This window comes from Janthinobacterium sp. 67 (genome assembly GCF_002797895.1).
In the GTDB taxonomy this organism is placed as follows: Bacteria; Pseudomonadota; Gammaproteobacteria; order Burkholderiales; family Burkholderiaceae_D; genus Janthinobacterium.
Map to the genome: position 1 here is coordinate 1132582 of NZ_PGES01000001.1, position 458817 is coordinate 1591398.

Sequence of the window (458817 nt, forward strand, 5' to 3'; positions counted from 1 at the left end):
CGCACTATGCGGCGCTCAAGGAACAAGTCAGCACCACCCTGGCCTCCACCCTCCTGCGCCTGGCCGAGGAACTCGATCCCATCGAATTGCAGCTGGCCATCGGACGCGACCGGCTGGCGGAGGCGAACCGCTACATGCGCACCTCGTCCCGCATCGAGGATGCCAGCGGCGAAATCAACCTTGCCGTCGACGCCATCAGCATCGACGTGGGCGAAGTCATGCTTGCGACGGCCACCGGCGACGTCCAGCGCCTGGGCGACGATATCGCGCAACGCATCAGCGCCCTGCACCGCGACATGGGCGCCATGCAGACCTTGCTGCAAAGCATAGGCCAACTGGGCTTGCTGGCCGAAACGCGCGGCGTCAACACGTACCTGGATGCGGTGGAACGGTCAGGACAGCGGCTGGTGCAGGCCAAGGGCAAGGTGCTGGACAGCCAGGCGGCGCTTGACGAGGTGATCGGCCACGTGCGCACTTTCGAGCGCGAACAGGCCGCCTATTCCGCGCAGCAAGTGGCGCGCATCACGGCGCAGCAGCAGGATGCGGTGGCCACCGTGCGCAATGGCGTGCGGCATGCCTTCGTGCTGATCCTCGGCATCGCGCTGGTGTTGCTGCTGGCCTGCGTGGCCATCACGGGGCTGATCAGCGCGTCCATCGCCAGGCCGCTGGCGCGCCTGTCGCACGCGATTGCCCATATCCGCGACGGCAAGGCGCTGTCCGTGCGCGTGGCGCAGCATGGCAGCGATGAGCTGGGGCAATTGATCAAGGGCTTCAACGGCATGCTCGAACACGTCGAACAGCGCGACCTGGCGCTCAAGCAGGCCAAGGCCGAGGCGGACGCCGCCAACCGGGCGAAATCGGAATTCCTGGCCAAGATGAGCCACGAGATCCGTACCCCCATGAATGGCGTGCTGGGCATGACGGAGCTGCTGCAGCGCACGGAACTGAGCCCCAAGCAGCAGCGTTTCGTGCACACGGTGCACCGCTCGGGCGAAAGCCTGCTCAGCATCATCGACGACATCCTCGACTTTTCCAAGATCGAGGCGGGCAAGCTGGTGCTCGAACAGATTCCCTTCGACTTGCGCCAGGTGATCGACGACGTGGTGGCGCTGTTTGCCAACGGCATCCAGCGCAAAGCCATCGAATTTACCTGCCGCATCGATTCCGACGTGCCGCAGCACGTGCGCGGCGACCCCGTGCGCCTGCGCCAGATCCTCACCAACCTGCTCAACAACGCCACCAAATTCACCGAACGCGGTGAAATTTCCGTCGATGTCAGCTGCCCCGCTGCCGGACAGGTCCGCCTGGAAGTGAGCGACACGGGCATCGGCATGGCGCCGGAAGCGGCGGCGGCCGTCTTCCAGCCCTTCCGCCAGGCCGACAGCACCACCTCGCGCAAATACGGCGGCACGGGACTGGGCCTGGCCATCATCAAGCAACTGGCGGAAATGATGGGCGGCAATATTGTGCTGAAATCCGTGGCGGGCCAGGGTTCCAGCTTCGCCGTCACCGTCGCCGTGGGCAGCGTGGCGCCCGGGGATGCGCCGCCGGCACCGCCGCCGCGCGTGTCGCTGGGCGCCTTGAACGTGCTGATCGTCGACGACCACGCCACCAACCGCACCATCCTGCTGCAGCATGCGATCGAGTGGCAGATGGCCGCCGCCAGCGCGGCCGACGGCGCCCAGGCGCTGGGCCTGCTGCAAGGCGCGCTGCGCAGCGGGCACCCGTTCGACCTGGCCATCATCGACATGCGCATGCCCGTCATGGATGGCGCCGAGCTGGTGCGCGCGATCAAGGCCGACCCCGGGATGGCGGCCCTGAAAATCATCATGCTCAGCTCGCTGGACGCCTCGGCCGATCTGCGCCAGCTGACGGCGCTGGGCGTGGAATACTGCCTGACCAAGCCCGTGCGGGCGCTGGAACTGCGCCACTGCATCGAAGCCATCGGCGGCTTCGGCACCCTGGCGCCCACGAGTGCCGCCATGCCTGCCCTGCCCGCTCCAGCGGACACCGCGGCCGCAGGCCAGGCCCCGCTGCGCATGCTGCTGGTGGAAGACAACGCGATCAACCAGGAAATTGCCCTGGCCATGCTGGAAGACAGCGGCTACGAAGCGACGCCGGCCGATAATGGACGGCGCGCGCTGGCCCTGTGGCAACAACAGCCGTTCGACGTGATCCTGATGGATTGCCAGATGCCGGAAATGGACGGCTTCGAGGCGACCCGGCGCTTGCGCCGCATGGAAACGGAACAAGGCCGCGGCCGCACGCCCGTCATCGCCCTGACGGCCAATGCCATCCTCGGCGACCGCGAGCTGTGCCTGGACGCGGGCATGGACGACTATCTCGCCAAGCCGTACACGCGCGCCGCCCTGCTGGGCGTGCTGGCCCGCTGGCGCCCGTCGTCTTCAGCGCCGGCCAAAGTGGAAACGGCGGCGATGGCAGAAACGCCGGCGCCGGCGGAAACGGCCGCCATCCTTGACGCGGCCGCCCTGCAAAACCTGCGCGCCATGCGGCGTCCCGGCCGTCCCGACGTGCTGGGCCGCATCATCGACCTGTTCTACAGCGACGCCCCGCGTCTGCTGGGCCAGCTGGAAGTGGCGGCCGAGGCCAGCGATGCGGCGGCCCTGCAGCTGGCGGCGCACACGCTCAAGTCCAGCTGCGCCAACGTGGGCGCGCTGGGCTTGTCGGCCACCTGCCGTGAAATCGAACAATATGCGCGCGGCAATGACGTCGGCAGCGCACTCAACCATATCCGCGGCATCCAGCAAGAGCTCGACCGTGTCCTCGCCGCCCTGGCCATTGAGAAGGAAGCCATATGAATACCGCACTGCCCCCGCAAGCACTGGTCCTGGTGGTCGATGACGACACCATGACGCGCATCCTCGTGACGGAAGCGCTGGAACCGGAAGGCTTCCGCATCGAGGAAGCGGCCAGCGGCCTGGAAGCGCTGGCCGCCTTCCAGCGCGGCGTGCCCGACCTGATCCTGCTCGACGTCGCCATGCCCGGCATGAGCGGCTTCGAATGCTGCCAGCAGCTGCGCCGGCTGCCGGGCGGCGCGCACGTGCCCATCGTCGTGCTGACCGGCAACGACGACGACGATTCCATCAAGCAGGCGCTGGAAGCGGGCGCCAGCGACTTCATTTCCAAACCGATGCAGTGGCGGCTGCTGGCGCACCGGCTGCGCTACCTGCTGCGGGCCAGCAGCGCGCTGACGGAATTGAGCCGTATCCAGGAAAGCCTGAACCACGCGCAAACGCTGGCCCGCCTCGGCAACTGGGAATACCGGGCCGCCGGCGGCGACGGCTACTGGTCGCCGGAACTGTTGCGCATCCTGGGCCTGGACGCCGATGCCGGCCCCACCAGCTTCGACCGCCTGCTGCAGTGCCTGCCCGAAGACCAGCGGCCCCTGCTGCTCGACGCCTTCATGGAATTGCATGCGAACGGCACCAGCTACGGTCTCGAGCACAAGGTAGTGCGGCCGGACGGCGGCGAATACATCGTTTTTCACCAGGCCGAAGCCGTGCGCGAAGGCCGCGAAGTGCGCTTGATGCGCGGTACCGTGCAGGACATCACGGACCGCAAGCTGCAGGAATTGCGCATCGAATACCTGGCCAACCACGACGCGCTGACGGACTTGCCTAACCGCCAATTGCTGAACGACCGCATCGGCCAGGCCATCGCCCATGCCCGCCGCACCCGCTTGCACCTGGCCACCCTGATGATGGACCTCGACCGCTTCAAGTTCGTCAACGACAGCTATGGCCACCCCGTGGGCGATGCGCTGCTGCAGGAAGTGGCCCGCAGGCTGAAGCTGGCCGTGCGCGAGGGCGACACCGTGGCCCGCCAGGGCGGCGACGAGTTCGTCATCCTGCTGACGGACTTGCCCGACATTGTGACGGCCGAACAGATCGTGCAAAAAGTGCTGGCGGTGTTCGCCGAACCCTTCGTGCTGGGCGAACATACCTTGCACGTCAGCACCAGCATCGGCGCCAGCGTGTTTCCATCCGACGGCGACAGCGGCGACATGCTGCTCAAGACGGCCGACGCGGCCCTCTACAGCGCCAAGGACAAGGGCCGCAACGGCTACCAGTTTTACAACCACAAGATGGGCGTGCTGGTGGAAGAACGGGCCGAAATCGAACATGCGCTGCACCAGGCGCTGGCGCTGGGCGAGCTGGAATTGCACTACCAGCCCAAGGTCGACCTCACCAGCGGCAAGATCTATGGCATGGAAGCGCTGCTGCGCTGGCGCCGCGACGGCATCGGCCTGGTGCCGCCGGACCGCTTCATTCCCCTGGCCGAGGAAACGGGCATGATCGTGCCCATCGGCGAATGGGTGCTGCGCACGGCGTGCGCGCAACTGGGCGTCTGGCATGCCTACGGCTTTACGCACCTGACGATGGCCGTCAACGTGTCGGCGCGCCAGTTCCGCCAGGTCGACATGCCGGCACTGGTGCGCGAAGTGCTGGCCGAGAGCGGCGTGCCGGCCCACTGCCTGGAGCTGGAGCTGACGGAAAGCGTACTGATGCAAAACCGCGACCTCGTGGTGAAGGCGCTGGAAGAATTGAAGGAAATCGGCGTCACCCTGTCGCTGGACGACTTCGGCACCGGCTATTCCAGCCTGTCCTACCTCAAGCAGTTCCCCATCGACGTCGTCAAGATCGATCAATCGTTCATCCGCGACGTGACGGACAGCGTGGATGGCGCGTCGCTGACCCGCTCCATCATCGCCATGGCCAAGTCGCTGCACATGACGACGGTGGCCGAGGGCGTGGAAACGGAAGGACAATTGGGGTTTCTCAATACCAACCATTGCGACGCCATGCAGGGCTATTATTTCAGCCGCCCGCTGCCCGGCGCCGAGATGGATCTGATGTTGCATGCCGGCACCCATTTGCCGCCCGACAGCTGCCATGCCGAAACGCCGCAGCGCGTGCTGCTGCTGGTGGACGACGAGGAGCACATCCTGTCCTCCCTGCGCCGTTCGCTGCGCAAGGAGGGTTACCAGATACTGAGCACCAGCCAGCCGCAGGAAGCGCTGGAACTGGTGGCCGCCCATGCCGTGGGCGTGATTCTCACGGATGCGCGCATGCCGGGCATGTCCGGCAACGAACTCTTGCGCCGCATCAAGGGCATCTATCCCGAGATCGTGCGCGTGATGCTGTCCGGCTACCCCGAACTGCATTCGGTCACGGCGGCCATCAATGAAGGCTCGGTGTACAAGTTCATCACCAAGCCCTGGGATGAAACCTTGCTGAAGGAGCATTTGCGCGAAGCCTTCGTGCGCTTCGAATCGGGTGTGCAGCGGCCTCCACTCGGTCCGCATGGTATCGAGATCGGCAACCGCGCCGCCTAGGCGCGCCACCAGGAGCCATCATGCCGGACCAGCTGTTCTTCGAAGGCCTGCGGGCCCTGGCCGAAGCCGCCTTCCCCAAGCATTGCGCATGCTGCGGGCGCGAATTCGCCACGGCGGACGAGTTCATTTTGCAGACGCAATCGATGCGCCAGAACGTCTCGGGGCTGAAACAGAGCTTCGATGACAACAACGTGGCCATCGTCGAGGTCTACCGCAATTGCCTGTGCGGCTCGACCCTGATGGATTTCTTTTCGGACCGGCGCGACACCTCCGAGGCATCGCTGCAGCGGCGCCAGCTGTTTGAACGCCTGTTGCCGCTGCTGATGGAAAAAGGCATGGAAAGGGGCGCGGCGCGCGAATATCTGCTGCACGTCGTGCGCGGCCAGCTGCCGTGACGGGGCAGCTGGCCGCTGGCATTACCAGTAGCCGAGCACCTTCCACCATGTCGTGCCGACGACGGCAAAGATCAGCAGTTCCACCACGCACATGATAAAGCCGACGCGCCACCAGTTGCCCATCGTCACGAAGCCGCTGCCGAAGATGATGGGCGAAGTGCCCGTCGCGTAGTGCGTCAGCGTCATCATGATGGCCGAGCCGGCCGTCATCATCAGCATGAAGGGCACGTGGTATTCGGCCGGGATCAGGTGCAGGCCCACGGTCAGGAAGGCCAGCAGCATGGCGCTGATGTGGGCCGTCGTGCTGGCAAAGAAATAATGCGAGAAGACGAACACCAGCACGAGCACGCCTGCAATCGGCAGCCAGTCCATGCCGCTGGCGACGATGGCCGCCTTCATGCCGGCCGAGAACCAGGCGATCACGCCCGTCTTGTTCAGCTGCTCGGCCATCATGACGAGCGCGCCGAACCACACCAACGTATCCCAGGCGCTCTTTTCCGACAGCACGTCATCCCAGTCGATGGTGCCGGTAATGATCAGCACGAACAAGCCGACAAAGGCGACTACCGTCGCATCGAGCGAAAACGCGGGACCGAACAGCATGGCGGGCACGTTGGCCCACAACAACAGCAACAGGGCGAAGGTGCCCAGCATGACTTTTTCCGACGGCGACAGCGGGCCCATGCCTTTCAGCTCCGCCTTGGCGTAGGTGACGGCGTCGGGCGTGGCCTTGAGTTCCGGCGGCGACAGCCAATAAATAATCAGGGGCATCACCAGCAGGCAGACCAGGCCCGGCAGCAGCATGCACAGGGCCCAGGTGGTCCACGTCAGGTGGAAACTCTGGCCGCTGGCCTTGGCCACGAAGTCGACCACCAGCGGGTTGGGCGCCGTGGCCGTCAAGAACATGGCCGAGGTGATCGGGTTGGCGTGGTAGTTGACGAGCGCCAGATAGGTGCCGACCTTCTTTTCCGTGCCCTTGGCCGGGTCCGAATCGAAGGCGTTGGCGATCGATTTCATGACGGGGTGGACGATGCCGCCGCCGCGCGCCGTGTTACTGGGCGTAAATGGCGCCAGCACCAGTTCGCAAATCGCCAGGCCATAGCCGATGCCCATGGTGCGCTTGCCCAGCAAGGAAATGAACAGCAGGCCGATGCGGCTGCCCAGCCCCGTCTTTTTCAGGCCGCGCGAAATCAGGATCGCCACGACGATCAGCCAGATCAGGGGATTCGAAAAACTGCTGAGGGCATCCGTGATGGCGCCCTTGGACGAGGTCGACGTCACTTGCGACAAGGACACGATAACGATGGCCATCATGGCCATCACGCCGATCGGCATGACTTTCAGGATGATCGCCAGAATCGTGGTGAGGAAAATCGCCACCAGGCCCCAGGCCTTGGGCGTCAAGCCGTCCGGCGCCGGCAGCAAGAGCATGCTCACCAGCAAGGCGGTGCAGATCAGGGCGGGGACGAGGCGGAATGGGACGGCTTCCTTGAAATGCAGGAACAAGTCGCGCACTGTTTTATACATCTTTATGACCTTTCGCTGTGGGTCGGGCATCCTGGCGGCAGGAATCGTGCACGCAGATTCATGGGCCGGCGGGCACAAGAAGCGCGCCCGCAAGATGACAGATGCCCAACAATTCTGTTCGGCAATATCATACACGCAAGACTGCCTTTCCCCTGATCCATTCGGCGCGCCTTTCCAGGCAATTGCAAAATCGTTGACCTGCGCGCGGCATCTCTCACATAATCGCCCTTCCTGCCGCCCCCCACGAGGATGCCATTGCATAGCCGCAACAATCACATCGACGCCCTGCGCGGCGCCGCCATCCTGTGCGTGCTGGTGCTGCACTTCGCGCTGGCCTACGGCTTGAAGAACAGCCCGCTCGGCGTTCTGCCGACTTGGCTACTGAAAGCCGCCTACCAGGGTAATTACGGCGTGACCATGTTTTTCGTCATTTCCGGCTATTTGATCACCTCGACCTCGCTGCGGCGCTGGGGCGACCTGGCGCGCATCGACCTGGCGGCGTTCTATGTCTACCGCATCGCCCGTCTATTGCCCGCGCTGTTGCTGGCCTTGTCCATCATCGTGCTGCTGGGCGTGCTCGACGTACCCTTCTTTGCCAACTCGGACGGCGGCAAGGATTTGCCCGCCAGCTATTTCGTCATCGCCATCGCCTCCGTGCTGACCTTCTGGCATAACGTGCTGATGCAAAGCGCCGGCTATTTCAATTACTGCCTGAACGTGTACTGGTCGCTGTCCGTCGAGGAAATGTTCTATCTGCTGCTGCCCTTGTCCTGTCGCGTCCTGCGCCAGCGCCACCGGATCATGCTGCTGTGCGGCGCCGCCATCGTGGCCGGGCCCGTGTACCGCAGCCTGCATGCGGACAACGAGATTTACTTCATGTACGGCTACCTTGCCTGTTTCGACGCCATCGCCATCGGCTGCCTGACGGCCCTGCTGACCCAGCACTGGCAACCGGGCGCGCGGGCCGGGCGATTCTTGCGCTGGACAGCGGGCCTGGCCCTGGCGGCCCTGTACGTGCGCGGCATCGGCGGCCACGAGGTGTTCGGTTTTACGTGGATCGCCGTGGCCGGCGCCGCCTTCATCGCGGGCGCCACGGCGAGCCCGGCGGCAGACCGGGGCCGCTCCGGCCCGCTGCAGTGGCTGGGACGGCACAGCTATGAGCTGTATTTGTTCCATATCATCGTGCTGGCCGGCATGCGCAATGTGGTCGACAAGGCGGGCCTGGGCTACGCGGAACGGCTGCCGTGGCTGGCGCTGTTCCTTGCCGCGACGGCGCTGGCGGCCGCCCTCGTGGCCCGCTACGTCTCCGACCCGGCCAATGCGGCCCTGCGCCGGCGCTTCCGCGGCGCCGCCACGGCCGCGCCGGCATGCTCTGGCGGCAGCCCTGACGCGGTGTCCTGAAAAACTGAGCCAGGTCAAGAGTCCGCATGTCCAGCGCCCGTTTCCGGGCCAATTCCAGCCCTGCCTTGCCATTCGCACTATAATGTCGGCACCGCGTGCGGCAGCAATGGCGGCGATAGACGGTAACAATTTCGTGCGCAGGCCAGTACAATAGCGTCTGGGCCTACACAGGGTTTCACTTTTGCCAGCAGTTGCCAGCAACTAACCATTTTTTTGACCAGCCAACACATACTATGAGTTCGATGAATGAAGAGCGCGTTTTAAGCGTGCACCACTGGACGGATACCCTGTTCTCCTTTACCACCACGCGCGACCCGTCGCTGCGTTTCTCGAATGGCCATTTCACCATGATCGGCCTGCGCGTCGATGGCAAGCCATTGCTGCGCGCCTACAGTATCGCCAGCGCCAATTACGAAGACCACCTGGAATTTTTCAGCATCAAGGTGCCGGGCGGTCCATTGACGTCGCGTTTGCAGCACTTGCAAGTGGGCGACACCGTGATCGTCGGCCGCAAGCCGACGGGCACCCTGGTGTCCGACTACCTGCTGCCAGGCAAGCGCCTGTACATGCTGTCGACGGGCACGGGCCTGGCGCCTTTCCTCAGCATCGTGCGCGATCCGGACATCTACGAGCGTTTCGACCAGCTGATCCTCGTGCACGGCGTGCGCCAGGTCGATGAACTGGCTTACCACGACTTGCTGGAAGAGCATCTGCCCAAGCATGAATTCCTGGGCGAAATGGTCAGCGACAAGCTGCGCTACTACCCGACCGTGACGCGCGAAGACTTCCGCAACATGGGCCGCATCACGGAACTGATCGAGAACGGCAAGCTGGCCGAAGACCTGGGCGTGCCGGCGCTGAACCCGGCCGAAGACCGCGTGATGATCTGCGGCAGCTCGGACATGCTGCGCGACCTGAAGGAAATGCTGGAAGCGCGCGGCTTCAAGGAAGGCAATACCTCGACGCCTGGCGACTTCGTTGTCGAGCGCGCGTTCGCCGAGAAGTAATCCGCGGCAAATCCGTAGCAAATACAGGGGCCCGGCCCCGCCGCACACCGCGGCGGCGCCGGGCCTTCTTCATTGCCTCATTGGCGGCCGCGCTGGTACTGCAAGCCGTTCATGAAGCGTTGCACGGGCGTAAAGGCGCTGCTGAGGATATCGTCATGCGCGGCGTAATAGCGCGTTTCGATCTTCAGCAAGCCCAGCACGGTCGCATCGAGCTTGTCCGTCTGGTAGGGCCGGCTTTCCAGCGCGGCGCGCGCGCCCGCCGATTGCGGCGCTTGCCGGTTGTCCCAGATCAGCATGGGAATTTCATAGCCGCTCTTGTCCGACGCGGAATGGCCCGCGTGGTTGCGGCTGTAGCCCACTTCCTGGCCATGGTCGGACACGAACAGCAAGGAGGCGGCGCGGTCCGTCTTGGCCTTTTCCGCCATGCCGATCAGGGTGCCCAGCACGTAATCGCCATAGCGGATGGCGTTGTCGTACTCGTCGCGCCGGTGGCGTATCCAGCTCGACCTGCCCTGGCGCTCCATCTGCGCGCTGACGGCGTCGCGCGCCCGGTCGAAATGGGCGAAGCGGCGGGGATAGCGCATGTCATAGCTGGGATGCGCGCCCAGCAAGTGCACGACGATGAGCTTTTTTGGCGCTGCGTCGCGCAGCGCGTGGGCGAACGGCTGGAACAGGTTGCCGTCAAAATTGTTTTCGCCGCGGCCAGTGCCATAGTTGATGAAGTCGCTTTCATCGGCCTCGCCCGCCAGCAGCCCGATCCAGCCATCGTTGCGCGTCTGGTTCGACACCCAGAAGGTCTTGTAGCCGGCCGCCTCGGCCAGCATCAGCAGATTCGGCTTGGCCATCCACGCGTCCGGGTTGCCGATATCGGCGGGCGTGAGCATCGTCATCATCGATTCCACGGTGCTGGCGGCCGGCGAAATCACGTCATTGAAAACCAGCAGCTTCGAGCGCATGGCGTCGAGCCGGGGCGTGGTCGCGCGCGGGTAGCCATACAGCGACATCGAGGCGCGGTTCGTGCTCTCGCCGATCACGAGGATGACGGTGCGGGCATCCTCGCCCGCATAGCGCACGTTCCAGTCGCGCGGCGCGGCCATGGCCGCCGTCAGCGCGTGCTGCATCGATTTCATGGCGTCGAGCTGCGCGCTGTACTGCTGGTAGCGCAGCGGCCAGAACAGGACCGGATTTTCGCGCCGCATCGTGGTGTTGACGTGCAACAGCACGAGCAGGATCGCCATGCCGGCGGCAAAGCATTGTTGCGCCAGGCCAGGTGCGGCAACGTCGCGCGCCGCTTGCCAGCGCTGCAACTGGCGGTCGGCCAGCAGTACCGCCGCCGTCACGAGCAGGAAGCCGCCGGCCGATTGCGCCAGGGCGACGCTGTTGTGCAGGAAAAACTCGCCCGTTTCGGCTTGATCTGTCGCAAACATGGCTTGCAAAACAGCATTGGGATTGGGCCGCATGCCAAAATAGCCACGCAAAAAGCCCTTGATGGCCGCGTCGAGATAAAACACGGGCACGACGACGCGCAGCAGCACGGTAATCGCACGGGCGCTGGACCTGCCACGCCACGCCTGCAGCACGCCGCCCACGCCCAGCAGGAAGGCCGCCAGCAAGACGCCCAATTTCAGGCATTCGTTCGCGCTTAACTGATCGAAGAGGAAGAAAAGCAGCAGGCCAGCAATGCTGAGCAGGACACGGCAACACAGAATCAGCATGGAGGCGACAAGTAATAGGCATTGAACAGGAAGGTGCCCGCGTGGACGGGCCAGCGATTGTAGCGCAGTCCGTTGCAACTTGTACCATCGTTTCCACGCGCTACTGACAGAAACTGTCAGTGCTTTTTATTATGATTTCGGCACCCGCAGGCTAGCCAGCCTGTACTATCGATATCACCACCCGCGACAGGAATTTTCATGACACGTGCCATCACCATTCTGACCGAGAACTTTGCCGACTGGGAAACCGCCCTGCTCAATTCCACGGCGCGCCTGTACTACGGCTTTTACACGCAGTTCGCCACGCCGGGCGGCGCGCCCGTCACCTCGTCCGGCGGCATGCTGGTCACGCCGCAACTGGCGCTGGAAGAGGTCAATCTCGATGAACTCGACTTGCTGATGGTGTGCGGCGGCAGCTTCTGGCAAAGCGGCAAGGCGCCCGACCTGGGCCCGCTGCTGCGCGCGGCCCGCGACAAGGGCGTGGTGCTGGCCGGCATTTGCGACGGCACGCGCGTGCTGGCGCAGGCGGGCGTGCTTGACACCGTGCGCCACACCTCCAATTCCGCCGAGAACCTGACGGCAACCGGCTATGCGGGCGCGGCCCTGTACCAGGACGTGCCGTGGGCCGTGGCCGACCGGGGCGTCATCACGGCACCCGGCACGGCGCCCGTCACCTTCACCAGAGAAGTCTTGCGCGCCCTGGGCATTGCCGATGACAACCTGACCGCCTACCTGGCCATGCACGGCGCGGAACACGGCAAGGCTGCCGCCTAGTCGGCGCCCAGCGCGCGCAAGCGGGCCACGGCGTGCGTATTGCCCGGGTCCAGTTCCAGCGAACGGCGGTAATGCGTGGCGGCCAGGTCCTTGGCGCCGTCCGCCTCGTACGCTTCGGCCAGGCTGTCGTGGCCATTCGCCCCTTGCGGGTACAGCTGCACGCCCAGCTGGAAAACGGCCACGGCCTGTTTCGGCTGCTGCCGGCCCAGCAGGCGGTAGCCCCAGGCGTTCAAGTCGTCTTCCGCAGGGTCCGGCAAGCCGTGCTGGCGCCGGATGGCGGCCAGTTTCGTATCCAGCCCGTCGAAACCGGCGCTGGCCGCCTTGTTGCGCAGCAAGTGCGCGGCATACGCACCGCCCCGCTGCTCGCGCAATGCCGGAAGATAAAAACCGGCAACGGTATCGATCAGCTGTTCCGGCTGGCCGCCGGCCAGGTTGCTGAGAATAATGACGGCCAGGCCATCGTTGGGATACACATAAAAGGCCGAGCGGCCGCCGCCGATGCCGGCCACGGCGCGGTGGCCAGCGCGGCCGATGGTGGGCCAGCCCAGCGCCCACGGCGCCGGCTTGCCGTCATTCAAGCTGGTCGGCTGCCACAGCCGTTCCACGCTGGCGGGCGCCAGCAAGCGTCCCGACTGCAGCGCGACGAGCCAGTTGGCCAGCTCACCCGCGTTGCTGTTGATGCCGGCCCCGGCGCGCATGAACACGGGAAAATCCTCGATCACGTTGCGGTAGCCCTTGCCGTCCCGGTCCAGCACGTAGGAACTGGCCTTGTTGACGACCACGTCCTTCGCGTCGCCAAAGCCGCTGTGCGGCATGCCGGCCACGTCGAATTGCCGGTGCCGGATGAAAGAGACAAAGGGCTGGCCGCCCTGGCGCTCGATCAATTGCGCCAGCAACACGTAATTGGTCTGGTTGTAGCGGTAGCGCAGGCCTGGCGGGGCTTCCACGGGCAGCGCCTGCACGGCTTTCCACGCGGCGTCGGCGTCGTCCGGCTGAGGACCCACGAGCTTGCCGCTGCGCGGGTCCAGCACGTCGGGCAAGCCCGAGCTATGGTTGAGCAATTGCGTCACCGACACGGCTTGCCACGCGACAGGCAGCCCCGACAGGTACTGGCCGATGGGTGCGGCCAGGTCGATCTTGCCCTCCTGCACCAGTTGCATCACGGCCACGCCCGTAAACGCTTTCGTTGCCGAATTGATGGAAAACAGGCTGGCATCCGTCACGGGCACCTGGTATTGCAGGCTGGCCAGGCCGAAGTTGCGCTTCAGCACAACCTTGCCCTGCTGTATCACGGCCAGTTGCAGCCCAGGAATCTGGCGCTCCTGCATTTCGCTGCGCACGAAGGCGGCAATATCGCGTTCCGCGGGGGACGCCTGCGACTGGCTGGCGGGAACGGCGGCAAACGCCATGACGAGCAGGACGGAGGAGAGGCGTGGCTTCACGATGCGGCTTTCGACTAGAGAAAACGGAACCGCAGCATCCCATACCTATTTGTCAACGTCAACGACAATCTTGCCAATCAGAAACTTACTCTTCCACCCATACGTCCTCGTACCCTTCCCGGTCGAGAATGAACCTGGTGCCGCTGGGCAAGGCCAGGTAATCGAGCACCTGCGGCAGCATCTCGTGCAGGTGTTCCGCATGCAGGGGCTGGTAAAAGTCCAGCGCATCGTCGTGTTCGCCGCAGTGGATGAACCAGCTGATGGTGCCGTTTTCCGGCAGTTCGATGCGCGTGCCGTAGATGGGCGATTGGTCCAGGCTGCCGATGGCCAGGGCCACCATGGGCTCGGACGCCTGAGCCGGCAAGCGGAATTTGTCGCAGATGCGCTGCTGTGCTTCGCTGATCGGTGTGGTCATATGGTTCTCAGGATCCAATGTAGCGGTAATGGAGGCGCAGCGCGCCATCGTGGCCGGACATTTCCAGGTGCAAGACCGCTTCGCCCGGCTTGCCGTCGGCCAGCAACAGGCATTCCAGGCCCAGCGGCCCGGCATCGGTGGCATACACGTCAACGGTGGGACGGCCGGCCTTGCCGGGCACGCAGGCTTGCGCCAATGGCGCCAGGGACAGCACCTGGTCCGCCGCGAAATAGCTGTCGAGCATCTCGATGAGCTCATCGGCCACGGCCGGCGACAGGCCCCAGTCGCGTTGCAGCGCAACAGGATCGCGCCCGTCCAGCGTCTGCACGAAAGCGGCGGCCTGCGCGTATGCCAGCTGCCGCAGGCTGCCGCTCATTGCTGTCTCCATGAAGGTCTCCCTGGCTGAACAAGGCGACATTATAGTGGTGGCAGGCTGCCGTTGTCATTCCAGCAGTTGCATGACAGCACGGCCCCCCTGTAAAGTGGCTTGCATGAAAAAGACCTACCATGGCAGTTGCCACTGCGGCGCCGTGCGCTTCGCCGCCGAAATCGACCTGGCGGCCCCCAGCCTGCGCTGCAACTGTTCCTACTGCCTGAAAATCCGCTGCTGGGCCAGCCTGGTGCCGCCTGCGGATTTTCGCCTGCTGGCCGGTGAAGCGGACTTGAGCGAGTACCGTTTCGGCGCGCGCCGCGAACGCCACTACTTTTGCCGCCATTGCGGCGTGCGCCCGTTCGGCCACGGCGATTCTCCCCGCAGCGGTCCCTTCGTCGGCATCGGCATCAACTGCCTCGACGACGCATCGGCCGCCGAGCTGGCGCAAGTGCCCGTCACCTTTGTCGATGGCCGGCATGACGAGTGGGACACACCGCCGCAGGAAACGCGGCATTTGTAAATAGCAATGTAGAAATGGTTGTCATCCACCACGGAGTTTTCCTACGTGGCGACAAGTCGTGTCCCTATGGTTAAGCCCGACGCAGGCAGCGAGAATGGTCTCAACGGTGCAGCCAATGCTGAACCGGATGATTACGCAAACCAACCATAGGGGACACGATCATGACTTCGAACAGCAACGACAAATCGGGCAGCCAATCGGACAAACAGCAATCGGGCAGCCAGCAGTCGGATAAACAGTCCGGCAGCCGTCAATCGTCGGGCGGCACCCAGGGCGGCACGCACGAGCAGCATGTCGAGGCGGGCCGCCAAAGCCACAAGAATGACGGCGACAAGCAGTCGGGCTCGCAGCAATCGGGTTCCGGCACCGGCACGCGCGGCGGCACGCATGAGCAGCACGTGGAAGCGGGACGTCAAAGCCACAAGAATGACGACAAATCCTGATCCCGCAGGCATGGCTGGACGCGGCTTGTCGACATGAAAGCGCTGACAGCCATGCTGTGCGCAGGGCTGGGCTTGGGCCTTGCCGCCTGCGGCGCCAGGAATACGGCATCGAACGTGGAAGCTCCCGGCGCGCCGGCCGGGGTTTCCACGCGCATGCTGGACGCTGGCGCCGATGCCTTGCAAGCGCGGCCGCCGATAGCGGCGCTGAACGCCTATCTCGACGGCTTTCATTTCTACAACGGCAACCTGCGCGGCCAGATGGAAGCGCACCACTATTGCGCCATCGTCAATGAAGAACTGATCCAGTGCGTGATCTACGACGGCAATGTCAAGGATGCCAAGCTGATGGGCGTCGAGTACATCGTCAGCGCCAGGCTGTACCAGGGTTTGCCGGCAGAGGAAAAAACGTTGTGGCACAGCCATGTGCATGAAGTCAAATCAGGCCAGCTGATCGCGCCCGGCATTCCCGCCGTGGCGGAAAAAGCCTTGATGCAAAAACTCGTCGCCACGTATGGCAAGACCTGGCATACCTGGCACACGGACGTGCACGAGACTCTGCCGCTGGGCGTGCCGCAGCTGATGATGGGGTTTACCGCCGATGGCCAGACCGATGCCGCCATGGTGGCCGCGCGCGACCGCCGCTTCCGCATCGATTCCGCCGAAAAACGCCGCCAGCGAGCCGATATCGCCGCGCCCGCCATCATTGCCGGGGCCGATGCATGGCAGCACGGCACGGTCATCCAGCTGGCCGACCCGACGGGAATGCCGCACGGTGCAACACCACAGCCGCCGCCCACGCGATAGCCGGCACGCGAAAGGCCGTTGTCTGGAACCGCATTCTGGGCGATAATGACGCCCATGAACGATACCACCACCTTACCCCCATTGCCCGATCGCCTGTCGATCGACCCTAGCAGCCCTTATCACGTTGCAGCCGTGTTCGAGAACGACGTCGGCATCCGCTTCAACGACAAGGAACGTCTTGACGTGGAAGAATATTGCATCAGCGAACGCTGGATCAAGGTCGCTTCCACCAAGTCGCTCGACCGCCGCGGCCGTCCGCTGCAAATCAAGCTCAAGGGCAAAGTCGAAGCGTTTTACCGTTAAGCAATACTTGCAGTTGTTCCTGCAGTGTCATCGAGGCCGATTTTCATCGGCCTTTTTTGCGTCCGTCGCTTTCCGCTCATGCATCGCTGGTGACCAGCCCTGCCGCGGCCGCCATGGGCAGCCACAGCATGGCGTCGGCCAGTACCTCGTCCGGCTCCCTGCCACTGGACTGCGCCGCCTGCCGCGCGTACTGCGCCAGCGGCGCGCCACCGGCCAGCGCCTGCAGGCAGTAAAATTGCCACGGCTGCAAGTCCTGCATGGCAAGCCGGTAATGCATGCGTGAAATGGCGACAAAGGCGGGACTGACATCCGGCTGGGCCGGCACGGCGTCGTCCGGCGCAGCCTGCGCCTGTTGCCAGAAAGTACACAGTGGAAACGATAGTGCCAGCAGCCGCGTGCACGGCGCCAGGCGCCAGGCCGGCGCATTTCCCAATAGCAAATCAAGACCGGAAGGCAAGACGGGCGGCGGGCGTTTTTCCAGCCCCGGCGCCCTGCCCGCCTCGCTGCGCGCCCGCTCCAGCTGCGCCAGCTCGACGGCAAAGCGCAAGGCGTCCCCCTGTGCCCCCGCGCCACGCTGGCTGGCGGCAAGAAAATCGGCGAAGCCGCCGCCCAGGTCATACAGGGTGGGCGAAGCGGATGGGTGGCGCCAGACATAGGCGCGGGCAAAGAAGGCGAACAGCTCGTCGCCCATCACCTTGCGCAAGACGGGATAGTCGGCCTGCAGGCATTCGAGCAGGCGCTGCACGTAGCCGTCCGCGTGGATATGCAGCGGCGCCGGCCCGCCCCGCGCCTGTTTCAGCACGTGCTCCTGCGCCAGGCCGTGGCGCTCGCTGGCCAGCTGCGCGCCGCGCACGGCGCCGCCGGGTGTTGTCATGGCCGTCAGGAACCATGCCTGCAATTGTGCCAGCGGTGTGCTGGCGTCCCCGGCGGCGTTACGGCGCATGGGCCGCCTCCAGGTGCAAATCCGGCGGCGTCGAGACGGCGGCGGCAACCCTGGCTGGCGCGGCGTCCGCAAAGTCCCCCCGCACCGCCGCGCGCGTCTTGTCCAGTTCGGCCAGCAGTTGCGGATACGGGGGAATCTCCGCATCCCATTCCAGCAGGGCCGACACGCCGCCCGTCAGCTGCTGCGCCAGCGCGTACAGGCGCCAGACGGCGGCCGGCACGGGCGCATCGTGGGTATCGATCAGCATGGCGCCGCGGACGGTCGGCCCGGCCAGGTGGATCTGCACGATGTGGTCGTGCGGCAGTTGGCGGATATACGCGGCCGCATCATAGCCGTGGTTATGCGCGCTGACGTGAACATTATTGACGTCGAGCAATAGCCCGCAGCCCGTGTCCTCGGCCAGGCGTCCCAGAAATTCCCATTCCGGCATGCTGGACTGGGCAAACTCCACGTAGGTGCTGGGGTTTTCCAGGATCAGGGGGCGGCCGAGGAATTCCTGCACCTGCCGCACGCGCGCGCCCACGTGGCGCAGGCTGGCTTCGTCCAGCGGCAGCGGCAGCAGGTCGTGGCTGTTGAGCGAGGCGGCGCCCGTCCAGCACAGGTGATCGGAAATCCACGCGGGCCGGATTTCGGCGGCCAGCTGGCGCAGCTTGCGCAGGTAAGCCAGGCTCAGGGGATCGCTGCTGCCGATCGACAGCGATACGCCATGCATGACGATGGGCACCTGCGCCGCCACCTGCTCGAGCACGTGGCGCGCGTAGCCGTGGTTGTCGATGAAATTCTCGCTGATGATCTCGAACCAGTCCACCTGCGGCCCATGGCGCAGGACGTGCTCATAGTGCGGCGGGCGCAGCCCCACGCCCAGGCCCAGGTTCGGCAGGCCCAGGCGCGGCCGCGTCGCGTGCAGGATGCCCCGCATCAGGTCGACGGCGGCAAGGCCAGGCGCAGGTCGGTGGGCGCCGGCGGCGCTCCCACCGGCGTGCCGCGCGCCGCCATCACCTTGCCGTAGGCTTCCCAGGCCTTGTCGTAGACGTTGTCGCCCAGCGCAAAGCTCATGCTCTGGCCCAGCGGCTTGCTGCGGTGCCCGGGCGCGGGGCCGAAATCGTACAGGGTCATGGTGGCGGGCTCGGGCGGTTCCTTGCCCGTGGTGTTCGGATACAGCTGCGAGGCCGAAATCGGCACGGCGCAGCCGCCGAAGCTCGCGCATTTGTTGTCGCTGGGCGCGCTGTAGACTTTATCGTCCGCCGGTGGCGGTGGCGGCACATAGCACGGCGTGCCCGGCGACGCGGCGATCTTGACCGAGTGACCGCAGGACGAGCCGCCCGTGTCGGCCTGGGCAAAGCCGCAGCCGCCCTGGGCGTGGCAGCCATTGGAGCCGCGGCACGTATGGTAAACGGCCAGCGCGGCGCAGGTGGACGACGCTTCGCCCTCCAGGTGCATGCCCTGGCAGGCGTGGTACAGCACGCCCTTGTCGGCCAGCGGCACGCCCGTCGCCAGGTTCGGCGCCTGGCCCAGCACGGCCCAGCAGATGGCCATGCGGTCGCCCGCGCCCACCATCGACGGGTACGGGAAGTCCAGTTGCTGGTTCAGCCAGTACCGGTCCAGCACGGAAGTGATGCCGTAGATGGCGCCCGTGGCCACCGTGCTCAGCATTCCTAGGGTGCCGCTGGTATCCTTCAGGCGGTTCAGGGCGCCCGCCACGGTGGCCGGCGCGGGGATGTTCTTCGGCGCGGTGGCCGGATTGTAGCGCTCGTTGGTCAGCATGGCCTCGCTCCAGCGCTGGCCTTCCCTGTGCCAGCCTGCCCAGGTCTTCACGGGCAGCATGGACTTGACCTGGCCGAAGCGCTCGTAGTGGTCGAACGGGGCGCTGTCGTGGCGCGCCTGCGCATCGCGCGATTCGGCGTCCTTGCCATTGTTCGTGTACGAGGGATAATCGCACTGCAAGGCGGCCAGGTCTTCGCGGTAGTCGGGCTGCACGGCCATCAGCCGCAAGCCCGCGTCGCGGCGGTAGCGCTGGATGGCCGCTTCGCTGCCCTCGCCCTGGTCCGTGATGGCCGCCATCATGTCGATGGCCTTGTTGAACGAGCCCGTCTGGCCGCCATCCTGGTCCTGCGGTCCGAAGCAGGTGTCGAAACGGGGAAATTCCGCCCGCGCATGGCCCTGGACCTGGCTGTTGAACATGTCCTGCTGCACCGAACCGTTGACGAACAGTTTTTGCCACAGGGTCTGGCCATCCGCGTATTCGATGCTGATGTAGCGCGCGTAGCATTCGTACAGGTAGCCGATGGTGCCGAACAGGGGCAGATCGTGCACGTGCTTGCCCGGCGTCCAGCCCGGCAGCGGCACTTCCGGGAAATACTTGGTGTGGTTGTGCTTGTCGAACTCGGCCAGCTGGAAGCGCGCCTGCGCCTCGGGTTGCTCGATGGCGAGGAACAGGTCGCACTGGTTGTCGTTCAGTTCTTCCAGGTTGACGCGCACGTGGCGGTAGCCGGACGTGTCCTGCAAGTCGACGATGTGCGGGATCACCGTGCAGTGCTCGCCGTAACAGGTCCAGCCGTGGTCCTGCGATTGCAGCTCCGAGCCCGTGAAGCATGGCGCCGTGCCGATGGCCGTGGCCAGGTTGGCCGCCATCTGCAGGTGCAGCATTTCCTGGATGAAGACGCTGAAGATGATATTGAAGGCCTTCTGCTCGGCCAGCTCGGGGCGGGCCGTGGTGCCCATGCCCGGCCACTGGCGGCCTTCGTAATACGTGATGCCTTTCGAGTTGATCTGGTGCGTGCCCTGGATCGAATACATGGTGGCCATGTACAGGGGAATGGTGAACAGTTCCACGCTGACGGCCGCCTGGGCGATGGCGCGCACGGCGGCCGTATCGGTGGCCAGCATGTCGAGCGGACGATTCGTGATGGCGGGCTGCGTGCTTCCTAAAACGGGCATTTTCATTCTGTCTCTCCACAGGAACGATGCGTTTCGGATATCGGGCCGGGTCACGCCATCTGCGAGCGCTGTTCACGGCAAGGAAATCATACGCTTGGGAAAGATACTTTTGCGGCAAGATTTATGCGCTGGCCGAGGAGTGGTGCGGCCCGCCTTGCGCCATGAAAATAGGCGTTTTCAGCCGCCATTCGATGACAATTGAATAGAATCGGCAAAAGCTGTGCGTGTATAAGCGCCGCACCGGCAGGCGCCGGCGCGTGGCTTGCATGCTGATAGTCAGCCGGCCGGCGGCGGCTGGAAGGCGCAGAAACCGGGCCACTGCTCGCGGCTGTCGCATACCTTCAGGCAGCCTTTGTCATCCTTGAACGTGGCGACGACCTTGATGGGAAAGCCATAGTGCGGCGTGGTGGCCAGGAAGGCGGACGGGCAGCTTTGTTCGTTGCTGAAGCGGAAAGTGATTTCTTCGCGGCGGCCCTTGCGCTCAAAGCTCAGCATGAAGGTTTCATTGCTGTTCCACTGCGCCTTGCCCGGCACGCGGAAGCGGTAGCGGGGGTTGCCCGGCTGCTGGCCGCCAAGTTTCTGGCCAAAGACGCGGCTGCTGGCCGTGGCCGTCTCGACCTTGGCAACGGGATACACGACGCCAAAGATATAGGTGCCGGCAAACCCCTGGTCGAAGCCGAGTCCCTTCTGGTAAAACGGCACGACGATATGCGGCGCGCCCGCGTATTCCACGGTATTGCGGGCCGTCGTGCGCGACGTCAGCTTGTCATCGGGCTCTTTGCCGAAGACCACGTCCAGTTCCAGCAAGGCTTGCTGCTTGTCGATATCTTGCGCCAGATAATCCTTGGGGAACGTTTCGCCATGCACGCAGCCGGCCAGCAGGGAAGCGGCGAAGCAGCCGGCGATCAGTTTGGATATTTTCATGGCTGTTTTCCTTCCGGCGGCGAGGAAGCAAGGCCCAGCCCTGACACTTGCCAACCGTCCGTGCCTTCTTTCCATTGAAATTGCTGGCCGAACCAGGCCAGTTCCAGCTCGCGCCGGATGCGGATCGAATCCGTGCGGCCCTGGCGCGCCTTGATGGCGGCGCCCGCCTGGGCGGAAGCGGCATCAGACAAGGGTTTCAGCCACCGTTGGTAGGTATCGGGCGGCAAGGCCAAGACGCCAGCGACGCCGTCATCGCGCGTGGCCACGATGATGCCCACCTTCGTCAGCGCATTCGTGAGATAAGCGCCGCGCCGCCCGTCGGGCGAGACGGAAACCAGCATGGCCTGCGGATAGTCGCCGCTGACGTTGCCCGGCACGTCAAACCACAGCAGTTCGCCCGTGCCTGTATCGAGCGCGCGGCCGTCGCGGGGAAACAGCAGCATCTCGGGGCGGCCAGGTTGCGGCACGCCCCATTCGGGGTCGCGTTCCGTGCGCACCATGTTGTCGCGCTGCAAGGGACTGATGGGGCGCATCAGCGGTTCGCCATTCTGCACGCCGATCAGTATCGTGCCCTGGCCCGTATAGCCCTTGGTAAAGGCCAGCAGCATGGGCTGGCCGTCGCGCGTGGCCTTGATGGACCGCACTTCCACCACTTCGCGGGCGCCGCCGGGCCAGTAGCCGTGCCGGCGGAAAGACAAGGTGACGAGCGCATCGTGGCGGTTGTTCGTGACGGCAAAGTCGCCGTATTGCCTGACCACCGGCATGTTGGGCGTCTGCGCCTGTGCGGCGGGCGAGATGGCGGCAAGCAGCGAGGCGGTGGCCGCCAGGCGGCATAAAGAGAGGGACAGCATGGCATCCTGTAAAGGTCGCACCGGGCGAAGAACGAGGATGATAAACGATTCCTCGTCAACAATACTGTCCAATTGAAAAGGCTCTGTCATCAGCAAGTAGGGGAAATGCCGGAATCTTCCTGTGGCCGTGCTGTCTGACTCTGCATACTCACTTTGCGGGAGCCAATCATGCGGCCAGCCGAATGGATCACCTTGATTGCGCAGTTTGCCCGGTTGAGCCGACGCCAGCGGCAAGCAGGCATTGCCCTGCTGCGTAGTAACCAGCCACACGACACGACCGTCGCACTGCTGGAAAATGTGGCGCAGCCGCGATTGGCCTGTCCCGCCTGCCACTCAGCGCACTTGCACCGGCACGGCCATGCGCACGGCCTGCAGCGCTACCGCTGCGTTCCCTGCAGGCGCACCTTCAATGCCTTGACGGGCACGCCGCTGGCCCGCTTGCGCCACAAGGCGCTGTGGCTCGACTACGCCGATTGCCTGCTGGCATCGGATTCCGTGCGCAAGGCGGCGAGCCAACTGGGCGTACACCGCAATACCACCTTTCGCTGGCGCCACCGCTTTCTCAGCGTAGCGAAGACCGACCGGCCGCATGGCCTGCATGGCATCGCTGAGGTCGACGAGTTATATCTGCTGGAATCGGAAAAGGGGGCCAGAACAATGACGCGTCCGGCCCGCCGCCGGGGCGGCCATGCCCACAAGCGCGGCATTTCCAATGAACAGGTCTGCATTCTGGTGGCGCGTGACCGCACGGGCCAGACGCTCGATTTCGTCACGGGCAAAGGGGCACTGACGCAGGCGCAGTTGCACCACTGTTTGTTGCCCGTCATCGACAAGGATGTCTTGCTGGTCACCGATGGCCATGCCGCCTACCGGGCTTTTGCGAGGGAAGCGGGCATCAGTCATCAGGCCGTCAACTTGCGCGCCGGCATCCGCGTGCAGGGCGCCGCCCACGTGCAGAACGTCAATGCTTATCACAGCCGTTTGCGGCAATGGCTGGGGCCATTTCATGGCGTGGCGACACGCTACCTGCCGAACTACCTGGGGTGGCGCTGGATACTCGATGCCGGGCGCATCCGCTCACCGGAAACGCTGTTGAAAGCAACATTGGGCGCATTCCCACACCTGACGGTGACATAGCCATTGGAAACATCAACGGCGCTGGATCTCGATCAGCTCGATCTCGAACAGCTTGGGCCACAGCTTGCCCGTGACAAACAAGCGCTTGCCCCGCGCATCCCAGGCGATGCCGTTGAGCACGGCGTCGGGATTGGCCGTGCCGCGCTGTTCCGGTGGCAGCAAGCCCGTCAGGTCGATCCAGCCGACGACCTTGCCGCTGGCCGGGTCGATGCGGGCGATCACGTCCGCGCCCCACACATTGGCGTACAGCTCGCCGTCGACCATTTCCAGTTCGTTCAGGCGCTCGATGGGGCGGCCTTCCGCCTTCACCTCGAAGCGGCGCACCTCGGCCAGGGTTTTCGGGTTGAGCACGCGGATGGCGGAACTGCCGTCGCTCATGTAGACGAACTTGTCATCGCTGGCCAGGCCCCAGCCTTCGCCCTGGTAGCTGAATTTGCGTTTCAGTTTGAACGTCTTCAGATCGAAGACATAACCGGTCTTCGACACCCACGTGAGGCCCAGGATCTCATCGCCCACGTCCGTGATGCCTTCGCCGAACACATTCTTGTCGAGCATGCTTTTCTGCAAGACCTTGCCCGTCGCCAGCTCCACCTTGCGCAAGGAGGACTGGCCATTCTGGCCCGTGCTTTCATACAGATGACCATCCTTGAACAGCAAGCCCTGGGTGAACGCCTGCGGGTCGTGCGGATAGGTATGCTTGACGAAATAGCCATACACGGGGATGGCGGCCTGGGCGTAACCCATTTCGCTCATCAGGCCCACGGTGCACAACAATCCCAGCAGCAATGAGCCTGCCGTGCGTTTCAGACTGGTTTTACCGATATTCTTCATATTCTTGGCGGTGGTTGGCGAGCGCCTATTGTAATCGCCCGGGCTGCGCCATGTGCGCCCTGACGAGCTCCAGCCAGGCGCGCGCCGCAAACGACAGCCGCCCTCCCCGGCGCCAGGCCAGCATCAGATTCCATTCCACGGGCGGACCAGCAAGGGGAAGGACGTCGAATTGCGCGGCGTCGAGCGTGTCGCAATACATCTTCGGCAACAGGCAGATACCCACGCCCAGCCGCACCAGCGAGGCAATGAAATCCCACTGGCCGCTGCGGCCCGTGATGCGCGGGGCGAACCCGGCCCGCTGGCAGGCGTCCAGCACGATGTCGTTCAGGGCAAAGGCGGCGCCATAGAAAATGAAGGGACTGTCGGCCAGCTCGGCCAGGGCCACGGAAGCGCGCCCCTGCCACGGCGAACCGGGCGCGGCCAGCAGGCACAGCGGCGAGCGCACGAGGGGCAAGGCTTCGAAATCCTGCCAGGTGGCCGCATTGCCAGGGTAATCGAGCATGGTGCCCAGTTCCACCGCGCCCGTGCGCAAGTCGCGCTCGATCGCCTGCGTGCCGCTTTCGTACATCTTCAGCTCAATCCCGGGATAGCGCTGGTGGTACTCGGCCAGCCACGGCGCCAGGGTCGAGTGCGTCTGCGGCGATACGCCGACGCGCAATTCACCGCGTTCCAGATGTTGCAAGTCGCGCAATTCCACCTTCAGTTCCGCGTGCAGGGCCAGCAGTTCATGCGCGCGCGACAGCACCACCTTGCCCGCGTCCGTCAGGGTAAAGCGCTTGCCCGCGCGGTCGAGCAAGGCCAGGTCCAGCGACTGTTCCAGCTGGGCGACCATCTTGCTGACGGTGGGCTGCGTCACGTGCAGCCTGGCGGCCGCCCGCGTAAAACTGGCTTGCTCGACCACTTCGACGAAGTAGCGCAGGGAGCGGATATCCATGATGCATTCCAATTTCGAATGATAATCATGAGTTTAAGTCATTTTATCTTTTGATGCGGGCTCCCTACAATGCAAGCTTCCCCCTGCCGCTAGAAAGCCTGCCGTGAAAGCCGTCCCTTATGCCACTACCGTCCCACTTTCCGTCCCTGCTTGGCGCCAGCCCGCGCAGACCGTGTGGCAAGTAGGCATCTTGATCGCCGCCTGGTGGCTGGCGGACGAGGCCGCCTCCTCCCTGCACTTGCCGTTTTCCGGCGGTGTGGTGGGGCTGTTCGTGCTCGTGGCCCTGCTGCTGTCGGGCTGGGTGCGGCCTGCCGCCATCGAACTGGGCGCGAACTGGCTGCTGGCCAATATGCTGCTGTTCTTTATTCCGCTGGTCGTGTCCGTGGTGCAGTTTACGCACTTGCTGAAAACCCAGGGCCTCACCCTGTTCCTCGACATCGGCCTGGGCTTTGCCAGCGTGATGCTGGCCACGGCCTTCACCGTGGAATGGGTGTGCCGCCTTGAGCGCAAGCTGCGCCTGCAAAAACTGCTGCGCCAGCGCGCAGCCCGGGCGCAAGCATGAATACCGTGCTCCTGTCCCTGCTGTTTTTGCTGCTGACCCTGGTGCTGTTCTACGCCAACCAGGCGCTGCACCGCCGCCATCCGCACTTTTTGCTCACGCCCGCCATCTGCACCTCGGCGTTACTGATCGTCATCGTGCAAGCCACTTCGACGCCGTTCGCCACGTATTTCGGCGAGACGCGCTGGCTGCCGTGGCTGCTGGGTCCCGCCACCATCGCGTTTGCGCTGCCCATCTTCCAGGAGCGCAAGCTGATCGGCAAACACTGGCTGGCCCTGTCGCTGGGCAGCTGCGCCGGCATCGCCGCGTCGGTCGCCGCCACCCTGCTGCTGGACAAGGTGCTGGGTGTGCACGGCGACATGGCGCGCAGCCTGCTGGCCCGTTCCGTGTCGACGCCGTTCGCGCTGGAAGCGTCGCGCCACATGGGCGGCTCGGCCCAACTGACGGGCATCTTCGTCATCATGACGGGCCTGTTCGGCCTGCTGCTGGGCAAACCGTTGCTGAAACTGCTGCCGCTGCGCATGCGCATCGCCCGTGGCGCCCCGTATGGCGCGGCCGCGCACGGCTTCGGCCTGTCCGTGGCGCGCCGGGTCGGCACGGAAGAAGGCGCCGTGGCCAGCCTGACGATGATTTTTTCCGGCATCGTCACTGTGCTGCTGGCGCCGCTACTGGGCAGATTGTTGGGCTAAGACGCCACGGCACGGGCGTTTATCGGGGATAATACGTCTTTCCCCATTCCAAGCAGCCGCGCCACGATGAAATACCCCGCAGTCCAGCCTTTCAGCGACATCCTGCCACGCCTGCATGAATTCGATGCCATCATCGACGTGCGCAGCCCGTCCGAGTTCGCGGAAGACCATTTGCCGGGCGCCATCAATCTGCCCGTGCTGGACGACGAGCAGCGCATACGCGTCGGCACTTTATACAAACAGACGAGCGCCTTCGAAGCGAAGAAGCTGGGCGCGGCGCTGGTGGCAAAGAATATCGCGCGGCATATCGAAGACGGTTTCCTCGGCCACCCGCAACACTGGAAGCCGCTCGTCTACTGCTGGCGCGGCGGCAACCGCAGCGGCGCCATGGCGCACATCCTCGCGCGCATCGGCTGGCCCGTCACGCAGCTCGAAGGCGGCTACAAGGATTACCGGCGCCACGTGAACGCCGAGCTGGCCACCCTGCCCGAACGCTTCGACTTCATCAACGTGCTGTGCGGCCCCACGGGCAGCGGCAAGAGCCGCTTGCTGCAAGTACTCGACCGGCAAGGCGCCCAGGTGATCGACTTGGAAGATCTGGCGGCCCACCGCGGCTCCGTGCTGGGCGGCTTGCCCGAGGAAGACCAGCCGGCGCAAAAGGCGTTTGAAAGCGCGCTGTGGCAGCAACTGCGCACTTTCGACCCTGCGCTGCCCGTCTTCATCGAATCGGAAAGCAAGAAAGTGGGCCGTTTGCGCGTGCCCGATGCGCTGATGGACAAGATGCGCGCGGCCGCTTGCACGGACGTGCTCCTGGCCACGGACCAGCGCGTGCAATTGCTGATGCAGGACTACGAGCATTTCGTCGGCGACCCGGCCCGCCTGAACGTGCAGCTGGCCCTGTTGACGCAGCTGCACGGCAAGGAGAAAATTGCCCATTGGCAGCAGCTGGCCACTTCTGGGCGCATGGCCGAGCTGGTGGAAGAACTGCTGGTCCAGCATTACGACCCCGTCTATCGGCAATCGATCGCCCGCAACTTCAGCCGCTATGCCCAGGCGACGCCGCTGGTGCTGCCCGATATTTCAGAACATGCCTTTGAGCAAGCCGCGCGCGCATTATGTGCTATCGTCGGCGACAACCGTACCGCCAGCGCCGCGTGATGCCTGGCTTGCCATCTAATTACTTATTTCAGCAGGATGAAGACCATGTCCGATAGCGTTCCAACACCGATCCGATTGACCGAATTTGCCCATGGCGGCGGCTGCGGCTGCAAAATTGCGCCGGGCGTGCTGGCCGACATTCTAAAGGGCAGCGGCGGCTTTCCCCTGCCGAAGGAATTGTTGGTCGGCATAGAAACCTCGGACGACGCGGCCGTTTATCAGCTCAACGATGAGCAAGCGCTGATCGCCACGACGGATTTCTTCATGCCCATCGTCGACGACCCGTTCGACTTCGGCCGCATCGCCGCCACCAACGCCATTTCCGACGTGTACGCCATGGGCGGCACGCCCATCATGGCGCTGGCCCTGGTCGGCATGCCGATCAACAAGCTGCCCGTGGAAACCATCGGTCTCATCCTGAAAGGCGGCGAAACCATCTGCGCCCAGGCCGGCATCCCCATCGCGGGCGGCCACACCATCGATTCCGTCGAACCGATCTATGGCCTCGTCGTGCTGGGCCTCGTCCACCCGTCGCAAGTGAAACGCAATGCGGGTGCGCGCGTCGGCGACAAACTGGTACTGGGCAAGCCGATCGGCGTGGGCATCCTGTCGGCCGCGCTGAAGAAAAATGCGCTCGACGCGGACGGTTACGCTTCCCTGATCGAGAACACCACCAAATTGAATACCCCGGGCAAGAAACTGGCCCTGCTCGATGGCGTGCATGCGCTGACGGACGTGACGGGCTTCGGCTTGCTGGGCCACACCCTGGAACTGGCGCGCGGCGCCAAGCTGCAGGCGCGTATCGCCATGGCTGACGTGCCGCTGCTGCCGCAGGTGCAGCAACTGGCGACCAACGGCAACATCACGGGCGCCTCCGGCCGCAACTGGCAGGGCTACGGTGCGCAAGTGGCGCTGGCCGACAGCCTGAGCGCCATCGACAAAGCGATCCTGACGGACCCGCAAACGGCCGGCCCCCTGCTGGTGGCCTGCGCGCCGGAAGCCGTCGAGCAAGTGCTGGCGATTTTCCGCGCCGAAGGCTTTGGCGACGCCGTCGTCGTCGGCGAGATGCAGGAAGGCACGACCGGGGTTTCCGTATTTTAATGAATATTTTTTGCAAAGGCAGTCCCATGACCACGTTTTCCAACAAATTCCCCGCCATCCTGGCCACCGTCGCCGCCACCCTGGCCATCCACAGCGGCCTGGCGCAGGCGCAGCAAGTGTTGCGCGTGTCAGCCATCCCCGACGAAGCGCCGACGGAATTGCAGCGCAAGTTCAAGCCGCTGGGCAGCTACCTGGAGAAAAAGCTGGGCATGAAGGTGGAATTTACGCCTGTTACCGATTACGCGGCGTCCGTGGAAGGTTTGATCAATCACAAGCTGGATATGGTCTGGTTCGGCGGTTTTACCTTCGTGCAAGCGAACGTGCGCAGCGGCGGCAAGATCGTCCCGCTGGTGCAGCGCGAGGAAGACACGAAGTTCCGCTCCGTGTTCGTGACCACCAGCAAGGACATCAATCAGTTGTCTGACCTGAAGGGCAAGAATTTCACATTCGGTTCGGAATCGTCGACCTCGGGTCACTTGATGCCACGCTACTACCTGCTGGCCGCCAAGATCAACCCGGATACGGACATGAAGCGCATCGCGTTTTCCGGCGCGCATGACGCCACCGTGGCGGCAGTGGCCGGCGGCAAGGTCGATGCGGGCACCCTGAATATCTCCGTGTGGGAAAAACTGGTCGAAGGCAAGAAAGTCGATCCTAGCAAGGTGCGCGTGTTCTACACGACACCGGGCTACTACGACTACAACTGGAGCGTGCGCGCCGACATGAACCCCGCCGTGCGCCAGAAGCTGACGGACGCCTTCCTGGCGCTGGACCCGTCCACGGCCGAAGGCAAGGAAATCCTCGAACTGCAGCGCGCCACCAAGTTCATCCCGACCAAGGCCGAGAACTACAAGGATATCGAAGCGGCTGCGCGCGATGCGAAGCTGTTGAAGTAATTTACGCCGACGCGTTTGCCGTAGGTCGGATTAGCGGCAAAGCCGCGTAATCCGACACAGGCAATGATGCCAACAATGTTGTCGGATTACGGCCACCGGCCTAATCCGACCTACCGATTTCACAAGCATGACATTCCAACTTCACAAGGTCAGCGTCCATCACGCGGGCGCCGCCGGCAATGCGCTGGCCCTGCGCGAGCTCAGCTTGGACGTGGCCCAAGGTGAACAGATCGCCCTGATCGGCCCTTCCGGCGCCGGCAAGACCAGCTTGCTGCACACCCTGGCCTGCGCGCTGCGCCCGGAATCGGGCACATTGAACATCCTGGGCACGTCGCCCTGGCAGCTCGGCAGCGCCGCGCGCCACGCCTTGCGCGCGCGCCTGTTCCTGGCGCCGCAAACGCCGCCGCTGCCGCCGCGCCAGCGGGTCGTCAATACCGTGCTGGCGGGCCGCCTGCCGCAATGGAGCTTGTGGACGGCCATCCGCTCGCTGCTGGCGCCCGTCGACCCGCGCGCCGCGTGGGAAGCGCTCGGTAAATTCAATCTGCAAGACAAACTGTATGCGCGGGTCGACCGCCTGTCAGGCGGCGAACGCCAGCGCTGCGGCATGGCCCGCGCGCTCGTGTCGGATGCGGAAGTCTTTCTCGTCGACGAACCCTTGTCCGCGCTCGATCCCACTCTCGCCTTGCAGACGATTAACGTGCTGCAGACCGAAGCGACGGCGCGCAACGCCACGCTGATCTGCAGCCTGCACCAAGTGGAAATCGCCCGCGCCTGCTTTACGCGCATCGTCGCCCTGCGCGACGGCCAGGTCGTCTTCGATGCACGCAGCAGCGAGGTCAGCGATGCGATGATCGCCGAGCTATACCGCAACAAGGCCGATCCTGCGCCGCAGTTCGAGGCCGTCGAAGCCAACCTGGACGCGGCGAGGCCCCTTTGCTGAAGAGCACCGCCATGCCGCGCGACCCCGCCTGGCGCGGCCGCCTGACTGGCGCCGCAATCATCCTCATCGTGCTGTGGCCGATGCTGGTGCAAGCCGAATTCAAGCCGTGGATTTTATGGGATGCGCAAAGCCTGGCCGCCACCTGGCAATTCATGGCCAGCTTCGTGCCGCCCGCGCACTCACTGGAATTTTTGCAACTGGTGGCCGTATCAAGCTGGGAAACCATCGCCATGGCCACGGCCGGCATGGCGCTGGCCATGCTGGGCGCCATTCCCTTGACCCTGCTGGTGACGGAGCGCTTGTCGATCTCGCGCATCGGCAGCGGAAGAGTGTCGCCGCTGGCCGCCGCCCTGCGCCATTGCGTGCGGGCCTTGCTGGTGCTGCTGCGCAGCGTGCCGGAACTGGTCTGGGCCTTGCTGTTGGTGCGCATCGTGGGACTGGGACCGACGGCGGGCGTGATCGCCATTGCCCTCACCTATTGCGGCATGCTGGGCAAGGTGTATGCGGAAATCCTCGAATCGTCGGATGCGTCCGCCTGTAACGCCCTGCTCCACAACGGCAGCGGCAGATTAAAAGCCTTGCTGTACGGCGCCCTGCCCGAGTCGGCCGCCGAACTGGTGTCGTACACGATTTACCGCTGGGAATGCGCGATCCGCGGCTCCGTCGTCATGGGCTTTGTCGGCGCCGGCGGCCTGGGCCAGCGCATGGATGAATCGATGAAGATGATGGCGGGCAGTGAGTTGGCCACCATGCTGATGGTCTTCGTGCTGCTGGTGGCGGGTGCCGACGCCGTGTCCGCCATGCTGCGCCGGAGGCTGGCATGAAGCATCCGCATTTCACCGCCATGCCCGCGCCTGCGCCCGTGCGCTGGTCGACCTGGGCCTTGCTGGCCGGTTTGCTGCTGCTGGTCATCGCCAGCTTTGCCAGCCTGCCCCTGAAATGGGGCGAGTTCTTCAGCGCGGATGCTCTGCGTACGACGGCCGACTTCCTGCACGGCTTCGCCCCGCCCGAGCTGGCGCCCAACTTCCTCATGAAAGTGGGCGTTGCCACCTTCGAGACCCTGGCCATGTCGGCCATCGGCACGGTCATCGCGGCCCTCGCGGGCGCACTGCTGGCCCTGCCCGCCAGCGGCCGTTTTGGCAACGTGGCGCGCAATGCCACGCGCGCGATACTCAACGTGCTGCGCTCCATTCCCGAACTGGTGTGGGCGTCGATCCTGCTGATCGCCGCCGGCCTGGGCCCCTTCGCGGGCACCCTGGCGCTGGCCCTGCACACGGTGGGCGTGCTGGGACGGTTGTTTGCCGACGCCTTTGAAAACTGCCCGCCCCTGCCTGCCGCCACCTTGCGCATCAATGGCGCGCGCCCCGCCGTGGCCTTTTTGTACGCCACCTTGCCGCAATGCGGGCCGCAGATGATGTCCTACACCCTGTATCGTTGGGAAAACAATATCCGCGCCGCCGCCATCCTCGGCATCGTCGGTGCGGGCGGCCTGGGGCAAATGCTGAAATACCATCTGTCGCTGTTCCAGATGCAGAACGCGGCCACCGTCATCGTCGCCATGCTGCTGATGGTGGCCGCCGTCGATGGCCTCAGCTACCTGCTGCGCCGCGCCATGACCCGTTAACCTTACTTTTTACAAGGAAAATCCATGGCAGGCTGGTGGACCATTATCTCAACGGAAACTCCGGAACAAATGGCCAATATGACGAAGGTCAACAAGGAAGCGCTTCTCGCCAGCTGGGAAGCGGGCCTGTTCGGCGCGGACTGGATCGCGCAATTGTGCCAGCAAGGCAAGGCGACGCAGCTGACGTTCAATGGCTTTCCCAACCGCTACACGGCGCTGGCGGACGTCGTCGTGCCTCTGCTGCAGGCAGGCATCGCCGATGCGCAGGAGGGCGCATTCCCCCGCGACCAACCCACGGCTTGGCCGGGCACCATCACCATGCATGCGCAGCGCATCGCCGCCTGCGCGCCGGGACAGCTGCTGACGGTGGAAATATGGGATCAATCATGACAGCTCAACATGGCAAGGTTCCCCTGCAGACCGAGCACCTGGCCTGGTTCAGCCAGCACCTGGGCGGGCGCTTCCGCACGGCAGGATTGCGCATACAATTTCATGACAGCCAGCAAGCTGGCATCCATTGGCAGGTGGCATGTCCCGAAGAATACCAGGCGGCCATCCTGCAAGGCTTGCATGAGGGCATGAACGACGCTTTTCCCCACTATCTGGCAAGCCGCGGCATGTGGATCACGGCCGTGCTGGTGGACGACGTCAACTCCTCACCCGATGCCTTTTACCGCGCGGCCTTGCTGGCGGTCGCCCAGGCCAGGGCACTGTTGGAACTGTCAGGACGCGCATACAACTTGGCGTGAGTAAATATACGGGAACGGCAACAAACCAGGCTGCGATCCTGTTAATATTATTTAATACTTTTCACCTCCACGGCCGCGCCGACCAGTTAAGGAATGTCGCAGAATTGAATCACATCGTCATCCGCCCCAGCAGCGCCGCCGACTGGCTGGCGTTGAAGTCCACGCGTCTGGCCGCCCTGCTCGACGCGCCCACGGCCTTTGGCGCCAGCCACGCCAGCGCGGCCGGTTTTTCCGATGCCGACTGGCAGCAGCGCGCCACCAGCACGCCACAGCGCACGTTTTTCCTCGCCTTTGACGGAGAACAAGCCATCGGCCTGGCCGCACAAGTGGTGGCCGGCAATGGCGAGTGTCATCTGATCGCCATGTGGGTACAGTCCGAATATCGGGGCCTGGCCGTGGCGCAAGGCCTGGTCGATGCCGTGAAACAATGCGCCGTGGGCAATGGCCATCCTCGGCTGGTGCTCGACGTGGCGCCGGAGAATGCGCGCGCGGCGGCGTTTTACCAGAAACAGGGCTTTGTCTTTTTACCGGTATGGGAAGCGCTGGAAAGCCATCCGCATATCCGCGTGCAGAAGATGGAGTGGCGGGCGCCGGCTTGAACGCCATCCATCTGTACACATAACAACAATCCCACAATGCTCGATACCGCTGCTTTCCCACAGAATGCGCGGGAGCGACGACAGTGTGCTCGAATTAGCATTCGACAACGACCAAACTGCGCAGTGACTAACGGAATGTCTACTTGACCCGCTGCTTTTCCAGCTTGCGCGCCAGCGTGCGCCGGTGCATGCCCAGCCTTCTCGCCGTTTCCGAGATATTGAAATCCGTCTCGGCCAGCATTTCGTGGATGCGTTCCCATTCCAGGGTCTTGATGTTGGTGGCGCGGTTCGTCAGTTCGATGTCGGCGTTGCCGGCCACGTGGCCGAAGGCCGCTTCGATGTCGTCCGTGTTCGACGGCTTGGCCAGATACTGGCAGGCGCCCAGCTTGATCGCTTCGACGGCCGTGCCGATGCTGGCGTAGCCGGTCAGCACGACGATCAGCATGTCCGGGTCATGCTGGTGCAGCATCTGCACGCAGGCCAGGCCCGAGGTATTGCCATTGAGTTTCAGGTCGACGACGGCGTAGTCGGGGCAATGCTGCTCGAGCAGGGCGCTCGCTTCGTCGAAATTGGTGGCCAGGATGACCTGGTAGCCGCGCCGCTCGAACGAACGGCCCAGGGTGCGGGCAAACGCGGCGTCGTCTTCCACGATCAGTAACAGACGGTCATCCTGCATGGGGGTCGCTTTCTCTTTCCAGTTTGATGGCCGCCAGCGGCAAGGCCAGGTGCACCACCGCCCCGCCCTGCACCCGGTTGCGCGCCGTCACCGTGCCGCCCAGGGTGCGCGCGACATTGACCACTAGGAACAAACCAAGGCCGCCGCCGGGCTTGCCCTTGCTGCTTTGATACGGCTTGCCCAGGTGCGTGAGCATCGATGGCTCGAAGCCGGGGCCCGCATCGGTAATGACCAGGTGCAAGGCGTCCGCTTCGCGCGTCGCTTCAAAACGCAGCCACTCGGGCGACGCTTCCAGCGCATTGTCGAGCACGTTGCAAATGGTTTGTTTCAGCGTCGAATCGAAGACGACGGGCACGTCGTGCTCGATGCGGTTATCGTACTCGAAATCCTGGATCGGGCGGCTGGTGCGCCACTCGTCGACCAGGTCGTTGAGGAAGGTATTGATTGTCGTTTTCACGGAAGATTCCCCGCGCGCCTCGCCCGCCGACAATAAAATGCCGCTGACGATGCTCTTGCAGCGCTGCAGCTGCGCCTGCATTTCCGTGATTTCTTCCAGCAATTCGCTGTTCTTGCTCAATTCCGGCATGCGGCGCCAGTCGCCGAGGATGACGGAGAGTGTTGCCAGCGGCGTGCCCAGCTCGTGCGCGGCGCCCGATGCCAGCAAGCCCATGCGGATGATGTGCTCTTCTTCCGCCGCGCGCTGCCGCAAGTCCGCCACCTTGGCGTCGCCGGCGCGCTGGTTGCGGTTGATGCGCGTGATGAAGACCACCAGCAAGGCCGCGTTCAGGATGAAACAGATCAGCAAGCCTTGCACGTACAGGCTGGAAAAGCCCCGCTCGGGGTCGATCGGCAGGATCAGGGGGCCGGGCAGCAAGGCCAGGCCGGCCAGGCACAGGCTGGTGATGGCCACCATGATCCACGTCGACCACACTTCCAGCAGGACGGCGCTGAGGATGACTTGCAGTAAATACAGGAAGGCAAACGGATTGCTGATGCCGCCGCTCAGGTAAAGCTGGGCCGTCAGCACGGTGACGTCGACCAGCAAGGCGAGGAACAGGGCCGTGTTGGAGACGGGCTGGCGTTCGTGCCAGCGCAACAGGCTGGCCAGGTTGAAGGCGATGAGGCAGGACAGCACTTCGAGCATGTAGGGCACGGGCAAGGCGATGCCCAGTCCCACGCCCACGCCGAAGATCGTGCTGATCTGGCCGATCACGGCCAGCCAGCGCAGCTGGATCAGCAGCTTCATGTTCTGGTGGCCGGCCGGATGTTCCATCTCGGCCGCCACCGCGCCGCGCTCCAGCACTTCGCGGTTGGGCAGGATCTCAATCCTGCCCGGCATGGTCGCTCTCTTGCGTGCCGGCGCGGCGGCGCGCGCGGCGACGCTTGTCTTCGCGCACGATCCACCACGTGATGCCGGCCACCATCAGGGCCAGCGCAAACCACGTCAAGGCGTACACGAGGTGGTTGTTGTGGAAGGAAACCACGGTCAGTCCGCCGACGGGAGCGTCGCTGGCCGTTTCCGATTTGGCCTTCGCGTCGACAAAATATGGCGCCACCTTGGTCAGCATGTGCGAGGCGCCGATGGCGGCCACATCGCGCGAATACCAGTGCTGCGTGGCAGGACTGTTTTCGCGCAAGAAACCACCGCCCGTCTCGCTGACGCGCAGCAAGCCGTCGACGTGGACGATGCCGGCCGGCGTGCTGGCGGCGATGCCTTCGCGTTTCGGCACAAAGCCGCGGTTGACCAGCACGGTGCTGCCATCGGCCAGGCGCAATGGCGTCATCAGCCAGTAACCGCTGCCCAGTGCCGTCGTTGCTTGCACCAGGGTATTGAAAATGGGGAGATAGGTACCGGAGAGTCGCACATGGCGGTATTCGTCCGTTTGCTGCGTGATGCTGGCCCAGGCTGCGGGTCCAGGTGCGTCCGTTGCGGGCGCATGTACGCGTTGTTCGACGCGCTCGATCAGGTCAAGCTTCCAGAACAGGCGCTTGACTTGCCAGGTGCCCAGGGCACAGAAACCGGCAAACAGGATCCCCGCCAGCACGGCCAGCGCATATCGCACGACCATGCCGCGTGGGCCTGGCGCGGCATCTTGCGATGCGGCGCCAGGGGCGCGCCCGGTACTGCCAGGGCGCGTTTGACTCATCATGGAGCCGTTTTCGTATGCATGTACTCAGGCATCAGATCCGGCATCATGTTGTGGTTCATGTGGTACATGACCCACAGGGAACCGGCCATCGCAATGCCCACGATCATGACGGTGAAGATCAGCGCCATCATGTTCCAGCCGCCTTCGGACTTCGTGTTCATGTGCAGGAAGTACACCATGTGCACGACCACTTGAACAGCCGCGAACGCCAGCAGGACCAGGCCCATGGTGCCCGAGTTGGTGATGGCTTTCGTCATCACCAGCCAGAAAGGAATGGCCGTCAGGATCACCGACAGGATGAAGCCGATGGTATAGCTTTTCAGGCTGCCATGATCGTGGTTGTCATGGTGGTGGCTATCGCCGTGTGTGTGGTGGTCGCTCATGGCAGCACTCCCATCAGGTAGACAAAGGTGAAGACGCCGATCCAGATGACGTCCAGGAAGTGCCAGAACAGCGACAGGCACATCATGCGGCGGCCGTTTTCCGGGGTCAGGCCATGCTTGTTCAACTGGAACATCAGGGTCACGAGCCAGATCACGCCGAACGTCACGTGCAAGCCGTGGGTGCCGACCAGGGCGAAGAACGACGACAGGAACGCGCTGCGCTGCGGACCGGCGCCTTCGTGGATCAGATGAATGAATTCATACATTTCCAGCGACAGGAAGGCCAGGCCGAACAGGCCCGTGATGGCCAGCCAGACCAGGGTGCTGCGCAATTGCTTGCGCTGCATGGCCAGCATGGCGAAGCCGTAGGTGATCGACGACAGCAGCAGCATGGCCGTGTTGACGGCCACCAGCGGCAGGTCGAACAGCGCGGCGCCCGTCGGGCCGTCCGCGTAGCTGCGGCCCAGCACTGCATAGGTGGCGAACAGACAGGCGAAGATCAGGCAATCGCTCATCAGGTAAAGCCAGAAACCCAGCAGGCTGCCGTTTTCCGGGTGGTGCTCGCGCACAAAGTAGCTGCGCGTGCTTGGTGCGGCGCCAGCGGCGCCGGTGTTATGGGCGATGGTATCAGACATGGCTGCTCAGCAATTTAGTATAAGCGTCTTCGGTACGGATGACTTCTTCCGCAGGAATGTAGTAATCGCGCTTGTAGTTAAAGGTATGGACGATGATGGCGGCCATCATGATCACGAAGCCGACGCTGGCGACGAGCCACATTTGCCAGATCAGGCCAAAACCGACCAGTGCGGACAGTGCGGCGATCACGAAACCGGCCCAGGTGTTCTTCGGCATGTGGATCTTCGTGAAACCGGACGTCGGACGCTGGTAACCGTGTTTCTTCATGTCAGTCCATGCATCGAGTTCGTGCACTTGTGGCGTGAAGGCGAAATTATAGTCTGGCGGTGGCGACGATGTCGCCCATTCCAGCGTACGGCCGCCCCATGGGTCGCCGGTCACGTCGCGCAGGGCGTGACGGTTGCGGAAACTGACATAGAACTGCATCAGCAAGGAGCCGATACCCAGCGCGATCGAGACGGCGCCAAACCAGGCGATGATGGTCCAGATTTGCAAGGATGGATCTTCAAAGTGGTTGACACGGCGGGTCACGCCCATCAGGCCCAGCACGTACAGCGGCATGAAGGCCAGGTAGAAACCGACGAACCAGAACCAGAACGAGCACTTGCCCCAGAACGTGTCGAGCTTGTAGCCGAAGGCTTTCGGGAACCAGTAGTTAATCGCAGCGAACACACCGAAGACCACGCCGCCGATAATCACGTTATGGAAGTGGGCGATCAGGAACAGGCTGTTGTGCAGCACGAAGTCCGCCGGTGGTACGGCCAGCAGCACGCCGGTCATGCCGCCGATGGTGAAGGTGACCATGAAGCCGATCGTCCACAGCATCGGCAGTTCAAAGCGGATGCGGCCGCGGTACATGGTAAACAGCCAGTTGAAGATCTTCGCGCCCGTCGGGATCGAGATGATCATCGTCGTGATGCCGAAGAAGGAGTTGACGCTGGCGCCCGAACCCATGGTGAAGAAGTGATGCAGCCATACCAGGTACGACAAAATCATGATGACGCAGGTGGCGTACACCATCGACGCATAGCCGAACAGGCGCTTGCTGCAGAACGTGGCAACGACTTCCGAGAACACGCCGAACAGCGGCAGGATCAGGATGTACACCTCCGGGTGGCCCCAGATCCAGATCAGGTTGACGTACATCATGGCGTTGCCGCCCAGTTCCGTCGTGAAGAAGTTAAAGCCGGCAACGCGGTCCAGAGACAGCATGGCCAGTACGGCCGTCAGCACCGGGAAGGCGGCGACGATCAGGATGTTGGTGCACAGTGCGGTCCAGGTGAAAATCGGCATGCGCATCCAGGTCATGCCCGGCGCGCGCATCTTGACGATGGTGGCGATCAGGTTGACACCGGACAGCAGCGTCCCGACCCCGGCAATCTGCAATGACCAGATGTAATAGTCTACCCCCACGTCCGGACTGCCGACGATGCCCGACAGCGGCGGATAGGCCAGCCAGCCCGTGCGGGCGAATTCGCCGACGAACAGGGAAGCCATCACCAGGACGGCGCCCATGGTGGTCATCCAGAAGCTGAAGTTGTTCAGGAATGGGAAAGCCACGTCGCGCGCGCCGATTTGCAGCGGCACCACGTAGTTCATCAGACCCGTCACGAAAGGCATCGCGACGAAGAAGATCATGATCACGCCGTGGGCGGTGAAGATCTGGTCGTAGTGATGCGGTGGCAGGAAGCCGGCATTGTCGCCAAAGGCGATGGCCTGCTGGGTACGCATCATGAGCGCGTCGGCAAAGCCGCGCAGCAGCATGATCAGGCCCAGGATCATGTACATGATACCGATTTTTTTATGGTCGATACTGGTGATCCAGTCGCGCCACAGGGTACCCCAGACGCGGAAATACGTCAGTGCCGCAACGAGTGCGATACCGCCCAGGGCGACCATCGCAAAGGTCGCCAGCAGGATAGGTTCGTGAAATGGAATTGCATCCCAAGTCAGACGGCCGAATATAAGCTTCGTCAGATCAATATGGTCTAGCATTGTTACTCTCAGAGAAAAAAGGGAGGCGCCAGGCAAGCGGCGCCAGTATCTGCAGCGCAATGCGCTGCGGGATTCATGCAGTCGTTACTTGGCTTGAACGCCCTTTTCAACTACTGCATCGCTAGCGACTACTGCCGTTACGGCCGCTACCGGGCTATTTGCCATCGTCAATTTGTATGGCTCGACCGGCGTCACGCACAGGGCGTCGGAAACGATGGTGCGATTCAGGATTGCCTTGTACAGATCGTTAGGCACGGCGCTGTAGTGACGCACCGGATCGCGTTCGCTAGGCTGGGCCAGCGACAGGTAGTCGTCGCGGTTCAGCGCGCCGCCACCGGCGCGTGCCGATGCCACCCATTTGTCGAAGTCCGCATCATTGACACCGTGGAACTTGAAGCGCATGCCCGAGAAACCGGCACCGCTGTAGTTCGCGGAGAAACCCTTGTATTCGCCAGGCTTGTTGATGACGGCATTCAACTGCGTTTCCATGCCCGGCATGGCGTAGATCTGACCTGCCAGTGCGGGGATGAAGAACGAGTTCATGACGGACGACGCGGTGATCTTGAAGCGGATCGGACGATCGACGGGCGCATACAGTTCATTCACGGAAGCGATGCCTTGCTCCGGGTAGATGAACAGCCATTTCCAGTCCAGGGCCACGACTTCGACGATCATCGGCTTGTGGCTGGCAGGAATGGGACGATTGGCGTCGATACGGCTCAATGGGCGGTATGGATCGAGGGTGTGGGTGCTGATCCAGGTCAGCAGGCCCAGCACGATAATGATCAACAGGGGCGCGCCCCAGATAATCAGCTCGAGGCGAGTCGAGTGGTCCCAGTCCGGCTCGTATTTGGCCGCGGTGTTGTTTTTTCTATAGCGCCATGCGAAAAGCAGGGTCAGGGCGATTACCGGAACGATAATCAACAGCATCAGCAATGTCGAGATGACAATCAGATTGCCTTGCTGAACTGCGATGTCACCAGACGGATTCAGTACCACCGTATTGCAACCAGCCAACAATGCGAGAGGTAAAAGAAACAGTCCGCGACGAACTTTTAATGAAAACATACAGGAAAGTCCAGTACAGGGGATGAAGATATGGTACTGTATTCTCACTGGAGCGCGTTGGCAATTGGACGTTTTGTCCTACCCCTTGCTCGGACTTTTACTAGGCAATTGAGGAGTTTTCCTACAGCTACCTATTGAATAGTCCTACTCCGGGCGTGAGACACCCGGAGTATGTTACGCGTTGGCCGAACTCGAAACTATATTGGAGACGATCATCATGTCCAGCACGCGCACACACGGCGGGGACGTACCCGCCGACTTTGCCCCCCATTCCCTGCGCGACGCACGCGGGGCCGGCACGGTCGAATCGCATATCGACCCCGGTGAGATCGCCGTCGGCGTGATCATCGGCCGCGCTTCCGAATACTTTGACTTCTTTGTCTACGCCATCGCCTCGGTGCTGGTGTTTCCGCGCGTCTTCTTCCCGTTCGAGGAACGCCTGGAGGGTACCTTATATGCATTCCTGATCTTTTCGTTCGCATTCATCGCCCGCCCCTTCGGCACCGTGATCTTCATGGAAATCCAGCGCCGCATGGGGCGCAGCGCCAAGCTGACGTTCGCCCTCTTCCTGCTGGGCGTGTCGACCGCCGGCATCGCCTTCCTGCCGACCTATGCCCACCTGGGCTTTGCCGCCATCGTCTGGCTGTCCGTGCTGCGCATCGGCCAGGGCGTGGCCCTGGGCGGTTCCTGGGATGGCTTGCCATCGCTGCTGGCCCTGAACGCGCCGCAGAACAAGCGCGGCTGGTATGCCATGCTGGGCCAGCTGGGCGCGCCCGCCGGCTTCCTCATCGCCGCCGGCCTGTTCTGGTTCATGCTCACCACCCTGACGGACGAAGAATTCCTCGACTGGGGCTGGCGCTATCCTTTCTACGTGGCGTTCGCCATCAACGTGGTGGCCCTGTTTGCCCGCCTGCGCCTGGTGTCGACGAATGAATATGCGCGCCTGCTGGACGAACGCGAACTGCAGCCCGTGAGCGTGTTTGAAATGAGCCGCGGCCAGGGCCGCAACGTGCTGATCGGCGCCCTCGCCGCGCTGGCCAGCTACGCCCTGTTCCACCTCGTGACCGTGTTCCCGCTGTCGTGGATCTCCGTCTACCAGACCCGTTCCGCTTCGGACTTCCTGCAAATCCAGATGATGGGCGCCGTGCTGGCCGCCATCGGCGTGGTGATTTCCGGCTTGCTGGCCGATAAAGTGGGCCGCCGCACCACCTTGGGCGTGCTGGCCGTGCTGATCGCCATCTTCAGCGCCTTCGTGCCGACCCTGATGGGTGGCGGCAATACGGGCCAGGACGTGTTCATCCTCGTGGGCTTCAGCCTGCTGGGCTTGTCCTACGGCCAGGCAGCCGGCGCCGTGACGGCCAACTTCCCTGCCCGCTTCCGCTACACGGGTGCGGCGCTGACGTCCGACCTGGCCTGGCTCGTGGGTGCCGGCTTCGCCCCGCTCGTGGCGCTGGGCCTGTCGGCCAACTTCGGTCTCGCCTACGTCAGCTTCTACCTGCTGTCGGGCGCCGTCGCCTCGCTGGCCGCCCTGAGCCTGAACCGGGCGCTGGAAATCCGCGACTGACATATATAGAGGCAATCCGGGTGGCAGCGCCCACCCGTAACACCCCAGGAAACGCCGGCATCGTCCGGCGTTTTTTCGTAGGTCGGCTTAGCCCGCAGGGCGTATGCCGACAGGCGCCGCCACGAAGATTGTCAGATTACGCCGCGCTAATCTGACCTACGCAGCTAAAACTGACATATATATAGAGAGAGTCAATTGGGATGGCAGCGCCCCGCCACCCGGAACACCCCAGGAAACGCCGGCACCGTCCGGCGTTTTTTCGTAGGTCGGCTTGGCCCGCAGGGCGTAAGCCGACAGGCGCCGCCACGAAGGTGTCAGATTACGCCGCGCTAATCTGACCTACGCAGCTAAAACTGACATATTTAGAGAGTCAATTCGCGTGGCAGCGCGCCGCCACCCGGAACACCCCAGGAAACGCCGGCATCGTCCGGCGTTTTTTCGTAGGTCGGCTTAGCCCGCAGGGCGTAAGCCGACAGGCGCCGCCACGAAGGTGTCAGATTACGCCGCGCTAATCTGACCTGCGCAGCTAAAACTGACATCTATATAGAGAGAGTCAATTCGCGTGGCAGCGCCCCGCCACCCGGAACACTCCAGGAAACGCCGGCACCGTCCGGCGTTTTTTCGTAGGTCGGCTTAGCCCGCAGGGTGTAAGCCGACAGGCGCCGTCACGAAGGTGTCAGATTACGCTGCGCTAATCTGACCTGCGCAGCTAAAACCCGGCCCGGCCCGATTCACTGTATCGCCAGCTGCCGCCCGCCCGTGCCTTCCTTCTTCGGCAAGTCCAGCAGCAGCACGCCATTTTCATAGCGGGCCTGCGCGCCAGCCTCGTCCACCTCGTGCGGCAGCACGAAGCTGCGGTATTGCTGGCCGTACTCGCGTTCGCTGCGCACGGTCTTGCCGCCGCCGTCGCGCGTCACTCTTTCATCCTTGAGTTCGGCACTGATGGAAACGCGGTTGCCGTCGATGGAGACCTTGATATCGTCCTTGTTAACGCCGGGAATGTCCGCCTGCACCTGATACGCTTGTTCGGTTTCGGAGATGTCGACACGCATGCGTGACGATCCCCCGTCGCGCAAGCGCAAGGCGGGGGCGAAAAAGTCGTGCATGAATTCTTCCATGTCGCTGAACGGATCGAAACGTGCCAGCGGGTTTTGCGGATCGCGACGGATCAGTTGATTAGCCATGATGTCCTCCTGCATGGGCTGGTTTGGGTTCGCACACGGCGGTCATCCCCGGGGACGCCGCCACCTCCTGCATCTTAGGATGTCAACAACCAATCTCTTTGATCTGCATCAATCGTCTGCGGCTTGATTTTCCCTCTACTTTGATCTGTGCGTTGCCGCGCTTTGCACGGGCTTATGCGTCAGCAATTGAGCGCAAGGCTGTTATGCTAGCGCACGCCATGCTTCAATACCAGAAAGCTTGCATTTCAATTAAAATTGCTTTTTTTTGCGACAGCCTTACACGGACATAATGAATACCAAGACCCCGATCGATTCCTTCAGCTTTCGCCGCATCCTCGCCCGCAATGTGACCTTGCCGCTGGTCATCGGGGTCGTCACGGCCCTCGTGTTCGTCGCCCTGATCGCCTACCTGCTGTCGGCCCTGCGCTCGGTCGAGCATTCGGAGCGGGTGATCGGCAATGCAAATGAAGTCATGAAGCTGTCGGTCGACCTGGAAACGGGCATGCGCGGCTACCTGCTGACGGGCGACGAAACGTTTCTGGCGCCGTACAAATCGGGCAAGGCGAAGATCGCCGTCGAAATGAGCACCCTGCTTGAACTCGTGTCCGACAGCTCCATCCAGGTGGACCGCTTGCGCCGCATCCGCGCGCTGCAAGGCCAGTGGCTCGATTACGCCGAAGGCGTGATCGCCCAGCGCCGCAACAACCAGGAATTCCTCGCGCGCGTGCGCCAGGGCGAGGGCAAGCTGGAATTCGATGAAATCCGCCGCGAATTCCTCGCCTTCCTGTCCATGGAGCAGCGGTTGCGCCAGGAAAGGGCCGATACGGCCGAAAGCCGCACCATGCTGGCAGTCATCGTGTTCCTCGTCCTCAGCCTGGGATTGTCTGGCTTGCTCGCCTATCTGGGCCGGCGCGAACTGCTGCGCCTGTCCGACATCTATAACGACGCACTCGACCAGCGCGGCAAGGATAACGACGTGCTGCAGGAGCAGGCATGGCTGCGCACGGGGCAGACGGAACTGGCGGCCCACACGAGCGGCCAGCTGGGCTTGCCGCAACTGGGACGGCACGTGCTGGACTTCATGGCCCACCGCCTCGACGTGGCCGTCGCCACCCTGTACGTCGTCGACGAGGATGGCAGCCTGCGCCGCACGGCCGTGTACGGCTTCAACGAACAGGGCGTGAAGGAAAAGCAGGTGTTCAAGCTGGGCGAAGGCCTGGTGGGCGAGACGGCGCGCGAAAAGCGCCTCAGGCATGTGCAGCAAGTACCCGAGAATTACCTGACCGTGACGTCGAGCCTGGGCCGCGGCAAACCGCTGGAACTGGTCCTGGCGCCCGTCAACAACGAAGGCGTCGTCAATGGTGTCATCGAGCTGGGCTTTACGCACCCCGTCAGCGCCCGCGCCAAGGAATGGCTGAACCTGGTCGCCGCGAATGTCGGCACCTCGCTGGAAGCGGCCTTGTACCGCCAGCGCCTGCAAAACATGCTGGAAGAAACCCAGCAACTGAATGAAGAACTGGAAGTGCAGCAGGAAGAGCTGCGCACCGCCAATGAAGAGCTGGGCGAGCAGTCGCGCGTGCTGGAACAGTCGCAAGCCCACCTGGAAGAACAAAAGGCGGCGCTGGAACAGTCGAACGAGCAGCTGGCCGTGCAGGCGCTGTCGCTGGACCAGAAGAACATGGCCATCGGCGAAGCGCACGCCCAGCTGGAAGCCCGCGCGGAAGAGCTGCAGCGGGCCAGCCGCTATAAATCCGAATTCCTGGCGAATATGTCGCACGAGCTGCGCACGCCGCTGAACAGCTCGCTGATCCTGTCGAAGCTGCTGTCGGACAACACCAACGGCAACCTGACCCCGGAGCAAGTGACGTTTGCGCAAACCATTTATTCCGCCGGCAACGATCTGCTCACCCTCATCAACGATATCCTCGACATTTCCAAGGTCGAGGCGGGCAAGCTGGAATTGACGTCGGAAGCCGTGCCCTTTGACGAGCTGCTCAGCAGCATGAAGATGCTGTTCGGCGCCCAGGCACAGCAAAAGAAACTCGTTTTTGACGTCAAGGTGGCGCCGGACACCCCGCCCTCGTTCGTCAGCGACCGCCAGCGCCTGGAACAAATCCTGAAAAACCTGCTGTCGAACGCCATCAAGTTTACCGATACGGGCACCGTGAGCTTGCACGTCAGCAGCGGTGCGGCCGGCCAGGTGCGCTTCCAGGTGCAGGATTCGGGCATCGGCATCGCCGACGACCAGCAGCACAAGATTTTCGACGCCTTCCACCAGGCCGACGGCACCACCAGCCGCCGCTATGGCGGCACGGGCCTGGGCCTGTCGATTTCGCGCGACCTGGCCGCCTTGCTCGGCGGCAGCATCGAGCTGGCCAGCACGCCGGGCCAGGGCAGCACGTTTACATTGATACTGCCGCAGAGCATGCCGGAACGCGAGGCGCAAGCCGCGCCAGCGCCGGCCGCCACGCCGCAAGCGCCCGCAGCCGTCGCCGCGCCCAAGGCGGTACCCGCCGCCAAGCCCGTGCCGCTGCCCACCTTCGACGATGACCGCGATAGCGTGCCGGCCGTCAAGACGGGCCAGCGTTCCGTGCTGGTGATCGAGGATGAACCGTCGTTTGCCGGCATCCTGTTCGACCTCGCGCATGAAATGCAATACCGCTGCCTGGTGGCGCACGGCGCCGACGAAGGCTTGCGCCTGGCCGAGGAGTTCCTGCCCGACGCCATCCTGCTCGACATGGGCTTGCCGGACCGTCCTGGCTTGCTCGTCTTGCAGCAGCTCAAGGAAAACCCGCTGACGCGCCACATTCCCGTGCACATCGTCTCCGGCAATGACCAGGTACAGGAAGCCATGCAGCTGGGTGCCATCGGCTACGCCACCAAGCCGCGCACGCGCGAGCAGCTGAAGGAAGTGTTCCGCAAGCTCGAATCGAAGTTCACGCAGCAGATGAAGCGCATCCTGCTGGTCGAGGACGACGAACGCCAGCGCGAAAGCGTGGTGCACCTGATCAGCGACGACGACGTGGAAATCACGGCCGTGGCGCTGGGCGAGCAGGCGCTGGAATTGCTGAAGACGCAGATTTTCGACTGCATGATCATCGACTTGAAGTTGCCCGATATCCAGGGCAATGAATTGCTCGAACGCATGGAGCATGAAGAGCTGTGCTCGTTCCCGCCCGTCATCGTCTACACGGGCCGCAACCTGAGCCGCGAGGAAGAAGCGGACCTGATGAAGTATTCGCGCTCCATCATCATCAAGGGCGCCCGCTCGCCCGAACGCCTGCTCGACGAAGTCACCCTCTTCCTGCACAAGGTGGAGTCGGAACTGTCGAGCGAGCGCCAGGGCATGCTGCAGCAGGTGCGCAGCCGCGAGCGCGTGTTTGAAGGGCGCAAGATATTGCTGGTGGACGACGACGTGCGCAATATCTTTGCACTGACCAATGCGCTGGAACAGAAAGGCGTGGTGGTGGAAATCGGCCGCAACGGCTTCGAAGCCATCAGCAAGCTCAACAGTGTGGACGATATCGATCTCGTATTGATGGACGTCATGATGCCGGGCATGGATGGCCTGGAAGCGACGCGCCTCATCCGCGCCGATGGCCGCTACAACAAGCTGCCCATCATCGCAATTACCGCCAAGGCCATGAAGAATGACCAGGAAGAATGCCTGCAGGCGGGCGCGTCCGACTACCTGGCCAAGCCGATCGACCTCGACCGTTTGTATTCGCTGCTGCGCGTGTGGATGCCGAAGATGGAACGCATCTGATGTCCCAGCGCAGCACCGACGCGCAACTGCAGGCGCTGATGGAAGCGCTGTACCAGCGCTACAGCTATGATTTTCGCGACTATTCCCTGCCCTCGCAGCGGCGCCGCCTCAATCACGCGCTCGAGCGTCTGCACTGCACCGACGTGCCGACCCTGCAGCAACTGGTGCTGGACGACGCGGCCGCCTTTGGCGATCTGCTGCAGATTTTGACCGTGCCGGTCACGCAAATGTTCCGCGACCCCGCATTTTTCCTCGCCTTGCGCGAACACGTGGTGCCCGTGCTGAAAACCTACCCCTCGCCGACGATCTGGGTGGCCGGCTGCTGCACGGGCGAAGAGGCGCTGTCGCTGGCCATCGTGCTGCACGAGGAAGGCTTGCTCGAGCGCAGCACGATTTACGCCACCGACATCAATCCGCAAGCGCTGGCCACGGCCGCGCGCGGCGTGTATCCGCTGCACCGGCTCGATGAATATGGCGCCAATTACCTGGCCGCAGGCGGCCTGGGCGAACTGGCCGAGTATTACACGGTCGAACATGCCACCGCGCGTTTCCAGCAGCGCTTGCTCGACAGCATCAACTTTGCCGACCACAGCCTGTCCACGGACAGCGTGTTTATTGAAACGCAATTGATTTTGTGCCGTAACGTACTGATTTACTTTAATAAAACCTTGCAGGAGCGGGCCCTGGGCCTGTTCCACGATTCGCTGTGCCACCGGGGCTTCCTGGGACTGGGCAGCAAGGAAAGCACGCATTTCACGCGCTTTGCCGCCGACTTCGAACCATTGCCGGGTCCCGAAAAGCTCTACCGCAAGCGTGCGCCGTCGCACGCCGCTTCCCACTACGCTGGACGGCACATGCCAGGAATGAAACATGATGAATGAAACGAGCACCAAACTATTGATCGTCGACGACTTGCCGGAAAACTTGCGCGCGCTCAATGCGCTGATACGCGAGAGCGACCGCAGCGTCTACCAGGCCTCGTCCGGCGAAGAAGCGCTGGCCTTGCTGCTCGAGCACGATTTCGCGCTGGCCATCCTCGACGTGCAAATGCCGGAAATGGATGGTTTTGAATTGGCGCAATTGATGCGCGGCACGGAAAAGACGCGCCACATCCCCATCGTCTTCGTCACGGCGGCCGGCAAGGAAATGAATTTCGCCTTCCAGGGCTATGAAAGCGGCGCCGTCGATTTCCTGCACAAGCCGCTCGACATCAATGCCGTGCAAAGCAAGGTCAACGTCTTCGTTGCCCTGCACCAGCAGCGCAGCGAGACGCGGCGCCAGGTGCAGGCGCTCGAGCACAGCCGCCAGCAGCAGGAAGCGTTATTGAGGGAATTGCGCGCCACGCAAGCTGAACTGCAGCGCTCGCTACGCCTGCGCGACGAATTCATGTCCATGGTGGCGCACGAATTGCGCACGCCCCTGAACACCCTGTTCCTGGAAACGCAGATGCGCACCGTCAACCTGGAACGGGGCAATCTGGCCGCTTTCGAGCCGGACAAGCTGGGCAAGATGGTGGCGCGCGACGGACGCCAGATTCGCAGCATGGTGCGCCTGATCGACGACATGCTCGACGTGTCGCGCATCACCAGCGGCAAGCTGTCGATTCGCCGCGAAGCCGTCGACCTGACCAGCCTCGTGCGCCGCGTGGCGGACGACCTGGGCCCATATGCCGCCGCCGCGGGCAGCGTGCTGGAAGTGATGGCCTTCGAGCCCATCGAGGGTTACTGGGACGCCTTCCGCGTCGAACAGATCGTCGTCAACCTGATCAGCAATGCCGTACGCTATGGCCAGGGCCAGCCCGTGGAAATCAGCCTGGCCCACACGCAGAACAGCGCCGTCATCGAAGTGCGCGACCATGGCATCGGCATCAACGCGCGCGACCAGGAACGCATCTTCGACGCCTTCGAGCGCGTCATGCACCAGGACCGCACGGGTGGCCTGGGCCTGGGCCTGTTCATCACCAAGCAGCTGGTCGACGCGCATGGCGGCGCCATCACCCTGCAAAGCCAGCCCGGCAATGGCGCCCTGTTCAGCGTCACCCTGCCGCTGGCCGGCAGCTGAGGCCCCCATGAGCAGCACACCCGCCCACCGCAGCCAGGCCGGCGCCAGCGGCGTCGCCTTTCTGCTGCAACTGGAACGCCGGCTGCGCCTGCTGCAAGACACGGGAGACATCCTCTCGCTGTCGGCACAGCTGCTGGGACAGCGCCTGGGCGCCCAGCAAGTGGCCTGTTTCGATATCGACCAGACCCTGCAATCGCCCACCCTGCAGCATGCGTGGAGCGACGGCCTGGCGCCGGGCGCCGCCGGCGAATATTTCCTCGGCGATTATGCCGCCCGCCTGGCCGATGCCTTGGCCGCCGGCCAGGCGCTGGCCGTCAGCGACGTGGCCAGCGACCCGCGCACGGCCATGCCGGCCGCGCTGGCCACGTTCGCGCGCCTGGGCATCCGTGCCTTCCTGAACATTCCCATTGCCAAGGATGGCCGGCTGGCGGCCCTGTTCGTCGTGCACAGCAGCGCGGCGCGCCTGTGGCATGCGGACGAGATCGAACTGGCCGTGCAAGTATCGGAGCGCGTGTGGTCGACCATTTTGCGGGCCCAGGCGGAAGCGCGTCTGCATGCCCTGACTGCCAGCATGGAAACGCAGGTGGCCGAGCGCACGCGCGAATTCGGCCGCACCTGGAACGTCAGCCCCGATCTGCTGGGCGTGCTCAACCTCGACGGCTATTTCGAGCATTCGAACCCCGCCTGGCAAGCCACCTTGGGCTGGTCGACGGAAGAAATCCGCACGACGAAATTCTTTGAACTGATCCACCCGGACGACTTGCCGCGCACCTATGCGGCCTGGGATGCCGCCAACCAGGGACAGCCGGCGCTGCGCTTCGAGAACCGCTACCGTCACAAGCTGGGCGGCTGGCACTGGCTGTCGTGGGTAGCCGTGCCCGAAGGCGAAAAGGTATATTGCAGCGCGCGCGACATTACCGTGGAAAAGAAGCTGGAAGCGGAACTGGCCGCGCGCAACAGCGAGCGCGAGCGCCTGTGGCGCAGCGCGCAAGACCTGATGGTGGCCATCGATGCGGAAGGCTGCTTTACCGCCGTCAACCCGGCCGCCGGCGCCATCCTGGGCTGGCTACCCGAGGAAATGCTGGGTCGCAGCCTGTTCGATTTCGTCCTGCCCGAGGATGCCGCCGCCACGCGCCAGGCGCTGGCGCAGGTGGCGCAAGATGCCCTGCCCAGCTTTGAAAACCGCTACCGGCACCGCGATGGCGGCCACCGCTGGCTATCGTGGGTGGCGGCCATCGAAGGCGACCTGATATTTGCCACCGGGCGCCACGTCACGGTGGAAAAAGAAGCGCAAAACACCCTGCGCCGCATGCAGGAATCGTTGCGCCACAGCGAGATGGCCCTGCTGCAATCGCAAAAGCTCGAAGCGCTGGGCAAGCTGACGGGCGGCGTGGCCCATGATTTCAATAACGTGCTGCAAATTATCTCGGGCAATCTGCAACTGCTGCAGCTGAGCCTGGACAACGATCCGCAGGCCGCCAAGCGCATCGCCAGCGCCTCGGCCGCCGTGGACCGGGGCGCCAAGCTGTCGGCCCAACTGCTGGCCTTTGCGCGGCGCCAGCCCTTGAAACCGCTGGTGACGGACCTGGCGCAGCTGTTGCGCGCAACGGAAGAGCTGCTGCGGCGCGCCACGGGCGAAACCATCGAGACGCGCTGGCTGCTGGCCGACGACTGCTGGTGCGCCCTGGTCGACCCGCACCAGCTGGAAAACGTCATCCTCAACCTGGCCATCAATGCGCGCGACGCCATGGATGGCCAGGGTCAGCTGACCATTGAACTGAGCAACATCGTGCTGGGCAGCGACTACGCGGCCCTCCATGCGGACGTGGCGCCCGGCGATTACGTGCAACTGGCCGTCTCGGATACGGGCACGGGCATTCCCGCCGAGCTGCTGGACAAGATTTTCGAACCGTTCTTCACGACCAAGAAGGAAGGCGAAGGCACGGGCCTGGGCCTGTCCATGGCCTACGGCTTCCTGCGCCAGAGCGGCGGCCACCTGACGGTGGACAGCTTGCCGGGCCATGGCAGCACCTTCCGCATCTATCTGCCGCGCTCGCTCGAAGCGGAAACGGAGCTGCCGCTGCAGCTGGACGGCCCCGTGCTGGGCGGCAAGGAAACCATCCTCGTCGTGGAAGACGACGTGCATGTGCAGACGACGGTGGTCGACATGTTGCGCGGCCTCGGTTACGTCGTGCTGCGCGCCAGCGATGGCGAAAGCGCGCTGGCCGTCATCGGCAGCGGCGTGCCCATCGACCTGCTGTTTACGGACGTGGTGATGCCGGGCAAGGTGGCCAGCACGGCGCTGGCCCGCCAGGCCCGCGTGCTGCTGCCGCAGCTGGCCGTATTGTTTACCTCGGGCTATACGCAGGACGCCATGATGCAGGGCGGCCGGCTGGAACCGGGCGTGGAGTTGTTGAGCAAGCCGTACCGGCGCGAAGACCTGGCGCGGCGCATCCGCCACCTGCTGGCCAACGGCCGCCACGTGACGGCCCTGCATCAATACCGGGCACAGCTGGCGCCGCAACCTGCAGCACCCGTGCAGCCGGCGGGACGCCATATTTTATTGGTGGAAGATAATGCGGATGCGCGCGCCATGACGAGCGAATTGCTGGCCATGCTGGGCCATACGGTGCTGGCCGTGGGCACGGCCGAGGAAGCCTTGCCCCTGCTGGGCACGCCGGGACTGGACTTGCTGCTGACCGATATCAGTCTGCCGCGCATGTCGGGCGCCGAGCTGGCCGAGCTGGCGGCGCGCGACTATCCGCAGCTGGAAGTCGTGTTTTCCACCGGCCATGCGCCGGCCAATTCCGGCGTGCTGGACCCGCAGGCGCGCTTCCTGGTGAAACCATTTACCGTCAAGCAATTGCAGCAAGCCTTGCTCGCGCCAACCGAGCAAACACCAAGCTAATAGACGTCGAGCCGGCGCGCCTTCAGTGCGCTGGCCAGTTCTTCCAGGCCAAACGGCTTGCGCAGGAAGCGTGCGCTGGCATCGTGCATCAGGCTGGCGCCCCAGTCGTGCCCGGAAGCAAACACCACGTCCAGCTGCGGCCAGTGCGCGCGCGCATGGCGCGCCAGTTCCAGGCCCGACATGGTGGGCAGGCTGATATCCGTCACCAGCACGTCCAGGCCGGGCATGGCCAACAGCGGCATGGCCGCTTCCGCGCTGGCCACGCCATGTACGGTATGGCCCAGCATATTGAGCATTTCCGTCGTCATTTCGCGCGCATCGTCATTGTCTTCCACCAGCAGGATGCGCCGGCCGGACGGGTCCGGCGCACCCACGAGGCGCCGGTCGGCCAGCACATGGCGGATGCGCCGCGCCAGGTCTTCGCGCTGGTAGGGTTTGCTGAGCAGTTCCACGCCCGGGTCCAGGCGCCCGCCCTGCATGATGGCGTTGTGCGTGTAGCCCGAGGTAAACAATACGGCCAGCTCCGGCAGCAGCAGCCTGGCCTGCTGCGCCAGCTGCTTGCTGCTGACGGGTCCCGGCATGACCACGTCCGTAAACAGCAGGTCGATGGCCACGCCCGTGCCCAGCAGGGCCAGGGCCGAAGCGCCGTCGTCCGCATGCAGCACGTCGTAGCCGAGGCCGCGCAGCATGTCGACCACCGTGTGCTGCACGGGCGCATCGTCTTCCACGACGAGGATGGTCTCGCCGCCGCCCAGTACGGGGCCCGTCAGGCTGGGCGGCGGTTCGGCCAGCTTTTCCAGCGAACGGGGCAGGTATATCTTGAACGTCGTGCCGGCGCCGGGCGCGCTGCGCACCTTGATGTGGCCCGCGCTCTGGCGGATGAAGCCGTAGGCCATCGACAGGCCCAGGCCCGTGCCCTCGCCTTCGCGCTTGGTGGTGAAGAAGGGCTCGAAGATCTGGTCGATCACGTCGCGCTCCATGCCATGGCCCGTGTCGGTAATGGTCAACAGCACGTATTGCCCTTCCAGCACGTCCGCATGCTGGCTCGCATAGGCGGCGTCGAGCGTGACGTTGCTCAAGGTAAAAGTCAGGCGTCCGCCCTTGTCCATCGCGTCGCGCGCATTGATGGCCATGTTCAGCAGCACGTTTTCCATCTGGTTCGGGTCGACCAGGGTATGCCAGAGGCCTTCGCTGATGAAGGTTTCCTCGCTAATCGCCTCGCCCAGTGCGCGGCGGATCAGCTCATGCATGCGGCGCAACAAGCGGCCCAGGTCCGTCACCAGCGGTTTCAACGGCTGGCGCCGCGCAAAGGCCAGCAGTTGCGACGACAGCTTGGCGCCCCGCTCGACGGCCGAGGCAGCCGAATCGAGGCGGCGGGCCGCCTGGGGATTGTCGGCCACCGTCAGTTTCAGCAACTGCAAATTGCCGGAAATGATCTGCAGGACGTTATTGAAATCGTGGGCCACGCCGCCCGTCAGCTTGCCGATCGATTCCAGTTTTTGCGCCTGCAATAAAGCTTGCTCGCTGCGCACCAGCGCCAGCCGCGCCTCTTTTTCATCGGTGACGTCGCGGCCGATGGCGTGGATCAGCTTTTGCGCCGGCACGGCCGTCCAGGATATCCAGCGGTAGCCGCCATCGCGGCGCCGGTAACGGTTTTCCATGCGCAAGGTGGGTGCGCCGTGGGCCAGGCGCGACAAATCCTGCAGGGCCGCCATGCGGTCGTCGGGATGCACGAGGCTGATGAAGTCCATGCCCAGCGATTCGACTTCCGGGCGCTCGAGGATCTTGCTCCAGGCGGGGTTGACGGCGATGATCATGCCGGACAGGTCGGCCACCAGCATGATGTCGGTCGACAGCCGCCACATGCGGTCGCGGTCCGCCGTGCGGTTGGCCATTTCCACTTCCAGCGAGGAATTCAGGTAGGCCATCTTTTCCAGCACGTTCTTCTGTTCCTGCACGTCCGTATTCGTGCCCACCCAGCGCAGCACCTTTCCCGCCTCGTCGAACAGGGGCAAGGCGCGCGCGAGGAACCAGCGGTAGGCGCCGTCGCTGGCGCGGCGCATGCGAAATTCGCATTCATAGGCGCTGGCCGTGGCGACGGCCTGGTCCCAGCTTTTCTGCGTGGGCTGCACGTCGTCCGGATGCACGCAGTGGCGAAAACCGCTGGTGACGAGCGACTTCAGCGATTGTCCCGTGTATTCGCAGACCTGTTCGTTGACCCAGTAAGTGGTGCCGTTGCCATGCGCCAGCCAGGCCTGGTTGGGCATGGTGGAGGCGAGCGAACGGAACTGCGCTTCGCTGTCGAGCAAGGCATTGCGCGCCTGCCAGTGTTCGTCGATATCCTCGCACGAGCCATACCATTTCACGGCCTGGCCCCGCTCGTCGTGCCGGCAATACGCGCGCGAATGCACCCAGCGATACTGGCCGTCCTGCAGGCGCACGCGCATTTCCTGGTCCAGCGGCTGGCCGCTGCCCACCGCCTCGCTCCACGCCGCCAGGACACGGGGCACGTCCTCGGGGTGGATGGCGTCCAGCCAGTTGTCGCCCAGGCCGTTGCAGCCCGTCCATTCGCGCCAGCGCTGCGCCACATAATCGAGCTTGCCGTCGACGTCGGCCGTCCACAGCACTTGCGTATTGAGTTCGATGGCGTAATGAAAGTGTTCGCGGCTCTCGTGCAGCGCCTGTTCCAGCTGGCCCCGCTCGATCACATGCGCGGCCACGCGCGCGGCCAGCGCCAGCAATTCGATCTCCGGTTGCGTGGGATGGCATGGCGCCTGGAAAAACAGGCCCAGCACGCCGAGGATATGGCCTTTGGCGCCAAACACGGGGGCGACCCAGCATGCACGGTAGCCGTGCAACAAGGCTTCCTTGCGTCCCGCGCTCCAGTGCACGTCGCGCGTGATGTCGCCGCAATACACGGGCGCGCCGGAAAAGGCCGCCGTGCCTAACGGGGAAGGCTGTTCGCCGCCATGGCGCAAGGCCAGGCACAGGTCTTGCGGCAAGCTGGGCGCGGACAAGCCGCAGAAGCGGTCGGACTCGTCGATCAGCACGAGGCAGCCATGTGCGCCGCCGTCGGCCAGCGCTTGCAGCGCCAGCAACAAATGCTCCAATGCATGGGCCAGGCCGGCGCCTGCCGCGATGCTGCCCAGCGCACTATGCTCGGCGTCCAGCAATGAAAGGATGTTGTTTGCTTGCACCGTGTCCATATGGGGAAAACTGATGCCCGGAATATACCATGGGGCAACCCTCCCGCAGGAGGAAAACAGTGCATCGCTTGATCTCCGCCCCCATGCGGCCCTATGCTAAAGTGTTGCTCTCTTCTCAAGCGAATCCCAGCATGCCTACCTCCTTGCCGTCCTCCCTGATCGCCACCGCCTTGCTCGCCTCTGCCCACGGCGCCGTCGCCGCCCCCATGAGCCTGGACGACTACCTGGCCCTGAACGGCCCACCGCCCACGGCGCAGATCGCCTATGGCCCCGCGCCGTCGCAATACGCGCAGCTGTTCAAGCCCGAAGGCAAGGGACCGTTCCCCGTCGTCGTGCTCGTGCATGGCGGCTGCTGGACGGTGGCCTTCGGCGGCATCAAGCAGATGCGCAACGTGGCCGGCGCCCTCGTCGCACAAGGCATCGCCGTGTGGAATGTGGAGTACCGCCGGGTGGACGAGCCGGGCGGCGGCTACCCGGGCACCTACGAAGACATGCACGCGGCGCTCGACAGCCTGCGGCAGCACGCGCCCCGGTACCAGCTGGACGTGAACCGCATCGTCGCCATGGGCCACTCGGCCGGCGGCCAGCTGGTGCAATGGATCGCCGGAAGGGAAAAACTGCCGAAGACCAGCCCCCTGTACCGCGACAACTATCTGCCGGTCAAAAACATTGTCAGCCTGGGCGGCCTGGCCGACCTGCGCCATGAGAAAGACCTGATCAAGACCAGCTGCGAGCGCGACATCGCCCAGCTGGCAGGCCAGCCCAGCACTGAGCGCCCCGACATCTACAGCGACACCAACGCCGCCGACCTGATCCCCAACGGCAGCCGCACCGTCCTGGCCACGGGAGAACTCGACACCATCTCCCCTCCCCGCGTCGCGCACGACTACGCGGCCAGGGCCAAGCTAGCTGGCGACCATGCGGAGGTGCTGATCTTGCCCGGAGCCAGCCATTATGACGAGATTGCGGCGACGTCGAATGCCTGGAAGATGATTTTGCCCGTGATTCGGCAGATGCTGGGGATGGCGGGCGATCAGAACCAATAAGACAATTGATCAATGCATGCGAATACGCAATTTTCGAACCGGGCGATGAAGGTAAACCATGCGGGAGAGCAAGGTGCCATCAGCATTTATACCGGCCAGATCTTCGTCGCCCGTTTGACCGCAAGCCATCTCGTGCCGGAACTGCGGGCCTTCAGGGCGCATGAGCAGGAGCACAGGACGATATTTCATGACGTTCTCGAACGCCGTGGCTTGCCGCGCTGCCGCAGCTATTCCCTGTGTGCGGCGGGTGGCTATGCGCTGGGCATCGCCACGGGGCTGTGCGGTGCGCGCGCGATCTCGCTGACCACCGTGGCCGTCGAACGGGTGGTCCTGCAGCACCTGCGGCACCAACTCACTATGTTGAGCGACGACGATGATGCGGCTGGCGCCATTAAAGCAATCCTCAGGGACGAGCAGGAACATCACGACCAGGCATCCATCTACGCGCAAGGCAGCGGGATGTTCGGACGCATGCTGAGCGCTATGGTATCCGGCGCCACGGAATCGGTGATCTGGCTGGGAATGCGCCTTTAGTCATACTGCTATTATTGGCCCACGCGGAAAGCGGCCAGGAGCCGTCTCATAGGAATGATATGCCAAGCACAAAAATCAATGCAATGACCCAGCGCGAATGGCTTGAGCTTGGTTTTTTCCATGAGAGAGATGACGATCTCAAAGAATGGCGATTGCGAGGCCACAAAGCTGGACTTCGACAATTCGCCGAGGCGATACGCGCATATGCCGCCAACCCACGCAATAGGATTGTTTCGGAACACGAACACTTCGGACCGTACAAATCTCTTGAAATTGGAACTTGGCCGACCACAGAAATTACTGATCACTGGATAGCCGGACCTATCAGTGAAATCCATCAGTTAGTTAGCGCAACTGATGGAAGCTCGCCTGGATAAAGCACTCGTGGGCGATTGTGTTTTTTTTCTTCGTTCCGAATTCGCGCCCTCATCACCATATGAGTTTATCCTGGAAATTGAGGGGGATAACTTTGACCCGTCAAAGGCGGATCTTGACGGCTGGCCGTGACCATGAGATTTTCTGCTAAAGTCTGCGCCGGAGCGTAGCTTGCTAACGGCAGCCTTCGGCCAGCAGCGGACAGTCGGCAATTGACCAATTAAGCTTTACTCAGAAAGTCAGCATGTCTCACCGTGATCCTTTTGATGTTATTTCATCCACCGTTGATCTGGATGATCCGGTAGCGCACGGTGATGCTCAACGCTTTATGGTTAACGCCCTGGCTCGGGTGATCGAATGTCTACCCGTTACCGCGCAGTCTTCTGTTTTGGCTGCTAAACGATATCTTGAGGGCTCGGCAACGGATAGCGAGGCCTTAGCTGTCCGGGTGAGGCTTTGGGAGACCATCCGAGGACGCGATATGTCGGATGACCCTGAGGTGTTGCGTATCAGAACCACGATTTGTGCGCTGCACGGCATGGACGCTGAAGCACCTTACGACAAGTTGGAATACTTTCTGTTTTTTTGGGAGCGCAGCGGCTTAAGCATGGTCGAGCTAGCTGGAGCTATGTTCGACACATACGGCGTTGTTTATCACGACGCTTAATCGGCTGCGGTGGCATATGTCGAATGCGTCAGATCTATGTCTGCTTCGGGGCGGAACCTGCAGATGACTGCAACCGGCCAGAAGCGGACGATGAATAATCATGACGAGGCATAAAAGGAGTAGCAATGGAAGCAACACGGCTGCCGTCAAGGCAAATGGCGCAGCATGCCAAACGGCCTGTCATCTCGCTGAAGGTGTTCCTGATCGTGGTAGCAGTCGGGTTCGGGTACTTTATTTACGCGTCATCTGCTCGGATTTTGGGCGTTACCGGTACTTTGGTCTGTGTTTTTTATGTCTGGACCACCGTTTTGAATCGGCGTGAAAAGCATCGCCTTCAAACCCTGGCTTACGCCCGCGAAGGCGAATCGATATGCCACTTCGCCCGCAGTTTTGACAAAAGAAAAACCGACACCTGGATCATCCGCGCGGTGCATCAGGAATTGCAAGTTTTTCTTAGGCCGTTCATCGCGTTTCCAGTGCGAGCATCGGACTCGCTCACGGGCGATTTAGGCTTGGATGTCGATGACGTGGACGATCTCATAGTGGACGTTGCTTTGCGGGCCGGAAGATCGCTAGAACAGACCGAGCGCAACCCGTATTACGACAAAGTGCGTACCGTTTCTGACGTAGTGCTGTTCGTAAATGCGCAACCATCGGTGTAACGAATCCATCTGTCCGCTTCGGGCGGAACCTGCGAACGATACCAACCGGCCAGAAGCAGACCTTGGGGCAGCTATGCCTTTTTGGATCAAAAAACGAGGATGACATGGTGTACCTAGCACTAACCCCACGAGGTTTGCGAGAAATTTTGGATGCGTCAGAGGCGACCAAGACTCCCGTATGGTGCAGCGCGGATGCATTGTCAGAAGCAGAATTTGCGCAGCTTGAGCGCAGCAATGTCACTCGTTTCACGTACTCTTTCACGGATGCCGACCAAGCGACGATTCAGGGGGCGCTTGCGACTATCGAGGAGCATCACCCGGGCGAACGGGTTTGGATTGAAAGTACTGTGTTCGGGGCCTGAACAGCCCCTTCGACAGTCTGGTATGGGGCGGAAGCTGACGCCCCTCAACCGCGAACTGGCAACGAGAGCATGAACCCGCCCGCGCCTCAAACCCAGGCTCCCCGGGCCCAGCGGGCCTGAAAAATGGCCAGGGCAAGGCGCGCGGGCGAAGACAGTACGCATGTACGGCGAGCCCAAGCAACGCAGCCATGGACATTTTCTCAGGCCCGCGGCTCTGGCCCGCCGTTTTTAATAACCAGCGATCAACATAACTCTACTGAACACGGGCTAGGTACTGGGCCAGCTGGGCGAAGGTGGCCCTGAACCCCTGCGTCATCGACTCATGCCCCTCCACAAAAGTCTCATGCTGCTCATCCGTCGCCTTGTGCGGCGTCGACCGCAAGGTCATCGTCGTCTTGCCATTTTCTTCCGTGAGGGTCATGACATTGAACGACTCCAGCGGCCAGGTAGCGCTGACCGGATGCTGCACGGCATTGCCCTGCTTGTCGGCAAACGACAGGATGGAAACGATGCGTTCAGGCGCTTCGATCTCCTGGTAAGTAAACTTGCCCCACATCTCATAGCCATTGTCGGCGCGCATGCCATAGTGGAAAACGCCGCCCGGTTTGAGGTCCAGCGCCAGCACGCTCAGTTCGAAGCCGACCGGTCCCCACCACTGCGCCAGACGTTCCGGCTCCACCCACGAGCGGAACACGAGATCGCGTGGGGCGTCGAAAGTTTGCGTGATGACAAAGTCGCTGCTGTCGCGGTGCTGTCCGTCCTGCTGCTGTTTTTCCGTCGTCATGCTGTCTCCTGATGGTGATGGGCTGACTGTTAATGTACCAGGGGCGCCGATAAACGGGAAGGCCTGTACGCCTGTGAAACCGGCATGCTAGAATATTAGTTAGACACCTAACTATTAGATCACTCACCTTATGACTTCTATCGAAGAGCGCTTTTCCGCCGCGCTCCACAAGACGGCGCGCGGCTGGCGCCATGCGATCGACCGGCGCCTGAAAGACCTGGACCTGGGGCAAGCAAGCTGGATGTGCATCGCCATGATCGCCAAGTCGCCCCAGCCGCCGTCGCAAAGCGAGCTGGCCCATCAACTGGGCGTGGAAAACCCCACCATGGTGTCGATGCTGGACCGGCTCGTGAAATCGGGCTTCGTGCAGCGCCAGCCATCGGAAACGGACCGCAGAGTAAAACTCGTCGTGCTGACCGAGGCGGGCATGCAGGTGTATGACACCGTGCGCAAGGAAGCGGATGGCTTCCGCAAGGAACTGCTGCAGGGTATCGATCCCGACCAGCTGCGGGCCGCCACGGAACTGCTGGAAGCGCTGCAAGCGGCGACGGAGAAGTTTGCGTGAATTCCGTGACGGCAGCGCCCCTTCCCGCCTCGCAAGACCCCAGCCTGAACCGGCGCATGATCACGATTTCGATCATGCTCGCCACCATCATCCAGGCGCTCGACGGCACCATCGCCAACGTCGCCCTGCCCCACATGCAAGGCAGCCTGTCCGCCTCGCAAGACCAGATCACCTGGGTACTGACCTCGTTCATCGTCGCCGCCGCCATCGCCACGCCCCTGACGGGCTGGCTGTGCGACCGCTTCGGGCAGAAAAACACCTTTCTCGTGTCCGTGGCCGGCTTTACACTCGCCTCCGTGCTGTGCGGCCTGTCCGCTACCTTGTCCGAGATCGTCGCAGCGCGCCTGCTGCAGGGCGTGTTCGGCGCGGCGTTGGTGCCGCTGTCGCAGGCGGTGCTGCTCGACATCAATCCACGCGAGAAACACGGCTCGGCCATGGCCATCTGGGGCATGGGCGTGATGATAGGCCCCATCCTGGGACCGACACTGGGCGGCTGGCTGACGGACAGCTACAGCTGGCGCTGGGTCTTCTTCATCAACATCCCCATCGGCGCCATGGCCTTCTATGGCATCTGGCGCTACATCCGCAAGGACCCGCCGAACCGCCGCATGAGCTTTGACATGTTCGGCTTCGCCACCTTGAGCCTGTCGATCGGCGCGCTGCAGATGCTGCTGGACCGGGGCGAGCAGAACGACTGGTTTTCTTCGACGGAAACGTGGATCGAAGCCATCGTGCTGGCCATGAGCCTCTGTTATTTCATTGCGCACACGGCCTTGCGCCCGGCCGGCAAGTCCTTCCTCGACTACCGGCTGCTGAAAAACTCCAACTATGTGAGCGGCCTGCTGTTCATCTTCATCGTCGGCATGGTGCTGTTCGCCACGCGCGCGCTGACGCCGTCGATGCTGCAAGGCTTGATGAATTACCCGGCGGCCATCGCCGGCCTCGTCACGGCGCCCAGCGGCCTGGGCACGATGCTGGCCATGCTGATCGTCGGCAGGCTGACGGGCAGAATCGATACGCGCATCCTGCTGGGCGTGGGCTTTTCGATTACCGCGTTTTCGCTGTGGCAAATGGCCAATTTCAGTCTGGACCTCGTGCCGAAGACCGTCGTGTGGAACGGCATCATCCAGGGCATCGGCCTGGGCCTCGTCTTCGTGCCCCTGAGCGCGGCCACGTTTGCCACCCTGTCGCCGCAGATGCGGGCGGAAGGCACGGCGATCTACAGCCTGGTGCGCAATATCGGCAGCAGCATCGGCATTGCCCTCGTGCAGACCTTGTTGGTGCGCAATACGCAGATCGCCCATGCGTCCCTGACGGAACACATCAACATCGCCAACCCGGCCCTGCACGACCCCGGCATTGCCCAGGTGTTCGACCTGGGCACGAGCACGGGCATGGCGGCGCTGAATGGCGAAATCACGCGGCAGGCGTCGATGATCGCCTACCTCGACGACTTCTGGCTGATGATGTGGCTGACCATCCTCGTGCTGCCGCTCTTGCTCCTGATCAAACCACCAAAGAAGAATGCGCCTGTCGTGGTTGACCACGCGGCCATGGAATAACCCTCATGCACACACCTATGAAATTTTCCCTGCGCGTATTGACGTTGAGTCTGGCTTTGGCCGGCTGCGCCAGCATCCCGCCCGACACGCAACAGTTGCCGCAGCAAGACCTGGCCAAGGCGCAACTGGCGGCCGACATCCACCTGGCCAGCGAAGGCTGGCCCGCCGCCCAGTGGTGGCGCCAGTTCCAGGACGCTCAGCTGGACCAGCTGATTGACAACGCCCTGTCCGCCAGCCCCGGCCTGGACGTGGCGAATGCCCGCATCGGCTCGGCCCTGTCCGCGTTCGATGCCCGGCATGCGGAACGCGGCCCCAGGCTGGACCTGGACGCCAGCGCCAGCCGCCAGCGCTATTCGGCCAACGGCCTGATGCCCGCCCCCATCGGCGGCAATTACTACAATGAATTCACCGTGGGCGTGCAAGCCCATTACGATCTCGACTGGTGGGGCAAGCACAAGGCGCAGATCGCCGCCAGCCTGGGCGAGGTCAACGCGCGCCGCGCCGAGTACGCGATGGCGGAACAGATGCTGGCCGCCGAAATCGCCAGGCACTACTTCAGCATGCAAAATGGCTGGGCCCGCATGGACAACCTGCATGCGCTGGTCCAGTTGCAGCAGCAACTGGTGGACGACAAGGAAAAGCGCATCGCGCATGGCCTGGGCGTCAGCGACGACCATCTGTCCGCGCAAACGCGTTTGAGCCTGCTGCAGCAACAAATTGCCCTGCTGGAAACGCAGGTCGTCACGGAACGTGAAGCCTTGCGCGCCCTGCTCGGTGCGGACAGCACGGCACTGGCCGGCCTGCAGCCGAAAGCAGCCCAGGCGCTGCCGCACGCACTGCCCGGCAAGCTGGGCATGGAATTGCTGGCGCGCCGTCCCGACCTGCAGGCGGCGCGCTGGCGGGTCCAGGCGGCCATGAGCAATATCGAGGCGGCGCAGGCATCGTTCTACCCCGATATCGACCTGGGAGCGTCGTTCGGCCTCGATGCGATAAAACTGGGCAAGCTGCTGCAATCGGGCAGCCGCACCCTGTTCATCGGCCCGGCCCTGTCCCTGCCCCTGTTCGACAGCGGCCGCCTGCAGGCGCAGCTTGCCGGCGCGCGCAGCGAACGCAATGAACTGATCGCCGACTACAACCAAAGGGTCTTCAATGTCGTGCGCGACGTGGCCCAAGCGGGCGCCAAGGTGCAAGGCGTGGAAAACCAGCTGCGCCTGCAGCAGGAAAACCTGCGCGCCAGCGAGGCGCAGCTGCGCAACGCCAATGCCAGACTGAAACAGGGACTGGCCGACCGCGCCACGCAACTCAATGCGGAAATGACCGTGCGCGGCCAGGTCGACCTGGGCATGCAGCTGCAAAACCAGCGCCAGGACGCGGAAATCAGCCTGAGCGTGGCACTGGGCGGCGGCTACCGGGGCAGCAGCGATTTTTCCGCCAACGCCACCGCACAACAATAACCATCGATTACGGACGACATCATGAGCAGCGATACCACAGCAACGACCACCCCAACCGAACAGCCGGGCAAGCGCAAGGCCGTCCTCATCGCCATCACGGCCGCCTTCCTCGTGGCCGGCGCGGCCTGGGCAGTTTATTACCAACTGGTGCTGGCCAAGGAAGAAGTCACGGACAACGCCTATGTGGGCGGCAACCTCGTCACCCTGTCCGCGCAAGTGACGGGCAATGTCGACGCCATCCGCGCCGACGAGACGCAGATGGTCAAGGCGGGCGCGCCGCTGATCACCCTGAACGCCATCGATGCGGACCTGGCCCTGAGCCAGGCCGAGGCACGCCTGGGCAACGTCGTGCGCCAGGAGCGCGAACGCTATGCGAATGTGGCGCAGTACGACGCCGTCATCGAACAGCGCCGCCTGGCGCTGGCCACGGCGCAGGGCAACCTGGCGCGCCGTGCGCCGCTGGCCGCGGACCAGACGATCTCGGGCGAAGACCTGGCCCATGCGAAACAGGCCGTCGACGACGCGAAAGCGGCCTTGGCCGTGGCCCAGCGCCAGGCCGAGTCCGCCAAATCGGGCGTGGCCGGCGTGCGCCTGGCCAGCCATCCGGCGATTTTGTCCGCCAGGGGCGACGTGCTGCAGGCATGGCTGGCCGTGCGCCGCAATGCCGTGGTCGCGCCCGTCTCGGGTTACGTGGCCAAGCGCAGCGTGCAGCTGGGCACGCACGTGACGCCGGGCACGCCCTTGATGTCCATCGTGCCGCTCGACCAGTTATGGGTCGACGCCAACTTCAAGGAATCCGAACTGCGCAACATCCGCGTGGGCCAGGCGGCGACCATCGAAACGGATCTATATGGCAGCAAGGTGGTGTACCACGGCAAGGTGCTGGGCATGTCGGCCGGCACGGGCAGCGCGTTTTCCCTGTTGCCGGCGCAAAACGCCACGGGCAACTGGATCAAGGTGGTGCAGCGTGTGCCCGTGCGCATCACGCTCGACCCCAAGGAACTGGCCGCCCACCCGCTGCGCATCGGCCTGTCGACCACGGTGACGGTCGATACCAGCCATGGCGAAGGCGCGACCCTGGACCAGCCGATGGTGGCCTCCACCGTCTACACTACCAAGGCGCTGGAACAGCCGGTGGGCGAGGCGGAGAAGGTGGCCGATGCGATCATTGCGCAGAATCTTGCCCATTAAACCGTCCGTTGAACTCAAACGACATCCGGGGTCAGACCCGCCGGGTCTGACCTCAGCCTTACTTAACCCGACACCACCAACGGCCTTCGCCAACAATGTTGTCGGATTACGCGGGGCGTTGCCCCGCTAATCCGACCTACTTGGCCTTGCCGGCAGATGCCACCTGGTCCAGGATATGCTTGGGCACGGCCGCATAGTGCTTGAATTCCATCGTGTACGTGGCGCGGCCTTGGGTCAGCGAACGCAGGGTGGTGGAATAGCCGAACATTTCCGCCAGCGGCACGAGGGCCTTGACGATGCGGCCCGCGCCGCCGGGGATGTCGTCGACGCCCTGCACCATGCCGCGGCGGGCCGTCAAATCTCCCATGACGTTGCCCATGAATTCCTCGGGCGTTTCCGCCTCCACCTGCATCATCGGTTCGAGCAGCACGGGATGGGCCTTGCGCATGCCATCCTTGAAGGCGATGGAGCCGGCCATGCGGAACGCGTTTTCGTTGGAATCGACGTCGTGGTAGGAGCCGAAGGTCAACGTCGCCTTCACATCCACCACGGGATAGCCGGCCAGCACGCCCGACTTCAAGGTTTCAACGATGCCCTTGTCGACGGCGGGAATGAATTCGCGCGGCACGACGCCGCCCTTGATGGCGTCGACGAACTGGTAGCCCGTGCCCGGCTCCAGCGGTTCGAGTTTCAGCACCACGTGGCCGTACTGGCCCCGTCCGCCCGACTGCTTGACGAACTTGCCCTCCACGTCTTCCACCGCGCGCGTGATGGTTTCGCGGTAAGCCACCTGCGGCTTGCCCACATTCGCTTCCACGCCGAATTCACGGCGCATGCGGTCGACCAGGATTTCCAGGTGCAGTTCGCCCATGCCCGACATGATGGTCTGGCCCGATTCCTCGTCCGTATGGACCCTGAACGACGGGTCTTCCTGCGCCAGGCGGTTCAGGGCGATGCCCATCTTTTCCTGGTCAGGCTTGGTCTTCGGTTCGACCGCCTGCGAAATCACGGGTTCCGGGAAGATCATCTTTTCCAGCACGATGATGTGGTCGAGCGCGCACAGGGTGTCGCCCGTGGTGACGGCTTTCAGGCCCACGGCGGCGGCGATGTCGCCCGCATACACTTCCTTGATTTCCTTGCGCTCGTTCGCATGCATCTGCAGGATGCGCCCCAGCCGCTCGCGCGCGCTCTTGGTGGGGTTGTAGACCATGTCGCCCGAATTGACCACGCCCGAATACACGCGGAAGAACGTCAGTTGCCCCACGAACGGGTCCGTCATGATCTTGAAGGCCAGCGCGGAAAAGTGCTCGTCGTCGGCCGGATGGCGCTCCACCTCGTTGTCGTGCTCGTCGTGCCCCATGATGGGCGGCACTTCCGTCGGCGACGGCAGGTATTCGATGACGGCGTCCAGCATGGCCTGCACGCCCTTGTTTTTGAAAGCGCTGCCGCACAGCATGGGCACGATCTCGTTGCGGATGGTGCGCGCGCGCAAGGCCTGCTTGAGCTCGGCTTCAGTGAACGTGTCGCCGTTCAGGTAGCGTTCCGTCATCTCCGTGCTGGCTTCGGCAGCGTGCTCGACCATGTGCTCGTGCCATTCCTGCGCCTGCGCCTGCAACTCGGCGGGAATCTCGCCGTAGCTGAACTGCACGCCCTGGCTGGCGTCGTCCCAGGTGATGGCCCGCATTTTCAGCAGGTCGATGACGCCAGTGAAATGCTCTTCGGCGCCGATGGGCAGCTGGATGGGCACGGCCACGCCCTTCAGGCGGTCGGCGATCTGCTGGCGCACGCGCAGGAAATCGGCGCCCACCCGGTCCATCTTGTTGATGAAGGCGATGCGCGGCACGTGGTATTTATTGGCTTGCCGCCAGACGGTTTCCGATTGCGGCTGCACGCCGCCGACGGCATCGTAGACCATCACGGCGCCGTCGAGCACGCGCATCGAGCGTTCGACCTCGATCGTGAAGTCCACGTGGCCGGGCGTATCGATGATGTTGATCCGGTGTTCGGGGAAGTTGCCGGCCATGCCTTTCCAGAACGCCGTGGTAGCGGCCGAGGTGATGGTGATGCCCCGCTCCTGCTCCTGCTCCATCCAGTCCATGGTGGCGGCGCCATTGTGCACTTCGCCTATCTTGTGATTCACCCCGGTGTAGAAGAGGATGCGCTCGGTGGTGGTGGTCTTGCCGGCGTCGATATGGGCGCTGATGCCGATGTTGCGGTAGCGCTCGATAGGTGTTTTGCGGGTCATCACAATCTCCATGGCTAGCCCCGGCACGACTGGATTTGCGCCGGTTTTCCAGTGTAGCAGACATCGATTTTGGCGGCAGAGAGTGACCGGTTTTTACCAGGCATACAACACCGACATTCGCGCGCACGGTAGGCGCGCAGGATATATGGCGGATTCAGCTATACTTTCCTATCAATTAATTCAACAAACATTAACCAAAATCAAGACGCATCCCGAATAACCGGGGTACGCACCGAACGATATTCCCTCACATCCTATGACGACCCAACTAAAAAAAATAATCCTCACTTCCCTGTTGGCATCACCGGCGCTGGGCATGGCCGGCGAACTGGAGCAGCAAATGCAGCGTTGCGCCGTGCTCGGTGACGCCAGCGCCCGCCTGGGCTGCTTCGATACCCTGGCCAAGGCGGCGGAAAAAGCCACCATCGCCGCCGGCGGCGATCCCGTCACTGCGGCCGTCACCTTGGCGGCCGCCGCCGAGGTCGCGCCCTTCACGCCGGTCAGCCCGCCTGGCGTGGCCACGCCGGAAGCCGTCAACGCGGCTATTCCCGCCGTCGCTCAGGCTGGCGCGGCGCCGCCGGAAGCACCGATTTCGCGCACGCAGCAATCGTGGGAACTCAACGAAGCTTCGAAGCGTGGCCTGTTCAATTTCCGCCCGCACCGCGACACCTATCTGCTGCTGGCCAATTACAGCGACGCCTCGAACGATGAACCGTTCCAGGATTTCACGCCGGCCGGCATCAAGAGCCAGCACGTGGAATTGACGTTCCAGCTGAGCTTCAAGATGAAGATGCTGGAAGATATCGCCGGCACGCCCATCGACATGTGGTTCGGCTACACGCAGCAAAGTTTCTGGCAGGCGTATAACCGCAAGGCGTCGAGCCCCTTCCGCGAGACCAACTATCAGCCGGAACTGATGCTGGTCATGCCGATCAACAAGAACTTCGCGGGCGTGGAATTCAATTACCTGAACTTCGGCCTCGTGCACCAGTCCAACGGTCAGACGTCGACCCTGTCGCGCAGCTGGAACCGCGTGTATGCGGAGCTGGGCATGGAAAAAGACAACCTGGCCGTCACGGCCCGCGTCTGGCACCGTCTCGACAATAGCGCCGTCGACAATGACAATATCGACATCATCGATTACATGGGGCATGGCGACTTGCGCCTGAGCTACCGCAACAAGGGCCACGAATACGCCGTGACGGCGCGCCGCAATTTCAGCAAGAAGCATGGCTCCATGCAGGCCAGCTGGGCCTTCCCATTGAAGGCCAACCTGAAAGGCTATTTGCAACTGTTCTCGGGCTATGGCCAGAGCCTGATCGACTATAACTATTCGCAGAAATCGATAGGCGCCGGTTTCATGGTCGACCTGTAAGCAAGGCAGCAGCAAAAATGAAAATGGCGCCGAGGGGCGCCATTTTTCATGGGGACTATCCGCTTTAGTGCCGCCCGCCGCCCAGCACGCGGGCCGGCAGCATGACGATGGCGCGCAGCAATTCGAACACGCCTTCCACGCCGATGCCGATCAGGCGGAATGGCAGCAACAGCAGCCAGGCCAGCGGATACAGCACGAGGGCCAGCACACGAGCAAGAGCAGCAGCCACAGCACGAATCCCAGCATTGCGTCCCCCTAGAATGAAATGTGCGGAACAAGCCGTGCTTGCCCCGCTACCGTGACGCCACTCTATGCAAGCGCCGCCACGGCGGCAATGGCCATGCGATGAACTGCGTGCTGGGGAGATGAACGGTACAAAAACGGGAATGAACGGTGGCGGGCGGGCAGCTTATTGGCCGACGCAAATTACTTTCGTGACGTACTCGTGCGCATTCGGTTTCTTGCTGGTGGCCCATTTGATGGCCTGGTTGGCATCTTCGATGGTCATGACGGTGGCCTTGTCCTTGGACTTGATGAAAGACACGCCTTCAAACACGCCTTCCTTGCTGCGCATTACCTTGGCAAACACGGGCGGCCTGGTCTCGCCGTCGCTGATTTTGTTCTGTTGCACGAGGTAACGCTGATCGATCTGTTCCATGATAGTAAAGCTGTCCGGTGGGTAAAAGACGAAATATACCCTGAATGGACAAACGCCGCAGGATGAAATCGCTGCGGCGTTGCCTATACATTAACGGCGCTTACGCGTAGACGGCGTTCTGCGTAACAGCTTGCAAAGTCGCGTCATAGATGACCTGGGCGCGGATCGACGCTTCCAGCGAAGGAATCGAGCCGCCGGCGCGGTACTGGAAGCTCACTTGCAGCACGTCGCCCGCCTTCACGGCCACCGGCGTGGCCAGCGGCAAGCACATGTAGTGGTTCAGCCAGTCGATGGTGGTCGAGCGCTCGGGCACGACGGCCAGGATGTTCTTGGTGACGAAGCGCAAGGCATTCAAGGTGCCGCTGCGCTCGACGACGAACTTGCCGTCGAAGCCGAACACGCTGTCCGTCGGCTGGCTGAAATCGATGATGCTGTAGACGGACGGCGGCGCCAGCTCCTGCACGCCAGGGTGGATGGCCGTGGTTTCCTGGAATTGCACGATGGGCGCATAAAAGCCCTCGAAATCGTATTCCTGCTGCATCGGCTGCACGGCCATGATGACGGCTTCGGGCAGGAAGATCGGCAGCGGGCCGCCAAAGCGGGCCAGGTAGCGGCGCTTGAACGATTCGATCACTTCCACCTGTTTTTCGCGCAGCATGCCGACGTGGATCATTTCGCAGATGACCACGTCGACGGGCTCGGGCGGCAGGTATTCAAAGGCGTCCGCATGGACGACCTCGACTTTTTCACCGTTGGGATTGAGCGCCAGCATCTTGCGCGCTTCCTTGACCATGTCCGGATTGAATTCCACGCACCAGACCTTGTCGGCGCGCGCGGCCGCAAACCACGACAGCACCCCCGTGCCGCCGCCCAGCTCCAGCACTTTCATGCCAGGTTTTACCGCGTAATCGATCGCCGACTTGAACCCGTGCATGCGGTTCTGGTCCATCAACATATTGTGGTGGTAATGGACGGGGATAAATTGCCCCAGGTAACAACTCTCGATTTCTCGTTCATTCAGCATGTCTGTCCTCTTGGAGTCTGGCTCCGATGGCCGATCGGTTTTGTCATTCCAGAAAGCAGTGTTATCGCAGGGGCTGCGCGAGGGGCGGCGACAAACCAGCCGGCGCCTGACGTTGATGTGATTGCCCATGCGAAAAATCTCCTGATTAATGCGACACGATCATTATCGTGAATCGGCACGGAGAACAAAGGGCTGAGCTGAGAGGCAATTCCATGCCAGTTTCAGCGCTGGCATGGAAAATATTGCTAGAAAATTACTTTCTGGCCGCGCGCGCCTTCTGCGCCGCTTCGATGATGGCGACCACGCCAGGCTTGTCGCCGGCCTGGGCGAACTGCGCGGCCGTCCAGCCGTGGTCACTCTTCAGGCTGGCGTCCGCGCCCCAGGACAGCAGCAGCTTGACGGCGCCTTCCTGCCCTTCGCGGGCGGCAAACATCAGCGGCGTGATGCTGGCGGGCGCGCGCGCGTCGACCGTCGCCTCGCGGTCCAGCAAGATCTTCATGATGGGCAAGTCGCCCGCCGAGGCCGCATAGTGCAGCGCCGTCCAGCCGCTCTGGTTGACCTTGGCGCCCTTGGCCAGCAAGGCTTCCACGGCATCCTGCTTGTGTTTGTAGGCGGCCATCATCAGCGCCGTATTGCCGTTCGCCGAACGGGCTTCGATGTCGATGCCGGGCGCGTCGAGCAGCACCTTGAAAACCCGGTCCGCATCGTCGCGCAAGGCCAGCACGAGGGGAATGTCGCCGCGCTGCGCGTCAGGCTGGTTGGGGTTCATGCCGTCAAGCAGCATGCTGCGCACGCCGCTGGCGTTGTTGACGGACACGGCGCGGAAGAATGCATCCGGTTCCGGCGCCGCCTGGCTGGTGGTGGCCCAGCACAGCAGCATCGCCAGCGCGAGTTTTTTCATCATGTTTTACCTTAAGAAATTATGGCAACTGATTGAATAATTTAAAGAAATTATCCGTCGTCTGCTGCGCCACCTGGGCCAGCGGGATACCCTTCAAGGTCGACAGGTATTCCGCCACGTGGGCCACGTAGCCGGGCTCGTTCATGCGGCCGCGGAACGGCACGGGCGCCAGGTACGGCGAATCCGTCTCGATGAGGATGCGCTCGAGCGGCACTTCCAGCGCCACGGCCTGCAAATCCTTGGCGCTCTTGAACGTGACGATGCCGGAAAACGAAATATAAAAACCCATGGCTATGGCGGCGCGCGCCACTTCCAGCGATTCCGTAAAGCAATGCATGACGCCGGCCACGCCGCCGTCCGACACGCCAGCACCCTCTTCGCGCATGATGCGTATGGTGTCTTCACTGGCCGCTCTTGTGTGAATAATCAAGGGCTTGCGCGTGATTCTTGAAGCTTTGATGTGAGTGCGAAAACGCTCGCGCTGCCACTCGAGGTCGCCCGTCAGGCGAAAATAATCGAGGCCCGTCTCGCCGATGGCGATGATCTTCGGGTGGTCGGCCAGCCGGACCAGGTCTTCCACGGACGGCTCGGGCGTGTCTTCGTAGTCGGGGTGCACGCCGACGGACGCAAAGATATGCGGATACTGCTCGGCCAGAGCCAGCACCTGTGGAAAGTCCGGCAAGTCGACGGACACGCACAGGGCGTGCGTCACCTTGTTCTCGGCCATCTTGGCGAGGATCTCGGGCATGCGAGCGGCCAGCTCGGGGAAATTGATATGGCAATGGGAATCGATATACATAAGGCGGGATTGTACCGGAGCACGGGAAAACTGGCAGGGGGGAAGGGCACCGCAGTGCCCTGGTGTTCACAGCTGCGACGCGGGGTGTTCCGCGAGCGGCACGAAGTTGCCGGTCGATTCGTCGAGCGCATCGAGGGAGCCGTTCTCGATGTCGTACACCCAGCCGTGCAGGGTCAGCCGGTGTTGCGCCATGGCCAGGGCCACGGAAGGATGGGTGCGCAGGTTATTGAGTTGCGCCACCACATTGGCGCGCACCATGCCGTCAATGCGCGACTGTTCCGTCGGATGGTCGACCGATTCGTTGATCATGCGCGCCGCGTCGGCATGGTGCAGCCAGCTGCGCACGGCCGGCATGTGGTCGAGGCAGGCGCAGGTGGCGATCGCCTTCATCGCGCCGCAATCGGAATGGCCGCAAATGACGATGTCGCTCACGTTCAAGGCGGACACGGCAAATTCGACCGTGGCGCTGACACCGCCCGGCTCCGGTCCGTATGACGGCACGATGTTGCCCGCGTTGCGGATCACGAAGAGTTCGCCCGGTTCGCGCTGCGTCACCAGTTCCGGCACCATGCGGCTGTCCGAGCAGGAAATGAACAGGGCCTTCGGGGTTTGTCCCGTGGCCAGGGTCTTGAACAACTCGCGGCGCTCAGGAAAAACCTCTTTTTGGAAGCGTAGGAATCCAGCAATAATGTCGCGCATAGTAAATAGGGATCGTTATCTGAGCCGATATTATCGCTGAATGACGCCTGGCTTGCCTACTGACCCTGTGGCGGCTGCCACAGCTCCACCTTGTTGCCCTCGGGATCGATGACCCAGCCGAACTGGCCGTATTCCGAATCGGGCGCCTTATCGAGTACCTCGCAGCCTTCGTCGCGCAAGGCTTGCAGCAGCGCGTCGAGATCATCGACCCGGTAATTGATCATGAACGGCGCCTTGCCGGGCAGGAATTGCTCGCTATCCCTGGCTGCCACCGACCAGATGGTGCTGCCTGCCGAGGGCTGGCCGTCCGCATCCGTCCAACTGAAGGCGGCGCCGCCCCAGGGCTGCACGTCCAGGCCCAGGTGGCGCTGGTACCAGGCGCGTAGCGCGGCCGGGTCTTGCGCCTGGAAAAAGATGCCGCCGATACCAGTGACTCGTTTCATGCACGCCTCCTTGCTGTCGATTGACTGACTGTAACACCAGGGACCGGGCGTAGCAAACGGACCCGTTCGGTAGGCAAGAACGTTATCAAGATGTATAGTGGCTTGCCGGTACGCAACCATGGGGTTGCGTGCGGATACACGGAGAGCGTTCATGCTGAAAGTTGTTGGTCCTTTGACACTGCTGGTCTGCCTGGTCTTGACAGGCCCTGCCCATGCGCAGGATAAACGCGACGCGCCCAAGGTTATCCCCGAGGCCGGCTTGTGCGCGCCCGTGTGTGCGTCGGCACGCCAGGAATGCCGTGCGCAAGTGCAGCAAGCAACGGAAGACGATACCAGCCCCATGCTGACGATGAAGCCAAGCAGCAATCCCTACGCTGCCGCGAGCAGGGAAACGGGAGCCCAGTCGCAGCAGTTGCAACCGACGCAAGCCCAGGCCTTCCGTGCCCGGCGCGCCGAACGCCAGCAAGCCTGTGAAGTGCAATACCGCAGTTGCACGCGCGCCTGCGGTTAAGTCATTCCAATCGGCTCAAGAACCGCATAATCTGGATTAACTTGATAACGCAAGCGCTTGATTTTATTGGCAACTTGAAGCGTAATCGAGCAGCATATCTTCCAGGAACAGCTTGGGCGACAAGGGGTGCTCGGCAATTGCCCGGCGCTCGTTCGCTGCCTTGATGGCGGCCATCAGACGGCTCACGTTGATGCGTCCTGCCAAGGCTTCCAGTTCGCGCCGGTGGCGCGGGTAGTAGCGGATGGTGCCCGACAGCTTGACGGAAAACACGTCGTACAGCCAGCGCTGCAGCGATGCCACCAGCGGCGCCAGCGGCGCCTTCTGCAATTTGTCCGCCGCCTTCAGGGCCGCTTCCACGCCGGGATTGGCCAGCACCTGCAGCAATTGTTCCGTTTCCTCGCGGCCGCCCGATTCGGACTGGGCCAGCGCGGCCAGCGGCGCGCCGCCCTGCTCGCGCAGCCAGCTGTCCGCATCGTTCAAGCCTTGCTGCTTGAGCCAAGTCAAGGCTTGCTCGTGGCTAGGCATGGGCAAGGCAAATTTGCGGCAGCGCGACAAGATGGTTGGCAGCAAGCGGTCCAGGCTGTTCGAGGCCAGCAGGAACAAGGTGCCCGGCGGCGGCTCTTCCAGGGTTTTCAGCAAGGCGTTCGACGCGGGCGTATTGAGCGCCTCGGCCGGATACAGCACCACCACGCGCAAGCCCTGGCGGTGCGTGGAAATGTTCATGAAGTCGGCCAGGTTGCGGATCTGCTCGATCTTGATGTCTTTCGACGGCGTCTTGGTCTTGGCGCTTTTCTTGGCACCTTCGCCCTCTTCGCCCTCGTCGGCCACCTCGTCTTCCAGCGCTTCCGGACGGACCCGGCGGTAATCGGGATGGTTGCCCTGGCTAAACCAGCCGCACGAGGCGCAAGCGCCGCAGGCATGGCCGTCGGCGCGCACGTCTTCGCACAGCAGCGCTTGCGCAAAATGCTCGATGAAGTCGGCCTTGCCGATGCCCTGCGCGCCATGGAACAAAATGGCGTGCGGCATGCGCGGGCGCAAGGCTTGCAATTGCTGCCAGGCGTCCTGTTGCCATGGATAGAGAGAACTGGTCATTTTATTCTTTGTAAATCAGCATGTTGCGACGCTTTGTTCGAGCAAAATATCAAGCAGCTGCGCGAGCCGTACCTGGATATCGGCAATGCTTTGCGTGGAATCAATGATGCGGAAGCGTTCCGGGAACTGGGCCGCGCGGCGCAGATACTCGTTGCGCGTGGCGGCAAAGAAATCCGACCGCTCCTGCTCGAACTTGTCGAGCGCGCGCGTCGCGTCCAGGCGGGCGCGGGCAACTTCCAGCGGCACGTCGAACAGGAAGGTCAGGTCCGGCTGCAAGTGCGGGTGCACCCATGCCTCCAGCGCTTCCATCTTGCCCAGGTCCATGCCACGGCCGCCGCCCTGGTAGGCGAAGCTGGCATCGCTAAAGCGGTCGGAAATGACCCACTCGCCCCGCGCCAAAGCGGGCGCGATGACTTGGGCGATGTGTTCGCGGCGGCTGGCGAACATCAGCAAGGCTTCCGTTTCCAGATGCATTTTTTCATGCAGCAGCAATTCGCGCAGCTTTTCACCCAGGCTGGTACCGCCCGGTTCGCGCGACGAGACGAGGCTCACGCCCCGCTGCTGCAGGTAGTCGGTGACAAAGCCGATATGCGTGGACTTGCCCGCGCCATCGATGCCTTCGAAGGTGATGAAACGCGGTTGATAGTGTTGAGTCATGAAACTTCTTGTTCTCTGATGATGGGTTAACGCTGATACTGGTTCACGGCGCGGTTATGGTCGGGCAAGTTGGCCGAGAACTGGCTGGTGCCGTCGCCGCGCGCCACGAAATACAGTGCCTGCGTGCGGGCCGGCGCCAGCGCCGCCGTCAGCGATTGCGCGCCGGCCAGGGCGATCGGCGTGGGCGGCAGGCCACCGCGCGTGTAGGTATTGTACGGGGTGTCCGCTTCCAGGTCGCGTTTGCGGATCTTGCCCTGGTAATTGTCGCCCATGCCATAGATCACGGTGGGGTCCGTCTGCAGCAGCATGCCCGTCTTCAGGCGGTTGACGAAGACGCCGGCGATCATGGCGCGCTCGGACTTTTGTCCCGTTTCCTTTTCCACAATGGAAGCCATGATCAGCGCCTCGTACGGATTTTTATATGGCAAGGCCGGATCGCGCTTGTCCCACGCTTCGGACAGGCGGCCGATCATGGCCGCGTGCGCCTGCTTGAAAATCTGCATTTCGCTGGCGCCCTTGGCGAACAGATACGTGTCCGGGAAGAACAGGCCTTCCGGCAGCACGTATTCCGGACTGATCTTCGCCATCAGTTCCTTGTCGGACAGGCCCACGGTATCGTGCTTGAGGCCGGGGTGATTCGCCATCGCCAGGCGCATCTGCTTGAACGTCCAGCCTTCGATGATGGTCAGCGACTCTTGCGCGAACTCGCCGCGCGCCAGCTGGGTGATCAGGCGCTGCGGCGTCGTGCCCGGTTTCAGCTCGTAGGAGCCGGCCTTGATCTTCGAGGTCTTGCCTTCGATGCGCGCCAGCATGTTGAACAGGATGGGCACGATGGGCACGCCCGCGTCCGCGATCTGCTGGCCGGCCGCATGCGCGCCGCTGCCCGGGCTGATCGTAAACGGAATCGCTTCGCCTTCCGTCGTGATGGGCTGCTGCGCCCAGTACACAAAAGTGCCGCCCACGCCGATGGCGGCGATGACTGAACTGACTACAAGTTTTTTAAAGAAAGCCATTGTTCCGATTCTTGTGATGCGCTCGTTGGCGGGCAACGCACGCTTGTTATGATCGTTCATTTGTGAATCAAGTGCGCGCAAAGCGGCGCCAACACTGGCAATCTCGCCGCTGCCGACGCAATTTGCGCGACATCACTATAATGAACCCGTAATGATAATGCTTAATCGCTGATCTAATGGAAATTATGAATAACTGGAATCAATTTTTAACCGCACAAGGCGCCCGTCCCGCCGCCACCGATGGCGCGCCTGACGGCACCGCCCCCATCGCCGCCGCCCCTATCCATGATTTCGGCCAGTCCCTGACAGTGCCCCAGCTGCAGGACGGTTTTGTCGCGGCCATCACGGACCAGGGCTTGATCGGCTTGACCGGCGACGATGCAGCCAGTTTCCTGCACGGCCAGCTGACCAACGACGTGGAGCACCTGAACCAGGAGCAAGTGCGCCTGGCCGGCTACTGCACGCCGAAGGGGCGCCTGCTGGCCAGTTTCCTGATGTGGCGCAACGCCACCACCATTTATCTGCAATTGCCGCGCGCCATACAGCCGGCGATTCAGAAGCGGCTGCAAATGTTCGTGCTGCGCGCCAAGGCCAAGCTGCACGATGCCTCTGCCGATGAGCCCAATCAAGTTGTCCTGGGCCTCGGCGGCCAAAAGGCCAGCGCGGCCCTGTCCGCCTGGTTCCCGGCGCTGCCCGCCACGCCGTTCAGCAAGCTGGACCACGCGCTGGGTACCCTGCTGCGCGTGGCCGATGCGTTCGGCGGCGCCCGCTATCAATGGCTGACGTCGGCCGCCACGGCGCAGAACGTGTGGCCGCAGTTGGCCGAAACTCTCGCCCAGGGCGGCAATGACGCCTGGCAATTGTCGGAAATCCACGCGGGCATCCCGCAGATCACGGCCGCCACGCAAGAGCAGTTCGTGCCGCAGATGGTCAACTTCGAGCTGCTGGGCGGCGTCAATTTCAAGAAAGGCTGCTACCCGGGCCAGGAAATCGTCGCGCGCAGCCAGTACTTGGGCAAGCTCAAACGCCGCACCACCCTCGTCAGCATTGCCGATCCCTCGGTGGTGGCCGGCGGCGAACTGTTCGCCGTCAGCGATCCCGACCAGCCTTGCGGCATGGTCGTCAACGCCGCACCGAACGGTGTGGGCGGCATCGACGCCCTCGTTGAAATGAAACTGGGGGCGATCGAAGAAGGTTCAAGCGCCGCCGGCGCCGTGCGCTACGGCTCGGCCCAGGGCGCTGCCGTGCAGTTCCTGCCCATGCCTTACGTGCTCGACGCACTCGACTTGTGAGAATGCCATGAAAGATCTGTACGTTTACTATCAGGTAAAAGAAGAGCACGCCCAGGCGCTGGAAGCCCGGGTCCGCGCCATGCAGGCGAAACTGGCGGCCGCGTCCGGCGTGGCGCCGCAACTGAAGCGCCGTCCTGACAGCAAGGATGGCTTGCAGACGTGGATGGAAATCTACCCCGTCGTCGGCGAAGGTTTTACGGAGCTGCTGGCCGACGCATCCGATGAAGCGGGCTTGCTGTCCCTGACGGCGGGCGCGCGCCATACGGAAGTGTTCATGGATTTGCCCCCATGTGCCTGATCGTTTTTGCCTGGAAAGTCAATCCGCACATCCCGCTGATTGCCGCCGCCAACCGCGATGAATTCTATGAACGCGCCAGCGCCCCCGCCGGCGCCTGGCCCGAGCACCCGCAAGTGTATGCGGGCCGCGACCTGCAGGCGGGCGGCAGCTGGATGGGCATCACCCAGTCCGGCGGCGGCAGCTCGCGCTTTGCCGCCATCACGAATATCCGCAGCCCGCAAGACCGCAACCCGGACGCTCCCTCGCGCGGCGCCCTGGTGGCCGACTATTTGGCTGGCAACATGTCGCCGCAAGACTACATCGCGCAAATCCGCCCCGGCTGCAAAGCCTACAACGGTTTCAATCTGGTGCTCGGTGACGCGGACACCCTGATCTGGTTTTCCAACCGGGGCGATGGCGATGCGCGCAACGGCCAGCCATTGGAGCCCGGCATCTACGGCCTGTCGAACGCCCTGCTCGACGCACCGTGGCCGAAGGTCTTGAAGACCAAGGCCCAGTTCGCCAGCCTGCTGTGCCAGGGCGCGCCCGACGAAGCGTATTTCGACATGCTGGCCGACACCACGCGCGCACCCGACTTCCGCTTGCCGGACACCGGCGTGCCGCTCGACCTCGAGCGCGTGCTGTCCGCCGTCTGCATCGAAACGCCGGGCTACGGCACGCGCACGTCCACCGTCGTCAAACTGTTCCAGGATTCTCCCGGGGAATTGCATGAGCTGGTGATACAGTAGGTCGGGGTAGGTCGGGTTAGCGCGCAAGCGCGTAAGCCGACAACACCACCACACTCAACCGGCATCACCGCCGTCCCCGATGTCGGATTACGCGCCCCTGCGGCGCGCTAATCCGACCTACGCAAGCTTCGCCTCGCTTCATCCAACACCCACGCCACATCCGCTCGCACAAAAAAGAAAGCGCTTGCGCAAGCGCTTTCTTTTGTTTACGATAGATTCAAACGCGGCGACACAGCCGCATCCAATCGCAGCACACAATAATAAAAAAACCATCAGGAGACACCATGGCCACCATGGAAGATGTAGCGCGGGCGGCGGACGTATCGCTGTCGACCGTTTCGCATGTACTCAACGGCACCCGCAAGGTCAGCCCGAAAACCGTCGCCGCAGTCAATGCGGCCATGCAGCAGATCGGCTACGTGCCGAACATGCTGGCGCGCGCCCTGGCCGGCTCTTCGTCGGGCACCATCGGCGTGGCCATTTCCGCCTTCACCAATCATTACTTCAGCGAAACCGTGCGCGCCATCGAGGCCGCTTGCACGCGCCATGGCCTGATGATGCTGTTTTCCGATACGCACGACGATCCCGAACAGGAATTGAAAGTCGTGCAGAACTTGCACCAGCGCCGCGTCGACGGCATCGTGCTGGCACCGTCCGGCGATCCGCACCACCGCACGCTCGACTATTTGACCAGTAACAAGATCGCTTCCGTGCTGGTCGACCGCATGTCGCCGCAGGCCTTCGACCAGGTGGGCGTGGAAAACATCGAAGCGACGGCCGAGCTAGTCAGCCATTTGATCACCGTCCACGGCCACCGCCGCATCGGCTTCATCGCGGGCGCGCCCGGCCTGTCCACGACGGACGAGCGTATCGCAGGCTACCGCCTGGCCTTGCAGCGCGCCAATATCGTTTTCGATCCCGAGCTGCTGCGCTCGGGCGACTCCAACCTCGAGCGCAGCGGCACGGCCACGCGCGAATTGCTGGCCCTGCCCGCCGGACAGCGTCCCACGGCCATCGTGGCCGGCAATAACCTGATGACCATCGGCACCATGCACGCATTGCGCGATGCGCACATTGCGGTGCCGCAAGACGTGTCCCTGGCCGGCTTCGATGATTTCGACTGGGCCGATTACTTCAGCCCCCGTTTGACCGTGATGGCGCAGCCGCTCGAAGAGCTGGGCGCCATGGCCGTCGACCTCTTGATCGACCGCATCGCCAATCCGGGCCGCACCCGGCACGTGCAGCGCTTGTCGCCGACCCTGCGCGTGCGCAATTCCTGCGGCTGCCCCTGACCTTTTACAGTACATCAACATGCATCCAGCCATTTCCCTCGGTATCGACCTCGGTACCTCCGAACTGAAAACCGTGCTGATGGACAGCGCGGGCACCGTGCGCGGCCAGGCGTCCGTACGCGTCGACACCAGCCGCCCGCAGCCGGGCTGGTCCGAACAAGCGCCGCAGGACTGGTGGGCCGCCTGCGTCAACGCCCTGGCCCAGCTGCGCGCCGGCTGGCCACAGGAATATGCGCAGATCGCCTGCATCGGCCTGTCGGGCCAGATGCATGGCGCCGTACTGCTCGACAACAACGACAACGTGATCCGTCCCGCCATCCTGTGGAACGATGCGCGCGCCGAAGCCGAAGCGGCTGCCATGGCGCGCGACTATCCCGCGTATGCGGACGTGACGGGCAGCCTGCCCATGGCGGGATTGACGGCGCCGAAACTGCTGTGGCTGCAAACGCACGAGCCTGACGCTTTCAATGCCATCGCCTGCCTGCTGTCGCCCAAGGATTACCTGCGCCTGCAATTGACTGGCAACAAGGTCACCGACATGTCCGACGCGGCCGGCACCCTGTGGCTGGACGAGGCCAAGCGTGCCTGGTTCGCCCCCATGCTGGCCGCCTGCGGCCTGGCGCCGGAACAGATGCCGGCCTTGGCCGAAGGCGATGCCGCCACGGGCATGGTGCTGGCCGCCGTCGCGGACAAGCTGGGCTTGCCGGCGGACGTGGTGGTGGCGGCCGGCGGCGGCGACAACCCCGTCTCGGCCGTGGGCATCGGCGCTGTCAACGGCGGCGACAGTTTCATTTCGCTGGGCACCAGCGCCGCCATCGTTTCCGTCACGGAACAGCCTTTGGGCAACCCGGCCGGCGGCGTACACAGCTTTTGCCACGCCCTGCCCGGCCGCTGGTATGCGATGGGCGCGATCCTGTCGGGCGCCAGCTGTTTGCGCTGGGCCACGGGCGTGCTGGGCCAGCCAGACGAGGCAGCCCTGCTGGCGCTGGTGGAAAGCGCCCTGCCCCTCGACGCCCCCATCGCGCCGTCCGCCCCCCTGTTTCTGCCCTATCTGTCGGGCGAGCGCACGCCGCACAACGACCCGCAAGTGCGCGGCGCCTTCCTGCAACTAGGCCACGACAGCACGCCGGCGCAGCTCGGCTACGCCGTGCTCGAAGGCGTGGCCTTTGCCTTGCGCGACGCCATGGCGGCCGTCACGTCGACGGGCGCCGTCGTTCCCCACTGCATGCTGGTGGGCGGCGGCGCGCGCAGCCAGTACTGGGCGCAATTGCTGGCCAATGTGCTGGGCCGCGAAATGCGCACCTTGCACAACAGCGAGCTGTCGGCCAGCCTGGGCGCGGCCAAGCTGGGCTTTGCCGCCTTCGGCCAGCGCCAGCTGCTGGCCACCAGCTTGCCCATCAAAAACACTTTCCTGCCCGATGCCGCGCACAGCGCAGCATTGAGCGTCCGTTACGGTCGCTACCGTAGCCTGTTTCCCGCCGTGCAAGCCTTGCACCAACTCAGCAAAGGATAAGCAGCAATGAATCAATTGCAACAACTGAAGCAACACAGCACCGTCGTCGCCGACACGGGCGACTTCCTGCAACTGGCGCGCTTCGCGCCGCAGGACGCCACCACCAATCCGTCGCTGATTTTGAAAGCCGTGCTGCAGCCCGATTACGCGCCATTGCTGGAAAGCACGGTCGCCGCCCACAAGCATGCGTCGCTGGACGACATCGTCGACCAGGTGCTGGTGCGCTTCGGCCTGGAAATTTTGAAGGTCGTGCCGGGCCGTGTATCGACGGAAGTCGATGCCCGTTTGAGCTTTGACCGCGACGCCACCGTCGCCCGCGGACGCCGCCTGATCGCCCTGTACGAAGAAGCCGGCATCGAACGCGAGCGCGTGCTGATCAAGGTCGCCGCCACCTGGGAAGGCATCCAGGCGGCGCACGAGCTGGAAAAAGACGGCATCTTTTGCAACCTGACCCTGCTGTTCGCATTTTGCCAGGCCGTCGCCTGCGCCGACGCGAAAGTGCGCCTGATTTCGCCATTCGTGGGCCGTATCTACGACTGGCACAAGAAATCGATGGGCGCGGCATGGGATGAAGCGGCGCGCAGCCTGTCCAACGATCCGGGTGTACAGTCGGTCACGCGCATCTTCAATTACTACAAACAACATGGCATCGCCACGCAAGTGATGGGCGCCAGCTTCCGCAACGTGGGCCAGATCACGGCCCTGTCCGGCTGCGACTTGCTGACCATCAGCCCCGACTTGCTGGCCAAGCTGGAAGCGCTTGACGCCCCGTTCGAGCGCGCCCTGGGCGCCGACCTGGGCGCGGCGCAGCCGGCCGTCACGTATGACGAGGCCGCTTTCCGCTATGCCTTGAACGACGATGCGATGGCAACAGAGAAACTTGCCGAAGGCATCCGCGGCTTTGCCGTCGATGCGGGCAAGCTGGACGCCATGATCGAGAAATTACGCAATCAATAAGTTTCACCGTAGCACCGTTTGTTTTTCACAATAAAACCCTTGGAGATCCTCATGAAAAAAGTCATTACCGCCTCCCTGCTGCTGTCCGCCGCCTGCGGCGCTTTCGCCGCCGACAAACCGCTGAAATCGATCGGCGTCAGCGTGGGCGACCTGGCCAACCCGTTTTTTGTCGCCATCGGCCGCGGCGCGGAAGAAAGCGCGAAAAAACTGGGCGGTCCTGGCGTGAAAGTCACCACGGTGTCCAGCAAGTATGACCTGAACACCCAGGTGGACCAGATCGAGAACTTTATTGCCAATAAAACCGACATCATCATCCTGAACGCCGTCGATTCCAAGGGCATCGCACCGGCCATCAAGAAAGCGCGCAATGCTGGCGTGGTGGTGATCGCCGTCGACGTGGGCGCCGTGGGCGCGTCGGCCACCGTGATGTCCGACAACACCATGGCTGGCGACGTCTCGTGCGCCTACCTGGCCAAGCAGATCGGCGGCAAGGGCAATGTCGTGATCCTGAACGGCCCGCCGGTCACGTCCGTGATCGACCGCGTCAACGGCTGCAAGAAAACCCTGGCCGCGTTCAAGGATATCAAGATCCTGTCCGACAACCAGAACGCCGGCGGCAGCCGCGACGGCGGCATGACCGTGATGTCGAACCTGCTGACGGCCCATCCGAAGATCGACGGCGTGTTCGCCATCAATGACCCGACGGGCATCGGCGCCGAACTGGCGATCAAGCAATCGAAGCGCACGGACGTCAAACTGATCACGGCCGTCGATGGCGCGCCCGATGGCCAGAACGCCCTGAAAAACAAGGCCGGCCTGTTTGCCGCCACCTCGGCGCAAAACCCGTACCGCATGGCGACCGACGCCGTGCAGATGGGCTACGACATCATGAACGGCCGCACGCCGAAACAAACGATGGTGCTGTTGCCGACCCCGGCCATCACCAAGGAAAACGTGGCCACCTACACGGGCTGGGTAAAGAACTGATCTGCCTGACCTGAACCACGTGTTGCCCGCCCCGGCCCCGGCCCAAGGGCGGGCAACAGTTTCAAAAGCAAGGAAGGACAGTCATGAGCGACAATATTATTTTTGAAATGCGCGGCATCGAGAAGCGCTTTGGCGCCACGCGCGCGCTGCGCGGCGTGCACCTGACGGTGCGCAGCGGCGAAATCCATGCCGTGATGGGCGAGAACGGCGCCGGCAAGAGCACCCTGATGAAAATCCTCTCGGGCGTGTACACGCCGGACGCGGGCGAGATCATCCTCGACGGCAAGCCCATCCGCATCCGCAACCCGGGCGAGGCACGCGCGCTGGGCATCAACCTGATCTACCAGGAATTGAGCGTGGCCAAGAACATGACGGTGGCGCAGAACGTCTTCATGGGCAGCGAGCCGAAGGGACCGTTCTTTACCGTCAAGGCCGGCGAAATGCGCGCGCGCACGAACGCCATCCTGGCCGACCTCGGTTCCCGCTTCGACGCCGACACCATGGTGTCGACCCTGTCGATCGCCGAGCAGCAGCAGGTGGAAATCGCCCGCGCCCTCGTGCACGAAAGCCGCATCCTGATCATGGACGAGCCCACTGCCGCCCTGTCCGACCGGGAAACAGAACAATTGTTCCGCATCATCGAAGAACAGCGCGACAAGGGCCTGGCCGTGCTCTACATCAGCCACCGCATGGCCGAGGTGGAGCGCCTGGCGCGCCGCATCACGGTGCTGCGCGACGGCGCCTACGTGGGCGAGCTGGGCAAGGATGAGCTGGATCAAAAGAAAGTCGTGCAAATGATGGTGGGCCGCCCCGCCGACGACTTTTATTCGCACCAGCGGCGCACCACGCGCGGCGCCGAACGCTTGCGCGTGGACAAGGTGGGCGGGGGCAAGGTCAAGCCGGCCTCGTTCGCCCTGCATGCGGGCGAAGTGACGGGACTGGCCGGCCTCGTCGGCGCAGGCCGCACGGAACTGGCGCGCCTGATCTTTGGCGCCGACAAGAAACAAACGGGCCAAGTGTGGCTCGACGGCCAGGAAGTGCATATCCACCGGCCGCTGGCGGCCATCCGCCACGGCATCGGCTACCTGCCCGAGGATCGCAAGAGCCTGGGCCTGTTCATGCAATTGTCGGCCATGGAAAACATGTCGATGAATATCCTGTCCAAGCATGCGACGGCGGGCGTCGTCAACCGTGGCGCCCTGACCCAGCTCACGCGCGAGGCGATCAGCAACCTCAACGTGAAAGTGTCGGGACCGGACGGCATCGTTGGCGGATTGTCCGGCGGCAACCAGCAGAAAGTCTTGCTGGCGCGCTGGCTGGCCATCGCGCCGAAGGTGCTGATCCTCGACGAGCCGACACGGGGCGTGGACGTGGGCGCGAAGAGCGAAATCTACAAGATCATCCACCAGCTGGCGGATGCGGGCACGGCCGTGCTGTGTATTTCCAGCGAACTGGCCGAACTGGTCGGCATCTGCGACCGCGTGATGGTGATGTGCGAAGGACGCCTGACGGGCGAAGTGACGGGCGACGACATCACGCAGGAAAACATCCTTGCTTACGCCACCCAGTTGGAAGCGGCATAAAAATACGCATTAGCATAATTATTCAGGAGAATTAACATGACAACGAGTACCACCAGCGGCGCGGCGCGCGCCGGCGAACCCTTCAATGCCTCGAACCTGATGCGCCGCCTGGGCATGCTGCCCGTGCTGGTGGTGCTCTACCTGGCCATGTACGGCCTGACCGTGTACTTCTCGGCCGACGGCACGTCCACGTTCATGACCAGCACCAACACCATGAACATCTTCCGCCAGGTGTCGATCAATATCGTGCTGGCGTCCGGCATGACCTTCGTCATTCTGACCAGCGGCATTGACCTGTCCGTCGGCTCCGTGCTGGCCGTCTCGGCCGTGGCAGGCATGCTGATGTCCTTGTCGGCGCAGTTCGCCGGCTTCTCGATTCCCGCCTTCCTCATCGTCGGCCTGCTGCTGGGCGCGCTGAACGGCGTGCTCGTCGCCCTCGTCGGCCTGAACCCCTTCGTCGTGACCCTGGGCACCATGACTGCCCTGCGCGGCGCGGCCTACCTGCTGGCGGACGGCACCAGCGTGCTGAACACGGAAATCCCCAGCTTCGAATGGATGGGTAACGGCAGCTTCCTGGCCGTGCCCTGGCTGATCTGGCTGGCCGCCGCCGTCGTGCTGCTGACTTGGTTCATCCTGCGCAAGACCACCCTGGGCCTGCATATCTACGCCGTCGGCGGCAATATCCAGGCAGCCCGCCTGACGGGTATCAAGGTCGGCCTCGTGCTGATGTTTGTCTACACGATCAGCGGCCTGTTCGCCGGTTTGGGCGGCGCCATGTCGGCCAGCCGTCTGTATGCGGCCAACGGCAACTGGGGCACGGGCTATGAACTTGATGCGATCGCGGCCGTCGTGCTGGGCGGCACGAGCCTGATGGGCGGCGTCGGTTCCGTCTGGGGCACCGTCATCGGCGCCCTGATCATCGGCGTGATGAACAACGGCTTGACGATCCTGGGACTGTCGTCGTTCTGGCAGTACGTGGCGAAAGGCGTCGTGATCGTGCTGGCCGTGATCCTCGACAAATGGCGCCAGTCGCACGCGCAGAACTGATTGTGACGTGGTGTGTCGGGTTACGCGCTTTGCGCTAACCCGACCTACCATAGACGTAACAGGTCGGCGTAGGTCGGATTAGGCCGCAGGCCGTAATCCGACAACACCCTAGAACACCAGCCGCATCTCCACATGCGCAATCCCCACCTCTTCAAATTGTTCCCCCTGCTGCACGAAACCGTGGCGCGCATAGAATGGCGCGGCCACGGTTTGCGCGTTCAAGACCACCGCCTTGTCGCCCCGCTCGCGGGCTTTCTCCATCAACAATCGCAGGATGGCACCGCCCACGCCCGTGCCGCGGCCCGGCTGACGCACGGCCATGCGGCCGACGTGGCCGTCCGGCAATAGCCGGCCCGTGCCGATGGCGTTGCCGGCGGCGTCATAGGCAACGGCGTGCAGGCAGACGGCGTCCATGTCGTCGAGTTCGATCTCGGCCGGCACTTTCTGTTCATCGACGAAGACTTCAAAACGGATGGCGGTGGCGTCAGGGCCCAGGGTGGCCCAGTCGCCGAGGCGGATGGTGTGCTTGGTCATGGTGTAATGTAGAAAGAGACAGGCCGTTATTGTCGCACGACCTGCCTTTCCGCAGAGAGATCAGCTGAGCTTGACCAGCTGCTTGCCGAAGTTACGGCCTTTCAACAGGCCGATGAAGGCCTCGGGCGCGCTGGCCAGGCCTTCGGCCACGGATTCGCGGAATTTCAGCTTGCCCGTCGCCACCAGGGAGCCCAGTTCCGCCAGTCCCTGCGGCCAGAATTCCGGCTGCTCCGACACGATGAAACCGCGCACGGTCAGGCGGTTGGTGAGGATCAGGCGCGCATTGTCGAGCGGCGTCGGTTCGCCGTTGTAGCCGGCGATCCAGCCGCACACGGCCACGCGGCCAAACGCGTTGGTGCGCGCCAGGGCCGCGTCAAAAATGGCGCCGCCCACGTTTTCAAAGATGGCGTCGATGCCGTCCGGCGTGGCCGCCGCCAAATCGGCCTCAAGATTGCCCGCCTTGTAATCGACACAGGCGTCGAAACCCAGTTCCTCGACGACATAGCGGCATTTTTCCGCCCCGCCCGCGATACCGACGACACGGCAGCCTTTCAATTTCGCCAGCTGGCCCACGACGCTGCCCACGGCACCGCTGGCAGCCGACACCACCACCGTTTCACCCGTTTTCGGCGCCATGATCTGGTTCAAGCCATACCAGGCCGTCATGCCTGGCATGCCGACGGAACCCAGGTAGGCAGAAGCCGGGATGTGCGTCGTATCGACCTTGCGCAGCATCGTGCCGTCCGACACGGCCACTTCCGTCCAGCCCAGGGTCCCCACGACCATGTCGCCCACGGCGAACTTCGGATGCTTCGATTCGAGCACCACGCCCACCGTGCCGCCTATCATGGTTTCATCAAGCGCCTGCGGCGCCGCATAGCTTTTATTGGCACTCATGCGCCCGCGCATGTAAGGGTCGAGCGACAGGTAGTGGTTACGCACCAGCAACTGGCCATCCGTGATGGCGGGAATCTCTTGAGTTTCCAGACGAAAATGTGCCGGCTGCACTTCCTCATTAGAGGCGGGGCGCGAGGCGAGGACGATGCGTTGGTAGGTGGTCATGAATGCTCCTTATCTGACGAACAATCTAAACCCCAGAGCAAAGACCGGGGTCAGACCCTCAGGGTCTGACCCCAGCCCTTCGCTTGGGGTCACTCAATCATTAAATCTCATAATCCATGCACTGCCGCGCTTCCCGCACGGCCCCAAAAAACGGCTTGATTTTCACGTGCTCGGGATGGTTCTGGTAAGCGTCAAGCGCTTCGCGGCTGACGAATTCGCTGTACAGGACGATGTCGTAGGTCGCTTCCAGGCCCGGCTGGGCCACGGCCGCTTCGAATTTCAGGATGCCGGGCACGAGGCCGGAACAGGAATCGAGCAAGGCTTTCAGTTTCAACGCATTCGTGGCGCGGTCGGCGCCTTCGGCGTGGTCTTTGAGTTTCCAGAAAACGATGTGCTTGATCATGGTGGCGAGCTGCTTGTTTATTAATGAAGCATTACTGTAACCGCTATCGGCGCGTCTTGCAGGAACGGGGCGCGCCATGCAAGCGGGCGGCCCTGGAAGCCGCCCGCAGACTGGGTCACGCAAACATCACAGCACTTCGAACAGCCCCGCCGCGCCCTGCCCGCCGCCGATGCACATGGTCACGACCACGTATTTGACGCCGCGGCGCTTGCCTTCGATCAAGGCATGGCCCGTCAGGCGGGCGCCCGACACGCCGTACGGGTGGCCGACGGCGATCGCGCCGCCGTTGACGTTCAGGCGGTCCATGGGGATGCCCAGCGTGTCGGCGCAGTACAGCACTTGCACGGCAAATGCCTCGTTGAGTTCCCACAGGCCGATGTCGGCCACCGTCAAGCCCGCCTTTTTCAGCAGTTTCGGAATGGCAAACACGGGGCCGATGCCCATTTCATCGGGTTCGCAGCCGGCCACGGCAAAGCCGCGGAAGATGCCCAGCGGCTGCAAGCCTTTCGCTTCGGCCACTTTCGCGTTCATGACGATGGCCATGGACGCGCCGTCGGAAAACTGGCTGGCATTGCCCGCGCTGATGACGCCGCCAGGCACGGCCGGGCGGATCTTCGCCACGCCGTCGTAGGTCGTGTCGGCGCGGATGCCTTCGTCGGCGGCAATCGTCACCTCGCGCGATACCAGCATGCCGCTGGCCTTGTCGGCCACGCCCATGGTGGTGGTCATCGGCACGATTTCCGCGTCGAACAGGCCGGCAGCCTGGGCGCTTGCTGCACGCTGCTGGCTTTGCGCGCCATAGGCATCCTGGCGCTCGCGCGAGATCTGGTAGCGCTTGGCGACGGTTTCGGCCGTCTGCAGCATGGGCCAGTACAGTTCCGGCTTGTGCTGCTGCAGCCAGACTTCGCGGTACATATGCGTATTCATTTCGTTTTGCACACAGGAAATCGATTCCACGCCGCCGGCCGCATAGATATCGCCTTCGCCGGCGATGATGCGCTGCGCCGCCAGGGCGATGGCCTGCAAGCCCGACGAGCAGAAACGGTTGACGGTCATGCCGGCCGTCGTGACGGGACAGCCGCCGCGCAAGGCTACCTGGCGCGCGATATTGCCGCCCGTCGCGCCTTCGGGAAAGGCGCAGCCGACCAGCACGTCTTCCACTTCCTCCGCCTCGATGCGCGCGCGCTCGACGGCGGCCGCCAGCACGTGGCCGCCCATGGTAGCGCCATGCGTCATGTTGAACGCCCCCTTCCAGGACTTGGCCAGGCCCGTGCGGGCGGTCGATACGATGACGGCTTCATTCATGCTGTGTCTCCTTGTGGGAATATTTATTGGGGGGTATCTGCGGAATGAGAATAGCACATTTAAGTACGGTCGTTCGCAAAGTTGCAATGCTCGCCGATTTGTAAGCTTGGTGTAAGTTTGAAGCAAGCATGACGTAAGGTTCGGAGAACACACTCGGCTCCAGCTGTTGCAAGAATGGTCAAAAAGACCGCGGCAATGGTTCACTATAAAACATAGGGAGACAAACCATGGCATCATCATCCGGCTCGGCCGACGTACGGAAAATTTCCACCAAGGGAACGCCGATTACGCCCGAGGAACGCAAGGTCATCTTTGCGTCCTCGCTCGGCACCGTCTTTGAATGGTACGATTTTTATCTGTACGGTTCGCTCGCTTCCATCATCGCCAAGCAGTTCTTCATCGGCGACCCCACCACCACCTTCATCTTCGCGCTGCTGGCCTTTGCCGCCGGCTTCATCGTGCGTCCATTCGGCGCGCTGGTCTTTGGCCGCCTGGGCGACATGATCGGCCGCAAGTACACCTTCCTGATCACCATTCTGATCATGGGCGGTTCCACCTTCATCGTCGGCTTGCTGCCGGGACATGCCTCCATCGGCATCGCCGCACCGATCATCCTCGTCATCCTGCGCATCCTGCAAGGCCTGGCGCTGGGCGGCGAATACGGCGGCGCGGCCACCTACGTGGCCGAACATGCGCCTGAAGGCAAGCGCGGCGCGTTCACGGCGTGGATACAGACGACGGCCACCCTGGGCTTCTTCCTGTCGCTGATGGTCATCCTGGGCACCCGCCTGGCGACGGGCGAGAAAGAGTTCGAAGCCTGGGGCTGGCGCGTGCCCTTCCTCGTCTCCGTCATCCTGCTGGGTATTTCCGTGTGGATCCGCCTGGCCATGAATGAATCGCCGGCGTTTGCCAAGATGAAAGCCGAAGGCAAGACTTCGAAGGCGCCGTTGACGGAAGCGTTCGGCAAGTGGAAAAACCTGAAGATCGTCATCCTGGCCCTGATCGGCCTGACCGCCGGCCAGGCCGTCGTCTGGTACACGGGCCAGTTCTATGCCCTGTTCTTCATGATCCAGACCCTGAAAGTGGACCTGGCAACGGCCAACGTGCTCGTCGCCATCGCCCTGCTGCTGGCCACGCCGTTCTTCCTGTTCTTCGGCAGCCTGTCCGACCGCATCGGCCGCAAGTACATCATCCTCGGCGGCTGCCTGATCGCCGCGGCAACCTACTTCCCCATCTTCAACGGCCTGACCCACTTCGCCAACCCGCAGCTGGAAGCGGCGCTGAAGAACTCGCCAGTGGTGGTCGTGGCCGATCCCGCTTCCTGCCACTTCCAGTTCAACATGACGGGCACGAAGAAGTTCCCATCGTCGTGCGACATCGCCACCGGCTTCCTGTCGAACAGCTCGGTCAACTACACGAAGGAAGACGCGCCGGCCGGCAGCATCGCCAAGGTACGCATCGGTACGAAGGAATTTACGTCGTTTAACGCCGTCATGACACCGGACGGCCTGAACTTCGATGCGGACAGCAAGGCCCACGAAGCGGCGCTGAAGAAAGAACTGGGCGCCGGCATCAAGGAAGCGGGCTATCCTGCCAAGGCCGCCCCCGAGCAGATCAACAAGCCGATGGTCGTGCTGCTGCTGTTCATCCTGGTGCTGTACGTGACCATGGTGTATGGTCCGATCGCCGCCATGCTGGTGGAAATGTTCCCGACCCGCATCCGTTACACCTCGATGTCCCTGCCCTACCATATCGGTAACGGCTGGTTCGGCGGCTTGCTGCCAACCACGGCCTTCGCGCTGGTGGCCTTCAAGGGCGACATCTATTATGGCCTCTGGTATCCGATCGTCGTCGCCCTGGCGACGGTCGTGATCGGCACCCTGTTCGTCAAGGAAACCAAGGACAACAATATCTACGCCGACGACTGATCCGATGAAGCCCCGGCCTCAAGACCGGGGCCCGCAAAGCAAAACGCCGCTGACTGCTCAGCGGCGTTTTTTTTATACTGCGGCGAGCTTATTTGTCGCTCTTGCCCTTTTTCAGCTGGTCGCGCTGCTGCACGTATTCCTGGTAGCTGGTCTGGTTGCGCTTGCGGCAGGCATTGCGGTCGTCGAAATTATTGAGGCTGTTGCAATACTCGCCGATCTTGTCCCGGTTCGCGTCATACAGTACTTCGCAGCCGGTCATCGCCAGCAAGAAGGGAACGATCAGATATTTCATTGCTACTCTCATGGATAGGAACGGATTGCGCGAAAAAACACCAGATTGCCCGCAGGATAAGCAGGCAGCTTTATCTTAACGCGATCCCGGCGAAAAGTACAAGCGCTCGGTATTACTAAATAGAAAGGATTGCCGGCGCAACGAGCTCAACGCCGGCCTCCTCGCCGAGCAGCGGATTGTCCGCCGCGAACGCCGCCAGGTGCTCGAGCAGCACGCGCACGCGGGCCGGCAGGTAGCGCCGCTGCGTCCATACGGCGTACACGTGGCGCGGCTGCGGCATCCAGTCGGGCAAGACGCGCACGAGGCTGCCACTGGCCACTTCGTCGCGGCATTGCAGAAGCGGACACAACAGGATGCCGATGCCCGCGTCGGCCATCTCCACGGCCAGGCGCATTTCGTTGACGCGCAGGCGCGCCTGCGGTTCGATCACCATTTCGGCGCCGTCGCCGGGCCGGCGCAAGCGCCAGGTGCGCAGCGGCTCGGCCACGATCAGCTCGTGCTGTTCCAATTCCTGCAAGTCGCGCGGCACGCCGGCGCGCGCCAGGTAGCCGGGCGCGGCCACCATCACCAGCGAAGCGCTGCCCAACCGGCGCTGCATCAGCGAGGAATCGTCGAGCGCGCCCACGCGGATGGCCAGGTCGGCGCCGCTGCCCACGAGGTCTTGCAGCAGGTTCGACAGTTCCAGCTCGAGGCGGATGTCCGGGTACTTCTGCATGAAGCTGACCCAGGCCGGCGTCAGCAAGCCGCTGGCAAAGTTGACGGGCGCCAGCACGCGGATGCTGCCCGAGACGGCCGACAGGCTGGCGTCGAGCTGCTGCGTCGCCTGCCGCAGGGCGTGCACGAGGGGCCGGCACTGCTCGTAGTATTGCCAGCCTTCCGCCGTCGGCTGCAGGCGGCGCGCGCTGCGGTTGAGCAAGCGGTAGCCGAGCTGGCTTTCCAGCTTCTGCAGCCGGCGCGTGACGGTCGCGGCGGGCAAGTCTTCCTTGACGGCCGCCGCATGCAGGCTGCCCGCCTCGACAATGGCAACAAATAAGGCTAAATCGTCGAGCATGATTGCATTTTCGGAATTTGAAATTAAAAATATGGCTCTAGTATAGATTGCTGCAAGTCGTTACGCTGCCATATCCTCATCATTTGAAAGTACCCCATGTCCGAAGCCCTGCGTTTGCGCTGCGTATTTGCCTTCCTGATGTCGCTGCTCATGACCCTGCTGATGAGCGCCTGGGTCACCTGGTTCAATATCGGCCTGCAGGCGGACTTCCTGCCCCGCTGGCGCCATGCCTTCTTTGCCGCCTGGCCCGTGGCCTTCTGCGCCGTGATGCTGTTCGCCCCCCGCGTGCAGCTGATGAGCCGCAGCATCGTGGCCCGGCTCGCCAGCCGTGCTTGACCGGTAGTCGTCCACCGGCGATACCACTCGGTCACTCCCGCCCACGGCCGCCCTGATCCGGGCTATGCTATGGCCGTCCTTGTTTTTACTGCGGAGTGTCCATGCTCGATCACGTTTCGCTCACCGTCAGCGACCTGGAGCGCGCCGAGCGCTTCTACGATGCCATCTTTGCCGCGCTGGGCGTGCCCAAGGTCGGCAGCGACCATGCCAACGCCTGGATAGGCTACGGCGAGCGCAGCGATGCGGATCACCCTGAGCGCAGCTATTTTTCCGTGCGCCTGGGTCCCGCGCCCGACGACGCGCCGCGCCGCCACTGCTGCTTCAAGGCGTCCTCGCGCGCGGCCGTGAAAGCGTTCTGGCACGCGGGACTGGCGCACGGCGGCATCGACCTGGGCGCGCCCGGCCTGCGCCACTATCACGCCAGCTATTACGCGGCCTTCCTGTTCGATCCGGACGGCAACCGCATCGAAGCCGTCTGTCATCGCGCCGAAGCGGCCTGACAGGACGGGAAATACGGTTCTGTTCGGCATTTCCACTTCACGACGATTTGCCTATAATGGCTGGCAAGCCATACCGGTCCCCGGTCCCTGCACCAAGAAGGAGATTCATGCATCATCTATTCGTCGGCCGCCCCGCGCGCACCATGCTCCTCTCCAGCGCCGGCTTGCTGCTGGCCGGCTGTTTTTCCGGCTGCTCCCTGCTGCCATCCACCCCGGCCACGCCAGGCGTGCCCGCCACGGCCGCCCTGCCCGACGCCAGCATCGCCTACACCCTGAGCGGCCATGGCGGCTTGCCCGTGGTCTTCCAGTCGGCCATGGGCGATGGCAAGGACGTGTGGGCCAAGGTCGTGCCCGAAGTGGCGAAACAGCACCGCGTGCTCGTCTACGACCGTCCCGGCTACGGCGACAGCCAGAAAACCACCACGCCGCGCGACCCCTGCACCATCGCCGCCCAGCAGCGTGCCCTGCTGGCGCAGGCGGGCCTGAAGCCGCCGTACGTGCTCGTCGGCCATGGCTTGGGCGGGCTGTACCAGTATGTGTATGCCAGGCTGTACCCGCAGGACGTGGCCGGTCTCGTCCTGCTCGATCCCACGCACCCGCAGCAGTGGAACCGTCTGCAGACGGACGCGTCCACCTACGCCATGCTCGTCAAAACGCGGCGCAAACTGATGTTCAACAGTACGGAATCGGCCGAATTCGATGCCCAGACGCAGTGCCTGCAACACGTCGACATGAGCAGCCCGCTGCGCGTGCCCGCCATGCTGCTGGTGCGCGACAAGTTCGGCATCGAGGAAATGGGTTCGTTCGAGAACGTGGTGCGGGCCCAGGAAAAGGATTGGCAGCGCCTGTCCGGCGCGCCAGCCATCGAGCGCATCACGGGCGCCGGCTATTACATCCAGAAGGACAACCCCGTCATCGTCAACGAGGCTGTCAAGATGGTGGCGAAGAAGAAGTAGTACGTATCGCGGGCATTTAACCCCAGCAGCAAAATCCGGGGTCGGACCCTGAGGGTCCGACCCCGGTCTCTGCCGTTGGGTTTTCTAGCTATTAAAGCCCTTGCCCTCGCCCGCCAGCTTCACCAGCAGCGGCGCCGGCGTCCACGCCTCGCCGTGGCGGCCTTTGGCGTAGCCGGCAATCGTGCCCTCCACGTTCGGCAAGCCGACCGTGTCCGCGTAGAACATGGGGCCGCCGCGGAACAGCGGGAAGCCGTAGCCGGTCAAATACACCATGTCGATGTCCGAGGCGCGCAAGGCGATGCCCTCTTCCAGGATGCGCGCGCCTTCGTTGACGAGTGCATACACGAGCCGTTCGACGATTTCCTGGTCGCTGATCTTGCGCCGCGCCACGCCGATATCGGCGGAGTGCTCGATAATCATGGCATTGACCTGCTCCGACGGATAGGCCTTGCGGTCGCCCGGCTTGTAGTCGTACCAGCCGGCGCCCGTCTTCTGGCCATAACGCCCCAGTTCGCACAGCAGGTCGGCCGTCTTCGAATACGTGACGTCCGGCTTTTCCACGTAGCGGCGCTTGCGGATGGCCCAGCCGATGTCGTTGCCGGCCAGGTCGCCCATGCGGAACGGGCCCATGGCGAAGCCGAATTTCTCCACCGCCTTGTCGACCTGTTCCGGCAGACAGCCTTCTTCCAGCAGGAAACCGGCTTGGCGGCTGTATTGCTCGATCATGCGGTTGCCGATGAAGCCGTCGCACACGCCCGAGACGACGCCGGTCTTCTTGAGCTTTTTCGACAGGGCCAGCGCCGTGGCCAGCACGTCCTTGCCCGTTTCCTTGCCGCGGACGATTTCCAGCAGCTTCATGACGTTCGCGGGGCTGAAGAAATGCGTGCCGATCACATCTTGCGGCCGTTGGGTGAACGCGGCGATCTTGTCCAGGTCCAACGTGGACGTGTTCGACGCAAGGATGGCACCCGGCTTCATGACGGCATCGAGCTGCCTGAACACGGTTTCCTTGACGCCCAGCTCTTCGAAGACGGCTTCGATGACGATGTCGGCTTGCGCGATATCCGCATAGGCTAACGTGCCGCTGACCAGGGCGATGCGCTGCTCGGCCTTCTCTTGCGTCAGCTTGCCCTTCTTGACCGTGTTCTCGTAATTCTTGCGGATGGTGGCCAGGCCCTTGTCCAGCGCTTCCTGCTTCGTTTCCAGCAGCATCACGGGGATGCCCGCGTTGGCGAAGTTCATGGCGATGCCGCCACCCATGGTGCCGGCGCCGACGATGGCCGCGCTGGCGATCGTACGCACGGGCGTGTCGGATGGCACGTCGGGCACCTTGCTGGCGACACGTTCGGCAAAGAAGGCGTGGCGCAGGGCTTTCGATTCAGGCGACTGCACCAGCTGCATGAACAGTTCGCGCTCGTACTTCAAGCCCTCGTCGAATTTCATCGTCACGGCGGCCGCCACGGCATCGACGCATTTGAGCGGCGCGGGGAACGGGCCGGACATGGCTTTTACGGTATTGCGCGAAAATTGCAAAAACGCTTCATGGTTCGGGTAATCGACCTTGCGCTCGCGCACTTTCGGCAGCGGACGCACGTCGGCCACTTTCGTCGCGAAAGCGACGGCGGCAGCCAGCAAGTCGGCGCCCGGCGCGATGACTTCATCGAACAGGGCCGTGCCGGCCAGTTTTTCGGATACGACGGGCGTGCCCGAGACGATCATGTTCAAGGCCATTTCCAGGCCCAGTACCCGGGGCAGGCGCTGCGTGCCGCCCGCGCCCGGCAAGATGCCGAGTTTGACTTCCGGCAAGGCCATCTGCGCGCCCGGCGCGGCCACGCGGTAGTTGCAACCGAGCGCCAGCTCCAGGCCGCCGCCCATGCAGACGCTGTGGATGGCCGCCACCACGGGCTTGGTCGATTGTTCGACGGCATTGATCAGGGTGTGCAGGGTCGGTTCCGTGAGCGCCTTGGGCGAATTGAATTCCTTGATGTCGGCGCCGCCCGAGAAGGCCTTGCCGGCGCCCGTGATGACGATGGCTTTCACGGCATCGTCGGCCAGCGCCTGGCGGATACCGGCCACGGCGGCCGTGCGCGTCGCCAGGCCCAGGCCATTGACGGGAGGGTTGGCCAGGGTAATGACGGCAACGGTGCCGTTCACTTGATATTCAGCACTCATGTCTCTTCCTTATTGGTTTTTGCTCAGCGATGAGGTGGTTGCAAGGGATGAAGCTTTACTATACCGCATAAAAGAACGCTCGTATTATTTTTATCGTTCGCGTGCTCGGCTACGCGGCCGCCAGCATGGTACGCCATGGTACAACATCATTTGCGGAAAGATTCTGCTGCAAGCGCCAAGCTTTAGTAGAAGCTATCACTTGGATATTCATTTAAATAATAAAACAACAATAATAATAACAACGTTTTATTATTTAAAAGAATGGGTTTGTTATATGCCGACATGGGGCAATTACGACAGTTTTTACATTATTTATTCCCGCCCCTTGTTTTTCGTCAGACGCTGGGGAATAATAAAATTATTGATTCAAATCAATACTCTACAATTTATCCATCTACTATAAGGCAAATCGCAGGGCAAACTCTGGCGGTCATTGATCGCGCACATTCTCACCGATTATCACCAAATGCTGGCGATGCAATAACATCGCCGCCTTAATCCCTGCCTTAAACCGATAGCAGAAAAAATAATAACAGCAGCCTTATTGCCCCCCATTCCTCTTCTCACCCCGAAGGAAATACTATGGACGCAGCCAGCCATGTCAGCCACTCGCAGGATCTGGACTTACAAGCGATAAATACTGCATTGAACCGTGTCCAGGCCGTCATCGAATTCGAACTCGACGGCACCATCCTGCATGCGAACGACAATTTCCTGCGCGTCGTCGGCTATAGCCTGGCCGAAGTACAAGGCAAGCACCATGCCATCTTCTGCGACCCCGAGTATGTCAAAACGGCCGAATACGCCAACTTCTGGGCCAAGCTGGCGCGGGGCGAATTCGACCAGGGCGAATACAAGCGCCGCGCCAGGGATGGCCGCGAAGTGTGGATCAACGCTTCCTACAACCCCATCCTCGACGCGGACGGCAAGCCGTATAAAGTCATCAAGTTCGCCACCGACATCACGGCCGGCAAGCGCCGCAATGCCGATTACGAAGGCAAAATCGACGCCATCAGCAAGACCCAGGCCGTGATCGAGTTTCAGCTCGACGGCACCATCATCCGCGCCAACGACAACTTCCTCAAGTCCGTCGGCTACACGCTCGACGAGATCGAAGGCAAGCACCACCGCATGTTTTGCGAACCCGAGTACGCCAGGAGCGAGCAATACACGCAGTTCTGGCAAAAGCTGGGCCGTGGCGAGTTCGACGCGGGCGAATACAAGCGCATGACCAAGGATGGCCGCGAAATCTGGCTCAATGCCTCGTACAACCCGATTTTGGACGCGGAAGGCCGGCCCTTCAAAGTGGTCAAGTTCGCCAGCGACATCACGGCCCTGAAAAAGCGCAATGCCGAATACGAAGGCAAGGTCAGCGCCATCGGCAAGGCGCAGGCCGTGATCGAATTCGACATGCAGGGCAAGGTGCTGGACGCGAACGACAATTTCCTCGCCGTCATGGACTACGACTTGAGCGATATCCAGGACGAGCACCACCGCATGTTCTGCGAGCCCGAGTATGCTGGCAGCGCCGAGTACAAGAAATTCTGGCAAAAGCTCAACCGGGGCGAATTCGACGCGGGCCGCTACAAACGCCTGGGCAACCATGGCAAGGTGGTGTGGATACAGGCTACCTACAACCCCATCCTGGATCTGAACGGCAAGCCCTACAAAGTGGTCAAGTTCGCCATCGACATTACGGACCAGGTGAACCTGGAAAACAGCATCCAGGCCAAGGCATCCAGCGACAGCCGCAAGGTCGATGCCCTGCTCGACTCGGTGGCGCGCGCGGCGCAAGGGGACCTGACCTGCAATATCGTGCCCGAAGGCGGCGAGCCGATCGACTTGCTGGCCGGCGGCATCAGCAAGATGATCGTCGACTTGCGCGGCGTGATCGGCAATGTGGTATCGGCGGCCAACGGCTTTGCCGACGCGTCGAACGCCATCGCCGAACGGGCTTCGGGCGTGGCCGTGGGCACGCAGGCGCTGGGCGCCACGGTGGAAGAAATGAACGCGTCCATCGACGGCCTGACCTTTTCCATCAATTCCATCGCGGAAAACACCTCGAATGCCGATTCGCTGGCGAAAGCCACGCAGCAGGAGGCGGAAGCAGGCGCGCGCGCCGTCGCCAAGTCGATCGAGGCGATGGACTTGATCAACCGCTCGTCGGAAGACATCGGCGAAATCGTCAAGGTCATCAGCGAGATCGCCAACCAGACGAATATGCTGGCCTTCAACGCGGCCATCGAGGCGGCGCGCGCGGGCGAGCACGGCCTGGGCTTTTCCGTCGTCGCCGACGAGGTGCGCAAGCTGGCCGAGCGCTCCTCGCAGGCAACCAAGGAAATTTCCAAGCTGATCAACGAATCCGTCAAGCGCGTGTCGACGGGCAGCGAGATTTCGCGCCAGGCCAGCGACGCCTTCGACAAGATCGTCTCGGGCGTGGCGAAGACCACCGTGGCCATCTCCGATATCTCGAAGGCGGCCAACGAGCAGCTGCTGACGGCGCGCGAAGTGTCGACGGCGATCCAGTACATCGCCGAGGAAACGGAAAAATCGGCCGCCAATTGCGACAGCATCGCCCGCTCGACGGATGGCTTGAACGAGCGAGCTGGCAGCCTGAACCAGACTGTCTCCGGCTTCGTGGTGTAAGCGATGAGCCACGCGGCCACCTTGACGCCCGAGGTGCTGACGACCCTGATCGCGCTGGTGCGCCAGCATACGGGCATCGCCATGACGGCGCGCAAGAGCATCCTGCTGGAACGGCGTTTGCAGCCACGGCTGCAGGCGCTGTCCCTGCACAGCTACCAGGCTTACCTGGAGCGCGTGGCCAGCGACCGCGATGAGGTACCCCATTTCATCGACCTGGTGACCACCAACGACACCCTGTTCTTCCGCACGCCGCAGGTCTGGGATTACTTCCGCGACCGCTACCTGCCCGCCTGGGCCCGCGCCCATCCGGGCGATTGCCTGGCCATCTGGTCGGCGGCGGCCGCCAGCGGCGAGGAGCTGTATTCGATCGCCATGCTGTGCGAGCAATTCAAGCTGCAAACGCCGTCTTTCCGCTACCAGATCCTGGCCAGCGACATTTCGCAGCAGATCCTGGGCGCGGCGCGCGCGGGCCAGTACAGCGGGCGCTCCGTCGAGCGCATCCGCTTGTCGCACCCGGACTTGCTGCGCAAATATTTCACGCCCGCGCCGTCTGGCGTCCAGGTCAACGAGGAATTGCGGCAACACGTCAGCTTTGCCCAGCATAATTTGCTCGAAGCGCTGCGTCCGGCGCGGCAGTTCGACCTGGTCTTCCTGCGCAATGTGCTCATTTATTTCGACGCCGAGCACCAGGAAACCGTGCTGCGCCAGGCGCGCCTGAGCCTCAAGGATGAAGGCCGGCTGATCCTGGGCGAATCGGAAACCATCGCCCGCCTCGGTACCGGCTACCAATTCGAGTTTCCCATGATTTACAAGGCGGGTACCGCATGAGCATCATCATCGACCATGGCCTGCCGCCGCACCATGTCGGCATGGGCCAACTGAGCGTGGGCACGCATGGCGAGCAGCTGCAAGCCTTGCTCGGCTCCTGCATCGGCATCGGCTTCATCTGGAAGAATGGCCCATGCTGCGGCCTGGCCCACTGTTTGTTGCCGGAAGCGCCCGGTGCCGACAACGCCCTTGGCGCTCGCTATGTGAGCCAGGCCGTGCCTTCGCTGCTGCGCCTGATGGGCGTGCGCCAGGCCGATTACGCCGATATCGACGTGGTGCTGGCGGGCGGCGCCAGCATGTTTGGTCCGCGCAACGGCCGGCTGCAGATAGGTCGCCAAAACGCGGAAGCGGCGCAAAAATACCTGGACCAGTGCGGCTTGCATGTCAGCTTTTGCGCGCTGGGCGGCCGCCACGGGCGCCAGTTGCTGATCGATTGCGCCAGCCGCAGCTACGCCGTCACCGATGTGGTGACACAACCCGAATTGATTCCACGCAAGGAAGGCGCATATGGATATGCATGAAGCGACGGGCTTGCAAGCGCAGGCCAGCGGCGACACGGCCAACGAACTGTTCGGCTCCTTCCACCTGGGAGACGATGAATTCGCCCTGCCCGCCAGCTGCATCCGCGAAGTGGTGAACTACCCCGCGAAAGTCACGGCCCTGCCCCTGTCGCCCGCGTATCTGGAAGGCATGTTCACCTTGCGCGGCAGCGTCATTCCGGTGGTCAACCTGGGCCGCTTGTTCCGCGCCGATGCGCCGCGCGCCGTGGCCACGGACAAGATCGCCATCCTCGATTTCCAGCAAGTGCTGATCGGCATCGTCTTCCAGGATACGGGCGAAATCCTGCGCGTGCCCGCCAGTGCCCGCAGCGCCCTGCAATATGCGGCCGGCGACAGCCACGCCGTGATCGCCGGCACCATCCTGCTCGAAGGCGGCGCGCGCCTGCTGCAGGTACTCGACCCGCACGCCCTGCTGCGTATTGAAAACGTGCCCCATGTGCTGGCCCTGCAGGCGACGGGCGCCAAGCTGAGCACGGCCCGCTACCACGCGCAAAGCGAACGCCGCCAGTGCGTCAGCTTCCACGCGGCAGGCGCCACGTTTGCCTTTGAAATGCTGGCCATTCAGGAAATCATCCGGGTGCCGGAACTGCACAGCTCCCTGCTGAACAGCGAGCTGTGCCTGGGGCGCATGCATTTTCGCGGCAGCCAGGTGGCCGTCGTCGACTTCGGCGCCCTGCTGCAGGCGCCCGCGTCCGGCACGGCGGCGACAGGCGACCAGCGCATCATCGTCGTGCGCCTTGAGGACACGACCGTGGGCTTCCTCGTCGACTCCGTCGACAGCATCGTGCATTTCTTTGGCGACGAGGTGCTGCCGATTCCCCTGCTGAGCAAGGCACGCGCCGCCATGTTTGCCGGCTGCATCACGAAAGAGGGCCTGGGCGACATCATTTTCCTCGACCACAAGGGCATCCTGTCACAGGCCGAGATCGTCGAGATGCGCGACGGCCACGCGCGTCTGTATCCGGCCGATGCAGAAGCGAACACGGCCGCCACGCGCAAGGCGCAGCGCCGCGTCTACATCACGTTCACCGTAGAAACCCGCTTCGCCGTGGAAATCGGGCAAGTGCGTGAAATCATCGATTTCAGCGGCGCCATCACGACGCCGCCCGGCATGCCGGCCTGCATGCGCGGCTTGCTCAACCTGCGCCAGCAAATGATCAGCATCATCGATTTGCGCCAGTTGTACGCGATGCCCCCCATGGCAGATGCGAACACCGGCAAGATTCTGATCGTGGAACGGGGTACCGAGCGCTATGGCTTTCTCGTCGATCACGTCGACAACATCATGACCATCTCCGACAGCCAGCGCTTCGCGGCGCCGCAAATCATCCGCACGGGAGAGCATGAGGACTTGCGCAGCGAAATGGATGAGATGATCGACATCGGCACGGATGCGCAGCGCCAGACCCTGTCCGTCTTCCAGTGCGACCATCTGCTGGAAAAACTGGGGGCGGCGCTGCCGCAGGCGGCGTAGCGCTACATGCCGGGCAACTGATGCCCCTTGAACTGCTCGCGCAGCTTGTTCTTCTGGATCTTGCCCGTGGCGCCCATGGGCAAGGCATCGATGAAGAGCACGTCGTCGGGCGTCCACCACTTGGCGATCTTGCCTTCAAAAAATTGCAATAACGCTTCGCGCGTGACCGCCATGCCGGGACGCAGCACGACGACGAGCACGGGGCGCTCGTCCCATTTCGGGTGGAACACGCCGATGCAGGCCGCCTGCAGCACGGCCGGGTGGGCCATGGCCAGGTTTTCCAGGTCGATCGTGCCGATCCACTCGCCGCCCGACTTGATCACGTCCTTGCTGCGGTCCGTGATCTGCATGTAGCCGTCCGCGTCGATGGTGGCCACGTCGCCTGTGGGGAACCAGCCGTCCTGCAGCACGTCGCCGCCCTCGTTCTTATAGTACGAAGAAATGATCCACGGCCCTTTCACCAGCAGATGGCCGTAGGCCACGCCATCCCACGGCAATTCCTTGCCGTCGTCGTCGACGATCTTCATGTCCACGCCGTAGATCGCATGGCCCTGCTTTTGCAGGATCTTGCGCTGCGCCTCTTTCGGCAAGTCCAGGTGCCGGGTCTGCAAGCCGCCCGTCGTGCCCAGCGGCGACATTTCCGTCATGCCCCAGGCGTGGATGACTTCCACGTCGAACTGGTCGATCAGGGTATCCATCATGGCTGGCGGGCACGCCGCGCCGCCGATCACGGTGCGGCGGAAGGTGGAAAATTTCAGATTGTTTTGCACGGCATGATTGAGCAGGCCCAGCCAGACGGTGGGTACGCCGGCCGAGAACGTCACTTTTTCCGCCTCGAACAGTTCGTACAGCGACTTGCCGTCCAGCGCCGCGCCGGGAAACACCATGCGCGCGCCGGACAGGGGCACGGAATACGGCAAGCCCCAGGCATTCACGTGGAACATGGGCACGACGGGCAAGACCGTGTCGGAGGCGCGCACGTTCAGGGCGCTGGGCATGGCCGACGCATATGCGTGCAGCACGGTCGAGCGGTGCGAATACAGGGCGCCCTTGGGATTGCCCGTCGTGCCCGACGTGTAGCACAGGGTGGCGGCCGCGTTCTCGTCGAACAGGGGCCAGGCGTAATCGTCGGCATGCGTGGCGATCAAGTCTTCATAGCACAGCAGATCGGGAATGGTGCTGCTGGCGGGCATGCGTTCGCGGTCGCACATCAGCACGAAGTGGCGCACGAAGGTGCAGTCGGCGGCGATTTTCTCGACCACGGGCAAAAAGGTCAAATCGAACAATAAAACCTGGTCTTCCGCGTGATTCGAGATATAGGCGATCTGGTCGGGAAACAAACGCGGGTTGATCGTGTGCAGCACGGCGCCCGAGCCGGACACGGCGTAATACGCTTCCAGATGCCGATAACCGTTCCAGGCCAGGGTGGCGACGCGGTCGCCCATGCCGACACCGAGGCCGTGCAAGGCGTTCGCCAGGCGCCGCGCGCGCTGGTGGCAATCGCGGTAGGTGTAGCGGTGCATATCGCCTTCCACGCGCCGCGAAATGATTTCGCTGCCCCCATAATGACGCGCTGCAAACTCGATAATGGTGGAAATCAGCAGGGGCTGATTCATCATCTGGCCCATCACTGGACTCAAGGGAAATGCCGACATCGTCTCTCCTGGGGTGGATACTGGCTTATTGTTGGAATTCAAAGACTTTCTTTAGTTTCGTACGGTCGTGCGGAAATCGTCAACGCATTTCGATATTGCGATGCAGCATGGAATTTTCGATTCCGTTTCTTGCTGTGCGAACACCCGCCAGCGCGCCCGCCACACGCCTTGGCGCTGTGCGGTAAAATCGCATTCCAGGCTGGCGCACTTGCCGCCATATCTACTTTGAATGGAATTGCCATCACCGCTCATACCTTACCACTGGATAACGCCTTTGCGGCCTTGCCGCCCGCTTTCTATACGCGCTTGATGCCCACGCCCCTGCCCGCCCCGTATTTCGTGGCCGCCAGCGCGCCAGCCGCAGTCCTCATCGGCCTCGATGCGGCGCGCCTGGCCGAGCCCGACTATGTGGCGCTGCTGAGCGGCAATGCCGTGGCAGAGCGCTCGCAACCGTTGTCGGCCGTGTATTCGGGCCACCAGTTCGGCGTCTGGGCCGGCCAGCTGGGCGACGGCCGCGCCATCCTGCTGGGCAATATCGCCACAGCCGATGGTCCGATGGAGCTGCAGCTGAAAGGCGCGGGCGCCACGCCGTATTCGCGCATGGGCGACGGCCGCGCCGTGCTGCGCTCGTCCATCCGTGAATTCCTGTGCTCGGAAGCGATGGCGGCGCTGGGCATCCCCACGTCGCGCGCGCTGTCCATCATGGGTTCGCAGCAAGGCATCATGCGCGAAACCGTGGAGACGGCGGCCGTCGTGACGCGCATGGCGCCCACTTTCGTGCGTTTCGGCTCGTTCGAGCACTGGTTTTACCGCAAGCAGCCGGACGAGCTGAAAATCCTGGCCGACTACGTCATCGACGGCTTCTACCCCCACTTGCGCGCCGCAGCAAATCCATACCAGGCCCTGCTGGCCGAGGTGTGCGTGCGCACGGCGCACATGATTGCGCAGTGGCAAGCCGTCGGCTTCATGCATGGCGTCATGAATACGGACAATATGTCGATTCTGGGCCTGACGCTCGATTACGGCCCCTACGGCTTCATGGAAGCGTTCGACGCCGAGCACATCTGCAACCATACGGACCAGCAGGGCCGCTATTCCTATGCCAACCAGCCGCAGGTGGGCCACTGGAACTGCTATGCGCTGGGCCAGGCCCTGCTGCCCCTGATCGGGGAGGTCAGCGAAGCGCAGGCGGCGCTGGACAGTTACCAGCCGGCCTTTGCGGAGAAGATGAATGCCTTGCTGCGCGCCAAGCTGGGCTTGCGCGCAGTGCAAGACGAGGACACGGCGCTGTTCGACAGCATGTTTGCGCTGATGGAAGCCAATCACGTGGATTTCACGAGCTTTTTCCGCGCCCTGTCGACGCTGCAAGTGGCCGCGCCCGAGCACGACACCATGCTGCGCGACATGTTCATCGACCGCCCCGCCTTCGATACGTGGGCGGCACAATACCGCGCGCGCCTGCGGCAGGAGCACAGCGTCGATGCCGAACGGCAAGCGGCCATGAACCAGGTCAACCCGAAATACGTGCTGCGCAATTACCTGGCGCAAGTGGCCATCGAAAAAGCCCAGCAGCAGGACTACACGGAAGTGGCGACATTGCTGGCAGTTTTGCAAAAGCCATTTGACGAACAGCCCGAACACCAGCACTATGCGGCCCTGCCGCCCGACTGGGCCAGCCACCTTGAAGTCAGTTGCTCATCCTGAGGAGTCATTATGACCACGAATAAAGTCAAGAAAACCGACGCCGAATGGCGCGCCATGCTCGACTCGATGCAATACGAAGTCACGCGCCACGCGGCCACGGAACGGGCCTTCACGGGCAAGTTCTGGGATCACCATGAACATGGCGTCTACACCTGCGTCTGCTGCAACACGCCCCTGTTCGCTTCGGACACCAAGTTCGACTCGGGCTGCGGCTGGCCCAGCTATTTCCAGGCCCTCGACCCGGCCAACGTGACGGAGATTGTCGACCGCAGCCACGGCATGGTGCGCACGGAAATTATCTGCGCCGTCTGCGACGCCCACCTGGGCCACGTCTTCCCGGACGGCCCGCCGCCGACCGGCTTGCGCTATTGCATCAATTCGGCATCGCTGCGCTTCGATCCCCAGCCTTGATGCTGGCAATGGCTTGGGACATTGCTCCTAAGCCATTCCTAAGATGAATGTAACAAGACCCGTGTAAAGTCTCGCCATGAAATTTCTATTCGACATATTCCCCCTGCTCGCCTTCTTCGCCGCCTTCAAACTGGGCGGCATGTATGAAGCGGCCACGCACGATTTCGTGCAGCAATATCTGTCCGGCTTCGTGTCAGGCGGCCTGATCAAGGCCGACCAGGCGCCGTGGATACTTGCCACCCTCGTCGGCATCGTCGCCACGGCTTGCCAAGTCAGCTATCTGCTGCTGCGCGGACGCAAGGTCGACGGCATGCTGTGGCTGTCGCTGTTCATCTTTGTCGTGTTTGGCGGCGCCAGCATTTACCTGCATGACGATTTCTTCCTGAAATGGAAGCCGACCCTGATCTACTGGCTGTCCGGCCTGGCCCTCCTGATCGCCCACGTGGGTTTCAAGAAAAACCTGATCCGCAAGACCATGGAAGCGCAAGTGCAATTGCCCGATGCCGTGTGGAACCAGTTGCTGGCCGCGTGGATCATCTTCTTTGGCGCCATCGGCGCGCTGAACCTGTTCGTGGCCTTCGTGCTGTACAAGGGCGACATGGCTGCCTGGGTCAGTTTCAAAGCGTTTGGCGCGACGGGCATCTTCTTTGCCTTCATCGTGGCGCAAACCCTGTTCCTGGCCAAACATATCAAGGAAGACGCATGATGACGAACGACACGACAACGCGCATGGAACGCATTCGTACCCGCCTGGAAACGGCACTTTCCCCTCTGGAATGCGTGCTGGAAGACGACTCGGCGCGCCACCGGGGCCATGCGGGCGCCGCCTCGGGCGGAGGCCATTACAATCTGCGGATTATTTCTAGTCAATTTGAGGGGCTCAGGCTCGTCATGCGTCATCGACTGGTGTATGATTCCGTGCACGATATGATGCATAATGAGATACATGCATTGGCGATTGTGGCCCTGGCGCCATCCGAAGTAGTGTAAGGATGGCGTTTTGGCGTACCCGAGCCATGTTGTCAATTTCTTTCCATGCGTTTTTTACGAAACTTTCCCTAACAGGATTTAATAATGACTTTTAAGCCAGCCCGCTTGCTGATCGCACTACTCGCCGTTGTCGCGGTACCTGTTTTTGCGCAAAATGTTGCCGTCGTCAATGGCAAGCCTATCCCATCGTCGCGCGTTGATGCAGTCGTCAAGCAAGTCGTCGCCCAAGGCCAGCAACCGGATTCGCCGCAACTGCGCGAAATGATCAAGAAAGACTTGATCGGCCGTGAAGTGCTGATGCAAGAAGCGGAAAACAAAGGTTTCGGTAAAGATGCAGCAGTCAAGCAGCAAATCGAGAATGCACGCCAGGCCATCGTCATCAACGCCCTGGTCGGCGACTACCTGAAAAAGAACCCGGTCAACGACGCTGAAATCAAGGCCGAATACGACCGTTTCGTGGCCCAGACCGGCGACAAGGAATACCACGTGCGCCACATCCTGGTCGGCACCGAAGCGGAAGCGAAAGACATCATCGCCAAGCTGAAAGGCGGCGCCAAGTTCGAAGACCTGGCCAAGCAATCGAAAGATACCGGTTCGGCCGACAACGGCGGCGATCTGGACTGGGCAGCCCCATCGTCGTTCCCGAAAGTGTTCTCGGACGCCTTCGTGAAACTGCAAAAAGGCCAGGTCACCGACACCCCGGTGCAAACGCCTAACGGTTTCCACGTGATCAAGCTGGACGACACCCGCGCGGCAAAACTGCCGACCCTGGAAGAAGTCAAGCCACAGATCGCCGAAGCGCTGCAGCAAAAGAAACTGCAAGCGTATCAGGAAGAAATGATCAAAAAAGCGAAAGTTCAGTAAGAACTGACCTCCCCGGCGCCCTTTTCGGCGCCGGTCGTGTATTCTGCGCCTGAATGCGCACTGCGCGACAGTCGCGCATATCGATTTTTAGTATATTTATTAGGAATGAACATGATTTTGAAGCCAGCCCGCCTGATCTTAGCCCTGGTCGCCGTCGTAGCGATCCCTGCGTTCGCGCAAAACGTCGCCACCGTGAATGGCAAGGCCATCCCATCGTCGCGCGTCGACCAGGTCGTCAAGCAAGTCGTCGCCCAAGGCAAGCAAGCCGATTCGCCGCAATTGCGCGAAGCCATCAAGAAAGACCTGATCGGCCGCGAAGTGCTGATCCAGGAAGCCGACAAGCAAGGCTACGGCACGCGTCCGGAAGTCAAGTCGCAGATCGACAATGCCCGTCAAAGCATCATCATCAACGCCCTGCTGGCCGACTACGTCAAGAAGAACCCCGTCAAGGATGCTGAAATCAAGGCCGAGTACGACAAGTTCAAGGCACAAGCGGGCGACAAGGAATACCATGCACGCCACATCCTGGTCGCCACCGAAGCGGAAGCGAAAGACATCATCGCCAAGCTGAAAGGCGGCGCCAAGTTCGAAGAACTGGCCAAAGTATCGAAAGACGGTTCCGCAGCCAATGGCGGCGACCTGGATTGGGCTAGCCCTGCTTCGTACGTGAAACCGTTCTCCGACGCCATGGTTGCCCTGAAACCAGGCCAGGTCACGCAAACGCCGGTGCAATCGCAATTCGGCTTCCACGTGATCAAGCTGGAAGAAACCCGTCCGACGAAACTGCCGGCACTGGAAGAAGTCAAGGGCCAGGTAGCCGAGTCGCTGCAACAGAAGAAACTCGCCGCCTACCGCGATGAGTTGATGAAAAAAGCCAAAATCCAATAAGAATACCCGATCAAACCTACTGCGCGTCGTGACTTGCGGCCTGCGATGCTCACCGTACTAGAGTACGGTTGCGCTTCTCGGCCACAATTCACTTCCGCTCGCTACGGTTTTATCGGGCATTCTGCCCGGATATAAAGCGCTCATTGGAGCGCTTTTTTTACGCCTGAAGAATGCGAGATGGAATGGATCTACATGCAGAATTGAAAGCCGCACTGGAAGCGATTGCCGAACCGGGCCGTGTAGCGCCCATGCAGGCCTATATGCGCGACCGGTTCGTTTTCCTGGGCGTGGCAGCGCCGCAGCGGCGGCTGGCCGCCAGGGGCTTGCTGGCGGGCCTGAAGGGCATCGATGCCGCGACCTTGCTGGAACACGCGCAATTGCTGTGGCAGCAGCCGCAGCGCGAATACCAGCATGTGGCGCTCGACATGCTGGCGCTGCACCGGCGCCAGCTGAACATCGGGCACATTCCCGCCCTGCTGGCGTTGGCGCGCCAGCGCGCGTGGTGGGACAGCGTCGACGGCATGGCGGGCATCGTCGGCGAGGTGCTGCAGGCGGAGCACCAGCGCGGCGGCGACGGCCATGCGCACATGGATGACGCGCTGCGCCACCAAGACTTCTGGCTGCGCCGCATCGCCCTGCTGCACCAGCTGGGCTGGCGCGCCGACACGGATGGCGCCTGGTTATTTGACGCGGCGCTGGCGCTGGCCCACGAAAACGAGTTTTTCATCCGCAAGGCCATCGGCTGGGCCTTGCGCGATTACGCGCGCCACGCGCCTGCTGCCGTGCTGGCTTTTGCCACGCAGCACCGCCAGCGGCTCTCTCCCCTCAGCTACCGCGAAGCGCTGAAGCACCAGCCAAGCTGAACGACGATCCGCCCAGCAGGCGCAGCGCCGCATCGATGCGGGCACCGGCATCCCAGGCCGGTACGGGCGCCAGCAGCCCCAGCGCCATCTGGCGCAGCGGCTCGGCGATCACCATGGCCAGCAGCAAGCCGGCCAGTTCAGGCGCGTTGCCGACCTTGATGTGGCCGCGCGCGGCCTGGCGGCCCAGCCATTCCGCCACCAGGGCCGTGCCCCGCTCGATGCCATTGCGTTGATACACGGCCAGCAAGTCCGCGCGTGCGGGAAACTCCGTGCACAGCAGGCGGAACAGCCCTACGGCATCCATCGTCAGCACGCGTGCCACCATCGCCTGCAATATCTCTTTTAACATTGGCAAGACGTCGCCAGGTGCGGCCGCATCGTGCGCCATGGCCGGCAGGAACGCATCCGTCCAGCCGCGCACCACGAGGGCCACCAGTTCCTCGCGGTTGGCCGCATAGTGATACAGCGACTTCTTGGCCATGCCCGCGTGGCGCGCCACCGCTTCCATGGTCGTGGCCGCATAGCCTTCGTGCAGCAGCAGCCAGGTGGCCGCTTGCACAGCCGCCTCGCGCGCTTCCTCGGGCGGGCGCGCCGGACGGCCCCGTCCACGCACAGCCTTGCTTTCTTCTTCCTGCATGCCGGCTCCAAACTTGATCGATGGATAATTTTACACTGAAACATATTTAGGAAACGTCATACGTTTCTTTAATATATAATTGGCCCACCCCAACAAAGGAGAACGACATGACGCAGCATATGGAATTCCCATGGAACATCACCAGCACGGGCGACTTGCTCGACCCGTTTCCCCTGCCCCTGGAAACCGGCATTACGCGCCTGGAAGACGGTTGCCTGCTGGTGGCGGCGCGCACGGAACTGCACGGCTGCAGCGGGCGCATGCTGGACTGGTGGTTTACGTTTTTCGAGACGACGCAGCACATCAAATGGTGGCATCCGCACGACCACGTGGCCCATCACGGCTGGAACAGCGCGTGGAAAAAGGGAGAGAGTTACTATGGCGCCTCGATCGAGGCCGTGGAATCCCTGGGCGACATTCCGCCCGTAAAAGCCAAGCTGAAGTTCCATGACCCGAAAGACGTGTTTGATCCGGCGCAACTGCAGCAGGCCAAGGAGAGCGGCGCCCTGTCGGCCGCCATTTGCGCGCGCATCGGTTTTGGCGAGCACGTGCAGATGGACCCGCACGGCGACCCGCTCGATGGCGAAATGCTGCACCTGACGCGCGACACGCCCACGGGCTGCGTGCTGCGCAGCCGCTTCTTGCTGGGCCGCAATAGCCTGAACCCCGTGCGCGACGTGCCCGATGTGCTGGGCCTGAATTTGCTGCGCCATTGCTACAGTGAATTTACCTATCTTTCGCGCTTTTTACCGTCGCTGTACTACGGCGAGCACGCCAATGGGGAAAAGGCGCCGCTGCCCTGGTAAAACATGGTTTTACAACCGCTTGTGCATGCGCGCCAGCGGCAGCTTGATGTCATCAGGCAAGTCGAGATGAAACTCTTCCGTCACGGCAAAGCCGCTGGCCAGGTACAACGGCACGCCGGGCAAGGTGGCGGCCAGTTCCAGGGCGGTAAAGCCGGCGGCCAGGGCCTGGCGTTCGCAATGGCGCATCAGCATGCTGCCCAGGCCCTGGCGGGCGGCGCTTGGCTCGACAAAGAAGGCGCGGATGCGGCCCGGCTGGCTGGCCGGATCGAGCAGCGGGTCCGGCCCGCTCTTGGCGCGGTCGGCGCCATACAGGGTGGCGCGCTGGCTCCAGCCGCCGCAAGCGAGCATGGCGCCGTCGCGTTCGATCACGAAATACGTCCGGTCGGCAACGAGCTGCGTATCGACGCCGAACACGTGGCGCGTCACGGCTTCGGCCTGTTCCCGCGTGTAAAACCCCGCACTCAGCGCCACGCCGGAGCGGGCGATCAGCGCATTCATGGCAGGCACGTCGGCCGGCAGCGCCACGCGCAGGCGTGTCAATGAGCCGAAGCTGAACCAGGCACGGCTGATGCGGTCCTGCTCCACTTCATACGTCGCCACCAGTTCCTGTGCCGACACGCCATCGTCCGTGTCGCCATGGACGATTTCATGGTCGATCACCAGCTTGCCGCAGGCTATGCGGTTGAGCAACTGCGCCCGGGGCCGGCTGGCGGCGAAACGGGCCGTAAAACGGGGACCGATCTGCGCGCCGCCCTGCGCCAACAAGGTATCGGGGTGCTGGAATTGCTGTGCGTCATCGGCATAGATGGCCAGCAAGGCCGGCACGTCGTGCGCGTTATAGGCGTCCAGTTGCGCCTGGACCACCGCCGTTGGCGAAATGAGTGTATCGTTGGCAAGCGCCATGCGTGTACCTGTTGTGGAGTGGGTGGAAAGTTGCAAAGGGTAACATTGTCACCCCTGTCGCGGCGCAGTTTACTGCGATAATAACAAGATTCGTCGCAAGAAACATATTCAGACGTCACCAATCAATCGCAAATCGCAGCAGGAGTAAATATCATGAAATGGGAAGGCAATCGCGAAAGCGACAATGTGGAAGATCGCCGTGGCGAAGATGGCGGTGGGGGCGGCGGCGGGGGCGGCTTTGGTTTTGGCGGGCGCTCGATCGGTATCGGCACCATCGTCATCGCCCTCGTCGGCTCGTATGTGCTGGGCGTCAATCCCCTGACCTTGCTGAACCTGCTCAGCGGCGGCGGCCAGGTCAGCACCCAGCAAAGCCAGGCCCCGGCGCGCCAGCCGCCCGAATCGGACGAGATGGCCCGCTTCGTGAAAACCGTGCTGGCCGATACGGAAGACACGTGGGGCGCCCTGTTCAAGGCCGAAGGCGGCAGCTACGTAAAACCCAAGCTGGTGCTTTTCTCGGGCAGCACGCCGACCGCCTGCGGCACGGGCCAGAGCGCCAGCGGCCCCTTCTATTGCCCAGGCGACCAGAAAGTCTACCTGGACCTCGATTTCTTCAACCTGATGCAGCAGCGCTTCAAGGTGTCGGGCGAGTTTGCCGAAGCGTACGTCATCGCGCATGAAGTGGGCCACCACGTGCAAAACCTGATGGGCTTGTCCGAGAAGGTCGACAATGCGCGCCGCACTGCCTCAGAACGCCAGGCCAACGCCATGTCCGTGCGCCTGGAATTGCAGGCCGACTGCTTTGCCGGCGTGTGGGCCTATCACGCGAACCAGGACCGCAAGATCCTCGAACAGGGCGACGTGGAAGCGGCGCTGAAAGCGGCCACGGCCATCGGTGACGACGCGCTGCAGCGCCAGTCGCAAGGCCATGTCGTGCCCGACTCGTTTACGCACGGCACCTCGGAGCAGCGCGTACGCTGGTTTACCAAGGGCATCGAGAGCGGCCAGATTGCCCAGTGCAATACGTTCGAGGCACGCCAGTTGTAAAGGGCACCCTCGGGCACCAACGCATGCCGCCCTGCGGGCCGGCATGCGCATCCATCAGGGCACGGCGACGTCGTAGCGCTTGCCCAGCTTTTTCAGTTCACCGCTGTCGATCAGGCTGTTCAATTCCTGGTCGAACTGCAGGCGCAGCTTGTCGAAAGTGGGCGAGCGGGGAAAGGCAAAATAGCCGTTTTGCAGTTCGATGATTCTGGGCAGGGGTTTTACCTGGCGCCCATAACCGAGGCGGGCGATGACGGGATCGGTATTGCGGCGGTTGCTGACGAACACGTCGACGTGATTGTGCACCAGCATCTTCAAGCCATTTTCCACATTGTTGGCCACGCTGACCTGCAAGCCGGGCCGTACGCGCTCCCATTCCGCGCCATACGCCCAGCCATTGAGCAGCACCACCCTGCGGTTCTTCAGCACCGCGTAGTCGCCGTCCCAGCTGAGGCTGGCGTTCTGGCGCGTATAAAAGACCATCTGGTCCTGGTAAAACGGCTTGTCGGAAAACGCCATGCTGGCAATGCGATCGGGCGTCTTGTAGGGGCCGATCAGGATATCGGCCTGGCCCTGCACCAGCATGGCTTGCGCGCGCGCCCACGGCACCATGCGAAAACGCACGGTGTTACCCGTGCGTGCGGCCATCAGGCGCAGCAGTTCCGCGCCCAGTCCGCCATACTCGCCGCCATCCTGATACTCGAACACGCGCTCGAACTGCGCACCCACGGCCAGCAGTTCGCGTGCCTGCAGAGGCACGGCAAATGCCGGCCACAGCAGCGCCAGGGCCAGCAGGCGCCGCCCTGCTTTTTTCATCAGCCGACGATGCGCAAGGAGTAATCGGTGGCCCGCACATCCTTGGTCAGGCTGCCGATCGAGATGCGGTCCACGCCCGTTTCGGCGATGGCGCGCACGGTGTCGACATTGATGCCGCCCGACGCTTCCAGCAAGGCGCGGCCCTGTGTCAAGGCCACGGCTTCGCGCATCATGTCGTTGCTGAAGTTATCGAGCAAGACGGAGACGGCACCCGCATCGAGCGCTTCGCGCAATTGCGCCAGGGTTTCCACCTCGATTTGCACGGGCACGCCCGCGTCGAGGTTGCGCGCGTTTTCCAGGGCCTGGCTGACGCCGCCCGCCGCCGCGATATGGTTTTCCTTGATCAGGATGCCGTCGTACAGGGCAAGGCGCTGGTTCTTGCCGCCACCCACGCGCACCGCATACTTTTGCGCCAGGCGCAGACCCGGCAAGGTCTTGCGCGTGTCCAGAATCGACGCCTTGGTGCCGGCGATCACGTCGACATACTGGCGCGTGGCCGTGGCCACGGCGGATAGCAGTTGCAGGAAATTGAGGGCGCTGCGCTCGGCCGTGAGCAAGGCGCGCGCCGGCGCCTCGATCGTGCAGACGACGCTGTCGGCCGTCATCATGTCGCCTTCGGCGTAATGCCAGGCAATGTCGATGCTGCGATCCAGGCTTTTCATGATGCCTTCGAACCACGGCGCGCCGCACAGCACGGCTGCTTCGCGCACGATCACACGGGCAGTGACGATGTGGTCGGGCGGCACCAGCTCGCCCGTCAGGTCGCACTGGCCCACGTCTTCCAGCAAGGCGGCCAGCAAATTGCCTTCGAACGCGCGCGCCAGGGCCGGATCGAAAGGAGCGAAAGAATTAACGAGGGTACTCATGCTGGACCGATTCCTTGGAACAATGTGGTTTCTTTAGCCAGGTCCGCGCCCGGCTTGAGGCCCGCCTTCTTGGCGGCGGCGAAGTCGAGCATGCGGTTGATCGAGCGCACGGCCAGCTGGCCGACGGCAGGATCGACGTGGATTTCGTTGTGCATGTTTTCCAGCGTCTGCGCCAGGTTCAGCAAGCCGTTCATGGCCATCCACGGGCAGTGCGCGCAGCTCTTGCAGGTGGCGCTGTTGCCGGCCGTGGGCGCTTCGATGAAGCGTTTGCCCGGCGCGGCCGCGCGCATCTTGTGCAGGATGCCGTTGTCGGTGGCGACAATAAAAGTGTCCGTGTCCATGGTTTGCGCTGCCGCAATCATTTGCGACGTGGAACCCACCATGTCGGCCAGCGCCACCACGTTGGCGGGCGACTCCGGGTGCACGAGCACCTTGGCTTGCGGATACTCTTCCTTGAGCAGATCGAGTTCGATGCCCTTGAACTCGTCATGCACGAGGCAGCTACCCTGCCACAGCAGCATGTCGGCGCCCGTCTGCTTCTGGATGTACGAACCCAGGTGCTTGTCTGGTGCCCACAGGATTTTCTTGCCCTGCGCATGCAGGTGGGCCACGATGTCGAGGCCGATGGACGAGGTCACCATCCAGTCCGCGCGCGCCTTGACGGCCGCGCTGGTGTTGGCGTACACCACCACCGTGCGGTCCGGATGCGCGTCGCAGAAGGCCGTGAATTCATCGACCGGACAGCCGAGGTCGAGCGAACAGGTCGCGTCGAGGTCGGGCATTAATACCGTTTTCTCGGGACTGAGGATCTTTGCCGTTTCACCCATGAAACGCACGCCGGCCACGACGAGGGTCTTGGCCGGATGGTCGCGCCCGAAGCGGGCCATTTCCAGGGAATCGGAGACGCAGCCGCCCGTGGCTTCGGCCAGGTCTTGCAGGTCGGCATCAACGTAATAGTGGGCAACGAGCACGGCCTCGCGCTCGATCAGCAGGCGCTTGATGCGCGTGATCAGTTCGGCTTTTTCAGCCGGGGACGGCGTCGCTGGCGTGCGTGCCCAGGCGTGGGCAGTGCAGCTGGCTCCGTCTTGTGGATGTTCGTACTCGACGGATTTGATGGCTAAAGTTTGCATGGCTGTGTCAAACAAAAACGGGATAGACCGGCACGATTGCAATGAAGCAGGTGCGCCGGAACGAATGAACCGCGGCGCGTCGGTGTGGTGCTGGCGGATGACGTTGTAATGTCGGATTACGCTGCGCTAATCCGACCTACGCGACCAACTCACCCTGACGTAGGTCGGATTAGCGCACAGCGCGTAATCCGACGCAACGTTACCCTACAAATTAATCAATACCCTGGCTCTTGAGGTAATCCTCGTAATTGCCACGGTAATCGACCACTTCATCTTCCTTGATCTCGATGATGCGGTTGGCCAGCGAAGAAACGAATTCGCGGTCATGCGACACGAAGATCAGGGTGCCCGCGTATTTTTCCAGCGCGATGTTCAAGGACTCGATCGATTCCATGTCCATGTGGTTGGTCGGCTCATCGAGCATCAGCACGTTGTGGCGGCCGAGCATCAGCTTGCCGTACATCATGCGGCCTTTTTCACCACCGGACAACACCTTGACGGCCTTCTTGACATCGTCGCCGCCGAACAGCAAGCGGCCCAGGATGGAACGCACGGCCTGGTCGTCGTCGCCCTCTTTCGTCCACTGGCCGATCCAGTCGGTCAGGTTCGTGTCCTTGGCGAAATCTTCCGTCGGATCTTGCGGCATGTAGCCGACGTTGGCGTTTTCCGCCCATTTCACGCGGCCCTGGTCCGGCTGCAGGCCGGCGATGTCGCCCGCGATGCAGCGCAGCATGGTGGTCTTGCCGGCGCCGTTGGCGCCGATGATGGCGATGCGTTCGCCCGCTTCCACCATGATGGAAAAGTTCTTGAACAGCTGGCGGTCGAAACCTTTCGAGATGTTCTCGACTTCCACTGCCAGGCGGTGCAATTTCTTTTCGCCGTCGAAACGCACGAACGGATAGGCGCGCGACGATGGCTTGATGTCGTCGACCTTGATCTTTTCGATCTGCTTGGCGCGCGACGTCGCCTGGCGGGCCTTCGATTTGTTTGCGGCGAAGCGGCGCACGAATTCCTGCAGCTCGGCAACCTTGTCTTTCGCTTTCGCGTTGTTGGCCAGTTGCTGGTTGCGCGCCTGGGTCGAGGCGAACATGTATTCGTCGTAGTTGCCTGGATAAATCTTCAGGGTGCCATAGTCCATGTCGGCCACGTGGGTGCAGACCTGGTTCAGGAAGTGGCGATCATGGGAAATGATGATCATGGTGGAGTTGCGCTCGTTGAGCACGTCTTCCAGCCAGCGAATCGTGTTGATGTCCAGGTTATTCGTCGGCTCGTCGAGCAGCAGGATGTCCGGATTCGAGAACAGCGCCTGCGCCAGCAGCACGCGCAGTTTCCAGCCTGGCGAGACGTTGCTCATCGGGCCTTGATGCAGGTCGATGGCGACACCGGCGCCCAGCAGCAGTTCGCCGGCGCGCGATTCGGCCGTGTAGCCGTCGTATTCGGACACTTTGCCTTCCAGCTCGGCCGCCTGCATGTAGTCGTCGTCCGTCGCTTCCGGGTTCGCGTAGATCGCGTCGCGTTGCTGGATGGCGGCCCACATTTCCGTGTGGCCCATCATGACGACGTCGAGGACGCGCATGTCTTCAAAGGCGAACTGATCCTGGCGCAGCTTGCCCAGGCGTTCGTTGGTATCGAGCATGACGTTGCCGCCCGAAGGATCCAGATCGCCGCCCAGGATCTTCATGAACGTCGACTTGCCGCAGCCGTTCGCGCCGATCAAACCATAGCGGTTGCCGTCGCCGAACTTGACGGAGATATTCTCAAACAATGGCTTGGCGCCAAACTGCATCGTAATATTTGCTGTAGATAGCATGTGATATTGGGTCTTTATTCAGTTAAAACAGCTAGTTAAGTACTTTTCTCCCATTATACAGCACCCACCCTCTTCCCTCTATAGTGGCCCGGTCAGGACGTTGGAAGTCAAATACAAAGAAATAAATGGCAAGAAAATACGATTGCCGTATTCCCCTTTAGCAGATACGCTGCGTGGCATCCGTTTTCTACCCTCCACCTCACAGGCATCACTTGAAGAAAATCACCATCGCCGCCGCCGTGGCCGTCATTGTCATCGCTGCCACCGCCTACGCTTCGCCCTACTATGCCTTGCACCAGATCAAGACAGCGCTGGCCGAGCGCAACGCCGAAGCGCTGGCCGAGCACGTGGACTTCCCCGCCCTGCGCACCAGCGTCAAGGCGCAGCTGGAGACCAGCATGGCGCGCAGCATCGAGGCGACCGCCGGCAGCGGCAACCCGCTGGCCGCGCTGGGCCAGTCGATCGCCAGCGCCATGCTGGGCAAGATGGTCGACACCATGGTCTCGCCCGCCGGCGTCGTGGCGCTGGTCAACAAGAGCGCCGTCAGCCCGCAGGCCGAAACCAGTGCCGATGCGCCCGCCGATGGCGCACGCAAAAAGGCCGACTATTCCGCAGGCTATGCCGGCCTGAACACCTTCGTCGTGCGCGCGAAGGATGGCAATGCCCAGGATGGCGCCCTGGTCTTGCAGCGCCATGGCGTGTGGGGCTGGAAACTGAGTTCGATCGAGATTGCGTCGGCGATGGTCGCACGTTAACAAGGACCGCCAAGGAACGCGCATACGCTGGCAATCTGAGACACAATACGCGCCATTTGTATCAGATTGCGGGAGATTTCATGCTGAAATATACGGCCATATCGCTGGGCATGGCCCTTGCCAGCGCCGCGCCACTCGCCCATGCCCTCGATGGCACAGCCGGGAGCAGCCACTCTGTCGGCTCGCGCATGCGGGCGGAAACGCCAAAAGCCTCCGATCCGGACGCCCCCGCGCCGCTGCCCGTGCCCAGCGACATCTCGCTGGCCGAACTGGAGCGCCGTCTGGCGCTGGGCCAGGCGCAGGCCGCTGAAAAACACCATACGAGCGCGCTCGATCCGGCCGTACTGTCCAGCCTTGCGCAACAGATGGGCTGCCTGGACATTGTCGGCGCGCAGCCGTTCGGCTTCCCGCTGGACCAGGCGCAGCCGACCATCCTGAGCGGCGCCCACCTGCTGGCCCGCTGCCCGGAACGGGCCTATGTGACGATCACGGCAATGTCGATGGCGGGCAAGGCGGGCAAGCGCGCCAGCATCTCGCTGCAATCGTTCAATCAGACTGTGGACGGCAGGCCCGCGCGGCGCCTGTATTACAAGGCGCCCAACGGGCGCCAGAGAGAATCGCTGACCATCATCGACGGCAGTTATGCCTTTGCGCTCGAATACTGGTCGCTCGATGACAGCCAGCAAGGCGGCATGGTTGGCACTCGCCGCATGGAAACATTGACGTTGCCGCGATAACACGGCTCCCTGCAGGCCAGCGTCGGAAGTTCAAGACCTTGCAGGCTGTAAACGTACCGAGGCTGGCGACAAAATTGCCGCCAGCCTCGGTCGACAAGCACCGCTTACATGCCCAGCGACTTGAGCAGGTCGGCGTTGTCGTCGTCTTCCGGTTCCGCCGCAGGTGCCGGAGCGGCATCCCGTTCGCGGTTCGCGTATTCGCTATCCATCAGCGAGTCGGCGTCGACTTCGCGCGAATCGAAATCGTGCAGCTTGATGAACTCGGTACGGTCGATCGCCAGTTCCAGATAGAAAATATTATTCTTTTCCGTATAGAAAGTGACGCGGCGCATTTCCGGGCGGTCCAGCGGCGTGTCAACGCTGAGCATCACCTGCTTGTTCAGCACCAGCATCTTCGGCTGGCTCTGGGTGATGTTCGTTTGCAGCTCGCGCCGTACCTTGCCCGTGAAGTCGCCCACGATCTGGTTCATCAGCTCGCCCATGATGTTCGACACTTCGTCCGACGTGTAGAAGCTGGCCAGCTCCGACTTCGGCATACCCATGTGCAACATGTAGCGTTCGTAGATTTCCATCGCCGTATCGGCGGCAAAATTGAGCACGACCAGGCCAGTAAAACCGCCATCGAACATCACGAAGCAGCCGATATCCGGCTTCAAACCCGTCTTGGTGATGCGCTGCACCATGCCCGAATAATTGACCTTGCTTTGCGTTGCAACGTTGAGCACCCGAACCACCGAGTTGCACAAACTCATCAACAAATCTTCTGTACCGTACACAACATCCTTTTCTGCATCCATGAGCAACCTCTCCTACTATTTTAAAGATGACAGCACCGTTTCCCTGCCCGTCGCGAGCCGAAACATGACGTTTCGCTCAGCAGGCGGACGACTTCACCTTTGCATGCCTGACCTTGCGTGGCTGCGCGCGCCACGTTGCCGCCGGCACGAACCGCCCTCTTACCTTTTTCTGTATAGAAATAACTGTATAGAAATAAGTATCATGCGCAGAATACCCAGATGTAACATTTCCGTCCAGCCATACCTGCATTTACTTGACGATCTGTGCGGAAATACAAAAGCGGTATCGGTGCGGGCCGCACAGCGGCCAGCCATGCAACATTGCGCGAAAGATCACCTTTCCGTCCCGCCGTCCGCACACCGGTACGCACGGCGCATTGCAACGTCTTGTTTTATACTGCCGCGCAAGAATGATCCAAACGCAACATGAATGGAGAGGCAACAGACGATGACTACCTTGCAAGAGCACATAACGGAAGAAATGAGCGCGGCCATCCACGCCTGGTTCGATGAACGACTGCAACGCACGGACCTGGAGCAGGCCGTCAAGCGCACGACCTTGCAAGCAGGCATCTTCAACGACTTGATGCTCGATTACAAGCCGGGCCGCACCATGGTCGACGATATCGACCTGGGCCTGGATAGCGACGACGCGCCACGCTCCAGGACGCAGGCCAGGCTTGATGATGCGCAAATGCGCGAGGACGTCGTACCACAACTGACGGCCGTGCTACAGGCCCGCCTGGCGCCGCTGGCGGACACGCCGATGATCGATTACCGCTTCACCTGCCGCGGCAAGTTCCAGACGGCGCAGGGCAAGCTGCACCTGGTGTTGCTGGAATACGTCAACGATGGCAAGCGCCAGGCCTTGCTGGAAAACATACACGCGTACATCGGACAAAAGCTCACGCATGGCAACCTTCCGACGAAGCCGCTGGAAACGTTCTTCCTCGCGCGCCACCTGCTCGACCCGCAGCTGTTCCCGCAGCTCGACGTGGCCTGGACCATCGCCCAGTACGACCGCATCCAGACCTTGAACAAGACCCGGCCGGATACCTTGGTCGAGCACCGCGCCGACATCATCCGCGCCATCACGGAATGGGCGGAAAACGTGTTCCTGCCGCAGTTTTATGACCGCGCCCTGTCTGCCTACCGCGCCACCGAATACACGCTGAAAGCGGACGCGGCGCCCAATGCACGGACACTGCAGCCGATCGACCTGCTGCTGTATGGCGCGGTGATGATCTTGCGCCATGACGCCAGCTACGCCAAATCGAAGGGCCTGAAATTCCTGGAAATCGCGCGCGAACTGGGCAGCGAACGGGCCGCGCGCATGCTCGAGGAAGGCAGCGGCACCTTCCCCGACGACGCCATCCACGTGAAAAATGCGCTGCTGGAATGCCGCGCCAACGATGTGTTTGCCACGATCAGCATCACGATTGCCAGGGAAGAGGAAGAGGCGTATGGGCAGGCGCTGGCGTTCGTCACGCATTTGCTGAAGAACGGCTTCCCGAAAAGCTACCAGATCAAGCTCAAATCCAGGGTCAAGGAATATTTGCCGCTCAAGGGCCTGGCGAAATCCGACACGCACCGCTTCTTTGCCAACGCCCTCGCCCATGCGTCCCTGCAGCCGCAGCTGGAAGACTATGCGCGCGCCGCCATCGAGCATTTCGAGTTCTATGCGGACACGGAAGGCGAAAAGAATTGCATGCCAGGCAGTTACGCCGTGTTCGGCCTGGGCTTGCTCGATGCCCGCCATTTCCCGCTGGTGCAGCACTATATGGCCAATGTCGACGAGGAGCACCAGTGCGTGCAGGACCAGTTCACGGCGGCCTTTGCTGAAAAGCATGGCGTCACGCGCGACTCCGTCTCCGTGCTGGCGGCCTGCCTGCGCGCGTGCACGGACAACGCCAAGGTCAAGATCCAGGCGGAACTGGAAGAGCTGGAGAAACTGGAACTGTTCTGCCAGCAACTGCAAGGGCTGGAAGGCTATCTGGTCGAGCACATGTTGTATCCGATCTGGGGCAAGCTGGAAAAACTGGCGGCCCTGGCGCGCAAGGCCGATGGCCGGCGCAAGGAGTTGCTGCTGGCCTTGCTGGAAGCGGCCAACAAGACCGACGCCTGATGTGCGCAACATTATGAATCTCACCATCTATAATGCGCGCGCCAGAGTTGCTGAAAAGCATTTTTTGGCGCCTGACATCGAATCGTGGAGAACATACATGCACAAGCAATTTCCTGCCGCCAGAATGCTGGCCGCTACCTTCGCCGCAGCGCTGATGCAGCCCGCCGTCGCCGCCGAAACCGCGGAACTGGCGCCAGTCGACGTGGCCAACCTGTACATCAAGACCATCATCAACCAGGATGAAGCGAGCGTCGCCAAGCTCAACGCCTACCTGCGCCCCACCCGCCTGGCGGGCCAGCAAAGCGCAGAATACGCGTCGTACAGCGGCTTGAAGGAAGCGGATGCCAAGTTCCCAACGCAAACGGGCAAGCTGATCGCCGACCTCTTCCCCGCCGCCATGCGCGCGGCCGTGACGCCGGCCGCCGAACAGCTGGCGGCGAACGTCATCGCCGCGAAGAATGGCGCCGCATGCCAGGCTACCAAGGCGGCCCCGGTGACGGTGGAAAACGGCATCCAGACGGCCGCCGTCAGCTTCGAATGCCAGGTCGTCAAGGTGCCCGTGACATGGGCGACCGCCGCACAGCAACTGGCAAAGAGCGGCTGCAAGCTCGAGCAATGCAAGGCCGGCCTGGAAAAGATCGCCGCCACCTACACGAGCTCGCCAAAGCAGGCGTGGCGCGCCGTGTTTGCCGTCAGCCGCGAAAAGAACTCGGAAGCCTGGCGCAACGATTTCGCGCGCGAAACGTTCGATGAAATCTGGGAATACCTGTAATCGTGGCCTCGTTTACAATGGCTGGATGGATAAATTGACTCCGGCACCACAGCCCGCAGGCCTGGCCCTGCTGCGCATGCTAGCCCCCGAGCATGTGGAGGTCACGCTGGGCGCGCAAGTGCTGGCGCAGGATCTGCACGCCCTGCACGGTAAGCAATTGCTGGCGCTGCTGCGCCGGCTGCGCGCCGCCCAGTCCAACCAGCAGCACTATGCGGGCGCCAGCGTCGAGCAGGCCGAACAACAGTTCGGCGCCGCCATCGCCGCCGTCAAGGCCGAGCTGGCCACGCGCCCGCACATCCCCAACAAGCAGGAAGCGAAGGCCCTGCGCCAGGCGGCGGCAAAGAAGCGCTGATCGAGGCGCAAGCCGGACGTTCCGTGCGCGCAGGCACGCCGGCTCCCTCCTATAATCGGCAACTCTTGCTTCCGCTATTGAAAGACGCCATGTCCACACGATTTTCCCGCCACGCAGTCAGCTGCGCCATGCTGACCTTGTCCTGCCTGGCGGCCGCGCAGGCGGCCGACCTCCCGCCCATCGGCCCCGTCGACGCGCGCGCCGTCTGGCAGGAGCGTTCGCTGTCGGCTTGCCGCAGCGAGCAATCGGCCACGGCGCCCGACGTCTGCCTGTTGCGCACCATGCAGCGCAGCGGCGCGCGTCCGCAAGCCATCGCCGCCGCCAGGATGCTGATCAAGGCAAACAAGGCCGGTTTCATTTCCGACTGGCGCCCGATGGGCAAGGCGGCTCTGGCCACCGTCACCTATCCATTCCGCGCCAACACGAATGAAGGCACCTTGCTGATCGGCAGCGATGGCGCGGCCATCGACGTCGACGAAGATTCCGTGCGCGAGGAAGACCGCGCCACACCGGCCTGGCGCGCGTTTACCGCCGCCCATCCGGACTCCGTCCCGTTTGCGCCCGCCGATTTCATCGGCAGCACGGCTACCGACGATGGCGGCCAGCGCCTGCTGTTTTCCACGCCCCTGATCACCTGTCACGCCTGCGCCGAGGATGGTGCGCTGCTGGTCGCCTACACGATCGACAAGGCCGGTATTGTGCGCGATCGGCAACTCTTGACGATAAAATAATGCTGCCTCAAAGATAAGATAGAATCGCCCGATGGCATGTCCATACGCGTACATGTCATCGATCAAACTCTTATCACGGGAAAACATGCGCCGCTCTTGCCTTGCACTGCACCTCACCGCCGCCCTGCTGCTGTCTTGCCCCTTCCACCTCGCCACTGCCGCGCCCGCCGCTACCGCGACCTCCAGCGCGGCCACGCCGCTCGTCATCGGCGAAAGTTTCAGCATCGATTCGCAAGCGCTGCAGGAAAAGCGCCACATCAATGTGTACATGGCGCGCGCCTGGGATACGCCGCCCGATGCACCGCTGCCCGTGCTGTACATGCCGGACGGCGGCGTGGCGGAAGATTTTTTGCACGTGGCCGGCCTGCTGCAGGTGTCGGTAGCGAATGGCACGATGCGTCCCTTCATGCTGGTGGGCATGCAAAACACGCAGCGCCGGCGCGATTTGACGGGGCCGACGGACAGCGCCGAAGACCGCAAGATCGCCCCCGTGGTGGGTGGCGCGGCGGCCTACCGGGCCTTCATCCGCGATGAATTGATGCCGGAAATTAAGCGCCGCTACCGCACGACGGGCGAGACGGCCATCGTCGGCGAATCGCTGGCGGGCCTGTTCGTGGTGGAAACGTACCTGCTGGAACCGCAGCTGTTCAACCATTACCTGGCGTTCGACCCCAGCCTGTGGTGGAATCAGGGCGCCCTGCCGCGCCAGGCGGCCACGCTGATGGCCAGGGGCAAGCCAGGCAAGCACAGCTTGTACCTGGCAGCCAGCAGCGAAGCGGGCATCGCCATCGAAGTGCAGCGCCTGGCCGAGGTGCTGCAGAAACAGGCGCCACCCGGCTTGCAATGGCATGTGGAAAAGATGTCGGAAGAGACACACGGCACCATCTATCACCCGGCCGCCCTGAAGGCTTTCCGCGCCGTGTTCAAACCGCAATAAGCGGCCGGGCAGCAAGACATGGACAAACTGTAATCTGGCACGGGCGTGCCCGCCACTTCTGGCGGGTAAAATCGGCGGCCCTTCTTTCCCCGCCCGATTACAGATATCCATGAGTTTTCTTCAATTATTTATCCTTTCCATCGTCCAGGGCTTCGCCGAGCTGCTGCCCGTGTCCAGCTCCGCCCACGTCATCATGGCGGAAAAGCTGATGGGCCTGGACCCCACGTCGCCAGAACTGACCATGCTGCTGGTGATGCTGCACACGGGCACCATGTTCGCCGTCATCGTGTATTTCTGGAAATCCTGGCGCGCCACGTATTTCAGTTCGGCCAGCGCCTTCCGCAGCAATATCCTGCTGCTCGTGGCCGCCACGGCCCTGACGGGCATCGTCGGCTTCGGCTTGCTGAAGGGTATTACGCATGTCATGAGCAAGGATGCGCCCGGTTTTGAAATCGAACACCTGTTCGGCAACGCGAAACTGATGGCCGCCGCGCTGGCCGCCGCAGGCGTGCTGATCATTGTGTCGTCGCGCCAGCAGGCGCGCCAGCATGGCACCTTGTCCGTCGGCAAGGCGATGGTGATCGGCGCCGTGCAAGGCCTGTGCCTGCCCTTCCGGGGCTTTTCCCGCTCGGGCGCCACGATTTCCGCCGGCATCGCCATGGGCGTGCCGCAACGCCGCGCCGAAGAATTCAGCTTTGCCCTGGCCGTCGTACTGACGCCGGCCGTGCTGGTCAAGGAAGGCTGGCGCTTCTACCAGGCCGTGACAAACGGCAGCCTGGATCACCTGGAACACGGCAACAGCGTGCTGCACCTGCTCGGCCCCAGCCTGCTGGGCATGCTGCTCTCGTTCCTGGCCGGCTTGCTGGCCCTGCGCTGGCTGTCGCGCTGGCTGGAACAGGGCCGCTGGCATTTCTTTGGCGCGTATTGTCTGGCCGCTTCCTTGGTCGTCTTGTACGTAGGGTAAAATCGCCGGGTTTATAGTTTGCAACTTACCATCCCAGCCAAGTTTTACAGAAAGCCAACGATGAATTTCGCCGCCACCGCCGCCCTCTCCCTTGCCATGTCCACCGATGCCTTCGCGGCCGCAGTGGGCAAGGGCGCCGCCCTGCACAAGCCGCAATGGCGCGAGGCGCTGCGCACGGGGCTGATCTTTGGCGTCATCGAAGCCATCACGCCCATCATCGGCTGGGCCCTGGGCAGCGTGGCGGCGCCCTACGTGGAAGCGTGGGATCACTGGATCGCCTTCAGCCTGCTGGGCATCATCGGCTTGCTGATGATACGCAACGCCCTGGGCGATGGCGACGAGGAGGAAGCGCCGGCGCAATCGCACTCGTTCTGGGTGCTGGCCGTCACGGGCCTGGCCACCAGCATCGACGCCATGGTCGTGGGCGCCGGCCTGGCCTTGCTGGGGGCAAATATCGTCGTGACGGCCGCCGCCATCGGTTTTTCCACCTTCGTCATGGTCACCCTGGGCGTGATGCTGGGCCGCGTGCTGGGCACGATGGCGGGACGGCACGCCGAACTGGTGGGCGGCCTGGTACTGATCGTCATCGGCTGCGTGATCTTATACGAGCATATCGGTCACCCGGCCTGAAGCCTGGGCCGATGCGCGCGGCCCCGGCGGCGCGCTTTGTGCTACATTCAACACTCTGCATTCCTGTCTCACAAGGTGACCATCATGGAAACTATTGAGCTGATTTTTGCCTCGCTGGTGCGCGAAACGGCCGAATCGATACGCGACCACCACGTCCCTTTTGCCATCAAACACGACGAGCGCGCCTATTTCGAGTGGATGGATGGGCACCCGATCAATGGCTATATCCAGGAAGCGTATCGCGAGATCGAAGAAACCGCACAACAGATCCGCGCCATTCGCGCTGGGTGATGACGCTTGCCGCAAGCTACTGCGCGGGGCGCTTTGCGGCTGGCGATGCTCACCGCACCAAAGTGCGGTTGCGCTTCTCGGCCACACATCACCGACGCTCGCTACGCTTGCAGCAAGCGTCGTGACGTACGTTGGAAGGTGGTCAAGAATGTGGGCATTGATTCAGATCAAACACTCAGCTGTTCGATACGCTTAACAAGGTCTGGGCCACCACAATCAGGTCTGGAGGCGGGAGACATGGATCAGGAACAAAAGCACCAGATCAGGGGGTATGAATTTCATGTGGCGGGGGCGCTGGAGAAGGATGGGCGGTACCGGGGCATGATTTTGGTCAGCAAGCGCGGCGATACGCAGCAGGTGTATGCGAAGCCCGTGCTGATTGAAACACCGAGCAGTTTCAAGTCCGTGCATGCGGCCTTGATCGAGGCATCGGCGTATGCCCAGGAACTGATCTATAACGGCGCCATCCAGGCGCTGCTGCCAGCCGAGGCGCCGGCCGCCGGAAAACAGGCGCCGCAGCCGCCGGATTTCGTCGGCAACTGACGCTGGTTCCGCCAGGGCGGCGCGTATAATGACGCGCTTTCCCGGATGAAAACTCAACACCATGGAATTTGTGAATTTACCGCTCGTCTTCCTCGTCGGCTGCGCGCTGATCGCCTTGCTGGCCAAGAAAAACGGCTACTCGTGGTATCTGTTTTTCTTCGCGATTGCCGTGCCCGCTCCCTTTTTACTGCTGGTCTTGCCCCATGTGCTGGGCGTGGAGACGGCTTCCCTGACCGCCGTACGCCTGGGTGCCGCCCTGCTGTTCCCGCTCGCAGGTCTGCTGCTGGCCCTGCGAGGCAAGCGCTAAGGCCGCTTTAGCGTAGCTGCACGCCATCGGCCAGGCGCCAGCCGATCGACAGGGCCAGTTGCTGCGCCTCTTTCTCGTTGCTGCAATCGTCGTAATCGCAGGTATCCGCATACGCGCCGCACGCCTGGTTCTGGCTGATATACGAGCCGACCCAGCGGCCATCGCGGCGCTGGCTGGCCGTGGCGCTGATGATAAAACCTTTGTGGATGGTGGGATTTTCAAAAGACATATTTCCTCCGAGGCGAGAGCCTACTGTGCGCCCGTGCGTCCAAGCAGTCTGTACGTTTGATCACACACAGGAAGCACGCACGCCTGCCCGCGCGGCTTTCGGCGATCAGGTATGATTTGGCCATGTGTGGACGACTCGATCAACATGACACGGCGCCCGTGCTGGCGTCCTCGTTCGGCTGGACCGACGCGGTGTTCAACAGCGAGGCCGAGCCGCACCTGAACGTGTCGCCCGGCACTTACCGGCCCGTGCTGCACGTCCAGGATGGCGTGCACAAGGTCGACGACGTGTTCTGGGGCTACCGCCCCGCCTGGGCCGCGCAAGCCGTGCCCGCCCCCGGCAAGAAAAAAATTCCCATCGCCATCAATGCCCGCCTGGAAAAACTGGCGGGCGCCTACTGGAAGCCCTTGCTGCGCGCGGGGCGCGGCATCGTCTGCGTGAACGGATGGTATGAATGGACGGGAGAAAAAGGCAGCAAGCAGCCGTGGCACATCCACCGCAAGGACCGCGCGCCCCTGTTCCTGCTGGCGCTGGCCCAGTTCGGTCCCTACAAGGTCAATCGCGAGGAAGCGGGCTTCGTGCTGGTGACGGCCGACAGCCTGGGCGGCATGGTCGACATCCACGACCGCCGCCCCGTCGCCGTCAGCCGCGAAGACGCGCAGCGCTGGCTCGATCCCGCATTGACACCCGAGCAAGCGCTGCACCTGGCACGCACCTGCATGCTCGATGCGGAACTGTTCGAGTGGCATGCCGTCGATAATCCCCTCGTGCCATCGGCCAAGGCCAAGCCGCCACCACCGGCCGCGGCGCAAGGCGCGTTCGACTGGGGAACGGATTAAGGTAAGCGCGCCAGGCGGCGCCACAGCGCTTCCATCGGCCCCTGGCGGAAGTGCCGCAGCCAGTAGCGGCTCAGCAGCAGTTGCCCTGCCATCATCACGATCGCCAGGCCCAGCATCTCGGCCGGACGCAGGCTTGCGCCCCAGCCCAGGCCAGGCCCCTGCAGCAGCCACGTGCCGATCAGCGATTGCAGCAGATAATTACTCAGCGCCATGCGTCCCACGGGCGCCAGCCATGCGGCCAGCCAGCGCAGCAGGAAGGGGCCGGCCAGCATCAGCGCCGCCACGTAACCGGCCGCCAGCACGGGGCCGCCGGCGAACAGGCCCACTTCGAACAGGGCCGTATCGAGCACGGTCTGATATGGATCGGCCACCTGCCACGCGACGGCCCCCGCCGCCAGCAGGTTGAACGGCAAGCCCACGCCCAGCCCCACGGCACGCACGCGGCGCCACAGGCGCTGGTGGCGCTGCGGCTGCGTGAGCCAGCCCAAGCGCACGGACAAGATGCCCAGCAGGAACAGCACGATGATGTGCGGCAGCATGACGGCCGCGTACAGCAGGGAGACGAGGAAATCGTTGGCGCGCAGCCTGGCCACGGCCCAAGCGCCGCCTTGCGTGTAGATCGCGTAACGTTCCGCGAAGCCTTGCAGGTCGCGCGCGATGTCCGGCGCACCGCCCTGCTGGCCCACGGGAATGAGCAAGCACATGAACAGCAGAAAACCGGCCGCCACCAGCCAGGCGCGGTTGCGTATGCGGCTCAGTTTGGCCGCTGCCAGCGGCAGGATCAGCATGCCGGCCACCGCATACGAGGTCAGCACGTCGCCGCTCCAGATGAGGAAACCATGCAGCAGGCCAAACACAAGCAGCCAGCGCAGCCGGCGCCGATAGGCCGCTTGCGCCTGCTCCCAGCTGCCCAGCTGGCGTTGCAGGGAACGTGTCTGCAGGGCAAAGCCGGCGCCGAACAGAAACGCGAAGATGGGATAGAACTTGAATTGCGCCAGCGCCGCCACACCAAAAATGACGAGCTGGTCCAGCACGGGCGGCTCTGCCGGCAAGGTGCCGTAGCGCAGGGACAAGGTGCCCCAGGCAAAGCCCCAGATATTCACCAGCAAAATGCCGAACACGGCGATGCCGCGCAGCACGTCGAGCTGCAGCAACCTGCCGGGCTTGACGCTCAGTGAGTTCAGGGCCGCGCCAGGGTCGGGTAATCGGTGATCTGCAGGCTGAAGCCGGACGCATCCGATTGCAACCGCGCATGGCCGCCAAACGGCAAGGTGACCCGGCGGCGGATATGGCCGAACTCGAGTCCCGTCAGCACGGGCACGGGCAGGCGTTCGCGCACGTAGGCCAGCATGGCGTCGAAATCGTAACCGTTATCCATGGGACTCAATTTATAGGCGGAAAAGTCGCCGAGCACCACGGCTTGCTGGCGCTGAACCACGCCCGCATGCAGCAATTGCAGCAGCATGCGCTCGACCCGGTACGGATGTTCGTTGACGTCTTCCAGGAACAAGATGCCGCCATCGATCTCGGGGAAATACGGCGTACCAAGCAGATGCACGAGCATGGCCAGGTTGCCGCCCCACAGCTTGCCTTGCAGTTCGACCTGCGGATTGCCCGCCGCCGTACCCGTGACCGTATGCGTGGGACCGGCCAGGCAGGACCACAGCTGGTCCAGCGTGAATTGTTCGGGCTCGTCACGGATGAAATCGTCGCACACCATGGGGCCGGCAAAGCTGGCGCGGCCCGTTTTCGCCATCAAGCCCATGTGGAAGGCCGTGAAGTCGCTGTAGCCGACAAACAATTTACGACTATCGGCCATGGCCTGAAAATCAATGTCGGGCAGGATGCGGCTGATACCGTAGCTGCCGCGCAAGGCGATCACCACTTGCACGTCCGGGTCGGCTGCCGCCGCGTTCAGCTGCGCCAGGCGGCCCGCATCCGTGCCGCCGAAGCGCTGGAATGTGTGCTCGGGATCGTAGTAATTGTGGACGGTGGCGCCTTGCGCCTGCAAGCGGGCGATGCCGCGTTCCAAAGCCGCCGCGTCGGGCGCATAACCGCCCGGCGCGACGATGGCGATGCCAATCTCAGGTGTCTTCAAAATGCCCGTGCCTTAAAAAAATGGTGGCGCGCCTAGGCTGGCTGGGAGCGCATCTGGGGCGCCATCTTACCTTGCAGATGCACATCGATCAAGGCGAGCAGGCGCTCGATCAGCTGGGGCGGCATGTCGTGCCCCATGCCTTCGATCACCTCGAGCCGGGCGCCCGGGATCAGCGCCGCCGTATCGATGCCGCAGGCGACGGGGATCAAGGGGTCGGCCGCGCCATGAATCACCAGCGCCGGGCAACTGATGGTTGGCAGCAAGGCCGTGCGCTCGCCCGAGGCGGCGATGGCCACCATCTGCCGCGCCACGCCTTCCGGGCAGCTGCCCCGCTGCAGCGCCGCCTCGATGCGCTGGTACAGCAGCTTTTCCGACACGGGATAGGCGGGACTGCCGATGACGCGCACGGTGGCCGCCATGTGCGCCATCAGTTCGGCGCGGCTGGCATTGCGTTTCGGGCGTTGTAGCAAGGCATTGCGCGCGGCCCGCGTGGGGCCGGGCAGGCCGCGCCGTCCGCTGCTCGACATGATGGACGTCAGGCTGAGCACCTGCTGCGGCGCGCGCGCCGCCATCACCTGCGCGATCATGCCGCCCATCGACACGCCGATCACGTGCGCCTGTGCAATGCGCAGGGCCGCCAGCAGACCGAGCGCGTCGTCCGCCATATCGTTCAAGGTATAGGAAGTTTTCAGGGGCCAGCCGAGCAGGTTTTTCACGTAGGCCAGGGGCAGATACGGCTTGCCCGCCTGCGCCATCTTGCTCGACAGGCCGCTGTCGCGGTTGTCGAAACGCAGCACCCGAAAGCCTTGCTCGACGATGCCTTCGACGAAGTCCGCCGGCCAGGCAATCAGTTGCATGCCCAGTCCCATGACCAGCAGCACGCACGGATCGTTGGGGTCGCCGTGGCTTTCATAAGCTATGTTGAGGCCGTTCGCCATGATGGTTGCCATGATTGCCTCTCTTACAGGAACCAGCACGCAGGCACGATCGCTGCGGCCTTGCAAGCAGCATACCACTATTGTGCTTCAGACATGAGACCGGCACGCGGCACTCACACTGAAGTGTTGCCGCGCCGATACGGCGCGCGGCAACTGTGCTGCAACTTACTTGGCCTTAGGCAAGGAATCGGCCAAATTCACCCAGCTTTGCGGCTGCGGTTTGCCCCGTTCGCGCACGCCGAAGAAGGAGACCACTTGCGTGCCGTCGTTGTCGAAGAATTCGACCGAGGTGACGCCGCCGCGCTTGACGACCCAGCCGCTGCGCAACGCCGTGTCGCGGATGTGCAGGTTGAAGTCCGGGTCCAGCACGTTGAAGAAGCCGCCGGCGGCCATGGTTTTTTCGATCTTGCCGCTGTAGATCTGCGTCAGGCCGTCATTGCCCAGGAACACCATGATGGCGACCTGGTCCTTGGCCGCGTTTTCCAGCAGCGTGCGCAGCGCTTCAGGCTTCACGCGCTCGACGACGCCCGCCGGCGCCAGGCGCAAGGCCTGTTCGCGCGACAAATGGAATTCGCGCATGATTTGCGCAAACTGGTGCACGTCCGTCATGTCTTTCCAGGCCAGCTGGAATTCCTTGACGTCGATCTCGGCGTCCGGCTTTTCCGCCGCTTTCGGCGCCACGGCCAGCACGTTCAGTTCCGCGCTTTGCTGCGGCATGCGGAACGTCGCCACCAGCTTGTCGTAGACGGCCACGCCGGGTTCGTTGCGCAGGTAGATTTTATGCACGGCCGTGCCGTTGGCGTCAAAAAATTGCAGACTGCGCGTGGGCTTGCCATCGCGGCCAGCCTGTTCCACGGCAAATGCATATTTCCAGTTTTCAAAGTGGAAACGCAGGTCGATTTGGCCGCCCAGGTAGCCGCCCGCGATATTGCGCTGGCGCGCTTCCGTTTCCGGATCCTGCTTGGCGTCGGCCTGTTCCGACTTGTCGCCTGCCTGCTTGAACTTGCTGGCGACGCCCGTCGTTTCAATGACGCCGTTTTCATTGCGCGTGATCGCTTGCACGATGCCCAGGTCCAGCGCGGCACGCATGATTTCGCGCGGTTGGTTGCCGTCGGCCTGCAGGCGCGTGACGCCCTTGCCGATATTGGTTGCCAGCAATTGCGCTTCGGACACGCCCAGCGCGCGGGCCGCGTCGCGTATCTGCAGCTTCGGCTGTTCCGTGCGCAAGGTGGACCAGCGTTCCGCCAAAGTGGCTGGGGCCGCGTATGCGTTTGCGATCAGCAGGCTGCCTAGCAGGGATAGAACGAGTTTGGATAACTTCATAGAGAGACCATTCAATCAAACATGGAAAAACAGAGGGGCAAGCACCCCTCCCCGGTAAAAATTCAGAAGTTCAGGCTCAGGCTGGCCGCCACATTGCGGCCCGGCTTGGCGTAGCGCTCGATCTCGGCGCGGCTGGCGGCCGTGGTGCCGGCGGCCAGGCTGCGCGAAGCGGCGTAATCCCAGTACTTGCGGTCCGTCAAGTTGTACACGCCGACGACGATCTTCGCGTTCTTGTGCACGTTCCAATAGGTCGACAGGTCGAAGATGGTGTACGACGGCACCGTAAACAAAGGCCCCGCATCGCCGATCAGCAGGTTTTCCGGCGCCTGCTTGGCGCCCGCATGCACGGCCGTCAGCGCCAGGCCGAACAGCTGGTTCGCATGGTCATAGCCGAAGGTCAATGCCGACTTGGCCGGCGCCACCGAGTTCAGGCCACCGCTCTCGCCTGTCCGCGTATTGAAGGAGCGGCCCTTGGCCACGCCCGTCGCCAGGTCGACGTGGTAGCCCTGCATGGCCGGCGCCCAAACGCCCAGTTCCGCGCGCAGGGTCAGCTCGGCGCCCCAGGTGCGGGCATTGCCGATGTTTTCCGGGCGGAACAAACCACGCGTGATGGTCGGGTAGTTCACCGGATCGTCTTTTTGCATCACATAGTCGACCATGTCCGTGTATTCCGTCTGGTACACGGAGGCGTGCATGCTCAAGCCCTTGACGACGTCGCCTTTCAAGCCCAGTTCATAGGCCTTGCTCGTTTCCTTGCGCAGGTTGGCATTGCCCAGCACGGCATAACCGGTACCGGCGCCCGTATAGCTGAAGGAATCGTAGGTGCCCGTGCGCTCGGCCGCCGTCGGCAGGCGCGTGCCGCGCGTGAAGGTGGCGTAGGCGTTCATCTGCGGCAGCACTTCCACGGACAGGCTCAGGCTGGGCGTGAAATACGTGTCGCTTTCCTTGCGCACTTCCCTGGCCGCGTTCGGCACGGCGATCGCATAACTTTGCAGGTTTTTCGGCTCGTTCTTGCGGTAATCGGCGCGCAGACCCGGCGTCAGCACGGCTTTCTTGCCGGCCAGATTGAAACTGAGATCGTCGCGCACGTACAGGGCCAGCTTGCTCGTGTCCATGTCGGCCATGCGATTCTTGTTGGTGACCTGATGCTGGCCCGTGGCAACGATGACCCGGTCTTCGCGCCACGGACGGCGCGTTTTCAGCTGTTCCAGCTGCACGCCGTACAGCAGCGCGTTGTCGGCATTGAGCTGCTTGAACGCTTCCGAGCTCAAGCCGATGCTGTCGTTCTTGAAGTTGGTCTCGATGGAACGGCGGGCCGGGCTGCCGAAGGTGTAGAGGCCTTGCGTCTGGTCTTCGGTTTTTGCATTCTGCAGATACACTTTCGACGTCAGGCGGTCGAACAGGGCGAAATCCTTGAGCACCACGTCGTGGCCCAGGCTGACGCGCGTGCGCTTGGTGGTGGAATCCTGCTGCACGCCCGTCGGATAATACGTGCTGACCTTGCTGCGCAGATCGCGCTTGTTCTTGCGCTCGAACATGTCGACCGTCAAGTCCAGCTTCTGTTCACCCGGCAAGGTCCACACCAGCTTGGACAGCAAGGCGTTCGAATGCCAGTCATCGGGATTGGGCGGCGTGGTGCCGCGGCTGTCCATCTGCTCGCCATCGCGGTGCACGTACACGGCCAGGCCTTGCAAGCTGGCGCCGATCCGGGCGGCGCCCGTCAGGGTGTGCGCATTGCTGCGGTCGGCCGTGGCGCGGCCGTATTTATAGGCCACGTAATGGTCTTGCCCTTCGCCCAGGTAATCCTCGGGCGACTTGGTGACGAAGGCCACGCCGCCACCCAGGCCGGGGCTGGCGCCGCTGACGGCCGTCGTGCCCGAATCGATGCGCACTTCGCGGAAGGTTTCAGGATCGAAATAATCGCGGCCCGTGCCGAAGGCGTTGAGGGTATTGGCATCGGGCTTGGGCGCCGCATCGGGCAAGGCAATGCCATCGACATCGAGGCTGACCCGGTTGCCTTCCAGGCCGCGGATATTGTAGCCCGTATTGCCCGAGCCATCCCACACGCTGCCGCTGCCCGAGGCCGCCGCCGGCGCGCTGATCAAGGGCAAATAACGCACGATGCCGCCCATCTCGGTGACATTGCGGCGCTCCAGGTCTTCCGCCGTCACAACCGTCCTGGTGCCGGCGCGGCGCGCGTAATCCTGCTGGGCGTTGACGACGATTTCCGGGAAGACGGGCAGCTTGGCCGGTTCTTGCGCCGCCACGCCCGCATTGATGGCGGCCGTTTGTGCGGTGGCAGGCAGCAAGGGCGCCGCGAACAAGCCCAGCAAGGCGGCACGCAGCACCAGGTTATGGCGGCGGGCAGGCAGATGGGCTGGGGATACGACGGGTGCAGCGGTGCGCTGCAAAAGCACAGTAGTCATGATGATCCGGTCTAAGAGTAAAGGCTGGCTCTTGAACCCGGATCGATAACGATGCGCAAGGGAAGTTTGCTGGCGAAAACAATACTGTAACACGAATCATTCTCATTTGAGAATGGCAATTGGTCTAGTCAGATGTTATTTCGCAACAATTATAAAAAATGCCAGCCGGGATGGCTGGCATGCCGGGAAGGCCCATGGCGGCCCTGCCCTATTCCGCGGAACGCTAGCCCTGCGGATTGGCCAGCTTGCGCGCTTCGGCCTGGGCGCGGCGGCGCTCGGCAAAGAAACGCTTGAGAAACGCGCCGCACTCGTCGGCCAGCACGCCGCCTTCGATGGCGGTCTGGTGGTTCAGCGCCGGCTGTTCGAACAGGTTCAACACGGAACCGCAGGCGCCCGTCTTCGGGTCGCCTGCGCCATACACGACGCGCGCCAGGCGCGCATGCAGCATGGCGCCCGAGCACATCACGCACGGTTCCAGGGTCACGTACAGCTCGCAGCCGGGCAAGCGGTAGTTGCCCAGCTTTTCGGCGGCTGCGCGCAAGGCCATCACTTCCGCGTGCGCCGTGGGGTCGTGGCGGCCGATGGGCTGGTTGTAGCCGACGGCGATGACGACGCCATCCTTGACGACAACGGCGCCGACAGGCACTTCACCGAGCTCCCACGCGTGCTGTGCCTGCTCCAGGGCCAGCTGCATGTAGCGCGCGTCCTGCGCGCCAGCGTGCGTTTCAGTCATCGGTCACTTCTGCCCAGCAATTTGGCGTTTCATGCAGCACCAGTTTATGCAGGTGCAAGCCCGTGCCGAAATGGTCGGTAAACGCCGCCTTCAGGATCTCGAAGGCGATGCGCGCCAGGTTTTCCACGGTCGGGATGCGGTCGATGACGACGGTCTTATGGTCGGGCAGGCTGGCCAGGAAGTCGCGCACGGCCGTGTCTTTTTCGTAGACGAGGAAGGCGTGGTCCCAGACGTCGACCAGATGTTGCTTGGCCAGGGTTTTCACGTCGGAAAAGTCCATGATCATGCCATTGTCGGAATTGCCTTCCGCTTCGATGACCTTGCCGACCAGGGTGATTTCCACCGTGTAGCGGTGGCCGTGCAGGTTGCGGCACTGGCTTTTGTGGTCGGGAATGCGGTGGCCCGCGTCGAATTCGAGCTTGCGTGTGATAGTCAGCATGTTATTTTATTAAGGTATTTGCAGGAGTTTATGGGTTTGCAGGCTCAGCTTCCACTTCGGGTTGCTTTTGCACGTTTCGATGGCCAGCTTCATGTTGTGCGCGGCCAGTGGGCCATCCATCGCCTGCACGAAGAAATTCTCGAAATCCAGTTGTTCGTAAGCAGCCAGGTCTTGCTGGAACTGGGGAATCACCACCTTGATTTCGTTGCCTTTGTGCACGACCAGGGTCGATCCCATCTTCGGGCTGACGCAGATCCAGTCCACGCCGGCCGGCACGGGCAAGGTGCCGTTGGTTTCGATGGCGATGGTAAAACCGACCGCGTGCATGGCGTCGATCAGGGCCGTGTCCAGCTGCAGCAGTGGCTCGCCGCCCGTAAACACCACGTATTTGCTCGGCGCGTAGCTGGCCGGCCACAGGCTGTCGATCAGCGCGGCCAATTCCTGCGGCGTCTTGAACTTGCCGCCCAGTTCGCCGTCCGTGCCGACGAAATCCGTGTCGCAGAACTGGCACACGGCCGTGGCCCGGTCGCTTTCGCGGCCCGTCCACAGATTGCAGCCGGAAAAGCGGCAAAACACGGCCGGACGGCCCGCGTGCGCACCTTCGCCCTGCAGGGTATAAAAAATCTCTTTGATGCTATAAGTCACTGTATTTCCTAAGAGCTGGCTGGCGTCCTCGCGCAGGGCGTACGCAGCGATGCCGGCGCATGCCGCCGGAACCGCAAAAGCCGATTGACAACCCTCTATTATATGCCGCCACGACACTTCCCGTGCAAATGCCGTTCCCGTCACCTGACCTGGCGGCGCCAATGGGCCGGAAAGCCACAGCGTCACGCATAATTGCGCAGCTTTTGCGTTTAGACAATATTAATAGCCATGGGTTAATATATTTTCTGTAATAACATTGCCTGTTGGAAAACATTTAGGAGCGAGGAAATGATGCAACGCTGGCTACGCCTGCCGTACCTCCTGAGCATTCTGGCCTGCCTGGCGGCCAGCGCACTCTCCACCGTGCACGCCGGATACGCGGCCGGGCCGGTGCCGCCGGCCGGCGTCGCCCCACCCTTGATGGTGGCTTGCGCCGTCCTGCTCGGCGCGCTGGCGCTGTTGCTGTGGCGCCAGCACCGCCAGGCGTTGCGCCTGCAGGCGCTGGACCAGCTGCGTGAGGACGCCGAACAGGCGCGCCTGACCAGGGGGCAACAACAGGCGCGCGAGCAGGAGCGCCTGCGCATCGGGCGCGACATCCACGACGACCTGGGCCAGCATCTGCTGACCCTGAAGATCGACCTGTCCATGCTGCAAACCGGCACGCATGGCGCGGCTCCCCACCTGGCGCAACAGCTGGCCGTGATCGCGCGCAATGTCGACCTGACCATCGCGGCGCTGCGCTGCGTCATCCATGACCTGCGCCCGCCCGCCCTCGACGCGGGCCTGCGAGCGGCGTGCGAGCAACTGCTGGCCGACTTCACGCGCACCACGGGCATCGGCTGCGGCTGCGACTACCGGCTCGATGCATCCGCCGGCCGCGCGCATGACGCCTTGCTGTACCACGTGGCGCAGGAAGCGCTGGCGAACATTGCCCGCCATGCGCGCGCCACGCATGTCCGGCTGTCCTTGCAGCAAACGGGCGCCACCGTGACTTGCCGCATCAGCGACGATGGCATCGGGTTGTCGGGTTCGCCGCCGCGCCTCGGCTGCGGCCTGTCCGGCATGCATGAGCGCGTGGCCGCCGCGGGCGGCAGCCTGCACATCGACAGCCGCAGCGGCGCCGGCACCACCTTGCGCGTGTCGCTCCCCTTGCCGATCTGCCATGATGAAACGTTGGCCCACCATTGAAATATTGCCCAATATCAACATCATCGGCGCGCCACGCTGCATCATGGTCTGCGAGCCAGCCCCATTCACGCCCAGGAAGGACGCTTTCATGCCGGATAGCCATGCACATGCCAGCCCATCGCCATATGGTGAAACCCAGGGTTTCGCCGTCAAGATGATGGAATTGCTGGTCGTGCCCACCTTCGTACTCGACGTGCATGGCAAGGTGATGATCTGGAACCGCGCCTGCGAGCAGCTGACGGGGGTGCCGGCGGCCGAAGTGCTGGGCGCGCGCGCGCCGGGCCGCTGCTTCTACAACGATGAGCGCCCCACCCTGGCCGATTTGCTGCTGGCCGGGCGCGGCGGCGACGTGCGCACCCTGCACGCGCAGCAGCAATACCGCAGCGGCACGGGCAGCAATCTGTGCGCGGAAAACTGGTGCGACATGCCGCGCACGGGACGGCGGCGCTACCTGGCCGTCGATGCCAGCCCCATCTACGGCAATTACGGCGAGCTGATCGCCGTCGTCGAAACCCTGCGCGACATGACGGAGGAAAAGCGCGCACACGTGGAACTGGAACGCCTGGCCACGCGCGACGGCCTGACGGGGCTGGCCAACCGGCGCTGCTTCGACGACACCCTCCTGGCCGAGTGGCAGCGCGCCCAGCGGCAAGAGCAGCCCCTGTCGCTGCTGATGGCCGACGTCGACAATTTCAAGGCATACAACGACAGCCACGGCCACCAGGGCGGCGACCTGTGCCTGCGCAAGGTGGCCGGCGCCGTGGCCAGCGAAATGCGTGCCAACGACCTGGTGGCCCGCTACGGTGGCGAAGAGTTTGCCGTCATCCTGCCGAATCAGTCGCTCAAGGGCGCGGCCATCGTGGCCGAGCGCATCCGCCAGCGCGTCGAGCGCCTGCAACTGCCGCGCCAGCGCGCCGACGGCGCCTGCGTTACCGTGAGCATCGGCGCCGCCACGGCCCTGCCCGGTCCCGGCACGGAACTGGGGCAGCTGATCCACACGGCCGACTGCGCCCTGTACCGCGCCAAGCACCTGGGCCGCAACCGCATCAGCCTGCCGGAAACGACGCTGACGTAAACAACAAGTACCAGCATCAGGAAACACGACCAAATTTGGTGTATATTTAGTCCTGTCGCACATTTCAATCGCGGAGCTACCATGAACCTCAAGGAACGCATCAAGCCGATTTCCTATCTCAAGGCCAATACGACGGAGATCGTCAACGGCTTTGACGCTGGCCAGGACGAGCCCATCATCATTACGCAAAATGGCGAAGCGAAGATGGTCGTGCTGTCCATGCACGCGTATCAGGAAGGCAAGCGGCAGGCGCGGCAGATGCAGGAACAGCATGCGTTCATGAAACTGGTCGCCATGGGCAACCAGGACATCGCGCGCGGCGACGTGGTGTCCGAAGAAGACTTCCTGTCCAGCCTCGACCAGGCTTGAAATGACGCGCATCGCCGTGCTGAAAAGCGCGCAAGCCGATTTCCATGAGCTGCGCAGCGACTTCAGGGCGCGCCATACGGCCGCCGCCCATGCGCAGTTCATCTGCGCTTTCCGGCAATTATTCTCTGATCTGAAATCCTTTCCCGACAGCGGCGTGCCCGTCGAGGCCGCCCGCGAAGTCGGCATGGATGTGCGGCAACGCCTGTGCGAGGATATCCGCGTCATCTACCACCACGACCGCGCGCACGACATCGTCTACATCCGCATGTTCCTGCCCGTCCGGCGCGATTTTCTGAGCCACCTCACCAAGCGCATCCTGCGGCCCGACTTCTAGGCCCTATGCAGGGCGGCACGAATCTTCTATGCTGCGGTGTTGCACTTTCCACATTTCCAAAAAGAAGGAGCCCCCGTGTCAAGAATCATGCCTGCCTTGTTACCCGCTTTCGCCCTGGCCCTGTCGGCCATGGCCTCGTCGAACCTGGGCGCCGCCCCCGTCAAACCGGCCACCACCCACAGCGCCGCCGCCAGCAAGGCCGATTTGCTGCCATTCAAGGCAACAGAAAAGACCCTGGCCAATGGCTTGAAGATCATCATCGTGCCGACCGGCTTTCCGAACCTCGTCTCGCTGCAGATACCCGTGCAGACGGGCTCGCGCAATGAAGTCGAGCCGGGCAAGTCCGGCTTCGCCCATTTCTTCGAGCACATGATGTTCCGCGGCACCAAGGCGTATCCGCCCGAAAAATACCAGGAAGTCATCACCCGCGCCGGCGCGCGCCAGAACGCGTATACGAGCGACGACCTGACCAATTACCACACGACGTTTGCCAAGCAGGACCTGGAAACCGTGCTGAAGGTGGAAGCGGACCGCTTCCAGCACCTCGACTACGCGGAAGACGCGTTCAAGACGGAGTCGCGCGCCGTGCTGGGCGAGTACAACAAGAACAGCGCCAATCCCGTGTCGAAACTGTTCGAAGTGATGCGCGACAGCGCCTACACGACGCATACCTACAAGCATACGACGATGGGCTTCATCCAGGACATCGAGGACATGCCGAACCAGTACGCGTATTCGAAGCTCTTCTTCGACCGCTGGTACCGTCCCGAGCGCACCACCATCATCATCGCCGGCGACGTGGAGCCGCAGCAAGCCATCGCGCTGGTGGAAAAATACTGGAGCGGCTGGCAGCGCGGCAAGCAGCAGGCGGCCGTGCCCGTCGAGCCGAAACCGCAAGGCCCCGTCTACAAGCACGTGGCCTGGCCCACGCCGACCCTGCCGTGGGTAGCCGTCGGCTTCCACGCGCCCGCGTTTTCCGTCAAGGACAAGGACCAGGCGGCACTGGCAACGTTGCTGTCGCTGTCGTTCGGCCGCACCTCGCCCCTGTATAAACGCCTGGTGCAGAATGAACAGAAGGTCGACCAGTTGTTCGACATGACGCCGGAGCGGGTCGATCCGACCCTGGCCGTGCTGGGCGCGCGCGTGAAAAACATCGATGACGCCGTCTACGTGCGCGACGCCATCCTGGCCACCGTGGCGCAGCTGCGCGACACGCCGGTGAGCGAGCAAGACCTGGCGGACGCCAAGTCGGCCGAAAAATACGGCTTGATACGCTCGCTCGACAATACGGAGCAGATCGCCGGCACCCTGGCGTCCTTCGTGCATTTCGACCGCTCGTATGCCACCATCAACCAGTACTACCGCCTGATCGATACGCTCACGCCGGCCGACCTGCAGGCGGCCGCGCGCAAATACCTGACGGACGAGGGCCTGGTGGTGACGACCCTGTCGCACCAGCCGATGGCGGCCGCCATCGCCACCACGCCGAAGCTGGCCAGCCTGCTGCCGGCCGCCTCGAACGCGAAGTTCGACGTGCTGGTGCAAAAGTCGGCGCTGCCGCAAATCCGCTACAAGCTGCTGTTTATGGCAGGTTCCGCGCAAGACCCGCAAGGCAAGGAAGGCCTGGCCGCGCTGACGGCCGCCATGGTGGCGTCGGGCGGCTCTTCCGAGCGCAAGATCGATGAAGTCAACCAGGCACTGTTCCCGCTGGCCGGCAGTTTCAGCCAGCAGACGGACAAGGAAATGACGACGTTTACGGGTTCCATCCACAAGGATAACTGGACGCAGTTCAACGCCATCGCCCTGCCCCTGCTGCTCTCGCCCGGTTTTCGGGAAGACGACTTCCGCCGCCTGAAAGATGCGCAAAAGAACGCGCTGCTGCTGGACCTGAAAGACAATAACGAAGAGGAATTCGCCAAGGAACGCCTGCAAACCAATGTGTACGCAGGCACGCCGTACGGCCACCCCGTACTGGGCACGGTCGCCGGCATCGACGCCATCACCCTGGACGACGTGAAACAGTTCTGGAAGAGCGCGTATGCGCAAGGCGCCGTCAAGGTGGGCATGTCCGGCGACGTCTCGGATGCCATGACGGCGTCGCTGACGCAGGCGCTGGGCAAGCTGCCGGCCGGTTCGGGCTTGCCGGCCACCGTGAAACCCGTGGGCCGCAAGGCGAACGGCCTGGAAGTGGAAATCATCGAGAAAAACACGCGCGCCACGGCCATTTCCTTCGGCTTGCCGCTGGACGTGACCCGCACGCACCCGGACTTCCCCGCCCTGTGGCTGGCCAAAACGTGGCTGGGCGAGCACCGCGCCTCGAATTCCTATCTGTACCAGCGCATCCGTGAAATCCGCGGCATGAACTATGGCGATTACGCCTACATCGAAGCCTTCCCGCGTGGCATGTACCAGTTTTTCCCGAACCCGAACCTGGGCCGCAAGGCGCAGCTGTTCGAAGTCTGGATACGCCCCGTGGCGCCGGACAATGCCCACTTCGCGCTGCGCGTGGCCCTGACGGAATTGGGCAAGCTGATCGACAATGGTCTCACGCAGGACGACTTCGCCACCACGCGCGACTACCTGATGAAGAACGTCTTCGTCATGACGTCGACGCAGGACCAGCAACTGGGCTATGCGCTCGATTCGCAATGGTATGGCACGCCCGAGTTCACCAAGCTGATGCGTGACGGCTTGTCGACACTGACGGTGGCGGACGTCAACCGCGCCATCAAGCAGCACCTGTCGGCAAAGAACCTGTCCGTGGTGATCGTCGCCAAGGATGCGGCCGGGTTGAAGGATAAGCTCGTCAGCGATGCGTTTTCTCCCATCAAGTACGACGGCAACAAGCCGCAGGCCTTGCTCGATGAAGACAAGGTCATCGGCGCGATGCAGCTGAACATCCAGCCTGCGGCCGTCACCGTGACACCGGCGGCGCAGGCGTTTGCCAGGTAAGCCGGCGCTGTATCAGCCCCATCCGATACAGGCCGTCGGATGGGATTTCTTTCGCACGGGCGCCTGCCGCGCGCCCTGCCGTAGCAAACTCATGGCACGTACATCCTCATGACATCCGAAGTATTCGATACTCCACGACCGCAGACGCTCCCGCCTGCCATGCCCGACAGTGGCCAGGCGAGACGCCCGCGTCCCGCAGCCGTCACGGTGATAGCCTATTTGTTACTCATGAACGGGGGCGGCATGGTCACTTATTTCATGCTGTTTGGCCGCCACGTGACGTCCGGTGCGCTGCAGTTGCTTGAAGCATGCGGCTATGCCAATTTTTTCATTGCCATGGGCCTGCTTTGCGCACAACGCTGGGCCCGCGTGGCCTACGTCATTGCCGGCACCATGGGCATGGGGTGCATGATCGCCATCGATGCACCGGCACAGGGCAGCCTCGCCCTGCGACTGCTGTTTGCCATACCGGCGTTCGCGGCCTTCCTCTACCTGCTGTACCGCGAGGATGCCCGGCTGTACTTTGCATCAATGCAAGCGCCGTCTCCCAGCCCTGGCGGCCGGCGGCGCATCGGCGCCTGCCTGTACATCATCGCTGCCATCTATGCCTACTGGTGCCTGAATGCGATTGTACTGGGCATTACCGAGATCTATCCGGCAAGCCTGCATCGCGACAAGCTGATCTTTATTACCTTGCCGATCATTTTTATCGCGGAGTGGGTGGGCAACACACCGGGACGCCTGGCCAGGGCCAGCATCCTGGCCACCGCATTCGCACTGTACCTGGTGCAGATGTTTTTCTATAAATATGTGTCACCGTACGCTGTTCAAATGGGGCCGTCGCTGTGGCAACTGCGGAACTGGGCCATCGCCATGAACGGCATCGCGATTGCCCTGCATTATCTGCAGTGGTCACAGGGGCCGCGAAAATGATGATCAGCGCTGACGCTGCACAAGCGATGATATTGCAGTTCTGCGAAGGCGACACGCAGTCGCCGCGCTACGTGAAGCACGCGATCCAGTGTTGCATCCTGTCCGAACGCGGCGACTACTGGATCATCCGTGCCAATTCAGAGGCATATGTGGTACATGGCCGCAGCGAGCATTGCTACGTCGGCGTCAATGCATTCTTGCTTGACGTCCTGTCAGGCAAGATCGAGACCGTTGTGAGCGGAAACCGTGTCAGTCACTACCTGCAGGATAAATATGACGTCCGTGACGCGGCCGGCCAGGCTTACGTGCTTGAGCCCGCCTTTGAGCGGTCAGACAAAGCAGCAGTCGTCCGCCTGCGGCAAACCCTAGCTTGTCGCCTGCCCCACGCCCTGGCGCTGCTGTCGCCTGAACATCGCAGCTGGCTGACGGGCCAGCGTCGCGTGATGCAGTGGGCGCAACGCGAGCTCATGGCAAATGGCGTGGCAACCGAAGTCATGCTGCGCCCGGGGCCGGGCGGCGCATTGCATATTCCAGAGCAAATCTGGCATTGGGATTTGCTGCTGGCCGAACTCAAGCGGCTTCCGGGCCTGGTCTGACGATACTAATGCAGCCCGGCCATGGCCAACTCACTCGAAGGGATTGGCCACCGACGTCACCTCGGGCGGCGGCAGCTGCTCGGGCAGTTCCTGCTTTTCCAGCTGCGCCACCACGTCGGCCAGCAGTTTTTGCAGCTGTTTGGCCAGGGCCAGGCCCGGCTTGTCCTGGGTCAGGTCGACGTCGCCGCTGATGCTGATGCGGTCGACCCGGTTCTCGATGGTCAGGCTGCCGATTTCCAGCACATCGCTTTCATTGGCATACGGGACGAATTTCTTTGCGCACATGGGATTTCCTTTTTGACGGTCTTATTTCCTGGACTTGCTCTTCACCTTGGGCAAACTCAGCATGCGCAGTTTTTGCTGGCGCGTCAGCGACGGTAACAGATCGATGCCTATCCTGTCTTCCAGTTGCGCAATGCTCAGCACTTCATACGTCTTGGTATCGACGTTTTCAATGAAGTAGGCGGCGCCGGCGCGCTGGCGCGGGCTGTACACGGCCTTGTACAGATGGCTGGGCACGATCACCCGGCCCACCTTGCGCAAGTTGCCGCCAATAAAAGCCGGGCCCGTGATCACGTACAGGTCGCCTTCCTTCTTCGCCATCTTGCGCACGGCGCCTTCGATGCCGGCCCATACATAGCGGTTGTTGCGCGAATCTTGCGGCACCATATTGGCCAGGGTAAAGCTGTCGCGCTGGCTGTCGCGGTCCGGCATGTCGCCGTTGGGCGCCATGTGGCCGCGGTCGAAGCCGCTGCGCGCATAGTCGGCCAGCTCCGCGCGCTGGGCGGCGGGCAGCTTGCGTTCGGCGTGGAAGGAGTTTTCGCGCGACAAGTCCTGCGCCGCTTCGAGATTGTTGGCCGTCAGGTGCTCGGCCGACCACAGCGGCGTGCGCGTGATACCCGAGTGCATTACGCCAAACACGTTGTAGCACAGCTCCTTGGTCGCCACGTCCAGCTTGGGATTGGTGATTTCCGGCTTGCGGCCATCGACGTAATGGGCGGGACAGGCATCGGCATGCGCCAGGTTCGCGGCAAAGGCGGACGCCAGCAAGCCGCACGCCAGGGTCAGCCTGGCGATCGATCGTTGAATCATATTTCCCTAAGTGAAATCGTTGCAGGCCAGCATTCTAGCGGACGGCGGCCATCACCACAAACCCGCGCAAACCTGGCGTGCGCGCCTGTGCGTGGCGCAGGATGGGCGTGCGGGCGGCCCTGCGCAAAGCTGGTGCAAATAAAGGCCAACAGGCCGCGCACAGCCATTCATATCTGCTAAGATTGCCTTGATTCGTTCGCATCGACCATTCAAGATTTGGAGAGCATATGATCAAAAAAACCCTGCTGCTGATCGTAGTCGTCGTCGCCGCCATCCTCGGCTATGCCACCACCAAGCCCGATACCTTCAGTGTCCAGCGCGAAATCACCATCAAGGCCCCGCCCGAGAAAATCGCTGGCCTGATCACGGACTTCCACTACTGGGCCGCCTGGTCGCCGTGGGAAAAGCTCGATCCCGCCATGCGCCGCACGTTTGCGGGTCCCGCCAACGGCCAGGGCGCGCAATATGCATGGCAAGGCAATGACAAGGTGGGCGCCGGCCGCATGGAAATCACGGAAGCGGCCCAGCCCGAACGCACCGTCATCAAGCTGGACTTCCTCAAACCGTTCGAAAGCCACAACACCACCACGTTTACCATGACGCCAGAGGGCGACGGCACCAAGGTGAACTGGACCATGACGGGCCCCAGCCCTTACGTCAGCAAGGTCATGACGGTGTTCGTCAGCATGGACAGGATGATCGGCAAGGATTTTGAAAAAGGCTTGAACAACCTGAAGGCGGCCGCGGAACGCTGAGTCCGCGCGCAGCAAACAGGGCCCGCGCGGCCCTGTTTTACCTGGTACCCCCTTGTTACCCCGTCAGAACTGCTCGATCCAGGCCGCCAGGTGATCGGGCGTGAGCGCCGGTTCAGCCTGCACCACCTTGCCCTGCAAGCCCAGTTCCGTCTTGCTCAACTGCAGGGACCAGCCGCGCCGCGCCAGCCACAGCAAGCTGGCCAGCCAGAACGAGTGGATGGCCGAGACGGGCGCCGTGGTCGGCGTTTCCAGGAATTCCGTCAGCAGCCGGCCATCGAGGAACAGCGCCGTGCCGCCGTGGTTTTGCAGCGCCGCGCCGAATACGGGCAGCAGCATGTCGATCGCCTGCTCCACGCCCCGTCCCGGATGCTCGCGCTCGAGCGTGTCGAGCTGCTGGCGCACGGCGGCGGCAAAGGCCGTGCCGCGGAAGGCTTCCGAGCTGACCAGGTCAGCATAATCCATCAGCAGCCAGTCCGGTTCGGGCGGCGTCACGCCGGCCGTCAGGGCCGCCGACAAATACGCTTCCACGGGCAGTTGCTGTTCCGGACCGGCCAGACTGGCGCACAGGGCGTACAGGGTGCCGATGCGGTTGGCGACGGCTTGGCGCTGGCGCACCATCAGCTTTTCGCGCAGCAACTGGGCGTGTTCGTTGCGCAAGCGCGCCAGTTCCAGCGCCTGTTTCAGTTCCATGCGCAGCGCCGCGATATCCCACGGCTTCTGGATGTAGCGGTGGATCTGGCCTTGGTTGACGGCTTCCACCGTGTGCTCGAGTTCGGAATACGCGGTGGTCAGAATGCGCACGATGTGCGGATGGCGGTCCCAGGCATACGACAGCAATTCGTTGCCGTAGGCGCCGGGCATGCGCTGGTCGGAGACCAGCACGGCGATGCGGTCGGCCTGCTCGTCGAGGATGCGCTTGCCCTCCTCGACCGAAGTGGCCGTCAGCACGTCGGCCAGCGGCGCGATGGCGCGCTGGAAGTATTTGAGGGCGTTGGCCTCGTCATCGACATAGAGTATCGTCGGCAAGCCTTGCGCCGGCTCACGCTGAGCCGGTAAACGCAGATTGGCGTCAATCATGCTCGTTCCTTATATGTACTGGAAAATTCAGGGTTACCGTGGTGGACGTGCCGAACTCGGTGGCGATATCGAGGTTGCCGCCGAACGACTGCATCATGCGGTGGCAAAACACCATGCCCCATCCCTTGCCTTCGTTGCCGCTGGCACCGACGGGGTCGATCAACAGCTGTTCGACAATCTCGGGGGCGATGCCGGCGCCATTGTCGCGCACCGTGATGCGGCCGGCCTCGATGCGGATGCCGATCTCAGGATGGGTTTGCTCGCCGGCAGAACGCAAGGCATTCGCCAGCACGGACGATAATATCAGCGCGACGCAGTTCGGTGACTCGGCAATGGCGAAATCGTCGCCCTCCTCGACCGTGATGGCGGCGCGCTGGGCCGTACTCAAGGGATAGCTGTCGAGCAAGGCGGCCAGCAGCTGGCGCGCGCTGCCGGCGCGGCGTCCGCCCTGCATGCCGGGCCCGGCGCTGGCCAGGCGCACCGTATCGACAAAGCTGGCCAGCACGGACAAACAATAGCGCGCATTGTCGTGCATCAGGGCCGCCGCTTCGCCAATCTCGGGCTGCTGTGCCGCATCCGCCTGCGCGCGCCGTTCGATGCCGCGCGCAAAATTGGCGATGGCCGCCAGCGGCGTGTTCAATTCATGGGCGAGGAAGGCCAGCGACTCCTCCATCGCCACGAGGCCCTGGCGGCGCGCGGCCCGCTCGCGGCCCGTCTGCACGGCCAGTTCCAGCGCCGTCTGCATGGCGGCCAGGTCGAGCGGCTTTTCCAGCAGGCGGAACAGCGAACCGCCATTGATCAGCTCGAGCAGCACGTCCTTGTCCGCATACGCCGTGACGAGCATGCAAACGATGTGCGGATAGCGCTGCGCCACTTCCTGCAGCAATTCGCTGCCCAGGCGGTCCGGCATGCGGTAATCGGTGACGAGCACGTCGACCTGGCCAGCCTCGTCTTCCAGCAAGGCCAGCGCCGCATCGACGTTCTGCGCCGTCAGTACGCGGTAGCGGGACCCGACGGCACGCTCGAAATACTTGCAGGCGAGCGCTTCGTCATCCACGTACAGCACGCAGGCGCGGCTATCGCTGTCCATGCTAGCGGCCCTCCCAATTCGAGCGCTGCAAGTCGAAGTTCATGCTGGCCCATTTGCCCAGCTCGCTTTCGGCGTTCAATGTTCCCCCGTGGCGCTCGATCACGCCATAGCTGATGCTCAAGCCCAGTCCCAGGCCCTGCCCCACTTCGCGCGTGGTAAAGAACGGCTCGAACACGCGCGCCAGGTTTTCCGGCGCGATGCCGGGGCCGTTGTCGCGCACGCTGATGCGCAGGCGGTTGTCATCCCAGTGGGCCGTGATGCGGATCTCGAACGGCGGCGCATTGCCCTTGCGCATGGAGAGCACGGCATTGCCCAGCAAGTTGATCAGCACGCCCACGATGGCCGCCTCGTCGCCGCGCACGAGGGTGTCGACCGGCAAATCGTGGCTGATGCTGACATTCTTCGTTTCATGGCCCACGAGGCGGATGGCCGCATCGAGCGCGCTGCGGAACTGGAAGTGTCCCGTTTCCAGCTGGTTGCCGCTCCTGCGGTAGGCAAAGGTTTTTAAATCGGACACGATGTGCTGCACGCGCAGCATGCCCTGCTTGGCGTCGGCCAGGCATTCGCTGACGAGCGCGCTTTGCTTGGCGGCCGGGTCTTCGATGGCCACCTCGATGGCCATCATGCAGAAATTCACGGGGTTATTGACTTCATGCAGCATGCCGGCGGCCAGGGTGCCGATAGCGGCCATTTTTTCCTGCTGCAGCATCTGCCCCTTGATATCGGCCAGGCTTTTATTCGTCTCTTCCAGCTGCGTGTTCTTTTGCGCCACTTCCGCCTTCAGCTGGAACAGCATGAAGCGGGCGCGCTCGTTAAAATAGGTAAATACGGCGCTGATGCTGGCCGACATGATGAGGAACAAACAATTGACAACGAACGTGCCCGGCAGATCGAAGCCGCCCGCATGCCAGGCGCAGGCGGCCACGTACAGCAGGCAGGAGATGGCGCCGAAGACCATGTTTTGCCACAGGCCGAAGGCCAGCACGATGCCCGAGGAATAGATGGCCAGGGTCATGCCCACGTAATAGATCGAGGTGGCGCCCTCCGTGACGGCGATCATCCAGGCAATCATGATTTGCGGCAGGATCAGCCACACAAAGGTCAGGCCCTGGATGCGGTCTTGCGCCCAGCGCGTGCGCATGGCCAGCACAACGCAAAAGATCAGCACGGACACCAGGATGCGCGCACCGGTAAACGCCGATTGCTTGTCCGGATACAGGGCCGAATCGAGGCCCATGCCCAGCAGGATCAGCACGATGCCCGTGTAGGCCCCGCCGCGGCTGAATTCCAGGCGGAAGTCGCGCAAAACGGCCGTGTAGCCGGCGTGCAGGCCTGGAGTATCCATCAAGGAATGCTCACTTCCGCGAACACATTCACGCCCGTCGCATCGACATAGATTTTCGGCTCGGTCGCATGTTCGGGCAGCAGGGCCGACAGGCCCGCTTCATTGCGATAGATCAGATGCCACTCGAGCAAATGCTCCATGCCGAACTTGCCAGGATTGTCGGCGTGCACATTCGTGACGAGCAAGCGTCCGCCCGGCCCCACGCGCGAGGCGAAGTGCATGAGCAGGCGCGCGCACACCTTGTCGGACAGATAGTCGAACAGGCCGGCGCAATACACGGCGTCGAAACTGCCGGGCAAGCCCGTGGCGCCCGAGCCATGGCGCCGCTTGAGCAGGTTATGCACGGAATCGTGCACGTAGTCGATCTCGACCACACGCCCCGTGCGCTGCATGATGGTGGTCAGGCGCGCGCGCGTCCAGTCCAGAGTCTCGCTGCTGAAATCGACCAGTTCGAAGGCCAGCCACTGCGCATCGGGGCAGGTTTCCAGAAAGCGCTGTACCTCGATGGCGGGGCCGCAACCCACGTTGAGCACTTTATACACGCGCCCGGCGGCGCGCGCCGTGGCCGCCTTCTGCGACAGGAATTCCGTCAGGATATCGATGCGGTTACGGTGCGCGGTGGCCACGGCCGCCTGCAGGAAGGCCGCATTGACGATCTGAAAATACGTGCTCGGGCCCTGGCGCGGGTCGTCGAGCAGCTGGTTGACCATCTGGTAGTCGCCCGCGTAACCGAGCGGCTTGGTAAAGGTGCGGAAGACGAACGGTGCGCGCAGGATCAGCGGGTGCAGCGCCGCCTGGGCGAAGGCGCGGTGGGCCGGCGCCCGCTCTTCCTCGACGAGCGACGCTTCCACCTCGAGCTGGCGCAGGTACAGCTGGGTCTGCTCCATCAGCGGCAAGGCCAGTTCATCGAAGATGTCGGGGCGCAGCCGGCCGTTTTCCTTCGGCAGCGAGTCGGACAAGTCGACCTGCTCGACCCAGCGCGCCACTTCCGACAGGAAGGCGCGCATTTCATTGACGACGATCTGGTAGTCGCGGCGGATGCGGAAGCGCTCGCCCCAGCCGGCGACGAAGGCGCTGGACTCTTTCAATACGGCGCCCTTGACCACCACCACGTCGCTCAGCTCGCGCCACTCGTCGATCAGGGTCACGGAAACGATGGCGGTCAGGCCCGTGTTGACGCTGCTGATGACGACGGCCTTGCCCACGTAGGCGTTCTTCGCCCCCATGCGCACCGTCACGTCATTGAGCACCTCGCTGACCTGCACGATCGAGTATGGATTGTAGATTTCCATGACCAGCGAATTGCGCTGCAAGTTGAAAATCGTGCCGCGCACCGCCTCACCCTGGGTGTTGCGGAAACTGACGACTGGATCGATCTGCGATTGTGAATACACGATTGAGCATTATCAAGTTGCCCGGTTTCCGGCGCACCACACTGGTGACACCCGATTCCAGGCTGGGTTAAGGCACGGCACACCAGTCGTCTGCCGCCGGCGCCGCCATCGCAATGGCGGTATTGCGGCGTCGCGCGACGCCGTGCCGGAGCGCCTCAAAGCGCGTCTGTTCGCTCTCTGATCGAGTGTACTATGGATGTAGCAGAACGGGCAATTGTTCCCGCAGGAACGACTGTCCGTGGCGCTGGCGCGCAACGCCCGACAAAACCCGCGCGCCCCACATGGAATGGGCGACGCCCATCAAAACCGTAGCGAGCGGAAGTGAATTGCGGCCGAGAAGCGCAACTGTGCTCTAGCACAGTGAGCATCGCAGGCCGCAAGTCACGACGCGCAGCAGGTTTTGATCGGCGTTCTCATCCAGCGACGAACAGGGCCAGGGCATGACGCAGCAACTGCGGCGTTTGCCCCGTCCAGCGCTTGAACGAGCGGCGGAAGTTGGTGGCATCATGAAAGCCGAGGTAGGCGGCCACGGCATCGTTGTCGTAGCCATGCGCCTGGAACAGGTAGATCGCCTTGTGCGCGCGCACCTGGTCCAGCTCGGCCTGGAAATGCGTGCCGTGGCGCGCCAGATGGCGTTTCAGGGTGGCGGGACTGACGCCGAATTCCTGCGCCGTACGCTCCAGGGTCGGCGCGCAGCGGATATTGGCCAGCAGGTAATCGTACAGCGCACCGAGCAGGCTGACGGCCGGCACGGGCGCCAGGGCCGCCGCGCGCAAGGCCAGCGCGGCCGCCGTGGCATTGCCGCGCGGCCAGGGCTTGTCGAGCCAGCTGGAATCGATGAGCATGGCGTCGACCTGGCAATCGAAACGCAGGGCCTGGCCCAGGTGCACTTCGTGCTGCTCCACGTGGCGGGGCCGCGCGCGGTTGAAGCAGAAGCGCCACGGCAAGGCTTCCCCGGCCAGCCATCGGCACATGGCCGCCAGCGCCGTCATGTGCATTTCCACGAGAAAGGGCAGCTGGCTCGGCGCGCCAAACGCATCGACCCAGTACAGCACGTGCATGTCGCCCGCCTCGCGCAAGCGCGGCTGCAGCAGCGGGCACAGCAAGGTATGCAAATCGCACAGGATGCCGAGCGCCTGGCGCAAATTCTGCGCCTGCAGCAAGGCGTGGCTGGCGGCGCCATAATGGCCGGGCAGCATTTGCTGGCCCAGCATGAAGCTCGTGTCGGCGCTGTCCAGGCCGCGCGCCACGTTGGCCAGCAATTGCAGGTATTGCGCGGCGCTGACCTGGCTTTCCGCGGACGGCAGCGCGCCGCCGTCGAGGCCCGTGCCCTTGAGCAGCGGCGCAGTGTCGAGCTCGCGGCTGCGCGCGTAGTCGAGCACCAGCGCCGGCTGGTGATGGGCGGCGATGCTGGGGTCGCTTTGCTGGTTCAACGGCATCAGGCAGGCGCGGCGGTGCCGGCCCGGGGACCGGCACTCCGGCCCGGCGTTTCCACGGCACGGCTCAGCTCGGCCAGCACCACTTCCGGCACGCCATCCGTCAGCGAGCAGGCGTGGCGCAGGCTCAGGCGGATTTCGCGGTTGTCGTTGGCGTAGTGGCGCATCTGCCCCACCATGGCGCACAGGTGGCGCGCCTTCACGGCCGCGTCCTCGCGCGACACACCCGGCATCAGCACGGCAAAGCGGTCGCCCGCATAGCGGCACAGCAAATCGTCATTGCGCAAGTTCAGCAGCAGCATGTGGCCCACGGCTTGCAGCACGCGGTCGCCTTCGCGGTGGCCGTATTCGCGGTTAATCAGGTGAAAACTGTCGATATCGAGCAAGACGAGCGCGCAATCGAGGCCAGGCCGGCGCTCCTGTTCCAGGCGCATCTGCGTGCGCAGGTAACTGGCGTCGGCCAGCTGCGTGATGCGGTCGAAGGCGCGGTGGTCGCGGAACAGGCGTTCACGCTTTTGCAGGTGCTCGTTCAGGCGAAACTGTTCCTGGCGCCAGTAATACATGCCGATCGTCACCAGCAGCATGCCAAACGGAATCAAGCCTTCGAGCCAGTTATCCCACACGGCGCTCTTGTCGATAGCGAAGAATTCGTCGAGGCAATCGGCCCACGAGCCCAGCATGATGGCGCACAAGCCGCCGGCGATCAGACTCGTCACCCTTCCGCGCGGGCGGCTGCTGAGGGTAAACAAAAACCAGACGCCCGCCATGACGGCCGTGCCGCCTTCGCAGACGATATCCATCCACTTCCAGATGGCAATCGGTTTAGGGTGCCCCAGTGTGGCGTACAGGAAAAAGAACAGGGGCAACGCGAGCGCGGCGGCAATCAGGCTGTTACGGTGCAACGGCAGCATGTGGGGAACCTTTAAAAGTGGTGCTGTCGCCACGATAGCGCCCGCCCATGACGGCACGATGACATGCCCCGCGCCCGTGCGGCAGGTGCAAACGGCTCAGCATTACCAGTGCAGCGGATGCAAATCCGGCAAGCCATTGCCCATGCGCTCAGCCGTGGCAGGTCATTTCAGCTCACCACGATTCATTTCCAGCCATAAAGCGTTCACGGGCCGTTGTTTTCAAGGTGGCAAGCCCTTGCCTGTCACGCAACCGTCATATTTGCTGCCTAGAATCCGCCCGGTTCCTTCCCCTAACCGAGCTTTTCATGAAAACCATGCACACTTCGATTCCCTCCCCGCTGCGCCTGACGGCCGTGGCCCTCGGCATCATGGCCGTCTTCAGCGGCCAAAGCCATGCACAAGCGCAAGGCGAGGATGGCCAGCCGGCCGCCACCGTAGTCGTCAGCGGCCAGCGCGCCAGCCTGCGCAACGCCATCGCCGCGCAAGAGAAAGCGGACAACATCATCAGCGTCATCAGCAGCGACGATATCGGCGGCTTGCCCGATAAAAACGCGGCCGAGGCGCTGGCCCGCTTGCCGGGCGTGTCCGTGCAGCGCGACCAGGGCGAAGGCCGCTACATCACGGTGCGCGGCCTCGGGCCCGACTTGAATGCCGTCACCATCAACGGCGCGCTCGTGCCATCGCCGGAAGCGGGCCGCCGCGCCGTCGCGCTCGACATCCTGCCAGCCGGCCTGATCCGCACGCTGGAAGTATCGAAGACCCTGCTGCCGGAAATGGACGCCAACTCGCTGGGCGCCACGGTCGAGGTGAAATCACTGTCCGCCTTCGACTTGCCGGGCAAGCTGCTGTCGGCCAACGTGGGCGCCAGCCATGACGAAAAAACGGGCAAGACCAGCCCCAGCGGCGGCGCCCTGTGGGCACAGCGCTTCCTCGACGGCAAGCTGGGCGTGGCGGCCGGCCTGAGCGCGGAAAAGCGCTCGTTCGGCTCCGACGACGTGGAAACGGGCGGCGCCTGGAGCAAGGGCAACTTGTCCAGTCTGGAATTGCGCGACTACCTGCCCGTGCGCAAACGCGGCGCCCTGGCCGTCAACCTTGATTACCGTCCCGAAGCGGGCAACAGCTGGTTTTTGCGCTCTTTTGTGAGCGAATTTTCCGACAATGAAGTGCGTGACCGCCTGACCATCAGCAATATCGCGGGCGGCAGCGCGGCCGAAGACCAGACGGCCAGCGCACGCGCCGAACGCCGCATCCGCCAGCGCAAGTACACGCAGCAAGTGCGCTCGCTCGTGCTGGGCACGCAACAGAAATCGGGCGACTGGACCCTGGACGTGAAAGGCGGCCTGAGCCGCGCCACGGAAGACACGCCGGAATCCTTGAACGACGGCCGTTTCCGCGGCATCAGCAATTTCGCCGGCATCAGCTTTACGGATACGCAAGAGCCGAAATTGAGCGGCCCCGCCTCGCTGTACGATCCGGCCAGCTATGCGCTCAACGCCATCACCCTGCAAAAGCGCTACTCGAAGGACAATGAACACCATGCGCGCATCGACCTGGCGCGCAAGTTCGACATCGCCACCCTGAAATTCGGCGCGAAAGTCAGCCGGCGCGAAAAGACCAATGACACGGATCAATGGGCGTACAACAGCAGCAAGGCCACGAGCGGCAATTACTGGGGCGCCGGCTCCACCTCGATGAGCAACTTCGTGCAGGGCCACAATCTCGACTACGACCTGGGCAACATCGGCGTGGCGCTCGATCCGGCCCTGATACGCGCCCGCGTGGCGGGACTCGACCGCGCCAAGGCGCGCCTGGCCACGGAATCGATCATCAACGATTACCGCATGCATGAAGACATCAACGCCATGTATGTGCAAAACAGCTATGACTTCGACGCCTGGCACATCCTGGGCGGCGTGCGCGCCGAACGCACCAGCTTTGAAGCGGCCGGCTCGCAGGTGGACAGCGCCGGCGTGGCGACGCCCTTGACGCGTGAACGCTCGTACACCAACTGGCTGCCGAACCTGCAAACCCGCTATGACGTCGATCAAAAGACCAGCGTGCGGGCCGCCTGGACGCAAGCCGTCGTGCGCGCCAATTTCAGCCAGCTGGCGCCCGGCATCAGCCTGGCCAGCAACACGGAAGCCGTGATCGGCAACCCGGACCTGAAACCGCTGAAAGCAAACAACCTGGACCTCGGTATCGAACGGGTGCTGGGCAACGACGGCGTGATGTCGGCCTACGGTTTCTACAAGGACATCAAGAATTTCACCTACACGACGAACCTGGCCGGCACGGGCCAATGGACGGGCTACACGACGGCCACCTCGTATGCGAACGGCGACGCGGCCAAAGTCAAAGGCATCGAACTGGCCTACATGCAGCCGCTGCGCATGCTGCCGGCGCCATTCAATAAATTCCTCGTCGGCGTGAACGGCACCTTGAGCACCTCAAGCGCGCAAATCGGCCGCTTCGACAAGGCGACGAACAAGCAGATGCACCGCGACATCCGCCTGCCGGGCCAGTCGAACCAGGTGATGAACTTGATGCTGGGCTATGAAACGGGACCGGTCAGCGCCCGCCTGGCCCTCAACTACAAGTCGCCGTATCTGCTGGAAATGGGCGGCGATATCCTCGACCCAAGCCAGGACCATATCGTCGCCAGCCAGAAGCAGCTCGACTTCTCGCTGTCCTACCAGATCAACAAGCAGTTTCAGGTACTGTTCGAAGCGGCCAACCTGAACAACGAGAAATACTATGTCTATCAAGGCACGAAGCAATACAACGTGCAGAACGAACAATACGGCCGCACTTTCAAAGTGAGCCTGAAAGCCAGCGCCTTCTGATGATGTCAACTAACATGAATAACATAAAAAAAACCGTACTCTGCAGCGCTTTGCTGGCTGCTTTTTGCCTCACGGGCACGGCGCAAGCTGCGCCTGCCCAAGCTGTCCCCTCGTTCACGCAGGAAGCGGAAGAACTGGCGCGCCTGCCGGGCGGCGGCTGGCTGACCCTGGACAAGCACGGTTTGCGCCTGTTCAACGCCAGCGGACAGGAGCAGGACCGTATCGCCGTGCGCGCCAAGCAGCTCGACACGCGCAGCGACGGCGGCAAGGTGCTGGCCGTCTTCCTGGACGCGGACACGCAGCGCCCGCTGCCCGTGTCCGTCGACGTGCAGGCCGGCAAGCTCAATCGCCTGGCACCGTTCCCCGTTCCCACGTTTTCCGTGGAAGCGTCGTGCCTCTACCGCGACGCCCAGCAACTCGATCACCTGTTCTTGATCGGCAAGGATGGGCAGGCGGAACAGTGGGTGATGCAGGGTGAACAGCGCAGCCTGGTACGCAAACTCGCCTTGCCGCCGCACGCCAAGCATTGCCGCGCCGACGACGGCGCCCAGCGCCTGCTGGTCAGCGAGTCGAACATGGGCGTGTGGGCGTATGACGCCGATTCGGAAGGCATGGGCAAGCGCGAAGTAGTGGCCCTGCGTAAGCCGTACGGCCAGCTGGACGGCGGCGCCGGCGCGCTGGCCGTGCTGCCTGGCGGCGTGGCCGTGCTCGACGGCAAGGCGGAAATGCTGCACCTGTACTCCCATCAGGGCAGTAAATGGACGGCACAGCCAGCCCAAGCCGTGGCCTTGAACGTGCGCAAGGGCGACAGCCAGCTGGCGCTCGACGGAAATTCCTTGATGTTGCGCGGCAAGAGCGGTTGGCAAGCGCGGCCATTGAAATGGGCCGGCAAGGCGGAAACGTCGTCTGCGGTGGCCATCATCGCCCCGCAAGCGCAGACGGCGCCGATGGCGCGCCAGGGCGACGCGGCCGACGATCCTGCCATCTGGCTGGCCAGCGATCCTGCAAATGTGCGCATCCTGGGCACCAACAAGAAACAGGGCTTATTGGTCTACGACCTGCAGGGCAAGCAGACACAGCTGCTGGAAGTGGGCCGTTTGAACAACGTCGACGTGCGGCAAAACATCCAGCTTGGCGGTGGCAAGGTCGACCTGGCCGTCGCCACCCAGCGCGACGACAACAGCATGATGCTGTTTACCATCGATGCCGCTGGCGTCGTGGCGGAAGCGGGCCGTTTTCCGACCGGCCTGAAAAGCATCTACGGCATGTGCTTGTACCAGCCGGCCAGCGGCGGCGTGCAAGCGTTCATCAACGACAAGGACGGCACTTTCCAGCAGTACAAGATCGACATGAGCGGCAAGCAGTTCAGCGCCACCCTGTTGCGCAGCTTCAAGGTCGCCACCCAACCGGAAGGCTGCGTGGCCGACGACGCCAACGCCCGCTTGTTCCTGGGCGAGGAAACGCGCGGTATCTGGACCACCTCGGCCGATGCCGCCAAGCCCGATGCCCTCGCCATGGTCTTGCCGGTCGGCCAGCACCTGACGGCGGACGTGGAAGGCATGGCCATCTACCGCCAGCCTGAAGCCAAGGCCAACACCGGCTACCTGATCGTCTCCAGCCAGGGCGACAGCAGCTATGTGGTGCTCGACGCCCAAGCCCCGTACAAGGTGCGCGGCCGCTTCAAGGTGGGCTTCAATTTGCCTGCCGGCATCGACGGCACGTCGGAAACGGATGGCCTGGACGTGACGTCCGCCAACCTGGGCGGCGCGTATGCGCAAGGCATGCTGGTGATACAGGACGGCTACAAGCGCCTGCCCGACGGACCGCAGAACTTCAAGTATGTGGCGTGGCGGGATGTGGCAAAGGCGTTGAAGCTGGACTGATGACGATGGGGCGGCCTGCAAAGGCTGCCCTCGCCAGCGCCCGCGCCAAAAATCAGGCTAGGCCACGCTCGGCATATCGATGGCAAAAGGCAGGCTTTTGCCAAAAAAGTCCACCTTGCCCGTCACGGCCAGGCGTTGCGCCGACAATTCCACCAGGCGCAGATCCGCGACGTCACGGTATTCCATCATGTAGAGAGCGGATTCACAGTGCGGATTGCCGGCATCGACGGCCAGCATCCGCACGGGCGCGGCATCCGCTCCCGCAACGCGCAAGCCCTGCAACGAGAAGGATGGCGGATACAGCGCCCACGACCAGGGCGCATCGTCGTCTTCCGTCAGCCGCATGAACACATCGTCGTCGGCCTCGATCCTGATATTGACTTCCCACATCCCATCGGCTTGTGCCGACACGCTGATCCGGGATTTCGCGACATCCACTTCGAAATTGGTGTCGCCGATACTGAATACATGCATTACCCTGCTACTCCTGATTGATCCATGAATCGACTGCCCGACAGGCCGCTGGCATAGGCCGTCATGCCGCCTCGGCCAGCAGACCTGCGCGGGCACTATTCAATCGCCCTGCTGTTGCCAGACCGCCTTGCCGTCCTTGATATAGATCAAGGCGCTGGCAGAGCCCTCTTTCGCCACCACGATCCCGTCCGTTTTCAGCTTGAGCGATTTTTCATGATAGCTGTGCTGGAGCGAGCCTTTGTCCTCCGCCTGCCAGACTTCCAGCCAGGCAAAATCATCGCCGCCGTTGGACAAGGCATGGCCCGCACCGACGATCAGGGGCGCCGTTTTCTGCCGGAACAGGAAGACGATGCCCTCTTTCTTGCTGTCCTTGTTCTTGACGAGGACCGCCAGGTCTCCCTTGCCGTCGCCATCGAAATCGCCGCGCAAGACGAAGGGATTGATGCGGGCGCTGACTTCAATGCCTTCGCGTTTGGCCAGGCTATCGAGCTGTTGCGTCGCCCAGGCCGGCAATTGCGCCTGCGGCGGCAAAGCCTGCGCCCCAGCCAGGCCGGTGGCGAACACCAAAGCGACAGTCACTGCCATGCTTCTGCGATTCATAATGCGACTCCATCAGGATGAAGAATCAGGGTGGCACCCGGCGGTTCCCGGTGTGCAGGCAGAATAGCATTATCAGAAAATACTTGCACTGCCTCAACAGTGACCGCTTGCCCATTCAGGCAGATAAATTACCGCCGCTGGCAGATCTGCCAGCGACTGGCGGCCTGCGGCGTATTAAAATACCGTCCCATGACCTCCCCCGCCTCGACCTCTTCCCTCCCCGACAGCATCCTGCTCCCTTCCCTGGCCGTACTGGGAGGGCAGATTTCCGTCAACCTGGGGGCGGCGATTGCGAAGAACCTGTTTCCCGTCATCGGCGTGGAAGGCATTACGGCGTACCGCGTGGGATTTTCCGCGCTGATCCTGCTGGCCATCTTCCGGCCGTGGCGATACCGCCTCACGCGCAAGGATGTGCTGAACCTGCTCGTCTACGGTTCCGTGCTGGGACTGATGAACTTGCTGATTTACCGGGCCTTTGCGCTGATACCGATCGGCATCGCGGTCGCCATCGAGGTCACGGGACCGCTGGCCGTCGCCATGCTGTCGTCGCGCCGGCCGCGCGATTTGCTGGCCGTCGCCTGCGCCGTGTTCGGCTTGTATCTGCTGTTGCCCCTGCAAGGCAGTCCGGGCAGCCTGGACCCCGTCGGCGTCGCGTATGCGCTGGGAGCGGCGCTGTGCTGGGCGCTGTACATCATCTTCGGCAAGCGCGCCTCGACCTTGCAGGGCGGCCAAGCCGTGGCCTGGGGCATGACGGTGGCTGCCATGGTAACGGTGCCCATCGGCGTCGCGTATTCGGGCACGGCACTGCTGGCGCCATCGATTGCGCTGACGGGCCTGGCCATCGCCATGCTGTCCAGCGCCCTGCCATACTCGCTGGAAATCTTTGCCCTGCGCCGCTTGCCGCAAGGCGTGTTCGGCATGTTCAGCAGCGCGGCGCCGGCCGTCAGCGCGCTGGCCGCCATGGTGGTGCTGGGAGAACTGCTGAGCCTGACGCAGTGGCTGGCCATCGCCTGCATCGTGTTCGCGTCGGCCATGGCGGCGCTGGGTGCACAGGGCGGCAAGCGTTAGCGGTGCTCGACGGGCAGGCAGGTTTTGATGCCCGCCTGTAAAATGCGTCATTGCTTGCCATATCGCCCACTCTGTCCCACCGATGACATCGACACTTCTTTTTCGCCTGCTCTCCCCTTTCGCTGCCGCAGCCGTGCTGCTGGCGCCAGTCGCCGTCGCGCAAGCTGCCGCTCCTGCCGCCCTCACAGGCAATGCCGAAGCGGGCAAGGCCGCGTTTCGCAAGTGCGCCTCCTGCCACCAGGTGGGACCATCGGCACGCGGCGGCTTCGGCCCCAAGCTGTCGGGCGTGATCGGCCGCAAAGCCGGCTCGACCACCGACTACAAATATTCGGCGGCCATGAAAAACGCGAATATCGTCTGGACCGAGCAAAACCTGGCCAGCTTCCTGAAAGCGCCGAGCGACTTCATTCCCGGCAATAACATGCGTTTCTGGGGCATCGGCAATGGGCAGCAAGTAGCCGACCTGCTGGCCTATCTGCGCACGCAATAACGGCGTCCAGTTTGCGCAGGCAATCCGGCCCATGACGCCGGGTCAAGCTTCCAGCGCTTGCAGCACACCCTTGCGCTGCTTGTGCGCCGCCTCATAGGCACGCAGCCGCTTGCGCTGGGCATCAGACAGGCCATCGAGCTTGTCGCGGATCTGCGCCGCCGTCAGCTGCTGGTAATCGGCAATGGGCAAGTCCGGCTGTGATGCATCCGGGCCAGCGCCGCCGGCTTTCTTTCGCTGCCGCGCCTGCCTGGTTTCACCGGACTGCGCCCTTTGCTTGTTCACGATGCGCGCCGCGACTTCTTCCTCGCGGCCCGGATAGCGTCCTTCCTGCTTGAAATCTTTTTCCAGCTTCTTGAATTCGCGTTCGCGCTTGGGATTGGCACCGACGGGCATACGCTCCTCCTAGGGCTTGGCCGGCAACTTGCGCAGGCACAAATAAATGGAATACAGCGCCGCCAGCCCCACCAGCACGTACACGCCGCGCGAAGCGGCCGTCATGGCGCCGAGGATGCTGGCCACGATGTCGATATCGAACAGCCCCACCAGCGCCCAGTTCAAGCCACCCACGATCAGGAGGATCATCGAGATCCAGTCGACCACGTTCAAGCGCTTTGCCGACATTTCCTGTTTTGCCGCACCGTCCGATCCTGCCTGGATATTCGCCATATCAGCCTCCTGTGAGAAGAAAGGACCCGCCGCCGGGTCCATGCAAGAAACAGTGTAGGCGCGGCGCCGGCACACGCCAGTCGGACGATGCCGGGCATTCAAGTAGGAAGACTCTGTAATCCGGCGGGTGATTTTATCTGGCAACAACGCCAAGCGCATCGGACAACTGCAGACTCATTGCCGCAGTTGCTTGTACATGACGGTAGTCGCGTCCAGCCGGTCGCCAGCGGGCGCCAGCGCATAGCCGGGGATACTGCCCGCCACCGCGTAGCCGAGCGACAAGTACAGCGCTTGCGCATGGTCGCCGCTGCGCGTGTCCAGGGTCAGCAGGCTGCGCGGCAAGAGGCGCGCCTGTGCTTCCAACGCCTGCATCAGCTGGCGGGCGATGCCGTGCCGGCGGAATGCGGGCGCGACCAGCAGCTTGCGCACTTCGGCCCGGTGCGCCTGGTTGGGATTGGTATCCCAGTCCAGCTGCACGGCGCCCGCCACCCGGCCATCGACTTCGGCCACCAGCAGCAAACGCACGCCGCGCGTGACGGCCGGCAACACGTTATCCGTCCAGAACGCCTGGCTGGCCGCCGTGTCGAAGGGCAAGATAAAACCGATGCTGGCGCCGTCGTGCACGCAGTCGCGCAGCAAGGCGCCCAATTCCGGCAAGCGTTCGACTATGTCGGTGGATGAAAAATGGCGTAGTGATGGGGGCATGGCGACCTCAGACAAGAAAGAGAAAATAGCGGGCGCCGCTGTCTGGCGGCGTCATGAATGCGCTGGGACCGTGCAGCTGGTAGCGCAGGCAGTCGCCGGCCAGCAAGTCGTGCGAGCGACCATCGACGATCACGTTCAGCTTGCCTTCCTGCAGCAACAGATGGTGTTCCATGCCGGGCCGGGGCGAGGCCGCGTAGCTGATCGCCACGCCCGCATCGAGCTCGCATTCGAGCGCTTCGCCAGCCAGCGCGCGCGACGGGGGCGAGACGGAACGGCGGATAAAACCGGTGTCCGGGTCCGTCCACACGCTTTGCTGTGCCCGCCGCAACAGGGGCGGAAAATCGTCTTCCACCATGCGCAGCAGGCGCGACATGGCCAGGCCGTACGCGGCGCACAACTTGCCCAGCACGCTAGTCGTCGGGCTGACTTCGCCGTTTTCCAGGCGCGACAGGGTGGCGCGGCTGACCTGGCTGGCGCCGGCCAGCTGGTCCAGCGACCATCCCCGCTCCACGCGCAACTGTTTCAAACGCGCGGCCAGCCGCTGTTCCGTACCGTTTTTTGTGAGTGCTGAATTTTCCATATGTGGGAATTTATCCCTTATATGGAAAACAGTCAAGCTGTCAGCCCGCCATGCGCGATGCATGACGGCACAGTTCCAGGAAACCGGCCAGGCGCGGCGACAATATCTTTTTCGATTGACGGATCAGATAAAAGTTGCGCTCCAGGGGCGGCAGCATGGTTTCCAGCTCCACCAGTTGCCCGTTGGCCAGCAGATCGGCCACGACGACGCGCGACAGGCAGGCGATGCCCAGCCCCGCCGCCGCGCCATATTTGATGGCTTCCGAATTGCTGAACTCGCCCGCCGCGCGCAGGTAGTGCAGATACGGCACCAGCGCCTGCTCCACGGCTTCGCGCGTGCCCGAGCCCGCTTCGCGCAGCAGCCAGCCTGCCTGGTTCAGTTCCGTAAAGCTGAGCAGATGGCGCAGCTGCGCCAGCGGATGCGTGGGCGCAGCCACGATCAGCATCTGGTCCGTCAACCACGGTTCCACCAGCAAGCCCGCTTCATGGCACGGCCCTTCGATCAGGCCGATATCGACACGGAACTCGGCCACGGCGGCCGCGATGTCGGCCGTGTTGGCGATGGTCACCTGCGGAATGCTGCGCCCGTATTGCTGCGCCGCCTGCGCCAATATCTGCGGCAGCAAATAGATGCCGATGGTGGTGCTGGCGCCGATTTGCAGGCTGACGGGCACGGATGGGTCGGCACCCGCAAACTGGCGCTCGATGCTGGCCGCGCCGTCGCGCATCTGCCGCGCCTGCGGCAACAGCAGGCGGCCATTGTCGTTGAGCAGCAATCGCTTGCCCACCCGGTCGAACAATTGCGCGCCCAGCAAGGTTTCCAGCTCGTTCAGGGACGCGCTGGTGGCAGATTGCGACAACGCAATCTGCTCGCCGGCCGCGCTGGTGCTGCCCGTGTCGGCCACGGCCAGGAAAATCTGCAACTGCCGCAAGGTCAACGCCATCTGATCTACCTATTTTTACGGTTAAACATACAAAAACAATCCGTTTTACCATTTAATCGGTGAACTGTACAGTCATGCCATACGCAACAAGAACATGGAATACGGCATGTCATCCCTCTCAACAACGAACACAAGCAATTTCAGCGACCGCTACGGCCGCCTTCTGCCGGGCCTGCTGCTGAGCGGCCTGATCGCCTGGGGCGCCATTCAACTGGGCAAGCTGGAATGGATGCAAAGCCACGGCATGAGCGCGCTGACCCTGGCCATCATGCTGGGCATCGTGCTGGGCAACAGCGTGTATGGCCGCCTGGCGCCCACTTGCGGCGCGGGCGTGGCCTTTTCCAAGCAAACTTTATTGCGACTCGGCATCATCCTGTACGGCTTCCGTTTGACCTTCCAGGATATCAGCCAGGTCGGTCTGGCCGGCATCGCCATTGACGCGCTGGTGCTCGCGTCCACGTTTGGCCTGGCCATGTTTCTCGGCACCAGGGTCTTCAAGCTGGAACGCAACAGCGCCATTCTGATCGGCGCGGGCAGTTCGATCTGCGGCGCGGCGGCCGTGATGGCGACGGAACCCGTCGTCAAGGGGCGCAGCGAAGACGTGACCGTCGCCGTCTCCACCGTTGTGGTGTTCGGCACCATCGCCATCTTTTTATATCCCTTGCTGTACCAGCTGAACCTGGGCTGGCACGTGCTGGGCGCCGCGCCCACGGCGTTTGGCGTGTACATCGGCTCGACCGTGCATGAAGTGGCGCAAGTGGTGGCGGCCGGCAAGTCGATCGGGCAGGAAGCGGCGAATGCGGCCGTGATCGCCAAGATGGTGCGCGTGATGATGCTGGCGCCGTTTCTCGTCATCCTGTCGGCCGTGCTGGCGCGCGGCAAGGCCCAAGGTGGCGACAGCGGCCACGACAAGGCGGCCAAGCTGGCCATCCCCTGGTTCGCCTTCATCTTTATCGGCGTCGTCGCCTTCAATTCGCTGGGCCTGCTGCCAGCGGGCGCCGTGGCCGCCATCACCGATCTCGATACGACCCTGCTGGCCATGGCCATGGCGGCCCTGGGTTTGACGACGCACATGTCGGCCATCCGCCGCGCCGGCATCAAGCCCCTGCTGCTGGCCGGCCTGCTGTTCTGCTGGCTGATCGCCGGTGGCGCCGCCATCAACCATGTGATCACCAGCCTGTTTGCCTGACCACGAGCCTGATTCAAGCCGAGGCCACTGACGCGGGAGCCGAAAACTTCGTACAATACAAGTGTTTTGACTCTCAAACCGGCTTCGGCCCCACCCAGGAACATCCATGCACCTCTCGAACTGGCTGCTTTTCTGCAGCGTCGCCCTGCTCGTCACGTTTTCTCCCGGCCCGGCCGTCTTGCTGGCCATCTCGAATGCCATCGCCGTCGGCCCGCGCCGCGCGATGATCAGCAGCATGGGCAATGGTTTTGGCCTGTTCATCATTTCCGGCGTGGCCATGGCCGGCATGGGCGTCGTGCTGGCCACCTCGGCCACGGCCTTCATGCTGCTGAAACTGGCTGGCGCCCTGTACCTCGTGTACCTGGGCATCAAGCAATGGCGCAGCAAGACCAGCGTCGTGGCCGATGCGCCCGTGGTGGCCGGCGCGGCGAATCCGAATTCGTTCTGGAAATTGTTCCGCCAGGGCTTGACGGTGGCGCTGACCAATCCGAAAGCCATCCTGTTCTTCTCGGCACTGTTCCCGCAATTCATCACGCCAGGCGAACCCGTGGCGATCCAGTTCACCGTGCTGACGACCTCGTTTGTCGCCTGCGCCATGCTGGCCCACTTGTTCTACGCCAACCTGGCGCGCCTGCTGAAAACCCAGTTGGCCACGCCGGGCCGCGCCAAGTTGTTCAACCGCATCACGGGCGGCGCCTTTGTCTTGCTGGGCCTGAGCCTGCTGCGCCTGCGCAGCAAGGCAGCGTAACTACTGTAGTAAAAACGCCTCGATGCTGGCCGCCAGGGCCAGCGGCGTTTCATTCATCGGATAGTGTCCCGCATTGCCCAGCACCTCGATCCGGGCTTGCGGGTACCACGCCAGATAGGTGCGGCGCATCAGGGCCGCATCAAAACGCGGGTCGTGCTCCCCCACCAGCGCCAGCAAGGGCAGTGCCACACGCGCCGCCTTGATTTCTTCGCTGAAATCCGTCCCGCTCCACGCGAGGAAATAAGCAGCAAACGCGGCCGGATCCGCACTTTCCCACGAATACTGCGCCTTCCAGTCCAGCCAGGCGGCTGGCAAGCGTTCGCCCGTGCTGCGGTTGATGATGGCGCGCCGCGCATCGACGTTGCCGCTGGCGTCAAGAAACAGTTGCCGCGCCGCCCCATCGAGCGCCACGCCGCAGCTGGGCACGGGCGCCACGGCCACGAGCTTGCGCAGGCGCAAGGGCGCCAGCAAGGCCAGCCGTTCCATCGCCATGCCGCCCATCGAGTGTCCCACCACGCTGAACGTGGCAAAGCCCAGCGCATCGGCCAGGGCCAGCGCGTCGCGGGCGACCTCGTCCATCGAGCACGTTCCTGCGGCGCCGCGCATGCCGCCGTAGCCGCGATTGTCCATGAAGACATAGCTGAAAGCGCCGCCATCAAGGGCCGCTTCCATCGGCGCGAACGCATGCGCGTCGCCAAACCAGCCGTGCAGGACGATGACGGCGTGGGGGCCATGGCCCACGCGATGACAGCTATTGTGCATGTTCACTCCTGAAAAAGAGTGTGATGGTAAGCGGCAAGCACGCGACCCGCCTTCGATGGCAGGTCATATACTGTAGAGTATGGGCCATGGATGATTTTTACACGGAAGTGCCGCGCCCCCTGATCGCCACGGCGCGCGACTATGCGGCAGGCGCAATGTTTCCGAGCCACAGCCATGCGCGCGGGCAATTTGCGTATGCGGCGCGCGGCGTCATCAGCGTACACACGCCGCAAGGCAACTGGCTGGTGCCGCCGCAACGCGCCTGCTGGGTACCGGCCCAGCTCGCCCACGGCATGCGCATGCATGGCGCCGTGACCATGCACAACGTGTTTATCGACATGGCCGCCATCGCCGGGACCGGCTTGCCGCCCCACTGCCAGGTGCTGGACACACCACCGCTGCTGCGCCAGTTGCTGGCCGAGGCCGTGACCGTCGACGCCTTGTATGCGGAGCAATCTCGGGCAGGACGGCTGATGGCCTTGCTGCTTGACGAGATTGCCGCCGCCAGGCCCCTGTCCCTGAGCGCGCCCCTGCCGCAGGAACCGCGGCTGGCGCGGCTGTGCATGGAGATGCTGCGGCAACCGAGCCTGGACAGCAACCTCGATGCGATGGCGGCGCAGGCCGGCATGAGTCGGCGCACCTTTACGCGGCAATTTCGCGCCCAGACGGGGCTGGGCTTTGCCCAATGGCGCCAGCAAGCATGTCTGCTGGCGGCCATCACGCGCCTGGCCGGCGGGCAAGCCGTCACCCGCGTGGCGCTCGACCTCGGCTATGCCAGCCCCAGCGCCTTCACGGCCGCCTTCCGCCGCGTGCTGGGCCAGGCGCCCAGCGATTATCTAGCCTAGGCAATGGTGGCGGCGATGCGCCGCGCCAAGGCCTGCGCCAGTTTCTGCACATGGTAGCCGTCGACAAAGCCGTGATGGGCTTGCGCTGAAAACGGCACGCGCATGCGGCCATCGTCCTGCGCGGGACCAAACTTGCCCCAGGTAAAGGTCGGGATGTCGGCGTCGCGGTGGCGGTAGACAGGGTGCTCGATGGCCGCCAGTTCCAGCCAAGGCAAACAGGTGATGAAGATATTGTTGCGCTGCTCGCGCTCGGTCTCTCCCTCGCCCGTGTTGATCAGCGCGCAGCTCGCTTCGGCAAGGCGTTTCGCTTCCAGGCTGCGCGCGATGAAGAGATCGAGCTGGTCCGTCATCGCGAAGCGCGTGTAGTTGAGGTTCTCATCGCCGTTGATGACGGTGTAGGAAGCGGGAAAATCGTCGATCCGTATCACTTCGCCCTGGTGGATGCGGTACATGAAGTTGTCGATCTCCCTGACCGTATTGAGCAGGCAAAACAGGAAAAAGTGGAATACGGGAATTTTCCGTTCCTTGCACCAGGGCCGGAAATCCGGCACGTCGAGCTGGAAATTGATGTTGACGAGGGGATTGTCAAACGCGCGGAACAAATCATAGCGGTCGCGCCGCTTTTCAAAATTTTTCATGCGGCGAGTGTAGACGATGGCAGTGCTGGCGGGCAAGTCATGCCGTATCGGCTTGCCAGTAATTTGCCAGGGCGTCCAGGGCATACTGTCCGGACAGGCTCTCATCCACCTGTGCGACAAACGTCAGGAATAGCACGACGGCCTGTCTTTGCGCCGCATTGAAGCCAGCGTATTTCGCGATGGCATGCGCGCGCAAATCCCGGTTCCGTTCAAACGGAGAAAGCGCATGCACCGTCATTCCAAGCACATCTGTTTCCCAGCTTGTCCGATGATGATATGCCACGGCGTAGCGCATGTATGCCGGCAAGTAATACAGAAATTCCTCAGCTTCCATATGGGCGAGCAAACCTTCGCACTCCTCGATTTCAGCATCGGGAATCTCTTGCCAGATCGAATCGACTCGCTCCTTGCCACTTGCAGCCCATTCCCTTTCGCTGATGTCCTCCGACATACCGTATTTATCCGTCAAGAGAAATTGGCGCAAAGATGTTTCCGCGCGCTGCGTACCAGCGAACTCGCGTTCAATGCAGGCGATCAGGCTGGCCGCATCGGCCGTGGCTGTCGATAAATTATCTGAACAATTCATTCAAAATCCTTGGATATCCCCAAAATGGCCCGGGCCACCTCCGCCACGCCCTCTTGTGGTGTCATTTGGCGGCGCCGTGCGCCAAACCCCGCTGCACCTTCCACGCCAACGGTAAAGTGAGCAGCAACACGGCCGCCAGCACCAGCAAGGCCGTGGGCACGCTCGTATGGTCGCCCAGCGCGCCAAACAGCACGGGCGACAGCGCTCCGCCGCCGATGCTGCCCGTGTAGAACAGGGCAAACGCGTGCTCGCGCTTGCCGGGCTCGGCCAGTTCCGGCACGGCGCCGTACAGTACGGACGAGGTGCCGTTCAGCGCCAGCCCCAGCAAGGGCAGCATGGCCATGACGCCGGCCAGCGGCAGCCACAGAGCCGCCACGATCAGCAGCGAGGTCATCGATTCCGTCAGCCATACGGTTTTCATCATGCCGATGCGCGCGCCCAGATAGCCGCACAGCAGCTTGCCGAAGGCGCCGCCCACGAACAGCAACGATAAGGCCACGCCGATGCCGGCCGTGCCGGCACCCTTGCTTTTCAGCAGGAATGGCAGGAAAGTGAGAAAACCCATGCGCACGGCGCTGTCCAGGGTGCCCGTGGCCAGCAAGGCGCGGAAACTCGCGGGCGAGCCATTGCCCGCGATGGGTTTGCTGACTTTTTGCCGGCTGGCCTGGATGTCGCCCGGCTTGGGCAACAGCCACCACAGCAAGCCGGCCGCCGCCAGGCCCAGCAAGCCCAGCAGCGAGACGCTGGCTTGCCAGCTGCACACCAGCAACAGCAAGCCCACCAGCGCGGGGATCAGGGTCTTGCCGATATCGCCGGCAAAGTTGTAGTGCGACAGCGCTTCCTTCACGCCGCCGCCCGCCTCGTGCGTGTCGGTGACGATGGACGAGGCCAGCGGATGCTGGGTGCTGGCGCCCAGGCCGCCCAGCAGCAAGGCGAACAGCAGCACGGCCAGGCCGCCCGCCTGCCCCGCGACCAGGTAGGCGACGCCGGCCAGCGCCGTGCCGCCCACCAGCAGGCGTTCGCGCCCCCAGCGCCTGGCCATGCGGCTGGCCAGCAGCTGGAAACCGGCCATCATGCCCGAGTACGATCCCCGCAGCAGGCCCACCATGGCATAGCTGATGGCAAACTGCGCCTGCCAGATGGGCAGCAGCACATAGATCACGTCCGTCAATCCGTCGTGCACGGCATGCGCACTGCAGGCGGCGAACAGCGAGCGGCGGCGTATCGGTTTGTCGGAGGGAGGTACTTCGGGGGACAGCGCGGCAAGCGATGGTTCGTTCATGATTCTGCAAGCGGGGAAAACGCGAGACAGCCAGCTTACACCAATTGGCAACTTCGCATCTTGAAGCGTAGCAAGAATAATGTTATTGCAAGATTGGTCTGACGCAAACGCAGGGAGAGCGCAAACCAGGCCCGGCGTCGTCACGTTGACGGCGCCGGACTTCCACCTTACTTGGCCATCGCATCCTTGGCCATGCCATCTTTCTTCATTTCATCCTTTTTCATGCCGTCTTTCGCCATGCCATCCTTGGCCATGTGGTCTTTTTTCATGTGCTTCTTGGCCATCGGCTTTTTCATGCCGTCCTTGCCCATCGCATCCTTGTGCATGGCATCGGCCGAAGCGTCCTTGGCCATCGGCTCTTTTTTCATGGCGTCCTGGGCGAAAGCGGCGCCCGACATGAGGATGGCGGAAGCGATGATGGCGGTGATGGTGGTTTTCATGATAGGTCCTTGTCTCAGTGTGGGATGGGCGAGATTGCCCGGTGGTAAAGCTGTTGCTGTGCTACAGGTGTTGCCAAAAGTGTTCAAGAGCCGCCAAACCAGTTGTAGCCCTGATTTTCCCAATACCCTCCCGGATACGTATTCGTCACGAAAATGGCCTGGATGTGTTTGGGGTTCTTGTAGCCCAGCTTGGTCGGCATGCGCAGTTTCATCGGGTAGCCATACTTGGGCGGCAATTCCTGGCCGTCGTAGCTCAGGGCCATGATGGTTTGCGGATGCAGGGCCGTGGCCATGTCGATGCTCGTAAAATAATCATCGGCGCACTTGAAGCCGATATATTTCGCCGTCGTGTCGGCGCCCACCCGCTTGAGGAAATGGGAAAACGGCACGCCGCCCCACTTGCCGATGGCGCTCCAGCCTTCCACGCAGATGTGGCGCGTGACTTGCGTTTCCTGCGGCAAGGCGCGCAGTTGCGGCAAGGTCCACGCTTTCTTGTCGGCGATCAAGCCGCTCAATTCCAGGCGCCAGGCCTCGCCATCGACCTCTTCCACTTCATCCTCGCCGTAATAGGCGTTGAAGGGAAACGGCCGCGTGATCATCGAGTCGGGATACGTGGGCGCCAGCTTGCTCGGGTCGAACAGCCATCCCTGCACCCGGTCGTTCATGCGCGACACCGCCGTCAAAGCCGTTTCGATGCCGGACGGGTCGCTGGCGTTGCAGCCCGTCAGCAGGGACAGGCCGCCCAGGGTCAGGCTGCGCTGCAGGAACAGGCGCCGCGACGGCTGTTTAATCTGACGCAAGGCGTCGGCCAGCATGGCCTGGCCCTGCTCTTGCACGATGATGGTTTTTTTCATGCTCATCTCCTTAGCGGCCGCGCAGCATGGCGACCAGGGTGCGCGGCACCAGCGCCACCATCAGCAGGTGCACGCCGACAAAGCCCACCAGCAGCGCCATGGCGATGAAGTGGACCCTGCGCGCGCTCTCGTAGCCGCCCAGCAGCTCGCGCAAGATGGGAAACTGCACGGATTTCCACAGCACCAGGCCGGACAGCACCAGCACGATGCAGTCGAGCATGACGAACAGGTAGGCGGCGCGCTGTACCATGTTGTAGTGGCGCGGGTCCGCGTGGGCCAGCTTGCCCTTCAGCGCGGCCGCAAAATCGGCCAGCAGCGCGCGCGGCGACAAGGGAAAGAACTGGCGCCGCAGCCGTCCCGAGACGATGTTAATCAGCAGATACAGCAAGCCATTGGCCACCAGCAGCCACATGGCGGCGAAATGCCACTGCAGGGCGCCGCCCAGCCAGCCGCCCAGGGTCAGGGTGCGCGGCAGCTCGAACGGGAAGAATGGCGCCGCGTTATAGATGCGCCAGCCGCTGGTCGCCAGCACCACGACGGCCACGGCATTGAGCCAGTGCGTGATGCGCAGCCAGGCGGGGTGGATCACGTTTGCTTGCCCGTTCATCACATCGCTCCCTTCGCGCAGGATGCCGTGCTGACGGCTTGCAGGATGGCGCTGCTGTCGGCCCGCTGCACGAAGGCCACCACTTGCAGCTGTTCCGGACGCCAACTGGCGGGCAGCTTGACTTCGCGGCGCAGCAGGGCGCGGCCTTGCGCCAGCGCAACCGGTCCCAGCCACAGGCGCACGGCCGCATCGTGCTGCAGGGTGGCGCCCCGGTTTTCGCCGCGCAGCACCTTGGACACGATGGCGCTTTCGCTGATGGCCACATATAGCTGGCCGCCCGTCCGCGCATCCGGCGCGCTGGCATCAGCTTCCAGCAGCAGCTTGCTACCCGGCCCCGGCGTGGCGGACAGGTCAATCTTGACGGGCGCGGCGGTCGCGTTGATGCGGCGGATGGCGGATGGCAGCTGCCTATCCCAGCTGCGCAATTCCGTGCCGCCCACGAAGAACTGCGGCGTATAGGCCACGTGGCGCGGCTGGTGGCGCAGCAGTTCGGCCTGGCGCGCATCGAATTGCGCCTGCGCCAGCGGGTCCGTCCAGCCGATCTGGTCCCAGTAGGTGACGTGCAAGGCCAGCGGCACGATCAGGCTGGCCACTCCCGCTTCCTTGCGCAAGGCGCTCAGGCGCTGGTCGGCGGGCGGACAACTGGAGCAGCCTTCGCTGCTGTAGAGTTCCACCAGGGCCGCCGTCTGCGGCCCGCTTTGCACGGCGCAGCGCTGGCCGGCCGCCATTTGCGCCATGGCCGGGGCGACCACGGCCATGCTCAGGACGGGTAAAAGCAGTGTTGCAAGGCGGTGCTTGATGTCCATGGTCTTTAGCCGGTATATTGAAATAAGAAGCGTGAAATAAGAAGCGTGAATTAAGAAGCGTGCTTGCCTGTCAATTCGCCGCGATGGCCGGATTGGTTACAGCCACCCTCCCATATTTTTGAATTTATTTTTTTCAACGCCTGTCACCAAAGGCCTGCATGCAACGAATACCTGTAAGCAAACACCTGCATGGCACGGAATTGCGGCTGCATGGCCTGATGCTGCGCGGGCTCGATGGCGATGCGGCGGCCTACCGCAGTTTTTTGCAGGCAAGCAGCCAGCACTTGCGCGCGTTTTTCCGGCGCCGCCTGCAGCGCTGGCCGGACGAGGTGGAAGACCTGGTGCAGGAGTGTCTGCTGGCCATCCACAACCAGCGCCTGACGTATGACACGGGCGTGCCGCTGACGTCGTGGATTCATGCGATCGCGCGCTATAAATTGATCGACTGGCTGCGCCGGCATGGGCGGCGCGAGGCGCAGCACTTGCCGTACGACGAAGAAGATAGCGCGCAAGAACTGTTTTCCAGCGCCGATGCCGAGGCTGCCGAGGCCAGCCGCGACCTGGGCAAGCTGCTGGCCACCTTGCCGGCGCAGCAGCGCGGCGCCATCGTGCATACCAAGCTCGACGGCTGGTCCGTGCGCGACACGGCGGCCGCCATGGGCATTTCGGAAGCGAGCGTCAAAGTGGCCGTGCATCGCGGCTTGAAGGCACTGGCGGCCAATTTAAGAATTGAAGGAAACACACCATGAAAACCGATGACTTGATCGCCATGCTGGCCAGCGGCCCCGACGTGGCAGCCGCGTCGCCGCCGGGCACGCACTGGCGCGATGCAGGCACCCTGGGCGCGGGCCTGCTGGCCAGCGTGGCGCTGATGGCCATGCTGCTGGGCGTGCGGCCCAACCTGGAACAACTGGCCCTGCTGCCCGATTTCTGGATCAAGGTTGGTTTCGTCATCTGCCTCTCCCTGGCGGCCTGGCACGTCAGCCGCCGCCTGTGCATGCCGGGCGCCGCTACACGCGCCCTGCCCCTGCTGCTCGCCATGCCCCTGCTGCTGATGTGGGCGCTGGGCGCCATCATCGTGCAGGAAGCCCCGCCAGAACAACGCGCCGAGCTGTTCTGGGGCGCCACCTGGCGCAGCTGCCCCTTGCTGATCGCCCTGCTGTCGCTGCCCATCCTGGCCGCCGTGCTGCGCCTGATGCGCCAACTGGCGCCCACGCGTTTGCGCCTGGCCGGCGCGGCCGCCGGTTTTGCCGCCGGCGCCATGGCGGCCCTCGTCTACTGCCTGCACTGCCCGGAGCTGGCCGCCAGCTTCGTCGGCGTCTGGTACGTGCTGGGCATGCTGGTGCCAACGGCCATCGGCTCGGCCATCGGCCCGAAAGTGCTGGCCTGGTAAGCGCACTGTCCCCGCAAGCGGGGCGCCGGTCAAGCGGGTTTCGAGCGTCTATCGCCTCCATACCCGCATACTCACGCATTCCCACGCGCTCCTGCCCGCCTTCGCATACGCATTGACATAGCGCAACAGGCTATCGCCATCACTGGCGCAGCTGTCTGTTCTTGTCCACAAAATATTTATTCCTGACCAGGAGCAATAAGCACGTAGATTCGACCTCGTGCGCCAGCCCCCTGACGATCAACGGCCGTTCATTCCGCTGCCCAAAAATAATTTGCAAGGAATGAATCCGATCGTGCTGGCGCCCCGTACAACTGATGCAGCCCCGTAATTTCCACCAGTTCCGTCACTGCGCATAACAATCAGGGAGAATCGACATGTCATTGTTACACTCGAAAACCGCACTGGGCGCCGCCCTCCTGGGCAACCTGCTGGCCTTGGCCCTCGCGCCATCGGCCTACGCTTCCAGCCACCGCGAAGCGCCGTTCATCACGCAAAACCCCAAGGTCGACGCCACCGACTTCTATATGTTCCGCAGCTATGAAACGGGACGCGGGGCCTACACCACGCTGGTGGCCGACTATATTCCCCTGCAGGATGCCTACGGCGGCCCGAATTACTTCGCCATGGACCCGAACGCGCTGTACGAAATTCATATCGACAACAATGGCGACGGCAAGGAAGACCTCACCTTCCAGTTCCGCTTCACCAACACGATCAAGGATGGCCAGTTCACCGTGGGCGGCAAGAAAGTCTCGATTCCGCTCGTCATCAACGGCGGCGCCATCGACACCGTCAACCCGGCCGGCCTGAACGTGCGCGAAACCTATAGCGTGACCGTGGTGCGGGGCGACCGCCGCACGGGCATGCGCAGCAGCGTGACCAACGCCACGGGCGGCGGCACGACCTTCGACAAGCCCGTCGACTACATCGGCACCAAGGCCATCCCCAACTATGCCGCGTATGCCGCGCAACACGTCTACACGGTGAATATCCCCGGCTGCGCCACGCCGGCGCGCCTGTTCGTCGGCCAGCGCAAGGACCCGTTCGTCGTGAACCTGGGCGAAACGTTCGACTTGATCAACATCAAGGCGCCCGCCACGGAGTTTGCCGCGAATGCGGAGTCGGCCGCCAAGGATGACCTGGCCCGGAAAAACGTCACGGCCATCGAGATGGAAGTGCCGACCGCCTGCCTGACGGCGGGCAGCGATCCCGTCATCGGCGGCTGGACCACGGCCAGCCTGCGCCAGGGCCGTTTGCTGAACCCCGCGCCGGGCACCACCACCGCGGCGTCGAAGGAAGGCGGCGCCTGGGTGCAAGTGTCGCGCCTGGGCATGCCGCTGGTCAATGAACTGGTGATCGGCCTGAAGGACAAGGACCGCTTCAACGCCAGCAAGCCGTCGGGCGACGCGCAATTTGCCGATTACGTCACCAACCCCACGGCGCCAGCCCTCGTGGAAGTGCTGTTCGGCTCGGCAGGCGCCAAGGCGCCCACCAACTTCCCCCGCAACGACCTGGTCGCCACCTTCCTGACAGGCATCAATGGCGTGAACCAGCCCGTCACCGTGACGGCCTCGGAAATGCTGCGCCTGAACACCTCGATCGCGGCCACCAACGTCGGTGCGCAAAACCGCCTCGGCGTCATCGGCGGCGATAACGCGGGCTTCCCGAACGGCCGCCGCCCCGGCGACGACGTGGTCGACGTGGTCCTGCGCGTGGCCATGGGCAAGCTGTGCACCCTGAACATCGGCTGCGCCCCGGCCGACGCCCCCGCCGGCGGCCTGCACTTCACGGATGGCGCCTTCCTCGACGAAACGTCGTTCACGGCCGGTTTCCCCTACCTGAAAAATCCCGTGGCCGGTTCGCCGCAGCTGTAACGAGGAGAACGCGATGAAAAAGCTCTATGCATGCGGCGCCCTGGCGCTCACGGTCCTGCTGGCCGGCTGCGGTGGCGGCGGCAGCAGCCACGGCGGCGATAATGGCGACGGCGGCGTCAATCCCCCGCCCGTCGTCCTGCTCGACACGTTTTATGTGGCCGTCAGCAACGTCATCCTGACCACCAGCGATGACAAGGATGGCGTGGCCATCGACGCCATCATGGCGACATCTCCGGAAACTACGGAACCGGTGCCGCTGTAAGCCCTGCGGGCGCCGGGGGGCTATCCCCGGCGCCCGTACCCATTCCCGTCGACGGCGTCCACGATGAAAACACCGATTTCCCTGTTGTGCGCCTGCCTGCCCTTGCTGGCCCTGGCCGCGCCCTACACGCCGAAAGACGGCAGCGCCGTCATCGAACAGCTGCCGCGCCGCGCCGACGCCACGCAGCTGGCCCTGCGCAGCCTGCGCCAGCAACTCGACGCCAAACCGCAAGACCTGGCGCTGGCCAGCGGCCTGGCGCAGCGCTACATTGCCCTGGCCCGCAGCGACACGGATCCGCGCTACCTCGGTTATGCGCAAGCGGCGCTGGCGCCCTGGTGGCGGCAAGCGGCGCCACCCGTCCCCGTGCGCCTGCTGCGCGCCACCATCTTGCAAAGCACCCACCGTTTCGGCCCCGCGCTGCAGGATCTCGACGCCGTCATCGCGCAGGAGCCAGGCAACGGCCAGGCCTGGCTGACGCGCGCCACCGTGCTCACCGTGCAGGGCGACTACGCGAAGGCGACGGCCAGCTGCGCCCGGCTGTCGGCCTTGACAACGCAGCTCGTCACCGTCACCTGCCTTGCCAACATCGCCAGCGTCACGGGCCGCGCCGCGGCCAGCGAGCGCTTGCTGGAACTGACCTTGCAGCGTAGCGCCGGCGCGGCGCCCGAACTGGAAAGCTGGGCAGCAACACTGCTGGCGGAAATGGCCACGCGGCGCGGAGAGTGGGCGCTGGCCGAAGCCCGCTACACCAAGGCGCTGGCGCAGCAGCCGCGCGACAGCTATCTGCTGGGCGCCTACGCGGATTTCCTGCTCGACCGGCAGCGCCCGCAGGAAGTCGCCAAGCTGCTGAAAGAGCAGCAGCGCATCGATGCCCTGCTGCTGCGCTACGCGCTGGCCCTGCAGGCGCTGCCCAGCCAGCAGCCGGCCTTCCTGGCGGCGAAAGCGGAACTGGCAGCCCGCTTCAACGCCGCCATGCAACGGGGCGACACCGTGCACCAGCGCGAACAGGCCCGCTTCGCCCTGTTCTTGCAGCAGGATATCCCCGTCGCCCTGCAACTGGCGCAGAAAAACTGGGCCATCCAGAAGGAAGTGCCCGACATGCGCATCTTGCTGGAAGCATCGCTGGCCGCGCGCAACTATGCGGCGGCACAGCCCGTGCTGGCCTGGATCGCGGCCAATGGCGTGGAAGACGTGGCCCTGCAGCGCCTCGTCAGGCAGCTGGGGCCGCAGGATGGGCAGAAGATCAGTTTTAACAAGAAAGCGGGGACCCTGTGAAACTGCGCCTGCTTTCCATGTCTTTGCTCCTGTGGCTGTGGCTAGCGCCCGCGCAAGCCCACAAGCCCAGCGACAGTTACCTGAGCCTGGCCGTGCACGGCCAGCAGATCGACGGGCAATGGGACATCGCCCTGCGCGACCTCGATTTCGCCATCGGCCTCGATGGCAATGGCGACGGCGCCCTGACCTGGGATGAAATCCGCGCGCGCCACGCCGCCATCGCCGCCTACGCGCTGCAGCGCCTGCACGTGGCCGGCGACCAGGGCGCGTGCCCCTTGAAAGCCGTCGAACAGCTGCTCGACCATCACACGGACGGCGCCTACAGCGTGTTGCGCTTCCAGGCCAGCTGTCCCGGCGCTGCGCCAGCCAGCCTTGCCATCGGCTACACCCTGTTCGCCGACCTCGACCCGCAGCACAAGGGACTCGTCAAAATCGATAGCGGTGGCAATACGCAAACGGCCATCTTCGACCCGGACAGTCCGCGCCAGACGATTTCCCTGGCCACGCCCGACCGCCTGGCGCAGTTCGGCGCGTATGTGAAACACGGCGTCTGGCATATCTGGATCGGCTACGACCATATTTTGTTTTTGCTGTCCTTGCTGCTGCCGGCTGTGCTGCTGCCTGGTATAAGCGAGCAACAAAAGCGCTTAAACCCAACGGCAGAAAATCGGGGTCGGACCCTGAGGGTCCGACCCCGGACCTCGCATCTGGGTTTGAATGCGGCTTTTATTGACGTTTTCAAAGTCGTCACGGCCTTTACGCTCGCCCACTCCATCACCCTGACCCTGGCCAGCCTGTCGCTCGTGTCCCTGCCGTCGCGCTGGGTGGAATCGGCCATCGCCGCTTCCGTGATCCTGGCCGCGCTGAACAACCTGCTGCCGCTGTTCCGCGGCAAGCGCCCCGTGGCCGCCTTCGCCTTTGGCCTGATCCACGGTTTCGGCTTTGCCAGCGTGCTGCGCGACCTGGGCTTGCCGCAGGGGTCCCTGCTGGCCAGCCTGTTCGGCTTCAACGTGGGCGTGGAGCTCGGGCAGCTGGCCATCGTCGCCGCGTTTTTACCCCTCGCCTGGCTGCTGCGCAAGACCTGGTTCTACCGGCAAGTGCTGACCGTGGGTTCGCTGGCCATCGCCCTGGTGGCGGCCGTCTGGCTGGTGGAGAGAGTGGTCGACATCAAGCTGATTTCAAGCTGATGGCGTTGTTGGACAGCCACTAGCCGGCCACAAGCGAGCCACAAGCGCGCACAACCGGGCTACAATACGAACAATTCTCAATCGCATCAAGGCCTGTTTGTCCGCGGACCATGGCATGGAAAGGTTGCATGCTACGCCCCGAACTGGAACTGCATCGGCAAATCGAAGTGCTCTACAGCGACCACCACGGCTGGCTGCAGGGCTGGTTGCGCCGCAAGCTGGGCAACGCCTTCGATGCGGCCGACCTGGCGCACGACACCTATCTGCGCATCCTCGCGCGGGGCCGCGCGCCCGGACGCGACGAATCGCGCCAGCACCTGGCGCAGATCGCCAACGGCCTCGTGGTCGACCTGTTCCGTCGCCGGCATATCGAATCAGCCTACGCGGACACCATCGCCGCGCAGCCGGAAGCGGTCGCACCCACGCCGGAAATGCGCGCGCTGATCGTCGAGGCACTGATGGAAATCGATACCATCCTCGCCAGCCTGCCGCATAAAGTGCGCGACGCCTTCTTGCTGTGCAAACTCGAAGGCATGGGCTACGCCGACATCGCCGCGCGCCTGGACGTTTCCGTCTCGTCGGTGGAAAAATACATCGCCCGCGCGCTGCTGGCCTGCTGCGCGGCGCAATTCGCATGAGCTCCCAGCTGGACAGCGCCCCCATCGCCCCCGCCGTGCTGCAGCGCGCCGCCGAGTGGATGGCACGGCTGTGGGCGGAAGACGCCAGCGCGGCCGATGCCGACGCCTGCGCCGCCTGGCGCGCCGCCCACCCCGAACACGAACGGGCCTGGGCCCGGCTGCAGCGCTTTGCCCGGCAATTCGAGACGTTACCGCGCGACGTGGCGCGCAACGCCCTGGCAACGGCGCCGCGCCATACCACCAGCCGCCGGCGCGCCTTGCAGCTGCTGGCCATGATCGCGGCGGTCGGCGGCACGGCCCTGCTGGTGCACGAGTCCGGCCTGTGGCAGCGCACCTCCAGCGATTACCGCACGGCTGTTGGCGAGACGCGCGCCATCGTGCTGGCCGACGGCACGCACGTGGTGCTCGACACGGCCAGCGCCATCGACGTGCGCTACGGCGCCAGTGAACGGCGCATCGTGCTGCGCGCTGGCGCCATCCTCGTCACCAGCGCGCACGAAACGGCGCCCGTCTACCGTCCGCTGCTGGTGGCAACGCCGCAAGGCACGGCCACGGCGCTGGGCACGCGTTTTAGCGTGCGCCTCGATGATGGCGAGAGCCGTGTCGCCGTGTTCCAGGGCACAGTCGCCCTGCAGCCGCTGCAGCCGATGCGTGACGGCGCCCCCGCCCTGCACCTGCAGGCCGGCCAGCAGGCCGGCTACACGCGCCTGGAAGTACAAGATGTGACGAACGTCGAAAACAGCGCCGCCGCCTGGGCCGATGGCAGCCTGGTGGCCGAACGCATGCGCCTGGACGTGCTGCTGGCCGAGCTGGGGCGCTACCGCCACGGCGTGCTGCGCTGCGACGAATCGATCGCCGGCCTGCGCGTGACGGGCGTGTATTCGCTGCGCGACACGGACCGCTCGCTGGCCAACCTGGCCGCCAGCCTGCCCGTGCAGCTGGTTTACCGCACGCGCTACTGGGTCAGCGTGGGGCCGCGCCAGGCCAGCTGAAAAAATAAGTGAAAAAACGTTGAGGGTTTTTGCTTTTCGTTCGGAATACGGGAAGAACCGATTTTTTCCTGCCACTTTCCAAGGATTTGCACCATGCCTCCTCGCCTGACCGCACCTGCGCACAAACTGCGTGCGTTCCCCCTCGCCGCTGCCATCCAGGCCCTGTTCCTCGCAGGCGCCGCCGTGGGCGCCGTCGCCGTCACGGCCCCTGCCGCCCATGCGCAGACGGCCGACACGACGCAAGCGAAGCGCCAGTACGCGGTCTCCGCGGGACCGCTGGAACGGGCCTTGACCACGTTCGCCAGCGCGGCCGGCGTGGAACTGTCGGCCGACGCGGCCCTGTTGCAGGGCAAGCGCAGCGGCGGCCTGGTAGGCAGCTACACGGTGCGCCAGGGTTTCGAGGAACTGCTGCACGGCCAGGGCGTGCGCGTGGTGGCGGGTGCCAACGGCGCGTATGCGCTGCGGGCGGAGACTGCACCGGCAGCCACGCCGGCCCAGGCCAGCGCCACCCTGCCCGCCATCACCATCAATGCCAGCAGCGAACGCGAAACGGCGACAGGCCCCGTGCGCGGCTACGTGGCGCGCCGCGCCGGCTCGGCCATCAAGACGGATACGGCCCTGAATGAAAACCCGCAATCCGTGTCCGTCGTCACGGCCGATGAAATCAGCGACCGCAATGCCGAGTCGCTCGATGAAACCCTGCGCTACACGGCTGGCGTGACGCCGAACCAGCGCCCGCTGGGCAGCGACGATTCCTCGCTGCTGCGCGGCTTCACCATTGAAACGAACGGCATCCTGCAAGATGGCTTGCGCAATTCGGGGCGCACCTTTGGCGCCTCGATCGAACCGTATGGCCTGGAACGCCTGGAAGTGCTGCGCGGCCCCGCGTCCGTGCTGTACGGGCAGATACCGCCGGGCGGCATGGTCAACGCCGTCAGCAAGCGTCCCAGCGCGGACGCCGTGCGCGAAGTGGGCGTGGAATACGGCAGCTACCAGCGCCGCCAGCTGAAAGCCGACGTGGGCGGCACCATCGACGCGCCGGGCGCCTGGACCTACCGGGTCGTCATGCTGGGCCGCGAAGCCCATACGCGGCTGGACCGCGACCGCGACAACCGCCTGTACTTCGCACCCTCGCTCACCTGGCAGGCAGGCCCCGCCACGCGGTTGACCCTGCTGGCCCGCTACGAGCAGGACAACCAGCAGTACGCGTTCCCGAACCAGCTGCTGGAGCCGGGCCCGCGCGGCCAGGTCGATCCGAGTGTGAACCTGATGGGCGACGATAACCGCTTCAAGCGCCGCAATACCATGCTGGGCTACGAGTTCGAGCACACATTCAACGATACCTGGTCGCTGCGCCAGAACCTGCGCTACACGCGCCTGAAGAACGACCGCACGGACATGTTCCCCGGAGGCCTGAACGACGACGGTACCGTTGATCGATATTTCTGGCCCGTCGACACGGACTCGAAAAGCCTGTTCGCCGACACGCAGCTGCAGGCGCGGTTTGCCACGGGCGGCCTGACGCACCAGGTGCTGCTGGGCGTCGATTACGCGAACATCCGCAACACGGACGACTACCGTCACCAGCGGGGCTTCATCGAGCCGCTCGACCTGTACCAGCCCGTGTACGGGAAGCAGCCCCTGGTCCCGTCCAAGGCGCCCACGCGCGCCGATGCCCCTTCGCGCCAGCTGGGCCTGTACGCGCAGGATCAATTGAAATGGGACCGCTGGGTCGTCACCGCCGGCCTGCGCCGCGACAAGGCCACGCAATCGCGCGACGTCACCGACCTCAATAACGGCGCCGTCAAACCGGACTACCACCAGTCGCCATCGGCCACCACGGGCCGCCTGGGCGCCGTCTACCTGTTCGATGACGGCTGGGCGCCGTATGTCAGCTACGCCACCTCGTTCTCGCCCGAACTGGGCACGACGATGGGCGGCGGCGCCTTGAAACCGTCGCGAGGCAAGCAGTTCGAAGCCGGAGTCCGCTACGAACCCGTGGGCCAGCGCGCCAGCTATACGGCAGCCATGTTCGACCTGGTGCGCGACAATGTCTCCACGTCCGACATCGGGAATCCGGGTTTCCTGCTGCAGACGGGCCAGGTCAAGTCGCGCGGCGTCGAACTGGAAGCGCGCACGGAGTTCGCCAGCCGTCTGAGCCTGATCGCCCAATACACCTACCTAGATACGGAGGTCACAAAGAGCAACAATGGCGACCTGGGTTTGCAGCAAGCGGGCGCGCCGCGCCATAGCGCCTCGGCCTGGGCCCGCCAATCGTTCACGCTGGCCGGCAGCCTGCCCGCGTATGCGGCGCTGGGCATGCGCTTTCTCGGTGCCATGCGCTCGAACTCCGACGGCGAAAACCTGAACATCCGCAATGGCGGCATCACGCAGTGGGATGCGGCGCTGGGCGTGTCGCGCGGGCCGTGGCAGTTCGCCCTCAACGTCAACAATGTGCTGAACAAGCAGACCCTGTATGACTGCGGCTACCTGCCCAACCTGTGCTACCGCAATGCCGAACGCACGGCCAACGTCAGCGCCATGTACCGCTTCTGATGCCTTCGCTGCACATGCGCCCCGTCCTGGCGGCGCTGCACCGCTATGCCGGCCTGCTGATGGCCGGCTTCCTCATCGTGACCGGCGTGACGGGCAGCGCGCTGGCGTGGAAGGATGAACTGGAGGCGGTCATGCTGCCCGCCGTCTTCCGCGTGGCGCCGCCCACGCCTGGTGCGGCGCCGCTCGACGCCCTGCTGTTGCGTGAGACGATCGCCGCGCGCTTTCCCCTGGCGCAGGTCAGCTACGCGCCACTGTCCGCGCCACCCGGCCACAGCATGGTGTTCTACCTGCGCCAGCCCGAAGACACACCGCTGGCCAGCGACGAGGTGTTCGTCGATCCCTACACGGGCGCGATCCTTGGCCAGCGCCGCTGGGGTGAAATCAGCGAGGGCGCCATCAACCTGTTGCCCTTCATCGAGCGCCTCCATTACGCATTGGCGCTGGGCGACACGGGCTTGCTGATGTTCGGCCTGATCGCCATCGTGTGGACGGTCGACTGCTTCATCGGCGCCGCCCTGACCTTCCCTGCCCGCCTGAAAAAACGCTCGCCGGGCAGCAAACCTTGGCTGCTGCGCTGGCGCCCATCGTGGCTGCTGCGCCGCAACGGCGGCAGCTATAAACTGGTGTTCGACCTGCACCGCGCGGGCGGCCTGTGGCTGTGGGCCATGCTGCTGGTGTTTGCCTGGAGCGGCGTCGCCTTCAACCTGTACGGCGCCTATGCGGCCGTCATGCATCCACTGTTTGCCCACCAGAGTACCGAGGAAATCGTCGCGCGGCACACGCCGTCGCCGGGGCCACAGCTGGACTGGCCCGCCGCGCGCGCGCAGGGCCGCCACTTGATGGGCGCGCTGGCGCGCCAGCACGCATTCACCATCATTGAGGAAAATGCGCTGGCCTATGAACGCGCGCTGGGCGTGTACAGCTACAACGTGCGCAGCAGCCGCGACGTGCGCGCCCACAAGGGACTCACCACCGTCTTTTTCGACGCGGCCAGCGGCCGGCAACTGGCCACCTGGCTTCCCACGGGAGCGGCCAGCGGCGACACCATCCGCAGCTGGATCAGCGCCCTGCACATGGCCTCGATGTGGGGCTGGCCTTTTAAAATGTTCATTTGCGCCATGGGCGTGCTGGTGGCGGGCCTGAGCGTGACGGGCGTGCTGATCTGGCGCCGCAAGCGCCAGGGGCAAGCCAGGGCCAAAGCGCTAAGTCATTAATTAGTCAGGCAAAGCCGATGAATGCCGCCGGCACGGCCTGCGTCAGCCACACCCCATTGTCGGACAGGTAAAACACATGGCCCCGTGCCTGCATGGCGGCCGCATCCACCGTCAGCACGACGGGCTTGCCATGGCGCGCGCCGACGGCCACGGCCGTTTCGCGATTGCCGGACAGGTGCACATGATTGCGCGCGCCAGCCAGCAAGCCGCCGGCGCGTATCGCGTCGACAAAGCGGCTGGCCGTACCGTGGTACAGCATGGCGGGCGGCGTGGCGGGCGGCAGTGCGATATCGACGGCGGCCAGTGAGTGTCCCTGGTTGGCGCGGATGCGCAAGCCGTCGGCACTGATGGCGTAGCGCGTCTTGCTGTCGCGCGCCACCACGTCATCCAATTGCTCACGGGAAATGCGGCGCCCATGCCGGGTCGCCAGCGCCAGCAGCTGGCCGATATCGGCCCAGCCCTGGGTATCGAGTACCAGGCCGATCTTTTCGGGCGCGTGGCGCAGTATGAGGGAAAGGAATTTGCTGGTATTTACTGAGTGATCTGTCATGCCCCAGTCTACCGTTATCAGAACGCGTATGACAAGGTCAGGCGCGCGGAACGCGGCTCGACCGGATGGAAATGCCGGTCACTCACCCCGTCCACTGCTTCGCCTGGCAAACGCGACGCATAGTAGTAATCGATGTCGCTGGCGCGCTTGTCGAACAGGTTGAACACGTCGAGCGACAAGCGCGTCTTGCGGTTGATCTGATACGCCACGCGCGCATACGCCAGGGTCGTCGAGGCCGAGCGCACGCTGTTGTCCTCGTTCAAGGGACGAGGACCGAAATAGCGCAGCTGGAAGGCGCCCGACCATGGGCCCCGGTCCGTCACTGTCACGCCGAACGAGGCCACCTTGTCGATCGAGCCAGGGATGAAATTGCCGGCCGGATCATTTTCCGTGTAGCGCGAGCGCGAAGCGGCCAGGTCCAGGTCGAACAGCAGCCACGGTGCGGCAATATAGTGGTTGTTCCATTCGATGCCATGGCGGCGGCTGGCGCGGCTCGGCTCCGTTTCGCCCGCGTCGCCCACGAACAGCAATTCCGACGCGATGTCGAGGCGCCACAGGGCCAACGAGCTTTGCAAACCCGGCAGCCATTCCGTGCGCGCGCCCAGCTCCATGCCCTTGGTCGGCACCAGCGGCGTCACCGGTGCAGACGCTTCGCCGTCGGGCAGGCGCGTCTGCGTCGTGCCGCGCGCGTCGTTGCTGTGGAATCCCTTGCCGTAATTGACAAAAAATTCCGTCTTGCTCCACGGACCAAGAATCAAGGACAGTTTCGGCGACACCACGTGGTCGTTCGCCGAGCCGCTGTTGCCGTCTATGCTGCTATCGACCTTGAAACGGTAGGCGTCATAGCGCAGGCCTGCCACGGAACGCAGCCAGGGCAGCCATTGCACCGTGTTTTCGCCATAGAACCCGATGCTGCTTTCGCGCACCCGGTCTTCGCGCACCGTGCTTTGCCGCACGCGCTCCAGCGTGTTGTACAGGCCCACGGGCGACAGGCGGTCATAGCGCGCCTGCACGCCGAGCTTGTTGCGCAGGGGAAGACCGAACAGCTGCGTGGTCCAGCTTGCGCTGGCGTTCACGCCCGCCACCGTGCGCCGCTCGCTTTGCTGGAACTGGTCACCCTGCTGCGGGTCGGCGAGGAAGTACGTGAAGTCGCTATTGAGTTCCAGCTGCGAGCGGATCAGATAGACATCGAATTCGAATAGCCGGTTCTCCATGCGCTTGCGCATGGCATACGACAGGCTGGTGCGCGAGGTGTCGCCGCCGTCGCTGGGCGCCAGACTGCCGAAGCGGCCGATCTGGCCCGATTCCACGGCGCGCAGCGGTACCTGGTCGGTGGCGTTCCAGCTGTTTTTATAGGCCATGCCCGTCACGCTGAAACCGTCGTCCTGCGTGCCCTGGCTGTAGCGCAGCACGCCGCTATACTTGCGCACGCGCTCCGGCACGTCCCAGGGACCGTTGTTGCGGTTCACTTCCAGGCCGACCAGCAAGGTGCCTGGCCCGGCGGCGAACGAATCGGCGACGACGCCGCGCACGTAGCCGTGCTGCCCGGCGGAAATGCTGGCCTGGCCCTGCGGCAACTTGTCGGCCAGGCGGATGCGGGCGCTGCCTGCCGAAGCGAAATCGCCTTCGCCGGCGAAATACGGCCCCTTCTTGTAGTCGATACGCTGCACCAGCTCGGGAATGAGGAAATTGAGGTCGGAATAACCCTGGCCATGCGCGTGCGTGCGCATGTTGACGGGCATGCCGTCGACATAGGTGGCGAAATCCGTGCCGTGGTCGAGATTGAAGCCGCGCAAGAAATACTGGTTGGCCTTGCCGTCGCCGCTGTGCTGGGTGACGATCAGCCCCGGCACGAATTCCAGCAATTCGCCCGTGCGCAAGGCGGGCCGGTTGATGATCAGTTCACTGGTGATGACGCCCTGGCTGGCCGCGTCCGACGTGCCGACGGCGTTGTCGTAGTGGCCCGCCACGCGCACGATGCGCGCTTCCTCGGCAAGGGGTGCGGCCCCGTCCTGCGCCAGCGCCTGGCGTCCCACGCTCAACAATGCCACTGCACAAGCTGCCATCCGTTTGCTTTTTATCAATCGCATCGCGTCTTCCCTTTTTATGATGTCAGCATGGGCTTCCCACGGACTATATACGCGGCAGGCTGGGTGCCTGGATTCAGGATTTTTCAAGGAGCGGCTGTGGATCTGAGCGACAGTGCCAGCAAGGCAACAAAAACCGCCGCCGCGACCGTGCGCAAGCGCGACGTGCTGCCCTACATCCTGCTGTTCATCCTGCTGGCGGGCTTGCTGGCCGTGCTGGCGGGCGCCCTGCTGCCGCCCTATTACCACGCCGTGCCGGCCCTGCTGTGGAGCCTGGGCTTTTGCGTCAGCGGCATGCTGCTGGGCTTTTTGTTCGGCATCCCGCGCACCTTGCCTTCGGGCACCGTCAACATGGCGCCGCCCGACGAGCGGGCAGCCGGCAAGGGCCGCCCCGCGGACGAGCCACCGGCCGCGGGGACCGATGCGGCGGCTGGCAACGCCAGCAATACCCTGTTCCTGGGCACGCCCACGCCCATGGAAATCAATTCGAACCTGGTGGAAGTGTCGGACTGGCTGACGAAGATCATCGTCGGCGTGGGCTTGATCGAGCTCAAAAGCCTGCCCGGCAGCGCGCGCAGCATGGCCGCCTTCATCGCGCCCAGCCTGGCCACCGACACGCCCACGGCCATGGCCGTGGTGGGCGGCATCATGCTGTTCTTTTCCGTGCACGGCTTCCTGATCGGCTATTTGCTTACGCGCATCTACCTGTCCATCATCATCAAGCGGGCGGACAATCTCGTCAAGAATGAATCCGTGCGCCTGGAAAGCGGCAAGGAAATCGAAGTGACGGAACTGAGCCGCTTGCAGCAAAAATCGCTCGACGACATGCAGGAAGCCGTCACCCAGCTGCTGCTGGCCCGCCCGCCCGATGGCGGCGCGGCCGTCACCGCCCTGGCCGGCGTGCCGACGGCGCAAAAACCGTCCAGCCTGGTGCTGTGGCTGGACGACCATCCGCGCAACAATACCTTGCTGGTGGAACAGCTGGGACGGGAAAACATCAAGGTGGACCAGGCCGTATCGACGCGGCAGGCGCTGGCCATGCTGCAACAGAAGCGTTACGCGCTGTTCATCACGGACATGGCCAGGGTGGAAAACGGCCGCCGGATCAAGGATGCGGGCGTGCGCACGGTACGCGAAGTGCGCCAGACCTTGCCGGAACTGCCCATCGTCGTGTATTGCAGCAAGGATACGGTTGCCAGCTACGGCACGGAAGCGCAGGCGGCGGGCGCCCGTTTCATCACCACGTCGGGCACCAGCCTGCTGGCCACGGTCAACAAGTTATTGCATGAAGAGCGCCAGGACGGCGCTCAGCCACCGGCGTAGGCATAGCTGCCCACGTAATGCAGCACACTGCGCTGCGGGTGCGCCAGCTGGTTCGGCGCAAACACGCAGACGGCCGTGTCGGCCAGCACGCCTTGCCCATCCGCGTCCGCGCACGCCTGCGCCAGCCAGCTGTCGGGATACGACACGCCATCGAGCAATTGCGCCAGCGGCGCGGGCGACGCCAGCATGGCGCTTTCGAAACAGGCCGGCTCGTACTGCGTGAGACCCGTTTCCAGGATGAATGGGGACGGCACGGCATCGCCATCGTCCGTGTACGTGGGCGACAGGTAGGCCTGCAGCGCTTCCCAACTGGGGAAACGGCCGCTGCAGGCAAATACGTGGACTGTCGGCAAAATTAAAGCTTCTCCATCTTTTGCCGCACGGCTGGCGCCGTCGCTGCCGTCGGCGCCAGTTCCAGATAGGTTTTATAGGCCGCCTTCGCCTTGGCCGCATCGCCGGCCTTGGCATACGCGTCGCCCAGGTTCAGATAGGCGATGGCGCGCGACGGGTCCATCTTGACCGTGTTTTCAAACCAGCGGGCCGCTTCGCGGTATTTTTCCTGCTTGTAGAAGACGAAGCCCAGGTTGTTGGCCGCCAGCGCGAAGTCGGGACGCAATTTCAGCGCTTCCGTAAATTGCGCTTCCGCCGCCGCATATTGTTTCTCCTTGTACAGCTGCAAGCCGCGGTCGTTGGCCCGCTGCGCCAGCTGGCGCGTCGAGGTCGGCACGGCGCCTGGCGTGACGATCTTCTGTTCGCCGCCCTGCAAATCCTTGACCGTCACGCTGGCTGCCGCCGGCTTGGCGTCGAGCTTGCTGTTCAGGGCAATGGCTTCCGTCGACAGCTGCGTCGTGTTCGGGCTGAGGAATTCCGTCTCGCCCGGCAATTCGAAGACGAAATCGCCCCCTTCCGAACCGGGCAAGCTGCCGAACGCGGGCGTCTGGTTCGAGACGCTGGACACGGCCGGCGCCACATAGGCCGCCAGTTCCGTCGCCGTGATCAGGCCGTCACCGTTCAGGTCGCCCTTGCCCGCCAGGCCCTGCAACAGGGTCCACGTGAACACGGAGTGGCCGTTCGGTCCGCCGTCGGCGACGAGCTGGTCGCCGCCGCCGGCCGTCAGCATTTGCCGGCCGATGCGCTTGGCGTTGTCGCGCAGGAAGGAACTGGAACCGGCGCCGCGCGTCAGGCCCAGGCCGCTATAGCACGCATCCATGACGAAGAACGCGTGCTTGGCCGTCAGGGACTCCGCGATATTCTGGATTTCCGTCATCGGGATCGCATCCGTGGCGAACTGCGCCGGGTCGGAGTCAAATGGCACGATATAGCCGAGGTCGCGCCCGGAACTGAGCTTGCGCGTGGCGCCGTGGCCGGCGAAGAACACAAAAATGCGGTCATTCTTTTGCACGCCGCCATGGGCCAGCTTGTCATGGAAGGCGGCCAGGATATTGTTGCGCGTCGCTTCGCCATTTTTCAGGGTCACGACACGCTCGGGCGCAAACGCAAACTTTTCAATCAGCGTTTCGCGGATGCCTTGCGCATCGCGCACCGCATATTGCAATTTCGGCCACTTGGCATAATCGTCGATACCGATCACCACGGCCCAGGAATTGGCGTAACCGGTGGTCACGGGCACTTTTTCGGGCGCGGGCGCCGTGCTTTTCGCCACCTGGAAGCTCGTGCCATCCCAGCCCGCGAATTGATAGCCTTCGGCGATCAGCTTGTCGAGCACGGCCGGCAAGGCTTTCACCGTGCGTTCGTGGATGTCGTGGAACAGGACGATGCCGCGTCCCGCCTTGTCGACGGAGGCCAGCACCCGGTTCGTGATGGAACTGGGCACGGGGTCGGCCCAGTCCAGCGAATCGATATTCCACATCACGGATTTCAGATGCGCATCGGCCAGCGCGGCCATGCCTTCGCTGTTGCGCGCGCCATACGGAAAGCGGAACAGCGCAGCCCGCTCGGGGCTGATGGCCTTTAATAAAGTGTCGGTACCGAGGATTTCGCCCTTCAGCTTGTCGCCCGTCTGTTTCGACAGCTGTGCGTGGCTGAAACTGTGGTTGCCCACGGCATAGCCCTCTTTCATCAGCTTGCGGCTCACTTCCGCGCCCGCGCCCAGTTTGGCGTGGCCTTCCGCATCGAGCGAACCGAGGTTGCGGCCCACGTTGAAGAACACGGCCGGCACGCCATATTGTTTCAGGATGGCGCTGATTTCTTCCGTGTAGCGCCGGTGCGGGCCGTCGTCGAAGGTCAGCACGATGGTTTTCTTCGGCAAGCCCAGGCCAAAGATTTCCGCTTCGTCTTTTTTAGGTGCCGGCTTGGCTTCGGGCACGGAACCTGCCGGCGGCACCGCATACGGCACGACGATGCCGTTTTCCTTCAAAATCTGTTCGCGGCTGTAGAGTTTTTTCAGCTGCGCCACGTAATCGTCCCACCGTTCGCGCTTGAGTTCGATGGCGCGCTGGCCCAGGTTGCCGAAGATTTGCCGGATTTCCTTCTCATAATTGCGCTCGATCTCGCCCAGCGCGTCGAGGTCTTCGGAAATGCGCTTGTGCAGCTTGATCGCCGGCAAGGACGAGTCTTTGGCCACGTCGGCCAGCATGCTTTGCAGCAGTTCGCGGAACGCCAGGCGGTCCGCGTCGTACAGGCCGGGATCGGATTCGATATACGTCAACAGGCTGTCGAGCGCCTCGAAGCGGCCAGGATTGGTGGGCGCAATCAATTGATCAAGCGCAAGATCGAGCTTGGCGATGCGTTCCTGGTTTTCATGGAACAGCGCCTGCCCCACCTTGCGGGCTTCGTCACGCGCGCCTTCGGGCAAGCTTTGCTCGTCAGCCAGCAGCACAATGATCTTGCGGAAATTGCCCAGCAAGTCGCGGAACTGAGCGGCCACGGCGGCCGTATCGACGGTCGATTGCGGTGCGGCGGCCGGGTTGGCCGGGACCGGAGCGCCGGGAGCGCCGGGAGCGTCGGTGGCGGCCGGGCGGGTGTAGGTATAGATGCCGGCCCCAGCGGCGAGAGCCACGACGACGGTGGCGGCGATCTTGATCGGCTTGGAAGTCACAGGCTTGTCATTCCCTTCACATACTATGCATAGAATTCGGATGGCGCGGATGCGCAGATGCATAATTGTAGAGCACACTTGGCAATTTACTCATCCGCACGCTGAATTTGGGCAATAATATGCTGGCAAACCTCCATCGAACGTACGAACAGGAAAGACGATGCACAAGAAACTCTGCGCCGCGGCGCTGATGCTGGGCGTGGCCCTGATGCTGCTGCAACTGCGCGCGCATGCGGGTGACGACGTGGTCAATGTGGCGGGGCGCGTGTGCCTGCCGCATTAAGCTAAGCCACGCCCCACGGCCACACTACACCTTGGCCGGTTCCCAGTAATTGGCCAGGCCCAGCTTTTTCAGGCCTGCCGCGACAAAACGCGGTTCCAGCAATTCTTCCGCCGTCAAGGGCTGGCGGATCAGCTTTTGTTCCTGCGCAAACGCCAGCACCCGGCGGTAATGTCGGTACACGGCGTCGTCGTACAGGGGCGACCAGCGCTCCTTCCACTGCAGGCCCGGATCGTCATAGCTGCGCCGCACCACGCTGTCCGGCGTGCCATTGCGCGTGCCATCCTTGATGATCGCTTCGCGGTTGCCATCGAGCGCCGCCCAGTGCTGGGCCCGCAACCAGGCCGTGGCCACCAGTTCGGCGATGTCGGGATGGGCTTGCGTAAAGTCGCGCCGCGCCCACAGTTCCGCCCGCATCTTGCGTTCCGGCAGCCCCTTGCTGGACCAGATGATGCGGCCGATGCCCTTGTCTTCCAGCGGATAGCCATTGATCATGAACAAGGCGTCGACGGCGCCCGTGGCAAGCGCGGCCGTGCCCGGTTTCAAATCCATGTTAATCAAGCGGAAATCCGTGGGTGACATGCGCTGGTCGGCGATCAGCTGGCGCAAGCCCAGTTCCCACGGCCGGCCCCGGTGCACGCTGATGCGCTTGCCCTTCAGCTCGGCCAGGGACGTGGCGCGCGCACTCGTGGGCACCAGCAGGAATTGGTCCGTGCCCCGCCCCGCCGGCACGATCACCTGGGTGCGCACGCCGCCCGCGTTGAGGATGACGGATGGCAAGTCGCCATACGCGGCCATGTCGATGCGCCCGCTGGCGAACGCCTCGTTCATGGTCGCGCCCGTGTCTCCCGTGACGGGCAGCCATTCCAGCCGCACGCCCCGCTGCTTCAGTTCGCGCGCCAGCCAGCCTTCCTGCTGCACCCGGTAAGCGATGCCGCCCAGTTCCGCCTTGCCGTTTTCCGCAAAACCCGTCGAGGCGATGCGCAGGGCCGCCGGCGGCGCCCCCGCTTTCGCCCCCGACACCGCCGACACCGCCTGTCCCGCCAGGGGCAGCAAGGCCAGCCCGCCCATCACCGTGCGTCGCCGCATCGCATTCTCCTCATCATCGAACATGGCCACTGTTGACGTGCTTGCCGCTCAAGCCGCCCGGCGCGTCTGCGCCAGCGCCGCTTCGAAAGGACGGGGATCGATCCAGGCGCGCACGTCGACCTTGCTGGGCAAGAAATTCCAACGGAACAAAAAGTCGCTGAAATCCTGCAAACCCGCGACCGACGTTTCCGCCAGGTCCGTGTCCAGCCGCAGATGGGCATCCTTGCCGTACGCCACTTGCACCCAGTGCTCGCTGGCATTCGATTCGCGCGCGAGGAAACGCCGCGTCTCGTCCGCATGGCCGCGCGCCCACGCTTCGGCCCGCAGCACCTGGTCGACCAGGGTCACGGCGGAATTGAAATGCCTGTCGAGCAGGTGCGCGTCGACGCTCAGGGTGCGCGGCGTGCCGTTGTTGGCGCGGATCAGGGGTTCCGGATGGATGCCCGTGTCGATCACCGTGTGCAAGCCGAACTGCTGCGCCAGCTGGGCGGCCGAAGCGCCTTTCAGGAAGACGGCGTCCACCTCGCCCCGCAGCAGTCCCAGCAATTCCGGACTTTGGCCGCCGCGCCGCGCCCCGCTGAACAGATTCGTCGCCGCGCCCTGCTCCGGCGCCGTTTCGCTCTGGCCCGTGTTGACCACATAATCGACCAGTTCCACGTCGGCAACCACCAGCCCTTCCAGGCTCAGCGCGTTTTCCAGCCCGCGCAAGGCTTGTGCGCGCGCAAAATCGATCTGCGCCTTGGCCCATAAGGGCAAGCCGAAGCGCCGCCCCTTCAGGTCGCGCACGGTCTGGATGCCGCTGTCGGGCAAGGTCAAGATCAACTGCGTCTCGTCCGACCACGACAGGCCGATCACGCGCGTCTCGCGCCCCGCCGCGCGTGCCCACAGGGCGGGAATATTGCCGCCGTGACGCACGGAATTTTGCAAGGTATGGTCAAAATGCGATTCGCGCACGGCTTCCTGGTCGGATTCGCGCAAGGAGCGCAAGCTGGTGCCGTCGGCGCGCAAGGCGTCTTCCAGCCAGCCTTGCTGCAGGGCGATCCCCAAGCCTGTGGGGACGGGGCAGCGCGTGTACCACAGGGTGTCGAGTGCTTGCTTTGCTACTTGATTTTCATTGCTCATCTTGTATCTCCAGAGTGGGTGGACCAGTCAAAAAGGAAACTACAGCGCCATCCTGCGCGCCCATTCATTGCCATCCCACAAGCTGCTCGGGTGTTCTTCCTGCACCACGGGCGCATGCGATTCGTCGAGGTCGCTGAAATCCGCATGCAAGCCATCGCGGATGGACACAAAACCGGGCGAGCCGCGCTGGCGCGGGTGGGCCAGCGGCACGTCCTGCACCCGGCGCACCTTGCCCGGGCGGGCGTCGAGCACGACGATACGGTCGGCCAGATAGACGGCTTCATCAATGTCGTGCGTGACCATGACCATGGTGATGCCCTCGTCCTGCCACAAGCGGCGCAACTCCTGCTGCAAGCGCAAGCGGGTCAGCGCGTCGAGCGCACCGAGCGGCTCGTCGAGCAGCAGCACGTCGGGCCGCCCGACGAGGGCGCGGGCAATGGCCGCCCGTTGCGACATGCCGCCCGATAACTGATGCGGGTAGGCATCCGCGTAGCCATCGAGGCCCACGCGCGCAATTTCCGCCGCCACGCGGGCGGCCCGCTCGGCCAGCGGCACCTTGGTATTGCTGAAGGCCACGGCCACGTTCTGCTGCACCGTCAGCCAGGGAAACAGGCGGTGGTCCTGGAACACGAGGCCCCGGCGCAGATCCGTGCCACGTATCGGCACGCCATCGTGCAGCAGCAAGCCCGTGTAATCCGTATCGAGGCCCGCCAGCAGGCGCAGCAAGGTGGACTTGCCGCAGCCGGACGCGCCCACGATGGCGACGAATTCGCCCGGCGCGATGGTCAGCGAAATATCGTCGAGCACGGGCAGCGGCGTGCCTTTCAGCGAAAACGACTTGCTCACGTGCTGCACTTGCAAGCCGCCGCTCAGGTACTGCTGTTGCGGCGACAAGGTCGATGGGGAAACGAAATCATTCATGGCGCACTCTCTGCGGTGGGGGCGAGGGAAGGAATGGCGGCGGGCGGCGCCCGGCGCAGCCAGCGGCTGCCGTGGAACACCAGCCAGGCGGCCAGCCAGGGAAATAGCCAGATCAGGAACACATTGCGCAAGCCCGTCAGGTCGGCCAGGCGGCCCGCCGCCAGCGCGCCGGCCGTGCCACCCACCATGCCGAACAGGGTCAAGTGGGCCGAGACCCTGGCCTTGTCGACGGGCGCGCGGGCGATATTGTCCGTATTGACGAGGTTATTCACGCCCAGTCCCAGGCCCAGCAGCATGGAGGCGGCCAGGTAGGCGATGCTGGAAGGCCATAGGCCGAGGATCAGCAAGGCGGCCATGATGGCCAGGTGGGCGCCGCCATACAGTTGCTCACGGTAGCGGCTGGCCAGCACGAAGCGCCCCAGGAGCAGCAGCACCAGCACGCAACTCAAGCCCTGCACGGCCATCAGCCAGACGGAGTGATGCGCAGGCCAGTGCAGCACGCGGATGGCCAGCAAGATGGAAAACACGCCCACGCTGGACGCCGTAAAGCTGGCGAGGATCTCGAACAGATACGTGCTGCGCACGATGGGCAGGCGCAGCAGTTCGCGCAGGCTGGCCGCGCCGGGCAACAAAGCCTGGCCCTCCAGCTTGCGCGGCGCCGTATTGCTGGGCAACACTTGCCAGCCCAGCACGGCCAGGATGGCGAACATCAGGGCGGAAATCAAAAAGCCTGCTTTGAGCCCCAGCTGCGCGATCAGGTAATTGCCGCACAAGGGTCCGAGGAATTGCATGCCCAGGATCAAGGTCCCCTTGTACCAGCCCGCCTTGCCCTGGCCCAGTTCCGGCAGGCGCACGAGAAACACGGTACTCATGGCAACGATGCGCAGCGAGATGCACAGGCCAACCAAGAACATCAGCAGGGCCACCCATTGCCAGCCCGGCAGCCACGGCAGCACGCAAAAGGCCAGCGCCAGGCTCAGGCTCACTCCCGCGTACAAATGCTTGGGATTACCGCGCGACAAGATATAGCCGGCCGGAATGGTACCGAGCGCCATGGCCAGGGTTTCCGCGCTGCTGATCGCGGCCAGCTGGAAATTGCTCACGTGCAAATGTAACCCCAGCAGGGTCGCCAGCACCTTGTTCATGCCGATGGTCACGCCAGACAACAAGGTCAAGCCGATAAAGCGCAGCAGGAAGGCGCGCAGCTCGCCTTCGCGGGCGGTGACGGCCGCGTCTGACTGGAATGGCAAGGATTCACTCACTGCTGCGCCCCTTCACCAACAGGCGCGCGAGCCGCGCGAACGCCACGTTCATCGCTTGCGCCAGCAAGGCGATCACGAGCACGGCCAGCAGGACGACGTCCATGCGGCCCGACACTTCGCCATTGAGCAGCAAGGAACCCATGCCGGGGCCAGCCGAAAACAGCAGTTCGCCACCCAGGCAAGCGAGCCAGGCGAACGCCAGCGCATGCGTGACGCCGGTGACGATGGCCGGCATGGCGCCCGGCAACAGAATCTGGCGCAGGGTCTGCGTGCGCGTCAGGGTCAGCACCTGCCCCACTTCGCGCAAGCGCCCCTCCACCTGCCGCATGCCCGCATACGTGTTGAGCACGGTGGGATAAAAGGCGGCGATGGCGATCACCAGCAGCTTGGCGCCATCGCCATTGCCCACCCACAAGCCCAACAAGGGGATCAGGCCCAGCAGCGGGACTTGGCGGATGCTGTGGAACAGCGGGCCGATCAGCCGGTCCGCCAGCGGCGACTGCGCCATCAGCGCGCCCGTGACGATGCCGGCGCTGCCGCCCAGCAGCAAGCCGGCCAATGTCCTGCCCAGGCTGGCGCGCAAATGCACCCACAGTTCGCCCGTCAAGACCAGGTCGCGCAAGCTGTGCGCCAGGTCGCCCAGCGAGACAAAGATATAGGCGGCCGCCGCGCCTTGGCCCGAGGCCCATTGCCAGGCGCCCAGCAAGGCCAGCGGCAGCAGCGCACCCTTGATGATCAGTACCAAACGCTGCTTCATGCAGATTCTCCATTCCGTTTCCAGCGCATCAGCCGTGCTTCCAGCGCATGGCAGAGCCGGTCCAGGCCGAAGCCGATCACGCCCGTCAGCACCACGCCCACCATCACCACGTCGAGGCGGAACATTTGCCGGCCCATTTCCATCATCTGGCCCAGGCCGCTGTCGGCGGCCAGCAATTCCGCGCCCACCAGCACCATCCACGAACGCGACAGGGCGATGCGCATGCCCGTCAGTGCGGCCGGCACGATGGCGGGCAGGACGATCAGGCGGATGCGCTGCCAGCGCGAAAAGCAATACACTTGCGCCACTTCAAAGTAGCGCTGCGACAGGTTGCGGATGGCGTCATGCACGGCCAGCGCGACGATAAAGAAACTGGCCTTGGCCACGATAAACACCTTGAAACTCTCGCCTATGCCGAACAACAAGATAAACAGGGGGATCAGGGCGACCGTGGGCAGCTGGCGCAAGACATTGAAGGTGGGGTCGACATAGCTGCGCAAGCCTGGCGACAAGCCCAGTACGACGCCAAACGCCAGGCCCGCGCTGGCGCCCAGGCCAAAGCCGCTCAGCAGGCGGAACAGGCTGATGGCCAGGTGCTGGCCCAGTTCGCCGCTGTCGGCCAGGTCGCGCGCCGTCAGCAGCACTTGCCATGGCGACATCAAAATGTGCGCAGGCATCCATTCGAAGGTGGTGGCGGCCGTCCACAGCAGCAGCAAGGCCAGCGGCGACGCCCACACGGACCAGGGCGAGCGCAGAAAGCGCCGCAGCCGGGGAACAGAAGCCGCACGCGCTGGCGCGGGGGCGCGCGGCAGGGTGATCGTGAGGGAAGTCATGGCGCCCAGTAAGTTTGCAATTTCAGCTGCGCCAGCGCCTGGTTGACGAACTGGGGCGCGAACAGGCTGTCGACTTGCAAGGGCCGCGCTATCAGGCCCGCGCTCTTCGCATACGCCGCCTCGCCCACGTAATGCTGGCGCAGGCTGGCCGTAAACAGGGGCGACCAGCGCGCCTGCCACGGCGTATGATCGCCCGCCAGTTCGCGCCGCACGACGCTTTCCACCTGGCCCGCGGCCGCCTCGGTGCGCACGTATTCATCTTCGCCGCCGGCGCCGGCGGCCCGGTGGTGCTCGCGCACATAGGCCGTCACCACCAGCTGGGCCAGCTGCGGATAGCGTTGCAGGAAACCGCTGTCGGCCCACAGTTCCGCGCGCATCTTCCAGTCCTGCGGCGGCGCCTTGCTGGCCCATATGATCTTGCCCACCCTCTTATCTTCGAGCAGGAAAGCGTCGCTGAGGGTAAAGAAGGCGTCCGCGCCACCGGTCGCCACGGCCGCCGCGCCCGCCTGGGGATTGAGGTTGAGGATTTTCACGTCGCGCAAGCTCATGCCGTTCGCTTCCAGCAGGCGCGCGAACGGGTATTCCCACGGCCGGCCACGGTGCAGGGCGATCTTCTTGCCCTTCAAATCCTTGATCGACCTGGCCGTCGAGCCGTTCGGCACCACCAGATAGGTGTTGTTGGCGCTGCCGCCGGGCAAGATCAGCCGCGTCCGCAAGCCCGAGGCATTGGCGATAATCGACGGCAGATCGCCATACTGCGCCAGGTCGATCGAGTGGTTGGCAAACGCCTCGTTGACTTGCGTCGCCACGGAATTGGTCGTGACGGGCACCCATTCCAGCTTCACGCCCAGCTTGCCCAGCTCGGCCGCCAGCCAGCCTTGCGAGGCCACCTGGGCGGCCGAGCCGGCAAACACGGTCTTGCCGGACGGCGCCGTGCGCGCCACGACGGCGATGCGCACGGCGGCCGGCAACGGTTCGGCGGCGGCCATCATTGGCGCCAGCAGGCTGGCCGCCAAGGCGGCGGAGACGAGCGCGCGCCAGTGCAAACGTAAGAATTTCAATGACATCGTGGGCCTGTTCTTGAACGGTTTATACCAAGTCGGTGGCGGGCAATAACGACAAGGCGCGCGCCGTGTCGATCAGCTTGCTCATCTTCCATTGCTGCAGCAGCACGCCGGGGCCGAAGTCGCGCGAACCGCCGATGGCTTCGGCCGCGATCTGTATCTGCGCGCCCTCTTCCAGCAGCAGGATGAACTCGGCCAGCTTCAGCAAGCCCTGCTTGCCCCACACGGTGGCGCCGCCATTCGCTTCCAGGATGGCCGTCGCATGCGTATTGCGCGCGATTTCGCCGAGGATGAAATCGACTTCCGGCTGGCGGCGGTCGATATAGATGGGAATTTCGCGTATCAGCTGGAAGCGCTGCACGGGCACGTAGCGGATCGGCAGCGTGCGGTGCGTCTGCGCCCAGGCGCCCAGCGATGGCGAGTGCACGTGCGAGATCGACGTGACTTCCGGCCGTTCGCGGAACAGCTTTAAATAGCGCGCACCGCCGTTATTCGCGTCGCCGACGATCACCGTGCCATCGAGCGCCAGCACGGCCGCCTTCAATGGCTGGCCGCGACGGAACGGGCCCGGATCGTTGACCACCACGGCCTTGTCGCCGCCCGGCGTGCGCTCGACAAAGCCCACCGTGCCGTTGGCCGTCAGGCTGCCCGTCTCGCGCAAGCCGTCGAAGGCGATCTGCGCGTCGCGCCGCACCTGCTCGACGAAGGCCAGTTCGGCCGCCGTCAGGTCCTGCGCCTGTACTTGTTGTGCTTCCGCTTGTGCCACGTCTGTCATGTCATGCTCCATTTGCTTGAGTTGGAATACGGGTCAGTCATGCCTCTACTTTCGCAAGACGCGTGCCAGCCCTGGGGCTCCGAAAATGGTGGCGCACTGCTGCCTGCGCAACAGCGGCTGCTGGCATGGCAGCAGGAGCTTGCACACGCGCTGTCGGCAAGCCAGCAAGCGGCGCGGGCACGTTTCCTGCACGGTTCCAGGCTTCACCCACCACCAAGGAATCCCATGACTACCGCAACATCCCCCGCCGTCGATACCGTCTGGTTCACCCGCTGCCCCGTGCCCACGGCCACGGGCCTGGCCTATAAACTGGGCTGGCTGGACGAGGAATTCGCCCGCGACGGCATCGCCCTGAAAACCCTGCAGGAAGTGGGCGGCGAACTGGCGCGCCACCATTACGACCACGGCCTGTCCACGCTCGTGCGCGAAGGCGGCAACCTGCTGGCCCTGCCCGCGCGCGCGCAAGGGGCGCCCACGCGCCTGATCGGCCTGACGTGGATCGATGAATGGCAAGCCATCCTCGTGCGCCCCGGCTCCGGCATCGCGACGCCGGCGCAGCTGCAGGGCAAGCGCCTGGCGCTGCCCGTGTTCCGCGCCGAGGACTTGCGCGAAAACCGGCGCGGGCGCAGCATCGCGCGCGGCATGAGCCTGGCCGGCTACAAGGGCGTGCTGGCCTCGGCCGGCCTCACCTTGGACGATGTACGGCTGGTGGAAGTGGGTGCCGACGCCCAGCCCTCGGCCAATCTCGGCGCGGGCCTGTGGCAAGGCATCGCGCCGCTGCTGCGCGGCGAAGTCGACGCCGTCTACGTGAAAGGCGCGGCGGCGGCCGAAGCGGCCCGCACGGCGGGGCTGGAAGTGGGCATCGACATCGACGCCCTGCCGGACCGGCGCTTCCGCGTGAACAACGGCACGCCGCGCCCGATCACCGTGCATGAAACGATGCTGGAACAGCATTTCGAGCTGGTCGTGCGCTTTTTGACGCAGACCCTGCGCGCCGCGCACTGGGCCCGCAGCCACCAGGCCGACGTGCTGGCCATCCTGCAGGGCGAGACCCGGGCCGGCGCCGACGCCGTGGCGGAAGCTTATCGGGACGGTTTTCATCTGACCCTGGCGCCCGACCTGTCCTACGACAAGGTGGCGCTGTTCCGCCAGCAAAAGGATTTTCAGCTGCAGCACGGCTTCCTCGATCGCGACGTGGATATCGAAAGCTGGATCGACCGCAGGCCTTTGGAGGAGGCGCAGCGGCGGCTGGAGGCGTTGTTGCGGGTGGCGGCTTGATGCGGTGGTGGTGTTGTCGGCTTACGCTGCGCTAAGCCGACCTACCGCTGCGCCAGGCCGGCCTACCTGATCAAAAAAATGGCCGGCGAGTTTGCCGGCTTCACATCAATCAATCGCCATCAGAACTGGATGGTGTACGACGCGCCCACCGTGCGGCCCTGGCCGATGATGACGGTGTCGCCGTTGACGGCACCGGGCACGAAGCTGGTCAGGGTGTGGTTGCGGTAGACCTTGTCGGCCAGGTTGTTCGCATAGGCCGTGATCCGCTGCTTGCCGCCCGGGAGCACGTACGACAGGCGTGCATTGGCCAGCGCGAAGCCGCCCTGGTTCAGCAAGTCGCGCGCGGCGTTTTGCGGGTCGACATAGTAGTACTGCTTCGACGTGTAGCGCACGTCGCCGCTGAAGACCAGCTGTGCGCCATTGCCCAGCGGGTAGCGGTAATCGGCCGCCAGCAAGGCCGTCACGTGGGGCGAGCGCACGAATTCGTTGCCCGAACGGTCGCCGCCATTGTTCTGGATGGCGAAATCGTCGAATTCCGTGCGCAGCAAGCCCACGTTGGCGTTGATGTGCAGATTGTCCGTCGGCTGCGCCTCGATCTCGAATTCCGCGCCATTCACGTGGGCCTTGCGCACGTTCTGCAGGTAATTGACGCTTTGCGTGGGGTCGCCGTTGTACACGCCCGTAATATTGACCTGCACGTTCTTGTAATCATAGTGAAAAACGTTGGCATTGAAATTCAAACGCCCGTCCAGCCATTCCGACTTGATGCCCGCCTCGAACGAATTCAGGGTTTCCGGTTTCACCGTGTTCAGGGCCCGCACGTCCGTGGCGCTCGTGTTGTAGCCGCCCGACTTGATGCCGTGCGCGTATTTCAAATAGCCGCGCAGGGTCCGGCTGAAGCGGTATTCGGGTGTCACGTCATACGTGAGCGCATTCCACGTGGTCGAGGGATTCGACGTGAAGTTGTTGTTGGCGACCGACGCGGCCGCGTAATTGCCGCCCCGGACCGTGTCCCACCAGCTGGCCGCATCGCCAAACGTCACCGTGTTCGATGCGGCCTGCACGCGCTGCAAATCGAGGTCTTTGGTTTCCGTCGTCCAGCGCAGGCCGAAGGTGGACAGGAACTGCTCGCTGAAGTTGACGGTCGTGCTGCCGAAGATGGCCGCGCTGCGCGCCTTGTGCCGGTAGATGGTGCGGTTGTAGCCGACGGGCTGGGTGCTGCCCGCCAGCGCCGGCACCGTGCCGTTGGGCAGGCGCGCGCCGGCCGAGTCGGAATCGATCTTTTCATTGAAATAGAACAGGCCCGCCACCCAGCTCACGGTGCCGTTTTGCGGCGACGTCAGGCGCAGCTCCTGCGACACTTGCCGGCTGCTGGCCTTGGAGCGGCTGCGGCCCACTTCCAGCGGCGTGTTGTCGCTGTCGCCCGTCGCCTCGTTCCTGAAATTTTCATAGCCCGTGATCGACGTCAGGGTCAGCTCGCCCAGCGCGTATTCCAGGTTCAGCTGCGCGCCGCCCTGTTTCACGTCGCTGTCGGCCGGCGCATTCGTGCTCACGTCATCGGGATTGGTGCTGGGGATGTAGCCATTGCGGTAGACGCCATTGGCGCCATAGCTGGCCACCGTCGTCGTGGCGCCCTTGGTCGTGTAGTCGCGGTAATGCAGGTTCAGGTTCGCCGTCAGGTCGCGCCCGATCAGGGCCTTGAGCTGGCCGCGGATGGCGCTGTCCTTGAGCTTTCCATCGCGCTCGCCCGTAAACCGGTTGTGGAAGCGGCCCCTGTCCTGCTGCTCCGTGTGGAAAGACAAGCGCCCCGCCAGCACCTCGTCGACGAGCGCGCCGCCAATGGCGCCTTCGGCCAGCTTGGTATCGTAGCTGCCGTAGTCAAGCTTGGCGTAGCCGCTGGACTTGAACGAAGGCTTGCGCGAAATGACGTTGATGGCGCCGCCCGTCGTGTTCTTGCCCCACAAGGTACCTTGCGGGCCGCGCAGCACTTCCACCCGGTCCAGGTCGAACAGGGGAAAGCCCGTGGCGCTGGAATTGCTGATGTAGACGTCGTCGAGATAGAAGCCGACGGGATTCGGGAAATCGATTTGCTGCTGGCCCGCGCCCACGCCGCGTATCCACCAGCGCGGGCGGCCATGCTGCTGCGTGCCGGCCGAAGCGTTCGGCACGTAGTTGAGGATTTCGCTGGCCGAGCGGCCGATGCCCGTGTCGAGCAGTTCCTTGCCACCGAGGACCGTGATCGCGCTCGGTACCTTTTGCGCCGACTCCTCGCGCTTTTGCGCCGTCACCGTCACCGATTGCAGGGAGGCGCCCTCGCCCCCGCCGTTCGCGTCGGCCGCGGCAATGGCATCGGCGGTCGGCGCTTCGGCATGGACCATGCTAGAAGCGAGCATCAGGCCGCCGACGGCGAAGGCCGAGCGCAGCGCGCCGCGCACTGGCGTCAAATGAAAGGGGAAAGAAGAAACGGCGGCGGAGGCAGTCGAACGGCGCATGGGTGATTATCCTTGAGTAAAGTCAAAACGCGAGATGGTGATGACCTGTATTGCAAGGCGCATGCCCGCTGCCGCAGCGCAGAAAAATCGTTCTTAAGTGATTGATTTCAAAGGAAGACTATCGTCATGATAGTGCTGTTGATTTGGCAGCAGCGACGCTGCCGCGTGCTGCCTGCGCGACAGCAGGCGGTAACGCTGCTGTCGCGGCAACAGGTGATACTCAGGCGGCGCGCAGGAGCGCCGACGTGTGTCCCCGTACGAGCGGCAGCACTTCCTCGCCAACCCTGTACGCTTCTTCCAGATGCGGCGTGCTGGCCAGGATGAAGGCGTCGGCGCCCAGTTGCACCAGTTCGTCGAGGCGTTCGGCCACCTGCTGGTAGCTGCCGACGATGCCCTGCGTCTGCCCGCCGCGCAGCAAATTGAAACCGGACCAGATGTTCGGCGCCGTGATCAAGTCCTTGTAGCTGTTCAGGGTGGTCGGGCGGTTGCCCCGCTGGCGCGCCGCGCCCACGGAGTCGCCGCCATCGGCGCCGAGGAACTGGCGCAAGGTGGCGGGGTCCACGGCGTCAAAGCCCTTGCGCACTTCGTCCCACGCTTCTTCTTCCGTGGCGCGGGCCACGATGTCGACGCGTACGGCGCATTTGATCTTGCGGCCCAAGAGCGCCGTCTTTTCATGCACGCGGGCGAATTTCTCGCGCAGCTGCTCGAACGGTTCCAGCCACGTCAGGTAGTAATCGGCATGCTTGGAAGCGGAACCGAGGGCCGCGTCGGACGAGCCGGAAAAATAAATCTCGGGGAAATCCTGCTCCGACAGCGGCGTGGCCAGGCCCGCGTCTTCCACCTGGTAGAACTTGCCCTGGTAGGAAAAAGGCCCGCCGCGCCACACGCCGCGCACCACGTCGAGAAATTCCGTCGTGCGCGTGTAGCGGTCGTCGTGGCCGGCCGAATCGCCCCACCACAGCTGCGCCGGACCGCCGCCGCCCGTGATCACGTTGTACAGGGCGCGGCCGCCCGTGGCCCGCTGCAGGCTGGCCGTCATGCGCGCGGCCACCACGGGGTTCAAAAAACCGGGCTGGAACGGGATCATGAAGCGGAAGGTGCTCGTCTCGCGCGCCAGCAGCGCGGAAATGGCCCACGGTTCATCCGTCATCGGGAAGGACGGAATCAAACCGCCCTGGAATCCCGACAGTTCAGCGGCGCGGGCGATTTCCGCCAGGTAGTCGATATACGTAAAACCGTCGGCGCCGCCGCCACCGAGGCCGGCCTGGTGCAGGTTGTCATTGCCGGGAAACCAGTCGCCGCGAAACGGCGTGCGGGCGCGGTGCGAACTCGGTTCGCCATGCGTGGGGATGCGCCAGAAAAAGTCGATTGCCATGTAGTGGTACTCCTTCAAATTAGGGGATTCAGGCCGCTTGCCGTTGCGTGTACAAAGCCGCCCGCACAAGCGGCAGCACGTGCTCGCCGATGCGGTAGGCTTCCTCGAAATGGGGGATGGCCGCCAGCACGAAGCTGGAGATACCCGCCTGCGCATACGCTTGCAGCGCGGCGCTGACCTGTGCATAGCTGCCAACCAGGGCGCCGTGCGCGCCCGTCTGCGCCTGCGCAAAGCCGGGCCAGAAGGCTGCGGCACCGGCATCGAATGGCGCATCGTCGGCCAGTCCCGCGCCACTGCGGTAGCGGCGCGCGTCGCGCAACGCTTCCTCGAACGTTTCACGGGCCAGCACGTCGATGCGCACGCCTGCGGCCACCGTGCGGCCCAGCTGGCGCGCCTGCGCTTGCAGGCTGGCGATGGCCAGCTGCAAATCCGCGAGCGGTGCCGCGTCGAACACGTGCACGTCGGCCTGGCGCGCCGACAGGGCCAATGCTTCGGCGGTATTGCCGGTCAAATAGATGGTGTTAATGGGATGGTTCGCCAGCGGCCCCTTGAAGCCGCCGTCCTGCACCTCGAAGAACCTTCCCTTGAAGCTGAACGGCGAAGTACTTTGCACGCCGCGCGCCACCGTGATGAATTCATCGATGCGGGGCAAGATGTCAGCGTCCGTTACGGCATCGCCCTGGCGCCGGCGCGCCGCGGCATCGCCGCCGTGGCCGATCTGCCAGGCGAAGCGCCCGCCCGTAAAGCGCTGGAAGCTGACGGCGTTCTTTGCCGCGTACACGGCCGAACCCCAGGCCGCGTCGAATTCGGCGATCAGTTTCAAATGCCGCGTGCTGCGCGCCAAATACCCTGCGACGATCCAGCTTTCATCGCCCTGCGTATCGTGGCGTATCTGGATGCCGTCGAAGCCGGAAAGGTCGGCCGCGCGGGCGATCTGGTGCAGGTAGTCGAAATAATTGAAGGGCGGACGCACGCCGCGCGGGTCACTCACGCCCGCCTGCAGGGGACTGGGCGCGCCAGCGGCCCGCTCGCCCCGGCGAGAAATGCCGGGCGCCGCGTAACGGCCGTCGCCGCTGGTGGGCAATTGCCAGATGAATTCGATGGTCATGCATGGACTCCTGTCGTGGGTCGAAGAAAAGGCCGCGGCGCATCGTGCGTGGCGACCTGCCCTTCCCTCCTCGCAGAAAACATGCCATGCGCTGGACGCCCATCGAGGCCCGAAGCTGCTGCTTGCGCAGCAATCGGCTGCACCGCCGGCAGCAGCGTGCTGCGCGCGCAGCAGCCATGAAAAAAGCCGGAGCCGCATCGCTGCGGGTCCGGCTCCATTGGCCAAGTCGCGTGGCTAGTCGATGGCGCCCGCCTTTTTCAGGAAAGTGCGCAGGATGTTGCGGCTCAGGTTCAGGTGTTTGGCCGTGCGCACCTGGTTGCGCTCGTTGCGCTCCCACGCGGCGCGCACCAGTTCCTGCTGCATGGCTTCGAATTCCACGGCTTCGCCCGAGTCGAGCAAGGCTTGCCAGGCGCGGGCAAAACGCTCGGCGGCCAGCATATCGTCCTGGCAGGCCGCGCCATGAGCCGCGTAGGCGATGTCGGCGCCGCCGGCCCAGGCGTCGGGAACAGGCGCAGAGACAGGTGCGGCGGCAGGCGCGCGGTGCCAGCCCGACAAGCTCAAGTCCTCGGCCCGCACGACGCCGCTGCGGCACACGAGCAGCGCGCGGTGGATGACGTTTTCCAGTTCGCGGATATTGCCCGGCCACGGGTAGCCGAGCAAGGCCTGCTGCGCGTCCAGGCCCAGTTCCACCTCTCCCAGGTGCAGGCGCTGCGCATAGATGGCCATGAAGTGGCGCGTCAGCGGCATGATGTCGCCCGGACGCTCGCGCAAGGGGCGCAGCGGCAGGCCGATTACCTGCAGCCGGTAATACAGGTCTTCGCGGAAGCGCCCGGCCCGCACGGCTTCGGCCAGGTCCACGTTGGTGGCGGCGATCAGGCGCACGTCGATGGAGATGGCGCGGCGCGCGCCCAGGCGCACCACTTCGCGCTCCTGCAGCACGCGCAGCAGCTTGACCTGCATCGCCAGCGGCAAGTCGCCGATTTCATCGAGGAACAGGGTGCCGCCGCTGGCCGTCTCGAACCAGCCAGGTTTACCCTGCAGCGCGCCCGTAAACGCGCCTTTCTCATAGCCAAACAGCTCGCTCTCGACGAGGGTTTCGGAAAACGCGCCGCAGTTGATCGCCACAAACGTCTGTTCGGCGCGCCCGCTCAAGCCGTGCACATGGCGCGCGATCAGCTCTTTTCCCGTTCCCGTTTCGCCCGTGATCAGCACCGTCGCCTCGCTGGGCGCGATGCGCTCGATCAGTTCGTGCAACTGGCGCGAGCGGGGATCGGCAAAGACAAAGGCCGTGGCGCGCACCAGCAAGCTCATTTGCTGCGGGTCGCGGAAGGCGACCAGCGCCTCGCTGTCGCCGTCATCGCCGGCGCCCCGGGCAAGGTGGGCGCTGCGCGCGAAATCGCTGCTGAAATTGTGGGCTAAGAGTTCCATGGGCCGACTATACCGCGCTCCATCCGCAGGCGTGAACGAATGGTGCCGCGCTAGCTTATCCGGATTTTGCATATGCGGGGCGTTGGTCCGAACCTTGCTGCGGCAAGGGAGCCGGCAATGTCGCCTGCCAACCCGCATACGCTGGCGCGGGCCGCGTGAGCGCGGTTCGACTAAGCCTGGTCCGGATCGAAATGCTTGCGCAAGCCTTGCCAGCACTCGAAATAGTCGTTTTGCAGCAGTTCGCCGTTCAAGGCGAACGGCGTCGGCTTGAGGATGGTGCGCGTCTCGAACATGAAGGCCATGGTGTCGGCCACCTTCACGGGCGCGCTCGTGTCGCTGTGCGAGGCGCGTTCAAACGTCTGCGCATCGGGGCCATGGCCGGACATGCAGTTGTGCAGGCTGGCGCCGCCCGGAACGAAACCGGCCGCCTTGGCGTCGTACACGCCATGGATCAGTCCCATGAATTCGCTGGCCACGTTGCGGTGGAACCAGGGCGGCCGGAATGTGTGTTCGGCCGCCAGCCAGCGGGGCGGGAAGATGGCGAAGTCGATGGCGCCCAGCAGCGGATTTTCGCTCGGTGCCTGCAGCACGAGGAAGATCGACGGATCCGGATGATCGTAGCTGATCGAGCCGATGACATTAAAGCGGCGCAGATCATATTTGTAGGGCGCGTAATTGCCATGCCAGGCCACCACGTCCAGCGGTGAATGGTCCAAGATCGTGCGCCACAGATGGCCGCCGAACTTGGCCACCAGTTCGCACTCGCCATCGATATCCTCGTAGGCCGCGTGCGGCGTGAGGAAGTCGCGGGCGTTCGCCAGGCCGTTCGAGCCGATGGGGCCCATGTCCGGCAGGCGGAAGGCCGTGCCGAAGTTTTCGCACACATAGCCGCGCGCCGCGCCGTCGGACAGGGTCACGCGGAAGCGCACGCCGCGCGGGATCACGGCGATTTCCTGCGGTTCCAGCTCGATCAAGCCCAGTTCCGTGGCAATCGCCAGCCGGCCTTCCTGCGGCACGACCAGCAGTTCGCCATCGGCCGAATAGAAGAAACGCTGCATCGAGCGGTTTGCCGCGTACACGTGGATGGCGCAGCCGCTCATCGTTTCGGCGCTGCCATTGCCGGCCATCGTCTGCCAGCCATCGATGAAGTCCGTTGGCGTCGCGCTGTCGGGCAGCGGCAGCGGGTCCCAGCGCAGCTGGTTCGGCGGAGTGAAAGGCATGGCGTGGAAATCGCTGACGATGCGCGTGTTGGCCAATAAGGTAAATGGCGGATGCTGGCTGGCGGGACGGATGCGGTACAGCCACGAGCGCCGGTTCTGCGCGCGCGGCGCCGTGAAGGCCGTGCCCGAGAGTTGCTCAGCATACAGGCCCAGCGGCGCCTGCTGTGGCGAATTCTGCCCCTGCGGCAAGGCGCCGGCGATGGCTTCCGTGGCAAATTCGTTGCCGAAGCCGCTTTGGTAGCCGGCGCCTATCATGCCGGCTCCGCCAGGCCGTCGGCCGCGTCGCGCAGCAAGCCCTGCACCACGTCAGCCTTGCCGATGGCGCCCATGGCCAGCAAGGCAAAGCGGGCCAGGAACAGGGGCGAGCGCTGTTCGCCCAGGCCGCCCATGGTGTGGCACAGCTCGGTGTAAAGATTGTCCAGTTCGATGTCGGTCATATGATCTCCTGATTTCCAGTGTTCTTCCTTCGCTAACCCGAAAAGCGAAAGAGCCGGGGTCGGACCCTCAGGGTCCGACCCCAGAATTTGCGATTGGGTTTGGCTCAACACAATAGCCGTTTCAAAGCAGCAACCACCTGCCCCGCCTGCACTTGCCGCCAGCGCCCCAGCACATGGCCATCCGGGCGCACGAGGTAAAAACTGCCAGGCTGCGCGTCGAACAGCGAAAATACCTGCGCCGTGTGGTCCCAGGCGCCCCCTTGCGCCCCGCTGCGGGTGATCGCCACGGTCGTCAACGGCAATATATCGCACAGCGCCAGCAGTTCGGCAGGCACGGCGCCATCGTCGCTGAAATACAGCCCCGTGAAATGACCATCGGCGCGCTGCACCAAATCGGTAATATACCCGGCTTTTTGTCCGCCGTTGTGCGACAGCGCCAGCGGACACTCGGGCAAGACCGTGCCCGGCGCAGGGCCTTCTGCAAACACATCCGATTCCAGCGCATTCAAGGGCGACTGCGCATACGCGATGGCGCTCGTCTGGCGCGGGTTGATCAGGGAGCGCACGTGCGCGTGCTTGCCCGCCAGTCCCAGCACGGCCGTGCGCATGAGATCGAAGGCAAACGTGGGAGGCGCCATGAATTCCGTGCTTTTGGTGCCGTGGCGCAGGTTTTCATGGGCGGCGTACACGCGCTCGTCCGAATAGCTGTCCAGCAAGGCCTGCGGCGCCAGTCCCTTGACGACGTAGGCCAGCTTCCAGGCCAGGTTGTCCGCGTCGTCGATACCCGAGTTCGCTCCGCGCACGCCGAAGATGGGCACGAGGTGGGCCGCATCGCCAGCGAACAGCACGGGGCCGTGCCGGTATTTTTCCAGGGTCAATGCGTTGGCTTTATAGATAGTGATCCACACGGGATGCCACGGCGCCGTTTCTCCCATCATGGCCAGCAGGCTGTCGACGCGGGGCGCCACGTTTTCCAGCAGCACGGCCGCCTGCGCATCCTCGTCGTCGCGCAACTGGTAGTCGATGCGCCAGATATCGTCGGGCTGCTTGTGCACCAGCACGGTCGAGCCGGGATTCGACGGCGGGTCGAAATACGCGAGGCGCTCCGTCGGACGGTCGCTTTTCAGGTGGATGTCGACGATGACATAGCGCCCTTCATAGCTGGTGCCCTGCAGTTTCAGGCCCAGCGCTTCGCGCACGACGCTGCGCCCGCCATCGGCCGCCACCAGCCAGTCCGTCTCGATACGGTAGGTTGCATCGGGCGTGGCGACCGTGGCGGTGGCGCCATCGGCGTGCCTGTCCACGTTCGTCACCCGCGTTTGCCAGCGGATATCGATCAGTTCGGGTTGGCGCTCGGCCGCGTCCTGCAGGAATTGCTCGATATGGTATTGCGCAAGGTTGACCATGGGCGGCAGCTTCTGGTTAGCATCCTGCGGCATCGTGAAATGCAGTACTTCTTCCTCGCGGTAAAAGCTGCGTCCACCTGCCCACGGCAAGCCTTTATGGATAAAGCCGTCGAGCGCGCCCAGGCGGGCTATGATTTCCAGGCTGCGCCGCGAGATGCAGATGGCGCGGCTGCCCGTGCAGACGCCATCGTCCGCCTCGATCAGCACGGAGCGCACGCCGTGGCGGGCCAGGCCCAGGGCCGTGGCCAGGCCCACGGGGCCGCCGCCGACGATCAGCACCGGGACGTGCTGCGTCGATGCGCCCGCCGGCTTGCCAGGCGGATAGACTTTCGGCACATGGGGATATGGATGAAACGTGTCGCTCATGATGGGTCCTCTTCAATCAAGATTGTTCTTTGCCGCCACGCGCGATGGGCAGGGTCAGCACGATGGCCGCGCCCGCCACCAGCAGCACGCTGGCGTACAGCAAGCCCGTAGCAAAGCTGTGCGTGAAATCCTTCAGCCAGCCCACGACAACGGGGTTCAGGGCCGAGCCGATATTGCCCGTCGCGTTGATGACGGCGATGCCGATGGCGCGCGCGCCCAGGCTCAGGGCGCGGTCCGGTGTGGTCCAGAAGACGGACATGGCCGTGTACGCACCCGTCGAAGCCATGCATACGCCCAGCAGTTGCATCACGGGATTGCCGGAATATGCGGTCAACAGCCAGCCGCCGGCCGAAAGCAGCATCGGCCAGACGATGTGCCAGCGGCGCTCCTGCAAGCGGTCCGAGCGGCGGCCCCAGGCGATCATGCCGATGACGGTGCACACTTGCGGGATGGCCGCCAGCAAGCCGATCTGCGTGTTGCTGGCATTGCTATTAAAACTTTTCACGATCAGCGGCGTCCACACGGCCACCATGGCCAGGGTGTTGACCAGGCAGAAATAGGCGACGCCGAATTTCAATACCGTGGGCGACAACATTTCCGTCAGAACCGAAGTCTTCTGCTGGGACGCCACCGGCTTGTGCTCGGCCGCCAGCATGCGCGCCAGCACCTGCTGTTCCAGTCTGCTCAGCCAGTTCGCCTTGTTGGGCGAGTCGTCGAGGTAGCCGTACACGGCCAGGCCCAGCAGCACGGATGGCATACCTTCGAGCAAGAACAGCCATTGCCAGCCCTTCAAGCCCCAGTGCCCATCAAGGCCCAGGATCAGGCCCGACAAGGCCGAACCGATGGCGGCCGTCACGGGCATGGCGATCATGAACAGGGCATTGGCGCGTGCCCGGTAGGCGCTGGGAAACCAGTACGTCAGGTACAGCAACATGCCGGGCAAAAAGCCCGCTTCCGTCACGCCGACGAGAAAGCGCAGCGCATACAGGCTGGCCGGACCGCTGGCGAACAGGGTCGCCGTCGAGGCCAGGCCCCAGGCGATCATCATGCTGCCTATCCATTTACGCGCGCCGATGCGCGCCAGCACGATGTTGCTGGGGATGCTGCACGCGATGTAGGCGATGTAAAACAGGGTGGTGGCAAAGCCGAACTGGGTGCCGGACAGGCCCAGGTCCTGCATCATGGTCAGGCCGGCAAAGCCGATGTTGATGCGGTCCAGAAAGGAAAACACGAACAGCAGGAACAGAAATCCCAGCAGGTGGCGCGATACCTTGCGCATCACCTGCTGTTCCAGTTGATTGGCGGCCGCGTCAGGAACGGGTGCAGTGGCGGGGGTGGCCGCTTTGGCGATGGTCATGCTTGTCTCCATAAGGTGTCGCCCTCCCCTTGCTGTTTTTATTGGGTGAGAGCGGCCGGGTGATCCCGGCTTGAAACACAGTATGCAGACGGCGATGCCGGCGGCTGTCCCCATTTTGGGGACGTTTTGCGGCTAAAACAGTCAAAAAGGCGGAGCCATTGCTACGTCGAAGGAACTAGACAGGCGCTGGCGCCATGCACAGGGCGAACAACTGGCGTTGGCTGGAAATGCCCAGGCGTTTATAGGCGCGCTTCTGGTACGTCGTCACGCTGGACGGCTGCACGCCCATGATCTCGGCGATTTCCACGGCCGTAAGGCCTTCGAGCACGCAGCGCAATACGTCCAGTTCGCGCTTGCTCAAGGCGGGACAATGCTGGCGCAGCCTGGCCAGCATCATGGGCGCGACGCCCTGCGTATTTTGGCCGTTCAGGCTGTAATGGTGCTTGACGGCATGGGCAAACAGCGGCGACAGGGTCTCGATGCTGGCCACTTCGCCGGGCAGGAACTGGCCCTGGCTGCTGTCGCGGTAAAAATTGACGGACAGCCAGATATCGCCGGCCGGTTGCACCAGCAGGGACAAGCGGTCCGACACATTCGGTTTTTGATAGCAGACGGCACGGTAGCCGGGATGGTCGATCTCGTCGCTGGCTTGCTGGTGCAGCACGATGGCGGGATCGATTTTCCGCCCCGGCACGGGCGCAATCACGCGCTGGTTGCCGTCGAGCGCGTAATAGTGGCGCGCATAGCTGTCGGCAATATCTTGCAGGAAACGCCCGCCGCGCCGGTCGGCCACGGCCACGGTGCGCGGACGGTTGCCGAATTCATAGGCAAAGATCGTGCACTGGGCTATGGGCGCGACCGTGCTGACCGTTTTCAGGATGGCCCCGGCGACGGCATTCACGTCGGCATGGCCGATGGCAGCCATCAGCTCCAGGGTACGCCCGAAGTCCAGCTGCCCTTCCGCCTGCCGCCGCTCGACGCGCCAGTAACGCATATCGGCTTTCTTACTGCCCGCGCTGCGGCAAGACCCAGTCCGGCCGGATGTAATGGCAAGTGTAGCCATGCGGCAAGCGCTGCAGATAATCCTGGTGCTCCGGTTCCGCTTCCCAGAACGGGCCGGCCGGCGCCACTTCCGTCACCACCTTGCCGGGCCACAGGCCGGAGGCGTCAACGTCGCGGATGGTGTCCTCGGCTACGCGCTTTTGCTCGTCGCTCGTGTAATAGATGGCCGAGCGGTAGCTGGTGCCGCGGTCATTGCCCTGGCGATTTTCCGTGCTGGGGTCGTGGATCTGGAAGAAGAATTCCAGGATCTTGCGGTAGCTGATGACCTTCGGGTCGAAGATGATCTCGATCGCTTCCGCATGCGTGCCGTGGTTGCGGTAGGTGGCGTTGGCCACGTCGCCGCCGCTGTAGCCCACGCGCGTGGCGATCACGCCCGGATAGCGGCGCAGCAAGTCCTGCACGCCCCAGAAGCAGCCGCCGGCCAGGATCGCCGTTTCATTGCCTTGTGCATAGTCTTGTGCCATGGTGTCTTTCCCGTTCTAGTCAGAAGCAGCTATCTTACCCTGTCACGCGACTTTCTTCAGCGGGCCAGCAAGCGCTTGAGCTGCGCCGCCTGGTAGGCGCCGATGGCGTCGTTGAACAGGCAGCGGATCAGCGGGTCGTCGACGATGTCGGCCTCCTCCAGTTCCGCCCGCGCGGCGGCATCGAAAGGGCCATCGTTGATGCGCATGTACATCGACGTCAGCGATTCGCCGAGCACCAGCGCCGCATGGCATTTCACGAGAGGCAGCTCCGTCGTCCAGCCTGGCGCCTCGTCAGGCTCCGGCACGAGGTCGATCACGTCGCCATGCGTGCGGTAATGGAGCACGGTGGCCGCGCCGTCATGGCCGTACAGGGACAGGCGCCACAAACGCGGGGCCTGGAAGTAGCTGTCCTCGGGCAGTTCCATGTCGCGGTAGCGTTCAAGCAAGCCCTTGCGGCAAAAGTCGAGCGCCAGCGCCGCGTCGGCATCGTTCAAGGGCGCGAAACGGCGCGCGATGTCCGCCGTGGCGGGCGGCGGCGCGTCGGGACGGTAATCGAAATCCACATCCTGCGGGCCCACGGGTATCACCCAGGACAAGGGTTCGGAGTCAGTCACGCCGTGCGCGTCGAGCAGCACGGACGTGGACGGATCGAGGCGGAAGATGTGCGCCTCCGGCAGCGCGGTGCCGATCTTCTGCGCAAACCGGCGATAGGTAATGGGGAACATCGCGTGGTTGTACCAGGACCAGTCTTCCTGCACGAACTGGCAGGAGCTGGGCACGATGTACCGGGGCGCCAGCGCGCGCAGCTGCGGCACCCAGTCGTCGGGCAGTTCGACGGGGCCAGGCTGCGCCTGCGACGGCGCGATGACGGCGATCTCGCGCATGGTCTGGAATGGCCACAGCACCATGTCCCATGGTGCAAACGCGGCCAGCTGTTCAAGCGTCGCGGGGCCGATCCAGGAATCGACGACGTTGAGCACGTTCATGCCGGCTGCGCGCACCTGGAACAGCGAGTCGACATCGTCATCGAGCGCGCGGCGCGGAATCACCTCGATACTGCCCGCCTGCACGGGCACGTCGACCTGCAATCGCCGCACCTGCGTAAACCCCAGCGCGCGGATCATGGCGAACAGCTCGTCGAAGACGCAGTACAGATAAATGGGTGTGGCGCGGTCGAGCACGTCGAGGCTGTCGAGCGAGCAGTGGTCGTCGTGGAAGTGCGAGATGAAGACGGCATCCCAGCGCAGCTGCCGCACGGCGTCCAGGTCGAAGCGCACGGGCGGGAACGCATGGCAGTTGCGGCTGAACGGATTTTCGACGATGGGATCGAAGGCGATGGCCGTGCCTTCGCATTCGAAGACATAGCCGGCGTGCAGGATGCGGGAGATTTTCAGGGGCATGGGGAAATCGAAGAGAACCCAACGGCGCAAATGCCGGGGTCGGACGGGGACGCCGAGTCCCTGAGGGTCCGACCCCAGCTCTTGCTTTTGGGGTGCAAAAGGACGCTAACGGCGCGCCAGAGACTAACCTCAATACGGATTATTCAGCACATCCATCGCAAAATACGTAAAGATCATGTCCGCGCCCGCGCGCTTGATGGCGCCCAGGGTTTCCTGCACCACGCGGCGCTCGTCGATGGCGCCGGCTTGCGCGGCGAACTTGATCATCGCGTATTCTCCGCTGACCTGGTAGGCGCCGATCGGCAGACGCGTCACTTCGCGCAGGTCGCGGATGATGTCCAGGTAGGCGCCGGCCGGCTTGACCATCAGCGCGTCCGCGCCTTCGGCTTCGTCGATCAGGGACTCGCGCACGGCTTCGCGGCGATTCATCGGGTCCATCTGGTAGGTCTTGCGGTCGCCCTTCAGGGTGCTGCCGGCCGCGTCGCGGAACGGGCCGTACAGGCCGGAAGCGAATTTGGTCGAATACGCCATCACGGGCGTGTCGTGGAAGCCGGCCGCATCCAGCGCGCTGCGGATCGCCGCCACCTGGCCATCCATGGCGGCCGACGGGGCGATGATGTCGGCACCCGCCTGCGCGGCGATGACGGCTTGCTTGCCCAGGTTCAGCACCGTGCTGTCATTGTCGACCGTGTCGCCATGCAGGATGCCGCAATGGCCGTGGTCCGTGTATTCGCAGAAGCAGGTGTCGGACATGACGACCATTTCCGGCACGGCGTCCTTGATGATGCGCGACATGCGGGCCACCAGGCCGTCCGGGTTCAGGGTATCCGTGCCGTGGCTGTCCTTGTGGTGCGAAATGCCGAAGGTCATGACGGAGCGCAGGCCGGCGCGCGCGTAGCGCTCCACTTCCTGCGCCAGCTTCGCTTCGGGAATGCGGCGCACGCCGGGCATGGATTTGATGTCGACGAAATCGCTGCTGCCTTCGTCAACGAAGATCGGCAGGACCAGGTCGCGCGGATTGATCTCGGTTTCGCGGAACAGCTCGCGCAGTTGCGGGGTCGCGCGCAGGCGGCGCATGCGCGAAGTGGGGAATTGTGCTGGCATGGGTTGACTGGCTTCAGGTTAACAACGCCGATCAGTATACGCCGATCGCGCCGCTTGCGCCGGGCCGCCCGGCAAAAAAGCCGCGCAAGTCAAGAAACCCTGCCCTGCGCCTTCATTGCGCATGCAGCAGGGCGGCCACTTGCCAGCGCATGTCGGCCGCCAGCTGCACCAGCATGTCGCCGCGGCGGCGCGCGTCCGCCCGCTTTTTCGACGGCACCAACTCCAGGTCCGGCCTCCGGCAAGGGCCGCATGGCAGGCGGTAATTGCCGTCGCTGGTGGGCTGGGCATGGAGCTCGCGCCACGCCAGGTCGTAATCGGACGAGATATGGCGGCGCCGGCGCCAGTTCAGCGCGATGCGGTTGGCGTTGCTGACCAGGTCCAGATGGCCACAGCCGAAAAAGTCGCCCAGGTCGCGCAAGGCGGCCACCATCAGGTTTTTCGGCCGGCAGCCATGCAGCGCCCGCGTGGCTTCCTTGACCGCCTGCGCGCCCGCCTGCGAGCGCAAACCCTGCAAGGCGCCCAGCTGAATGACGGCGCCGCCGGGCTGCGGCCGGAACAGGAAACTGGCCAGGTACAGCGGCACGCCGTCGCGCGTCAGGCGCAGGCACAGATCCCCTTCGCGGTGGCTGTCGTGGATGGCCGTCAGCTGCAAGCGGTAGGTGGCGCCATCCTTGCCTTCGATGGCGGCCAGCACCAGCGGGCGGCGCGCCGCGTATTCCACCAGCGGCCGCGCGCCCGCCTGCCACAGGAAGCGGTAATGCCCGCGCAGCAGGTCCACCCGCGCAGCACAGCCGAACCGGCGACTGGCGTAGGGACGATAAATCTTGTACAGCAGGCTGGGATGGACTTGCGCCAGTGCCGCCAGGCCCGGCGTCGCGGCAACGAAAGCTTGCCAGCGCGCGCGCTGCGCGGGGAAGACGATGGCGCCCAGCGCGGCCTTGATACGGTGGCCATGCTGGCGCAGTGGCGCCTGCTGCTGCTGCGCGGCGCTGTCGCCGGTGGCGGTAAAAGTATGCATGCGAACGGCTCTACGACGGGTCTGATGAACGGGACGCGGCGACGCCGCAGGCAGCCCGGAACAGGCGCCTGCACTCTGGCAGGCGCTCTACACCGGGTAGTGCGGATGATAGGGGGAGGTGAAAACGAGGGGGGTTACAAGTTGGTAATGTGCTGCTGGCGAGCCTGGGCGCTCAGGGTGCCGCCGCAGCGCCCATCGGCCGGCCCGGCTTTCCGTAACGGGCCACCAGCCAGCGCCGCGCGGGCTTTTCCAACCGATGGTAGCTGAGGCTGCAAACGGCAATCAGCACTCCGGTGAACAATGCGGCGCGGATGGCGGTCGGCGCCAAGCCGGCGCCCGGCACCAGGCGCAGCAAGGGATTGACAAGAAACAGGCCAAGGGGAACATGCAATAAATAGACGGCATAGGAAATGTCACCGAGGAAGGCGGATATTTTGCCTTCCAGGACAGCCGGACGAAGGGCGGCCAACAGCCACAGCAGCGCCGGAAAGAAGGCCATGACCACGAAGGCAAGCAGCATCAGCTCGACGCTGAGCCCCTTGAGGCCAAAGACCAGCAGGATGGCCAGGGACAGCGCCGCAAAATAGGCGAGTATCCAGGCTTGCTTGCGGCAATAAAACAATAGCACGCCACCCGAAAAGCCCGCCAGGCCGCGCAGCAGCCCTTCAGTCACATCCGCGGGCGTATAACCGCGCAAGAAACGCTCGACCATATAGGCCGTGCCCCAGCACAGCAGCACTGAGCCCAGATGCAAGGCGAATTTCCAACGCATGGTGCGCATTCCGAAACGCACGACAAAATACCAGCCGAGATTGATGACCACTTCGACGAAAATGCTCCAGGCGGGGCGATTCAATGGAAAGTTTTGAGTGTCATCCAGCATGCAGGGCAACATGACGCTATTTGGCACGATGCAAGCCAGTGTAGCGGTCGTCGGCGTGCCAAACAGGTATTTGGCCAATGCATACGAGAATCCCAGGGCCAGCGCCACGCCATACAAGGGGTACAAGCGCGCAAAGCGCTGCAATGCAAACTGCCGGAATGCCATTCCCTGGCCTATGCGTTCCTCGTAGCTATAAGCCATGACCCAGCCCGAGAGCATGAAAAACAGGTCGACCGCCAGGTAGGCATGAGGAACATGAAAACCGAAAATGATCGGCAGGTGGTACACCATGACAAGCAGGGCGGCGATGCCCGTATGCCATCGAGCGATACGACGCGGCTGCCTGCCATCGCACCATCCGGCACTGCATTTCCCATCTCACACCCCTACGAATGAAAAGCTCCGGCGCGGTAGATTCCGACGGCGGTCAAGCCTCGCATCAGACTATTCCATATAGATGCAAAAAAGGTAATTAATATCTTTTAAAATATACGAAAAGATAATTTTTACATTGAATATGACGAGTAGCAGGCCGCTAGCGGGCCGGAAAAGAAAGCTGTTGCCTGTCACCATTGCGGAACCGGCGCAACAGCCAGCGGCGGGCCGGCATTTCCAGGCACCGGAAACTGGCAGTGCTCAGCGCTATCAACAGCGCGCTAAAGATCAGGGATTTAAGCGCGATGCTGGAAATCCCGGGCCCCGGCAGCAGCAACCTCAGTGGTTTTTGCAACAGGATTGCCAAAGGCAAATGCAGCAGATAAACGGCATAAGAGATATCGCCAAGATAAGCACAGAAACTGTTTTCCAACATGGCTGGGCGCCACCACGCTGCCAGCCACACGAGCACGGGCAGCAGGCCCATGACGACAAAGGCCAGCGGCGTGACGCCGCCGCTGTCGCCGCGCAAGCCGAAAGCGAGGAGGACGGCGATAGTCACTATCGCAAAATAGACGAGTATCCATGGCTGGCGGCGGAAACTGAAGAGCAAAATCCCTCCGGAAAACCCCAGCAGCCCCCGGTACAAACCTTCATGCAAATCATTCGGATTGAAACCACCCATATAGCGGTGGCTGTAGATAGCAGTTCCCCATAGCAATACCGTAAAACACAGGTGCAAGGCGAATTTCCAGCGCAATGCAGACAGGCCCAGCCACACTGCAAAAAACCACAGGATATTGACCGCCACTTCCACAAAGATCGACCAGGCCGGCCCGTTCAGGGGGAACGCCGTGCCAACGGGATTTATGCAGGGTAATAAGAAAGCATTCGGCACGAGACAGGCCAGATTGGCCGACGGAGTACCAAAGCGCATCTTTACCAGCATGACGAGGAAACCGAACAAAGTCGCGCACAGATAGAGCGGATACAGGCGCGCCAAACGGTTCAAGGCAAAATTCTTGAACGGCAAGCCGTTGCCGATACGCTCTTCATAGCTGTGTGCCATGACCCAGCCCGAGAGGATAAAGAAGAACTCCACGGCAAGATAGGCGTACTGCATCTTGAAACCGTAGATATACGGCAAGTGATATACCACCACCACGAGGGAAGCAATCCCGCGCATGGCATCGAGGGAAATAATACGTCCATCATCCTGACGCTGGACACTTGCATCAACCATTTCGATTTCGCTTGATTATCGTTTACCGAACTGTACGGACAGAACAGCAAGGGGGAGGCCTGAACGCCATGATCAATGCCAGCTAGGCCATATGCCCGTGGCACTGCATTTCTGTCAAATGAAATAACATTTATACATTATTCGCATAATAACATGATGTAATATTAAAATGCAAAATATACAATTCCCAGGGCGATGGTGTCACCGGAAGGGCCGCGCCTCGCGAGTCAGGCGCAAGCCGGGGCACTCAGTTGAGCAGGCGTAGCCTCAGCCGCAATCCCGGCGCCGCATCCTCAATCTCCAGGCTGCCCCCATGCAGGACGGCGATGGCCGCCACGATGGACAGGCCCAGGCCGTTGCCGGGCAAATGGCGGCTCTTGTCGAGGCGGTAGAAGCGTTGCGTCAGTTTCGGCAATTCCTCGGCAGGCACGCCGGGGCCGTTGTCGCGCACGGCCAGCCAGCTGCCCTGCGCGTCGCTGCCGGCCGACACTTCCACCGTCGCGCCCGGCCCCGCATACTTGATGGCGTTGTCGACCAGGCTGGCCAGGGCGCTGCCCAGCAGGTTGCGGTCGCCGCGCGCGGGCACGCCTTCGCCATACATCTGCACCAGCAGCACGCCCTGCTCGTCGGCCGTCGCCTCGTACATTTCCACGATGTCGGCGCCGATCTGCTGCAGGTCGATGTCGTCGAAATTCTCGGGACGCATGCCCGATTCGGCCGCCGCGATCTGCAGCAGCTTGTCGAACACGCGCGTCAGGTCGTCGATGTCATCGATGGCTGCCTGCGCCGCGCTTTCGTAACCGGCCACGCCCGGCTGCTGGCGCAAGGCGCCATCGAGCTTGTTGCGGATGCGCGCCAGCGGCGTGCGCAGGTCGTGCGCGATGGCGTTCGACACGTGGCGCACGCCTTCCATCAGGTGTTCGATGCGGTCGAGCATGCGGTTGATGTCGCGGCTCAGCAAGCCGAATTCATCTTCGCTGGACACGGGAATGCGCCGGCTCAGGTCTCCCGCCTCGATTTCGCCCGCCGTGCGGCGGATCTGCCCGATGCGCGCCTCGAGCTGGCGGCGGAACAGCCACGCGCCCGCCACCACCAGCAGGATCGCCACCCCGGCGCCATAGGCCAGCGAGCGCAGCACCAGGGCGCGGATCGACCTGCCCTCCTCCATGTCGCGCCCGACGAACAGGCGCGCACCGCCATCGAGGTCGCGGATCAGCATGCGCGCGGGCACCCGGCGTCCTTCGCGCGTAACGTCGCGGTGCAGCAAGCGGCCCGCCGGGCTGCCCGTGTCGGGCCAGGACGTCAGATTGCCCGCCACGCGGCGGCCATCGGCATCCACCAGCAAAAAGATCTCCGTGTCGCTGTCGGTGCGGTCGGTCAGCAAATGGCCGATTTCCGCCGTCGTGCGGCGGCTGCCGCCCTGCTCGTACAGCGCGGCGAGGCGCTCCGAGAGCAGGACCAGCTTGCGGTCCACGCTGCGATCGAGCACGCCGATGGTGCCGAAATAGAACACGGCGCAGACGATGCTGATCGACACGACCACCAGCACGCCATAGCCGAGCGCCAGCCGGGCCGCGATCGAGCGGTGCCAGTTACGCACTGTCGATCACGCCCAGGGTGTAGCCGACGCCGCGCACCGTGTGGATCAGCGGCGGCGAGAATTCCTTGTCCACCTTGGTGCGCAAGCGGCTTACCTGCACGTCGATGACGTTCGTCTGCGGGTCGAAATGGTAGTCCCACACGGCTTCGAGCAGCATGGCGCGCGTGACGGACTGGCCCTGGTGGCGCATCAGGTATTCGAGCAAACGAAATTCGCGCGGCTGCAGGGCGATTTGCCGGTTGGCGCGCGTCACGCGCATGGTGCGCATGTCGAGCACCAGGTCGGCCACCTGCAACTGCGTCGCTTCGGGCACGGGCGCGGCACGCCGCAGCAGCGCCTCGATGCGCGCCAGCAGTTCGGCGATGGCGAACGGTTTCGACAGATAATCGTCGCCGCCGCTGCGCAAGCCGCGTACGCGCTCGTCGACGCTGGACAGGGCCGACAGCACCAGCACGGGCGTGTTGCGGCCCATGCCGCGCAGGCGCGCGACGATGGCCAGGCCATCGATCTCGCCAGGCAGCAGGCGGTCGAGCACCAGCGCATCCCAGTCTTCGCCGCAGGCCAGGCGCATGCCGTCGATGCCATTGTCGCAGGACGTGACGTCGTGGCCCGCCTCGCGCAGGCCGGCACAGATATAGCGGGAAGTTTCGGCTTCGTCTTCGATGACCAGGCAGCGCACGGGAATTCCTTGTAAAGATCGGGACAGCAAACATGCGCAGCATACGCCAGGCGCGCGCCACTTGCCAGTCCCGCCGCGTGCGGCGCGCGATGACAGGGTCGGGTACAATACAGCCTCGACATTGTTTGGCCGCGCGCCCGCGCCCCTGTTTTATCGGCGCCTCCCGGCTTGCCGCGGCCTCCATAGCCACCACTGCCACTAACGAACATCGGGCGCGCCCGGCGCGCGCCACAGACCAATACAGCCATGAAATCGACCCACTCTCTCGCCCTGGCGCTGGCCATGGCCATCGCTTGCGGCAGCGCCGCCGCCAAAGACACCAAACAAAGCATGCTATTCGATGAAATCCCCATCGGCAGCTGGAGCACTTCCGCCGAGCTGGGCGCCATCACCACCTCGGGCAACACGGTCGGCACCTCCGTCACGGGCAAGATCGACGCGCGCCAGGAACTCGACGACTGGAGCAACCAGTACATCTTCAGCGGCTACTTCAAGGAAGACGAGACGACGAACGACGAGGGACAAAAGATCCGCGAACGCTCGGCCGAACGCTTTTCCGCCTCCGCCAAGGCTGCCTACAAGCTGATGGCCGACCATGAAAAATTGTTCGTGCTGGCCTCGCACGTGAACGACAAGTTCGGCGCCTACACCAAGTACTCGACCCTGGCCGTCGGTCATGGCTCGCGCTGGTACCAGTCGACCGACAAGAGCGTCGACGTGGAATTCGGTCCCGGCTATTTCAGCGGCACCAACGACACGGGCGAATCGGAACACGGCCTGACGGTACGCGGCGCGGCCGCCATGAAGTGGAAGATCAGCCAGTCGGCCATGTTCACCCAGACGGTGAGCGTGGAGCGGGGCACCTCGAACACCCACTCGATCGCCGAAACGGCCCTCAGCACCAAGATCAATGGCACCATGCAGATGAAGGCCGCCTTCAGCGCCCGCAACGACACGCGCGTACCGGACGACAAGAAGAACACGGATACGCAAACGTCGCTGACCCTGGTCTACTCGTTCTGAGATGCCGGCCACGCTGATGCGGCGCCTGCGCCTGGGCGCCCTGCTGTGCGCGGCGGCGCTGCTGAGCGGCTGCGCCGCCGTCACCGTCAGCGCGATCTCGCCGGCCGACTACCTGCAGCAGCGGCGCGGCGACATCCTCACGACGGGCAAACTGAGCGCCTCGGCCAGCGAAGTGCTGCGCATCATCGGCAGCGACATCGCCGCCTGCGAAGCCAATACGGGCAGCTGCCGCGCCGACCTGGCCCGCTCCGAGCTGCTCAGCGACGAGCAGCGCCTGGCCACCCTGTCCGAATTGTGGCTGGAAAGCGCGCTGGCGGAAGAAAAACAGGGCGGCCACCCGAGTGCCGAAACGCTGGCCGCCTGGCTCGAGTCGGCCCGCTACGCGTATGCCTACCTGTTCTACACGACGCGCACGCCGGGCCAGCGCGCCTTCGAGGAACGCCAGACGCAAATCCGCGACTACTATAACTATGCCGTGCAAAAAGCCGTCGGCAACCTGTTCCGCCACCGTGGCGAATACCGCCCGGACGGCAATGTGATCCGCGTCGCCGGCTGGCAGATCGACAGCGAATTGTCGGCCCTGCGCCTGCCCGAAGACGGCACCTTGCCCGAAGAACTGCTGCCGGCCACCTCGCTGTCGTTTTCCGGCCTGCGCAATGTGTACCGGCGCGACGGCTTCGGCGCCGACCTCGTGGCCGTCATGCCCAAGCCCGCCGGAGCCAGGGACGCGGCCTTCCAGGAAAGCCGCTTCCCCGTCGTCACGGCGCTGATACGCTTCGGTGGCAACAGCCTGCAAGAGGTATTGGCCACGCAGCAGTTGCTGGTGATGCTGGTCGACCCGACACGCAGCGAATCGACGCGCATGGCCGGCCAGGAGCTGCCCGTGGCGGCCAACTTCACGGCCGGCTATGGCCTGTGGCTGGCCCGCTCCGGCTTCGGCGTGCAGGCGCTGCGCACCCTGTTCGGCAGCGCCGACGGCATTTCGCGCCCGCAGGTGCACCTGATGCAGCCCTACGACCCGAACAAGCGCACCATCGTCATGCTGCACGGCCTGGCCAGCAGCCCGGAAGCGTGGATCAACGTGGCAAATGAACTGATGGGCGACGAACAGCTGCGCCGCCGCTACCAGATCTGGCAGGTGTACTACCCGAGCAACGCGCCGCTGGCGGCCAACAACGCCGCCATCCGCAAGGCGCTGAACGCGACCCTGGCGCAATTCGACCCTGCGGCCAAGGCGACGGCCGCGAACGACATGGTCTTGATCGGCCACAGCATGGGCGGCGTACTGGCGCGCCTGATGGTCTCCGACGCCAGCAACACCCTGCTCGACGCCATCACGGAAGAATACAATTTGAAAGGCAAGAAGGCGGAAAAAGTGCGCGCCGGACTGGCGCCCTACCTCAATTTCACGGCCATGCCGCAGGTGAACCGCGCCATCTTCATCGCCGCGCCGCATCGCGGCACCTCGTTCGCCAACCACAAGGTGGCGCGCTGGATCGCCAACCTCGTCACCTTGCCCATCACCATGCTCGACCAGTTGTCGGACGCGGCCGGGAGCCTGGCGCAGCTCGACACGGGCAGCAGCGAGCCGCTGCGCATCCCCAACAGCATCGATAACCTCAGCGACAAGGACCCGTTCGTGCGCCTGGTGGCCGACCTGCCCATCAACCCGAAAGTGCGCTACTACTCCATCATGGGCAACGACACGCCGGACCTGCCGCTGGCGGAATCGAGCGACGGCGTCGTGCCCTACGCCAGCGCCCACCTCGACGGCGCGCAGTCGGAAAAAGTCATCCCGTCGTGGCACAGCGTGCAGGAAAGCCCGCAGGCGATTCTGGAGATACGGCGGATTCTGCGGCTGGCGGATTAGCTACCGCAGGTCGGATTAGGCGGGGCCGCCGAGGCCGCAGGCGGTAATCCGACAATATTATTGGCCACGCCCATGGTGATGTTGGCTTACGCGCTCCGCGCTAAGCCAACCTACCCGACTGGTGCCAATGGCTGGGCTGGCAACCGTAGGTCGGATTAGGCGGAGCCGTAATCCGACAACATTGTTAGCTTCACTTTGGGCAGCGCCAACAACGTTGTCGGATTACGCGGGGCTTTGCCTCGCTAATCCGACCTGCCAGGCTGGCACGCAGCCCGTTCACACCGGCTCGCGCCACTTGTCCTTGATCTCCAGCATGGCCGGCAACTGCTCGATGAACAGCGCCAGCAGCTCCGGGTCGAAGTGCGTGCCGCTGTCGCGCTGCATGGTGGCGATGGCTTCGTCAATCGTCCAGGCGCGCTTGTACGGACGCTCGCTGGTGAGGGCGTCGAAGACGTCGGCGATGGCGACGATGCGGCCCTCATGCGGGATTTCCTCGCCCTTCAATCCTTGCGGATAGCCGCTGCCGTCCCATTTCTCGTGGTGCGTCAGGGCGATGGTACGCGCCATTTTCAACAGGCCGCTTGCGTGCTCGCCGATGATGGCCGCGCCGATTGCCGCGTGGCTGCGCATGACTTGCCATTCGTCCGCATCGAGCTTGCCCGGCTTTTGCAGGATGGCGTCGGGGATGCCGATCTTGCCCACGTCGTGCATGGGTGCCGCGTTGAGCAGGTCTTCCGCCCTGCCCGCGCTGTAGCCGGCCGCCAGCGCCAGCTGGCGCGCGTAATAGCTCATGCGGATGACGTGCATGCCCGTCTCGTTATCCTTGTATTCGGCCGCCTGGCCCAGGGTCTGGATCACCTGCAGGCGCGAGCGGCGCAATTCCTCGGCGTCCACCAGCGACAAGTGCGTGCGCACGCGGGCGCGCACGATGGGCGGGCTGACCGGCTTGGTGATGTAATCGACGGCGCCCGCGTCAAAACCGTCCGCCTCGTCCTTCACGTCGCACAGGGCGGTGACGAAAATAACGGGAATGGGCGCGGTGGCCGGCATGGCTTTGAGCTGGCGGCACACTTCATAGCCCGTCATGGCGGGCATCATGATGTCGAGCAGGATCAGTTCGACGGGATTGTTCTGCGCCAGTTCCAGCGCTTTCTCGCCATCCTTGGCGTACAGCAGGCGGTAATCGTCCTGCAAAATCTGGCGCAGCACCTGCAGATTCGTCGCTTCATCGTCGACCAGCAGCAGGATCGGTTTGTCTTCGTGTAAGGTCATCGTAAGCCCAATATCAGGAAAGGTCGGCAGGCGCTGGCGTTTCCAGCCATGCCAGCAGCTGGCGCAGCACGCCCGCGGCGCGCGCGAATTCAAAGTCGTCGATGGCGCTGGTCAGCGCCTGCAGGCGCGGCTGCTGGCCGTGCGGCGCCAGCATGGCCGCGATCTGCGCCATCAGGGCGTCGTCGAGCTGCCCGCCTTCCAGGCTGGCGATGGCTTGCCGCAGCAAGGCACCAAAGGCGGGCGCATCGAGCGGCACACCGGCAACCGGCGTACCCACGGCCACGGCCGGCATGCCCGATTCTTCCAGTTCGCCGGCCAGCGCCATGAAGGCGGCGGCCAGCTGCACCAGCAATTCGGTCGCCGGCAACTGGCGCGCGATCGCCTGCTCGATGCGGCCCAGCAGGCTCTCGACCTGCACCAGGCACAGGTTGCCCGCCGCGCCCTTGATACGGTGCAGCAGGTGGCCGGCCACGCTGCCGCCGCCCCGTTCCAGTTCCGCCGCCAGCATGGCGGCGCAGTCGCCATTGGCCTGCACGAAGCGGCCAATCGCCCGCTGCAAGGCTTCGCGGCCGCCCCACAGGGCGATGCCGCGCTGCCAGTCCACCTGGCCGGTGGCGGCACGCGCCGCCGCGCCGGCCGCCGGCGGCGGCATGGCCACGGCGATGTCGAGCAGGCGCGCGATCTCCGCCGTCAGCTTGTGCATTTCCAGCGGCTTCGACGCAAAGCCGTTCATGCCGGCCGTCTGCGCGGCGCGCCGGTCCTGTTCCAGCACGCTGGCCGTCAGGGCGATGATGGGCGTCGCCTTCAAGCCCTGCTCGCGCTCGTACACCCGGATCAGGCGCGTCGCTTCCAGTCCATCCATGCGCGGCATCTGCACGTCCATCAGGACGACGTCGAAGCTGCCCTTGCTGAACTCGCGCACGGCGCTCTCGCCATCGCTGGCGGCGATCACCTGATGGCCGGCCGCGCCCAGGCTGATCAGCAGCAGCTCCACGTTCTGCGGCACGTCGTCGGCCGCCAGGATGCGCAGCGGCGGCAAGGCCACCACGGGCTGCTCGCTACGGCGCGACACGGCCTTGCCCGGCGCCAGCGGCAGCAGTACGTGGAACACGCTGCCCACGCCCAGGGTGCTTTCCACCGTGATGGTGCCCCCCATCAGCTCGACCAGCTGCAGCGAAATCGTCGTGCCCAGGCCCGTGCCGCCAAAGCGGCGGCTCATCGAGGAATCGGCTTGCGTGAACGGAGCGAAGATCTTGTCCAGGCGGTCGGCGGGAATGCCGATGCCCGTGTCGTGCACGGCGATATGCACTTTCTCGCCCTGCATGCCGACGGCCACGCGCACGTGGCCCACTTCCGTGAACTTGACGGCGTTGCCGATCAAGTTCGTCAGCACCTGCTGCACCCGGCGCGCGTCGCCCAGGAAGAACTGGCCCATGCCGGGATCGACGTCGACATGCAGCACCAGGTCGCGCGCCTGCGCCGTGATGCGCAGCGACGCGGCCACGTGGTCGACCAGGTCCGGCAGCGAAAAGTCCACCAGTTCCAGCTCGGTGGCGCCTTTTTCCAGCTTGGCCATGTCGAGGATGTCGTTGAGCAGTTCCAGCAGCGAACGGGCCGACTGGCGCACCGTGCCCAGATGGCGGCGCTGAAGGCTGTCCAGGGCTGTCCCCAGCAGCACTTCCGTAAAGCCGATGATGGCGTTCATGGGCGTGCGGATTTCATGGCTCATGTTGGCCAGGAAGCTGGTCTTCGATTCGGCGGCCAGTTCGGCGCGGTCTTTCGCCGCACGCAGGTTTTCCTGCATGGCGCGCCGCTCGCTCACGTCGGTGGCCAGCTTGACCACCTTGAACGGCTTGCCGTCCGTGTTGAAGATCGGGTTGTACGAAGCCTGTATCCACACTTCCCGGCCATCCTTGCCGAGACGCTTGTACTCGCCCGTATTGAATTCGCCATGCGCCAGGTGCTGCCAGAACGCGACGTAGTCGGGCGAGGTCACGTAGCGCGGCTCGCAGAACACGCTGTGGTGCAGGCCCAGCACGTCCTCGAGCTGGTAGCCGGTCAGGTCGAGGAAATTCTGGTTGGCCGCCAGGATGCGTCCCTGCAGGTCGAACTCGGCGACGGCCGTCGCGCGCGAGATGGCCGTCACCTTGCCCTCGTATTCCGCATTGCGCAATTCGCTTTCGGTGATGTCGAGGATGACGCCGTCGATCCAGCGCACCACGCCGTCGTTATCGAGCACGGGCCCGCTGCTTTCGCGCACCCAGCGCTCGCGCCCGTCGCGGTGGATCATGCGGTAGACGTTCTCGAAATCGCGCCGTTCGCCGGCCGCCTGCACGCAGGTGTCGTTGACGCGCTGGCGGTCGTCCGGATGCACGAGGTCGAAGATGCGCACGCGCCCCTCGACGAAGTCCTGCGGCATCCAGCCCGTCAGGTTGAAGACGGCGTCGCTGATGAAAATCATCTTCCATTCGGGCGCGAAGCTGCAGTGGAAAGACACGCCGGGGATGTTGCGGATCAGGGTGCGGTACTGGCGCTCGCTGTCTTTCAGCGCCTGCTCCATGCTGCGCGAGGAACGCATGTCCGTGACAAAGGCCACGAACAGGGGCTGGCCCGGCGTATCGATCTTGCCGATCGCCACGCGCATGGGCAGCACGGCGCCATCCTTGTGGCGGCCATCGAGTTCGCGTCCGCTGTCGAGGATGCGCGAGGCGCCCGTTTCCAGATAATCGCGCAGATAGCCCTCGTATTGGGCCGCATCGGCCGGCTGCAGCAGCACGCTGGCGTCGCGCCCCACGATTTCCGCTTCGCGCCAGCCGAACAGGCTTTCCGCGGCGGGATTGAAGGAGCGTACCTTGCCCTGGCCATCGATGGTGATCAGGCCATCGGCCGCCGTATCGACGATGGCGCGCAGGCGCGATTCGCTGACGCTGGCGTGGCGCAGCAGCTGGCGGTAGCGCAGCAAGCCGTTCGCGGCCGCCACGAAGACGGTCAGGGTGACGGTGATCAGGGCCACGGCCAGGGCCACGAACGAAGCTTGCACGGTGATCGTGTTCTCGCCTGCCGTGGGCGTGCCGGAAAAGCGCGCCGCCAGCATGCCCGTGTAATGCATGCCGGAAATCGCCAGGCCCATCACCACACTGCTGAGCAGCAAGGATGCCAGCGGGCTCAAGCGCTGGCGCATGGCATTCAGGCCGAAGCGTACCCACAGCGCCAGCATGGCCATGGTGACGGCCACCAGCAGCGACAGGGCGAACAGCCATGGCTCGTAGCGCAGGGCCAGCGACGTCTGCATGGCGGCCATGCCGCTGTAATGCATGGAGCCGATGCCCACGCCGACGAGCACGCCGCCCACCACCAGCTGGCGCCAGTTGATGCTCGGGCGGGCCAGCATGTGCAGCGCCACCCACGAAGCGGCCATGCCGGGCAGCATGGAGAGCAAGGTCAGGCCCGGATCGAAGGACACGCGCGTGCAGATGTCGAAGGCCAGCATGCCGATGAAGTGCATCGACCAGATGCCGCCGCCGAGCGCGATGGCGCCCGTGATGATGGCCGTCTGGCGCTGAAAGCCGCGCTCGCTGCTGCGCGCCATGCCGGCGATCTGCAAGGCCATGAACGAGGCAAAGATGGCGATACCGATGGAAAACAGCACCAGCCACGCATTGTGTGTGCCATAGATGTACTGCGTGGTATCGGCCGATACGGCAAAGATGGAACTAAACATACTGTCGTGGCATAAGAGAGTGAAACCTAACGTCGCAAAACATGACGGCACACCGCGCGCCGTCGCCAGGCTTTTTAGTAAAGCGGCAATACAGCGGAAATGACAACGGTAGCAGTCGACCAGGGCAAGGCTCGGTCATCACGCCCGCGCCTGCCGCGCGGGGGAAAGGTGCTTTTTACAGAGTGAAAAAGCGGAATGCGTACGAACTCTGGCGCGGATGGCTGGCCGCCAGCGTGACGATGATTTTTTAAAGAGCCATGAGTATAGTTGCTTTACGAAAATATTCATAGGACTTCAGCAATACAATTGCCAAAAGAAGAATATTCTGCTGCCTCGATGCCACAGACTCAGGAAAGCAGGCGCTCGGCCATCATCTCGCCATCGTCGTCGAGTCCTGTCTCGACAAAACCGGCGTGCGCGTACAGCTGCCGGGCGCGCACATTGGCGGGCACGTAATAGAGCACCACCCTGCCCGCGCCACGCGCGCGCATCTCGTCCAGCAGCAGGGCCAGGGCCGCGCGGGCAAATCCCTGCCCCTGCCACGGCGCCGCGATCATCAGGCGGTACAGCACGTGCGTATCCTGCCGCCCCGCACTGCCCGGCAGCGCGTACATGGCAAAGCCGATCAGTTCGTCACCGGCATGGATGGCGCGCGGGTGCATGTTGGCGTGGCTGGCGGCCAGCGCCAGCGAATCGGCATTGCTGGCAATAAAATCGCGTTGCGCCGCATGCAGCGGCAGCCCGATGACGGCCTCGGCGTTGGCCGCGCATACGGGTCGCAGGGTCAAGGCAGCGCTGGCGATCATTCTTTCTGCACGAGCATGCCACGGAACCATGCCAGTTGCTCGCGCGTCAGATAATTGGCGCCATCGCCATGCAGGATGACGATTTCGATCTCGGCCGGAATCGACGCGACCAGTTGCGCGCCCGTGACGGGAATCTTCGGAAACGCGATGCCGGCCAGGAAAGCCGGGTCTTCCGCCACCGTCACGCACTGGCGCTCGGGATTGGGCGACGGCACGAGGAACAGGTCGATCTGTTCGCTTTGCCCGCCGATAACGACGTGCAATTGCGCGGCCAGCAGTTCGGGCAGGATCAGCTCGATGTTGTTTTCGGCGCGCGATTGCTGGAAAGCGTTTTTCAGGGGCGTGAGGACAGGAGTAGCGGTCATGGCAAAGTGAAAAGATAAGGACGGCGGCAGTGTAGCAGAGGCGCCCGCCCAGGCGCGCTCCGCTGGCACGACGGCTACATCTTGTAGTGCAAGGACAGCAGCACGCTGCGCGGCGCGCCGTAACGCTCCAGCCCGCCCGACCAGGAATAGCCGAGCGCCTGGTAATAGCGGCGGTCGAGCACGTTGTCGATATTCAGGCGCAGTTGCAGCTGCTCGCTGATATGGTAGCCGGCCGTCAGCCCGACGATGGCGTAGCCTCCCTGCCGCGTCAGGTAAGCCGTGTCACGGCGCTCAATCTTGTCTTGCGCATATATGGAAGCGCCCACATTCCATTGCGCCAGGCCGCCGCCCAGCTGTACGTTCGTCATCAGCTTGAACAACTGCTTCGGTTCGTCCGTGGCGATGCGCTGGCCGATATTCGCCGCCACGCTGTCCTGCGTGTACTTGGCCAGCACATAGGTGTAGCCGCCGGATATCTGCCAGCCCGGCAAGGGCGAACCCGACAATTGCAGATCGATGCCTTCGCTTTGCACCTGCCCGGCCGCGCGGGCGCAATAGATGGCGCCGCCCGTGGGGCAATTGAGCTCATCGGCCATGGCGCGGTTGTTTTGCCGGATGCGGAACAGGGCGCCGCTGGCATTGAGCCTGCCGCCGAAATACTCGCCCTTGACGCCCACTTCCAGGTTGGTGCCGCTCAAGGGCGGCAAGGTGTTGCCGCGCACGTCCAGCGAACTTTGCGGCTCGAATATCTGCGTGCCGCTCGCATACACGGAGTGATGCCGGTCCACGTCGTAGACGAGTCCCGCGTACGGCGTAAATTTCGCGTTTTCCGTCAGGCCGCGGCGCCAGGCGGGGTTGCTGGAATACCAGCCCGTCACGTCCTGCGCATACCAGCCGAAACGCCCGCCCAGCACCAGGCGCAGCGGATCGGCCAGGCTGAAGTTGCCGGCCGCATAGATGCCCTTCTCGTCCGTCTTGCGGCCCCAGTTGTACGGCTCGAACGGCGCGCCGCGCATCGGATAGGCGTAGGGATTCCACTGGCGGATATCGATCACGCGCGTACCGGCGCCTTCCCAGCTCTGGCCCGCGTCGGAGTCGTCATGGCGGTAGCTGGCGCCGACGATCACGTCGTGCTGGCGGCCGAACCAGGTGACCGGGCCGCTCAGGCGCCAGTCGGCCACCACTTGCTCCGTGTTGTACTTCCAGCCCGTTTCCGACTGGTTCAGCTTGTATATTTCGCCATCGATGCGGCTGTTGGTGGTGTTGCGCGTGCTCGACGAGGCCTCGATGCGCGTGATGGCAAAGCGGCTGCGCCAGCCCTGCTCCAGCTTTGTTTCCAGGTCGGCGAAGACGACGTTGTTGTCGCGCTTCTGGACCGAGTCGGCATTATTCAGGAAGGTCGAGCGGGGCAAGTCCATGTGACGGCCGTCAAGCATGGTCGGCAAGCCGACGAAGACGCCATCGGTGCGGCTGTGCTGGCGCGAAAAGCCGATGCCGGCCGTGGTCGACGGCGTCAGGTCCGCCTCGACGATCGCATACACGGTGCTGTTCTGGTTGTTGACCACGTCCACAAAACTGTCGCTGTCGCGCCAGCTGGCCGCCACCCTGCCCCGCACGCTGCCCGACGCATTCAGCGCATTGCTGGCGTCCACCGTCAATTGCCTGTCCTTCCAGCTGCCCAGGTGGGCCGAGGTGTTCAGCAGGGGCGTGGCCGTGGGGCGCTTGCGTATCATGTTGATGCTGCCCGACGGCGCGCCCGCCCCTTCCATCAGGCCCGTGGCGCCGCGCACCACTTCCACCCTGTCGTACATCAGCATGTCGGCCGAGACGTTGCGTTCATTGAAACCCGTGACGTCCAGCGGCAAGCCATCGACGTTGACGTGGCTCAAGGCAAAGCCGCGTGCGAAATACGTGGTTTCCTGGTCGGACACGCCTTGCGTCTTGCCATAGATGCCGGGCGTGGCGCGCGCCACGTCCTGCAAGGTGGTCAAATCGAAATCTTCCATTTGCTGGCGCGAAATGACGCTGACCGTTTGCGGCGTGTGGCGCTGCGACAAATTCAGCCCCGTGGCCGTCGACATATTCCTCGACGTGTATAAACCCGTGCCTTCCGTGGCGCGGTCGGCCTCGGCGCTGACGACGACGGCCGGCATGCTGGCCAGGCCGCCATCAGCCGTGCCGGTATTCATTTTGCGCAACAGGTAATTGCCATTGCCGCCGTCCGCCACTTCCAGGCCGCTGCCCTGCAGCAGTTTTTGCAGGCCGGCCGTGACCCCATGGCGGCCTTGCAAACCCGGCGTGGCCAGACTGTCGAGCGCCACGCCCTGGGTGGACAGGTTGATTCCGGCGGCGATGGCAAACGAGGCCAGCGCGCTGCGCAAGCTGCCGGCGGGAATGCTGTAGTCACGCATGGTGGCGGCCGGGCTGGACTCGGCCGCCACCGCCATGTGCGGCAAGCCGGCGCCGGCCGCGCCCGCGGCGAGGAGCAGAACCAGCGCGGCACGCACGGCGCCGGTGGTGGGGTGGAGCGTCATGCGTGCTGCGGTAAAGTTACGGTGCTGCAAAGCCATGTAGACCCTTTCGATGGTTCGGATTGTTCGTTCTCTACCTTGTATGACGAAGCAATCCGCAAAAAGGGACAAGGAAAATGTAAATAGTGGCGCTTGTTTGCTAGATGGAACACCGTAGGTCGGCTTAGCGGGGCGCAGCCGCGCGTAAGCCGACCAGCTCAAGCCGCCTCGACACTGATCCAGTAGCGCGTGCGGGGCACCAGCCGGATCGGCAAGGATCGCTGCAGCAAGAGCAGGATGTTGTCCGGGTCGTTCAGCTGGAAGATGCCGTCCACGGGCATGGCCGCCAGCGCGGGATCGCAGCGCAGCACGCCATAGCGGTAGCGCGCCACCTGTTCCAGCACCGCGCCCAGCGGCATGCGCTCGGCGATCAGCACGCCCTGAAGCCAGCCGGCGGCACCCGGCGCCAGCGGCGTCAAGACAGAAACGGCACGGTCATCGAAACTGCCCTGCCAGCCCGCATCGATCCTGCGCAGGGCGCCGGGAACTTCGCCAGGCTGGATCTCGACGGCGCCCTCGCTGACGCTCACCTGCGTGCGCGGCGCCAGCACGCTGCCAAGGTGGCGTACGCTGAAGTGCGTACCCAGCGCGCGCACGGCGCCATTGCTGCTGCGCACGAGGAACGGGCGCGCGGGCACGGCTGCGTCGTACGCCGTGGCGACGTGGATTTCCCCCGCATGCAGCAAGACCTGCCGCGCCGCGCCGTCAAAGCGCACGTCGATGGCCGTGTCCGTATTGAGCACCAGTTGCGTACCGTCGGGTAATGTCATGTGGCGGATCTCGCCCCTGGCCGTGCGGATGCCGGCGCGCCACGCTTGCCAGGGCGTCGACTGGCTGGCCAGCCACAGGGCCGGTCCGGCCGCGATCAGCCCGGCCAGGCCGTAGAGCACGGCGCGCCGCTGCGGCGACTGCGGCGCCGTATCCGCCGTCTGGCGCAGCGCGGGCGGCACGCTGGCCAGGGTGCTGCACACCAGCTCGGCCCGCTGCCAGGCCGCTTCATGGGCGGGATCGCTGGCGCGCCAGGCCTGGAACGCCTGCTGCTCGTCCGCAGTCAAGGTGCCGCCGTGCAGGCGCACCAGCCATTGCGCCGCCGCCCGCGCCGCGCGGGGATCGATGGAAGCGGTCACAGGATCAGCAGGATGCAGCGCTCGAACGCCTGCACCATGTAACGCTTGATGCTGCGCTCGCTCACGGCCAGGCGCCGGGCGATTTCCCCGTAGCCGAGGCCATCGACGTGGGCCAGCAGGAAGGCGCTGCGCACGAGCGGCGGCAAGCCGTCGAGCATGGCGTCGATGCGCTGCAAGGCTTCGCGCACGAGCAGCCGCTCTTCCGGCGACTGCATCAGCAATTCAGGCTGCTGCGCCAGGGTTTCCAGCCACGCCTGCTCCAGCGACAGGCGCCGGTAATGGTCGATCAGCAGGCGCTGCGCCACGGTCGTCAGGTAGGCGCGCGGCTCGCGCAAGCTTTGCCGGTTCTCCGGCGGCGCCATCAGCAGGCGCACGAAGGTATCGTGCGCCAGGTCGGCCGCATGGTCGGCGCACTGCAGCTTGGCGCGCAGCCAGCGCATCAGCCAGCCATGGTGGTGGCTGTAGATGCCGGCTATCGATTCGCTGGACTGCGCAATGTTCACTGGGGACTCCGATGCGCGCCAGGCAAGGCGCGTCTAATTGATAATAATTCTCATTATCACAAATCATGGCCTTCGGCGTCAATGCCGGTGCCTGCCTATCCCTGGAAACTGTTGTTTCAGCGTGGCTGCTGGCGCTTAGCGGTCGGTGTACAAGCTCTTCATCACCATGCCGCCGCGCATTTTCTTCGCGCCCGGCGCCAGCCCCGCCGGGCAGGCGCCCTGGAACACGGCTGCCAGTTCAGTGCGCTGCACTTCGCTCTTGCCATTGACTTGCACGGTGGTGTCGGCGCTCAGGGTATAGGCCTTGGCCAGGTCGCCCTTGAAGGTAGCGGCCAGCCTGGCGTCCGGGCAGCTGGATTCGAATTGATAGCTGTCGCCCTGGCGGCTGTGCGACTCGATCTTGCATTCCTGCTCGAAGCCGGACCACAGGTCGTCGTCGATCAGGCGGTCGCGCGCGTGGTCGACGCAGATTTCCCAGGAAAATGGCGAGGTGGCGGGCGTCACTTTCCACAACCCCGTGGCGCGCTGCAAGCGCTGCGCCGGCTCGGCCGCCGAAGCGAACGTGGCCGCACACAGGGGGAAAACAGTCATCAGAATCAAGGTCGCGTTGCGCTTCATGGGCTTTCCTTCAGCTAAAAGTTTGAATATAGCAAAGAGGAATGCGCGCAGGCCGCACGCTTAGCCGTGCATCCCGGGCCTCGCGGCCAGCACGAAGGGGATGGCAAACGGCCCCAGGAAAGTCACCAGGATGGCGCGCACGGCCGTTGTTTTCAAGGCGCGGCGTTTGGCGATGAACAGGCAGGCGAAGGCCGACAGGGACCAGATCAAGGCAGGCAGGTATGCAGTCATCATGAACTCCGGATGCGCCTTGGCAGGCAGGAAACCATGCTGACACGGAAATGCGGCCGCCGCAATGGCAGATCGGGCATCTGCCATTGCGGTGGATACGGGTCCAATACGATCAGTGCTGACCGATCTTCATGATTTTCAGCGCGTTCGTGCCGCCGACCTTGCCCATCGGCTCGCCCCAGGTCAGCACGACGGTGTCGCCCTTGGCCACGACTTTATGCTCGACCAGCAAATCTTCCGCCTGCTGCAAGACCTTGTCGCGGTCGGTGCCGGACGTCAGTTCCAGCGTGCTGACGTTGCGGTACAGGGCCAGCTTGCGGCGCGTGCCCACGCTCGGGGTCAGGGCAACGATGGGGATGTCGATGTTGCAGCGGCTCATCCACAGTGCCGTGGAACCCGATTCCGTCAGGGTGGCGATGGCTTTCACGCGCAGGTGATGGGCCGTAAACAGGGCGCCGTAGGCGATCGACTGGTCGATGCGCGAGAACGTGGCGTTGAGGAAATCGGCATCCAGCTTGCAGGTATCCCACTTTTCCGCGTCCAGGCAGATGGCGGCCATCGCTTCCACCGTTTCGATCGGATAGCGGCCCGAGGCCGTTTCCGCCGACGTCATGACGGCGTCCGTGCCGTCCAACACGGCATTGGCCACGTCGGATACTTCCGCGCGGGTCGGCACGGCGTTGACGATCATCGATTCCATCATCTGCGTGGCCGTGATGGCCAGCTTGTTCGACGCGCGCGCCATCTTGATCATGCGCTTTTGCAGGGCCGGCACGGCTGCATTGCCCACTTCCACGGCCAGGTCGCCACGGGCCACCATGATGCCGTCGGACGCGTCGAGGATTTCCTGCAGCGCAGGAATGGCTTCCGCGCGTTCGATCTTGGCGATCATCATCGGCTTGTGGTCCCATGCTTCGCCGGCGATATTGGCCAGCTGGCGCGCCATGACCATGTCGGTGGCGTTTTTCGGGAACGAGACGGCCACGTAATCGGCCTGGAAGCTCATCGCCGTTTTGACGTCTTCCATGTCTTTCGCCGTCAGGGCCGGCGCCGACAAGCCGCCGCCCTGGCGGTTGATGCCCTTGTTGTTCGACAACTCGCCACCGATCTTGACGGTCGTGTGGATTTCGCTGCCGACGACTTTGTCGACCGTCAGCACGATCAGGCCGTCGTTGAGCAGCAATACGTCGGCAGCGCGCAAGTCGCGCGGCAGCTCCTTGTAGTCGAGGCCGCAGCGCTCGATGTTGCCCAGCTCGCCATTCTCGCCCCATTTCGCGTCGAGAATGAAGGAGGCGCCGTTTTCCAGGAAAATCTTGCCTTCTTCAAACTTGCCGACGCGAATTTTCGGGCCTTGCAAGTCGGCCATGATGGCCACTTCGCGGCCGCACAGGGCTGCCGCTTCGCGCACCATGCGGGCGCGATCGATATGGTCTTGCGCCTTGCCATGCGAAAAGTTCAGGCGCACGACGTCGACGCCGGCCTTGAACATGCGGACCAGGGTATCGATATCGTTCGAAGCGGGGCCGATGGTGGAAACGATCTTGGTGGCGCGTTGCTGTACTTGCATGGTCATGGTTGCTGCTTTCTAAAATAAGTTGCTACAAGGGCCAGCCTTGTGGGCCGGCCGTCCTGGTGCGCTGGATCAGCGGTACTACGTTCCTACTTGGCCGCCATCAGGGCGACCGTCGTGTCGAGCATGCGGTTCGAGAAGCCCCACTCGTTGTCGTACCACGACGACACTTTCACGAGGCGACCCGAAACCTTGGTCAGGGTCGAATCGAAATTCGACGAAGCCGGGTTGTGGTTGAAATCGATGGAAACAAGCGGTTCCGTCTGGTACGTCAAAATGCCTTTCAGCGCGCCTTCCGACGCCGTTTTCAGCAAGGCATTCACCTCTTCCACCGTCGTATCGCGCTTGGCGATGAAGGACAGGTCGACCAGCGAGACGTTGATCGTCGGCACGCGGATGGCGAAACCATCGAGCTTGCCATTGAGTTCCGGCAAAACCAGGCCGACGGCGGCGGCCGCGCCCGTCTTGGTGGGGATCATCGAATGCGTGGCCGAGCGGGCGCGGCGCAAGTCTTCATGCATGACGTCGGACAGCACCTGGTCGTTCGTATAGGCGTGTACCGTGGTCATCAGGCCCGATTCGATGCCGATGGCGTCGTTGAGCGGTTTGACCAGTGGCGCCAGGCAATTCGTCGTGCACGAAGCGTTGGAAATCACGGTATCCGTGGCTTTCAGCACGTGCTGGTTGACGCCGAACACGATGGTGGCGTCCACGTCCTTGCCGCCCGGCGCGGAAATGATGACTTTTTTCGCCCCGCCCTTCAGGTGGGCCGACGCTTTTTCCTTGGTCGTGAAGAAACCCGTACATTCGAGCACCACGTCGACGCCGAGTTCGCCCCACGGGATCAGGGCCGGGTCGCGCTGCGCGAAGACGCGGATGCGGTCGCCATTGACGAGCATATTGTCGCCGTCGATGGTGACGACGCCGGGAAATTTGCCGTGCACCGTGTCGTAGCGCGTCAAATGCGCATTCGACTTGGCGTCGCCCAGATCATTGATGGCGACGATTTCGATATCCTGCTGCTTGCCGCCTTCATAAAACGCGCGCAAGACGTTGCGGCCGATGCGGCCATAGCCATTGATGGCAACTTTGATGGTCATGCTGTCTCCTTGATGTTTTCTGCTGAGTTCGTAAAGCCAACCCAAGTGCAAGTACCGGGGTCGTACCCTGAGGGTACGACCCCAGCCTTAGCTGTTGGGCTTGATTTTCATTAACCGCTATTCCGCAACCCCGCCGCAATCCCATTAATCGACAAATGTATCCCCGTGCGCGCCGCCGCATCCTGCTTGCCTTCGCGGAAACGCTTCAGCAGCTCCACCTGCACGTGATTGAGCGGGTCGATGTAGGGGAAACGGTTGCGTATCGAACGCTGCATCAGCGGATTGGCTTGCTGTAACTCTTCCTGGCCCGTGATCAGTTTCAAGGCGTCCAGGGTGGCCGCATATTCGGCGCGGATGCGCGTGAAGATGGCGTCGCGCAAGGCCTTGTCCTTGACCAGTTCCGCATACTTGCCGGCAATGGCGATGTCGCTCTTGGCCAGGACCATATCCATGTTCGACAGCAGGGACGTGAAGAATGGCCAGTCCGTGTACATGCCGCGCAGCACATCCGCGCCATCGGCCGGATGGGCGGCCAGGTAGGCTTGCACGGCGGAACCGAAACCGAACCAGCCCGGCAGCATCAAGCGGCATTGCGCCCAGCTCAAGACCCAGGGAATGGCGCGCAAATCCTCGATGGACGTGGATTTCTTGCGCGAGGCGGGACGGCTGCCGATATTCAGCGCGGCAATCTCGGCAATCACCGTCGATTCCCAGAAATACTGCTCGAAGCCCTCCGTGCCATACACCAGGTCGCGGTAGGCGTTCAGGGCCGTGCCGGACAGCTCTTCCATCGCGGCCAGATGGCCCGCGCCGGCCGAAGCCTTCGGCTGCAGCTGCGCCTGCGGCAGCAGGGTCGACTGGATGGTGGCGGCCACCAGCACTTCCAGGTTGCGGCGCCCCACTTCCGGGTTCGCATACTTGGCCGTGATGACTTCGCCCTGCTCCGTCAGGCGGATCTGTCCCTGCACGGCGCCGGCCGGCTGGGCCAGGATGGCTTCGTAGCTGGGGCCGCCGCCGCGTCCCACGGAACCGCCGCGGCCGTGGAACAGGCGCAGCTTGATCTGATACTCCTTGAAGACGGTCACCAGCTCGATCTCTGCCTTGTAGAGTTCCCAGCCGGACGTGAGGAAGCCGCCGTCCTTGTTGCTGTCGGAATAACCGAGCATGACTTCCTGCTGGTCCGCGCGCGAAGCCAGCAAGCCCCGGTAGAACGGCAAGCCGAAGGCGCGCGCCATGATGGCGGGGCCGGCGCGCAAGTCATCGATCGTTTCAAACAGGGGGATGATGTTGACGTCCACTTCGCGGCTGTCCTGGCGCAGCAAGCCCACTTCTTTCAGCAGCAAGGCCACTTCCAGCAAGTCCGACACGCTGGCCGCCTTCGAGATGATGCAGTTAGGCACCGATTCACGGCCGTATTTGGCATGGGCTTCGCGCACGGCGCGGAAGATGTCGAGTTCGGACGTCGTTTCTTCCGAATATTGCGCATATGGCGAGGTCAGCAGGCGTGGCGATTCCAGCTCGGCCAACAGCAAGCTGATGCGCTGCTCTTCGTCGAGGTCCAGGTAGACGAGGCCCGGCTGGGCGCCCGCGAACAGTTCGCCCACGACGCGCTCATGCACATCGGAATTCTGGCGCAAGTCCAGCGGCGCCAGCGAAAAACCGAAGACCTTGACGGCACGGCGCAGCTGGCGCAGCCGACCACGGGCCAGCGCGCGCAAGCCATTGCTGACGAGCGAATGCTGGACCACGTCCAGGTCGGCCAGTAGTTCAACGGCGGCAGCGTAAGGCTGCACGCCGTCGGCTTGCTTGCCCTTGCCGGAAAGCACCACGCGCGTATTTTCCAGGCGCGCATGGATGCCATGCAGGGCGCGACGGTACGGCTCGTCCACGCGGTGCGGCGAGGCATCGGCCGAGCGCTCGGCCAGCGCGCGCAGCGGCTCGCTGCAGGCATTCAGTACTTGCGCCAGCGACAATTGCGAAGCGAGCTTGCGCAATTCACCGAGGTAAAAGTCGAGCACCTTGTCCGCCTGCGTTTGCAGGGTGCTGCGCAGGATGTCGGCCGTGACGAAGGGGTTGCCGTCGCGGTCGCCGCCTATCCAGCTGCCGACCTTCATGAAATTCGGCAATTCCGCATCTTCCCAGCGGGCATCGCGCTGGGCCAGCATGGTTTCCAGCGAAGAATACAATTTCGGCAGTTCGCGCAAAATCGTGTGGTCGTAGAACGACAGGCCGTTGGCCACTTCATCCATGACGGACAGCTTGCTCGTGCGCAGCAAACGGGTTTGCCACAGGGTGACGATGCCGCGGCCCAGCGCTTCTTCGTTCTGTTCCGCCTCTTCCGGCGTCATCTGCACGCGGTCGCGTTCGCTCAACAGGCGGGCGATGGCCATCTGGCAATTCTGGATGCTCTTGCGCTGCACTTCCGTCGGATGGGCCGTGAACACGGGGCTGACGAACGCATCTTCAAAGAAGGTTTCCAATGCATCGGCCTTGCCCGCGTCAAACACGTTGCCGACGGCATGGCTGAGGCTACCCTGGCGCGGCGGCGAGCCGGCGATCAAATGGGCGCGCGTGCGGCGAATGTGATGCTGGTCTTCCGCAATATTGGCCAGCAGCGAGAAATAGCTGAAAGCGCGCGTCAATTGCGTGGTTTCTTGCTGCGACAGCGCTTGCAGCGCGTCCGACAGCTGCGCGCGCGCCGCCTCATCATTGTCGCGGCGGAAACGGATGGCCAGCTGGCGCACGTGTTCGATGCGCTCGAAGGCGGGATCGCCCAGGTGGTTGCGGATGGCGTCGCCCAGCAGACGGCCCAACTGGCGGATATCGCTGCTCAGCAGCTCGTCTTTCACTTCATTCATTTGCATGGTATTCATTTCCTGGGGCGGCCACCGGCGGTACCGCACAGATTGCGTAGTTCGCGCTTCCCGGCCCGGGAAACGCCCATCGTCGAATTTGTAGTAAATTTACCTTATTGTCTCACCATCCTCTTGATTTCCATCAATAAAAACCGTATTCAAAGGGCCAATAAGGGCTAACGAGCTGTTTGCCAGGGCAACAATATGAAAATTTACTACGCATTTAAGCGAAAGGCAATCAACTTTTGTCTTTCGAGGGTGAAAAGTGGCGGCGCAACACACATCGCGGTGGCGGCGAATACACGCTCTCCTGTATGCTGGCGGCTGAAACAAGGATGTATTCCACATCTTTATGAACGAAGCCCATGCGACTGACTGCCTACACCGACTACACCCTGCGCACCCTGATGTACCTGGGCGTGCACCGCGACCGCCTCGTGACCATCCAGGACATCGCCGACCTGCATGCCATCTCGAAAAATCATCTGATGAAGGTGGTGCACCAGCTGGGCCTGTCCGGCATCGTGGAAACGGTGCGCGGACGCAATGGCGGCCTGCGCCTGGCGCGCGACCCGGCCGAGATCAATATCGGCACCGTCGTGCGCGAGACGGAAAGCGATTTTTTCATGGCCGAATGCTTCAACAAGGAAAACAATACCTGCCCGCTGACACCCGATTGCCTGCTGAAAGCCAAGCTGGGCCAGGCCACGGCCGCCTTCCTGGCCGTGCTCGACACGGTGACCCTGGCATCGATACTCGAAGCGACGCCAGGCGTGCCGGCGCTGGCGGCCGGCGTGATTCCCCTGCGCGTGGCAAAGTAAGCGCACAAAAACAACAATGCCCGGCGAACCGGGCATTGTTTCCTGCTGCAACTATCCAAAACCTCAATGCGCGCTGGCGCCTGCCGCACCGATGCCCGTCTCCGAACGCATCTGCTGCGCTTCGTAGCCGGCACGGTCGATGCGCGCGCGGGGGCTCTTGTCGAGCACCGAGAACAGCCAGATGCCGACGAAGCCGGCCGTCATCGAGAACAGCGCTGGCGAGGCATACGGGAACAGCGCTTCGCCATGGCCGAGCACATCGACCCATACGGACTTCGACACCACCGTCAGCGCGACGGCCGTGATCAAGCCCAGGAAGCCGCCGATGGTGGCGCCCCGCGTCGTGCAATCCTTCCACAACACCGACATGAACAGCACGGGGAAGTTGGCCGAGGCGGCAATGGCGAAGGCCAGCGACACCATGAAGGCGATGTTCTGCTTTTCAAAGGCGATACCGAGCACCACGGCGATAATGCCCAGCACGATCGTCGTCACGCGCGACACCTTCAATTCGTTGGCGCCCGTGGCCTTGCCCTTCTTGATGACGGTGGCATACAGATCATGCGACACGGCCGACGCGCCCGACAGGGTCAGGCCCGCCACGACGGCCAGGATGGTGGCAAATGCCACAGCCGACATGAAGCCGAGGAAGACGTTGCCGCCCACGGCCTTGGCCAGATGTACGGCCGCCATGTTGTTACCGCCCAGCAGCTTGCCGGCCGCATCCTTGAACTCGGGATTGGTGCTTACCAGCACGATGGCGCCAAAGCCGATGATGAAGGTCAGAATATAGAAATAGGCGATCCAGGTGGTGGCCCAGAACACGGATTTGCGCGCTTCCTTGGCGCTCGGCACCGTGAAGAAACGCATCAAAATGTGCGGCAGGCCGGCCGTGCCGAACATCAGCGCCATGCCGAAGGAGATGGCCGAGATCGGATCCTTGATGAAGGAACCGGGACCCATGATGGCTTCCTTGGTGGCATGCACGTCCACCGACTTGGCGAACAGCGCTTCCGGGCTGAAGTTGAATTGCGCCAGCACGGCCACTGCCATGAAGGTGGCGCCGCCCAGCAGCATCACGGCCTTGATGATCTGCACCCAGGTGGTGGCCGTCATGCCGCCGAACAGCACGTAGATCATCATCAATGTACCGACGAGAACGACGGCGATCCAGTATTCGAGGCCGAACAGCAGCTTGATCAGCTGGCCCGCGCCCACCATCTGCGCGATCAGGTAGAACGCCACGACGACGAGGGTGCCGGACGCGGAAAAGATGCGGATCGGCGCCTGCTTGAAGCGGTAGGCGGCCACGTCGGCAAAGGTGAAGCGGCCCAGGTTGCGCAGGCGCTCGGCCATCAAAAAGGTGATGACGGGCCAGCCGACGAGAAAGCCGATGGCGTAGATCAGGCCATCGTAGCCGTTCAGGAAGACGGCGGCGGAAATACCGAGAAACGATGCGGCCGACATATAGTCACCCGCGATGGCCAGACCGTTCTGGAAGCCCGTGATGCCGCCGCCGGCCGTGTAGAAATCGGACGCCGACTTGGTCTTCTTGGCCGCCCACTTGGTGACGAACAGGGTGAAGATGACAAAGGCAGCGAACATGATGATCGCCGTCCAGTTGGTCGGTTGCTTGACTGCCTGGCCCAGGTCGGCGCCGGCCGCGAACGCGGCGTTGCTGGCGCCGAGCAAGGCCAAGGCGCTCAGACAGGACACGCCGCGCAGCGCATGCTTGGCGGCGCTCATGCCTGCACCCGTGCCTGGATGGCGCTGGTCAGGTCGTCGAATTGCTTGTTGGCGCGGCGCACATAGATGCCGGTGACGAGCACGGTAAACACGATGACGAACAGGCCGATCGGCATGCCCCAGGTCATCACGCCGGCGCCCGTTTTCGTGGCCAGGAATTCCTTGTTGAAGGCGATGAGCAGGATGTAGCCGTAGTACACCAGCATCATCAGGCCCGTAAGCGCCCAGCCGAAGCGGGAACGCACCTTGACCAGCTGATGGTAGCTGGGGTCGCTCTTGATTTTTTGAACCAGATCGTCATGCATATATTGCCTCCGTTATTGTAAAAAGCTGCTCTTTTGTTTTCGAGCTTGCATTCACAATACGGGGCCAGCCTTACCGGCCCCTTACGGCGAGATGAATTTCTCGCCGTGGCAACACGTCACTTGCAACGAGATCAATTCAGCGCGGCGGCCGGCCCGAAGAATTCATGGTGTGTCTGCTGTTCCGGCACGCCCAGCTCGCGCAGGTATTGCTTGACGGCCCGCATGAACGGCTGCGGCCCCAGGAAGTAGGCGTCGATGTCGCGCGAGGCCGGCAGCCAGTGGCCGAGCTGCTCTTTATTGAGCAAGCCGACGGCATCCGGCGCGTCATGTTCATCGCCATGTTCCGCGTAGCAGTAATAGCGCTGCAACTGCGGGTGCTGCGCGGCCAGTTCGTCGATCTGACGGCGGAACGCATGCACGCCGTGGTTGCGCGCCGCGTGAATGAAATGCACGGGACGCTTGCCGCGCAGGGCCGCCGTCAGCATGGCCAGGGTCGGCGTGATGCCCACGCCGCCGCTGATCAGCACCAGCGGCTTGTCGCTGTCCTTCAGCACGAAGTCGCCCGATGGCGGCGTCAGCTGGACCGTGTCGCCCGCCTGCACGTGATCGTGGAAATGGTTCGACACCTTGCCGCCCGCTTCGCGCTTGACGCTGATGCGGTAGGTCTGGCCATTGCTGGCGGCCGACAGCGAGTACTGGCGGCGCATGGGCACGCCATCGACCGTGGCCACCACGCCGATGTACTGGCCTGGCGCGAAGTCGAGCACGGGCCGGCCATCGGCGGGCGCCAGCAGGAAGGACGTGATCTCGCCGCTTTCCACCGTCTTGCTACGCACGGTAAAGTCGCGCGCGCCGCTCCAGCCGCCCGGTGCGGCCGCCTGCGCCTTGTAGATGCGCCCTTCCTCGCCGGCCAGGATGTCGGCCAGCTGGCCGTAGGCAGCGGCCCAGGCGTCGATGACGGCGTCGCTGGCCACCTCTGCGCCCAGCACTTCGCGTATCGCCTGCAGCAGGCTGGCGCCCACGAGCGGATAGTGCTCGGCGCGGATTTGCAGGGCCACGTGCTTGTTGACGATGTTCGACACGAGGTCGCCCAGCGCATCCAGTTGTTCGATGTGCCTGGCATACATCAGCACGCCATTGGCCAGCGCGCGCTGCTGGTCGCCGCTGTGCTGGTGCGCCTGGTTAAAGTACGGCAGCACTTCGGGATGGTCGCGGAACAGATTCTTGTAGAAGTGGCGCGTCAGCGCTTCGCCGCCCTGCTCGAGGATGGGCACGGTGGCCGTGATGATGGCGCGTTGTTCTTGGGTCAGCATGTAAAACTCCTGTGTGGATATGGGTAAGCGGTATCAGGCCAGCGTCTCGACAGCTGGATATAACTCATGGTCTTCGCGCCGCATGCGCTGGAACAGGGCGTGCAGCACGGTGTTGGCTTCGCTGCGGAAGGCGTCCGGTTCGGTTTCCAGGCGCACCGGGGTATTCCAGCGGCCGGCGAAATCGAGGTAGGCGCCGGCGATGCCGTGCATCTCGTTTTCATACTGGCGCCCCAGCCGGGCCACCTCGGCCACGCCCGACGCTTGCGCGGCCGGATACAGGTAGCGCTGCTCGACGGCCAGGTGCAGCTTGATCAAGCCGCTCATGGCGACGATCTGTTCGGCGATGGCTTGCGCCTGCGCGGCGACGCCGCCGCGCGCCAGCTGGCGCAAGTCATCGATGGCGGCCAGGATGGCCAGGTGCTGCTGTTTGAATTTGTCGATATTCATGGCGTGTTTCTCTTGTTGAGTGCCGCCAGTGTAGTGGAATTCGCTTAAACATGCAAATAATATACATCTTTAAAACTTCAAAGTTTCCTGCAGGAATGTAAATTGACATGCGCCACTATGTGCGGCACAGAACACAAGCTACGGCCATGCCTGCCTATAATTTGCTCATCACAGCGCGTGCCCGCTTGCGGCCGTGCCGCACCCTCCACTCGAACCAAGGATAAGCATGAAAAACAAGACGGGCACGGGCCAGGCGCAGCAACTGGCCGGCATCATCAACGAGCACCACGCGGAACTGCTGGACGGATGGATGGCCGGCCTGATCGGACGCCTCGTGCGACGCGACAAGATCGCGGAAAACGAGCTGCGCCAGCAGGCGTCGCAATTTCTGCCGCTGCTGGCGGGCGCGCTGGAAAGCGGCGACTCGTTCGACACGGAAGGCGGCGCCTGGGACGACACGCGCCAGCTGCTTGCCGAAATATCGCAGTCGCGCGTGCGCCAGGGCTATTCGCCGATCGACACGGCCAGCTTCATGTTCGCCCTCAAGGAGCCGCTGTTCGGCTACCTGCGCAAGGCAATCACGGCGCAGCCGGAACAGCTGGGCGACGCCATCGTCAGCACCAGCAAGCTGTTCGACGAGCTGGGCCTGCTGACCATCGCCATCTACCAGAAGGCGCGCGAACAGGTGATCCTGCGCCAGCAGCAGGAATTGCTGGAGCTGTCCACGCCCGTGGTGCAGCTGTGGCAAAACGTGCTGGCCCTGCCCCTGATCGGCACCCTCGACAGCGCGCGCACGCAGGTGGTGATGGAAAGCCTGCTGCAAAAGATCGTCGACACGGGCGCGCTGATCGCCATCATCGACATCACGGGCGTGCCCACCGTCGACACCCTGGTGGCGCAGCACCTGCTGAAGACCATCGCCGCCGCGCGCCTGATGGGGGCCGACTGCATCATCAGCGGCATCCGCCCGCAGATCGCGCAAACCATCGTGCACCTGGGGGTCAACCTGGAAGACGTGATGACCAAGGCCACCCTGGCCGACGCCTTCGTCGTGGCCCTGAAACGCACGGGTTCCAGCATCACCTACCAGCAGCAACAACACTGAGGCGCCTATGGAGAGAATCCCCATTTTACGCATGGGCCGGCTGCTGCTGGTGACGATACAGGTGGACATGCACGACCGCCTGGCGATGACCTTGCAGGACGACCTGACCACCCGCATCGTGACGGACCGCGCCACGGGCGTGCTGATCGACATTTCAGCGCTCGACATCGTCGACTCCTTCATCGGCCGCATGATCAGCAACACGGCGGCGATGGCGAAAATCCTCGACGCACACACGGTGGTCGTCGGCATGCAGCCGGCCGTCGCCATCACCCTGGTGGAATTGGGCCTGGCGCTCGAGGGCGTGAGCACGGCGCTCAACGTGGAGCTGGGCATCAAGCTGCTGGAACGGGGCGGCGCATGCGCATGACGGGGGCGCCATGCTAGGCGCGCAGGCACAGGAACGTGCGCAGGCTGGGATGCAGCAGATGCCGCAGATTCTGCCCCTGCACAGCGACGAGGACGTCGTGCGCTTGCGCAAGCAGGTACGCGACAGCATGGTCGCCATGGGATTTGGCCTGATCGAACAGACCAAGATCATCACGGCGGCCAGCGAGCTGGCGCGCAACACCCTGCGCTACGGCGGCGGGGGCGAAGCGCGCATCGCGCGTGTCTGCGACGGCACGCGCCAGGGGCTGGAGCTGCGCTTCGTCGATGCGGGACCGGGCATCGACGATATTCCCCTGGCGCTGACCGATGGCTATACCAGCGGCGGCGGACTGGGACTGGGGCTGGGCGGCGCCAAGCGCCTGGCCGACGCATTTCACATCGACACGGCGCCCGGCGCGGGCACCACCGTCACCATCGCGAAATGGAAGCTGTTTTGAACCACATCGAGCAAGCCCCTGACATCGCCAGGCAACGCAGTTTTCCCATCAGCGAGCCGAGCGAAATCGCCGCCGCCCGGCGCGCCGGCAACGAGCTGGCGCGCCGCATCGGCTTCGACGACGTGCGCGCGGGCCAGCTGGCCATCATCATCAGCGAGGCGGCGACCAACATCGTCAAGCACGCGCAGCGCGGCGAGATCCTGCTGCGCAAGGTGCTGCGCGGCGGCACCAGCGGCATCGAAGTGCTGGCCATCGACAATGGCCCCGGCATGGGCAACGTGCGCCAGCACATGGCCGACGGCCATTCCACCACGGGCACCTACGGCGTGGGCCTGGGCGCGATACGCCGCCTGGGCCAGGAATTCGACCTGTACACGGCGCCCGGCAAGGGCACCGTGCTGATGGTCGTGGTCTGGGGGCAGCACGCCAGCAGCGCCATTCCCGCCCATCCGAACTGGCAGGTCGGCGCCGTATGCCTGCCGCTGGCGTCGGAACAGGTGTGCGGTGATGCCTGGAACGTCGTTTGCGAAGGCCATGAACTGAGCTTGATGGTGGCCGACGGCCTGGGCCACGGCCCGCTGGCGGCGCGCGCGTCCGAACGCGCCAGCGCCCTGCTGGAACAGGACACGCCCGGCCTGCCGCCCCTGCCCGCCCCCTTCATCGAACTGGCCCACGGCGCCCTGCGCACGACGCGCGGCGCGGCCCTGGCCGTGGCCCACATCGACAGCGCGCGCCGCGAACTGCGCTATGCGGGCGTGGGCAACATCGCCGCCTGCGCCTTCGACGCGCAGCAGCGCCGGCATCTGCTGTCGCATAACGGCATCGTCGGCAGCAATCTGCGCAAGGTGCAGGAATTCTGCTATCCGTGGCAGCTGGGCACGACCTTGATCATGCACAGCGACGGCCTGCACACGCGCTGGGACCTGGAACAGTATCCGGGCCTGGCGCATTGCCACCCCAGCCTCGTCGCCGCCGTGCTGTACCGCGATTTTGCGCGCGGGCGCGACGACGTCACGGTGGTGGTGCTGCGCGAACACGAGGAGCACCGGCCAGCCGGTGCGGAAAGGAACGACACGCCATGACGCAACGCATATTGACGGCCCATATCGGCAGTGAACTCGACGTGGTCGGAGCGCGCCAGCATGCGCGGCAGATCGCCGCCCTGTGCGGTTTCGGCGTGCAGGACCAGGTGCGCATCGCCACGGCCGTGTCGGAACTGGCGCGCAACGTCTACAACTACGCCGGCAGCGGCAAGGTGCATTTCGCCATCGACGGCCAGACGGCGCCGCAGGTGCTCAGCATCCGCATCGAGGACCAGGGCCCCGGCATCGCACAGCTCGACCGCATATTGTCCGGCACCTACCGCTCGCCGACGGGCATGGGCCAGGGCATCCTGGGTGCGCAGCGCCTGATGGACCGCTGCCACATCCGCAGCACGCCGGGCGAAGGCACGCAGATCACCCTGCACAAGCTGTTCCCGCGCGACGCCCCCCTGCTCGACGGGGGCATGATAGGCGCGCTGTCCGGCAGCCTGCAGGCGCTGCCCTCCGATATCACGCTGTCCGAAGTGCAGCAGCAGAACCGCGAGCTGCTCACCACCCTGGCCGAACTGAAGACGCGCCAGGACGATTTGCTGCAATTGACGCGCGAACTGGAAGACACCAACCGGGGCGTGGTGGCGCTGTTCGCGGAACTCGATGAAAAGGCCGACCACCTGCGCCGCGCCGACCAGATGAAATCGCGCTTCCTGTCGAACATGAGCCATGAATTCCGCACGCCGCTCAGTTCCATCCGCGCCCTGTCCAAGCTGCTGCTCGAGCGCATCGACGGCGAGCTGTCCGAGGAACAGGAAAAGCAGGTGCTGTTCATCCTGCAAAGCGCCGTCAGCCTGAGCGACCTGGTCAACGACTTGCTGGACCTGGCCAAGATCGAGGCGGGCAAGGTCGACGTGCACGCCAACAGCTTCCAGGTGGCCGACCTGTTCAGCGCCCTGCGCGGCATGCTGCGCCCGCTGCTGGTGTCCGAGTCGCTGACCCTGACCTTCATCGCCCCCGACCCGGCGCTGCACATCCACACGGATGAAGGCAAGCTGTCGCAAATCCTGCGCAACTTCATCGCCAACGCCCTGAAGTTTACGGAAGCGGGCGCCATCATCGTCAGCGCCACGCCCTTGCCGGAGCAGGACGCCATCCGCTTTTCCGTCTCCGACACGGGCCTGGGCATCGACGCCGAAGACGTGCAGCTGATCTTCGAGGAATTCAGCCAGGTGGAAAACCACATGCAGCGCAAGGTCAAGGGCACGGGTCTGGGCCTGCCCCTGTGCCGCAACCTGGCCACCCTGCTCAATGGCACGGTGAGCGTGGAAAGCACGCCGGGTGAAGGCTCGCTGTTTTCCGTCGTCCTGCCCACCAGCTACCATGCGCCCGAAGGCAGCCTGCCGCCGAGCGCGCCGGCCAACGACAATGGCAACGACCAGCGCATCGGCGTGCTGGTGGTGGAAGACAATCCGCCCGTGCGGCTGCTGTATGAAAAATTCCTGGCCGGCAGCGAATTTCGCGTCGTTCCCGCGCGCAGCGTGCGCGAAGCGCAGGAGCGCTGGGAACAGCAGCGTCCCGCCGCCATCATCCTCGACATCCTGCTGCACGGCGAAACAGCCTGGCACTGGCTGGCCGAGCTGAAAAACGATCCGCTGCGGCGCCAGGTGCCCGTCATCGTCGCCACCGAAATCGACGACGTGCGCAAGGGCCTGGCTCTGGGCGCCGACGCCTATTACGTCAAGCCGCTGTCGCGCCAGCAATTGCTGGCCACCCTGCGCGCGCTGATCGGCAACCAACACCACCGGCAAGAGCCGGCTCCGCCGCAAGGCACAACCACCTGGGACAATGCGCATGCTACCGGATAACAACAGCGATGCTCTGATCCTGAACGTCGATGACAGCGACGGCGCACGCTACGCCAAGTCGCGCATCCTCAAACGCGCCGGCTTCAAGGTCATCGAAGCGTCGAACGGCGGTGACGCGCTGCTGCGCGCACGCCAGGACCGCCCGAACCTGATCCTCCTCGACGTCAAGCTGCCCGACATCAACGGCCTCGAAGTGTGCCGCCAATTGAAGGGCGGCGCCGAAACGAACACCATCCTGGTGCTGCAAACGTCGGCCTCCTGCATCGGCTCGGCCGACAAGATCCGTGCCCTGGACGGCGGCGCCGACAATTATCTGGTCGAGCCCATCGAGGCCGATGAACTGGTCGCCAACGTCAAGGCGCTACTGCGCCTGGGCCGGGTCGAGCGCGCGCTGCGCGACGTGGACCGCCGCAAGGATGAATTCCTGGCCACCCTGGCGCACGAATTGCGCAACCCGCTGGGCCCCATCCGCACGGCGCTGGCCCTGCTGTGCAAGCTCGACCCCGTCGTGCCGGCCGTGCAGGACAACGCGCGCCGCACCATCGGCCGCCACACGGACCACCTGGTGCGCCTGGTGGACGACCTGCTCGACGTGTCGCGCATCTCGCAGGGAAAAATCTCGCTGCAATGGGAAAGCGTCAGCCTGGCCAGCGTGATTCGCAGCGCGCTGGAAACGAGCTCGCACAGCGTCGAGGCGCGCGGCCATGCGCTGGACGTGAACCTGCCCAAGGAAGAACTATGGGTCTGCGGCGACGCCGTGCGCCTGTCGCAGATCGTCGCCAACCTGCTGCTCAACGCGGCCAAGTTCACGGCGCCGGGCGGGCGCATCGCCATTGCCGCCGCGCGCGACGGCGACAACGTGCGCATCCGCCTCAGCGACAACGGCATCGGCATCGCCGCCGCCAGCATCGACAGCATCTTCGGCCTGTTCGAACAGAGCGGCCACTCGCCCGACCGGGTGCAGGACGGGCTGGGCATCGGTCTGTCGCTGGTGCGCAACCTGGTGACCTTGCACGGCGGCCAGGTCAGCGTGCGCAGTCCCGGCGTTGGGCTGGGCAGCACCTTCGAAGTCATCCTGCCGCTCGACGCCAACGTGCCGCTGCCGGCCGTGCCAGCACCGCAGGCGGCCACCGGCGGCAAGCAGCGCATTCTCGTCGTCGACGACAACTGCGATGCGGCCGACACCCTGGCCGAACTGCTGGAAATGTACGGCCACACGGTGCGCACGGCCTACACGGGGACGCAAGCGACCGAGCGCACCCTGGAATTCAAGCCCGACATCGTTTTTCTCGACATCGGCCTGCCCGACATGAGCGGCTACGACGTGGCCGTCAAACTGCGCCAGCTGCCGATACCGCAGCAATTCCTGCTCGTCGCGCTGACCGGCTATGGCCAGGAACACGACCGCCAGGCGGCCCTGGCGTCGGGTTTTAATGAGCACTTCGCCAAACCCGTCGATTTCGGCAAGCTGGCCATGCTGGGATTGCATATCGCGCCGTGAGCGCGGTGGCGGCTGCGTGTTGCCGGGGCGTCCGCTATAATCGGCGGCCGCCCCACCTCTGGAACCATGACATGAAAACCCGCACGCCGCTGCTGCGCATCACCATGATACTGGGTGCCCTGCACGCCCTGCTGGGCTGGCTGCTGTTGCCTTCCCTGCCCGTCGGCCTGGCCGGCTGGCTGCTGGGCGGCGCCGTCTTGCTGGCCTCGACCATGCTCATGCCGATGACCATCTTCGCCCGCGCCGTCACCAACGATGCGCGCCTGGCCGACCGTTTGAGCTGGGCCGGCTCGCTGTGCATGGGCTTTTTTTCCTCGCTGTTCGTGCTCACCGTGCTGCGCGAACTGACCCTGCTGATTCCCGCCGCCCGACCGCACGCGCAGGCGTCCGCCGTGGCCGTCCTCGTTCTGGCCCTGCTGGCCACCGCCGTCGGTTTCATCAACGCCCGCCGTGTGGCGCGCGTGCGCGAAGTGACGGTGCCGATTGCCGGCCTGCCGGCCGCCTTGCAGGGATTGACCATCGTTCAATTGAGCGACATCCACGTGGGCGCCACCATCAAGCGCGCCTACGTGGAAGCCATCGTCGGGCGCGCCAACGGCCTGCGGGCGGACATCATCGCCATCACGGGCGACGTGGTCGACGGCACGGTGGCGCAGCTGGCCAGCCACACGTCACCGCTGGGCGAGCTGCGTGCACGCCACGGCGTCTTCCTCGTCACGGGCAATCACGAATACTATTCGGGCGCCGCGCCCTGGGTGGCGGAGTTCCGCCGCCTGGGCTTGCGCGTGCTGATGAACGAACACACGGTGCTCGAGCACGACGGCGCGCGCATGGCCCTGGCCGGCGTCACCGATTTCAATGCGGGCAGCTTCGACCCGGCCCAAAAGAGCGACCCGCAAGCGGCCATCGCCGGCGCCCCCGCCGATATCCCCCGCATCCTGCTGGCACACCAGCCGCGCAGCGCGCCCGAGGCCGAAGCGGCCGGCTACGACCTGCAATTGTCGGGCCACACGCACGGCGGCCAATTCTGGCCCTGGAATCTGTTCGTGCCGCTGCAGCAGCCGTATGTGGCGGGCCTGCACCGGCAAGGCCGCTTGTGGATTTATGTGAGCCGCGGCACCGGTTACTGGGGGCCGCCGAAGCGCATCGGCGCGCCGGCGGAGATTACAAGGCTCAGGCTGGTGGCGGCGTAAGCTTCACTCCTCCCATGTGGCCATCCACGCCGCGAAACGCGCCGCCACGGCAGGCGGATTCAATAGCTCCATCGCGCCTTCCACCGCTTCGCTGTCGCTGACCTCGAACAACAGCACGAAATCGTCGCGCTGCGCACCCGCACCAAAACAGCCTTCGGCATCGAGCTGCGCCAGCGCCGCGATGCAGGCGTCGAACACGCCGCTACGGAAGGCGCCGAAATCGACGTCGAACGGCAAGTCGCGGTGCGCCTGCAGCAGCAAGCGGTAGGCGCCGTCGAAATACGCGACCCCATCCTCAAACGCCCATTCGGCCGGATTCCACAACATCTCTTCGCCGTATTCCGACGCTGCCAGCGCTTCGCGGCTGTTGGCCGCCGGGCCGATGGTCATGGCGCTGTCGTCGCTGACCAGCGCGTAAGCGTTGATGTGCCGCTCCGGATGGGCACGACGCACGGCGCCAAACGCCAGGCGCGCGGCGTCCGCCACCAGTGTTTGCAGCAGCGCGAAATCAAAGACGGCAGGGTCGACGAGCATGGCGCGCGCCAGGGTATGGCCACCGGCGACAGCCGCATCGCAATGGGACAGATAGGCGGCCTGCGCTTCGGCTACGCTCGCATACTGCGTGCGCGTCTCCGCACCCCAGGTCATGGCCGCGCCGCTGGCCGTCCACACGGTCGTGCCAAAGACGCGCGCCTCCTGGAAGCGGGCCGGCTGATCGGCGTCGTAGGTATAAAACAGGCTGTAGTTGTCAGGCATACGATCTTTCATTGTTTAATCGGGCCGTATCTGCGCGGCGAAATCGCGCTGGCGGAACTGCTCCAGCAGGAAATCGACGAACACGCGCGTCTTCGCGGGCAGCAGTTTCTTGCTCGGATAGTACACGGACAAGGGGCCGGAGTCGGCATGCCAGCCGGGCAGCAAACGGATCAGGGCGCCGCTGCGCAAATGGGCCAGCGCGTGCGGCATGGGCAGCAGGGCCACGCCGACACCGAGGATGGCCGCCTGCGCCATCGCTTCCGGATCGTCGAAGATGGCGCGCGGCCGGCATTCGGCCACGCCTTCGCCGCCCGATCCGTCACGCAGTATCCAGCTGCGCAATCTGCCGCTGCCGGCCGAGCGGCGCGCCACGCCGTCGAAGTGCGCTAGGTCAGACGGGTGCACGGGCATGGCCTTGCCCCGCATGAAGGCGGGCGACGCCGTGGCGACGATGTGGGCGTGGCCCAGCTCGCGCGCCACCACGCCCGGCGTCAGTTCGATGCCGCCGCCGATGGCGACGTCAAACCCTTCGCCGACCAGGTCCACTTGCCGGTTGTCGAAATGGCAGTCGGGGATGACGCCGGGGTAGCGGGCGATGAAGTCGCCCAACAGGGGCACCACGTAGCTGCGTCCGAACGATGGCGCCATGCTGATTTTCAGTATGCCGGCCGGCTGGCCGCCCTCTTCCGCCACTCCGGCGATCGCCTCGCGCAAGGTGGACAGGGCGCCGCCGATCTGCTGCAGGAAACGCTCGCCCCCTTCCGTCAGGGTCAGGCGGCGCGTGCTGCGCTGGAACAGCCGCAGCCCCAGACTCGCTTCCAGGCGCGCCACGTTCTTGCTGACGGCGGCCGGCGTCAGTCCCAGGCGGCGCGCGGCCGCCGAAAAGCTGCCCAGCTCGGCAGACAGCACAAACGATTGCAAGTGATTGAGGGCTTCCATATGCCTATTCTACCCGCTCATTTGATAGCAATGGTTGAAAGTGATTGTAGCGATTCATGGCTAGCGCGGCAGGAATGAAAGGCAGATACTGAATTCCTCAACTTCTTACCTAGAAAGCTCATCATGCAAACCCAAGCCTCCACCAGCACCTCTTTGCCACTGCAAGACAAGATCGCGTTCGTGACGGGCGGCTCGCGCGGCATCGGCGCCGCCATCGTGCGCCGCCTTGCCAGCCAGGGCGCCAACGTCGTCTTCACCTATCAAAGTTCCGCCGCCGAAGCGCAGGCGCTGTCCGCCAAGGTGGAAGCGGCCGGCGGCAAGGCCCTGGGCGTGCAGGCTGATGCGGCCGACGCCACCGCCCTGACGGCGGCCATCGCCAAGGTGGCGGCGCAGTTTGGCCGTGTCGACATCCTCGTCAACAATGCGGGCGTGTTCCTGCCCGGCGCCATCGACGATTTTTCGCTGGAAGACTTCGACAAGACCTTGAACGTCAACGTGCGCGCCGTGTTCGTCGCCATCAAGGCGGCCGTGGCGCACATGCCGACGGGCGGGCGCATCATCAACATCGGCAGCACGAATGCGCACCGCATGCCGTTCGGCGGCGCGGCCGCCTACGCCATGAGCAAATCGGCGCTGAGCGGCCTGACGCAAGGCCTGTCGCGCGACCTGGGCCCGCGCGGCATCACCATCAACAACGTGGAACCGGGCCCCGTCGCCACGGACATGAACCCGCCGACGGGCGACTTCGCCGACCTGATGCACGGCTTGATGGCCCTGCCCCGCCACGGCACGGCCGATGAAATCGCCGGCATGGTCGCTTACCTGGCCAGCGCGGAAGCGGCGTTCGTCACGGGCGCCGGGCTGAAGATCGACGGCGGTTTTGCCGCCTGATCGAGTCCGAACATCAGCGAACGGTGCGCCGCCACGCCGGCCATGGCGCCATCGGCCACCGCGAACGCCACGCTGCCCGCCGTGCGGCCCGCGTCGCCGCAGCAAAAGACGCCAGGCACGCTGCTGGCCTTTTGCTCGTCGGTGCGCACGAACGGCCCCATGGGTCCCTCTTCCAGCGCGCAGCCCAATTCGCCGGCCAGGGAACTGGCCAGGCGCGTGCGGGTCGCCACGAACAGGCCGGCCATCGCGTGGCGGCTGCCGTCCGCCATGACCACATCGGCCACCGCGTCGATCCGCGCCACGGGCGCGCGTACCAAAGTTACGCCGCGCGCCTCCAGTTGCGCCAGCTGCGCCGCATCAGGCTCGAACGCGCCATTCAGGAAAAAAGTGACCGTGCCCCAGTCGGGCAGCATCAAGGCATGGTGCATGGACAGGGGGCCGGTGGCCAGCACGCCGATGGCACCCTGCTCCAGTTCATAGCCGTGGCAGTACGGGCAGTGAAAGACGCTGCCGCCCCAGCGCTCGGCCAGGCCGTCGACGGGCGGCAGTTCATCGATCACGCCGGTGGCCAGCACGAGGCGGCGGCCGTGCACGACATGACCGTCCGCCAGGGTCACATCAAAACCATCGCCATCGCCGCTGGCCGCCGCCTGCACGGCCATGCCGTCCCGCCAAGTGACGGTGGCATACGCCATCAGCTGCGCCTTGCCCTCGGCCGCGATGGCGGCCGTGCCGCTGCCGTCCTGGGTCAGGAAACCGTGGGAATGGCTGGCGTAGCGGTTACGGCGCTGGCCGCCGTCGATCACCAGCACGCGGCGGCGGGCGCGCGCCAGTTGCGTGGCGGCGGACAGGCCCGCGTAGCTGCCGCCGATGATGATGGCATCGAACGGAATGCCAGGCGATTCAGGAATGTGCATGCGGTGCTCCTTTGTGTGTGGCGTATTGTTGGCTGAAACGGTCGGCCAGGTCGGCCAGGGTGACGGCGCCAAGGCGCCGGATCAGCAGCGCCTCGGCTTCGTCGAAGGCGCCGGCCAGCGACTGGTTGACCACCTGCTCGACCAGGCAGCCCGGCTGATCGACGCGGTTGCCCATGGCGAAGATGGTGGGCGACCCCACGGCCACGTAGATATCTTGCAAGGTCACCTGGTGCAGGTCGCAGACGATGCGCCAGCCGCCGCCATGGCCCTTGTCCGACGCCACGTAGCCGCGCTCGCGCAAGCCGGCCATCACGCGCCGCACCAGCACAGGGTTGGTGTCCAGGTAAGCGGAGAGTTCCTCGGACGTCATCGGGCGTCCCGCATGGGCCATGTGCAGCAGCACATGGAGGATCGATGATAGTTTGCTGTCGCGTCTCATGTAACTAATGATAGTACATAATTCCGGCAGATGCAAACCAGTTGCAAAATTCCGCGTAAAAAAAGGGTCAGACCCTGTCGGGTCTGACCCCGGCCTTTGCTTCAGGGTGTATTTTTACGCTGCGGATGCTTCCCTGCGCCGCCGTCCCCGCCACCACAGCAGCAAGGCCAGCAGCACCAGCACGCCAACGATGATGCCCGCGCGGGCAAGGCCGATCAGGTTCGACGGCGCGCCGCCATTGCGCAAGGTCGTCACCTGCTCGGCCGTCACCTTGATGGCGGGATTGCCGTACATCCGCTGCACGTAATTGCCGAGGGTGACGATCTGCTCGTCCGACAGGGTCTGGCGGAAGGCGGGCATCAGGTGGCCGGCATGGCTACCCTTGCCGTCCTGCCGTTCCACGCCATCGAGGATCGCCATCACCAGGTTGTTGCTGTTGCCGCGGCCCGTCGCCGAGTTGTGGAACAGCGGCGGCAAGCTGCCGTCGAAACTGCCCTCGCCCTTCGTCTGGTGGCAGCTGGCGCACTGCGCATCGTACAGCTGCGCACCCGACATCGTGTTCAGGTTTTGCGGCAGCGGCACGCCGCGGATGCTGCTCAACTCGTCGCCAGCCTGGCCCCATTGCGTCACCGGTTTCACGTCCGCCTTGTCGCGGATGGCGGGCACGCTCTTGATGTAGTGCGCGATGGCGTTCAAGTCCGCGTCGCTCAGGTGCTTCAGGCTATGGTCGATGGCTTCGGCCATTGGTCCGGCCGCCTGCCCCCGGTGCGCGGCGCGGCCCGTGCGCAGGTAGCCGGCCAGGTCTTGCTGGCTCCAGCCACCCACGCCGCTGTTGACGTCCGACGTGATGTTCGGCGCGTACCACGTGCCCAGGTCGGCGCCGCCCAGCTCCTTCGACAGCTGCTCCGCCATCAGCGCATTGCGCGGCGTGTGGCACGTGGTGCAGTGGGCCAGGCCTTGCGCCAGGTAGGCGCCACGGTTCCACTCCATGCTCTTCGACGTATCGGCCACGAACGGCTTCTTGTCGAGGAAAAGCAGGTTCCAGCCCGCCATCGACAGGCGGATGTTGAACGGGAACGGCAAGTCCGTCTTGTGCGCCGGCGCCGTATCCACCGCCGCCACGCCATGCATGAAGTAGGCGTACAGGGCGGCCGTGTCGTCGTCCGTCACCTTGGCGTAGGCCGTGTAGGGCATGGCCGGGTACAGATTGGCGCCATCGGCCCGCACGCCATGGCGCACGGCGGCGGAAAACTGCGCCAGCGTGTAGTTGCCGATGCCATGCGTTGTCGACGGCGTGATGTTGGTGGCGACGATGGCGCCCAGCGGCGTGGCCAGGGCCAGGCCGCCCGCCATCGGCTTGCCGCCAGGCACGCTGTGGCAGGCGATGCAGTCGCCGGCCGTGGCCAGGTAGCGGCCGCGTTCAACCGCCTGCACGTCCGCACCCGGCGCTTGCGCCGCCAGCACGGGCAAGGCCAGGGACAGCAAGGCGGCGCCGGCCGCCAGTCTGAAGATCGCCATCATGCCGTTCCTCCCTGTTGTTCGTCGAGGATGTGCTTGACGGTGCGCAGCGCCACGGCCAGGCCGTTTTCCGTCGAATTGCACGTGCCGGACGTGGGCAGCACGCCCGTGCTGCACAGGAACAGGTTGGCATGGTCGAAGGTACGGCCCCACTGGTCGCATACGGCCTTGGCGGGATCGGAACCCATCGACAGGGTGCCGCAGATGTGCTGGTTGTTGGCAAACACGCCTTCCTTGCTGTGGCGCAGGTTGGTGCCGCCCATCAGTTTGGCGATGCGTTCGAAATCCTGCTTCGAGCGCTCGTGTCCCCGCTTCGTGTACTCATCGATCGCGTAGTGCGCCTGCGGCTTGGGGATGCCCATGGCGTCTTTTTCGCTGCTGAGGGCGATGCGGTTTTCCGGATTCGGCAGCACTTCCAGCACGTTTTTCAAGCTCATTTCACGGGCCGAGCGGAAACGCAGCTGCTGTTCGAACGCTTCGCCGAAGACGCCCTTGCCTATCAGCTCCCTGGTGGCGCCATCGACTCTCGAGATGTTCGTGAAATCCAGGCGGTACGGCGAATGCCGGCTGCGGAAGTCGCCGTCGCGCATGGTGTTGATGGAATTGGGGCTTTGCGGGCCCCGGCCCAGCCACAGGTCTTCATCGGCGTCGAAGGTGATCGAGGTACTCGGGTGGTCCATCAGATTGCGGCCCACCATGTCGCTGCTGTTGGCCAGGCCGTTCGGGTATTTGTCCGAGGCGGAAACGAGCAGCAAGCGCGGGCTTTCGATGCCGTTGGCGGCCAGAATAAACGTCTTGGCCGTGACCCGGTGGCTCTTTTTGTCGACGTCGTAGTACAGGGCAGCCGTGATGCGGCCCTGCGCATCGTGTTCCAGCTTGTAGACGTTGGCATTGCAGACGATCTTGACGCCCGCCGCTTCCGCCTGCACTGCGGCGATGCCGCCGTGGTATTGCGCGTCGATGGGACAGATCGGCTGGCAGCTGTTGTTGCCGCAGCAGGCCGGGCGGCCATCGTAGCTGACGCTGTTGCGCGCCACCGTGTTGCCAACGACCTTGAACGAGGGGTCAAGGCGCTCGCGGATGCGGCGCATGGCGTACGGCTCCGTCACGGGGTCCATCGGGAAGGCTTGCTTGCGCGGCGAACCCGTATTGTCGGCACCGGAGACGCCCATGATCTCTTCCGCCTCCTGGTAGAACGGCTCCAGGTCCGCATAGCTGATCGGCCAGTCGACGCCCACGCCATACAGGGTATGGATGCGGAAATCGTTCGGCACGTTGCGCCACGCTTGCGCGGCCCAGTGCCACGAGGTGCCGCCGAACTGGCGGATGTATTCGGCCGGGTATGGATACGGGCCGGCCTGCACCAGGTAACCGTTATCCCTGGGCTGGTAGATCGGGTGCGGCGCCGTGGCCACCGATGGATACGGCGACATCCAGTCGCTGCGGCGCGTCGTGTTGCGGAAACGGGCGACGATTTCGCCGCGCGACACGCGCGGTCCCGCTTCCAGGATCAGCACCGAGCCGCCCGCCAGCGCCAGCTTGCGCGCGGCCAGGGAGCCGATGATGCCGGAGCCGATCACGAGGTAATCGGCGGAGAGTTCTTCAGCCATGATGGCTCCTTAAATTGGTTTTCTGGCCCAGCTGCCGTAGGCGCCGTAGGAATACGTGGGAGGCTTGAGCACGTCGGCGACGACGGCCGCGTTCAAGGCCTGCTCGTAGGCGACGCAGACGGCCGCCTCGCCCGTGCCGACGATGCCCAGGTACCAGGCGCTGGCGATCTGGCGCGGCAAGGCCGCCAGCGGCGACTGGGCCGGGTCCAGCCCGTCGAGCGCTTCCTGCAAGCCGGCCGCCTGCAAGCCCTGCGCATTGATCAGCGCCAGCAGCGCGCGCACCTTCGCGGGGAAAGCGGCGTCCTGCGCCACCAGCGCGTCATACAGGCGCCTGGCCAGCACCGGGTCGAGCACTTGCCGTCCCACCAGCATGGCCGACACGCCGAGGAAGGCGCCCTGCTCCGCACTGGCGACCGGTTCGGCCAGCGCCCAGGGAATCAGCGCCGCGGCCGACGCCGACAGCAAGCCGGCCAGCACCATGCGGCGGCCGGGATTCAGGGGGCCGCGCCCCTCCTTATTGTGTGTAGCGTCCAATTGAAGCTCCCGTGCGTTCAGCAACCGTTCAGAAAGAATGCTTCAGACCGACCATCACCACCGTCTGGCCGCCGTTCGACGACGGCGTGCCGTTTTGCGAATCGCCGACCGAGGCGACGGCATTGACGATGGCGCCGTCCTGCCCCAGGGTCTGGCCGCGCGCCAGCTGGCGCGCTTCGATCAGGTAGATCGCCGTGCGCTTCGACAGCGCGTAATTCTGCTCGAACGACAACTGGCGGTAGCGCGCGCGGTCGGCGATGCCGTTGGCGTGGCTGGCGAAGGTGTCGCTGTAGCCGGCGGACAGGAACCACTGCGGCGTCAGCTGGTAGCTTGAAATCAGGCCGGCCGTGTTGAAGATGGCCGTGTCGCGGAAGGCCGAGCGGCTGCCCGCCTCGTATTGCACGTTGCTGGCATTGGCGCCCACCATCCACTTGCCCATGGTGTAGCGCGCGCTGGCGGCGATGAATGCGATGCTTTCGGCCGAAGCGTAGCCCCGGTTGAGGGCCGAGATGCCGAAGCTGCCCGAGGCGTTGTCGCTCCAGCCGGCGCCATTCTGTCCATTTTTCAGTTTCAGGTAGCCGAGCGCGAATTCGGCTGGCGACGTGCTGTACTTGACGGCGGCGCTGAAGCTGCTGCCCACGGCATTGCCGTCGGCCGCTTCGCCAAAGCCGTATTGCGCGCTGGCCTGCAAGCCGCGCCAGGCGGGCATGCTGTAGGTGGCGGAATTGCTGATGCGCACGGTCGTGTCGAGGCCGTCGATGTCGCCCGGGTGGGCGCCGGTGGCGCCCGTCAAGACATTGCTCGACGCCAGCGAACCGACCAGCAGGTAGTACGGCGTGTACTGGCGCCCGGCCGTCACGGTGCCGTAGGCTGCCGACTGCAAGCCCACGTAAGCCTGGCGGTTGAACAGCGAGCTGGCCGAGCTTTGCGCGCCCGTATCGCTTTCAAAGCCGTTTTCCAGCAGGAACAGCGCCTTCAGGTCGCCGCCCAGGTCTTCCACTCCCTGGAAGCCGATCTTGCTGGCGGACAAGCTGCCGCTGCGCATATAGGTATTCGACTTGCCGCCCTGGTTGCTCGCGTAGGCGGTGGCCGCGTCGACCACGCCGTAAATGGTGACATTGCTTTGAGCGCAAACGTTTGCGCCAATGAGCGTGGAGACGGCCAGCGCCGCAGCGCGCATGCATGGTGTGTTCATTTTTTTCCTGACTTTGCTGTTTTATCTGGCGAAATACGGGCGTGGCGCCGCGTTGCCGCCCCATCCATGGATACGGGCGTCCGCTGTTCTTCTTGATTTGGATCAAGTGGAACAAATTATACGCTTATTTACTCACATGTAAGTGATTGACTGTCGGGCGTAGTCTTATAGCAAAACCGGCGCACGTGATGGCGCACGCCCCTCAGCACGGGGAAATCACAGGAACAGATATGGGAAAAGCAGCGGCGGCGCATGGTGAAAACACGCGCCCGATGGCGTTCGGAACGGGGAGATGGGAGGGGTTGCCGCTCAGCGCAGGATGGCGGGCGCCACCGGCAAGGTTTCAAGGGCAATGAACGCTTCCAGGGCGCGGCGCATGTCTTCGAACACCTGCTTGCCGTAAGCCGCTTCCAGGTGGGCATATTGCAGGTCGATGAGTTTACCCATCTGCATCAGCAAACTGGCGCCCGCTTCCGACAGGTGCACCTTGCGGCGGCGCTGGTCGCCTTCGAACTTGCTGCGCCCGATCAGGCCGATTTCTTCCATGCGCGCGAGGATGCCGCTCATGCTGGGACTGGAAATCTGGCAGATCTCGCACAGCTCGCGCGGTTCCAGGGTCGGGCTTTCATTCAGCGCGCGCATGATGCGCCACTGCTGCTCCGTCACGCCGAAGTGATTGAGGATGGGGCGGAAATGCTGGAGCAGGCTGTCGCGGGCCTTCAGCAGCAGTTGCGGCATGTTCGGATAACGGATCGGTAGCTGCAAGTGGAACTCCTGGGTGGCCGGCACAATGAGCGTCATTATACGACTGGCAAGAGAAGAGGCGCGGCAAAATTCCCCTTCCTTGCCGTTCCCGTGCCGTGGCGTCAGCCCTTCGCTTTTCTCTGCTCGGGAATGAAGTGTTCGCGCACGGCCTTGGCCAGCAGCTCCGGCGGCAGCAAGCCCTGCCCCAGCAGGAAGTTGTTGAAGGCCAGGCGGTCGAACTTATCGCCCAGCGCCAGCTCCGTTTCCGCGCGCAGTTGCAGGATGCGCGTATAGCCATAGAAATAGCTGCCGGCCTGGCCCGGCATGTTGAAGGTATAGCGGTCCAGCTCCTGGCGCGCCATCGGTTTCGACAGCATCACTTCATCCGTCAGGATGCGGCCCGCCTCCTCGCGCGTGACCTGCCCCAGGTTCAGCATCGGGTCGAGCATGGCGCGCGCCGCGCGCAGCATGCGAAATTGCAGCGCGATGAACTGCCCTTCGGCCGGCTCGTACGGAATCATCTCCGCTTCCGCGTACAGCGCCCAGCCTTCCACGTTGACGCTGTTGAACGCGTACAGGCTGCGCGCCTGCGACACGCCCCGCTCCACCATCGCGCTGAACTGCAGCTCGTGGCCGGGGCGCCCTTCGTGCGCGCTCAGGGTCCAGGCGGCGCCCGCGAAATTGAAATCATCATACGCCTCGCCCTTGCCACTGGCGGCCGGATTGCTGACGGGGAGGACGAACTGGCCGTGTTCTCCCGTATTGCCGATCAGCGGAGGCGGACGCATATGCGGCGCCGGCTGGGCCGCCGATTCGGCGGCGGACGCCAGGCGCATGGTCATGGCGCGCGCAGGAATATCGACCACGCGCTGCCGGGCGATGCGCTGTTCCAGCTGCGTATTGACGCTCTTGTAGTGCGCTTCGAGCTGCTCATTGGGAATCGAATCGCTTTTCAGCGCGCGCAGCACCTGGCGGTAGTCCGTGCCGTCGACGCCCTTCAACGCCAGCTTGGCCGCCACCACGGGCGCCAGCGCCTGCATGGCGGCGCGCGTTTCCAGGTAGGCCACCTGCGCCCGCTCGACCAAGGCGCGCGGCGCGATGTCGATGCCCACCTGTTTCAGGCGGAATGCATACAGCTCGGGCGCCATGCGGAAATCCGTGCGCGACAGGGGCAGCACCACTTGCTTTTCCCATGCCGCATACTCGTTCAGCTGCTGCTCCATGGCCGCCAGCGCGCTTTCCGCGCCCGTGATCTTCATGTCGGCGAACAGCTTGCGGATGCCGGCGATATACGTGGGCACGTTTTCCAGCGACTGCTCCACCTGCAGGCGCACGGGGCCCGCCAGGCCAGGCTGGCCGATCTTTTCCGTGAAACGCGCCTTGGCCTGCGCCGTGATCGGCGTGCTGCCCGGGAACTGGCCCACATAGCGTTGCAGGCGTTCGAGCGCCTTGGCGCGGCGCGCGGCCGGGCGCTGTTCCTGCAGCAGACTTTGCATCGAACCGAACACCATCTGCGGCACGTCGACCCACGGCAGCGTGTATTTGGCCTCCAGCTGCGTGCCCATGATTTGCTGGTCGACGGCGCCGATCAGGATTTCCAGGTCCTGGCGTAGGCGCTCGTCGCGTTCCAGTTCCAGCTTTTGCTGCAATTGCGCGCGCGCCTGCTGCAGCGCCGCCACCTGGCGCTCGACGATATTCGGTCCCAGGTCGGCGGCCAGGCCGTCGTACTGGACCAAGCCCGTATCGGAGGCGTCTTCGGGCGAGAACCGCGCCTGCGCCGCCAGCACGATGGCTGCGTTGCGGTTGCTGGTGTCAACCCAGGCCGATGAAGCGGCGGCAGCTGCGGAAACGATGGGGACGGCGGCCAGGGCGGGCATGGCCAGCGCGCTTGCAAGCGCGGCTACCAGCACGGTCTTGCGCAATTGCGGAATAACGGACATCGGGGGATTCCTTCCTGAGGTGAGCGATGAGCGAAGCGGCGAGTATCGGCCAGCCTCGGGTAACTGTCAATTCACACCGTTCAGCGCGGGCAGGTTCCATGGCGTGACGATCTGGATGGCGGACAAGGGCGGTGTCTGCGCCAGGGCCGGCAGCGCGCCCTGCGCCCGCAGGATTTCCTGGCACGCGCGGCGCATGTCCTGGCCCAGGTCATGGTGCAGCACGGCCTGGATGGCGCCCGACTTGAGCAGCGCCACGTTGTCCGCGTCCAGGTCGTGGCCGATGAAGACCTGGCAAGGCCGGCCCGCCTGCGCGAACGCCTGCACGATGGCGGCATTGCCGCCGCCGATCGAATACACGGCGGCGATCCCTGGATGCGTAGCCAGCGCTTCACGCACCTGCGCGCCCGTGGCGCCGTCGATGCCGTGGCCTTCGCTCACTTCGACGATGGATAAATGGCGGTGCCGTTCGCGCAGCGCGCGGCGAAAGCCGATCTCGCGCTCTTCCTCGCCATGAAAACGGTTGCTGCTCAGGGTCACCAGCACTTGCTGTTTTCTGGGTCGCTTGCCAGCTCCCAGCCACTGGCCGATCAGGCAGGCCGCCGTCTCGCCCGCCGCGCGGTTATCCATGCCCACGTAGCTGCGGCGCGCGGAAGATGGCAAGTCCGTCACCAGGGTCACGACGGGAATGCCGGCCGCCGCCAGCCGGTGTACCGCCTCGGCCACCGGCGGCAAGTCCGGTGCTTTCAGCAGCACGCCGTGGCTGCCGTTCTTGCGGATGCGTTCCAGCTGGTCGACGATGCCCGCCACTTCCAGGGTTTCATGCAGGTGAAAGCGCGAACGCAGCACGGCCGGATGCAGGGACGGCAGTTCCGATTCCAGTGCCAGGCGCACGGCGTCCGTAAAGCGGCGAGGCGCCACCATCAATACGTCGAGCATGAACTTCCTGCCGGCCAGGCCCACCTGCGTGCTTTGCCGCGCCAGCTCGTCGAGCGCCTGCGTCACGCGGCGCACGGTATTCGCATGCACGCCCCCGCGCTGCTTGATCACGCGGTCGACGGTGGCCACGCTGACGCCAGCCTGCAGCGCCACGACCTTGACGGGAAACGGATGCGTCATGCGATGTCCATGGCAATTGATGGTTTTTTGATGGTTTTCCTGATGAAAAATGCGGACCTTCATCCCTATACTGATTCTACAACTTAAAACATCAGGAGACACCGCATGACCACCACAAACGCCGCGCCGCCCGCCCCCTTCTGGCTGTCGCCGCAAGATTGCCAGCTCGATGATTTCATCGCCACCGTCAGCCAAGGCACGACACTGGCCGACTATCCCCACGCCGCTGCGGTGGAGAACAATATCCTCGTCTACGACTGCGACCAGGTGCGTGCGCTGGCCGCCAGTACCGCATCGCTGCGCGCGCTGCAGGCCGAATGGGGCAAGGCTTTGATGGATGGTCCCGGCCTGATCGTGCTCCAGCGCGCCGTCGACGACATGGCGACCTTGGAACAGGTCAGCGACGTCTTCCGCGCGCTGATCGCCGAACAGCATGCGAGCGGCCAGGCGGGCGGCGACCATTTCGCCAAACCGGGGACGAACGACCGCATCTGGAACGCCCAGCAAAAACTGTGTCTGCGCGCGCCCGAGGCGTTCGCGCGCTACTACGCCAATCCCGTCTTCGCATGGATCGCCGAGGCCTGGCTCGGGCCCGCCTACCAGATGACGGCGCAAGTGAACGTCGTCAACCCGGGCGGTGCGGCCCAGGCGCCGCACCGCGACTATCACCTGGGTTTCCAGAGTGCGGCCAGCTGCGCCGCCTACCCGGCGCCCGTGCACCAGATGTCGATGCTATTGACCTTGCAGGGAGCCGTCGCCCACTGCGACATGCCGGTCGAATCCGGTCCCACGCTGTACCTGCCGTATTCGCAGCGCTACCAGGCCGGTTTCCTCGCCTGGCAGCAGCCGCCCTTCCGCGACTATTTCGCCCGGCATTGCGTGCAGCTGCCGCTGTCCCAAGGCGACGCCGTCTTCTTCAATCCCGCCCTGTTCCACGCGGCGGGCCATAACCGGTCGTCCGACATCCGCCGCATGGCCAATCTGCTGCAAGTGTCGTCGCCATTCGGACGCGCCATGGAAGCGCTGGACCGCCGCGCCATGAGCGCCGCCCTGTATCCGGCCCTGCAGGCCTTGCGGGCAGTGGGAACCCTGTCCAGCGATGGCATTGTTCACGCGATTGCCGCCTGCGCCGAAGGCTACGCCTTCCCCAGCAACCTCGATCGCGACCAGCCCATAGACGGCATGGCGCCGCCCACGCAGCAGCAGCTGATGCACGAAGCGCTGGCGCAGGACTGGCCCGCCACGCGCTTCCTCGACGCGCTAGGCAGCCATGCCTGGCGCCAGCAAGCCTGATCCCCTACCGCGACAACTTCGGAGACTCCCTATGCAAGACATCAACATCGGCCTGGTCGGCGCCGGCTACATGGGCAAGGCCCACACCATCGCCTACAAGACCGTGCGCAGCATTTTTCCCACGGCCTTGAACCCCGTGTGCGAATGCATCAGCACCAGCAGCGCGGAAGGCGCCGCCCGCAGCGCTCAGGAACTGGGCTGGCACCGCTCCACGGGCGACTGGCGCGCGCTGGTGGCCGACCCCGCCATCGACGCCATCATCGTCGCCACGCCGCCGGCCACGCACAAGGACATCGTGCTGGCCGCGCTGGCCCTGGGCAAGCCCGTGTTCTGCGAAAAGCCGCTGGGCATGACGGCCGCCGAATCCCTGCAGCTGGCGCAGGCGGCGGAAAGCGCGGGCGTGGCCAACATGGTGGGCTATAACTACATCCGCACGCCGGCCAGCCAGCTGGCGCGGCACATCATCGAATCGGGCGAAATCGGCGAGATCATCCACGTCGCCGCCGAACACGTGGAAGACTATCTGCACGACCCGCGCGCGCCTGCCTCGTGGCGCACGCGCGAGGCGACGGCAACGCGTGCCGGCGCGCTGGCCGACGTGGGTTCGCACTTGCTCAACCTGGCCTTGCGCCTGGGCGGCCCCGTCGACTCTCTCGTGGCCGACATGAACACGGTACATGCGCAACGCCAGGGCCAGAATGGCATGGAAGCGGTGGAAAATGACGACCAGGGAAATGTGATGCTGCGCTTTGCCAGCGGCGCGCTGGGCGCCCTGACCTTCAGCCGCGTGGCGGCCGGGCGCAAGATGGGATACACCTACCGCATCACGGGGACGAAAGGCGCGCTCGCCTTCGACCAGGAAAACCAGAACGAATTATGGCTGTACGACGCCGGCCGCCCCGCGCAGCGCCAGGGTTTCCAGCGCCTGCTGATGGGGCCCGCCCACCCCGACTACCTGGCGTTCAGCCAGGGCGCCGGGCACGGCACCGGCTACAACGAGCAGATCGTCATCGAAGCGCGCGACTTTCTGCAGGCCATCGCCGGCGGCCAGCCGGTCTGGCCCACCTTCCGCGACGGCTACGAGGTGGACCGGCTGATAGCCGCCGCGCTGCGCTCCGTGCAGGAGCGCAGCTGGATTTCCCTGCGTTGAACGCCTATCAAAACCTGCTGCGCGTCGTGATTTACGGCCTGCGATGCTCACTGTACCTTCGTACAGTTGCGCTTCTCGACCGCAACTCCCTTCCGCTCGCTACGGTTTTGTTAGGCGTTGTTAGTACGTTAGGCGTTCTTAGTACGCCAGGCCGTAACCGAACTTGTACAGCGGATGGGCCGTGTCATACGGCACGTCCGACTTCTGCACCTGCACTTCGGCCATCGACGATGGCAGCTCGAACGGCAGCTTGCCCTGCGGCTTGGCCTTGCCCGTCAGGACATCGAACAGCGCGCCGTCGCTCACGCCGAAGTTGGCGAGGATGGCGCTGGCCTTGTCCTGCACGTTGCCGAGGATGGCCGGGCGGTCCAGGTACACGGTGACCACCGTCTTCGGCGCGAACTTTGCCGCGTTCTTGATCGCCTCGTAGTCTGCATTGCCATCCACGTAATCGAGGCGGCCCTCGTGCTGCATGCTGCCGAAGATGTAGTTCGGGTGCAGGGTTTCATACGGCGCGGCCACGCGCAGCAGGGCCACGTCCGCTTCCTGCGGCGTGGCGACCACCGTGTAGCCGTACTGTTTGGCCACGGCCGCATCGATGCCGTACAGGTAGACTTTCTTGACGGTGGCCGCCAGCGGCAAGACCTTGTCCTTGTTTTCCAGCAGGACCAGCGAGCGGCGCTGCGCATCCAGGCCCGCCTCGATGAACTCCGCCTTGCCCACGGTGCTGGCCGCCTTGGCCGCATCGACGAACGGATGCTCGAACAGGCCCTGCTTGAATTTCTGGATCAGGATGCGCCGCGCCGAAGCGTTGATGCGCTCCTCCGTCAGCTGGCCGCGCTGCACGGCCTGCGTCAGGTACGGCGCTTCCGTCACGCCGCCAAACTGGTCCATCCCCGCCGTCACGGCCTTCACGTAACGCTCTGCCTTGGTGGCGTCTTCCATGCCCCACGGCGTGCCAAAACCCATGAAGGAAGGCGCGACGCCGGGCGCCGTGCCGTTGCGGCAGTTGGCGTCGCAGTCGGAGGTGATGCCCCAGTCGGACAGGATCACGCCTTCGAAGCCGTATTTGCCGCGCAGCAGATCCGTCAGCATGGTCTTGCTGAAGCCGGCCGCCACCTGTTCCAGGGTGATGCCGTCGATGGTGATCTTGCCGTCCGGCAGAGCGTAGGTCGGCATGACGGAAGCCGCCTTGGCCGTGAAGGCGCCTTCGAACGGTTTCACGTGGTAGGCGAAGTTGTTGCCCGGGTAGGTCATGTAGCGGCCGTAGTAATTGTGGCCGTCGAAACCCTCTTTCGTGGCGCCATAGCCGACCCAGTGCTTGACGACGGCCACCACGCTGCCGTCGTGCAGGCCCGTGTTCCCATCCTGGAAGCCCTCGATATAGTGCTGCACCATGCGCTTGGCCAGGTCCGCGTCTTCGCCAAAGGTGCCGTTGATGCGCGACCAGCGCGGCTCGGTGGCCAGGTCGGCCTGCGGCGACAGCGCCTGCGTGATGCCGACGGCCAGGTATTCCTGGCGCGCGATGTCGCCGAAGCGGCGCACCAACGCATCGTCGCCGATGGCGGCCAGGCCCAGGGTTTCAGGCCACTGGGAGAAACCCTTCGTGCCGGCGCTGGCGCCCACCGTGTACTGGAAATGGTGGCGCGGATCCGTGCTGATGGAAACAGGGATGCCGTGGCGCGACGTTTCGCTCAGGGCCTGCACCTTGTTGTACTGGGAAGCCATATTGGCCGTGTCGCCCGCCATGCGCGTGATGAAGGTGTTGACGTACTGCTTGACGATCAGGTCTTGCAGGGCCGTCAGGTCGTACGCGCCGCCCTGGCCGATGCCGGTGGGGTCGGCCACGGTGGGTGCCGTGCCATGCATCATCAGGCCGGCCTTTTCATCGAGGGTCATGCGCGACAGCAGGTCGTCCGCGCGGTCCTCGGCCGGCAGGCGCCAGTCTTCGTACGGGTCAATCTTGCCGTTGCGGTTCATGTCCTTGAAGGTATAACCGTCGCCCTTGAGCTGGGCGTAGGTGGTGGTGCCGAACACGGGTTGCGTATATCCCGCGCTGCCTGAGTCGCTGTTGCCGCAGGCGGCCAGGGCAAGCGTGGCGACGCAGCCCGCGACCAGGCGGGCCATCGGTTTCAAAGTGCAATTCATCATTATCTCCAAGACTGTTTTTGTAGGTATCAAGGCGCGGCAGCAAGGCCGGCCGAAACAATATAGCGTGAGAATACGTGAGTTTCTTGACCGCGCAGCACGCGTTTTATACCCGCGAGAACAATTTTTGGTTAGATGACACAACAACCAACAATCTCCTACAAAGTGCTAATATTTGTGAAAAATTACTACAACAAGCAGAATAAGCAGGAGACAGCCTTGCACAAACCCGACACGCGCACGGTTTCGAACCGGATCGCGCAGCAATGCGCGCGCGCCATGCAGGCCGATGGCCACGACCCCGCCGACTTTTTCCGCCATACGGGCATCACGCCGGCGCAGCTGGACGAGCCGGGCGGCCGCATCAACGCCGAGCGGCACCGCCGCATGACGGCCTACGCCCAGCAACTGCCGCAGCACCGCGGTTTGCTCGACCTCGACGTGACGCACTGGTTCGCGCATTACTCGGGCATCGCCCACGTCTGCTTCAACCGCCCCACCCTGCGCAGCGCGCTGCACGAGCTGCTGCACTTGCGGGGCCTGATCGGCGAATTCGATTTCATGCTGATGAGCGAAAATGGCACGCGCATCGAGATCGAATACTTGTCCGAGTTCTGCCCGTCGGGCGGCGCCATGCAGGCGCTGGCCAATTTCCGCATGCTGTCGCTGGTGGCGCGCGCCTACGACGATGGCGCGCCCACCGCCTTCCGTGCCGGCTTCCAGGGCAAGGCGCCATGGTTCGCGCCGGCCATTTCCGAGTGCTTCGGCGCCGCCGCCACCTTTGGCCAGGCGCGCAATACATTGACGTTCGACGCACCGGCGCTGGACCGGCCCTTCGCCCAGTTCAACGCCATGCTGGCGCCGCACGCGCTGCGCCACGCGCAGGGGCAATTGCAGCAGTTGCAGGGTGCGCAGCTGTTTTCGGCCCGCGTGGAGCAGGCCATCATCGACCTGCTGGGCCAGCAAGGCGCAGGCGACGCCGACGGCGCCTCGCTGCTGCCGGCCCTGTGCGACGGCCTGGCAATGAACCGCTGGACCCTGCAGCGCCAGCTGCAGCAGGAACAGACCTCATTCCGCGCACTGGAACTGCGCGCGAAAAGCCGCGAATCGCGCCGTTTGCTGCGCGAAACGAGCCTGAGCGTGGCGGAAATCGGCGACCGCCTGGGCTTTTCCTCGCAAAGCGCATTTACCCGCTTCTTCAAGAACCAGTTCGAACTGCCGCCGGCGCGCTACCGGCAGGATGCCGCCGGAGCCTAGACGTTCAGTTGCCGGTTCATGGCGACGATGTCGTCATGGCTGGCATGCGCGCCCAGCTTGGCGAACTGCGCCGGCATCCGGTCGCGTATCGCGGCCGCCTTGCCGGGAACCGCCGCGGCAAGCGCCTTGGCCATCGCGGGCGCCTCAAGGTCGCAACAGTAGGCGGGGGTGCAGGGCTGCTGGCGCCAGGACTGCGCCAAAGTGCCGCCATCGACCGCGTCAAATCCGGCCTGCTCCACCAAGGTCATCGCCGTCTGCATGGCCATCGGGTCATCTCCGGCGACGGCTATGGCGAGACGGCCCGGCGTGCCTGCAGGCTGGCCCAGCGCGGCCAGCGTATGCGCCAGCACATTGTTGAAGGCCTTGACCACCGGGCGCCCCAGCTGGGCTGACACCCAGATGCTTTCGGCCAAGCCCGCATCGATCTGCGCAATCGCCGCGTCACGCATGCCAGGATAATAATTACTGGTGTCGATCACGGTGACCTGCGGCGGCACCGCGTCGAACAGGCCGGCAGGCAGGCTGGCCATGGCTGGCAGCGGAATGGCCAGCACCACCACATCCACGCCATCGACGGCGCCATGCACATCGGCCGGCACCGCGCCGATGTCGTCGGCCACGCTTTGCACGCCTTTGACACCGCCGGAATTGGCTATCTTCACCTCATGGCCGGCGGACAGCAGCTTGCGCGCCAGGGTTGCGCCGATATTTCCCGTTCCAATAATTCCTATCTTCATGTTCATGAGCTCCGTGTCGTTGATCGTCCAATGTGCTGTGATTTTAGGAGCCTTATGCAATAATTGGAAGTACCCACCAAAAAGTAAGTAACCCACATATCATGACAGAACAACGGGAATGGAATTGTGGCGATCCGCAAAATCGCCGAGACTGGGCCGACGCCACCACCGAGACCTTGCGCGTACTCGAAGGCAAATGGAAGATCATCATCCTGTGCCAGCTGTTTGCGGCCAAGGCGCCTTTGCGCTTTTCCGACCTGGAGCGTCTGATTGAGGAAGTCAACCAGAAAATGCTGATCCAGCAGCTCAAGCAGCTGGAAAAGGACGGTATCGTCGTGCGCAAGGTCTATGCGCAGGTACCGCCCAGGGTGGAATATGCATTGAGCGAGATCGGCCATGCGCTGGGACCGTCGATGCAGGCACTGATCGAATGGGCCGAACTGCGGCGCGCACGCCTGGCGCACGCCGCTGCCGATCCTGCCGCGCCAGATTAACCCTGCGGCGCAGCCCTTGCCTGCCCCCGTATCCGGAACCAGATCGCATACATGGCGGGCAGGAACACCAAAGTCAGCACCGTGCCGGCAAACGTGCCGCCGATCAGGGTATAGGCCAGGGTACCCCAGAAAACCGAATGGGTCAGCGGAATAAAGGCCAGCATGGCCGCCAGCGCCGTGAGGATCACGGGACGCGCGCGCTGCACGGTCGCTTCCACCACGGCGTCGAACGGCGCCAGTCCGGCCGCCTCGTTCTGGTGGATCTGGCCGATCAGGATCAGGGTATTGCGCATCAAAATGCCCGACAACGCGATCAGGCCAACGAGCGCATTGATGCCGAACGGCTGCTGGAACAGCAGCAAGGTGGGCACCACCCCGATCAGGCCGAGGGGGCTGGTGAGGAACACCATCACCATCGCCGAGATCGAACGCACCTGCAGGATGATCATCAAGAGCGTCAATGCCAGCATGATGGGGAACAGCGGCAGCATCGCTTGCGTGGCCTTGGCCGATTCCTCGATGGAGCCGGCCTGCTCGATGCGGTAGCCGGCCGGCAGCTTGTCGACGATGGCTTGCAGCTGGGTCGTGATGGCGCCCGAGACGTCGGGCGGCTGCAGGCCGTCGGCGATGTCGCCACGCACGGTAATCGTCGGCTGGCGGTCGCGCCGGCGCATCACCGGTTCTTCCGAACGGACCTCGACGCTGCCCACCTGCGACAGCGCGATACGCTGGCCATTCGCGCCGGCCAGGGTCAGGTCGGCGATGCGGGCCGGATCGAGCCGCACGTCGCCGGCCGCGCGCGCCACCACCTGCACCGTGCGGATATCTTCGCGCACGGCCGTGACGGGCACGCCGCTGAGCAAAAACTGCAGCTGCTGCGCCACCGCGGACGACGTCAATCCCATCGCCTGCAAGCGCTCCTGCTGCAGGCTGAAATGCAGGGTAGGCGTGCGCGTGCCCCAGTCGGTATTGACGGTGCGCGTCATCGGGCTGGCCTGCATCACGGCTTGCACCTGGCCGGCGATGCCGCGCAAGACCTCGGGATCGGGGCCGCTGACCCGGTAGGCGACGGGAAACGGCGAGTACGGGCCGAACACCAGTTGCGTGACGCGCACGCGTGCTTCGGGCGCCAGCCCGGCGGCGACGGCCTCGCGCAAGCGCTGCTTGAGCGCGTCGCGCGCCTGCTGGCTGTCGGTGCGCACGACGATCTTGGCAAACGAGGGATCGGGCAATTCCGGCCCCATCGCCAGGTAAAAGCGCGGCGCGCCCTGGCCCACATAGGCCGTGACGATCTTCGCCTCGCCCTGGCGCGCCAGCCACGCTTCCACCTTGGCCGCCGCGCCGCTGGTCTGCCCGATGGCGCTGCCGTAAGGCAGTTGCACTTCAATCAGCACTTCTGGACGGTCGGAGATCGGGAAAAACTGCTTCTTGACGACGGCCATGCCCAGCACGGCCAGCACGAACAGGGCGATGACGGTGGCGAACACCAGCCATTTGCGGGCGATCACGCTTCCCAGCAGCCGGCGAAAGCGGTGGTAGCGCGGCGTGTCGTACAGCGCGTCATGGCCGCCGGCGACGTGCTTGAGTTCAGGCAGCAGCTTCACGCCCAGGTAGGGAGTGAACACCACCGCCACCACCCACGAGGCGATCAGCGCGATGCCGACGATCCAGAACATATTGCTCGTGTATTCGCCGGCGCTGGAACGGGCAAAGCCGTTGGGCATGAAGCCGACGGCCGTCACCAGGGTGCCGGCCAGCATGGGCGCGGCCGTGTGGCTCCAGGCGTAGGCGGAGGCGGCGATGCGGCTGTAGCCCTCTTCCATCTTCACGACCATCATTTCGATGGCGATGATGGCGTCGTCCACCAGCAGGCCCAGGCCCAGGATCAATGAACCCAAGGTGATGCGATCGAAGTTCTTGCCGGTGGCCGCCATCACGATGAACACCACGGCCAGGGTCAATGGCACGGCGGCGGCCACCACGATGCCGACCCGCCAGCCCATGCTGACAAAGCACACCAGCATCACCACCAGCAGCGCGGCGAGGAACTTGAGCATGAATTCGTCGACGGCCGCGCCGATATTGACTGCCTGGTCGGTGACCTTGGCCAGGCTCATGCCCAGCGGCATGGCGGTGCCGATGGCCGTCACTTCACGGTCCAGCGCCTTGCCCAGGTCCAGCCCGTTCCAGCCGTCGCGCATGACCACGCCCAAGAGCAGCGCCGGCTCGCCGCCATTGCGCACCATGAAACTGGCCGGGTCTTCCTGGCCACGGCGCACGGTGGCGATATCGGACAGGGCCAGGGTGCGCCCCTGCGCCACCACGGGCGTATCGCGTATCTTTTGCAGCGCGTCGAGCGCGCCGTCGAGGCGGATGAATACCTGCGGCCCGCGTGTCTCGACCGTGCCGGCCGGGTTCAAGGCATTCTGGCCGTTCAGCGCCGCGAACACGTCCTGCGCCCGCACACCCAGCGTGGCCAGGCGCTCCTGCGAAAACTCCACGTAGATGCGTTCGGCCTGCTCGCCGATGATATTGACCTTTTTCACGCCCGGCACGTGCAGCAGCCGCTGGCGCAGGGTTTCCGCCTCGCGCACCAGCAGGCGCTGCGGCTCGCCCTTGGCCTTGAGCGCATACAGGGCAAAGGTGACGTCCGCGTATTCGTCGTTGATCATGGGGCCGATCACGCCGGCCGGCAAATTGGCCGCCTCGTCGCCCGCCTTCTTGCGCGCCTGGTAAAACTCGGCCTGCACCTGGTCGGGCGGCGTGCCGTCGAGCAGGGTCAGGGTCGTGAAGGCCAGGCCGGGCCGGGTGTAGGTCTCGGCCCGTTCATACCAGCGCAGCTCCTGCAGGCGCTTTTCGATCTTTTCGGCCACCTGGTCCTGCATTTCGCGCGCACTGGCGCCTGGCCAGGCCGTGACGATGGTCATCACCTTGACAGTGAAGGCCGGGTCTTCCGCCCTCCCCAGCTTGAAGAACGACAGCAGGCCGGCCAGCGAAATGAGACAGATCAGGAACAGGGTGACGGAACGCTCGCGCACGGCCAGCGCCGACAGGTTGAAGCCCGCGGCGCTCATGGATGCGCTCCCGCGGCGGCTGCCGCTGGCGCCTGTTCGATCCTGACCTGCTCGCCCTGGCGCAGCAGGTGGGCGCCCAGCGCGACGATGCGCTCGCCCGCCTTCAGGCCGCTCACGTCGGCGCCGTCGTCGTGCAAGCCCAGTACCTTGACGGGTCGCCAGCTCACCTGGACCGGCGTGCCGGCGATCACCCACACCCCCTGCCCCTTGCCTGCGTCGTGCAGGGCCGTCAGCGGCACTTGCACGGCGTCGCCGGCCGCTTGCGCACCGGGCAGGCGCAAGGTGACGGTGGCGCCCAGCGGCGCGTTCGACAGCGCCGCATCGAGCACGTAGCGCGCCTCGAAGGTGCGCGTTTGCCGGTCCGCCGTCTGCGACAGCTGGCGCAAGGTGGCCGGCACGCCGGCACCGGGCCTGCCGAACAGGGTGGCCTGGCCCGTGGAACCGAGCGCGGGGCGCAAGGTTTCCGGCAGCTGGATCGCCGCTTCGCGCCGGCCGTCATGGGCCAGGCGTACCACCACCTGCCCGGCCGCGACCACCTGGCCCGGTTCGGCCAGGGTGTCCATCACGACGCCGTCGGCATCGGCCAGCAGCACCGCGTAATGCAGCGCATTGCGCGCCACCCCGGCCTGGGCTTCGGAAGCCTTGAGCTGGGCGCCGGCCGCGTCAGCCGCCGCCTTTACCTGGTCGTAGTTTGACGCCGAGATGGCGCCCGTGCCGCGCAAGTCGCGGTAGCGCGCTTCTTCATCCGCCGCCTGGCGCGCGCGGGCGCGGTCGGCCGTGACGGCATCCTGGCGCGCCTGCGCCAGCAACTGCAAATCGTCGGCGTCGAGGCGCATCAACGGCTGACCGCGGCGCACGGCCTGGCCGGCGTCGACCAGCCGCTCGCTGACCTTGCCCGCCACGCGAAAACCGAGATCGCTCTGCACGCGCGGCGCGACCACGCCCGTAAAGCTGCGCGCGCCCGCTTCGGCGCCCTGCACCGCGACGGCGCGCACGAGCGGCGTGGCCGTGCGCGGATCGGCCTGCGCCTTGTCGCCGCAGGCGCCCAGCACCAGAGGTAAAGTGGAAATGACAACAGATGAAGCGAGGCGGCGCCAGCGCATAGGAATCCCATGAATGAGTGATCAGGGTTCTCATTCTGGTACTAGTGACCAATTAAGTCAACAGTCACTTATCATTGAAGCGGCTATGGCGACAAACTGCGCAACACCAGGCTGGACAACTGCACGGTTGCCGTGTCGCTGCTGTCGAAGCTGTATTGCAGCAGCAAGGGATTGACGTAGGGACGCATCACCAGGTAGATGGCGCTGGCCGTCTCGTCGAGCGGCGTCTTGCGTTCGAAGTCCCCGCTCTTGCGCCCTTGTTGCAAGATATCCTGCAGCAAGGCGCCCATCGCCAGCTCGTAGGATTGCACGGATGGCCAGCGCTCGGTGGCGGCCGATGCCGCGATGTCGTACAGCTTGCGGTCCTGGAAAAACAGCCGCAAGCTGGCCTCGACGCTGGCCTTGAACATGCGCCGCAGCTTCTCGGGCGGCTGACCGGCCGCCTCGACCGCAGCCTTGACCTCGGTCTCGATCTGGCGCAGGCAGTTGCCGCAGATATGCTCGCCGATCGCTTGCTTCGATTCGAAGAATTTATAGATATAGGCCTTGGAAAAACCAATCGCCCTGGCCAGGTCGGAAACGGTCGTCTTTTCATAGCCGTAGCGGCTGAAGTAGTCGGTGGCGGCGGCAACGATCTGGTCGCGCACGTCGTGGCCGGCGGGGCCGCGCGCGGGGCTGGGGGTGTCAGGTGTGGTGGAATTCATGGCGACAGCTTAACGCGCCGCGCCGGAATGCACAATAAGTGACCAATATGTATTATAGTCACACATTATTCATTTGATGACCAGGAAGACCACCATGCCATTCCCCCGCCTGCGCCTGCCCCTCATGCTGATCGCCGCCAGCCTGACCGCCACCGGCTGCACCACCGGCCCGGACTACCGCCCGCCCGAGCTGCCGCAAGCGGCCCAGTATCTGCACCAGGCGGCGCTCGGTACGCGCCAGGACGCTGACTCTGCCGAACTGCGGCAGTGGTGGACGAGCTTTGGCGATCCGCGCCTGACCCGCCTGGTGACGGTGGCGCTGGCGCAAAACCTGGACCTGGCGCAGGCGCAGGCCAGGGTCAGCCAGGCGCGCGCGGCCACCGGTGCGGCCGACGCCGCGCTGCGGCCGTCGGCCAGCCTGGGCGGCCAGGCGGCGCGCGCCTACCAGTCCGTGCAAACGCCGCTGGGCCAGGTCTTGAACGCCACGCCAGGCCATGACCGCGCCGGCAGCGCGCGCGAACTGAACCTGCAAGCGTCGTGGGAACTCGACCTGTTCGGCGGCCTGCGGCGCGAACGCGAAGCGGCGCAGGCCGATTACGCAGCGAGCGAGGCGGGATGGGCCGCCACGCGCCTGGCCGTGGCGGCGCAAACGGCCGACCTGTACCTGACGATCCAGGGTTTGCAGGCTCGGCTCGAGCTGGCGCGCCGGCAGGTCGACACCGACGCGGCGCTGCTGGAACTGGCCACGCTGTTGCATGGCAAGGGATTGGTGAACGAGCCGGCGCTGCGGCAGGCCGAAGCGTCGCTGGCGCAGGCGCGCGCAGTCATCCCCGGCCTGGACACGGCGCGCGAGGTGGCGCTGCATGCGCTCGACGTGATGCTGGGCGCCGCGCCCGGCACCTACGGCGATGAGATGGCCGCCGCCGGCGTGATGGCGCGCGCGCCGCACATCACGGCCGGCGGCGCGCCGGGCGAGCTGCTGCGGCGCCGGCCCGACCTGATCGCCGCCGAACGGCGCCTGGCCGCCGCCAGCGCACGCACGGGCGCGGCCGTCGCCGAGTACTACCCGAAACTGAGCCTGGGCGCCCTGCTGGGCAGCGCCACGGCCGGCGGCGCCCTGTTCGGCAGCGGTTCCGGCCAGGCCGCCGGCATGCTGGGCTTGCGCTGGCGCCTGTTCGATTTCGGCCGCATCGACGCGCAGATTCAAGCTTCCCGCGGCCAGGAAGCCGAGTTGCTGGCCGCTTACCGGCTCGCCGCGCTGCACGCCGTCGAAGACGTGGAAAACGCCTGCTCGGCCCTGCTGCGCCACGAGGAGCAAGCCACCTTGCTGGCGCAAGGCGTGGAATCGCTAGCGCGCGCCCGCGCCGCCTCGCAGGCAGCCTACGACAAGGGCGCGGTCAGCCGGTTCGATGTGCTGCAGGCCGACACCCGGCTGCTGCGCGCGGCGGATGCGCGCGCGCAGGCGCAAACGGCATCGGCGCGCGCTGCCGTCGCCACCTACCGGGCGCTGGGTGGCGGCTGGCAGGCGCCGCTGGCGGGGACGGCGGCGGTGGCCGCCCGGTAAGGTGCCGCGTCAGAAGAAATGCCGCATCCCCGCCATCACGCCATTCTGATTGCGCCCCGCGCCCACGGTACCGCCCGCGTCCAGTGCCACGGCGGCCGTGCCGCCATTATTCATGCGGCCGGCGGCGCCGTAGATGGCCGTGCGCTTCGACAGGTGATACGTCAGGCGCGCCGTGGCCAGGGTGCTGTCGTTCGGACTATCCTTGACGGCCAGCCGCGCGAGCTGGCCATCGAGCACCAGCGCGGGGGCCAGCGGATAGGCGGCGCCCACATACAGCAGTTGCGAGTCGACGGAGCCGGTGGCGGCGCGGATCGTGCGGTCGATGATGCCGCCGCCAATCTTTAGCTGGCCGAGCATGGCGTAGCCGCTGGCGATCACGCGGCGGTCGAAGTTGCGGCTGGACGTGAGGCCGTTGGCCGCGCCCGCATTGCCATACAGGATGTCGTACGATGCCGTGGCGCCGTAGCGCCCCGTGTCATGGCCCAGCAAGGCCGTGATCTGTCGGCAGGCTTTCGCGTTGCCCGCCACTTCGCCCGCGCAACCGGTGGCCGCCGGTCCGCCCGCCGCCGAGGCATCGCGCCCCGGACTGTAGGTGGCGCCCACCGTCACGTTCGAGAACCTGCCCATGTAGCCGATGGCGTTGTCGCTGCGGGCGTTCGGCAGGTAGAGATCGAGGCTGCTGATGGAAAACAGGGCCGGCCCCATGATGTCGGATTTTTGCGTGGCCCAGAACGACATATTCATTTGTCGCCCCAGCATCACGCTGCCATAGCGCCCCTTCAAGCCCACCCACGACTGGCGGCCGAACAATCTTCCTCCCTGCCCCGCGATGCCCGTGTCGACGCCGAAGCCCGATTCCAGCGCAAAGATGGCCTGCAAGCCGCCGCCCAGTTCTTCCACACCCTTCAAGCCGAAACGCGAGGGCAATGAACCCGTCAAGGTGGGCATTTTAGTCACACTGTCGCCGGCCTTGTTGGCATTCGTCGTGTAGGCCAGCGAGCTGTCTAGCACTCCATACAGCGTGACACCGCTTTGCGCGTGGGCGCCTATGGACACGCCGCAGGCGCACGCGCCCAGCAGCGCCATGGTGATGGCCTTGTGTTTTTTCATGTTTGTCTCCTGATTTTTATGGTGTTTCTATTCGGCGTCTGGCTGTCTGTCAGGATGCGCATCCTGAAAGGCTGGCAGCGCTTCGCAGTGCGCGACGATGCGCAGGATCGTGGGATACGGCGCCAGGTCGCACTGGAAGCGCCGCGCGTTGTAGACCTGCGGCACCAGACAGCAATCGGCCAGGGTCGGCGTGTCGCCATGGCAGAACGTTCCCGTGTGCGGGCTGCGCGCCAGTTCCGCTTCCAGCGCGGCCAGGCCCAGATGGGTCCAGTGCCGGTACCACGCGTTCTTCTGTTCCTGCGACAGGGCCAGGGGACCCGTCAGGTAATTGAGCACGCGCAGGTTGTTGAGCGGATGGATGTCGCAGGCGCAGACCATGGCCAGCTGGCGCACGCGGGCGCGGCCCGGGGCGTCCTGCGGCAGCAGCGCCGGGCCGGGCAGCGTCTCGTCCAGGTACTCGATGATGGCCAGCGATTGGGTCAGCACGGCGCCGCCGTCCTCCAGCACGGGCAGCAGGTGCTGCGGGTTCAGGCTGGAAAACGCCGGCATGAACTGCTCGCCGCCATTGCGGCTCAGGTGCACATAGGCCGTGTCGGGACGCAGGTTTTTCAGGTTCAGCGCGATGCGCACGCGGTAGGAGGCGGAGCTGCGGTAATAGCCATGCAATTTCATACTGTGCTCTCTTTCAGGGTAGCGGGAATGGCGCTGGCGGCGGTCCGGGCACGCATCAGCCGGCCCATGGCCAGCAGGGCCAGGGACGCCAGCACGGCGGGAATGGCCAGCAAAAAGAAGATGGTTTCGTTATCGAGCTTCAGGGTCAGCATCAGGCCACCGGCCATGGAACCGAGCACGGAACCGCTGCGCCCCACGGCGGCGGCCCAGCTGACGCCCGTGGCACGGCTCGACGTCGGGTAAAAGGCGGCGGCCAGCGCATTGGCGCCGACTTGCGAGCCGCTCACGCCAAAGCCGACGCCAAAGACGGCCAACACCAGCAGGGCCAGGCTGCTGCCCGACAGCGCCACGACGACGATGCAGCCGGCGGCCGCCAGATAGGCGATGCTCAGGACTTTATGGGGGCTGTAGCGGTCCATCCAGCGGCCCAACAGGATGGCGCCGACCGTGCCGCCCACCTGGAACATCATCGTCACCAGCGAGGCGTTCGACAGGGACAGGCCATTGCCATTCAACAGGGTCGGCATCCAGCTCGACAGCAGATAGATGATCAACAGGCTCATGAAAAACGTGGACCACAGCAGCAAGGTGCCGCCGATCACGCCGGGGCGGAACAGCTCGGCCATCGGCGAGCCGGCCAGTTTTTTATCGCTGACGACGAGGCGCGGCAAGGCGGCCAGGCTGGGCGCGATGCGGCGCATGATGGTCTCGCTGCCGTCGCGCCCCTTCAAGACCAGCCAGCGCAGGGATTCCGGCAGCGCCAGCAGCAGCACGGGCACCAGCAGCAGCGGCAAGGCGCCGCCCAGCATCAGCACGCCGCGCCAGCCGATCAGGTGCAGCAGCTGCGCCGACGCCAGGCCGCCCAGCGCGGAACCGATGGTAAAGCCGCAGAACATCATGGTCACGAGGCCGGAACGGCGCTGCTGCGGGCAGTATTCGGACGTCATCGTCACCGACGTCGGCATGGCGCCGCCCAGGCCCAGGCCCGTCAAGAAGCGCAGCACCAGCAACATCGTCAGATCCGTCGACCAGGCCGACAGCAGGCTGGCGGCGCCGAAAAACGCGACGGAGACAATCAGCACGGGGCGGCGGCCGTAGCGGTCGGCCAGGGGGCCGAACAGGAACGAGCCCGCCATCAGGCCGAACAGGCCAGCGCCGAACAGGGGCGCCAGCGCGGCGGGGGACAAAGCCCACTCGGCGCGGATGGCGGGCGCGATGAAGCCGATCGAGGCCGTGTCGAAACCGTCGATGGCGACAATCAAAAAGCATAGCCAGAGGATCAGCTTCTGGTAGCGGGAAAACGGCTGGGTATCGAGGAATTGCTGGACGTCGGTGCCTGCGTGGGTGGTCATGGTCTTGTCTCCGTTGTTATTGTTCGCTTGGGCTGCGCGGTCTGTGCCGCGCTGGCCCGGTGGTTTTACTGGACGGCGACGGTGATCGGCGTCAGGCCGGCGATGCGCGCTTGCATCGTCTGGCCGCTGCTGACGGCGCCCACGCCTTCGGGCGTGCCCGTCATGATGATGTCGCCCGGCTGCAGCTCGAACAGGGTCGACAGGTTGGCGATGACTTCATTGACGGACCAGATCAGATGCGTCAGGTCGCTCGTCTGCACGACCTTGCCATCCACTTCCAGCACGATCTCGCCCGTGGTGATTTCGCCGCTGTCGGCCATCGGCGTGAGCGCGCCGATGGGTGCCGAATAGTCGAAAGCCTTGCCGATTTCCCACGGGCGGCCCTGTTCGCGCATGCGCATCTGCAGGTCGCGCCGCGTCATGTCCAGCCCCACGCCATAGCCGAAGATGTGCGCGGCCGCGTCGTCGAGCGCGATATTGCTGCCGCCCTTGCCGATGGCGACCACCAGTTCGATCTCGTGGTGGTAATTCGACGTCTGCGCCGGATACGGCACGGTGACCGTCACGCCGGGCGGCACGGGCACGACGGACTTGTCGTCATTCGGCTTGCAAAAGAAGAATGGCGGTTCGCGGTCCGGATCGAAACCCATTTCGCGCGCATGGGCGGCGTAGTTGCGGCCCACGCAGTAGATGCGGCGCACGGGGAACTGCGCATCCGTGCCGACGATGGGCAGGCCGGCGATGGCTTGGGGGGCGAAGATGAAGTTGGTCATGGTGAAATCCTGTCAGAAAAATCAATCGGTCAAAAACTGCTCGCGCAGCACGCCCATGGCCTGCTGCACGGGGCGGTCGGAAAAACTGAACAGCACGACATCGTCCTGCGGGCAATCGAAGGAGACGACGGCCCACGAGGGCACGACGAAGGTGTCGCGCGGCGCGAAGTCGAACACCTGCCCGCCGATCGTCACCTGGCCGTGCCCCTCGACGACGCTGTAGACGGTGCCGTCCGTGCTGCGCGCACGCTTGCCCTTGAAACCCTGGGGCAGCAGCTGCATGAAGGTGGCCATGGTGGGCATGGGCGAGCCGCCCGTCAGCGGGTTCACGTATTTCAGTTTGTAGCCCTGCCAGGCGTCGATGGCGTCCGTGCGCGACAGCAGGTCCAGCGCCTCGCGCGAGCGGGCGTACGGGTAGTTGAAGATGGGCGACGTGGCCCCTTCGTGCAGCGATTTGACGGGCGCCATGTTGTAGCCGTAGCGGGCGAAACTCTGGCCTTCCGGACGGGTGACGCTCTGGCTGTCTTCCGCGTCGTTTTCCGCGAAGCCCGAATCGAAATAGCGCAGCATGGGAATGTCGAGGCCATCGAGCCACACCACCGGTTCGCAGACGCCGTCGACACCGAGGTTGCCATGGTCATGCCAGGTCCACGACGGCGTGATGATGAAGTCACCGGGGTGCATGGTGGTGCGCTCGCCCGCCACGGTCGTGTAAGCGCCCTGCCCGCTCACGACGAAGCGCAGCGCGGACTGGCTGTGGCGGTGCGAGGGCGCCACTTCACCGGGCAGGATCAGCTGCAAGCCCGCATACAGCGATTGCGTGATCGACGAGCGGCCCGGCAAGGCCGGGTTTTCCAGCACGAGGACCCTGCGCACGGCTTCGTGGGCCGTGATCACTTCGCCGGCACGCGCCAATTGCGGCGCGATGTCGGCATAGCGCCACAGGGCCGCCGCATACAGCGCCGCAGGGTGCGGCGGCACGAGCGTGTGCAAGGATTGCCACAGCGGCGACAGATGCATGCCGCTCAGGGCTGCATATAAAGCCTCGCGTTCTGGCGTTTGATGGGAAGTCATGCTGCCTCCTTTTCGGTGGTGGCCAGGCAGGTTTGCGCCGTCCAGCCATACAGCCAGGCCAGCGCCTCGTAGAATTGCGCGGGCGTGCGGCCGCGCCACAGGTCGTTGCGCACCAGGCGTTCAACACCGTGGGCGTGGTACAGCCGGCCCATTTCGCGCGCCGACAGCACCACGCGGGCCGTGCGGGCGATGCGCGAGGTTTGATACAGCTGGAAGGCGGCCGCCATGTCGAAATCGCAGGCGCGCACGGCCTCGCCCAGGGTCACGGCGTCTTCCAGCGCCATGCAGGCGCCCTGCGCCAGGTATTGCAGCATCGGGTGGGCCGAGTCGCCCAGCAGGGTCATGCGCTTGGTGCTCCAGTTGGCGACGGCGTCGCGGTCGGCCGTGCTCCAGCGGCGCCAGCTGGTCGGCTTGTGCAGCAGCTGGCGCGGCTGCGCGTGCACGCCGTCGAAGTAGGACAGCACTTCTTCCTTGCTGCCATCCGTGACGCTCCACGCTTCCTGCTCGCGGCTGTGGAAAGTCACCACCAGGTTGTATTGCTCGCCATTGCGCAGCGGGTAGTGCACGAGGTGGCAGTTCGGCCCGGCCCAGACGACGGGCGCGTTCCAGCGCAAGTCGGCCGGCATGTCGGCCGCCGGCACCACGGCGCGGTAGACCACGTGGCCGGAAACGCGGACCTTGTCGCCGACGATGCGCTCGCGGATGACGGACTTGACGCCATCGCAGCCGATCAGCACATCGGCGCGGAAGCTGCGCCCCGCCGCGTCCGTGACGGTGACGCCCGCGTCGTCCTCCGCCACATCCGTCACCTGCGACGACGTCACAAACGTGATCAGCGGCGAGGTGCGCACCGCGTCGAGGATGGCGCCGTGGATGTCGGCGCGGTGGATGACGGCGTAGGGATTGGCGAAGCGCTGGCGGAAGGCCGCGTCGACGACGAAGGTGCCCACTTCGCTGGCGTCGACGGCGTCCATCATCACCAGGCGCTCCGTGAAGACGGCGCGGGCCCGCGTGCGTTCGCCCACGCCCAGCGCGTCGAGCGCGGCGAAGGCATTGGGCGCCAGCTGGATGCCGGCGCCGATCTCGCCCAGGGTCGATGCCTGTTCCAGCACGGTGACGGCCAGCCCCAGGCGCGACAGGGACAGCGCGGCGGCCATGCCGCCGATGCCGCCGCCGACGATCAATACCGACGGCTTTTGCGTATGTTCCATTTCTCTCCTCCAATTGATCCGTGTGCTTGCGTTTGCTGTGCTCTTGGTATGGCAATCAGTGTGCCGACAGGTCAATATTTGGTAAAGCGATGGAATACAATAGCTACAATCAATTTTTTAAATAATGGTGGAGTCCCATGTCACGCTTCGATATCGAACTGCTGTTCATCTTTGACGAGATCTATAAAAGCCGCAACGTGACGCGGGCGGCGGAAAACCTGGGCTTGCCGCAATCGACGGTGAGCATCGGCCTGGGCAAGCTGCGCACGCATTTCGGCGACCGCCTGTTCGCGCGCACCTCGAAAGGCATGGAGCCGACGCCGCGCGCGCAGAACGCCGTGCAGGACGTGCGCGCCGCCATCGCCGCCTGGCAGCATGCGCTGGCCGACCAGCCCGTGTTCGACCCGGCCGCCAGCACGCGCGAATTTGCCATCTGCATGACGGACATCAGTGAAATCGTGCTGCTGCCCACCCTGCTCAACCACCTGCAGCAGATCGGACCCGGCATCACGCTGGACGTGTCGAAGATCGCCACCGACACCCCGGAGCGCCTGGAAGGAGGCGAAGTGGACCTGGCCGTGGGCTTCATGCCGCACCTGGAATCGGGGTTTTATCAGCAAAAACTGTTCGACCAGCACTTTGTCTGCCTGGTGGCCAGCGGCCACCCGCGCATCCGCGAAACGCTGACTGTGGAACAATTCCTGCACGAGGGACATATCGAAGTGAAAAGCTCGGGCACGGGCCATTCCATCGTGGAAAAAGTGCTGGCGGCGGCCGGCGTGCAGCGGCGCATCGTGCTGAAACTGCCCAGCTTTCTGGGCGTGTCGCGCATCGTCGCCGAAACCGAGCACGTCGTCACGGTGCCGTACCGCTACGCGCTGCAGATGCAGGACCACGAAGCGTTCCGCATCCTGCCCCTGCCCGTGCAACTGCCCAGCTTTTCAGTCAAGCAGCACTGGCACGAGCGCTACCACCAGGATGCGTCGAACCGCTGGCTGCGCCAGACGATGGCGCAACTGTTCGGGGCGGGCGATGGAACGGCATTGCCTTTTGAGTAAGTTTTTCCCATGCTCGTACGTCCTGCCTTTTCACCGCCTTGAACATGGCCATCCGCCTGCGCGCCGTCACGGCCGACAATTTCGACGTCATCAGCGAACTGCCCCTGCTGCCCCAGCAGCGCGACTATCTGACCAGCAATGACTATTCCATCGCGCAGGCCAGCTTTTATCCCGCCACCATGCATGCGCGCGCCGTGTATTGCGACGACGAGGTGATCGGTTTCCTGATGTTCGTCTCGCCCGGACGTGGGAAACACGGTGCGCGTCACCAGGCCGTCACGCCCGAGCCCGCGCAAGGTCAGGATCAGCGATGCGGCCAGGGCGCAGGCATTGACGGGCGCGTTCGAGCAGATCGGCGCACGGCAAGCCGAGTAAGGGATGGCCGGCAAGAATGCGCCGGATACGCTAAGCTGCCGGAACCCCAACCACAAGGACCACCATGACCCTGATCATCGTCGCCACCATCGATGCCCAAGAGCAACATATCGACGCCGTGCGCGCCGCCCTGGAAACCGTCGTAGCACCGAGCCGCGCGGAAAGCGCCTGCCTGCGCTACGAACTGCACCTCGACAACAAGATTCCTACCCGCTTCATCATGCTGGAGGAATGGACGGACAAGGCAGGCCACACGGCGCATGAAGCGACGCCCCACTTCAAGACGCTGGTCGCCGCCGTGGGCGACAAGGTCGTCAAGATCGATATCGCGGAATTGAGCAAGCTGAAGTAAGGCCGGCGCGCTGTGCAAGCGCGTGGCCATCTTGGCAAGTTGCCATCTATAATATGGCAACTTTTCTTTATGGCCATCATGACTCCATTTTCCGCGATACGCGGCGCCGCAGCGGCAGCCGTTTTTCTTTGCGCTGGCGCCTCGGCGCAAGCGCCCATGCCCAACCTCGTTGGCGACTACAAGTTGCTCTCGTCGACGACCGTGCCGCCCAGCAACTGGGGCTATTCCAAGGGCCGTGTTTCGATCAAGCAGCTCGATGAGCATCACCTGCTGATCCTCCTTTCCTGCGAATGGAAACGCGAACCGAAGGCCGTCTGCGGCGATTACTATTATGCCCAGTGGCGCGACAACGGCCTGTATCTGCAGGATATGAATACCTTTGCCATGCGCCTGTACTTCGACCCCGCTTCGCGCAAGCTCACCATCATTTCGCGCGGCGCCGACGCCAAGCAAAGCGTACGCCACGAAGTATTCGGCGCAACAACCGAGCCGCTCACGGACCCCGCCCTCGTGCGGCGCATGAAGCGCGAGCAGTCGAATGCCGACAGCAAGGAAAACCGGCGCGTGTTCGGGCCCTACACCAAGTGGGACTACCAGGAAAACCGCATCGAATTCCAGCGCCAGGACGTGACGGCAAAGTGATGGAGCACGTGCTACAACCGCTGCGGCGCCAGCTGCTGCGTCTCGCTGGCGCCCTGCTATGCTCGCCTGTGCTGGCGCGCGCGGCCAACAACGGCCTGCCGCGCGCCGTGCGCCAGCGCATCGTGGCCACGCTCGACGCACCGCTGCCCAAGGTGCTCAATGTGCACCATCTGGCGCTGATACGGCGCTTCCATATCGGCTGGTCGCCCGTGGAAAGCGGCGCGCCCATGCTCAACCCGGCGCACCCGCTGGGCAAAGGCGATACCGTGGAACTGGCCACGCAAGCGATTGCCAGCAAGGATGCGGCGCTGGCCGCCCAGCGCCTGATGGAAGCGGCGCTGCTGCTGCCCCACTTCGTGCAGATGGCCGACCTGAAACCGGGCAGCTATGCCAACGGCAAGACGCCCTTCACTTTGACGGCCCGCCATCTGATACTGCTGCGCCAGCAATCGTGGATGCCGCTGGAAATGCTGGGCATGGGTGCGCAAGACTACCTGGCCGAAGGCTATTGGCCCACGCCGTCCGTCGACGGCAAGCGGCCCTACGGCGACTTCACGAATTATCCCGTCGAAATGGCGCAGGCACTGGGCCTGCCCGTGCGCAAACAAGCGAACGGCAGCCTGACCATCCCGCCCGCGCTGAGAGCGGAACTGCAAACACTGCATCACCAAACCATGCCGGCGCTGCAGGTGTTGGTGCGGGAAGCTGGCTTGCGGCGCAATACGGTCTGACACGCAAGCAGCCTGAACCGGTGCAATGGAACTACCCTTTTTCAATTCCGATCATTTTTGGCGGCGACGGGTCTTTTCTGCGCTCGCATACCAATACGCGCAATGCGACGGATAGCGGTACGCCATTGGTATGCAAATATTTAGCGGCCACAGCGGTACCAAGCATTTCCTGGAAAATAATCGCCACATCTATTTTTTGTGCTGTCAATGCATCGATCCGCCTGGGATGATCAAGCGCCACCTGCGCGAGGCCACCGATGTAATTTTTATTTACCATGTAAATTCATGCCGAGTATGGGACAAGCACCGTATGCTCCCGCTTCGGACTACCGCAAATCGGCAGGCCGCATTCATTGATCCTTTTCCAGCATCCGAACGATTAATCAAATTAATCGAACTCGATTCCTCCCACATTGCAATAATCGGCTTTGATATTATTCCTCGCCATCAAATTGAAACATAAACACCCGTTTTTAAATCACTGAAATACATTTCGAAATATAAGCCGCATCACGTCATCAATATTTTCCCGCGATGAATGGAATAACTGAGCATATTGTTTATGCAGTTCTGGCAATTACCATGTGGCGCATGAAATTCCGATACAGCATCAACAGAATAATTTTCTTAAGAGTAATTTTAATTTCCTTAAAGCATTCATCGCACAATGAAGCCACAGTTGACCTCATATCCTAGCAGCAAGAATATATTCTGAAAGCAATACACAAAAAACATTGACTTATATCAACAGGGATAATGCAAGACACTTAATATTATAAAAAATTAAATTGAATTTCATTTGAGAAATAATTTACAAGATACCGTTTGTTAATGCGCCAAGAATAACCATTACTTCACCCCTGGAACTTTTATTTATTAAAAATAATAAAAATTTCTCTGCAGAAATTTTTATATGCCTGCGTTTATTGACATGTTTCCTTCGTGCGCTAGGGAAAATTTTTATATAGTAATATTTAAAAAAAATATTCAAAGCATTCTGGGTGAGCATTCCTGATGATAAAAAAAACAAGCACTTCATACGTCATCGAGTTTACGCAACGAACGACGCGGGTATTAAGGTCGCTCAATGTTGAGTCTGGACGGGTGAAGATTGATATCAAAGACACGGCGATGCCGTTCGACACGCGTATAGTCGATGCCTGGGTCAGCATCGAAGACGGCATCCTGTGGCTGGAGCATGAAACGGGAGAGGACTATACGGTGAAGATCAGGCTTGCCAAGGTGCTGCGCTGGTCACGCGAGCCCAAATGGTAGGAAGGCTGCCGGCGCACGCGGCACGTTTTCCAGCCCTGCCTGTGCTTGCCTGCGAAGAAACCTTGAGCAATACGGCAGTGAAATAAAGTGCGAAAGACAGGCTGGCCAGCTAGGCCTGGGCCGCCTGCCGTATCCACACTTCGGCAGGGATGCCCAGTTCCTCATGCAGGCGGCGAATCATCGGCAGGGTCAGCTGACGCGTGCCATTGAGAATCTCGTACACGCGATTCAGGCGCCCTGTCATCGGCTCAAGACTCGACTTCCCGCAACGCGGCGCGGTAATCATCGTCTGTGCGGACAGGTTTGATGCGCATCAATCAGGCATCATGGCTGCTGGCCAAGCCGGTACTTCCCATCAGCCCTGTGGTGCAGGCACTGGCGCAGGAGCGGGCTGTGGTGCCGGCGCGGGCGCAGGCTCCGGCACCGCCTTGCCATGCGACTCCTGCCCGCCGTCGCCTTCGGCCGGCATGGCCAGCGGCGCGGCTGGCGCGCCTTCTTGCAGCAAGTCTCCCGGCTCTTCCACCGGCTCGTCCTGCGGTTCCTCGACCGGTTCAACGTGGCGCAGCGGTGGCGGTGGCTTGCCGCCGGGGAAGATGGCATCGCGCGACAACTTGCCCGTGTCGAGCGCCGTCTTGAAGAAGTCGCCCACCACCAGCACGGCGTTGTGGCCGCCCTGGCCCCAGTAATTGCTGCGCATGGTGACGCGCGCATCATTAAAACCGACCCAGGCGCCGCCCACCAGTTCCGGATGCATGAGGATGAACCAGCCGTCCGCATTGTTTTGCGTGGTGCCGCTCTTGCCGGCCACGTCGGAGCGAATGCCGAAGCGGCTGCGGATGGCCGTGCCCGTGCCGCGGTCGATGACGCCGCGCATCATGTCCGTCAGGGTGGCGGCCGATGCCGCCTGCATGGCGCGCTTGGGCTTGTCTTCGCCGAAGCGGGCGATGACCTTGCCTTCGCGGTCCGTGATGTGCGTGACGACGAATGGCAGGCGCGCTTCGCCCTGGGCCGCGATGCTGGCGTAGGCGTTGACCATTTCCAGCAAGGTGACGGGACTGGTGCCCAGCGCCAGCGACGGCACTTTTTCCAGCTTGCTGTCGCGGATACCAAGCGCGCGCGCCAGTTTGATGATCGGCGGCAAGCCGACGTCCTGCATCACTTGCGCCGTGATGGTGTTTTTCGAGTAGACGAGACCGTCGCGCATGGTCATGTCGCGCCCCGTCGTGCCGCTCATGTCCGTCGGGCGCCATTTCGTGCCGTCGGCCGCCTTGATATCCATCACGGCATCGCGGTAGACGTGGTCGGGACTCAAGCCCTTTTCCAGCGCCGCGCCATACACGATGGGCTTGAAGGTGGAGCCGGGCTGGCGCGCCGCCTGCGATACGTGATCGAACTGTTCGCGCGCAAAGTCGCGGCTGCCCACCCAGGCGCGCACGGCGCCCGTGGCCGGGTCCATGGCCGTAAAGCCCGCTTCCAGGCGCGTCTTCGACTTGCGCAGGGCCGCCATGAAGGCGCGGTCGCCCTTCAGTTGCGCCAGCGCCGCCTCGGGCGTGTCGCCGGCGGCCGTCAGCTTGCGGTAGTCGGCCGATTCGCGCACGAAGGCGTCCAGCAGGGCCGGATGCGACTTCCAGAAATAATCGAAGGCCACGCTGCCGCCCTGCATGCCCGCGTACATGCCCGTCGAGGTGGACGACGGCACGCCGGCGCGGCTCCATTCCACATCGGCGATGGCCTGCAAGGCGTTGGCCTGGCGCTCGACGGCGCGCTCGGCCGCCTGCTGCAGGTCGTAGTCGAGCGTGGTGTGCACCACGAGGGCGTCCAGTTCCAGGTTGTAATCGTTTTCGTCGGCCCAGTCGATCAGCCACTTGCGCACATAAGCCGTGAAATGGCTGTCCGACTGCGCCCGCTCGCTCTGGCGCTCGAAATGCAGACGCAGCGGACGCTTGATCAACTGTTTGTAGCGCGCCTCGTCGATGACGTCGTGCTTGCGCATCTGCCCCAGCACCACGTTGCGACGCTGCAGCGAGCGCTCGGGATTGCCGACGGGATTGTAGTAATTCGTGCCCTTGAGCATGCCGACCAGGGTGGCGCTTTCGAGGATATCGAGGCGCGACGCGGGCTTGTCGAAATAGGTGCGGGCCGCCATCTCGATGCCGTAGGTGTTGTACAGGAAAGGCACCGTATTCAGGTACGCTTCGAGGATTTCCGTCTTGCTGTAGGTCGCCTCGATTTTCAGGGCCGTGATCAGCTCCTTCAGCTTGCGGTTCAGGTTGCGCGAGCGGCCGATTTCCTCGGGGAACATATTGCGCGCCAGCTGCTGCGTGATGGTGGAACCGCCCTGCGGGTTGCCGCTCGCCGTGTGCACGATGGCGCCCGCCGTGCGCGTGAAATCGACGCCGTGGTGTTCGTAGAAACGGTGGTCTTCCGTCGAGATCAGCGCGCTGATCACGTTCGGCGAAATCTGTTTTAACGTGACACGCTCCTGCAAGCCCTGATCGAAGCGGGCCAGCTCCTTGCCGTCCGCGCTGACCATGGTGCTGGGCGCGGCCGCGCGCGCCTGGCGCAAGTCATGGATGCTGGGCGTCAAGGGGATCAGCAGCAGCATGTACAAGGCCATCAGCGCCAGCAGGGCCAGGAATGACCACAAGCCCAGCACCAGCGCGCGCCGCAGGGGGGGCAAGGTCATCAGGTGCGCGTGGCCGCGCCGGTACAGCGCCACCGCCCTCGCCCATGCCACGCCCACCACGCGCAAGGCCTGCGCGCGCGTCCATGTCCATACTTGTCTTGCTTTTTCCTGAAACTGCTCCATGCCTGATGCCATGCCTATAACCTTGTCTGATGCCGGAAAATCCGTTTCAGCAAGTATATAGGGCGGGCAACAAAGCGGGCCGGATTTTACGCCAGGCAAGCATCGAGGCGCGCCACGGTGACGCCCACATAGGCGCCCACGCAGCGCGCATCGTGCGTCGTAAACGGGTTTTCCAGCTGCAGCAGGCCGCAATCGCAGATGACGGGGTCGACCTGGGTCACGACGCCGAGCGCCAGGTAGCGCCAGCCATCCAGGCGCAGCAAGCGCTTTTCCTGGCCAGGGTTGGCGCGGAAGATGGCGTCCCAGTCGTCCATTTCGCCGGGCATGGGCCACAGTTCGGCCTGGAACTGCGTGCCGGCGGCCATGCGTCCGCCGCCGAATTCGTCCATCACGTGCAGGCGCTGGCCGGCCACCTCGATGACGGCTTCCAGGTAGTCGCCGTCGGAAGCGATGAAGGTGGCGGAGACGATGCTGGCCGTCACTTCTGCGCCTGCTCCAGCAGGGCAGGCAATTCTTTCAGCATCGCTTCGCGCGTGCGCAAGCCTGCTGACTGCTGGCCCTTCTGCTCGTCCTGCACCAGTCGCGCGAAGACGATGCTGCGCTCGCCCTTGCTGGCCCAGCCCACGAACCAGCCATAGCCATGCGCTTCATCAAAGCTGCCGTCGGCCTTGCGCGGGAAGGCCGCGCCCGTCTTGCCATGCACTTGCCAGCCGTCCACGTCCGCCAGGCGCGTCAGGCGCCGCGTCTGTTCCATCGCCTGTTTGGACACGGGCAATTGATCGTTGACCAGCTTGCGCAGGAAGCCCAGTTGCTCGAGCGGAGAGATTTTCAGCGAAGAGCTGATCCACGAGCGTTCCAGGCTATTGTCCTTGCCCTTGTCGCCCGACACGTCCGCATTGCCATAACGCAAAGCCTTCGCGTATTTCTGGAAGCGCTCGGCGCCCAGCGCCTGCGTGATCTGCTGCGAATACCAGACGACGGAATACTGCATCCAGCGCGACGGGTCCGTATCCTGGCGCCAGGCATCGCCGCCCCAGTCCACATAGCCCTGGCGGTAAGGCAGGCTGGGCTTGTGCTCGTCCTTGAGGAAACCGGCGTCATAGCCCATCAGGCTGAGCGCGATCTTGAACGTGGACGCGGGCGTGACGCGGTCCAGGCAATTGCCCTCTTGCAGCAAGACCGTGCCCGTCCTGGCGTCGGCCATGGCCGTGCAGAGGGTGGCGGAATGGGCTTGCGAGGCGGCCAGGACGGCGCCTGTCAGGCCGAGGATGAACTGGAAGAATGCGCGATATTTCATGGGCCTCCGGGGTTGGGGGAGTGGGGGGAGTAGGCGAAATTGTACCGGGCGGCGCGGCGCGATGCCAGCGCGGATGCATCGCCCTGCCCCTCGCACCTTGACGCTAGTGGCCACCCGGCTGGCGTTCCCGCTTCAGCCGCTCCTCTTCCAGCTCGTCCATGCCCAGCTTTTCCTCGTCGATCAGCGCATGGTCGCGCCGTTCGCGTTCCAGTTCCGCTTCCAGGCTGTCGTCGTCGACTTCCCGCTCGATTTTCTCCGGCATGCTGTCTTCCTCCACGGTGCTTGAGTAAAAGGTTCAGGCAAGCTTGCCCGTCTGCGCCACGGCATCGTGCGGATGCAGGCTCTCCATATGCCGTACGGTAACACGCGCCTGCGCACAGTATGGCGCCAGCGCCGCCTGCACGCGGCGGGCCGCGTCTTCCACATACATCAGATTAGCACCATTCAAGCGCGCGAACGCCTGCTCGTCGGCCCGTTTCACGGCCGTCTGCAGCGGCGTCGCCAGCGCCGCCTCCACCAGGTCGATCAGGGGAAACAGGTCCAGCTCCGCCTGCTGCGTCAATGGCACGGTGACCGTCGCCGTGCTGCGCTGGCTGTGCGGCGTGGCCAGGCTCGCGTGGTGCTGCAGCCAGGCGCGCGCGGCGTCGCCATCGATCTCGCCCGCGCCAAACCGCGCCGCAAAGGCGTCGGCAAGCAGTTGCCGCGCCAGCGCCGCCGAACAGGGGCAGGTCGACGAGTAGCCGATCTCCACCGTCAGCGACAACGTGAAGCCCTGCGGCGAGCAGCTGGCCTGCAGGCGCACGGGATACGATTTCCAGCCCGCCAGCCCCGCCGTCAGCAGCGCCGGCTGGCGCCGCAGCACGGGAAACGCCAACGCCAGGCGCGCCTGCGTGCTGCCGCAATCGGCGTGGCTGTCCACCATGCGCCGCAGCAAGGCGGCCAGCGCGCTGGCATCGAGCGGCTGCGCGGCGGCAAACGCATCGAGCAGCAGATACAAACGCGACATGTGGATGCCCTTGACTGCCGGATCGGGCAGATCGACCTGCACGTCGGCCCAGGCATGGACTTGCTGCGCCTGCCCGCCCTCTTCCAGCCACAAGGGCAAGGCGATGCCCTGCATGCCCACCCACTCGAGCGGCAAGGGACTGCCCAGATGGGGGCCGGCCGCCACGTCGGGCAAGGGAGAGGAAATCGAATCGCGCTTCATGGTCATGGCTCCATATGCAAACAAGTTGCATATCATGGAGAAAAGCCGCCATATTTGCAAGTATATTGCATTAAAGTGATGCGATATTTTTCTTGACTAGCTAACACATGTCAGATAATGTTGACACATGACAGATATCAACACACCACTGACGGGCGAGCGCTTGCTGCTCATGCTGGCGGCGCTCGACAACCCGCACCGACTGCGCATCATCGCGGCGCTGGCCAGCGGCGGGCGCAATTACATCAGCCAGCTGGCGCGCGACCTGGGCATCAGCCGGCCCCTGCTGCATTTGCACCTGCAAAAACTGGAACACGCGGGACTGGTCACCAGCCAGCTGGAGCTGTCGCATGACGGCAAGGCCCTCAACTATTTCGAGGCCAGCCCATTTGAATTGCGGCTGACGCCGGCCAGCATCGCCACGGCGGCGTCCTCGCTCACCCCCACCCCGGATCAATCCTGAACTGTAGAGGCCATCATGTCTGAAAATATCTTTTTTGCCGCCTTCTTCTTTCCCTGCACGGCCGCCGTCATCATCTTCGCCCTCAAATACACGTCCGGCATCGTGCAGGCGCGCGCCAGGCTGGCGCAGGACGGCGCCTACCAGGAGCTGGCCAAATCGATGGCCGCCGCCCAGGTGGAAACGGCAGCGTCGCTGGCCGCATTGAGCGCATCCGTGGCGCAGATCCAGGCACGCCTGGGCAGCCTGGAAACCATCCTCAAGGAAGTCGAATAATCCCTTTGCCCTAACACGACTTGGAGACCGCACCATGAATACCGTATCGACCGCCCGTCTGTATGCGCTGCGCGCCATGTATCTGCTGGTCGTCGCGGGCCTCGGCAGCGTGCTGTGGCCCGGCATCGTCACCCCGCACGCGCCGTGGGAACTGATGCGCGGCACCGTGAACTGCATGCTGGCCGCGTTTTCATTGCTGTGTTTGCTGGGCTTGCGCTATCCGCTGCAGATGCTGCCCGTGCTGCTGTGGGAAGCGCTGTGGAAGACCCTGTGGCTGCTGCTCGTGGCGCTGCCGCAATGGCTGCACGGCGGCCTGGATCCCGCCACCGCGCAATATGTCTTCGAGATGTCGTTCGTCGTGCTCGTCTACCTGGCCATTCCGTGGCGCTATGTGCATGCCCAATACGTACGCAAGCCAGGTACGCCATGGCGCCAGCTCAGGCAGCCTTGCGAAACGTCAAATTGATGCGCTGCGCGCCCAGCAGCGCGTGTTGGCCCTCCTTCAGCGGCGCCACGCCGTGAAAGCGCAGGCGGTCGGGGCCACCCCATACCACGACGTCGCCATGCAGCAGGCCGATGCGGGCCGCCTTGTCGGCCCGCTCGGCGCCGCCGAACAGGAAAATAGCGGGTAAACCCAGCGAGACGGAAACGATGGGCGCGTTGAAATCGCATTCGTCGCGGTCCTGGTGCAGGGCCATGCGCGCACCGGGCGCATAACGGTTGACCAGGCAGGCGTCGGGAGCGAAGCCGGGATAGCCGGCCGCCAGCGCCGCCTCCTGCGCCAGGCGCAGGAAGACGGGCGGCATGGGCGGCCAGGGAAGACCGCTGTCCGGATCGCGCCGCGCATAGCGGTAGCCCCGTCCATCCGTGACCCAGCCTAGGGCGCCGCAATTGCTCATCGCGACCGACATGCGCAAGCCGCCCGGCGTGGCCATGTGGCGCAGGGGCGCCGCCAGCACGATGGCGTCCAGCGCCGGCAGCATCTCGTCCAGGTAAGGCAGCGCAAAACCGCGCAGCAGGATGGACGCGGACGAGCCTGGCACCAGCGGCACGGGGCCGGCCGGGACTTGCTCTTCATCGGCGAACAGGGACAGGTTCATGCCGTCTATTTTAGCCGCGCCATGGAAAAAGCGCGCGCGGCTGTCCCATGGTGCGCTACAGTAGCGCTTCCAGCCACTATCACCTGCCCCTACGATGGATCATTACGCCGATTTGCTGCAAACCCTGGCGCAACAGGAAGAATCCCTGCAATTCGAACGCTTCGACAACGATGCCGCACTGGCCGTGGGCCTGTGGATCGTCGAGGAAGTGCGCAAGCGGGGCAAGGCTGTCACCGTCAACATCACGCGCAACGGCCAAGTCCTGTTCCACCACGCCATGACGGGCGCCACGGCGGACCAGGCGGACTGGATACGCCGCAAGAACAACACGGTGCAGCGCTTTTGCCGCAGTTCCTACTACATGGGCATCTCGTATAAAAGCCGCGGCAGCACCTTCGAAGACGTGAAATACCTCGACGACATCGAGTACGCGGGCCACGGCGGCGCTTTCCCCCTGCTGATACGCGGCGTGGGACTGGTCGGCACGGTGACCGTGTCCGGCCTGGCGCAGGCCGACGACCACGCGCTCGTGGTGGCTGCCTTGCAGGCGCAGCTGGGCAAATAGTCAGGCAGCCAGCGCCGGCGTGTGCATCGATACTTCCGGGTGTTCATCCGCCCCCGGCGCATGCGCACCCTCTTCACAGATCGTGCGGCAGCACGGGGCCGCCCCTGCGGCCGAACAGCCGACGATGCCGATATGCTTGCTCATGCCTCCCCGCTTAAATGCGCTGGCCGCCGTCGATGGGAATTTCCGCGCCCGTGATGTACGAGGCGCGCTCGCTGCACAAAAACTCCACCAGATCCGCCACTTCGGCCGTCGTGCCCAGGCGGCGCAGGGGGATTTGCGTGTCGACGATGTGCGAGGTGCCCGGCGACAGGATGGCCGTGTCGATCTCGCCCGGCGCGATGGCGTTCACGCGCACGTTCAGCGGCGCCATGTCGTTGGCCATTTCGCGCGTCAGCGACGCCAGCGCCGCCTTCGAACTGGCGTAGGCGGAACCGGCAAACGGGTGCACGCGGTAGCCGGCGATCGAGCACAGGTTCACGACGGAGCCATGCGCGTTCGACAATTCCTGCGCGAAGCCGCGCGTCAGGGCCAGCGGTGCAAAGAAATTCGTGTTGTACATTTCCTGCCACGTCTGCATGTCGGTGGTCAGCGAATTGACGCGCGCGCCGCCCGGCCCCTTCGGCGACACGCCCGCATTGTTCACCAGCGCATGCAGCTTGGAATCACCCAGCATGGGGCGCAAGGTGTCGACCATTTGCCCGATCTGGCTCAGGTCCGACAAATCCATGCACACATGCGTGTTGTGCTCCTGGCCGCGCGGGCAGCCGCCGGGAATCGGGCTGCGCGACACGGTGATGACCCGCCAGCCCAGGCTGCGGAAGCGCTCCGCCACCGCATGGCCGATGCCGCGGCTGGCGCCCGTGACGATGGCGGTTTTCTGTTCAGTCTTGTGCTTCATGTTCTTCCTCGTCCATTTCTTTCTGTGTTGCACCGGCATGCATGCGCTCCTGGCGCATCACGTACGCAAGCATCTGCGTGCCGCCGTCAAGGATGTCCTGTTCGATGGCGTGCCGCGCGGCCGGGCCGTCGCGCTGGCGCAGCGCATCGATGATGGCGTGGTGGTGGCCCACCCGCATGTCGGGCGAAAAGCTCGCGTAGCCGGCCGCGATCAGGGGCGCCGTCTGCATCCACAGATGGTCGACGAAGCGTTTCAAGGTCGGCATGCCGGCCGCCTGCGCCAGGCCCAGGTGAAACGCCTGGTTGCATTGCAGTGCCGCCGCCAGGTCGTGGCGCGCAATAGCGTCTTCATTCGCCTGCAGCAAGCGTTCCAGGTCGGCCAGGGTGGCGTCGTCGATGCGCTGCGCCGCCTCGAATGCGCCCAGCCCTTCCAGTTCCAGGCGCAGCGCGCGGATTTCCAGGTAGCGCGCCACGCTGAGCACGGGCACGCGGAAGTCGCGCGGCGAGCGCAGCACGAGCGCCTCTTCCTGCACCAGCTGCAGCATGGCGTCGCGCTTGCAGCACACGAACAACGCCGTCTACGTGCGCTGGTGCGAACATATCGCCTGGCACCATTCGGCCAGCCTGGGACTGGACCTCGATGATTACCGGCGCCTGGACCGCGCCATGGCCATACGCCGCGGCGAATACGACTACCTGCTGCCGACGCGCGCCGGCGAAGCGCTGACCCTGGCCACCTGGCTGTGCGCCAGCGACGGCCGTTCCAGCATGGAGCGGCGCTTCCAGCTGGTGCGCGACAGCGACGGCGCCACCGTCGTGCGCGGGCGCTGGGAACTGATCTGCATCGAATTGAGCAGCGGCCGCGCGCGCCGCCTGCCGCCGGAATTCCTGGCCGTGTATGAACCGGCCATCGTCGCGGCCGGCGCGCTGCGCGCAGACGACTAGGCCACCGTTTTGCGCGCCGTTCGGCGAAGATGCGGGGCATTTCTTGCGCCTCCGCAGTGCAACATGCATTTCGCTCCTGCTTTGCCCGTCCATGCTTTAGAATCAGCGACCTCAGCCCCGTAAAAACAGGATAAAACATATGACGGCAGTCGGGAATACCGAACCACAAGAGCTCAAGCGCGGCCTGAAAAGCCGCCACATCCAGCTCATCGCCCTGGGCGGCGCCATCGGCACCGGCCTGTTTCTGGGCATCGCGCAAACCATCAAGATGGCCGGACCTTCCGTGCTGCTCGGCTATGGCATCGCCGGCGTCATCGCCTTTTTGATCATGCGCCAGCTGGGCGAGATGGTGGTGGACGAACCCGTCGCCGGCTCCTTCAGCTATTTCGCCGACAAGTACTGCGGCCACCTGCCCGGCTTTTTGTCGGGCTGGAATTACTGGGTACTGTATGTGCTCGTCAGCATGGCCGAACTGACGGCCGTCGGCATCTACGTGCAGTACTGGTGGCCGGGCGTGCCCACCTGGGTCTCGGCCCTCGTCTTCTTTTGCGCCATCAACGCCATCAGCCTGCTCAATGTGAAGGCCTTCGGCGAGATGGAATTCTGGTTCGCCATCATCAAGGTGGTCGCCATCATCGGCATGATCGTCTTTGGCGCCTACCTGCTCGCTTCCGGCGACGCTGGCCCGCAGGCGTCGGTGGCCAACCTGTGGCAGCATGGCGGCTTCTTCCCGAATGGCTGGCAGGGCCTGGTGATGGCCATGGCCGTCATCATGTTCTCGTTCGGCGGCCTGGAACTGGTGGGCATCACGGCGGCCGAGGCGGATGACCCGAGCACGACGATCCCGCGCGCCACCAACCAGGCCATCTACCGCATCCTGATTTTCTATATCGGCGCGCTGGGCATTTTGCTGTCGCTGTACCCGTGGCAAAACGTCGTCACCGGCGGCAGCCCCTTCGTGCTGATCTTCCATGCGCTCGACAGCAACTTGGTGGCCACGGCCCTGAACGTGGTGGTGCTGACGGCCGCCCTGTCCGTGTACAACAGCGGCGTGTACTGCAACACACGCATGCTGTTCGGCCTGGCCAAGCAAGGCAATGCGCCGCGCGCGCTGCTGCACCTGAACCGCCGCGGCGTGCCGCTGGTGGCCCTGGGCGTATCGGCGCTGGCGACGGGCGCCTGCGTGGTGGTCAATTACTTCATGCCGGGCGAAGCGTTCGAAGTGCTGATGGGCCTTGTCGTGTCGGCCCTGATCATCAACTGGGCCATGATCAGCTGGATCCATTTGCGCTTCCGCGCACAGAAAAAGGCCGAGGGCAAGACGACCCTGTTCCAGAGCCTGGGCTACCCGTTCACCAACTACCTGTGCCTGGTCTTCCTGGCCGGCATCCTGGTGATCATGTACCTGACGCCGGGTCTGCGCATTTCCGTCTACCTGATCCCCGTGTGGCTGGCCGCGCTGGGCATCGGCTACTGGATCAAGCAAAACAAGGCCAAGGCATAGGCTTGCGCCGTATTTTGCCATCGGCAAACAAAAAGCCCGTCTTCGCAGACGGGCTTTTTGCATTGGAGGCAGCCGTTTCTAAGCGGCGGCGGCCCCGCCCTCTTCCGGCGACACATCGGCCCGCCACGTACTGATGGTCATGCCCGCATACGACTGCAGCAGCACGTCGTCGCTCAAGGCCAGCATCGCCTGCTGGCGCTGCTCCGCCTTTTTCTCTGGAGTCATGCCCAGCTCGTCCGTCTTGTACGGCCCCAGCACGGGCAGCAGGTCGCGCAGCACGGAATAGTTGCCTGGCGTGGTCTTGTCCGATTCCAGCTTGCCCAGGAAATACTTCATGACATGTTCGGACTGATTGCCCTCCTGCCGCAAGCTCGCCTTGACCATCTTGCCATCCTTGTAGGCCACCTGCGCATCGCTGCTGGCCGTATCCTCGATCTGGTGGTAGGTATAGTTCTGCGATTCCGTGGCGGCCGTCAGGCGCAGCGGCACGCCGGGAACCAAGGTCTCATGGAAGCTGGCGCTCAGCTTCGATTGCTGCTGCTGCCTGAGCGAACGCGCATCCTGGCTGGCGCCGGTCTGCGACGTCTTTTGCGACACTTCATAATTGAAGCCGTCCTTTTCCGAGCTGCGCATCGGGTTGCTGAATTTCACGGCTTGCGACACGGAAGCGCTGAAATCGGCCAGCCCCGTCATGATGGACTTGTCTTCGGCGGCCAGGCGCCACTTGCCCGTCTCGGGACTGTCCGTGGCCACCTGCGGCGCGGCGGTATTGCTGTGCAAGGCCGTAAAGCTATCCTTGAGCATGGCCACCAGGCCCGCATCGCCATGGCCGCGCGATGCCGCCTGGTCGAACTGCTTCATGTAGCTGCCCAGCGCCTTCGCCTGCTTTTCCTTGCTGCCCAGGGTATTGAGCGCGCTGGCGTCGACCTTCAGGTCCAGGCTGCCTGCCTCGCCGCTGAAGCTGACCTTGCGCTGCGCGCCATCGGCCTGGAAATCCAGGGTTTGCACGCTTTCCGGTTCGCCGCGTACCTTGACTTCCGCATGCAGCTTCACCAACGACAGCACCTGCTGGTCGAACTGCATCAAGCCTTCCAGCTTGATTTTCGGCGTGCTCTGCCCCATGCCGTCGATGGCCGCCTGGAAACCCTTCGCCAGGTCGCCCAGGGCGCTCGCTTCAGCGTCGCTGAGGTCGCCGCTCGTCGTCATGTTCACGGCCAGGCCGTCGCCCTGGCTGTCGAGCGACAGCTTGACTTCCACGCCGCTTTTGGTCGTGATGCTGAGGGTCACCCTGTCTTCGCCATTGCCGTGCAGGCTGCCCGGCGCGATGCCGGACGCCGCATAGACATTCGGCGTGGTGCTCGGCGGCGGCTGGCGCATCGCCTGCGAGAAATTATAGTTGCCCAGCTTGGCCTGTCCCAGCATGGCCGCGCCCAGGCCGCTGAAGCGGCCGCCAAACGCATATGACGAGAAACTCTTCGTCATCGCCTCGCTCACCTTGTTGCGCGTCGCGCTTTCCCACACCATCGGCGGCTTCGTGAACGCTGCCGGGTTGCTGCCGTTCACGCTCTCGGGACTGAGGGCAACAATGGCAGATGGCATGGAGGCAGACGACGGCGACGGCGCCTCCGTGCGGCTGGACGCGGCGGAGGAAGCCCCTGACGGGGCGCTATTCCAGCTTGACAATGGAGAAATGGAGGTCATGGCGCGGTAACCTTGCAGTTGAAGGATGGGGGCATAATAAAATATCGATACGGTTGGTTTTTTCACAATTCCCGGGCGCCAGGCAAGCCTTGCGTCACGTTATCTGGCGTGGTGGCAAGTACTGCATGGCAATACTGCATTAACGGCAAGAAACGGCAAAGCATGAGTGTCGGGGAAATGAAACATTTTCATACGGATGACCCAGCCTCCCCGCAACAAGTTGATTCACTGCCGGGAATGTCTCAGAATGTACCGTATGGAACACAAGATTCTGCGCGCGCCGCTGGCCAGCTTTACCGACTTGTTGCTCGACGCCGTGTGCATGGTCGACGTGGACGGGCGCTTCGTGTTCGTCAGCGCCGCCTGCGAACGCATCTTCGGCTATACGCAGCGGGAAATGATCGGCAAGCTCATGATCGACCTGGTCGCTCCCGCCGACCGCGCCCGCACCCTGGCCGCCGCGCGCGCCATCATGGACGGCCATGCGCAGACGCACTTTGAAAACCGCTACCTGCGCAAGGATGGCAGCCTGGCGCACATCATGTGGTCGGCCCGCTGGTCGGCCGCCGACCAGCTGCGCGTGGCCGTGGCCCGCGACATCACCCTGCTGAAACAGGCGCAGGCAAAGCAGGCCGCGCTGTACGCCATTTCCGAAGCCATGCAGGCAACGCAAGACTTGCCCGCCTTGCTGCACCGCATCCAGCACATCATCGGCGAACACTTGCCGGCGCGCAGCCTGACCTTGCTGCTGCATGACGAAGACGGCGTCCACCCTCCGATGACCTGCCATGCCGACGACAGCGCGCCCCAGCCGACGTCATCCCTGGCCAGCCTGCTGTGCGATGAAGTGCTGCGCAGCGGCCGTCCCCTGCTGCTGCAGGCGGGACAACTGGCCGGCCTGCCGGCGGCGCTGCAAATTGCAGCCGGCGCCCTGTCGTCGTGCTGGCTTGCCGTGCCACTGTATTGCTCCATGGGCAGCATCGGCGTGCTGGCCCTGCAAGGCAGCCAGGATGCCGTCATCGGCACGGCGCAAGACCAGGATCTGCTGCAGTTTGTGGCCAAGCAACTTGCCACCGCCATCGAGCGCCGGCAGTTGCAGACGCAAATGCAGTTCATGGCCATGCACGACGAGCTGACCCGCCTGCCGAACCGCCGCCTGTTCCACGACCGCCTGCACACGGCATTCGCCCGCGCGCACCGCCAGGAAGGCCGGCTGTCGCTGCTGTTCCTGGACCTGAACAACTTCAAGCGAGTCAACGACGACCACGGCCATGCCTGTGGCGACCTGCTGCTGCAAACGGTGGCGAGCCGCCTGCGCGATTGCATGCGCGAAACCGATACCCTGGCCAGGATGGGCGGCGATGAATTTGTCGTGCTTCTGGAGAGCAACGTCACGCCGGCCGACGTCAGCCTGATCGAGCAAAAAATCCATGCGGCACTGGCCGCGCCGCTGCAACTGGGCAATGGGCAGCAATTGCAGATCACCGTCAGCATCGGCGTGGCCCACTATCCGGACGATGGCGACACCATGCAACTGCTGCTGCGTCATGCGGACCGGGCCATGTACGCGTCGAAAGTGCTGGCCGCCGCCTCGCGCTGAGCGGTCTGGCGGCGGGAGGCAGTTGCTCATATGCTATACTTTCCGGCGATGCTGAGACTCTTCAAAACATGGCTGATCCTGCTGTTGATCACGGCGGTGCCCCTGCAAGCGGCCGCTGCGGACGCCATGCGGCTGGACGCCGCGTCGCCTGCCGCCGCCATGACGGCCGCCTGCCAGCATCACGCTGCGCAGCCGGACAGCGCCGGCACGCCGGAAAACGGCAAGGCCTCCGCCAAACACCCCGCGTGCGGCGCCTGTAGCGCCTTTTGCCTGGGCGCGCTGATGCCGCCCTGTTTCACCGTGCCTGCCGTCGTGCTCAACGGCGCGGAACACGCCACCACAGGCAATGCCGCCTTGCTGACGGGATTCATTCCCGACGGCTTGCGCCGGCCTCCGAGACCGCTTTCCGCTTAAATTCACAACAGATTCCAAGCAGGCCACCAAGTTGGCCACGATAGACCCACTTCGTCTGAAAGCAGCACATGATCAAACATTTATTAGTGCGCGGCGCTTTCGCCGCCATGCTGGGCTTGCCCACGTTCGCCATGGCGGCCCTGCCCGTCATTGAAGTCTACAAGAGCGCCTCGTGCGGCTGCTGTTCCGCATGGATCAAGCACCTGGAAGCGAACGGCTTTACGGTGCGCGCGAAAAATGTCGAGATGCCGGCGCAATACCGCAAGCTGGCCGGCATTCCCGACGCGCTCGGCTCCTGCCACACGGGCCTCGTCAACGGCTACGCCATCGAAGGCCATGTGCCGGCCAGCGAGATCAAGCAGCTGCTGCGCGACAAGCCCAAGGCCAAAGGCCTGGCCGTGCCGGCGATGCCCATGGGTTCGCCAGGCATGGAAGGACCGCGCAAGGATGCGTATGACGTCTTGCTGGTCAAGAACAATGGCAGCACCGAAGTCTACAAGCACTACAAATAACACCGAGGGGAAATGAAAAACGCCGCCGGAATCGCTTCCGGCGGCGTTTTTTGTCTCAGGCAGCAAAGAATTTACTGCCTGTCAGGACTGCATCAGATGCTGTCCAATACCGCATTCAGGCTGGCGCTAGGACGCATGACCGCTTCCGTCTTCGCCGGATCTGGCAGGTAGTAGCCGCCGATATCCGTTTCCTTGCCTTGTACTGCTTTCAGCTCGGCAACGATCTTTTCTTCGTTGTCGGCCAGGGCTTTGGCCACTGGCGCAAAGTGCGCCGCCAGTTCCGCATCGTCCTTCTGCGCCGCCAGGGCTTGCGCCCAGTACATGGCCAGGTAGAAATGGCTGCCGCGGTTGTCCAGCTCGCCGGTACGTGGCGATGGCGACTTGTTGTTGTCCAGCAGCTTGCCGGTAGCTTCATCGAGGGTTTTTGCAAGGATCTTGGCCTTCGCATTGCCCGTCTTGATGCCCATGTCTTCCAGCGACACGGCCAGGGCCAGGAACTCGCCCAGCGAATCCCAGCGCAGATGGTTTTCTTCCACCAGCTGCTTGACGTGTTTCGGTGCCGAACCGCCGGCGCCCGTTTCGTACATGCCGCCACCGGCCATCAAAGGCACGATCGACAGCATCTTGGCGGACGTGCCCAGTTCCAGGATCGGGAACAGATCGGTCAGGTAGTCGCGCAGGATGTTGCCGGTCACCGAGATGGTGTCCAGGCCGCGGAAGGCGCGTTCCAGCGTGTAGCGCATGGCGCGCGTCTGCGACATGATCTGGATGTCCAGGCCCTTGGTGTCGTGATCCTTCAGGTAAACCTGTACCTTCTTGATGACTTCGTTCTCGTGCGGACGGTAGGAATCGAGCCAGAACACGGCAGGCATGCCCGAGTTGCGCGCGCGCGTGACGGCCAGCTTGACCCAGTCGCGGATCGGCGCGTCCTTGACCTGGCACATGCGCCAGATATCGCCCTCTTCCACCGTTTGCGTCAGCAGCACTTCGCCCGTTTCCAGGTCCGTGATGTTGGCGGTGCCGCCTTCGGGCACTTCAAACGTCTTGTCGTGCGAACCGTATTCTTCCGCTTGCTGCGCCATCAGGCCCACGTTCGGCACGGTGCCCATGGTCTTCGGATCGAAGTTGCCATGCCATTTGCAAAAGCCAATCATTTCCTGGTAGATGCGCGCGAAAGTCGATTCCGGCATGACTGCCTTGACGTCTTTCGGACGGCCATCGGCACCCCACATCTTGCCGCCGATACGGATCATGGCTGGCATCGACGCGTCGACGATGATGTCGTTCGGCGAATGGAAGTTGGTGATGCCCTTGGCCGAATCGACCATGGCGAGCTCCGGACGGTGGGCGTGGCAGGCGTGCAGATCCTTGAGGATTTCATCCTTTTGCGACGCTGGCAGGGTGTCGATCTTGTCGTACAGGTTGCTCATGCCATTGTTGACATTCACGCCCAGCTTGTCGAACAGCTCGGCGTGCTTAGCGAACGCGTCCTTGTAGAAGATGCGCACGCAGTGGCCGAAGACGATCGGGTGCGACACCTTCATCATGGTCGCCTTGACGTGCAGCGAGAACATCACGCCCGTCTTGAACGCGTCGTCGATTTCCTTCTCGTAGAACTCCAGCAGCGCTTTCTTGCTCATGAACATGCTGTCGATGATCTCACCCGCCTGCAGGGAGACCTTCGGTTTCAGCACGATGGTCTTGCCCGAGGCCGTGACCAGTTCCATCTTGACGTCGCGCGCCTTTTCCAGGGTCAGCGATTTTTCGCCATGGTAGAAGTCGCCATGGTGCATGTGCGACACGTGCGTTTGCGACGACTGGCTCCACTCGCCCATCGAATGCGGGTGCTTGCGCGCATACTCCTTGACGGCCTTCGGTGCGCGGCGGTCGGAATTGCCTTCACGCAGGACCGGGTTGACCGAGCTGCCGATGCACTTGCCGTAGCGGGCCTTCAAGGCTTTTTCTTCGTCCGTCTTCGCGTCTTCCGGGTAGTCCGGCAGCTTGTAGCCGCGGCCTTGCAATTCGCGCACGCAGGCGATCAGCTGACCTTGGGAAGCGCTGATGTTCGGCAGCTTGATGATGTTGGTGTCTGGATTCTGGGTCAATTTGCCCAGTTCAGCCAGGGTATTCGGGACTTTTTGCGCGTCCGTCAGGAATTCTGGAAATTCGGCCAGTACACGTGCCGCCACCGAAATATCGCTGGACACCACGTCCACGCCGGCCGGCGCGGTGAATTTTTTGATGATTGGCAGCAGGGAATACGTCGCGAGCAGCGGCGCCTCGTCAGTCAGCGTGTAGATGATTTTGGATTTTTGTGTTGCCATGTTCATTCCCTTGTATGCGGTGATGCCTGGTGGTTAACTTTCTTCATTCCAAACACAGGACGGTTAGCCTTGCTTTGGACGGCTAGTGTGCCGGCGGTGACGCCGTGCTTGCCCACCACGTATTTTAGACTGTCCTGCCACTGTTTGTGTATCCGATGGCGACGAATCTTATATAAGACAGCAAATATCTGAAGCTGACGGGGGAATATCACGGTTTTACGCAGGGAAATGAGCGCAAACGGGTTGACAAGCCATGTATGCACCTATGGAAACAAATAATTAAAGATACATATATTTGAACAAATCCTGTACGACTCACTCGTTTTTGACGATGCCGCGCACGTTCGTCAGGGCCAGGCAGACGTTCAGCGCGATCAGGGCCCAGGCCCCGTCATGCCAGCCCCAGCAGACCCACAGCACATTGCTGAACAGGAAAACCCAGAAACCGGCCAGACGCCGCGCGGCCGCGCGCGAACCCACGAGCCAGGCCGCCAGCAGCGAGGCGGCCATGGCGGGCCATTGCAACAGTTCGATGATGTCGGACATGGCGCCCTCCGGCTTCCAATCAATTTAGCGTTATTGTCTTTTTATTCGCGCACGCCTGCCAGTCCCTTCCCCACTTTCCCGCAAATCTTCAGTCGGCTTGATATCGATCAAGAGCGTCTAACAAAACCTCTGAATGTATCCCCAGCAGATGAGTGCGCAGGCAAGCGAGAGAAACGCCTGTGGATATCGGCACGACGTTCATAGCGGATAAACGGTGGAGCCAACCCGGGGTGCGTTCTGCGACCCAGCGCCATTTGCCCAGGCGCTCGCGCGATTCGATGCCGTAGCGGGCAATGCGCGGTGCAATGCCTCTGCCACGTAGCCAGGCCCGGTGGGCACGTGAAGCATAGGCCTAGTCGGCGTGCAGTTTGGCCGGACGTTTGCGTGGCCGGCCCGCCAGGCCTGCCAATGACGGGACGGCTTCGAGCAGCGGGATCGGCATCCGGGAATCATGTACCTGAGCGCCCGATATGCTCGCCACCAGAGGCAATCGGCGTTGATCGACGAGCAGAGGGTGCTTGCAACCGAGCTTGCCGCGGTCGGTGGGATTGGGGCCGGCATGCTGTCCGCCGAGGGGGGGATGGCACGCTGGCCGAGTCGATACTGGCGCGTTCCCATTGAATCTGATCGTACTCCCGCAATTGGTGCGGCATGGCTTCGTGGATGCGTTGCCAGACATGCCTGTTGCCATGCGTGCAGACGTCGCCAGCAACTCATGCCGCTGCCACAGCCCAGTTCACGGGACAGATATTCCCAGGGCAAGCCGGTCTTGAGGACGAACAGAACACCAGTCAAGGCGGCGCGGTCGTCAATGCGAGGAGGCCCCCTTGGGGGATGGCTGATGTACTGGCAGCAAAGGCTGGATCATCGCCCACAGGTCATCCGGAAGAAGTGCTTTGATCACGGGATCGGCTCCTGAAAATGATGTCAGGTGAGTTTGACCAGCATCAGTGCCGTTTGTTTCGCTGGGATTGGTTTTGTTAGACGCTCCAAGCCCATTTTTGCGCTGAGTTCAGTCAGTCTTAATTCGCCGTTTGCGGCGGAAATGGTTTCCAGCAGAGCCATCGTTCTCCCTACGGACTGGATAGTGCGGGTTTCGTTGACCATGTTTTCAATAACCGTGCGTCGTTGCGTGCGGTGAACTGTTTGTATGCTGAAGAGCAATGTGTCACAGACATGAAGCGGACCGGGATGACCGCTTATTGCGCAGACGCTGTCTGCGCAATAAGCAAGACGCCACACCTTGCTCCAATTAAAGAGGCCCCTGGCTCAGCGCAGCCGCTCCAGCATCAGAAAATACCACATCCCCAGCGCCAGGACCTGGCGCCCCAGCCAATCGCCGACCGGCGCCCGCACATGGCTGAGGCGCTGGAAGACGTCGAACTTGTCCATCGTGCCGCCGATGGCGCCGGCCATCACCTCGCCCACGATATGCGAAGTGGCCAGTCCGTGGCCGGAATAGCCCTGCGCATACCAGACGTTCGGCGCCAGCTTGCCCAATTGGGGCACGCGGTTGAACACGATGCCCATGTCGCAGCTCCATTGAAAGTCGATTGCCACGCCACGCAATTGTGGAAAGGTACGCTCGATACAGGGCCTGAGCTCGGCCGCAATATCGCGCGATGCCTTACCAGAATAATTGGCGCCGCCGCCGAACAGCAGTCGCCCATCGGCCGTGCTGCGGTAATAATCGAGGACGTAGCGGCTGTCGTACACGGCCAGGTCTTGCGGATTCAGCTGCCGCGCCAGCGCCCCCAGCGGCTCCGTGGCGACGATGCCGCCCGCGGCCGGGAAGATCATGCCGCTCAGCTTGCGCCGTTCCAGACGGTGGCTGACGTCGCCCGCCAGCAAAACCTGGTCGGCGACGATGCTGCCCCGCTCCAGGCGCAGCCTCGGCGTGCCGCCATGCACGATCTCGAGCACGGGCGACTGCTCGAAGACCAGGCCGCCAAGGCTGGCCAGGGCGCTCGCTTCCCCCATTTCCATATACATTCTTGATGCAATTAAGGCGGATAGACGAGTGGCAGTGGAGCTAGAAGTTCAAGGTGTTCACCGCGATCGCGATTTTGATACCTAGCAATAAGTAGTCAACTCCGTAGAATAGAGACGACTTCTTTTCAAGGAAAAACATGATACCAGCTACTAATCAACTGCCGACGCTAGGATACCTGCACAAGGTCATATGCGATAGCCTGGGACTATGGAACAGCGACAACGAAGACGTCACCTTCCACGTCACGGCCACCGAGCAAGAGCGGCGTACAGCGTTGCGACAAGCTTTCGATGCAATTAAAAAAGAGGACGGCGTGTATGGATCCCTCGACGACTTGGTCGCAGTTACTACCCAGTTCGCGCCAAAGGATAGTCAGAGCGTTAAAAAAAGTAGAACGATCCAAAGCTATGTCAATCATCTATCCAAAACCGACTTTGAATCCCTCGAAGAGTATATAGAATTACGCCAATACATCATAGTGTTGCTCAATGAGCGTTACGCCCGCTGGAGTGTAGCCGAACTTGCGGTCAGCTTTTACATGTCGGCGCTTGCCCACTACCGGGAGTTTGTCAGAGAGTACGCCTGCGATGCGCAGAGTCAAAAGTACAGTTATCAGTGTTTTCTCAGTCAAGATCTTCGCTTGCTGACGGGGACTCTAACCCGCGAGTTGTTACCAGACGATACTTGGCCAGATGCGGCGCTGAATGAACCGTGGCCCTTGAAGGGATTCGCTGATGCTGCTTGCAAGATCACCGGTACATCGCTGCATAAACTTCACCAGTACCACGAATTTCAGCGAGAGGGACCGCTCAACGAACAAGCATGGACCCGTGACTTCACCTCCCAGGGGGTCAATACTCGGTCCAAACAGGTAATCGAGCGGCTACGCAAGTATAGCCGGATGAAGTGGGAAACTTTTTACCCCACCCTCCAACCGCTGACTTACTACCTGCCGAAGGCGATTCATGAAAAGGCATTCGCGACTCATGCGTTTGCGGCCATGATCGCTCACAACCTCAATGTCCATGTGGCGGATTACGGGCCATTCGAGCCTCCCGCAAGAGGCCATCTGACGCACGGCCAGGTTGATCAGAGTCACGCAATACCTAGCAGCGACTTGCTTGATCAGCTATTCAACGACTATCCCATTGGCCACGAAGTCTTCGCCCAGCAAGCGCCCAACCGCTATCAAGCTCTGCTCGCCGGAATCAGGACCCTACCTGGTTCATTGAGCCTTGCAATGGACATTCCGAGCAGCCTGGAGCTAATTTACGAAAAAGAACATAGGAGGTTCGTCGAAGGGACATCGCACGCAACGTTAGCGAATGGCCCCAACTGGCTCAAAGAATGGGCACGAGCCCGAGATGCCTTGTTTCTCGGTGATGCCGGGCTTGCGCTCGCGCATTTCAATACTGCACTAGATCAGGCAAAGTACGCGGCGGGGCCATTATTTATACCCTTCTACATACAGGTGTGTGCATTCTGCAAATCGCAATATCGGGTACTTTCGGAGCGGAAGGAAGAGGAATTGTTCGAGCGGTTCTACGAAGGCTTGGGCAGCAACGCCGCGCACTACGCAAAATTGGTAGGCTATACCCCGCAGTGGGAGCGTGACCCGAAGACTCTGATGACCCACACAATGCTACCTCTGAAGTCTCGGTTGATTATCAGGGAAATCGACGCCCTGGCAAAAATCTAGTGCTACTGGATCGCACCGATTTTCATGGGGTGTCCCACCTAGGCCAAGCTTTCGAAATGCATCACTTTACCGGAGAGTGATGCAACTTACAGTGATCCGGAAAGGAGATAAAAATGAGCAAAGGTAGCGGCAACAACGGGGGCCGTAGTGGTGGCTCCCAAGGCAGTGGCAGTAAAGGTGGCGGCGCAGCTGGCGGTAGCCGTGGGCAAGGAAATGGCGGAGGGTGGCCAAGTGGAACGGGCAAGCCATCCGGCGGAGGGCGCAGCAATGCCCCCGCTGGCAACAAATAGGTCTGGCGCTGGTTTAGCTTAACAATTCCGTCGAGAGGAACCGCCCGCAAGCTAAGTTTGTGGACTCCGTTGACGTGAAAACGGCCGCAGGAAGCGGCCGTATCGTTTGGGGCTGGAGAATGGGACGAAAAACCCATTGCCCCAAGTTTGCCCCAAGTTCGTATTCAGACAAGATGGGAAATCCCAAGTCATTGAATACAAACTAAATTTTTGGTGGGAAGTGCAAGTTTCGAACTTGCGACCCCTGCAGTGTGAATGCAGTGCTCTACCCCTGAGCTAACCTCCCGAAGCGAGGCGAATTATCGCATAGGTGTTGCGGCATCTGCAAGGGCTGGCAAGAGGAAATTTGCCAGGCCCCCGCTTTTTTCTCAGGCGGCCGCTGGCGGCGACGTGACGGCGGTCCAGATGCACTGGCCTTTGGCGGCCTTGTCGAGACCGGCGATGGTGGCTGCGTGGGCGGCGAGTTCCTCGGGTGTGGCGCTCTGGAAGATGACTTCGGCCAAGGGCACGATTTCCAGGACGGCGCCGTCGGCGGCCACTTCCACTTCTTCTTCCATGCTCAGGCTGTTTTGCCCGCGCGTCATGGCCAGGTAGACGTCGGCCAGCAATTCCGAGTCGAGCAGCGCGCCGTGCAGCTTGCGGTGGGCGTTCGAGACGCCGTAGCGGTCGCACAAGGCGTCGAGCGAATTGCGCTTGCCGGGGTGCATTTCCTTCGCCTGCACCAGGGTGTCGATCACGCCAACCACTTGCTCGTGCACGGGCGGCAGGTTCAGGCGCTTGAATTCCGCGTTCAGGAAGCCGATGTCGAACGGGGCGTTGTGGATGATCAGTTCGGCGCCGGCGATGTAGGCACGGAACTCGTCGGCGATTTCCGCGAATTTCGGCTTGTCGCTGAGGAATTCCGTCGTCAATCCGTGGACGGCCAATGCGCCCTCTTCCGAATCGCGCTCGGGATTGATGTAATGGTGAAAATTATTCCCCGTCAACATGCGGTTGTTCAGCTCGACCGCCCCGATCTCCAGGATGCGGTCGCCCGTGCGCGGGTTCAGGCCGGTGGTTTCAGTATCGAGAACAATTTGACGCATGGTGAATTCAGTCTTAAAAGCAAAAAGCGAAGGGCACAGTATAGCAAACCTGCACCCAGTAACTACACCACGGCATGCTCGAACGCCCAAGAAAACCGGAGCGAGCGGCAGTGATTTGCGGCCGAGAAGCGCAACCGTACGCAGGTACGGTGAGCATCACAGGCCACAAAGCGCGACGCGCAGCAGGTTTGCTTGGGCGTTCTCAGGCGCGCACGGTTTCCACGCCCAGGTTGGCCAGCTGATCGGCCCGCTCATTGCCCGGATGGCCATTGTGGCCGCGCACCCAGCGCCATTCCACTTCGTGCACGGCCTGGGCGATGTCGAGCGCCTGCCACAGATCGACGTTTTTTACGGGCGCCTTGGCTGCGGTTTTCCAGCCGCGCGCTTTCCAGCCGTGTATCCATTCGCTGATGCCCTTCTGGACGTACTGGCTATCGGTATACAGCACCACCTGGCACGGACGTTTGAGCGCCGTCAAGGCTTCGATCACGGCCTTCAATTCCATGCGGTTATTTGTCGTATTCAGTTCCCCGCCGTAAATTTCTTTCTTGGCGCCATCGGCCACCATCAGCGCGCCCCAGCCGCCTGTGCCGGGATTGCCCTTGCATGCGCCATCGGCGTAAATCTCAACCTTATCCATCTTGCTGTTCCCGCCTTTTATTCGTGACCGGTGCGCCTGCGGGCGCCGTCGCCGGTTTCTTGGTCCACGCCGGACCGATCAAACGCATCCCTTTGACGCGCTTGATCGCCTGCACTATATACACTGCGCCCAGATATGGCCACCAGCGCGCGCCCGCCTTGTCCATAAAAGCGTTGCGGCGCAGCCATTTTTCCGTCCTGCAGGCAGGTGCGTAGCAGCCGAAGTAGCTTTGGCTAACGCCCATGTTGAGCAATTTTAACCAGTCTTTCATGCGTGGCATAGAGATCAGCTCGCCCGCCTGCGGCAGGTAGTGGCGGCCCGTGACCCGCCCTACCCCCTGGCGCATGCCCCACAGGCTGGCCGGATTGAAGCCGCAGACGATCACCCTCCCTTCCGGGATCAGCACGCGCTCGACTTCGCGCAAGACCTGGTGCGGCTCGGCGGCAAATTCAAGTACGTGCGGCAAGACCACCAGGTCCAGGCTTTGCGAATCGAACGGCAGCTCGTCGAAGGCCGACACGAGGGTCGGACGGCGCTCCTGCGGCGAACGGGAAGGCAGGCGCGCATCGAGCAGCCATTTGTTCGGCATGCGGTTGGCGACCAGCGCGTCGATCTGGGGCAAACCGATCTGCACGGCGTTGTAACCGAAGATGTCGACGGTCAGGCTGTCGAGGCATTGCTGTTCCCAGGCGCGCACGTACAGACCGGCCGGCGTCTGCAGCCAGCCGTCAAGCGCTATAATGGATTTTTCGGATGCCGCACTGTCCATTCAGTTTTCTCTTTTGCTCATGACACACTCCCCTGAACACGCTTTATCGGTACTTGCCGTGCCCGCCTTTGCCGACAATTACCTGTGGCTGATCCATGATGGCCGCCATGCCGCCGTGGTCGACCCCGGCGACGCGATGGCCATCCTCGATGCGCTCAAGGCGCATCAGCTGACCTTGTCTGCCATTTTACTCACGCATCACCACGCCGACCACACGGGTGGCGTGCCTGAATTGTTGCAGCATTTCGCCGTCCCCGTCTTCGGCCCGCGCAATGAGGCTATCACAGCCATCACGGAACCGCTTGCCGAAGGCGATGTCGCCTATGTGCCCGAACTGGGCTTGCAGATGACCGTCATCGACGTGCCCGGCCATACCAAAGGCCATATCGCCTACGTACGACAACGTACCGAGCAAGGCGAAGCGCCATGGCTGTTTTCCGGCGACACCCTGTTTGCGGGCGGCTGCGGCCGCCTGTTCGAAGGCACGCCGGGCCAGATGGCAGATTCGCTGGGCAAGCTGGCCGCCCTGCCCGACGATACCGAGGTATTTTGCGCGCATGAGTACACCTTGTCCAATTTGCGCTTTGCCAACGCCGTCGAACCGGGCAATGTGGCCCTGCAGGAACGCATCGCCGTCGACACGGAAAAGCGCCAGCAAGGTTTAGCCACCGTGCCGTCGACCATCGCCCTTGAGAAGGCCACGAATCCCTTCCTGCGCTACCGCGAACCGGCGATTTTGACGAGCCTGAAGGTGGAAGGCAAGCTGACCACCGATGCTTCGCCTGTGGAAGCATTCGCCGCGCTACGGATGTGGAAGAATAGTTTTTAAGCAGATCCTTCCCCAATAAAAAAATCCCGGCCGATGCGTGTTTGCATCGCCGGGATTTTTTTACGCTGCTAGTTGATCAGGATCAGATTTCTTCGTACAGCGGCAAGGTCAGGAATTCGGCAAACGATTCCGACGTCGACATTTCCTCGAAAATCTGGCCGGCGCGCACATAGGTCGGACCGTTGCCGCCCGGCGCATCGCGCTGCACCTTAGCCAGCTCTTCCGGAATCATGGCGCGCACCATCTCGGCCGTGACCTTGCGGCCATCTTCCAGCACGCCCTTGCTCGAACGAATCCACTGCCACACTTGCGAGCGGCTGATCTCGGCCGTGGCCGCGTCTTCCATCAGGTTGTGGATAGGCACGCAACCGTTGCCGGCCAGCCAGCTGCCCAGGTAGTGGATGCCCACGTTGATGTTGTAGCGCAAGCCCGCTTCCGTGATCGGCGCTTCCGGCTGGAAATTCAGCAAGTCCGACGCTTTCACGTCGATGTCGGGACGCTGCTTGTCGATCTGGTTCGGCTTGTCACCGAGTACTTTCGTGAACTCGCCCATGGCCAGCTCGACCAGGCCCGGATGCGCCACCCAGCCGCCGTCGTAGCCATCGGTGGCGTCGCGCGCCTTGTCGTTGCGCACGCCGCCCATGGCGATGTCGTTCTTTTCCGGATCGTTCTTGATCGGGATCAAAGCCGCCATGCCGCCGATGGCTGGCGCACCCCGTTTGTGGCAGGTTTTCAGCAGCAGCAAGGCGTAGGCGCGCATGAAGGGCGCCGTCATCGTGACCTTGGCGCGGTCGGCCAGGCAGAAATCCTTGTCCAGCTTGAATTTCTTGATGCACGAGAAGATGTAATCCCAGCGGCCCGCGTTCAGGCCCGAACTGTGCTCTTTCAGCTCGTACAGGATTTCATCCATTTCAAACGCCGCCAGAATGGTTTCGATCAGCACGGTCGCCTTGATCGTGCCTTGTGGCAAGCCCAGCTCGTTTTGCGTCATGACGAAGATGTCGTTCCACAATCGCGCTTCCAAGTGCGATTCCATCTTCGGCAGGTAGAAATACGGGCCGGCGCCGCGCGCCAGTTGCTCCTTGGCGTTATGGAACATGAACAGGGCGAAATCGAAAATGCCGCCGGAAATGCGCTTGCCATCGACCAGCACGTGCTTTTCATCGAGGTGCCAGCCGCGTGGACGCACGACAAGGGTCGCGATCTTGTCGTTCAGCTTGTACGACTTGCCATTTTGCTCGAGCGAAATCGTCTTGCGCACGGCGTCGAACATATTGATCTGGCCCGTGATCTGGTTATCCCAGTTCGGCGTGTTCGAATCCTCGAAGTCCGTCATGTAGCTGTCCGCGCCGGAATTGAAGGCATTGATGACCATCTTGCGCTCGACGGGGCCCGTGATTTCCACGCGGCGGCATTCCAGCGCCTTCGGGATCGGCGCGATCTTCCAGTCGCCGTCGCGGATGTGTGCGGTTTCTGGCAGGAAATCAGGACGCTCGCCCGCGTCGAGGCGCTTGGCCCGCTCCACGCGCACGGCCAGCAATTGCTGGCGGCGCGGCTCGAATTCACGCGTCAGCTTGGCCACCAGCGCCAGCGCGGCCGGCGTCAAAATCTGTTCGTAGCCGGGCTGGATGTCACCCGTGATTTGCATGCCTTCTGGAAGTGCGATCGTGTTCTGCGTCATGAAGTTCTCCGTTTTTAATAAATATAAGCAAAGGTAATCTGATGATCCAAGTATAAGCTGAACGACTGCGCGGACAAGCTGGACAGAGGCGCAAAAACACTCTGCAGGACGGCGCGTTTGTTCTATAGTATTGCACTATAAGGCATGGAAACGAGATTAAAAATCACTTCATCTATGCGTTTTTATCACAAGTGATGGCATCGCGGGAGCACGGCATGGGGCAGTTCAGACAGATATCGACGTTCGTGGAAGTGGTCGCCAAGGGCAGCCTGTCGGCCGCCGCGCGCGCGGAAGGGATCGCACCAGCCATGATAGGCCGGCGCCTCGATGCGCTGGAGCAGCGCCTGGGCGTCAAATTGCTGCAGCGCACGACGCGCAAACTGGCCTTGACGAATGAAGGCGCCGCCTTCCTCGAAGATTGCCAGCGCATCCTGGGCGAACTGGAGGAAGCGGAAGCGGCCGTGGCAGTACGCAGCGTGAAAGCCAGCGGCCATCTGCTCATTTCCGCGCCAGCCGGCTTCGGACGCCAGCATGTGGCGCCCTTGATCCCCTCTTTTGTCGCCGAGCACCGCGACGTGACGGTGTCGCTGAACCTGAACGACCGCCTCGTCGACTTGATCGGCGAAGGCATCGACGTCGCCATCCGCATCGCCAGCCTGTCCGACTCCTCGCTCGTGAGTACCAAGCTGGCCGACAACCAGCGCGTGCTCGTCGGCTCGCCCGCCTACCTGAAACGGGCGGGCACGCCACGCATCCCGGCCGACCTGGCCAAGCACAATTGCCTGGCGATCAGCAGCGAAGGCAGCCAGCGGGGCTGGACCTTCCGCGAAAACGGCAAAAACATCATTTTGAAGGTGGCAGGCAATATGGTGTGCAACGACGGCGAAGTGCTGCACGATTGGGCCTTGGCCGGCAAGGGCCTGGCGTGGCGCTCGATGTGGGAAGTGGGCGCCGAAATCGCCTCGGGACAGCTGGTGACGGTGCTGGACCAGTTCGCCGCTCCGGGCAACGACATTTATGCCGTATTCGCCCAGCGCCGGCACTTGCCCCTGCGCATACGGGCGTTTGTGGATTTTTTAAGGCATTCGTATTCGCAACCCGACTACTGGCGCGAACGTGCAATCTAGTCACTGCCGGCCGGACCGGTAGAGCGCAGTTTGATGCAGGCTGATGCAGGTCGGCGTAGGTCGGCTTAGCGCAGCGTAAGCCGACACCAGCCCATACATCTTGCCAACGCCACTCTTGTCGGCTTACGCGCAAGCGCTAAGCCGACCTACCTGATGATGCAAAGCATGCCAAAAAGAGCCGCATAGCCCATAAAACACCCGCAAAACCGATGCTTCACAGAAATTCAGGCGAAAAAAAATCCCCGGAGACCGAGGATTTCTTTATTTCGTTTGATCCAGCGTATTAGATTGGCTGAATGTTCGAAGCTTGCTTGCCTTTAGGGCCAGCGGTCACTTCAAAAGAAACGCGTTGGTTCTCTTGCAGGGACTTGAAGCCGTTCGACTGGATAGCCGAGAAGTGAGCGAACAGATCTTCGCCGCCTTCGTCAGGGGTAATAAAGCCGAAACCCTTCGAATCATTGAACCATTTTACGATGCCAGTTGCCATTACAATTTCCTATTTCAGTTAAGTTGGGCTTGCGCCCGTTATATCGTTTGAAGCAAGAAAGAAATGACAGACAAACTGCACTACTACCTCGAATCCAACGATGCCCAATTATACCAACAAAACTGAGAAAAACCATTCTTTCGCAAAATAAACTTACGAACACTACTTTAATAGCCAAATCCCCGTCTTGCGGCGCCCTGTACCAGCGACATGGAGACACTATATCCTAATCTTCGACGCGGGTGCTTTGCGTTGCATCAAATGAATCATTGCAACCACAAGAACGCAAAATAGTCGCTCAGGCGCAGAAATGGGTGGCGGCCGGATCGTGCTCCGCCCAGCGCAACAGCGCCCCCACCTGCCCGCTCAGGGCCGGCCACTCGGCCAGCACCTGTCCGGGCTCGTTGAGCTGCACGCGCACCAGCTGCTCGATGCGCCGGCATTCCTGCCCCAGCGCGGCAAAGCCGAAGGTGGCGGCCGAGCCGGCCACCGCGTGCAAGGCACGGTGCAATGCCGTCAATGGCTCCAGGCGCGGTCCTTCGCTGTCGCAGCGTTCTTGCGCCTGCGCGATCGCCTGCATCAGGGCCGGCACACCGGCCGCATATTTTTCATTCAGGGCGCGCAAACGGGCGCGAAAATCCGGGTCGATCAAGGTTGCCATCGCGATACTCACCTGACGCAGCTTACTTGGTGCCGAAAATACGGTCGCCGGCGTCACCCAGGCCCGGCACGATGTAGGCGTGGTCATCCAGGTGCGAATCGAGCGCGGCGCAGAACATCTTGACGTTCGGGTGCGCGTTCTGGAACACGGTCACGCCTTCCGGTGCGGCCACCAGGGCCAGGAAGATGATCTGCTCATCCGTCACGCCGCGTTTTTTCAGCACGTCGACGGCGTACACGGCCGAATTGCCGGTCGCCACCATCGGGTCGCACAGGATAAAGGTGCGCTCGTTCAGGTCCGGCAGGCGCACCAGATATTCCACGGGCATGTGGGTGGCCGGGTCGCGGTACACGCCGATGTGGCCCACGCGGGCCGATGGCACCAGGTTCAGCAAACCGTCGCTCATGCCGATGCCGGCGCGCAGGATGGGCACGATAGCCAGTTTCTTGCCTGCAATAACGGGCGCGTCGATGGTGACCAGCGGGGTCTTGATTTCGCGCGTCGTCAGCGGCAGGTCGCGCGTGATTTCATAGCCCATCAGCAAAGTGATTTCCTTGAGCAACTCACGGAAGGTGCGCGTCGACGTGTCGTGCTCGCGCATGTGGCTCAGTTTGTGCTGGATCAAAGGGTGATCGGTAATGAACAAATTCGGGAAGCGTGGATCTTGTTTCATTTGTTTTTCTTTCTCTGCTCTCTGGCGCGGCGGCAAGCGTGGCCGCGAACGCGCAGTGTGTCGATAAAATCATGGATTACAGCATTATCCCAGCCCGCAGCCCGCCTGTGGCCGGAATTTTCGAAATAATCGGCATTATTGACGTCAATACTCGCGCAGGGCGCGCGCGAGGATGGCCACGCAATCGGTGCCGGCGGGCAAGCGGCCATATGCGCCACCCGGCGCCTGCACCAGCCGCGACTCCAGGAACGCTTGCGCGACAAACGGTGGCGCATGGCGCAGCAGCAAGGCCGCCTGCACGGCCAACACGATGCGTTCAGATAATTGCCGGGCACCAAACTCATCCGTTTGCGGCCCGTCCAGGTCGGCCAGCAGCCGCGCGCGATAATCGGCAAAGACAGCAGCATCATCGCCAGCCAGCGCCAGCTCGGCCGCGAGGGCATCGCGCGCGGCCGGCGACTTGCCGAAGGCGCGCAAGACGTCGAGGCACATGACGTTGCCCGAGCCTTCCCAGATCGAGTTGACGGGCAGTTCGCGGTACAAACGCGCCAGCGGCGCCTCTTCCACATAGCCGGTGCCACCCAGCACCTCCATCGCCTCAAAGCCGAAGCCGGGACCACGCTTGCAGATCCAGTATTTGCCGGCCGGCGTGAGCACGCGCGCCAGCATCGCTTGCCGCGGGTCGTCCTTTTCATCGAAGCAGCGGGCCAGGCGCAGCGCGAAGGCCGTGGCCGCTTCCGATTCGAGCGCCAGGTCGGCCAGCACGTTTTGCATCAGCGGCTGCTCGGCCAGCGGCTTGCCGAACACGGCCCGCTGGCGCGCATGGTGCAGCGCCTGGCTCAAGGCGGCGCGCATGATGCCGGTGCTGCCCAGCACGCAATCGAGGCGCGTGTGGCTGGCCATTTCCAGTATCGTGGGTATGCCCCGCCCCGGCTGCCCCAAGAGCCAGCCGTAGGCATGGGTGAATTCCACTTCCGACGAGGCATTCGAGCGGTTGCCCAATTTATCCTTCAGGCGCTGCACGCGGATGGCGTTGCGGCTGCCGTCGGGCAGGTAGCGGGGCAAAAAGAAGCACGACAATCCCCCTTCATCCGCCTGGGCCAGGATCAGATGGGCGTCGCACTGGGGCGCCGAAAAAAACCATTTGTGGCCGACGATGCGCCAGGCGCCGCCAGCCTCGTCGCCGAACAGGGCTTGGGCCTCGTCCGGCGGCACGGGCACGGCGCGCGTGGTGTTGCTGCGCACGTCCGAGCCGCCCTGCTTTTCCGTCATGCCCATGCCGACCAGGGCGCCCCGTTTCTGCTCCACGGGCAGGGAACGGGGGTCGTAGTCGCGCGACAGGATTTTCGGCAGCCAGCGCTGCGCGATCTGCGGCAGATCGTGCGCCTGGCGCAAGGCCGGCACCGAGGCATACGTCATCGTCACGGGACACTGCGTGCCGTTTTCCACCTGCCCCACTAATAGATAGGCGGCCGCGCGCGCCACCTGGGCGCCGGGACCGGGCGCGGCCCACGGCGAAGCGTGCGCACCGGCGCCCACGAGGATGGCCATCAGCTCATGCCAGGCCGGATGGAACAGCACTTCGTCGATGCGGCGCCCGGCCCGGTCGAACTGCTGCAGCTCGGGCGTGTGGATATTGGCCAGGCGCGCCAGCGCGTAGGTTTCGGCGCGGCCCAGCTTCTCGCCCAGCGCGTCGAGCTCCTGCAGCGCCGCGCCGCCACCCTCGCGCAGCAGCGCTTCGATCAGCGCCGGATCGCAGGCGAACAGATTGACGTTCTCGAACGGCGTGGCCTGGTTGAAAACTTCATGCGTGTCAAAAGCATTCATGGGGGTCTCCCGCGATTTGTTATCATGGCGCCCTGTCTGCCGTGGACGCACCGTCAACAACGTCTGCCAGCCAGACTAGCGCAAAGCGCATGGCGGGGCAAGCGCGCCAGTGGAAGCAAGCGCAGATAAATGTTTCTATGTGGAATGAAAATGTCTGTGTGTGTCGCACAACATGTTTTTTTTCATGGAAGGCAGGAATATTTACAAAACCTGAAGCAATGTTGCTCTATTTCATGTAATCGGGTGCTTTTCAATGATACATTTCGTGTGGATCGCGTTCCGATAGCCGCCCTTTCGGCCACTATGGCGCGCGTCACGCACGACGCACTCTTTCCGTCGGCGCCCTGCCCTGCAGCGAGCGCCGGCACTGATAATAAAAAGGTAAAAGCCAGCACGATGTTTTCCAGTACCCCATCCGCCGCCCACCGCGAGGCCCGCCACGAGTTGGACAACCTCATGGAAGAGGCAGGCGACGTCGTGTTCCGGCTCGATACGGACGGCTTGATCCTGTTCGCCAGCAAGCGCGCTGCCACCCTGTTTGCCGCGCCATCGGGCCTGACCGGCCACTTGCTGCTGCCGCTGGCCGCCGAAGCGTCGCGCGCGGCACTGCAGGCGGCGCTGGAAGACGCGCTGGAAGAGCCGGGCCGCCTGGAAGTGCGCCTGCAAGCGCCCGACCAGGAAATCTGGTTCGAACTGCGCCTGTCTTCCTATATGAACGCGGCCGGCGTGGCCGAACTGCTGGTGGTCGGGCGCGATACGTCGGCCCAGCACAACACGGAAGAACGGCTGCGCCACATGGCCACGCACGATGCGCTCACGGGCTTGCCGAACCGCTTGCTGCTGTCGGACCGCATCCGCATGGTGATCGCCCAGGCCGCCCGTTCGGGCCAGGGCTTTTCCGTCGCCACCATCGGTCTCGATGGTTTCAAGAAGGTCAACGATGGCCTGGGCCACCCCGTCGGCGACGCCGTGCTGCGCCTGGCCGCGGCGCGCCTGCGCAAGACCCTGCGCGACAGCGACACCCTGGCGCGCGTGGGCGGCGATGAATTCGTCGCCGTGCTGCCCGGCAGCGCCACGGACGCGCAGATCAAGCTGGTGACGGGCCGCCTGCTGGCCACCCTGCAGGCGCCGTTCGAAGTCGATGGCCACACAATCTACGTGGGGGCGTCAGTGGGCGTGTCGATCTATCCGCTGCATGCGGAAGATGAAGTGCGCCTGGTGGCGCTGGCCGATGCGGCCATGTCGCGCGCCAAGGAAACGGGCAAGGCCCGCTGCCTGGTCTACAGCCCGCGCTTGAACGGCCCGTCGGAACACGACATCTCGCTGGAAGCGGCCATGTTCCAGGCCGTGCGCGAAGGCGAATTCCTGCTCTTTTACCAGCCCATCGTCGATGCGCACACGCGGCAAATCCAAGGCTTCGAAACCCTGATGCGCTGGAAGCACCCGACCCTGGGCCTGGTGCCGCCCGTGCGCTTCATCCCGATTGCCGAAGCCAATGGCCTGATCAACCTGCTGGGCGCCTGGGCGCTGAAGGCGGCCTGCGTGCAGCTCAAGCAGTTCCAGGAAGTGGCCAAGCGGCCGCTGTACATTTCCGTCAACATCAGCCCGCGCCAGTTCCGCAACGACAAATTCCTCGACGTGCTCGATGACGCCATCGCGTTTTCGGGGCTCTCCGGCGAACACTTGGTGCTGGAAATCACGGAAGGCACCTTGATGATCGACCCCGTGCATGCGGAAACCATCCTCGTCAAGATGACGGAGCGCCGCGCGCGCATCGCCATCGACGATTTCGGCACCGGCTACTCCTCGCTCGCGTATCTGAAGCGCTTCCCCATTTCCGTGCTGAAGATCGACCGCACCTTCATCAAGGACTTGCCCGCATCGAGCAAGGATGCGGCCATCTGCAACACCATTCTCGACCTGGCCAAGCATTTGAACCTGTCCGTGGTGGCCGAGGGCGTGGAGACCGAGGAGCAGATGCACTTCATCGAATCGCGCGGCTGCCAGTACGTGCAAGGCTACCTGACGGGCAAACCGATGCCGGCCCACGCCGCGCTATCGGCCTTGAGCGACAAAACCTATGCGGCGCTGGTGCCTGTGCCGTCTGCCAATGAACCGCGCGGAGGGGTGCAATGAATCCAGGTCATTTCACGGTACCGACACAGCTCGGCAAAAACACCCTCGACCTGTTGTGGGCGCGCACGCGCCAGCAGGGCGACATGCCAGGCTTCGCGAAAGCCATCAGCGCCATCCTCGGTGCCATGCGCGGCGAGGACGACCACGAATTCGACATCACGCAAACGGTGCTGTCCGACCCTGTCCTCACGCACAAGGTGCTGCGGCTGGCCAACAGCGGCATGTATTCGGCCTTCGGCCAGCGCGTCAACACGGTATCGAAGGCCGTGCTGGTGCTGGGCATCGACGCCATCGGCCATCTGGCGCTGGGGCTGAAACTGATCGAAGAGCTGTCGCAGGCGTCGCCCGACTCCGTCAGCGCCCACGTGGAAATGGAAAAGGCCGTGCTGGCCGGGATGGTGGCGCAGCAGGTGGCCACCAGCGCCGGCAGCCTGCAGGCGGAGCAGGCCGTCGTCTGCTCGATGCTGCACACCCTGGGCCGCATGATGGTGACGTTCTACATGACGGATTTCTGGGCGCGCATGCAGGCGCATGCGGGTCCCGGCAACGAGGCGGCCGCCGCGCGCGAAATCCTCGGCCTGTCGCTGCCGGAAGTGGGCTATGCCACGGCGGCCCACTGGGGCCTGCCGCAGCACCTGATCAACGGCATGCGTCCGATGGAACCGTCGCCAGACAACGCGCCCGTCAGCGGCGCCGACTGGATGGCGGGCCTGTCGACGATGGCGGCGCGCTGCGCCGACTCGCTGTGGCACGACGATGCGGCCGGCGCGGCGCAGGTGCACGCGCTGATCGACGATTATGCGGGCACCCTGGGCGTCGCGGCGACCGACCTCGTGGTGGCCGTGGACAAGGCCAAGGCGATGGCGGCGGCCGACCTGTCGATCGCGCCCCTGTCGAAACCGGCCGAGCGGCGCGCGCGCCAGCTGGCGTCGACGCGCATGCGCGCCGAAGGCAACCGCGTATTGATCGGCGGCCTGGCCGACCTGCGCGGCGCCATCGGCAGCGCCAGTCCGGGCCAGATGGTCTCGATGGCGCTCGAAACGCTGCACCAGGGCTTTGATTTTTCGCGCTCGGTGGCCTTCGTGCGCAACCACAGGGATCATCTGTATTCGGCGCGCATCAGCATGGGCGAAGGCATGGCCGACCTGCAGGATTTGATGGTGTTTGGCGACGCGTATGAACCGAACGTCTTCCACGCGGCCCTCAATAGCGACCGCGTGATCTTCATCGACAATGCGCGCGACCCGAAATTTGCCGCCAAGCTGCCGCAATGGTGGAAAGCGACCTTGTCGGAAGCGCGCAGCTTCGTCGTGCTGCCCCTGTCGGCCAATGGCCACCCCACGGGATTTTTATATGGCGACTGGGACGACAGCTTCCCGCCGATCCAATTGAATCAGACGGAGTTCAACCTGATCAACGATATCCGGGCTTTGCTGGTGCAGTCGGTGGAGATGCGGCACCAGCTGGAGCTGGTGGCGAACAAGGTGGCGTAACAGGAAGCGCCAACGATGTTGTCGGATTACGCGGGGCGATGCCCGCTAATCCGACCTACACGCAACGCATGACATGAGCCTTGATCAGACGCGTAGGTCGGGTTAGCCAGAATGGCGTAACCCGACATCACCGCAACGCATGACATGGGCCGTGGGTCGGATCAGGGCCGCAGGCCCGTCATCCGACAACATTTCAATTTACTTCAACTTCGGCGTACTCACCGACACATCGCCGCATTGCGCGCGGTGCATCAGGGCGTGGTCGATCAGCACCAGCGCCAGCATGGCTTCGGCGATCGGCGTCGCGCGGATGCCCACGCAGGGGTCGTGGCGGCCGAACGTTTCCACCATCACGGGATTGCCTTCTTTATCGATCGAGCGGCGCGGCGTGCGGATCGACGAGGTCGGCTTGATGGCGATCGACACGCTGATATCCTGCCCCGTCGAAATGCCGCCCAGTACGCCGCCGGCGTTATTGCCGATAAAGCCTTCCGGCGTCAGTTCGTCGCCGTGCTCGGAGCCTTTTTGCGCCACCGAATCGAAACCGGCGCCGATTTCCACGCCTTTCACCGCATTGATGCCCATCATCGCATAGGCGATGTCGGCGTCAAGCTTGTCGTAGATGGGCTGGCCCAGGCCGACGGGCACGTTTTGCGCGATCACGTCGATGCGCGCGCCGATGGAATCGCCGTCGCGGCGCAACTGGTCCATGGCATCTTCCATGCGCGCGATCAGGTCCGCGTCATCGCTGGCCGCAAAGAACGGGTTCGCATGCACGTGTTCCCAGGACTGGAACGGCACGGGAATGTCGCCCAGCTGGCTCATGCAGCCCTTGAACGTGGTGCCGTACTGCTGCAGCAGCCATTTCTTGGCGATCGCCGCCGCGCCCACGACGGGCGCCGTCAGGCGCGCCGACGAGCGCCCGCCGCCGCGCGGGTCGCGCACGCCGTATTTGTGCCAGTAGGTGTAGTCGGCGTGGCCGGGACGGAAGCTTTCCGCGATATTGCCGTAATCCTTGCTGCGCTGGTCTTCATTGCGGATCAGCAGCGCGATGGGCGTACCCGTCGTCACGCCCTGGTACACGCCGGAGAGGATTTCCACCGTATCGGATTCCTGGCGCTGCGTCACGTGGCGCGACGTGCCCGGCTTGCGGCGGTCCAGTTCGGGCTGGATATCGGCTTCCGACAGGATCAACCCAGGCGGACAGCCATCGATCACGCAGCCGATGGCCGGACCATGCGATTCGCCGAAAGTGGTAACAGTAAACAGCTTGCCAAAAGAATTGCCGGACATAAGTAGGAAGTGTGAGGACTGGAAAACTCAATTCTACCAGCCTGCGGGGCATGCCATGCCGCTAATGCCGCGCCCAGGCCCGATATTGCCCCACCCAAATCGCCATTTTTAAATCCCGTGTATTTTTTCACACAAAAACACCAAATATGAGTTGCAATAATGCAAAACAAGAAATATTGCTCCACAGAATAGATTTAAAAAAACATTTTGCTTATTAAATAGCTATATACTTGGATCAAAGCGCGCCACAAAATACTGGTTGAGGGCTGCGCCGAGAGCACGTCACAAATGCCCAGGGCTAGGCGTCGTTGCCGAAGACAGTACGCAAGTACGGCGAGGCAACGCAACAACGCCATGGGCTTTTGCGACGCGCTCGTAAAAAATATCGAGTCATCCTGGAGAAGCTATACATGCCCGCACCGATCATCCCCCTTGACGCCAACAAGGACGATCACGACGACCTGGTATTCCTCGATGAGCAACCGGCTGCGCCGCTGACGGCCGCACCGCGCAGCGTCTGGCGGGTGATGATCATCGACGACGATGAAGACGTCCACTCCACCACCACTTTCGCCCTGGGCAACCTGGAAATGCAGCACCGCCCGCTGGAATTCGTGCATGCGTATTCGGCCGGCCAGGCGCGAGAACTGCTCAAGCACGAAGACGACATCGCCGTCATCCTGCTCGACGTGGTAATGGAACAGGATGACGCGGGCCTGCACCTGGTGCGCTACATCCGCGAAACCCTCAAGATGACGGACGTGCGCATCATCCTGCGCACGGGCCAGCCCGGCTATGCGCCGGAAATCGACGCCATCCGCGACTACGACATCAACGACTATAAAACCAAGTCCGAACTGACGCGCATCAAGCTGTTTACGACGGTCACGGCGGCCATCCGCTCGTACGAACAGATACGCTCGATCAGCAGCAGCCGGCGCGGCCTGGACCAGATCGTCCACGCCAGCACGCAGCTGATGGCGCTGCACGGCGTGCAGAATTTCTCGGCCGGCGTGCTGGCGCAGATCGCCGACCTGCTGGGCATCCGCGCCGACGGCGTGCTGTGCGTGCAGGACTTGCAGGACAATGGCAGCAAGGAGCTGCTCGTCTCGGCCTGCACGGGCAGCTTTTCGAGCTTGCCGCACAGCGCCCTGTGCGGCCTGCAAAACCCCCGCGTCATGGCCGCCATCGAGCACACCCTGGCACAGCGGCGCAACGTGTACGCGCACGACTATGCCACCCTGTACTTCGCGGGCAAGGCCAGCCGCGACGCGGCCGCCTACCTGGTGCTGCCGCGCCCCCTTTCCGCCATCGACGAAAGCCTGCTGGAAGTCTTCTGCAGCAACGTCGCCGTGGGCCTGGACAACGTCGAGCTGGTGTCGCACCTGCACAATGCCGCCTTCTACGACCAGTTGTCGAAGCTGCCCAACCGCACGCGCCTGGTGGAAATCCTCGACGCCACCTTGTCCGGCCCCGCGCGCGACGACGCCACCTTGTCGCTGGTCGACCTCGACCACTTTGCCGAGACCAACGACGCGCTGGGCCACCAGTTCGGCGACACCCTGCTGATCGCCGTGGCGGGCCGCCTGCAAACGCAGCTGGGCTCCCAGCTGACGGTGGCGCGCCTGGGCGGCGACATCTTTTGCGTGCTGGGCGACTCGTCGCAAGTCAACCCGGCCAAGATACTGGCCCTGTTCCAGGCGCCGTTCAGCATCGATGGCCAGGACGTGCAGCTGTCGGCCACCCTGGGCCTCGTGCGCCTGGGCGAGCATGCGGGCACGGGCGCCGATGCGCTGAAGGACGCCGACATCGCCCTGAAGCGGGCGAAAAGCCAGCAGCGCGCCGGCCACTTCTATTTTTCGCGCAGCATGGGCATCGAAATCCGCGAACGGGTGCGCATGATGCACGCGCTGCGCACGGCCTTCAGCCAGGACCAGCTGTTTGTCGTCTACCAGCCGCAGATCGACCTGACCACGCGCCGCCCCGTGGGCGCCGAAGCGCTGCTGCGCTGGCAGACGCCCGACGGCAAGTTCATCTCGCCCGACCGCTTCATCCCGATTGCCGAGTACTCGGGCATCATCATCGACCTGGGCGAATGGGTGCTGCGCACGGCGTGCCGCGAACTGGTGCTGCTGCGCGAACAGGGCCACCGCAACTTCGTCATGTCCGTCAACGTGTCGCAAGTGCAGTTCCGCCACCCGCTGTTTTTGGACATGCTGCGCGCGGCACTGGAAGAGACGCAGGCGCCGCCCGAATTCATCGAACTGGAAATCACGGAATCGATGGCCATGGAAGAGCCGGACCTGCTGATCAAGATGCTGTGGCAGATCAAGCAAACGGGCGTGAGCATCGCCATCGACGACTTTGGCACGGGCTTTTCCTCGCTGTCCTATCTGCAGCGCCTGCAGGTCGACCGCCTGAAGATCGACCGCGCCTTCGTCACCGAGATCACGGGCTCGGCGCGCGGCAGCAGCATCGCCGAAATGGTCATCCAGCTGGGCCGCAACCTGGGCCTGGCCGTGATCGCGGAAGGCGTGGAAGACGAGCGGCAAGCGCAAATCCTGCAGGCGCTGGGCTGCCCGATGGCGCAAGGCTTTCTGTTCGCCCGCCCCATGACGGCCAGCGCGCTGGGCAGCTGGCTGAACAACGAGGCGCTGCAGGGAGCGGCATAGCCGTCATCTTGGCTTGACCATGCAAAACGCCGGCAATGCCGGCGTTGTTGTTACTGCATGGCGACCACTTAGTCGGCCGTTTCGGCCGGCCAGTCGCGGATGTACGCCTTGAGCATCTGGTTCTCGAAGCTTTGCGCCTCGAGCACGGCGCGCGCCACGTCGTAGAAGGAAATGACGCCCAATAAGGTCTTGGCGTTCATGACGGGCAGGTAGCGCGCGTGTTTTTCCAGCATGATGCGGCGCACTTCGTTCACTTCCGTATCGGGAGTGACGGTGATCGGGTGGTCATCCATGTGCTTGCGCACGGTGCCGCCGCCGATCTGGCCCGCGTTTTCATGCAGCGCGTTCAACACTTCGCGGAAAGTCAGCATGCCGACCAGGTCGCCAAATTCCATGACCACCAGCGAACCGATGTCTTTTTCAGCCATGGTATTGGCCGCGTCAAGCAGGGGCTGGTCAGGCGTGACCGTGTAGAGGATATTGCCCTTGACTTGGAGAATTTCAGATACTTTCATATTGGCCGTCCTGTCCGCGTGATTGGTATTTTAGTTATTCTAGCCCTTACTGCGACTGTAGCCTATGCCTGCGGAAAAATCCAGCCTTGCGCGCAATCAAATCGGGGAGATTGCGCACCGCTTCCGTCACGCGCGGCGACGGAACCAACCGGCGATGGACAAGCGTTCGCGCGCCGTCGGCAGCACTTCGTGCAGCATCTCGCCCGACATGAACATGGCCATGCGGCCCGCCTGCGGCAGGACGTCCACCACGGGCGCACCGTGAGGGTGCAGACGCAGCGCGCCGCCGTGCTCGGGCAGCCAGTCGTCGTTCAGGTACAGCACGACGGACACGGTGCGCTTGTCGTCGTCGCGGAAGCGGTCCAGATGGGCCCGGTAAAAGGCGCCCGGCGCGTACAGCGCGAAATGGCTTTCGTACTCTTCCAGCCCCAGGAACAGTTCGCGGTTCAGCAGGCGGCGCAACGCTTCCATATGCTCCAGGTAGCGGTCGCAGGCCTCGGAGCGGCCCGTTTCCAGCCATTCGATATGGTCGCCGCGGATGTCCGGCTGCAGCAGCGGCGCATGGCCGCTGCCCACGCCGGCGCCCTTCATCTTGCCGCTGAGCATGGATTGCACGCATTCGGCGGCCAGCTGGCGGCTCAGTTCAGGGGAGATGAAATGCTCTTGCATGAGCCAGCCTGCCTGGCAGAGGCCGTCGACGATAGAGAGTCCGGGAACGGCAAGGGAGCCGTCGAACGATATTGCGGGCATAAAATCTTTCCTGGTGGACTTGCGATGAGAGTTCGCCTGAAGCCCAGGAATTCGCCGGCATGTAGCGGCCTTCCCTGCGGCGCGGCGCACGCGCACAGGTCAGACAGCCCGAATATCGCTGATCCGTTATCCTACCACCGCCGTGCCTTGCCGGTCACTTTTTTTACACTGCAGCTTACACGCGCTGCTTGAGGCCACGGCGCCATGCGCCCTGCACAGTAGCCCTTTTGCTCAGCGGTAAATCAGGTTACGATCTTGCCACTATAAAACTTGGCGGAGACACCATGAGCGGCCCGAAATACCCCGGTTTCGATACTTTATCCCTGCATGCGGGCGCCGCGCCCGACCCGGCCACGGGCGCGCGCGCCACGCCCATCCATTTCACGTCCTCGTTTGCCTTCAAGAGTTCGGAACATGCGGCGTCGCTGTTCAACATGGAGCGGGCCGGCCACGTGTATTCGCGCATCTCGAATCCCACCAACGCCGTGCTGGAAGAGCGCATCGCCGCCCTCGAAGGGGGCGTGGCCGGCATCGCCACGGCCAGCGGCCAGGCCGCAATGCACCTGGGCTTGTCCACCATCGCCGGCGCCGGTTCGCACATCGTGGCTTCGCGCGCCCTGTACGGCGGCTCGCACAACCTGCTGGCATATACATTAAAACGCTTCGGCATCGAGACGACCTTTGTCGACCCGCGCGACCCGGACGCCTGGCGCGCCGCCATCCGGCCAAATACAAAAGTGCTGTTCGCGGAAACCCTGGGCAATCCCGGCCTCGACGTGCTGGACATCCCGACCATTGCCACGCTGGCGCACGAACACCAGCTGCCGCTGATGCTCGATTCGACGTTCACCACGCCGTATCTGCTGCGCCCCTTCGAGCATGGCGCCGACCTGGTCTTCCACTCGGCCACCAAGTTCCTGTGCGGGCACGGCACGGCCATCGGCGGCCTGCTCGTCGATGGCGGCACTTTTGATTGGCAAGCGGCGTACGACAAGACGGGCCGCTTTGCCGAACTGTGCGAGCCGTACGACGGCTTCCACGGCATGGTCTTCGCCGAGGAATCGACGGTGGCGCCATTCGCCCTGCGCACGCGGCGCGAAGGCTTGCGCGATTTCGGCGCCGTCATGAGTCCGCACAATGCCTTCGCCATCCTGCAAGGCATCGAAACCCTGGGCTTGCGCATGGACCGCCACGTGGCCAACACGCGCAAAATCATCGACTTCCTGCTGACCAATCCGGCCGTGGAATCCGTCTCTTATCCCGAACTGCCGTCGCACCCCGATTACGAACTGGCGAAAACCCTGCTGCCGAAAGGCGCGGGCGGCGTGTTCACCTTCCGCCTGCGCGGCGACCGCGCGGCGGGCCAGCGCTTTGCCGACAGCCTCAAGATCTTCTCGCACCTGGCCAACGTGGGCGACGCCAAATCGCTCGTCATCCACCCCGCTTCCACCACGCATTTCCGCGTGCCCGACGACCAGTTGGCGCAGGCGGGCATCACGCAAGGCACCATGCGTTTATCGGTGGGCCTGGAGGATGCGGACGATTTGATCGAAGACCTGGCCCGTGGCCTGAAACTGTCGCAGAAAGGCGCCTGAAATGTTATTCAATATCGAGAACACCACGGCCTACTGCTACACGGGCGGCAAACCGTTCAACCCGGGTCAGCCCACGGCCGTCTTCATCCACGGCGCGCAAAACGACCATTCCGTGTGGGCCCTGCAAACGCGCTATTTCGCCCACCACGGCTGGAACGTGCTGGCCGTCGACTTGCCGGGCCACGGGCGCAGCCTCGGTATCGCGAAGACCAGGGTCGAGGAACTGGCGCGCTGGGTACTGGCCATGCTCGACGCTGCCGGCGCGACCAAGGCCATGCTGGTCGGCCACAGCATGGGCTCACTGATCGCGCTGGAAGCGGCATTCCTGGCGCCGGAACGGGTCAGCCACCTGGCCATGCTGGGCTCCACCTACCCGATGAAGGTCTCGCCGGCCCTGCTGGAAACGTCGCTGAACGATGAACAGGCGGCCATCGACATGGTCAATATCTGGTCGCACTCGTCAATCGCGCAAAAGCCGTCGTTCCCCGGCCCCGGCTTTTATGCCATGGGCGGCGCGCGGCGCCTGAAACAGCGCATCGCCGCCCTCAACCCCGATCACGTGTTTCATACGGATTTTTTTGCCTGCAATGCCTACGCGAACGGCGAAATCGCCGCCGCTTCGGTACACTGCCCCACTTTATTCATTTTCGGCGCGCGCGACATGATGACGCCACCCAAGTCGACCCGCTTGCTGACCGCGTCCATCGCGCATGGCACGGTGGTGCAGGTCGACAGCGGACACGAATTGATGGCCGAGCAGCCGGACGCCGTGCTCGACGCACTGTTTGCGTTTGCGCAAACGGCAGCGGCATGAACGCTTTTTTTAGGATAGATGCACATGTTGTTGAATACCCTGTTCGATGAATTGACTGGCCGCGGCAGCGGCACGGAAGCGGCGCGGCACGAGCGCTACAACTGGCTGGAACAGCTGCGCTGCGCCAACCCGCAGGCGGACGAAAACGGCCCAATGGCCGGCATCCCCGGCCACCACTGGTACCGGCTGCCGCAGGCGCTGGTCGTGGCGGGCCAGCACACGGACCTGCTGGTCGGTACCCTGAACGCGCAATACCTGGTCTTCGCGGGCCGCCACGCGGCGGCATTCGCGGCCGAACTGGGACTGCAATACGACGCCAACAACCGCATCGACCGCCCCGGTGGCATCGATGAACTGCTCGACGCCTATGAAGAACAGGCCGACGGCAGCTGGACCACCGTGTCGAATGAACCGCCAGCGCCACCGCTGGCCGGCTGGGACGACGTGTACTTCCGCGTGCGCGACCTCAGCGACGGCAAGGCCATCCAGAGCGTGACGACCATCGCCTACGAAAGCAGCCGCTTTCCCGGCTACACCTTGCTGGGCACGACCCTGGTGGGCGCCGGCGCCATCGCGCACGACGACGAGACGGCGCAGTATCTGCAGCAGGTCTTCGCCGACTGGGCCATCCAGCGCGAATGCGCCGACGCCTGCCTGCCAGCGCAGGAACCGTGGCCACATGCGCCGCGCCAGACGCCGCCCGGCCCGTTCGACTTTGGCCGCAACCTCGCTTACCTCGACGCCCTGCTGGCCGCCTACCGGCGCGCGCAGGCGCAGGCGGAAATCGACGGCGGCGATTGCGCCTACTGGGCATGCGCGGCCGCCAGCACGGCTTACCAGGTCTTCTCGCTGCGCTACACGGCGGGCTTGCCCTTGCCTGACGTGGAAACGGCGCTGGAAGCGGCCGTCGCCGCCTGCGAAACGGCGCGCGCGGCCCTGGCCGCGGCCTACGACGACGAGGCCTTGCCCGCCTTTGATTTCGAACAATTGACGGATTACGCGCGCACCCTGCAGTTGCTGGGCGCGGCCCTGCTGTTCGGCCGCCGCGACCTGGCCATGCGCCTGGCCGCCCTGCAGACGGCCTTCGATGGCGAAGACGGCGTGTACGAAGCGCTGCTGTCCGCCGTCGATCCGCAGCGTCCAGCCGTCGATGAATGGTATTTCGCAGAACCCTACTCGGCCCTGTTCGAGTGCCTGGATGCGGACGATCCCGCCCGGCAGCTCGAGCACTTGCGCCACTACCTGGCCAGCTGGCACGGCGCCCTTGTCCACGAAGACTGGTTCAACGGCCATTTGCGCGCGCAGGGCCTGGGCGGCTACTACGGTCTGTGGGCCTTCGAAGCGGCCGCAGCGGCCAAGCAGCTGGGTCTCGAGCGCGGCGCGCTGGCGCACTGGCTCATGCCGCCGTCGCCCTGACCTAGCCAACATTTTTAACGAAGAGACATGATCAATACCGCAGCCCTGTTCAGCACCACCTTTTTACCCGGCCAGGCCGGCTTCGACACCGATACGATCACGGGCCTGGCCGAATGGCGGCTGGACGTCCCCATGCTGTTCAAGCTGCTCGTCGGCGCCGGCACACAAGCCGTCGCCTGGCCCATCTACGGCGATGGCGAGGACTGCCCCTGCGTGCTGGCCGCGCCGATGGCGCAGGCGCAGGCCAGCTGGCAAGCGCTGTCATCGCTGATGGACAAGCCGCGCGACGCGGCCGCCATCGTCGCGCGCGGCGCCATCAGCGCCCTGCTGGCCGGCGGCCAGCCGTGGCTGATCCTCGATGGCGTGCAGCTGATCCCCCACGATATCGGCACGCCGGCATACGTGGCAGGGCTCGACGCCCTGCGCGCCGAGGCGCAAGCCTTGCACTCTGCCCTGCTGCGCGACGAGCGGGATGCGCTGGCGCCGTTGCTGGCCATCGGCGCCGCGTCGCCTGCCACCGGCTACTGGTCGGCCACGGCCGACGCGCAGCTGGCCGATGTCGAGGAACTGGGCGCGGACGAACTGCCGTTCCTGCAAGGCCTGGAAGTGGTCGGCTGGGAGGAGGACGCGCTGTGCTATGAAGTGAGCGCCGCCGGCGAACCGGACGTCACTGGCCTCGTCACGCCGTATGGCCGCTGGATCGTGCCGCTGTCGCAACGCTATGTGGACCTGGGCGTCTATTATGCGGACGATGGCTGGATCACCTTTGCCACGGCGGACGCGCCCGATGCGCACGGCGTCATGGACTTGAATGGCACGGTGGTGCTGCCGCCCGCCCCCGGCGCCCTGTACGTGATCAGCCCCCACCTGCTGCAGAGAATCGATCCGGACGGCGCCAGCCGCCTGCTGCGCCTGCCCGATGGCGCGCTGCTCATCGACAGGGTGGACAATATGTGCGAACGCGAAGATGGCTTGATCGACATCGAGCGCCAGACGGCCCAGATTGACGATGACGACAAGCGCAATGTGCACGGCGTGGTCGACAAGACGGGCAAGGTCGTGGTGCCGCTCGTCTACAACTCCGTGCACGATTTCGGCACCAGGAAAAAGATCGCCATCGTCAGCCTGCGCATCGCGGGGCGCTTCCTGTTTGGCCTGATCGATAACCAGGGCGAGCTGCTGGCGCCTTGCCAGTACGAAGCCATCGATTGCGCCACGACCTCGTCGCCACCTAAATTGCGCAAGAACCTGATCTTCGCCATCGATGCGCAAGGCCTCGCCTGCATGCTGACCCTCGACGGAAAACAGGCGTTCACGCCGCAGTATCCACCGGCCCACCATCTGCGCGGCGTGACCGTGCAAAGCGACTTTTTATATGTCGTCAAGGATGGCATGGCCTGGAGCATGGATTTCACGGGCCAGCTGCTCGAGCAGTTCGACACCGTGGACAACTTCAAGGCGGCCATCACGGCGCAACTGAGCGAGGCCATGGGACTGGGCAAGAAAAAGCCCGCCAAACGCCGCAGCTTCACGCCCGCGCAAATCCTGGCCAAGGCCGACCGCGGGCAATTGCGCAGCATGGCCGCCCTGCTCGTGCTGAGCGATGCGGACCTGGCCGCGCGCTGCGTGGACATCACCCTGGAAGCACTGGCGGAGGACGATCCGGAAGAGGAATACGAAGGCGACACGCCTGAAGCGGCGTGCTTTTTCCTGCTGTGGTCCACGGCCGCCGATGTGCTGGGCCACGGCACCACCCTGGACTGGAAGGCCGTCGATGAAGTGCCGCGCATAGCTCAGCACATCGACCTGCCCGCGCTGCAAGACTTCCGCTGGGCGGACCAGCAAGACGGCGACGCCATGGCCGAGGGCCTGGCCGCCATCGCCGCCCACCTGGCGCCGCATCAGCTGCGCCTGGTGAACCTGCAGGACGGCGAGGATACGTATTATCTGGGCGTGGTGCGGGTGCAGGATGCGGAAGCGTTCAAGGTAGTGGCGCTGCAGGCGGCCTTGCGGCCGGTGCTGCTATGAGCGGATTGCCGGCACGTCGTCTTTATTTGGCGGAACGATCAAACATCGCCTTGTCAAAACGCAGGGTAATGACTTCGGTGTCGTCCGGCTTGCCCGGCTTGCGCCCGTCTTCACCCGGGTAGTTCGTGTCGATTGCCACGACAAGCGTCTGGGCATCGAGTACTTCAACGCTCTCCACCGAGTCGAAAGGCATGCTGAATTTACCCACGGGCATATTGCTCGCCTGCCCGCCTATGCCGTTGGGGTCGGAGATGTTCAGCAAGTCCACCAACAACGTTTTCTTGAGCGCACCGTCAGCGTCTTTTTCTTTCAGGTCCACCAGGTACAGGCGCTTGATCACGGCCTTGGCGCCCCAGAATCCATCGCGTTCGATCAGCACGAACTTGCTGCCGCCGACATTGGTCATGTCGCCGATCACGACGCCATTGTCCTTGACCGCGCCATCCTTGCGGTACACGAGGTTCTTGCCCGTGTAGCGCATGGCAGCGGGGTCGAACTCAAAAATGTTCAGGTAGCGCTCATCGGCTGCGACGGGCCGCAGCGACGGGTCGCTTGGCGCCGCTTCCGGCACCGCGTAGAGCAGGCTGCGGTCGGCGTTGTAGGCCAGGCTTTCGAAGCCGCGGCTGCCTGACAAGGTGATGCTGGCGCCCTTGCCCAGCACTTCCGGATTGGCCGGGCTGCGCAGGAAAGGATGGGGAACCGGATCGCCCATCAGCGTGCCGTTTTTGTCGAAGTGCAGGATATAGGGGCCGAATTCCTCGCCCACGAAGTAAGTACCGTCGGCAGCGCGCGCGAGCGACTCGATGTCGAAATCAAAACCGGTCAGCAAGCGGCCAGCGCGAATGCGCGCATCCACGGCGATACCGCTGTCGGCAAAGACCAGTCCTCCGGTGGTGTTGCTGGGGTAGTTGACGTAATCGGCCGTGATTTTCAGGTCAACGCCCTTGCCATCGTTTAAGAAACCCTTGGCGTCGTTGAAGGCCAGGAAGCTGTTGAGCTTGATGCTGCCAGGCGTCTTGCTGGCGTCAGCGGCCGTACGGAAGTTGATGCTGGCGTTATACAGGCCGAGCACGAAATCGGCCGAATTGCCCTTGGCGCCATAGCCATTGTCGGCCATGGCAGTCCAGCTGCCGTCGTCATTCCTGAGCAGCGCGGAAAAGCCGGGAATCGGCACGCCACTGGCAAACGGCGGGGTGACACCCAGCACTGCGGCTGTGAACTGTCCCGTAACCGGCCCTGGCCAGCGCGCCGTGTCAGGCAACGCTGCCCAGCCGGCAAGCTGGTGCGGCAAGCCTTCCCCGTCCTTGGGCGCAGCCTCAGGAGCGGCAGAGGAACTGCCGCCGCAGGCAGCCAGCACGCCGCTGACCACCACGATGGCCAAGCCGCGGCACACATTCAAACCGCTCAAATGACAATGCATATTTGCTTCCTCAACAAGATGAATGAAGAGGAAAGCTTACCGGCCTTCGGTGACCAGTTTATGACATGCTCGCCCTATCGTGCGGGGCATAGGCCGGCAAGGAGCGCGCTGCCGGAGCCCGTCACGCGCAGCGCACTACCCCAAAATGCTGCGCCAGGCTCAAGCCCAGTCCCTGCTCCACGGCGTTTTCCACCTGCGCCGCCAGCGCGGCCGCTTCTTCGGCCGCCTTGATGTCGCGTTCATTCGTGGAACCGGCCGGATAGCCGGAGTTCACGCGCATGCCGCCGAAAACGAACAGGCGGTAGACGTCGGCCAGGCTGATGCGGTTGACGTTGCCCAGCAAGACCCAGTGGTCGGAACTGTCGGCCACGCGCTTGCCCCACTGCACCCGCACGGCGCCGTCCACGTTCACTCTTCCCACCCAGCCCTGCTGCACCATCTTGTCGAGCAGGGTTTCCATCTCCTCGAAACCCAGGCGCGTGCTGCGGCGGATCTCGGCCGCGCCGACCAAGGCGGAATCGGCGCAGTGGCAAGCCTGGTGCAGCACTTTCAGGATGGCGACGGCGTCGACGAATTCGCTGCCCGGCGCCGCTTCGTACCACCAGCGTTCATATTTCACGACGGGCAAGGCGGCCACCAGCAAGGCGCCCACCAGGGTGATCATCCAGCTCAGGTATATCCACACAAGGAACAGCGGCAAGGCGGCCAGCGCGCCGTAGATGCGCGAATACGTGGGAAATTCCTGGATGAATTCACCGAAGCCCCGCTTGGCCACCTCGAACGCCAATGCCGCCAGCAAGCCGCCCCAGGCCGCGTCGCGCCAGTCCACGTCGCGGTTCGGCACGGCGATGTACAGCAAGGTAAACGCCAGCATGGTCAGGCCGATCGACACCAGGGTATAAAACACGGCGCCGATGAAAGGCACGGCGCCCACGACGCCGCTGGTGGCCATGAAGAGGCGCGACGTCACCGTCAGCGACACGCCCACCAGCAGCGGTCCCAGAGTGACGATGGCCCAGTACACCAGCAGGCGCTTGGTCCAGCGGCGCTCCTGGCGCACTCTCCAGATGCGGTTGAAGACGCGCTCGATCAAGCCCATCATGCCCACCGACGTGACGATCAGGGCGCCTGCGCCGATGGCCGACAGGCGCGTGGCCTTCGACGCGAACGTCGTCAGGTAACCGAGGATGGTGTTCGAGATCCCCTTGGGCATGACGCTTTGCACGAAATAATCTTCCAGCGCGTGGCGGAAGGTATTGAATAGCGGGAAAGTGGTGAAGATGGCCAGGGCCAGGGTCAGCAGCGGCACCAGCGCGAACACGGTGGCGAACGTCAGGCTGCCCGCCACTTGCGGCAGGCTTTCCTCGCGCACGCGGCGGCGCGCGAACTGCAGCAGGTCGCGCGTTTCGGACCACGTCAGGCCGCGCACGATGTCGGCACCGACGTGCAGGGTGCGCCACAGGTATTGAAAGATGGGGAATATATATTTTGAAAACATGTGCAAAATCAGAACGGCGCCATGACAGCAGTCGTATCAGGCTGTAAAGCGCCCTATAATACCAATGATGAAGCCAACCAATCTGATTATTCTCGTATTGTTTTATTCACGCCATGGCGCCACGCGCCAGTTGGCCGAGCTGATAGCCCAGGGAGTGGAAAGCGTGCCCGGTTGCGATGCCCGCCTGCGCACCGTGCCCGCCGTCTCCACGGTGGCCGAAGCGACGGCGCCCGAAGTGCCGCCCGATGGCGCACCCTACGTGGAACTGGACGACTTGCAGGAATGCGCTGGCCTGGCCCTGGGCTCGCCCACGCGCTTCGGCAACATGGCCGCCGCCATGAAGTACTTCTGGGACGGTACGGCCAGCGACTGGCTGGCCGGCAGCCTGTCCGGCAAACCCGCCTGCGTGTTCACGTCCACGGGCAGCCTGCACGGCGGCCAGGAATCGACCCTGCTGTCGATGATGATTCCCCTCTTCCACCACGGCATGCTGGTCATGGGCCTGCCCTACACGCATCCCGAACTGATGACGACGTCCACGGGCGGCTCGCCATATGGCGCCACGCACTGGTCGGGCATAGCCGGCGACAAGGCGCTCAGCGACGATGAAAAGCGCCTGGCCATCGCCCTGGGCCGGCGCCTGGCGGAAAACGCCGCGAAACTGGCAGGCGCATGATGCACGGCGCACTGCACAAGTATTTTCACTGGGGCGCCATCGCCAGCCTCGTCACCCTGATCGTCTGGTGCGTGCTGTGGGAAACCGTTGTCGCGCCGCTGCAGCCGGGCGGCTCCTGGGTCGTCCTGAAGGCTGCGCCCCTGCTCATTCCCCTGTACGGCGTCATCAAGCGCGACGTCTACACCCTGCAATGGTCATCGATGGTCATCCTGCTGTACTTCACGGAAGGCGTGGTGCGCGGCTACAGCGACAGGAACGCCACCTCGGCCCTGATGGCCTGGGGCGAGGCGGCCATCGTCTGCGTCTATTTTGTGTGCGCCGTGCTGTATCTGCGCCCGTATAAAAAGGCCGCCAAGCGCATGGCCAAAGAGCTGCTGGAAAAAGTGAATAAAGTGAGCATCAAGAAATGAGCGACATGCCTGTGACTGACCGAACCGATTTCCTCGCCGCCTGCCGCGACCTGCTGGGCGAAGCCTACGTACTCACCAACGACGCCGACACGGCGCCCTTCCTCACCGACTGGCGCGACCGGTTCACGGGCAAGGCCCTGGCCGTACTGCGCCCCGCCACGGTGGAGCAGGTGGCAGGCGTGCTGCGCGCCTGCACGCAATGGCAAGTCCCCGTCGTGCCGCAAGGCGGCAACACGGGCCTGGTGCTGGGCAGCATCCCCGACGCGGCCGGCACGGCCGTCGTGCTGTCGCTGGCGCGCCTGAACGGCATACGCGCGCTCGATCCCGTCAACCGCACCATCACGGTCGATGCGGGCTGCATCCTGCAAACCATCCAGGAAGCGGCCAGCGCCGCCGGTTGCCTGTTCCCCCTGTCGCTGGCGGCCGAAGGCAGTTGCACCATCGGCGGGAATCTGGCGACGAACGCGGGTGGCACGGCCGTCCTGCGCTACGGGAATACGCGCGAGCTGTGCCTGGGCCTGGAAGTGGTCACGCCGCAGGGCGAAATCTGGAGCGGTTTGCGCGGCCTGCGCAAGGACAATACGGGCTACGATTTGCGCGACCTGTACATCGGCGCCGAGGGCACCCTGGGCGTGATCACGGGCGCCGTCATGAAGTTGCATCCGCAGCCGAAAGCGTGCATCACGGCGCTGGCCGCCATGCCCTCGCCCGCCCATGCCCTGCGTTTATTAAGCCTGATGCAGGACCATTGCGGCGCCAGCCTGACGGGTTTTGAACTGATGTCGCAATACTGTCTGCAGCTGGTGGCGGAGCAGTTCCCGCAACTGCCGCGGCCTTTCGCCGATGCGCATGGACAGTACGTGCTGCTGGAATTATCGAGCAGCCAGTCCGAGGCGCACGCCGTCGAATTGCTGGAAGCGAGCATAGGCGCGGCCCTGGAAGACGAATTGATCGAGGACGCCGTCGTCGCCAGTTCCGTGGCGCAGTCCGAGGGATTATGGCAGCTGCGCGAACACATCCCCCTGGCGCAGGCGCAGGCGGGCAAGAACATCAAGCACGATATCTCGCTGCCCATTTCCCGCATCGCCGATTTCATCGCCGTCACGGACGCGGCCCTGGCAACGGCCTTCCCCGGCTGCCAGCTCGTGTGCTTCGGCCACCTGGGCGACGGCAACCTGCACTACAACGTGGCGCCCCCGGGCGGCATGACGGACCGCGACTTCCTCGCCAACCAGGATGCGATCAACCGCATCGTGCACGACCAGGTCCACGGCTTCGGCGGCTCGATATCGGCCGAACACGGCATCGGCGCGCTGAAGAAGAACGACCTGGCACGCTACAAGTCGCCGCTGGAACTGCAGCTGATGCGCGCCGTGAAGCAGGCGCTGGATCCGCAGAACATCATGAATCCGGGGAAGATATTGTGAAGCCCTCGTCCCTCCTGCTCATGGCCTTGCTGGCCGGTTCCGCCAGTGCGCAGGACGTCTACAAATGCGTGCAGGATGGCCAGACCAGCTACAGCGCCACGCCCTGCACGGGCGGCCAGCTACAGATACTGGAAGTGCCTTCGCCACCGCTTGCCGTCGACAAGGGCGCAGCCACGCGCCAGGAGCGGGTGGCCAGCCAGCTGGAAGCGGCGCGCAAGAAGCAGGAAAATCTGGCTGACCAGGCGCGCGAGCGGGCCGTCAAACAGAAGGAACTGCATGACAAGCATTGCGCCCAGCTGCGCCTCGACCAGAAATGGGCGGCGCAGGACGCCATCGGCGCGGGCGACAGGAACCGCAATGCGGCGCAACTGAAAGCACGGCGTGCCGGCGAACGCCTGGCCGTCGAATGCGGCAATTGAGTGCGCCGGCGGCAAATCCGGCGGGTACGCGCCTGCTGTCGCGCTGGCTGCTGCTGGGCGAATGGCGCTTTCACCCCGTGCGCGCCTTCGTCGCCATCCTCGCCATCGCCATCGGCGTGTCGCTGGGCTTTGCCATCCATTTGATCAACGCGGCCGCCTTCAATGAATTTTCCACGGCCGTCAAAAGCCTGTCCGGCCAGGCCGACGTGCAGGTGGCCGGGCGCGAAGCGCTGTTTGACGAAGCCATCTATCCATGGCTGGCGCAGCGCGACGGCGTGGCCGTGGCCTCGCCCGTGCTGGAACTGCAAGCGGGCGTGGCCGGCAAAAAGGATGGCGGCCCGCTGCACATCCTGGCGCTCGACGTCTTCCGCGCCGGCTTCATTTCGCCCGACCTGATCGGCTCCCCCGCCGACGGCCAGCCTTTCGACACCCTGGCCGACGACGCCCTCTTTTTATCGCCGGCCGCCCTGCGCTGGCTGGCCGTGGCCGAGGGCGGCCAGGTCGCGCTGCAATCGGGCACCGGCACGGTATCCCTGCGCGTGGCCGGTTCGCTGCAGCGCGCGCGCGCCGGCCAGCGCATCGCCGTGATGGATATCGGCGCGGCGCAATGGCGCTTCAACAAACTGGGCAAGCTGTCGCGCATCGACTTGAAACTGCGCCAGGGCGTCAACCGCGACGCCTTCCAGACCGACTTGAAGCGCGCGCTGGAAGCACAATACCCGGGGCGTTTCCAGGTAGGCCAGCCCAACGACGAAAACCAGAATAGCCGCAACAATAACCTGAGCCGCGCCTACCGCGTCAACCTGACGGTGCTGGCCCTCGTCGCCCTGTTTACGGGCGCCTTTTTGGTCTTTTCCACGCAGGCCCTGTCCGTCATCCGCCGCCGCGGCCAGTTCGCGCTGCTGCGCGTGCTGGGCATGGAACGGGGCCAGTTGCTGCGCCAGATACTGCTGGAGGGCGCCAGCCTCGGCATCGTTGGCGCCGCGCTGGGCATCGCGGGCGGCTACGCCATGGCGGCCGTGGCCCTGCGCTTTTTCGGCGGCGACCTGGGCGCCGGCTATTTCGCGGGCGTGCAGCCGCAAGTGCAATTCACGCCCGTCGCCGCCTTCGTGTATTTCGCGCTGGGCCTCGGCGTCGCCCTGCTGGGCTGCGCGGCGCCCGCGCTGGAAGCGGCCCGCGCCGCGCCCGCCATCGCCCTGAAATCGGGCAGCGAGGAAGTCGTGACGACGCGCCTGGCCAAGACTTGGCCCGCGCTGGCGTGCCTGCTGCTGGCCGGCGCCTTGACTTTCCTGCCGCCCGTGTTCGAGCTGCCCCTGTTCGGCTATCTGTCCATCGCCCTGCTGCTGATCGGCGCCATCGCCCTGATGCCGCAGTTGGCGTCCGTCGTCTTCCGCTTGCTGCAGCGTGCCTGGCTACGCACGGAAACGAGCTTGCACGCACCCGTGCGCAGCCTGACCCTGGCCCGCCTGGCGAACGCCTCGGGCCAGGCCGGCATCGCGCTCGGCGGCGTACTGTCAAGTTTCAGCCTGATGGTGGCGATGGCCATCATGGTGTCGAGTTTCCGCGTCTCCGTCGACGACTGGCTGCTGCAGATCCTGCCGGCCGACCTGTATGCGCGCACGGCCGCCAGCGGCGGCACGGCAGGCTTGAACCCGCGCGAGCAGGCGAGCATCACCGCCCTGCCCGGCGTGGCCAGGGTGGATTTCCAGCGCGTGCGTTCGCTGTCTCTGGCGCCCGACCGCCCCAACGTGGCCTTGCTGGCGCGCCCCGTCAATTTGCAGGACCCGGGCAAGAGCATGGTGCTGGTGGGCGACACCCTGCCCGTGCCAACTGGCAGCCGGCCCGTGTGGCTGTCCGAAGCGGCGGCCGACCTGTACAACGTCAAGCCTGGCCAGCGCATCGACCTGCCGCTGGCTGGCGGCTTGCACCAGTTCTATGTTGCCGGCATCTGGCGCGACTACGCGCGTTCGTCCGGCGCCATCCAGATGCCGCTCGACGACTACCGCGCGCTGACGGGCGACATGGACGTGAGCGACGCGGCCCTGTGGCTGGCCAAGGACGCCACGGGCGACGAGCTGCAGCAGCGCCTGAAAGCCCTGCCGTTTGGCGCCAGCCTGGAAGTGTCGAACCCGTCGGCCATCCGCGCCCTGAGCCTGCAAATATTCGACCGCAGCTTCGCCGTCACCTATCTGCTGGAAGCCATCGCCATCGTCATCGGCCTGTTCGGCGTGGCCGCCACGTTCTCCGCGCAGACCCTGGCGCGCGCACGCGAATTCGGCATGCTGCGCCACGTGGGCGTGACGCGCGGGCAGATTTTATCCATCCTGGCGCTCGAAGGGGGCGCGCTGACGGCGCTGGGCATCGCCACCGGTTTTGTCCTGGGCCTGTTGATCAGCTTTGTGCTCGTCTTCATCGTCAATCCGCAATCATTCCACTGGACCATGCAGCTGCACCTGCCTTGGCCGCTGATCAGCACCGTGGCCGCCGCCCTGCTGACGGCAGCCGCCGCCACGGCGCTGATCGCGGGCCGCCAGGCCCTGTCCGCTGGCCCCATCCGCGCCGTCAGGGAGGACTGGTAATGCGCCATATCGCCATCTTGTTGCTTGCGCTGGCCTTGCCTGGCCTGGCCGCGCCGCCCGCCTTCGCCCCCGTCACGCCGCTGCCAGCCGGCCAGACCCTGCGCATGCCGCAGGACTTCGGCGCCCATCCCGCGTATAAAACGGAATGGTGGTACGCCACGGGCTGGGTAAAAACCGCCGGCGGCGAACAACTGGGCTACCAGGTGACCTTCTTTCGCAGCGCGACGGCCACCGATGCGGATAACCCCAGCGCGTTTGCGCCCAAGCAGCTGATCATCGGCCACGCTGCCCTGTCCGACCCGAAGGTGGGCAAGCTGCTGCACGACGAGAAAAGCGCGCGCGAAGGCTTCGGCCTGGCCTACGCCAAGGTGGGCGACACGGACGTGAAGCTCGACGACTGGCGCATGCAGCGGCAAAAAGACGGCAGCTATCGGGTCAGCCTGGCCGCACGCGACTTCAACTTGCAGCTGACCCTCGCTCCCACCCAGCCCGTGCTGCTGCAGGGCGAGAACGGCTACTCGCGCAAGGGCGCGCTGCCCGCGCAATCGAGTTACTACTATAGCGAGCCGCAGCTGCGCACGACGGGCACGATCGCGCGCGCGGGCGGCAAGCCGGAAGCCGTGACGGGCGCCACCTGGCTCGATCACGAGTGGTCGAGCCAGGTGCTCGACGCGGATGCCAGCGGCTGGAACTGGATAGGCGCCAACCTCGATGACGGCGGCGCGCTGATGGCCTTCCAGATCCGCAGCAAGACAGGTGCTAAACTATGGGCGCACTCGACGTGGCGCGATGCGTCCGGCAAGACGACGCAGTTCGCGCCCGGCGACGTCGACTTCACGCCCACGCAGCTGTGGCGCTCGCCCCGCACGCAGGCCGAATACCCGGTCGCCACCGATATCCGCACGGGCGCGACGCGCTGGCACATCAAGCCGCTGCAGCCGGACCAGGAACTCGATTCGCGCCGCTCGACGGGGGCCGTGTACTGGGAAGGCGCCGTGACGGTGGAGCGCGACGGCCAGCCGGTGGGCCGCGCCTACCTGGAAATGACGGGCTACGTCCAGCCGATGAAGTTGTAAGCACGACCAAATACAGTAAAAACTAAGCGAAAAACAATGACAACCAGCACAGAAACAGGCAGTACGAGTACCGCAAGCACCGCAGCAACTCCCGACACCGGCACCAGCCGCGAACTGAAAAAAGGCAGCCTGGCCGCCTTCAAGGGCTTGACGCCCTTCTTGACGCCGTACCGCAAACAGTTCTTCCTGGCCGGTATCGCGCTGGTGGTGGCCGCCGCCTCGACCCTGGCCATTCCCGCCGCCTTCAAGCAGATGATCGACCTCGGTTTCGGCGGCGCGGCCGGCTCGAAAAGCATCCAGCACGTCGACCTGGTCTTCCTCGCCTTGTTCGGCGTGGCGTCCATCCTGGCGCTGGCCACGGCGGCGCGCTTCTATACGGTGTCGTGGCTGGGCGAACGGGTCACGGCCGACATCCGCAGCGCCGTGTACCGCCACGTCGTCACGCAAAGCCCCGCCTTCTTTGAAACGACGCAGACGGGCGAAGTCCTGTCGCGCATCACCACCGACACAACCCTGATACAGGCCGTCGTCGGCACCAGCATCTCGATGGCGCTGCGCAATGTGCTGCTGTTCCTGGGCGGCCTGGTGATGCTGTTCGTCACCAGCGCCAAGCTGGCGGGCATCATCATCGGCCTCTTGATTCTCGTCGTCGTGCCCATCATCGTGTTTGGCCGCCGCGTGCGCAAGCTGTCGCGCGATTCGCAGGACCGCATCGCCGACGCGTCGGCCATGGCAGGCGAAATCCTCAACGCCATGCCGACCGTGCAGGCGTTTACGCACGAGAAAATCGAATCGACACGCTTTGGCGACTCCGTCGAAGGCGCCTTCATGACGGCCATGCGCCGCATCCGCGCCCGCGCCCTGCTCACCATGATCGCCATCCTGCTCGTCTTCGGCACCATCGTGTTCGTGCTGTGGCTGGGCGCGCGCGCCGTGCTGGAAGGCTCGATGACGGGCGGAGACCTGGGCCAGTTCATCCTGTACGCGTCCATCGTGGCCGGCGCCATCGGCGCCCTGTCCGAAGTCATGGGCGAAGCGCAGCGCGCGGCCGGCGCCACCGAGCGCCTGCTGGAACTGATGGCCGTCAGATCGGAAATCGAATCGCCGGTCACGCCGCTGCAGCTGCCCGCGCGCGCCGCCACCGGCGCCGCGCTGTCGCTCGACGACGTCATGTTCTCGTACCCGTCGCGGCCTGATACACACGCGCTCAACCACGTCAGCCTCGACATCCGCGCCGGCGAAACGGTGGCCGTCGTCGGCCCTTCCGGCGCCGGCAAGACCACCCTGTTCCAGCTGTTCCTGCGCTTCTATGATCCGCAAAGCGGCAGCATCCGCCTCGACGGCGTGGACATCAAGCAGCTGGACCTGCACACCCTGCGCGACGCCATCGGCATCGTGCCGCAAGATACCGTGATCTTCTCGGCCGACGCCATGGAGAACATCCGCTACGGCCGCGCCGACGCCAGCGATGAAGAGGTGATTGCCGCGGCGAAGATGGCGGCCGCCCACGAATTCATCGAGCGCCTGCCGAACGGCTACAAATCGTTCCTCGGCGAACGGGGCGTGCGCCTGTCCGGCGGCCAGCGCCAGCGCATCGCCATCGCCCGCGCCCTGCTGAAGAACCCGCCGCTGCTGCTGCTCGACGAAGCAACGAGCGCGCTGGACGCGGAATCGGAACGCCTCGTGCAAAAGGCGCTGGAAGCGGCCATGGTGGGACGCACCACCGTCATCATCGCGCACCGCCTGGCCACCGTGCAGCGGGCCGACCGCATCATCGTCATGGAAGACGGCAAGATCGTCGAGACGGGCACGCACGCCTCGCTCGTCGCCCTGGGGGGCATCTATGCGAATCTGGCTGCCCTGCAATTTCATCACGTACAACTCAACTAAACACGACTCGCCATGAACGCCTTATTCCACGCCAACCTGGGCATCACCGATTTCTGGACCTTTTTACTGGGGACCATCTTCATCGTCATCCTGCCCGGCCCCAACTCCATGTACGTGCTGTCGGTGGCCGCCCAGCGGGGCGTGCGGCCCGCCTACCAGGGCGCCTTCGGCATCTTCGCCGGTGACCTGATACTGATGGTGCTGTCGGCATGCGGCGTGGCCTCCCTGCTGAAAGCCAGCCCGGCCCTGTTCTATGTCGTGAAATACATCGGTGCGGCCTATCTGGGCTGGATCGGCCTGCAAATGCTGATAGGCTGCTGGCGCAAGCTGCGCGCGCCCGCGCCGGCCGACGGTGAAGGGCCTGTGGCGCCAGCGCCCGTGAAAGAAAGCAATCCGTTCCGCAAGGCGCTGATCATCAGCCTGATGAATCCGAAAGCCATTTTGTTCTTCATCTCGTTTTTCATCCAGTTCGTCGATCCGGCCTTCAGCAACCCCGTGCTGTCCTTCGTCGGCCTGGGCCTGATTTGCCAGGTGATCAGTTTTAGCTACCTGACGGCCATTATCTTTGTCGGCGCCCGCCTGGCCGACACCTTCCGCCGCCGTCGCCGCCTGTCGGCCGGCATGGGCGGCGGCGTGGGCGCCATGTTCATCGGCTTTGGCGCGAAACTGGCCACGGCCACCTTGTAAGGAAAACACCGTGAACGAGCTTGAACTGCGCCAGCGCTGCCACACCGTCCTGCCCGGCCACCGCCAGCCCACGCCAGCGGCCACCTTCGCCGCCATGGCCGCCTGGTGCGACGCCAACGCTGTTGCGCACGATACCTACGGCGAAGGCGCGCTGATCGAACAGTTCGAGAACAAGATCGCCAGCCTGCTCGGTTTCGAGGCGGCCGTATTCTGCATCACGGGCACGATGACGCAAGTGACGGCCCTGCGCCTGGCCTGCCAGGACCGCGGTTCGCGCCTGGTGGCGCTGCACCCGACTTCGCACATCCTGCGCCACGAGCGGGGCAATCATGAATTGCTCGACCACTTCAAGGGCTTGATACTGGGCGACCCGCACCGTCCGTGGACGGTGGACGACTTGCGCGCCGTGCCCGATGCGCTGGGCGCCGCGCAGGTCGAACTGCCAATGCGCGAGATCGGCGGCCAGTGCCCGTCATGGGATGAATTGAACGACATCAAGCGGCACTGCCGCGAACACAATATCCATCTGCACATGGATGGCGCGCGCCTGTGGGAAGCGCAAGCCGGTTTCGACCAGTCCCTGCCCGCCATCTGCGGCGGCTTTGACTCCGTCTATGTGTCGCTGTACAAGGGCATCGGCGGCCTCGGCGGCGCCGTGCTGGCGGGCAGCCGCCCCTTTGTCGAACGGGCGCGCGAATGGTTCCGCCGCCAGGGCGGCAACATCGTGCACCGCACGCCCTACGTGGTGGCCGCCGCCATGCAGTTCGACGCGCGCATGGCCGCCATGCCGCGCTATTTCGCGCGCACGCAGTGGCTGTACGCGCTGCTGCGCGACTTCCCGGCGATTGCCGTCAATCCCGCCGCCCCGCAAGCCAACATGCTGCACCTGCACTTGCCCGTCTCGCGCGAGCGGGCCATCGCCATCCGCAACCAGGTGGCGCAAGACCACGGCATCTGGCTGTTCGGCCGCGCCAGCCACGCCGCCCTGCCCGGGCACAGCGTGGTGGAGTGGTATGTGGGAGATAACTTGCTGGACCTGCCCGACGACACCGTGCGGCTGGCCTTGACCCTGCTGGACCAGGCCATGCGCATCAAAGCCTGAACAACGTAGGTCGACGTAGGTCGGGGTAGGTCGGCTTAGCGCGCAGCGCGTAAGCCGACAACACCACAGTCGTGACCAAAAAAAGCGCCCGAAGGCGCTTTTTTCATTTCATGGCGGCCGGGTTGGCCGCCACTACCTGCTTAGAACTTGTAGTTGTAAGCGAGACCGATCAACTGCATGCGGGTCTTGAACAGGCCCTTGGTGGTTTCACCGTTGCCGGTGCAGCCAGCCATCACCGGCGAGCAGTCATTCTTGTAGTTGACTTCAGCATCCTTGAAGTCGATGTAGCTGTAGGCCAGGTCGATCGAGGAATTGGCGTTCAGCTTCCAGTTCGCGCCGATCGAGTACTGCATGCGGTCGCTGTCCGGCAGCGCCGGGTGGCGCAGTTCGGCGCTGCGTACTGGCGCCTGGTCGTGGGCGATACCGGCGCGCAGCATCAGGTTTTCGCTGTACTTGTAGTTGGTACCCAGCGAGACGCGGTAGGTGTCTTTCCACTGCTGGCGGATGCGTTCGGCGCCTTCGGCCGTCGGCGGGAACTGGATGTCCAGGTTCTGCAGGCGCGAAGTGCGGGTCCAGGTGACGTCGCCCATCAAGGCCCATTTATCATCCATCTGATGGAAGGCGTTGACCGACAGGGTTTCCGGCGTGCGCAATTCCACCAGCGCTTCCGAATTGACCTTGTTCGACGCCTTGGCGATGAAGGCGTTCACGGCGGGATTGCTCGTCACTTGCGAGAAGTCCCAGATGGTGCTGCCCTTGAGCTTGTGCGAAATCGACGAACGGTAAGCGATACCGAAACGCGTGCCTTCGTTCAGCTGGTACAGATAGCCCAGGTTGAAGCCGAAGCCCCAGTCGTGGCCATCCATCGAGGCGTGACCATCCTTGATCGGGCCTTGCAGCGCGGCGCCGGCAGCTTGCGCCGCGGCCAGGCCCTGGGTCTTGGCGATATTGGCCAGGAAGGCCTGCGATGCGCCAGGCGCGAACTTGCCCAGGTAGGCGACCGAACCCGGCACGTCCACGCCCTGGCCCAGTTCCGCCTTCATGTATTCGGCCGTCACGCCGAAACCGAACGAGTGGTGCTGGTCCAGCTTGAACGATACGGAAGGATTCAGGGCGATGGCTTCGAGCTTGATGTTGGTGATCGCGTAGCGGCCAAACCAGTCATTGCCGTAGTCGAGCTTGGCGCCATACGGCACGAACAGGCCAGCGCCCACGGTCCATTGATCATTGATTTTCTTGCTGGCGTACAGCGCAGGCGCGAACACGGCGTCCGGCGCGTAATCCTTGGTTGCCGCGTAAGGCGTGCGATTGCCCGGGAAGAAAGGCTTTGAGCCCGAATCCGCGTAGGTCGAGTGGGGAACAACGAGGGTGCCGCCGCCGACGAACTGCGTGCCTTCCAGGCGCGACATGCCGGCCGGGTTGTAGAAAATGGTCGATGCGTCGCCCGCTTCGGCACCGCTGGCATCGGCCGTGCCCTGGGCGGAAACGCTTTGCGAGCCGAAACGGTAGCCCGACGCTTGTGCGGTGGAAGAGATGCCGGCGAACGCGGCAACGATCAGGAGGGGCAGATATTTATGTTTCAATTTAGTCTCTCTTTATTATATGAAGGTCTTCGGCATACTGTCGCGGGCGTCTCAAGCTGCCCCGTCTTGCGCTTTTCTTGCCGCCGTGAACTCCAATTCACTGACGGCATGAGCGAAGCATATAATATTTTTTAGAAAAAAGCGAACGTTCGCTCTTTTTATGAAACGGCGTTGTTTTTCTCGCTGAATACGGCGTTCTACAGGGCCAGCGCAGGGGCTGGAAGCGGTATCAGAAAGCGCTGATGCATCAGCGCCAGCATCTGTTCGGCAGGCACGGGACGCGAGATGAAATAGCCCTGCACTTCATTGCATTGCAGCGCGCGCAGGATGTCGAGCTGCTCGCGCGTCTCCACCCCTTCGGCCACCACGCTCATGCCCAGCGCATGGGCCATCGACAGGATGGCGCGCACGAACACTTCGCCCTGCTCCGAGCGGCCCAGCTCCATGGTGAAGGCGCGGTCGATCTTCAAGCCATCCATGGCGAACTTCTGCAGCTGCGACAGCGAAGAATAACCGGTGCCGAAATCGTCGACCAGCAGGCGCACGCCCAGCGCGCGGATGGCCGACAGCTGCTCCACGGCGCGGTTCTGTTCATCCATCATGGCCGATTCCGTGATTTCCACCTCGATCAGGCGCGCATCGATGCGGTGGCGCGCCAGCGCGGATGCCAGCACCTGGTGCACGTCGCCACGGCCGAACTGGCGCGCCGACACGTTGATCGATACGGGCACCAGTTCCAGTCCGCTCGCCTGCCAGCGCGCCATCTGCAGGCACACCTTTTCGATGACGACTTCGCCCAGCTGCGAAATCAGGCCGCTGCTCTCGGCCACGGGGATGAATTCCAGGGGCGGCACCATGCCATGCTGCGGATGGTGCCAGCGCACGAGCGCCTCCATGCTGCACAGCTGCCCGCTCATGGCGTCGACGCGCGGCTGGTAGACGACGAGGAACTGGTCCTGCTCCAGCGCCGCCACCAGGCTTTGCTCGAGTTCGCGGCGGTTGCGGATGGTTTCGAACAATTCGGGCTGGAAGAAACGGTGGTGGCCCTTGCCCGCCACCTTGACGGCATACATGGCGATGTCGGCATTCTTCAGCAGCACTTCCGTTTCGGCGCCATCGCGCGGATACAGGCTGATGCCGATCGAGGCGCCCATCTTGTGCCGCTCGCTGCCCAGGTAAAACGGTTCGTCGAAGGCGATGGCGATGCGCTGCGCCACCTGCTCGGCGCGGCTGTCGTCCTCCACGGGGTCGAGCACGACGACGAATTCGTCGCCGCCCAGGCGCACCACGTGGTCGCCCGGCCGCAGCACCGCCTTCAGACGCAGGGAGGCGGCGCGCAGCACCTTGTCGCCCTCGGCGTGGCCCTGCGTGTCGTTGATATCCTTGAAGCCGTCGAGGTCGATGAACAGCAGCGCCAGCATGTGGCGCGCGATAGCGGCGCGCCCCAGGGCGCCTGGCAGGAATTGCTGCAGCCAGTAGCGGTTGGGCAAGCCCGTCAAGCCATCTTCATTGGCCAGGCGGCGCAAGTCGCGCTCGTGCTCCTTGGCCGTGCTGATGTCTTGCAGGGTGACGGCCAGGCGGTCGCCGCTGCGCACCACGCGCCGGCGTATCCAGCGCAGCTTGAAGGGGTTGCCTTCCGGCAGTTCGATCTCTTCCTCGGAGAAGCCGGAAACCATGGCGGCCCGGTAATTATGGATCAGGTCGCGGAAATACGGCTCATGGGCGCGCGACTGCAGCCGCATGCCCAGCAATTGTTCGCGCCGCACGCCAAAGTAGCCGGCGCCCGGCTCGTTGCAATCGACCATCTCGAAATCGAGGATGCTGCCGTCCAGACCGCGCAGGGCGGCAATGATATAAAAGCCGTCGTTCGTGCCTTCGGTGGCCATGCGGTAGGCGTTGCGCACGCCTTCGGACTGGTGGTGGCGCCACGCCAGGCGCAGCGACAGCATGGTGGCGATGGCGGCAAAGGCCAGCAACAGCATGGTGACGGCCAGGGCGATGCCGATATAGATGGTGCGCGTTTCCTCGTAGGGATGCAGCATTTCGCCATCCGACAGGCCCACCACGGCCGTAAACGGATAGGCTTTCAGCGCCTGCCAGCCCACGTAGCGGCTTTGCTTGTCGGAAAAAGCAATCCGGCCGCCCGAATGCAGGGCGCCGCTCTCCGTTTCCAGGAAGCTCGTGTCGAGGAAGGGCGTGCCCCGGCCGCCATGGACGGGCAGGACGCGCGACCCGAGGCGCATGCTGAACAGCTCGCCCTCCTCGCCCACCATGGCGGACATGCCAAGCTTGCCGAAGTTGACGCTGTCGTAGAATTCGGAAAAATAGCTGGAGTGGATGGAGATGAGCAGCACGCCGTCGAAATTGCCGTCCTCGTCTTCCAGCCGGCGCGTGAAATGCACGAGGCTTTCGTCGGTACCGGGCGCCGTGGCCGCATCGTCCGCGTTGGCCGCATTGGCCCTCCCCAGCGCGATGCGCAGGGCGCTGGAATTGCTGCGCCAGTGGCGCAGCAGGAAATCGCTGCGCTCGTTGACCCGCAGGCGCTGCAGCGGCGCCGTGGCCGTGACGGGATGGCCCTTGCGGTCGAGGATGGCGACGATGGCAAATTGCGGCAAGGCATACATGCCCTGCATCTTCAATTGGTCGAGCCGCAGCTGGCCGCGCGAATTTTCCCACTCATACTTGAGCTGCAAGGTCAGCTGGTCCATCTGCTCGAGCGTGCGCAGCAGATACTGGCCATACGCCTTCGACAGCGAAGACACGCTGTCGAGCGCCTGCTGCTGCGCCACCTTCTTTTCCGCTTCCAGTTGCAGCAAGGTGGCCGTCCACAGCACGGCGCACAGCACCAGTCCCAGCAAGGGCCAGGCGAGGATCAGGCGCAAGTTGGCCTTGAGAAAATCGGCCCTGCTCATCTCCACCACGGCGCCGTTATTATTATTTATAAATTGTCGCAAGAACATCGTCCAGCATCTGCCGTTTCTGTGTATTTCTTTAAGGACACACAAATTACCACAGAGTCATGTTTGCAGGTGAGGCGACAGCGTAATTATGTGCGTGGCCCGCAGCCCGCCTGTCGCGCCTGCGTTACAATCACCATCCTTACCGTTGGAGAAATACATGCAGCAATATCAAGATTTGATCAAGACCGTGCTCGAAACGGGCAGCTGGCAAGACAACCGCACGGGCATCCGCACCCTGAGCGTGCCGGGTGCCATGATGCGTTTTGACTTGGCCAACGGCAACTTCCCTGCCGTGACGACCAAGAAACTGGCTTTCAAATCCGTGATCGGCGAACTGTGCGCCTTCCTGCGCGCCTCGCGCAACGCGGCCGAATTCCGCACGCTGGGCTGTAAGGTATGGGACCAGAACGCCAATGAAAACGCGCAATGGCTGGCCAACCCCTACCGCGAAGGCGAGGATGACCTCGGCCCCGTGTACGGCGTGCAATGGCGCCAATGGCCCGCCTATAAACTGCTGGACGCCGCCCAGCCCGCGCAGATCGCCGACGCGCAAGCGAACGGTTTTACCTTGGTTGCCCCCATCGTCGAAGACGGCGTGCAAAAAGTACTGTTGTACAAGGCCGTCGACCAGCTGCGTGAATGCCTGGACACCATCATGACCAATCCCGGCAGCCGCCGCATCCTGTTCCACGGCTGGAACCCGGCCGTGCTGGACGCCGTCGCCCTGCCCGCCTGCCACTTGCTGTACCAGTTCATCCCGAATGCCAGCACGCGCGAAATCTCGCTGTGCTTATATGTACGCAGCAACGATATCGGCCTGGGCACGCCATTCAACATCGCCGAAGGCGCGGCCCTGCTGCACCTGGTGGCACGCCTGACGGGCTACACGCCGCGCTGGTTCACCTATTTCATCGGCGACGCGCACATCTATGAAAACCACCTCGACATGGTGGAAGAGCAACTGAAGCGCACGCCCTTCCCGGCGCCGCGCTTCGTCATTTCCGAGCGCGTGCCCGATTACGCCAAGACGGGCAAGTACGAGCCGGAATGGCTGGAAAAGATCGAGCCGTCGGACTTCTCGCTGGAAGGCTATGAACACCATGCGCCGATCAAGGCGGCGATGGCCGTCTGATGGCCGTCGCACCACTGGCAGCGCTGCACCGCAAGCTGTTTGACGAAACGGACGGCAGCAAGTTCGCACGGCTGAAAGAACGGCTGCTGAAAAAGCATGCCGCGGACGAGCGGCTGGCCGTGCTCGATATCCTGATGGCGTATGCGCGCGATGGGCAACTGCTGCACTGGCGCACCTTTCTAATGAGCGATATCGTGCATCTGGTGGAAGGCAGTCAACATGCGGCCTTTTTCTCCTGGGCACTGGAGCAGCCCACACTGGCGTACTGGGGCGTGGATGGCTTGCTGAAAAGTACAGGCGTGGACGCGTATGCGCCCTTGGTGGCTCTGGCAGCGTCGAGCGCCACCAGCCTGGAAGTGCGCGCCAAGGCGATCAAAAGCCTGGCCATGTTCAGCCGCCAGCCGTTTGACCAGGGTTTGCCGTCCGATCCCGGCCACTGGAAGACAGAGCAGTTGCGACTAGGCGCCGTACTGGCCTGGCAAGCGGACGGCTACCCTGACGGCGCAGGCTACAAGGCGCCCGCCACGCATTACACGCTGACCCAGCCGCTTTCGCGCCTGGAAATTGCAGCCACTTTCCTGGAACGAAAACTGGCGCTGCAGCGCCAGCGCAAACAGGACCTGGCGCAACCGTCGAACTGGCTGACGGTCGCCAGCGCCGAGGACATGGCCGAGATCGACGCGCACTGGGTATTGCCGGAGATATATCGCCGCTTCCTGGAATGGTATTCGCCGCTGCGCGTGCATGTCGACGGCAAGCGCTTCCCGCAGGGCCTGCATCTGTACGGGGCGGCCGAGCTGGTGAAGGCCCAGCACGGTTACTCCGTCCATGCCGTGCACCATCACCAAATCGCGGCCTGGCCACCGAAGCTGGTGGTGATTGCCGATGCGGGCGGCGACCCGTACTGCGTGCACCTGGACGAAAGAAGCATCGACGGCGACTTGCCCGTGTACCGCGCCGAACATGGCACTGGCGAGTGGCGCTTCGAGCTCCATACGGACGATTTCATCGACTTCCTGCACCAGATCGCGCTGGCGGCCTAGCCTGCTTCGCCTCCCGGCCCGCCAGGGCCGGGACCGCCTGGTCCGCGTCCGCCAGGCGGACCGAAGCGTGGCTCACGATCACCCTCCTTCGCCGCCGACGTGGCGCCGCCCAGGCGGTACGACAGCCCCACATAAATCATGCGTCCGTCGAAGCGCCGCGTGCTCGTCTCGCGCAGGGACGCGCTGTTGATGACGGTTTCCATCTTGTTGCTGCTGAATACATCCGTCACATTCATGACCAGGCTCAGCTGCGGTGTCACCGTATGGCGCCAGCTCACATTCAAGGTATTGTTGGGCGAACGGTAACCCTGTCCGGACAGCATCTTGCCCTGCATTTGCAGGGCCAGCTGCAACTGGTTGGCCGCATCGAACTGGTAATTGAGGCGCGCGCGTCCGCTCAGGGCGTTCGCCGTGCGCGTGCTGAGCTTGCCCAGGTCGTCGGAACTCGTCTGCTGGCTGCGCGCCAGGTTGCCGCTCGTGTTCAATGTCAAGGATGGCGTGAGCTTGCCGCTGACGCTGAACTCCAGGCCGCTCGAATGGCTGCCTTCGCCGTTCTGGCGCGTGGTCAGGAGCACATTGTCGCTGATAAAGTAGCGGTAATCGACGATGGCGTCCGTGTCGCGCCGGTGGTAGGCGCGCAAGCTGCTTTCTAGGCCCGCGATCTTCGTTTCATAGCCGATCTCGAAGGAATCCGTCTGCGTGGGTTTCAGCTTCGGGTTGCCGGCCGACACATTGAATTCGTCGCGATAGATCACGTAAGGGTTCAGGTCACCCGCATTCGGGCGGCGGATGCGGTGCGCATAGCTGAAGCGCACATTGCTCTCGTCGCTGACTTTATAAGTGGCGAACAGGCTGGGAATGTAGTTGACGTAGTTGTTGCCGGCCTCGACATTGCTGGTGATCTGGCGCACGTTCAAGTCCGTGTATTCGGCCCGCAAGCCGGCCAGCGCGCCCCAGCGCTCTGTCAGGCGCATCTGGTAGGAGCCGTACAGCGCGATGGTGCGCTCGTCGAGTTCGAAGCGGTTGCTGCGCATGGGATTGACGATTTCCGCCAGGCTGCCCGGATTGATGTCCGTATATAAGGTGTCGAAACTGCTCTTGTTGTCGGCCACCTTGTAGCCGAGCTTGGCCGTGCCGCCCGCCAGCGGGCGCTCGTAGTCGCCGCTGAAGTCGACGATGCGGTTGCCCGTCTCGCTGTGCTGGCGCGCGCGGCTATCGAAGGTGTTGACGGGCGCCACCGCGTAGGTATTGGCGTAATCGCTGTCGCTCTCGTTGGTCGACGAGGACACGCGCAAGTCGATCTTGAGGGTTTCGCCCGGCAATTCGCCCTTGTGGTCGTAGCGCGCGCCCCAGCTGGTGTTGCGGCTGTCGCCATTGCGCACGGTGCTGCGCACATAGTCGCCGATGGTGCTGCCCGTGCTGTCGCCATTGATGTAGCGGTCAAGCGAACGCTGGTCGTTGCTGCGGCCGTTATACGACACGCTGGCGGCCAGGGTGTCAGTGGCGTTCAGGTTGTAATTGACGGTGCCGTGCAAGCCCAGCGAGTCGTTCAAGCCGTTGTTGGTGGATTGCTGGCTGCTGGGGGCGAATGCTCCCGTGCCGCGTTCCAGGCGCTCGCGGCTGACCTCGCCCACGGAATTGCGGCCGTCGTGGCGTACATTGATGCCGCCCTGGTAGCCCCACGGACCTTCGTTGTAGCTGCCGGACACGGAACTGTTGTAGCGCCCCGCGATGCCCGCATTTGCGTTGACGGTGGCAAAGCCGCCCGGCTTGCGGTTGCGGCGCATGACCAGGTTCAGGATAGGGCCGCCACCGGCTTCATTGCCGAACTGGGCGCCGGGATTGTTGATCACTTCCACGGATTCGATGTCGTCGGCCGCCATGGCGTTCAGGGTGGCGCCGCGCGCATCGCCCTGCAGCATGGCCGACGGCTTGCCATCGATCAATATCTGCACATTGCTGCTGCCGCGCAGGGACACGGAACCATCGGGATCGACGGCCACGGACGGCACATTGTTGAGCGCATCGGCCGCCGTGCCGTTGCTGCTGCCCACGTCGGACTTGACGTCGTAGACTTGCCGGTCGATACGGCCCGTGGGACGCTCGGCCGTCACGCTGACGGAAGGCGGCGCGTCGGCGGCCGGCGCCTTGGCCGATGCTGGCGCGGGTTTGACGACGGTATCGCCAGGGACAGTTTGCGCCTGGACAGCGGTGCCGGAGACGAGCAGGCTGCTACCCGCCAGGCAATGAAAAAAGAGTTTGTGCATTTGCTTAAAAAAATAATGGAGACGCTACGGATGAGGCGCTACGCCGCGGCGTGAGGGCACATGTGTGGGCACAGTTCCAGCATGCCACGACTCCATTACGCAAAGCAAATGCGAACCATTGTTATTTACTTCAATTTACAAATCTCTTGCGCTTGTGGCATTACAGCCTCATCCGATGACCGCTACCGCAGCAAGCCCTTGCCGCGCGCCAGCTTCAGCCAGCCCGGATATTCCGTCATCAACAAGTCATACAGCTCCGCGTCGCTGTGCTCGTCGGGCGAGCTGACGGAAAAGTAATTGGCGTTGTCGACCAGGCGTCCCTGCAATTCGTCGAGCTTTTCCAGAAACGGGAAGTCGGAATCGGCAAAGGCGGCGAGGAACTTGCTTTTCGATTTGCGTCCCTTGCCGATGCCCATGAATTGCCAGAAGATGGCTTCATTGCTGGCCCAGCGCAGCTGCTTCTCCGTCGTTGCCTGGTCGCTCGTGCCGCCATCGGTGACGAACATCACGTAGACGGGCAGCTCGGCCGCGACGGGCCGCGTGCGCTCGCCGCCGGCCTTGTCGGGAAAATAAAACGCGCGGATTGCCTGCATGGCGGCGCCATAACGCGTATCGCCTTCGAGCGGATGGCGCTGTATGGCCTGGCCCACGTAGGTATTGCAGTTGCTCAAGGCCATGGGCGCCGGATGGTGGACGTTCTTGCCGAACAGGAAAACGTCGATCTCGCCATCGTCATCGAACTTGCAGCCCAGGGCCAGGATGCGCTCGGCAAAGCGCTGCACCAGCCCCTCTTTATACAGCCGCCCCATGGAGCCGGAAATATCGAGGCACAGACACACCTTGGCGCGGTGATCAAGCAGCCCCACTTTTTGCAGGGACACGCCCGCCTGCTTGACGAGGCTGACCAGTTGCGGCGCTTCCCGTTCCACGCGCTTTTCCAGGTTGATCTTCGCCTGCATGACGGCCGAAGCCGCCGTCGGGGCGCTCTGCTCGACTTCGCCGCCGAAATGGCGCACGAGCGCATCGAGTCCGCCATTGAAACCTTGTCCCACGGCCATGCAGCGCCAGCCGCCATCCTTGCGGTAGATCTCTGCCAGCATGACGGCTTTTTCCTGTGCGAAATCACTGCCTGCAAAGGCAAAGCGGGCCAGTTCGCGTCCGCCCGCCTGCAGGCGCACGTGGCCAGACTGCAGCTGCGACATCACGCCACCGCCATCGATGGACGCCGTCACGACGAGGCGGTCTATGCCGGCCGGCAAGCGCGCCAGTTGCAAGGCAAACTCGGCCGCATCGCCCCCGCTGCCGGCACGCGCTTCCACGCCGCCGCACGGCGTGCGCGGCTGGTTGAAAAAAGTCATGTAGCGTTCGTCGGACAGTTTGCCGGCCGCATCGAGGCCGAAACAGGCCACGTCGAGCGCCAGCCCCTGCGCGGCCACGCCGACCTGCAGCACGCCGTCGGGAACGAGATTGGCCAGCGGCAAGCGCTGTCCCTTGGACAAGGTTTCCATCAGTATCTCCTAGGCGATGTAGCGGCGCGGATTGTCCGCATTGCAGTCATCCTCGTCTTCCTTGTCCTCGCCCTTGAAGACGACGGGACCGTTGAAGGCCAGCTGCAGGCTGTCGCCCTGCCAGCTCAGCCACGGTGTCGCCTCGCTGCCCGGCTCCGACGTCTTGCCGGACGGTTCGAGGATGATGCTGTCGGGCGTGATGCGCGCCATGCCGATCACGTACGTATAGACGGTGTCGTCGTCGGCTGCCTTGGACAGGCGGAAGTCGAATGCGCACTCGACGATCTGCTCGCCATATTGCATGACCATCTTCGGCCGCATGGAGGCGACCGAGACGGCGCCATTGGCCACCGCCGAATACACGCTGAAGACGAGACCCACCGTGCCGCCGTAATGCTGCGCCAGCGCGGGATTGACTTCCACCGTTTCCGTGGCGGGCTCCTTGCCTGCCGCGCCCGCCACGTCGCCCAGGTGGCGCACATAGGGCATGGCATCGAAGCTGCCTGCCGTGTCCGGCGCCTGGATGAAGCGCATCTGGCCGTTCGGCAAGAGGATGCCGACTCTTAAATCGAGGTCGTCGTTGTCGTCGTCGCCATCGCCGTTATCGACCCAGCTGGCCTTGACGGTGAGTTTTTTCGGCGCCCCCGCGCCCTTCTCCAGCGACACCTTGTGCGTCTGGCCCGCCTTGGTGAGCGAGATTTTGGACAGGGAAATCTTGGGTGGCGGCGCCGCTTCCGCTGCCGCCTGCGCCACCTCGCCGCCGAAATGGACAACCAGGGCGTCGAGGCCGCCATTGAAACCCTGGCCCACGGCCATGAAGCGCCAGCCGCCGTCCTTGCGGTAGAACTCGCCCAGCATGACGGCTCTTTCCTGCGCAAAATCGGCGCCCGCATACGTGTAGCGGGCTAGCTCGCGCCCGCCGTTGAGCAGCCGTAGATGGCCGCTGCCCAGCTGCGCCATCGTGGCGTCGCCATCGATGGCGGCCGTGACGACCAGGCGCTCAATCGAGGCAGGCAAACGGTCGAGCTGATAGCTGAAACCGGCCGCGTCGCCGGACGGCGCCGAAGTTTCCACGCCGCCGCATGGCGTGCGCGGCTGGTTGAAGAAGGTCATGTAGCGGTCGTCGGACAATTTGCCGCTGGCGTCGAGGCCGAAACAGGCAAAATCCAGCGCCACGCCGGCGCTGGCCAGGCCCAGTTGCACGATATTGCCCGTGACGAGGCCGGACAGCGCCAGGCGCTGCCCCTTGATCAGGTTTTCCATGGAGTCAGGGAGAAAGATGGGAGAGACAGAACCGGGCGGCGGTGCCACCCGGTACATTTACGCAAACAACTGGTTGTTAAGCATTAATACCGAACGAGCGGGCCAGAGGACCCAGGCCGCCCTTGAAACCCTGGCCGATGGCCTTGAATTTCCATTCGCTGCCGGCGCGGTAGATTTCGCCGAAGATCATGGCCGCTTCCGTCGAGCCGTCTTCCGACAGGTCGTAGCGGGCGATTTCCGCGCCGTTGTCGCCGTTCAGGCAGCGGATGTAGGCCTTGCCCACCATGCCGAAATTCTGCTTGCGGTTTTCCGCGTCGTGGATGGTGACGGCCACGGCGATCTTGTCGATGTCGGCCGGCACGTTGGCCAGGTCGACGGCGATTTTCTCGTCATCGCCATCGCCGCCGCCCGTCGTGTTGTCGCCCGCGTGGACGATGGAGCCGTCGGCCGACTTCAGGTTATTGTAAAAAATGAAATCGGCATCGGAACGGGCCTTGCCATCCGTTTTCAGCAGGAAGGCGCTGCCGTCCAGGTCGAAAGCGGCGCCATCGGTGGCGCGCGGGTCCCAGCCCAGGCCAATCACGATTTTCTTCAAGCCAGGAGCTTCCTTGCTCAGGTTGACATTGCCGCCTTTTTGCAAACTGATCGCCATGGTTTTCCTCTTTAATGTGGGGGTTGCATTCGGTGTTACAGCTCAGGTCGCCGGTACCCCGGCGCGATGAGCCATGAGCCTACCATAAAGTTCCTGCTTGCCAGCCGCGCACTATTGAAAATAATGCCATACCAAAATACCATGCCGCTGCCCCGATGCGCAAAATGACGGATAATGCCGCTCGATAAAAATTTTCACCATCGTGTACCCAGGCTTGTACTTGAACAATACCAAAATACGCCTCGACTGCATCCCCGGCACCCTGTGCGACGAGCGCCTGTGGTCGCGCCTGGCCCCTGCCCTGGGCGGCGCCTTTGATCTGCGGCACGTGCCCCTGCATCAGGCGCGTTCGCGCCCGCAGATGCAGGCACTGATCGCCAGCCACAGCGCCCAACAGGCCCATCTGGTGGGCTTTTCGCTGGGCGCCTATCTGGCGCTCGAACACGCGCTGGCGCACCCACAGCGCATCCAGTCCCTCACTTTGATCGCCAATTCGGCCCAAGGTTTGCTGCCGGCGGAAATAAGCGCGCGCCAACGCATCGTCGCCATGCTCGAGCGCAATACCTATGCGGGCATCACGCGCCAGCGCCTGCGCGAACTGCTGCACCCGTCGCACCTGGACGATGCGTCGATCACGGATCTGATCCGGCAGATGGGGCTGGACCTGGGCAAGGACGTGCTGCTGGCGCAATTCATCACCACCATAGACCGCCCGGACCTGATGGCGCGCTTGCCGGAACTCGATGTTCCCGTGCTGATCGTGGGCGCGGAAGACGACAAGCTCGTCAATCCCGACGACCTGCGCGCCATGGCGGAGCGCCTGCCGCAAGCCACCTTGCACTTACTGAAAGGCAACACCGGCCACATGATCCCCTTGGAAGCGCTGGGACCGCTGGCCGGCGCGCTGCGCGCGCATTTGGAAGCATTCGGCAATTTCAACGATAATGGCGGGCATCGGGCCTCGCCCCCACCACTTTCACCGAACCCATGAGCCATTTGACCATCATCGTCGCCACCGACCAGCAAGGCGGCATCGGCATCGACAACACCCTGCCGTGGAAACTGCCGGAAGACCTGGCCCACTTCAAGCGTTTGACGACGGGCCACCCCATCATCATGGGCCGCAAGACCTTCGATTCCATCGGTCGTCCGCTGCCGAACCGCCGCAACATCGTCGTCACGCGCAACCCGGACTGGCGCCATGAGGGCGTGGAAGCCGTGTCGTCGGTGGAAGCGGCCATCGCCCTGCTCGACGGCGACCAGGGCTACGTCATCGGCGGCGCGGAAATCTACCAGCAGGCATTGCCCCTGACACAGCGTTTGATCATCACGGAAATCGGCCAGACCTTCGACTGCGACGCATTCTTCCCCGCCGTTGACCATGCCGTGTGGCAAGAAACCGCGCGCGTAGCCCATGTTTCGGAGAAATCCGGCCTGCCGTACGCCTTTGTCACGCTGGAACGCAAAGCCTGATAAGGTTGAGAGTGATGAGCAGAATGTTGCTGTAATACCCCTGTCACACCCATGCGTCACGCTAGCGCAAGCTTGTGATGCCTTGGGGTGATATTTTTTTCCCGCAGACGCCGCATTTCTGCGAGAATCCCGTTCTTATTTTTTTTCTGCGGCTGCCGGTTTGTATTACCGCTTGGCTGTCGCGCCCTAGTCCGCCCCTTCACATTTGTCAGGGGCGGCTTGCTTTTTTGGAGACATGCATGAAATTTCGTTTCCCTATCGTCATCATTGACGAGGATTTCCGTTCTGAAAATACGTCCGGCCTGGGCATTCGCGCCCTTGCCGCCGCAATGGAAAAAGAAGGCATGGAAGTGCTGGGCGTGACCAGCTACGGCGATTTGTCGCAATTTGCCCAGCAACAATCGCGCGCGTCGGCCTTCGTGCTGTCGATCGACGATGAAGAATTCGGCGGCGGTTCCATCGAGGAAACCGACCACGCCTTGAAATCGCTGCGCGCCTTCGTCGAGGAAATCCGCTACAAGAACGCCGACATCCCCATTTATCTGTACGGCGAAACGCGCACCTCGCGTCATATCCCCAACGATATCCTGCGCGAACTGCATGGTTTCATCCACATGTTCGAAGATACGCCGGAATTCGTCGCGCGCCACATCATCCGCGAAGCGAAATCCTACCTGGACGGCCTGTCGCCGCCATTCTTCCGCGCGCTGGTGCACTACGCCAACGACGGTTCCTACTCGTGGCACTGCCCCGGACACTCGGGCGGCGTGGCGTTCCTCAAATCCCCGATCGGCCAGATGTTCCACCAGTTCTTCGGTGAAAACATGCTGCGCGCCGACGTCTGCAACGCCGTCGAAGAACTGGGCCAGCTGCTCGACCATACGGGTCCTGTGGCCGCGTCCGAGCGCAATGCGGCGCGCATCTTCAATGCCGACCATTGCTATTTCGTCACCAACGGCACGTCGACCTCGAACAAGATGGTGTGGCACTCGACTGTGGCGCCAGGCGACATCGTCGTCGTCGACCGCAATTGCCACAAGTCGATCTTGCATTCGATCATCATGTGCGGCGCCATTCCCGTGTTCCTGATGCCGACGCGCAATCACCTGGGCATCATCGGCCCTATCCCGCTGCATGAGTTCACGCCGGAAAGCATTGCCCGCAAGATCGAGGCCAATCCGTTCGCGCGCGAAGCGAAGAACAAGAAGCCGCGCATTCTGACCATCACGCAATCGACCTACGATGGCGTGATCTACAACGTGGAAACCCTGCGTGAAATGCTGGACGGCAAGATCGACACCCTGCACTTCGATGAAGCATGGCTGCCGCACGCCACCTTCCACGATTTCTACAAGAATATGCACGCCATCGGCAAGGACCGTCCGCGCGCCAAGGAATCGATGATCTTCTCGACCCAGTCCACGCACAAATTGCTGGCCGGCCTGTCGCAGGCTTCGCAAATCCTCGTGCGCGAATCGGACACGGTCAAGCTGGACCAGGACGCCTTCAACGAGGCTTACCTGATGCACACCTCGACGTCGCCGCAGTATTCCATCATCGCCTCGTGCGACGTGGCCGCGGCCATGATGGAAGCGCCGGGCGGCACGGCCCTGGTGGAAGAATCGATCATGGAAGCGCTCGATTTCCGCCGCGCCATGAAGAAGATCGACCAGGAATGGGGCCAGGACTGGTGGTTCCAGGTGTGGGGTCCGTCCAGCTTCAACGACGAAGGCATGGGCCAGCAGGAAGACTGGATGATACGCGCCGAGGACGACTGGCACGGCTTCGGCGACCTGGCTCCCGGCTTCAACATGCTCGACCCGATCAAGGCGACCATCGTCAACCCGGGCCTGTCGCTGGACGGCCAGTTCGGCGACACGGGCATCCCCGCGTCCATCGTCACCAAATACCTGGCCGAGCACGGCGTCATCATTGAAAAATGCGGCCTGTACTCCTTCTTCATCATGTTTACCATCGGCATCACCAAGGGCCGCTGGAACACCCTGCTGACCGCGCTGCAGCAGTTCAAGGACGACTACGACAAGAACCAGCCGATGTGGCGCATCCTGCCGGAATTCGCGGCGGCCAATCCACGCTACGAAAAAATGGGCTTGCGCGACCTGTGCCAGCAAATCCACGATTTCTACAAGGCCTACGACGTGGCGCGTCTGACGACGGAAATGTATCTGTCGGACATGATCCCGGCCATGAAGCCGTCGGACGCCTTCGCCAAAATGGCGCACCGCGAAATCGAGCGCGTGGCCATCGACGAACTGGAAGGCCGCATCACGTCCATCCTGCTGACGCCGTATCCACCGGGCATTCCACTCTTGATCCCGGGCGAACGCTTCAACAAGACCATCGTCGACTACCTGCGCTTCGCGCGCGACTTCAACGAGCGCTTCCCGGGCTTCGAGACGGATGTGCATGGTCTCGTGAAACGCGAAGTCGATGGCAAGCGCGGATACTTTGTTGATTGCGTGAAATTGGATGAGAACGTCTAAAGACGTTGACGTTCGTTAAAAACAGTTAATGCGACTTAACGCCGCCTGATGCAAATCAGGCGGCGTTTTTCATTGCGGCCTACCGCGCACGCTTGCGCCAGATCAAACGGCCGGGGTATCGGACTCCTAAGATGGGCCACTCGTGCCCTCGTGATGGCTGGCATATGACGCTCAAGGTGTGGCTGGAAATCATGCAGCAGGCGGCGGCTGGCAGTGGCGCCTTGCTGATGACGGCCTTGAAGCAGGCTCAGGTAACTATAGCCAGGCGGCACGATGGCGAGGTGGACGCAGCAGGCATCGTGCTGTTTGGCGAGGCCGATGCCGCGCTGCTGCAAGCGCTGCCGGCGCTATGCCACCATGCCCGCGTGCTGGCCATTGCCGCCTGCGGCCTGCCTCCCAGCTGCGCGCAACAGCGCGCCCTGCTGGCGGCCGGAGCGCTCGATGTGCTGCCGTGGCCGGCGGGCAGCATCGATGCGGGCCAGGTGCTGGCGCGCCTGCAGCGCTGGCAAGCCGTGGCGCAGCTGCTGGCGTCCGGCGCCGTGCGCCAGCAACTGGTGGGCGACAGCGCGGCCTGGACCGCCTTGCTGCACCAGGTGGTGGAAATGGCCGCCTTCAGCCAGGCGTCGATACTGATCACGGGCGAGACGGGCACGGGCAAGGATTTGCTGGCGCAACTGGTCCACCGCCTCGGCAACTGCAGAGGCGACTTCACCATCCTCGACTGCGCCACCCTATCGCCGGAACTGGCGGGCAGCGAACTGTTCGGCCATGAACGGGGCGCGTTTACGGGCGCGGCGGCGGCGCGCGACGGCGCGTTCGCCCTGGCCGACGGCGGCGTGCTCTTCCTCGATGAAGTGGGTGAACTGCCGCTGCCGCTGCAGGCGCAGCTGCTGCGCGCCATCCAGGAGCGTAAATACAAGCGCGTGGGCGGCAATACCTGGCAACCGACCCAGTTTCGCCTCGTCTGCGCCACCAACCGAGAACTGGAGCACGAAGTGGCGCGCGGCGCCTTCCGCGCCGACCTGTATTACCGCATCGCCGGCTGGCGTTGCCAGACACCGCCCCTGCGCGAGCGCCAGGACGACATCCTGCCGCTGGCCCGGCATTTCCTTGCCGAGCTGGCGCAGCGCCCTCCCCCTCCAATGGACGCGGCCGTGCGCGAATACCTGCTGCTGCGCGACTATCCGGGCAATGTGCGCGAACTGCGCCAGACGGTCACGCGCATCTGGCACCGCCATTGCGGCCCCGGCCCCATCACCATCGGCGCCCTGCCGCCCGACGAACGGCTGCTGGCGCCGCTCTGGCCCGACCAGCACTTCGAAGCGGCCGTGCGGCGGGCTCTGGCCCAGGGCTGCAAGCTGTCGCACATCACGCGCTGCGCCACCGACACGGCCATCCGCCTCGCGCTGGCCGAGGAACACGGCAACAACCAGCGCGCCGCCGCCCGCCTGGGCGTGAGCGACCGCGCCCTGCAGATACGCCGTAAGGCGGCCGCCTGCGCGGAGCAAGCCGCTACGGCCGCGAATATTGCCACTGGCGCGACACCGCCAGCCGCCCTTTGATCTGCCTCACGCCAGCCCCGCCAGCCGCAGAAAATTGCCGCCCGTGATCAGCGCCACATCGAGCGGCGGCAAGCCCAGCAAATGAATCTTGCACAATTCCAGCCCCGGATGCAGCCACGGACCGTCCGAGCCGAACAGGACCTTGTGCGGCCCCGCGCGGCGCGCGGCCTGCTGCAGCAAGTCGTAGCGGCGCACGCCCAAGCTGTCCGTATGGATATTCGGGTGGCGCACAAGGTGGTCGATCAGCGCCAGCAATTCGGCCGCGGCCACCTCCCCAGCCGGGTCGTACGGCACGGGCACGCCGAAGAAGCGCGCCGCACCGCACACTGCGCCGCTGATGCGCGCGTCAAGCCGTCGCCGGGACCCGCATGACAGTGGCAATCGATGATCATGTGGCCGCGCTATTGCCAGTCGCCCATGACGACGATGCGGTTGCCGCGCCGGCGCCAGCGCCCGCTTTCCTCTTCCTGCTGCGGCGCCGGCGAGCGAAAATGCGGCAATTGCTGGTGCAGGGCCCGCGTCAGCGCGCTTTCCACGGCGCGCGCGCTGCCATCGCTGTAGCCCGCCAGGCGCGCCGCCTGCCCCGCGATGCGCACGAAACGGCGCGCCAGTTCCAGTTCGCGGTCGGCCGCCCCCCCGCTCTCCGCCTCGCTCTCCATCTCCAGTTCCAGCGCATTGCTGGCCGCGCGCCCCAGGGCCGAGCCGAGCGCCATGCCCACGCCCGGTATCGGGATCATCGAACCGAGGGCGCCGCCGACAAAGGGCAAGGCCGTCCTGGCCACGGCCTTCAAGGCGCCGCCCAGGGGCTTGGCCACCTTGGCGATGCCCGAGCCCACTTTCCTGACACCCTTCCACACGCTCTTGAAGACATTGCCGAGAAATTGTTCCAGTTCCTCTTCGCTGGACACTTCCAGCAATTCCATGGCCAGCTGCAGCTCTTCCTCTTCGCTGAAGACGGCCGGCAGACGGTCCTTGCCGGGCCAGTCCTGGCCGAATTCCAGCACCTCAAACGCGGCGCCGGCCCGCTGCCGGCATTGCGCGCATGCGCAGTCGAGTTGGTGCATGATGGTCTCCTTCACGGTAGCCTAGGTCCACATTTCGCCGAGCACGGCCAGTTCCAGCTCACGCCGCTGGTTGGTCAGTACGCCGCGCTGCTTGGTGAACATGTCGTCGTGGATACGCCGCTCGATGCGGCGCCGCTGCGCCTCCGAGGACAGGGGCGCCACGTACACCTGGTGCGTGCTCAGGTCGACGCCCATCATCTGGCCGCACAGCCGGTGCTGCAACAGGCGCCGGTGCAGATCGTCCGTCTGGCCGCTGTAGGCGCGGCGGCGTCCGCCCGCATCGAATTCGATCACGTACAGGCCCGGTCCCCGGCCATGCGGATCGCGCAAGGCCGTGGCGAGCGTCCCCAGCGCCTGGTAGCGCAAGGCGGCCGCTTCCGGCACCCGCCCCAGGGTGCCGGCCAGGGTCGGCGGGACTTCGCCCTGTTGCCGGTCATCGTCCTGCCCCGGATCTGTCCCCTGGTCCAAGCCCTGGTCCAGGCCCTGCTGGTCGTCGAAGGCCGGTTCCGGCACGGCATAGACGGGCCGATAGATGGCCGGGTAGACGGGCGCATAGCCGCCCCAGCCCCGATAGCGCGGCGGCAGATAAGGCAGGAGCGGCGGCACGGGACGCGGGGGACGGCGTGCCGGATTCGCCTGGTAGCGGGGCGGCATCGGGCGGCGCGGGCCGCGCAGCGGTGGCCGCGCGCGCACGACGCCGCCATAACGCCCGCTGCCGGGGCGCGAGCGCTCGCCTTCCCACTCCGACTCGGACTCAAATTCGAGTTCGCCCTCCTGTCCCCATTCTTTCTCCTGCTCCTGTTCCCACTCGTATTCGCCCGCCGCCCCCGCCTGCCCCGCAAAGGGCAGCATTTCAAACGTGTCGTTCATATCGCCTCCTCGTATGATGTTCAAGCAAGTCCATCGCGCGCTCCAGTTGCCCGGACATCTGGTCCGCCCGCAGCAGAAAAGTCAGCGCGCCGGGACCTTCGCCCGCTTGCGCCAGCGCCAGCACGCCCGCCGCGCGCAAGGCTGGCTGCAAATGGGCGCGCCCGGGCAAACGTTGCACGGGGAAGCCGCCGCCCCGGCAAGCGATGCCGGCCTCCGCCATCCCCGTCCGCCATTGCGCCACCCTGTCCGCCAGCCTGGCGCGCAGGGTATCGCCATGGCGCGCATTGAGCGCCAGCGCCCGCCGCGCCGCCGCCAGCACGGCGGCCGAAGGCGGACTGGCATGCACGCGCGTCTGGCTGTGCGCCGCGAAGCGCCGCAACAGGGTGCGGCTGCCGGCCAGCACGGCCAGCGGCACGCCGAAGCCCTTGGCCAGCGAGGCGCCGATGATCAGCGCTTCCCCGTGCAAGCCATGCAGCCGCGCCGAGCCGCCGCCCTGCGTACCCGTCACGCCCAGTACCTGCGTGTCGTCGAGCAGCAGATAGCCGCCGCCCTGCTGCGCCAGGGCCGCATAGCAGGCCAGCGGCAAGACCTGTTCGCTGCCCGGCACATAGCCATCGGCCAGTATCAACGGACGCCGCCCTTGCCTGCCCCAGGCCGCCACCAACTGCCGCAGCGCCGCCATCTCGCCGCTGGGAAACAATCGCAGCGGCAAGCCCAGCGCCTGCGCCCGCTCGGCGCCCCAACGCGCGATGGCGTAGCTGCCGCCATCGACGAGGATCACCAGCGGCTCGGCAGCGAGCATGCCGAACAGGTCCCAGAACAAATGCAAGGTCGACGGCAGCACGCAGGCCGCCTCGCAGCCTTGCAGGGCAGCCAGCTCCGCGGCCAGCGCTTGCGCGCCGGGCGGCTCGCGCAGCGCGGCCGGCTGGCCCAGGGTCAGGCTGCTCCACGGCGCCAGCGAGGCCGCCGGATGGCGCATGCCCAGGTAGAGGGCACTGGTAAAGTCGAGCATGCGCGCGCCCCGCTCCCGCCCTAGACGCTGCGCAGCTGCTGGCTCAGGCGCTGGCGCAGCAATACCGAGGGCATCGTCGCTTCGACCACCGGGTCGCTGCTGTCGACGGACAGGTCCACCCCGGTGGCGGCGCGGTAGCCGTGGATATAGCCCTGCACTTGCGGGCGCCAGAAGCGCGCCCAGTTGAAGGCCTGGGTCGGCTCGTAAATGTCGCTCCAGTTGCCGTAGCGCACGGAGAGCAGCAATTGCTCGCCAAAGATGGCCAGGTTACGGAAGTGCATCACGCTCGTATCCGTCCAGCCCTGCAATTTCTTCATGGCGTCGACCCTGTCCATCCACGGTTCCGGATACGCCACCATCACGCGCGTGGGCAAGAATTCACGGAATTCGGGGCGCGCCAGCATCCATTGCTGCATCAGCATTTCGATGCGCGCCGTCGACGGCAAGTCGCCGAACTGGTTGTGGGCGCCCTGCGACAGGATCAGGTGGATTTCTTTCAAGGCATTGAGCACGGGGAAGGCGTCGGCCTTCACGGTGGTATCGTCATCCTGCTTGTAGAACGAAGTCAGCAGGCGCAGCAAGTGGTGGAAGGCCTCCAGGAATTTGGAGCGGCTATCGGCTGGCCGGAAGTGCTGCACTGCCTTGCCGTCCAGGCGCACACCGTAGTGATGGTCATACTCATAGTTCCGGCGCATCACGGTCAGCCGATGCTGTTCATCCTGCGTGTATCCCCAGAGTAAATTATTCAGCGGACGCAGCATGTCGATTTCCGTGTTCGACAAGGGATCGAGATGGTGGCCCGGCGCGCGCAGGTTCTGGAAGCGTTGCGCGATGGCGTTCATGGTTTGCACGAGCATGCCCTCTTCGTGCCAGTACGACCAGATCAGTTCCAGCAGGCAGGGATTGGCCAGCTTTTCCTGGATGATGCCAAAGCACAGGTCCACTTCGCCTTCCTGGCCGCGCGGGATGCTGATGGGAATGTCGGGCAGCTTGCGGCGGATCACGGCCAAATACGGCAAGGTCTGGAAGCCGTCGATGTTTTCCAGGTAGTCATTGCGCAGCACGGTTTCCAGGTCGCGCCCCTGGGGGATGTCGCGCCGGTCCAGGTAGGCATTGTCCTCGGCCGGATTGAAGGCCAGCGGCTGGTTCAACACGCCGCAGTTGACCATCACGAACGCTTCCGTCGCCACTTTCAGCACGCGGTAGGAATCGGCATCGGAAAACGGCAGCGCGCGGCGCTGCTTGAGCTGCTGGAACATCTCCGTCTTTTTCACGAAGCGTTCCTGCTCGAAGCCGCGCACGCTGGCCAGGTCGCCGCAAAACAGGCTGTCCATGAAATGCAGGTAATTCGTAAACGACATCGCCTCGGTGCTGTTGCGTATCAAGGTCCACAGCGGCAAGTCTTCCGTCGGCTCCGTTTCCGTGCGCGTCAGCGAGACGCCGACATTGCCCGAGATGGGCTGCGGCTGGCGCTCTTCCGTCTCGTATTCCGCATCCAGCGCCAGCATGGCGTTCGGACTCAGCCCTTCCGGCACGGGCAAGGCGCTGCGCAGTTCGGAGCGCTGCGACAGCATCATCTGCCCCAGGAAACGGTGCACGCCGGCGCGCCGCACTTGTGTGGCAAACGCGTTTGCCGCGCCGCGCACGGGCACCCATGGCGCGGCGGCCAGCACCTGCACCTGGTCGCGCCCATCGGCGCTTTGATCGCCGTCAAACGAGACGGTGGCCACGGCGCGGTCGCCCACCCTGCCGAAATGGCAGTCGCTGGGTTGGCAATCGGCCGTTTCGAACGCCAGCGTCACTTGCGGGTTGATCTGTGGCTGGAAGCACAGCACGGCGCTGCAGCCGGCCTGCACCGTCACGCACTGGGGCGCCGTGACGGGGAAATTGCCATACACCCCCACGTAGCTGCCCGCCGCCAGGTCGGCAAACACGGTGCCGCCATGCCCATCCGTCCAGCGCACACCCACCAGCATGGCGGGATCGGGCACCCAGGTGGCGGCATTGAACAGATGGCAATCGGCATCCATGCCCCGGTACAGGCTGATGGCGGCATTGACGACCATGGCCCCGCTGTCCTGCTCGTGCACGGTGACTGCGATGCTGCCGCCATGGTGTTTCGTGCCCGCCTGGCCCGCCCCCCCGCTCCTGCTGCCCATCTTTCCACCCATTTTGCTGCTCATCTTGCTGCTCATGTCATTCTCCTCAATGGATAATCAAACGGCCTGCCGGACTGGCGGCCATGCCGCACGACATCGGCACACAGCTCCGACGTGTCCAGGGTGCTGCGCAGGGCCCAGTGGGTCAGCAAACGTCCCAGCAGCTCGCTTTCATCTTCCGGGCTCAAGGTGCCGCTGGCGCGCGCCTGGCCCAGCACGGCAAATACCAGGGTCGGCGCGGCCTGGTACATCTGCGCCGGCGCCAGGGTCCAGCTGCGAAACAGCTGCGCCAGCATGGCCGGCTGGCGTGTCTGCACGGCCATGGCTTCGACCAGCGAGCCGCCGCGCAAGGCAGGCGGCCGGTGCTGCGCCAGCAGGCCGACCAGGGCCGCCATGCTGGCCTGCAACTGCTCCAGCAGCCGCTGCTGCCCCGCAGGCAGCCCGGCCAGCGGGTAGTAGGATAGCCACAGCTGTTCTAGCCGGCTCCATTGCGGATGCGGATACAGGGCCCGCCCCATGGCGCAGCTCAGGCGTACCCGCAGCCAGGGCACCGGGTGGGGATCGTCGACATTGAGACGGAAGACGAACACGCGCGGCAGGCTGACGACGCCGATCAGGCCCAAGGTGGCCGCCACGCCGACCCGCGCCAGCGACCAGAAATCGGCCACGATCTCGGAAATCCACCGCTCCCACAGCTGCCACACGTGGACATGGCCGCTGCCGCCGTGCTGCATGGCTTGCAGCACGGGCCGCAGGGACGCCACCAGGTCGAGCAGCGCCGCGCCCTGGTGGCCTACCTCGTGCACGAGCGACGAGGCGATGCTGCTGCCTATCATGCGTTCGCGCGGCAGGCGGATGATGGCGACGGGATTGTCGCCGCCACCGGGCAGGCGCGTGCGCGCGCGGCGGATGGCCGCCCCCGGTCCCCGGTCCAGGTAGCAGATCACGGGCGGCGCCTGGAACACATCGCCGGGCAGCGCAAGCGCGTCGGCGGCGACGATGTCGAGGCCGGCCAGCCACACGCCCGTCTTGTGCTCGCTGCGTTGCGTGATGACTTCGTTGAACAGGTCGAACTGGGTCAGCGCGGCATTGAATTTCAGGCGCAAAAACGTAAAGCGGCGCTGGGCTTCGGCGGCCGTGGCCATGCTGGCGCCGTCGGCGTACTCGCGCCGCAACCACGACTGGAACTGGGTCACCATGCGCCGCAAGGCGCGCCGCCCCTGCACGAGCTGGCTTTCGATGGCCGACTGGGCGCTGGGCATCAGGGCCGCCGCCAGTACCGTCGGCTCGATCAGCGCGAATGGTTCCAGCCGCGCCAGCCGCGTCAGCAGCGAGCGCGCCTCCTGCGCCAGCATCCAGGCAGCGTAAGCGCCGATGGCCATGATGTCAGACGCCGTACAGGACGATTTTGTGACCCTGGCGCGCCCAGCGCCCGCTGGACTGGCGCATGGCGCCCTGGCCCTGGCCCTGGCCGCGTCCGCCCCCCTGCGTCATGCCGCCGCCCACACCGGCACCGCTGCCGCCCTGCGTGGCGACCTGGCTGCCGGCGCGTCCCAGCAGGCCGGGCGCGAACTGGCGCGCCGCCGCGCTGGCGGCCGCCTGGGCGATGGCGCGCGGGTCGCCCGCACCACGCGCCTGGGCGGCGCGGTTGACGGTGTCGGCGGCCAGGCGCACGAACTGCTTGGCACCCTCGAATTCGCGGTCTTCATTCGACGATGATTCCGCTTCCAGTCCCAGCGCATTGCCGGCGGCCGAAGCCAGGCCGCTGCCGATCTTGGCGCCCAGCGGGCCGCCGAAATAGCCGCCGATGGCGCCGCCGGCCAGGGGAATGGCCTTTTTCGCTACGCCCTTGAGCACGCCGCCGATCGCTTGTCCCACGGGCGACTTGATGATGCCGCCCGCCACCGAGGCGGCCTTGCGCAGGAAATTGCCGAGAAACTGTTCCAGTTCCGCTTCATTGCTGACCGACAGCAGTTCATTCGCCAGTTCCATCTCCTCGGCCTCGGAAAACATGGCGTTCGCGCCACCCTCGCCGCTCCACTCGCCCTGGCCAAACTCGAACTGCTCCGCTTCAAAGCCGGACATCTCCTGCCCGTATTCCAGGGTCGTACGATCCAAGTCATGCATGATCAGCTCCTCAAAGTTATCACCTCGGTTGGGACTACCTTGCCGGACAGACTGGCCGTCCGGCTAACAATCGAGCACGACGATGTGCCCGCCTTCGCGGCGCCAGCGGCCACCGTCTCGCCCCGACGTTTGCGCCGCCTGCCTGAGCAAGCCTGGCGCCACGCTGCGTGCCACTTGCAACAGGGCCGTTTCCACCCGCGCCCTCGGTGCGCGGGCGCCCGCGCCGCCGTCCTGCGCCAGCGCCGTATTGACGGCATCGATCAGATGCACGACCTGGCGCGCCAGTTCGAATTCCTTGTCTTCCGGGCTCAGTCCTTCCAGTTCCATGCCGAAGATGCGGGCGGCGCGTCGCTTGAGCGCCTGCGGCGAACCGCCGTGCAGGGGCAGCAGCGGCGCCAACACCTTGCCCAGCAACTGGCGCAGCGGCCCTTCCAGCGGCGTGCCGCGCACTTGCCGGCCCGCCGCCGTGGCGTCCAGCTGGCGTGCCAGGAAAGCGTCGAACTGGGCCGGCGCCTGCAATTCCAGCAACTGTGCCGCCAGCGCCAGCGCATCTTCCTGCTGCAAAGGCAGCACGCCCGGCACTTCCGGCAATTCCATTTCGGGACGATAGGCGAGCAGACGGCTGGTCATGGCAGGCTCCGGCAAGACGACAAGGGAAGGCACGCGGCCCATGCCCTGTTGTCGCAAGGGCCGTGCCAGCACAGGGCCAGGGGCAGGAAGCGGGTCGCGGCGAACGGCGTTTCGCCGATGGCGTAAAAACCATGGTTTCCGGCGAAGCAGTTTTCGCTCTGTCCATGAGCTTTCGAACAAGCTTAATTGGCAGGAATGATTACGTCGTCTATCTGCCACAGTGCGCGCGATCGGCAAAAAAATATTTTTCATTTTCAAAGAATAAAGTTCGGGCTACAGCCCCCAAATCGCTCCCAACGCCATGCCAACGACAGGCAAATAAAAACGTGGCCAACACGTAAATAGTTAATTGAAAACAGGTTTTTGGTAGCTAGGGCCTACAATAAACGGGCTAGAATTTGATTGCCTGAGAGAAACTAAATGACTGACCCTACTTTGCGCCGCTTGCTGGCCATCACATTGTTCAGCCTGCTTTCCGCCTGTGGCGGTGGCGGCGACAGCAACACCGGCTCCGCCCAGACCCCGAACGTCTCGGTCGTGCCGCCAGCGACCGCCGTGCCCGGCGATCCGCAAGCTCCCGGCACCGTCCCGCCTGGCGATACGATTCCACCGCCGCCCCTGACCACGCCTCCAGCCAGCCAGTCGGCCACCTTCACGCCCCGGGAAGCGTCGCGCTTCCTGGGCCGCGCCACGTTCGGAGCGGACATGGCTGCCATCGACGCGCTGGCGGCCAGCGACAGCGATACGTGGTTCCGCGCGCAGTTTTCAAAGCCGCAAACCTTGCACCGAAAATATATCGACGCCAAGTATCCCGCCGCAGGCGCGGCGGCCACCCAGGCCAGGCCGAACGACTTTTATGAGTCGTTCTGGCAGCAGGCCGTGCGCGGCGACGACCAACTGCGCCAGCGCGTGGCCTTTGCCCTGTCGGAAATCTTCGTCGTCTCCACGCAAAACGAGGCCGTGTGGCCGCAGACGCGGGGCGTCGCCAGCTATTACGATATGCTGGGGCAACATGCCTTCGGCAACTTCCGTACCCTGCTGCAAGGCGTAGCCACCCACCCGATGATGGGGCTGTACCTGTCGCACCTGCGCAACCAGAAAGAATCGGCCACGCGCACGCCCGACGAAAATTTCGCGCGCGAAGTCATGCAACTGTTTACCATCGGCCTGTACCAGCTGAATGCGGATGGTTCATTGAAATTGTCCGGCGGCAAACCCATCGACACCTACACGCGCGACGACGTGAGCGGCCTGGCGAAAGTATTTACGGGGTGGAGCTGGGCCGGACCCGACCAGGCCGCGAACCGTTTTTTTGGCAGCGTGGCCGATCCGGACCGCGACTGGCAGCCGATGCAGAACTATGCGGCGTATCACTCCACCAGCGAAAAACGTTTTCTCGGCGTCAGCACGGCGGGCGCGGCAGGCGGCGAAGCGGACATGGCGCTGGCCCTCGACACCCTGTTCAACCATCCGAATACGGGCCCCTTCTTCGGCCGCCAGTTGATCCAGCGCCTCGTCACCAGCAATCCCAGTCCGGCCTATGTAGGCAGGGTCGCGGCCGCCTTCGCCAACAATGGTTCCGGCGTGCGCGGCGACATGCAGGCCGTGATCCGCGCCGTGCTGCTCGATCCCGAGGCACTGGCGCCAGCCGGCAACAGCTTGCGCACGGGCAAACTGCGCGAACCTCTTGTACGTCTGGGTAACTGGATGCGCGCGTTTCACGCCAGGGATGCCGGCTCGCAGTACCGCATCTATTACCTGAGCGATCCGCTGTCGGGACTGGGCCAGAATCCCATGAATGCGCCATCCGTCTTCAACTATTTCCGCCCGTCTTACGTGCCGCCCAATTCGGCGCTGGCGGCGGCGGGCCTGGTGGCGCCGGAAATGCAGATCACGTCGGAACCGTCGGTCACCGGCTACCTGAACTTCATGCAGGACGCCATCAGCGGCGGCGTGGCTGAAAGCAGCGCCGTGAAGGCCGACTACTCGGCCGAACTGGCCCTGGCCGACCAGCCTGCCGCCTTGCTTGACCGGGTCAATTTGCTGCTCATGTCTGGCAATATGTCGGCCCGGCTACGCACCAGGATCCTGTCGGCAGTCACGAGCATCGCCATTCCCGCCACCAGCGGCAGCAATGCCGCGCAAGTGACGAAGGCGAAAACCTACCGCGTGCACCTGGCCATTTTCCTGGCCATGGCCTCGCCTGAATACCTAGTTCAAAAATAAGGAAGCCGCATGACGACCACCTCTCATTTCTCGCGCCGCCGCTTCCTCGGTTCCATGCTGGGCCTGGCCGGCAGCACGGCCGCGCCATTCGCCCTCAACCTGGCCGCCATGGGCCAGGCAGCGGCCCAGTCCGCCGACGACTACAAGGCCCTCGTCTGCCTGTTCATGAACGGCGGCAACGATAGCTTCAACACGGTGCTGGCCACCGACACGCCGTCCTGGAGTGAATATCTGCGTTTGCGCAACACGGGCGGCAACGATTCCATCCACCTGCCCGGCGCCGGCGAAATGGGCGGCGTGCTGTCCATCACACCGGCCACGGCGCAGGCGGGCCGCAGCTTTGCCCTGCATCCCGCCCTCGCTCCCGTAAAAGAGCTGTTCGACGGCGACCGCGCCGCCATCGTTGCCAATGTGGGCACCCTGATCCAGCCGCTGACCCTGGCGCAATACAAGGCGGGCACTGTGGTGCTGCCGCCGAAACTGTTTTCGCATAACGACCAGCAATCGACCTGGCAATCGGGCTTGCCGGAAGGCGCCAGCGTGGGCTGGGGCGGGCGCCTTGGCGACCTGCTGGGCGCCGGCAACGCCAATGCGACGTTTACGGCCATCTCGGCCGCGTCGAACGCCCTGTTCCTCAGCGGACGCCAGGTGCGCCAGTTTCAGGTGGGCCAGGCCGGCGCCGTGCCGATCCGCAATATCGGCGGCAGCGGCTATCTGTTCGGCACTACCGAGGGCGAGACCGCCTTGCGCGACATCATCAGTACCGCGGGCGACGACCTGATGGAACAGGAACACGTGGCGACGGTGCAGCGCGCCATTTCCAGCCAGAGCATCCTCAGTGGCGCCATGCTGCCGGCAGGTGCGGGCGGCGTGCCCAATCCCCCGCCCTACGTCAATCCGAACACGGGCGTGTCCGGCGTCAATCCGCTGGCCGTGCAATTGCAGACGGTGGCCCGCATCATCGCCGGGCGCGGCGCCCTGGGCGCGAAACGGCAAGTGTTTTATGTCACCCTGGGCAGCTTCGACACGCACGACCGGCAAAAAGTGCTGCATGCCGACCTGATGGCCCGCCTGGCCCATGCGCTCGCCTACTTCGACACGACCCTGGCGGCCCTGCAGGGCGCCGACCTGCGCTCCCAGGTGACGACATTTACAGCGTCTGACTTCGGCCGTACCTTCAGCAGCAACGGCGACGGCACGGATCATGGCTGGGGCGCCCACCACTTTGTCGTGGGCGGCGCCGTGAAAGGGCGCGACATCTACGGCGCCTTCCCCGTCACGGGCGTCGGCCATGCGCTGGACGTCGGGTCCGGCGCCCTGCTGCCGACCACGTCCGTCGACCAGTACGGCGCCACCCTGGCCAAGTGGTTCGGCGTGGCCGACAGCCAGCTGGCCGAGGTGTTCCCGAACATCGGCAACTTCAGCCGGCGCGATCTTGGTTTCATGACGACAAGTTAGCCGTTCACGGCGACGACCAGGGTGGCGACGTAGCCGTCCGTGGCATTGCCCGTCACATTGGCCATCTGCAGGCCGGTGCCATCGCTGAAGACATTGTCGGTGGCATGGCTGATCTGCGCCAGGTTGCGCACGCTGGCCGTGTAGCCGCTGGCCGTGTAGGCCTCGTTCAGCGTCGCCAGCGGAAACGTGAACTGCGACGTCTTGATGCGGTTTGTGGCAGAGGCCGCCTTGGCCAGGCTGGGATAGACCTCGAAGTGCACGTGCGGCATGCGTCCCGCGTAGCAGCCGGGAAAGATGGTCGTGAAGGCGAGTTTGCCGGCGGCGTCCGTTTCCTGCACGCCGCGCAAGTAATTTTGCGCCGTCAGGCCGCCCGAATACAGTGAATACAAGCCATCGCGGTCGCAATGCCACAGATACACGGCGTAGCCGGCCAGGCTGGCGCAGCCGCCGCTGGCGTTGAGCAACTGCAATTGGATAGTGAGTGGCACGCCCGCCGCCACACCGGTGGCGCCATTGAAACTGGCGCGGATATCGCCGCGCACGACGCCCGACTGCTTCAGCACGTTGATGATGCTGCCGCCGTTCGTGTTCGTGCCATCGGCCGGATACGGCCCGCCCGTTTCCTCGGGTATCACCATGCAGGCGCCCGTGGCCGGTAGCGTGACGGCGCCGCTGCTGGCCGCCGTGGCGCCGGCGTCCGAACCGCCGCCGCAGCCGATCAAAGGCAAGGTGGCGGCGCCGGCCAGCAGCCAGCGCAGCACTTGCCGCCGCTCGGCCGCCTGCCGCAGCATCATTTCGAGGTCGGATGCCAGAGCGTGATCATGTAATTCCATACATACTCCATCAAGTGGGGCAAGCCCGCCAGGGCGGGGTTCAGGCTGGCGCACAGGTACAACACCTGCGTGGCCCGTCGCGAGAGCGCGTGGATGCGCATGCCGGCTCTCCCTGTGCTCGCGCCTGCCGTCTATTCGGCGCGCTGCAGGTGGCGCGGGCTCTGGCGGGCGTCATCGCGCTGCTGCGCCTGCTGGCGCTGTTCCGGCGTCAGCACGGCCAGCAATTGCTGCTCGAGGCGCGCATGCAGCAAGCTGATCTTCGCCATGGCTTGCGCGGCCGTGTTCGCCAGCGCACTGGCTTTCGCATCGTCGTAGGCGCTGGAGGCGGCAAGCGCACGCAACTGCTCGTGGGCCTTGAAGGCGATCTTTTCCTGTTCCCGCAACTCAGGCGCCTGGGCGTAGGTGGCGGCGAAAACCTTGTCTTGCTGCGTTTCGTTCAACTCGATGCCGTGCAGAAACGGCGGCAAGCCGGGCGGCGGCCCTTGCTGGGCCAATGCCAGCAAGGGCATGCTGCAGGCGGACAACAGCAACAGGGAGACAGTGATGCTCAGGTATTTCATCGGGATTTCCTTTCGTGGCGGTCAGCCCTGATTGTCGTCGTCTGACGTGTAAAGCAACGTCAGGGCCGCGTAAAAGCGCGTAAAGGAAGGGCAGAAAATGTAAGCGGACGTGTGTAAAAGCGGGTAAAACCGCCGTGAGCAACCTCTGTTGGCTGCTATCATCGGACGATATTCACCCGAAAAAAGCACAGGCATGAGCAAGGTTTTGTTAATCGATGACGACGTGGAACTGGTCGGTATGTTCCAGGAATACTTGACGCAGGAAGGTTTTGATGTCCGCGCCGTGCACGACGGCGAAAGCGGCGCGGCCGAAGCGCTGACGGGCCTGTACGCGATCGCCGTCCTCGATGTCATGATGCCGCGCATGAATGGCCTGGAAACCTTGCGCCGCATCCGCGCCGGCAGCAACCTGCCCATCTTGATGCTGACGGCGCGCGGCGACGATACGGACCGCATCGTGGGCCTGGAACTGGGCGCCGACGATTACGTGACCAAACCGTGCACGCCGCGTGAACTGACGGCACGCATCCGCGCCATCCTGCGCCGCGCGCAAGCGGCGCCGCACGATGCGTCGGGCCTGGCGCCGCTGACCGTGGGACAACTGACGATGTGGCCCGAACAGCGCCGCGTTTCCTGGGCCGGCGCGCACCTGGAACTGACGAGCACGGAATTCAACCTGCTGGAAGTGCTGGTGCGCCAGGCGGGCAAGCCCGTGAGCAAGAATCAATTGTCGGAACTGGGCCTGGGACGGCCCATGGCCCGTTTCGACCGCAATATCGACGTGCACTTGAGCAGCCTGCGCCGCAAGCTCGGCAGCCTGGCCGACGGCCGCTCCTGCCTGCAAACCGTGTACCGCCTCGGCTACCAGCTGATCAAGGAGTAAGCGTGGGCCGTCTGTTCTGGAAGTTTTTTCTGTGCATCATGTTGGCGCAAGTGACGGCCACCATCGGCATCGGCGGCACCTTCTGGCTGAAGAACCGGGCGGCCCAGCAGGAACGGGCCCTCGACATCGACACCAGTCCGCCAGCGCAGATGATCATCGAGGCTTCCAGCGCCACCCTGGAAGCGGGCGGCAGTCAGGCCTTGCGGCAATTCCTGGGCAAGCTCGAGCGCATGCGCGTGTTTGCCGTCGATGCCAAAGGACAAGAACTGATGGGCCGCGCCGTGCATCCCGCCATGCTGGCCAAGGCGCGCGCCATGCTGCGACAAACTCAGCCTCATCCCGTCGTGCGCGAAGTGGACGGCAGCGACGGCAAGCGCTACCTGCTGTTCCTGCCCTCGTCCGAACGCTTCCGCAATGCCGAAGCGGGCGCCGCGCGCGACACGCTCAACGCCGTCACCATGAGCGGCCCGCGCGCCATGGGCTCCGGCCCACGCCCCCACGAAGCGGGTGCCCCGGCGCCACGCGGCGAATTCGGCCGGGGCCCGCCCCCGCGCCTGGACACGCCCTACCGCACCTTCATTCCCCTTACCGCCGCCATCGCCGCCAGCCTGCTGTTCTCTTTCCTGCTGGCCTGGTATTTTGCGCGCCCCATCCGCGACTTGCGGCAAGCGTTCGAGGCCGCCTCGCATGGCGACCTGGCGCCGCGCTTTCATGCCAGCGGCAAGCGCGGCGACGAATTGACGGACCTGGGCCGCGATTTCGACCGCATGACGGGCCGCTTGCGCAGCCTCATGGATAGCCAGACGCGCTTGCTGCATGACGTCTCGCACGAACTGCGCTCGCCGCTGGCCCGCCTGCAGGCCGCCATCGGCCTGGCGCACCAGCAGCCGGAAAAGATAGCCGCCTCGATGCAGCGCATCGAACGCGAAAGCGAACGCATGGATAAACTGATCGGTGAACTGCTGACCCTGTCGCGGCTGGAAGCGGGGGCCGGGCAGGCGGGTGCCGGCTCTTTGCTCAGTGAAGACGTCAACATTGCCGACTTGCTGCACGATATCGTGGAAGACGCGCGCTACGAAGCGAACGCGCGCCGCGTGGCCATCGCCGTGGCGGGCGACGCGGCCATGGCCGACGCCAGCGTCACGGGCCAGCCGGAGCTGCTGGCGCGCGCCGTGGAAAACGTCGTGCGCAATGCCCTCAAGCACAGCCCGGACGGCGGCACGGTCGAAGTGAATCTGTCGCGTCCGCCCGATGGCAAGCAGGAATGGCTGCGCATCGCCGTACTGGACCGGGGACCCGGTGTGGCCAGCGCCGACCTGGCCCGCATCTTTGAACCGTTCTTCCGCGCCAGCAATACCCAGCACAGCACGGATGGCCACGGCCTGGGCCTGGCCATCGCCCGGCACGTCATCGGCGCCCATGGCGGCCGCATCGGGGCCAGCTTGCGCAGCGGCGGCGGCTTGTGCGTGGAGATGTTGTTACCTGTTAAAACGCCAGGCTGACCTGTGGGCGAGCCTGGCGTTGTGGCGGACGAAGGCGCTGTCAGGCCTGCGTATCGATGATGCTGCCCAGGGTCGGCGAGCTTGACCTGGCGGGACTGGCCGCCGTCTCGGCGCTGCTGGACGTTTGAGCGTCTTGCTGCGCCGCCTTCTGCGCGGCTGCCGCCTGCAACTGGGCGATCTGCGCCTGCAAGGCCTGGATTTGCTGCGCCAGCTGCTGCTGCAGCTTTTGCGACGCCTCCGTCTGCTCGCCCTTCTGCGCTTGCGTCAACTGCTTTTGCGCCGCCGTGATCTGCTTTTGCAGCGCCGCGATCTGCGCACCGCTGCCCGCACTGGCGCTACCAGCCGCGCCGACTGCGCCGCCTGAACCACCTGAACCGATTGCCGCTACCATGATGCCTCCTCAGTGTTTCAATACCAAGGTTAACGGCAGGCATGGAAGCGCATGTAGTGCGACGGGTGTAAAGGCAGGTAAAGGCAGGTAAAGACAGGTAAAGAAGGCGGTCAGCCCGCCCTGCACCGCAATCAGGTCTTCGGCAACGTCACACCAACCTGGCCCTGGTACTTGCCGCCGCGGTCCTTGTACGACGTTTCGCACACCTCATCGGACTCGAAGAACAGCACTTGCGCCACGCCTTCGTTGGCGTAAATTTTCGCCGGCAACGGTGTCGTGTTGGAAAACTCCAGGGTCACATAACCTTCCCATTCCGGTTCGAACGGGGGTGACGTTGACGATGATGCCGCAACGGGCATAGGTGCTCTTGCCCAGGCAAATCGTCAACACGTTGCGGGGAATGCGGAAATACTCGACGGTACGGGCCAGCGCGAACGAGTTCGGCGGGATGATGCAATAGCCCTTGCCCGACACGTCGACGAAATTGTTCGCGTCAAAATCCTTGGGGTCGACGATGGTGGTGTTGATGTTGGTGAACAGCTTGAACTCGTCGGCGCAGCGGATGTCATAGCCATAGCTGGACGTGCCGTAAGACACGATGCGGTTGCCGTCGCGTTCCTTGACCTGGCCCGGTTCAAACGGCTCGATCATGCCCGTCGTTTCCGCCATGCGGCGTATCCATTTATCGCTTTTAATCGTCATCGCAGGGGTATCTTTCTAGAATATCGGAATGGCTGGGGCGACACGCCTGGTGCAGGCGCGGCCCGGATGGCAGGATTTTACGCGAAAATCCCCCGCCGTTGGCCCCCATCGCCTGAAAATCCTTGGCGATATTTTATTGTTTCGCCAGCAATGCCGTGATCATCTCGCGCACCACTTGCGCCGTCAGCTCGGGGCTTTCCATGGGAAACAGATGGCCACCCGGCACCTGGCGGAAAAACTTGCCGACCAGTTTGCGTGTGGCCGTCAAGCCCGCCTGCCGGCATTCCACCGATTCGGTGCCGCCGATAAAGCCGATGGGAACGGGAAAACCATCCTTGACGAGGCCGCCGATATGGTGCGGCAGGCTGCGGTAGACATCCGTCTCCACTTCGCGCGTAAAGCGCAGCTGCACTCCTTCCGGATGGGGCGCCAGGCCGCTGTCTATGTAGTCGCGCAACACTTGCGGCGCCCAGATGGCGAACATGTCCTTGGCGGCGAAGTGTTCGTACGCGGCTTGCGCGTCCGGCCACAGCTTGCGCCGCCGGGCGGAAAAACGCGAGGGAGAAAAGCGCTCGCCCAGCGCCGTATTGCGCGCCAGCCGCACCAGCAAGGCGCGCCAGCCGGCCACCACGGGCGAATCGAGCAAGACCACGCAGCGCACGAGGTCGGGCCGCTGTTTGGCCACCATCACGCTGAGCATGCCGCCGAGCGAATGACCGACGAGGATGACGGGGCCGCTGTAGCGGCGCTCGAGGTCGTCGATATACTCGCGCACCAGCTCGGCCCAGCCCGTGCTGACGGGATACGCGGGGTCGTGCGCATGCATGTCGAGCGCCTGCACGGCGTAGTGCCGGCCCAGCAAGCCGAACAGCTTGCGGTAGGTGCCGGCAGGATAACTGTTGGCGTGGGCAAAGTGCAGTTGCGGGAGAGTCATCGTGGGACAGGGCCGGTGAATGCGATAGGCAATTGTAATGGCATGCCGGCAAGACGTATCAGAGGAAGGCCTCTAATTTCTCAGGTGCCAGCGGGCGCGGCGGCGCCATGGCGGGCACGAAGGAAGCCAATACTTCGCCCAGCTCGGCCATGGATTCCACCACGCAAAAGGCGTCGTCAAATGCATGGTGGCGGTTCATATGATTGCGCACGACAATGCACTCGAGCCCGGCCGCATTGGCGGCGCGCAAGCCGCGCGGCGAGTCTTCCACGGCCACGCAGTCGTTGGCGGCCAGGCCCAGGCGCTGCAAGCCCAGCTGGTAGCCGTCGGGCGCCGGCTTGCTTTCGTCATACATTTCACGTGTCAGCACGAAGTCGAAGTGGTTCAACAAGCCCGTGGCCGCATGGCTGATCCGGAAGTGCTCTTCGTAGGCGCTCGTGACCACGCCCATCGCCACGTGCGGGCGCAGCGACGCCAGTACGTTCTTGACGCCAGGCATGACCAGCCCACGCGCCTGGCGCAGGCGTCGGGAAAACAGCACGGTGCGCTCGGCCCGCAGGCGCTCGACCAGCTCGATCTCGTGGCCCTGTCCCAGCAGCAAGTGCCAGGCGCCGTAGTTATTGTCCAGGAACCAGTCAAAGAATTGCTTCGGCGTCAGGTCTATGCCATAGGGCAAGAGCAAGTCGCGGTTGCTTTCGTAAAACAGCTGTTCGGTATCGACCAGCACGCCATCGTTGTCCCACAGCACGCCCTGGATGGTTTTCATGGCTTGTTATCGTCCAAAAAACTTACTTGAAGAATATGTCGTAGGACAACTTCACGATCAGCAGCGCCAGCAACACGAGGAAGAGAATGCGCACGAAGGCGGCGCCGCGGCGCACGGCGATCCAGGTGCCCGTCAGCGCGCCCAGGATGTTGCATACGGCCATTGGTGCGGCCACGGCATAGACCACGTGGCCGGCGGGAATGAAGAAGGCCAGCGCGGCCACGTTGGTGGCGATATTCACCAGTTTCGAGCAGGCCGACGCAAGGATGAAATCGAAGCCGAAGACGCGGATGAACAGGAAAATCAAAAAACTGCCCGTGCCCGGCCCGAACAGGCCGTCATAAAAACCGATGGCGCCACCGATGACGATGGCGAGGATGCGTTCGCGCGGACCGATGGGGCGCGCCTCGCGCGTCGCGCCGAAATCCTTCTTGATGAAGGTGTAGATGGCCATGATGATGATCAGCACCAGCACCATGGGGCGCACCACCTGTTGCGGCACGTAGGACACGGCGGCCGCGCCGATGAAGGACATGACGAAGGCGCTGGCCACGGCCGGCAGCACCAGCAGCCACGGAATGTGTACCTTGCCGACGAACGAGCGGGCGGCAAACGTGGTGCCGCAGGCCGAGGCGAATTTATTCGTGCCCAGCAAGGAGGTCGAGGCCATGTTCGGCATCAGGTTGAACAGGGCCGGCAGCTGTATCAGCCCGCCCCCGCCCACGGCGGCATCGATGAGGCCGGCAAAGAAGGCAAATAAACACAGCAGCGAGATGGTCAGCATGATAGGCAACAAGGAATGATCGACAGCGGCAGTATAGGCGCCGTGGATTTTTCCGGATGCAACTTCAAATTGCGGAAAACGCAATCAGGCGTAACGCTTGACGGAATGCGCCCCATGCGGTCTACTGGCTTCTTTTGCCGGGAGTCACGATGTCGATGAAACTGATGTGGGAGATCCGCGCCTTCTGCACCGTGGTGGAAAAGCGCAGCTTCATCCACGCGGCGCGCATGCTGGGACGCTCGCCATCGGCCGTCACGCGCGCCATCCAGTTCCTCGAGGAAGCCATCGGCGCCGAACTGATCCTGCGCACGCAAAAGCAGTTCACCCTGACGACGGCCGGAGAAACGTATTACGCGTCGGCCAAGCACTTGCTGGAAACGCAGGCCGAGGCGGAAGACCAGCTGGCTGAACTGAGCAACTCGCCACAAGGCTGGGTACGCCTGTCGGCGCCGGAAATCCTGTCGCTGGGTTTTCTGCCGAAAGTGGTGGCGCAATTTTCGCGCGACTATCCGAACGTGTCGGTGGACATCCATTTCTCGGACAAATCGATCGACCCGATCCAGGAAAAGCTCGACTTCGCCATCCGCGGCGCGTTTCCCCAGTCGAGCGAGCTGATCGGCTATCCCCTGTGGAATTACCGCCGCTACATGTACGCCTCGCCCGACTATATCGCCCGCATGGGCGCGCCCGAAGAGCCCGAAGAGCTGGCCGGCCACGACGTCATCATGCACTCGGCCCCGCGCATCCTGCGCGACTGGCATTTCGTCTCCGGCGAACGCAACGTGCGCTACCAGGTGCAGCCCCGCTTCCGTTTTACTTCCGGCATCGCCACTTTTCAGGCGGCCCTGGAAGGCGCCGGCATCGTGCGCCTGGCCAGCTGGCTGGCCGAACCCGCCGTGGCCGCCGGCACCCTGCGCCGCGTCTGCACGGCATACCGACTGACGTCGTCGAAGGAGCTGGACCCCAGCATCCATGCCGTCTACGGCACGTCGCGCATGGCCAAGGGGGCGCGGCTGTTTCTCGAGTATGTACGGCAGCGGGGATCGGAGATACCCGATGAACGGGCAATTTAGTCTCTATTTGACGATGATGGCGTCGCTATAGACGGCAAACTGCGCACCTTCGAAGACAAAAGCAGCCACTTCGCGCATGCCCAGCCGCTCATGCGCGCGCAGCGAACCGAGATTGTCGCGTCGGATGAAGAGCACCGCCTCCGCACCGCCATGCCGCTCGCGCATGGCAGCGTACAGCAGCGCCAGCAAGCCCTGCCCCCGTTCCGAGTCCGCAATGCAAACAGGGCCGTACACATAGGCGCTGTCACTTCCCGCATACGCGGCCAGCATGGCCAGGACCACGGGCGCCTGCGCGGCGGCCTTGGCAGCACTGAACAGCACGCCAACGACGGGCCCGTCTTCCAGACGCCGCGCCACGATGACAGGCGAGGCACCATCGGCCATGGCCGCCACCTTATCGTGCGAAAACTCGCCCGTCAGGCTGCCGCCCCGCGCGGGGGAATTGGCCTGCAGCAAGGCCGTGATGGAATCGAGGTCGGCGGCTTGAGCCGTGTTGATAAAATAGGGTGTGCTGGAAGAGTGCACGCCGGACTCCTGTGACGATGGATGTTCAAGCGTAACATGAATGCGCTAGCGCCCATGCCAATACCGCGGATGCATGGCGCGATACTGCGTCACATCAATATTGTCCCCAAACTCCAGCACCACCGCCCCCGTCACATCCGTGCGCAGCCGGGCAATCCCCATGTCGCCATAGCGCGCATACACCTGCGGCTTCGGGTGTTTGTAACGATTCCTGTGCCCGACCTGGAAAATCGCCAGGCCCGGATGGACGGCGTTCAAAAACGCCGGTGTCGACGAGGTACCGCTGCCGTGGTGGGGCGCCAGCAGCACGTCGGCAGCCAGGTCGCCGTCCGTCGAACGCGCCAGCAACTGCGCCTCCTGCGCCGCTTCGATGTCGCCGGCCAGCAAGATCGCATGCCTGCCCGCCGTGATTTTCACGGTGCAGCTGCGGGCGTTCGGCGTCAAGCTGATGTCCGTATGGCTGGCCGGCAGTGGATGCAGCATGGCGAAGTGCACGCCTTCCCAGGTCCAGCTCTGGCCGGCCATGCAGTGCAGATAAGGCCGGTGCGATTCCCGCTGGAACTCGACGGCCGGGTGGCCATCGAACAGCGACGACGCCAGCCAGCCCACTTGCACGTTCTCCAGCAGGGACATGGCGCCGCCCGCGTGATCGAGGTCGCTGTGGGAAATGATCACGCCGTCGAGCTTGGCGATGCCGCGTGCGCGCAAATACGGCACGATGACCCTGCTGGCGCCATCGGAATCGAGGCTGTAGGCGGGTCCCGTGTCGTACAGCAGGCGGTGATCGTGGGTTTCCACCAGCACGGCCATGCCTTGTCCCACGTCGAAGGCCGTCACCCACAGCTGGCCCGCTGGCGGGCTGGATGGCAAGGCCGTCAGCAGCGGCAGCCAGCCCAGCATGCCGGCCCAGCGGTGCTGCCATCCGCGTGGCGCCAGCAGCCATGCCGTGCCGAACAATGCCCAGCAAAAACTCCACATTGGTGGCGCGGGCGCCGTCCACACGGCAAAGCGGCGCGCGCCCAGCCAGTCGAGTACCTGCGCCAGCATCTGCACGATGGCGTGCGCCAACAGCAACAGTCCATCGGACAAAGGCGCAGGCAGCATGCTGCCCGCCAAGGACAAGGGCGTGACGACCAGGCTGATGACGGGAATGGCCAGCGCGTTGGCCACGGGACTGACCAAGGAGACTTGCGAGAACAGCAGCATCGTCAACGGCACCAGCCCTACCGTCACCACGTATTGCGTGTGCGCGCCCAGTGCCACGGCCGCGCGCAACCGCCGCCAGCGGCTGGCGCCCTCCGGCAACGGTGTCGCAGTGCGGCCCGCCGTCGCATACAGGATGGTGGCGACGGCGCCGAACGACAGCCAGAAACCGGGCCACAGCACGGCCCACGGGTCGAGCAGCACGACGACGCCCAGGGCCAGGCACAGGACATGCACGATGCTGGTGATGCGCCCCAGCCACAAGGCCAGCGCCACCACCAGCAACATATACAGGGTGCGTTGCGCGGGCACGCCGAAACCGGCCAGCAACACGTAAAGAAAGGCCGCCAACGCGCCCGCCAGCGCCGCCACCTTTTGCGCCGGCAGTCGCAAGGGCAGTTGCCAGTCGGTAAAGAATGAACGCCGCCACAATGCTCCGCCCCCAAGCGCAAAGAGTCCCGCGATCATGGTAATGTGCAAGCCGGAAATCGAAATCAGGTGACTGACGCCCGTGCGGTTGAACACTTGCCAGTCCGACTGGGGAATGGCGCGCTGGTCGCCCACCACCAGCGCCACGATCACGCCCGCGTACTGCTTGCCTTCCAGGCTGCGCAAGATGCGCGCACGCAAGGCCGCGCGGCTGGCCTCCACCACGTTGCCGAAGCCGGGCACGAAGGCGGCCAGGCGCATGTTGGGCGTATCGGCGCGTGGCTGCGGCCGCACATAGCCGGTGGCGCGCACGCCCTGCTCCAGCAGCCACGCCTCGTAATCGAAACCCATGGGATTCGCATTGCCGTGCGGACGCTGCAGCCGCACCGTCAGCCGCCAGCGCTCGCCCGGCTGCACGTTGCCCACCGCGTTCGTCACTGCATCGCGAAAACCCGCGTACCAGGACAGGGCGATCAAAGACGGCACCTTCGCCCCAACCGCCTTTTCCACGGCAAAGTTGAAGCGCACGCCCTGCTCGAAGCGGTAGGGCAGGCTGGCAATGGCTCCCGTCACGGTGATGTCCTGGCCTTCGTCTTTCAATGCCAGCTCGGATGAGAGGGCCGAGTGCGCCAGGAACGCGGCCCAAAGGTAGCCAAACACCAGCCCGAACAGGCATCGCATCGCCATGCGCAAGCCTACATGCCAGCCGCGCGTAACATAACCGAGCATCATAAGCAAAAGGCTGGCCAGTAGCAGCGCCGCACCGGCATGCGCCGGCAGTGCCGCCTGCATCTGCAGCCAGAAAGCGCCAGCGGAAAAGCCGAGTAGGAAGGTGCGCATGACAGGCCGAAGCGGCGCGACTCAAGCTCACCAATATAAACGGCGCTACATGAATGCGCGCGAACATGCGGGCGACAGGTTTGATACGGCGCAGGGAAAAGCGGAATAGCTTAGTCAATATCACGCTTCTACCATCGCTGCCATGGCACGCTATCTGCGCGGCAAATCGACCGGCGGCTGGTAGAAAGACATAAGCCAGCACGCAAGGTTCACCATAGCGCCATCGTCAAACCTTTTTTCTTGTTAATCAATGAAAATATTGAAGAAGTGCAGATTCCGTATTCAACGGCTCACATGCGCCATCAACATAAAGAACCGTCAATCCCAAGGAATTGCAACCCGATCATTGCCCTTGCTGACTTCCAGTTGTATTTTTCTTTAACCCTGCTGGCGTCTGAACAAGCGGCATCGCGCATGCACGGCAAGTCAGCGTCATATGCCGATCACATCACCTGAAGCACCACCAATTTCTTTGGATGATTCACCGTGGATACAACATCGGCTAGCATGCCAGGCAATTCATTCAGGATAGAAAAGGCGGTGGAAAAATCCTCCGGGGCTTGTGCCTCCATGTCGCTGGAATCGCGCCAAACAATCACGATGCCATTCTCGTTCAATCCATCCAGACCCGACCATACGGAATCGTCAAGCGCATCCCAGCTTGCATTACTTTGTAATGGCGGATCGAGAGGAAGCGTATCGCGTACGCCATCAAAGAAAGCATCTCTGGACGACATTTTCCTGGGAAGATGAAAAACACGCATGCCCTGCGCTTGCGCATCGAGAATGACCTTCTCGGCAGTTGCCGCATCGATAGCAAAAAAACCTTGGCGACTCAACATTATTACTTTCCCAGTCTCCCTATCACAAGCGACGCCAGCCAGGCTGAAGCACCGCAGTCTATTTCTCAACGTTTCCATGCTAGCATGCCTGTCCACGCCCTGGGGCGTCCGCCCTTCCCATATCGAACCCTACATGAACGCGATTTCAACCGCCGAGATGTATCTGCAGGACTTCCATCAACGCCAGGTCGGTGTGACGCCCGCCGCGTTTGCGCACCTGCCTGCACATGCGGCATCAGCTACCTACGCCTCGTCCTACGAAGTGTTGACCAGCCTGCTACCGGTCGTGGACACGCCCTTGACCGTACTCGACCTGGCCTGCGGCGACGGTCATCTGCTGGGTTTGCTGGCAGCCAGGCGGCAACCCCGGCTGCAACTGCTCGGCATCGACATGAGCCAGGCTGAACTGGCTGCCGCGCGCGCCGCCCTGCCCCCATCCGTGCATCTGCTGCAAGGCCGCGGCCAGGCGCTCGACCTGCCATCGGCCAGCGTCGATTATCTCGTCTCGCACATGGCGCTGATGCTGATGGACGACATCGAGCAAGTCGTGCGCGAAATGCGCCGCGTGCTGCGCCCCGGCGGCCAGTTCGCGGCCATCGTCGGCCGCACTTTCCTGCTGGGCGAAGTGAACGATGTTTTCACGCGCGTGTTCAAGCCCATCGCCAGCACCGAACTGCCGCCGCTGCGCTTCGGCGACCGCCGCACGGGGTCCGAAGCGGGCTGGCGCGAGCTGCTCGATGACAGTTTCGCAGATGTTGAATTCGACCACATCGACGTGCCCTGGTCGCCCACGCCGGGCGAACTGTGGACCGCCCTGCTGGACACCTACGATATCGACCGCCTGGACGACGGCGCCAGACAGCGCCTGCGCAGCGCGCTCCTGGATGCCGTGGCATATCTGCAAGGCAGCGACGGCAAGATAGCCACGGGCTGGGGCTTGCGCCTGGTGCACGCGCGTGCCGCCTGAACATGCAAGCGCCAGGCCTGGCCACCACAGCCCACCGCCCACCGCCATCGACGGTATAATCGGCCTCGCTTACTTCAACACCCAGGCACGACATGACTTCCTCCGCACTTCCTCCCGATACTTCCACCGATATTTCCGACAGCAGCGAAGACAATAACGACGCTACCCTCGTCGCGGAACTGGGGGAGCTGGCCGAGCATATCCGCCTCGTCAAGATGGAAGGTCGCGTCTTCGTGCGCTTTTCCGGCGTCGTCAAGGCCGGCCGCCTGGTGGTGCCGTATGCGCTCGTGCCAAGCCAAGGCGTCCTGGCGCGGCCGGCCAAGTGGCGCAAGATGGACCGCGAGGCCAAGCTGGCCCTCGTGCGGGAACGGGCCAGCGCGGCCGTCTTCGAGGAGCTGCGCCAGCACGTGGTCGATTTCGTCGCCGACATCGCGGGCCTGAGCGAGGACGTGGACACGGACCCGATGGTCTTCCTGCACACCCTGGCCGACATGCAGACGTCGGAGCCGGCCGGCATGGTGTTCGACCGCATCCGCCAGCGCTTCCATCACGCCATCGAGCGCCAGCAGGAAGAACAGCACGCGGCGCGCACGCGCCAGAGCATCAACCTGGCCGAATATCCGGCCTCGTTCGAGATGGCGCGCCGCCTACCGCGCCGCTTCATTGCCTTGCTGGGCCCGACGAACTCCGGCAAGACGCACCGCGCCATGGAAGCGCTGGTCAAGGCAAAGAGCGGCATTTATCTCGCGCCCTTGCGCCTGCTGGCTCTGGAAAACTACGAGCGCCTGCAGGAGGCCGCGCCGCACGGCAAACCGCTGGCCGTGAGCCTGGTCACGGGCGAGGAACGTCGGGTCGTCGACGGCGCCACGCACGTGGCCAGCACGGTGGAAATGCTGGACACGAAAACCGTCGTGGAAGTGGCCGTCATCGATGAAATCCAGATGCTGGCCGACCCGGACCGGGGCGCCGCGTGGACGGCGGCAGTCTGCGGCGCGCCTGCCCACACCGTGTATCTGGTGGGAGCGCCCGAAGCGCGGCGCGCCATCGAGGCGCTGGCCGAACGTCTGGAATGCCCGCTGGAAGTGCATATACTGAAACGCATGGCGCCCCTGTCGATGGAGCCGAGCGCCGTGCGCAAGGTGCGTAACCTGCGCCGCGGCGACGCCGTCATCGCCTTTTCGCGCCGCGAAGTGCTGATGTGGCGCGACATGATCACGGAAACGGGGCTGTCGGTGGCCACCGTCTACGGCAACCTGTCGCCCGAAGTACGGCGCGCGCAGGCGCAGCGCTTCCGCGACGGCACGGCCGATATCGTCGTCGGCACGGATGCGCTGGCGATGGGCCTGAACATGCCGATCGCGCGCATCGTCATGACCACCTGCGTCAAATACAATGGCCGCGAAGAGGAAGAGATTTCGGCCGCGCTGGCGCGCCAGATCGCCGGGCGCGCGGGCCGCTACGGCGTGCATGAAGAAGGCCTCGTGGCCGGCTACGACAACGAAACGCATGAAGTGATGCGCGCCCTTCTCAAGGAAAAGCTGCACCCGCTGAACACGAGCGGCTTTGCCGTGGCGCCCTCGCTCGAACATCTGCACCGTATTTCGTCGGTGACGGGCGAACTGTCGCTGTCCAAGCTGCTGCGCCGCTTCATCCACAATATCGACGTGCCGGACGGCTTCTTCTTCCCCCGCATCACGGAAGACCAGAAGGAACGCGCCGCCTGGCTCGACACCCTGCCCCTGTCCGTGGCCGACAAGTTCACCCTGTCGCTGGTGCCGATATCGAGCAAGGTGCCGTCCTTGCAAACGGCGTGGGAACACTGGGCGAAGAATCTGTCGCAGGGAAAAACGAGCACCTTGCGCCAGCATGCGTACGGCGGCGGCACGCAGAATTTGCAGCAGGTGGAAGACACTTGCCGCTACTACTCGGCGTATGCGTGGCTCAGCTACCGCCTGCCCGAATTCTTCCCCGATATCGCCGTGGCGCAAAACCTGTCGCGCGATGCGTCGGAGCGGGTCGATTCCATCCTGCGCGCGCACAATGCGGCGTCGCGGGGACGCTCGAAGAAATTCAAGCAAGCGTAAAAGCAAGCATCAACCGAGTGGCCAGAACCAGACCTCGCCGCAATCCCAGTAGCATTCGCTGCCGCACACCTTCACGCCGATGGAGGGCAGCAGGATGTCGATATGTCCGCCCGCCCCGCCCAGGTAGCCGGGAATGCGGAAGAAGGCGACGAGGCCCTGGCGCTGGCCTATGCCTTCGATGGCCGCATCGGCGGCGAATTTTTCGGGCGCGCCGAACATCGACGGGCTGGCCAGCATGTGCGACAACTTGGCCTGTCCCGGTTCGATCAGCGCCCCCTTGAACGGTCCCTTGCGGATGGCCATGCGGCCCTTGACCTGGACGCCGGCCTTGATCAGCGCCAGGCTGACGCGGATGGCGCAGGTGTTGGCAAAGCTGTCCTTGCCGATCAAGTCTTCCCAGCCGATTTCACGAAACAGGGCCGCCTGGCCGACGGCCGCCACGCTCGCGTAATTGTCACGCAGATTGATGAATGCAGGTTTCACGTCAGCCTCCCGTTGCCCCTGGTGGACAGGGAACATCAGGCCGATTGTAGAACGATGCGACAGCCGCGCACTGAGCGAGGTCAAGCGTAACCCGACAACATCCGCAACGCCCACAATGTCGTCGGATTACGCGCGGCGTTGCCCCGCTAATCCGACCTACACGTGCGAAACCGGTGAAAATTATGGTTTGGCCACCGCGTAATGCAACTTGAGCACCAGTCCATTATGGTCGTCAGTCGGGTAGGTCGGATTAGCGCGTCCGAAGGATGCGCGTAATCCGACGACATTGTTGCCGATGTATCGGATTAGCGCTGGTTACGGTTTGCCCGGCGCCGCATAATGCAACTTGAGCACCAGACCATTATGGTCGTCGGCCATATAGATATCGCCATCCTGGCCCAGCTTCACGTCCACGGGCGCGCCCCTGCCCTGTTTGCCCTTGCGCTCCCAATTGCCGATCAACTCGACGGACTTGCCCAGCGGCGCACCGGCCTTGTCGGGCAGCAGGGCCACCAGGCGGTGGCCGTTGCTGCGGTAGCCGTGGTAGCCGATGATCAGGCTATTCTTGTACAGTTCCGGGAAGCGGCTGGCCGTGTAAAACGTCATGCCCAGCGGCGCGGCATGGCCGGGCAGCAGGCGCTGGGGCGCCGCGTATTGGGCGGCGCAAGCCGTCTTCGGATATTCGGGACTGGCGACGTTATCGTCGTAGCAGTACGGCCAGCCGTAGTGCCGGTCGGCCTTGATCAGGTTCAATTCCTCGTGCGGCAGGTTTTCATCGCTTTTCAGTTGCGGCATGGCGGCCTGGATGGCGTCGCGCGCGTTCTCCGCCTGCCACAGCTCACCCGTGGTCGGATGGAAGGCCAGCGCCATCGAATTGCGCAAGCCGCGCGCATGCGTGCGCCAGCTCGTCACCGTGCCGGCCGGCCAGGCCATCGTGTATTCGCGGATGGCGCCCAGCGCTTCCGGACCTTCCGCCGAAGGGCAGGCCTTGGCAGGATCGGGCGCCTTGCCATCGTTCTCGCAATGGTCGGTGCTCGAGCCCACGTTCACGTACAGGTCGCCCTTGGGACTGAAGCGCATATTCGTCAGCAGGTGCAAGCCGAGGCCCGGCAGGCGCGGCGTCTTGGCCGTGCCGCCGATCACGTCGGTGAGGGTGCGCTTCGTGTCGCGCAAGTCGAAGCGGAAGATGCGCCCTACTTCGCCCACGTAGACCATGCCGTCCGGTCCCTGCACGATGCCGTTCGGACGATCGAGCTTGTCGAGCAGCAGCTTGCGCTCGTAGCCGGCGCCGGCCGCCTTCGGCTGCAACAGCCATAATTTGCCCTGCTTCGGCGCCCATCCCGTCATGTCCGTGACGAGGATGTCGCCATTCGTCAACGGCAGCACGCCACGGGGGAATTTCAGGCCGTCGGCCAGCACGGCCACGCAAAAGCCGGCCGGCGTGGTGACGTCGAGGCGCGGCATGCCGTCGCACTGGGCGCTTTGCGCCGCCATGGCGGGAGCGAACGCAGCGGACAGGCAGGCGGCCAGGATGATCTTGTTGTTCATTGCGGTCTCATTCCATCAAGGGTAGTCGGGGCAGTACGGCGCGCGCGTTGGCGCTGGTGGCAACGGCCACGTCGGCCAGTGCCAGGCCGCGCAGCTCGGCCAGCACGGCGCCGATGCGCGGCAATTCTTCGGGGCTGTTGCGGCCAGGGTGGACCCAGGCAGGGGAAATATCGGGTGCGTCCGTCTCCAGCACGATGGCGGCCAAAGGCAACTCCGTGGCCATGCGGCGTATCTGCAGGGCGCGCGTAAACGTCATGGCGCCGCCGAACCCGAGCTTGAACCCCAGGTCGATATAGCCCTGCGCCTGCTGGAAGCTGCCGTTGAACGCATGGGCGATGCCGCCGTTCGGGCGGATCTGGCGCGCGTGCTTGAGGACGATGTCCTGCGAGCGGCGCACGTGGGTCAGCACGGGCAGGTCGAAGTCGCGGGCGATTTTCAGCTGCTCGCGCAAAAAATGCTCCTGCTTGGCGCGCATGGCCGGCTCGCACAGCATGGGAATGAAGAAATCGAGGCCGATTTCGCCGATGGCGACAAAACGCGGGTCATTCATGGCCAGCGCCACGGCCTCGCGCAGGGCGATCAAATCGTCGTCCGTGGCATGCGGCACGTAGATCGGGTGGATGCCCAGCGCATAGCAGGCGTTGGGCGCCGCTGCCGCCAAGTCGCGCACGATGGCGAAATTGGCCCGTTCGACGGCGGGAATGACGATCATGCCCACGCCCTGCTGCCGCGCGCGCGCCACCACCTGCAGCGATTCATCGCCGAATTCATGCGCGTCGAGGTGGCAGTGCGTGTCGATCCACAGCATGGCGGTTCCTTAGTATTGGTACGGTTGCAGCCCTTCGTCCGTCAGGCGCAGCACGCGGTCGCAGCGCTTGGCCAGTTCGATGTCGTGCGTGACGATGACGAAGGCCGTGCCCAGGGTGCGCGACAGTTCCAGCATCAGGTCGAAAATCTGTTCGGCCGTGGCGTGATCGAGATTGCCCGTCGGTTCATCGGCCAGCACGCAGGCCGGCTGCGTGACAAGCGCGCGGGCGAGGGCCACGCGCTGGCGCTCGCCGCCCGACAATTCGCCAGGCGTGTGCGACACGCGCTTGGCCAGGTTCACGCGCGTGAGAATCTGCTGCGCCAGTTCGGTGGCGGGCGCGCGCTTCATGCGCCGTATCATCAAGGGCATGGCGACGTTGTCGAGCGCGGAAAACTCGGGCAGCAGGTGGTGGAACTGGTAGACGAAGCCCAGCGAGGCGTTGCGCAAGTCGCCGCGCGCCTTTTCGCTCAGATTGGCGAAGTCCTTGCCCAGCAGGGTGACCTTGCCGTTGGTAGGTGTATCGAGGCCGCCCAGCAGGTGCAGCAGGGTCGATTTGCCGGAACCGGAGGCGCCGACGATGGCAACGCGCTCGCCGCGGTGCACGTCAATGTCGATGCCGGCCAGCACCTGCACCTTGTAGCTGCCCTGCGTAAAAGTCTTGCCCAGGCCGCGGCAGGAAAGGACGGCGGAATCGGCGGAAGCGCCGTTGGAGGCAGGTTTGTTCAGATCGGTCATGGTAGTCGTCAGTGGTTTATTCATAGCGCAGGGCTTCCGCAGGTTTCACGCGGGCAGCCCACCAGCTCGGGTACAGGGTCGCCAAAAAGGCGAGGATCACGGCCAGCACGCCGATCTTGGTGACGTCGGGCCAGCGCAGGTCGGACGGCACGGTGCTGATGAAATAGATGTCCTTGGAAAGGAACTGCACGCCCAGCAAATGCTCGATGAAGGGCACGATGACGTCGATGTTCATGGCCACCAGCACACCGCCGCCGACGCCCAGGATCGTGCCCAGGATGCCCACCAGCGCGCCCTGGATCATGAAGATCTTCATGATGGAACGGGGCGAAGCGCCCAGGGTGCGCAAAATCGCGATATCGGCCTGCTTGTCCGTCACCGTCATCACCAGGGTCGAGACGAGGTTGAAGGCGGCCACCGCGATGATCAGGGTCAGGATGATGAACATCATGCGCTTTTCCGTCTGCACGGCGGCGAACCAGTTGGCGTTCAGCTTGGACCAGTCGCGCAGCCACAGGTCGCCCGGCATGGTTTTTTTCAGCTCCGCCGCCACTTGCGGCGCCTGGTTCATGTCGGCCAGGCGCAAACGCAGGCCCGATGGACCGTCGAGGCGCAGCAAACGCTGGCCGTCCTCGATATTGATGAAGGCCAGGCCCGCGTCGAATTCATTGTGGCCCGCCTGGAAGATGCCGCTGACGGTAAAGCTGCGCATGCGCGGCAGCACGCCGGCCGGCGTGACCTGGCCCTGCGCCAGCATCAGGGTGACTTTTTCGCCCAAGTTGACGCGCAAGGCGCGCGCCAGCTCGATGCCCAGCACGATATTGAAGGTGCCCGGCTGCAGCGCCTTGAAGCTGCCCATGCGCGTCTGGCCGGCCACGTCGGAGACGTTCGGCTCTTCCTCGGGCAGCACGCCGCGCACGATGGCGGGTCGCAGCGCATCGTCGCGCAGCAGCATGCCCTGCGTTTCGACGAACGGCGCCGCGCCCTTCACGGCCGGATTCTTGAACGCTTGCGCCGCTTCGGCGCGCCAGTCCGGCATGCTGCCGCTGTTGTCGAACACTTCCACGTGGGCCAGCACGGACAGCATGCGGTCCGTCACTTCCTTCTGGAAGCCGTTCATCACGGACAGCACGACGATCAGCGCCGCCACGCCCAGGCCGATGCCGGCCATGGAAATGAGCGAGATAAAGGAGATAAAACTGTTGCGGCCACTGCGCTTGCCGGCCCGCGTGTAGCGCAGGCCGACCAGCCATTCGAAGGGAAGATTTTTTAACATGCTCATTGATTCATTAATTCTTTTGTAAGCAACATATCATCGCGTTAGCCCTTAAAGCGAAGGGCTGGGGTCAGACCCGGCGGGTCTGACCCCGGTTTTACAAGCCAGCTATTCGTAGCGCAGCGCCTCGGCCGGCTTCACACGCGCGGCGCGCCAGCTCGGGTAGATGGTTGCCACCAGCGCCAGGCCGAAGGCGATCAGGCCGATCTGCGCCACGTCCAGCCAATGCACGTCCGACGGCACGGCGCTGATCTGGTAGATTTCCTTCGAGATGAAGTGCAGGCCGAAGATGCCTTCGATGAAAGGCACGATGACGCCCACGTTCAGCGCCAGCACGACGCCGCCGATCACGCCCAGGGCGCTCCCCAGCAAGCCCACCAGCGCACCCTGGATCATGAAAATCTTCATGATGGAGAACGGCGAGGCGCCCAGGGTGCGCAAAATCGCGATGTCGGCCTGCTTGTCGGTGACGGACATCACCAGGGTCGAGACGAGGTTGAACGCGGCCACGGCGATGATCATGCTGAGGATGATGAACATCATGTTCTTCTGGCTTTGCACCAGCGCATACCAGCTGGCGCTGGCGCGCGACCAGTCGCGCATCCACAGCTGGCCCGGCATCGACGCCTTCAGTTCGCGCGCCACCTGCGGCGCCTTGTTCATGTCGTGCAGGCGCAGACGCAGGCCGGACGGGCCGTCGAGCTGCAGCAGCTGCTGCGCGTCCTGCATGTTCACAAACGCCAGGCTGCCATCGAGTTCATTGTGGCCCGCCTCGAAGATGCCGGCGACCTTGAGCGCGCGCATGCGCGGCATGACGATGGCATTGGCCGCGTCGCCCGCCTTCGGCTCGCGTTCCAGCATCAGGGTGACGTTCTGCCCCACTTTCACGTCGAGCGCCTTGGCCAGGTCGATGCCCAGCACGATGTTGTACGAGCCGGGCGTCAGCGCGCTGAAACTGCCCTGCTTCATCTGGCTCGCCACGCTGGACACGGTGGCTTCCTGCTGCGGCAGCACGCCGCGCACGACGGACGGGCGCATGGTCTCGTCATTGAGCAGCATGCCCTGGGTTTCCACGAACGGCGACACGGCCTTGACTTGCGGGTTGGCGTAGGCGGCACGCTCCTGCGCCTGCCAGTTCGGCATGGAGCCGCTGGTGTCGAACACCTCGACGTGTGCCAGCACCGACATGAGCCGGTCCGTGACTTCCTTCTGGAAGCCGTTCATGACGGACAGGACGACGATCAGGGCGGCCACGCCCAGGCCGATGCCGGCCACGGAAATGAGGGAGATGAAGGAAATGAAGCTGTTGCGGCCACTGCGTTTCCCGGCGCGCGTATAGCGCACGCCGACCTGCCACTCGAAGGGAAATTGTTTGATGATGCTCATGCGCTCCCGCGACAACGATGATATGCGAGCGCGCAGTGTGCCACACAATGGGCATTTCATGCATCAAGTCTGCGTGATCCATGTGTGAAACCGCGCACGCCGGCCCTATTTTCCCTCCTGCGCCAGGCCGAACACGGCCAGCAGCCGCCCCGCCAGCGCATATTGGCGCATCTGCGCCAGGGTCAGACGGTGCAGCTGGTCGCCGCGCCGCTGCTGTATCGTGAAATAGCTGTCGCGCGTCTGGATGACCTGCTGCAGGTTGCGCCGGCCTGCCTCGTACTGGATGGTCCCGCCGCGCACGACGAAGGCCATCTTCTTTTCCTGCTCGTCGAGCAGGGCCAGGGTACGCTGCGCATTGGCGATGCGCGGCAGCATGCTGGCCAGGTCGGCGCGCGTGCCCTGCTCGGCGCGCGCCACGTCCGCCTCGGCCGTCTCGGCGCGGCTGATGCTCTCGTCGCGCTGCGCCAGGCTACCGCCGCCCAGCGGGAATTCCCAACTCACACCCACCGACCAGCCCCGCTGCTGGATGGTCGACGGCGGCGGCGTGGTCTTGTTATTGAGCAGATGGCTGACATTCAGGTCGATTTTGGGGGCCAGGGTGGCCGCCACGCCGCGCACGCGCAGCTGGGCCGCCGCCGCCCGCTCGCGCGCGGCGCGCAACTGCGCGTGCTGCGTATCGGCGTTTTCCAGGGCTTGCGCCGGCAGCGGCGCAAACGCGAAATCGGCAAACTGCGCCACCGGTTCGAAGGCCAGCGCTTCGAGCTTGATGCGCGCCGCCTGCTGGTCCGTCAGCAAGCCATCGTGCACCAGTTCCGCGTCCAGCTGCGAACTTTGCGCCAGTTCGCGGTCCACTTCCGAGGCCTTGCCCAGTTCCGCCTGGCGCGTCACCTGCCGCACCAGGTGCGTCACGTCGCGCAGCCGTTCCTGCGACTGCAGCAGGTTGCGTTCCAGGCGCTGCATGTCGAAATACGCTTCGGCCAGCTTTTCCGCGCTGTCCGCGCGCGCGCGCTCCACGTCGAAGGCGGCGCCCGCCATGTCGCGCTCGGCCGCATCGAGTTCGGCGCGGTCGGCGCCGCCGTTGTACACATTCCAGCGCACGCTCGCCTCCACCTGGTGCGTGCGGCGTTCCACGTCCAGCGCGCCATCGAGGTCCTTGCTGCGTCCCCGCGTCGCCTGCAGCGCCGCCGTCGGGAACAGGCGAGAACGGGCCTGCCTGTAGCGCGCTTCGGTGGTGGCCAGCGCCGCCTGCGCCGCGACCACCTGCGGATCGCGCGGCACGGCACGCGCCAGCAAGGCCGGCAAGCCGCGCGCGGACTGCGCTTGGAAAGCGGCCGGTGGCGTGGACTGTACCGTTTGTGCCTCCGCGTTGGCGCAGGCGAAGGCCATGCAAAGTAAAAAAGTACGCATCACCGCTCCTGCAGGGAAGACTGCAAGCCGCGCAGCACGGGCTTGAACACATATTGCAGCACCGAGCGGCGCCCCGTCAGGATGCCCACGTCGACGGGCATGCCGGGCGTAATCGGCAGCACCTTGCCGTGCGCCGTCAGCTGGCTGCGATCAGTACTCAGCTGCACCTCGAAATACGGCTCGTTGCGTTCATCGGGAATCGCATCGGCGCCCACGCGCACCACCTGCGCCTGCACGCGTCCATACGTGGTGGCGTCATACGCCAGCACATTGGCCGAGGCGCGCTGCCCCACGTGGATGAAACCGATGTCCGACGGCTTGACGCGCACGGAAATCAGCATTTCCGAATCGGCGGGCACGATTTCCAGGATAGGCTTGCCCGGCTGCGCCACGCCGCCTACCGTCGCCACCAGCACGCGGTTGACGACGCCGTCGACGGGCGCCGTCACGTCGCGCCGGCTCACCTGATCCTGCTGGCCCTTGACGGTACTGGCCAGGGCGCCGGCCTTGGTTTCATATTCGCTGCGCTGGGCGCCCCACTGGCCGCGCATGCGCGCTTCCACTTCGCCCGCCTGCGCCTGCGCCTCGGCCAGGGTGGCCGCCAGGCGCGGCACGGAGGCGCGCAGGCCGTCGAGTTCCGTGCGCTGCTGCTGCACGCGCTGCTGGGCATTCAGGTAGTCGCCGCGCGAACCGGCGCCCTCCTTGAACAGGCGCTCTTCGATCGACAGGCTTTCCAGCGCGATTCTCAAGCCCGTGTCCAGCTGGGCGATGCGGCTGTGCGCCTCGGCCAGCTCGCCGCGCCGGCGCGTCACGCCTTCGCGCGCGGCCGCCGTGGCCGACGCGAATTCGCGCTGGCCGTCGCGCCACAACTGCGCTTCCTTGGCGATCAGCTCGGGCGCCTCCTGCTGCCATTCCGACGCAAACCGGGGAGTGCCGCCGGACAGCAGCGCGTCGAGGCGCGCCCTGCCCGCCAGCGCGGCCAGGCGGTTTTGCACGCTGGCGCCCAGGTTGGCGTCGTACTGGGCCGTGTCCAGGCGCAGCAGCAAGTCGCCGCGGCGCACGCGCTGGCCCGGTTTCACGAGCATGTCGCGCACGATGCCCCCTTCCAGGCTTTGCACTTCCTGCAGGTGCGACGGCGGCGTGATGGCGCCACGGCCATTCACGGACACGTCGAGCTGTGCAAAGGTGGCCCAGGCCAGCACCAGTACCAGCAATACGGCGATCAACGCCAGCATGCGGATGACGATGGTCTGCGGTTCGCGTTCCGGGTCCGGGTGGGCCGCCGGCAGCGGGCGGGCGTTCAGGGCGCTCATGCCGCCACTCCCTGTTCCGCCACAGGCCTGGCCGCCTGGCTGTTCAACACGCGCATGACCTCATCGCGCGGGCCGTCGGCCACGATGCGCCCCTTGTCGAAGACAATCAGGCGGTCCACCAGCGCCAGCATGGCCATGCGGTGGGTGACCAGCACGATGGTCGTGTCTTTCAAGGTGCGCAGCCGGCCGATCAAGCGCTGCTCGGTGGCCGGGTCGAACATGCTGCTCGGCTCATCGAGCAGCAGCATGGGCGGTTTCGCGAGCAAGGCGCGGGCCATGGCCACGGCTTGCCGCTGGCCGCCGGACAGGCGTTCGCCCCGCTCGCCCACTTCCGTCGCCACGCCGTTGGGCAGCTGGGTGATGATGTCGTCGAGGCAGGCCAGGCGGATGGCATCGAGCAGGCTGGCGTCGCCGGCCTGGCTGCGTCCCAGTTCGATGTTCTCGCGCAGGGTGCCGTGGAACAGTGTCACGTCCTGCGGCACGTAGCCGATCTGGCGGCGCAGGCTCAAGGGGTCCAGCTGGGTGCTCGCCAGGTCGTCGAACAGCACGCTGCCGCTTTGCGGGCCGTACTGATTCAGCAGCAAGCGCAGCAAGGTGCTCTTGCCGGAACCGAGCTTGCCGATCACGCCGACTCTTTCGCCAGGACGGATGTGCAAATTGAGTTTATCGAGCAGCGGTGGCGAATTCGGATAGGCAAAGCCCACGTCGCGAAATTCGATGCGCCCGGACAGGGGCGGCGCCTGCAGGCTGGCCGCGTCGTCATCGGTCGGCGCTTCCATGATTTTATTCAGGGCGTGGTAGGACAGCTTGGTTTGCTCCCAGCGCATGATCAGGCCCGCGATCTGGCTCACGGGCGCCAAGGCGCGGCCCGTCAGCATGCTCACGGCGATGATCTGGCCCAGGGTCAGCAGGTGTTCGCCCATCAGCAAGGCGCCCGTGGCCACCACGGCCACGCCGGACAGTGCCAGCACGGCCGTGTTGATGTAATTGACACGACTGACGATTTCACGCGTCTCGACGCTGTTGGCGGCGATGGCCACCGTCAGGCTTTCCCATTTGCGCCGGCTCCACGCTTCGGCGCCCAGCGCCTTGATCGTGTCGAGACCATTCATGGTTTCAAACAGGTGCGCCGTGCGCTGCGCGCTTTCCTGCATCGAGGCGGCCACGTGGCGCGCCAGGGCCGCGCGCGAGGCAAAGGCCACCAGCAGCAAAATCGGGATGACGGCCAAGGGCACGAGCACGAGCCAGCCACCCACTAGGGCGATCACCAGCAGGAACAGCAGCAAGAACGGCAAGTCGCCCAGGGTCGTCAGGGTGGTCGAGGCAAAAAATTCGCGCACGGATTCGAAATCGCGCACGGTATTGGCCAGGGTGCCGCCGGAAGCGGGCCGGCTGGCCGCGCGCAGGCGCAGGCACTGGGCAAAGATGCTCGACGACAGGGCCACGTCCATGCGGCGCGACGCCGTTTCCACCAGTTCGCCGCGCAGCAGGCGCAGGGCCAGCTCAAAGCCCGTCAGCACCACGACGGCGATCGTCAGCACCCACAGGCTGGACGTGGCATTGTTCGGGATCACGCGGTCATACACGGCCATCGCATAAAACGGCACCAGCGCGCCGATGATATTGAGCACCAGGGTGCCCAGCAGGGCCCAGCGGAAGACCCAGCGGTTGCGGTTGAAGACATCCCAGAACCAGCGCCCCGCCACCGGCATGCTGTAGAGCAGACTGCGCTGGTCGAAAAACAGCACGGGCCGCACGGCCACCCAGCGTCCAGCGGGCACTTCCTGCGCCAGCGCGGCCGCGTCCAGCCAGGCGCTGCCTTCTATGCCGGGCACGTGGCATTCATATTTACCACCGGTAATAGACAGTATCACCAGCGCCTGCCCTTCCCCGTTGAGCAGCAAGGCCGGCATTTCCGTCGGACGGCGCGGCGTGCCTGCTGGCAGCGCCGTGCCGGCCAGGGTGGCTTGCGCCAGCGCCTGGCCGAGGAAATCGGCGGCGGCCGGGCTGGCCTGGGCCGCCACGCTGGCGCGCAGGCGCTCGGCCTGCACGGCCACGCCGAAAAAGCGCGCGAGGAAGACGATGGCCTCGGCGAGCGCATCGGTGGACATGCCGGCGGAAGCGGTGGAAGTGTCGGGGGGTGGGGTCATGATGGATTCACAATAAAACACTGCGGCGCGCCGGTCGGGCGCGCCGCAGCGGGAACGCCATCGCTTGCGCGATGAGCGATGATTAATGAGTAATAATTAACTCAGCGCGGAAGCGCCCTTGCGGCGGCGCGCCATGAAGCCCAGCAGGCCCAGGCCCGCGACCAGCATGGCCCAGGTTTGCGCTTCCGGCACCGGCGACACGGAAAGCAGGGTTTGCGAAGCCGGGTTGACGCTGCTCAAGCTGGTGTAGCTGTACAGGTTCTGGATGGCGCCGTTGCCCGTGGCCACGCCCAGCATGGTGTTGGCCTGGCTGACGACGGCATTGCTCAGGTTTTTGAAGCGCAGGTCGCCCGTCAGCAGGTTCGTGTTGTCGTTATTTAATTCCCACAGGGCCAGCTGGAAGGCGGCGGCGCTGTTGGCGCTGGTCGACACATTCGCGATGGACGAGGCGTAATAGCCTTCATACAGGCGCTTGACGGAGTCGCTGGCGGCAAAGGCGCCGCTGCTGTAGCTGTTCGAGCTGTTGCTCAGTGCGACATGGGGGTCGAGGCAGAATGCGAGGAAGGTGTTGCTGTCGTATTTGACTTCCCACAAGGTCGGCGAGATGGCGTTGCCCGAGCCGAAGGCGCCACCGGCCGCCGTAAACAGGCTGACGCTGTGCGAATCGACGACTTGCAGGTTGGAGGCGGCCAGGGCGCTGCCGCTGGCCAGGGCGAAGGTGGCGGCGGCGATGGCGCCGCAGACGAACAGGTGCATGGATTGTTTCATCGTGGTTTTCCTATTTCTGTTATCAAGTGTGGAGAAAAGCGTGGAAAAACGCCGGCGCCCCGTGGCGGGCGCGCCGGTGCGGTATTGCCGGGCAGGATTACGGGCCGGCAAAGGACATCAGGCAGCCATTTCCTGGGGCTGGACATGCGCGTGGGCCATGGCGCGGCGCAAGAGGTCGGCCATCTCGCACTGGGCCTGGGCCTCCGCTGCCGGAGCGGCGGCGGCTGGAGCGGCGGCCACCGTGGTCACCGTGCCGTCCTGGCCCAGCACCACGTCGAGCGTGCTGTCGTCGCGCAGCAGGTCGGCCATGCTCGGCAAGGCCACGCCGGCGGCGGCCGCATCCTTGGCGTCGACGTTGAAATACACATCCGTCATGTCGACCGACTTGCCGTCGGCCAGGGTGGCGCTGCTGCGTTCAAGGTGCAAATTGCTGTTGGCGTCGAGGAACGGCAATTCCGTGTAGCTGACCGTCAAGCTGGCCACGCCGGCGTCGTGCAGGGACATCAGCTCGCCATCGTCCGTCACGCCGTTGCTGTTGGCATCGCGCCAGATGCGCAGTTCGGCGAACTTGTCATCGTGCGCATCGACCACGCCGTCGTGGTTCAAGTCATAGCTCGACAGCTTGGCAAAGCCCGTGCCCTTCTCGTTGCCGCCGAACAGTTCCGAAATATTATCGATCTTGCCATTGCCATTGCTGTCGATGGCCAGCAAGCCATCCTGGGCCGAGACCCAGCCCGTCTGGATGGCGCTGCCCGTACCCAGCAAGTCGAAGCTGCCGTGGAAATCGGCACGGGCGATCGTGTGCACGCCGTCGCCGTTGAGGTCGATGACGATGGGCGTGATGGCCGCATCCCAGCTCATGTCGTTCTGGCCCGACGCCAGTTTCAGGATGTCCGTGTAGACCACGTTGGACGTCGTGCCATTGCTGTTGACGTCCGAATCGATGTTGTCGTTCATGCCCACGTTCTTCGCGCCCCACTTCCACGTATCCATGGCGTAGCCCGCGTGATACACGCCCGACTTGTCGAATTTGAGCGAATAGCTGCCCGGATCGAGGTTGCTGAACAGGTAGTTGCCGTAGGCATTCGTGTAGGTGGTGGCCAGCAGCGCGCCGCTGCCCGAGTACAGCTGCACCTTGATGTTGGCGATGCCTGCCTCGTTGTAGTCCTGCACGCCGTCATGGTCGGCGTCGCGCCACACCTTGTCGCCCAGGCTGGCCTTGCGGTAGATGCCCGCATCCCAGCTCATGTCGTTCTGGCCGGCGGCCAGGTTGATCAGGCCCGAGCGCCCCGTGCTGACATCGACGTCGGAATCGGCCGTGTCAACGCCCACATTGGCCTTCGTGTAATAAAAGCCCGATGGACGGATGACTTCGACCTTGTAGCCGCCGGCCGCCAGTTCGCTGAACAGGTAATTGCCGCTGGCATTCGTCGTCGTCGTGGCGATGACCTGGTTGTACGCATTGAGCAGGTTGACTTTCACGCCCGCCACGCCCAGTTCGCCAGCCTCCTGCACGCCGTTGTAGTTCTTGTCTTCCCATACGCGGTCGCCGATGGATGCCGTGTTCAGTTTCACGAGGCCCGCATCCCAGTCCAGCTGCACGTCGCCCGACTTCAGGGTAGCCCACGTGGTGGTCAAGCCGGTGGCCGGATTGACGTCCGAATCGGTGGCGTAACCGCCGATATCGGCCTTGGTGAAGCCGTAGCCGGCCGGCGGCACGAAGCCCAGGTAATAATTGCCGGGGACCAAGTTGCTGAACAGATAGTTACCGCTGGCATCCGTGGTGGCGCTGGCCACGACGGCGCCTTGCGCGTTGTACAGGCTGACTTTCACGCCACAAACGCCTGCCTCGCCCGCATCCTGCGTGCCGTTGCCGTTCGCGTCGAACCACACGCGGTCGCCGATGGACGCCGTCTTGTACAGGCCCGCGTCAAGGTCCTTGTAGTTCTGGCCGGCAGCCACCGTTACCTGGCCGCTGTTGCCCAGCGTATTGATGTCGCTGTCGAGTGCATCGTTGCCGCCCGCATCCTTGACCGTCGTCAGATAGCCGGCCGGCGCGACGACGGCGATCGAATACGTGCCAGGATCGACATTGAAGTTGTAATAGCCGGTGGCGTCCGTCACGGTCGAACCGATGACGCTGCCGGCCGCGTTTTTCAACTGCACGGTGACGCCGACTATGCCGGACTCGCCCGCATCCTGGATGCCGTTCGCGTTGCTGTCGTGCCAGACCCGATCGCCCAGGGTGGCTGGCAAGGCGACGATGCCGGCGTCCACGCTGTGATTGCTGTCGCCCGAGGCCAGCAGCACTTGCGCCGTGCGGCCGTCGGCATTCGCGTCCGAGTCACGCTGATCGTCGCCGCCCTGGTCCTGGCCCGTGAAGGCGTAGCCGGCTGGCAAGGTGGTTTTATCGAACTGTACGCTGTAGGCGCCCGGTTTCAGGTTCGTGAACAGGTAGTTGCCGTTCGCATCCGTGATGAGCGGGCTGCCGACGGCGTTGCCCGATGCATCGAGCAAGGTCACTTTCACGCCTGCGGCGCCCGCTTCACCGGCGTCCTGCACGCCGTTCTTGTTCGTATCGAACCAGACCCGGTCGCCCAGCTCGGCCGTGCGGTACAGGCCCGCATCGAGGGTCAGGTTGGTTTCGCCTGGCGCCAGGGTGACGGGCGCCATCTTGCCGGCCGCATCGATATTGCTGTCCTTGGCCGTGTCGCCGCCCTGGTTCGCTGCCGTCGGCACGTAGCCGGCGGGCGCCACCACGGTCACCGAATAGGTGCCCGGATTGACGTCGAAGTGGTAGCCGCCGCTGGCGTCCGTCGTGGTGGAAGCCACCACGTTGCCAGCCGTATCCTTCAATTGCACGACGACATTGGCGATGCCCGCCTCGCCCGCGTCCTGCACGCCGTTGGCGTTCTTGTCTTCCCACACGAAATCGCCGAGGTGGGCCATCGGCACCTTGAAGGTCAGGTAATGGGGCGCCAGGCTCAGGTCTTGCGCATTGCAGCCGGCCGTGCCGCCGTCATCGCGCACCTTGAAACCGAGGTCGAAGTCGCCGGCGACGGTCTGGCTCGGCACGAAGACCAGATGGCCCGCGCGGATGTCGTCGATGGAGACTTCCGTCCCCACCGCGACGGCCACGCCGTTCAACAAGACCTGGCCCGCCGTGGTGGTATTGGTGATGACGATGGACTTGAAGCCGTCGTGCTCGACATCGTCGTGGAAACCGAAATCGCTTTCGCTCAGCACGACGCTGGAACCGTCGACCAGGGTGAAAGTCTTGTCGGCCGCATCGGGCGCGTCATTGACGGGATCGATGATGACTTGCAAGCTCAGCTGGACGATATCGCCATTGCCCTTGTCGATCGTCACCTCGATGGTCGAGAAACTGCCATTGTAGTTGGCGGCCCAGTCGCCGGGACGCACGTACACGGTGTCGGCGTCGAGCATGCCGAACAGGGGCGTGTTGACGGTCGATTCGGTATCGTCCGGCAACAAAACCGTGAAATTCTTGATATTGAGTTCGCCTTGCACCGAGTAGCCGGCCTGTATCAGCAGGTCGCGGATATCGAAATTCTTGTTGATGTCTTCGCAGACGTGGACCGTGGTCGACAGGTTATAGGTAGTCATGCGACCTCCTGACGGCATGCCACGGCGGCTGCAGGAGCGGAAATACGGTGGGCCAGGGCGCGATCAGCCTGGCCGCGCAAAGCGGCGAATGTATACATGGGTGGGCTTCCAAGAAGGGACTTGTTTAAAAAATGAAGCCGGCAGATCTTGTATACGGTTTCGAGGGACACAGGAGCCAGACGACGCAACCACGCAGCAGGGGGGTGATTGTATTTCTGATATTTAAGTTGTCGCAATTATATCCACTATCTTTTCAAAAGCAAATTATTTTCCATTAATATCGATAAAATTTTTATAATTCTTTGCGCATGTCCGGCGCGCATCTGTCGCCATCGCAGGCCTGAAAAGCGATACGCCTTTTCGGCCCGCACCACAATCGCCTACAATCTCGGGATGAATCAACTTACCCTCGTCCTGCCCTTCGCCTTGCCCAATGCCGAACTGGCTGCCGACCTGCTCAAGGTCTTGCAGGCGCCCGCCCTGGCGGCGCTGCTGTCGCGCAGCTCCACTTGCAATTTGGAAACTTTTGACAATGCCAACCGCCTGCTGCCGCATGAAGCGTGGCTGGCGCACGCCTTGGGCCTGTCGCTTGCGCCCAACGGCGAGGCGGCGCGAGCGGCCTTCGCCGCCCAGGCCATGCGCGGCTACGGTCTCGCGCCGGAACCGGGCGCACGCTATTTCCTGCTGCATCCGGCCCATTTGGCCGTTGCCCGCACGCACATCAGCATGGAAGAGCTGCGCCAGCTCCAGCTGAGCGAAGCGGATGGCCGCACCCTGTTCGAGACGGCGCGTCCGTATTTCGACGAGATCGGCCAGCCCCTGTCGTATGGCGACGCGGGCACCTGGTTCATGCGCGCCGATGCCTGGTCCGACTTGCAGTGCGCCACGCCCGATGGCGCCACCACGCAAGACCTGTCCGTGTGGATGCCGGAAGGCGAGCACGCGCGCGCCGCGCGCCGCCTGCAGAACGAAGTGCAGATGCTGTGGCACGAGCATCCCGTCAATATGGCGCGCGAAGAACGGGGCTTGAAAGCCATCAACACCTTCTGGATCTGGGGCGGGAGCCTGGCCAAGGCGGAAGCTGTGCGCTGCGCGGCCAGCCTGCATGTGGCGGATGCGCCCGGCTGGCTGGCCGCGCTGGCGGAACCGGCGCAGCGCGATGCCAATCCAAACAGTGTGCTGGCCAGCACGCGGGACGCGATCGTCGTGCTGGACGGCTTGACCGAAGCGGCGCAGGCGCAGGAATGGGGCATGTGGCTGCAACAGTTGCAAGCGCTGGAAGCGGACTGGTTCGCGCCCCTGCTGGCGGCCGTCAAGGATGGCCGCCTGGGCCAGTTGCGCCTGGTGCTGAGCCACCGCGACGCCTGGCTCGATTGCACCACCAGCAAGCACGCGCAGCGCAAATTCTGGCGCGCGATTACCCTGAACAAGTTGAAAGCATCATGACCCGTACCCGCATCGCCACCCGTCCCTGCCCCTACCGCGAATCCGAATTGCTGCGCCAGGGCGGCATCCACCCCGTGCTGGCCCGCTTGTACGCGTCGCGCGGCCTGTCCGACGCGAAAGAACTTTCGATCGAGCCGAAAGACTTGATACCGCCATCGGGATTGCTGCACATCGGTGCGGCCGGCGTCTTCCTGGCCGACGCGATCGCCGCCAAGAAACGCATGGTCATCGTGGCCGACTACGATTGCGACGGCGCCACCGCCTGCGCCGTGGCCATACGCGGCTTGCGCGCCATGGGTGCCGACGTCGATTTCATCGTGCCCAACCGTTTTGAATACGGCTATGGCCTGACGCCGGAAATCGTCGAGCTCACTGCCCGCGAAAAATCGCCCGACATCATCATCACCGTCGACAATGGCATCGCCAGCATCGACGGCGTGGCCGAAGCGAACCGGCGCGGCATCCAGGTGGTCGTCACCGACCACCATTTGCCGGCCGACGCCTTGCCCGACGCGGCCGTCATCGTCAACCCGAACCAGCCCGCCTGCGGTTTTCCGTCGAAGCATCTGGCGGGCGTGGGCGTCGTGTTCTACGTGCTGCTGGCCCTGCGCGCGGAACTGCGCCGGCGCGGCGCGTTCGATGCGCAAACGCAACCCAAGCTCGACAATCTGCTCGACCTGGTGGCCCTGGGCACGGTGGCCGACGTCGTGCGTCTCGATACGAACAACCGCATCCTCGTCGCGCAAGGTCTCAAACGCATGCGCAAGGGCAATATGCACGCGGGCGTGGCCGCCCTGTTCCGCGTGGCGGGCCGCGAAGCGCGCAGCGCCACGCCGTTCGACCTGGGCTTCGCGCTGGGTCCGCGCCTGAATGCGGCCGGCCGCCTGCAAGACATGTCGCTGGGCATCGAATGCCTGGTCACGGACGACGAAGGCCGCGCCTGGGCGCTGGCGCAGCAACTGAACGACATCAATTTGAAGCGCCGCGAAATCGAGGCGGAAATGCAGGATACGGCCCTGCTGCACCTGGACACGTTCGAGCCGGCCAACAGCAGCACCATCAGCGTGTTTGATGCATCGTGGCACCAGGGCGTGATCGGCATCGTGGCCTCGCGCCTGAAGGAAAAATTCTACCGCCCGACGATCACGTTCGCGCCCGGCGCGGACGGCTGGATCAAGGGTTCGGGCCGCTCGATTCCCGGCTTCCACATGCGCGACGCGCTCGACCTCGTGTCGAAACGGGCGCCTAGCCTGATCGACAAGTTCGGCGGCCACGCCATGGCGGCGGGCTTGACCATCCGCGCCGACGCTTTCGACGCGTTCTCGAAGGCCTTCGAAGCCGTGGGCCAGGCCTGGCTCAGCCAGCAACAGCTGGAACGGGTCGTGGAAACGGACGGCCCGCTGGAAGACGCGTATTACACGACGGCTTTCATCGAGCTGATGGATGGCCAGGTGTGGGGCCAGGGCTTCGCCCCGCCCGTCTTCTGCGACGAATTCCGCGTCGTCAGCCAGCGCATATTGAAAGAGCGCCACTTGAAACTGCTGTTGGAAAAGAACGGCGTGCGCTTCGACGCCATCTGGTTCGGCCACACGGACGCCTTGGGCGAACGCACGCGCGTGGCCTTCCGGCTCGATGCGAATGAATACAATGGCACGACGAAAGTGCAGTTGATGGTGGAGCACGCCGAACCTGTCTGATGGTAGCTGCCCAAACCCATCGCTCACCTTTCTGACACCTTCCAGCCCATGCTGACCGGCCTGAACCACCTCACCCTGTCCGTGCGCGACCTGGCGCGCAGCATCGTCTTTTACCGCGACATGCTGGGTCTACGCCTGCATGCGCGCTGGGACAGGGGCGCGTATCTGTCGGCAGGGGAGCTGTGGCTATGCCTGTCGCTGGACGGGCAAGGAACGGCTGCGCTGGCCAGCCCCGCGTACACGCATTACGCGTTTTCCATTTCCCAGCAAGACTTCCCCGCCTTTGCCGCCCGCCTGCGCGCCGCCGGCGTGCCCGAATGGCAGCAAAACCGCAGCGCCGGCGATTCCCTGTATTTTCTCGATCCGGACGGCCACCAGCTGGAAGCCCATGCGGGCAGCCTGGCGCAGCGGCTGGCAGCCTGCCGCGCAGCGCCGTATCAGGGCATGGTGTTCGAGGATTGAAGCTGGCAACAGCGCATATTCAATAAATTCGTCAAATTCATTATATCTCAAAAAAAACAAGCACCGTGGTTGTGAAAAAACACTGTCATGCATCGATACACCCCTGATAACCTTGCTTTTAAGACTTAATGAAGCTGACAAGATTCCATTCAGCAATAGGCGAACTCACCACATTTTATTGCAAAACTAAAAATATTGATTGAAAATAGTTAACACTTATTTGGCAAATTCATTAGAATTGATAACGCATCAGGAAGTTCCGATGATGCATGATCAGTTTTGAGGGCAAACCCGTCGAAAGGCGGGGACGCAAAGCCACCGGCCTACCGCGCGCAAGCGCCACGGCAGCGGGGCTGCCAATGTGCAGGATCGGGACCGCCGGCGCGCGGGACCGAACCTGGATGCATTGTCGAGATGTGGCCCTCGCCCAACTCGGAGAGTTTCGCCATGAAAAAATTCATTCCCCCGCATCCCCGTCATGGGCGCCTGCTGCTGGGCGCCTCCGCCGCCCTCCTGCTGGCCGCTTGCGGTCCCGGCCAGGAAACTTCGGCGCCGCCCGCCGCCATCGCCACGGCCGCGACACAGTTCGGTGTCGAGGTGCCCGTCATCCCCGCCGCCGTTGGGGCGCTGGTGGCGCAACCGATGTTCCATGCGGCCCCCACCCTGCTCGATGCGCCTGACGGGCGCGACAACGCCAACAGCAGCGGCTCGGCCCATTGGCGCCCGCACATGCAGCGCGTGCCCCGTGCCATGGCGAACATGGCCACGCGGCGCCTGACGGCGCAGAGAATCGCCGCGGCGGAACAGGCGGCACAAGACCTCTCGCCGCTGCTTGATGGCGGCGCGAGCGACAGCGCCGCGCCCATGGCCGGCAGCAGCGTGGTCGCCACCTACTCTCCCGCGCAAATCCGCGCCGCCTACGACCTGCCGGCCCTGCCGGCGGCGGGCACGGCGCTGACGGCGGCCCAGGCGGCACAGCTGGGCGCAGGACAGACGATCTACATCGTCGACGCCATGCACAACCCGAACGCGGCCGCCGAACTGGCCATCTTCAACCAGAAATTCGGCTTGCCCGGCTGCACCACCAAGGCCATCGCCACGAATGCCGCCCTGCCCTTGCCGCCGGCACCGGCCAGCGGTTGCGAATTTTCCGTCGTGTACAACACGCCATCGAGCACGATGACGGCCACCGCGCCCGCCTATAACTCGGGCTGGGCCATGGAAATCGCGCTCGACGTGCAATGGGCGCATGCCACGGCCCCGCTGGCGCGCATCGTGCTGATCGAGGCGCCCGACGCTTCCATCAACAGCCTGCTGGGCGCCGTGCGCCTGGCCAACCTGATGGGCCCTGGCGTCGTCTCGATGAGTTTTGGCGCCGCCGAAGGCAGCTGGACGGCTTCCGTCGACAGCGCCTTCACGGGCAAGAACATGAGTTACCTGGCCGCCACGGGCGACTCGGGCAGCGGCGTGTCCTGGCCCTCCGTGTCGCCCAACGTGCTGGCCGTGGGCGGCACCACGCTCAGCTACAGCGGCAGCGGCGTGCGCAGCGAAGCGGCCTGGTCCGGCACGGGCGGCGGCATCAGCGCCTACACGGCATTGCCCAGCTACCAGACGGTGAGCGTGCCCGGCCTGACCAACCTGCTGCGGCGCAACGTGGCCGACGTGGCCTTCAATGCCGACCCCGCCACGGGCCAGTACACGGCCGTGATGGCGCAAGGCAGCAGCACCGCCAGCTGGCTCAGCATCGGCGGCACCAGCCTGTCCACGCCGCAATGGGCCGGCCTCGTCGCCATCGCCAACGCCAGCCGCGCGCTGCAGGCCAAGACGGCGCTCGGCTTGCCGCACAGCATGCTGTACGGCCAGATCGCCACCGTGCCCGGCACCTTTGCCAGCAGCTTTGCCGACGTCACGCGGGGCAGCAACGGCACTTGCAGCGTGTGCACGGCCAGGATCGGCTATGACCCGCTGGGCGGCCTGGGCACGCCGAACGTGAAGAGCCTGCTGGCCAGCCTGTCGGGCACGCAGATCGCACCGGCCGCTCCCGTGGTGGCGCCGGCCAGCATCAGCGGCACGGCCGGCAAGCCGCTGTCGTTCACCGTGGCGGCCAGCGCAGCCAATCCTCTCGGCTACACCATGCTGGGCGCGCCGGCCGGCATGAGCATCGCCGCCACGGGCGTGGTCAGCTGGACCGCCCCCGTCGCGGGCACGTATGCCGTGACCATGGTGGCCAGGGACACCGTCAGCGGTCTCAGCGGCCAGGGCGTGTACAGCATCGTCATCGCCCCCGTCGCGCCGCCCGTCGTCGCCGCCGGCGCCATCACGGGCAAGGTTGGCACGGCCCTGGCGTTCAATGTCAGCGTCACGGCCGCCAACCCGGTCAGCTACGCGCTCGCCGGCGCGCCGGCCGGCATGGCCATCAGCAGCGCCGGCCTCGTGAGCTGGGCAGCGCCCGTGGCCGGCACCTATGCCGTCACCGTGACGGCCACGGACAGCAAGACTGGCCTCAGCGGCAAGGGGCTCTACACTGTCGCCGTCGCCGCCCCGCTGCCGCCCGTGGTGACAGTCGCCAGCGTCAGCGGCAAGCCGGGCGTGGCCCTGTCGTTCGCTGCCACGACGGTGGCGCCCAATCCCGTCACCTACAGCCTGTCGGGCGCGCCGTCGGGCATGGCCGTCAATGCCGCCGGCGTCGTCAGCTGGGCCAGCCCCGTGCTGGGCAGCTACAACGTGACCGTCATCGCCAAAGATAGCAAGACGGGCTTGACGGGCCAGGCCGTGGCCGCGGTGAAGATCGCCGCCGCCGGTCCCACGATCACTGCCGCGGCCATGACGGGCGTGGCGGGCAAGACCCTGAGCGGCAGCATCGTGCTGACGGCACCCGGCGCGAACAGTTTGTGGATCTCGATCACCGGCGCGCCGCTGGGCATGCAGTTCTCCATGAGCGGCATGACCATCACGGCCACCTGGCCGCAGCCGGTGGCTGGCAACTATGCGCTGAAGGTCGTGGCACTGGACAATAACGGCTTGACGGCGCAACTGAACCTGCCGGTCACCGTCACGGCACGATAAGCCGACCCGGCCAGCCGGCCAACGGGGCGCACGGGGACGATGTCCTGGTGCGCCCCGTTTTTCATGTGCGCGTCCATTGCAACAAGTCCTGAAAAGGAGTATAAATAGTCCTTAAACAGAGTTCTATTGAAGGACATATCATCATGAATCTCGCTTACGCCTATCCCAAGAGCCGCTTCGAGCCGGCCGTGCTCGTCGACCTGAATGCCAAAGCCGAGCGCGAACGATTGTCGCAGGCGGCCCTGAAGGGGTTTTTCAAGCTGGCCGCCGCCTGGAAACTGCGCGACGACGATGCGCGCGAATTGCTGGGCGGCCTGTCCAGCAGCGCTTATTACGAGTGGAAGAAGCACCCGGACCGCGTGCTGGAAGTGGACCGCATCACGCGTATTTCCTATTTGCTGGGCATTTATAAAGCCCTGCACATCCTGTACGGCGACAAGCTGGCCGACGAATGGGTCGGTTTGCCCAACAAGAATCCGATCTTTGGCGGGCGCACGCCGCTGTCGCAAATGCTGGCCGGCGGCTTGCTGGCCATGCAGACGGTGCGCAAGCTGCTCGATGCGCGCCGCGGGGGACTATGATCGTGCCGACTACGCCGCAAGCACACCTGCCGCCGCTGACCGCGCTGCGCCAGATCGACACCTGCCGCCTGATCCCGTCGCGCTTCGCCGACATGGAAGACTCCGTGCTGGCGCCCTTGGCCGAGGATGACGATCACCTGCGCGAGCTGTTCGAGCTCGATAACGCCACCAACGCCCGCCTGGTGGCGGAGTACGGCGGCGCACCAGGAATTGGCGTGGACGAGCTGGTTTTTGGCGTGCCGCACTTTCGCATCATCAACGCCGCGTACACCTATGCCCGGCCGGAAGGGGCGCGTTTCAACGATGGCGAACGGGGCGCCTGGTATTGCGCCTTCGACATGAAAACGGCGCTGGCCGAGATCATTTTCCACAAGACAGTGGAATACCAGGAAATCGACTATTTCGACGACAGCGTCAGCTACCAGTCGCTGCTGGCCGATTTCTCCGCCAGCTTCCACGACTTGCGCGGCCAGGAGCGCTATGCGGCCTGCCTGGACCCGGCCAGCTACATCGCCTCGCAAGACCTGGCCGCCATCCTGCTCGAAGCCGGTTCGATGGGCATCATCTTTCCCAGCACCCGACTGGCGGGCGGCACCAACCTGGCCTGTTTCCGCCCAGCCCTCGTGGGCAATGTTCGCAAAGGCGCCGCCTATCGGTTAACATGGCAGGGTACGCCGACGCCGCGCGTGGAAGCCCTCCCGGGCAAATAAGCCGCGCGCAACGGCACCGACTCACCGCAACCTGATATTTTGCATGCAAACCAATCCTGAAAAAGACACCGAACTGCGCCTCAAAGTAAACAGCGAAACGGCCCGCCTGGCCTGGAGCGAGCTGGAAAAGCACTTCGCCCAGGGCAATGTCGTCTGGGTCGCCAATGAACTGGACCTCGTCGAAGTGGCCGTGCGCATCTCGCACGACGACAAGGCGACCATCACGCAATGGATGGCCGACGGCAAGGTAGCCAAAGTCTCCGACCAGCAGGCGCTGGACTGGCAGGCAGCCGATAGCTCGCTATGGGCCGTCGTCGTCAGCCCGTTCATTCTGGTGCAGCAGGAAAAGCCGACCAAGCACTGATGCTTAGAGGCTGCGCTCGAATATCAGGCGCAGCGATGCATGCCCGAAAAGCCAAACGAAGAGACTGTGTGACTGGCTAAATCTGGCACTCAATGTAGTCATATGATCCCATCATCGGTCTGCCAATTTATGGAGAGCGGCATGTACTTGAAGACGAACACCAGCGACGTGATCAAACAGGCACTTGAAATGCATGAGCCAGTCGCCATCACGGTAAACGGTAAAATTCAGGCAGCTGTGCCAGACCCTGTTAGTTATCAAAAGACTCGGGATCAACTTGCCATGTTCCGCATCCTTGCGCTCGGCCGAAATCAGATCGAGAAAGGCAAAGTCATTGATCATGATGACGTTGTGGCTCTTCTGGAAGCGGACGACAACAAGAGCAATACGCCCAGAACGTTTTACAGGACATGAATTACCACCGCCAGCGTCAACATTCTTGATCCACACGGTGGGAGTTTGCAATGCAGAGGATTTGACAATGCGCAGCAAGCGCATTGTCAGGCCATCATCAATGCCCTCCCCCCAGATACGCCGCGATCACCTTCGGATCGGTTTTCAGGCTTTCCGCCGGGCCGTGCACGGAGATGCTGCCGTTTTCCAGCACGTAGCCGTAATCGGCCACGTTCAGGGCGGCGGCGGCGAATTGTTCGACCAGCAGCATGGTCACGCCTTCGGCCTTCAATCGCGTGATGATGCGGAAGACTTCTTCCACCAAAATCGGCGCCAGGCCCATCGACGGTTCGTCCAGCAGTATCACTTCGGGGTTCAGCATCACGGCGCGGGCCATGGCCAGCATCTGCTGCTCGCCGCCGGACAAGGTGCCGGCCAGCTGGTCGCGCCGCTCCTTCAGGCGGGGGAACAGTTCCAGTGCCTTGTCCAGGTCGCGCTTGATGTCGCCTTTCGGGCGCGCCCGTGTAAAGCGGGGGAAGGCGCCCAGCAGCAGGTTGTCCGTCACCGACATCGAGGCGAACACGCGCCGCCCTTCCGGCGAATGGGCCAGGCCGGCGCGCGCGATCTTGTGCGAATCGAGGCCCGTGACATCCTTGCCGCCCAGGGTGACGGTGCCGGATTTCGGTTTCAGCATGCCGGAAATGGCGCGCATGGTGGTGGTCTTGCCGGCGCCGTTCGAGCCGATCAGGGTCACCAGCTTGCCCTTCGGGACGTCGAGCGAAATGCCGTGCAGGACTTCGACTTTGCCGTAGGCGGCGTGCAGATTTTGAATGCTCAGCATGGTCTTCCTCTCAGTGCGCCGCAGGGCTCAGGGTTTCGGCGCTGCCGCCCAGGTAGGCTTCGATCACTTTCGGGTCGCTCTGGACAAGCGCGGGTGCGCCTTCGGCGATCTTCTGGCCGAAGTCCAGCACCGTCACCACGTCCGACAAGGCCATCACCACGTCCATGTGGTGCTCGATCAGGATGATGGTGATGCCGTGCTCCCGGATCTTGCGGATGATGGCCATCAGCTCCTTGATGTCGGGCGCCGTCAAGCCAGCGGCCGGCTCGTCGAGCAGCAGCAAACGCGGATTGAGGCCCAGTGCGCGGCCGATTTCCAGCAGCCGCTGCTTGCCATACGGCAGATTGCGCGCCTCTTCATTGGCCAGGTCGGCCAGGCCGACGAATTCGAGGATGCTGGCGGCCCGCTCGCGCGCGGCCTTCTCTTCGCGCCTGTAGCGCGGCGTATGCAGCATCACGTCCAGCACGTTCGACTTGAAAGTGTTGTGCAGGCCCACCAGCACGTTCTCGGTGGCCGTCATCTCGCCGAACAGCTGCACGTTTTGGAAGGTGCGCGCCACGCCGCCCAATGCGATCTCGGACGGCGTGCGGCCCGAAATCACGGCGCCGGCAAATTCCACCTTGCCCGCCGTCGGCTTGTAGATCCCCGTGAGCACGTTCATCATCGTGCTCTTGCCCGAACCGTTCGGCCCGATCAAGCCGTGCACGGAACCTTGCGTGACGTTCAAGTCCACCTGGTTCAGCGCCTTCAGGCCGCCGAACTGCATCAGGGCCTGGTCCACGCGCAGCAGGGTCGCGCCCTGCTGGCCACCCTGTGCATGGTCGAACGGCGCCACGCCGTGCGAAGCGACGGCTTGCACGTGGCGCCGGCCCTTGCCGATAAAGCTCATCAAGAAGCCCACGATGCCATCCTGCAGGTAGTACACGACGAACAAGGTCATCAGTCCGAAGATGGTCAAACGCCAGTCGACCATGTTTTCCAGCTTGTAGGAAAACGCGGCCAGGCCGATGGTGGCCACCAGGGGGACGAGCACGCCACGCACGGTGGAGCGCTTTTTCGCCAGCATGAAAGCGGAGCCGATCACGCCCAGCACGGCGGCGGTCACGGCGATCTTGCGGAACAATTCGATGTCCGACAAGAGGCTGGGCAGCATGACGACGATCAGGGCGCCGATCAGCGCGCCCGAACGGGTCTTGCGCCCGCCCATGATGACGGCCAGCAGGAACAAGATCGTCAGCTCGAAATTGTAGGTGTTGGGCGAGATGTATTCTTCCGAATACGCGTACAGGCTGCCGGCCAGGCCCGCGAAACCGGCGCTGATGACGAAGGCGTACACCTTGTAGCGGTACACGGACACGCCCATGCAGTCCGAGGCGATGGGGCTGTCGCGCAAGGCTTCGAACGCGCGGCCCAGGTTCGACTTCAGGATGCGGTGCACCACCACCAGCGAGATCACCAGCAGCGCGGCGACCATGTAGTAGTACTCCACTTCCGTCAGTTTGTGGCCGAACAGGACGGGCTTGTGGATCTTGATGCCCATCGGCCCTTCCGTCAGGAAGCTCATTTCATTGATCAGGATTTGCACGATGGTGCCGAAGGCCAGGGTCACCATGGCCAGGTAGGGGCCCGTCACGCGCAAGGCCGGCAAGGCCAGGATGGCGCCAAACACGGCCGCGCCCAGGATGCTGGCGGGGATGGCCAGCCAGAACGACACGCCCAGCTTGAACACCAGCACGCCCGTGACGTACGAGCCGATGCCGAACAGGCCCGCGTGGCCCAGCGACACCTGCCCCGTGTAGCCGACGACGATATCGAGGCCGAACAGCAGGATGGCGTAGATCAGGATGGTCTCGGCCAGGTGGATGTAATACGGGTTCGGGATGAGGATGGGGAACAGCGCGAGCGCGGCCAGTCCCGCCGCGCTCAGCGCCAGCATGGTGATTTTCTTGTTCATGTGGTCCTCAGACTTTCTTGATCGCGGCTTTGCCGAACAGGCCGGACGGCTTGACGGCCAGCACCAGCAGCAGGAGCAGCAGGCCTGGCACTTCCTTGTAGCCGGTGGAAATGTAGTAGCCGGTGGTCGTCTCGGCGATGCCCAGGATCAGCCCGCCGACGATGGCGCCCACGCCCGACGTCAGGCCGCCGATGATGGCCACGGCAAACGCCTTCAAGCCCAGCGAGGCGCCCATGGTCGCTCCCGTCAGTGTCAGCGGCGCCACCAGCACGCCCGCAAAGGCGGCCGTGGCCGACGACAGCGCGTAGGAAAACGTGATGACCATGCCCGTGTTGATGCCCATCAGGCCGGCCGCGTCGCGGTCGTTGGCCGTCGCCACGACGGCCTTGCCATAGATCGATTTGCGGTTGAACACTTCGACGGCCAGCATGATGGCCAGCGCGCCGACGATGACGGCCACCTGCATCTGCTGCACGTTGGCGCCAAACACCTGGAACGGCGCGGCCGACAGCGGCGACGGGAACATCAGGTCATCCTTGCCCCAGATGTTTTCCGCCACATTCTTGAAAATGATCGCCAGCGCGATGGTCGACATGATCCAGCCGAATTCGGACTTGATCTTGATGGCGGGCCGCACGCCTATCCATTCGACGAACACGCCCTGCAAGGCGCCGAAGACGATGACGATGGGGATCATCAACAGATAACTCATGTACGGGCCGCCGTGGATGGTGCCCACCAGGGAAAGGCCCACGAGCGCGCCCAGCATCAGGGATTCTCCCTGGCCGAAATTGAGGGTGCCGGAAGTGGCAAAGGTCAGCTGGTAGCCGAAGGCGATGACGGCATAGATCATGCCCAGCGCGATGCCGCTGAAGACGAGCTGCAGGAAGATTTCCATGGTATTCCCCGGAAGACGAACGATGAAAAAATGGCCAGTCCTGATTCCTCAAGGCTGGCCACTGCGCGGCGAATGTCTGCCAGGCTTATTTCGCGAGGACGACTTTGCCGTCCTTGACCTCACCGAAGACCGTCAGGTCGGCCGTGATCGCCTCATGGTTGGTTTTGCTGAACGGCTTGTTGTAGGTGGTGACGGCGCCTTCCACCTTTTCATTCAGGTTTTCCAGCGCGGCGCGCACTTTCGGGCCGTCCGTGCCGCCTGCCTGCGTGATGGCCGCGGCCAGCAGGTAGATGGAATCGTAGCCTTGCGCGGCCGAAACGGCCGACGGCATGCGTCCGCCCGATGGCTTGTAGGCGGCCACGTAGGCGTCGATGAAGGCCTTGCGCTTCGGCGTGCTGGCGTCCTGGATGAAGGTTTGCGGCATGCGCGTGCCATTGCCGTTCTTGCCCGCGTTGTCGATGAAGTTACCCATGGCCAGGGTCCAGCTGCCGATCAGCGGCACTTTCCAGCCCAGTTTTTCCATGCCGTTGGCGATCTGCGCCAGTTCCGGGCCGATGCCGTAGGTCAGCACGACTTCCGCGCCCGCCTGCTTGGCTTTCAGCAGCTGGGCCGTCATGTCGACGTCCTTGATGTTGTATTTTTCCACGACGACGGGCTTGATGCCCTTCTTGTCGAGCGCCTTTTCCAGGTCTTCACGGCCCAGCTGGCCATAGTTGGTGGAGTCGGCCAGGATCGCCACTTTCTTGAACTTGCGGTTCTCGATGGCCTCGTGCACGATCATGCCGGACTGGATGGTGTCATTGGCCGCATTGCGGAAGATGTAGTTTTCCGGCTGGTCGGCGAATTGCTTCGTGACGATGGAGCCCGTCGCCACATTGTTCATGACGGGAATTTTTGCTTCCTGGTAGAAGCGCTGCGAGGCCAGGGCCACGCCCGTGTTGATGTAGCCGACGGTGGCGGCGACCTTTTCCTTGTTGATCAGCTCCTGGGCGATCTGCACGCCGCGTTCGTTCTTCGCTTCGTCGTCGCGCTCGATCAGCAGCAGGGAACGGCCCAGCACGCCACCCTTGGCATTGATTTCAGCGACGGCCAGCTTGACGCCGTCGCGCATCGACACGCCCATCGGCGCGGAACCGCCCGTGAACGGACCGGACACGCCGATCTTGATGGGGTCGGCTGCGACGGCCGCCTGCGAGAAACCCAAAACCAAACTTGCCACGAGCAATTTCTGTTTCAAATTCATTGTCATCTCCTCTGATACAACGTTTTTCATGCCACTTATTTTTATAGTCGTACGCTGGATAACCGCCCCATCGATAAATCATTGTAGGTGAGTAAACATGCCCCAGCAACAACTACATATGACGCGTCGCAACATGCGAAAAAGACCAGATTGCCGGCCCGCTGTCAGTTTTTTGTAAGGAAAATATGGCGCAAATTGGAGCACCTTGCACCATCGGGCAACAGTCCTGTGGCAAAACGCGACAGGCAGAAAGGCGAGCTCGGCGATTCATCTGGCCGCTGATCTGGCGCAATACTGCTACTCCTTAGCATGCTAACGTCGGCCATGCCAGCGCGTGCGCGCCGGACCCATCAGTTACTGCTACCGCATGGAGGCCATATGCAGCGCCCACAGAATTCATCCGTTTCCACCCTGCTTCTTTGCGCCACCGCCAGCCTGCTGCTGGGCGGCTGCGCCAGCAACCTGGCGCCCGTGCGCACCTTCGCAGAACAGACGCAAAAGATGTCGGTCCACTTCGAGCCCATGCTGGCGGGCGGCGTCCACAGCTGCATGGACAAGGCCATGCGCAAGCGCCTGATCCTGGCCGAGCGTTTCGATGCGCAAGCGAGCGAACAGGCGGCGCGCGCCGATTGCGCCGCCATCGAGCAGGCCACAGCGTCGATCGCCAGCCTGAACGACCTCCTGCTGCGCTATGCCCGCACCCTGGCGGCGCTGGCCGATGACAAGCTGCCCGTCTACAAGGAAGAGTTTGCAGGACTCGGCGATGCGCTGGGCGGCCTGGCGCAGCCGGGTGGCGGCGCGCCCCTGCTCGATGCGGGCAAGCTGGACAAGGTGATGAAACTGAGCGAACACCTGAGCCGCCTGGCCACGCAGCGCCTGCAGAAATCGGCCTTGCGCGAATTGCTCGACGAGCAGGAAGCCGTCGACATCGTCAGCAATGCGCTCAAGGAGTATGCGCAGCGCAGCTACCGCGCCGGCTTGCAGGATGAATTGCGCGACCTGGACCTGCTGCGCGGCGCCGTCGACAAGGCCGCGCCGCGCGAACCGCTGGCCGCCAACTACATCCGCACGCGACTGCACCTGGAAGGCCGGCAATTGCAGGAAAGGGAAAAGATCGTCGCCGCGTACGTCGCCGCCGTCGACGCGCTGCAGGCGAGCGTGGCCGCGCTGCGCGCCAATCTCGACCGCCTGCAGGCGCCCGCACTGGAACAACAGCTGGCGCAGTTTTCACGCCAGGTCGACACGCTGCAAAAACAGGCTGTTTTCTATGCCCCCGCCCGCTGGTAAGCGGCGCGCACACAGGAGTATCCCATGGCCCAACTGACCGAACTGACGAAAGACCAAAGCTACGCCATCGCCGACAGCCTGGCGCAGGCGTCGAGCCTGGTGCTGGAATTGCGCATCCGCGAACGCGAGACGCTGGCGCCGGACGAGCGCGCGCTGCTGGAACAATATGAAAACCACCTGGACCAGATGGTGTCCCTGTTTCGCGCGTATGGCATCTACCTGACGGCCGAAGGCGCGGAACAGGCGCGCGGCGATATCGAGGGCGCCATCGCCAAGGGCAAGCAGCAGCTCAAGCGCATCGCCGACGTGAAAGCGGCCATCGGTGCGGCGGCCAAACTGGTCGACCTGGGCGCGGCCATCCTGTCGCGCGACCCGTTCGCCATCGGCGAGGCGGCGGCCAGCTTGCGGGCCAAGCCTAAAAAAGACGCTCAGGCTTGACCCGGCCGGCAGGCAAGCGGCTTACTCGATGCTGAGCACGCCCTGGTCTGAACTCAGGTGCGTGCCCGTCCCTTCCTGCGCCTCGACCAGGCTCCTGGCAAAGGCGCTACCCGCCGTTGTCGACGTCAACGCATAATGGGCGCCCGGTTTCAATCCCGTGGCCAGGATGGCGCCGGCGGCCAGCGGCGAAGTCCAGTCCATGCGGGCGGCGGGCGCCACGTCGCGGTTGAACAGCACCTGCAGCTGACTGCCCAGCAACAGCGCCTCGGTGTTGGCCGCTGCCGCCAGGCGCCGCGCATCGGGCGGCTGGGCCGTGCCCGTGGCGCCATCATCGTTGGCGACAAACAGCGCGTGCAGGAAATATTCGGGGGCATTTACGGCGGGCGCGGTAGCCGATGTGACTTCCAGGCGCCAGACGCCCACATCCTCATTGGTGGTTTTTTGCTCGCTCTTTTGGGGTGGATGGTTGAACCACAGGTCGCTGCCATCGGCCTGGCGGCGGCGCACCATGAAGCGGCAATCGCCGCTGCTGGGCATCGACTGGTTCGCCGTGACGGGGCTCATCTGTCTGCATTGTGTGCCATCATGATCGAGTCCGCCAACTTTATGCACGACGGCATTTTCGGGCAGCATGGTTTGCACGATCAACATGCCGCCGCCATTGCGTACCGTGGCGATGCGCCGCTGTCCCGCGCTGTAGCCGAGCTTGTAGCGGCCATCCCCCAGATTGCTGGTACTGGCGGTATTGGCCGCCGTATCGTGCGCCGTATGCAGCAGGAAGGTGGCCGGCAAGCCGCGTTTGCTGCGCACGCTATCGAAGATCACCGTCACCGGCTTGGGCCAGAATGCGGGCTGACGCAGGAACAGCACTTGGCGCACGAAACCATTGTTGCGATCCAGCCGCATTGCCGAATAGGCTTTGCTGGCATTACCACTGGTATAGGTATATTCCGGCGTATTTTCATAACGCACGATGCCATCGAGGGCATTGACGCCACCGGGCTTTATCTCGTCTATCGTCGGATAGTTCTGTTGCAGCGCTTGCATCCACTGTCCGCCATCGCGGCTCAGGCCGCTCGTCCCCGTCATGAGACGCTCCGTCTGATCGTCCGCCGTATCGTAGACCGTGATCGTGTTGTGCGCCACGCTGCGTGTGTAGTAATTCCACCAGTGCACGCTTTCATAGCTATCGTACAAGCCCGTATCGAGCAGCAATGGAGCCTTGTAATACAGCGCAAAACTGTTCTGGTCGGCGTGCTGGTGATTCTGTGCCGCGAACGAGGAGGATTTGAAATCCAGCAAAGTGGCATTCGCATAATCCCACGTGTCGCGCATCACTACCTGGCCCGACACGCGAAAATGGCGCGCCAGGGGCAAGCTTGCTATCGGCACGGCCGCCACTTCCGCCGGCCAGAACAAACGCTCCAGGATCTCGTCGTTCCAGTAAGTACGCTTGCCCACTTGCTCGCGGTAAAAAGACCAGGCCACGCCGTCATCGCCAGCACTGGCCACGCCGCGCGACAATTGTCCGAGCAGTGGATTAGCTACACGCAAATCATAAGTGTCCCCGCTGGCAGGAAAAAGACTGTCGCTACGCAAACCGTAGATATACGGATAGAGCAGCTGCGCCTGCCAATCCGCCTGCAACAGCGGCGTGCCACTTGATTTATCGAGCGCCGTACGCCACAGCAACAAGCGCTCGGGGATGCTCGACACGCCATAGGCAAAGCCCATCTGATGGCCGCCATCGGCCGAAATGGCGGCGCGCGCGGCCATGAAGCCCTTGTCGAAATGCGCATACGCCGTGTCGATCATCGGCACGACTTCGGGATACTCTTCCGCGATGGCCAGCAATCCCACCGCCATGTTTGTCACGGCACTAAAGGCGTGGCCACTGACATAGTATTGGGCTACTGAGGGTCCATCAGTGCGGTTCCAGTGTTCATATATGGGTTTCTGCTCGCAATCGAAGACTGTACTCGTGTCGCGCAAGTGCTGCTTGCTGCCACACATGGATGCCACGAGATGGTCGCCCGCAACTGCCGTATTTTCAGCAGCAATCGTGTCCTTGATCCTCTGCGCCAGGGCGGACCGGTAAGATCCGGTACCCATTGCGGCAGGCACATTCTCACTGCCCATCAGATCAAACAGCCAGTCATAGACGAGGCCCATGGCGGCCACCCTGCCGCCCATCGACCATTCATTGCCAGCGGGAAGCGGGCTCGCCAGCAACATGTCGACATACGTCAGCAGGCCCTGCTTGTATTTGTCCTGTTCCGTCAGCAGCCATGCCATGGACAGCAACTGCGCGCTTTCATAAATCGTTCCACGATGTCCGGTCTCCACCTTGCATGGTTTAGGGTAGTCGGACGACGTCGGTGCGATCGTGGCACAGCTGCGGATGTCCGCCAGGCGCATGTCGGCGGCATTACGGTAATCGGTCCAGGACTTTCTCAGACCGGTATCGAGCGACGCATATTGCATCAATTCCCGTCCCTGGCCGTCGCGCAAGATGAAATTACTCATGACTTCATTGCGCCGCGCACCGACATCGAATATCTGTTCGTTCGCAGTCCAGTCGGTGAACGGAGCGTCGGCATTCCCCCAAAATGCAGGCACCGATAGGCCATTGACCTTGATATTGATCGCATGCAGCTGGGTGTCCCACGCCACCCTGAGCTCGGTCCACGCGTCCGCCTTAAGATAAACGACGGTCGACGACATCGTTGTCGTGGTCGACGGAGATGTCGGCTTGCCGATAAACATAATTTGCAGACCGATCGTCCCGGGAGTGTCCCAGGCATCCACATGACGGACGAGGATGGTGTTATTCGTGCCGCGGTACTGTCCAAAAATGGCTTGATCCCCGCCATCCTGGCTATCCTTGTGCTTTGCCAGCAAACTGAATTGTATGCTGCCTTTGACTGCAGGAAATTTAGCGGATGGATAGTATGGCAATTGGCGTTTCAGGCCGTCAATTCCCGCCTGCGTCAGGAACAACCTGGGATGCCCGGATTTGAGCGGCGCCGGCAGTTGCGCCATGGCCGACGATGCCATCACCACCAGCAGCAGACCCAAGCCCGCATGCCGCCATTTCTTTGCCAGTGCCCTCCGGCTCACGAGGGGGCAAGATTGCCTTGCCTTTGCCTGGAATGCCATGCACTTCCTCTATTCAATATGCAGAATTATCAAAAAAATATCTACGGCATAATGCCATGAATATTTCTTGATTGATAATAAATTTACAATGAAGAGAAATAAAATATAAGGAAGGACGCTATTTAAGAAAATTAATATTTCTTGAGAAAAATAAGCAATTCCCCAGCCGCATCATCACGGCTCGCCAGCCCGGTGCCCCATCGCATGCGTGGCCATCTTCAGGTACAGGAAGGACTGCTCCTCGCTATGCGCATAGCCCATCTGCCCTTCGGCCAGGGCGACGGATTTCTGCTGCAGCGCTTCCGGGTAGTCCAGGTCGCAGGCGGCGTCGAGCCAGTAACGCGCCCTGGCCTCGTCGCTTTCGAGCAGCATGTTCGCCGCGATGAACATGGCGGGCGCCACGCCCCGTTGTGCGGCCAGTTCCAGCCAGCGCAGCGCGGCGGCGCCGTCCTGCGGGCCGCCCGTGCCGTTCTTGTGCATCAGGCCCAGGTAATATGCGGCAGGACCGCTGCCCTGCCCCGCCGCCTGTTCGAACAGGGCGCGCGCCTGCGGCTGGGTCGATTCACCCGCGCGCATCAGCACCTTGGCCCGGGCCGTGACATCGGGCGCGGCCACAACGGGCGACGCCAGCGCGGCGGCCAGCAGCAAGTTTGCCAGCATCATTTCGACAAATCGAGCTGGTACAGCGCGAAGCCCTTGCCCGCGCCATCATCGGGCTTGAGCTGCGTGACGTTGTCGATGCCGGCCGCCTTGGCCAGGTCGATCACGCCCGGCGCCGAGTGGAAGACCACGGGGCCTTTGGTGACGGCCTTGGCGAAGCGCCAGCTGCGTGCCGAGCCGTTTTTCGCGCGCGTCAGGTTTTTCTCTTGCGTGACGTAGGCGATCAGCAGTTCGCGGTTGTTGTCGGGCGAGGCCACCACCGTCTTGCTGCCGTCCAGGCCAGGGAAATTGCCGCCGCCGCTGGCGCGGTAGTTATTGGTTGCGATCAAAAACTCCTGGCTGGCGTCCACCGGCTTGCCCTTGTACGTGAGCGCCTGGATGCGCTGACCGGGCTGTTGCGTGACGTCGATCTGGTAACGCACGTCGGCGCTCGTGATGGCGTCGAAGTTGTAGCTCGGGTGGGCCGTGTTGACCAGTTCCTGCGCTTCCAGCCGGTTCGGGTCGATGGTATTGAAACGCTGCGCCGACTGTTCCAGCCAGGCCTTCAGGTCCGCACCGTTCATCTTCACGCCATACAGCGCGTTCGGATACAGATACAGATCGGCCGCATTATTCAACGCCACATTGCCCGCCTTGACGTCCGTGTAGTCGGACACGCCGGCCGAGCCGCTCTTGAACGGCGACGACATCGACAGCACGGGCAGATGCGCGTACTGCGGCAAGTTCGCCTTCACGTAGGCGGCAAGATAACTCGATTGCGCCTGGTTCACCACTTCGATGGCGCTCACGTCGCCCACGTCGGCGAAATACGTCGACATGCGGAAATCCGTGGCACCAACCGGCGTCTGCACGTAGGCAATCGTCGCCGCGTGCTCCTCGGCCACCAGTTTGGCGATGGCAGGATCGGGCTGGACGTAACTCTTGTCCGCGTTCTGGATGCCGCGCGCTTCCACCGTCGTGGCGCTCTTGTCGACGACCCACTGCTTGCCGTCGTGGCGCAGATGCAGGCCGATCACGCCCAGGTGCTTGCCCCACAAATTGGCCATCACGGTCGGCACGCCGTTCACCAGCCCTTTGACCTTGTCGACGCCGGGCAAATTAAACTGCGGCACCGTGCTGGCCGCGTTCGGGAACAGCTGGTGCGAGTGGCCGATCAGCATGGCGTCCACGCCCGGCACTTGCGACAGGTAGTAATTACCGTTTTCCATGGTCGGCGAATACGGGCTGTCATCGAGACCGCCGTGCGAAATGGCCACCACCAGTTCGGCGCCCTTGGCGCGCATCTCGGGGATGAATTTTTCCGCCGTCTCGCGCACGCCCTGCGTGTAGACGCGCCCTTCCAGCCAGCGCTTGTCCCAGGCCATGATGGTAGGCGGCGCAAAGCTGATGATGCCCACCTTCACGCTGCTCGTCACGGGCTTGCCATCGGGACCGGTGGCCGTGATCTGCTTGTCGATGATGTGATATGGCGCAAACAGGGGTTTACCCGTCCTGACGCTGTAGACGTTGGCCAGCACTTGCGGGAACGCGGGGCCGGCGCAGCGCGGTTTGCCGGCGTCGACGCTGTCGACGTCAAACTGGTTGCCCGTCACCTGGCTCAGGAACGCCAGGCCGTAGTTGAATTCGTGGTTGCCGATGCCGCTGCCGTCCACTTTCAGCAAATTCATCGCCTTGTAGATGGCCAGGGTCTGGTCGCAGGCCAGCGGTTTTACCAATGCCTGGTAGTCGGCCAGCGCCGTGCCCTGGATAGTGTCGCCGTTGTCGAGCAACAGATTGTTCGGGAATTGCGCACGTGCCTGGGCGATCAGGGCCGCCGTGCGTTCCAGGCCGATCGACGGCTCCGCCTGCAGCTTGTAGTAATCATAACTGAGCACATTCGCGTGCAAGTCCGTCGTCTCGAGCAGGGCCAGGGTGGCGCTGCTGCCAGCCGGCGGCTGGACCGGTCCGGTGGCGGCGGATGGCAAGGCGCCGCAGCCGGCCAGCAGCAGCGGCAACAGGGCGAGACGGGGAGATTGAAGCATGATGTATTCCTGTGGAAAGACAATATCGCCAGCATCATACGCAGCACGCCAGCCCCTATCAAGGCATAAATATTGTCGCAAATACAGCAAAATGACGATTTTATTGCCCCGGACGCCATCGATTCGGCGCCGTCGGCATCAGAAACGCGCCGCGCTCGCGTATAATTCAGGGTTTGATTTCACCATAGAAGACCAGAACATTATGGAAGCCGAACGCATCAATATCATCTCCGCCCTGCTCAACGACCTGACGGTCCGCGAAGCCGAACTTCGGAGGTATCTTTGACTTCACTGTCAAGTCGGAGAAACTAGAGCAAGTCAACGAAGAACTGGAAGATCCTACCGTCTGGAACGATCCCAAGCGCGCCCAGGACCTCGGTAAAGAGAAGAAGGCGCTGGAAGCCATCGTCTTCACCCTGGCCAAGGCCGATGCCGACCTGCGCGACACCCGCGACCTGTTCGACATGGCCCGCGAAGAAGGCGACGACGACACGCTCGAAGCGATCGAGCAGGACGTGCAGGAAATCCGCAAGGTCATCGAAAGCATGGAATTCCGCCGGATGTTCAACAATCCGATGGACCCGAACAACTGCTTCATCGACATCCAGGCCGGCGCCGGCGGTACGGAAGCCCAGGACTGGGCGTCGATGCTGCTGCGCCAGTACCTGCGCTATTGCGAACGCAAGGGCTTCAAGGTCGAGATCCTCGAGCAGTCCGACGGCGAGGTCGCCGGCATCAAGACGGCCACCCTGAAGGTCGAGGGCGATCACGCCTACGGCTTCCTGCGCACGGAAACGGGCGTGCACCGCCTCGTGCGCAAGTCGCCATTCGACTCGGCCAACGGCCGCCATACCTCGTTTACGTCGCTGTTCGTGTATCCGGAAGTCGACGATTCGATCGAGATCGACGTCAACCCGGCCGATATCCGCGTCGATACCTACCGCGCGTCGGGCGCCGGTGGTCAGCACATCAATAAAACCGACTCCGCCGTCCGCATGACCCACGCGCCGACCGGCATCGTGGTGCAGTGCCAGAACGACCGTTCGCAGCACCGCAACCGCGCCGAAGCGATGGAAATGCTGAAAGCGAAGCTGTACGAGCATGAACTGCGCAAGCGCATGAGCGAGCAGCAAAAGCTGGAAGACTCGAAGACGGACGTGGGCTGGGGTCACCAGATCCGCTCCTACGTGCTGGACCAGTCCCGCATCAAGGACTTGCGCACCGGTTTCGAGACGGGCAATACCAAGGGCGTGCTCGATGGCGACATCGACGACTTCATCTCCGCCTCGCTCAAGCAAGGCGTATAAGGATGAATGCAGCCGCCCCAGCGCAGCGCGCCTTCCTGTTCGACATGGATGGCACGATCGTCGACAACATGGCCTTCCACACGACATCGTGGCTGGCGTTCTTTGAACGCCACGGCCATGCGCTGGATGCGGACGCCTTTTTCCGCGACACGGCGGGACGCCATGGCCGCGAAATCATCGCCAAGTACCTGGGCGAGGACGCCGACCACGTCACCCTGCTCGCTGAAAAGGAAATCGTCTACCGCGAACTGTATGGCCCGCACCTGGCCACGGTCGCCGGCTTCGACGCCCTGACGGCCAGCGCGCGCCACAACAATGTCGCGCTGGTGGTCGGTTCGGCGGCGCCGACGGAAAACATCGATTTCACGCTCGACGGCCTGGACCTGCGCCAGCGTTTCGACGCCATCGTCGGCGCCTCTGACGTGGAACGGGGCAAGCCGCACCCGGACGTTTTCCTGAAGGGTGCGCAGCTGGCCGGCGCGCTGCCGCACAACTGCATCGTCTTTGAAGACGCGCCCCTGGGCGTGGAAGCGGCGCGCCGCGCCGGCATGCGCGCCGTGGTGCTCACCACCACCCTGCCGGCCGAAGCATTTGCCGCCTTCGACAACGTCATTGCCATCGTGCCGGATTTCTCCGCGCTCGACGTCGACGCACTGTTTGCCAGCGTGGCGCCTGCGCTGGCGCCACATCATCAATAATCACCAACGAAGAACACCATGACTACGGATATCCAAGAACAAGCCGCCGCACCCGATGAAAACAAGATCATCGCCGAGCGCCGCGTCAAGCTGGCAGCACTGCGCGAACAAGGCGTCGCCTTCCCAAACGACTTCCGCCCCGAGCACAAGGCGGCCGACCTGCACGCGCAATACGGCGGCAAGACGCGTGAAGAACTGGAAGAAAACCCCGTACACGTGGTGCTGGCCGGCCGCATGATGCTCAAGCGCGAAGCGGGCAAGAAAGCCGCTTTCGCCACCCTGCAGGACGCTTCCGGCCCGAAGGCCGACGGCCGCATCCAGATCTACGCCACCCTGGACCTCACCGGCGAAGCGGCCATGGCCGCCCTGCACCACTATGACCTGGGCGATATCCTGGGCGTGCAAGGCACCCTGTTCAAGACCAAGACGGACGAACTGACCATCAAGGTCACGCAACTGCGTCTGATCACCAAGTCGCTGCGCCCGTTGCCGGACAAATTCCACGGCCTGGCCGACCAGGAAACGAAGTACCGCCAGCGCTACGTCGACCTGATCATGAACGAAGAGACGCGCCGCACCTTCAAGGCCCGCACCGCCGCCATCTCGTCGATCCGCCGCTTCATGGAAAAGAACGAGTTCATGGAAGTGGAAACACCGATGCTGCACACGATCCCTGGCGGCGCGGCGGCAAAACCGTTCATCACGCACCACAATGCGCTGGACATGCAGATGTTCCTGCGTATCGCGCCCGAGCTATACCTGAAGCGCTTGGTGGTAGGCGGCTTCGATCGCGTGTTCGAGATCAACCGCAACTTCCGCAACGAAGGCGTGTCGATCCGTCACAACCCGGAATTCACGATGATGGAATTCTACGCGGCCTACACCGACTACAAATGGCTGATGGACTTCACGGAAGCCGTCATCCGCCAGGCCGCCATCGACGCGCACGGCACCGCCACCCTGACCTACGGCGGCCGCGAACTGGACCTGGCAAAACCGTTCCACCGCCTGACCATCGTCGAAGCGATCAACAAGTACGCGCCTGGCTACACGCCGGAGCAGCTGAACGATGCGGACTTCATCAAGGAAGAGCTGAAGAAATTCGGCGTCAAGCCGTTCGCCACGGCCGGCCTGGGCGCGCTGCAACTGGCGCTGTTCGAAGAAACGGCTGAAGCGCAGCTGTGGGAACCGACCTACATCATCGACTACCCGGTCGAAGTGTCGCCACTGGCGCGCGCTTCCGACACGGTGGCCGGCATCACCGAACGCTTCGAGCTGTTCATGGTGGGCCGCGAAATCGCCAACGGTTTCTCCGAGTTGAACGATGCGGAAGACCAGTCGGCCCGCTTCCTGGCGCAAGTGGCCGCCAAGGACGCCGGCGATGAAGAGGCGATGTTCTACGACGCCGACTACATCCGTGCGCTGGAATACGGCATGCCGCCAGCCGGCGGCTGCGGCATCGGCATCGACCGCCTGATGATGATCATCACGGATTCGCCGAACATCCGCGACGTCCTGCTGTTCCCTCACCTGCGCCGCGAAGAATAATCACGGGCGCAAGCCAATAAAAAGCCGCCTGATTTTGCGATCAGGCGGCTTTTTTATTTGTGCGGGCGGTCGTCAGCCGGCCAGGGTCACGCGCTGGTGGCTGCGGCTGGCCTGCTGGGCCGCCAGCGCCGTGGCCAGCGCGCGCATGCCGTCGTCACCGGTGGCGGCCGGCTGCCCTTCGCCGCGCATGGCGCGCTGGAAGGCGCGCACCGAGCGCACGTACAGGTTTTCATGCTCGACGGGGATGTCGACCTTGCCGCCGTCGCGCGTCAGGCTGATGGTGCCGACGGGGCGCTGCGTCATCACGCCGGTGGCGAAGATGGTGCCCTTGGTGCCGATGATTTCCACGCCGGACAGCGAATATGGCGCGTTGAACGCATCGTGCACCTGCACCAGGGCGCCGTTGTCGAACTCGATGACGGCCATCAGCCCCTCTTCCAGCCCGGCCACCGTCATGCCGCCGCTGGTGGCGCAGGCCGTGACGTGGCGCGGCTCCGAATCGAGCAGGAAGCGCAGGGTGTCGACGTCGTGCACGAACATGTCGAGCGTGACGCCGCCCGATTCGGGCGCATCGAGGCGCCAGCCGCGCAGGTGCTGCGGCAGGTTGTTCGCGTGCAGCACGCGGCCATACAGGGGCTGGCCGATCTCGCCGGCGCGTATCAGTTCGCGCACCTTGCCGTGGCTGGCCGCGTTGCGCAGGTGGTGGTTAATCCCCAGCACCACGCCCGCTTCGGCACAGCCATCGACCATGCGGCGGGCGTCGTCAAGGTTCAGCGCCAGCGGCTTCTCGCACAGCACGTGCTTGCCGGCGCGCGCCGCCTGCAAGGTCTGCACCATGTGCAGCTCGTTGGTGGTGCTGATATATACGGCGTCCGCGCCCGGATGCGCGAGCGCCGCATCAAGGTCCGTGTAGCTGGCGGAGATGCCGAACTGCCCGGCAAAGGCGGCGCCGCGTGCGGCATCGCGGCTGACCACGGCCAGCACTTCGGCGTCGCCCTGCTGGCCGATCGCATCGACCATCCATTCGCGCGCCACGGTGCTGGCACCGACCAGTATCCATCCGATTTTCTTCATTCGATTTTCCCCTTAAAAAGTGTGGCGCAGGCCAAGGTTCCAGGCCTGGTTGCCGGTGCCGTTGTCGGTGGCGTTGCCCACCAAATAAGCGGCGCCATTGCGGTTGTCGATGTGCGCGTAGGCCGCGTACAAGGTGCTGCGCTTCGACAGCGCGTAGGTGTAGCCGATGCCGATCTGCGTAGCGTCGCCGTTGGCGGCGCGCCGGTCGTCGCGCCGCACGTACGAGAACAGGACACGGTGCGGCCCGACAGGCACGGTGGCGCCCAGCATCAGGTCCGCGCTGTCGACCGTCGTGGCGGCGCCCGCCGTGCTCTTGCTGACGGCAACGGCGCCATGCGCCTTGACGACGCCGAAGTCCCAGGTGGCGCCCAGTACCGTGTTCCTCGCCCTGCCCGTCGCCAGCGCGCTTGATAGCGTATTGGCGTCCTGGTGCGCCATGCGCACGTACAGCGGCCCGCTGGCATAGGTGGCCGCCGCGCCCATGTAGCGTCTGGCCGACGCGTCGCCCGGCACTTCGCCAAAGCCGTACGCCAGTTCGCCGGAAAGGCCGCCACGCACGGGCGAGCTGTAGGTGATGCTGTTGTCGACCCGGCTGATGTAGCCGGCCGTGAAAACGTTGCTCATCCTGCCCGCAAAACCCAGGTAAAACGGGTCCAGCGCCCCCAGGCTGCTGTCGATGAAGGTGTACTGGCGGCCCAGGCGCAGCGTGCCCGCCGCGCCGGCGAGGCCGACGAAGGCCTGGCGTCCGAACAGCAGGCCGCCCTGGGCCGAAGCGCCCGTGTCGGCCAGGATGCCCGCGTCCATTGTGAATATCGCCGTCGTGCCGCCGCCCAGGTCTTCACTGCCCTTGAAACCGAGCCGCGAACCGTTGGCGATGCCGCTCGTCAGCTTGAGCACCCTGCCGCCGGGGCCGCCGTTCTCGGACACCACGCCCAGGTCCGCGATGCCGTACATGGCCACGTTCGACTGCGCGCTACACAGGCCGCCGCAAGCGCCTGCGCCGATGATCATTGCCCTTGCTACCTTGTTCTTCATTTCTTTCCCTGTCTGTTTTTATGGATGCTGCTCTTAGCCGACCAGGTGGCGCGGACGCTCGCCGCGCAGGCCGGCCAGCAGGTTGTCCACGGCCTGCTGCGCCATGGCGTAGCGCGTTTCGTGCGTGGCCGAGCCGATGTGCGGCAGCGCCACCACGTTGGCCATGTGCGGCAGCGGATTGTCCGGCGCCAGCGGTTCGCGCTCGAACACGTCCAGGCCGGCGCCGTGGATGACGCCCTGCCGCAGCGCCTCGATCAGCGCCGCCTCGTCGACGATGCGCCCGCGCGAACCGTTGATGAAGATGGCGCCGGGGCGCATCAGCGCGAATTCGCGCCGGCCCATCATGCGTTCCGTCTGCGCCGTCAGCGGCAGCACCACGCAGACGAAATCGGAGCCCGCCAGCAGCTCGTCGAGCGCCACCTGGCGCGCGCCCAGCGCCGCTTCCACCTCGGGCACCGCTTCGCCGTTCACGTACAGCACCTGCATGCCGAAGCCCAGCGCGGCGCGGCGGGCGACGGCGCGGCCGATGCGGCCCATGCCCAGCATGCCGATGGTCTTGCCGTGCACATTGACGCCGTACTGGCTCTCGCCCACGCTGCGCGTCCAGCGTCCGGCCTTGACGAATTCGGCCAGTTCGACGACTCTCCGCGCGCTGGCGAGGATCAGCGCGAAGATGGTGTCGGCCGTCGTTTCCGTCAGCACGTCCGGCGTATTGGCCAGCAAGATGCCCCGTTCGCGCAGGTAGTCGACGTCGAACTGGTCGACGCCCACGGAAATGGTGGAGATGATGCGCAGGTCCAGGGCCGGGTCCAGCAATTCGCGGTCCAGGCGCACGCTGGCGCCCAGCAGACCGTGCGCGCCGCGGATGGCGGCGGCGAACGCGGCGCGGTTGCCCGCGTCGATCGCTTCGAAGTACGTCACCTCGCATTCGGCGCGCAGGCGCGCCAACAGCGGCTCGGCCAGCTTTTTATAGACAACGACATGTTTTTTCACGAGTATTTCCCCTGTTCGGTTCAAGATGGGTCCAGCGCGTCGAGCTGGGCGCGGGTGGGCAAGCCTTCCATGTCTCCGGCCACCTGGATGGCGAAGGCGCCGACCCGGTTGCCGCGCCCTACCGCCTGCGCCAGCGGCAAGCCTTCCAGCAAGGCGCTGACCAGGCCGGCCGCGAAGCCGTCGCCGGCGCCCACCGTGTCGACCACCTTGGCCACGCGCTCGCCCGCCACCATGCCGCTGTCGCCATCGGCCGTGCGGTAATAGGCGCCCTCGGCGCCCAGCTTGATGACCACCAGGCGCGCGCCCTGCTGCAGATAAAAGCCGGCGACGTCGTGCGGCAGGTCGTGGCCGGTGAGGATTTTTCCTTCCCCCAGGCCGGGCAGCACCCAGTCGGCCTTGGCGGCCAGGCGGTTGATCTGCTCGACCATGACGGCCTGTGACGGCCACAGCGAGGGCCGCAGGTTCGGATCGAACGACACGGTGCGGCCGTTGGCACGCATGAAATCGAGCGCCTGGCCGGCGAACGCCAGGCTGCTCCCGGACAGCGCCGCGGCCACGCCCGTGGCGTGCAAATGGCGCGCGGACAGGAAATAGGCGGGGTCGAAGTGCTCGGGCGCCAGCCGGCTGGCGGCGGAACCCTTGCGGAAGTATTCGACCAGCGGGTCGGCACCGTTCTCGGCCTTTTCCTTGAGCAGGAAGCCGCTGGACTGGCCGGCGACGGCGACGACCCGGCTGCAATCGACGCCCTCGGCCTGCACGCTGGCGCGGATGAAGCGGCCGAACGAGTCGTCGCCCACGCGGCTCAGCCAGCCGACTTTCAAACCCAGGCGCGCCAGGCCGATGGCGACATTCGTCTCGGCGCCGGCCAGGCGGCGCGTAAAGTGCGCCACGGCGGCCAGGTCGCCCGTTTGCTCGGCAACGAACATCGCCATCGCCTCGCCATAGGTAACAACGTCGAGCTTCATCATGCGGCCTCCAGTATCTGAATGTAGCGGCCCGTTTCGGCCACCAGGTCGACGCCCTCGAGCGGGAATTCGATGGCCCGCTGCACGCCCGGCGCAAAGTGCGCAAAGACGGCGCGCCAGGCGGGATCGGCGTCGGAGACGGCGCAGGCGGACAGCCGGCCCCCGTCATCAAGAACCGCCTTGCAATGCACATAGCGCACGTACGGCGCCAGCAGGCGCGCCGCCTGCTGCGCGTCCTCGCCCACCCAGCGCCAGTTGCCGATGTCGAAGGTCAGCCCCACGGGCAGCCCGAGCTCGCGCGCCGCCGCCAGGAAGCGCGCCATCGTCGCCAGTTTGCCGCCGTGGGCCGTCTGGTCGTTTTCCACCAGCAGCGCCACGGGTGCGGCCTCCAGCTGCGCCTTCAAGGCCGGCAAGTCCGGCACGGGCGGGTAATGGCCCAGCGACACCTTCAGGTAGCGCGCGCCCAGGCGCGCCGCCTCGTCCAGCATTTGCCGCAGCAGTTCTTGCTGCAGCTGCCCGTGCGCGTCCCACAATTCGATGGGCGTGGAATACACGCAGTACAGGCCGCGCGCGGCCACGGCCGCGCCCATGCGCGCCAGGTCCGGCACGTCGGAGGTGAACAATTCGCGGCGGATCTCGATGCCGGCGCCGCCCGCATCGGCCACCACGTCGATGAAATGGCTTTGCCCCAGCTGCCTCACCCTGCTTGCGCCGTAGGCCGACGCCGCCACCAGGACGGGGCTCACTTGATCGCTCCCGCGCCGACGAACTGGCGCGCTTCGGGCGTTTGCGGGTTGCTGAAAAAGGCTTCCGACGGCCCGCTTTCCCACACCAAGCCCTGGTGCATGAAGACGGTGACGTCGGCCATGCGCCGCGCGAACTCCATCTCGTGCGTCACCAGCAGCATCGTCATGCCCGCCTGCGCCAGCTCCTCCATCACCTTCAGCACTTCCTGCGTCAGTTCCGGGTCAAGCGCCGACGTCACTTCGTCGAACAGCATCACTTGCGGCTCCATCGCCAGCGACCGGGCGATGGCCACGCGCTGCTGCTGGCCGCCCGACAGCTGCTCGGGATAGGCTTCGCGCTTGTGGTCCAGGCCCACCTGCTTGAGCACGCGCAGCGCCGTGGCGCGGCCCTGCGCGTCGGGCACCTTCTTGACGATGCGCGGCGCCAGCATGACGTTTTCTTCCACGGTCAGGTGGGGAAACAGGTTGTAGCTCTGGAAGACCATGCCGACGTCCTTGCGCAAGTCGAGCAGGTGTTCCTGGCGCGCCGTCAGCGTGTGGCCGGCCACGACGATGCTGCCGCTGTCGATGGTTTCCAGGCCGTTGATACAGCGCAGCATGGTGCTCTTGCCGGAGCCGCTGCGGCCGATCACGGCGATCACCTGGCCACGCTCGACGGCGAACGACACGCCCTTGAGCACGTGGTTGGCGCCGAAGCTCTTGCTGATATTGTCGATTTCAACGATGGGCATGGAATTTCCTTTCCAGTGAATGGCTGTAGCGCGACAGCGGATAGCACATCGCGAAGTAGATCAGGGCGACGATGGGGAAGACGATGAACGGCAGGAAGGTCGCATTGCTGACCAGTTGCCCTGCCCGCGTCAGTTCCACCACGCCGATGATCGAAGTGATCGAAGTGTTCTTGATGATCTGCACCATGAAGCCCACCGTCGGCGGCAGCGAATGGCGCAGCGCCTGCGGCAGGATGACGTAACGCAGCTGCTGGTAGCGGTTCAGCGCCAACGCGGCCGATGCTTCCCACTGCTGCCGCTGCACCCCTTCGATGCAGCCGCGCCAGATCTCGCCCAGGTAGGCGCTGGCAAAGATCGTCATCGCCGCGCCGGCCGCGATGACCGGCGACAGCTTGTAGCCGAACAGCGCCAGGCCGTAATAGGTGAGGAACAGCACGATCAGCACGGGCGTGCCCTGGACCAGCTGGATGTACAGCGCGCTGATGCAGCGCAGGAACGGACTGCGCGCCGTGCGCAGCAGCGCCACCGCGAAGCCGGCGATGCCGCCCGTGACGAAGACGATCAGCGACAGGCCGATGGTCCAGCGCGTGGCCTCGAGCAGGAATTGCAGGTTATCCCAGGAAAAATCACTGATCATGTCATGCTCCCATGCGCGCCGCGCCCAGACGGCGGCGGCGTTTGAAGACGATCTGGCCCAGCACCCAGAAGCTGAAGCGGAACAGCAGGGCCAGCAGGATGTACAGCACCATCACGACGATGTAGATCTCGAAGCTGCGGAAGGTTTCCGAGTCGAGCAGGTGGGCGGCGGCAGTCAGCTCCTCGGCGGAAATGGCCGACACGACGCTCGAGGCCAGCATCATCAAGGTGAACTGGCTGGCCAGCGCGGGATAGACTTTTTCCAGCGCCGGCAGCAGCACCACGTGGCGCATCATCTGCCAGCGCGTCATGCCCAGGGCTTGGGCCGCCTCGAGCTGCGACGGATGCACGGCGCCGATGCCGGCCCGCACGATCTCGGCCGCATAGGCGCCCAGGTTGACCGTCATGGCGACGAGCGCGGCGCCGTTCGCGTCGAGCTGCAGGCCCAGCGACGGCAAGCCGAAGTAGATGATGAACAGCTGCACCAGGAACGGCGTGCTGCGGATGATCTCGACATAGGCGCGCACCACCGCGCGGGCATAGGCGGGACCGTTCTTCAGGATGACGGCGGCGCACACGCCCACCGCCAGCCCCAGCACCATCGACAAGGCGCTCAGGCGTATCGTCAGCGCCGCGCCCCACAACAGGCGGTCCAGCGATTGCATGACAAGTTCGAAATGAAATTCATACGGCATACTCAACTCCTTTCTACGTGCGCGTCCCCGGCCGCGCCACCATGGCGGCGCGCCGTGCGGACGAGCACTATCGCTGTGCGGGTTGCGGTATCAGAAGGTCGGCAGCGCCGGCAGCGGCGCGCCGCTCCACTTGCGCGCGATGGCATCGAGTTCGCCGTTCAGCTTGACGTAGTAGATGAAGTTGTTGAGCCACTGGTGCAGTTCGAAGTCGCCGCGGCGCACGGCCATCGAGTTCGGTTGCAGCGAGTAGGAGAAGCGGACCTCGATCTTGCCCGCGCCGCGCGTCTTGATGATGTCGAGCGCCATCGTGCTGGGGATCGAAACGGCGTCGACCTGCTTGCTGAGCAAGGCCTGGGTCACGGTGGCGTCATCCTCGAAACGCACGATGCTGGTGCCGGCCGGCGCCATGCGGCTCAGCGCCGTGTCATTCGTGGTGCCGCGCGTCACGCCCACCTTCTTGCCCTTCAGGTCGGCCAGGGCCTTGAATTTGCCGCCGACGGGCGCGACGATGGCCAGCTCGAAGGCGCTGTAGGGCATGGTGAACATCAGGGTCTTGGCCCGTTCCGGCGTGGGCGCCAGGGTGGCCACGAGGAAGTCGACCTTGCCCGATTCCAGCGACGGCACGCGCGACGGCGCCGTCAGCGGGACGATTTCCACGGGCAGGTTCAGATATTTGCCGATCAGGTTGGCGACGTCGACGTCATAGCCGACGGGCACGCCCTTGGCGTCGATGCTGCCGAACGGCGGCGTGCCGCTGACGACGCCGATGGTCAGCTTGCCCTTCTTGATCAAGTCGCCAAGCGTCTGGGCGCCGGCATCGGCCGCCGCGCCCAGGGCGCACGTTGCTGCCAGCGCGCAGGCCACGATTTTCGCGTAAAACAGTGTCGTCATCTTCATGCTTCAGTCTCCTGTGATCCCGGTACCGGCCTCGTCGAGGCACTTCCGGGAATATTGTCAAATGGACGATTTACCTCGTCTCTTGCCGTTTTCCACCTTTACTACGCTTGACTATCCACGCCCCTTTCCAGTGTGAATACAATCCATGAAACCGGTTCCATAACCTTCCCAAAAAAAAGGGCAAGGCCCTCTTCCCCGTCAGTCGCCGCCCCGGGTGGAGTTGCGCACGATCAGCTTGCCCGGCAACAACACTTCGCGCGGCGGACATTGCTCGCCCTGCAAACGCGACAGCATGCACGTCATCGCCGAAAAACCGATCTCGTACGTCTGCTGCTCGATCGTGCTCAGGCCCGCCAGCGGCGACCACGGCAATTCGTCAAAACCCAGCAAGCCCACGTCCTGCGGCATGCGCAATGCGAGGCGCTGCAGCATCAGCGCCAGTTCCAGCGCCACCATGCCGTTCGAGGCCAGCAGCGCCACGCGGCGGCCGCGCCACTGCGCCAGGCATTGCCGCACCTGCGCGTCGATGGAAGGCCGGTCGTCCAGGTCCACGGCCAGCACTTCGCCCACGCAGCCCGGATGCTCGGCCATCACGGCCTGGAAACCGTCGGCGCGCATCAGGCGCGAACTGACGCCCGTCAAGGGCGGTGCGACGAAGGCGATGGCGTCGAAACCCTGTTCGATCAGATGCGCCGTGGCCAGGCGGCCCGCCTGCACATTGTCCAGGCCCACCAGGTCGAAATCGGCGCCCTCGATGCGGCGGTCGACCAGCACGATGGGCATTTCCGCCTGCTGCAAGTCGGACGACTCGATGTTGCGTCCCTGCGTGTTGACGATCAGCCCTTCCACGCTGTACGAGCGCAGCGCGGCCAGCGACTGCCGTTCGCGCTGTTCGTCGTTGCCGGTATTACACAAAATCAAGGTATAACCATGCTGCTGGCAAGCCGCTTCCACGCCTTGCAGCACGGCCACGGTGTAGGGATTGAGCATGTCGGCCACGACCATGCCGATCAGGCGCGTGCGGCCCCGCTTGAGACCGCGCGCCATCTGGTTCGGCTGGTAGCCGAGGCGCGCGATGGTGCTGGTGATCTGCTGGCGGATGTTCTCGGACAGGGCGTCGAGTTCGCCGCCGAGAAAGCGCGACACGCTCGTCTTCGACACGCCCGCCTCGCGCGCCACCTGGGCGATGGTCACGGGCCGGGCCGGTTCGCCGACGGCTGTCTTTTTAATGCTGCGTACTGAATCCAAGCTTGCTCTCCACTACCTGTTGACCTGCATATTTTTATTTTGGAACCGGTTCCAAAGATAGCACCCAAGAATCGATGATGCAAGCGATTTGATTGCCTGTGGCGGCGAAGGAACAGCATGGGAGCATCAGTGGAAAAGCGCCGCCCGCCCCCGGCAGATGCAGGCGGCGGGCGGCGCCGGCTGAAAAGTTACTGGATGACTGTATAGCAAGGCACGTACGCCGTGCCCGCCAGTTTCATGCGGTGCTGCGCCACGAAGGAAGCGAGCAGCGCATCCATGGGGCCCATGATGGATTTGTCGCCATGGATCTCGAAGTTGCCGTGCTTTTCGATCGAGCGGATGCCGTCGTCCTTGACGTTGCCCGCCACCACGCCCGAAAACGCGCGGCGCAGCTGGGCTGCCAGCAAGTGCGTGGGCTGGTTCTTGTGCAGGCTCAGGTTGCGCATGTTTTCATGCGTGGGCTGGAACGGCTTCTGGAACTCGTGATCGATCTTCAACAACCAATTGAAGTAATACGCGTCGCTGTGCGCCTTGCGGAATTCGCGCACCTGGCGTATGCCTTCGAGCATCTCGCGCGCCACCAGTTCCGGGTCGTCGATGATGATCTTGTAGCGCTGCTGCGCTTCCGGGCCCAGGGTGTCGTGGATGAACTGGTTGATCTGCACGAAGTATTCGCGCGACGTTTCCGGACCCGTGAAAATCAGCGGGAAGGGAATTTCGGCGTTATCCGGGTGCAGCAGGATGCCGAGGATGTACAGAATCTCTTCGGCCGTGCCCGCGCCGCCGGGGAAGACGACGATGCCGTGGCCCGCGCGCACGAACGCTTCCAGGCGCTTTTCGATGTCCGGCATGATGACGAGGTCATTGACGATGGGGTTCGGCGACTCGGCCGCGATGATGCCCGGCTCCGTGATGCCCAGGTAGCGGCCATTGTGCAAACGCTGCTTGGCGTGGCCGATGGTGGCGCCCTTCATGGGGCCCTTCATGGCGCCCGGGCCGCAGCCGGTGCAGATGTCGAGGCCGCGCAAGCCCAGCTGGTAGCCCACTTCCTTCGAATAATTGTATTCGGCGCGGTTGATCGAGTGGCCGCCCCAGCACACGACCAGGTTCGGGTTGAGCTGGGTTTGCAACACGTTGGCGTTGCGCAGGATGTGGAAGACGGCGTCCGTCACGCCTTCCGTGCTGTGCAAGTCGAATTTCGGATTGCCCGTCACTTCATCGCTGACGAAGATGATGTCGCGCAGCACGGCAAACAGGTGCTCGTGGATGCCCTTGATCATCTTGCCGTCGACAAAGGCGATGGCCGGCGCGCCCTTGATGTCGAGCTTGATGCCGCGCTCGCGCTGGATGATGGAGATTTCAAACGACTGGTAGCGCTCCAGCAGGGCGCGGCCATCGTCGATGGTGCTGCCGCAGTTCAAGACCGCCAGCGCGCAGCGGCGGAAGGTGTTGTAGAGGCCGCCCTGGCTGGTATCGAGCAGTTTGTTGACTTCAGTCTTGGAGAGCACGTCCAGGCGGCCTTCCGGTGAAACCAGAGTATCGATAACGTCGTGTTCCATAATGCGAAAAATCCTTTAAAAATCGATGCTCGAAGGTCTTGCAGCCTTAATATACGACAAGTCAGGCAAGTTGTGCTGTGCCGCCGCAAAATCGCCGGGCCCATCCTTGCATGCAAACCGGTTTGACCAATATGAAACAGTCATTCTTGCTAATGCGAATCGAAACCTTCGCTCAGCGCAATTTGTAGATTAGAATGCCAGCCTATTGGAATTCCCGTGCGTGAGGTTCTTCATGAGAGTCCCCGCCGCCCGCAGGCTTCCATAAGTTTGTTTTATCGATCGACTATAATAATTTTTCAGGAGGAACCGCATGAGCGGTGCGACTACGCCCAACAAGGAAGCCGTTATTCCCGAGTTCAAGCAGATTATGGGCCATCCAAGCCCATTGTGGATGTTGTTCATGACTGAATTCTGGGAACGCTTCGCGTTCTACGGAGTTCGCTGGGCGCTGGTACTGTACATCGTTGCCCAGTTCCACGCTGGTGACGCTTCGGGACAGGCAGCGGCCAACCTTACCTACGGTTCCTTCCTCGCGCTGGTGTACGCCGGCGCCCTGTTCGGCGGCTACATCGCCGACCGCGTCATCGGTTACCAGCGCTCCATCCTGCTGGGCGCCGTCTTCATGGCCGCCGGCCTGTTCTGCATCTCGGTACCGAACCAGGACATCTTCAACCTGGGCCTGGCCACCATGATCGTCGGTAACGGCATGTTCAAGCCGAACATCTCGACCATGGTCGGCAAGCTGTACACGACCGCCGATCCGCGCCGCGACAGCGGCTTCACGATCTTCTACATGGGCATCAACATGGGCGCCATGGTCGCGCCCGTCTTCACCCAGTGGCTGGCCGAGTCGATCTTCGGCACCAGCGCCATGCCTTCGTACAAGATGGTCTTCATGGCCTCCGGTTTCGGTATGCTGATCAGCCTGGTATGGTTCTTCATCGGCCGCCGCGCCCTGAAGGGCATCGGTGCGCCGGAAGCCGGTTCCGGCAACCCGATGCGCGTCGTCTGGGTGGCCGTCGGCTCCCTGTGCGTGATCCCGCTGATGTACTTCCTCTTGACCGTCGGCGCTGAAAAGCTGCAAATCGTCCTGACCGTGCTGTTCGTCGGCCTGGCCGTGATGCTGATGTTCGAAGGCATCCGCAACGGCAAGGTGGCGCGCGATCGCGTCATCGCCATGCTGCTGATCTTCGTCTTCAACATCCTGTTCTGGATGTTCTTCGAACAGGCAGGCAGCTCGTTCACCTTCCTTGCCGACAAGATCGTCAACCGCGACCTGGGCTTCTGGATCTTCCCGACCGCCTACTTCCAGACCGTCAATTCGGTCGCCATCATCGTCTTCGCGCCGATCATCGCCGCCGTCTGGGTCTTCCTGGCGCGCCACAACGTCAATCCTTCGATCCCGCGCAAATTCGGCCTGGGCTTGCTGGGCAATGCCTTGGCCTTCGGCTTGCTGATCTTCGCTCTGTCGAGCCTGGTTGGCGCCGACAACAAGATCCCGTTCTGGACCCTGACCACCGTCTACGTGCTGCAATCGATCGGCGAGCTGTGCCTGTCGCCTATCGGCCTGTCGATGGTCACCAAGCTGGCCCCGGTACGCCTGGTCGGCATGGGCATGGGTGGCTGGTTCCTGTCGACCGGTATCGGCAACAACCTGTCGGGCATCTTCGCCAGCTACGTCAGCGGCGAGAGCGGCATGTCGGTGCAGTCGGCCCTGTCCGGCTACACCTTCGGCTTCTGGTCCCTGCTGGGCGCCGGCGTGATCCTGTTCCTGATCGCACCACTGATCAACAAACTGATGCATGGCGTGAAGTAAGCTTCTGCCTTAGCTGACAACGGCGGCCTGCGGGCCGCCGTTTTTCATTGCGGCGCCGGTTTCCCCCTTGCCGGGCGGTACAATACGGCCAGGGCCACCGGCCACTCCACCCACGTCACCAAAGAATATTATGTCCAGCATCTCCAACACCACGCCCCTCTCCGACGACGAATACGCCGAACTCGACACCCTGCTGGCCGCGCCTGCGCTGGAAAGCCGCGCCATGGACGTGTCGATGCTGGAAGGTTTCCTCACGGCCGTCGCCCTGAGCCCGAAGCAGATCGCGGCCGAACAATGGCTGCCCTGGGTATGGGACAAGGCGGCCGGCAGCGCCTTGGCGGCCCAGGACGAGGCCAGCGTACGGGCGGCCAGCCTGGCGCAGCGCCACCATGCCTACATGGTCGAATGGCTGGCGAAAGACCCGGACAGCTTCGAGCCCATCTACGTCTGCGGCCCCGAATGGAGCGTGCCCGCCTGGTGCGCCGGTTTCATCCTGGGCACGAGCCTGGACAAGCCCCAGTGGGCGGCCCTGGCCGTCAGCCATCCTGATTACCTGGCGCCGTTCCAGCACCTGGCCAGCGCCAGCGAACTCGATGACGATGCGGCCGAAGCGGCCATGGATGGCGTGATTCCCGCCGTCATCGCCATCAACGCGGCCTGGGCGCGCCAGCGCCACCTGAAACAAAGCCAGCCCGGCGCCACCGTGCTGCGCGAACTGCCGAAGACGGGACGCAACGACCCGTGCCACTGCGGCAGCGGCAAGAAGTACAAGAAATGCTGTGCCGACGCCGATAGCGCGGCGACCTAAGGCGATTCCTCCTTGCGCCAGCTGCTGACGTCCCTGCTGCGCTTCCTGCTGCGCCACGCGCTGCAGTTCGCCCTGTTCATCGTCATCCTGCTGGCCGGACGCATGCTGCTGGCCGAATGGCGCGCCTACAGCGCCGGCAGCGAGGCCGTGGCCGCGCTCAAAACAACATCCAGCATGGCGGACGGCCATGGCGCCGGCCTGGCCGCTGCCGCCACGGCGCGGGTCAACGCCTTGCAAAAGGCCTCGCAAGCGGCCATCGCCACCCGCCTGGAGGAAGTGCAGACGCAATTGACGGCCTTGCGCGCGCGGCAGCAGCCCTCACTGTTTAGCCTCCCCCTCCCCGACACGACCACCCTGGCCCTGCACGCGCAGGAAGAAGCCACGCGCCGCGTGGAAATCGAAGTGCTGGCGCAGGAAGCCCGCTATCTGACCGCCCTGCAGGCGGCGCTCAAGGGCGAGGATGCGCGCCAGACCCTGGCGCGCCTGCATGCGGAACATGTGCGCGCATATGCTGCGCTGCAGAATAATGTGCGCCAGCGCCGGCAACTGGAAGCGCAGCACCCGCTGGCCGCGCACCTGCCCGGCAGCGACGCCTACGCGCAGCTGTCGCAGCTCGAAGCGCAGGGCCAGCGCCTGCGCGACATCAACCTGCAAGCGTATCAGGCCTGGGTAGCGCAGCACGCCCGCACCGGCGACGCTTCCCGTCCGGCGCCATTTGCCATCGACAGCACGGCCTTGGCCGGAGCCCTGGCGCCCGTGCAACAGGCCATCGCGGCCGGCGAAAACCAGCTGGCACGCAACTGGATCGCCCGCTGGCGCGCACCCGTGCTGGACGTGGCGCCCACGGCCGCCCTGCTGGTGCTGTCGGCCATTTTGCTGCCCGCCGCCATCAAGGCCTTCTTTTACTTCGTGCTGGCGCCCGTCGCTGCCCGATTGCCGCCGCTGTCGATCGCACGCGAGCTGCAAGTCGCGGGCAGCTCCCTGCCCCTGCCGCCACAGGGAGAATCACGCATTTCCGCCGTCTCGCAGGCGCTTCAACTGCAACCTGGCCAGCGGATGCTGATCCACCCCGAATACCTGCAATCGTCGCCCGTCAGCAGCTGCAAACGCACGCAGTGGCTGCTGGACTGGCGCTTCCCGTTCACCAGCCTGGCCGCCAGCATGGTGGCGCTGACCCGGCTGGAAAGCGGCGAGCCTGCATCCGTGACGATATCGGCCAGCGACGACCCGCTGCTGGAAGTGGCCGTCGTCCACCTGCCGGCCGGCGGCGCCCTCGTGTTCCAGCCGCGTGGCCTCGTGGGATTGGTCTGCGAGGCAGGCCAGCCGCTGGCGATATCGAGTCACTGGCGCCTGGGCAGCCTGCATGCCTGGCTCACCCTGCAGCTGCGCTTCATCGTCTTTCGCGGCCCCGTCACCCTGATCGTGCGCGGCTGCCGCGGCGTGCGCCTCGAGCGGGCCGGCCTGGGGCGCTCCATCAGCCAGTCCGCCACCCTGGGTTTCAGTACCGACGTGCTGTATTCGACGATGCGCAGCGAAACCTTCATCCCCTACCTGCGCGGCCAGCAGGCGCTGCTCAACGACCGCTTCGACGGCGGCAACGGCGTCTACCTGTACGAAGAAACCCCGCGCCACGGCAAGCAGCCGGGCAAGGTGGGCAGCTGGTTCGAGGGGCTCACGGACGCGATCTTGAAAGTGTTCGGCATCTAGCCGAAAAAACCATGATAAACGACGTCCTGTTTGCCGATTTTCTCGATGACCGTGCCGTGTATGGGGTGGCCGAGGCCTGCTGGCAGGCACGCTTGGCTTTCCTCGACGGCCAGTGCACGCCGTATCTGCGCACCGCGTTTGCCAATGGCCAGCCGTTTTATGACGGTAATCCCATCATCAACCTGGCGGACCGCAACGCCGGCAAGGCGACGCGCATCGTGCAGCAATGCCCGCATGAATTCGGCCACGGCTACACGAGCTTCGAGCAAGCCATCGAACTGGCCGTCGGCGATGGCCACCGCCCGGCGCGGGAAAAAATCATCGTGCTGACCTTGACGCAGGCAACGGCGCAGAGGGCCGAGGATGAATTGCGCGTCTGGTTTGCACCAGCCTAGAACTGCCGGCTACGCCGCAACCGAATGCGACACGCTCAGCCACTCGCCCGGCAGCAGATTGGCCGCCGCCTCGCGGGTGGCCAGCACGCTGTCGGGGTCCAGGTCCGAGCGTTTCAGCTTGTAGGAATAGGCAAAATCATCGGCATCGAATGCCTGCCCCGCCTTGACGTAATACTTGAAGCCGACAAAGGAGTCGGGATTGGTGACGACTGTGTATGCAAGCGTGACGCTGTTCATGGCGGGCCTCGTCGACAACGGTGAAGTGGCCATTATGCGTCAATTCCGGCGGTAGCTGATCCTTGCGGCAAGTCAATAGCCGTGACGGCCGCCGGCGCTACAGTAGGCTGGGCCAACAACATCGCCAACACTGCCATGCGCACACTGCTCGGTACCATCAGGAACACTTTCACTCTGCCAGCCAGGCTATCGCCGGCGGCACGCATGGAACGGCTGTCCGACCGCCTCGGCCTGCCCGCCGTTGACCCCGGGCCGGCCGCCATCGTCCAGGCCTGCACGGCCTGGCTGTGCGCGGCGCAGGACCATTCCAGTTCAAACGACGGCGGCGTCGCGCGCGACTACAGCCTGCAAACGGGCTGGTCGAGCTCCTACCCGGAGACCACCGGCTACATCATTCCCACCGTGATCACCGTGGCGAGGCGCACGGGCGCGCATGGTAAAGATGAAGCGCTGCACGGGCGGGCGCGGCGCATGCTCGATTGGTGCGTGGCCATCCAGTTCCCGGAAGGCGGTTTCCAGGGCGGGAAAATCGATTCCACGCCACGCGTGCCCGTCACCTTCAACACGGGGCAGATTCTGCTGGGCCTGGCCGCCGGCGTGGCAGCCTATGGCGCGCCCTACGAAGACGCCATGCACCGCGCGGCAAGCTGGCTGCGCGACAGCCAGGATGCCGACGGCTGCTGGCGCCGCCATCCGACGCCGTTCGCCAGCGCCGGCGACAAGGCCTATGAAACGCACGTGGCCTGGGGCCTGTTCGAAGCGGACCGCGTCGCGCCGGGCCACGGCTATGGCGATGCCGGCCTGCGCCAGGTCGACTGGGCGCTCACCAAGCAGCGCCCCAACGGCTGGTTCGCTTCGAACTGCCTGGACAACCCGCTGCTGCCGCTGACCCATACCATCGGCTACGCCTTGCGCGGCCTGCTCGAAGCGCACCGCTTTTCGGCGCGCACCGACCTGCTGGACGCCGCCGCGCGCACCGGAACGAGCGTCGCGAAAGCCGTGGCGGCCGATGGCTACCTGGCCGGCCGCCTCGGTCCGGACTTCCAGCCGGGGGCCAGTTACGCCTGCCTCACGGGTTCCGCGCAAAACGCGCATTGCTTGTTCCTGCTGTACCAGCTCACGGGCGAGCGGCGCTACCTCGATGCGGGGCGCCGTCTGAATAGCTTCGTGCGGCGCGCAGTCAGCATCGACGGTCCCGCGCACGCGCGCGGCGGCGTCAAGGGCTCGTTTCCCGTCGATGGCGACTACGGCACCTGGGCTTACCTGAACTGGGCGGCCAAGTTCTGCATCGACGCCAACCTGCTGGAACTGGAAATTGGCGATGCTTGACCAGGCCAAACGCGCCGCCCGGGCCGCGCTGGAAGCGTGGCGCCGCGCCGCCAGCGCCAGTCACGTGCGCCAGAGCCGGCCCCATGTGACGCGCGCCGCCTTGACCGCGGGCCTGGCGCGGCTGGGCATCGCGCCAGGCGATACGCTATTCGTCCATTCATCGCTGAAAAGCCTCGGCTACGTGGAAGGCGGCGCGCCGGCCGTGATCGGCGCGCTGCAGGACGCCGTCGGGTCACAAGGCACCCTGCTGCTGCCCACCTATTATCTGCCCGGCGGCACGGTGCGCGCCACCTGCGCCATGCCCGACTATGTGTTCGACCCGCGCCGCCATGGCACGCACATGGGGCGCCTGCCCGAAGCCTTCCTGGCCAGCGCCGGCGTCCGGCGCAGCATCCACCCCACCCACTCCGTATCCGCGTGGGGCCGCCACGCCATCCATCTCACCGAGGCGCACCACCGCGCGCCCTCGATCTTCGGCATGGATTCGCCCTGGCAGCGCTTCATCGGCTGCGAGCACGCAAAGGTGCTGGGCCTCGGCATTTCCATGGGACCGGTGACGTTCTATCACGCGCTGGAAGACGCCATGGGCGGCGCCTTTCCCGTGCCCGTGTGGGAAGACGATACCAAGCTGCTGGCCTGCCTGGACCACGCCGGCCGGCGCTGGGAGGTGCCCGTGCGCCCTTTCGACCAGGCAGTCGCCCAGCGCCGCATCGACCATCCCGGCCGCGGCGACTTGCGCGACTACTTTCACCGGGAATTCGACACTGCCGGCCTGCGCGTCAACGGCCAAGTGGGCGACGCGGCGTCGTGGTGCATACCGGCGCAGGCGTTTTATGCGCACCTGGGGCGGCTCGCGTCCGACAACGTGACGATCTACGCGAGCGCGGCGCAGCTGGCGGCGCGGCCCATCGGGCGCGCATGAAAAAGCCGCCCGGTTCGTCATGACACCGGGCGGCTCTCATTGGATCAGCGAGGACATCAAGCCTGCGGGCGATCCGTCTTCTTCTCTCTTGCCACGATATACAGCAGCACGATGATAACGGCATACGGCAGCAGCGACAGCGCGTCCGAGTGCAGGCCCGCGTAGAACGGGTTGCCGTGCTCGGCCCAGTCGGCCATCATCTGGTCGAAGTGCGTGAGCACGCCGGCCGTGATCGCGATGATGATGCCGGCCAGCGCGCCGCCGGCGATGTAGCCGGACGCCAGCAGCACGCCCGAGCTGCGGTCGCCCGCCAGCTGGCGCTCTTCCTCGTTCAGCTTCGCATTGTGTTCCAGCTTGTTGTTGCGACGATCCGCCAGCCAGCGCACCAGGCCGCCGACGAAGATCGGCAAGGTCGATGACAGCGGCAGGTACACGCCCACGGAAAACGCCAAGGATGGAATGCCGGCCATTTCCAGCACCACGGCGATCATCACGCCGAACAGCACCAGGGTCCACGGCAGTTGCTGGTCGAGGATGCCCTTGATGATGTAGGACATCAGCACGGCCTTGGGCGCATCGTATTTCTTCACTTCCGAACCGTCCGGACGCTTGCTGTAATGGCCATTGATGCCCGGGTCGACCAGGTAAGCCAGCTGGCCGTCTTCCTTGACGAAATACTTGCCGGCCGGGCCGCCCACGGTATCGGTCTTTTGCCAGACTTTATACGTGTTGTGGTCGGTATCGGCTTGCGGGCCATGCAGCTCGCCCGTCACCGTCAGCTTCGACGCATCGACCGTCAGGCCAGGCGCCACTTGCGCGGCCGGCACGTAGACGGTGCTCGCTTCGTTCAGTTTCAGCAGAATCGGACCGAGGATCAGGGCCGACGACAAGGCGCCGGCCAAAATCGCGTACTGCTGCAGGCGCGGCGTGGCGCCCACCAGGTAGCCGGTCTTCAAATCCTGCGACGTGGTGCCCGCGTTGCTGGCGGCGATGCAGACGATGGCGCCCACCGACAGGGCCGTCACATAGTAACGCCCGCCCGTCCAGCCCATGATCAGGAAGATCAGGCAGGTAAACAGCAAGGTGGCCACGGCCATGCCGGAGATCGGGTTCGACGACGAGCCGATTTCGCCCGTCAGGCGCGACGACACGGTGGCGAACAGGAAGCCGAAGACGAGAATCAGCAGCGCGCCGAGGAAGTTCATGTGCAGCGGCGTGGCGAAGGTGATCACGGCGATGATGGACAGGCAGCCGATGACGACCCATTTCAGGGGGATATCCTGGTCGGTGCGCAGGGTGGAATTGCTCTTGACGCCCTTGCCGATGCCTTTCAGGCCGGCCGACAGGCTGCGCCAGATCATGGGCATGGCGCGCACCAGCGAAATCAGGCCGCCGGCGGCCACGGCGCCCGCGCCGATGTACAGCACGTAGGCGCTGCGCACGTCATCCGCGCCCATTTCGCTGATCAACTTGGTGCCAGGAGACAGCACGGTGGTCAGGCTGTCGCCGAAGAACTTGATCATCGGGATCAGCAGCAGGTAGGACAGCACGCCGCCGGCCGCCATGGTGGCGGCGATGCGCGGGCCGATGATGTAGCCCACGCCCAGCAATTCAGGCGAAATCTCGGCACCGATGGAGCCGCCCTTGAGCGGTGCGGCAAATTCCACGCCCGGCGTATCCTTCCAGCCCTTGAACGAGATATTGAATACCTTGTACAGCAAGCCGACGGCAAAACCGCCGAAGATGATCTTGGCGCGGCGCTTGGCGTCCAGCGCGGCAGCCGAATCCTTCTCGATGCTTTCGCCGGCGGCGATGCGCGATTCTTCCGTGGCGGCCGCCTTCAGCACTTCGGCGCACGCCGTGCCTTCGGGGAATTTGAGTTCCTTGTGCTGGTCGACGATCATCGTGCGGCGCATCGGGATCATCATCAGAATGCCCAGCAGGCCGCCAAGTATGCCGACCAGCATGACGCGCGAGATTTCCAGGTCGAAGCCGAGGATCAGGATGGCGGGCATGGTCACGCCCAGGCCGAAGGCCAGCGATTCGCCGGCCGAACCGGCCGTTTGCGTGATGCTGTTTTCCAGGATCGACGAATCCTTGCCGCCCACCTTCTTGGCCAGGCCGAACAGGGTGATGGCGATCACGGCGACGGGAATCGAGGCGCTGACGGTCAGGCCCACTTTCAGCACCAGGTACAGCGAGGAGGCGCCAAAGACCATTCCAAGTATCACGCCCATGAACAGCGCGCGGAAGGTCATTTCGGGCAGTTTCGCATCGGCCGGAATATACGGCTTCACGGCGCTCGGCATTGCATCTTTTGCCATAAATCAATCCTTAATCTTTTAAAATAAACAGCCCGGATCGATGCCCGGGCTATTTGCTTGAAGCCGAGACTATCGCACAGCCGCGTTTCGATGAAAAGGTTTTTTGAGGTCCATGACGCCGCCCCGCCCGCACAGGAAGCGCCGCCGCATTGGTCTATAATCGCTGCCACCGTGCCCTGCACGCTCACGTGAGACTGCCTTGACTGCCAAACGAACCGGATTTCCCTGGCCTTCCCGCCGCGCCACCGTGCGCGGCTTCATCATCGCCGGCTGCGCCGCGCTGGCCGCCGCTGTGCTGCTGGCCGCCTATCTGTTTATGTACGTGCGCCCCCGCCTGCCCGAACTGGACGTCATCACCGACTACCAGCCGAAGATACCGCTGCGCGTGTACACGGCCGACAATGTGCTGATCGGCGAATTCGGCGAGGAGCACCGCGACTTCGTGCCGATTGCGCAAGTGCCGGAAATGATGAAGAAGGCCTTGCTGGCCATCGAGGACAGCCGCTTCTACGAGCACCACGGCATCGACTTCGTGCGCGCCGGCGGCGCCGTGCTGTCGAACCTGCGCCATGGATTCGGCCACGGCGGCGGCTCCACCATCACCATGCAGGTGGCGCGCAACTTCTTCCTGACGCGCGAAAAAGTCGCTTCGCGCAAGCTCAATGAAATCATGCTGGCCCTGAAAATCGAGGCGGCCCTGTCGAAAGAGCAGATTCTCGAGCTGTACATGAACCAGATGTACCTGGGCCAGCGCTCGTTCGGCTTCGGCAGCGCGGCGCAGACCTACTTCGGCAAACCGCTCAATGAACTGTCGATCGCGGAAATGGCCATGCTGGCCGGCCTACCGCAAAACCCCTCGCGCCACAACCCGATCAGCAATCCGAAAAAGGCGCACGCGCGCCAGCGGCTGGTCCTGAAACGCATGCGCGAACTCGATTACATCAGCGAAGGCCAGTACCAGCAGGCGCTGGACCAGCCGCTGCATATCAACAGCCGCGGCAAGCAGGGTTTCGACACCCACGCCGAATACGTGGCCGAACTGGCGCGCCAGGCCGTCTACGCGCAGTTCAAGGAAGACAGCTATACCAAGGGCATCAGCGTCTACACGACGATCCTGAAAGCCGACCAGGACGCGGCCTACGCCTCGACGCGACGCAACGTCATCGCCTACGACCAGCGCCACGGCTACCGCGGCCCGGAAACCTTCATCGACATGCCAGCCGACCCGGAGCAACGCGACGACGCCATCGACGCGGCGCTGCAAAAACGCCCGGACAGCGATGGCCTGATCGCCGCCGTCGTCACGGAAGTGGCCAGCGGCAAGGTGGTGGCCGACACGGGCGACGGCGAGGCCAAGGCCATCACGGGCGAAGGCTTGCGCTTTGCCGCCCCGGCCTTGTCCGCCAAGGCGAGCGCCGGCATCAAGCTGCGCCCGGGCGCCGTGATCCGCATCACCAGAGATGGCAAGGACAACTGGGCCATCACGCAAGTGCCGCTGGTGGCCGCCGCCTTTGTGTCGCTCGACGCGGACACGGGCGCCTACCACGCCATGGTGGGCGGCTTCGACTACAACCTGCAAAAATTCAACCACGTGACGCAGGCATGGCGCCAGCCCGGTTCGGCCATGAAGCCGTTCGTGTATTCGGCGGCGCTGGAAAAAGGCTTTTCGCCGGCCACCCTGATCAACGACGTGCCGTTGGAAATGCAGGCGGGCGGCAAGGTGTGGGCGCCGCAGAATGACGATTTCAAGTTCGACGGCCCCGTCACCATGCGCTATGCGCTGGCGCAATCGAAGAACGTGGCCTCCGTGCGCATCCTGCGCGCGCTGGGCGTGTCGTACACGCACGACTTCCTCGAGAAATTCGGCTTCGACCCGGCCCGCCAGCCGAACAACCTGACCATGGCGCTGGGCACGGGTTCCGTCACGCCCGTGCAGATGGCGGGCGCCTACGCCCTGTTCGCCAATGGCGGCCACCAGGTGGAACCGTATCTGATCGACCGCATCGTCGACGCCAAGGGCGCCATCCTGATGCAGACCAAGCCGCCCGCGCCGAACGACGACAAGACCCTGGCGCTGGACCCGCGCAACGCCTTCGTGATGGACAGCATGCTGCGCGAAGTGGCGCGCACGGGCACGGGCGCGGCGGCGACGAAAAAACTGGGCCGGACTGACATCGCCGGCAAGACGGGCACCACCAGCGACGCCGTCGACGGCTGGTTCGCCGGCTACAGCGGCGGCATCGTGGCCGTGGCGTGGATGGGCTATGACGAACCGAAATCGCTGGGCGGACGCGAATTCGGCGCCACCCTGGCCATGCCGATCTGGATCGACTACATGCGCACGGCCCTGTCGACGCGCCCGCAAATCACGCGCGCCGTGCCGGCTGGCCTGAGCCAGGTCGACGGCGAGTGGCTGTACGACGAATTCATCGACATGAATGGTGTCAAGACGCTGGATATGGACGTGGAGACGCCGACGGATCCGGCGGCCGTGCCGGAGACGGTGCCGGTGGAAACCACGAACTGAGGAACCCGCAGGTCGGGTTAGCCGGAACGGCGTAACCCGACAAGCCGCAGTCGGCTCTTGTCGGATTACGCTTCGCTAATCCGACCTACCGGTCATGCTCAGGTACCCGCGCACCGTGCTGACGACGCTGTCGGCAAAATCGTCGACATTGACCTTCGCGGCGCGGTACTTCCAGCGCTTCACGTACCAGTCCTGGAACAGGGCCAAGCAGTGCGCGGCCAGCAAGGTGGCGTCGCCCTGCGGCTTCGGTTCGATTTCGGCGATGGTGGCGGCGATCAGGGTCTGCACGTACAGTTCCGAATTCTTCGCCATGCTGCGCTGCTCCACCTGCAGCACGCGCGAATCCATGAAGACGAAATAAAACCACGGCTGCAGCACTTCGGACAGGTAGATCGACGAGCGTATCATCGCCTCCAGGCGGTCCAGCGGCGACTTCACGTCGGCGAACAGCAGCGGCAAGGCTTGCGTGGCGTGGCGCACCACGTCCTCGATCATTTCGGCCAGTTGATCCTTGCTGGTGATGTAACCATACAGGCCGCCCATCGACAGACCCGTCTCGCGGCACAGGTCGCGCAAGCTCATGGCGCGGAAGCCCACGTCATTGGCCAGGCGGAAGGTGGCGACGAAGATGCGTTCCAGATTTTCCAGCGCCGGCTTGCGGCGCTTGACGCCGATACGTTCCGCGTGGCGGTCAAGAATATATTCCCAGATGTTTTCGCCATTTAAAGGCGTCATCTGCTGAAACTGTTCAAAATTAAAATGGGTCGACAAGTGCATTCCCAAATAACGGTGTAAGAGCGATATCCATGCAATGCCTGGGCAAGGCACTGCAAGACGGCGGGACGGCTGATGCGGGGCCGATTATAGCTCAGGAAAACAACTATTTTACTTTTCAACTATGCAATGGGCGCATAAGCAACGCCAAATTCCCACAGTTATTGCGCTGCATCATGCAATTCAAATGCAATTTACATCCAGCGGTGCTACATTCAAAAAACCGAGCGCTCGCTATATTTAATGCATCGATAGAATGTGAAGGCGCGCACGGCACATCGCTACAGCATCGACATTTCCATACGATTCAAATAACGGAGACAAAATGAAGACTCGCTTTTGGCAACTGCTATCCACCCTGCTCCTCAGCATCGCCATCCTGCCCGGCAGCGCCAGCGCCGCCGGCTACACGCAAACGAAGTACCCGATCGTGCTCGTGCACGGCCTGTTCGGCTTCGACAAGCTCGGTCCCGTCGAGTATTTTTATGGCGTCCCCGACGCCTTGCGCAGCGGCGGCGCGCAAGTGTACGTGACCACCGTGTCGGCCGCCAACAGCACGGAAGTGCGCGGCGAGCAGCTGCTGTCGCAGGTGCGGCAAATCCTCGCCGCCACGGGGGCGGCCAAGGTCAATTTGATCGGCCATAGCCATGGCGGCCCCACGGCCCGCTACGTCGCTTCCGTGCGCCCCGACCTGGTGGCGTCCGTCACCAGCGTGGCCGGCGTCAACAAGGGCTCCAAGGTGGCCGACATCCTCAGCGGCGCCATTCCCAATACCAGCAATGCGCTGGGCAATGCGCTGGCCTCGCTGATCGGCATTTTGTCGGGCAACAAGGGCTTGCCGCAAAACGCGGGCGCCTCACTGGCGTCGCTGTCCACGGCCGGCTCGCTCGCCTTCAACAGCCGCCACCCGCAAGGCGTGCCTACCTCGGCCTGCGGCGAAGGCACCTATCAGGTGCAAGGCGTGTATTATTTCTCGTGGAGCGGCGCGCAACCGTACACGAATGTGCTCGACATGGGCGACCCGGCACTGGCGGCCATCAGCCTGGCCTTCGGCGGCGTCAAGAACGATGGCCTGGTGAGCAGCTGTTCCAGCCACCTGGGCAAGGTGATCCGCGACGACTACGCCATGAACCACCTCGATGAAGTCAACCAGTTCGTCGGCATCGTCAACCTGTTCGAAACGAACCCCGTCACCGTCTTCCGCCAGCAGGCCAACCGCCTGCAAGGCCTGGGACTGTAAGGAGTAGCGCATGCACGCAAAATGGATCATCGGCGGCAGCCTGGCGGCTTTGG

The 458817-nt window shown here is 63.8% G+C and carries 426 protein-coding genes, 1 tRNA gene, 2 pseudogenes and 1 riboswitch (2 of these 430 cut by a window edge); of the genes and pseudogenes, 194 read left to right on the plus strand and 235 right to left on the minus strand.

The genetic code is table 11. The features are described from left to right. The 3 genes in view from CLU90_RS05055 to CLU90_RS05065 are tightly spaced (at most 20 nt apart) and all read left to right on the plus strand, a layout consistent with a single transcriptional unit that may run on beyond the window. Positions 1-2819, plus strand: partial view of a response regulator gene (locus tag CLU90_RS05055; protein WP_100427373.1) — the 3' portion only. The gene continues 832 nt to the left of window position 1, outside the view; the window shows 2819 of its 3651 coding nt (coding positions 833-3651); its start codon lies beyond the left edge, outside the window; the stop codon is at positions 2817-2819. Beyond that, on the plus strand, positions 2816-5356 hold the full coding sequence (locus CLU90_RS05060) for an EAL domain-containing protein (protein WP_100427374.1): 2541 nt from the start codon (positions 2816-2818) through the stop codon (positions 5354-5356). The genes CLU90_RS05055 and CLU90_RS05060 overlap by 4 nt, the downstream gene beginning before the upstream one ends. A gap of 20 nt (positions 5357-5376) precedes the next feature. After that, positions 5377-5751, plus strand: coding sequence for a hypothetical protein (locus CLU90_RS05065; protein WP_092708231.1), 375 nt, complete (start codon positions 5377-5379; stop codon positions 5749-5751). A 21-nt stretch (positions 5752-5772) separates the two neighbouring features. Here CLU90_RS05065 and CLU90_RS05070 read toward each other — a convergent pair whose 3' ends face one another. Next, entirely contained in the window at positions 5773-7278 is a 1506-nt protein-coding gene (locus CLU90_RS05070; RefSeq protein ID WP_092708234.1) for an anion permease, read from the minus strand. A gap of 249 nt (positions 7279-7527) precedes the next feature. Between CLU90_RS05070 and CLU90_RS05075 the strand changes: the two genes are divergently transcribed. Further along, a complete protein-coding gene (locus CLU90_RS05075; protein WP_100427375.1) occupies positions 7528-8679 on the plus strand; it encodes an acyltransferase family protein in 1152 nt (383 codons plus the stop codon). 233 nt (positions 8680-8912) lie between these two features. Then, positions 8913-9686: a ferredoxin--NADP reductase gene (locus tag CLU90_RS05080; protein ID WP_034748152.1), complete on the plus strand. Its 774-nt coding sequence runs from the start codon at positions 8913-8915 to the stop codon at positions 9684-9686. 77 nt (positions 9687-9763) lie between these two features. Here the strand turns inward: CLU90_RS05080 and CLU90_RS05085 are convergent, their stop codons facing one another. Continuing rightward, positions 9764-11401, minus strand: a complete 1638-nt coding sequence (locus CLU90_RS05085; RefSeq protein WP_100427376.1) for a phosphoethanolamine transferase — start codon at positions 11399-11401, stop codon at positions 9764-9766. A gap of 198 nt (positions 11402-11599) precedes the next feature. Here CLU90_RS05085 and CLU90_RS05090 point away from each other — a divergent pair, with 198 nt between their 5' ends. Next, on the plus strand, positions 11600-12175 hold the full coding sequence (locus CLU90_RS05090; RefSeq protein ID WP_092708243.1) for a type 1 glutamine amidotransferase family protein: 576 nt from the start codon (positions 11600-11602) through the stop codon (positions 12173-12175). On the opposite strand, the gene CLU90_RS05095 is transcribed toward CLU90_RS05090, so the two are convergent. The 3 genes from CLU90_RS05095 to CLU90_RS05105 all read right to left on the minus strand — a co-directional run bounded on the left by CLU90_RS05095 (position 12172) and on the right by CLU90_RS05105 (position 14420). Then, positions 12172-13617 (minus strand): serine hydrolase domain-containing protein, encoded by a 1446-nt coding sequence (locus CLU90_RS05095; RefSeq protein WP_198511147.1) that lies wholly within the window; start codon positions 13615-13617, stop codon positions 12172-12174. The genes CLU90_RS05090 and CLU90_RS05095 overlap by 4 nt on opposite strands. 85 nt (positions 13618-13702) lie before the next feature. Continuing rightward, positions 13703-14032 (minus strand): immunity protein Imm33 domain-containing protein, encoded by a 330-nt coding sequence (locus CLU90_RS05100; protein ID WP_092708249.1) that lies wholly within the window; start codon positions 14030-14032, stop codon positions 13703-13705. Between the two features lie 7 nt (positions 14033-14039). Then, complete coding sequence (locus CLU90_RS05105; RefSeq protein ID WP_139178086.1) at positions 14040-14420, minus strand: hypothetical protein; 381 nt, start codon at positions 14418-14420, stop codon at positions 14040-14042. 103 nt (positions 14421-14523) lie between these two features. Here CLU90_RS05105 and CLU90_RS05110 point away from each other — a divergent pair, with 103 nt between their 5' ends. From CLU90_RS05110 to CLU90_RS05125, 4 genes are all read left to right on the plus strand, one after another. Beyond that, positions 14524-14925: a GFA family protein gene (locus tag CLU90_RS05110; protein WP_092708255.1), complete on the plus strand. Its 402-nt coding sequence runs from the start codon at positions 14524-14526 to the stop codon at positions 14923-14925. 161 nt (positions 14926-15086) lie between these two features. Further along, on the plus strand, positions 15087-15368 hold the full coding sequence (locus CLU90_RS05115) for a hypothetical protein (RefSeq protein ID WP_092708258.1): 282 nt from the start codon (positions 15087-15089) through the stop codon (positions 15366-15368). Positions 15369-15401: 33 nt separating this feature from the next. Next, entirely contained in the window at positions 15402-16172 is a 771-nt protein-coding gene (locus CLU90_RS05120; RefSeq protein ID WP_092708261.1) for an OBAP family protein, read from the plus strand. Between the two features lie 54 nt (positions 16173-16226). Further along, a complete protein-coding gene (locus CLU90_RS05125; RefSeq protein ID WP_010398340.1) occupies positions 16227-16475 on the plus strand; it encodes a DUF3297 family protein in 249 nt (82 codons plus the stop codon). 76 nt (positions 16476-16551) lie between these two features. On the opposite strand, the gene CLU90_RS05130 is transcribed toward CLU90_RS05125, so the two are convergent. The 5 genes from CLU90_RS05130 to CLU90_RS05150 form a co-directional block, all read right to left on the minus strand. Next, on the minus strand, positions 16552-17418 hold the full coding sequence (locus CLU90_RS05130; protein ID WP_092708264.1) for an HvfC/BufC N-terminal domain-containing protein: 867 nt from the start codon (positions 17416-17418) through the stop codon (positions 16552-16554). Then, positions 17408-18337, minus strand: a complete 930-nt coding sequence (bufB, locus tag CLU90_RS05135) for an MNIO family bufferin maturase (RefSeq protein WP_092708267.1) — start codon at positions 18335-18337, stop codon at positions 17408-17410. The genes CLU90_RS05130 and bufB overlap by 11 nt, the downstream gene beginning before the upstream one ends. Beyond that, positions 18337-20361 carry a ferritin-like domain-containing protein gene (locus CLU90_RS05140; RefSeq protein WP_092708270.1) on the minus strand — a complete coding sequence of 675 codons (2025 nt, stop codon included), beginning with the start codon at positions 20359-20361 and terminating at the stop codon, positions 18337-18339. Before CLU90_RS05140 ends, bufB begins: the two co-directional genes overlap by 1 nt. Positions 20362-20631: 270 nt before the next feature. Next, entirely contained in the window at positions 20632-21279 is a 648-nt protein-coding gene (locus CLU90_RS05145; RefSeq protein WP_100427377.1) for a hypothetical protein, read from the minus strand. Further along, complete coding sequence (locus CLU90_RS05150; RefSeq protein ID WP_092708276.1) at positions 21276-22130, minus strand: hypothetical protein; 855 nt, start codon at positions 22128-22130, stop codon at positions 21276-21278. The genes CLU90_RS05145 and CLU90_RS05150 overlap by 4 nt, the downstream gene beginning before the upstream one ends. A 168-nt stretch (positions 22131-22298) precedes the next feature. Between CLU90_RS05150 and CLU90_RS05155 the strand changes: the two genes are divergently transcribed. Further along, the gene (locus CLU90_RS05155; RefSeq protein ID WP_100427378.1) at positions 22299-23267 is read left to right on the plus strand and encodes an IS1595 family transposase; all 969 of its coding nucleotides are present in this window, start codon (positions 22299-22301) and stop codon (positions 23265-23267) included. 12 nt (positions 23268-23279) lie between these two features. On the opposite strand, the gene CLU90_RS05160 is transcribed toward CLU90_RS05155, so the two are convergent. Further along, complete coding sequence (locus tag CLU90_RS05160; RefSeq protein WP_198511148.1) at positions 23280-24098, minus strand: glutaminyl-peptide cyclotransferase; 819 nt, start codon at positions 24096-24098, stop codon at positions 23280-23282. Positions 24099-24123: 25 nt separating this feature from the next. Continuing rightward, a complete protein-coding gene (locus CLU90_RS05165) occupies positions 24124-25032 on the minus strand; it encodes a LysR family transcriptional regulator (protein ID WP_092708282.1) in 909 nt (302 codons plus the stop codon). A 103-nt stretch (positions 25033-25135) separates the two neighbouring features. Between CLU90_RS05165 and CLU90_RS05170 the strand changes: the two genes are divergently transcribed. From CLU90_RS05170 to CLU90_RS05220, 11 genes are all read left to right on the plus strand, one after another. Beyond that, positions 25136-25594 (plus strand): CidA/LrgA family protein, encoded by a 459-nt coding sequence (locus tag CLU90_RS05170; RefSeq protein ID WP_092708285.1) that lies wholly within the window; start codon positions 25136-25138, stop codon positions 25592-25594. Further along, the gene (locus tag CLU90_RS05175) at positions 25591-26280 is read left to right on the plus strand and encodes an LrgB family protein (protein ID WP_092708288.1); all 690 of its coding nucleotides are present in this window, start codon (positions 25591-25593) and stop codon (positions 26278-26280) included. The genes CLU90_RS05170 and CLU90_RS05175 overlap by 4 nt, the downstream gene beginning before the upstream one ends. A gap of 66 nt (positions 26281-26346) precedes the next feature. Next, positions 26347-27438, plus strand: a complete 1092-nt coding sequence (gene mnmH / locus CLU90_RS05180; protein ID WP_092708291.1) for a tRNA 2-selenouridine(34) synthase MnmH — start codon at positions 26347-26349, stop codon at positions 27436-27438. 45 nt (positions 27439-27483) lie between these two features. Then, positions 27484-28539, plus strand: coding sequence for a selenide, water dikinase SelD (gene selD, locus CLU90_RS05185; protein WP_092709781.1), 1056 nt, complete (start codon positions 27484-27486; stop codon positions 28537-28539). A gap of 26 nt (positions 28540-28565) precedes the next feature. Beyond that, entirely contained in the window at positions 28566-29435 is an 870-nt protein-coding gene (locus tag CLU90_RS05190; protein ID WP_092709784.1) for a putative selenate ABC transporter substrate-binding protein, read from the plus strand. Between the two features lie 127 nt (positions 29436-29562). Continuing rightward, a complete protein-coding gene (locus CLU90_RS05195) occupies positions 29563-30375 on the plus strand; it encodes a phosphonate ABC transporter ATP-binding protein (protein WP_092708294.1) in 813 nt (270 codons plus the stop codon). Between the two features lie 11 nt (positions 30376-30386). Beyond that, positions 30387-31199 (plus strand): PhnE/PtxC family ABC transporter permease, encoded by an 813-nt coding sequence (locus CLU90_RS05200; protein WP_092709787.1) that lies wholly within the window; start codon positions 30387-30389, stop codon positions 31197-31199. Then, on the plus strand, positions 31196-31999 hold the full coding sequence (gene phnE / locus CLU90_RS05205) for a phosphonate ABC transporter, permease protein PhnE (RefSeq protein ID WP_092708297.1): 804 nt from the start codon (positions 31196-31198) through the stop codon (positions 31997-31999). Before CLU90_RS05200 ends, phnE begins: the two co-directional genes overlap by 4 nt. Positions 32000-32068: 69 nt before the next feature. Further along, positions 32069-32389 carry a hypothetical protein gene (locus tag CLU90_RS05210; RefSeq protein ID WP_092708300.1) on the plus strand — a complete coding sequence of 107 codons (321 nt, stop codon included), beginning with the start codon at positions 32069-32071 and terminating at the stop codon, positions 32387-32389. Further along, entirely contained in the window at positions 32386-32748 is a 363-nt protein-coding gene (locus CLU90_RS05215; RefSeq protein WP_092708303.1) for a hypothetical protein, read from the plus strand. Before CLU90_RS05210 ends, CLU90_RS05215 begins: the two co-directional genes overlap by 4 nt. A gap of 104 nt (positions 32749-32852) precedes the next feature. Continuing rightward, positions 32853-33347: a GNAT family N-acetyltransferase gene (locus CLU90_RS05220; protein WP_092708306.1), complete on the plus strand. Its 495-nt coding sequence runs from the start codon at positions 32853-32855 to the stop codon at positions 33345-33347. Positions 33348-33486: 139 nt separating this feature from the next. On the opposite strand, the gene CLU90_RS05225 is transcribed toward CLU90_RS05220, so the two are convergent. From CLU90_RS05225 to cyoA, 7 genes are all read right to left on the minus strand, one after another. After that, on the minus strand, positions 33487-34023 hold the full coding sequence (locus tag CLU90_RS05225; protein ID WP_034748067.1) for a response regulator transcription factor: 537 nt from the start codon (positions 34021-34023) through the stop codon (positions 33487-33489). Further along, on the minus strand, positions 34013-35362 hold the full coding sequence (locus tag CLU90_RS05230; protein ID WP_092708309.1) for an ATP-binding protein: 1350 nt from the start codon (positions 35360-35362) through the stop codon (positions 34013-34015). Before CLU90_RS05230 ends, CLU90_RS05225 begins: the two co-directional genes overlap by 11 nt. Beyond that, on the minus strand, positions 35346-36173 hold the full coding sequence (locus CLU90_RS05235) for an SURF1 family protein (RefSeq protein ID WP_092708313.1): 828 nt from the start codon (positions 36171-36173) through the stop codon (positions 35346-35348). Before CLU90_RS05235 ends, CLU90_RS05230 begins: the two co-directional genes overlap by 17 nt. Then, the gene (gene cyoD, locus CLU90_RS05240; RefSeq protein WP_092708316.1) at positions 36170-36556 is read right to left on the minus strand and encodes a cytochrome o ubiquinol oxidase subunit IV; all 387 of its coding nucleotides are present in this window, start codon (positions 36554-36556) and stop codon (positions 36170-36172) included. The genes CLU90_RS05235 and cyoD overlap by 4 nt, the downstream gene beginning before the upstream one ends. After that, positions 36553-37191: a cytochrome o ubiquinol oxidase subunit III gene (cyoC, locus tag CLU90_RS05245; RefSeq protein WP_092708319.1), complete on the minus strand. Its 639-nt coding sequence runs from the start codon at positions 37189-37191 to the stop codon at positions 36553-36555. Before cyoC ends, cyoD begins: the two co-directional genes overlap by 4 nt. Then, positions 37184-39187, minus strand: a complete 2004-nt coding sequence (gene cyoB / locus CLU90_RS05250; protein WP_092708322.1) for a cytochrome o ubiquinol oxidase subunit I — start codon at positions 39185-39187, stop codon at positions 37184-37186. Before cyoB ends, cyoC begins: the two co-directional genes overlap by 8 nt. 84 nt (positions 39188-39271) lie before the next feature. Beyond that, positions 39272-40255: a ubiquinol oxidase subunit II gene (cyoA, locus tag CLU90_RS05255; RefSeq protein WP_232731081.1), complete on the minus strand. Its 984-nt coding sequence runs from the start codon at positions 40253-40255 to the stop codon at positions 39272-39274. 217 nt (positions 40256-40472) lie between these two features. Here cyoA and CLU90_RS05260 point away from each other — a divergent pair, with 217 nt between their 5' ends. Then, positions 40473-41819 carry an MFS transporter gene (locus tag CLU90_RS05260; protein ID WP_092709794.1) on the plus strand — a complete coding sequence of 449 codons (1347 nt, stop codon included), beginning with the start codon at positions 40473-40475 and terminating at the stop codon, positions 41817-41819. A gap of 731 nt (positions 41820-42550) precedes the next feature. Here the strand turns inward: CLU90_RS05260 and CLU90_RS05265 are convergent. Then, complete coding sequence (locus CLU90_RS05265; RefSeq protein ID WP_046683070.1) at positions 42551-43003, minus strand: Hsp20/alpha crystallin family protein; 453 nt, start codon at positions 43001-43003, stop codon at positions 42551-42553. Between the two features lie 289 nt (positions 43004-43292). Between CLU90_RS05265 and CLU90_RS05270 the strand changes: the two genes are divergently transcribed. The 4 genes from CLU90_RS05270 to CLU90_RS05285 are packed head-to-tail and all read left to right on the plus strand — an operon-like array spanning position 43293 to position 51738. Beyond that, positions 43293-46769, plus strand: a complete 3477-nt coding sequence (locus CLU90_RS05270; RefSeq protein ID WP_092708325.1) for a response regulator — start codon at positions 43293-43295, stop codon at positions 46767-46769. Further along, entirely contained in the window at positions 46769-47650 is an 882-nt protein-coding gene (locus tag CLU90_RS05275; RefSeq protein ID WP_092708328.1) for a CheR family methyltransferase, read from the plus strand. Before CLU90_RS05270 ends, CLU90_RS05275 begins: the two co-directional genes overlap by 1 nt. Then, entirely contained in the window at positions 47640-48830 is a 1191-nt protein-coding gene (locus CLU90_RS05280) for a hybrid sensor histidine kinase/response regulator (RefSeq protein ID WP_232731082.1), read from the plus strand. Before CLU90_RS05275 ends, CLU90_RS05280 begins: the two co-directional genes overlap by 11 nt. Before the next feature lie 7 nt (positions 48831-48837). Continuing rightward, positions 48838-51738 carry a hybrid sensor histidine kinase/response regulator gene (locus CLU90_RS05285; protein ID WP_198511149.1) on the plus strand — a complete coding sequence of 967 codons (2901 nt, stop codon included), beginning with the start codon at positions 48838-48840 and terminating at the stop codon, positions 51736-51738. Here the strand turns inward: CLU90_RS05285 and CLU90_RS05290 are convergent. Then, on the minus strand, positions 51735-54935 hold the full coding sequence (locus CLU90_RS05290) for a PAS domain-containing protein (protein WP_232731083.1): 3201 nt from the start codon (positions 54933-54935) through the stop codon (positions 51735-51737). The two genes, CLU90_RS05285 and CLU90_RS05290, sit on opposite strands and share 4 nt — an antisense overlap. Before the next feature lie 140 nt (positions 54936-55075). Between CLU90_RS05290 and CLU90_RS05295 the strand changes: the two genes are divergently transcribed. The 5 genes from CLU90_RS05295 (at position 55076) to CLU90_RS05315 (ending at position 58228) form a co-directional block, all read left to right on the plus strand. Beyond that, positions 55076-55990: an alpha/beta hydrolase gene (locus CLU90_RS05295; protein ID WP_092708337.1), complete on the plus strand. Its 915-nt coding sequence runs from the start codon at positions 55076-55078 to the stop codon at positions 55988-55990. A gap of 12 nt (positions 55991-56002) precedes the next feature. Then, complete coding sequence (locus tag CLU90_RS05300; protein ID WP_092708340.1) at positions 56003-56524, plus strand: demethoxyubiquinone hydroxylase family protein; 522 nt, start codon at positions 56003-56005, stop codon at positions 56522-56524. Between the two features lie 59 nt (positions 56525-56583). Next, complete coding sequence (locus CLU90_RS29135) at positions 56584-56901, plus strand: hypothetical protein (protein ID WP_139178088.1); 318 nt, start codon at positions 56584-56586, stop codon at positions 56899-56901. 242 nt (positions 56902-57143) lie between these two features. Next, entirely contained in the window at positions 57144-57566 is a 423-nt protein-coding gene (locus CLU90_RS05310; RefSeq protein WP_139178090.1) for a hypothetical protein, read from the plus strand. Between the two features lie 125 nt (positions 57567-57691). Next, a complete protein-coding gene (locus CLU90_RS05315) occupies positions 57692-58228 on the plus strand; it encodes a hypothetical protein (RefSeq protein WP_232731084.1) in 537 nt (178 codons plus the stop codon). 615 nt (positions 58229-58843) lie between these two features. Here CLU90_RS05315 and CLU90_RS05325 read toward each other — a convergent pair. Further along, positions 58844-59374 (minus strand): SRPBCC family protein, encoded by a 531-nt coding sequence (locus CLU90_RS05325; RefSeq protein WP_100427380.1) that lies wholly within the window; start codon positions 59372-59374, stop codon positions 58844-58846. 130 nt (positions 59375-59504) lie between these two features. Between CLU90_RS05325 and CLU90_RS05330 the strand changes: the two genes are divergently transcribed. From CLU90_RS05330 to CLU90_RS05345, 4 genes are read left to right on the plus strand one after another with little or no spacing between them, the layout of a single operon-like run. After that, on the plus strand, positions 59505-59939 hold the full coding sequence (locus CLU90_RS05330; protein ID WP_058048115.1) for a MarR family winged helix-turn-helix transcriptional regulator: 435 nt from the start codon (positions 59505-59507) through the stop codon (positions 59937-59939). A gap of 56 nt (positions 59940-59995) precedes the next feature. Continuing rightward, on the plus strand, positions 59996-61501 hold the full coding sequence (locus CLU90_RS05335) for a DHA2 family efflux MFS transporter permease subunit (RefSeq protein WP_100429380.1): 1506 nt from the start codon (positions 59996-59998) through the stop codon (positions 61499-61501). Between the two features lie 5 nt (positions 61502-61506). Continuing rightward, on the plus strand, positions 61507-62955 hold the full coding sequence (locus CLU90_RS05340) for an efflux transporter outer membrane subunit (protein WP_232731085.1): 1449 nt from the start codon (positions 61507-61509) through the stop codon (positions 62953-62955). 21 nt (positions 62956-62976) lie between these two features. Next, a complete protein-coding gene (locus tag CLU90_RS05345) occupies positions 62977-64146 on the plus strand; it encodes an HlyD family secretion protein (RefSeq protein ID WP_092708364.1) in 1170 nt (389 codons plus the stop codon). A gap of 136 nt (positions 64147-64282) precedes the next feature. Here the strand turns inward: CLU90_RS05345 and fusA are convergent, their stop codons facing one another. Next, on the minus strand, positions 64283-66391 hold the full coding sequence (fusA, locus tag CLU90_RS05350; protein WP_092709800.1) for an elongation factor G: 2109 nt from the start codon (positions 66389-66391) through the stop codon (positions 64283-64285). A 256-nt stretch (positions 66392-66647) separates the two neighbouring features. Here fusA and CLU90_RS05355 point away from each other — a divergent pair, with 256 nt between their 5' ends. Continuing rightward, positions 66648-67766 (plus strand): phospholipase A, encoded by a 1119-nt coding sequence (locus tag CLU90_RS05355; RefSeq protein ID WP_314606470.1) that lies wholly within the window; start codon positions 66648-66650, stop codon positions 67764-67766. 64 nt (positions 67767-67830) lie between these two features. On the opposite strand, the gene CLU90_RS05360 is transcribed toward CLU90_RS05355, so the two are convergent. The 7 genes from CLU90_RS05360 to CLU90_RS05390 all read right to left on the minus strand — a co-directional run bounded on the left by CLU90_RS05360 (position 67831) and on the right by CLU90_RS05390 (position 72290). Then, a complete protein-coding gene (locus CLU90_RS05360) occupies positions 67831-67995 on the minus strand; it encodes a hypothetical protein (protein WP_232731086.1) in 165 nt (54 codons plus the stop codon). Between the two features lie 180 nt (positions 67996-68175). Further along, positions 68176-68424 carry a hypothetical protein gene (locus CLU90_RS05365; RefSeq protein ID WP_092708370.1) on the minus strand — a complete coding sequence of 83 codons (249 nt, stop codon included), beginning with the start codon at positions 68422-68424 and terminating at the stop codon, positions 68176-68178. Between the two features lie 100 nt (positions 68425-68524). Next, positions 68525-69448 carry a methyltransferase domain-containing protein gene (locus tag CLU90_RS05370; protein ID WP_092708373.1) on the minus strand — a complete coding sequence of 308 codons (924 nt, stop codon included), beginning with the start codon at positions 69446-69448 and terminating at the stop codon, positions 68525-68527. Between the two features lie 253 nt (positions 69449-69701). Then, complete coding sequence (locus tag CLU90_RS05375) at positions 69702-70352, minus strand: ankyrin repeat domain-containing protein (RefSeq protein ID WP_092708376.1); 651 nt, start codon at positions 70350-70352, stop codon at positions 69702-69704. 16 nt (positions 70353-70368) lie between these two features. After that, a complete protein-coding gene (locus CLU90_RS05380) occupies positions 70369-71148 on the minus strand; it encodes a TatD family hydrolase (protein WP_092708379.1) in 780 nt (259 codons plus the stop codon). Positions 71149-71214: 66 nt separating this feature from the next. Then, the gene (locus CLU90_RS05385; protein ID WP_092708382.1) at positions 71215-71847 is read right to left on the minus strand and encodes a carbonic anhydrase; all 633 of its coding nucleotides are present in this window, start codon (positions 71845-71847) and stop codon (positions 71215-71217) included. Positions 71848-71903: 56 nt separating this feature from the next. Next, positions 71904-72290, minus strand: a complete 387-nt coding sequence (locus tag CLU90_RS05390) for a VOC family protein (protein ID WP_092708385.1) — start codon at positions 72288-72290, stop codon at positions 71904-71906. Positions 72291-72441: 151 nt separating this feature from the next. Between CLU90_RS05390 and CLU90_RS05395 the strand changes: the two genes are divergently transcribed. Further along, complete coding sequence (locus CLU90_RS05395; RefSeq protein ID WP_139178092.1) at positions 72442-72801, plus strand: hypothetical protein; 360 nt, start codon at positions 72442-72444, stop codon at positions 72799-72801. Positions 72802-72864: 63 nt separating this feature from the next. Here CLU90_RS05395 and CLU90_RS05400 read toward each other — a convergent pair whose 3' ends face one another. Genes CLU90_RS05400 through mltG form a run of 3 tightly spaced genes read right to left on the minus strand, consistent with a single transcriptional unit; the run spans position 72865 to position 75563 of the window. After that, entirely contained in the window at positions 72865-73893 is a 1029-nt protein-coding gene (locus CLU90_RS05400; RefSeq protein ID WP_092708391.1) for a DNA polymerase III subunit delta', read from the minus strand. Positions 73894-73908: 15 nt separating this feature from the next. Then, the gene (gene tmk, locus CLU90_RS05405; RefSeq protein WP_100427381.1) at positions 73909-74550 is read right to left on the minus strand and encodes a dTMP kinase; all 642 of its coding nucleotides are present in this window, start codon (positions 74548-74550) and stop codon (positions 73909-73911) included. 26 nt (positions 74551-74576) lie between these two features. Then, positions 74577-75563, minus strand: coding sequence for an endolytic transglycosylase MltG (mltG, locus tag CLU90_RS05410; RefSeq protein WP_092708577.1), 987 nt, complete (start codon positions 75561-75563; stop codon positions 74577-74579). A 176-nt stretch (positions 75564-75739) separates the two neighbouring features. On the opposite strand from mltG, the gene ygfZ reads away from it, so the two are divergent. The 9 genes from ygfZ to CLU90_RS05455 all read left to right on the plus strand — a co-directional run bounded on the left by ygfZ (position 75740) and on the right by CLU90_RS05455 (position 85260). Then, a complete protein-coding gene (gene ygfZ / locus CLU90_RS05415) occupies positions 75740-76855 on the plus strand; it encodes a CAF17-like 4Fe-4S cluster assembly/insertion protein YgfZ (protein ID WP_100427382.1) in 1116 nt (371 codons plus the stop codon). Positions 76856-76862: 7 nt separating this feature from the next. Continuing rightward, positions 76863-77153 carry a DUF4936 family protein gene (locus CLU90_RS05420; protein ID WP_100427383.1) on the plus strand — a complete coding sequence of 97 codons (291 nt, stop codon included), beginning with the start codon at positions 76863-76865 and terminating at the stop codon, positions 77151-77153. Beyond that, positions 77144-77881 carry an NRDE family protein gene (locus CLU90_RS05425; protein ID WP_092708586.1) on the plus strand — a complete coding sequence of 246 codons (738 nt, stop codon included), beginning with the start codon at positions 77144-77146 and terminating at the stop codon, positions 77879-77881. The genes CLU90_RS05420 and CLU90_RS05425 overlap by 10 nt, the downstream gene beginning before the upstream one ends. Positions 77882-78165: 284 nt before the next feature. Continuing rightward, on the plus strand, positions 78166-79173 hold the full coding sequence (locus CLU90_RS05430; RefSeq protein WP_100427384.1) for a LacI family DNA-binding transcriptional regulator: 1008 nt from the start codon (positions 78166-78168) through the stop codon (positions 79171-79173). Positions 79174-79204: 31 nt separating this feature from the next. Continuing rightward, a complete protein-coding gene (gene xylB, locus CLU90_RS05435) occupies positions 79205-80686 on the plus strand; it encodes a xylulokinase (protein WP_198511292.1) in 1482 nt (493 codons plus the stop codon). A 6-nt stretch (positions 80687-80692) separates the two neighbouring features. After that, complete coding sequence (gene tal, locus CLU90_RS05440) at positions 80693-81643, plus strand: transaldolase (protein WP_100427386.1); 951 nt, start codon at positions 80693-80695, stop codon at positions 81641-81643. 51 nt (positions 81644-81694) lie between these two features. Beyond that, positions 81695-82630 (plus strand): ABC transporter substrate-binding protein, encoded by a 936-nt coding sequence (locus CLU90_RS05445; protein WP_077404737.1) that lies wholly within the window; start codon positions 81695-81697, stop codon positions 82628-82630. An 83-nt stretch (positions 82631-82713) separates the two neighbouring features. Further along, positions 82714-84213 (plus strand): sugar ABC transporter ATP-binding protein, encoded by a 1500-nt coding sequence (locus CLU90_RS05450; RefSeq protein ID WP_100427387.1) that lies wholly within the window; start codon positions 82714-82716, stop codon positions 84211-84213. A gap of 36 nt (positions 84214-84249) precedes the next feature. Then, positions 84250-85260, plus strand: coding sequence for an ABC transporter permease subunit (locus tag CLU90_RS05455; RefSeq protein WP_092708602.1), 1011 nt, complete (start codon positions 84250-84252; stop codon positions 85258-85260). A gap of 108 nt (positions 85261-85368) precedes the next feature. On the opposite strand, the gene CLU90_RS05460 is transcribed toward CLU90_RS05455, so the two are convergent. The 4 genes from CLU90_RS05460 to CLU90_RS05475 form a co-directional block, all read right to left on the minus strand. After that, a complete protein-coding gene (locus CLU90_RS05460; protein ID WP_100427388.1) occupies positions 85369-85794 on the minus strand; it encodes a GNAT family N-acetyltransferase in 426 nt (141 codons plus the stop codon). Between the two features lie 60 nt (positions 85795-85854). After that, a complete protein-coding gene (locus tag CLU90_RS05465; protein WP_092708609.1) occupies positions 85855-86856 on the minus strand; it encodes an NADP-dependent oxidoreductase in 1002 nt (333 codons plus the stop codon). A gap of 100 nt (positions 86857-86956) precedes the next feature. Further along, positions 86957-87259 carry a Dabb family protein gene (locus CLU90_RS05470; RefSeq protein WP_100427389.1) on the minus strand — a complete coding sequence of 101 codons (303 nt, stop codon included), beginning with the start codon at positions 87257-87259 and terminating at the stop codon, positions 86957-86959. Positions 87260-87385: 126 nt separating this feature from the next. Then, a complete protein-coding gene (locus CLU90_RS05475; RefSeq protein WP_092708615.1) occupies positions 87386-88564 on the minus strand; it encodes an acetyl-CoA C-acyltransferase in 1179 nt (392 codons plus the stop codon). A gap of 227 nt (positions 88565-88791) precedes the next feature. On the opposite strand from CLU90_RS05475, the gene CLU90_RS05480 reads away from it, so the two are divergent. Next, a complete protein-coding gene (locus CLU90_RS05480; RefSeq protein WP_092708618.1) occupies positions 88792-90492 on the plus strand; it encodes an MFS transporter in 1701 nt (566 codons plus the stop codon). An 88-nt stretch (positions 90493-90580) separates the two neighbouring features. On the opposite strand, the gene CLU90_RS05485 is transcribed toward CLU90_RS05480, so the two are convergent. Both CLU90_RS05485 and CLU90_RS05490 read right to left on the minus strand, forming a co-directional pair. Beyond that, a complete protein-coding gene (locus CLU90_RS05485) occupies positions 90581-90784 on the minus strand; it encodes a hypothetical protein (RefSeq protein ID WP_070302494.1) in 204 nt (67 codons plus the stop codon). A 115-nt stretch (positions 90785-90899) separates the two neighbouring features. Next, positions 90900-91835 carry a LysR family transcriptional regulator gene (locus CLU90_RS05490; protein ID WP_100427390.1) on the minus strand — a complete coding sequence of 312 codons (936 nt, stop codon included), beginning with the start codon at positions 91833-91835 and terminating at the stop codon, positions 90900-90902. A gap of 96 nt (positions 91836-91931) precedes the next feature. On the opposite strand from CLU90_RS05490, the gene CLU90_RS05495 reads away from it, so the two are divergent. From CLU90_RS05495 to CLU90_RS05505, 3 genes are all read left to right on the plus strand, one after another. Next, complete coding sequence (locus CLU90_RS05495; protein ID WP_100427391.1) at positions 91932-92171, plus strand: DUF2798 domain-containing protein; 240 nt, start codon at positions 91932-91934, stop codon at positions 92169-92171. A gap of 101 nt (positions 92172-92272) precedes the next feature. Next, on the plus strand, positions 92273-92671 hold the full coding sequence (locus tag CLU90_RS05500; protein ID WP_100427392.1) for a VOC family protein: 399 nt from the start codon (positions 92273-92275) through the stop codon (positions 92669-92671). A gap of 107 nt (positions 92672-92778) precedes the next feature. Then, the gene (locus CLU90_RS05505) at positions 92779-93627 is read left to right on the plus strand and encodes an alpha/beta fold hydrolase (protein ID WP_157808745.1); all 849 of its coding nucleotides are present in this window, start codon (positions 92779-92781) and stop codon (positions 93625-93627) included. Between the two features lie 84 nt (positions 93628-93711). On the opposite strand, the gene CLU90_RS05510 is transcribed toward CLU90_RS05505, so the two are convergent. Beyond that, entirely contained in the window at positions 93712-95799 is a 2088-nt protein-coding gene (locus CLU90_RS05510) for a 3-hydroxyacyl-CoA dehydrogenase NAD-binding domain-containing protein (RefSeq protein WP_100427393.1), read from the minus strand. Between CLU90_RS05510 and CLU90_RS29140 the strand changes: the two genes are divergently transcribed. The 5 genes from CLU90_RS29140 to CLU90_RS05530 all read left to right on the plus strand — a co-directional run bounded on the left by CLU90_RS29140 (position 95798) and on the right by CLU90_RS05530 (position 101307). Beyond that, on the plus strand, positions 95798-96202 hold the full coding sequence (locus CLU90_RS29140; RefSeq protein WP_139178111.1) for a hypothetical protein: 405 nt from the start codon (positions 95798-95800) through the stop codon (positions 96200-96202). The two genes, CLU90_RS05510 and CLU90_RS29140, sit on opposite strands and share 2 nt — an antisense overlap. Before the next feature lie 179 nt (positions 96203-96381). Beyond that, positions 96382-98445, plus strand: coding sequence for a methyl-accepting chemotaxis protein (locus tag CLU90_RS05515; RefSeq protein ID WP_100427394.1), 2064 nt, complete (start codon positions 96382-96384; stop codon positions 98443-98445). 3 nt (positions 98446-98448) lie between these two features. Continuing rightward, complete coding sequence (locus CLU90_RS05520; protein ID WP_092708641.1) at positions 98449-99273, plus strand: CheR family methyltransferase; 825 nt, start codon at positions 98449-98451, stop codon at positions 99271-99273. After that, positions 99270-99794 (plus strand): chemotaxis protein CheD, encoded by a 525-nt coding sequence (locus CLU90_RS05525; RefSeq protein WP_092708644.1) that lies wholly within the window; start codon positions 99270-99272, stop codon positions 99792-99794. Before CLU90_RS05520 ends, CLU90_RS05525 begins: the two co-directional genes overlap by 4 nt. Beyond that, the gene (locus CLU90_RS05530) at positions 99781-101307 is read left to right on the plus strand and encodes a chemotaxis protein CheW (RefSeq protein ID WP_232731087.1); all 1527 of its coding nucleotides are present in this window, start codon (positions 99781-99783) and stop codon (positions 101305-101307) included. Before CLU90_RS05525 ends, CLU90_RS05530 begins: the two co-directional genes overlap by 14 nt. Before the next feature lie 2 nt (positions 101308-101309). Here the strand turns inward: CLU90_RS05530 and CLU90_RS05535 are convergent, their stop codons facing one another. Further along, positions 101310-102962 carry a 3-(methylthio)propionyl-CoA ligase gene (locus CLU90_RS05535; protein ID WP_100427395.1) on the minus strand — a complete coding sequence of 551 codons (1653 nt, stop codon included), beginning with the start codon at positions 102960-102962 and terminating at the stop codon, positions 101310-101312. Between the two features lie 186 nt (positions 102963-103148). Here CLU90_RS05535 and CLU90_RS05540 point away from each other — a divergent pair, with 186 nt between their 5' ends. From CLU90_RS05540 to CLU90_RS05570, 7 genes are all read left to right on the plus strand, one after another. Then, positions 103149-104666 (plus strand): protein adenylyltransferase SelO, encoded by a 1518-nt coding sequence (locus CLU90_RS05540; RefSeq protein WP_442906731.1) that lies wholly within the window; start codon positions 103149-103151, stop codon positions 104664-104666. 9 nt (positions 104667-104675) lie between these two features. After that, positions 104676-105077, plus strand: a complete 402-nt coding sequence (gene msrB / locus CLU90_RS05545) for a peptide-methionine (R)-S-oxide reductase MsrB (protein ID WP_092708650.1) — start codon at positions 104676-104678, stop codon at positions 105075-105077. A 76-nt stretch (positions 105078-105153) separates the two neighbouring features. Next, positions 105154-105783: a septation protein A gene (locus tag CLU90_RS05550; protein WP_100427396.1), complete on the plus strand. Its 630-nt coding sequence runs from the start codon at positions 105154-105156 to the stop codon at positions 105781-105783. Further along, entirely contained in the window at positions 105780-106067 is a 288-nt protein-coding gene (locus CLU90_RS05555; RefSeq protein ID WP_035819127.1) for a BolA family protein, read from the plus strand. The genes CLU90_RS05550 and CLU90_RS05555 overlap by 4 nt, the downstream gene beginning before the upstream one ends. An 84-nt stretch (positions 106068-106151) precedes the next feature. Beyond that, on the plus strand, positions 106152-106931 hold the full coding sequence (locus CLU90_RS05560) for a peptidylprolyl isomerase (protein ID WP_070218374.1): 780 nt from the start codon (positions 106152-106154) through the stop codon (positions 106929-106931). A gap of 111 nt (positions 106932-107042) precedes the next feature. After that, positions 107043-107819: a peptidylprolyl isomerase gene (locus CLU90_RS05565; protein WP_034756072.1), complete on the plus strand. Its 777-nt coding sequence runs from the start codon at positions 107043-107045 to the stop codon at positions 107817-107819. A 182-nt stretch (positions 107820-108001) separates the two neighbouring features. Next, positions 108002-108682, plus strand: coding sequence for a DNA alkylation repair protein (locus CLU90_RS05570; protein ID WP_100427397.1), 681 nt, complete (start codon positions 108002-108004; stop codon positions 108680-108682). Here CLU90_RS05570 and CLU90_RS05575 read toward each other — a convergent pair. Next, on the minus strand, positions 108645-109319 hold the full coding sequence (locus CLU90_RS05575) for a TetR/AcrR family transcriptional regulator (protein WP_100427398.1): 675 nt from the start codon (positions 109317-109319) through the stop codon (positions 108645-108647). The two genes, CLU90_RS05570 and CLU90_RS05575, sit on opposite strands and share 38 nt — an antisense overlap. Positions 109320-109426: 107 nt before the next feature. Between CLU90_RS05575 and CLU90_RS05580 the strand changes: the two genes are divergently transcribed. Continuing rightward, the gene (locus tag CLU90_RS05580; protein WP_100427399.1) at positions 109427-110125 is read left to right on the plus strand and encodes a DAPG hydrolase family protein; all 699 of its coding nucleotides are present in this window, start codon (positions 109427-109429) and stop codon (positions 110123-110125) included. Between the two features lie 9 nt (positions 110126-110134). Here CLU90_RS05580 and CLU90_RS29835 read toward each other — a convergent pair whose 3' ends face one another. After that, positions 110135-111028 (minus strand): GNAT family N-acetyltransferase, encoded by an 894-nt coding sequence (locus CLU90_RS29835; RefSeq protein ID WP_100427400.1) that lies wholly within the window; start codon positions 111026-111028, stop codon positions 110135-110137. Between the two features lie 153 nt (positions 111029-111181). Between CLU90_RS29835 and ypfJ the strand changes: the two genes are divergently transcribed. Next, positions 111182-112072 carry a KPN_02809 family neutral zinc metallopeptidase gene (gene ypfJ / locus CLU90_RS05590; protein ID WP_100427401.1) on the plus strand — a complete coding sequence of 297 codons (891 nt, stop codon included), beginning with the start codon at positions 111182-111184 and terminating at the stop codon, positions 112070-112072. A 54-nt stretch (positions 112073-112126) separates the two neighbouring features. Here the strand turns inward: ypfJ and CLU90_RS05595 are convergent, their stop codons facing one another. The 4 genes from CLU90_RS05595 to CLU90_RS05610 form a co-directional block, all read right to left on the minus strand. Then, positions 112127-112885, minus strand: a complete 759-nt coding sequence (locus CLU90_RS05595; RefSeq protein WP_100427402.1) for a substrate-binding periplasmic protein — start codon at positions 112883-112885, stop codon at positions 112127-112129. Then, positions 112885-113751 carry a carboxylating nicotinate-nucleotide diphosphorylase gene (gene nadC, locus CLU90_RS05600; protein ID WP_092708674.1) on the minus strand — a complete coding sequence of 289 codons (867 nt, stop codon included), beginning with the start codon at positions 113749-113751 and terminating at the stop codon, positions 112885-112887. Before nadC ends, CLU90_RS05595 begins: the two co-directional genes overlap by 1 nt. Further along, positions 113748-114881: a quinolinate synthase NadA gene (gene nadA / locus CLU90_RS05605; protein ID WP_034756048.1), complete on the minus strand. Its 1134-nt coding sequence runs from the start codon at positions 114879-114881 to the stop codon at positions 113748-113750. The genes nadC and nadA overlap by 4 nt, the downstream gene beginning before the upstream one ends. A 211-nt stretch (positions 114882-115092) precedes the next feature. Beyond that, positions 115093-116691: an ABC-F family ATPase gene (locus CLU90_RS05610; protein ID WP_034756044.1), complete on the minus strand. Its 1599-nt coding sequence runs from the start codon at positions 116689-116691 to the stop codon at positions 115093-115095. Positions 116692-116903: 212 nt separating this feature from the next. Between CLU90_RS05610 and CLU90_RS05615 the strand changes: the two genes are divergently transcribed. Next, positions 116904-117446 (plus strand): DUF2939 domain-containing protein, encoded by a 543-nt coding sequence (locus CLU90_RS05615; protein ID WP_157808746.1) that lies wholly within the window; start codon positions 116904-116906, stop codon positions 117444-117446. An 80-nt stretch (positions 117447-117526) separates the two neighbouring features. Next, the gene (locus tag CLU90_RS05620; RefSeq protein WP_139178113.1) at positions 117527-118183 is read left to right on the plus strand and encodes a hypothetical protein; all 657 of its coding nucleotides are present in this window, start codon (positions 117527-117529) and stop codon (positions 118181-118183) included. Between the two features lie 104 nt (positions 118184-118287). On the opposite strand, the gene CLU90_RS05625 is transcribed toward CLU90_RS05620, so the two are convergent. Then, positions 118288-118980, minus strand: a complete 693-nt coding sequence (locus CLU90_RS05625) for a DUF3334 family protein (protein WP_092708686.1) — start codon at positions 118978-118980, stop codon at positions 118288-118290. 448 nt (positions 118981-119428) lie between these two features. On the opposite strand from CLU90_RS05625, the gene CLU90_RS05630 reads away from it, so the two are divergent. From CLU90_RS05630 to CLU90_RS05675, 10 genes are all read left to right on the plus strand, one after another. After that, positions 119429-121105: a DUF6138 family protein gene (locus tag CLU90_RS05630; protein ID WP_092708689.1), complete on the plus strand. Its 1677-nt coding sequence runs from the start codon at positions 119429-119431 to the stop codon at positions 121103-121105. A 97-nt stretch (positions 121106-121202) separates the two neighbouring features. Continuing rightward, positions 121203-121877: a hypothetical protein gene (locus CLU90_RS05635; protein ID WP_092708692.1), complete on the plus strand. Its 675-nt coding sequence runs from the start codon at positions 121203-121205 to the stop codon at positions 121875-121877. A 25-nt stretch (positions 121878-121902) separates the two neighbouring features. Beyond that, a complete protein-coding gene (locus tag CLU90_RS05640; protein WP_092708695.1) occupies positions 121903-122229 on the plus strand; it encodes a hypothetical protein in 327 nt (108 codons plus the stop codon). Between the two features lie 89 nt (positions 122230-122318). Then, entirely contained in the window at positions 122319-122960 is a 642-nt protein-coding gene (locus CLU90_RS05645) for a hypothetical protein (protein WP_092708698.1), read from the plus strand. 85 nt (positions 122961-123045) lie between these two features. Continuing rightward, on the plus strand, positions 123046-123897 hold the full coding sequence (locus CLU90_RS05650) for an alpha/beta hydrolase (protein ID WP_092708701.1): 852 nt from the start codon (positions 123046-123048) through the stop codon (positions 123895-123897). A gap of 109 nt (positions 123898-124006) precedes the next feature. Next, positions 124007-124861 (plus strand): undecaprenyl-diphosphate phosphatase, encoded by an 855-nt coding sequence (locus CLU90_RS05655; protein WP_092708704.1) that lies wholly within the window; start codon positions 124007-124009, stop codon positions 124859-124861. Positions 124862-124921: 60 nt separating this feature from the next. Next, positions 124922-125491 carry a manganese efflux pump MntP gene (gene mntP / locus CLU90_RS05660; protein ID WP_100427403.1) on the plus strand — a complete coding sequence of 190 codons (570 nt, stop codon included), beginning with the start codon at positions 124922-124924 and terminating at the stop codon, positions 125489-125491. 84 nt (positions 125492-125575) lie between these two features. Beyond that, a complete protein-coding gene (locus tag CLU90_RS05665) occupies positions 125576-125782 on the plus strand; it encodes a hypothetical protein (RefSeq protein ID WP_092708710.1) in 207 nt (68 codons plus the stop codon). Positions 125783-126019: 237 nt separating this feature from the next. Next, positions 126020-126325: a hypothetical protein gene (locus CLU90_RS05670; protein ID WP_139178115.1), complete on the plus strand. Its 306-nt coding sequence runs from the start codon at positions 126020-126022 to the stop codon at positions 126323-126325. Between the two features lie 61 nt (positions 126326-126386). Then, a complete protein-coding gene (locus CLU90_RS05675) occupies positions 126387-126632 on the plus strand; it encodes a hypothetical protein (RefSeq protein ID WP_092708717.1) in 246 nt (81 codons plus the stop codon). 7 nt (positions 126633-126639) lie between these two features. Here CLU90_RS05675 and CLU90_RS05680 read toward each other — a convergent pair whose 3' ends face one another. Further along, a complete protein-coding gene (locus CLU90_RS05680; RefSeq protein WP_092708720.1) occupies positions 126640-126861 on the minus strand; it encodes a hypothetical protein in 222 nt (73 codons plus the stop codon). A gap of 122 nt (positions 126862-126983) precedes the next feature. Between CLU90_RS05680 and CLU90_RS05685 the strand changes: the two genes are divergently transcribed. Then, the gene (locus tag CLU90_RS05685) at positions 126984-127700 is read left to right on the plus strand and encodes an SOS response-associated peptidase (RefSeq protein ID WP_092708722.1); all 717 of its coding nucleotides are present in this window, start codon (positions 126984-126986) and stop codon (positions 127698-127700) included. Here CLU90_RS05685 and CLU90_RS05690 read toward each other — a convergent pair. The 8 genes from CLU90_RS05690 to queE all read right to left on the minus strand — a co-directional run bounded on the left by CLU90_RS05690 (position 127697) and on the right by queE (position 136302). Next, positions 127697-128854: a DUF418 domain-containing protein gene (locus tag CLU90_RS05690; protein ID WP_232731089.1), complete on the minus strand. Its 1158-nt coding sequence runs from the start codon at positions 128852-128854 to the stop codon at positions 127697-127699. The genes CLU90_RS05685 and CLU90_RS05690 overlap by 4 nt on opposite strands. Before the next feature lie 26 nt (positions 128855-128880). Beyond that, a complete protein-coding gene (ldcA, locus tag CLU90_RS05695; protein WP_092708729.1) occupies positions 128881-129798 on the minus strand; it encodes a muramoyltetrapeptide carboxypeptidase in 918 nt (305 codons plus the stop codon). Between the two features lie 32 nt (positions 129799-129830). Then, on the minus strand, positions 129831-130748 hold the full coding sequence (locus CLU90_RS05700; protein WP_092708732.1) for an alpha/beta fold hydrolase: 918 nt from the start codon (positions 130746-130748) through the stop codon (positions 129831-129833). A gap of 153 nt (positions 130749-130901) precedes the next feature. After that, positions 130902-132059 (minus strand): hemin-degrading factor, encoded by a 1158-nt coding sequence (locus tag CLU90_RS05705; protein WP_092708735.1) that lies wholly within the window; start codon positions 132057-132059, stop codon positions 130902-130904. Positions 132060-132121: 62 nt separating this feature from the next. Next, positions 132122-134485, minus strand: a complete 2364-nt coding sequence (locus tag CLU90_RS05710; RefSeq protein ID WP_100427404.1) for a TonB-dependent hemoglobin/transferrin/lactoferrin family receptor — start codon at positions 134483-134485, stop codon at positions 132122-132124. A gap of 223 nt (positions 134486-134708) precedes the next feature. Further along, the gene (gene tadA, locus CLU90_RS05715; RefSeq protein ID WP_092708741.1) at positions 134709-135218 is read right to left on the minus strand and encodes a tRNA adenosine(34) deaminase TadA; all 510 of its coding nucleotides are present in this window, start codon (positions 135216-135218) and stop codon (positions 134709-134711) included. Further along, a complete protein-coding gene (gene queD, locus CLU90_RS05720; protein ID WP_035819191.1) occupies positions 135211-135657 on the minus strand; it encodes a 6-carboxytetrahydropterin synthase QueD in 447 nt (148 codons plus the stop codon). The genes tadA and queD overlap by 8 nt, the downstream gene beginning before the upstream one ends. 9 nt (positions 135658-135666) lie before the next feature. Further along, positions 135667-136302 (minus strand): 7-carboxy-7-deazaguanine synthase, encoded by a 636-nt coding sequence (gene queE, locus CLU90_RS05725; protein WP_034785949.1) that lies wholly within the window; start codon positions 136300-136302, stop codon positions 135667-135669. A 288-nt stretch (positions 136303-136590) separates the two neighbouring features. On the opposite strand from queE, the gene CLU90_RS05730 reads away from it, so the two are divergent. The 7 genes from CLU90_RS05730 to CLU90_RS05760 all read left to right on the plus strand — a co-directional run bounded on the left by CLU90_RS05730 (position 136591) and on the right by CLU90_RS05760 (position 143749). Beyond that, positions 136591-137490: a sensor histidine kinase gene (locus tag CLU90_RS05730; protein WP_092708744.1), complete on the plus strand. Its 900-nt coding sequence runs from the start codon at positions 136591-136593 to the stop codon at positions 137488-137490. A 157-nt stretch (positions 137491-137647) separates the two neighbouring features. Next, positions 137648-138565, plus strand: coding sequence for a sensor domain-containing diguanylate cyclase (locus CLU90_RS05735; protein ID WP_442906732.1), 918 nt, complete (start codon positions 137648-137650; stop codon positions 138563-138565). 81 nt (positions 138566-138646) lie between these two features. Further along, positions 138647-138934, plus strand: a complete 288-nt coding sequence (locus CLU90_RS05740; protein WP_092708747.1) for a type II toxin-antitoxin system Phd/YefM family antitoxin — start codon at positions 138647-138649, stop codon at positions 138932-138934. 1 nt (position 138935) lies between these two features. Continuing rightward, positions 138936-139268 carry a type II toxin-antitoxin system RelE/ParE family toxin gene (locus tag CLU90_RS05745; RefSeq protein ID WP_092708750.1) on the plus strand — a complete coding sequence of 111 codons (333 nt, stop codon included), beginning with the start codon at positions 138936-138938 and terminating at the stop codon, positions 139266-139268. Positions 139269-139355: 87 nt separating this feature from the next. After that, positions 139356-142220, plus strand: coding sequence for a M16 family metallopeptidase (locus tag CLU90_RS05750; RefSeq protein ID WP_232731091.1), 2865 nt, complete (start codon positions 139356-139358; stop codon positions 142218-142220). Between the two features lie 108 nt (positions 142221-142328). Next, entirely contained in the window at positions 142329-143153 is an 825-nt protein-coding gene (locus tag CLU90_RS05755; protein ID WP_198511150.1) for a hypothetical protein, read from the plus strand. Further along, positions 143150-143749 (plus strand): hypothetical protein, encoded by a 600-nt coding sequence (locus tag CLU90_RS05760; RefSeq protein ID WP_092708759.1) that lies wholly within the window; start codon positions 143150-143152, stop codon positions 143747-143749. Before CLU90_RS05755 ends, CLU90_RS05760 begins: the two co-directional genes overlap by 4 nt. A gap of 30 nt (positions 143750-143779) precedes the next feature. Here CLU90_RS05760 and CLU90_RS05765 read toward each other — a convergent pair whose 3' ends face one another. Further along, positions 143780-144034 carry a hypothetical protein gene (locus tag CLU90_RS05765; protein WP_092708762.1) on the minus strand — a complete coding sequence of 85 codons (255 nt, stop codon included), beginning with the start codon at positions 144032-144034 and terminating at the stop codon, positions 143780-143782. Positions 144035-144055: 21 nt separating this feature from the next. Then, positions 144056-144841: a DNA/RNA non-specific endonuclease gene (locus CLU90_RS05770; RefSeq protein WP_092708765.1), complete on the minus strand. Its 786-nt coding sequence runs from the start codon at positions 144839-144841 to the stop codon at positions 144056-144058. A gap of 227 nt (positions 144842-145068) precedes the next feature. Here CLU90_RS05770 and CLU90_RS05775 point away from each other — a divergent pair, with 227 nt between their 5' ends. Next, positions 145069-145596 carry an SRPBCC family protein gene (locus CLU90_RS05775; protein WP_092708768.1) on the plus strand — a complete coding sequence of 176 codons (528 nt, stop codon included), beginning with the start codon at positions 145069-145071 and terminating at the stop codon, positions 145594-145596. A gap of 63 nt (positions 145597-145659) precedes the next feature. On the opposite strand, the gene CLU90_RS05780 is transcribed toward CLU90_RS05775, so the two are convergent. The 6 genes from CLU90_RS05780 to CLU90_RS05805 all read right to left on the minus strand — a co-directional run bounded on the left by CLU90_RS05780 (position 145660) and on the right by CLU90_RS05805 (position 152849). Beyond that, entirely contained in the window at positions 145660-146673 is a 1014-nt protein-coding gene (locus CLU90_RS05780) for a response regulator (RefSeq protein ID WP_092708771.1), read from the minus strand. Further along, positions 146666-147763 (minus strand): hybrid sensor histidine kinase/response regulator, encoded by a 1098-nt coding sequence (locus CLU90_RS05785; protein WP_092708774.1) that lies wholly within the window; start codon positions 147761-147763, stop codon positions 146666-146668. Before CLU90_RS05785 ends, CLU90_RS05780 begins: the two co-directional genes overlap by 8 nt. Position 147764: 1 nt before the next feature. Further along, positions 147765-149108 carry a sensor histidine kinase gene (locus CLU90_RS05790; protein ID WP_100427405.1) on the minus strand — a complete coding sequence of 448 codons (1344 nt, stop codon included), beginning with the start codon at positions 149106-149108 and terminating at the stop codon, positions 147765-147767. Then, positions 149108-150502, minus strand: coding sequence for a class I SAM-dependent methyltransferase (locus tag CLU90_RS05795; RefSeq protein WP_092708780.1), 1395 nt, complete (start codon positions 150500-150502; stop codon positions 149108-149110). The genes CLU90_RS05790 and CLU90_RS05795 overlap by 1 nt, the downstream gene beginning before the upstream one ends. A gap of 413 nt (positions 150503-150915) precedes the next feature. Further along, a complete protein-coding gene (locus CLU90_RS05800) occupies positions 150916-151941 on the minus strand; it encodes an AraC family transcriptional regulator (RefSeq protein ID WP_092708785.1) in 1026 nt (341 codons plus the stop codon). Next, the gene (locus tag CLU90_RS05805; protein ID WP_092708788.1) at positions 151941-152849 is read right to left on the minus strand and encodes a GGDEF domain-containing protein; all 909 of its coding nucleotides are present in this window, start codon (positions 152847-152849) and stop codon (positions 151941-151943) included. Before CLU90_RS05805 ends, CLU90_RS05800 begins: the two co-directional genes overlap by 1 nt. A gap of 305 nt (positions 152850-153154) precedes the next feature. Between CLU90_RS05805 and CLU90_RS05810 the strand changes: the two genes are divergently transcribed. Together CLU90_RS05810 and CLU90_RS05815 are read left to right on the plus strand one after the other, a co-directional pair. Beyond that, positions 153155-155692, plus strand: coding sequence for a TonB-dependent receptor (locus tag CLU90_RS05810; protein WP_100427406.1), 2538 nt, complete (start codon positions 153155-153157; stop codon positions 155690-155692). Between the two features lie 14 nt (positions 155693-155706). Beyond that, positions 155707-157575, plus strand: a complete 1869-nt coding sequence (locus CLU90_RS05815) for a phytase (RefSeq protein ID WP_100427407.1) — start codon at positions 155707-155709, stop codon at positions 157573-157575. 57 nt (positions 157576-157632) lie between these two features. Here CLU90_RS05815 and CLU90_RS05820 read toward each other — a convergent pair whose 3' ends face one another. Beyond that, a complete protein-coding gene (locus CLU90_RS05820; protein WP_100427408.1) occupies positions 157633-158049 on the minus strand; it encodes a hypothetical protein in 417 nt (138 codons plus the stop codon). Between the two features lie 99 nt (positions 158050-158148). Further along, entirely contained in the window at positions 158149-158628 is a 480-nt protein-coding gene (locus CLU90_RS05825; RefSeq protein ID WP_198511151.1) for a hypothetical protein, read from the minus strand. Positions 158629-158838: 210 nt separating this feature from the next. Here CLU90_RS05825 and CLU90_RS05830 point away from each other — a divergent pair, with 210 nt between their 5' ends. Both CLU90_RS05830 and CLU90_RS05835 read left to right on the plus strand, forming a co-directional pair. Further along, positions 158839-159717, plus strand: a complete 879-nt coding sequence (locus CLU90_RS05830; RefSeq protein ID WP_198511152.1) for an EamA family transporter — start codon at positions 158839-158841, stop codon at positions 159715-159717. 82 nt (positions 159718-159799) lie between these two features. Next, entirely contained in the window at positions 159800-160207 is a 408-nt protein-coding gene (locus CLU90_RS05835) for a c-type cytochrome (RefSeq protein WP_100427410.1), read from the plus strand. A 42-nt stretch (positions 160208-160249) separates the two neighbouring features. On the opposite strand, the gene CLU90_RS05840 is transcribed toward CLU90_RS05835, so the two are convergent. The 5 genes from CLU90_RS05840 to CLU90_RS05860 all read right to left on the minus strand — a co-directional run bounded on the left by CLU90_RS05840 (position 160250) and on the right by CLU90_RS05860 (position 163101). Beyond that, positions 160250-160600, minus strand: coding sequence for a hypothetical protein (locus tag CLU90_RS05840; protein ID WP_100427411.1), 351 nt, complete (start codon positions 160598-160600; stop codon positions 160250-160252). 9 nt (positions 160601-160609) lie between these two features. Further along, positions 160610-160873 (minus strand): DUF378 domain-containing protein, encoded by a 264-nt coding sequence (locus tag CLU90_RS05845; RefSeq protein ID WP_051991725.1) that lies wholly within the window; start codon positions 160871-160873, stop codon positions 160610-160612. Between the two features lie 174 nt (positions 160874-161047). Next, on the minus strand, positions 161048-161578 hold the full coding sequence (locus tag CLU90_RS05850; protein WP_100427412.1) for a GNAT family N-acetyltransferase: 531 nt from the start codon (positions 161576-161578) through the stop codon (positions 161048-161050). Between the two features lie 7 nt (positions 161579-161585). Beyond that, positions 161586-162158 carry a helix-turn-helix domain-containing protein gene (locus tag CLU90_RS05855; protein ID WP_100427413.1) on the minus strand — a complete coding sequence of 191 codons (573 nt, stop codon included), beginning with the start codon at positions 162156-162158 and terminating at the stop codon, positions 161586-161588. 40 nt (positions 162159-162198) lie between these two features. Continuing rightward, positions 162199-163101 (minus strand): LysR family transcriptional regulator, encoded by a 903-nt coding sequence (locus CLU90_RS05860; RefSeq protein WP_092708810.1) that lies wholly within the window; start codon positions 163099-163101, stop codon positions 162199-162201. A 106-nt stretch (positions 163102-163207) separates the two neighbouring features. On the opposite strand from CLU90_RS05860, the gene CLU90_RS05865 reads away from it, so the two are divergent. Beyond that, positions 163208-164290: a YeiH family protein gene (locus tag CLU90_RS05865; RefSeq protein ID WP_232731092.1), complete on the plus strand. Its 1083-nt coding sequence runs from the start codon at positions 163208-163210 to the stop codon at positions 164288-164290. A gap of 106 nt (positions 164291-164396) precedes the next feature. Then, on the plus strand, positions 164397-165038 hold the full coding sequence (locus tag CLU90_RS05870) for a LysE family translocator (protein ID WP_034755914.1): 642 nt from the start codon (positions 164397-164399) through the stop codon (positions 165036-165038). Here the strand turns inward: CLU90_RS05870 and CLU90_RS05875 are convergent, their stop codons facing one another. Continuing rightward, positions 165039-165800 carry an alpha/beta fold hydrolase gene (locus CLU90_RS05875; protein ID WP_100427415.1) on the minus strand — a complete coding sequence of 254 codons (762 nt, stop codon included), beginning with the start codon at positions 165798-165800 and terminating at the stop codon, positions 165039-165041. It lies immediately after the preceding gene. A gap of 86 nt (positions 165801-165886) precedes the next feature. Between CLU90_RS05875 and CLU90_RS05880 the strand changes: the two genes are divergently transcribed. Further along, entirely contained in the window at positions 165887-166645 is a 759-nt protein-coding gene (locus CLU90_RS05880; RefSeq protein ID WP_198511153.1) for an AraC family transcriptional regulator, read from the plus strand. On the opposite strand, the gene CLU90_RS05885 is transcribed toward CLU90_RS05880, so the two are convergent. The 7 genes from CLU90_RS05885 to CLU90_RS05915 form a co-directional block, all read right to left on the minus strand. After that, positions 166642-167283: a CatA-like O-acetyltransferase gene (locus tag CLU90_RS05885; RefSeq protein WP_100429385.1), complete on the minus strand. Its 642-nt coding sequence runs from the start codon at positions 167281-167283 to the stop codon at positions 166642-166644. The genes CLU90_RS05880 and CLU90_RS05885 overlap by 4 nt on opposite strands. A gap of 37 nt (positions 167284-167320) precedes the next feature. Then, a complete protein-coding gene (locus CLU90_RS05890) occupies positions 167321-167869 on the minus strand; it encodes a DUF6714 family protein (protein WP_092708820.1) in 549 nt (182 codons plus the stop codon). Between the two features lie 61 nt (positions 167870-167930). Continuing rightward, positions 167931-169151 (minus strand): MFS transporter, encoded by a 1221-nt coding sequence (locus CLU90_RS05895; RefSeq protein ID WP_100427417.1) that lies wholly within the window; start codon positions 169149-169151, stop codon positions 167931-167933. A gap of 167 nt (positions 169152-169318) precedes the next feature. Next, positions 169319-169591 carry a pentapeptide MXKDX repeat protein gene (locus CLU90_RS05900; protein ID WP_092708826.1) on the minus strand — a complete coding sequence of 91 codons (273 nt, stop codon included), beginning with the start codon at positions 169589-169591 and terminating at the stop codon, positions 169319-169321. Positions 169592-169674: 83 nt separating this feature from the next. Beyond that, complete coding sequence (locus CLU90_RS05905; RefSeq protein ID WP_442906733.1) at positions 169675-170406, minus strand: molybdopterin-dependent oxidoreductase; 732 nt, start codon at positions 170404-170406, stop codon at positions 169675-169677. Positions 170407-170455: 49 nt separating this feature from the next. After that, positions 170456-171052 (minus strand): cytochrome b/b6 domain-containing protein, encoded by a 597-nt coding sequence (locus CLU90_RS05910; protein WP_100427419.1) that lies wholly within the window; start codon positions 171050-171052, stop codon positions 170456-170458. Next, a complete protein-coding gene (locus CLU90_RS05915) occupies positions 171052-171858 on the minus strand; it encodes a DUF1223 domain-containing protein (protein ID WP_100427420.1) in 807 nt (268 codons plus the stop codon). Before CLU90_RS05915 ends, CLU90_RS05910 begins: the two co-directional genes overlap by 1 nt. A 158-nt stretch (positions 171859-172016) precedes the next feature. Between CLU90_RS05915 and CLU90_RS05920 the strand changes: the two genes are divergently transcribed. The 10 genes from CLU90_RS05920 to CLU90_RS05965 all read left to right on the plus strand — a co-directional run bounded on the left by CLU90_RS05920 (position 172017) and on the right by CLU90_RS05965 (position 183249). Beyond that, complete coding sequence (locus CLU90_RS05920; protein ID WP_092708838.1) at positions 172017-172607, plus strand: sigma-70 family RNA polymerase sigma factor; 591 nt, start codon at positions 172017-172019, stop codon at positions 172605-172607. Continuing rightward, positions 172604-173251, plus strand: coding sequence for an NrsF family protein (locus CLU90_RS05925; RefSeq protein ID WP_100427421.1), 648 nt, complete (start codon positions 172604-172606; stop codon positions 173249-173251). Before CLU90_RS05920 ends, CLU90_RS05925 begins: the two co-directional genes overlap by 4 nt. 374 nt (positions 173252-173625) lie before the next feature. Then, positions 173626-175125, plus strand: a complete 1500-nt coding sequence (locus CLU90_RS05930; protein ID WP_198511154.1) for a DUF4331 domain-containing protein — start codon at positions 173626-173628, stop codon at positions 175123-175125. Positions 175126-175138: 13 nt separating this feature from the next. Next, complete coding sequence (locus CLU90_RS05935) at positions 175139-175387, plus strand: hypothetical protein (RefSeq protein ID WP_092708844.1); 249 nt, start codon at positions 175139-175141, stop codon at positions 175385-175387. Positions 175388-175450: 63 nt separating this feature from the next. Next, positions 175451-176662 carry a tetratricopeptide repeat protein gene (locus tag CLU90_RS05940; protein WP_092708847.1) on the plus strand — a complete coding sequence of 404 codons (1212 nt, stop codon included), beginning with the start codon at positions 175451-175453 and terminating at the stop codon, positions 176660-176662. A 17-nt stretch (positions 176663-176679) separates the two neighbouring features. Beyond that, entirely contained in the window at positions 176680-177849 is a 1170-nt protein-coding gene (locus tag CLU90_RS05945) for a HupE/UreJ family protein (RefSeq protein WP_092709852.1), read from the plus strand. 128 nt (positions 177850-177977) lie between these two features. After that, complete coding sequence (locus CLU90_RS05950) at positions 177978-178487, plus strand: sigma-70 family RNA polymerase sigma factor (protein WP_092708850.1); 510 nt, start codon at positions 177978-177980, stop codon at positions 178485-178487. Further along, positions 178484-179479 (plus strand): FecR domain-containing protein, encoded by a 996-nt coding sequence (locus CLU90_RS05955; protein ID WP_092708853.1) that lies wholly within the window; start codon positions 178484-178486, stop codon positions 179477-179479. Before CLU90_RS05950 ends, CLU90_RS05955 begins: the two co-directional genes overlap by 4 nt. 93 nt (positions 179480-179572) lie before the next feature. Continuing rightward, complete coding sequence (locus CLU90_RS05960) at positions 179573-182035, plus strand: TonB-dependent siderophore receptor (protein WP_092708856.1); 2463 nt, start codon at positions 179573-179575, stop codon at positions 182033-182035. Beyond that, complete coding sequence (locus CLU90_RS05965; RefSeq protein ID WP_198511155.1) at positions 182035-183249, plus strand: PepSY-associated TM helix domain-containing protein; 1215 nt, start codon at positions 182035-182037, stop codon at positions 183247-183249. The genes CLU90_RS05960 and CLU90_RS05965 overlap by 1 nt, the downstream gene beginning before the upstream one ends. A 4-nt stretch (positions 183250-183253) precedes the next feature. On the opposite strand, the gene CLU90_RS05970 is transcribed toward CLU90_RS05965, so the two are convergent. Both CLU90_RS05970 and CLU90_RS05975 read right to left on the minus strand, forming a co-directional pair. Beyond that, positions 183254-183799, minus strand: a complete 546-nt coding sequence (locus CLU90_RS05970) for an RNA 2'-phosphotransferase (RefSeq protein WP_092708859.1) — start codon at positions 183797-183799, stop codon at positions 183254-183256. Between the two features lie 17 nt (positions 183800-183816). After that, on the minus strand, positions 183817-185865 hold the full coding sequence (locus CLU90_RS05975) for a TonB-dependent receptor (protein ID WP_232731094.1): 2049 nt from the start codon (positions 185863-185865) through the stop codon (positions 183817-183819). 120 nt (positions 185866-185985) lie between these two features. Between CLU90_RS05975 and CLU90_RS05980 the strand changes: the two genes are divergently transcribed. Then, entirely contained in the window at positions 185986-187209 is a 1224-nt protein-coding gene (locus tag CLU90_RS05980; RefSeq protein ID WP_157808748.1) for a response regulator, read from the plus strand. Here CLU90_RS05980 and CLU90_RS05985 read toward each other — a convergent pair. Both CLU90_RS05985 and CLU90_RS05990 read right to left on the minus strand, forming a co-directional pair. Further along, a complete protein-coding gene (locus CLU90_RS05985; protein ID WP_157808749.1) occupies positions 187194-187562 on the minus strand; it encodes an immunity 22 family protein in 369 nt (122 codons plus the stop codon). The two genes, CLU90_RS05980 and CLU90_RS05985, sit on opposite strands and share 16 nt — an antisense overlap. Positions 187563-187564: 2 nt before the next feature. Further along, positions 187565-190267, minus strand: coding sequence for a polysaccharide deacetylase family protein (locus CLU90_RS05990; protein ID WP_092708870.1), 2703 nt, complete (start codon positions 190265-190267; stop codon positions 187565-187567). 160 nt (positions 190268-190427) lie between these two features. Between CLU90_RS05990 and CLU90_RS30080 the strand changes: the two genes are divergently transcribed. Beyond that, positions 190428-190550, plus strand: a complete 123-nt coding sequence (locus CLU90_RS30080; RefSeq protein WP_256267169.1) for a hypothetical protein — start codon at positions 190428-190430, stop codon at positions 190548-190550. A gap of 24 nt (positions 190551-190574) precedes the next feature. On the opposite strand, the gene CLU90_RS05995 is transcribed toward CLU90_RS30080, so the two are convergent. The 8 genes from CLU90_RS05995 to CLU90_RS06030 are packed head-to-tail and all read right to left on the minus strand — an operon-like array spanning position 190575 to position 198370. Then, the gene (locus tag CLU90_RS05995; RefSeq protein ID WP_157808750.1) at positions 190575-191636 is read right to left on the minus strand and encodes an ABC transporter substrate-binding protein; all 1062 of its coding nucleotides are present in this window, start codon (positions 191634-191636) and stop codon (positions 190575-190577) included. Positions 191637-191684: 48 nt separating this feature from the next. Then, positions 191685-192758, minus strand: coding sequence for an ABC transporter substrate-binding protein (locus CLU90_RS06000; RefSeq protein WP_100427424.1), 1074 nt, complete (start codon positions 192756-192758; stop codon positions 191685-191687). A 39-nt stretch (positions 192759-192797) separates the two neighbouring features. After that, on the minus strand, positions 192798-193679 hold the full coding sequence (locus CLU90_RS06005) for an ABC transporter ATP-binding protein (RefSeq protein WP_092708878.1): 882 nt from the start codon (positions 193677-193679) through the stop codon (positions 192798-192800). Continuing rightward, positions 193676-194941 carry an MFS transporter gene (locus CLU90_RS06010; protein ID WP_139178121.1) on the minus strand — a complete coding sequence of 422 codons (1266 nt, stop codon included), beginning with the start codon at positions 194939-194941 and terminating at the stop codon, positions 193676-193678. The genes CLU90_RS06005 and CLU90_RS06010 overlap by 4 nt, the downstream gene beginning before the upstream one ends. Next, a complete protein-coding gene (locus CLU90_RS06015; protein WP_092708884.1) occupies positions 194934-195698 on the minus strand; it encodes an ABC transporter permease in 765 nt (254 codons plus the stop codon). The genes CLU90_RS06010 and CLU90_RS06015 overlap by 8 nt, the downstream gene beginning before the upstream one ends. Next, a complete protein-coding gene (locus CLU90_RS06020; protein ID WP_092708887.1) occupies positions 195695-196531 on the minus strand; it encodes an ABC transporter permease in 837 nt (278 codons plus the stop codon). Before CLU90_RS06020 ends, CLU90_RS06015 begins: the two co-directional genes overlap by 4 nt. Continuing rightward, the gene (locus CLU90_RS06025; protein ID WP_100427425.1) at positions 196528-197598 is read right to left on the minus strand and encodes an ABC transporter substrate-binding protein; all 1071 of its coding nucleotides are present in this window, start codon (positions 197596-197598) and stop codon (positions 196528-196530) included. The genes CLU90_RS06020 and CLU90_RS06025 overlap by 4 nt, the downstream gene beginning before the upstream one ends. A gap of 22 nt (positions 197599-197620) precedes the next feature. Further along, a complete protein-coding gene (locus CLU90_RS06030; protein WP_092709858.1) occupies positions 197621-198370 on the minus strand; it encodes a class II aldolase/adducin family protein in 750 nt (249 codons plus the stop codon). 225 nt (positions 198371-198595) lie between these two features. Between CLU90_RS06030 and CLU90_RS06035 the strand changes: the two genes are divergently transcribed. Next, positions 198596-199648 carry an ABC transporter substrate-binding protein gene (locus tag CLU90_RS06035; protein ID WP_092708893.1) on the plus strand — a complete coding sequence of 351 codons (1053 nt, stop codon included), beginning with the start codon at positions 198596-198598 and terminating at the stop codon, positions 199646-199648. A 119-nt stretch (positions 199649-199767) separates the two neighbouring features. Here the strand turns inward: CLU90_RS06035 and CLU90_RS06040 are convergent, their stop codons facing one another. The 17 genes from CLU90_RS06040 to CLU90_RS06120 form a co-directional block, all read right to left on the minus strand. After that, on the minus strand, positions 199768-202140 hold the full coding sequence (locus CLU90_RS06040) for a TonB-dependent receptor (protein ID WP_100427426.1): 2373 nt from the start codon (positions 202138-202140) through the stop codon (positions 199768-199770). A gap of 220 nt (positions 202141-202360) precedes the next feature. After that, positions 202361-203515 (minus strand): LLM class flavin-dependent oxidoreductase, encoded by a 1155-nt coding sequence (locus tag CLU90_RS06045; protein ID WP_100427427.1) that lies wholly within the window; start codon positions 203513-203515, stop codon positions 202361-202363. Between the two features lie 28 nt (positions 203516-203543). Continuing rightward, positions 203544-204623 (minus strand): LLM class flavin-dependent oxidoreductase, encoded by a 1080-nt coding sequence (locus CLU90_RS06050; RefSeq protein WP_100427428.1) that lies wholly within the window; start codon positions 204621-204623, stop codon positions 203544-203546. 234 nt (positions 204624-204857) lie between these two features. After that, positions 204858-206051 carry a sigma-54 interaction domain-containing protein gene (locus CLU90_RS06055; protein ID WP_092708902.1) on the minus strand — a complete coding sequence of 398 codons (1194 nt, stop codon included), beginning with the start codon at positions 206049-206051 and terminating at the stop codon, positions 204858-204860. Between the two features lie 170 nt (positions 206052-206221). Further along, positions 206222-207526 carry a homogentisate 1,2-dioxygenase gene (gene hmgA, locus CLU90_RS06060; RefSeq protein ID WP_092708906.1) on the minus strand — a complete coding sequence of 435 codons (1305 nt, stop codon included), beginning with the start codon at positions 207524-207526 and terminating at the stop codon, positions 206222-206224. Further along, positions 207523-207708, minus strand: coding sequence for a DUF2783 domain-containing protein (locus CLU90_RS06065; protein WP_092708909.1), 186 nt, complete (start codon positions 207706-207708; stop codon positions 207523-207525). Before CLU90_RS06065 ends, hmgA begins: the two co-directional genes overlap by 4 nt. A gap of 104 nt (positions 207709-207812) precedes the next feature. Next, the gene (locus tag CLU90_RS06070; protein WP_100427429.1) at positions 207813-209480 is read right to left on the minus strand and encodes an FAD-dependent oxidoreductase; all 1668 of its coding nucleotides are present in this window, start codon (positions 209478-209480) and stop codon (positions 207813-207815) included. A 16-nt stretch (positions 209481-209496) separates the two neighbouring features. After that, positions 209497-210837: an MFS transporter gene (locus CLU90_RS06075; protein ID WP_232731095.1), complete on the minus strand. Its 1341-nt coding sequence runs from the start codon at positions 210835-210837 to the stop codon at positions 209497-209499. 175 nt (positions 210838-211012) lie between these two features. Beyond that, positions 211013-211831: a helix-turn-helix domain-containing protein gene (locus tag CLU90_RS06080; RefSeq protein WP_100427431.1), complete on the minus strand. Its 819-nt coding sequence runs from the start codon at positions 211829-211831 to the stop codon at positions 211013-211015. Positions 211832-211841: 10 nt separating this feature from the next. Then, positions 211842-212363: a peptide-methionine (S)-S-oxide reductase MsrA gene (gene msrA, locus CLU90_RS06085; RefSeq protein WP_100427432.1), complete on the minus strand. Its 522-nt coding sequence runs from the start codon at positions 212361-212363 to the stop codon at positions 211842-211844. Between the two features lie 56 nt (positions 212364-212419). Next, positions 212420-213763 carry an MBL fold metallo-hydrolase gene (locus CLU90_RS06090; RefSeq protein ID WP_100427433.1) on the minus strand — a complete coding sequence of 448 codons (1344 nt, stop codon included), beginning with the start codon at positions 213761-213763 and terminating at the stop codon, positions 212420-212422. A gap of 129 nt (positions 213764-213892) precedes the next feature. Continuing rightward, positions 213893-214867 (minus strand): porphobilinogen synthase, encoded by a 975-nt coding sequence (gene hemB, locus CLU90_RS06095; protein ID WP_100427434.1) that lies wholly within the window; start codon positions 214865-214867, stop codon positions 213893-213895. Between the two features lie 112 nt (positions 214868-214979). Then, entirely contained in the window at positions 214980-215885 is a 906-nt protein-coding gene (locus CLU90_RS06100; protein WP_100427435.1) for a VirK/YbjX family protein, read from the minus strand. Between the two features lie 172 nt (positions 215886-216057). Continuing rightward, positions 216058-217098 carry an acyltransferase family protein gene (locus CLU90_RS06105; protein WP_332870877.1) on the minus strand — a complete coding sequence of 347 codons (1041 nt, stop codon included), beginning with the start codon at positions 217096-217098 and terminating at the stop codon, positions 216058-216060. Between the two features lie 205 nt (positions 217099-217303). Beyond that, the gene (locus tag CLU90_RS06110; RefSeq protein ID WP_100427437.1) at positions 217304-218386 is read right to left on the minus strand and encodes an acyltransferase family protein; all 1083 of its coding nucleotides are present in this window, start codon (positions 218384-218386) and stop codon (positions 217304-217306) included. Between the two features lie 247 nt (positions 218387-218633). Further along, on the minus strand, positions 218634-219986 hold the full coding sequence (locus tag CLU90_RS06115) for a sensor histidine kinase (protein ID WP_092708936.1): 1353 nt from the start codon (positions 219984-219986) through the stop codon (positions 218634-218636). Then, positions 219979-220665 carry a winged helix-turn-helix domain-containing protein gene (locus CLU90_RS06120; protein ID WP_092708939.1) on the minus strand — a complete coding sequence of 229 codons (687 nt, stop codon included), beginning with the start codon at positions 220663-220665 and terminating at the stop codon, positions 219979-219981. The genes CLU90_RS06115 and CLU90_RS06120 overlap by 8 nt, the downstream gene beginning before the upstream one ends. A 246-nt stretch (positions 220666-220911) precedes the next feature. On the opposite strand from CLU90_RS06120, the gene CLU90_RS06125 reads away from it, so the two are divergent. Both CLU90_RS06125 and CLU90_RS06130 read left to right on the plus strand, forming a co-directional pair. Further along, positions 220912-221688 (plus strand): DUF481 domain-containing protein, encoded by a 777-nt coding sequence (locus CLU90_RS06125; RefSeq protein ID WP_092708942.1) that lies wholly within the window; start codon positions 220912-220914, stop codon positions 221686-221688. A 1-nt stretch (position 221689) separates the two neighbouring features. After that, the gene (locus CLU90_RS06130) at positions 221690-223558 is read left to right on the plus strand and encodes an esterase/lipase family protein (protein WP_092708945.1); all 1869 of its coding nucleotides are present in this window, start codon (positions 221690-221692) and stop codon (positions 223556-223558) included. Between the two features lie 276 nt (positions 223559-223834). Here the strand turns inward: CLU90_RS06130 and CLU90_RS06135 are convergent, their stop codons facing one another. From CLU90_RS06135 to ppc, 12 genes are all read right to left on the minus strand, one after another. Beyond that, positions 223835-224830: a response regulator gene (locus tag CLU90_RS06135; RefSeq protein ID WP_092708948.1), complete on the minus strand. Its 996-nt coding sequence runs from the start codon at positions 224828-224830 to the stop codon at positions 223835-223837. A 13-nt stretch (positions 224831-224843) separates the two neighbouring features. Next, entirely contained in the window at positions 224844-228551 is a 3708-nt protein-coding gene (locus CLU90_RS06140) for a PAS domain S-box protein (RefSeq protein WP_092708951.1), read from the minus strand. Between the two features lie 347 nt (positions 228552-228898). After that, the gene (locus tag CLU90_RS06145; protein WP_157808751.1) at positions 228899-229357 is read right to left on the minus strand and encodes a GNAT family N-acetyltransferase; all 459 of its coding nucleotides are present in this window, start codon (positions 229355-229357) and stop codon (positions 228899-228901) included. Next, the gene (locus CLU90_RS06150) at positions 229354-229722 is read right to left on the minus strand and encodes a hypothetical protein (protein ID WP_092708957.1); all 369 of its coding nucleotides are present in this window, start codon (positions 229720-229722) and stop codon (positions 229354-229356) included. Before CLU90_RS06150 ends, CLU90_RS06145 begins: the two co-directional genes overlap by 4 nt. A 74-nt stretch (positions 229723-229796) precedes the next feature. Then, complete coding sequence (locus CLU90_RS06155) at positions 229797-232256, minus strand: TonB-dependent siderophore receptor (RefSeq protein ID WP_232731096.1); 2460 nt, start codon at positions 232254-232256, stop codon at positions 229797-229799. A 194-nt stretch (positions 232257-232450) separates the two neighbouring features. Further along, positions 232451-233419 carry a FecR domain-containing protein gene (locus tag CLU90_RS06160; RefSeq protein WP_232731097.1) on the minus strand — a complete coding sequence of 323 codons (969 nt, stop codon included), beginning with the start codon at positions 233417-233419 and terminating at the stop codon, positions 232451-232453. Further along, positions 233416-233922 (minus strand): sigma-70 family RNA polymerase sigma factor, encoded by a 507-nt coding sequence (locus CLU90_RS06165; RefSeq protein WP_100427438.1) that lies wholly within the window; start codon positions 233920-233922, stop codon positions 233416-233418. Before CLU90_RS06165 ends, CLU90_RS06160 begins: the two co-directional genes overlap by 4 nt. 135 nt (positions 233923-234057) lie before the next feature. Next, entirely contained in the window at positions 234058-234540 is a 483-nt protein-coding gene (locus tag CLU90_RS06170; RefSeq protein ID WP_092708970.1) for a DUF3617 domain-containing protein, read from the minus strand. 60 nt (positions 234541-234600) lie between these two features. Then, positions 234601-234774 (minus strand): hypothetical protein, encoded by a 174-nt coding sequence (locus CLU90_RS06175; RefSeq protein ID WP_157808752.1) that lies wholly within the window; start codon positions 234772-234774, stop codon positions 234601-234603. A 109-nt stretch (positions 234775-234883) separates the two neighbouring features. Next, positions 234884-236344 (minus strand): pyruvate kinase, encoded by a 1461-nt coding sequence (pyk, locus tag CLU90_RS06180; RefSeq protein ID WP_092708978.1) that lies wholly within the window; start codon positions 236342-236344, stop codon positions 234884-234886. Between the two features lie 86 nt (positions 236345-236430). Further along, entirely contained in the window at positions 236431-237441 is a 1011-nt protein-coding gene (gene gap, locus CLU90_RS06185) for a type I glyceraldehyde-3-phosphate dehydrogenase (RefSeq protein ID WP_092708981.1), read from the minus strand. A gap of 110 nt (positions 237442-237551) precedes the next feature. Beyond that, a complete protein-coding gene (ppc, locus tag CLU90_RS06190) occupies positions 237552-240305 on the minus strand; it encodes a phosphoenolpyruvate carboxylase (protein ID WP_198511156.1) in 2754 nt (917 codons plus the stop codon). A 356-nt stretch (positions 240306-240661) separates the two neighbouring features. Between ppc and CLU90_RS06195 the strand changes: the two genes are divergently transcribed. Further along, positions 240662-241117, plus strand: a complete 456-nt coding sequence (locus CLU90_RS06195; protein WP_092708984.1) for an RrF2 family transcriptional regulator — start codon at positions 240662-240664, stop codon at positions 241115-241117. A gap of 63 nt (positions 241118-241180) precedes the next feature. Here the strand turns inward: CLU90_RS06195 and CLU90_RS06200 are convergent, their stop codons facing one another. The 4 genes from CLU90_RS06200 to CLU90_RS06215 all read right to left on the minus strand — a co-directional run bounded on the left by CLU90_RS06200 (position 241181) and on the right by CLU90_RS06215 (position 244928). Beyond that, a complete protein-coding gene (locus CLU90_RS06200) occupies positions 241181-242863 on the minus strand; it encodes a cation acetate symporter (RefSeq protein ID WP_175539182.1) in 1683 nt (560 codons plus the stop codon). Then, on the minus strand, positions 242860-243168 hold the full coding sequence (locus CLU90_RS06205; RefSeq protein WP_046682872.1) for a DUF485 domain-containing protein: 309 nt from the start codon (positions 243166-243168) through the stop codon (positions 242860-242862). The genes CLU90_RS06200 and CLU90_RS06205 overlap by 4 nt, the downstream gene beginning before the upstream one ends. Positions 243169-243299: 131 nt before the next feature. Continuing rightward, positions 243300-244481, minus strand: a complete 1182-nt coding sequence (gene hmpA, locus CLU90_RS06210) for an NO-inducible flavohemoprotein (protein WP_100427439.1) — start codon at positions 244479-244481, stop codon at positions 243300-243302. A 33-nt stretch (positions 244482-244514) separates the two neighbouring features. Further along, the gene (locus CLU90_RS06215; protein ID WP_100427440.1) at positions 244515-244928 is read right to left on the minus strand and encodes a hemerythrin domain-containing protein; all 414 of its coding nucleotides are present in this window, start codon (positions 244926-244928) and stop codon (positions 244515-244517) included. A 226-nt stretch (positions 244929-245154) separates the two neighbouring features. Between CLU90_RS06215 and CLU90_RS06220 the strand changes: the two genes are divergently transcribed. The 7 genes from CLU90_RS06220 (at position 245155) to CLU90_RS06250 (ending at position 252456) form a co-directional block, all read left to right on the plus strand. Next, complete coding sequence (locus CLU90_RS06220; protein ID WP_092708993.1) at positions 245155-246033, plus strand: STAS domain-containing protein; 879 nt, start codon at positions 245155-245157, stop codon at positions 246031-246033. 7 nt (positions 246034-246040) lie between these two features. After that, positions 246041-246403 carry an STAS domain-containing protein gene (locus CLU90_RS06225; RefSeq protein ID WP_092708997.1) on the plus strand — a complete coding sequence of 121 codons (363 nt, stop codon included), beginning with the start codon at positions 246041-246043 and terminating at the stop codon, positions 246401-246403. 58 nt (positions 246404-246461) lie between these two features. Next, the gene (locus CLU90_RS06230) at positions 246462-246860 is read left to right on the plus strand and encodes an ATP-binding protein (protein ID WP_314606372.1); all 399 of its coding nucleotides are present in this window, start codon (positions 246462-246464) and stop codon (positions 246858-246860) included. Then, the gene (locus tag CLU90_RS06235) at positions 246845-247942 is read left to right on the plus strand and encodes an ATP-binding SpoIIE family protein phosphatase (RefSeq protein WP_092709003.1); all 1098 of its coding nucleotides are present in this window, start codon (positions 246845-246847) and stop codon (positions 247940-247942) included. The genes CLU90_RS06230 and CLU90_RS06235 overlap by 16 nt, the downstream gene beginning before the upstream one ends. Then, positions 247939-249762 (plus strand): ATP-binding protein, encoded by a 1824-nt coding sequence (locus tag CLU90_RS06240; protein WP_100427441.1) that lies wholly within the window; start codon positions 247939-247941, stop codon positions 249760-249762. The genes CLU90_RS06235 and CLU90_RS06240 overlap by 4 nt, the downstream gene beginning before the upstream one ends. Beyond that, complete coding sequence (locus CLU90_RS06245; RefSeq protein ID WP_100429387.1) at positions 249749-251263, plus strand: ATP-binding response regulator; 1515 nt, start codon at positions 249749-249751, stop codon at positions 251261-251263. The genes CLU90_RS06240 and CLU90_RS06245 overlap by 14 nt, the downstream gene beginning before the upstream one ends. 71 nt (positions 251264-251334) lie before the next feature. Then, a complete protein-coding gene (locus tag CLU90_RS06250; protein WP_100427442.1) occupies positions 251335-252456 on the plus strand; it encodes a metallophosphoesterase in 1122 nt (373 codons plus the stop codon). 3 nt (positions 252457-252459) lie between these two features. On the opposite strand, the gene CLU90_RS06255 is transcribed toward CLU90_RS06250, so the two are convergent. Together CLU90_RS06255 and CLU90_RS06260 are read right to left on the minus strand one after the other, a co-directional pair. Further along, positions 252460-253212 (minus strand): DUF4303 domain-containing protein, encoded by a 753-nt coding sequence (locus tag CLU90_RS06255; RefSeq protein ID WP_157808753.1) that lies wholly within the window; start codon positions 253210-253212, stop codon positions 252460-252462. A 15-nt stretch (positions 253213-253227) separates the two neighbouring features. Continuing rightward, complete coding sequence (locus CLU90_RS06260; RefSeq protein WP_092709015.1) at positions 253228-254151, minus strand: LysR family transcriptional regulator; 924 nt, start codon at positions 254149-254151, stop codon at positions 253228-253230. A 123-nt stretch (positions 254152-254274) separates the two neighbouring features. Here CLU90_RS06260 and CLU90_RS06265 point away from each other — a divergent pair, with 123 nt between their 5' ends. Then, on the plus strand, positions 254275-255042 hold the full coding sequence (locus CLU90_RS06265) for an SDR family oxidoreductase (RefSeq protein ID WP_100427444.1): 768 nt from the start codon (positions 254275-254277) through the stop codon (positions 255040-255042). Here the strand turns inward: CLU90_RS06265 and CLU90_RS06270 are convergent. The 9 genes from CLU90_RS06270 to CLU90_RS06310 all read right to left on the minus strand — a co-directional run bounded on the left by CLU90_RS06270 (position 254970) and on the right by CLU90_RS06310 (position 265055). Then, positions 254970-255959 (minus strand): NAD(P)/FAD-dependent oxidoreductase, encoded by a 990-nt coding sequence (locus tag CLU90_RS06270; RefSeq protein WP_100427445.1) that lies wholly within the window; start codon positions 255957-255959, stop codon positions 254970-254972. The genes CLU90_RS06265 and CLU90_RS06270 overlap by 73 nt on opposite strands. Further along, the gene (locus CLU90_RS06275; protein WP_100427446.1) at positions 255946-256398 is read right to left on the minus strand and encodes an RrF2 family transcriptional regulator; all 453 of its coding nucleotides are present in this window, start codon (positions 256396-256398) and stop codon (positions 255946-255948) included. The genes CLU90_RS06270 and CLU90_RS06275 overlap by 14 nt, the downstream gene beginning before the upstream one ends. Before the next feature lie 114 nt (positions 256399-256512). Beyond that, positions 256513-257919 carry a cytochrome c gene (locus CLU90_RS06280; RefSeq protein WP_100427447.1) on the minus strand — a complete coding sequence of 469 codons (1407 nt, stop codon included), beginning with the start codon at positions 257917-257919 and terminating at the stop codon, positions 256513-256515. Continuing rightward, positions 257916-259526: a GMC family oxidoreductase gene (locus CLU90_RS06285; protein ID WP_100427448.1), complete on the minus strand. Its 1611-nt coding sequence runs from the start codon at positions 259524-259526 to the stop codon at positions 257916-257918. The genes CLU90_RS06280 and CLU90_RS06285 overlap by 4 nt, the downstream gene beginning before the upstream one ends. A gap of 9 nt (positions 259527-259535) precedes the next feature. Beyond that, on the minus strand, positions 259536-260060 hold the full coding sequence (locus CLU90_RS06290) for a sorbitol dehydrogenase family protein (protein WP_232731098.1): 525 nt from the start codon (positions 260058-260060) through the stop codon (positions 259536-259538). A 28-nt stretch (positions 260061-260088) separates the two neighbouring features. Beyond that, the gene (locus CLU90_RS06295) at positions 260089-261255 is read right to left on the minus strand and encodes a porin (protein WP_232731099.1); all 1167 of its coding nucleotides are present in this window, start codon (positions 261253-261255) and stop codon (positions 260089-260091) included. A gap of 309 nt (positions 261256-261564) precedes the next feature. After that, positions 261565-262020, minus strand: a complete 456-nt coding sequence (gene hpaR, locus CLU90_RS06300) for a homoprotocatechuate degradation operon regulator HpaR (RefSeq protein WP_223278727.1) — start codon at positions 262018-262020, stop codon at positions 261565-261567. 101 nt (positions 262021-262121) lie between these two features. Beyond that, positions 262122-263939, minus strand: a complete 1818-nt coding sequence (locus CLU90_RS06305; RefSeq protein ID WP_100427451.1) for a DUF885 domain-containing protein — start codon at positions 263937-263939, stop codon at positions 262122-262124. Between the two features lie 66 nt (positions 263940-264005). Then, entirely contained in the window at positions 264006-265055 is a 1050-nt protein-coding gene (locus tag CLU90_RS06310) for a LacI family DNA-binding transcriptional regulator (RefSeq protein WP_100429388.1), read from the minus strand. A gap of 105 nt (positions 265056-265160) precedes the next feature. Between CLU90_RS06310 and CLU90_RS06315 the strand changes: the two genes are divergently transcribed. Both CLU90_RS06315 and CLU90_RS06320 read left to right on the plus strand, forming a co-directional pair. Continuing rightward, positions 265161-266348: a phytanoyl-CoA dioxygenase family protein gene (locus CLU90_RS06315; RefSeq protein WP_100427452.1), complete on the plus strand. Its 1188-nt coding sequence runs from the start codon at positions 265161-265163 to the stop codon at positions 266346-266348. A 31-nt stretch (positions 266349-266379) separates the two neighbouring features. Beyond that, positions 266380-267498, plus strand: coding sequence for a Gfo/Idh/MocA family protein (locus tag CLU90_RS06320; RefSeq protein WP_100427453.1), 1119 nt, complete (start codon positions 266380-266382; stop codon positions 267496-267498). 138 nt (positions 267499-267636) lie between these two features. On the opposite strand, the gene CLU90_RS06325 is transcribed toward CLU90_RS06320, so the two are convergent. After that, entirely contained in the window at positions 267637-269649 is a 2013-nt protein-coding gene (locus CLU90_RS06325; protein WP_198511157.1) for a glycoside hydrolase family 3 protein, read from the minus strand. A gap of 216 nt (positions 269650-269865) precedes the next feature. Here CLU90_RS06325 and CLU90_RS06330 point away from each other — a divergent pair, with 216 nt between their 5' ends. After that, positions 269866-270903, plus strand: coding sequence for a helix-turn-helix transcriptional regulator (locus CLU90_RS06330; RefSeq protein WP_198511158.1), 1038 nt, complete (start codon positions 269866-269868; stop codon positions 270901-270903). On the opposite strand, the gene CLU90_RS06335 is transcribed toward CLU90_RS06330, so the two are convergent. Then, a complete protein-coding gene (locus tag CLU90_RS06335) occupies positions 270900-271736 on the minus strand; it encodes an NADPH-dependent F420 reductase (protein WP_332870858.1) in 837 nt (278 codons plus the stop codon). The two genes, CLU90_RS06330 and CLU90_RS06335, sit on opposite strands and share 4 nt — an antisense overlap. Positions 271737-271741: 5 nt before the next feature. Here CLU90_RS06335 and CLU90_RS06340 point away from each other — a divergent pair, with 5 nt between their 5' ends. Then, complete coding sequence (locus CLU90_RS06340) at positions 271742-272134, plus strand: winged helix-turn-helix transcriptional regulator (RefSeq protein ID WP_092709055.1); 393 nt, start codon at positions 271742-271744, stop codon at positions 272132-272134. Here CLU90_RS06340 and CLU90_RS06345 read toward each other — a convergent pair. From CLU90_RS06345 to CLU90_RS06355, 3 genes are all read right to left on the minus strand, one after another. Continuing rightward, positions 272131-275208, minus strand: coding sequence for an efflux RND transporter permease subunit (locus CLU90_RS06345; RefSeq protein WP_100427457.1), 3078 nt, complete (start codon positions 275206-275208; stop codon positions 272131-272133). The two genes, CLU90_RS06340 and CLU90_RS06345, sit on opposite strands and share 4 nt — an antisense overlap. After that, the gene (locus CLU90_RS06350) at positions 275205-276311 is read right to left on the minus strand and encodes an efflux RND transporter periplasmic adaptor subunit (RefSeq protein ID WP_100427458.1); all 1107 of its coding nucleotides are present in this window, start codon (positions 276309-276311) and stop codon (positions 275205-275207) included. Before CLU90_RS06350 ends, CLU90_RS06345 begins: the two co-directional genes overlap by 4 nt. An 83-nt stretch (positions 276312-276394) precedes the next feature. Next, the gene (locus CLU90_RS06355; RefSeq protein ID WP_092709064.1) at positions 276395-277015 is read right to left on the minus strand and encodes a TetR/AcrR family transcriptional regulator; all 621 of its coding nucleotides are present in this window, start codon (positions 277013-277015) and stop codon (positions 276395-276397) included. 94 nt (positions 277016-277109) lie between these two features. Between CLU90_RS06355 and CLU90_RS06360 the strand changes: the two genes are divergently transcribed. Further along, positions 277110-278579 (plus strand): efflux transporter outer membrane subunit, encoded by a 1470-nt coding sequence (locus tag CLU90_RS06360; RefSeq protein WP_100427459.1) that lies wholly within the window; start codon positions 277110-277112, stop codon positions 278577-278579. A gap of 9 nt (positions 278580-278588) precedes the next feature. On the opposite strand, the gene CLU90_RS06365 is transcribed toward CLU90_RS06360, so the two are convergent. The 6 genes from CLU90_RS06365 to CLU90_RS06390 all read right to left on the minus strand — a co-directional run bounded on the left by CLU90_RS06365 (position 278589) and on the right by CLU90_RS06390 (position 284771). Next, complete coding sequence (locus CLU90_RS06365) at positions 278589-279689, minus strand: porin (protein WP_092709070.1); 1101 nt, start codon at positions 279687-279689, stop codon at positions 278589-278591. A gap of 27 nt (positions 279690-279716) precedes the next feature. After that, a complete protein-coding gene (maiA, locus tag CLU90_RS06370; protein WP_092709072.1) occupies positions 279717-280361 on the minus strand; it encodes a maleylacetoacetate isomerase in 645 nt (214 codons plus the stop codon). Further along, a complete protein-coding gene (locus CLU90_RS06375; RefSeq protein WP_092709075.1) occupies positions 280358-281713 on the minus strand; it encodes an MFS transporter in 1356 nt (451 codons plus the stop codon). Before CLU90_RS06375 ends, maiA begins: the two co-directional genes overlap by 4 nt. 65 nt (positions 281714-281778) lie before the next feature. Next, on the minus strand, positions 281779-282486 hold the full coding sequence (locus tag CLU90_RS06380) for a fumarylacetoacetate hydrolase family protein (RefSeq protein WP_092709078.1): 708 nt from the start codon (positions 282484-282486) through the stop codon (positions 281779-281781). Between the two features lie 21 nt (positions 282487-282507). Further along, a complete protein-coding gene (gene gtdA, locus CLU90_RS06385) occupies positions 282508-283560 on the minus strand; it encodes a gentisate 1,2-dioxygenase (protein ID WP_100427460.1) in 1053 nt (350 codons plus the stop codon). Continuing rightward, positions 283557-284771, minus strand: a complete 1215-nt coding sequence (locus CLU90_RS06390; protein ID WP_092709084.1) for a 3-hydroxybenzoate 6-monooxygenase — start codon at positions 284769-284771, stop codon at positions 283557-283559. The genes gtdA and CLU90_RS06390 overlap by 4 nt, the downstream gene beginning before the upstream one ends. Positions 284772-284908: 137 nt before the next feature. On the opposite strand from CLU90_RS06390, the gene CLU90_RS06395 reads away from it, so the two are divergent. The 5 genes from CLU90_RS06395 to CLU90_RS06415 all read left to right on the plus strand — a co-directional run bounded on the left by CLU90_RS06395 (position 284909) and on the right by CLU90_RS06415 (position 287929). Continuing rightward, complete coding sequence (locus CLU90_RS06395; protein WP_092709087.1) at positions 284909-285829, plus strand: LysR family transcriptional regulator; 921 nt, start codon at positions 284909-284911, stop codon at positions 285827-285829. Positions 285830-285873: 44 nt separating this feature from the next. Then, positions 285874-286272 carry a hypothetical protein gene (locus CLU90_RS29150; protein WP_092709091.1) on the plus strand — a complete coding sequence of 133 codons (399 nt, stop codon included), beginning with the start codon at positions 285874-285876 and terminating at the stop codon, positions 286270-286272. Then, a complete protein-coding gene (locus tag CLU90_RS06405) occupies positions 286269-286556 on the plus strand; it encodes a putative quinol monooxygenase (RefSeq protein ID WP_092709094.1) in 288 nt (95 codons plus the stop codon). Before CLU90_RS29150 ends, CLU90_RS06405 begins: the two co-directional genes overlap by 4 nt. A gap of 78 nt (positions 286557-286634) precedes the next feature. Continuing rightward, positions 286635-287198, plus strand: coding sequence for a hypothetical protein (locus CLU90_RS06410; RefSeq protein WP_092709881.1), 564 nt, complete (start codon positions 286635-286637; stop codon positions 287196-287198). Between the two features lie 8 nt (positions 287199-287206). Continuing rightward, positions 287207-287929 (plus strand): hypothetical protein, encoded by a 723-nt coding sequence (locus tag CLU90_RS06415; protein WP_139178123.1) that lies wholly within the window; start codon positions 287207-287209, stop codon positions 287927-287929. Between the two features lie 31 nt (positions 287930-287960). Here CLU90_RS06415 and CLU90_RS06420 read toward each other — a convergent pair whose 3' ends face one another. Beyond that, complete coding sequence (locus tag CLU90_RS06420) at positions 287961-288206, minus strand: hypothetical protein (RefSeq protein WP_092709100.1); 246 nt, start codon at positions 288204-288206, stop codon at positions 287961-287963. A 737-nt stretch (positions 288207-288943) separates the two neighbouring features. Here CLU90_RS06420 and CLU90_RS29155 point away from each other — a divergent pair. Beyond that, positions 288944-289204, plus strand: coding sequence for a hypothetical protein (locus tag CLU90_RS29155; RefSeq protein WP_139178125.1), 261 nt, complete (start codon positions 288944-288946; stop codon positions 289202-289204). 109 nt (positions 289205-289313) lie between these two features. Here CLU90_RS29155 and CLU90_RS30085 read toward each other — a convergent pair whose 3' ends face one another. The 6 genes from CLU90_RS30085 to folE2 all read right to left on the minus strand — a co-directional run bounded on the left by CLU90_RS30085 (position 289314) and on the right by folE2 (position 294523). Beyond that, on the minus strand, positions 289314-289448 hold the full coding sequence (locus tag CLU90_RS30085; RefSeq protein ID WP_269799989.1) for a hypothetical protein: 135 nt from the start codon (positions 289446-289448) through the stop codon (positions 289314-289316). Between the two features lie 111 nt (positions 289449-289559). Then, positions 289560-292025: a penicillin-binding protein 1A gene (locus tag CLU90_RS06430; protein ID WP_092709103.1), complete on the minus strand. Its 2466-nt coding sequence runs from the start codon at positions 292023-292025 to the stop codon at positions 289560-289562. 74 nt (positions 292026-292099) lie between these two features. Continuing rightward, entirely contained in the window at positions 292100-292495 is a 396-nt protein-coding gene (locus tag CLU90_RS06435) for a hypothetical protein (RefSeq protein WP_092709106.1), read from the minus strand. Continuing rightward, on the minus strand, positions 292492-293310 hold the full coding sequence (gene blaOXA / locus CLU90_RS06440; protein WP_092709110.1) for a class D beta-lactamase: 819 nt from the start codon (positions 293308-293310) through the stop codon (positions 292492-292494). The genes CLU90_RS06435 and blaOXA overlap by 4 nt, the downstream gene beginning before the upstream one ends. Positions 293311-293413: 103 nt before the next feature. Next, positions 293414-293572 carry a hypothetical protein gene (locus CLU90_RS29160; RefSeq protein ID WP_157808754.1) on the minus strand — a complete coding sequence of 53 codons (159 nt, stop codon included), beginning with the start codon at positions 293570-293572 and terminating at the stop codon, positions 293414-293416. Positions 293573-293605: 33 nt separating this feature from the next. Beyond that, complete coding sequence (gene folE2 / locus CLU90_RS06445; RefSeq protein ID WP_092709114.1) at positions 293606-294523, minus strand: GTP cyclohydrolase FolE2; 918 nt, start codon at positions 294521-294523, stop codon at positions 293606-293608. A gap of 121 nt (positions 294524-294644) precedes the next feature. Here folE2 and CLU90_RS06450 point away from each other — a divergent pair, with 121 nt between their 5' ends. The 3 genes from CLU90_RS06450 to CLU90_RS06460 are packed head-to-tail and all read left to right on the plus strand — an operon-like array spanning position 294645 to position 295719. Further along, a complete protein-coding gene (locus CLU90_RS06450; protein ID WP_092709117.1) occupies positions 294645-294980 on the plus strand; it encodes an ArsR/SmtB family transcription factor in 336 nt (111 codons plus the stop codon). 15 nt (positions 294981-294995) lie between these two features. Beyond that, the gene (locus CLU90_RS06455) at positions 294996-295253 is read left to right on the plus strand and encodes a hypothetical protein (protein ID WP_046682902.1); all 258 of its coding nucleotides are present in this window, start codon (positions 294996-294998) and stop codon (positions 295251-295253) included. A 34-nt stretch (positions 295254-295287) separates the two neighbouring features. Further along, the gene (locus tag CLU90_RS06460; RefSeq protein ID WP_092709120.1) at positions 295288-295719 is read left to right on the plus strand and encodes a hypothetical protein; all 432 of its coding nucleotides are present in this window, start codon (positions 295288-295290) and stop codon (positions 295717-295719) included. Here CLU90_RS06460 and alkB read toward each other — a convergent pair. After that, the gene (gene alkB, locus CLU90_RS06465; protein ID WP_092709123.1) at positions 295691-296353 is read right to left on the minus strand and encodes a DNA oxidative demethylase AlkB; all 663 of its coding nucleotides are present in this window, start codon (positions 296351-296353) and stop codon (positions 295691-295693) included. The two genes, CLU90_RS06460 and alkB, sit on opposite strands and share 29 nt — an antisense overlap. Positions 296354-296447: 94 nt before the next feature. Between alkB and CLU90_RS06470 the strand changes: the two genes are divergently transcribed. Further along, positions 296448-296918, plus strand: coding sequence for a heme-degrading domain-containing protein (locus CLU90_RS06470; protein ID WP_092709126.1), 471 nt, complete (start codon positions 296448-296450; stop codon positions 296916-296918). Here the strand turns inward: CLU90_RS06470 and CLU90_RS06475 are convergent, their stop codons facing one another. Genes CLU90_RS06475 through CLU90_RS06485 form a run of 3 tightly spaced genes read right to left on the minus strand, consistent with a single transcriptional unit; the run spans position 296919 to position 298384 of the window. Beyond that, positions 296919-297062, minus strand: coding sequence for a hypothetical protein (locus CLU90_RS06475; protein ID WP_198511160.1), 144 nt, complete (start codon positions 297060-297062; stop codon positions 296919-296921). It abuts the gene before it with no gap. Between the two features lie 10 nt (positions 297063-297072). Further along, a complete protein-coding gene (locus tag CLU90_RS06480) occupies positions 297073-297819 on the minus strand; it encodes an SDR family NAD(P)-dependent oxidoreductase (RefSeq protein WP_175539185.1) in 747 nt (248 codons plus the stop codon). Continuing rightward, positions 297803-298384, minus strand: a complete 582-nt coding sequence (locus tag CLU90_RS06485; RefSeq protein ID WP_157808755.1) for a GntR family transcriptional regulator — start codon at positions 298382-298384, stop codon at positions 297803-297805. Before CLU90_RS06485 ends, CLU90_RS06480 begins: the two co-directional genes overlap by 17 nt. Between CLU90_RS06485 and CLU90_RS06490 the strand changes: the two genes are divergently transcribed. Both CLU90_RS06490 and CLU90_RS06495 read left to right on the plus strand, forming a co-directional pair. Next, entirely contained in the window at positions 298374-298763 is a 390-nt protein-coding gene (locus CLU90_RS06490) for an acyl-CoA thioesterase (protein WP_232731101.1), read from the plus strand. The two genes, CLU90_RS06485 and CLU90_RS06490, sit on opposite strands and share 11 nt — an antisense overlap. Before the next feature lie 139 nt (positions 298764-298902). Then, on the plus strand, positions 298903-300267 hold the full coding sequence (locus tag CLU90_RS06495) for an amino acid permease (RefSeq protein ID WP_092709140.1): 1365 nt from the start codon (positions 298903-298905) through the stop codon (positions 300265-300267). Positions 300268-300345: 78 nt separating this feature from the next. On the opposite strand, the gene CLU90_RS06500 is transcribed toward CLU90_RS06495, so the two are convergent. After that, positions 300346-301866, minus strand: a complete 1521-nt coding sequence (locus CLU90_RS06500) for a hypothetical protein (RefSeq protein WP_198511161.1) — start codon at positions 301864-301866, stop codon at positions 300346-300348. A gap of 358 nt (positions 301867-302224) precedes the next feature. Between CLU90_RS06500 and CLU90_RS06505 the strand changes: the two genes are divergently transcribed. The 3 genes from CLU90_RS06505 (at position 302225) to CLU90_RS06515 (ending at position 304494) form a co-directional block, all read left to right on the plus strand. Continuing rightward, a complete protein-coding gene (locus CLU90_RS06505; RefSeq protein WP_092709149.1) occupies positions 302225-303568 on the plus strand; it encodes a sensor domain-containing protein in 1344 nt (447 codons plus the stop codon). A gap of 48 nt (positions 303569-303616) precedes the next feature. Further along, the gene (locus CLU90_RS06510; protein WP_157808757.1) at positions 303617-303982 is read left to right on the plus strand and encodes a hypothetical protein; all 366 of its coding nucleotides are present in this window, start codon (positions 303617-303619) and stop codon (positions 303980-303982) included. Positions 303983-304050: 68 nt separating this feature from the next. Then, positions 304051-304494 (plus strand): DUF411 domain-containing protein, encoded by a 444-nt coding sequence (locus CLU90_RS06515; protein ID WP_100427465.1) that lies wholly within the window; start codon positions 304051-304053, stop codon positions 304492-304494. Between the two features lie 92 nt (positions 304495-304586). Here CLU90_RS06515 and CLU90_RS06520 read toward each other — a convergent pair whose 3' ends face one another. The 5 genes and pseudogenes from CLU90_RS06520 to CLU90_RS06540 all read right to left on the minus strand — a co-directional run bounded on the left by CLU90_RS06520 (position 304587) and on the right by CLU90_RS06540 (position 309356). After that, a complete protein-coding gene (locus CLU90_RS06520; RefSeq protein ID WP_100429389.1) occupies positions 304587-306818 on the minus strand; it encodes an NADP-dependent isocitrate dehydrogenase in 2232 nt (743 codons plus the stop codon). A 315-nt stretch (positions 306819-307133) separates the two neighbouring features. Further along, positions 307134-307364, minus strand: coding sequence for a hypothetical protein (locus CLU90_RS06525; RefSeq protein ID WP_100427466.1), 231 nt, complete (start codon positions 307362-307364; stop codon positions 307134-307136). A gap of 117 nt (positions 307365-307481) precedes the next feature. Next, positions 307482-308268: pseudogene (locus CLU90_RS06530) on the minus strand (IS5 family transposase). 23 nt (positions 308269-308291) lie between these two features. Then, positions 308292-308471 carry a helix-turn-helix domain-containing protein gene (locus tag CLU90_RS06535; protein ID WP_092709161.1) on the minus strand — a complete coding sequence of 60 codons (180 nt, stop codon included), beginning with the start codon at positions 308469-308471 and terminating at the stop codon, positions 308292-308294. Positions 308472-308633: 162 nt separating this feature from the next. After that, entirely contained in the window at positions 308634-309356 is a 723-nt protein-coding gene (locus tag CLU90_RS06540) for an NAD(P)/FAD-dependent oxidoreductase (protein ID WP_092709164.1), read from the minus strand. A 137-nt stretch (positions 309357-309493) separates the two neighbouring features. Between CLU90_RS06540 and CLU90_RS06545 the strand changes: the two genes are divergently transcribed. Next, entirely contained in the window at positions 309494-311056 is a 1563-nt protein-coding gene (locus tag CLU90_RS06545; RefSeq protein ID WP_092709167.1) for a hypothetical protein, read from the plus strand. 501 nt (positions 311057-311557) lie between these two features. Here CLU90_RS06545 and CLU90_RS06550 read toward each other — a convergent pair. From CLU90_RS06550 to CLU90_RS06565, 4 genes are all read right to left on the minus strand, one after another. Then, positions 311558-311632 (minus strand) — tRNA-Val (locus CLU90_RS06550). Positions 311633-311714: 82 nt separating this feature from the next. Beyond that, entirely contained in the window at positions 311715-312431 is a 717-nt protein-coding gene (gene dnaQ / locus CLU90_RS06555) for a DNA polymerase III subunit epsilon (RefSeq protein WP_092709170.1), read from the minus strand. Between the two features lie 202 nt (positions 312432-312633). After that, on the minus strand, positions 312634-313071 hold the full coding sequence (gene rnhA, locus CLU90_RS06560; protein WP_034755581.1) for a ribonuclease HI: 438 nt from the start codon (positions 313069-313071) through the stop codon (positions 312634-312636). After that, complete coding sequence (locus CLU90_RS06565) at positions 313064-313840, minus strand: class I SAM-dependent methyltransferase (protein WP_092709173.1); 777 nt, start codon at positions 313838-313840, stop codon at positions 313064-313066. Before CLU90_RS06565 ends, rnhA begins: the two co-directional genes overlap by 8 nt. Before the next feature lie 19 nt (positions 313841-313859). Between CLU90_RS06565 and gloB the strand changes: the two genes are divergently transcribed. Next, on the plus strand, positions 313860-314669 hold the full coding sequence (gloB, locus tag CLU90_RS06570) for a hydroxyacylglutathione hydrolase (RefSeq protein ID WP_092709176.1): 810 nt from the start codon (positions 313860-313862) through the stop codon (positions 314667-314669). Between the two features lie 82 nt (positions 314670-314751). Here the strand turns inward: gloB and aceB are convergent, their stop codons facing one another. After that, a complete protein-coding gene (gene aceB / locus CLU90_RS06575; RefSeq protein WP_092709179.1) occupies positions 314752-316350 on the minus strand; it encodes a malate synthase A in 1599 nt (532 codons plus the stop codon). Positions 316351-316565: 215 nt separating this feature from the next. On the opposite strand from aceB, the gene CLU90_RS06580 reads away from it, so the two are divergent. Next, positions 316566-317477, plus strand: a complete 912-nt coding sequence (locus CLU90_RS06580) for a LysR family transcriptional regulator (protein ID WP_092709182.1) — start codon at positions 316566-316568, stop codon at positions 317475-317477. Positions 317478-317760: 283 nt separating this feature from the next. Here CLU90_RS06580 and CLU90_RS06585 read toward each other — a convergent pair whose 3' ends face one another. The 4 genes from CLU90_RS06585 to CLU90_RS06600 form a co-directional block, all read right to left on the minus strand. Beyond that, entirely contained in the window at positions 317761-317964 is a 204-nt protein-coding gene (locus CLU90_RS06585; protein ID WP_010398811.1) for a cold-shock protein, read from the minus strand. Positions 317965-318262: 298 nt separating this feature from the next. Further along, positions 318263-318625: an Hpt domain-containing protein gene (locus tag CLU90_RS06590; protein ID WP_092709185.1), complete on the minus strand. Its 363-nt coding sequence runs from the start codon at positions 318623-318625 to the stop codon at positions 318263-318265. 22 nt (positions 318626-318647) lie between these two features. Next, entirely contained in the window at positions 318648-319298 is a 651-nt protein-coding gene (gene upp, locus CLU90_RS06595; RefSeq protein WP_046682928.1) for a uracil phosphoribosyltransferase, read from the minus strand. A gap of 144 nt (positions 319299-319442) precedes the next feature. Further along, positions 319443-321125: an isovaleryl-CoA dehydrogenase gene (locus tag CLU90_RS06600; RefSeq protein ID WP_100427467.1), complete on the minus strand. Its 1683-nt coding sequence runs from the start codon at positions 321123-321125 to the stop codon at positions 319443-319445. A 396-nt stretch (positions 321126-321521) separates the two neighbouring features. Between CLU90_RS06600 and CLU90_RS06605 the strand changes: the two genes are divergently transcribed. Beyond that, positions 321522-323261, plus strand: coding sequence for a putative bifunctional diguanylate cyclase/phosphodiesterase (locus CLU90_RS06605; RefSeq protein ID WP_092709887.1), 1740 nt, complete (start codon positions 321522-321524; stop codon positions 323259-323261). Then, on the plus strand, positions 323258-324754 hold the full coding sequence (locus CLU90_RS06610; protein ID WP_092709196.1) for an HDOD domain-containing protein: 1497 nt from the start codon (positions 323258-323260) through the stop codon (positions 324752-324754). The genes CLU90_RS06605 and CLU90_RS06610 overlap by 4 nt, the downstream gene beginning before the upstream one ends. 198 nt (positions 324755-324952) lie before the next feature. Here CLU90_RS06610 and aroC read toward each other — a convergent pair whose 3' ends face one another. Further along, positions 324953-326047: a chorismate synthase gene (aroC, locus tag CLU90_RS06615; protein WP_100427468.1), complete on the minus strand. Its 1095-nt coding sequence runs from the start codon at positions 326045-326047 to the stop codon at positions 324953-324955. Positions 326048-326457: 410 nt separating this feature from the next. Between aroC and CLU90_RS06620 the strand changes: the two genes are divergently transcribed. Then, complete coding sequence (locus CLU90_RS06620) at positions 326458-328719, plus strand: putative bifunctional diguanylate cyclase/phosphodiesterase (RefSeq protein ID WP_092709202.1); 2262 nt, start codon at positions 326458-326460, stop codon at positions 328717-328719. Between the two features lie 68 nt (positions 328720-328787). Here the strand turns inward: CLU90_RS06620 and CLU90_RS06625 are convergent, their stop codons facing one another. Both CLU90_RS06625 and CLU90_RS06630 read right to left on the minus strand, forming a co-directional pair. Beyond that, entirely contained in the window at positions 328788-329234 is a 447-nt protein-coding gene (locus tag CLU90_RS06625) for a CBS domain-containing protein (protein ID WP_092709205.1), read from the minus strand. Positions 329235-329360: 126 nt separating this feature from the next. Then, positions 329361-329984 carry a 2OG-Fe(II) oxygenase gene (locus tag CLU90_RS06630; protein WP_092709208.1) on the minus strand — a complete coding sequence of 208 codons (624 nt, stop codon included), beginning with the start codon at positions 329982-329984 and terminating at the stop codon, positions 329361-329363. Between the two features lie 284 nt (positions 329985-330268). Between CLU90_RS06630 and CLU90_RS06635 the strand changes: the two genes are divergently transcribed. From CLU90_RS06635 to CLU90_RS06650, 4 genes are read left to right on the plus strand one after another with little or no spacing between them, the layout of a single operon-like run. Then, positions 330269-331579, plus strand: coding sequence for an O-acetylhomoserine aminocarboxypropyltransferase (locus CLU90_RS06635; RefSeq protein ID WP_092709212.1), 1311 nt, complete (start codon positions 330269-330271; stop codon positions 331577-331579). 1 nt (position 331580) lies between these two features. Further along, positions 331581-332393: an alpha/beta fold hydrolase gene (locus tag CLU90_RS06640; RefSeq protein WP_092709215.1), complete on the plus strand. Its 813-nt coding sequence runs from the start codon at positions 331581-331583 to the stop codon at positions 332391-332393. A gap of 24 nt (positions 332394-332417) precedes the next feature. Further along, positions 332418-333809 carry a PoNe immunity protein domain-containing protein gene (locus CLU90_RS06645; protein WP_100427469.1) on the plus strand — a complete coding sequence of 464 codons (1392 nt, stop codon included), beginning with the start codon at positions 332418-332420 and terminating at the stop codon, positions 333807-333809. Between the two features lie 27 nt (positions 333810-333836). After that, the gene (locus CLU90_RS06650) at positions 333837-335837 is read left to right on the plus strand and encodes a WG repeat-containing protein (protein WP_092709221.1); all 2001 of its coding nucleotides are present in this window, start codon (positions 333837-333839) and stop codon (positions 335835-335837) included. 22 nt (positions 335838-335859) lie between these two features. On the opposite strand, the gene CLU90_RS06655 is transcribed toward CLU90_RS06650, so the two are convergent. Then, positions 335860-337257, minus strand: a complete 1398-nt coding sequence (locus CLU90_RS06655) for an esterase-like activity of phytase family protein (protein WP_092709224.1) — start codon at positions 337255-337257, stop codon at positions 335860-335862. A 121-nt stretch (positions 337258-337378) separates the two neighbouring features. After that, the gene (locus CLU90_RS06660; RefSeq protein ID WP_092709227.1) at positions 337379-338755 is read right to left on the minus strand and encodes a YihY family inner membrane protein; all 1377 of its coding nucleotides are present in this window, start codon (positions 338753-338755) and stop codon (positions 337379-337381) included. A gap of 67 nt (positions 338756-338822) precedes the next feature. Here CLU90_RS06660 and wrbA point away from each other — a divergent pair, with 67 nt between their 5' ends. Genes wrbA through CLU90_RS06705 form a run of 9 tightly spaced genes read left to right on the plus strand, consistent with a single transcriptional unit; the run spans position 338823 to position 349021 of the window. Next, positions 338823-339431 carry an NAD(P)H:quinone oxidoreductase gene (gene wrbA, locus CLU90_RS06665; protein WP_092709890.1) on the plus strand — a complete coding sequence of 203 codons (609 nt, stop codon included), beginning with the start codon at positions 338823-338825 and terminating at the stop codon, positions 339429-339431. Beyond that, positions 339431-339841 (plus strand): DUF2069 domain-containing protein, encoded by a 411-nt coding sequence (locus tag CLU90_RS06670; RefSeq protein WP_442906734.1) that lies wholly within the window; start codon positions 339431-339433, stop codon positions 339839-339841. The genes wrbA and CLU90_RS06670 overlap by 1 nt, the downstream gene beginning before the upstream one ends. Before the next feature lie 5 nt (positions 339842-339846). Further along, positions 339847-341268, plus strand: coding sequence for an FAD-binding oxidoreductase (locus CLU90_RS06675; RefSeq protein WP_442906671.1), 1422 nt, complete (start codon positions 339847-339849; stop codon positions 341266-341268). Next, the gene (locus tag CLU90_RS06680; protein ID WP_100427471.1) at positions 341265-341687 is read left to right on the plus strand and encodes a DUF4124 domain-containing protein; all 423 of its coding nucleotides are present in this window, start codon (positions 341265-341267) and stop codon (positions 341685-341687) included. Before CLU90_RS06675 ends, CLU90_RS06680 begins: the two co-directional genes overlap by 4 nt. Next, positions 341675-344266 carry an FtsX-like permease family protein gene (locus CLU90_RS06685; RefSeq protein WP_100427472.1) on the plus strand — a complete coding sequence of 864 codons (2592 nt, stop codon included), beginning with the start codon at positions 341675-341677 and terminating at the stop codon, positions 344264-344266. The genes CLU90_RS06680 and CLU90_RS06685 overlap by 13 nt, the downstream gene beginning before the upstream one ends. Next, positions 344266-345342 (plus strand): lipocalin-like domain-containing protein, encoded by a 1077-nt coding sequence (locus CLU90_RS06690; protein WP_100427473.1) that lies wholly within the window; start codon positions 344266-344268, stop codon positions 345340-345342. The genes CLU90_RS06685 and CLU90_RS06690 overlap by 1 nt, the downstream gene beginning before the upstream one ends. A gap of 36 nt (positions 345343-345378) precedes the next feature. Then, a complete protein-coding gene (locus tag CLU90_RS06695) occupies positions 345379-347232 on the plus strand; it encodes an ABC transporter transmembrane domain-containing protein (protein WP_100427474.1) in 1854 nt (617 codons plus the stop codon). Positions 347233-347244: 12 nt separating this feature from the next. Then, positions 347245-347919: a leucine efflux protein LeuE gene (gene leuE, locus CLU90_RS06700; protein ID WP_100427475.1), complete on the plus strand. Its 675-nt coding sequence runs from the start codon at positions 347245-347247 to the stop codon at positions 347917-347919. Positions 347920-347929: 10 nt separating this feature from the next. After that, positions 347930-349021: a threonine aldolase family protein gene (locus CLU90_RS06705; RefSeq protein ID WP_100427476.1), complete on the plus strand. Its 1092-nt coding sequence runs from the start codon at positions 347930-347932 to the stop codon at positions 349019-349021. 140 nt (positions 349022-349161) lie between these two features. On the opposite strand, the gene CLU90_RS06710 is transcribed toward CLU90_RS06705, so the two are convergent. Next, complete coding sequence (locus tag CLU90_RS06710) at positions 349162-350604, minus strand: OmpP1/FadL family transporter (protein ID WP_100427477.1); 1443 nt, start codon at positions 350602-350604, stop codon at positions 349162-349164. A gap of 197 nt (positions 350605-350801) precedes the next feature. Next, positions 350802-353564: a bifunctional diguanylate cyclase/phosphodiesterase gene (locus CLU90_RS06715; RefSeq protein WP_100427478.1), complete on the minus strand. Its 2763-nt coding sequence runs from the start codon at positions 353562-353564 to the stop codon at positions 350802-350804. 157 nt (positions 353565-353721) lie between these two features. Here CLU90_RS06715 and CLU90_RS06720 point away from each other — a divergent pair, with 157 nt between their 5' ends. After that, on the plus strand, positions 353722-354696 hold the full coding sequence (locus CLU90_RS06720; protein WP_100427479.1) for a thymidylate synthase: 975 nt from the start codon (positions 353722-353724) through the stop codon (positions 354694-354696). Then, the gene (locus CLU90_RS06725) at positions 354696-355739 is read left to right on the plus strand and encodes an SMI1/KNR4 family protein (RefSeq protein WP_100427480.1); all 1044 of its coding nucleotides are present in this window, start codon (positions 354696-354698) and stop codon (positions 355737-355739) included. Before CLU90_RS06720 ends, CLU90_RS06725 begins: the two co-directional genes overlap by 1 nt. Here the strand turns inward: CLU90_RS06725 and CLU90_RS06730 are convergent. The 4 genes from CLU90_RS06730 to CLU90_RS06745 all read right to left on the minus strand — a co-directional run bounded on the left by CLU90_RS06730 (position 355736) and on the right by CLU90_RS06745 (position 361429). Then, the gene (locus tag CLU90_RS06730; RefSeq protein WP_100427481.1) at positions 355736-358006 is read right to left on the minus strand and encodes an outer membrane beta-barrel family protein; all 2271 of its coding nucleotides are present in this window, start codon (positions 358004-358006) and stop codon (positions 355736-355738) included. The genes CLU90_RS06725 and CLU90_RS06730 overlap by 4 nt on opposite strands. A gap of 182 nt (positions 358007-358188) precedes the next feature. Beyond that, positions 358189-359514: a VWA domain-containing protein gene (locus CLU90_RS06735; RefSeq protein WP_100427482.1), complete on the minus strand. Its 1326-nt coding sequence runs from the start codon at positions 359512-359514 to the stop codon at positions 358189-358191. A 9-nt stretch (positions 359515-359523) separates the two neighbouring features. Next, positions 359524-360777: a TerD family protein gene (locus tag CLU90_RS06740; RefSeq protein ID WP_100427483.1), complete on the minus strand. Its 1254-nt coding sequence runs from the start codon at positions 360775-360777 to the stop codon at positions 359524-359526. Positions 360778-360853: 76 nt separating this feature from the next. Further along, positions 360854-361429 carry a TerD family protein gene (locus tag CLU90_RS06745; RefSeq protein WP_076571516.1) on the minus strand — a complete coding sequence of 192 codons (576 nt, stop codon included), beginning with the start codon at positions 361427-361429 and terminating at the stop codon, positions 360854-360856. Between the two features lie 220 nt (positions 361430-361649). Here CLU90_RS06745 and CLU90_RS06750 point away from each other — a divergent pair, with 220 nt between their 5' ends. The 4 genes from CLU90_RS06750 to CLU90_RS06765 all read left to right on the plus strand — a co-directional run bounded on the left by CLU90_RS06750 (position 361650) and on the right by CLU90_RS06765 (position 366968). Next, positions 361650-362420: an alpha/beta fold hydrolase gene (locus CLU90_RS06750; protein ID WP_100429390.1), complete on the plus strand. Its 771-nt coding sequence runs from the start codon at positions 361650-361652 to the stop codon at positions 362418-362420. Then, positions 362417-362902 carry a dihydrofolate reductase gene (locus CLU90_RS06755; RefSeq protein ID WP_092709273.1) on the plus strand — a complete coding sequence of 162 codons (486 nt, stop codon included), beginning with the start codon at positions 362417-362419 and terminating at the stop codon, positions 362900-362902. The genes CLU90_RS06750 and CLU90_RS06755 overlap by 4 nt, the downstream gene beginning before the upstream one ends. Positions 362903-363141: 239 nt before the next feature. Beyond that, on the plus strand, positions 363142-365406 hold the full coding sequence (locus CLU90_RS06760) for an arginine/lysine/ornithine decarboxylase (protein ID WP_034755510.1): 2265 nt from the start codon (positions 363142-363144) through the stop codon (positions 365404-365406). 164 nt (positions 365407-365570) lie between these two features. Further along, complete coding sequence (locus CLU90_RS06765; RefSeq protein WP_232731102.1) at positions 365571-366968, plus strand: sigma-54-dependent transcriptional regulator; 1398 nt, start codon at positions 365571-365573, stop codon at positions 366966-366968. A gap of 6 nt (positions 366969-366974) precedes the next feature. On the opposite strand, the gene CLU90_RS06770 is transcribed toward CLU90_RS06765, so the two are convergent. From CLU90_RS06770 to CLU90_RS06805, 8 genes are all read right to left on the minus strand, one after another. Then, positions 366975-367349 carry a hypothetical protein gene (locus tag CLU90_RS06770; RefSeq protein ID WP_157808759.1) on the minus strand — a complete coding sequence of 125 codons (375 nt, stop codon included), beginning with the start codon at positions 367347-367349 and terminating at the stop codon, positions 366975-366977. A 20-nt stretch (positions 367350-367369) separates the two neighbouring features. Further along, complete coding sequence (locus CLU90_RS06775; protein ID WP_100427485.1) at positions 367370-368032, minus strand: hypothetical protein; 663 nt, start codon at positions 368030-368032, stop codon at positions 367370-367372. Positions 368033-368053: 21 nt separating this feature from the next. Next, entirely contained in the window at positions 368054-368902 is an 849-nt protein-coding gene (locus CLU90_RS06780; RefSeq protein ID WP_100427486.1) for a GIY-YIG nuclease family protein, read from the minus strand. Further along, positions 368886-369914, minus strand: a complete 1029-nt coding sequence (locus CLU90_RS06785; RefSeq protein WP_100427487.1) for an aminotransferase class I/II-fold pyridoxal phosphate-dependent enzyme — start codon at positions 369912-369914, stop codon at positions 368886-368888. Before CLU90_RS06785 ends, CLU90_RS06780 begins: the two co-directional genes overlap by 17 nt. A gap of 20 nt (positions 369915-369934) precedes the next feature. Beyond that, the gene (locus CLU90_RS06790) at positions 369935-372109 is read right to left on the minus strand and encodes a hypothetical protein (RefSeq protein WP_092709289.1); all 2175 of its coding nucleotides are present in this window, start codon (positions 372107-372109) and stop codon (positions 369935-369937) included. Further along, positions 372106-373455, minus strand: coding sequence for a hypothetical protein (locus CLU90_RS06795; protein WP_092709292.1), 1350 nt, complete (start codon positions 373453-373455; stop codon positions 372106-372108). Before CLU90_RS06795 ends, CLU90_RS06790 begins: the two co-directional genes overlap by 4 nt. 4 nt (positions 373456-373459) lie before the next feature. Continuing rightward, complete coding sequence (locus CLU90_RS06800; protein WP_092709295.1) at positions 373460-374200, minus strand: hypothetical protein; 741 nt, start codon at positions 374198-374200, stop codon at positions 373460-373462. 63 nt (positions 374201-374263) lie between these two features. Continuing rightward, positions 374264-374830 (minus strand): hypothetical protein, encoded by a 567-nt coding sequence (locus CLU90_RS06805; protein ID WP_157808760.1) that lies wholly within the window; start codon positions 374828-374830, stop codon positions 374264-374266. A 420-nt stretch (positions 374831-375250) separates the two neighbouring features. On the opposite strand from CLU90_RS06805, the gene CLU90_RS06810 reads away from it, so the two are divergent. After that, positions 375251-377056 carry a DUF1800 domain-containing protein gene (locus CLU90_RS06810; RefSeq protein ID WP_100427489.1) on the plus strand — a complete coding sequence of 602 codons (1806 nt, stop codon included), beginning with the start codon at positions 375251-375253 and terminating at the stop codon, positions 377054-377056. A 9-nt stretch (positions 377057-377065) separates the two neighbouring features. After that, positions 377066-378514 (plus strand): DUF1501 domain-containing protein, encoded by a 1449-nt coding sequence (locus tag CLU90_RS06815; RefSeq protein ID WP_100427490.1) that lies wholly within the window; start codon positions 377066-377068, stop codon positions 378512-378514. Here CLU90_RS06815 and CLU90_RS06820 read toward each other — a convergent pair. Genes CLU90_RS06820 through CLU90_RS06825 form a run of 3 tightly spaced genes read right to left on the minus strand, consistent with a single transcriptional unit; the run spans position 378511 to position 379907 of the window. Then, the gene (locus CLU90_RS06820; RefSeq protein ID WP_100427491.1) at positions 378511-379347 is read right to left on the minus strand and encodes a dioxygenase family protein; all 837 of its coding nucleotides are present in this window, start codon (positions 379345-379347) and stop codon (positions 378511-378513) included. The two genes, CLU90_RS06815 and CLU90_RS06820, sit on opposite strands and share 4 nt — an antisense overlap. Then, positions 379305-379448: a hypothetical protein gene (locus tag CLU90_RS29650; protein WP_175539186.1), complete on the minus strand. Its 144-nt coding sequence runs from the start codon at positions 379446-379448 to the stop codon at positions 379305-379307. The genes CLU90_RS06820 and CLU90_RS29650 overlap by 43 nt, the downstream gene beginning before the upstream one ends. Before the next feature lie 30 nt (positions 379449-379478). Further along, a complete protein-coding gene (locus CLU90_RS06825) occupies positions 379479-379907 on the minus strand; it encodes a Spy/CpxP family protein refolding chaperone (RefSeq protein ID WP_100427492.1) in 429 nt (142 codons plus the stop codon). Positions 379908-380100: 193 nt separating this feature from the next. On the opposite strand from CLU90_RS06825, the gene CLU90_RS06830 reads away from it, so the two are divergent. Together CLU90_RS06830 and CLU90_RS06835 are read left to right on the plus strand one after the other, a co-directional pair. Continuing rightward, on the plus strand, positions 380101-380790 hold the full coding sequence (locus tag CLU90_RS06830; RefSeq protein WP_092709314.1) for a response regulator transcription factor: 690 nt from the start codon (positions 380101-380103) through the stop codon (positions 380788-380790). Positions 380791-380792: 2 nt separating this feature from the next. Beyond that, positions 380793-382292: a sensor histidine kinase gene (locus CLU90_RS06835; protein ID WP_100427493.1), complete on the plus strand. Its 1500-nt coding sequence runs from the start codon at positions 380793-380795 to the stop codon at positions 382290-382292. Positions 382293-382332: 40 nt separating this feature from the next. On the opposite strand, the gene CLU90_RS06840 is transcribed toward CLU90_RS06835, so the two are convergent. The 5 genes and pseudogenes from CLU90_RS06840 to CLU90_RS06860 all read right to left on the minus strand — a co-directional run bounded on the left by CLU90_RS06840 (position 382333) and on the right by CLU90_RS06860 (position 385869). Next, a complete protein-coding gene (locus tag CLU90_RS06840; protein WP_092709320.1) occupies positions 382333-382683 on the minus strand; it encodes a FlxA-like family protein in 351 nt (116 codons plus the stop codon). 131 nt (positions 382684-382814) lie between these two features. After that, positions 382815-383385 (minus strand): annotated as a pseudogene (gene dcd / locus CLU90_RS06845) (dCTP deaminase). Positions 383386-383518: 133 nt separating this feature from the next. Next, positions 383519-384319 (minus strand): alpha/beta fold hydrolase, encoded by an 801-nt coding sequence (locus CLU90_RS06850; protein WP_092709323.1) that lies wholly within the window; start codon positions 384317-384319, stop codon positions 383519-383521. A gap of 58 nt (positions 384320-384377) precedes the next feature. Beyond that, positions 384378-385085 carry an HAD family hydrolase gene (locus CLU90_RS06855; protein ID WP_092709326.1) on the minus strand — a complete coding sequence of 236 codons (708 nt, stop codon included), beginning with the start codon at positions 385083-385085 and terminating at the stop codon, positions 384378-384380. A gap of 22 nt (positions 385086-385107) precedes the next feature. After that, positions 385108-385869 (minus strand): sulfite exporter TauE/SafE family protein, encoded by a 762-nt coding sequence (locus CLU90_RS06860; protein WP_092709330.1) that lies wholly within the window; start codon positions 385867-385869, stop codon positions 385108-385110. Positions 385870-386018: 149 nt separating this feature from the next. Between CLU90_RS06860 and CLU90_RS06865 the strand changes: the two genes are divergently transcribed. Further along, on the plus strand, positions 386019-386942 hold the full coding sequence (locus CLU90_RS06865; RefSeq protein ID WP_100427494.1) for a LysR family transcriptional regulator: 924 nt from the start codon (positions 386019-386021) through the stop codon (positions 386940-386942). A gap of 3 nt (positions 386943-386945) precedes the next feature. Here CLU90_RS06865 and CLU90_RS06870 read toward each other — a convergent pair whose 3' ends face one another. Both CLU90_RS06870 and CLU90_RS06875 read right to left on the minus strand, forming a co-directional pair. After that, the gene (locus CLU90_RS06870; RefSeq protein ID WP_100427495.1) at positions 386946-387467 is read right to left on the minus strand and encodes a GNAT family N-acetyltransferase; all 522 of its coding nucleotides are present in this window, start codon (positions 387465-387467) and stop codon (positions 386946-386948) included. 45 nt (positions 387468-387512) lie between these two features. Then, positions 387513-389939, minus strand: a complete 2427-nt coding sequence (locus tag CLU90_RS06875) for a DNA internalization-related competence protein ComEC/Rec2 (RefSeq protein ID WP_100427496.1) — start codon at positions 389937-389939, stop codon at positions 387513-387515. Positions 389940-390179: 240 nt separating this feature from the next. On the opposite strand from CLU90_RS06875, the gene CLU90_RS29165 reads away from it, so the two are divergent. After that, complete coding sequence (locus tag CLU90_RS29165; RefSeq protein WP_139178133.1) at positions 390180-390395, plus strand: hypothetical protein; 216 nt, start codon at positions 390180-390182, stop codon at positions 390393-390395. Here the strand turns inward: CLU90_RS29165 and CLU90_RS06880 are convergent. Next, positions 390383-390781, minus strand: a complete 399-nt coding sequence (locus CLU90_RS06880) for a barstar family protein (protein WP_157808761.1) — start codon at positions 390779-390781, stop codon at positions 390383-390385. The genes CLU90_RS29165 and CLU90_RS06880 overlap by 13 nt on opposite strands. A gap of 133 nt (positions 390782-390914) precedes the next feature. Between CLU90_RS06880 and CLU90_RS06885 the strand changes: the two genes are divergently transcribed. Further along, on the plus strand, positions 390915-391748 hold the full coding sequence (locus tag CLU90_RS06885; protein ID WP_092709900.1) for a class I SAM-dependent methyltransferase: 834 nt from the start codon (positions 390915-390917) through the stop codon (positions 391746-391748). A 92-nt stretch (positions 391749-391840) separates the two neighbouring features. Beyond that, complete coding sequence (locus CLU90_RS06890; protein WP_092709347.1) at positions 391841-393832, plus strand: helicase-related protein; 1992 nt, start codon at positions 391841-391843, stop codon at positions 393830-393832. Positions 393833-393841: 9 nt separating this feature from the next. Here CLU90_RS06890 and CLU90_RS06895 read toward each other — a convergent pair whose 3' ends face one another. From CLU90_RS06895 to CLU90_RS06945, 11 genes are all read right to left on the minus strand, one after another. After that, positions 393842-394315 (minus strand): T6SS effector amidase Tae4 family protein, encoded by a 474-nt coding sequence (locus tag CLU90_RS06895; protein ID WP_157808762.1) that lies wholly within the window; start codon positions 394313-394315, stop codon positions 393842-393844. Between the two features lie 315 nt (positions 394316-394630). Continuing rightward, the gene (locus tag CLU90_RS06900; RefSeq protein ID WP_092709353.1) at positions 394631-395863 is read right to left on the minus strand and encodes a PQQ-dependent sugar dehydrogenase; all 1233 of its coding nucleotides are present in this window, start codon (positions 395861-395863) and stop codon (positions 394631-394633) included. Between the two features lie 7 nt (positions 395864-395870). Then, a complete protein-coding gene (locus tag CLU90_RS06905; protein WP_092709903.1) occupies positions 395871-396668 on the minus strand; it encodes a TatD family hydrolase in 798 nt (265 codons plus the stop codon). 12 nt (positions 396669-396680) lie between these two features. Further along, positions 396681-397406 carry a lipoprotein-releasing ABC transporter ATP-binding protein LolD gene (gene lolD / locus CLU90_RS06910; RefSeq protein ID WP_092709356.1) on the minus strand — a complete coding sequence of 242 codons (726 nt, stop codon included), beginning with the start codon at positions 397404-397406 and terminating at the stop codon, positions 396681-396683. A gap of 16 nt (positions 397407-397422) precedes the next feature. After that, the gene (locus CLU90_RS06915; RefSeq protein WP_046682975.1) at positions 397423-398688 is read right to left on the minus strand and encodes a lipoprotein-releasing ABC transporter permease subunit; all 1266 of its coding nucleotides are present in this window, start codon (positions 398686-398688) and stop codon (positions 397423-397425) included. Positions 398689-398790: 102 nt separating this feature from the next. After that, positions 398791-400068 carry a lipoprotein-releasing ABC transporter permease subunit gene (locus CLU90_RS06920; RefSeq protein WP_100427497.1) on the minus strand — a complete coding sequence of 426 codons (1278 nt, stop codon included), beginning with the start codon at positions 400066-400068 and terminating at the stop codon, positions 398791-398793. A 105-nt stretch (positions 400069-400173) separates the two neighbouring features. Then, complete coding sequence (locus CLU90_RS06925; protein ID WP_232731103.1) at positions 400174-401475, minus strand: TolC family protein; 1302 nt, start codon at positions 401473-401475, stop codon at positions 400174-400176. Continuing rightward, positions 401475-402788, minus strand: a complete 1314-nt coding sequence (locus tag CLU90_RS06930; RefSeq protein ID WP_100427498.1) for an HlyD family type I secretion periplasmic adaptor subunit — start codon at positions 402786-402788, stop codon at positions 401475-401477. Before CLU90_RS06930 ends, CLU90_RS06925 begins: the two co-directional genes overlap by 1 nt. Continuing rightward, positions 402785-404938 carry a type I secretion system permease/ATPase gene (locus tag CLU90_RS06935; RefSeq protein ID WP_100427499.1) on the minus strand — a complete coding sequence of 718 codons (2154 nt, stop codon included), beginning with the start codon at positions 404936-404938 and terminating at the stop codon, positions 402785-402787. Before CLU90_RS06935 ends, CLU90_RS06930 begins: the two co-directional genes overlap by 4 nt. A 96-nt stretch (positions 404939-405034) precedes the next feature. Continuing rightward, a complete protein-coding gene (locus CLU90_RS06940; RefSeq protein WP_100427500.1) occupies positions 405035-405706 on the minus strand; it encodes a PEP-CTERM sorting domain-containing protein in 672 nt (223 codons plus the stop codon). 117 nt (positions 405707-405823) lie between these two features. Then, a complete protein-coding gene (locus CLU90_RS06945; RefSeq protein WP_198511163.1) occupies positions 405824-409333 on the minus strand; it encodes an SdrD B-like domain-containing protein in 3510 nt (1169 codons plus the stop codon). Between the two features lie 393 nt (positions 409334-409726). Here CLU90_RS06945 and CLU90_RS06950 point away from each other — a divergent pair, with 393 nt between their 5' ends. The 8 genes from CLU90_RS06950 (at position 409727) to CLU90_RS06985 (ending at position 418073) form a co-directional block, all read left to right on the plus strand. After that, the gene (locus CLU90_RS06950) at positions 409727-410779 is read left to right on the plus strand and encodes a hypothetical protein (protein ID WP_100427502.1); all 1053 of its coding nucleotides are present in this window, start codon (positions 409727-409729) and stop codon (positions 410777-410779) included. After that, positions 410776-412476, plus strand: a complete 1701-nt coding sequence (recJ, locus tag CLU90_RS06955) for a single-stranded-DNA-specific exonuclease RecJ (protein WP_100427503.1) — start codon at positions 410776-410778, stop codon at positions 412474-412476. Before CLU90_RS06950 ends, recJ begins: the two co-directional genes overlap by 4 nt. Before the next feature lie 48 nt (positions 412477-412524). After that, positions 412525-412938 carry a fosfomycin resistance glutathione transferase gene (fos, locus tag CLU90_RS06960; RefSeq protein ID WP_100427504.1) on the plus strand — a complete coding sequence of 138 codons (414 nt, stop codon included), beginning with the start codon at positions 412525-412527 and terminating at the stop codon, positions 412936-412938. Positions 412939-413212: 274 nt separating this feature from the next. Further along, a riboswitch (cyclic di-GMP riboswitch) is annotated at positions 413213-413299 on the plus strand. A gap of 86 nt (positions 413300-413385) precedes the next feature. Next, on the plus strand, positions 413386-416004 hold the full coding sequence (locus CLU90_RS06965; protein WP_100429392.1) for a S53 family peptidase: 2619 nt from the start codon (positions 413386-413388) through the stop codon (positions 416002-416004). A gap of 143 nt (positions 416005-416147) precedes the next feature. Then, positions 416148-416585, plus strand: a complete 438-nt coding sequence (locus CLU90_RS06970; protein WP_092709383.1) for an antitoxin Xre/MbcA/ParS toxin-binding domain-containing protein — start codon at positions 416148-416150, stop codon at positions 416583-416585. Beyond that, positions 416582-417295 (plus strand): RES family NAD+ phosphorylase, encoded by a 714-nt coding sequence (locus CLU90_RS06975; protein ID WP_100427505.1) that lies wholly within the window; start codon positions 416582-416584, stop codon positions 417293-417295. The genes CLU90_RS06970 and CLU90_RS06975 overlap by 4 nt, the downstream gene beginning before the upstream one ends. Before the next feature lie 43 nt (positions 417296-417338). Beyond that, positions 417339-417659, plus strand: coding sequence for a DUF2288 domain-containing protein (locus CLU90_RS06980; RefSeq protein WP_100427506.1), 321 nt, complete (start codon positions 417339-417341; stop codon positions 417657-417659). Positions 417660-417800: 141 nt separating this feature from the next. Next, on the plus strand, positions 417801-418073 hold the full coding sequence (locus tag CLU90_RS06985) for a type II toxin-antitoxin system Phd/YefM family antitoxin (protein WP_100427507.1): 273 nt from the start codon (positions 417801-417803) through the stop codon (positions 418071-418073). A gap of 97 nt (positions 418074-418170) precedes the next feature. Here CLU90_RS06985 and CLU90_RS06990 read toward each other — a convergent pair whose 3' ends face one another. The 4 genes from CLU90_RS06990 to CLU90_RS07005 all read right to left on the minus strand — a co-directional run bounded on the left by CLU90_RS06990 (position 418171) and on the right by CLU90_RS07005 (position 422988). Beyond that, complete coding sequence (locus CLU90_RS06990; protein ID WP_092709395.1) at positions 418171-418893, minus strand: ABC transporter ATP-binding protein; 723 nt, start codon at positions 418891-418893, stop codon at positions 418171-418173. Between the two features lie 10 nt (positions 418894-418903). After that, positions 418904-420847, minus strand: coding sequence for a branched-chain amino acid ABC transporter ATP-binding protein/permease (locus tag CLU90_RS06995; RefSeq protein ID WP_100427508.1), 1944 nt, complete (start codon positions 420845-420847; stop codon positions 418904-418906). A 7-nt stretch (positions 420848-420854) separates the two neighbouring features. Further along, complete coding sequence (locus CLU90_RS07000; protein ID WP_010398938.1) at positions 420855-421745, minus strand: branched-chain amino acid ABC transporter permease; 891 nt, start codon at positions 421743-421745, stop codon at positions 420855-420857. An 85-nt stretch (positions 421746-421830) separates the two neighbouring features. Continuing rightward, complete coding sequence (locus CLU90_RS07005; RefSeq protein WP_046682990.1) at positions 421831-422988, minus strand: ABC transporter substrate-binding protein; 1158 nt, start codon at positions 422986-422988, stop codon at positions 421831-421833. Positions 422989-423366: 378 nt separating this feature from the next. Here CLU90_RS07005 and CLU90_RS07010 point away from each other — a divergent pair, with 378 nt between their 5' ends. Both CLU90_RS07010 and CLU90_RS07015 read left to right on the plus strand, forming a co-directional pair. Next, positions 423367-424275 (plus strand): hypothetical protein, encoded by a 909-nt coding sequence (locus tag CLU90_RS07010; RefSeq protein ID WP_100427509.1) that lies wholly within the window; start codon positions 423367-423369, stop codon positions 424273-424275. Positions 424276-424299: 24 nt separating this feature from the next. Continuing rightward, positions 424300-424713, plus strand: a complete 414-nt coding sequence (locus CLU90_RS07015; protein ID WP_100427510.1) for a hypothetical protein — start codon at positions 424300-424302, stop codon at positions 424711-424713. Between the two features lie 21 nt (positions 424714-424734). Here the strand turns inward: CLU90_RS07015 and CLU90_RS07020 are convergent, their stop codons facing one another. Further along, a complete protein-coding gene (locus CLU90_RS07020; RefSeq protein WP_198511164.1) occupies positions 424735-427239 on the minus strand; it encodes a heparinase II/III domain-containing protein in 2505 nt (834 codons plus the stop codon). 282 nt (positions 427240-427521) lie between these two features. On the opposite strand from CLU90_RS07020, the gene CLU90_RS29655 reads away from it, so the two are divergent. Then, entirely contained in the window at positions 427522-427932 is a 411-nt protein-coding gene (locus CLU90_RS29655) for a hypothetical protein (RefSeq protein ID WP_198511165.1), read from the plus strand. Positions 427933-428046: 114 nt separating this feature from the next. Here the strand turns inward: CLU90_RS29655 and CLU90_RS07025 are convergent, their stop codons facing one another. Together CLU90_RS07025 and CLU90_RS07030 are read right to left on the minus strand one after the other, a co-directional pair. Then, positions 428047-428535, minus strand: a complete 489-nt coding sequence (locus tag CLU90_RS07025) for a tetratricopeptide repeat protein (protein WP_100427512.1) — start codon at positions 428533-428535, stop codon at positions 428047-428049. Next, positions 428532-430553: a bifunctional 2',3'-cyclic-nucleotide 2'-phosphodiesterase/3'-nucleotidase gene (locus CLU90_RS07030; protein ID WP_100427513.1), complete on the minus strand. Its 2022-nt coding sequence runs from the start codon at positions 430551-430553 to the stop codon at positions 428532-428534. Before CLU90_RS07030 ends, CLU90_RS07025 begins: the two co-directional genes overlap by 4 nt. Positions 430554-430644: 91 nt before the next feature. Here CLU90_RS07030 and CLU90_RS29660 point away from each other — a divergent pair, with 91 nt between their 5' ends. From CLU90_RS29660 to lysS, 4 genes are all read left to right on the plus strand, one after another. Further along, positions 430645-430839, plus strand: coding sequence for a hypothetical protein (locus CLU90_RS29660; protein WP_198511362.1), 195 nt, complete (start codon positions 430645-430647; stop codon positions 430837-430839). Then, a protein-coding gene (gene prfB, locus CLU90_RS07040; protein ID WP_115057524.1) for a peptide chain release factor 2 occupies positions 430756-431860 on the plus strand; the annotation gives its coding sequence in 2 pieces (ribosomal slippage) (positions 430756-430836 and positions 430838-431860; 1104 coding nt in all). The genes CLU90_RS29660 and prfB overlap by 84 nt, the downstream gene beginning before the upstream one ends. 2 nt (positions 431861-431862) lie before the next feature. Beyond that, positions 431863-432558, plus strand: a complete 696-nt coding sequence (locus CLU90_RS07045) for an HAD family hydrolase (RefSeq protein ID WP_100427514.1) — start codon at positions 431863-431865, stop codon at positions 432556-432558. Between the two features lie 18 nt (positions 432559-432576). Beyond that, positions 432577-434106 (plus strand): lysine--tRNA ligase, encoded by a 1530-nt coding sequence (gene lysS, locus CLU90_RS07050; protein ID WP_100427515.1) that lies wholly within the window; start codon positions 432577-432579, stop codon positions 434104-434106. 72 nt (positions 434107-434178) lie between these two features. Here lysS and CLU90_RS07055 read toward each other — a convergent pair whose 3' ends face one another. The 11 genes from CLU90_RS07055 to ppnN all read right to left on the minus strand — a co-directional run bounded on the left by CLU90_RS07055 (position 434179) and on the right by ppnN (position 444685). Beyond that, a complete protein-coding gene (locus tag CLU90_RS07055; RefSeq protein WP_100427516.1) occupies positions 434179-435180 on the minus strand; it encodes a Gfo/Idh/MocA family protein in 1002 nt (333 codons plus the stop codon). Positions 435181-435192: 12 nt separating this feature from the next. Next, positions 435193-436191 (minus strand): porin, encoded by a 999-nt coding sequence (locus tag CLU90_RS07060; protein WP_232731104.1) that lies wholly within the window; start codon positions 436189-436191, stop codon positions 435193-435195. Positions 436192-436248: 57 nt separating this feature from the next. Continuing rightward, positions 436249-437208 (minus strand): 2-hydroxyacid dehydrogenase, encoded by a 960-nt coding sequence (locus tag CLU90_RS07065; RefSeq protein WP_100427518.1) that lies wholly within the window; start codon positions 437206-437208, stop codon positions 436249-436251. 20 nt (positions 437209-437228) lie between these two features. Then, positions 437229-438176 carry a sugar kinase gene (locus tag CLU90_RS07070; RefSeq protein WP_100427519.1) on the minus strand — a complete coding sequence of 316 codons (948 nt, stop codon included), beginning with the start codon at positions 438174-438176 and terminating at the stop codon, positions 437229-437231. Continuing rightward, on the minus strand, positions 438173-438919 hold the full coding sequence (locus CLU90_RS07075; RefSeq protein ID WP_100427520.1) for a sugar phosphate isomerase/epimerase family protein: 747 nt from the start codon (positions 438917-438919) through the stop codon (positions 438173-438175). The genes CLU90_RS07070 and CLU90_RS07075 overlap by 4 nt, the downstream gene beginning before the upstream one ends. Further along, on the minus strand, positions 438916-439650 hold the full coding sequence (locus CLU90_RS07080; RefSeq protein ID WP_034755389.1) for an amino acid ABC transporter ATP-binding protein: 735 nt from the start codon (positions 439648-439650) through the stop codon (positions 438916-438918). Before CLU90_RS07080 ends, CLU90_RS07075 begins: the two co-directional genes overlap by 4 nt. Beyond that, positions 439637-440287 carry an amino acid ABC transporter permease gene (locus tag CLU90_RS07085; RefSeq protein ID WP_092709435.1) on the minus strand — a complete coding sequence of 217 codons (651 nt, stop codon included), beginning with the start codon at positions 440285-440287 and terminating at the stop codon, positions 439637-439639. The genes CLU90_RS07080 and CLU90_RS07085 overlap by 14 nt, the downstream gene beginning before the upstream one ends. Before the next feature lies 1 nt (position 440288). Then, positions 440289-440981, minus strand: coding sequence for an amino acid ABC transporter permease (locus CLU90_RS07090; protein ID WP_100427521.1), 693 nt, complete (start codon positions 440979-440981; stop codon positions 440289-440291). Between the two features lie 90 nt (positions 440982-441071). Continuing rightward, on the minus strand, positions 441072-441878 hold the full coding sequence (locus CLU90_RS07095) for a transporter substrate-binding domain-containing protein (protein WP_070304998.1): 807 nt from the start codon (positions 441876-441878) through the stop codon (positions 441072-441074). Positions 441879-442076: 198 nt separating this feature from the next. Further along, entirely contained in the window at positions 442077-443126 is a 1050-nt protein-coding gene (locus CLU90_RS07100) for a LacI family DNA-binding transcriptional regulator (RefSeq protein ID WP_100427522.1), read from the minus strand. A gap of 188 nt (positions 443127-443314) precedes the next feature. After that, the gene (gene ppnN, locus CLU90_RS07105) at positions 443315-444685 is read right to left on the minus strand and encodes a nucleotide 5'-monophosphate nucleosidase PpnN (protein ID WP_092709447.1); all 1371 of its coding nucleotides are present in this window, start codon (positions 444683-444685) and stop codon (positions 443315-443317) included. A 367-nt stretch (positions 444686-445052) separates the two neighbouring features. Between ppnN and CLU90_RS07110 the strand changes: the two genes are divergently transcribed. The 4 genes from CLU90_RS07110 (at position 445053) to CLU90_RS07125 (ending at position 449411) form a co-directional block, all read left to right on the plus strand. Beyond that, positions 445053-446501 carry a peptide MFS transporter gene (locus tag CLU90_RS07110; protein WP_442905224.1) on the plus strand — a complete coding sequence of 483 codons (1449 nt, stop codon included), beginning with the start codon at positions 445053-445055 and terminating at the stop codon, positions 446499-446501. 130 nt (positions 446502-446631) lie between these two features. Then, complete coding sequence (locus tag CLU90_RS07115) at positions 446632-447309, plus strand: UPF0149 family protein (protein WP_100427523.1); 678 nt, start codon at positions 446632-446634, stop codon at positions 447307-447309. Positions 447310-447321: 12 nt separating this feature from the next. Continuing rightward, positions 447322-449016 (plus strand): hypothetical protein, encoded by a 1695-nt coding sequence (locus CLU90_RS07120; RefSeq protein ID WP_100427524.1) that lies wholly within the window; start codon positions 447322-447324, stop codon positions 449014-449016. 11 nt (positions 449017-449027) lie between these two features. After that, a complete protein-coding gene (locus CLU90_RS07125; protein ID WP_100427525.1) occupies positions 449028-449411 on the plus strand; it encodes a hypothetical protein in 384 nt (127 codons plus the stop codon). 9 nt (positions 449412-449420) lie between these two features. Here the strand turns inward: CLU90_RS07125 and CLU90_RS07130 are convergent, their stop codons facing one another. After that, positions 449421-449648: a hypothetical protein gene (locus tag CLU90_RS07130; RefSeq protein WP_100427526.1), complete on the minus strand. Its 228-nt coding sequence runs from the start codon at positions 449646-449648 to the stop codon at positions 449421-449423. Between the two features lie 204 nt (positions 449649-449852). On the opposite strand from CLU90_RS07130, the gene CLU90_RS07135 reads away from it, so the two are divergent. Further along, positions 449853-450977 (plus strand): hypothetical protein, encoded by a 1125-nt coding sequence (locus CLU90_RS07135; RefSeq protein ID WP_092709459.1) that lies wholly within the window; start codon positions 449853-449855, stop codon positions 450975-450977. Beyond that, on the plus strand, positions 450970-451899 hold the full coding sequence (locus CLU90_RS07140; protein WP_100427527.1) for an AAC(3) family N-acetyltransferase: 930 nt from the start codon (positions 450970-450972) through the stop codon (positions 451897-451899). Before CLU90_RS07135 ends, CLU90_RS07140 begins: the two co-directional genes overlap by 8 nt. A 56-nt stretch (positions 451900-451955) precedes the next feature. Here CLU90_RS07140 and CLU90_RS07145 read toward each other — a convergent pair whose 3' ends face one another. Continuing rightward, positions 451956-454223 (minus strand): OPT family oligopeptide transporter, encoded by a 2268-nt coding sequence (locus CLU90_RS07145; RefSeq protein WP_232731105.1) that lies wholly within the window; start codon positions 454221-454223, stop codon positions 451956-451958. A 199-nt stretch (positions 454224-454422) separates the two neighbouring features. On the opposite strand from CLU90_RS07145, the gene CLU90_RS07150 reads away from it, so the two are divergent. Beyond that, positions 454423-456750 (plus strand): penicillin-binding protein 1A, encoded by a 2328-nt coding sequence (locus tag CLU90_RS07150; RefSeq protein ID WP_232731106.1) that lies wholly within the window; start codon positions 454423-454425, stop codon positions 456748-456750. A 75-nt stretch (positions 456751-456825) separates the two neighbouring features. Here the strand turns inward: CLU90_RS07150 and CLU90_RS07155 are convergent, their stop codons facing one another. Further along, positions 456826-457485: a TetR/AcrR family transcriptional regulator gene (locus tag CLU90_RS07155; RefSeq protein ID WP_232731107.1), complete on the minus strand. Its 660-nt coding sequence runs from the start codon at positions 457483-457485 to the stop codon at positions 456826-456828. A 364-nt stretch (positions 457486-457849) separates the two neighbouring features. Between CLU90_RS07155 and CLU90_RS07160 the strand changes: the two genes are divergently transcribed. Together CLU90_RS07160 and CLU90_RS07165 are read left to right on the plus strand one after the other, a co-directional pair. After that, entirely contained in the window at positions 457850-458764 is a 915-nt protein-coding gene (locus tag CLU90_RS07160) for a lipase family alpha/beta hydrolase (RefSeq protein WP_100427529.1), read from the plus strand. Between the two features lie 10 nt (positions 458765-458774). After that, positions 458775-458817, plus strand: partial view of a lipase secretion chaperone gene (locus CLU90_RS07165; protein WP_100427530.1) — the start only. Its footprint extends 869 nt past the window's final position; only the first 43 of its 912 coding nucleotides appear in the window; its start codon is at positions 458775-458777; its stop codon lies off the right edge, out of view.

Coding starts and splice junctions, on each gene's coding strand:
- CLU90_RS06390 (WP_092709084.1), bottom strand. CDS start 284,771: ATGGAACATACGCAAAAGCCGTCGGTATTGATCGTCGGCGGCGGCATC.
- CLU90_RS05765 (WP_092708762.1), bottom strand. CDS start 144,034: ATGTGCGCAAAGAAATTCGTCCCGTATGCCAATGAAAGCGATGTGCTG.
- hmpA (WP_100427439.1), bottom strand. CDS start 244,481: ATGCTGACCCAAGAACAACGCGCCATCATCACGGCCACCGTGCCCATC.
- CLU90_RS05325 (WP_100427380.1), bottom strand. CDS start 59,374: ATGACGACGGAAAAACAGCAGCAGGACGGACAGCACCGCGACAGCAGC.
- CLU90_RS05775 (WP_092708768.1), top strand. CDS start 145,069: ATGATCAAAAAAACCCTGCTGCTGATCGTAGTCGTCGTCGCCGCCATC.
- ypfJ (WP_100427401.1), top strand. CDS start 111,182: ATGAAATGGGAAGGCAATCGCGAAAGCGACAATGTGGAAGATCGCCGT.
- CLU90_RS06280 (WP_100427447.1), bottom strand. CDS start 257,919: ATGATGGCGATCTTCAGACTGGCGGCCGGCGCCGCCTTGCTGTCCCTG.
- CLU90_RS06450 (WP_092709117.1), top strand. CDS start 294,645: ATGACAGATATCAACACACCACTGACGGGCGAGCGCTTGCTGCTCATG.
- CLU90_RS06510 (WP_157808757.1), top strand. CDS start 303,617: ATGCTGAGACTCTTCAAAACATGGCTGATCCTGCTGTTGATCACGGCG.
- CLU90_RS06090 (WP_100427433.1), bottom strand. CDS start 213,763: ATGCCCCTGAAAATCTCCCGCATCCTGCACGCCGGCTATGTCTTCGAA.
- CLU90_RS06045 (WP_100427427.1), bottom strand. CDS start 203,515: ATGGCAATCGACTTTTTCTGGCGCATCCCCACGCATGGCGAACCGAGT.
- CLU90_RS29835 (WP_100427400.1), bottom strand. CDS start 111,028: ATGGCGCTTGCCAACGATACACTCATTTCGCCAACGGCGGTGGTCCAG.
- CLU90_RS05560 (WP_070218374.1), top strand. CDS start 106,152: ATGACTTTTAAGCCAGCCCGCTTGCTGATCGCACTACTCGCCGTTGTC.
- CLU90_RS06610 (WP_092709196.1), top strand. CDS start 323,258: ATGAATCCAGGTCATTTCACGGTACCGACACAGCTCGGCAAAAACACC.
- CLU90_RS06195 (WP_092708984.1), top strand. CDS start 240,662: ATGCGACTGACTGCCTACACCGACTACACCCTGCGCACCCTGATGTAC.
- blaOXA (WP_092709110.1), bottom strand. CDS start 293,310: ATGAAATATCGCGCATTCTTCCAGTTCATCCTCGGCCTGACAGGCGCC.
- CLU90_RS29155 (WP_139178125.1), top strand. CDS start 288,944: ATGATAAAAAAAACAAGCACTTCATACGTCATCGAGTTTACGCAACGA.
- CLU90_RS06230 (WP_314606372.1), top strand. CDS start 246,462: ATGCCGCAGATTCTGCCCCTGCACAGCGACGAGGACGTCGTGCGCTTG.
- CLU90_RS05900 (WP_092708826.1), bottom strand. CDS start 169,591: ATGAAAACCACCATCACCGCCATCATCGCTTCCGCCATCCTCATGTCG.
- CLU90_RS06865 (WP_100427494.1), top strand. CDS start 386,019: ATGTCGATGAAACTGATGTGGGAGATCCGCGCCTTCTGCACCGTGGTG.
- CLU90_RS07095 (WP_070304998.1), bottom strand. CDS start 441,878: ATGAAGATGACGACACTGTTTTACGCGAAAATCGTGGCCTGCGCGCTG.
- CLU90_RS05060 (WP_100427374.1), top strand. CDS start 2,816: ATGAATACCGCACTGCCCCCGCAAGCACTGGTCCTGGTGGTCGATGAC.
- CLU90_RS05335 (WP_100429380.1), top strand. CDS start 59,996: ATGATCACGATTTCGATCATGCTCGCCACCATCATCCAGGCGCTCGAC.
- CLU90_RS05370 (WP_092708373.1), bottom strand. CDS start 69,448: ATGCTGAATGAACGAGAAATCGAGAGTTGTTACCTGGGGCAATTTATC.
- CLU90_RS06735 (WP_100427482.1), bottom strand. CDS start 359,514: ATGGAAACCTTGTCCAAGGGACAGCGCTTGCCGCTGGCCAATCTCGTT.
- CLU90_RS06775 (WP_100427485.1), bottom strand. CDS start 368,032: ATGCACCAACTCGACTGCGCATGCGCGCAATGCCGGCAGCGGGCCGGC.
- CLU90_RS05595 (WP_100427402.1), bottom strand. CDS start 112,885: ATGAAAAAAGCAGGGCGGCGCCTGCTGGCCCTGGCGCTGCTGTGGCCG.
- CLU90_RS05860 (WP_092708810.1), bottom strand. CDS start 163,101: ATGGCGTTGACCTTGCGGCAGTTGCAGATTTTCCTGGCCGTGGCCGAC.
- CLU90_RS06505 (WP_092709149.1), top strand. CDS start 302,225: ATGGAACACAAGATTCTGCGCGCGCCGCTGGCCAGCTTTACCGACTTG.
- wrbA (WP_092709890.1), top strand. CDS start 338,823: ATGAAGCCAACCAATCTGATTATTCTCGTATTGTTTTATTCACGCCAT.
- CLU90_RS07125 (WP_100427525.1), top strand. CDS start 449,028: ATGATAAACGACGTCCTGTTTGCCGATTTTCTCGATGACCGTGCCGTG.
- CLU90_RS05870 (WP_034755914.1), top strand. CDS start 164,397: ATGCACCTCTCGAACTGGCTGCTTTTCTGCAGCGTCGCCCTGCTCGTC.
- CLU90_RS05450 (WP_100427387.1), top strand. CDS start 82,714: ATGAGCGACAATATTATTTTTGAAATGCGCGGCATCGAGAAGCGCTTT.
- CLU90_RS06305 (WP_100427451.1), bottom strand. CDS start 263,939: ATGTCCGTTATTCCGCAATTGCGCAAGACCGTGCTGGTAGCCGCGCTT.
- CLU90_RS07160 (WP_100427529.1), top strand. CDS start 457,850: ATGAAGACTCGCTTTTGGCAACTGCTATCCACCCTGCTCCTCAGCATC.
- CLU90_RS05885 (WP_100429385.1), bottom strand. CDS start 167,283: ATGAAAAATTTTGAAAAGCGGCGCGACCGCTATGATTTGTTCCGCGCG.
- CLU90_RS05905 (WP_442906733.1), bottom strand. CDS start 170,406: ATGCTGGCCGACGCCTTGCGTCAGATTAAACAGCCGTCGCGGCGCCTG.
- CLU90_RS05265 (WP_046683070.1), bottom strand. CDS start 43,003: ATGGCTAATCAACTGATCCGTCGCGATCCGCAAAACCCGCTGGCACGT.
- CLU90_RS05465 (WP_092708609.1), bottom strand. CDS start 86,856: ATGACCACCTACCAACGCATCGTCCTCGCCTCGCGCCCCGCCTCTAAT.
- CLU90_RS05750 (WP_232731091.1), top strand. CDS start 139,356: ATGCCTGCCTTGTTACCCGCTTTCGCCCTGGCCCTGTCGGCCATGGCC.
- CLU90_RS06355 (WP_092709064.1), bottom strand. CDS start 277,015: ATGAATTCCACCACACCTGACACCCCCAGCCCCGCGCGCGGCCCCGCC.
- CLU90_RS06975 (WP_100427505.1), top strand. CDS start 416,582: ATGATCGTGCCGACTACGCCGCAAGCACACCTGCCGCCGCTGACCGCG.
- CLU90_RS06810 (WP_100427489.1), top strand. CDS start 375,251: ATGACTGACCCTACTTTGCGCCGCTTGCTGGCCATCACATTGTTCAGC.
- CLU90_RS06520 (WP_100429389.1), bottom strand. CDS start 306,818: ATGGCAACACAAAAATCCAAAATCATCTACACGCTGACTGACGAGGCG.
- CLU90_RS05355 (WP_314606470.1), top strand. CDS start 66,648: ATGACGACCCAACTAAAAAAAATAATCCTCACTTCCCTGTTGGCATCA.
- lysS (WP_100427515.1), top strand. CDS start 432,577: ATGACTACGGATATCCAAGAACAAGCCGCCGCACCCGATGAAAACAAG.
- CLU90_RS06015 (WP_092708884.1), bottom strand. CDS start 195,698: ATGAAGCAGCGTTTGGTACTGATCATCAAGGGTGCGCTGCTGCCGCTG.
- CLU90_RS05565 (WP_034756072.1), top strand. CDS start 107,043: ATGATTTTGAAGCCAGCCCGCCTGATCTTAGCCCTGGTCGCCGTCGTA.
- CLU90_RS05235 (WP_092708313.1), bottom strand. CDS start 36,173: ATGATGAGTCAAACGCGCCCTGGCAGTACCGGGCGCGCCCCTGGCGCC.
- CLU90_RS05835 (WP_100427410.1), top strand. CDS start 159,800: ATGACATCGACACTTCTTTTTCGCCTGCTCTCCCCTTTCGCTGCCGCA.
- CLU90_RS05070 (WP_092708234.1), bottom strand. CDS start 7,278: ATGTATAAAACAGTGCGCGACTTGTTCCTGCATTTCAAGGAAGCCGTC.
- maiA (WP_092709072.1), bottom strand. CDS start 280,361: ATGAAATTGCATGGCTATTACCGCAGCTCCGCCTCCTACCGCGTGCGC.
- CLU90_RS05610 (WP_034756044.1), bottom strand. CDS start 116,691: ATGCTATCTACAGCAAATATTACGATGCAGTTTGGCGCCAAGCCATTG.
- gtdA (WP_100427460.1), bottom strand. CDS start 283,560: ATGACTTCCCATCAAACGCCAGAACGCGAGGCTTTATATGCAGCCCTG.
- CLU90_RS06630 (WP_092709208.1), bottom strand. CDS start 329,984: ATGCCCGCAATATCGTTCGACGGCTCCCTTGCCGTTCCCGGACTCTCT.
- CLU90_RS06205 (WP_046682872.1), bottom strand. CDS start 243,168: ATGCATGACGATCTGGTTCAAAAAATCAAGAGCGACCCCAGCTACCAT.
- CLU90_RS06645 (WP_100427469.1), top strand. CDS start 332,418: ATGTTGTTGAATACCCTGTTCGATGAATTGACTGGCCGCGGCAGCGGC.
- CLU90_RS05195 (WP_092708294.1), top strand. CDS start 29,563: ATGACATTCCAACTTCACAAGGTCAGCGTCCATCACGCGGGCGCCGCC.
- hmgA (WP_092708906.1), bottom strand. CDS start 207,526: ATGATAGGCGCCGGCTACCAAAGCGGCTTCGGCAACGAATTTGCCACG.
- CLU90_RS05115 (WP_092708258.1), top strand. CDS start 15,087: ATGACTTCGAACAGCAACGACAAATCGGGCAGCCAATCGGACAAACAG.
- CLU90_RS05790 (WP_100427405.1), bottom strand. CDS start 149,108: ATGGATACTCCAGGCCTGCACGCCGGCTACACGGCCGTTTTGCGCGAC.
- selD (WP_092709781.1), top strand. CDS start 27,484: ATGTCCGATAGCGTTCCAACACCGATCCGATTGACCGAATTTGCCCAT.
- CLU90_RS05940 (WP_092708847.1), top strand. CDS start 175,451: ATGAAAACACCGATTTCCCTGTTGTGCGCCTGCCTGCCCTTGCTGGCC.
- CLU90_RS06420 (WP_092709100.1), bottom strand. CDS start 288,206: ATGGTAAATAAAAATTACATCGGTGGCCTCGCGCAGGTGGCGCTTGAT.
- fusA (WP_092709800.1), bottom strand. CDS start 66,391: ATGACCCGCAAAACACCTATCGAGCGCTACCGCAACATCGGCATCAGC.
- CLU90_RS05535 (WP_100427395.1), bottom strand. CDS start 102,962: ATGTCGGCATTTCCCTTGAGTCCAGTGATGGGCCAGATGATGAATCAG.
- CLU90_RS06140 (WP_092708951.1), bottom strand. CDS start 228,551: ATGTTTAGTTCCATCTTTGCCGTATCGGCCGATACCACGCAGTACATC.
- CLU90_RS05685 (WP_092708722.1), top strand. CDS start 126,984: ATGTGTGGACGACTCGATCAACATGACACGGCGCCCGTGCTGGCGTCC.
- CLU90_RS07070 (WP_100427519.1), bottom strand. CDS start 438,176: ATGATGAAGCTCGACGTTGTTACCTATGGCGAGGCGATGGCGATGTTC.
- CLU90_RS07025 (WP_100427512.1), bottom strand. CDS start 428,535: ATGATGCTGGCAAACTTGCTGCTGGCCGCCGCGCTGGCGTCGCCCGTT.
- CLU90_RS06745 (WP_076571516.1), bottom strand. CDS start 361,429: ATGGCGATCAGTTTGCAAAAAGGCGGCAATGTCAACCTGAGCAAGGAA.
- CLU90_RS05965 (WP_198511155.1), top strand. CDS start 182,035: ATGCCTTCGCTGCACATGCGCCCCGTCCTGGCGGCGCTGCACCGCTAT.
- hemB (WP_100427434.1), bottom strand. CDS start 214,867: ATGCCAGCACAATTCCCCACTTCGCGCATGCGCCGCCTGCGCGCGACC.
- nadC (WP_092708674.1), bottom strand. CDS start 113,751: ATGAGTACCCTCGTTAATTCTTTCGCTCCTTTCGATCCGGCCCTGGCG.
- CLU90_RS07155 (WP_232731107.1), bottom strand. CDS start 457,485: ATGACGCCTTTAAATGGCGAAAACATCTGGGAATATATTCTTGACCGC.
- CLU90_RS05875 (WP_100427415.1), bottom strand. CDS start 165,800: ATGCACAATAGCTGTCATCGCGTGGGCCATGGCCCCCACGCCGTCATC.
- CLU90_RS06950 (WP_100427502.1), top strand. CDS start 409,727: ATGAATCAACTTACCCTCGTCCTGCCCTTCGCCTTGCCCAATGCCGAA.
- CLU90_RS05345 (WP_092708364.1), top strand. CDS start 62,977: ATGAGCAGCGATACCACAGCAACGACCACCCCAACCGAACAGCCGGGC.
- CLU90_RS05785 (WP_092708774.1), bottom strand. CDS start 147,763: ATGGACAGCGATAGCCGCGCCTGCGTGCTGTACGTGGATGACGAAGCG.
- CLU90_RS06070 (WP_100427429.1), bottom strand. CDS start 209,480: ATGAGCGACACGTTTCATCCATATCCCCATGTGCCGAAAGTCTATCCG.
- CLU90_RS06380 (WP_092709078.1), bottom strand. CDS start 282,486: ATGACCAACTTCATCTTCGCCCCCCAAGCCATCGCCGGCCTGCCCATC.
- rnhA (WP_034755581.1), bottom strand. CDS start 313,071: ATGGATAAGGTTGAGATTTACGCCGATGGCGCATGCAAGGGCAATCCC.
- CLU90_RS06600 (WP_100427467.1), bottom strand. CDS start 321,125: ATGAATGCTTTTGACACGCATGAAGTTTTCAACCAGGCCACGCCGTTC.
- CLU90_RS05625 (WP_092708686.1), bottom strand. CDS start 118,980: ATGGATGCAGAAAAGGATGTTGTGTACGGTACAGAAGATTTGTTGATG.
- ppnN (WP_092709447.1), bottom strand. CDS start 444,685: ATGGAACACGACGTTATCGATACTCTGGTTTCACCGGAAGGCCGCCTG.
- CLU90_RS05500 (WP_100427392.1), top strand. CDS start 92,273: ATGCTCGATCACGTTTCGCTCACCGTCAGCGACCTGGAGCGCGCCGAG.
- CLU90_RS06325 (WP_198511157.1), bottom strand. CDS start 269,649: ATGATGAATTGCACTTTGAAACCGATGGCCCGCCTGGTCGCGGGCTGC.
- CLU90_RS05480 (WP_092708618.1), top strand. CDS start 88,792: ATGGCATCATCATCCGGCTCGGCCGACGTACGGAAAATTTCCACCAAG.
- CLU90_RS06635 (WP_092709212.1), top strand. CDS start 330,269: ATGAGCGGCCCGAAATACCCCGGTTTCGATACTTTATCCCTGCATGCG.
- CLU90_RS05945 (WP_092709852.1), top strand. CDS start 176,680: ATGTCTTTGCTCCTGTGGCTGTGGCTAGCGCCCGCGCAAGCCCACAAG.
- CLU90_RS05645 (WP_092708698.1), top strand. CDS start 122,319: ATGTCCACACGATTTTCCCGCCACGCAGTCAGCTGCGCCATGCTGACC.
- CLU90_RS05525 (WP_092708644.1), top strand. CDS start 99,270: ATGAGCATCATCATCGACCATGGCCTGCCGCCGCACCATGTCGGCATG.
- CLU90_RS06980 (WP_100427506.1), top strand. CDS start 417,339: ATGCAAACCAATCCTGAAAAAGACACCGAACTGCGCCTCAAAGTAAAC.
- mltG (WP_092708577.1), bottom strand. CDS start 75,563: ATGGCTTTCTTTAAAAAACTTGTAGTCAGTTCAGTCATCGCCGCCATC.
- CLU90_RS06175 (WP_157808752.1), bottom strand. CDS start 234,774: ATGATGACTGCATACCTGCCTGCCTTGATCTGGTCCCTGTCGGCCTTC.
- CLU90_RS06345 (WP_100427457.1), bottom strand. CDS start 275,208: ATGAGCGCCGCGGGCTTCAACCTGTCGGCGCTGGCCGTGCGCGAGCGT.
- CLU90_RS05295 (WP_092708337.1), top strand. CDS start 55,076: ATGCCTACCTCCTTGCCGTCCTCCCTGATCGCCACCGCCTTGCTCGCC.
- CLU90_RS05820 (WP_100427408.1), bottom strand. CDS start 158,049: ATGCATGTATTCAGTATCGGCGACACCAATTTCGAAGTGGATGTCGCG.
- CLU90_RS05225 (WP_034748067.1), bottom strand. CDS start 34,023: ATGCAGGATGACCGTCTGTTACTGATCGTGGAAGACGACGCCGCGTTT.
- CLU90_RS07060 (WP_232731104.1), bottom strand. CDS start 436,191: ATGATCATCGGCGCAGGCGCTTGCGGCGGCCTGTGTAGCGCGCAGTCG.
- CLU90_RS05770 (WP_092708765.1), bottom strand. CDS start 144,841: ATGATTCAACGATCGATCGCCAGGCTGACCCTGGCGTGCGGCTTGCTG.
- CLU90_RS06480 (WP_175539185.1), bottom strand. CDS start 297,819: ATGAAGCACAAGACTGAACAGAAAACCGCCATCGTCACGGGCGCCAGC.
- CLU90_RS30085 (WP_269799989.1), bottom strand. CDS start 289,448: ATGACAGGGCGCCTGAATCGCGTGTACGAGATTCTCAATGGCACGCGT.
- CLU90_RS05955 (WP_092708853.1), top strand. CDS start 178,484: ATGAGCTCCCAGCTGGACAGCGCCCCCATCGCCCCCGCCGTGCTGCAG.
- CLU90_RS05830 (WP_198511152.1), top strand. CDS start 158,839: ATGACCTCCCCCGCCTCGACCTCTTCCCTCCCCGACAGCATCCTGCTC.
- CLU90_RS05155 (WP_100427378.1), top strand. CDS start 22,299: ATGCGGCCAGCCGAATGGATCACCTTGATTGCGCAGTTTGCCCGGTTG.
- CLU90_RS06730 (WP_100427481.1), bottom strand. CDS start 358,006: ATGCACAAACTCTTTTTTCATTGCCTGGCGGGTAGCAGCCTGCTCGTC.
- CLU90_RS06075 (WP_232731095.1), bottom strand. CDS start 210,837: ATGACCATCGCCAAAGCGGCCACCCCCGCCACTGCACCCGTTCCTGAC.
- CLU90_RS06795 (WP_092709292.1), bottom strand. CDS start 373,455: ATGGCCATCGGCGCTTACGCTGCCTGGATGCTGGCGCAGGAGGCGCGC.
- CLU90_RS07090 (WP_100427521.1), bottom strand. CDS start 440,981: ATGCCGTATGAATTTCATTTCGAACTTGTCATGCAATCGCTGGACCGC.
- CLU90_RS06830 (WP_092709314.1), top strand. CDS start 380,101: ATGAGCAAGGTTTTGTTAATCGATGACGACGTGGAACTGGTCGGTATG.
- phnE (WP_092708297.1), top strand. CDS start 31,196: ATGAAGCATCCGCATTTCACCGCCATGCCCGCGCCTGCGCCCGTGCGC.
- CLU90_RS06900 (WP_092709353.1), bottom strand. CDS start 395,863: ATGAACAACAAGATCATCCTGGCCGCCTGCCTGTCCGCTGCGTTCGCT.
- CLU90_RS06350 (WP_100427458.1), bottom strand. CDS start 276,311: ATGCGCTGGCGCCGCCTCGCTTCATCTGTTGTCATTTCCACTTTACCT.
- CLU90_RS07135 (WP_092709459.1), top strand. CDS start 449,853: ATGGAACGGCTGTCCGACCGCCTCGGCCTGCCCGCCGTTGACCCCGGG.
- CLU90_RS07055 (WP_100427516.1), bottom strand. CDS start 435,180: ATGAAGAAAATCGGATGGATACTGGTCGGTGCCAGCACCGTGGCGCGC.
- CLU90_RS05530 (WP_232731087.1), top strand. CDS start 99,781: ATGGATATGCATGAAGCGACGGGCTTGCAAGCGCAGGCCAGCGGCGAC.
- CLU90_RS05425 (WP_092708586.1), top strand. CDS start 77,144: ATGTGCCTGATCGTTTTTGCCTGGAAAGTCAATCCGCACATCCCGCTG.
- CLU90_RS06935 (WP_100427499.1), bottom strand. CDS start 404,938: ATGACCCCACCCCCCGACACTTCCACCGCTTCCGCCGGCATGTCCACC.
- CLU90_RS05635 (WP_092708692.1), top strand. CDS start 121,203: ATGCACAAGCAATTTCCTGCCGCCAGAATGCTGGCCGCTACCTTCGCC.
- CLU90_RS05920 (WP_092708838.1), top strand. CDS start 172,017: ATGCAACGAATACCTGTAAGCAAACACCTGCATGGCACGGAATTGCGG.
- CLU90_RS06295 (WP_232731099.1), bottom strand. CDS start 261,255: ATGAACACACCATGCATGCGCGCTGCGGCGCTGGCCGTCTCCACGCTC.
- CLU90_RS06800 (WP_092709295.1), bottom strand. CDS start 374,200: ATGCATGACTTGGATCGTACGACCCTGGAATACGGGCAGGAGATGTCC.
- CLU90_RS06035 (WP_092708893.1), top strand. CDS start 198,596: ATGACTACCGCAACATCCCCCGCCGTCGATACCGTCTGGTTCACCCGC.
- CLU90_RS05430 (WP_100427384.1), top strand. CDS start 78,166: ATGGCCACCATGGAAGATGTAGCGCGGGCGGCGGACGTATCGCTGTCG.
- CLU90_RS05110 (WP_092708255.1), top strand. CDS start 14,524: ATGAAAAAGACCTACCATGGCAGTTGCCACTGCGGCGCCGTGCGCTTC.
- CLU90_RS06825 (WP_100427492.1), bottom strand. CDS start 379,907: ATGAAATACCTGAGCATCACTGTCTCCCTGTTGCTGTTGTCCGCCTGC.
- CLU90_RS07140 (WP_100427527.1), top strand. CDS start 450,970: ATGCTTGACCAGGCCAAACGCGCCGCCCGGGCCGCGCTGGAAGCGTGG.
- CLU90_RS05285 (WP_198511149.1), top strand. CDS start 48,838: ATGAGCAGCACACCCGCCCACCGCAGCCAGGCCGGCGCCAGCGGCGTC.
- CLU90_RS06320 (WP_100427453.1), top strand. CDS start 266,380: ATGCAAGACATCAACATCGGCCTGGTCGGCGCCGGCTACATGGGCAAG.
- dnaQ (WP_092709170.1), bottom strand. CDS start 312,431: ATGCGTCAAATTGTTCTCGATACTGAAACCACCGGCCTGAACCCGCGC.
- CLU90_RS07020 (WP_198511164.1), bottom strand. CDS start 427,239: ATGAGTAATTTCATCTTGCGCGACGGCCAGGGACGGGAATTGATGCAA.
- CLU90_RS06110 (WP_100427437.1), bottom strand. CDS start 218,386: ATGGTTGATGCAAGTGTCCAGCGTCAGGATGATGGACGTATTATTTCC.
- nadA (WP_034756048.1), bottom strand. CDS start 114,881: ATGCAAACTTTAGCCATCAAATCCGTCGAGTACGAACATCCACAAGAC.
- upp (WP_046682928.1), bottom strand. CDS start 319,298: ATGAAACAAGATCCACGCTTCCCGAATTTGTTCATTACCGATCACCCT.
- CLU90_RS06660 (WP_092709227.1), bottom strand. CDS start 338,755: ATGTTTTCAAAATATATATTCCCCATCTTTCAATACCTGTGGCGCACC.
- CLU90_RS05100 (WP_092708249.1), bottom strand. CDS start 14,032: ATGACCACACCGATCAGCGAAGCACAGCAGCGCATCTGCGACAAATTC.
- CLU90_RS30080 (WP_256267169.1), top strand. CDS start 190,428: ATGCACAAGAAACTCTGCGCCGCGGCGCTGATGCTGGGCGTGGCCCTG.
- ppc (WP_198511156.1), bottom strand. CDS start 240,305: ATGCAAATGAATGAAGTGAAAGACGAGCTGCTGAGCAGCGATATCCGC.
- CLU90_RS06685 (WP_100427472.1), top strand. CDS start 341,675: ATGCGGCAATTGAGTGCGCCGGCGGCAAATCCGGCGGGTACGCGCCTG.
- CLU90_RS07110 (WP_442905224.1), top strand. CDS start 445,053: ATGGGCCATCCAAGCCCATTGTGGATGTTGTTCATGACTGAATTCTGG.
- CLU90_RS06310 (WP_100429388.1), bottom strand. CDS start 265,055: ATGACGCATCCGTTTCCCGTCAAGGTCGTGGCGCTGCAGGCTGGCGTC.
- CLU90_RS05165 (WP_092708282.1), bottom strand. CDS start 25,032: ATGGATATCCGCTCCCTGCGCTACTTCGTCGAAGTGGTCGAGCAAGCC.
- CLU90_RS05935 (WP_092708844.1), top strand. CDS start 175,139: ATGAAAAAGCTCTATGCATGCGGCGCCCTGGCGCTCACGGTCCTGCTG.
- CLU90_RS06625 (WP_092709205.1), bottom strand. CDS start 329,234: ATGAAAGTATCTGAAATTCTCCAAGTCAAGGGCAATATCCTCTACACG.
- CLU90_RS05805 (WP_092708788.1), bottom strand. CDS start 152,849: ATGCTGCCGTTGCACCGTAACAGCCTGATTGCCGCCGCGCTCGCGTTG.
- CLU90_RS06605 (WP_092709887.1), top strand. CDS start 321,522: ATGTTTTCCAGTACCCCATCCGCCGCCCACCGCGAGGCCCGCCACGAG.
- CLU90_RS05620 (WP_139178113.1), top strand. CDS start 117,527: ATGCTGAAATATACGGCCATATCGCTGGGCATGGCCCTTGCCAGCGCC.
- CLU90_RS06850 (WP_092709323.1), bottom strand. CDS start 384,319: ATGACTCTCCCGCAACTGCACTTTGCCCACGCCAACAGTTATCCTGCC.
- CLU90_RS29140 (WP_139178111.1), top strand. CDS start 95,798: ATGTCTCTTCCTTATTGGTTTTTGCTCAGCGATGAGGTGGTTGCAAGG.
- CLU90_RS07005 (WP_046682990.1), bottom strand. CDS start 422,988: ATGAATTTGAAACAGAAATTGCTCGTGGCAAGTTTGGTTTTGGGTTTC.
- CLU90_RS06675 (WP_442906671.1), top strand. CDS start 339,847: ATGCCTGTGACTGACCGAACCGATTTCCTCGCCGCCTGCCGCGACCTG.
- CLU90_RS06820 (WP_100427491.1), bottom strand. CDS start 379,347: ATGGAATTACATGATCACGCTCTGGCATCCGACCTCGAAATGATGCTG.
- CLU90_RS06020 (WP_092708887.1), bottom strand. CDS start 196,531: ATGACTTCCCTCACGATCACCCTGCCGCGCGCCCCCGCGCCAGCGCGT.
- CLU90_RS05710 (WP_100427404.1), bottom strand. CDS start 134,485: ATGACTACTGTGCTTTTGCAGCGCACCGCTGCACCCGTCGTATCCCCA.
- cyoA (WP_232731081.1), bottom strand. CDS start 40,255: ATGTTTTCATTAAAAGTTCGTCGCGGACTGTTTCTTTTACCTCTCGCA.
- CLU90_RS06405 (WP_092709094.1), top strand. CDS start 286,269: ATGACCCTGATCATCGTCGCCACCATCGATGCCCAAGAGCAACATATC.
- CLU90_RS05385 (WP_092708382.1), bottom strand. CDS start 71,847: ATGCGCGACATTATTGCTGGATTCCTACGCTTCCAAAAAGAGGTTTTT.
- CLU90_RS06885 (WP_092709900.1), top strand. CDS start 390,915: ATGAACGCGATTTCAACCGCCGAGATGTATCTGCAGGACTTCCATCAA.
- CLU90_RS05755 (WP_198511150.1), top strand. CDS start 142,329: ATGACATCCGAAGTATTCGATACTCCACGACCGCAGACGCTCCCGCCT.
- CLU90_RS05995 (WP_157808750.1), bottom strand. CDS start 191,636: ATGCGGCGACGCACGGTGATGGGCGGGCTGGCCTTGCTGCCCCTGGCG.
- CLU90_RS06725 (WP_100427480.1), top strand. CDS start 354,696: ATGGCCGTCGCACCACTGGCAGCGCTGCACCGCAAGCTGTTTGACGAA.
- CLU90_RS06200 (WP_175539182.1), bottom strand. CDS start 242,863: ATGAGCGCCGCCAAGCATGCGCTGCGCGGCGTGTCCTGTCTGAGCGCC.
- gap (WP_092708981.1), bottom strand. CDS start 237,441: ATGACCATCAAAGTTGCCATCAATGGCTATGGCCGCATCGGCCGCAAC.
- CLU90_RS05730 (WP_092708744.1), top strand. CDS start 136,591: ATGATGCAACGCTGGCTACGCCTGCCGTACCTCCTGAGCATTCTGGCC.
- CLU90_RS05760 (WP_092708759.1), top strand. CDS start 143,150: ATGATGATCAGCGCTGACGCTGCACAAGCGATGATATTGCAGTTCTGC.
- CLU90_RS05575 (WP_100427398.1), bottom strand. CDS start 109,319: ATGCAGGAAGAAGAAAGCAAGGCTGTGCGTGGACGGGGCCGTCCGGCG.
- CLU90_RS06535 (WP_092709161.1), bottom strand. CDS start 308,471: ATGGTCAACGAAACCCGCACTATCCAGTCCGTAGGGAGAACGATGGCT.
- CLU90_RS06565 (WP_092709173.1), bottom strand. CDS start 313,840: ATGGACAGTGCGGCATCCGAAAAATCCATTATAGCGCTTGACGGCTGG.
- CLU90_RS06545 (WP_092709167.1), top strand. CDS start 309,494: ATGATACCAGCTACTAATCAACTGCCGACGCTAGGATACCTGCACAAG.
- CLU90_RS06515 (WP_100427465.1), top strand. CDS start 304,051: ATGATCAAACATTTATTAGTGCGCGGCGCTTTCGCCGCCATGCTGGGC.
- CLU90_RS06880 (WP_157808761.1), bottom strand. CDS start 390,781: ATGTTGAGTCGCCAAGGTTTTTTTGCTATCGATGCGGCAACTGCCGAG.
- CLU90_RS06150 (WP_092708957.1), bottom strand. CDS start 229,722: ATGACCGCTACTCCTGTCCTCACGCCCCTGAAAAACGCTTTCCAGCAA.
- CLU90_RS06670 (WP_442906734.1), top strand. CDS start 339,431: ATGCACGGCGCACTGCACAAGTATTTTCACTGGGGCGCCATCGCCAGC.
- CLU90_RS07085 (WP_092709435.1), bottom strand. CDS start 440,287: ATGATCAGTGATTTTTCCTGGGATAACCTGCAATTCCTGCTCGAGGCC.
- CLU90_RS06125 (WP_092708942.1), top strand. CDS start 220,912: ATGAAATCGACCCACTCTCTCGCCCTGGCGCTGGCCATGGCCATCGCT.
- CLU90_RS29160 (WP_157808754.1), bottom strand. CDS start 293,572: ATGCCGGAGAAAATCGAGCGGGAAGTCGACGACGACAGCCTGGAAGCG.
- CLU90_RS05665 (WP_092708710.1), top strand. CDS start 125,576: ATGGAAACTATTGAGCTGATTTTTGCCTCGCTGGTGCGCGAAACGGCC.
- CLU90_RS06995 (WP_100427508.1), bottom strand. CDS start 420,847: ATGAACAAGAAAATCACCATGCTGGCGCTGAGCGCGGCGGGACTGGCC.
- CLU90_RS06720 (WP_100427479.1), top strand. CDS start 353,722: ATGCAGCAATATCAAGATTTGATCAAGACCGTGCTCGAAACGGGCAGC.
- CLU90_RS05970 (WP_092708859.1), bottom strand. CDS start 183,799: ATGACAGATCACTCAGTAAATACCAGCAAATTCCTTTCCCTCATACTG.
- CLU90_RS05850 (WP_100427412.1), bottom strand. CDS start 161,578: ATGCCCCCATCACTACGCCATTTTTCATCCACCGACATAGTCGAACGC.
- CLU90_RS05120 (WP_092708261.1), top strand. CDS start 15,402: ATGAAAGCGCTGACAGCCATGCTGTGCGCAGGGCTGGGCTTGGGCCTT.
- CLU90_RS05640 (WP_092708695.1), top strand. CDS start 121,903: ATGGATAAATTGACTCCGGCACCACAGCCCGCAGGCCTGGCCCTGCTG.
- CLU90_RS05470 (WP_100427389.1), bottom strand. CDS start 87,259: ATGATCAAGCACATCGTTTTCTGGAAACTCAAAGACCACGCCGAAGGC.
- CLU90_RS05840 (WP_100427411.1), bottom strand. CDS start 160,600: ATGCCCGTCGGTGCCAATCCCAAGCGCGAACGCGAATTCAAGAAGCTG.
- CLU90_RS05395 (WP_139178092.1), top strand. CDS start 72,442: ATGCTGAAAGTTGTTGGTCCTTTGACACTGCTGGTCTGCCTGGTCTTG.
- CLU90_RS06025 (WP_100427425.1), bottom strand. CDS start 197,598: ATGTCATTGAAATTCTTACGTTTGCACTGGCGCGCGCTCGTCTCCGCC.
- CLU90_RS05810 (WP_100427406.1), top strand. CDS start 153,155: ATGAAAACCATGCACACTTCGATTCCCTCCCCGCTGCGCCTGACGGCC.
- CLU90_RS05075 (WP_100427375.1), top strand. CDS start 7,528: ATGCCATTGCATAGCCGCAACAATCACATCGACGCCCTGCGCGGCGCC.
- CLU90_RS06455 (WP_046682902.1), top strand. CDS start 294,996: ATGTCTGAAAATATCTTTTTTGCCGCCTTCTTCTTTCCCTGCACGGCC.
- CLU90_RS06265 (WP_100427444.1), top strand. CDS start 254,275: ATGCAAACCCAAGCCTCCACCAGCACCTCTTTGCCACTGCAAGACAAG.
- CLU90_RS06005 (WP_092708878.1), bottom strand. CDS start 193,679: ATGAATGATTTCGTTTCCCCATCGACCTTGTCGCCGCAACAGCAGTAC.
- CLU90_RS06740 (WP_100427483.1), bottom strand. CDS start 360,777: ATGGAAAACCTGATCAAGGGGCAGCGCCTGGCGCTGTCCGGCCTCGTC.
- CLU90_RS06840 (WP_092709320.1), bottom strand. CDS start 382,683: ATGGTAGCGGCAATCGGTTCAGGTGGTTCAGGCGGCGCAGTCGGCGCG.
- CLU90_RS05950 (WP_092708850.1), top strand. CDS start 177,978: ATGCTACGCCCCGAACTGGAACTGCATCGGCAAATCGAAGTGCTCTAC.
- mnmH (WP_092708291.1), top strand. CDS start 26,347: ATGAAATACCCCGCAGTCCAGCCTTTCAGCGACATCCTGCCACGCCTG.
- CLU90_RS06580 (WP_092709182.1), top strand. CDS start 316,566: ATGGGGCAGTTCAGACAGATATCGACGTTCGTGGAAGTGGTCGCCAAG.
- CLU90_RS05460 (WP_100427388.1), bottom strand. CDS start 85,794: ATGACCAAGCACACCATCCGCCTCGGCGACTGGGCCACCCTGGGCCCT.
- CLU90_RS06620 (WP_092709202.1), top strand. CDS start 326,458: ATGCCCGCACCGATCATCCCCCTTGACGCCAACAAGGACGATCACGAC.
- CLU90_RS06375 (WP_092709075.1), bottom strand. CDS start 281,713: ATGACCACCCACGCAGGCACCGACGTCCAGCAATTCCTCGATACCCAG.
- CLU90_RS06985 (WP_100427507.1), top strand. CDS start 417,801: ATGTACTTGAAGACGAACACCAGCGACGTGATCAAACAGGCACTTGAA.
- CLU90_RS05680 (WP_092708720.1), bottom strand. CDS start 126,861: ATGTCTTTTGAAAATCCCACCATCCACAAAGGTTTTATCATCAGCGCC.
- CLU90_RS06050 (WP_100427428.1), bottom strand. CDS start 204,623: ATGACCATCGAATTCATCTGGCAATTGCCCACCAGCGGCGACGGCCGT.
- CLU90_RS07030 (WP_100427513.1), bottom strand. CDS start 430,553: ATGCTTCAATCTCCCCGTCTCGCCCTGTTGCCGCTGCTGCTGGCCGGC.
- CLU90_RS07115 (WP_100427523.1), top strand. CDS start 446,632: ATGTCCAGCATCTCCAACACCACGCCCCTCTCCGACGACGAATACGCC.
- CLU90_RS06790 (WP_092709289.1), bottom strand. CDS start 372,109: ATGAGCAGCAAGATGAGCAGCAAAATGGGTGGAAAGATGGGCAGCAGG.
- tadA (WP_092708741.1), bottom strand. CDS start 135,218: ATGACTGAAACGCACGCTGGCGCGCAGGACGCGCGCTACATGCAGCTG.
- CLU90_RS06755 (WP_092709273.1), top strand. CDS start 362,417: ATGAGCCATTTGACCATCATCGTCGCCACCGACCAGCAAGGCGGCATC.
- cyoC (WP_092708319.1), bottom strand. CDS start 37,191: ATGTCTGATACCATCGCCCATAACACCGGCGCCGCTGGCGCCGCACCA.
- CLU90_RS07045 (WP_100427514.1), top strand. CDS start 431,863: ATGAATGCAGCCGCCCCAGCGCAGCGCGCCTTCCTGTTCGACATGGAT.
- CLU90_RS05550 (WP_100427396.1), top strand. CDS start 105,154: ATGAAATTTCTATTCGACATATTCCCCCTGCTCGCCTTCTTCGCCGCC.
- CLU90_RS29135 (WP_139178088.1), top strand. CDS start 56,584: ATGCCAAGCACAAAAATCAATGCAATGACCCAGCGCGAATGGCTTGAG.
- CLU90_RS29655 (WP_198511165.1), top strand. CDS start 427,522: ATGACGGACGAGGATGGTGTTATTCGTGCCGCGGTACTGTCCAAAAAT.
- msrA (WP_100427432.1), bottom strand. CDS start 212,363: ATGGCACAAGACTATGCACAAGGCAATGAAACGGCGATCCTGGCCGGC.
- CLU90_RS06285 (WP_100427448.1), bottom strand. CDS start 259,526: ATGGCTGAAGAACTCTCCGCCGATTACCTCGTGATCGGCTCCGGCATC.
- aceB (WP_092709179.1), bottom strand. CDS start 316,350: ATGACGCAGAACACGATCGCACTTCCAGAAGGCATGCAAATCACGGGT.
- msrB (WP_092708650.1), top strand. CDS start 104,676: ATGACCACGAATAAAGTCAAGAAAACCGACGCCGAATGGCGCGCCATG.
- CLU90_RS07015 (WP_100427510.1), top strand. CDS start 424,300: ATGGCCCAACTGACCGAACTGACGAAAGACCAAAGCTACGCCATCGCC.
- CLU90_RS06990 (WP_092709395.1), bottom strand. CDS start 418,893: ATGCTGAGCATTCAAAATCTGCACGCCGCCTACGGCAAAGTCGAAGTC.
- CLU90_RS06245 (WP_100429387.1), top strand. CDS start 249,749: ATGCTACCGGATAACAACAGCGATGCTCTGATCCTGAACGTCGATGAC.
- CLU90_RS05365 (WP_092708370.1), bottom strand. CDS start 68,424: ATGGAACAGATCGATCAGCGTTACCTCGTGCAACAGAACAAAATCAGC.
- CLU90_RS06145 (WP_157808751.1), bottom strand. CDS start 229,357: ATGATCGCCAGCGCTGCCTTGACCCTGCGACCCGTATGCGCGGCCAAC.
- CLU90_RS06760 (WP_034755510.1), top strand. CDS start 363,142: ATGAAATTTCGTTTCCCTATCGTCATCATTGACGAGGATTTCCGTTCT.
- CLU90_RS06275 (WP_100427446.1), bottom strand. CDS start 256,398: ATGAGACGCGACAGCAAACTATCATCGATCCTCCATGTGCTGCTGCAC.
- fos (WP_100427504.1), top strand. CDS start 412,525: ATGCTGACCGGCCTGAACCACCTCACCCTGTCCGTGCGCGACCTGGCG.
- CLU90_RS05105 (WP_139178086.1), bottom strand. CDS start 14,420: ATGGAGACAGCAATGAGCGGCAGCCTGCGGCAGCTGGCATACGCGCAG.
- CLU90_RS05865 (WP_232731092.1), top strand. CDS start 163,208: ATGTCATCCCTCTCAACAACGAACACAAGCAATTTCAGCGACCGCTAC.
- CLU90_RS05300 (WP_092708340.1), top strand. CDS start 56,003: ATGCATGCGAATACGCAATTTTCGAACCGGGCGATGAAGGTAAACCAT.
- CLU90_RS06920 (WP_100427497.1), bottom strand. CDS start 400,068: ATGAGCATCATCAAACAATTTCCCTTCGAGTGGCAGGTCGGCGTGCGC.
- CLU90_RS06815 (WP_100427490.1), top strand. CDS start 377,066: ATGACGACCACCTCTCATTTCTCGCGCCGCCGCTTCCTCGGTTCCATG.
- CLU90_RS06130 (WP_092708945.1), top strand. CDS start 221,690: ATGCCGGCCACGCTGATGCGGCGCCTGCGCCTGGGCGCCCTGCTGTGC.
- CLU90_RS05340 (WP_232731085.1), top strand. CDS start 61,507: ATGCACACACCTATGAAATTTTCCCTGCGCGTATTGACGTTGAGTCTG.
- queD (WP_035819191.1), bottom strand. CDS start 135,657: ATGCTGACTATCACACGCAAGCTCGAATTCGACGCGGGCCACCGCATT.
- CLU90_RS06315 (WP_100427452.1), top strand. CDS start 265,161: ATGACCACCACAAACGCCGCGCCGCCCGCCCCCTTCTGGCTGTCGCCG.
- CLU90_RS05260 (WP_092709794.1), top strand. CDS start 40,473: ATGTCCAGCACGCGCACACACGGCGGGGACGTACCCGCCGACTTTGCC.
- CLU90_RS05210 (WP_092708300.1), top strand. CDS start 32,069: ATGGCCAATATGACGAAGGTCAACAAGGAAGCGCTTCTCGCCAGCTGG.
- recJ (WP_100427503.1), top strand. CDS start 410,776: ATGACCCGTACCCGCATCGCCACCCGTCCCTGCCCCTACCGCGAATCC.
- CLU90_RS05490 (WP_100427390.1), bottom strand. CDS start 91,835: ATGCTCGACGATTTAGCCTTATTTGTTGCCATTGTCGAGGCGGGCAGC.
- lolD (WP_092709356.1), bottom strand. CDS start 397,406: ATGACCGATCTGAACAAACCTGCCTCCAACGGCGCTTCCGCCGATTCC.
- CLU90_RS05420 (WP_100427383.1), top strand. CDS start 76,863: ATGAAAGATCTGTACGTTTACTATCAGGTAAAAGAAGAGCACGCCCAG.
- CLU90_RS05495 (WP_100427391.1), top strand. CDS start 91,932: ATGTCCGAAGCCCTGCGTTTGCGCTGCGTATTTGCCTTCCTGATGTCG.
- CLU90_RS06250 (WP_100427442.1), top strand. CDS start 251,335: ATGAAAACCCGCACGCCGCTGCTGCGCATCACCATGATACTGGGTGCC.
- pyk (WP_092708978.1), bottom strand. CDS start 236,344: ATGACCATGCAAGTACAGCAACGCGCCACCAAGATCGTTTCCACCATC.
- CLU90_RS06135 (WP_092708948.1), bottom strand. CDS start 224,830: ATGACCTTACACGAAGACAAACCGATCCTGCTGCTGGTCGACGATGAA.
- bufB (WP_092708267.1), bottom strand. CDS start 18,337: ATGCGGGGCATCCTGCACGCGACGCGGCCGCGCCTGGGCCTGCCGAAC.
- CLU90_RS06590 (WP_092709185.1), bottom strand. CDS start 318,625: ATGGCAACCTTGATCGACCCGGATTTTCGCGCCCGTTTGCGCGCCCTG.
- CLU90_RS06585 (WP_010398811.1), bottom strand. CDS start 317,964: ATGGCAACTGGCATCGTAAAATGGTTCAATGATTCGAAGGGTTTCGGC.
- CLU90_RS06240 (WP_100427441.1), top strand. CDS start 247,939: ATGACGCAACGCATATTGACGGCCCATATCGGCAGTGAACTCGACGTG.
- CLU90_RS06695 (WP_100427474.1), top strand. CDS start 345,379: ATGACAACCAGCACAGAAACAGGCAGTACGAGTACCGCAAGCACCGCA.
- CLU90_RS06525 (WP_100427466.1), bottom strand. CDS start 307,364: ATGTCCGACATCATCGAACTGTTGCAATGGCCCGCCATGGCCGCCTCG.
- CLU90_RS06340 (WP_092709055.1), top strand. CDS start 271,742: ATGACAGAACAACGGGAATGGAATTGTGGCGATCCGCAAAATCGCCGA.
- CLU90_RS06915 (WP_046682975.1), bottom strand. CDS start 398,688: ATGAGCATGTTAAAAAATCTTCCCTTCGAATGGCTGGTCGGCCTGCGC.
- CLU90_RS05485 (WP_070302494.1), bottom strand. CDS start 90,784: ATGAAATATCTGATCGTTCCCTTCTTGCTGGCGATGACCGGCTGCGAA.
- CLU90_RS07080 (WP_034755389.1), bottom strand. CDS start 439,650: ATGCCCATCGTTGAAATCGACAATATCAGCAAGAGCTTCGGCGCCAAC.
- CLU90_RS06890 (WP_092709347.1), top strand. CDS start 391,841: ATGACTTCCTCCGCACTTCCTCCCGATACTTCCACCGATATTTCCGAC.
- CLU90_RS05310 (WP_139178090.1), top strand. CDS start 57,144: ATGTCTCACCGTGATCCTTTTGATGTTATTTCATCCACCGTTGATCTG.
- CLU90_RS05890 (WP_092708820.1), bottom strand. CDS start 167,869: ATGAATTGTTCAGATAATTTATCGACAGCCACGGCCGATGCGGCCAGC.
- CLU90_RS05960 (WP_092708856.1), top strand. CDS start 179,573: ATGCCTCCTCGCCTGACCGCACCTGCGCACAAACTGCGTGCGTTCCCC.
- CLU90_RS06860 (WP_092709330.1), bottom strand. CDS start 385,869: ATGCTGACCATCTCGCTGCTGTGTTTATTTGCCTTCTTTGCCGGCCTC.
- CLU90_RS05895 (WP_100427417.1), bottom strand. CDS start 169,151: ATGAACGAACCATCGCTTGCCGCGCTGTCCCCCGAAGTACCTCCCTCC.
- CLU90_RS29660 (WP_198511362.1), top strand. CDS start 430,645: ATGACGATTTTATTGCCCCGGACGCCATCGATTCGGCGCCGTCGGCAT.
- CLU90_RS05745 (WP_092708750.1), top strand. CDS start 138,936: ATGACGCGCATCGCCGTGCTGAAAAGCGCGCAAGCCGATTTCCATGAG.
- CLU90_RS06235 (WP_092709003.1), top strand. CDS start 246,845: ATGGAAGCTGTTTTGAACCACATCGAGCAAGCCCCTGACATCGCCAGG.
- CLU90_RS05700 (WP_092708732.1), bottom strand. CDS start 130,748: ATGGCAACCATCATGGCGAACGGCCTCAACATAGCTTATGAAAGCCAC.
- CLU90_RS06220 (WP_092708993.1), top strand. CDS start 245,155: ATGAAAAACAAGACGGGCACGGGCCAGGCGCAGCAACTGGCCGGCATC.
- CLU90_RS05975 (WP_232731094.1), bottom strand. CDS start 185,865: ATGGCAGCTTGTGCAGTGGCATTGTTGAGCGTGGGACGCCAGGCGCTG.
- CLU90_RS05130 (WP_092708264.1), bottom strand. CDS start 17,418: ATGCGCCGTAACGCCGCCGGGGACGCCAGCACACCGCTGGCACAATTG.
- CLU90_RS06360 (WP_100427459.1), top strand. CDS start 277,110: ATGCCATTCCCCCGCCTGCGCCTGCCCCTCATGCTGATCGCCGCCAGC.
- CLU90_RS05910 (WP_100427419.1), bottom strand. CDS start 171,052: ATGAACGGGCAAGCAAACGTGATCCACCCCGCCTGGCTGCGCATCACG.
- CLU90_RS06260 (WP_092709015.1), bottom strand. CDS start 254,151: ATGGAAGCCCTCAATCACTTGCAATCGTTTGTGCTGTCTGCCGAGCTG.
- CLU90_RS05800 (WP_092708785.1), bottom strand. CDS start 151,941: ATGCCGTTGAACCAGCAAAGCGACCCCAGCATCGCCGCCCATCACCAG.
- CLU90_RS05570 (WP_100427397.1), top strand. CDS start 108,002: ATGGATCTACATGCAGAATTGAAAGCCGCACTGGAAGCGATTGCCGAA.
- CLU90_RS06170 (WP_092708970.1), bottom strand. CDS start 234,540: ATGAAGCGCAACGCGACCTTGATTCTGATGACTGTTTTCCCCCTGTGT.
- mntP (WP_100427403.1), top strand. CDS start 124,922: ATGAATTTCGCCGCCACCGCCGCCCTCTCCCTTGCCATGTCCACCGAT.
- CLU90_RS06460 (WP_092709120.1), top strand. CDS start 295,288: ATGAATACCGTATCGACCGCCCGTCTGTATGCGCTGCGCGCCATGTAT.
- CLU90_RS05915 (WP_100427420.1), bottom strand. CDS start 171,858: ATGGACATCAAGCACCGCCTTGCAACACTGCTTTTACCCGTCCTGAGC.
- CLU90_RS06925 (WP_232731103.1), bottom strand. CDS start 401,475: ATGCGTACTTTTTTACTTTGCATGGCCTTCGCCTGCGCCAACGCGGAG.
- CLU90_RS06945 (WP_198511163.1), bottom strand. CDS start 409,333: ATGACTACCTATAACCTGTCGACCACGGTCCACGTCTGCGAAGACATC.
- CLU90_RS29150 (WP_092709091.1), top strand. CDS start 285,874: ATGGCCATCCGCCTGCGCGCCGTCACGGCCGACAATTTCGACGTCATC.
- CLU90_RS05085 (WP_100427376.1), bottom strand. CDS start 11,401: ATGCTGATTCTGTGTTGCCGTGTCCTGCTCAGCATTGCTGGCCTGCTG.
- CLU90_RS06640 (WP_092709215.1), top strand. CDS start 331,581: ATGTTATTCAATATCGAGAACACCACGGCCTACTGCTACACGGGCGGC.
- CLU90_RS06065 (WP_092708909.1), bottom strand. CDS start 207,708: ATGACCGACATCGAACTGGACAATCTTTACACCGAGCTGTGCCACACC.
- CLU90_RS06100 (WP_100427435.1), bottom strand. CDS start 215,885: ATGCATACTTTTACCGCCACCGGCGACAGCGCCGCGCAGCAGCAGCAG.
- CLU90_RS05505 (WP_157808745.1), top strand. CDS start 92,779: ATGCATCATCTATTCGTCGGCCGCCCCGCGCGCACCATGCTCCTCTCC.
- CLU90_RS06225 (WP_092708997.1), top strand. CDS start 246,041: ATGGAGAGAATCCCCATTTTACGCATGGGCCGGCTGCTGCTGGTGACG.
- CLU90_RS06785 (WP_100427487.1), bottom strand. CDS start 369,914: ATGCTCGACTTTACCAGTGCCCTCTACCTGGGCATGCGCCATCCGGCG.
- CLU90_RS06970 (WP_092709383.1), top strand. CDS start 416,148: ATGAATCTCGCTTACGCCTATCCCAAGAGCCGCTTCGAGCCGGCCGTG.
- cyoB (WP_092708322.1), bottom strand. CDS start 39,187: ATGCTAGACCATATTGATCTGACGAAGCTTATATTCGGCCGTCTGACT.
- CLU90_RS07000 (WP_010398938.1), bottom strand. CDS start 421,745: ATGGAAATCTTCCTGCAGCTCGTCTTCAGCGGCATCGCGCTGGGCATG.
- aroC (WP_100427468.1), bottom strand. CDS start 326,047: ATGTCCGGCAATTCTTTTGGCAAGCTGTTTACTGTTACCACTTTCGGC.
- CLU90_RS05380 (WP_092708379.1), bottom strand. CDS start 71,148: ATGTATATCGATTCCCATTGCCATATCAATTTCCCCGAGCTGGCCGCT.
- CLU90_RS05515 (WP_100427394.1), top strand. CDS start 96,382: ATGGACGCAGCCAGCCATGTCAGCCACTCGCAGGATCTGGACTTACAA.
- CLU90_RS06410 (WP_092709881.1), top strand. CDS start 286,635: ATGACTCCATTTTCCGCGATACGCGGCGCCGCAGCGGCAGCCGTTTTT.
- CLU90_RS06470 (WP_092709126.1), top strand. CDS start 296,448: ATGGATCATTACGCCGATTTGCTGCAAACCCTGGCGCAACAGGAAGAA.
- CLU90_RS05160 (WP_198511148.1), bottom strand. CDS start 24,098: ATGAAGAATATCGGTAAAACCAGTCTGAAACGCACGGCAGGCTCATTG.
- CLU90_RS06690 (WP_100427473.1), top strand. CDS start 344,266: ATGCGCCATATCGCCATCTTGTTGCTTGCGCTGGCCTTGCCTGGCCTG.
- CLU90_RS05065 (WP_092708231.1), top strand. CDS start 5,377: ATGCCGGACCAGCTGTTCTTCGAAGGCCTGCGGGCCCTGGCCGAAGCC.
- CLU90_RS05705 (WP_092708735.1), bottom strand. CDS start 132,059: ATGAAGTTATCCAAACTCGTTCTATCCCTGCTAGGCAGCCTGCTGATC.
- CLU90_RS06365 (WP_092709070.1), bottom strand. CDS start 279,689: ATGAAAAAACACAAGGCCATCACCATGGCGCTGCTGGGCGCGTGCGCC.
- CLU90_RS06655 (WP_092709224.1), bottom strand. CDS start 337,257: ATGCATTGTCATTTGAGCGGTTTGAATGTGTGCCGCGGCTTGGCCATC.
- CLU90_RS06055 (WP_092708902.1), bottom strand. CDS start 206,051: ATGGAACTCTTAGCCCACAATTTCAGCAGCGATTTCGCGCGCAGCGCC.
- CLU90_RS05150 (WP_092708276.1), bottom strand. CDS start 22,130: ATGCTGTCCCTCTCTTTATGCCGCCTGGCGGCCACCGCCTCGCTGCTT.
- CLU90_RS06875 (WP_100427496.1), bottom strand. CDS start 389,939: ATGCGCACCTTCCTACTCGGCTTTTCCGCTGGCGCTTTCTGGCTGCAG.
- CLU90_RS06395 (WP_092709087.1), top strand. CDS start 284,909: ATGTCACGCTTCGATATCGAACTGCTGTTCATCTTTGACGAGATCTAT.
- CLU90_RS06215 (WP_100427440.1), bottom strand. CDS start 244,928: ATGAATATCGACAAATTCAAACAGCAGCACCTGGCCATCCTGGCCGCC.
- CLU90_RS06430 (WP_092709103.1), bottom strand. CDS start 292,025: ATGGCATCAGGCATGGAGCAGTTTCAGGAAAAAGCAAGACAAGTATGG.
- gloB (WP_092709176.1), top strand. CDS start 313,860: ATGACACACTCCCCTGAACACGCTTTATCGGTACTTGCCGTGCCCGCC.
- CLU90_RS05815 (WP_100427407.1), top strand. CDS start 155,707: ATGAATAACATAAAAAAAACCGTACTCTGCAGCGCTTTGCTGGCTGCT.
- CLU90_RS05675 (WP_092708717.1), top strand. CDS start 126,387: ATGGAATTTGTGAATTTACCGCTCGTCTTCCTCGTCGGCTGCGCGCTG.
- CLU90_RS06255 (WP_157808753.1), bottom strand. CDS start 253,212: ATGCCTGACAACTACAGCCTGTTTTATACCTACGACGCCGATCAGCCG.
- CLU90_RS05125 (WP_010398340.1), top strand. CDS start 16,227: ATGAACGATACCACCACCTTACCCCCATTGCCCGATCGCCTGTCGATC.
- CLU90_RS05880 (WP_198511153.1), top strand. CDS start 165,887: ATGGATGATTTTTACACGGAAGTGCCGCGCCCCCTGATCGCCACGGCG.
- CLU90_RS05145 (WP_100427377.1), bottom strand. CDS start 21,279: ATGAAAATATCCAAACTGATCGCCGGCTGCTTCGCCGCTTCCCTGCTG.
- CLU90_RS05475 (WP_092708615.1), bottom strand. CDS start 88,564: ATGAATGAAGCCGTCATCGTATCGACCGCCCGCACGGGCCTGGCCAAG.
- CLU90_RS05780 (WP_092708771.1), bottom strand. CDS start 146,673: ATGATTGACGCCAATCTGCGTTTACCGGCTCAGCGTGAGCCGGCGCAA.
- CLU90_RS05375 (WP_092708376.1), bottom strand. CDS start 70,352: ATGATGAAAAAACTCGCGCTGGCGATGCTGCTGTGCTGGGCCACCACC.
- CLU90_RS05925 (WP_100427421.1), top strand. CDS start 172,604: ATGAAAACCGATGACTTGATCGCCATGCTGGCCAGCGGCCCCGACGTG.
- CLU90_RS06270 (WP_100427445.1), bottom strand. CDS start 255,959: ATGCACATTCCTGAATCGCCTGGCATTCCGTTCGATGCCATCATCATC.
- CLU90_RS05140 (WP_092708270.1), bottom strand. CDS start 20,361: ATGAAAATGCCCGTTTTAGGAAGCACGCAGCCCGCCATCACGAATCGT.
- CLU90_RS05215 (WP_092708303.1), top strand. CDS start 32,386: ATGACAGCTCAACATGGCAAGGTTCCCCTGCAGACCGAGCACCTGGCC.
- CLU90_RS05275 (WP_092708328.1), top strand. CDS start 46,769: ATGTCCCAGCGCAGCACCGACGCGCAACTGCAGGCGCTGATGGAAGCG.
- CLU90_RS05510 (WP_100427393.1), bottom strand. CDS start 95,799: ATGAGTGCTGAATATCAAGTGAACGGCACCGTTGCCGTCATTACCCTG.
- CLU90_RS06965 (WP_100429392.1), top strand. CDS start 413,386: ATGAAAAAATTCATTCCCCCGCATCCCCGTCATGGGCGCCTGCTGCTG.
- CLU90_RS06040 (WP_100427426.1), bottom strand. CDS start 202,140: ATGCGCCGTTCGACTGCCTCCGCCGCCGTTTCTTCTTTCCCCTTTCAT.
- CLU90_RS05855 (WP_100427413.1), bottom strand. CDS start 162,158: ATGGAAAATTCAGCACTCACAAAAAACGGTACGGAACAGCGGCTGGCC.
- CLU90_RS05200 (WP_092709787.1), top strand. CDS start 30,387: ATGCCGCGCGACCCCGCCTGGCGCGGCCGCCTGACTGGCGCCGCAATC.
- CLU90_RS06855 (WP_092709326.1), bottom strand. CDS start 385,085: ATGAAAACCATCCAGGGCGTGCTGTGGGACAACGATGGCGTGCTGGTC.
- CLU90_RS05190 (WP_092709784.1), top strand. CDS start 28,566: ATGACCACGTTTTCCAACAAATTCCCCGCCATCCTGGCCACCGTCGCC.
- folE2 (WP_092709114.1), bottom strand. CDS start 294,523: ATGACCATGAAGCGCGATTCGATTTCCTCTCCCTTGCCCGACGTGGCG.
- CLU90_RS05670 (WP_139178115.1), top strand. CDS start 126,020: ATGGATCAGGAACAAAAGCACCAGATCAGGGGGTATGAATTTCATGTG.
- CLU90_RS07010 (WP_100427509.1), top strand. CDS start 423,367: ATGCAGCGCCCACAGAATTCATCCGTTTCCACCCTGCTTCTTTGCGCC.
- CLU90_RS06540 (WP_092709164.1), bottom strand. CDS start 309,356: ATGTATATGGAAATGGGGGAAGCGAGCGCCCTGGCCAGCCTTGGCGGC.
- CLU90_RS05280 (WP_232731082.1), top strand. CDS start 47,640: ATGATGAATGAAACGAGCACCAAACTATTGATCGTCGACGACTTGCCG.
- CLU90_RS05270 (WP_092708325.1), top strand. CDS start 43,293: ATGAATACCAAGACCCCGATCGATTCCTTCAGCTTTCGCCGCATCCTC.
- CLU90_RS06495 (WP_092709140.1), top strand. CDS start 298,903: ATGACGGCAGTCGGGAATACCGAACCACAAGAGCTCAAGCGCGGCCTG.
- CLU90_RS06500 (WP_198511161.1), bottom strand. CDS start 301,866: ATGCCATCTGCCATTGTTGCCCTCAGTCCCGAGAGCGTGAACGGCAGC.
- CLU90_RS06780 (WP_100427486.1), bottom strand. CDS start 368,902: ATGAACGACACGTTTGAAATGCTGCCCTTTGCGGGGCAGGCGGGGGCG.
- CLU90_RS05555 (WP_035819127.1), top strand. CDS start 105,780: ATGATGACGAACGACACGACAACGCGCATGGAACGCATTCGTACCCGC.
- CLU90_RS05520 (WP_092708641.1), top strand. CDS start 98,449: ATGAGCCACGCGGCCACCTTGACGCCCGAGGTGCTGACGACCCTGATC.
- CLU90_RS05175 (WP_092708288.1), top strand. CDS start 25,591: ATGAATACCGTGCTCCTGTCCCTGCTGTTTTTGCTGCTGACCCTGGTG.
- cyoD (WP_092708316.1), bottom strand. CDS start 36,556: ATGAGCGACCACCACACACACGGCGATAGCCACCACCATGACAACCAC.
- CLU90_RS06715 (WP_100427478.1), bottom strand. CDS start 353,564: ATGTTCTTGCGACAATTTATAAATAATAATAACGGCGCCGTGGTGGAG.
- CLU90_RS06030 (WP_092709858.1), bottom strand. CDS start 198,370: ATGACAGACGTGGCACAAGCGGAAGCACAACAAGTACAGGCGCAGGAC.
- CLU90_RS05315 (WP_232731084.1), top strand. CDS start 57,692: ATGGAAGCAACACGGCTGCCGTCAAGGCAAATGGCGCAGCATGCCAAA.
- CLU90_RS06475 (WP_198511160.1), bottom strand. CDS start 297,062: ATGAGCAAGCATATCGGCATCGTCGGCTGTTCGGCCGCAGGGGCGGCC.
- leuE (WP_100427475.1), top strand. CDS start 347,245: ATGAACGCCTTATTCCACGCCAACCTGGGCATCACCGATTTCTGGACC.
- CLU90_RS05845 (WP_051991725.1), bottom strand. CDS start 160,873: ATGGCGAATATCCAGGCAGGATCGGACGGTGCGGCAAAACAGGAAATG.
- CLU90_RS05330 (WP_058048115.1), top strand. CDS start 59,505: ATGACTTCTATCGAAGAGCGCTTTTCCGCCGCGCTCCACAAGACGGCG.
- CLU90_RS05735 (WP_442906732.1), top strand. CDS start 137,648: ATGGAATTGCTGGTCGTGCCCACCTTCGTACTCGACGTGCATGGCAAG.
- CLU90_RS05650 (WP_092708701.1), top strand. CDS start 123,046: ATGCGCCGCTCTTGCCTTGCACTGCACCTCACCGCCGCCCTGCTGCTG.
- CLU90_RS06930 (WP_100427498.1), bottom strand. CDS start 402,788: ATGAGCGCCCTGAACGCCCGCCCGCTGCCGGCGGCCCACCCGGACCCG.
- CLU90_RS05080 (WP_034748152.1), top strand. CDS start 8,913: ATGAGTTCGATGAATGAAGAGCGCGTTTTAAGCGTGCACCACTGGACG.
- alkB (WP_092709123.1), bottom strand. CDS start 296,353: ATGAACCTGTCCCTGTTCGCCGATGAAGAGCAAGTCCCGGCCGGCCCC.
- tal (WP_100427386.1), top strand. CDS start 80,693: ATGAATCAATTGCAACAACTGAAGCAACACAGCACCGTCGTCGCCGAC.
- CLU90_RS05580 (WP_100427399.1), top strand. CDS start 109,427: ATGACGCAGCATATGGAATTCCCATGGAACATCACCAGCACGGGCGAC.
- CLU90_RS06650 (WP_092709221.1), top strand. CDS start 333,837: ATGATCAATACCGCAGCCCTGTTCAGCACCACCTTTTTACCCGGCCAG.
- CLU90_RS06080 (WP_100427431.1), bottom strand. CDS start 211,831: ATGCGTTACTGGCGCGTCGAGCGGCGGCAGGCGGAAGGGCAGCTGGAC.
- CLU90_RS06155 (WP_232731096.1), bottom strand. CDS start 232,256: ATGACGCTCCACCCCACCACCGGCGCCGTGCGTGCCGCGCTGGTTCTG.
- CLU90_RS05400 (WP_092708391.1), bottom strand. CDS start 73,893: ATGACCAGTTCTCTCTATCCATGGCAACAGGACGCCTGGCAGCAATTG.
- CLU90_RS05655 (WP_092708704.1), top strand. CDS start 124,007: ATGAGTTTTCTTCAATTATTTATCCTTTCCATCGTCCAGGGCTTCGCC.
- CLU90_RS05455 (WP_092708602.1), top strand. CDS start 84,250: ATGACAACGAGTACCACCAGCGGCGCGGCGCGCGCCGGCGAACCCTTC.
- CLU90_RS07145 (WP_232731105.1), bottom strand. CDS start 454,223: ATGGCAAAAGATGCAATGCCGAGCGCCGTGAAGCCGTATATTCCGGCC.
- CLU90_RS05930 (WP_198511154.1), top strand. CDS start 173,626: ATGTCATTGTTACACTCGAAAACCGCACTGGGCGCCGCCCTCCTGGGC.
- CLU90_RS06000 (WP_100427424.1), bottom strand. CDS start 192,758: ATGAGCAATGAAAATCAAGTAGCAAAGCAAGCACTCGACACCCTGTGG.
- CLU90_RS05090 (WP_092708243.1), top strand. CDS start 11,600: ATGACACGTGCCATCACCATTCTGACCGAGAACTTTGCCGACTGGGAA.
- CLU90_RS05445 (WP_077404737.1), top strand. CDS start 81,695: ATGAAAAAAGTCATTACCGCCTCCCTGCTGCTGTCCGCCGCCTGCGGC.
- CLU90_RS05630 (WP_092708689.1), top strand. CDS start 119,429: ATGACTACCTTGCAAGAGCACATAACGGAAGAAATGAGCGCGGCCATC.
- tmk (WP_100427381.1), bottom strand. CDS start 74,550: ATGACTCAACACTATCAACCGCGTTTCATCACCTTCGAAGGCATCGAT.
- CLU90_RS06940 (WP_100427500.1), bottom strand. CDS start 405,706: ATGAAACAATCCATGCACCTGTTCGTCTGCGGCGCCATCGCCGCCGCC.
- CLU90_RS05390 (WP_092708385.1), bottom strand. CDS start 72,290: ATGAAACGAGTCACTGGTATCGGCGGCATCTTTTTCCAGGCGCAAGAC.
- CLU90_RS06765 (WP_232731102.1), top strand. CDS start 365,571: ATGACGCTCAAGGTGTGGCTGGAAATCATGCAGCAGGCGGCGGCTGGC.
- CLU90_RS29650 (WP_175539186.1), bottom strand. CDS start 379,448: ATGCGCATCCACGCGCTCTCGCGACGGGCCACGCAGGTGTTGTACCTG.
- CLU90_RS05740 (WP_092708747.1), top strand. CDS start 138,647: ATGAACCTCAAGGAACGCATCAAGCCGATTTCCTATCTCAAGGCCAAT.
- ygfZ (WP_100427382.1), top strand. CDS start 75,740: ATGGAAATTATGAATAACTGGAATCAATTTTTAACCGCACAAGGCGCC.
- CLU90_RS06805 (WP_157808760.1), bottom strand. CDS start 374,830: ATGACCAGCCGTCTGCTCGCCTATCGTCCCGAAATGGAATTGCCGGAA.
- CLU90_RS07130 (WP_100427526.1), bottom strand. CDS start 449,648: ATGAACAGCGTCACGCTTGCATACACAGTCGTCACCAATCCCGACTCC.
- CLU90_RS05230 (WP_092708309.1), bottom strand. CDS start 35,362: ATGCCGGGCAGGATTGAGATCCTGCCCAACCGCGAAGTGCTGGAGCGC.